This is a genomic window from Agrobacterium sp. 6Ca8 (genome assembly GCF_055382765.1).
This window is the reverse complement of sequence record NZ_AP026433.1, coordinates 1,903,967-2,275,000: the sequence shown is the minus strand read 5'-3', so window position 1 is coordinate 2,275,000 and position 371,034 is coordinate 1,903,967. Positions and strand designations below refer to the sequence as shown.

Annotated in this window: 337 protein-coding genes, 3 tRNA genes, 2 rRNA genes and 5 pseudogenes (1 of these 347 running past the window's edge); 195 read left to right on the top strand and 152 right to left on the bottom strand. The window is 59.0% G+C overall.

The annotated features are described in order from the left end of the window. Positions 1 to 74: 74 nt before the first annotated feature. From ACZ5A6_RS11235 to ACZ5A6_RS11210, 6 genes are all read left to right on the top strand, one after another. Positions 75 to 2,881: ribosomal RNA gene (locus ACZ5A6_RS11235) — 23S ribosomal RNA — on the top strand. A 221-nt stretch (positions 2,882 to 3,102) separates the two neighbouring features. Beyond that, positions 3,103 to 3,217: ribosomal RNA gene (gene rrf / locus ACZ5A6_RS11230) — 5S ribosomal RNA — on the top strand. 319 nt (positions 3,218 to 3,536) lie between these two features. Next, positions 3,537 to 3,613: transfer RNA gene (locus ACZ5A6_RS11225), tRNA-Met, on the top strand. 535 nt (positions 3,614 to 4,148) lie between these two features. Further along, the gene (locus ACZ5A6_RS11220; protein WP_174060953.1) at positions 4,149 to 5,258 is read left to right on the top strand and encodes a 2Fe-2S iron-sulfur cluster-binding protein; all 1,110 of its coding nucleotides are present in this window, start codon (positions 4,149 to 4,151) and stop codon (positions 5,256 to 5,258) included. A 41-nt stretch (positions 5,259 to 5,299) separates the two neighbouring features. Beyond that, positions 5,300 to 6,421: a histidinol-phosphate transaminase gene (hisC, locus tag ACZ5A6_RS11215; protein ID WP_174061136.1), complete on the top strand. Its 1,122-nt coding sequence runs from the start codon at positions 5,300 to 5,302 to the stop codon at positions 6,419 to 6,421. Continuing rightward, positions 6,418 to 7,839: an FAD-binding oxidoreductase gene (locus tag ACZ5A6_RS11210; protein ID WP_174060954.1), complete on the top strand. Its 1,422-nt coding sequence runs from the start codon at positions 6,418 to 6,420 to the stop codon at positions 7,837 to 7,839. Before hisC ends, ACZ5A6_RS11210 begins: the two co-directional genes overlap by 4 nt. Positions 7,840 to 7,890: 51 nt before the next feature. On the opposite strand, the pseudogene ACZ5A6_RS11205 reads toward ACZ5A6_RS11210, so the two are convergent. From ACZ5A6_RS11205 to ACZ5A6_RS11180, 6 genes and pseudogenes are all read right to left on the bottom strand, one after another. Further along, positions 7,891 to 8,016 (bottom strand): annotated as a pseudogene (locus tag ACZ5A6_RS11205) (S-(hydroxymethyl)glutathione synthase); the annotation flags it as partial. Further along, entirely contained in the window at positions 7,995 to 8,681 is a 687-nt protein-coding gene (locus ACZ5A6_RS11200) for an ABC transporter permease (protein ID WP_013636823.1), read from the bottom strand. The gene ACZ5A6_RS11200 and the pseudogene ACZ5A6_RS11205, both read right to left, overlap by 22 nt. Before the next feature lie 4 nt (positions 8,682 to 8,685). Next, positions 8,686 to 9,393 (bottom strand): ABC transporter permease, encoded by a 708-nt coding sequence (locus tag ACZ5A6_RS11195; RefSeq protein WP_174060955.1) that lies wholly within the window; start codon positions 9,391 to 9,393, stop codon positions 8,686 to 8,688. Positions 9,394 to 9,530: 137 nt separating this feature from the next. Then, positions 9,531 to 10,325 (bottom strand): transporter substrate-binding domain-containing protein, encoded by a 795-nt coding sequence (locus tag ACZ5A6_RS11190; RefSeq protein ID WP_003514202.1) that lies wholly within the window; start codon positions 10,323 to 10,325, stop codon positions 9,531 to 9,533. 71 nt (positions 10,326 to 10,396) lie between these two features. Next, the gene (locus ACZ5A6_RS11185) at positions 10,397 to 12,358 is read right to left on the bottom strand and encodes a DUF2817 domain-containing protein (protein WP_080797682.1); all 1,962 of its coding nucleotides are present in this window, start codon (positions 12,356 to 12,358) and stop codon (positions 10,397 to 10,399) included. 139 nt (positions 12,359 to 12,497) lie between these two features. Then, positions 12,498 to 13,538 carry an aromatic ring-hydroxylating dioxygenase subunit alpha gene (locus ACZ5A6_RS11180; protein WP_013636820.1) on the bottom strand — a complete coding sequence of 347 codons (1,041 nt, stop codon included), beginning with the start codon at positions 13,536 to 13,538 and terminating at the stop codon, positions 12,498 to 12,500. A 183-nt stretch (positions 13,539 to 13,721) separates the two neighbouring features. Here ACZ5A6_RS11180 and ACZ5A6_RS11175 point away from each other — a divergent pair, with 183 nt between their 5' ends. Then, on the top strand, positions 13,722 to 14,588 hold the full coding sequence (locus ACZ5A6_RS11175; RefSeq protein ID WP_065658617.1) for a LysR substrate-binding domain-containing protein: 867 nt from the start codon (positions 13,722 to 13,724) through the stop codon (positions 14,586 to 14,588). 23 nt (positions 14,589 to 14,611) lie between these two features. On the opposite strand, the pseudogene ACZ5A6_RS11170 reads toward ACZ5A6_RS11175, so the two are convergent. Further along, positions 14,612 to 15,127 (bottom strand): annotated as a pseudogene (locus tag ACZ5A6_RS11170) (flavin reductase family protein). A gap of 11 nt (positions 15,128 to 15,138) precedes the next feature. Further along, the gene (locus ACZ5A6_RS11165) at positions 15,139 to 16,503 is read right to left on the bottom strand and encodes an LLM class flavin-dependent oxidoreductase (protein WP_080797690.1); all 1,365 of its coding nucleotides are present in this window, start codon (positions 16,501 to 16,503) and stop codon (positions 15,139 to 15,141) included. 427 nt (positions 16,504 to 16,930) lie between these two features. On the opposite strand from ACZ5A6_RS11165, the gene ACZ5A6_RS11160 reads away from it, so the two are divergent. The 10 genes from ACZ5A6_RS11160 to ACZ5A6_RS11115 all read left to right on the top strand — a co-directional run bounded on the left by ACZ5A6_RS11160 (position 16,931) and on the right by ACZ5A6_RS11115 (position 26,356). Then, on the top strand, positions 16,931 to 18,064 hold the full coding sequence (locus ACZ5A6_RS11160) for an HD domain-containing phosphohydrolase (RefSeq protein ID WP_321186278.1): 1,134 nt from the start codon (positions 16,931 to 16,933) through the stop codon (positions 18,062 to 18,064). Further along, entirely contained in the window at positions 18,057 to 18,383 is a 327-nt protein-coding gene (locus ACZ5A6_RS11155; RefSeq protein ID WP_112752016.1) for a hypothetical protein, read from the top strand. The genes ACZ5A6_RS11160 and ACZ5A6_RS11155 overlap by 8 nt, the downstream gene beginning before the upstream one ends. Then, complete coding sequence (locus ACZ5A6_RS11150) at positions 18,380 to 18,748, top strand: response regulator (RefSeq protein WP_013636814.1); 369 nt, start codon at positions 18,380 to 18,382, stop codon at positions 18,746 to 18,748. Before ACZ5A6_RS11155 ends, ACZ5A6_RS11150 begins: the two co-directional genes overlap by 4 nt. Next, positions 18,745 to 20,712 (top strand): chemotaxis protein CheA, encoded by a 1,968-nt coding sequence (locus ACZ5A6_RS11145; RefSeq protein WP_141193386.1) that lies wholly within the window; start codon positions 18,745 to 18,747, stop codon positions 20,710 to 20,712. The genes ACZ5A6_RS11150 and ACZ5A6_RS11145 overlap by 4 nt, the downstream gene beginning before the upstream one ends. Continuing rightward, a complete protein-coding gene (locus ACZ5A6_RS11140) occupies positions 20,709 to 21,254 on the top strand; it encodes a chemotaxis protein CheW (protein ID WP_111783443.1) in 546 nt (181 codons plus the stop codon). Before ACZ5A6_RS11145 ends, ACZ5A6_RS11140 begins: the two co-directional genes overlap by 4 nt. A 1-nt stretch (position 21,255) precedes the next feature. Beyond that, on the top strand, positions 21,256 to 23,073 hold the full coding sequence (locus ACZ5A6_RS11135) for a methyl-accepting chemotaxis protein (RefSeq protein WP_111804635.1): 1,818 nt from the start codon (positions 21,256 to 21,258) through the stop codon (positions 23,071 to 23,073). A 2-nt stretch (positions 23,074 to 23,075) separates the two neighbouring features. Then, entirely contained in the window at positions 23,076 to 23,570 is a 495-nt protein-coding gene (locus ACZ5A6_RS11130) for a chemotaxis protein CheW (RefSeq protein WP_003514179.1), read from the top strand. Further along, positions 23,567 to 24,436, top strand: a complete 870-nt coding sequence (locus ACZ5A6_RS11125) for a CheR family methyltransferase (RefSeq protein ID WP_464110940.1) — start codon at positions 23,567 to 23,569, stop codon at positions 24,434 to 24,436. Before ACZ5A6_RS11130 ends, ACZ5A6_RS11125 begins: the two co-directional genes overlap by 4 nt. Positions 24,437 to 24,448: 12 nt before the next feature. Then, on the top strand, positions 24,449 to 25,537 hold the full coding sequence (locus tag ACZ5A6_RS11120) for a protein-glutamate methylesterase/protein-glutamine glutaminase (RefSeq protein WP_149910924.1): 1,089 nt from the start codon (positions 24,449 to 24,451) through the stop codon (positions 25,535 to 25,537). Positions 25,538 to 25,654: 117 nt separating this feature from the next. After that, on the top strand, positions 25,655 to 26,356 hold the full coding sequence (locus ACZ5A6_RS11115; protein WP_013636809.1) for a ParA family protein: 702 nt from the start codon (positions 25,655 to 25,657) through the stop codon (positions 26,354 to 26,356). A 58-nt stretch (positions 26,357 to 26,414) separates the two neighbouring features. Here the strand turns inward: ACZ5A6_RS11115 and ACZ5A6_RS11110 are convergent, their stop codons facing one another. The 3 genes from ACZ5A6_RS11110 to ACZ5A6_RS11100 form a co-directional block, all read right to left on the bottom strand. After that, positions 26,415 to 28,142, bottom strand: coding sequence for a chemotaxis protein (locus ACZ5A6_RS11110; RefSeq protein WP_174060959.1), 1,728 nt, complete (start codon positions 28,140 to 28,142; stop codon positions 26,415 to 26,417). Positions 28,143 to 28,281: 139 nt separating this feature from the next. Then, the gene (locus ACZ5A6_RS11105; RefSeq protein WP_333703910.1) at positions 28,282 to 30,396 is read right to left on the bottom strand and encodes a sensor histidine kinase; all 2,115 of its coding nucleotides are present in this window, start codon (positions 30,394 to 30,396) and stop codon (positions 28,282 to 28,284) included. Further along, positions 30,393 to 31,133: a response regulator transcription factor gene (locus ACZ5A6_RS11100; protein WP_003514167.1), complete on the bottom strand. Its 741-nt coding sequence runs from the start codon at positions 31,131 to 31,133 to the stop codon at positions 30,393 to 30,395. Before ACZ5A6_RS11100 ends, ACZ5A6_RS11105 begins: the two co-directional genes overlap by 4 nt. Before the next feature lie 229 nt (positions 31,134 to 31,362). Here ACZ5A6_RS11100 and ACZ5A6_RS11095 point away from each other — a divergent pair, with 229 nt between their 5' ends. The 4 genes from ACZ5A6_RS11095 to ACZ5A6_RS11080 all read left to right on the top strand — a co-directional run bounded on the left by ACZ5A6_RS11095 (position 31,363) and on the right by ACZ5A6_RS11080 (position 36,874). Further along, complete coding sequence (locus tag ACZ5A6_RS11095) at positions 31,363 to 32,355, top strand: ABC transporter substrate-binding protein (RefSeq protein WP_035251897.1); 993 nt, start codon at positions 31,363 to 31,365, stop codon at positions 32,353 to 32,355. 117 nt (positions 32,356 to 32,472) lie between these two features. After that, the gene (locus ACZ5A6_RS11090; RefSeq protein ID WP_003514162.1) at positions 32,473 to 33,498 is read left to right on the top strand and encodes an ABC transporter substrate-binding protein; all 1,026 of its coding nucleotides are present in this window, start codon (positions 32,473 to 32,475) and stop codon (positions 33,496 to 33,498) included. 86 nt (positions 33,499 to 33,584) lie between these two features. Further along, entirely contained in the window at positions 33,585 to 35,816 is a 2,232-nt protein-coding gene (locus ACZ5A6_RS11085) for an ABC transporter permease (RefSeq protein ID WP_174060961.1), read from the top strand. Next, a complete protein-coding gene (locus ACZ5A6_RS11080) occupies positions 35,813 to 36,874 on the top strand; it encodes an ABC transporter ATP-binding protein (protein WP_003514159.1) in 1,062 nt (353 codons plus the stop codon). Before ACZ5A6_RS11085 ends, ACZ5A6_RS11080 begins: the two co-directional genes overlap by 4 nt. A gap of 27 nt (positions 36,875 to 36,901) precedes the next feature. Here ACZ5A6_RS11080 and ACZ5A6_RS11075 read toward each other — a convergent pair whose 3' ends face one another. After that, complete coding sequence (locus ACZ5A6_RS11075; RefSeq protein ID WP_174060962.1) at positions 36,902 to 38,938, bottom strand: oxidoreductase; 2,037 nt, start codon at positions 38,936 to 38,938, stop codon at positions 36,902 to 36,904. Positions 38,939 to 39,083: 145 nt separating this feature from the next. Here ACZ5A6_RS11075 and ACZ5A6_RS11070 point away from each other — a divergent pair, with 145 nt between their 5' ends. The 4 genes and pseudogenes from ACZ5A6_RS11070 to ACZ5A6_RS11055 form a co-directional block, all read left to right on the top strand. After that, positions 39,084 to 39,713 (top strand): TetR/AcrR family transcriptional regulator, encoded by a 630-nt coding sequence (locus ACZ5A6_RS11070; RefSeq protein ID WP_013636802.1) that lies wholly within the window; start codon positions 39,084 to 39,086, stop codon positions 39,711 to 39,713. 139 nt (positions 39,714 to 39,852) lie between these two features. Next, the gene (locus tag ACZ5A6_RS11065; protein WP_003514154.1) at positions 39,853 to 40,527 is read left to right on the top strand and encodes a response regulator transcription factor; all 675 of its coding nucleotides are present in this window, start codon (positions 39,853 to 39,855) and stop codon (positions 40,525 to 40,527) included. Then, positions 40,524 to 41,960, top strand: a complete 1,437-nt coding sequence (locus tag ACZ5A6_RS11060; protein WP_174060963.1) for a sensor histidine kinase — start codon at positions 40,524 to 40,526, stop codon at positions 41,958 to 41,960. Before ACZ5A6_RS11065 ends, ACZ5A6_RS11060 begins: the two co-directional genes overlap by 4 nt. Before the next feature lie 58 nt (positions 41,961 to 42,018). Further along, positions 42,019 to 42,160, top strand: a pseudogene (locus ACZ5A6_RS11055) (outer membrane protein); the annotation flags it as partial. Positions 42,161 to 42,272: 112 nt separating this feature from the next. On the opposite strand, the gene ACZ5A6_RS11050 reads toward ACZ5A6_RS11055, so the two are convergent. Both ACZ5A6_RS11050 and ACZ5A6_RS11045 read right to left on the bottom strand, forming a co-directional pair. After that, on the bottom strand, positions 42,273 to 42,659 hold the full coding sequence (locus ACZ5A6_RS11050) for a hypothetical protein (RefSeq protein WP_025594437.1): 387 nt from the start codon (positions 42,657 to 42,659) through the stop codon (positions 42,273 to 42,275). A gap of 104 nt (positions 42,660 to 42,763) precedes the next feature. Next, the gene (locus ACZ5A6_RS11045) at positions 42,764 to 43,195 is read right to left on the bottom strand and encodes a MarR family winged helix-turn-helix transcriptional regulator (protein WP_041694560.1); all 432 of its coding nucleotides are present in this window, start codon (positions 43,193 to 43,195) and stop codon (positions 42,764 to 42,766) included. A gap of 206 nt (positions 43,196 to 43,401) precedes the next feature. On the opposite strand from ACZ5A6_RS11045, the gene graD reads away from it, so the two are divergent. The 7 genes from graD (at position 43,402) to ACZ5A6_RS11010 (ending at position 50,066) form a co-directional block, all read left to right on the top strand. Further along, on the top strand, positions 43,402 to 43,941 hold the full coding sequence (graD, locus tag ACZ5A6_RS11040) for an FADH(2)-dependent resorcinol hydroxylase reductase component (RefSeq protein ID WP_003514147.1): 540 nt from the start codon (positions 43,402 to 43,404) through the stop codon (positions 43,939 to 43,941). Positions 43,942 to 43,977: 36 nt separating this feature from the next. Continuing rightward, complete coding sequence (gene graA / locus ACZ5A6_RS11035) at positions 43,978 to 45,207, top strand: FADH(2)-dependent resorcinol hydroxylase oxygenase component (RefSeq protein ID WP_174060964.1); 1,230 nt, start codon at positions 43,978 to 43,980, stop codon at positions 45,205 to 45,207. A gap of 46 nt (positions 45,208 to 45,253) precedes the next feature. Then, positions 45,254 to 46,237 (top strand): gamma-resorcylate decarboxylase, encoded by a 984-nt coding sequence (tsdA, locus tag ACZ5A6_RS11030; protein WP_003514143.1) that lies wholly within the window; start codon positions 45,254 to 45,256, stop codon positions 46,235 to 46,237. Positions 46,238 to 46,240: 3 nt separating this feature from the next. Beyond that, positions 46,241 to 47,296: a maleylacetate reductase gene (gene graC, locus ACZ5A6_RS11025; RefSeq protein WP_003514142.1), complete on the top strand. Its 1,056-nt coding sequence runs from the start codon at positions 46,241 to 46,243 to the stop codon at positions 47,294 to 47,296. A 40-nt stretch (positions 47,297 to 47,336) separates the two neighbouring features. Continuing rightward, entirely contained in the window at positions 47,337 to 48,224 is an 888-nt protein-coding gene (graB, locus tag ACZ5A6_RS11020) for a hydroxyquinol 1,2-dioxygenase (protein WP_112391429.1), read from the top strand. Continuing rightward, positions 48,221 to 48,559, top strand: coding sequence for a YciI family protein (locus ACZ5A6_RS11015; protein ID WP_003514138.1), 339 nt, complete (start codon positions 48,221 to 48,223; stop codon positions 48,557 to 48,559). Before graB ends, ACZ5A6_RS11015 begins: the two co-directional genes overlap by 4 nt. A gap of 220 nt (positions 48,560 to 48,779) precedes the next feature. Beyond that, complete coding sequence (locus ACZ5A6_RS11010; RefSeq protein WP_003514137.1) at positions 48,780 to 50,066, top strand: MFS transporter; 1,287 nt, start codon at positions 48,780 to 48,782, stop codon at positions 50,064 to 50,066. Positions 50,067 to 50,119: 53 nt separating this feature from the next. On the opposite strand, the gene ACZ5A6_RS11005 is transcribed toward ACZ5A6_RS11010, so the two are convergent. The 4 genes from ACZ5A6_RS11005 to mprF form a co-directional block, all read right to left on the bottom strand. Beyond that, on the bottom strand, positions 50,120 to 52,447 hold the full coding sequence (locus ACZ5A6_RS11005) for a DUF1217 domain-containing protein (protein ID WP_174060965.1): 2,328 nt from the start codon (positions 52,445 to 52,447) through the stop codon (positions 50,120 to 50,122). Positions 52,448 to 52,825: 378 nt separating this feature from the next. Further along, complete coding sequence (gene telA / locus ACZ5A6_RS11000; RefSeq protein ID WP_174060966.1) at positions 52,826 to 54,151, bottom strand: telomere resolvase TelA; 1,326 nt, start codon at positions 54,149 to 54,151, stop codon at positions 52,826 to 52,828. A gap of 288 nt (positions 54,152 to 54,439) precedes the next feature. Next, positions 54,440 to 55,810 carry a virulence factor gene (locus tag ACZ5A6_RS10995; RefSeq protein ID WP_111790579.1) on the bottom strand — a complete coding sequence of 457 codons (1,371 nt, stop codon included), beginning with the start codon at positions 55,808 to 55,810 and terminating at the stop codon, positions 54,440 to 54,442. Between the two features lie 11 nt (positions 55,811 to 55,821). After that, the gene (mprF, locus tag ACZ5A6_RS10990; protein WP_013636789.1) at positions 55,822 to 58,422 is read right to left on the bottom strand and encodes a bifunctional lysylphosphatidylglycerol flippase/synthetase MprF; all 2,601 of its coding nucleotides are present in this window, start codon (positions 58,420 to 58,422) and stop codon (positions 55,822 to 55,824) included. A gap of 275 nt (positions 58,423 to 58,697) precedes the next feature. Here mprF and ACZ5A6_RS10985 point away from each other — a divergent pair, with 275 nt between their 5' ends. After that, positions 58,698 to 58,991 (top strand): hypothetical protein, encoded by a 294-nt coding sequence (locus ACZ5A6_RS10985; protein WP_003514125.1) that lies wholly within the window; start codon positions 58,698 to 58,700, stop codon positions 58,989 to 58,991. 60 nt (positions 58,992 to 59,051) lie between these two features. On the opposite strand, the gene ACZ5A6_RS10980 is transcribed toward ACZ5A6_RS10985, so the two are convergent. Beyond that, entirely contained in the window at positions 59,052 to 60,092 is a 1,041-nt protein-coding gene (locus tag ACZ5A6_RS10980) for a dipeptidase (protein ID WP_174060967.1), read from the bottom strand. A gap of 235 nt (positions 60,093 to 60,327) precedes the next feature. Between ACZ5A6_RS10980 and ACZ5A6_RS10975 the strand changes: the two genes are divergently transcribed. The 7 genes from ACZ5A6_RS10975 (at position 60,328) to ACZ5A6_RS10945 (ending at position 68,022) form a co-directional block, all read left to right on the top strand. Further along, entirely contained in the window at positions 60,328 to 61,923 is a 1,596-nt protein-coding gene (locus ACZ5A6_RS10975) for an ABC transporter substrate-binding protein (RefSeq protein ID WP_003514121.1), read from the top strand. Between the two features lie 2 nt (positions 61,924 to 61,925). Next, positions 61,926 to 62,939: an ABC transporter permease gene (locus ACZ5A6_RS10970; protein WP_111783460.1), complete on the top strand. Its 1,014-nt coding sequence runs from the start codon at positions 61,926 to 61,928 to the stop codon at positions 62,937 to 62,939. After that, positions 62,936 to 63,838 (top strand): nickel transporter permease, encoded by a 903-nt coding sequence (gene nikC / locus ACZ5A6_RS10965; RefSeq protein ID WP_003514116.1) that lies wholly within the window; start codon positions 62,936 to 62,938, stop codon positions 63,836 to 63,838. Before ACZ5A6_RS10970 ends, nikC begins: the two co-directional genes overlap by 4 nt. A gap of 3 nt (positions 63,839 to 63,841) precedes the next feature. After that, positions 63,842 to 64,672, top strand: coding sequence for an ABC transporter ATP-binding protein (locus ACZ5A6_RS10960; RefSeq protein WP_003503986.1), 831 nt, complete (start codon positions 63,842 to 63,844; stop codon positions 64,670 to 64,672). Further along, positions 64,669 to 65,409 (top strand): ABC transporter ATP-binding protein, encoded by a 741-nt coding sequence (locus ACZ5A6_RS10955; RefSeq protein WP_003514115.1) that lies wholly within the window; start codon positions 64,669 to 64,671, stop codon positions 65,407 to 65,409. The genes ACZ5A6_RS10960 and ACZ5A6_RS10955 overlap by 4 nt, the downstream gene beginning before the upstream one ends. A gap of 116 nt (positions 65,410 to 65,525) precedes the next feature. Beyond that, positions 65,526 to 67,037: a serine hydrolase domain-containing protein gene (locus tag ACZ5A6_RS10950; protein ID WP_333703900.1), complete on the top strand. Its 1,512-nt coding sequence runs from the start codon at positions 65,526 to 65,528 to the stop codon at positions 67,035 to 67,037. Positions 67,038 to 67,125: 88 nt separating this feature from the next. Beyond that, positions 67,126 to 68,022 (top strand): LysR substrate-binding domain-containing protein, encoded by an 897-nt coding sequence (locus tag ACZ5A6_RS10945; RefSeq protein WP_065702588.1) that lies wholly within the window; start codon positions 67,126 to 67,128, stop codon positions 68,020 to 68,022. Between the two features lie 6 nt (positions 68,023 to 68,028). Here ACZ5A6_RS10945 and ACZ5A6_RS10940 read toward each other — a convergent pair whose 3' ends face one another. The 9 genes from ACZ5A6_RS10940 to ACZ5A6_RS10900 form a co-directional block, all read right to left on the bottom strand. After that, complete coding sequence (locus ACZ5A6_RS10940) at positions 68,029 to 68,895, bottom strand: D-amino-acid transaminase (protein WP_003514109.1); 867 nt, start codon at positions 68,893 to 68,895, stop codon at positions 68,029 to 68,031. 20 nt (positions 68,896 to 68,915) lie between these two features. Next, complete coding sequence (locus ACZ5A6_RS10935) at positions 68,916 to 69,974, bottom strand: P1 family peptidase (protein ID WP_174060969.1); 1,059 nt, start codon at positions 69,972 to 69,974, stop codon at positions 68,916 to 68,918. Positions 69,975 to 70,117: 143 nt separating this feature from the next. Further along, complete coding sequence (locus ACZ5A6_RS10930; RefSeq protein WP_174060970.1) at positions 70,118 to 71,080, bottom strand: sugar kinase; 963 nt, start codon at positions 71,078 to 71,080, stop codon at positions 70,118 to 70,120. A 49-nt stretch (positions 71,081 to 71,129) separates the two neighbouring features. Beyond that, on the bottom strand, positions 71,130 to 72,188 hold the full coding sequence (locus ACZ5A6_RS10925) for an ABC transporter ATP-binding protein (protein WP_019565059.1): 1,059 nt from the start codon (positions 72,186 to 72,188) through the stop codon (positions 71,130 to 71,132). 32 nt (positions 72,189 to 72,220) lie between these two features. Further along, positions 72,221 to 73,057 carry a carbohydrate ABC transporter permease gene (locus tag ACZ5A6_RS10920; RefSeq protein ID WP_003504003.1) on the bottom strand — a complete coding sequence of 279 codons (837 nt, stop codon included), beginning with the start codon at positions 73,055 to 73,057 and terminating at the stop codon, positions 72,221 to 72,223. Further along, a complete protein-coding gene (locus tag ACZ5A6_RS10915; protein ID WP_003514101.1) occupies positions 73,057 to 73,995 on the bottom strand; it encodes a carbohydrate ABC transporter permease in 939 nt (312 codons plus the stop codon). Before ACZ5A6_RS10915 ends, ACZ5A6_RS10920 begins: the two co-directional genes overlap by 1 nt. Then, positions 73,995 to 75,326: an ABC transporter substrate-binding protein gene (locus ACZ5A6_RS10910; protein ID WP_003514099.1), complete on the bottom strand. Its 1,332-nt coding sequence runs from the start codon at positions 75,324 to 75,326 to the stop codon at positions 73,995 to 73,997. Before ACZ5A6_RS10910 ends, ACZ5A6_RS10915 begins: the two co-directional genes overlap by 1 nt. 104 nt (positions 75,327 to 75,430) lie before the next feature. Beyond that, positions 75,431 to 76,087, bottom strand: a complete 657-nt coding sequence (locus tag ACZ5A6_RS10905; protein ID WP_065662132.1) for a GntR family transcriptional regulator — start codon at positions 76,085 to 76,087, stop codon at positions 75,431 to 75,433. Positions 76,088 to 76,108: 21 nt separating this feature from the next. Beyond that, positions 76,109 to 76,993: a dihydrodipicolinate synthase family protein gene (locus ACZ5A6_RS10900; protein WP_111792388.1), complete on the bottom strand. Its 885-nt coding sequence runs from the start codon at positions 76,991 to 76,993 to the stop codon at positions 76,109 to 76,111. 279 nt (positions 76,994 to 77,272) lie between these two features. Here ACZ5A6_RS10900 and ACZ5A6_RS10895 point away from each other — a divergent pair, with 279 nt between their 5' ends. The 7 genes from ACZ5A6_RS10895 (at position 77,273) to rutF (ending at position 82,555) form a co-directional block, all read left to right on the top strand. After that, on the top strand, positions 77,273 to 77,884 hold the full coding sequence (locus tag ACZ5A6_RS10895) for a biliverdin-producing heme oxygenase (RefSeq protein ID WP_174060971.1): 612 nt from the start codon (positions 77,273 to 77,275) through the stop codon (positions 77,882 to 77,884). A 464-nt stretch (positions 77,885 to 78,348) separates the two neighbouring features. After that, complete coding sequence (rutA, locus tag ACZ5A6_RS10890; RefSeq protein WP_003504013.1) at positions 78,349 to 79,440, top strand: pyrimidine utilization protein A; 1,092 nt, start codon at positions 78,349 to 78,351, stop codon at positions 79,438 to 79,440. Further along, the gene (gene rutB / locus ACZ5A6_RS10885) at positions 79,437 to 80,177 is read left to right on the top strand and encodes a pyrimidine utilization protein B (RefSeq protein ID WP_003514094.1); all 741 of its coding nucleotides are present in this window, start codon (positions 79,437 to 79,439) and stop codon (positions 80,175 to 80,177) included. Before rutA ends, rutB begins: the two co-directional genes overlap by 4 nt. 26 nt (positions 80,178 to 80,203) lie before the next feature. Next, on the top strand, positions 80,204 to 80,590 hold the full coding sequence (gene rutC / locus ACZ5A6_RS10880; RefSeq protein WP_003492069.1) for a pyrimidine utilization protein C: 387 nt from the start codon (positions 80,204 to 80,206) through the stop codon (positions 80,588 to 80,590). Between the two features lie 14 nt (positions 80,591 to 80,604). Then, positions 80,605 to 81,396, top strand: a complete 792-nt coding sequence (gene rutD, locus ACZ5A6_RS10875; protein ID WP_174060972.1) for a pyrimidine utilization protein D — start codon at positions 80,605 to 80,607, stop codon at positions 81,394 to 81,396. Between the two features lie 17 nt (positions 81,397 to 81,413). Further along, positions 81,414 to 82,004, top strand: coding sequence for a malonic semialdehyde reductase (locus ACZ5A6_RS10870; RefSeq protein ID WP_003514089.1), 591 nt, complete (start codon positions 81,414 to 81,416; stop codon positions 82,002 to 82,004). A gap of 26 nt (positions 82,005 to 82,030) precedes the next feature. Next, positions 82,031 to 82,555: an NADH-dependent FMN reductase RutF gene (rutF, locus tag ACZ5A6_RS10865; protein WP_013636774.1), complete on the top strand. Its 525-nt coding sequence runs from the start codon at positions 82,031 to 82,033 to the stop codon at positions 82,553 to 82,555. A 173-nt stretch (positions 82,556 to 82,728) separates the two neighbouring features. Here rutF and ACZ5A6_RS10860 read toward each other — a convergent pair whose 3' ends face one another. The 3 genes from ACZ5A6_RS10860 to ACZ5A6_RS10850 form a co-directional block, all read right to left on the bottom strand. Beyond that, the gene (locus ACZ5A6_RS10860; RefSeq protein WP_003514086.1) at positions 82,729 to 84,162 is read right to left on the bottom strand and encodes an NAD(P)(+) transhydrogenase (Re/Si-specific) subunit beta; all 1,434 of its coding nucleotides are present in this window, start codon (positions 84,160 to 84,162) and stop codon (positions 82,729 to 82,731) included. Positions 84,163 to 84,181: 19 nt separating this feature from the next. Continuing rightward, positions 84,182 to 85,756 carry a Re/Si-specific NAD(P)(+) transhydrogenase subunit alpha gene (locus ACZ5A6_RS10855; protein ID WP_003514084.1) on the bottom strand — a complete coding sequence of 525 codons (1,575 nt, stop codon included), beginning with the start codon at positions 85,754 to 85,756 and terminating at the stop codon, positions 84,182 to 84,184. A gap of 188 nt (positions 85,757 to 85,944) precedes the next feature. Beyond that, the gene (locus ACZ5A6_RS10850; RefSeq protein ID WP_003514082.1) at positions 85,945 to 87,828 is read right to left on the bottom strand and encodes an MFS transporter; all 1,884 of its coding nucleotides are present in this window, start codon (positions 87,826 to 87,828) and stop codon (positions 85,945 to 85,947) included. 508 nt (positions 87,829 to 88,336) lie between these two features. On the opposite strand from ACZ5A6_RS10850, the gene ACZ5A6_RS10845 reads away from it, so the two are divergent. Both ACZ5A6_RS10845 and ACZ5A6_RS10840 read left to right on the top strand, forming a co-directional pair. Beyond that, positions 88,337 to 89,371, top strand: coding sequence for an aspartate-semialdehyde dehydrogenase (locus ACZ5A6_RS10845; RefSeq protein ID WP_003514078.1), 1,035 nt, complete (start codon positions 88,337 to 88,339; stop codon positions 89,369 to 89,371). A gap of 215 nt (positions 89,372 to 89,586) precedes the next feature. Next, positions 89,587 to 90,402, top strand: coding sequence for a lytic murein transglycosylase (locus ACZ5A6_RS10840; protein WP_003514072.1), 816 nt, complete (start codon positions 89,587 to 89,589; stop codon positions 90,400 to 90,402). Between the two features lie 168 nt (positions 90,403 to 90,570). Here the strand turns inward: ACZ5A6_RS10840 and ACZ5A6_RS10835 are convergent, their stop codons facing one another. Both ACZ5A6_RS10835 and pdxY read right to left on the bottom strand, forming a co-directional pair. Further along, entirely contained in the window at positions 90,571 to 91,212 is a 642-nt protein-coding gene (locus ACZ5A6_RS10835; RefSeq protein ID WP_003514071.1) for a carbonic anhydrase, read from the bottom strand. A 74-nt stretch (positions 91,213 to 91,286) separates the two neighbouring features. Next, positions 91,287 to 92,162: a pyridoxal kinase PdxY gene (gene pdxY / locus ACZ5A6_RS10830; RefSeq protein ID WP_026330745.1), complete on the bottom strand. Its 876-nt coding sequence runs from the start codon at positions 92,160 to 92,162 to the stop codon at positions 91,287 to 91,289. Positions 92,163 to 92,432: 270 nt separating this feature from the next. Between pdxY and ACZ5A6_RS10825 the strand changes: the two genes are divergently transcribed. Further along, positions 92,433 to 93,893 carry a phospholipase D-like domain-containing protein gene (locus ACZ5A6_RS10825; protein ID WP_065658688.1) on the top strand — a complete coding sequence of 487 codons (1,461 nt, stop codon included), beginning with the start codon at positions 92,433 to 92,435 and terminating at the stop codon, positions 93,891 to 93,893. A 59-nt stretch (positions 93,894 to 93,952) separates the two neighbouring features. Beyond that, positions 93,953 to 94,798, top strand: coding sequence for an endonuclease/exonuclease/phosphatase family protein (locus ACZ5A6_RS10820; RefSeq protein WP_013636769.1), 846 nt, complete (start codon positions 93,953 to 93,955; stop codon positions 94,796 to 94,798). A gap of 32 nt (positions 94,799 to 94,830) precedes the next feature. Here the strand turns inward: ACZ5A6_RS10820 and ACZ5A6_RS10815 are convergent, their stop codons facing one another. The 4 genes from ACZ5A6_RS10815 to ACZ5A6_RS10800 form a co-directional block, all read right to left on the bottom strand. Then, positions 94,831 to 95,034: a hypothetical protein gene (locus tag ACZ5A6_RS10815; RefSeq protein WP_041694491.1), complete on the bottom strand. Its 204-nt coding sequence runs from the start codon at positions 95,032 to 95,034 to the stop codon at positions 94,831 to 94,833. Between the two features lie 288 nt (positions 95,035 to 95,322). Next, on the bottom strand, positions 95,323 to 98,517 hold the full coding sequence (locus ACZ5A6_RS10810; protein ID WP_174060973.1) for an efflux RND transporter permease subunit: 3,195 nt from the start codon (positions 98,515 to 98,517) through the stop codon (positions 95,323 to 95,325). Between the two features lie 114 nt (positions 98,518 to 98,631). Continuing rightward, the gene (locus ACZ5A6_RS10805) at positions 98,632 to 99,822 is read right to left on the bottom strand and encodes an efflux RND transporter periplasmic adaptor subunit (RefSeq protein ID WP_013636766.1); all 1,191 of its coding nucleotides are present in this window, start codon (positions 99,820 to 99,822) and stop codon (positions 98,632 to 98,634) included. Between the two features lie 116 nt (positions 99,823 to 99,938). Beyond that, entirely contained in the window at positions 99,939 to 100,736 is a 798-nt protein-coding gene (locus ACZ5A6_RS10800; protein ID WP_013636765.1) for an alpha/beta hydrolase fold domain-containing protein, read from the bottom strand. Between the two features lie 134 nt (positions 100,737 to 100,870). Between ACZ5A6_RS10800 and ACZ5A6_RS10795 the strand changes: the two genes are divergently transcribed. Then, positions 100,871 to 101,770, top strand: coding sequence for a LysR family transcriptional regulator (locus ACZ5A6_RS10795; RefSeq protein ID WP_003514057.1), 900 nt, complete (start codon positions 100,871 to 100,873; stop codon positions 101,768 to 101,770). A gap of 9 nt (positions 101,771 to 101,779) precedes the next feature. Here the strand turns inward: ACZ5A6_RS10795 and ACZ5A6_RS10790 are convergent, their stop codons facing one another. Further along, positions 101,780 to 102,679, bottom strand: coding sequence for a LysR family transcriptional regulator (locus ACZ5A6_RS10790; protein WP_013636764.1), 900 nt, complete (start codon positions 102,677 to 102,679; stop codon positions 101,780 to 101,782). Positions 102,680 to 102,841: 162 nt separating this feature from the next. Between ACZ5A6_RS10790 and ACZ5A6_RS10785 the strand changes: the two genes are divergently transcribed. Continuing rightward, the gene (locus ACZ5A6_RS10785; RefSeq protein ID WP_013636763.1) at positions 102,842 to 104,023 is read left to right on the top strand and encodes an MFS transporter; all 1,182 of its coding nucleotides are present in this window, start codon (positions 102,842 to 102,844) and stop codon (positions 104,021 to 104,023) included. A 66-nt stretch (positions 104,024 to 104,089) separates the two neighbouring features. Continuing rightward, positions 104,090 to 104,923 carry an aldo/keto reductase gene (locus ACZ5A6_RS10780; protein ID WP_013636762.1) on the top strand — a complete coding sequence of 278 codons (834 nt, stop codon included), beginning with the start codon at positions 104,090 to 104,092 and terminating at the stop codon, positions 104,921 to 104,923. Between the two features lie 142 nt (positions 104,924 to 105,065). Here ACZ5A6_RS10780 and ACZ5A6_RS10775 read toward each other — a convergent pair whose 3' ends face one another. After that, complete coding sequence (locus tag ACZ5A6_RS10775; RefSeq protein ID WP_174060974.1) at positions 105,066 to 107,027, bottom strand: methyl-accepting chemotaxis protein; 1,962 nt, start codon at positions 107,025 to 107,027, stop codon at positions 105,066 to 105,068. 404 nt (positions 107,028 to 107,431) lie between these two features. Beyond that, positions 107,432 to 107,506, bottom strand: a tRNA-Gly gene (locus tag ACZ5A6_RS10770). 373 nt (positions 107,507 to 107,879) lie between these two features. Between ACZ5A6_RS10770 and ACZ5A6_RS10765 the strand changes: the two genes are divergently transcribed. Continuing rightward, complete coding sequence (locus tag ACZ5A6_RS10765) at positions 107,880 to 108,101, top strand: hypothetical protein (protein WP_013636760.1); 222 nt, start codon at positions 107,880 to 107,882, stop codon at positions 108,099 to 108,101. Positions 108,102 to 108,178: 77 nt separating this feature from the next. On the opposite strand, the gene dps is transcribed toward ACZ5A6_RS10765, so the two are convergent. The 10 genes from dps to ACZ5A6_RS10715 all read right to left on the bottom strand — a co-directional run bounded on the left by dps (position 108,179) and on the right by ACZ5A6_RS10715 (position 117,515). Continuing rightward, the gene (dps, locus tag ACZ5A6_RS10760) at positions 108,179 to 108,667 is read right to left on the bottom strand and encodes a DNA starvation/stationary phase protection protein Dps (protein ID WP_065687502.1); all 489 of its coding nucleotides are present in this window, start codon (positions 108,665 to 108,667) and stop codon (positions 108,179 to 108,181) included. Positions 108,668 to 108,792: 125 nt separating this feature from the next. Next, positions 108,793 to 109,551, bottom strand: coding sequence for an iron ABC transporter ATP-binding protein (locus ACZ5A6_RS10755; protein ID WP_025594380.1), 759 nt, complete (start codon positions 109,549 to 109,551; stop codon positions 108,793 to 108,795). After that, positions 109,548 to 110,516: an iron chelate uptake ABC transporter family permease subunit gene (locus tag ACZ5A6_RS10750; RefSeq protein ID WP_003514044.1), complete on the bottom strand. Its 969-nt coding sequence runs from the start codon at positions 110,514 to 110,516 to the stop codon at positions 109,548 to 109,550. The genes ACZ5A6_RS10755 and ACZ5A6_RS10750 overlap by 4 nt, the downstream gene beginning before the upstream one ends. After that, positions 110,509 to 111,474 carry an ABC transporter permease gene (locus ACZ5A6_RS10745; protein ID WP_013636757.1) on the bottom strand — a complete coding sequence of 322 codons (966 nt, stop codon included), beginning with the start codon at positions 111,472 to 111,474 and terminating at the stop codon, positions 110,509 to 110,511. Before ACZ5A6_RS10745 ends, ACZ5A6_RS10750 begins: the two co-directional genes overlap by 8 nt. Before the next feature lie 119 nt (positions 111,475 to 111,593). Then, on the bottom strand, positions 111,594 to 112,532 hold the full coding sequence (locus ACZ5A6_RS10740; protein ID WP_013636756.1) for a siderophore ABC transporter substrate-binding protein: 939 nt from the start codon (positions 112,530 to 112,532) through the stop codon (positions 111,594 to 111,596). Positions 112,533 to 112,732: 200 nt separating this feature from the next. After that, positions 112,733 to 112,993: a hypothetical protein gene (locus tag ACZ5A6_RS10735; RefSeq protein ID WP_003514037.1), complete on the bottom strand. Its 261-nt coding sequence runs from the start codon at positions 112,991 to 112,993 to the stop codon at positions 112,733 to 112,735. A 129-nt stretch (positions 112,994 to 113,122) separates the two neighbouring features. Next, a complete protein-coding gene (locus ACZ5A6_RS10730; protein WP_003514036.1) occupies positions 113,123 to 114,640 on the bottom strand; it encodes a tripartite tricarboxylate transporter permease in 1,518 nt (505 codons plus the stop codon). Between the two features lie 107 nt (positions 114,641 to 114,747). Then, positions 114,748 to 115,242, bottom strand: coding sequence for a tripartite tricarboxylate transporter TctB family protein (locus ACZ5A6_RS10725; protein ID WP_013636754.1), 495 nt, complete (start codon positions 115,240 to 115,242; stop codon positions 114,748 to 114,750). After that, complete coding sequence (locus tag ACZ5A6_RS10720) at positions 115,239 to 116,183, bottom strand: Bug family tripartite tricarboxylate transporter substrate binding protein (protein WP_025594375.1); 945 nt, start codon at positions 116,181 to 116,183, stop codon at positions 115,239 to 115,241. Before ACZ5A6_RS10720 ends, ACZ5A6_RS10725 begins: the two co-directional genes overlap by 4 nt. 252 nt (positions 116,184 to 116,435) lie before the next feature. Next, positions 116,436 to 117,515: an ABC transporter substrate-binding protein gene (locus tag ACZ5A6_RS10715; protein ID WP_019565081.1), complete on the bottom strand. Its 1,080-nt coding sequence runs from the start codon at positions 117,513 to 117,515 to the stop codon at positions 116,436 to 116,438. 69 nt (positions 117,516 to 117,584) lie between these two features. Between ACZ5A6_RS10715 and ACZ5A6_RS10710 the strand changes: the two genes are divergently transcribed. Next, the gene (locus ACZ5A6_RS10710) at positions 117,585 to 118,265 is read left to right on the top strand and encodes a response regulator (RefSeq protein ID WP_025594373.1); all 681 of its coding nucleotides are present in this window, start codon (positions 117,585 to 117,587) and stop codon (positions 118,263 to 118,265) included. Continuing rightward, complete coding sequence (locus tag ACZ5A6_RS10705; RefSeq protein ID WP_111798668.1) at positions 118,262 to 119,638, top strand: sensor histidine kinase; 1,377 nt, start codon at positions 118,262 to 118,264, stop codon at positions 119,636 to 119,638. Before ACZ5A6_RS10710 ends, ACZ5A6_RS10705 begins: the two co-directional genes overlap by 4 nt. A gap of 42 nt (positions 119,639 to 119,680) precedes the next feature. Here ACZ5A6_RS10705 and ACZ5A6_RS10700 read toward each other — a convergent pair whose 3' ends face one another. From ACZ5A6_RS10700 to ACZ5A6_RS10680, 5 genes are all read right to left on the bottom strand, one after another. Further along, positions 119,681 to 120,010 carry a hypothetical protein gene (locus ACZ5A6_RS10700; protein ID WP_003514020.1) on the bottom strand — a complete coding sequence of 110 codons (330 nt, stop codon included), beginning with the start codon at positions 120,008 to 120,010 and terminating at the stop codon, positions 119,681 to 119,683. A 98-nt stretch (positions 120,011 to 120,108) separates the two neighbouring features. Continuing rightward, positions 120,109 to 120,993 (bottom strand): formyltetrahydrofolate deformylase, encoded by an 885-nt coding sequence (purU, locus tag ACZ5A6_RS10695; RefSeq protein ID WP_003514019.1) that lies wholly within the window; start codon positions 120,991 to 120,993, stop codon positions 120,109 to 120,111. A 195-nt stretch (positions 120,994 to 121,188) separates the two neighbouring features. After that, positions 121,189 to 121,965, bottom strand: a complete 777-nt coding sequence (locus ACZ5A6_RS10690; protein ID WP_174060975.1) for a YbaY family lipoprotein — start codon at positions 121,963 to 121,965, stop codon at positions 121,189 to 121,191. 155 nt (positions 121,966 to 122,120) lie between these two features. Next, positions 122,121 to 122,642 carry a heme utilization cystosolic carrier protein HutX gene (hutX, locus tag ACZ5A6_RS10685; RefSeq protein ID WP_174060976.1) on the bottom strand — a complete coding sequence of 174 codons (522 nt, stop codon included), beginning with the start codon at positions 122,640 to 122,642 and terminating at the stop codon, positions 122,121 to 122,123. A gap of 9 nt (positions 122,643 to 122,651) precedes the next feature. After that, positions 122,652 to 122,999, bottom strand: coding sequence for an antibiotic biosynthesis monooxygenase family protein (locus ACZ5A6_RS10680; protein WP_003514016.1), 348 nt, complete (start codon positions 122,997 to 122,999; stop codon positions 122,652 to 122,654). Between the two features lie 196 nt (positions 123,000 to 123,195). On the opposite strand from ACZ5A6_RS10680, the gene ACZ5A6_RS10675 reads away from it, so the two are divergent. The 3 genes from ACZ5A6_RS10675 to ACZ5A6_RS10665 are packed head-to-tail and all read left to right on the top strand — an operon-like array spanning position 123,196 to position 125,953. Further along, on the top strand, positions 123,196 to 124,089 hold the full coding sequence (locus ACZ5A6_RS10675) for a heme/hemin ABC transporter substrate-binding protein (RefSeq protein WP_003514008.1): 894 nt from the start codon (positions 123,196 to 123,198) through the stop codon (positions 124,087 to 124,089). Then, positions 124,086 to 125,174 (top strand): iron chelate uptake ABC transporter family permease subunit, encoded by a 1,089-nt coding sequence (locus tag ACZ5A6_RS10670; protein WP_174060977.1) that lies wholly within the window; start codon positions 124,086 to 124,088, stop codon positions 125,172 to 125,174. Before ACZ5A6_RS10675 ends, ACZ5A6_RS10670 begins: the two co-directional genes overlap by 4 nt. After that, on the top strand, positions 125,171 to 125,953 hold the full coding sequence (locus ACZ5A6_RS10665) for a heme ABC transporter ATP-binding protein (RefSeq protein WP_019565087.1): 783 nt from the start codon (positions 125,171 to 125,173) through the stop codon (positions 125,951 to 125,953). Before ACZ5A6_RS10670 ends, ACZ5A6_RS10665 begins: the two co-directional genes overlap by 4 nt. A gap of 71 nt (positions 125,954 to 126,024) precedes the next feature. Here the strand turns inward: ACZ5A6_RS10665 and ACZ5A6_RS10660 are convergent, their stop codons facing one another. Continuing rightward, on the bottom strand, positions 126,025 to 126,381 hold the full coding sequence (locus tag ACZ5A6_RS10660) for a YbaN family protein (protein ID WP_174060978.1): 357 nt from the start codon (positions 126,379 to 126,381) through the stop codon (positions 126,025 to 126,027). A gap of 259 nt (positions 126,382 to 126,640) precedes the next feature. Here ACZ5A6_RS10660 and ACZ5A6_RS10655 point away from each other — a divergent pair, with 259 nt between their 5' ends. The 5 genes from ACZ5A6_RS10655 (at position 126,641) to ACZ5A6_RS10635 (ending at position 130,835) form a co-directional block, all read left to right on the top strand. Then, complete coding sequence (locus ACZ5A6_RS10655) at positions 126,641 to 127,036, top strand: VOC family protein (RefSeq protein ID WP_003514001.1); 396 nt, start codon at positions 126,641 to 126,643, stop codon at positions 127,034 to 127,036. A gap of 14 nt (positions 127,037 to 127,050) precedes the next feature. After that, entirely contained in the window at positions 127,051 to 127,743 is a 693-nt protein-coding gene (ung, locus tag ACZ5A6_RS10650; RefSeq protein ID WP_025594362.1) for a uracil-DNA glycosylase, read from the top strand. A gap of 121 nt (positions 127,744 to 127,864) precedes the next feature. Continuing rightward, on the top strand, positions 127,865 to 128,941 hold the full coding sequence (locus ACZ5A6_RS10645; RefSeq protein WP_065662147.1) for a siderophore-interacting protein: 1,077 nt from the start codon (positions 127,865 to 127,867) through the stop codon (positions 128,939 to 128,941). Positions 128,942 to 129,106: 165 nt separating this feature from the next. Continuing rightward, positions 129,107 to 130,051 (top strand): VOC family protein, encoded by a 945-nt coding sequence (locus ACZ5A6_RS10640; protein WP_174060979.1) that lies wholly within the window; start codon positions 129,107 to 129,109, stop codon positions 130,049 to 130,051. Between the two features lie 169 nt (positions 130,052 to 130,220). Next, on the top strand, positions 130,221 to 130,835 hold the full coding sequence (locus ACZ5A6_RS10635) for an alpha/beta hydrolase (RefSeq protein WP_113556493.1): 615 nt from the start codon (positions 130,221 to 130,223) through the stop codon (positions 130,833 to 130,835). A gap of 117 nt (positions 130,836 to 130,952) precedes the next feature. Here ACZ5A6_RS10635 and ACZ5A6_RS10630 read toward each other — a convergent pair whose 3' ends face one another. Next, a complete protein-coding gene (locus ACZ5A6_RS10630) occupies positions 130,953 to 131,537 on the bottom strand; it encodes a transglycosylase SLT domain-containing protein (RefSeq protein ID WP_013636743.1) in 585 nt (194 codons plus the stop codon). A 682-nt stretch (positions 131,538 to 132,219) separates the two neighbouring features. Here ACZ5A6_RS10630 and ACZ5A6_RS10625 point away from each other — a divergent pair. Continuing rightward, complete coding sequence (locus ACZ5A6_RS10625; RefSeq protein ID WP_149910972.1) at positions 132,220 to 132,753, top strand: transglutaminase-like cysteine peptidase; 534 nt, start codon at positions 132,220 to 132,222, stop codon at positions 132,751 to 132,753. Between the two features lie 53 nt (positions 132,754 to 132,806). Here the strand turns inward: ACZ5A6_RS10625 and ACZ5A6_RS10620 are convergent, their stop codons facing one another. Further along, positions 132,807 to 133,694: a DMT family transporter gene (locus ACZ5A6_RS10620; RefSeq protein WP_025594357.1), complete on the bottom strand. Its 888-nt coding sequence runs from the start codon at positions 133,692 to 133,694 to the stop codon at positions 132,807 to 132,809. 240 nt (positions 133,695 to 133,934) lie between these two features. Between ACZ5A6_RS10620 and ACZ5A6_RS10615 the strand changes: the two genes are divergently transcribed. Then, a complete protein-coding gene (locus ACZ5A6_RS10615) occupies positions 133,935 to 135,233 on the top strand; it encodes an adenylosuccinate synthase (protein WP_003513983.1) in 1,299 nt (432 codons plus the stop codon). A 70-nt stretch (positions 135,234 to 135,303) separates the two neighbouring features. Continuing rightward, positions 135,304 to 137,607 carry a hypothetical protein gene (locus ACZ5A6_RS10610; protein ID WP_174060980.1) on the top strand — a complete coding sequence of 768 codons (2,304 nt, stop codon included), beginning with the start codon at positions 135,304 to 135,306 and terminating at the stop codon, positions 137,605 to 137,607. A 251-nt stretch (positions 137,608 to 137,858) separates the two neighbouring features. Here the strand turns inward: ACZ5A6_RS10610 and rpoH are convergent, their stop codons facing one another. The 4 genes from rpoH to ACZ5A6_RS10590 form a co-directional block, all read right to left on the bottom strand. Beyond that, entirely contained in the window at positions 137,859 to 138,761 is a 903-nt protein-coding gene (gene rpoH, locus ACZ5A6_RS10605) for an RNA polymerase sigma factor RpoH (protein ID WP_003491840.1), read from the bottom strand. A 165-nt stretch (positions 138,762 to 138,926) separates the two neighbouring features. Further along, positions 138,927 to 139,751 (bottom strand): class I SAM-dependent methyltransferase, encoded by an 825-nt coding sequence (locus ACZ5A6_RS10600; RefSeq protein ID WP_112402913.1) that lies wholly within the window; start codon positions 139,749 to 139,751, stop codon positions 138,927 to 138,929. A 33-nt stretch (positions 139,752 to 139,784) separates the two neighbouring features. Further along, entirely contained in the window at positions 139,785 to 140,033 is a 249-nt protein-coding gene (locus ACZ5A6_RS10595) for a hypothetical protein (protein ID WP_003513980.1), read from the bottom strand. Positions 140,034 to 140,035: 2 nt separating this feature from the next. Beyond that, entirely contained in the window at positions 140,036 to 141,058 is a 1,023-nt protein-coding gene (locus ACZ5A6_RS10590; RefSeq protein WP_080797816.1) for an RluA family pseudouridine synthase, read from the bottom strand. Between the two features lie 38 nt (positions 141,059 to 141,096). Here ACZ5A6_RS10590 and ACZ5A6_RS10585 point away from each other — a divergent pair, with 38 nt between their 5' ends. Both ACZ5A6_RS10585 and ACZ5A6_RS10580 read left to right on the top strand, forming a co-directional pair. After that, positions 141,097 to 141,489: a hypothetical protein gene (locus tag ACZ5A6_RS10585; protein ID WP_003513978.1), complete on the top strand. Its 393-nt coding sequence runs from the start codon at positions 141,097 to 141,099 to the stop codon at positions 141,487 to 141,489. Beyond that, complete coding sequence (locus ACZ5A6_RS10580; RefSeq protein ID WP_025594351.1) at positions 141,479 to 142,351, top strand: TrmH family RNA methyltransferase; 873 nt, start codon at positions 141,479 to 141,481, stop codon at positions 142,349 to 142,351. The genes ACZ5A6_RS10585 and ACZ5A6_RS10580 overlap by 11 nt, the downstream gene beginning before the upstream one ends. Positions 142,352 to 142,433: 82 nt before the next feature. Here ACZ5A6_RS10580 and ACZ5A6_RS10575 read toward each other — a convergent pair whose 3' ends face one another. Next, positions 142,434 to 143,633 carry a coiled-coil domain-containing protein gene (locus ACZ5A6_RS10575; protein ID WP_174060981.1) on the bottom strand — a complete coding sequence of 400 codons (1,200 nt, stop codon included), beginning with the start codon at positions 143,631 to 143,633 and terminating at the stop codon, positions 142,434 to 142,436. A 143-nt stretch (positions 143,634 to 143,776) separates the two neighbouring features. After that, on the bottom strand, positions 143,777 to 144,373 hold the full coding sequence (locus ACZ5A6_RS10570) for a DUF1134 domain-containing protein (RefSeq protein WP_003513975.1): 597 nt from the start codon (positions 144,371 to 144,373) through the stop codon (positions 143,777 to 143,779). Positions 144,374 to 144,623: 250 nt separating this feature from the next. On the opposite strand from ACZ5A6_RS10570, the gene chpT reads away from it, so the two are divergent. From chpT to ACZ5A6_RS10555, 3 genes are all read left to right on the top strand, one after another. Next, complete coding sequence (chpT, locus tag ACZ5A6_RS10565) at positions 144,624 to 145,271, top strand: histidine phosphotransferase ChpT (protein WP_113472908.1); 648 nt, start codon at positions 144,624 to 144,626, stop codon at positions 145,269 to 145,271. 86 nt (positions 145,272 to 145,357) lie between these two features. Beyond that, complete coding sequence (locus ACZ5A6_RS10560) at positions 145,358 to 145,885, top strand: GNAT family N-acetyltransferase (RefSeq protein ID WP_013636733.1); 528 nt, start codon at positions 145,358 to 145,360, stop codon at positions 145,883 to 145,885. A gap of 122 nt (positions 145,886 to 146,007) precedes the next feature. Beyond that, on the top strand, positions 146,008 to 147,054 hold the full coding sequence (locus ACZ5A6_RS10555; protein WP_464110939.1) for an alpha/beta hydrolase family protein: 1,047 nt from the start codon (positions 146,008 to 146,010) through the stop codon (positions 147,052 to 147,054). Positions 147,055 to 147,104: 50 nt separating this feature from the next. On the opposite strand, the gene ACZ5A6_RS10550 is transcribed toward ACZ5A6_RS10555, so the two are convergent. Continuing rightward, positions 147,105 to 147,620, bottom strand: a complete 516-nt coding sequence (locus ACZ5A6_RS10550) for a GNAT family N-acetyltransferase (protein ID WP_111784155.1) — start codon at positions 147,618 to 147,620, stop codon at positions 147,105 to 147,107. 82 nt (positions 147,621 to 147,702) lie between these two features. After that, positions 147,703 to 148,407 (bottom strand): response regulator transcription factor CtrA, encoded by a 705-nt coding sequence (gene ctrA / locus ACZ5A6_RS10545; RefSeq protein ID WP_003491823.1) that lies wholly within the window; start codon positions 148,405 to 148,407, stop codon positions 147,703 to 147,705. Between the two features lie 481 nt (positions 148,408 to 148,888). Here ctrA and ACZ5A6_RS10540 point away from each other — a divergent pair, with 481 nt between their 5' ends. Further along, the gene (locus ACZ5A6_RS10540; protein WP_013636730.1) at positions 148,889 to 149,239 is read left to right on the top strand and encodes a flagellar export protein FliJ; all 351 of its coding nucleotides are present in this window, start codon (positions 148,889 to 148,891) and stop codon (positions 149,237 to 149,239) included. A 312-nt stretch (positions 149,240 to 149,551) separates the two neighbouring features. Then, positions 149,552 to 149,755 (top strand): DUF1059 domain-containing protein, encoded by a 204-nt coding sequence (locus tag ACZ5A6_RS10535; protein ID WP_003513967.1) that lies wholly within the window; start codon positions 149,552 to 149,554, stop codon positions 149,753 to 149,755. A gap of 209 nt (positions 149,756 to 149,964) precedes the next feature. Here the strand turns inward: ACZ5A6_RS10535 and ACZ5A6_RS10530 are convergent, their stop codons facing one another. From ACZ5A6_RS10530 to cysQ, 4 genes are all read right to left on the bottom strand, one after another. Next, a complete protein-coding gene (locus tag ACZ5A6_RS10530; protein ID WP_026330753.1) occupies positions 149,965 to 150,246 on the bottom strand; it encodes a GNAT family N-acetyltransferase in 282 nt (93 codons plus the stop codon). A gap of 221 nt (positions 150,247 to 150,467) precedes the next feature. Next, a complete protein-coding gene (sciP, locus tag ACZ5A6_RS10525) occupies positions 150,468 to 150,743 on the bottom strand; it encodes a CtrA inhibitor SciP (RefSeq protein WP_003513963.1) in 276 nt (91 codons plus the stop codon). 191 nt (positions 150,744 to 150,934) lie between these two features. Next, the gene (locus ACZ5A6_RS10520) at positions 150,935 to 151,978 is read right to left on the bottom strand and encodes a DUF2793 domain-containing protein (RefSeq protein WP_174060983.1); all 1,044 of its coding nucleotides are present in this window, start codon (positions 151,976 to 151,978) and stop codon (positions 150,935 to 150,937) included. 388 nt (positions 151,979 to 152,366) lie between these two features. Continuing rightward, complete coding sequence (gene cysQ, locus ACZ5A6_RS10515; protein WP_174060984.1) at positions 152,367 to 153,161, bottom strand: 3'(2'),5'-bisphosphate nucleotidase CysQ; 795 nt, start codon at positions 153,159 to 153,161, stop codon at positions 152,367 to 152,369. Between the two features lie 335 nt (positions 153,162 to 153,496). On the opposite strand from cysQ, the gene ACZ5A6_RS10510 reads away from it, so the two are divergent. The 6 genes from ACZ5A6_RS10510 (at position 153,497) to ACZ5A6_RS10485 (ending at position 159,168) form a co-directional block, all read left to right on the top strand. Continuing rightward, entirely contained in the window at positions 153,497 to 154,399 is a 903-nt protein-coding gene (locus tag ACZ5A6_RS10510) for a branched-chain amino acid ABC transporter permease (RefSeq protein ID WP_003513958.1), read from the top strand. A gap of 49 nt (positions 154,400 to 154,448) precedes the next feature. Further along, positions 154,449 to 155,801, top strand: coding sequence for a high-affinity branched-chain amino acid ABC transporter permease LivM (gene livM / locus ACZ5A6_RS10505; RefSeq protein ID WP_370647612.1), 1,353 nt, complete (start codon positions 154,449 to 154,451; stop codon positions 155,799 to 155,801). Continuing rightward, on the top strand, positions 155,801 to 156,679 hold the full coding sequence (locus ACZ5A6_RS10500) for an ABC transporter ATP-binding protein (RefSeq protein WP_019565106.1): 879 nt from the start codon (positions 155,801 to 155,803) through the stop codon (positions 156,677 to 156,679). Before livM ends, ACZ5A6_RS10500 begins: the two co-directional genes overlap by 1 nt. Beyond that, positions 156,679 to 157,407 (top strand): ABC transporter ATP-binding protein, encoded by a 729-nt coding sequence (locus tag ACZ5A6_RS10495; protein WP_013636723.1) that lies wholly within the window; start codon positions 156,679 to 156,681, stop codon positions 157,405 to 157,407. Before ACZ5A6_RS10500 ends, ACZ5A6_RS10495 begins: the two co-directional genes overlap by 1 nt. Before the next feature lie 170 nt (positions 157,408 to 157,577). Then, the gene (locus tag ACZ5A6_RS10490; RefSeq protein WP_003513938.1) at positions 157,578 to 157,931 is read left to right on the top strand and encodes a DUF6867 family protein; all 354 of its coding nucleotides are present in this window, start codon (positions 157,578 to 157,580) and stop codon (positions 157,929 to 157,931) included. 118 nt (positions 157,932 to 158,049) lie between these two features. Next, a complete protein-coding gene (locus ACZ5A6_RS10485) occupies positions 158,050 to 159,168 on the top strand; it encodes a branched-chain amino acid ABC transporter substrate-binding protein (protein ID WP_003513936.1) in 1,119 nt (372 codons plus the stop codon). A gap of 203 nt (positions 159,169 to 159,371) precedes the next feature. Here ACZ5A6_RS10485 and ACZ5A6_RS10480 read toward each other — a convergent pair whose 3' ends face one another. The 5 genes from ACZ5A6_RS10480 to ACZ5A6_RS10460 form a co-directional block, all read right to left on the bottom strand. Beyond that, entirely contained in the window at positions 159,372 to 159,908 is a 537-nt protein-coding gene (locus ACZ5A6_RS10480) for an AAA family ATPase (protein WP_174060986.1), read from the bottom strand. A 196-nt stretch (positions 159,909 to 160,104) separates the two neighbouring features. Further along, a complete protein-coding gene (locus tag ACZ5A6_RS10475; protein ID WP_013636721.1) occupies positions 160,105 to 161,034 on the bottom strand; it encodes a response regulator in 930 nt (309 codons plus the stop codon). Next, positions 161,031 to 164,426, bottom strand: coding sequence for a hybrid sensor histidine kinase/response regulator (locus tag ACZ5A6_RS10470; protein WP_065658671.1), 3,396 nt, complete (start codon positions 164,424 to 164,426; stop codon positions 161,031 to 161,033). The genes ACZ5A6_RS10475 and ACZ5A6_RS10470 overlap by 4 nt, the downstream gene beginning before the upstream one ends. 43 nt (positions 164,427 to 164,469) lie before the next feature. Continuing rightward, a complete protein-coding gene (locus ACZ5A6_RS10465) occupies positions 164,470 to 165,240 on the bottom strand; it encodes an SDR family oxidoreductase (protein ID WP_065658672.1) in 771 nt (256 codons plus the stop codon). Positions 165,241 to 165,458: 218 nt separating this feature from the next. Beyond that, positions 165,459 to 166,493 carry a glutamine synthetase beta-grasp domain-containing protein gene (locus ACZ5A6_RS10460; protein WP_003510168.1) on the bottom strand — a complete coding sequence of 345 codons (1,035 nt, stop codon included), beginning with the start codon at positions 166,491 to 166,493 and terminating at the stop codon, positions 165,459 to 165,461. 481 nt (positions 166,494 to 166,974) lie between these two features. Between ACZ5A6_RS10460 and ACZ5A6_RS10455 the strand changes: the two genes are divergently transcribed. The 21 genes from ACZ5A6_RS10455 to aidB all read left to right on the top strand — a co-directional run bounded on the left by ACZ5A6_RS10455 (position 166,975) and on the right by aidB (position 184,212). Then, positions 166,975 to 167,181 carry a DUF2735 domain-containing protein gene (locus ACZ5A6_RS10455; RefSeq protein ID WP_003513926.1) on the top strand — a complete coding sequence of 69 codons (207 nt, stop codon included), beginning with the start codon at positions 166,975 to 166,977 and terminating at the stop codon, positions 167,179 to 167,181. Between the two features lie 343 nt (positions 167,182 to 167,524). After that, positions 167,525 to 168,814 (top strand): urea ABC transporter substrate-binding protein, encoded by a 1,290-nt coding sequence (gene urtA / locus ACZ5A6_RS10450; RefSeq protein WP_003513924.1) that lies wholly within the window; start codon positions 167,525 to 167,527, stop codon positions 168,812 to 168,814. Between the two features lie 273 nt (positions 168,815 to 169,087). Further along, entirely contained in the window at positions 169,088 to 170,701 is a 1,614-nt protein-coding gene (urtB, locus tag ACZ5A6_RS10445; protein WP_026330754.1) for an urea ABC transporter permease subunit UrtB, read from the top strand. Further along, positions 170,698 to 171,876, top strand: coding sequence for an urea ABC transporter permease subunit UrtC (urtC, locus tag ACZ5A6_RS10440; RefSeq protein ID WP_003513919.1), 1,179 nt, complete (start codon positions 170,698 to 170,700; stop codon positions 171,874 to 171,876). The genes urtB and urtC overlap by 4 nt, the downstream gene beginning before the upstream one ends. A 7-nt stretch (positions 171,877 to 171,883) precedes the next feature. After that, the gene (gene urtD, locus ACZ5A6_RS10435; protein ID WP_003513917.1) at positions 171,884 to 172,645 is read left to right on the top strand and encodes an urea ABC transporter ATP-binding protein UrtD; all 762 of its coding nucleotides are present in this window, start codon (positions 171,884 to 171,886) and stop codon (positions 172,643 to 172,645) included. A 208-nt stretch (positions 172,646 to 172,853) separates the two neighbouring features. After that, on the top strand, positions 172,854 to 173,549 hold the full coding sequence (gene urtE / locus ACZ5A6_RS10430; RefSeq protein ID WP_003513916.1) for an urea ABC transporter ATP-binding subunit UrtE: 696 nt from the start codon (positions 172,854 to 172,856) through the stop codon (positions 173,547 to 173,549). Between the two features lie 255 nt (positions 173,550 to 173,804). Continuing rightward, a complete protein-coding gene (locus ACZ5A6_RS10425) occupies positions 173,805 to 175,058 on the top strand; it encodes a CE1 family esterase (protein WP_035198989.1) in 1,254 nt (417 codons plus the stop codon). After that, positions 174,965 to 175,816 carry an urease accessory protein UreD gene (locus ACZ5A6_RS10420; RefSeq protein WP_162995206.1) on the top strand — a complete coding sequence of 284 codons (852 nt, stop codon included), beginning with the start codon at positions 174,965 to 174,967 and terminating at the stop codon, positions 175,814 to 175,816. The genes ACZ5A6_RS10425 and ACZ5A6_RS10420 overlap by 94 nt, the downstream gene beginning before the upstream one ends. Before the next feature lie 109 nt (positions 175,817 to 175,925). Further along, positions 175,926 to 176,228, top strand: coding sequence for an urease subunit gamma (locus ACZ5A6_RS10415; protein WP_003513909.1), 303 nt, complete (start codon positions 175,926 to 175,928; stop codon positions 176,226 to 176,228). Between the two features lie 10 nt (positions 176,229 to 176,238). Further along, complete coding sequence (locus ACZ5A6_RS10410; protein ID WP_003513907.1) at positions 176,239 to 176,496, top strand: DUF1272 domain-containing protein; 258 nt, start codon at positions 176,239 to 176,241, stop codon at positions 176,494 to 176,496. 20 nt (positions 176,497 to 176,516) lie between these two features. Continuing rightward, entirely contained in the window at positions 176,517 to 176,822 is a 306-nt protein-coding gene (locus ACZ5A6_RS10405) for an urease subunit beta (RefSeq protein WP_003491734.1), read from the top strand. Position 176,823: 1 nt separating this feature from the next. Then, entirely contained in the window at positions 176,824 to 177,180 is a 357-nt protein-coding gene (locus ACZ5A6_RS10400) for a GFA family protein (protein WP_003513905.1), read from the top strand. Between the two features lie 9 nt (positions 177,181 to 177,189). Continuing rightward, positions 177,190 to 177,600 carry a lysozyme inhibitor LprI family protein gene (locus ACZ5A6_RS10395; RefSeq protein WP_025594323.1) on the top strand — a complete coding sequence of 137 codons (411 nt, stop codon included), beginning with the start codon at positions 177,190 to 177,192 and terminating at the stop codon, positions 177,598 to 177,600. Between the two features lie 5 nt (positions 177,601 to 177,605). Next, positions 177,606 to 178,250, top strand: a complete 645-nt coding sequence (locus tag ACZ5A6_RS10390; protein WP_162690660.1) for a Urease operon accessory protein — start codon at positions 177,606 to 177,608, stop codon at positions 178,248 to 178,250. A 4-nt stretch (positions 178,251 to 178,254) separates the two neighbouring features. Next, complete coding sequence (gene ureC, locus ACZ5A6_RS10385) at positions 178,255 to 179,964, top strand: urease subunit alpha (RefSeq protein WP_174060987.1); 1,710 nt, start codon at positions 178,255 to 178,257, stop codon at positions 179,962 to 179,964. 12 nt (positions 179,965 to 179,976) lie between these two features. Next, positions 179,977 to 180,642: a TIGR02117 family protein gene (locus ACZ5A6_RS10380; RefSeq protein WP_111798651.1), complete on the top strand. Its 666-nt coding sequence runs from the start codon at positions 179,977 to 179,979 to the stop codon at positions 180,640 to 180,642. Between the two features lie 168 nt (positions 180,643 to 180,810). Next, a complete protein-coding gene (locus ACZ5A6_RS10375; protein WP_003513894.1) occupies positions 180,811 to 181,347 on the top strand; it encodes a peroxiredoxin in 537 nt (178 codons plus the stop codon). A gap of 149 nt (positions 181,348 to 181,496) precedes the next feature. Further along, entirely contained in the window at positions 181,497 to 181,991 is a 495-nt protein-coding gene (gene ureE / locus ACZ5A6_RS10370; RefSeq protein WP_038492924.1) for an urease accessory protein UreE, read from the top strand. 3 nt (positions 181,992 to 181,994) lie between these two features. Then, positions 181,995 to 182,666 carry an urease accessory protein UreF gene (locus tag ACZ5A6_RS10365; protein ID WP_162691962.1) on the top strand — a complete coding sequence of 224 codons (672 nt, stop codon included), beginning with the start codon at positions 181,995 to 181,997 and terminating at the stop codon, positions 182,664 to 182,666. 106 nt (positions 182,667 to 182,772) lie between these two features. After that, a complete protein-coding gene (gene ureG, locus ACZ5A6_RS10360; protein WP_013636707.1) occupies positions 182,773 to 183,384 on the top strand; it encodes an urease accessory protein UreG in 612 nt (203 codons plus the stop codon). Positions 183,385 to 183,387: 3 nt separating this feature from the next. Beyond that, on the top strand, positions 183,388 to 184,212 hold the full coding sequence (gene aidB / locus ACZ5A6_RS10355; protein ID WP_174060988.1) for an AidB family quorum-quenching N-acyl homoserine lactonase: 825 nt from the start codon (positions 183,388 to 183,390) through the stop codon (positions 184,210 to 184,212). Between the two features lie 74 nt (positions 184,213 to 184,286). Here the strand turns inward: aidB and ACZ5A6_RS10350 are convergent, their stop codons facing one another. The 10 genes from ACZ5A6_RS10350 to ACZ5A6_RS10305 all read right to left on the bottom strand — a co-directional run bounded on the left by ACZ5A6_RS10350 (position 184,287) and on the right by ACZ5A6_RS10305 (position 197,093). Continuing rightward, complete coding sequence (locus ACZ5A6_RS10350; protein WP_019565122.1) at positions 184,287 to 184,976, bottom strand: Crp/Fnr family transcriptional regulator; 690 nt, start codon at positions 184,974 to 184,976, stop codon at positions 184,287 to 184,289. 334 nt (positions 184,977 to 185,310) lie between these two features. After that, complete coding sequence (locus ACZ5A6_RS10345) at positions 185,311 to 188,631, bottom strand: efflux RND transporter permease subunit (protein WP_038491998.1); 3,321 nt, start codon at positions 188,629 to 188,631, stop codon at positions 185,311 to 185,313. A 13-nt stretch (positions 188,632 to 188,644) separates the two neighbouring features. Next, positions 188,645 to 189,838, bottom strand: coding sequence for an efflux RND transporter periplasmic adaptor subunit (locus ACZ5A6_RS10340; protein WP_003513881.1), 1,194 nt, complete (start codon positions 189,836 to 189,838; stop codon positions 188,645 to 188,647). 365 nt (positions 189,839 to 190,203) lie between these two features. Next, the gene (locus ACZ5A6_RS10335; protein ID WP_174060989.1) at positions 190,204 to 191,196 is read right to left on the bottom strand and encodes an ABC transporter substrate-binding protein; all 993 of its coding nucleotides are present in this window, start codon (positions 191,194 to 191,196) and stop codon (positions 190,204 to 190,206) included. Positions 191,197 to 191,217: 21 nt separating this feature from the next. Then, on the bottom strand, positions 191,218 to 192,090 hold the full coding sequence (locus tag ACZ5A6_RS10330) for an ABC transporter permease (protein WP_013636703.1): 873 nt from the start codon (positions 192,088 to 192,090) through the stop codon (positions 191,218 to 191,220). Further along, the gene (locus ACZ5A6_RS10325; RefSeq protein WP_019565125.1) at positions 192,087 to 192,962 is read right to left on the bottom strand and encodes an ABC transporter permease; all 876 of its coding nucleotides are present in this window, start codon (positions 192,960 to 192,962) and stop codon (positions 192,087 to 192,089) included. Before ACZ5A6_RS10325 ends, ACZ5A6_RS10330 begins: the two co-directional genes overlap by 4 nt. A gap of 198 nt (positions 192,963 to 193,160) precedes the next feature. Further along, positions 193,161 to 193,955 (bottom strand): ABC transporter ATP-binding protein, encoded by a 795-nt coding sequence (locus ACZ5A6_RS10320; protein WP_003513873.1) that lies wholly within the window; start codon positions 193,953 to 193,955, stop codon positions 193,161 to 193,163. After that, a complete protein-coding gene (locus tag ACZ5A6_RS10315) occupies positions 193,952 to 194,395 on the bottom strand; it encodes an NUDIX hydrolase (RefSeq protein ID WP_019565127.1) in 444 nt (147 codons plus the stop codon). Before ACZ5A6_RS10315 ends, ACZ5A6_RS10320 begins: the two co-directional genes overlap by 4 nt. Beyond that, positions 194,392 to 195,849 (bottom strand): dihydropyrimidinase, encoded by a 1,458-nt coding sequence (hydA, locus tag ACZ5A6_RS10310; protein WP_025594312.1) that lies wholly within the window; start codon positions 195,847 to 195,849, stop codon positions 194,392 to 194,394. The genes ACZ5A6_RS10315 and hydA overlap by 4 nt, the downstream gene beginning before the upstream one ends. Further along, positions 195,846 to 197,093: a Zn-dependent hydrolase gene (locus tag ACZ5A6_RS10305; RefSeq protein ID WP_003513870.1), complete on the bottom strand. Its 1,248-nt coding sequence runs from the start codon at positions 197,091 to 197,093 to the stop codon at positions 195,846 to 195,848. The genes hydA and ACZ5A6_RS10305 overlap by 4 nt, the downstream gene beginning before the upstream one ends. A 262-nt stretch (positions 197,094 to 197,355) precedes the next feature. Between ACZ5A6_RS10305 and ACZ5A6_RS10300 the strand changes: the two genes are divergently transcribed. The 3 genes and pseudogenes from ACZ5A6_RS10300 to ACZ5A6_RS10290 all read left to right on the top strand — a co-directional run bounded on the left by ACZ5A6_RS10300 (position 197,356) and on the right by ACZ5A6_RS10290 (position 198,843). Then, complete coding sequence (locus ACZ5A6_RS10300; RefSeq protein WP_003513869.1) at positions 197,356 to 197,997, top strand: TetR family transcriptional regulator C-terminal domain-containing protein; 642 nt, start codon at positions 197,356 to 197,358, stop codon at positions 197,995 to 197,997. Between the two features lie 254 nt (positions 197,998 to 198,251). Then, positions 198,252 to 198,575 (top strand): annotated as a pseudogene (locus ACZ5A6_RS10295) (DUF2325 domain-containing protein); the annotation flags it as partial. Continuing rightward, positions 198,556 to 198,843 (top strand): hypothetical protein, encoded by a 288-nt coding sequence (locus ACZ5A6_RS10290; RefSeq protein ID WP_113556481.1) that lies wholly within the window; start codon positions 198,556 to 198,558, stop codon positions 198,841 to 198,843. The pseudogene ACZ5A6_RS10295 and the gene ACZ5A6_RS10290, both read left to right, overlap by 20 nt. A gap of 7 nt (positions 198,844 to 198,850) precedes the next feature. Here the strand turns inward: ACZ5A6_RS10290 and ACZ5A6_RS10285 are convergent, their stop codons facing one another. The 3 genes from ACZ5A6_RS10285 to uppO all read right to left on the bottom strand — a co-directional run bounded on the left by ACZ5A6_RS10285 (position 198,851) and on the right by uppO (position 201,159). Further along, positions 198,851 to 199,219 (bottom strand): DUF423 domain-containing protein, encoded by a 369-nt coding sequence (locus ACZ5A6_RS10285; RefSeq protein WP_174060990.1) that lies wholly within the window; start codon positions 199,217 to 199,219, stop codon positions 198,851 to 198,853. Next, complete coding sequence (locus ACZ5A6_RS10280; RefSeq protein ID WP_174060991.1) at positions 199,216 to 199,617, bottom strand: group II truncated hemoglobin; 402 nt, start codon at positions 199,615 to 199,617, stop codon at positions 199,216 to 199,218. Before ACZ5A6_RS10280 ends, ACZ5A6_RS10285 begins: the two co-directional genes overlap by 4 nt. 126 nt (positions 199,618 to 199,743) lie before the next feature. Then, entirely contained in the window at positions 199,744 to 201,159 is a 1,416-nt protein-coding gene (uppO, locus tag ACZ5A6_RS10275) for a polysaccharide biosynthesis phosphomannomutase UppO (RefSeq protein WP_174060992.1), read from the bottom strand. 258 nt (positions 201,160 to 201,417) lie between these two features. Between uppO and uppM the strand changes: the two genes are divergently transcribed. Then, on the top strand, positions 201,418 to 203,037 hold the full coding sequence (gene uppM / locus ACZ5A6_RS10270; RefSeq protein WP_003513855.1) for a polysaccharide biosynthesis protein UppM: 1,620 nt from the start codon (positions 201,418 to 201,420) through the stop codon (positions 203,035 to 203,037). Between the two features lie 16 nt (positions 203,038 to 203,053). Here uppM and ACZ5A6_RS10265 read toward each other — a convergent pair whose 3' ends face one another. Then, positions 203,054 to 203,263 (bottom strand): hypothetical protein, encoded by a 210-nt coding sequence (locus tag ACZ5A6_RS10265; protein ID WP_003513853.1) that lies wholly within the window; start codon positions 203,261 to 203,263, stop codon positions 203,054 to 203,056. Positions 203,264 to 203,503: 240 nt separating this feature from the next. Between ACZ5A6_RS10265 and uppL the strand changes: the two genes are divergently transcribed. Next, a complete protein-coding gene (gene uppL, locus ACZ5A6_RS10260) occupies positions 203,504 to 204,319 on the top strand; it encodes a polysaccharide biosynthesis UDP-hexose transferase UppL (RefSeq protein ID WP_034502051.1) in 816 nt (271 codons plus the stop codon). A 531-nt stretch (positions 204,320 to 204,850) separates the two neighbouring features. Here the strand turns inward: uppL and uppJ are convergent. Both uppJ and uppH read right to left on the bottom strand, forming a co-directional pair. Further along, entirely contained in the window at positions 204,851 to 205,795 is a 945-nt protein-coding gene (gene uppJ / locus ACZ5A6_RS10255) for a polysaccharide biosynthesis UDP-hexose transferase UppJ (RefSeq protein WP_174060993.1), read from the bottom strand. Between the two features lie 8 nt (positions 205,796 to 205,803). Continuing rightward, complete coding sequence (gene uppH, locus ACZ5A6_RS10250; RefSeq protein WP_013636689.1) at positions 205,804 to 206,715, bottom strand: polysaccharide biosynthesis endo-1,4-beta-xylanase UppH; 912 nt, start codon at positions 206,713 to 206,715, stop codon at positions 205,804 to 205,806. A 280-nt stretch (positions 206,716 to 206,995) separates the two neighbouring features. Between uppH and uppI the strand changes: the two genes are divergently transcribed. Further along, a complete protein-coding gene (gene uppI / locus ACZ5A6_RS10245) occupies positions 206,996 to 208,066 on the top strand; it encodes a polysaccharide biosynthesis UDP-hexose transferase UppI (RefSeq protein WP_003513843.1) in 1,071 nt (356 codons plus the stop codon). Between the two features lie 2 nt (positions 208,067 to 208,068). Continuing rightward, on the top strand, positions 208,069 to 209,148 hold the full coding sequence (gene uppG / locus ACZ5A6_RS10240; protein ID WP_013636687.1) for a polysaccharide biosynthesis glycosyltransferase UppG: 1,080 nt from the start codon (positions 208,069 to 208,071) through the stop codon (positions 209,146 to 209,148). 37 nt (positions 209,149 to 209,185) lie between these two features. Here the strand turns inward: uppG and ACZ5A6_RS10235 are convergent, their stop codons facing one another. Beyond that, entirely contained in the window at positions 209,186 to 210,256 is a 1,071-nt protein-coding gene (locus ACZ5A6_RS10235; RefSeq protein WP_174061137.1) for a GNAT family N-acetyltransferase, read from the bottom strand. Positions 210,257 to 210,756: 500 nt separating this feature from the next. On the opposite strand from ACZ5A6_RS10235, the gene uppW reads away from it, so the two are divergent. The 14 genes from uppW (at position 210,757) to ACZ5A6_RS10165 (ending at position 231,241) form a co-directional block, all read left to right on the top strand. Then, entirely contained in the window at positions 210,757 to 212,172 is a 1,416-nt protein-coding gene (gene uppW, locus ACZ5A6_RS10230) for a Wzy-type polysaccharide biosynthesis protein UppW (protein ID WP_419458308.1), read from the top strand. A 161-nt stretch (positions 212,173 to 212,333) separates the two neighbouring features. Next, on the top strand, positions 212,334 to 213,110 hold the full coding sequence (locus ACZ5A6_RS10225; RefSeq protein WP_464110938.1) for an ABC transporter ATP-binding protein: 777 nt from the start codon (positions 212,334 to 212,336) through the stop codon (positions 213,108 to 213,110). A 44-nt stretch (positions 213,111 to 213,154) separates the two neighbouring features. Continuing rightward, positions 213,155 to 213,925: a transporter substrate-binding domain-containing protein gene (locus tag ACZ5A6_RS10220; RefSeq protein ID WP_097172396.1), complete on the top strand. Its 771-nt coding sequence runs from the start codon at positions 213,155 to 213,157 to the stop codon at positions 213,923 to 213,925. A 22-nt stretch (positions 213,926 to 213,947) separates the two neighbouring features. After that, entirely contained in the window at positions 213,948 to 214,670 is a 723-nt protein-coding gene (locus ACZ5A6_RS10215) for an ABC transporter permease (RefSeq protein WP_013636682.1), read from the top strand. A gap of 12 nt (positions 214,671 to 214,682) precedes the next feature. Next, entirely contained in the window at positions 214,683 to 215,372 is a 690-nt protein-coding gene (locus ACZ5A6_RS10210; RefSeq protein WP_013636681.1) for an ABC transporter permease, read from the top strand. 20 nt (positions 215,373 to 215,392) lie between these two features. Further along, positions 215,393 to 216,307, top strand: coding sequence for a homocysteine S-methyltransferase family protein (locus ACZ5A6_RS10205; RefSeq protein ID WP_080797879.1), 915 nt, complete (start codon positions 215,393 to 215,395; stop codon positions 216,305 to 216,307). A gap of 136 nt (positions 216,308 to 216,443) precedes the next feature. Further along, positions 216,444 to 217,016: an NADPH-dependent FMN reductase gene (locus ACZ5A6_RS10200; protein WP_003513816.1), complete on the top strand. Its 573-nt coding sequence runs from the start codon at positions 216,444 to 216,446 to the stop codon at positions 217,014 to 217,016. A 2-nt stretch (positions 217,017 to 217,018) separates the two neighbouring features. Next, positions 217,019 to 218,221, top strand: a complete 1,203-nt coding sequence (locus ACZ5A6_RS10195) for an MFS transporter (protein ID WP_174060995.1) — start codon at positions 217,019 to 217,021, stop codon at positions 218,219 to 218,221. A 725-nt stretch (positions 218,222 to 218,946) separates the two neighbouring features. Beyond that, positions 218,947 to 220,563 (top strand): Eco57I restriction-modification methylase domain-containing protein, encoded by a 1,617-nt coding sequence (locus ACZ5A6_RS10190; protein ID WP_464110937.1) that lies wholly within the window; start codon positions 218,947 to 218,949, stop codon positions 220,561 to 220,563. After that, entirely contained in the window at positions 220,563 to 223,328 is a 2,766-nt protein-coding gene (locus ACZ5A6_RS10185; RefSeq protein WP_464110936.1) for a hypothetical protein, read from the top strand. The genes ACZ5A6_RS10190 and ACZ5A6_RS10185 overlap by 1 nt, the downstream gene beginning before the upstream one ends. Further along, entirely contained in the window at positions 223,325 to 227,659 is a 4,335-nt protein-coding gene (locus tag ACZ5A6_RS10180) for a DEAD/DEAH box helicase family protein (RefSeq protein ID WP_464110935.1), read from the top strand. The genes ACZ5A6_RS10185 and ACZ5A6_RS10180 overlap by 4 nt, the downstream gene beginning before the upstream one ends. Before the next feature lie 28 nt (positions 227,660 to 227,687). After that, on the top strand, positions 227,688 to 229,877 hold the full coding sequence (locus ACZ5A6_RS10175) for a hypothetical protein (protein WP_464110934.1): 2,190 nt from the start codon (positions 227,688 to 227,690) through the stop codon (positions 229,875 to 229,877). Further along, entirely contained in the window at positions 229,874 to 230,428 is a 555-nt protein-coding gene (locus ACZ5A6_RS10170) for a phospholipase D-like domain-containing protein (RefSeq protein ID WP_464110933.1), read from the top strand. The genes ACZ5A6_RS10175 and ACZ5A6_RS10170 overlap by 4 nt, the downstream gene beginning before the upstream one ends. 360 nt (positions 230,429 to 230,788) lie before the next feature. Continuing rightward, positions 230,789 to 231,241 (top strand): hypothetical protein, encoded by a 453-nt coding sequence (locus ACZ5A6_RS10165; protein ID WP_464110932.1) that lies wholly within the window; start codon positions 230,789 to 230,791, stop codon positions 231,239 to 231,241. Between the two features lie 624 nt (positions 231,242 to 231,865). On the opposite strand, the gene ACZ5A6_RS10160 is transcribed toward ACZ5A6_RS10165, so the two are convergent. Beyond that, complete coding sequence (locus ACZ5A6_RS10160) at positions 231,866 to 233,002, bottom strand: lysozyme inhibitor LprI family protein (protein ID WP_464110931.1); 1,137 nt, start codon at positions 233,000 to 233,002, stop codon at positions 231,866 to 231,868. Between the two features lie 99 nt (positions 233,003 to 233,101). Then, positions 233,102 to 233,815 carry a hypothetical protein gene (locus ACZ5A6_RS10155; protein ID WP_464110930.1) on the bottom strand — a complete coding sequence of 238 codons (714 nt, stop codon included), beginning with the start codon at positions 233,813 to 233,815 and terminating at the stop codon, positions 233,102 to 233,104. A 188-nt stretch (positions 233,816 to 234,003) separates the two neighbouring features. Between ACZ5A6_RS10155 and ACZ5A6_RS10150 the strand changes: the two are divergent. Beyond that, positions 234,004 to 234,840, top strand: a pseudogene (locus ACZ5A6_RS10150) (DinB/UmuC family translesion DNA polymerase); the annotation flags it as partial. Next, positions 234,837 to 238,100, top strand: coding sequence for an error-prone DNA polymerase (locus ACZ5A6_RS10145; RefSeq protein WP_464110929.1), 3,264 nt, complete (start codon positions 234,837 to 234,839; stop codon positions 238,098 to 238,100). The pseudogene ACZ5A6_RS10150 and the gene ACZ5A6_RS10145, both read left to right, overlap by 4 nt. A gap of 127 nt (positions 238,101 to 238,227) precedes the next feature. On the opposite strand, the gene ACZ5A6_RS10140 is transcribed toward ACZ5A6_RS10145, so the two are convergent. Next, on the bottom strand, positions 238,228 to 238,854 hold the full coding sequence (locus tag ACZ5A6_RS10140) for a hypothetical protein (RefSeq protein ID WP_464110928.1): 627 nt from the start codon (positions 238,852 to 238,854) through the stop codon (positions 238,228 to 238,230). A 328-nt stretch (positions 238,855 to 239,182) separates the two neighbouring features. Between ACZ5A6_RS10140 and ACZ5A6_RS10135 the strand changes: the two genes are divergently transcribed. After that, on the top strand, positions 239,183 to 239,983 hold the full coding sequence (locus tag ACZ5A6_RS10135; protein ID WP_464110927.1) for a hypothetical protein: 801 nt from the start codon (positions 239,183 to 239,185) through the stop codon (positions 239,981 to 239,983). On the opposite strand, the gene ACZ5A6_RS10130 is transcribed toward ACZ5A6_RS10135, so the two are convergent. From ACZ5A6_RS10130 to ACZ5A6_RS10120, 3 genes are all read right to left on the bottom strand, one after another. Continuing rightward, a complete protein-coding gene (locus tag ACZ5A6_RS10130; RefSeq protein WP_464110926.1) occupies positions 239,968 to 240,945 on the bottom strand; it encodes a hypothetical protein in 978 nt (325 codons plus the stop codon). The two genes, ACZ5A6_RS10135 and ACZ5A6_RS10130, sit on opposite strands and share 16 nt — an antisense overlap. 78 nt (positions 240,946 to 241,023) lie before the next feature. After that, positions 241,024 to 243,381, bottom strand: coding sequence for a hypothetical protein (locus ACZ5A6_RS10125; protein ID WP_464110925.1), 2,358 nt, complete (start codon positions 243,379 to 243,381; stop codon positions 241,024 to 241,026). Then, positions 243,369 to 243,911, bottom strand: a complete 543-nt coding sequence (locus tag ACZ5A6_RS10120) for a hypothetical protein (RefSeq protein ID WP_464110924.1) — start codon at positions 243,909 to 243,911, stop codon at positions 243,369 to 243,371. Before ACZ5A6_RS10120 ends, ACZ5A6_RS10125 begins: the two co-directional genes overlap by 13 nt. Before the next feature lie 956 nt (positions 243,912 to 244,867). Here ACZ5A6_RS10120 and ACZ5A6_RS10115 point away from each other — a divergent pair. Together ACZ5A6_RS10115 and ACZ5A6_RS10110 are read left to right on the top strand one after the other, a co-directional pair. Further along, the gene (locus ACZ5A6_RS10115; protein ID WP_464110923.1) at positions 244,868 to 245,518 is read left to right on the top strand and encodes a hypothetical protein; all 651 of its coding nucleotides are present in this window, start codon (positions 244,868 to 244,870) and stop codon (positions 245,516 to 245,518) included. Then, a complete protein-coding gene (locus tag ACZ5A6_RS10110; protein ID WP_464110922.1) occupies positions 245,515 to 246,417 on the top strand; it encodes an abortive infection family protein in 903 nt (300 codons plus the stop codon). Before ACZ5A6_RS10115 ends, ACZ5A6_RS10110 begins: the two co-directional genes overlap by 4 nt. Positions 246,418 to 247,121: 704 nt before the next feature. Here the strand turns inward: ACZ5A6_RS10110 and ACZ5A6_RS10105 are convergent. Then, positions 247,122 to 247,198: transfer RNA gene (locus ACZ5A6_RS10105), tRNA-Arg, on the bottom strand. A 522-nt stretch (positions 247,199 to 247,720) separates the two neighbouring features. Here ACZ5A6_RS10105 and ACZ5A6_RS10100 point away from each other — a divergent pair. Then, the gene (locus tag ACZ5A6_RS10100) at positions 247,721 to 248,227 is read left to right on the top strand and encodes a MarR family winged helix-turn-helix transcriptional regulator (RefSeq protein ID WP_003513721.1); all 507 of its coding nucleotides are present in this window, start codon (positions 247,721 to 247,723) and stop codon (positions 248,225 to 248,227) included. A gap of 195 nt (positions 248,228 to 248,422) precedes the next feature. Then, complete coding sequence (locus ACZ5A6_RS10095) at positions 248,423 to 248,701, top strand: hypothetical protein (RefSeq protein ID WP_111783630.1); 279 nt, start codon at positions 248,423 to 248,425, stop codon at positions 248,699 to 248,701. 35 nt (positions 248,702 to 248,736) lie between these two features. Here ACZ5A6_RS10095 and ACZ5A6_RS10090 read toward each other — a convergent pair whose 3' ends face one another. Together ACZ5A6_RS10090 and ACZ5A6_RS10085 are read right to left on the bottom strand one after the other, a co-directional pair. Then, entirely contained in the window at positions 248,737 to 249,213 is a 477-nt protein-coding gene (locus tag ACZ5A6_RS10090; RefSeq protein ID WP_111798817.1) for a hypothetical protein, read from the bottom strand. Positions 249,214 to 249,287: 74 nt separating this feature from the next. Continuing rightward, the gene (locus tag ACZ5A6_RS10085; RefSeq protein WP_003513718.1) at positions 249,288 to 250,292 is read right to left on the bottom strand and encodes a LysR family transcriptional regulator; all 1,005 of its coding nucleotides are present in this window, start codon (positions 250,290 to 250,292) and stop codon (positions 249,288 to 249,290) included. Between the two features lie 254 nt (positions 250,293 to 250,546). Between ACZ5A6_RS10085 and chvE the strand changes: the two genes are divergently transcribed. The 4 genes from chvE to araD1 all read left to right on the top strand — a co-directional run bounded on the left by chvE (position 250,547) and on the right by araD1 (position 255,545). Further along, the gene (gene chvE, locus ACZ5A6_RS10080; protein ID WP_003513717.1) at positions 250,547 to 251,611 is read left to right on the top strand and encodes a sugar ABC transporter substrate-binding protein ChvE; all 1,065 of its coding nucleotides are present in this window, start codon (positions 250,547 to 250,549) and stop codon (positions 251,609 to 251,611) included. A 90-nt stretch (positions 251,612 to 251,701) separates the two neighbouring features. Further along, positions 251,702 to 253,240 (top strand): sugar ABC transporter ATP-binding protein GguA, encoded by a 1,539-nt coding sequence (gguA, locus tag ACZ5A6_RS10075; RefSeq protein WP_003513716.1) that lies wholly within the window; start codon positions 251,702 to 251,704, stop codon positions 253,238 to 253,240. After that, a complete protein-coding gene (gene gguB, locus ACZ5A6_RS10070) occupies positions 253,237 to 254,433 on the top strand; it encodes a sugar ABC transporter permease GguB (protein ID WP_003513714.1) in 1,197 nt (398 codons plus the stop codon). Before gguA ends, gguB begins: the two co-directional genes overlap by 4 nt. A gap of 116 nt (positions 254,434 to 254,549) precedes the next feature. Continuing rightward, positions 254,550 to 255,545, top strand: a complete 996-nt coding sequence (gene araD1, locus ACZ5A6_RS10065) for a 2-keto-3-deoxy-L-arabinonate dehydratase AraD1 (protein ID WP_065662175.1) — start codon at positions 254,550 to 254,552, stop codon at positions 255,543 to 255,545. A 62-nt stretch (positions 255,546 to 255,607) separates the two neighbouring features. On the opposite strand, the gene ACZ5A6_RS10060 is transcribed toward araD1, so the two are convergent. The 7 genes from ACZ5A6_RS10060 to ACZ5A6_RS10030 form a co-directional block, all read right to left on the bottom strand. Continuing rightward, positions 255,608 to 256,240 carry a histidine phosphatase family protein gene (locus ACZ5A6_RS10060; RefSeq protein WP_065662176.1) on the bottom strand — a complete coding sequence of 211 codons (633 nt, stop codon included), beginning with the start codon at positions 256,238 to 256,240 and terminating at the stop codon, positions 255,608 to 255,610. Between the two features lie 24 nt (positions 256,241 to 256,264). Then, positions 256,265 to 256,675 carry a VOC family protein gene (locus ACZ5A6_RS10055; RefSeq protein ID WP_019565146.1) on the bottom strand — a complete coding sequence of 137 codons (411 nt, stop codon included), beginning with the start codon at positions 256,673 to 256,675 and terminating at the stop codon, positions 256,265 to 256,267. 40 nt (positions 256,676 to 256,715) lie between these two features. Further along, on the bottom strand, positions 256,716 to 257,180 hold the full coding sequence (locus ACZ5A6_RS10050) for a GNAT family N-acetyltransferase (protein WP_113291731.1): 465 nt from the start codon (positions 257,178 to 257,180) through the stop codon (positions 256,716 to 256,718). A gap of 82 nt (positions 257,181 to 257,262) precedes the next feature. Continuing rightward, a complete protein-coding gene (locus tag ACZ5A6_RS10045) occupies positions 257,263 to 257,859 on the bottom strand; it encodes a class I SAM-dependent methyltransferase (protein WP_112959302.1) in 597 nt (198 codons plus the stop codon). Positions 257,860 to 257,863: 4 nt separating this feature from the next. Further along, positions 257,864 to 258,679, bottom strand: coding sequence for a transglutaminase family protein (locus ACZ5A6_RS10040; protein ID WP_003513702.1), 816 nt, complete (start codon positions 258,677 to 258,679; stop codon positions 257,864 to 257,866). 21 nt (positions 258,680 to 258,700) lie between these two features. Further along, a complete protein-coding gene (locus ACZ5A6_RS10035; RefSeq protein ID WP_003513700.1) occupies positions 258,701 to 259,642 on the bottom strand; it encodes an alpha-E domain-containing protein in 942 nt (313 codons plus the stop codon). A gap of 3 nt (positions 259,643 to 259,645) precedes the next feature. Further along, positions 259,646 to 261,055: a circularly permuted type 2 ATP-grasp protein gene (locus tag ACZ5A6_RS10030; RefSeq protein WP_003513699.1), complete on the bottom strand. Its 1,410-nt coding sequence runs from the start codon at positions 261,053 to 261,055 to the stop codon at positions 259,646 to 259,648. 483 nt (positions 261,056 to 261,538) lie between these two features. On the opposite strand from ACZ5A6_RS10030, the gene ACZ5A6_RS10025 reads away from it, so the two are divergent. From ACZ5A6_RS10025 to ACZ5A6_RS10010, 4 genes are all read left to right on the top strand, one after another. Beyond that, positions 261,539 to 262,435, top strand: coding sequence for a DMT family transporter (locus tag ACZ5A6_RS10025; protein ID WP_003513697.1), 897 nt, complete (start codon positions 261,539 to 261,541; stop codon positions 262,433 to 262,435). 78 nt (positions 262,436 to 262,513) lie between these two features. Next, positions 262,514 to 263,131: a L,D-transpeptidase gene (locus tag ACZ5A6_RS10020; RefSeq protein ID WP_003513696.1), complete on the top strand. Its 618-nt coding sequence runs from the start codon at positions 262,514 to 262,516 to the stop codon at positions 263,129 to 263,131. A 235-nt stretch (positions 263,132 to 263,366) separates the two neighbouring features. Then, positions 263,367 to 263,762 carry a DoxX family protein gene (locus tag ACZ5A6_RS10015; RefSeq protein ID WP_019565150.1) on the top strand — a complete coding sequence of 132 codons (396 nt, stop codon included), beginning with the start codon at positions 263,367 to 263,369 and terminating at the stop codon, positions 263,760 to 263,762. A 163-nt stretch (positions 263,763 to 263,925) separates the two neighbouring features. After that, entirely contained in the window at positions 263,926 to 264,834 is a 909-nt protein-coding gene (locus tag ACZ5A6_RS10010) for a DMT family transporter (protein WP_174061011.1), read from the top strand. Positions 264,835 to 264,925: 91 nt separating this feature from the next. Here the strand turns inward: ACZ5A6_RS10010 and ACZ5A6_RS10005 are convergent, their stop codons facing one another. Beyond that, positions 264,926 to 266,404: a DEAD/DEAH box helicase gene (locus tag ACZ5A6_RS10005; RefSeq protein WP_003513690.1), complete on the bottom strand. Its 1,479-nt coding sequence runs from the start codon at positions 266,402 to 266,404 to the stop codon at positions 264,926 to 264,928. A gap of 465 nt (positions 266,405 to 266,869) precedes the next feature. Here ACZ5A6_RS10005 and ACZ5A6_RS10000 point away from each other — a divergent pair, with 465 nt between their 5' ends. Continuing rightward, the gene (locus ACZ5A6_RS10000; protein ID WP_174061013.1) at positions 266,870 to 270,568 is read left to right on the top strand and encodes a response regulator; all 3,699 of its coding nucleotides are present in this window, start codon (positions 266,870 to 266,872) and stop codon (positions 270,566 to 270,568) included. Positions 270,569 to 270,601: 33 nt separating this feature from the next. Here ACZ5A6_RS10000 and mnmC2 read toward each other — a convergent pair whose 3' ends face one another. Beyond that, positions 270,602 to 271,345 carry a tRNA (5-methylaminomethyl-2-thiouridine)(34)-methyltransferase MnmC2 gene (gene mnmC2, locus ACZ5A6_RS09995; protein WP_174061014.1) on the bottom strand — a complete coding sequence of 248 codons (744 nt, stop codon included), beginning with the start codon at positions 271,343 to 271,345 and terminating at the stop codon, positions 270,602 to 270,604. On the opposite strand from mnmC2, the gene ACZ5A6_RS09990 reads away from it, so the two are divergent. The 9 genes from ACZ5A6_RS09990 (at position 271,344) to ACZ5A6_RS09950 (ending at position 277,310) form a co-directional block, all read left to right on the top strand. Continuing rightward, positions 271,344 to 272,570, top strand: coding sequence for an NAD(P)/FAD-dependent oxidoreductase (locus ACZ5A6_RS09990; RefSeq protein WP_174061015.1), 1,227 nt, complete (start codon positions 271,344 to 271,346; stop codon positions 272,568 to 272,570). The two genes, mnmC2 and ACZ5A6_RS09990, sit on opposite strands and share 2 nt — an antisense overlap. 93 nt (positions 272,571 to 272,663) lie before the next feature. Continuing rightward, complete coding sequence (locus tag ACZ5A6_RS09985; RefSeq protein ID WP_019565154.1) at positions 272,664 to 273,371, top strand: DUF1045 domain-containing protein; 708 nt, start codon at positions 272,664 to 272,666, stop codon at positions 273,369 to 273,371. Positions 273,372 to 273,580: 209 nt separating this feature from the next. Continuing rightward, positions 273,581 to 274,504 (top strand): allantoinase PuuE, encoded by a 924-nt coding sequence (gene puuE, locus ACZ5A6_RS09980; RefSeq protein WP_003513682.1) that lies wholly within the window; start codon positions 273,581 to 273,583, stop codon positions 274,502 to 274,504. Continuing rightward, complete coding sequence (gene uraD / locus ACZ5A6_RS09975) at positions 274,504 to 275,001, top strand: 2-oxo-4-hydroxy-4-carboxy-5-ureidoimidazoline decarboxylase (RefSeq protein ID WP_112682163.1); 498 nt, start codon at positions 274,504 to 274,506, stop codon at positions 274,999 to 275,001. The genes puuE and uraD overlap by 1 nt, the downstream gene beginning before the upstream one ends. 53 nt (positions 275,002 to 275,054) lie before the next feature. Continuing rightward, a complete protein-coding gene (locus ACZ5A6_RS09970; RefSeq protein ID WP_003513679.1) occupies positions 275,055 to 275,345 on the top strand; it encodes a nucleotidyltransferase family protein in 291 nt (96 codons plus the stop codon). Beyond that, positions 275,342 to 275,704: a HepT-like ribonuclease domain-containing protein gene (locus tag ACZ5A6_RS09965; RefSeq protein ID WP_003513677.1), complete on the top strand. Its 363-nt coding sequence runs from the start codon at positions 275,342 to 275,344 to the stop codon at positions 275,702 to 275,704. The genes ACZ5A6_RS09970 and ACZ5A6_RS09965 overlap by 4 nt, the downstream gene beginning before the upstream one ends. A 3-nt stretch (positions 275,705 to 275,707) precedes the next feature. Further along, entirely contained in the window at positions 275,708 to 276,208 is a 501-nt protein-coding gene (locus ACZ5A6_RS09960; protein WP_174061016.1) for an ureidoglycolate lyase, read from the top strand. Further along, the gene (uraH, locus tag ACZ5A6_RS09955) at positions 276,205 to 276,561 is read left to right on the top strand and encodes a hydroxyisourate hydrolase (RefSeq protein WP_003513673.1); all 357 of its coding nucleotides are present in this window, start codon (positions 276,205 to 276,207) and stop codon (positions 276,559 to 276,561) included. The genes ACZ5A6_RS09960 and uraH overlap by 4 nt, the downstream gene beginning before the upstream one ends. A 5-nt stretch (positions 276,562 to 276,566) precedes the next feature. Next, positions 276,567 to 277,310 (top strand): metallophosphoesterase family protein, encoded by a 744-nt coding sequence (locus ACZ5A6_RS09950; RefSeq protein ID WP_080797920.1) that lies wholly within the window; start codon positions 276,567 to 276,569, stop codon positions 277,308 to 277,310. Positions 277,311 to 277,313: 3 nt separating this feature from the next. On the opposite strand, the gene ACZ5A6_RS09945 is transcribed toward ACZ5A6_RS09950, so the two are convergent. Then, positions 277,314 to 278,591: a D-alanyl-D-alanine carboxypeptidase gene (locus tag ACZ5A6_RS09945; RefSeq protein WP_025594233.1), complete on the bottom strand. Its 1,278-nt coding sequence runs from the start codon at positions 278,589 to 278,591 to the stop codon at positions 277,314 to 277,316. A 190-nt stretch (positions 278,592 to 278,781) separates the two neighbouring features. On the opposite strand from ACZ5A6_RS09945, the gene ACZ5A6_RS09940 reads away from it, so the two are divergent. Further along, entirely contained in the window at positions 278,782 to 279,366 is a 585-nt protein-coding gene (locus ACZ5A6_RS09940; RefSeq protein WP_174061017.1) for a TetR/AcrR family transcriptional regulator, read from the top strand. Further along, a complete protein-coding gene (locus ACZ5A6_RS09935; protein ID WP_464110921.1) occupies positions 279,363 to 279,707 on the top strand; it encodes a DMT family transporter in 345 nt (114 codons plus the stop codon). Before ACZ5A6_RS09940 ends, ACZ5A6_RS09935 begins: the two co-directional genes overlap by 4 nt. A gap of 203 nt (positions 279,708 to 279,910) precedes the next feature. Here ACZ5A6_RS09935 and ACZ5A6_RS09930 read toward each other — a convergent pair whose 3' ends face one another. Further along, complete coding sequence (locus tag ACZ5A6_RS09930) at positions 279,911 to 281,044, bottom strand: alpha-hydroxy acid oxidase (RefSeq protein ID WP_065659120.1); 1,134 nt, start codon at positions 281,042 to 281,044, stop codon at positions 279,911 to 279,913. 178 nt (positions 281,045 to 281,222) lie between these two features. Between ACZ5A6_RS09930 and ACZ5A6_RS09925 the strand changes: the two genes are divergently transcribed. Then, positions 281,223 to 281,807, top strand: coding sequence for a hypothetical protein (locus ACZ5A6_RS09925; protein ID WP_464110920.1), 585 nt, complete (start codon positions 281,223 to 281,225; stop codon positions 281,805 to 281,807). Positions 281,808 to 281,826: 19 nt separating this feature from the next. Here the strand turns inward: ACZ5A6_RS09925 and ACZ5A6_RS09920 are convergent, their stop codons facing one another. From ACZ5A6_RS09920 to puuD, 3 genes are all read right to left on the bottom strand, one after another. Further along, on the bottom strand, positions 281,827 to 282,549 hold the full coding sequence (locus tag ACZ5A6_RS09920) for a sulfite exporter TauE/SafE family protein (RefSeq protein WP_174061141.1): 723 nt from the start codon (positions 282,547 to 282,549) through the stop codon (positions 281,827 to 281,829). Positions 282,550 to 282,759: 210 nt separating this feature from the next. Continuing rightward, positions 282,760 to 284,070, bottom strand: a complete 1,311-nt coding sequence (gene guaD / locus ACZ5A6_RS09915; protein WP_174061018.1) for a guanine deaminase — start codon at positions 284,068 to 284,070, stop codon at positions 282,760 to 282,762. Further along, entirely contained in the window at positions 284,067 to 285,329 is a 1,263-nt protein-coding gene (gene puuD / locus ACZ5A6_RS09910) for a urate hydroxylase PuuD (protein ID WP_003513658.1), read from the bottom strand. The genes guaD and puuD overlap by 4 nt, the downstream gene beginning before the upstream one ends. Positions 285,330 to 285,887: 558 nt before the next feature. Here puuD and ACZ5A6_RS09905 point away from each other — a divergent pair. Then, positions 285,888 to 286,226, top strand: a complete 339-nt coding sequence (locus ACZ5A6_RS09905) for a hypothetical protein (protein ID WP_003513656.1) — start codon at positions 285,888 to 285,890, stop codon at positions 286,224 to 286,226. Here ACZ5A6_RS09905 and ACZ5A6_RS09900 read toward each other — a convergent pair. The 5 genes from ACZ5A6_RS09900 to ACZ5A6_RS09880 form a co-directional block, all read right to left on the bottom strand. Further along, positions 286,202 to 287,128: a LysR substrate-binding domain-containing protein gene (locus ACZ5A6_RS09900; protein WP_003513655.1), complete on the bottom strand. Its 927-nt coding sequence runs from the start codon at positions 287,126 to 287,128 to the stop codon at positions 286,202 to 286,204. The two genes, ACZ5A6_RS09905 and ACZ5A6_RS09900, sit on opposite strands and share 25 nt — an antisense overlap. 238 nt (positions 287,129 to 287,366) lie before the next feature. Next, positions 287,367 to 288,215 carry a xanthine dehydrogenase accessory protein XdhC gene (gene xdhC / locus ACZ5A6_RS09895; RefSeq protein ID WP_174061019.1) on the bottom strand — a complete coding sequence of 283 codons (849 nt, stop codon included), beginning with the start codon at positions 288,213 to 288,215 and terminating at the stop codon, positions 287,367 to 287,369. 11 nt (positions 288,216 to 288,226) lie between these two features. Further along, complete coding sequence (gene xdhB / locus ACZ5A6_RS09890) at positions 288,227 to 290,566, bottom strand: xanthine dehydrogenase molybdopterin binding subunit (protein WP_013636653.1); 2,340 nt, start codon at positions 290,564 to 290,566, stop codon at positions 288,227 to 288,229. A gap of 3 nt (positions 290,567 to 290,569) precedes the next feature. Next, positions 290,570 to 292,039: a xanthine dehydrogenase small subunit gene (xdhA, locus tag ACZ5A6_RS09885; RefSeq protein WP_174061021.1), complete on the bottom strand. Its 1,470-nt coding sequence runs from the start codon at positions 292,037 to 292,039 to the stop codon at positions 290,570 to 290,572. Between the two features lie 124 nt (positions 292,040 to 292,163). Further along, on the bottom strand, positions 292,164 to 292,940 hold the full coding sequence (locus ACZ5A6_RS09880; protein ID WP_025594214.1) for a 3-hydroxybutyrate dehydrogenase: 777 nt from the start codon (positions 292,938 to 292,940) through the stop codon (positions 292,164 to 292,166). Positions 292,941 to 293,172: 232 nt separating this feature from the next. On the opposite strand from ACZ5A6_RS09880, the gene ACZ5A6_RS09875 reads away from it, so the two are divergent. From ACZ5A6_RS09875 to sbmA, 4 genes are all read left to right on the top strand, one after another. Continuing rightward, positions 293,173 to 294,234, top strand: a complete 1,062-nt coding sequence (locus ACZ5A6_RS09875) for an LLM class flavin-dependent oxidoreductase (RefSeq protein WP_003513642.1) — start codon at positions 293,173 to 293,175, stop codon at positions 294,232 to 294,234. Positions 294,235 to 294,288: 54 nt separating this feature from the next. Continuing rightward, positions 294,289 to 295,041: a type I methionyl aminopeptidase gene (map, locus tag ACZ5A6_RS09870; protein WP_003513640.1), complete on the top strand. Its 753-nt coding sequence runs from the start codon at positions 294,289 to 294,291 to the stop codon at positions 295,039 to 295,041. A 324-nt stretch (positions 295,042 to 295,365) separates the two neighbouring features. Continuing rightward, positions 295,366 to 296,556 (top strand): MFS transporter, encoded by a 1,191-nt coding sequence (locus tag ACZ5A6_RS09865; protein WP_141193338.1) that lies wholly within the window; start codon positions 295,366 to 295,368, stop codon positions 296,554 to 296,556. Positions 296,557 to 296,748: 192 nt separating this feature from the next. After that, a complete protein-coding gene (gene sbmA / locus ACZ5A6_RS09860; RefSeq protein ID WP_464110919.1) occupies positions 296,749 to 298,017 on the top strand; it encodes a peptide antibiotic transporter SbmA in 1,269 nt (422 codons plus the stop codon). 56 nt (positions 298,018 to 298,073) lie between these two features. Here the strand turns inward: sbmA and ACZ5A6_RS09855 are convergent, their stop codons facing one another. Continuing rightward, on the bottom strand, positions 298,074 to 299,057 hold the full coding sequence (locus tag ACZ5A6_RS09855; RefSeq protein ID WP_174061023.1) for a polysaccharide deacetylase family protein: 984 nt from the start codon (positions 299,055 to 299,057) through the stop codon (positions 298,074 to 298,076). Positions 299,058 to 299,208: 151 nt separating this feature from the next. Here ACZ5A6_RS09855 and ACZ5A6_RS09850 point away from each other — a divergent pair, with 151 nt between their 5' ends. The 4 genes from ACZ5A6_RS09850 to ACZ5A6_RS09835 all read left to right on the top strand — a co-directional run bounded on the left by ACZ5A6_RS09850 (position 299,209) and on the right by ACZ5A6_RS09835 (position 302,899). After that, positions 299,209 to 299,793: an NnrU family protein gene (locus tag ACZ5A6_RS09850; protein ID WP_065659129.1), complete on the top strand. Its 585-nt coding sequence runs from the start codon at positions 299,209 to 299,211 to the stop codon at positions 299,791 to 299,793. Positions 299,794 to 299,947: 154 nt separating this feature from the next. Then, positions 299,948 to 300,619 (top strand): tetratricopeptide repeat protein, encoded by a 672-nt coding sequence (locus ACZ5A6_RS09845; RefSeq protein ID WP_174061024.1) that lies wholly within the window; start codon positions 299,948 to 299,950, stop codon positions 300,617 to 300,619. Positions 300,620 to 300,652: 33 nt separating this feature from the next. Continuing rightward, entirely contained in the window at positions 300,653 to 302,083 is a 1,431-nt protein-coding gene (gene der, locus ACZ5A6_RS09840; protein ID WP_003513631.1) for a ribosome biogenesis GTPase Der, read from the top strand. A 207-nt stretch (positions 302,084 to 302,290) separates the two neighbouring features. Further along, a complete protein-coding gene (locus ACZ5A6_RS09835; RefSeq protein WP_003513629.1) occupies positions 302,291 to 302,899 on the top strand; it encodes a DUF2026 family protein in 609 nt (202 codons plus the stop codon). Between the two features lie 190 nt (positions 302,900 to 303,089). On the opposite strand, the gene ACZ5A6_RS09830 is transcribed toward ACZ5A6_RS09835, so the two are convergent. Together ACZ5A6_RS09830 and ACZ5A6_RS09825 are read right to left on the bottom strand one after the other, a co-directional pair. After that, positions 303,090 to 304,139 (bottom strand): bifunctional monoglucosyl/glucuronosyl diacylglycerol synthase, encoded by a 1,050-nt coding sequence (locus ACZ5A6_RS09830; protein WP_013636642.1) that lies wholly within the window; start codon positions 304,137 to 304,139, stop codon positions 303,090 to 303,092. A gap of 210 nt (positions 304,140 to 304,349) precedes the next feature. Next, a complete protein-coding gene (locus tag ACZ5A6_RS09825; RefSeq protein ID WP_003513625.1) occupies positions 304,350 to 305,270 on the bottom strand; it encodes a sugar kinase in 921 nt (306 codons plus the stop codon). 155 nt (positions 305,271 to 305,425) lie between these two features. Here ACZ5A6_RS09825 and bglA point away from each other — a divergent pair, with 155 nt between their 5' ends. Beyond that, positions 305,426 to 307,090 (top strand): beta-galactosidase BglA, encoded by a 1,665-nt coding sequence (gene bglA / locus ACZ5A6_RS09820; RefSeq protein ID WP_174061025.1) that lies wholly within the window; start codon positions 305,426 to 305,428, stop codon positions 307,088 to 307,090. Further along, positions 307,087 to 307,542: an aminoglycoside 6'-N-acetyltransferase gene (gene aac(6'), locus ACZ5A6_RS09815; protein WP_211415286.1), complete on the top strand. Its 456-nt coding sequence runs from the start codon at positions 307,087 to 307,089 to the stop codon at positions 307,540 to 307,542. The genes bglA and aac(6') overlap by 4 nt, the downstream gene beginning before the upstream one ends. 242 nt (positions 307,543 to 307,784) lie before the next feature. Here aac(6') and ade read toward each other — a convergent pair whose 3' ends face one another. Continuing rightward, positions 307,785 to 309,479 carry an adenine deaminase gene (gene ade / locus ACZ5A6_RS09810; protein ID WP_019565181.1) on the bottom strand — a complete coding sequence of 565 codons (1,695 nt, stop codon included), beginning with the start codon at positions 309,477 to 309,479 and terminating at the stop codon, positions 307,785 to 307,787. A gap of 276 nt (positions 309,480 to 309,755) precedes the next feature. On the opposite strand from ade, the gene ACZ5A6_RS09805 reads away from it, so the two are divergent. Beyond that, positions 309,756 to 310,700 (top strand): HD-GYP domain-containing protein, encoded by a 945-nt coding sequence (locus ACZ5A6_RS09805; RefSeq protein ID WP_065659135.1) that lies wholly within the window; start codon positions 309,756 to 309,758, stop codon positions 310,698 to 310,700. A 76-nt stretch (positions 310,701 to 310,776) separates the two neighbouring features. Here the strand turns inward: ACZ5A6_RS09805 and ACZ5A6_RS09800 are convergent, their stop codons facing one another. After that, entirely contained in the window at positions 310,777 to 312,966 is a 2,190-nt protein-coding gene (locus ACZ5A6_RS09800; RefSeq protein WP_003513614.1) for an anthranilate synthase, read from the bottom strand. Between the two features lie 282 nt (positions 312,967 to 313,248). Between ACZ5A6_RS09800 and ACZ5A6_RS09795 the strand changes: the two genes are divergently transcribed. Next, positions 313,249 to 314,145, top strand: coding sequence for an extensin-like domain-containing protein (locus ACZ5A6_RS09795; protein ID WP_174061026.1), 897 nt, complete (start codon positions 313,249 to 313,251; stop codon positions 314,143 to 314,145). Positions 314,146 to 314,200: 55 nt separating this feature from the next. On the opposite strand, the gene ACZ5A6_RS09790 is transcribed toward ACZ5A6_RS09795, so the two are convergent. Further along, positions 314,201 to 316,441: a TonB-dependent hemoglobin/transferrin/lactoferrin family receptor gene (locus ACZ5A6_RS09790; RefSeq protein ID WP_003513609.1), complete on the bottom strand. Its 2,241-nt coding sequence runs from the start codon at positions 316,439 to 316,441 to the stop codon at positions 314,201 to 314,203. Positions 316,442 to 316,800: 359 nt separating this feature from the next. Here ACZ5A6_RS09790 and ACZ5A6_RS09785 point away from each other — a divergent pair, with 359 nt between their 5' ends. Beyond that, on the top strand, positions 316,801 to 317,322 hold the full coding sequence (locus ACZ5A6_RS09785) for a TIGR00645 family protein (RefSeq protein ID WP_013636634.1): 522 nt from the start codon (positions 316,801 to 316,803) through the stop codon (positions 317,320 to 317,322). A gap of 100 nt (positions 317,323 to 317,422) precedes the next feature. After that, positions 317,423 to 318,139, top strand: a complete 717-nt coding sequence (locus tag ACZ5A6_RS09780) for a helix-turn-helix transcriptional regulator (RefSeq protein WP_013636633.1) — start codon at positions 317,423 to 317,425, stop codon at positions 318,137 to 318,139. Positions 318,140 to 318,165: 26 nt separating this feature from the next. On the opposite strand, the gene ACZ5A6_RS09775 is transcribed toward ACZ5A6_RS09780, so the two are convergent. From ACZ5A6_RS09775 to ACZ5A6_RS09765, 3 genes are all read right to left on the bottom strand, one after another. Then, positions 318,166 to 319,323: a DUF2333 family protein gene (locus ACZ5A6_RS09775; RefSeq protein ID WP_013636632.1), complete on the bottom strand. Its 1,158-nt coding sequence runs from the start codon at positions 319,321 to 319,323 to the stop codon at positions 318,166 to 318,168. Between the two features lie 238 nt (positions 319,324 to 319,561). After that, on the bottom strand, positions 319,562 to 320,014 hold the full coding sequence (locus ACZ5A6_RS09770) for a pseudoazurin (RefSeq protein WP_003513601.1): 453 nt from the start codon (positions 320,012 to 320,014) through the stop codon (positions 319,562 to 319,564). 115 nt (positions 320,015 to 320,129) lie between these two features. Continuing rightward, positions 320,130 to 320,711 carry a thymidine kinase gene (locus tag ACZ5A6_RS09765; protein WP_003513599.1) on the bottom strand — a complete coding sequence of 194 codons (582 nt, stop codon included), beginning with the start codon at positions 320,709 to 320,711 and terminating at the stop codon, positions 320,130 to 320,132. 287 nt (positions 320,712 to 320,998) lie between these two features. Here ACZ5A6_RS09765 and ACZ5A6_RS09760 point away from each other — a divergent pair, with 287 nt between their 5' ends. From ACZ5A6_RS09760 to ACZ5A6_RS09745, 4 genes are all read left to right on the top strand, one after another. Then, positions 320,999 to 321,901 (top strand): choline ABC transporter substrate-binding protein, encoded by a 903-nt coding sequence (locus tag ACZ5A6_RS09760; protein ID WP_233283658.1) that lies wholly within the window; start codon positions 320,999 to 321,001, stop codon positions 321,899 to 321,901. 293 nt (positions 321,902 to 322,194) lie between these two features. Next, positions 322,195 to 323,046 (top strand): choline ABC transporter permease subunit, encoded by an 852-nt coding sequence (gene choW, locus ACZ5A6_RS09755; protein WP_003513593.1) that lies wholly within the window; start codon positions 322,195 to 322,197, stop codon positions 323,044 to 323,046. Beyond that, positions 323,043 to 324,089 carry a choline ABC transporter ATP-binding protein gene (gene choV, locus ACZ5A6_RS09750; RefSeq protein ID WP_003513591.1) on the top strand — a complete coding sequence of 349 codons (1,047 nt, stop codon included), beginning with the start codon at positions 323,043 to 323,045 and terminating at the stop codon, positions 324,087 to 324,089. The genes choW and choV overlap by 4 nt, the downstream gene beginning before the upstream one ends. A 522-nt stretch (positions 324,090 to 324,611) precedes the next feature. After that, complete coding sequence (locus ACZ5A6_RS09745) at positions 324,612 to 324,935, top strand: ArsR/SmtB family transcription factor (protein WP_003513586.1); 324 nt, start codon at positions 324,612 to 324,614, stop codon at positions 324,933 to 324,935. Between the two features lie 119 nt (positions 324,936 to 325,054). Here the strand turns inward: ACZ5A6_RS09745 and ACZ5A6_RS09740 are convergent, their stop codons facing one another. Next, positions 325,055 to 326,230 carry a DUF3095 domain-containing protein gene (locus ACZ5A6_RS09740; RefSeq protein ID WP_065702294.1) on the bottom strand — a complete coding sequence of 392 codons (1,176 nt, stop codon included), beginning with the start codon at positions 326,228 to 326,230 and terminating at the stop codon, positions 325,055 to 325,057. 287 nt (positions 326,231 to 326,517) lie between these two features. On the opposite strand from ACZ5A6_RS09740, the gene ACZ5A6_RS09735 reads away from it, so the two are divergent. The 4 genes from ACZ5A6_RS09735 (at position 326,518) to queF (ending at position 329,663) form a co-directional block, all read left to right on the top strand. Then, the gene (locus ACZ5A6_RS09735) at positions 326,518 to 327,624 is read left to right on the top strand and encodes a branched-chain amino acid ABC transporter substrate-binding protein (protein ID WP_174061027.1); all 1,107 of its coding nucleotides are present in this window, start codon (positions 326,518 to 326,520) and stop codon (positions 327,622 to 327,624) included. Between the two features lie 69 nt (positions 327,625 to 327,693). Then, positions 327,694 to 328,122 carry a glyoxalase superfamily protein gene (locus ACZ5A6_RS09730; RefSeq protein WP_174061028.1) on the top strand — a complete coding sequence of 143 codons (429 nt, stop codon included), beginning with the start codon at positions 327,694 to 327,696 and terminating at the stop codon, positions 328,120 to 328,122. A 156-nt stretch (positions 328,123 to 328,278) separates the two neighbouring features. Then, positions 328,279 to 329,181, top strand: coding sequence for a cation diffusion facilitator family transporter (locus ACZ5A6_RS09725; RefSeq protein ID WP_003513576.1), 903 nt, complete (start codon positions 328,279 to 328,281; stop codon positions 329,179 to 329,181). Between the two features lie 17 nt (positions 329,182 to 329,198). After that, positions 329,199 to 329,663 carry a preQ(1) synthase gene (gene queF / locus ACZ5A6_RS09720; protein WP_013636627.1) on the top strand — a complete coding sequence of 155 codons (465 nt, stop codon included), beginning with the start codon at positions 329,199 to 329,201 and terminating at the stop codon, positions 329,661 to 329,663. Between the two features lie 25 nt (positions 329,664 to 329,688). On the opposite strand, the gene ACZ5A6_RS09715 is transcribed toward queF, so the two are convergent. Together ACZ5A6_RS09715 and ACZ5A6_RS09710 are read right to left on the bottom strand one after the other, a co-directional pair. After that, entirely contained in the window at positions 329,689 to 330,444 is a 756-nt protein-coding gene (locus ACZ5A6_RS09715; RefSeq protein WP_174061029.1) for a DUF2076 domain-containing protein, read from the bottom strand. A 100-nt stretch (positions 330,445 to 330,544) separates the two neighbouring features. Then, the gene (locus ACZ5A6_RS09710; protein ID WP_003513569.1) at positions 330,545 to 331,135 is read right to left on the bottom strand and encodes a HupE/UreJ family protein; all 591 of its coding nucleotides are present in this window, start codon (positions 331,133 to 331,135) and stop codon (positions 330,545 to 330,547) included. Between the two features lie 233 nt (positions 331,136 to 331,368). Between ACZ5A6_RS09710 and ACZ5A6_RS09705 the strand changes: the two genes are divergently transcribed. After that, the gene (locus ACZ5A6_RS09705) at positions 331,369 to 331,950 is read left to right on the top strand and encodes an ATP-dependent Clp protease proteolytic subunit (protein ID WP_003513567.1); all 582 of its coding nucleotides are present in this window, start codon (positions 331,369 to 331,371) and stop codon (positions 331,948 to 331,950) included. 116 nt (positions 331,951 to 332,066) lie between these two features. Here ACZ5A6_RS09705 and ACZ5A6_RS09700 read toward each other — a convergent pair whose 3' ends face one another. Then, entirely contained in the window at positions 332,067 to 332,315 is a 249-nt protein-coding gene (locus ACZ5A6_RS09700) for a pentapeptide MXKDX repeat protein (RefSeq protein WP_025594191.1), read from the bottom strand. Between the two features lie 218 nt (positions 332,316 to 332,533). On the opposite strand from ACZ5A6_RS09700, the gene ACZ5A6_RS09695 reads away from it, so the two are divergent. The 4 genes from ACZ5A6_RS09695 to leuA all read left to right on the top strand — a co-directional run bounded on the left by ACZ5A6_RS09695 (position 332,534) and on the right by leuA (position 336,975). Then, positions 332,534 to 333,049 (top strand): sigma-70 family RNA polymerase sigma factor, encoded by a 516-nt coding sequence (locus ACZ5A6_RS09695; RefSeq protein ID WP_003513560.1) that lies wholly within the window; start codon positions 332,534 to 332,536, stop codon positions 333,047 to 333,049. Then, entirely contained in the window at positions 333,046 to 333,690 is a 645-nt protein-coding gene (locus ACZ5A6_RS09690; RefSeq protein ID WP_174061030.1) for an NrsF family protein, read from the top strand. The genes ACZ5A6_RS09695 and ACZ5A6_RS09690 overlap by 4 nt, the downstream gene beginning before the upstream one ends. Before the next feature lie 88 nt (positions 333,691 to 333,778). Next, positions 333,779 to 334,966 (top strand): benzoate/H(+) symporter BenE family transporter, encoded by a 1,188-nt coding sequence (locus tag ACZ5A6_RS09685; protein WP_174061143.1) that lies wholly within the window; start codon positions 333,779 to 333,781, stop codon positions 334,964 to 334,966. Between the two features lie 299 nt (positions 334,967 to 335,265). Then, on the top strand, positions 335,266 to 336,975 hold the full coding sequence (leuA, locus tag ACZ5A6_RS09680) for a 2-isopropylmalate synthase (protein WP_003513556.1): 1,710 nt from the start codon (positions 335,266 to 335,268) through the stop codon (positions 336,973 to 336,975). A 209-nt stretch (positions 336,976 to 337,184) separates the two neighbouring features. On the opposite strand, the gene ACZ5A6_RS09675 is transcribed toward leuA, so the two are convergent. Beyond that, entirely contained in the window at positions 337,185 to 338,135 is a 951-nt protein-coding gene (locus ACZ5A6_RS09675; RefSeq protein WP_174061031.1) for a metallophosphoesterase family protein, read from the bottom strand. Positions 338,136 to 338,201: 66 nt separating this feature from the next. On the opposite strand from ACZ5A6_RS09675, the gene ACZ5A6_RS09670 reads away from it, so the two are divergent. Continuing rightward, positions 338,202 to 338,693 (top strand): NUDIX domain-containing protein, encoded by a 492-nt coding sequence (locus ACZ5A6_RS09670; protein WP_003513554.1) that lies wholly within the window; start codon positions 338,202 to 338,204, stop codon positions 338,691 to 338,693. A 17-nt stretch (positions 338,694 to 338,710) separates the two neighbouring features. Here the strand turns inward: ACZ5A6_RS09670 and ACZ5A6_RS09665 are convergent, their stop codons facing one another. After that, positions 338,711 to 339,703 carry a glutathione S-transferase family protein gene (locus tag ACZ5A6_RS09665; protein ID WP_174061032.1) on the bottom strand — a complete coding sequence of 331 codons (993 nt, stop codon included), beginning with the start codon at positions 339,701 to 339,703 and terminating at the stop codon, positions 338,711 to 338,713. A 296-nt stretch (positions 339,704 to 339,999) separates the two neighbouring features. Between ACZ5A6_RS09665 and ACZ5A6_RS09660 the strand changes: the two genes are divergently transcribed. Both ACZ5A6_RS09660 and ACZ5A6_RS09655 read left to right on the top strand, forming a co-directional pair. Next, positions 340,000 to 340,569 (top strand): GNAT family N-acetyltransferase, encoded by a 570-nt coding sequence (locus ACZ5A6_RS09660; protein ID WP_112290404.1) that lies wholly within the window; start codon positions 340,000 to 340,002, stop codon positions 340,567 to 340,569. A 241-nt stretch (positions 340,570 to 340,810) separates the two neighbouring features. Next, positions 340,811 to 342,124 carry an MFS transporter gene (locus tag ACZ5A6_RS09655; RefSeq protein WP_174061033.1) on the top strand — a complete coding sequence of 438 codons (1,314 nt, stop codon included), beginning with the start codon at positions 340,811 to 340,813 and terminating at the stop codon, positions 342,122 to 342,124. 33 nt (positions 342,125 to 342,157) lie between these two features. On the opposite strand, the gene ACZ5A6_RS09650 is transcribed toward ACZ5A6_RS09655, so the two are convergent. The 5 genes from ACZ5A6_RS09650 to ACZ5A6_RS09630 form a co-directional block, all read right to left on the bottom strand. Next, positions 342,158 to 342,571, bottom strand: a complete 414-nt coding sequence (locus ACZ5A6_RS09650; RefSeq protein WP_111796053.1) for a GNAT family N-acetyltransferase — start codon at positions 342,569 to 342,571, stop codon at positions 342,158 to 342,160. Between the two features lie 87 nt (positions 342,572 to 342,658). Further along, on the bottom strand, positions 342,659 to 344,746 hold the full coding sequence (locus ACZ5A6_RS09645; RefSeq protein WP_174061034.1) for a hypothetical protein: 2,088 nt from the start codon (positions 344,744 to 344,746) through the stop codon (positions 342,659 to 342,661). A 1-nt stretch (position 344,747) separates the two neighbouring features. After that, entirely contained in the window at positions 344,748 to 347,558 is a 2,811-nt protein-coding gene (locus ACZ5A6_RS09640; protein WP_174061035.1) for a DUF4159 domain-containing protein, read from the bottom strand. Continuing rightward, the gene (locus tag ACZ5A6_RS09635) at positions 347,555 to 348,469 is read right to left on the bottom strand and encodes a DUF58 domain-containing protein (protein ID WP_174061036.1); all 915 of its coding nucleotides are present in this window, start codon (positions 348,467 to 348,469) and stop codon (positions 347,555 to 347,557) included. The genes ACZ5A6_RS09640 and ACZ5A6_RS09635 overlap by 4 nt, the downstream gene beginning before the upstream one ends. 111 nt (positions 348,470 to 348,580) lie before the next feature. Continuing rightward, positions 348,581 to 349,591: an AAA family ATPase gene (locus tag ACZ5A6_RS09630; RefSeq protein ID WP_003513541.1), complete on the bottom strand. Its 1,011-nt coding sequence runs from the start codon at positions 349,589 to 349,591 to the stop codon at positions 348,581 to 348,583. 175 nt (positions 349,592 to 349,766) lie between these two features. Between ACZ5A6_RS09630 and ACZ5A6_RS09625 the strand changes: the two genes are divergently transcribed. The 3 genes from ACZ5A6_RS09625 to ACZ5A6_RS09615 are packed head-to-tail and all read left to right on the top strand — an operon-like array spanning position 349,767 to position 352,284. Continuing rightward, positions 349,767 to 350,396, top strand: a complete 630-nt coding sequence (locus ACZ5A6_RS09625; RefSeq protein WP_013636611.1) for a DUF1285 domain-containing protein — start codon at positions 349,767 to 349,769, stop codon at positions 350,394 to 350,396. Next, positions 350,393 to 351,031, top strand: coding sequence for an NUDIX hydrolase (locus ACZ5A6_RS09620; protein WP_174061037.1), 639 nt, complete (start codon positions 350,393 to 350,395; stop codon positions 351,029 to 351,031). Before ACZ5A6_RS09625 ends, ACZ5A6_RS09620 begins: the two co-directional genes overlap by 4 nt. After that, positions 351,028 to 352,284 (top strand): CCA tRNA nucleotidyltransferase, encoded by a 1,257-nt coding sequence (locus ACZ5A6_RS09615; RefSeq protein WP_174061038.1) that lies wholly within the window; start codon positions 351,028 to 351,030, stop codon positions 352,282 to 352,284. The genes ACZ5A6_RS09620 and ACZ5A6_RS09615 overlap by 4 nt, the downstream gene beginning before the upstream one ends. A 26-nt stretch (positions 352,285 to 352,310) precedes the next feature. On the opposite strand, the gene ACZ5A6_RS09610 is transcribed toward ACZ5A6_RS09615, so the two are convergent. The 3 genes from ACZ5A6_RS09610 to hemF form a co-directional block, all read right to left on the bottom strand. After that, positions 352,311 to 352,496 (bottom strand): DUF1059 domain-containing protein, encoded by a 186-nt coding sequence (locus tag ACZ5A6_RS09610; protein ID WP_003513537.1) that lies wholly within the window; start codon positions 352,494 to 352,496, stop codon positions 352,311 to 352,313. A 119-nt stretch (positions 352,497 to 352,615) separates the two neighbouring features. Then, a complete protein-coding gene (locus tag ACZ5A6_RS09605; RefSeq protein ID WP_111790668.1) occupies positions 352,616 to 352,882 on the bottom strand; it encodes a hypothetical protein in 267 nt (88 codons plus the stop codon). A 122-nt stretch (positions 352,883 to 353,004) separates the two neighbouring features. Further along, positions 353,005 to 353,916, bottom strand: coding sequence for an oxygen-dependent coproporphyrinogen oxidase (gene hemF, locus ACZ5A6_RS09600; protein ID WP_111803779.1), 912 nt, complete (start codon positions 353,914 to 353,916; stop codon positions 353,005 to 353,007). A 129-nt stretch (positions 353,917 to 354,045) separates the two neighbouring features. Between hemF and ACZ5A6_RS09595 the strand changes: the two genes are divergently transcribed. After that, positions 354,046 to 354,321 carry a hypothetical protein gene (locus ACZ5A6_RS09595; protein ID WP_003513530.1) on the top strand — a complete coding sequence of 92 codons (276 nt, stop codon included), beginning with the start codon at positions 354,046 to 354,048 and terminating at the stop codon, positions 354,319 to 354,321. A 3-nt stretch (positions 354,322 to 354,324) separates the two neighbouring features. Here ACZ5A6_RS09595 and ACZ5A6_RS09590 read toward each other — a convergent pair whose 3' ends face one another. Continuing rightward, positions 354,325 to 355,977, bottom strand: a complete 1,653-nt coding sequence (locus ACZ5A6_RS09590) for a Na/Pi cotransporter family protein (protein WP_464110918.1) — start codon at positions 355,975 to 355,977, stop codon at positions 354,325 to 354,327. Between the two features lie 172 nt (positions 355,978 to 356,149). Further along, complete coding sequence (locus ACZ5A6_RS09585) at positions 356,150 to 356,623, bottom strand: tRNA (cytidine(34)-2'-O)-methyltransferase (protein ID WP_003513525.1); 474 nt, start codon at positions 356,621 to 356,623, stop codon at positions 356,150 to 356,152. Positions 356,624 to 356,848: 225 nt separating this feature from the next. Here ACZ5A6_RS09585 and ACZ5A6_RS09580 point away from each other — a divergent pair, with 225 nt between their 5' ends. The 3 genes from ACZ5A6_RS09580 (at position 356,849) to ACZ5A6_RS09570 (ending at position 361,467) form a co-directional block, all read left to right on the top strand. Beyond that, complete coding sequence (locus ACZ5A6_RS09580) at positions 356,849 to 357,004, top strand: hypothetical protein (RefSeq protein WP_162993579.1); 156 nt, start codon at positions 356,849 to 356,851, stop codon at positions 357,002 to 357,004. Between the two features lie 382 nt (positions 357,005 to 357,386). Next, positions 357,387 to 359,237 (top strand): ABC transporter ATP-binding protein, encoded by a 1,851-nt coding sequence (locus ACZ5A6_RS09575; protein ID WP_174061039.1) that lies wholly within the window; start codon positions 357,387 to 357,389, stop codon positions 359,235 to 359,237. A 253-nt stretch (positions 359,238 to 359,490) separates the two neighbouring features. Next, positions 359,491 to 361,467 carry an ABC transporter ATP-binding protein gene (locus tag ACZ5A6_RS09570; protein ID WP_003513518.1) on the top strand — a complete coding sequence of 659 codons (1,977 nt, stop codon included), beginning with the start codon at positions 359,491 to 359,493 and terminating at the stop codon, positions 361,465 to 361,467. Between the two features lie 13 nt (positions 361,468 to 361,480). Here the strand turns inward: ACZ5A6_RS09570 and ACZ5A6_RS09565 are convergent, their stop codons facing one another. Next, positions 361,481 to 362,413: an endonuclease/exonuclease/phosphatase family protein gene (locus ACZ5A6_RS09565; RefSeq protein ID WP_003513516.1), complete on the bottom strand. Its 933-nt coding sequence runs from the start codon at positions 362,411 to 362,413 to the stop codon at positions 361,481 to 361,483. Positions 362,414 to 362,723: 310 nt separating this feature from the next. Between ACZ5A6_RS09565 and petA the strand changes: the two genes are divergently transcribed. The 5 genes from petA (at position 362,724) to ACZ5A6_RS09540 (ending at position 366,654) form a co-directional block, all read left to right on the top strand. Next, positions 362,724 to 363,302 carry a ubiquinol-cytochrome c reductase iron-sulfur subunit gene (gene petA, locus ACZ5A6_RS09560; RefSeq protein ID WP_003513514.1) on the top strand — a complete coding sequence of 193 codons (579 nt, stop codon included), beginning with the start codon at positions 362,724 to 362,726 and terminating at the stop codon, positions 363,300 to 363,302. 14 nt (positions 363,303 to 363,316) lie between these two features. Beyond that, positions 363,317 to 364,642 carry a cytochrome b gene (locus ACZ5A6_RS09555; RefSeq protein WP_003513512.1) on the top strand — a complete coding sequence of 442 codons (1,326 nt, stop codon included), beginning with the start codon at positions 363,317 to 363,319 and terminating at the stop codon, positions 364,640 to 364,642. A 22-nt stretch (positions 364,643 to 364,664) separates the two neighbouring features. Continuing rightward, the gene (locus ACZ5A6_RS09550; RefSeq protein ID WP_003513510.1) at positions 364,665 to 365,549 is read left to right on the top strand and encodes a cytochrome c1; all 885 of its coding nucleotides are present in this window, start codon (positions 364,665 to 364,667) and stop codon (positions 365,547 to 365,549) included. A 79-nt stretch (positions 365,550 to 365,628) separates the two neighbouring features. Next, positions 365,629 to 366,021, top strand: coding sequence for a GFA family protein (locus ACZ5A6_RS09545; RefSeq protein WP_025594158.1), 393 nt, complete (start codon positions 365,629 to 365,631; stop codon positions 366,019 to 366,021). 90 nt (positions 366,022 to 366,111) lie between these two features. Next, the gene (locus tag ACZ5A6_RS09540; protein ID WP_013636601.1) at positions 366,112 to 366,654 is read left to right on the top strand and encodes an adenine phosphoribosyltransferase; all 543 of its coding nucleotides are present in this window, start codon (positions 366,112 to 366,114) and stop codon (positions 366,652 to 366,654) included. Between the two features lie 13 nt (positions 366,655 to 366,667). On the opposite strand, the gene ACZ5A6_RS09535 is transcribed toward ACZ5A6_RS09540, so the two are convergent. The 4 genes from ACZ5A6_RS09535 to ychF all read right to left on the bottom strand — a co-directional run bounded on the left by ACZ5A6_RS09535 (position 366,668) and on the right by ychF (position 369,729). Next, entirely contained in the window at positions 366,668 to 367,303 is a 636-nt protein-coding gene (locus ACZ5A6_RS09535) for a class I SAM-dependent methyltransferase (protein WP_013636600.1), read from the bottom strand. Positions 367,304 to 367,366: 63 nt separating this feature from the next. After that, positions 367,367 to 367,834, bottom strand: coding sequence for a MaoC family dehydratase (locus ACZ5A6_RS09530; protein ID WP_003513502.1), 468 nt, complete (start codon positions 367,832 to 367,834; stop codon positions 367,367 to 367,369). Further along, the gene (locus ACZ5A6_RS09525) at positions 367,831 to 368,304 is read right to left on the bottom strand and encodes a MaoC family dehydratase (RefSeq protein WP_003513500.1); all 474 of its coding nucleotides are present in this window, start codon (positions 368,302 to 368,304) and stop codon (positions 367,831 to 367,833) included. Before ACZ5A6_RS09525 ends, ACZ5A6_RS09530 begins: the two co-directional genes overlap by 4 nt. A gap of 321 nt (positions 368,305 to 368,625) precedes the next feature. Next, the gene (gene ychF / locus ACZ5A6_RS09520) at positions 368,626 to 369,729 is read right to left on the bottom strand and encodes a redox-regulated ATPase YchF (protein ID WP_113291204.1); all 1,104 of its coding nucleotides are present in this window, start codon (positions 369,727 to 369,729) and stop codon (positions 368,626 to 368,628) included. 253 nt (positions 369,730 to 369,982) lie between these two features. On the opposite strand from ychF, the gene clpS reads away from it, so the two are divergent. Next, complete coding sequence (clpS, locus tag ACZ5A6_RS09515; protein WP_003513495.1) at positions 369,983 to 370,294, top strand: ATP-dependent Clp protease adapter ClpS; 312 nt, start codon at positions 369,983 to 369,985, stop codon at positions 370,292 to 370,294. Between the two features lie 11 nt (positions 370,295 to 370,305). Here clpS and ACZ5A6_RS09510 read toward each other — a convergent pair whose 3' ends face one another. Both ACZ5A6_RS09510 and pth read right to left on the bottom strand, forming a co-directional pair. After that, on the bottom strand, positions 370,306 to 370,758 hold the full coding sequence (locus ACZ5A6_RS09510) for a GNAT family N-acetyltransferase (RefSeq protein WP_113472935.1): 453 nt from the start codon (positions 370,756 to 370,758) through the stop codon (positions 370,306 to 370,308). 6 nt (positions 370,759 to 370,764) lie between these two features. After that, positions 370,765 to 371,034: the end of an aminoacyl-tRNA hydrolase gene (gene pth, locus ACZ5A6_RS09505; protein WP_003513491.1), read on the bottom strand. Its footprint extends 447 nt past the window's final position; 270 of the gene's 717 nt are visible here — the last part of the coding sequence; the start codon falls outside the window, past its right edge — the gene reads right to left on this strand; the stop codon is at positions 370,765 to 370,767.

Sequence of the window (371,034 nt, the reverse complement as noted above, 5' to 3'; positions counted from 1 at the left end):
ATGATCTGGTTGTAAAAGGTAACCGGATTGCCGTTCCTTTGGAACGGCTATGGATGAGCATAGACAATGAGAACGAAGAAGTGAATTAAGGGCATTTGGTGGATGCCTTGGCATGCACAGGCGAAGAAGGACGTGATACGCTGCGAAAAGCCGTGGGGAGCTGCGAATAAGCTTTGATCCATGGATCTCCGAATGGGGCAACCCACCTTAAATGCTTGGAAAATCCAGTCTGTTTTATGAACGGCCTGGGTTTCCAAGCATTGTGATAAGGTATCTTACTTTCGAATACATAGGGGTAAGAAGCGAACGCAGGGAACTGAAACATCTAAGTACCTGCAGGAAAGGACATCAACCGAGACTCCGTAAGTAGTGGCGAGCGAACGCGGACCAGGCCAGTGGCAATGATGAATAAAGCGGAACGATTTGGAAAAGTCGGCCATAGAGGGTGATAGCCCCTTACGCGTAGAACAGTCATTGTCCTTGAGTAGGGCGGGGCACGTGAAATCCTGTCTGAACATGGGGAGACCACTCTCCAAGCCTAAGTACTCGTGCATGACCGATAGCGAACAAGTACCGTGAGGGAAAGGTGAAAAGCACCCCGACGAGGGGAGTGAAATAGAACCTGAAACCGGATGCCTACAAACAGTCGGAGCCCGCAAGGGTGACGGCGTACCTTTTGTATAATGGGTCAACGACTTAGTGTAACTAGCAAGCTTAAGCCGGTAGGTGTAGGCGCAGCGAAAGCGAGTCTGAATAGGGCGATTGAGTTAGTTGCATTAGACCCGAAACCGAGTGATCTAGCCATGAGCAGGCTGAAGGTTGGGTAACACCAACTGGAGGGCCGAACCCGTATCTGTTGCAATAGATTGGGATGACTTGTGGCTAGGGGTGAAAGGCCAATCAAACTCGGAAATAGCTGGTTCTCCGCGAAATCTATTTAGGTAGAGCGTCGACCGAATACCCTCGGGGGTAGAGCACTGGATGGGCTATGGGGACTCACCGTCTTACTGATCCTAACCAAACTCCGAATACCGAGGAGTACTAGTCGGCAGACACACGGCGGGTGCTAACGTCCGTCGTGAAAAGGGCAACAACCCTGACCTCCAGCTAAGGTCCCCAAGTCATGGCTAAGTGGGAAAGGATGTGAGGATCCCAAAACAACCAGGATGTTGGCTTAGAAGCAGCCATCATTTAAAGAAAGCGTAACAGCTCACTGGTCTAAATAAGGGTCTTTGCGCCGAAAATGTAACGGGGCTAAAGCCATGCACCGAAGCTGAGGATGTGACAGTTGTAGTGACTGTTGCGTGGTAGCGGAGCGTTCCGTAAGTCTGTGAAGGCGGACCCGTGAGGGCTGCTGGAGATATCGGAAGTGCGAATGTTGACATGAGTAACGATAAAGGGAGTGAGAGACTCCCTCGCCGAAAGACCAAGGGTTCCTGCTTAAAGTTAATCTGAGCAGGGTTAGCCGGCCCCTAAGACGAGGCGGACACGCGTAGTCGATGGGAACCACGTTAATATTCGTGGGCCTGGTGGTAGTGACGGATCTCGTGTGTTGTACATTCTTACTGGATTGAATGTGCGGCGAAGAGGTTCCAGGAAATAGCTCCACCGTATAGACCGTACCCGAAACCGACACAGGTGGTCAGGTAGAGTATACCAAGGCGCTTGAGAGAACTATGTTGAAGGAACTCGGCAAATTGCACGCGTAACTTCGGAAGAAGCGTGACCCCATTTTACGCAAGTATGATGGGGTGGCACAGACCAGGGGGTAGCGACTGTTTATCAAAAACACAGGGCTCTGCGAAGTAGCAATACGACGTATAGGGTCTGACGCCTGCCCGGTGCTGGAAGGTTAAAGGGAGGGGTGCAAGCTCTGAACTGAAGCCCCAGTAAACGGCGGCCGTAACTATAACGGTCCTAAGGTAGCGAAATTCCTTGTCGGGTAAGTTCCGACCTGCACGAATGGCGTAACGACTTCCCCGCTGTCTCCAACATAGACTCAGTGAAATTGAATTCCCCGTGAAGATGCGGGGTTCCTGCGGTCAGACGGAAAGACCCCGTGCACCTTTACTATAGCTTTACACTGGCATTCGCCAAGGCATGTGTAGGATAGGTGGTAGGCTTTGAAGCAGGGACGCCAGTTCTTGTGGAGCCATCCTTGAAATACCACCCTTATCTTCGTGGATGTCTAACCGCGGTCCGTTATCCGGATCCGGGACAGTGTATGGTGGGTAGTTTGACTGGGGCGGTCGCCTCCGAAAGAGTAACGGAGGCGCGCGATGGTGGGCTCAGACCGGTCGGAAATCGGTCGTCGAGTGCAATGGCATAAGCCCGCCTGACTGCGAGACTGACAAGTCGAGCAGAGACGAAAGTCGGTCATAGTGATCCGGTGGTCCCGTGTGGAAGGGCCATCGCTCAACGGATAAAAGGTACGCCGGGGATAACAGGCTGATGACCCCCAAGAGTCCATATCGACGGGGTTGTTTGGCACCTCGATGTCGACTCATCGCATCCTGGGGCTGGAGCAGGTCCCAAGGGTATGGCTGTTCGCCATTTAAAGCGGTACGTGAGTTGGGTTCAGAACGTCGTGAGACAGTTCGGTCCCTATCTGCCGTGGGTGTAGGAATATTGACAGGATCTGTCCCTAGTACGAGAGGACCGGGATGGACGTATCTCTGGTGGATCTGTTGTCCTGCCAAGGGCATAGCAGAGTAGCTATATACGGAATGGATAACCGCTGAAGGCATCTAAGCGGGAAACCAACCTGAAAACGAGTGTTCCCTATCAGAGCCGTGGAAGACGACCACGTTGATAGGACGGGTGTGGAAGCATGGCAACATGTGAAGCTTACCGTTACTAATAGCTCGATCGACTTCTTCGTTCCCATTGTTCATGCTCATCAAAGATGAGCATCATCTGTTCTGTCCTGACGCGCATAGCGCTCCGGACGGGCCGCGCCACAGGGCGCGACGACCTCTGGTCTGTATGGCAAACATACGGGATGGGTCGCAGAAAGACGTGTTAAATTAAATGAAGCGCAAGCTTCCCAGCTTCTCGAAACAACACTCATGTGAAAACATGAACTGTGTTGCGTTTTGCCGACCTGGTGGTTATCGCGGGGCGGCTGCACCCGTTCCCATTCCGAACACGGCCGTGAAACGCCCCAGCGCCAATGGTACTCCGTCTCAAGACGCGGGAGAGTAGGTCGCTGCCAGGTCTGCAAAACGCAACAAATATCTTCTCAAGCAAACTCTTCGGCCCAGCCGATACAAAGGGCCGCTCAAAGCGGCCTTTTTGCATTGCGTAACATGAAAACATAAGGAAAACGCCTCGTGCGTCCCTTAAAGGAGACAAATCGCCTTCGGCAATTTGATCCGGAACTATACATCACAGCGTCCCTGTGATGCAGTCGCGATAAATCCAATACGGATTTACGCTGGTCGCGATAAATCCCATAGGGATTTACGCTGGTCGCGATAAATCCCATAGGGATTTACGCTGGTCGCGATAAATCCCATAGGGATTTACGCTGGTAACGCGGGGTGGAGCAGCCCGGTAGCTCGTCAGGCTCATAACCTGAAGGCCGCAGGTTCAAATCCTGCCCCCGCAACCAATATCTTCAAGACTATCAACAACAAAGCCCTCCCATCCCGGAGGGCGCCTTGCGTTTAGGGCCTTGGATACCGCAAATGAATTGCTCGCGGTATGGCCCCGTGGGGCTCTGATGGCGTGCACCTAGGCCTATATCCTGCTCGCGGAGCACTCTACAACTATCTAACGATTGGTTATGAAGATCACGTTCTGCTTGGCGTATCCCGTTAAAAACGAGGGCGCAAATCCAGAGTTGCTCGCGCCGGTTCAAACCCCCATAGTTTAGCTTTTCTAAACAAAAACCCATCTGTGGCGGGATTGTCTCTCTTTGTTGACGCGCAAATAATGAGATTTGTCAGAGGGATAAATTGAGGTGGGGCCTTGGGGCTGCAAATTGGTGAAGACCAAATTGCCAGCGAGTTTTTGAGGAAGTTCTGCCTCCCACGAAAACCTTTGACCGTCTGCAGGTTGAAGCAAGCTTTGAGCGATCTCACGGGGAGGGCTCTCGAGGCGATCTGCGGATTTCCGGATATTGCAATCATCAGGACAAGCAAATCATGACGACCCGCCTGGATCCACGTTTTCGCCCGTTCGAGGTAAAGCGCAAGGTGCGCGAGAGTGCCACGATCACGTCTTTTTACCTCACGCCTGTCGATCCTGCGGATTGGTGTACTTTTGAGGCGGGCCAGTTTCTGACGATCCAGATAACGCATCCCGAAGGCAAAGAACCGCTTGTCCGGAATTACACGGTTTCGTCGGGACCAAATGAGGTCGGGGTCTATCGTATTACCGTGAAACGGGAGGCTGCTTTAACGCCCGATGTGGCCGATGGTCTTGTTTCGTGCTGGCTCCATGACGCCGTTGAAGAGGGTGCGGTCATCCATATTGACAGGCCGCGTGGTGCGTTCAAACTCGACAAGGCCAGTCAGCGACCGGTTATTCTCTTGTCCGGTGGCGTCGGGCTGACACCTACGATTTCCATGTTGAAGGTCCTGGTTGCGGAAAGCGATCGGCCCGTCTGGTTCGTCCATGCCTGCGACGGGGCTGCTACCCATGCGCTGCGTGAAGAAGTACGGGTGCTCGCTGAACAGCGCAGCAACGTCCATATTCATTACTGTTATCGTTTTCCGACTGACGAGGATGCTAAAGCCGGGCTGTTCCATTCCGCCGGTTTCATCACTCGGGAGACCTTGCAGTCGTTTCTGCCGCTGGATGATTACGAAGTCTATATGTGCGGACCACCGCCGTTCATGCAGGCGATGTATGATCTGCTCCTCTCCCTCGGCTTGGAGAAAAGCAAGATTGCCTACGAGTTTTTCGGGCCTGCCTCCCTGCTTTCGCCATCGCAGCCGAAGAAGGAAGCAAACCTCAGCCTCCCTGTTGCTCCGGTGGCGTCAGAGTCTGAGTACTCCGGCATCGAGATCGTTCTTGGAAAATCAAATGCCAGATTCGAGTGGGATTCAGCCTCGGAATCCATCCTGAGCTTTCTGGAGAGCCGGGGTATTGAGCCAGCATTCTCCTGTCGCGCGGGTGTCTGCGGCAGCTGTGTCCAAAACCTTGTGTCCGGCGACTTTGAATATGTGGAAGAGCCGCTGGATGACGTGCCGTCCGGGCAGATTCTCCTCTGTTGTTCCAAGCCCGTGAGTTCAGTCGTACTCGACCTCTGAAACCAGATTCCAGCGTTTATCCAAATCAGCGAGATCAACCCATGGCCGATACACTCAGACTCAACCCGCACGTTGCTGAACTCCCGCCTTATAATGCTGGAATGAATATCGCCGTTGCGCGAAGCAAGACGGGTTTGGCCGAAATTGCGGCCCTTGCCAGCAATGAGAATCCATATGGCTGCTCTCCGAAGGTAACCGCTGCGCTGGCCAGTCTCGACCCTTCACGCTATGCGGATCCTGCCTGTGTGATCTTGCGTGATGCGCTTAGTCGAAAGCTCGGCGTTGCCGGAAACCGGATTGTCATTGGAAACGGCTCGGAAGAGATGATTGCTACCGTTTGTCGCGCGGTCCTGCGTCCCGATGCTACCGTGGTCGCGATGATACCTGGTTTCGGCCTTCACGAAATCGAACCCAAAGCAAATGGTGCGAAAATCATCAAGATATGGATGACGAAGGATCTTCGGTTTGATCTTGAAGCGATGACGACCGCATTGCGCGAAAAGCCATCGATATTCTTCATCTCCTCGCCTTCCAATCCCGTGGGCCCGGCGTTGCGACAGGATCAGCTCTCAAGCCTCATTGCAGCCGTCCCGAAAGAGACGTTGCTTGTTTTCGACGAAGCCTATTTCGAATTCTGCGACGGGAATACGCCAGATGGGCTTAAGACACTGGCTGACAGCGCTATCTCCTGGGTCGTGCTCAGAACCTTCTCGAAGGCCTATGGGCTGGCTGGGTTGCGCGTCGGATATGCCGTGGCTTCCGATGAGCGGCTGGCACAGGCCATGTCATCTGCAAAAACACCGTTCAACGTCAATGCAGCCGCGCAATTGGCCGCAGTTGCCGCGCTCGATGACGAAAACTGGATGCGGGTTTCCGTAGAAAGCGTCGTCAAGGAGCGCAGGCGCATGGCTGCGGCAATCGCCTCGCTTGATCTTTTCGTTCCGGACTCTCAGACGAATTTTCTCTTCATCGATGTTGGTTGCGACAGTTCGATCGCTTTCGATCATTTCCTGTCCCATGGCGTCATCGTTAAGCCCTGGAAAGAACCGGAGTTCGCCAGCTTCATTCGTGTGACCGTCGGGCTTCCTGCGGAAAACGACCGTTTTCTCGAAGCGTTACGCTCACTCAAAGATAAGCTTCCTGAGGCAAAAGTCGCGTCATGATCGAACACAATACCGCCTCAACACGGGATTTGTCCGCCGCGTTTCTCAATGAGATCGACCAGATTATCGGCCTGTCGAACCTGAAACGCGGTGATGCCGTTGCCAATCTCGATTATGGCGTAACGCCTGCGAATTTCGGTGCGGATGCGGTTGCTTTCCCTTCATCTCCGCACGAGGTTGCGTCGATCATAAAAACTGCGGTTGCCCATGGTATATCGGTTGTACCACAGGGTGGCCGAACCGGGCTTGTTGGCGGGGGTGTGTCCGTCCCCGGTCAAATCGTGGTGTCGACCGCCCGGCTGAACCGGATCGTGGAAATCTATCCAGATGAGCGGGTTGCCGTTGTGGAGGCGGGCGTTACGCTTCAAGCGTTGCAGGCGGCCGCATCGGAGCATCGTCTCGAGCCAGGCATCGACTTGCCATCGCGTGGTTCTGCCACGATTGGCGGAATGGTCTCGACCAATGCCGGCGGGATTTCTGCCTTTCGATGTGGGGTGATGCGACATCGCGTGCTCGGACTGGAAGTCGTATTGCCTGATGGCTCGATATATTCCGACCTGACACGCGTGGTGAAGAACGCCGCAGGATACGATCTCAAGCATCTCTTCATCGGGGCCGAGGGTACGCTTGGTATTGTGACCAGGGTTGCCATCAAGCTAGAGCCGGTTCCCGCAGCAACCGCGACCGCACTTTTTGGGCTTCCCTCCGTTGAAGCGGCTCTTGATGCAACCGGGCTGGGGTTGACCGTGAGGTATGGCCACATGCGTGCGGCGGAAGCGATCTGGAATTCGTTTTTCTCCCTGACGGCTGGCGAGCACCTTTGGTCGGCGGCAGATTATGCCCCTGACTATCCTGTCAACCTCATCATGTCTCTGGGCGGCGGTGACGAGGAACAGCTTCAGATGGAGCTCGGCCGGATTTACGAGGAGCTGTATGAAACCTATCCGAACGTGTCCGCTGTCGTCGCAACATCGAAGGCGCAGGAAGCAGAGTTGTGGCGTCTGAGGGAGGACACGGACCTTATCTATCGCAGATATCCGGCTGCGCCGTCCTTTGACGTCTCCGTCCCCTTGTCGCAGATCGGAGAATATGTGGCTCGCTGCGTACCGGAGCTTCGGTCAATCGATCCTCTCCTCGATCCCTACCTCTTCGGCCACATTGCCGATGGCAATCTTCACATTGTTCTCAATGCAGCCGGGACAACTCTGACGCCCGCCAAGATTGCTGCCATCGAATCCGTTCTCTACCGCGACCTGACGCAATCGGGTGGTTCGTTCTCGGCGGAACATGGGATAGGCTCCAAACGCATTCATGCGTTGCGGGAGACAGCGAACCCGGTAAAATTTGCCCTGATGACGCGGATCAAGGCCGCAATCGATGGCGGATGCACTCTTAACCCCGGCAAAGTCACTGGCTAACATGACAACGCCGCGCTCTTTAGGCGCGCGGCGCGGACACGATATGGGCGACTACGTTTCAGTTCGACAGAACGCCATTTTTTTGGCTGTCCAGGCGGCGATATAGTCCATCAATGCGCGTGACAGGCAGTCGTAAGGTTCGAGACTACTGGCCTTCAGCGCGCTTCGTGACGCATCAGATGTGCCTCAAGCATGCGGATTAGCATGACGAGGGTGAGGTTGATGACGAGGTAGATGGCACCCGCGAGGGCGAAAACCTCGAAAATCGCGAATGTCTGGCTCATCAGGCGCTTTGCATATCCCGTGATCTCGAGAACCGTGATTGTCGAGGCAAGGCTCGTACCCTTGACGACGAGGATCAGCTCATTGCCGTAAGCCGGCAGAGCCTGGCGAATGGCGAGCGGGAATTCGATCCGGCGGAAACGCATAAATGGTGACATTCCCGTGGCTTTGGCCGCTTCCTTGAGACCCGCGGGAACCGATAATAATCCGCCTCGCAGAATCTCCGATGTATAGGCGGCTGTGTTGAGCGCCATCGCCATGACCGCGCAGCGCGCACCATCACTAATCACCCACCACGTTATGGCATTGCCTTTGATAAAGCCAATTTGGCCAAGCCCGTAGTAAAACAGGAACAGCTGTACAAGCAGCGGTGTACCGCGAAAGACCATGCTGTAATATTTTGCAAACCCGGCAAGGAAACGGTTTTCGGACAGCCGCATGAGCGCAAGACCAAGGCCGAGATTGAAACCGATCGCGACAGATATCGCGGTTATGGTCGCCGTTGTGGAAAGCCCTTTCAAGAGGAAAGGCATCGATGTTTTCAGGAATTCGATATCCATCGCGTTACTTCCTCGCCCTTAGTCTCACCAGGCGTTCGACCCTGTCGAATCCAGCCTGGCTCATGATGGTGATCGCGAAATACACGACGGCTGCGATAAGAAAGAAAATCAGGGGATTGCGGGTGCTACCGGCGCCAACCGAGGCGGCGCGCATCAGTTCCTGCAGCCCGACAACCGATACCAGTGCCGTGTCCTTGATGGTTGTCTGCCAGACATTGTTCATACCGGGGATGGCAATGCGTAGCATTTGCGGGATGATGATGCGCCTGAAGATGCGGCGCCCTGGAATCCCCAGTGCGCGCGCAGCTTCGATGTGTCCCGTCGGGATGGAAGCCAATGCTCCCCTGATAACCTCGGTCGAGTAGGCGCCTGAAATCGTACCAATGGCAATGATGGCAATGATGAAGGCATATCCGCTGTCCGCAAGGGCAGCATATCCGAAAGCTGTGGCAACCTGTGTCACGAATTGCACGGAAGAAAAGAACAGCAGATAGATGATAAGCAGTTCAGGCACCCCCCGCACGAGAGAGGTATAGGCGTCTACCACAAGTGTCAGCGGGAATATCCGCGCCCACTTGATGACCCCGCACAAGGTTCCGATCAACGCACCGACAAGCATGCTGACCGTACCGACGGCAATCGTTATTGCGGCCCCCTGCAGAATGGCTCTTATCCAACCACCCTGCCAAACTAGGATCAGACTAGACTCCATTGGATTTGCCTTGGTTTTGCTGCGCACTCCCTTGCCTTTTTGGCAGCAGGCATCGTCAGCGTCTTCGACCGTGCGCACCCTGTCAGGTTGCGATTGAGTGGTTGCCCCGCACTTCTGGGAAGAGCGGGGCAGGCGTCTTAGTTGCAGGGTCTGGAGATATCCATCTTGAACCACTTCTGGCTCGCTTTGCCGATCGAACCATCCGCAACGAGCTCGCACAGTGCCTTGTCGATCTTCGTCTTCAGTTCGGTGTTCTCCTTGGCAATTCCGACGCCGATCCCTTCGCCGAGGGTGGAATCGAATTTGCTCTGAACTTTCACGTCGACAAACTGAAAGTCCTTGCCTTCAGGCTTGGCGAGAAAATCCTGAAGTGCAGAGGCGTCTGCAAATGCTGCCTCAACGCGGCCGCTTGCGAGATCGATCTGCATATTGTCGAGCGTGTCGTAGGTTTTGAGATTGGCATTCGGCACCCGCTTTTCGATGAAATGGGCGTGCGTCGTGCCGGTTTGAACGCCGATCGTCTTGCCGTCCAAGCCTTTCAACAAAGTGTCGATATCCTTGATGCCGGCGAGATCGGACGTCTTGGGAACGAGGAACATGTTTGCCAGCTCAGCATATCCGACCGAAAAATTGATTTCCTTTTTTCGATCCTGGGTAATCGACATCCCGGAGATGATGACGTCGAAGCGCTTCGCCTTGAGAGCAGGGATCAGGCCATCAAAGGCCTGCACGACGAACCGGCACTTCACGGCGAGCTTCGTGCAGAGCAGGTTGCCGACATCGGCGTCGAAGCCGGTTACATTGCCGGCAGCATCGGCCATGCTCCATGGTGGATAGGCACCTTCGGTGCCGATCGACAATTCGCCTTCGGCAGCGTGCGCCGTGCTGACGCCTGCAAGAAGCAGGGCGAGTGACAGGACTTTCAGATTCATATGCGAATTCCCCTATTTGGTTATTTGTTAGGTTTGATTTGCCGGACACAGCGCCGGCACAGCGGATCACGTCATAACGTTCGCGACAGAAACTGACGCAGGCGTTCCGATCGCGGATTGGTGAACAATTCCGCCGGGGTACTCTCTTCCTCCACCTTTCCTTTGTGTAAGAAGAGAATCTTGTGAGATACCTCGCGCGCAAACTGCATTTCATGCGTCACGAGGATCATGGTATTGCCCTCTTCTGCCAGCTGACGGATCACGCGCAGGACCTCTCCCACAAGTTCGGGGTCGAGAGCGGATGTCGGTTCGTCACAGAGGATGACTTTTGGCCGCATGGCCAGTGTTCTTGCGATGGCCGCACGTTGCTGCTGGCCGCCGGAGAGCTGCCCGGGATATTGGGCATGCTTTTCCGACAGTCCCACTTTCTTCAACAACTGATGGGCATGGTCGATTGCATCCTGGCGACGCTCGCCAAGAACATGGACGGGAGCCTCGATGATGTTCTCAAGCACGGACATGTGGGGCCAGAGATTGAAGTTCTGGAATACCATTCCCACGCGGGCGCGAATTCTCTCGACCTGGCGCATGTCTGCTGGCTGCGAACGGCCATTCGCTCCGCCCTTCATTCGTATTTCCTCGCCATCAACGACGATCGTTCCACTGCTGGGCTGTTCAAGCAGGTTTATACAGCGCAAAAACGTGCTCTTGCCGGAACCTGACGAGCCGATCATCGAAACGACTTCGCCGGGATCGGCACTCAGCCCCACGCCCGACAGGACTTCGTGCGTGCCGAAACTTTTGTGGAGATCATGAACTTCAACGGCTGGCCGTTCATGGCGTTTGGTGTTCACAGGCACGGCCGGTGGCCAGTCGCTCACCAAAGCCGGAGCGGGTGCGCCCTTTGAAGCCGGGGGAGTAACCGAGGCAAGTGCGGTCAGCGCGCGGTCGAAATATCGCAAGCTTGTCCCAAGACAGTTCTGCTGCCATTCGGGATCGTCAGGAATGAACGCCGTTCTCAGCGTCTTCTTGATTTTCTGCCCAAGCGGAGATTCGATATTCCCGAAAAGATGCAGCCAGTTATCGGCCTGCACGGCGTCCATCACCACCGGGCCTTCAAGGGTTCCGCATTCGATTACCAGCGGCAATACGCGGCTCTCGGGCAAGGATTTGCAGACCGCTGCTGAAACGTAGCCCGTAGCCGTTGCCGCAATGCCGGTATCGGTCGTTGCGCCATTGCCGGTCATCACGACCGCGAGTGCGTGCCCATAGGTTTTCCTGCCCCATTCCAGACCGGCATGGTCCTCTTCCGCCACGGATAGCAGTGCGGGATATCCGTAAGGGCCTGCACCGGTGTGAAGATCGAAGACGACGACATCCGACGCGCCACTGACGAAAGTGCTCAAGATATCGTTGAGGGTGCGGTTCGACCATGTCGGGCCGTTGCCGCCATAAAACAGTCCGTCTGGAAAGTCGTATTGGCCTGCTTCGATAATCGCGGCGATCCCGGCGTGACCATTTAAAGCGGCCTTGGCATCTCTCAGCAGTTGATCGGCACGGTCACGATCGGGTCCATCCCACTCGGCGCAGACAAATGCATTATGGAGTGGGGCGTATCGTTCGTTTCGTGGAACGGCTCTCTTCCAGTCAACGAAGTTTCGGTTGAGATCGACATTGTCCTCGTTGACCCGTCGGCTCCATGCTGTTCCCCATGGGTTGATCAGATGGATCATCACCACAGCCGTATCGGGAGGAAGCGGTAAAGGGTTATTTGCGGCAAGCCATTCAGCCTGGCAAGCCGATCCGAATTGCCCCTCAACTCCGTGCGTGCCGGACAAGATGACGAGTTTTTTTGACGCGTTGCGTTCGCCCAGATATGCAACATCCGTGAAAAGGTGCTCTCCACCTGGGCCATGCAATGGATGCTTATATTCGAACAACGCAGCATTCGACCGGCGCGCAGCGGAAAGAAAACGTTGCCGCAGCACATTATAGTCCACTGAATAGAGCTCAGGCTGCCTGATGTGGCGCATCAAGGATACTCCCGATTTGTGGCGGGCGTCGGCTTTTGCCGATCACCAGCTATGTTCCCGGTTATTATTTTTTTGCCATCTCCGCCTGATACATTTGAGCAGGCGAAGACCATATCGTTAGTCGTTCCGGCGCAGGCGCTTACTCCGCGGCAGCGACGACATTCATGGTCTCGCTATCGATCATCTGTGAAAGCTTGCGTCTGAACCGCAGCGGTCCGACATCGATCTTCAGATCGAGGTTTGGAGTCTTCTTGTTCGCGATCCCGTGGTGGACCGCCTCTAGCACGACACGGTCTTCCTCGAATGCGCCGCGTACGGATGTTGCGAAGCGCGCTGAAACGTCCGGGTCGTCGGGCGCGAAATTTCGCATCTGAAACCAATAATACTTCGTGCGGTTCTCATCGACTGGCGTCATGAAATTGTAGCTGTCCATCAAGAACGTATTGGCTGGCAATTCGCGGCCTTCGCCACCGGAGCCTGATGGTGCAAAGATGGCCTTGATGATGGCATTGCTGGGGTAGCGAACCTCGTAATGCTGTTTTCGATCGCATTTCCCCTCAAATTGCAGGAACGGTGCGTAGAAGGGGGCTGGATCTGAATCCAGCATCCAGCGCCAGACGACGACGCCATCGCTTTTCACCGTTGTTTCCAATGGCGTTTCTTCGCAGGCGGAACTGGCGAACGAGCTCTGATGTACCCATGCGACGTGGGATGGGTCCAGCAGATTGTCCGTCATGTAGAGGTAATTGCAGTTGATCGTCATCGACTCGCCGCGATTGACGCCCCAGGACGGATCACCGAAATGTTCGACATGGAAAATCTCTGCGGGATCGGCTTTCGCGGCCTCACCCATCCAGACCCAGACGAGCCCGTAACGTTCCTCCACCGGGTAGGAGCGGACGCAGGCCACATGTGGAATACGCTCTGCACCCGGTACGCGGGTGCAGGCGCCGGAACAGTCGAAGGTCAATCCGTGATAGCCGCATTCGACGTCGTCGCCCTTGATACGCCCCATGGACAAGGGGAGCTTGCGATGGGGACAGGCATCTTCGAGCGCTGCAAGCTTGCCATTCTGAAGACGATAAAGAACAATATTTTCGCCGAGCATCGTTACGGGTGTCAGGTCTCGTCCGATTTCGTGATCCCAGGTGGCGACGTACCAAGCATTCTTGAGAAACATTTTCTTCCCCCGTTCTCGCTTTAATCGGATCAGTATTTTCCTTGTTGCGATGCGGGACAAGCGGATTTTCGTTGCGTTTTTGTTTAGAAAAACTTAACAAAAAGCAGAACTGGAGATACTCTATTGGCTATGCCCCCACTCCATGCCCTGCAAGCTTTCGAAGCCGTAGGAAGGTGCGGCACGATGAGCACGGCCGCCAAAGAACTGGGCGTAACACCCAGTGCCATCAGCCAACAGGTGCGCAAGCTTGAGAACCATCTCGGCGTTACGCTCCTCGAACGTATCGGACGCCGTGTGGAACTGACGTCGTGGGGTGTTCTTCTTCACAAGGAAGTCGCCAAAGGCTTCAGCCAGCTCAATCATTCCGTCGATGTTCTCGAACGGGCGCGGAGCCAGACCGGCATCGTGCTGACTGCGCTCAGCTCGGTGGTGAACAAGTGGATCGGCCGCAAGATCTTCGAGTGGCAGGCTCTCTATCCGGAAGCCAATGTCCGTATCATCGGCAAGGATGACGAACCCAGCCTGTCGGGCGGCCAGAGCGATTTTCGCATAACCTATGGAAAGCGGGCAGAGGTGCACGCGCATTTCGTGCCGCTTTATACGGATTGGGTGGTTCCCGCATGTTCGCCGCGTTTGCTCGGGGGACGGACATTATCGGCGCCCGCCGACCTTCTCAAATTCCCTTTGCTCAATATCGAGTGGGAAGCCCATTACAGCCGTCCGCCACAATGGAGCGAGTGGGCGCAGCTGGTTGGCGCGACCGTGAATGAAAAACTCTCGAGCCTGTTTTTCGCGCTGTCGAGCAACGCAATCGACGCTGCGGTCAACGGACACGGCTTCGTGCTGGCTCAGGTCTCGATGATCGAGGACGAGTTGCAGGCCGGTACACTTGTTGTTCCTTTCGACATCCGCCTTCCGCTTCCCGAGAGCTACTATCTGGCATGGGATCGTTCCGTTTTCGATAAGCCCTACGGAAGAGAATTTCATATGTGGGTGATGGGGATCGCGAAAAAGCAGTCTGTCGCATCGTCCCCGAACCGCAGTGCGTGACTAATGGCCTACCGCTCGGGATATCACTTTCTGATGTGTTGATATTCTCCGCGCCAGTACAGAAGTGGCCGGGCATCGTCATGTGTCCTTATCGACCGGACGAGGCCGATCAGGATCACATGGGATCGATGGATGATCGCGTCTTCGAGTTCGCAGTCCAGACTTGCCAGAGCGCCATCCAGCGCAAGGCCGCCTGACGCCATCGTGTGCCAGACGGCGCCATCGTAGCGGCTGCCACCCTTAAGGCCATTAAAACCCGAGAATGAGTGGGCGACGTTTTCCTGACCTTCAGCGACGACGTTGACGCAAAACCGTCTGGCTTTCTCGACGATTTCCTAGGACGAGGATCCACGATTGAGTGCGACCATCACCGTCGGGCCATCCGCAGAAAGTGCTGTGACGGATGTTGCGGTGAAGCCGGTTCGTGTTTCACCCGTGCCTGTCGTGATGACGCAAACGGCACCCGCCAGATTCCGCATGGAGGATTTGAAGAGGTCAGCGCCCGGAGACGGCACCTGCATTTTCATCTGGTCCACCATGATCGGCTCCTTCAGATGCGCTCTTTATCGCCTTTGGCGGCCGTGTAACGGTTGGCAGGCATCGAAAGCCCCAGGTTCTCGCGCAGCGTCGATCCTTCATATTCCTCACGAAACAGTCCGCGCCGCCGCAACTCCGGCAAGACAAGGCGGACGAAATCTTCCAGACTTGCGGGAAGTGTCGGGAACATAAGAATAAAACCGTCGGCGGCACGGGTTTCGAACCACTCTTCCATGTAGTCTGCGATCTGTTTTGGTGTCCCGGTTATTCCGTTTCCGGTGTGGCGTTCTGCGTAGTGGCGGATCAATTGTCCCACTGTCTGTCCTTGTTTGACGAACTCGACGAGCTGGTCAAACATCTTGCGCGAGCCTTTCGGCTCGGCGGGCAGCCGGTCCATCGGAAATGGTTGATCGAGGGGAACGCCACGAAGGTCGGCTTCGAGGAACTCCGAAAGCATCAACCGACCCACGTCCGGATGCAGGCTGTCGATGAGAAAATCGACTTTTGCCTTCGCCTCGGCCTCGGTCTCCCCAACATTGACGACAATTCCCGGCATGACCTTGAGATCTTCGGGATCGCGACCGAATGCCGGCATACGTCCTTTGACGTTCTGATAGAAAGCCCTGTTGCTCTCGATGTTGGATGCCAGGCTGAAGACGATTTCCGACGTCCGTGCAGCAAGGTTCATTCCGGCCTCGGAGCCGCCGGCCTGAGCAATAACAGGCCGCCCCTGCTCGGAAGGCGCAATGTTGAGCGGGCCGCGCACCTGAAAATGCTTGCCGACATGATTGAGGGTATGGTGCTTGTCCTTGTCATAATAAACGCCGCTTTCGCGATCGAGCAGCAAGGCGTCGCGTTCAAAGCTGTCCCATAGGCCGAACACTACGTCGATGAATTCCTGCGCGCGCTCGTAACGGACGGCGTGAGGATCGAGACCCTGACGATTGAAGTTGTAGCCGGTCTCGTCATGATCGGAGGTGACGACATTCCAGCAGGCGCGTCCCCGGCTCAGCTGATCGATAGACGCGAAAATCCGGGCGACATTGAAGGGTTCATAATAGCTCGTCGATACCGTCGAGACCAAACCCAGTCTTTCCGTCATCACCGAAAGTGCCGAGATGAGAGAAAGCGGTTCGAACCGGTTCTGCTTGGTCGGGCTGCGCGCCAAGGCGTCGGGGTCACCAACGGCAGCCGCAGCGGAATCGGCGAGGAACATGAAATCGAATTTGGCAGCTTCAGAAATTCTGGCCACATTCAACATGTGGCTGAAGTCGGTTGCTGCGGTTACCTTGCTTGCCGGGTGCCGCCATGCGGCTGCATGGAAGCCGAACGTGTAAACAAAGGTTCCGAGCTTGATCTTGTCCTGCCGTTTCGACATCGTTCCCTCTTTTGCCTGATACCAATTCTGGTCTCAGGCTATTCGAGGATCAACGCTGCAACAATCGGCCGAAATCTTCTCCGTAGGTTAGAAATACTAACAAGGATTAGTGGCGCGTCTGCGCATCAGCCCGAGAGGCTGCGGCGCCACGCCACGGGATCACATTCCCGTTGGAAGGCCTGATGATGGCGCTTCACTATAAGTATTCATAAGTCACACTTAAGTCGCTGTTAACCAACATCTGGTCAATTTATTCATATAAGAAGTTGTCTTCTCAGGCGAATTTCGCGCAGGCGCTTCATTTTCATGACCACATGACGCGGTCGTCTTTTCCCAAAAAAATGTTTCCAGATCCGTAGAATTCGTTCGGTGAAAGCCGAGGAGTTCGCGCGTCTATTCGCCCGCAATCCAATGATAGCGAGGACAAGTGCAAATCGTATTGGTCGATGACAGCAAGTCGATTCTTGTTGCCCTGAAAGCGACGGTCCGCGGGCTTCCGGATGTCGGCACCATCGTGGGCTTCACCGATCCCACGGAGGCGTTGGAATTCTGCCGCAACAATGCGGTCGATCTGCTTGTGGTGGATTATACGATGCCGAAATATAACGGCATACAGCTCCTCAAGGCACTGAATACGTATGAGCATTTCGCGCATGTGCCTGTCATCATGATCACATCGGAAAGAGGCCGGCCTGTCCTTATCGAAGCGATAGAGAGCGGTGTCACGGAATTCATCCACAAGCCCTTTGACCCGGTGGAGCTGAAGGCGCGGGTGCGCAACCTTCTCGCCTTGCGCAAGGCGCAGCGCGATCTTGCCGGACAGGCGCGCAGCCTTGTGGATGAGGTGCGCAAGGCCACCCGGCAACTCGCGGCCCGCGAAGAAGAAATCATCTGGCGCCTGGCGCGGGCCATCGAATTCCGCGACGGCCACACCGGCGACCATATTTCCCGCGTCGCGCAAATCAGCATGCTGATGGCAAAGGATCTCGGCCTCGATGACGAGCATTGCCGCATGATCTATCTCGCGGCACCCTTGCACGATGTCGGCAAGATCGGAATTTCCGACAGCGTGCTGCTGAAGCCGGGTCGCCTGACGCCTGATGAGATTACCGAAATGCGAAAACATGTCGGTATCGGTGTGCAGATTCTCGAAAACGGTTCATCCGACCTGCTGCGCATAGCCGAGGCGATTGCAGGTGGCCATCACGAAAAATGGGATGGAACGGGATATCCGCACGGCTTGTCGGGCGATGGCATTCCGCTGGAAGCCCGTATCGTCGCCATTGCGGACGTCTTTGAGGCTCTCTGCTCCGAGCGCCCTTACAAGATGGCGTGGTCGACCCAAGAGGCCTATGCGCATGTTGTCGCGCAGAGCGGCAGCCATTTCGATCCCGCTTGCGTCGCGGCGTTCCAGCGCCAATGGACGCTGATCGAGAGGCTCATGACGGGCCACGGCGTTCTGGAGATCGAAGTGCCGAGCCTCGAAACACCGGAAGAACAACCGATCAGGGCGGATGGCGGCATGCAAGCCGCAGCCGTTCGGGAGACTCCCCATGTTTGATGAAACCACGAACGACACACTGAAGATGCCGCAAGCGCTTTCCATACGGTCGATTGCGCCGGCACACGGTCTTCTTCTCGACCGTCTCAAAGACACCGACAGGCTGGTGGTCGAGGTGCCCAAGGATGCGGATGCGGATTTGAGCTTCGTGCAGCTGATGGAAGCCTCGCGCAATTTCGCGGCGCAGAACAACAAGACGATAACATTGAAAGAGCCGGCTGACGGTCAGGTTTTGCAGACATTGCGGCGGGGCGGTTTCCTGTCGCGGATGGATGAAACCTCCCGCCAGTTCTGGTTGCATGGAAAGGACATATCATGAGCGCACATATTTTAACGGTCGACGATTCCGCCAGCATTCGCATGACGACGAAGATCGCCCTCACAGGCGCGGGCTACCAGATTACCGAGGCCGTTGATGGGCAGGACGGTCTTGCCAAGGCGAAGGCCGCGAATTTTGACCTCATCGTCACTGATCTCAACATGCCGAACATGAATGGTCTCGAGATGATTGAGGCGCTTCGGCAATCTCCGGCTCATACCGGCATTCCGATCATCTTTTTGACGACGGAATCCGATGCGGACATGAAGGCGCGCGCCAAGGCCGCCGGTGCCACCGGCTGGCTGACCAAGCCCTTCGATGCCGAACATCTGGTCAAGATCGTCAGAAAGGTCCTCGGAAAATGACGACGCTGGACCCTATTCAGGTTTTCAGAACGGAGGCTGCGGAGCTTTTCGAGCAAATCGAGGGTGGCCTTCTCGATCTGCTTCACGATTTGACCGATCAGGATCAGATCGACGCCGTTTTCCGCGGACTGCATACATTGAAGGGGTCCGGGGCAATGTTCGGGTTCGAGGCGCTTGCCGCTTTCACCCACCATTGCGAAACCGCCTTTGACCGGGTGCGCAAGGGCGAGGTTCCGGCAACCAGCGAACTGGTCGCAGCCGTTCTTGAAGCGCAGGATCATATGCAGGCGCTGGTCGACAATCCGCACGGTGTGCAGGGTGATGTTGGAGAGCAGCTGCTCGCCAAGCTTCGTGCGGCAGTCGGCACTCGTGGCGATGGCGGTGTCCTGACACATGTTCCGGCGCAGAATCTCGCCAGGAAGCAGGCAAAGGCAAAAGCCGCCACCTGGGAAATCCGGTTCCGGTTGCCCGTCAATGCCATGGCAAACGGAACCAATCCCCTTGGTCTTCTCGATGAGCTGGCCGAACTCGGCGATTGTGAAATCGTTGCCGACACCTCGACGGTGCCGTCTCTCGATGCACTCAATCCGAGCGATCTCCATCTGGGCTGGACAGTCCGGCTGACGACCGAGCAGCCGCAATCGGCAATCGACGACGTTTTCATCTTCGTGATGGATGACATGGAGATCGATATCCGCGCAATCGAAGCGGTTGTCGAAGAAGAGCTCCCCGTTTCCGAAATCCTGCCGGAAGCCAGAAAGGTCGCCGCCGATCCGAAGGGCGGCAAGGCGGCCGAAAACGTGCGGGTGCCTGCTGAAAGACTTGACGAGTTGATGGATCGGGTCGGTGAACTCGTCATTGCCCAGTCCCGACTTTCGCAGCTGGCGGGTAGCAGCGTCGATATTCTTTTGCGCTCTGTTTCGGAGGATGTCGAGCGTCTTTCCGGAGAACTTCGCGATACGATGATGGTCCTGCGAATGGTGCCGATCGCCCAGCTTTTTGGTCGGTTCCGCCGTCTGATCCATGACCTGGCGCGGGAAACGGGCAAACAGATCGAGCTGGAGACCGAGGGCGAAGGCACAGAGGTCGACAAGGCGGTGATCGAACGCCTGGCTGATCCCCTCGTGCACCTTGTCCGTAACTCCTGCGACCATGGCCTCGAAAAAAGCGATGAGCGTGTGGCGGCCGGAAAACCGGCGACGGGGCGGATCACCCTCATTGCCCGCCAGTCGGGCGGTGATGTGACCATCACCATCCGTGACGATGGCCGTGGCATCGATCGCCAGCGCGTCCGGGCAAAAGCTGAGGCTTCCGGCCTTTTGGCTCCGAACGCGCAGGTCAGCGATCAGGAACTGCTGCAGATGATCTTCCAGCCGGGCTTTTCGACAGCCTCTGAAGTTACCAGTCTTTCCGGCCGTGGTGTCGGCATGGATGTGGTGAAGAAGAGTGTCGAGGCCCTTCGCGGCACGATCAGCGTTACCAGCATGCCGGGCGCGGGTTCGGAAGTTTCGCTGGCGATCCCGTTGACTCTGGCCATCATCGACGGCCTGCTGGTGCGGGTCGGCAATGGTTGTTACGTCATTCCGCTGCCGGCGGTGGAGGAATGCCTCGAACTGTCGCCTGACGACGATATTCGTTCGCGGGGCCGGTCCTTCATTTCACTGCGAGAGAGCCTCGTTCCCTTCATTCGCCTGCGCGAATTGTTCAACACCGGAACCAAGCCGGATCAGTTCCAGAAGATCGTCGTCATTTCCACCGGCTCCGAGCGGGTCGGGCTTGTGGTCGACCAGATCATCGGTGACCACCAGACGGTCATCAAGGCCATGTCGAAACTGCACCATGATGTCGCGACATTCTCCGGCGCGACCATCCTCGGTGACGGCAATGTCGCCCTTATCCTCGATGTCGCACATCTGGTGATGGCGGGGCAACAGCAGGAGGCGCGATTGCGGGCCGCGGGATGAACCAGTCTCTCTTGAAGCAGACGGACGAATTTTGGGGCGTGTCCGACGCCGTGGAAGTTCTGACCTTCAACATCGCGGGCGAGACCTTCGCCATCGAGGCGGTGAAGGTTAGGGAAATTCTGGATCTTCTGCCCGAAACCGCCGTTCCCGGTGCGAAAGCCTTCGTGGCGAGTGTTATCAACTTCCGGGGCAAGGTCATCCCTCTGGCCGATATCCGTCTTGCCTTTGGCATGGAAGCCACCGAGCGAACCATTGATAGCCGTATCGTCGTCATAGAACTGCCGTTTGATGGCGAGCCGGCATTGATCGGCATCAGGACCGATAAGGTCAACGAGGTGACCACGTTCAGCCGGGCAGCCAGCGAACCGCCGCCGAGCGTCGGCATGCGGTGGCGGGCGGATTACATCCATTGCCTCATCAAACGCGGCAGCGAGTTCGTCATTCTTCCAAATCTGACAGCAATTTTCACGGGGCATCGCGAGTCCGGACCGGTTTCGTCCGGCGCGCGTGGCAACGTCATCGAACTTTCCAAGGAGCATTGAGATGCGATTTACAATCAAGATGAAGCTGGCGGTTGCCTTCGGCTTTCTGATCCTGATGCTTGCCGGAACGGCCGGCTACGGCATCTACAGCCTCGGTATCGCCAAGAATGCTATGGACGATGTGGTCGATGGCACTGTCGTGCGCCTCGACAAGGTTCACCAGATGAACGCACTGGCGCTGGCAACTGTCCGGTCGCAGAAGAATATCATCCTTGCTGCCTCGCCGGAGGAAACCCAGCTTTTCAAGGCGGCCGGTAACGAAAGTCGCGACCAGTTGACGGCCATGCTGAATGATATGGCAGCCACCGCCAGCGCCGAGACGCGTGCGTTCTGGACGGATCTGCAGGCCATCACCAAGGCTTTCGAGGCCAGTGATGATCACGTCCGGGAACTGGTTGCGCAGGGTAATACGTCGCTCGCCGCGTCGTACTCGTCCGGCAAGGGCCGTGACGCTGCCAATGCCCTGACCGGGAAACTGGGCGAGGGCGTCAAGATGAACCGCGACCGTCTTGAAGAATCGAAGCAATTGGCGGCTGATGACTATGAGCAGACCCGCACCCTGCTGGTCAGTGCATCGGTCGTTGCCGTACTCATCGCCATCGCGACAGCATTCTGGATCGCGCTCGGCATCAGCAGCGGATTGCGCAAGATCATGACCGTGGCTGAGGCGGTTGCGATCGGCGATCTCGATCAGAATGTCGAGATCAAGACCAATGACGAGATCAAGGATCTCGTTGCGCGCATCAACACGATGACGGGCAATCTGCGCAATACGGCAGGCATTGCCGACCGGATTGCGGATGGCGATCTTACCGTCATGCCGAAACCCCTGTCCGACAGGGATACTCTCGGCCTTGCGCTGGAACGGATGGTTGAGCGCCTGCGTGGCATTGTCGCCGATGCGCTTTCCGCTTCCGACAATGTGTCCTCCGGCAGCCAGGAACTGTCGGCCAGCTCCGAACAGCTGAGCCAGGGCGCGACCGAGCAGGCATCGTCTGCCGAAGAGGCCTCGGCCTCGATGGAAGAGATGGCTGCCAACATCAAGCAGAATGCCGACAATGCCGCGCAAACGGAAAAGATCGCGCGTCAGTCGTCCAAGGACGCCGAAGCCAGCGGTGAAGCCGTCAACCGCGCTGTGGTCGCCATGCGCACCATCGCCGAGAAGATTTCCATCGTGCAGGAAATTGCACGCCAGACCGATCTTCTGGCGCTGAACGCCGCCGTTGAGGCGGCGCGCGCTGGGGAACACGGCAAGGGTTTTGCTGTCGTGGCATCGGAAGTGCGCAAGCTCGCCGAACGCAGCCAGGCTGCTGCCAGCGAGATCAGCTCGCTTTCCGGCGAGACCGTGCAGGTGGCAACCGAAGCGGGCGACATGCTGAACCGTCTGGTGCCGGACATTCGCAAGACCGCCGAGCTGGTTGCCGAAATCTCCGCCGCCTGCCGTGAGCAGGATATCGGCGCCTCCCAGATCAACGAGGCAATCCAGCAGCTTGACAAGGTGACGCAGCAGAACTCCGGCGCTTCGGAGGAAATGTCGGCGACTTCGGAAGAGCTGGCCGCACAGGCCGAAGAGTTGCAGAGCAGTATCGCCTTCTTCAAGGTGGATGCCTCAAGCGTCTCGTCGCGCCCCGCACAGGCTGCACATCGGCCTGCCGCAAAGCCTGCTGCGACGCGTCCGGCGATGAAGCCGGCCCCCGTTCGCAAACCGCAGACGGGCAACACCGTCAGCGCCCAGCAAGCCCGCGTCAAAGGTTTCGCACTGGATATGTCCATGGGCGGTCCCGATGCTGACGACGCGGATTTCCGCGAAAGCGCCTGACCATGACCAGCACATCTTCAGAAGGCCAGTTCGTGACATTCAGCCTCGGTGAGGAGGTCTTTGCGGTATCCGTCGCGGTCGTCCGTGAAATCCTCGACTATGAGGACACGTTCAAGATTCCGCATAGTCCTGAATATCTGCTGGGTCTGAGAGATGTGCGCGGGCAGGGTGTGCCCATCATCGATCTGCGGCTGCGGCTCGGAATGAGCCGCAGCGTGCGGACACCCCATACCCGCGTGCTGGTGCTGGATATTCCGTTTCCATCCCGCACGCTGGCGATAGGTCTCGTGGCGGACAAGGTATTCGAGGTGACGCCGTTCCGTCGCGACCAGATGGAAACGGCACCCGATATCGGCGTTCACTGGAACTCCGACTACATTGCAGGTGTGGTTCGCCGGGAAGGTGATTTCGTCGTCATCATCGATCTTGCAAAGCTTTTCTCGAACGAAGAAAATGCCATTGCCCGGCAGGGCGGCACACCGGTTCAGGCGGCATGAGGAGAGCCCCTTCCGTGGATGCCTCCATTGCTCCCAGCTCCGCGCATGATGGCCTGAGTCAGCGGGATTTCCGGCTGCTCGCCGAATACATCTACAATTACAGCGGCATAAAGATGCCGGACAGCAAGCGCACCATGCTGGAAGGGCGTCTGCGCAAGCGCCTTCGCGCCACGGGGCATGCCACCTTCGCTCAATATTGCAATTTCCTCTTCCGCGAAGACGGGCTGGAAGAGGAAGCGATCTACCTGATTGACGTGGTGACGACTAACAAGACGGATTTTTTCCGTGAGCCGAACCATTTCGACTACATGGAGAAATTCGCTTTGCCTGCACTTGCGGGTGAAGGCCATGGGCGTATCCGCGCCTGGAGTTCCGCCTGTTCGACGGGTGCGGAACCCTATACTATGGCGATGGTGCTGGCCGAAGCGGCCGAGAAACAGGTCATCAACAATTTCAGCATCCTTGCGACCGACCTTTCCACTGATGTGCTCAGGAAAGCCCATAGCGGTATCTATGCCCGTGAACTGCTCGAACCGGTTCCGGCCGACATGATGCGGAAATATGTCATGCGGTCGGTCGATGCCGGACGACGGGAGGTTCGTATCGTGCCGCGGCTGCGTTCCAAGATCGGTTTTGCCCGCCTCAACCTCATGGACCCGACCTACCAGATCGGCGATGCGGTGCACCTTCTCTTCTGCCGTAACGTTCTCATCTACTTTGATAAAAAAACGCAGGTGCACGTCCTGACTCAATTGTGCAAGCGCCTGGTGCCGGGCGGTTACCTTTTCATCGGTCATTCCGAAACGATAACCGGTATCGACCTGCCCCTGCGGCAGGTCGCCAATACCGTTTTCAAGAAGCAATAGCGGCAGAGAGCCATGTCGAAAAAAATCCGCGTTCTCATCGTCGACGATTCCGCCAGCGTCCGGCAGACCCTGACGGAGGTTCTCGAAAGCGATCCCGGCATTGAGGTGATCGGGGCCGCTGCCGATCCGTTTGTTGCGGCCAAGCGCATTCAGGAAGAAATTCCCGATGTCATCACGCTTGATGTGGAAATGCCGCGCATGGACGGCATCACCTTCCTGCGCAAGATCATGTCGCAGAAACCGATCCCTGTAGTCATGTGCTCGTCGCTGACCGAGGCCGGATCGGAAACTCTGCTTCAGGCACTGGAGGCGGGGGCGGTCGACATCATCCTCAAGCCGAGGATAGGCGCTGCCGATCATCTGGCGGAGCAGGCCACGCGCATCTGCGAGGTCGTCAAAAGTGCGGCGCACGCCCGCGTCGGCAATGCGCGGGCGGCGCTGCGTTCGGCTGCCGCAAGCGGTCCGCAGGCCAAGCTGACCGCCGATGCCGTGTTGCCGCCGCCTTCGGGCAAGGCCATGGCACGCACCACTGAAATGGTGGTCTGTGTCGGTGCATCCACCGGCGGCACGGAAGCGTTGCGCGCAATGCTGATGAGGCTGCCGGCCAATTCACCCGGCATCGTGATCGTTCAGCATATGCCGGAAAAATTTACCGCCGCATTTGCAAAACGCCTGAACAGTCTCTGCGATGTCGAGATCAAGGAGGCCGAGGACGGCGATCCGGTGCTGCGCGGCCATGTGCTGATTGCGCCGGGCGACAGACATATGCTGCTGGAGCGGCAGGGTGCACGTTATCGCGTTTCGGTCCGCACCGGGCCACTGGTTTCGCGACACCGGCCTTCGGTGGACGTTCTGTTTCGTTCTTCCGCGCGTGCCGCCGGTGCCAACGCCATGGGCATCATCATGACAGGCATGGGTGATGATGGCGCACGCGGCATGCTGGAGATGCATCAGGCCGGCGCCTTCACGGTGGCGCAGGACGAAGCATCCTCTGTTGTCTTCGGCATGCCGAAGGAAGCGATCGCCCATGGCGGTGTCGACAAGGTTCTGCCACTCGACAGGATCGCGCTGGAAATTCAGGCCGAAGACCGCCGCCGCTGATGGCGCGACCCTTTTTTACCCGGCATTAACCAAACTCGCCAATGATGGCGGCAACACCATGCGACAGGTGCGTTCCGCGAGGCATGACAGTCTCCGCCCAGTTTTCCGGATCATGCCATGCCAGTTATCACCTTCGCGAACACCAAGGGCGGTGCCGGGAAAACCACGGCGGTTCTTCTCCTGGCGTCCGAACTGGCGCGTCGCGGATCGCGGGTTTGCGTCATCGATACAGATCCACAGCGCTGGATTTCCCGCTGGCGTGAAAAGGCCGATGCGCGTGTCGATTTTTCAGTCATCACCTATGTGACGGCGGCGACGTTACAGCAGCATGTCATCGACAGCCGCCGTGCATTCGATCATGTGATCATCGACCTGCCCGGTGCGCAATCGCCCCTGCTCGCGACTGCGATAGGTCTCTCCAACCATGTGCTGATACCCGTTCAGGGCAGCACCATGGATGCGCAGGGCGGGGCGCAGGTGCTGGAGCTGCTGCGTTATCTCGATGAAAAGGCGAATATCCGGATCGACCATTCCGTCGTGCTGACCCGCGTCAATCCGCTGGTCACGACCCGCGCGCTTCTGGCCGCACGGGAACTGCTGGCGCAAAGGAATGTACGTGTTCTCGATACGCCCATTTTCGAACGTTCTGCGTTTCGCGATATGTTCGAATTCGATGGATGCCTGCATATGATGAAAGCCGGCCATGTCAGCAATCTCGACAAGGCTCTGCAGAATGCCGAAGCTTTTGCCGCCGAGGTTCTCCGTCTCCTTGAGGCCTCCAGCAAGAAAAGCCCTGGCAAACTGATGCAGGCGGCCTGACGCCGGGAACCCGGCGCAGTAAAAGCGCCCCATCGATCCTGTTTAGATCGGGTACGCTCTAGAAAAGCGCGTCGGCAAACAGATCGTCGTCATCTTCGACGGTGGCGGGTGCTTTCTGCCCGGGCGCAAGATCGACCGGCAAGTAGCGAAGATGCACGTCGCGCTCCTGCGCCATCGTGTAGATCTTGTAGATGCGTGTCGAAAACGGCTGGATTTTCTCTGCGAAGCCGGAAATGTCTCCGGCGCCGCCGGCGGCCAGCCCGCTTGCCACGTGATGGCATTCTTTCAGGACATCGCCGAGTTCGCTTTCGAAATCGAGCTTGATCACGGCGGCACTGATGCGGCTGAAAACGGCCTGACCTTCCGTGGCGAGATCCTGAAGACCGGTTTCCATCTGACCCTTGGCGTGGCTTATGGCTTCCAGTGCTTCGTTCAATGGTTCCCGCAGGTCACCGGCGCTCCGGTTCTCAGCCGTCTTCAGATTTGTAATGACGCTTTCGATCCGGTGGAGATCGGCAACGATCGAATCCGCCGGGCTTTCCAGCTTGTCGGCAAAGACCCGCAGCTCGCCGCTGACGACATTGACCGACCGGCCTTCGTCGCCCAGTTTCGAGCAGCGCAGGTTTGAGTTCAGCGCCATATAATGGATTTCAGTCTTGATCGAGCGCAGCACTTCAATGCCGTGCAACAGGTCCTGTGCGGTACCGGTAACGGAAGCGACGACCGCATTGGCATCCGCCATGCCTTCCTGAACGCGCCCGGCCAGATCGCACGCCTTTGCTATGTCCTTCTCAAGCAGCTGCAACGCGCTGCCGCCATCATTGGCAGCATCTTCCACCAGGGTGTCGCGCAGTGAAAGAATGGTTGCGGCATCGTCGGCGAAACTTGAGATGCCTGCAAAAATCTTGCGGCAATCCTGCTGGAAGGTGGTTGCCATCTCGTCGATCTGGGCGCTGACCATCTCGAAAACGGTGTCGTAAAGAGCGTCCATTTCGGCGGAATTTAACGCCAGCGCCTCTTCGGAATTCAGATAATCGCTGAACAGGGCGAGTGTCGTCTGCACATGTTCGACACGTTGGCGGGTGATGTCGCCGATCTGGAGGGAGGACAGCGTTGCCGCTATCTTGCCCTGCACGCCCTGCGCGACGGATTTCACCTTGGCCGCCATGGCCGTCATGGCGCGATGCTGTTCGCCGATGCGACCGGAATTTGTCTTCAAACCTCCGACGATGCCTGGGATCGTTGCTTCGAAATCGGCGCCGATGACGGATGAGACGTCGCGCGCTCTGGCAAGCTGCTTGTCCATGAGATCGAGATATTGCGCGAATTTGCCGACTTCAGTACCGCCGAAATGGATGCGTTCGCGGATTTCCTCGGCAAAGGAGGAAAATTCGGCAATGCCTGCGCCGGTGATCTTTACCGTGACCGCAAAGGTTTTCAGGTAACGGATCGTCTCGCGGATATCATCGACATGGCCGTTTGCAGACTTGCAAAGGGAACTCATTTCAACGAAGGCGGCCTGTCGCAACTGTTCGGTTTCCGGCAGGCGGACCATGTCCTCAATGGTCTTTTGCATGTTGGCCATTGCCGCATCCGCGGTATCGCCGTCCATCGAATCCGTCATGCGGTCCAATATGGTGATGAGCTGGTTCAGGATCTCCATGACTGAAACGAGCACGGAACCGCCTTCGAGAAAGGTCTTCTCGATACGAGACTGTGCGGTTGCAAGGCGCGCGGTCAGGTACGCTTGCGGATCACTGGCTTCAGCTTTTGGTTGATTTTTCACGACGGTACTGTTTCCCATACTCGGATGGCGTGATCCTAGAGAGCAGGAAGAAACGGACAGTGAATATTCTGAGTTGATCGGGAGTTAACAACTCAATTGGTTGACGAATTCCTCTCCCCCTGGAAGGCCTTCTCGGGGCTTATCGAATCTGGACTTGGTCGGCGCCTACCGGAAAAGTCAGTTGTACCCTTGCGCCATCGCCCGGCATCGAGCTGATATGCGCCTCGCCGCCGCTCTGCCGGACGAAGCCGTAGACCATTGCAAGGCCGAGGCCTGCCCCGCCGTGTTCCTGCCGGGTGGTGAAATAGGGCTCGAAGGCCTTGTCCACCGCCTCGGGCGTCATGCCGACCCCCTCGTCGGTGACCGCGATCACAAGTGCATCCTTCTCGGAAGCGGCGCTGATCGAGATCAGGCCACCATCGGGCATGGCCGCTGCCGCATTCAGGCAAAGGTTGAGGATGGACTGCTCGAGGAGGGCAGGGTCTAGCGCAATCGAGGGAAGATCCTCGTCAATCTCCAGCGCAATCCGGCATTTCGGACCGACTGCAATCTCAAGGATATCGGCCATGCCGCGCAGCAGGTTTGCGACGTTGATGCAGCTCGGATGAATGGGCTGCTGGCTGCCGATGGTCAGCATGCTGCTGGCCAGAGAACGGCCGCGATCCGCCGCCTTGCGGATGCGGGCGATGTGGCGTTTCTGGCGATCGTTGAAACCAGTTTCGCGCTCCAGCAGGCCGAGGCTGCCGGTGATGATGCCGATCATGTTGCCCACTTCATGACTGACCTGATGGGTCATGCGCATGATGCCATCAAGCCTCTGGGCTTTTGCGGCCTCCGCCTCCTGACGATCGAGAGAAGTTACATCCCGGGCGAGCAGCACGATACCGCCATCCGGCTGGCGTGACATCGATACTTCGATCACTCGTTGATCTCCAGTGCGATGGCGCACCACTGCCCGGTCCATCAACTCGCCTCGGCCGCTCTCGAAAGGGAACAGTGTGGGATCGATCTCCGGTATCGGTTCGACAAAACGGCGAAGCGGCAGCTTACGCGACGAGCCGGAACGACCGACAAGTTCTATGATCCGGCGGTTCATGGTGATTGGCCGACCGGTCGGATCGAACAGCGCTATTCCCTCATTCATGTTGCGGAAGGTCGAGCGGATGGTTCGGGCCGCCGCTTCCGCCGTGCGCCGCAGGCGGGAGACACGATCGACGCTGTCATGGAAAGCCCGGAAAGCATCGAGCAGGCGGATCAGTTCCGTCTCCGATCCGGTGTAGGATGGCGGGCCGACATCCTTTTCACCCTTGGCGAGCGCGTTCATGCCGTTGGAAAGCGTCGCGATCCCGCGTGAGACACGCATCACCGATCGAATCGAGAATGTTGCCATGACCAGAACCAGAAGCGAAGCGACTGCGACGATGACCAATAGGCGGCTCAGAGCGTCCGAGGTCGAGATCAGATCCTCGTTGAGGCTGCGGGCAACCGCATCGCTCTGGGTTTCGGTGACATGGGACAGATCGCGCGACACAATGTGAAGCCGCGACACCGAGGCGCGGATCGCAAACATTTCCAAGAGGTAACGGCTCTGCGCTTCAAAGACCCGCTCATAGGGTCGCAGCTCGGCCACGGGGAGCCGCTCTCCGGGATAACCTTCCTGGCGCGCGGTGGTTTCGGCAACATAGCGGCGGCGCAGTTCACCAAGCTGGAAGAGGCTGTCGGATGCGGATGCGGCCTGCACGATGCCGTTCATCCGCCGGCGCAGTTCGGGATCGGTGATGCCGCGACCCGTGGCAATTTCGCCAAGCGCGGCTGCCGCTTCCGCCTTGTGGCCCTGCGCCGCATCGGCATCCTTTGCCAGATCCAGCGTCTGTGTTCTGATCAATTCAAGGAGTTCGACGATGCGCTCGTTGGCAAAGCCGCGGGCGACCCGATCACCGTTGCCTGGCCCTGTCATCTCCAGCAGGATATCGACCTGCTGGACCACGGACCGGCTTTCGCTGGAGACGCGATAGGGCGAGGCGGCATTCATCAGGAAAGGTGCACTCGAGACGAGGTCGGAGACCTGCCGCGAAACCAGCGATGCCTTGGCAAGGCTGGAAAAGGCCTGCAGGCCGTAAGCGGCCATTTCATCGCGGGCGCGTTGCAGGCCGTAGATGGCGATGGCGGATAGGCTGAAGACAAGGATGCAGATGAAGACGATCGCAAAGGGCAGGCGAAAGGCGATCGAGGAAAGGAAGGAGCGGCTGATCACGGAGAAAGCTCGCCCTCGTCGGTGTGGAGCACATAACCCCTGCCGCGCCGCGTCTTGATGTGACGCGGCAGATCGGGGTTTCGCTCGATCTTGCGCCTCAGCCGCAGCACCAGCACATCGACGTTTCTATCGATATAGCGGTCGCTTTCCGAGCCCAGCCTGTCGAGGATCTGGGAGCGACTGACGGGCTGGTTGGGCGTTTCGGCCAGAATTTCCAGAAGTGCGAATTCGGCACTTGTCAGCGTTCTGCTGCGATCGGTCAGGCAGACCGCCTGTCGGGCATTGAGATCAATCGCCCAGTCGCTGAGGAGCAATGCTGCCCGGCCGTGGTCGCGCTCACTGTCCTTTTCCTGCTTTAAGGAGGGGATCGTCCGGCGCAGAACGGCCTTAATCCGTGCCGTGAGTTCGATCGGTTCGAAGGGTTTGACGACATAATCGTCGGCCGCTGTTTCCAAGCCGAGAACCCGGTCGGCGGCGCTGCCGGCAGCCGTTACCATGACGATGCCGATATCGACCTTGCTGCGTAGTCTCTGGGCAAAGGTGCGGCCGGAGGTGCCGGGCAAGTTGTGGTCCACGAGCACCAGCTGCATCACGTCCTTCGCCAATATCTCGTCCGCTTCCTCGGCGGAGCGCGCGCAGGTGGGCAGCCAGCCCTCCGCCTCGACGAGGTCCGAGATAAGCTCTGCCATATCCGGATCGTCCTCGACGATCAGAATGCGAACCTTCTGATTAAGCACTGCGTATTCCTCCCGCCATCATCATAGGCGCGGCAGACGCGATCTTCAAAGCCTAGCTGGTTATCCGCCCTGTCATATTTGTAATATCTGTAATCTTGTTCGGAAAGATTGGTAACCATTCTTCGATTGCGGTGCGGTCAGGATGTGACATGCTAATGGCGGAGATTGGAACGGGGAGGTTCCAAGCAGGGAGGCTCAGTTGAGAGCATTGACCGCACTTGCGGCGAGCATGGCCTTATGGCTGTGCGGCGCAGGGCATGGCATGGCCGCGACGAAGTTGAACGTCCTGTGCGGCGTCGACGAGGCTTGGTGCGTGACCATGCAGCGGGCTTTCGAAGCGCGGATGGGGGTCGAGATTTCGATGGTTCGCAAGAGCACCGGCGAAATCCTCGATCAGATTCGTGCCGAACGCGCCCATCCGACAGTCGACGTCTGGTGGGGCGGTACAGGCGACACTCATTTGCAGGCGGGTTCGGAAGGCCTTCTGGAAGAGTATCAGCCCGCCCATCAGCAGGATCTGCTGCCATGGGCGCAGAATTTCAATGCGATGTCGGGATCGAAATCGGCCGGAATCTATGCCGGTGCGCTCGGTTTTGCCTATAATTCGGAACTGCTCGCCAAGAACAATCTGCCGGCCCCGACATGCTGGAAGGATCTGGCGAAGGAGATTTATCGCGGCCATATCCAGACCGGCAACCCGAACTATTCGGGCACGGCCTTCACCATGCTTGCCACGCTTGTCCAGCTCTTTGGCGAGGAGGAGGCTTTCAGTTTCATGGGCAAGCTTAACCAGAATGTGGTGAGCTACACCAAGGTCGGCTCGGCGCCCGTAAAGGCGGCGGCGCGGGGGGAGGTTCTGATCGGGATTTCCTTCATGCATGACGCCGTGACACAGAAGATCGAAGGCTTTCCGCTGGTGATCGTCGCCCCTTGCGAGGGAACCGGTTACGAGATCGGTGCGGTCAGCATCGTCAAGGGCAACCACAACGATGCGCTTGCGCAGGCCTTCGTTGAATTCGCGCTGACCCCGGAAGGACAGGCGACCGGGGCAAAGGCGGGGCAGAACCAGGTGCCATCCAACGCCCGGGCGACATTGCCGCTGACGGCGCCCGATATATCGATGATCAAGATGGTGGATTACGACTTCGCCACCTTTGGCCAACCCGAAGAGCGAAGTCGATTGTTAAGCCGCTTCGACAACGAAATTCACCCGACCCAGTAGGGGTCAGCAATCCAAGACCGAAAAGACAGACAGCGTGGCAGCACGAGATGCCGCGACCGGCAGCGCCATGTTTGTGGACTGCCGAACCATTCAGACGCAAGCTACAGGAGGATAACCATGCGACTGACGATACTTTCCACATTGCTTTTTGCCGGTACGGCACTCGGCACCACATCGGTGCAGGCGGCAGGCGAGCTTAACCTGATATGCTCTGCCGATGTCGTCATCTGCGAACAAATGAAGGGCGACTTCGAAAAGTCGCATGACATCAAGGTCAATATGGTTCGCCTGTCTTCCGGCGAAACTTATGCCAAGGTGCGTGCGGAAGCCCGCAACCCGAAGACCGATATCTGGTGGGCCGGCACCGGCGATCCGCACATGCAGGCGGCCTCCGAAAACCTGACGCTCGAATACAAGTCGCCGATGCTGGATCAGCTGCAGGACTGGGCCGTCAAACAGGCGGAAAGCACCGGTTACAGAACCGTCGGCGTTTATGCCGGCGCGCTGGGCTGGGGTTACAACACCGAAATCTTCAAATCCAAGGGTTACAAGGAGCCGAAGTGCTGGGCCGATCTGCTGGCACCGGAACTGAAGGGCGAAATCCAGATCGCCAATCCCAACTCTTCGGGCACAGCCTATACGGCGCTTGCCTCGCTCGTGCAGATCATGGGCGAAGACCAGGCGATCGATTATCTGAAGAAGCTCAACGCCAACATCTCGCAATATACCAAGTCCGGATCCGCGCCGGTGAAGGCGGCAGCGCGTGGCGAGACGGCACTCGGCATCGTCTTCATGCATGATGCCGTGGCGCAGACAGCGGAAGGTTTCCCCGTCAAGTCCATCGCGCCCTGCGAAGGTACCGGCTACGAAATTGGCTCCATGTCGATCATCAAGGGTGCCCGCAACCTCGAAAATGCCAAGACCTGGTATGACTGGGCGCTGAAACCAGAGGTCCAGTCACGCATGAAGGACGCCAAGTCCTTCCAGCTTCCATCCAACAAGACCGCGGAAGTGCCGAAGGAAGCGCCGAAGTTCGAGGACATCAAGCTCATCGACTACGACTTCAAGACCTATGGCGACCCGGCCAAGCGCAAGGCGCTGCTGGAACGCTGGGACCGCGAGGTCGGTGCAGTCGCAAACTGATCTGAACTCCGGCGATCGGCATCCCGGCTTTTGAAAGCCGGGATGTCCGCCGTTCTTTCATCGGCATGAAATAAGCGAGGTCGGCCATGACACGTGGCAATCGCAGGCTGAACATTGTCCTGGCGCTCGGGGCTTTTGCCCTGGTTTTTCTTCCCTGGTATCGCATTGAAGGCGGCTTCTTCAGCTTCCGCTGGCTGTCTGAGTTTCTCTCTTCCCCCAGCAATGCGCCCGGTGTGCTGCAAATATTGTTTTATGGAAAACCATGGCTTGCCGGTGCCGGCCTGTTTTTCCTCGCCGGATGCCTTGTCCGCCCGATTGGCGATCCGATGCTGCGGGGCAAGCTGCTTGCGTGGATTGGTGCTGCCGGTCTCGTGGTTCTGATTTTGCAGGGATTGGCGATCGGCTTTACCGGCTGGACATGGAGCCTCAGTGAAAACCTGTTCGGCGTGCTTTCCGATGGCCAGCCCGCCATGGGCGCCGGTGCCGTCGTCATGTCGCTGGTCTTTGTGCTTTTCTTTGCCTTCGGGCTTGCCGAACGCGGCGTGATGAAGGGCGATGCCTTTGTCGTCGGCTCGATTTCCATTCTGGCCTTCCTCGTTACCGTTTTCGTGTTCTATCCGATCGGCAGCATGCTGATCGCATCCGTTCAGGATTTCGATGGCTCCTTTAATGCCGATGGCTTCATCCGCAATATTCAGGATCCCGGCATCTGGAGCCTTGGCTGTGTCACGGGTGAAGAACGCTGCGGCGTTGCCTGGCGAACGCTCTTCCTCGCCTTGATGACCGCCTTCGGCTCCACAGTGCTTGGGTTGGGTTTCGCGCTGGTCGCCACCCGCACCCGTTTTCCGTTCAAGAAGGGCCTGCGCCTTCTGACGGTTCTACCGATCATAACGCCGCCTTTCGTCATCGGTCTTGCCCTGACGCTGCTCTTCGGCCGCGCCGGTGTCGTCACTGAATGGCTTTCCTATCTCTTCGGCATCGAACCCGGCCGCTGGCTCTACGGCATGACCGGCATATGGATCGCGCAGGTTCTCTCCTTCACGCCGATATCCTTCCTGGTGCTGATCGGTGTCGTCGAAGGTGTCAGCCCGTCGATGGAGGAGGCGTCGCAAACGCTTCGCGCCGACCGCTGGCGCACCTTCTGGCGGGTGTCGCTGCCGCTGATGAAGCCGGGTCTCGCCAATGCGTTTCTCATCGGCTTCATCGAAAGCATGGCGGATTTCGGCAATCCGCTGGTGCTTGGTGGCACGCATGGGGTGCTGTCGACGGAAATCTTCTTTGCCGTCGTCGGTTCGCAGAACGATCCTTCACGCGCCGCTGTTCTCGCCATTATCCTCCTGTGCTTCACGCTTTCGGCGTTCCTCGCCCAGCGTTTCTGGCTGGCCGGCAAGAACTTCGCCACGGTTACCGGCAAGGGCGACAGCGGCGCGCATATCGCGCTGCCACGCGGCCTGTCCATTGGTGTCCATGCCGTCGTCGTGCCGTGGATGGTCTTCACCATCGTCGTGTACGGCATGATCCTCGTCGGCGGTTTCGTGAAGACCTGGGGTCTGGACAACTCGCTGACGCTTGACCACTACATCCGCGCGTTCTCCGTCAGCTTCTCCAACGGCTCGATCGCCTGGACCGGTGTTGCCTGGAACTCGTTCTGGACGACCATGGAGATCGCGCTGGTGTCGGCGCCGCTGACCGCTGCCGTCGGTCTGCTGACGGCCTATATCATCGTGCGGCAGAAGTTTGCCGGTCGGAACATCTTCGAATTTGCCCTGATGATGAGCTTTGCCATTCCCGGAACGGTCATCGGCGTCAGCTACATCATGGCCTTCAACCTTCCGCCGGTGGAAATGACGGGATCGGCGCTGATCCTGATCGCCTGCTTCGTCTTCCGCAACATGCCGGTCGGCGTGCGCGGCGGCATTGCGGCAATGAGCCAACTCGACAAAAGCCTCGATGAGGCCTCGCTGACGCTGCGCGCCGACAGTTTCCGCACGATTAGGAAAGTGATCCTGCCGCTGCTGCGCCCGGCGATCACGGCGGCTCTGGTCTACTCCTTCGTCCGAGCGATTACCTCGATCAGCGCCGTCATCTTCCTCGTCAGCGCCCAGTACAACATGGCGACCTCCTACATCGTCGGTCTCGTCGAAAACGGTGAATACGGTGTCGCCATTGCCTATTCCTCCATGCTGATCGTGGTGATGATCACTGTTATCACCGGCTTCCAGCTCATTGTAGGCGAGCGTCGCCTGCGCCGCGAAAACCGCGTCGCGGGACTGCCGTCCGCATCCTCCGTTCCTCTCGCTCAGGAGAAAACCGCATGATTTCCGTAAAGCCCGGCTCGGTCACCTTTCAGAATGTCCGCAAGACATTCGGCGCCTTCACCGCCATCCCCGACCTTTCGCTCACCATCGAACCCGGTACGCTGGTGACACTGCTCGGTCCCTCCGGTTGCGGCAAGACGACGACGCTGCGCATGCTGGCGGGGCTCGAACATCCCACGGCCGGTCGCATTCTGATCGGCGACAAGGATGTGACCATGCTGCCGGCCAATGAGCGCGATGTCTCGATGGTTTTCCAGTCCTACGCGCTTTTCCCGCATATGACGGCGCTCGACAATGTCGCTTATGGCCTGCAATCCTCCGGACTGCGCAAGGCGGAAGCACGGGAGAAGGCCGAGGAAGGTCTGAAGCTCGTGGGGCTGGCCGGCATGGGACATCGTCTGCCTGCCGAGCTTTCCGGTGGTCAGCAGCAGCGCGTGGCGGTTGCCCGCGCTCTGGTGCTGGAGCCGCAGGTGCTGCTGCTCGATGAACCCCTTTCCAACCTCGATGCGCGTCTTCGCCGCCGGGTTCGTACCGAAATCCGGGAATTGCAGCAGCGGCTTGGTTTTACCGCCGTTTATGTGACGCATGATCAGGACGAGGCGCTGGCCGTTTCCGACCGGATCATCGTGATGAAGGAAGGCGAGATCGCCCAGTCAGGCGCGCCGCGGGAACTCTACGAGGCGCCGGCTTCTTCCTTCATAGCCGACTTCATGGGCGAGGCGAATGTCGTCGGCTGCGAGGTGGTCAGCCTTGAGGGCGCCGATGCGTTGATCCGCGTTGGGGGGATCGATCACCGTGTTGCGGCACGCAACGCCAAACCTGGCCCGGCAAAGCTTGCGGTTCGTCCGGGTTCGATTTCCATCGCCCAATCGGGCGGGCAGGGACTTGCCGGGCGGGTGCTGCACAGTGCCTATCTCGGCGGTCACGTCGAATATGAAGTCGAGACCGATATCGGCACGCTCTTCATCATCGACCATGCGGTCGAGACCAGCCTGCCGCCCGAAAGCGATGTCACACTCGGGTTCAAGAACCGTGGCATTGCCTTGATCCAGGCCTGAGTTTCAAAGCGTATCGCGGCGGCCCTCTCAAATGTCCTTTGCGAGACGAAGCGCATCGTAGATCGCCGCATGTGTATTGCGTGCGGCGACCGCGTCGCCGATGCGGAAGAGCCGGTAGGCACCGCCAGGGTTGCGCTCGACGGTTTGGGCGGAGCCCTCCAGCAAGGCGTCGTAGGATATTTCGCCGAGGTTCCTGGAGCCCGGCTTGAGGTCGAAATAGAGATCGTCCAGCGGCACCGTGCCGTGATTGACGACGATCTGGTCCACGGTCCTTGATTTCGTCACGCCGCCATAATCGCTGCCGACGTGGGCGACGAGCTGGTTGCCGTTTCTTTCCGCCGCTTCCAGCCGATAGGTGACGGTGAAGGTGACGTCGAGTTTTTGCAGTGAGCGCATGTAAGGAACTAGGTTCATCGCCATGACTTCCGGCGCGAAGGCGCGATCCGGGGTCATGATCTCCACTTTTGCGCCCGCCTTTGCGAGAAATTCTGCTGCCTGCAAGCCCGCATGGTCGCCGGCATCGTCGAAAACCAGCACATTCGTTCCCGGCTTGACGTCGCCGGAAATGATATCCCACGAGGAAACGACCAGATCATTGCCGCTTGAAAGCACATCGGTATACGGCAATCCGCCGGTAGCGATGATGACGACATCTGGGCTTTCCGAGAGCACCGTGTCCGCTTCCGCCCAGCTGTTGAAGTGAAAGGTAACGCCGAGCCTTTCGCACTGGCTCATGCGCCAGTCGATAATGCTGATCATTTCGCGGCGGCGTTCGCTTTGCGCGGTCAGGCGGATCTGGCCGCCCGGATCGTTTGCGGCCTCGAAGACGACGACCTCATGGCCGCGTTCGGCACAGACACGCGCGGCCTCCAGCCCGGCCGGACCGGCGCCGACGATCACGACCTTCAGGCTTTCCGTCGCCTTGGTAATTTCGTGCGGCATCGTTTCTTCGCGGCCTGTCGCCGGATTATGAATGCAGAATGCAAGGCCGCCCTGATAGATGCGGTCGAGACAGTAGTTGGCGCCAACGCAAGGCCTGATATCGTCCTCCCGCTTTTCCATGATCTTGCGCACGATATGCGGGTCCGTCATGTGAGCGCGGGTCATGCCGACCATATCGACCTTGCCGGAAGCGATGGCGTATCTGGCGGTGGCGACATCCTGGATCTTGGCGGCGTGGAAGGTTGGGAAACTGGTTGCCGCGCGGATTTCGCCCGCGAAGTCCAGATGCGGCGCGTTCGCCATGCCCTGAATGGGAATGACGTCGGTCAGGCCGGGATCGGTATCGATATGGCCCCTGATAACGTTGAGATAGTCGATCAGGCCGCTATCCCGCAACCGGCGCGAGATTTCGAGGCCTTCCGCCTTTCCGGTGCCGCCTTCAAGACATTCGTCGGCGGTATAGCGAACCCCGAGGATGAAATCGTCGCCGACACGCTCGCGCATAGCCCTGAAGACGTCGAAACAGAAACGCATGCGGTTGTCCAGCGAGCCGCCATAGGGGCCATCCAGCTCGTTGGTCAGCGGCGAGACGAACTGGTCGATGAGATGACCATAGGCTTCAAGCTCCACCCCGTCCATGCCGCCCGCCTTCATGCGTTCCGCAGCGTCGGCGAAGTCCTTGATGATGCGCTCGATATCCCAATCCTCGATCTTCTTTGGGAAAGCGCGATGCGCGGCCTCCCGCTGGTGGGATGGTGCCAGCACCGGCAGCCAGTCGCCCTTGTCCCAGCGCGTGCGGCGGCCGAGATGCGTCAGCTGGATCATGATCGCTGCACCCTCTTCATGCACGGCGTCGGTCATTTCCCTGATCCACGGAACGATTTCATCCTTGTAGGCCAAGAGGTTGTTGAAGACGGGCGGGCTGTCTTTCGAGACGGCTGCGGAGCCTGCCGTCATTGTCATGGCGACGCCGCCCTTTGCCCGCTCGAGCGTATAGGCGCGGTAGCGCCCTTTCGGCATGCCGTCCTCCGGATAGGCGGGTTCATGCGAGGTAACGATGATTCGGTTTCGCAGGGTGAGATGCTTTAGCTGGTAGGGCTGAAGAAGGGGGTCATTCGACATGGCGACCGTGCTCCGAGAACGTTTATGGGAGAAGGCTAAGCGGGAATGTACATAGGTGTCAATTAATAAAACACTTGTGTTTACGCATTCGACATGAGTGAACATTCGCCTTGTCGCGACCAGACCAATTTGCTAGGAAATCATCATGGAAGCGACATTGAACGAGACTGGTTGGCGCGGATCGCAGGAGGGCTGGCTTGAGGCCGCCTACCAGGCACTTCTCGAATCCGGCGTGGATTCCGTGAAAATCCTGCCGTTGGCGAAAAAACTCGGTCTGTCGCGCACGAGTTTCTACTGGTTCTTCCGGGATCGGGAGGAGTTGCTGGCCGCACTCGTCTCCCGCTGGCGCGAAAAGAATACCGGCAGCATCGTCAGGCAGTCGGAGGCCTATGCGGAGACCTTGGCCGAAGCGATGCTGAATGTCTTCGATTGCTGGCTGGATGCCGGCCTCTTCGACAACAGGTTCGAATTTGCGGTTCGCAGTTGGGCTCTTCAGTCCGATGATATTCTTGCCGAGGTGCGTAAGGCCGATCAGACGAGAATGGATGCGCTTTCGCGCATGTTCATGCGTTTTGGCCATTCCGAAAATATGGCGGATGTGCGTGCCCGCACCACCTATCTCGTGCAGATCGGCTATATCTCCATGCAGTCGGAGGAAGATATGGCCGTGCGCATGAAAAGGATCCCGGACTATATTGCGATCTACACCGGTGAGGTGCCGCAGCAGCGCGAGCTTGACCGGTTTTATGCAAGACATGGGTACAGGCCGGGATAAGGCATCCAAGGTGTGACGGTCGATTTGGGTCTGGCAGGAGGGTGAGAGAAGGATAGTCCGGCTCCTTGCCTGCAATGTAGCTGTAACATTCACCGACCAGTGGTGAGGACGGCAAGCATTCACCTTTGGGGAAAAGTCATTGCGAATCCTGCTTCTCGAGGATGAACCGGAAATGGCTCGGGCCCTGCTCGAAGCCCTGCGACGGCGTGATGTGCTTGCGGATCATGTCAGGACGATTGCCGATGCTGACGCGCTGGCGCGTGACGGGTCTTACGATGTGCTGGTTCTTGATCGCCGTCTTCCGGATGGTGAAGGGTTGAACCTTGTGTCTTCGCTTCGCAAAGCCAGGCATTCGGTGCCGATCCTCGTTCTGACGGCCCTCGGAAGTGTCGATCACCGCGTTGACGGTCTTGACGCCGGAGCGGATGATTACCTCGCCAAGCCCTTTGCGATCGAGGAACTGCTTGCCCGCCTTCGGGCGCTGCACAGGCGCGGCCCTTCGCTCTCCAGCCAATATGTGAGCTTCGGAAATCTGAGCATTGATCCGAAGAGCAATGAAGTCACAGTTGCCGGTGCCATCATCGAGTTTCGGCGGCGGGAATATCTGGCGCTCGAGGCTCTGATGCGACGTCCGAACCGCATCGTGACGCGTTCCAATCTGGTCGAAGCGGTTTACAACCTGGATGATGAGATCGAATCCAACGCTCTCGACGCCCATATCTCCCGCATCAGGAAGAAGCTCGCGCAGGCCGAAGCAACGGTCGAGATAAGAGCCGTGCGAAACATCGGCTATCTCATCCGGGCGAATACATGAAGCAGGAGCGCAACCGATCCCTGCGGTGGGCGCTGATGAAGCGTCTTTTCGCCTTGCAGGCGTTCTTGCTCGTTCTGTTTGTCATCCTCCTCGTCGGCTGGATCTGGATCATTGATCCACGGCTGGAGGGCGCCAATGAAGAGGCTGTCCGCATCGTTGCGGAAAGCGTGACAAAGGATGGGCAGGGCCGGGCGCAAGTTTTGCCCACGCCCGGATTGGTCGAGCTGAAACAGCGCTATCCGAATCTTTGGTTCTTGGTGCGGGACGCCGATGAAATCGTCCTGCGATATGGAGAAATCCCAGTACCGGCTTTGGCGGCAGTTTTTCCGTCAAGCATCGAAAGGGCGCGTCTGGAAGCGGGGGAAAAAGTCCGGGCCACTATGGAAAACCGTAATACGCCTGCCGGGCGGTTGCAATTCATTGCCGGTACGGAAAAAGGCATCCCGAATGACGGCCTCAGCCTATGGATCAGTATGCAGTTAGATCTGGAAAAGGATGCCAACGGCGAGATCCGCTGGCTTACAGTCTTGCCGGGTGTGGGCTTCGTCATTCTTATCGCCGTCGTGCCCATGCTGATCCTGACTGGTATCGCGACATTGATCGTGACCCCGAGGGCGGTCGGCCGTTCACTTGGCGGCCTCATGGAAACGGTCAGCCAGGCGCAATCCATCAATTTCGAGAACCGGTCTGCCCGTATCAATCGTTCCAAGGTGCCCAGCGAAATCATTCCCCTGGTAAATGCCTTCAACGTCGCGCTCTCCAAGCTGGATGAGGGATATAATCGCCGTAACCGTTTCCTCGCCGATGCCGCGCATGAGTTGAGAACGCCGATTGCAATCGCGCGGATCAGGGCCGATCTTTTGCCCGATGACGCGCTGAGCCGACAACTCCGGGCCGATATCGATCGCCTCACACGCGTTGCGCACCAGTTGCTGGAGATGCAGGCAGTCGGCGTGGTGGAATTACCCGCCGAGCGGCAGGACCTGAACATCCTTGTCGAGCGCATCGCGACCGATCTCGCGCCGATTGCGATGGATGCCGGTTACGAGTTCGATTTCGAGCCAAGTGAAGGAGAGGCCGTGTTCACGGTCCAGACTTCGATCATCGAGATGGCGGTCGTCAATCTCGTTCGCAACGCAATCGATCATGGCGGCGGCAAGGGTGCTATCACGATCCGGGTCGGTGCTGCGGGCTTCATTGACGTTTGCGATGAAGGGCCGGGCATCCCCGTCTCGGAGCGCGAGCAGGTATTCGAGCCGTTTCACCGCGTCAATACGAACTCGCCAGGAGCCGGCCTCGGGTTGAATCTAGTCCAGAAGGCGGCAGAGATCCATTGCGGACGCGTTGTCTTCCTCGACCTCAATCCCGGTTTTTGCGTCCGGCTGGAAATTCGCTCGGTCGCTTCGGAAGATGCTGCGGCTGACGCTGTCTAGCTGACGGGATTTTAAGCGATCAGGTACGTTTCCCCGGCCTTACCACCACCAAGTTCAAGGATGGAAACAGGGCTATCGGGTTGGCGCTGGCGTCGAACGGAGCTTCGGCGGCGGCCTGTCGGCCAAGTTTGGCGAGCGGCAGGTCGAAGTCCGATCCAAATGATCACGTCATCAAGGCCGGCCTGAACTACCGCTTCTGACCGGCCCATCCGATGAGAAATCCCAGGAGAACGTTCCAACGAAAACCGCCGCTTCAAGCATCAAAGCGGCGGTCAAAAATCTGGGAGGGCTGAGTTTGAAATCCGGAAACGATCACTCGCATTCGAGTGACGGTTGCCGGAAGCTCGTTACATACCATTCGCCGCCGGAATTGCGTGTGTAGAAAGTATAGAAGCAGTCTATGCGCTCGACATAACCCGGCGTCTCGGACACTTCGTAACGCTCTCCGCGCCGTGTTGTCCGCACTTCGCCACTTGATGATCCGGCGACAGCTTGTGTCTTGTTCTTCCGCCACTGGTAGGCCTGCTGTCCACCGCCAAGGCTATAGATATTGTCCGGCGGCCCATAGTCCAGCATCACGCTGGTGATGGGCGCGCCGATGTAGCTTTTCATGACTGTCGAGGCGCAGGCCGAAACCAGGATCGATGCTGTGACAAGGGCGAGCGTTGTCAGGAAGGCGGGTGACAATCTCTCGGACATGGGCAAATTTCCTCCGCTGTGGTGAGTTGCCACAGGGATAGGAACCAGCCATTACAAGTACATTGCACGCGAAGGTCGTGACGGGTCAGCGGATCCTTGGGGGATCAGAGACCGGCAATATTGCGGCCGATGTGGCGCAGGATGCTTTTGAAAAGTTTCACTTCGGCCGGGTCAAGGCCTTCGATCGCGGTCTTTTCGAACATGGCGGCAATGGGCATCAGTTCCTCGGCAAGTTCTTCACCCTTTGGCGTCAGCGTGATGCGCACGATCCGCGCATTGTCGACCGGTCGCTCGCGGCTGACGAGGTTGCGTCTGACGAGCTGGCCAACAAGCCGGGAAAGCGTGGAAATCTCCACCGACACGAGGTCTGAAAGCTCGGTCAGCGTTTTGCTTTCCTGTTGTCTCAGCGTTGCCAGCACACGATACATCGGCAGGGTGATGTCATAGGATGCCAGCCTCAGGGAGAAGCGCTCTCCAAGCCGAACACCTACCCAGTTGAGCAGGTAGGGTACCGAGTCAGTGAACTGATAAGACACAAGCAAAACCCCGTTTTGAGAAACACGTGCGCGGATGACGTGGCGCACCCATCGGCTGTACCGGCATAATCTATCAGTTTCAATAGTTTCGCTCCAGAAGACCGGGGACGGCGAGGCCATATCGCAGCTTCCCACGCCATAAAACATTTGCATTGACAAATGTTGCAAATGAAAATATTTAAGAATGCAGGATTTGGGAGGATCTCATGACATCAGCACTGTTTGGCCTGAACAATCTTGCGCCTGAAGGCGTCGGCCAGAATTTCCGCACGACGATGCGCCGTTTTCCGGCGACCGTGACGGTCATCACTGCCTGTGCCACGGGTGATCAGCGCGATCACGGCATGACGGTTACCGCCGTCACCTCGGTTTCGATGGAGCCGCCCTCTCTTCTGGTTTGCCTGAACAACCGCACGTTTCTGCACGAATTGCTGCTCTGCCGGCCCGATTTCATCGTGAATGTACTGACGCAGGACCAGATTGCCTTGTCTGATGCTTTCAGCGGCAAGGTTTCGCCTGAGGAGCGTTTCCGCAACGGCGAGTGGCAGCGTCATGACAACGGTGTTCTTTATCTGCCCACGGCCCATGCCGCCATCGCCTGCCGCCGTGTCGCGGCAATGCCATATGGAACGCATACGGTGTTTATCGGACAGGTGGTGTCGGCCGATGTAAGCGAGACGACACGACCGCTGCTTTACGAAAATGCCCAATATTGCGCCGCAAGCCCTGCAGGCCTGTCCGCCTGATATTTCCCGGCTAGACTATTCTCGGAGGAGACAATCATGAACGATATGAGCCATGCGCCACAGCCGGCGCAAACGAAGCCGCATGTCCGCCTCGTCGGTCGCGTTGCCGGTGTAGCGGATCTTTTCCGCTCCAGCGCCCGACAAACAGAGGAGGCGCGCCGCGTTCCCGCCAGTCATATCGCGGCGCTGCGCGGCATCGGCTATTTCGATGTCGTCAAACCGCGGGCTTTCGGCGGGCAGGGCGGTGAATTTGCCGAGCTTGTCGAAGCCAATATCGAGCTTTCGGCGGCCTGCGCGTCGACTGGCTGGGTTGCCGGCCTGCTTTCCGCCCATCAATGGCTGCTGGCGATGTTTCCAGAGGAGGCGCAGGCGGATGTCTGGGGCGAAAACCCTGACGCGCTTCTGTGTGGTTCCTATGCGCCGGTAAAGATGGCGGAGGCCGCTGACGGCGGTTACCGCCTGAGCGGCAAATGGGCCTTTGCCTCGGGCTGCGAGAATGCCCAATGGTCTCTCTGCGCCGCCATCCTGCCGCCGCAGGGCGAAGGCCGGCCGGTTCCGGCCTTCCTTCTCGTGCCTGCAAGCCAATATGCCATTGAAGACACGTGGCATGTGGTCGGACTGGCCGGCACGGGTTCCAAGACGCTGGTTCTCGATGATGTCTTTGTTCCCAAACATCGGGTTCTGACCTTTCCGGACGCGACCAGCGGCCACACGCCGGGCGGGCGGTTTTATGCGCAGGAAGGTCTCTTCAACATGCCGCTTCTTACCGGCATTCCTTCCTGTCTCGCCTCGACTGGCGTCGGCGCAGCCAAGGGTGCCCTGGCAGCCTATGTCGATCATGTCGGTGGCCGGGTGACCCGCGGTGCGGTGGCGGGCGGCAATAACCGCATGGCGGAATTTCCAACCATCCAGCTGCGTGTCGCGGAAGCCGCTGCGAGCGTGGATGCCGCTTGTGAAATCCTGTTGCGCGACGTTGCGCGGGCTCAGGCACTCTCACAGGCAAGGCTTGAAGGGCGGGCGGAATTTTCGGTGGACGACCGGCTATTGAGCCGTCGCGGCCAGTCCTTTTCGGTCTCTCTGGCGCTGCGCGCCGTGCAGGCACTCAACGATTCCACCGGCGGTGTCGGGCTCGATCTTTCCAATCCGGTCCAGCGGGCCTGGCGGGATGCGAATGCGGTGGGCCGCCATATCAGCATGAACTGGGATGCCGTGGGCACCATGATCGGCCAGAGCATGCTCGGCCTGGAACCCAAGGGCCAATATTGACCGCACACGTGGCGGCAACTGAACAGCGATTTTCGGAGGAAATAACATGCAAGGCAAGGTCGCTCTCGAAGAGCATTTCGCAATCCCGGAAACACTTCAGGATTCGGCCGGGTTCGTGCCCGGTGATTACTGGAAGGAACTGCAGCATCGCCTGCTCGACATTCAGGATACGCGCCTGAAGCTGATGGATGCGCATGGCATCGAAACCATGATCCTGTCGTTGAATGCGCCGGCGGTGCAGGCTATTCCCGACAAGAAGAAGGCGATCGAGATTGCGCGCCGCGCCAATGACGTCCTGGCTGAAGAATGCGCCAAGCGGCCGGACCGCTTCCTCGCCTTCGCAGCCCTGCCGTTGCAGGACCCGGATGCGGCGACCGAGGAGCTTCAGCGTTGCGTCAACGATCTCGGTTTCGTCGGCGCGCTCGTCAACGGCTTCAGCCAGGAGGGCGATGGCCAGACACCGCTTTATTACGACCTGCCGCAATATCGTCCATTCTGGGGCGAGGTGGAAAAGCTTGATGTGCCTTTCTATCTGCATCCGCGCAATCCGCTACCGCAGGATTCCCGCATCTATGACGGCCACCCCTGGCTGCTTGGCCCCACCTGGGCGTTTGCGCAGGAAACGGCGGTTCACGCGCTGCGCCTCATGGCATCAGGCCTGTTCGACGAGCATCCGCGCCTCAACATCATTCTTGGCCATATGGGCGAGGGCCTGCCCTACATGATGTGGCGCATCGACCACCGCAATGCCTGGGTGAAGCTGCCGCCGCGCTATCCGGCCAAGCGCCGTTTCATGGATTATTTCAACGAGAATTTCCACATCACCACCTCTGGCAATTTCCGCACCCAGACCCTGATCGATGCCATTCTGGAAATCGGTGCCGACCGCATCCTGTTCTCCACCGACTGGCCCTTCGAGAACATCGATCATGCCTCCGACTGGTTCAATGCGACGAGCATTGCCGAGGCCGACCGGGTAAAGATCGGCCGCACCAATGCGCGCCGCCTGTTCAAGCTCGACGGAGCCTGAGCCATGCAGCCGTTCGTCTATACGACGGCCCCGGCCCGCATCGTCTTTGGCACGGGTAGCTCCGTGGGGGTGGCGGAGGAAATCCGTCGCCTCGGGCTGTCACGGGCGTTGGTGCTTTCCACACCCCACCAGAAGGGCGATGCGGAGGCTTTGGCCGCCCGGCTTGGCCCATTGGCTGCCGGTGTTTTTTCCGATGCGGCCATGCATACGCCGGTCGAGGTGACGAAAAGGGCGGTCGAGGCCTATCGCGCTGCCGGTGCCGATTGCGTCGTATCGCTCGGCGGCGGCTCTACCACCGGTCTTGGAAAGGCCATTGCCTTGCGCACCGATGCGCCCCAGATCGTCATTCCAACGACCTATGCCGGCTCTGAGGTGACGCCCATTCTTGGCCAGACGGAAAATGGAGTGAAGACCACCCTGCGCGGTCCGGAAATCCTGCCGGAAGTGGTGATTTACGACGCCGAGCTGACACTTGGATTACCGGTTGGTATCAGCATGACCAGCGGGCTAAACGCCATGGCCCACGCGGCAGAGGCGCTTTATGCTCGGGATCGCAATCCGATCGCCAGTATGATGGCGGTGGAAGGGTTGCGGGCGATGATCGAGGCGCTTCCCGGTGTGAGGATGGAGCCGCAAGATACCAAGGCGCGCGAAACGGCACTTTACGGCGCGTGGCTGTGTGGCACGGTGCTTGGCGCTGTTGGCATGTCGCTGCATCACAAGCTTTGCCATACGCTGGGCGGCAGTCTGGACCTGCCGCATGCGGAAACCCATGCGGTGCTTCTGCCGTACACCATCGCTTATGTGGAACAGGCGGTGCCGGATCAGCTTGCGCCGCTGGCCGCACTTGTCGGTGGCAGGGCAGGGACGGGTCTTTACGATTTTGCCGCCCGGCTGGGCGCGCCGGCAAGCCTTGCAGCACTCGGTGTTGGCGGGGAAGATCTCGACGCTATGGCCGAGCTTGCGACCGCCAATCCTTACTGGTGCCCGCGGCCAGTTGAAAAAACCGCGATCCGCGCCCTGTTGCAACGCGCCTTCGAGGGCGCAAGGCCGGAGTGATCCGGCAAGCAGGGAGCGGCAATGATGGGAGGAGGACATTATGGACATGAAAACAACCGGTGACGACGGCTATTTCGTCGAGGAACGTTCGGCCGAAACCGTGATTGCCCGTATGCGCGATTGTGACGATCCGCGTCTCAAGGAGATCATGGCGGTCGTCACCCGCAAGCTTCACGAGGCGGTGAAAGAGATTGAGCCGACTGAAGAGGAATGGATGAAGGCGATCCATTTTCTGACCGAGGTCGGCCAGATCTGCAATGAATGGCGGCAGGAGTGGATCCTTTTTTCCGATATTCTCGGCGTTTCCATGCTGGTCGATGCGATCAACCACCGCAAGCCGAGCGGCGCGTCGGAATCCACCGTTCTCGGGCCTTTTCATGTGGCCGATGCGCCTGAGATGCCGATGGGCGCCAATATCTGCCTCGACGGCAAGGGCGAGGACATGCTGGTAACCGGCCGCATTCTCGACACCGACGGAGTGCCGGTCGCAGGCGCCCGCATTGACGTCTGGCAGGCCAATGACGAAGGTTTCTACGACGTGCAGCAGAAGGGCATTCAGCCCGATTTCAACCTGCGTGGCGTATTCGTCACCGGTGAGGACGGACGCTACTGGTTCCGGGCGGCGAAGCCGAAATATTACCCGATACCGGATGATGGCCCCGTGGGGCAGCTTCTGCGGGCCATGGGGCGTCATCCCTACCGACCAGCGCATCTGCACTACATCGTTTCGGCAGAAGGCTTCACCACGCTCGTCACGCATATTTTCGACCCTGATGATCCTTACATTCGTTCGGATGCGGTTTTCGGTGTGAAGGAAAGCCTGCTGGCCGATTTTCAGCGGGTGGAGGATGCGCAGAGGGCGCAGGAGCTGGGGTTCGCCAACGGCTGGTTCTGGTCGGTGGACCACGATTTCGTGCTCGCCCGATGACCCGCGGTAGCGACCGTCCCCGGCTCTATGTGCGTTTTGCTGAAAGTGATCCCGCTGCCGCTGAGCAAAGGTTGGCGCAGATGAGTGCCCACAAGGCTCATTTACGCAACGAAGATGGCGTTCCGGAAGGATTCAGAATTCTCGCATCCGGCCCGATGCAGGCGGAAAGCGGAGGGTCTGCCGCGGCCCTCATCATTGCTGAAGCCCGCTGTATCGAGGACGTCATGGCTTTTAGCGACGCCGACCCTTTTGTCATTCACGGCGTCTATAACCGCATTCGTATTTTGAACTGGACGCCGACTTTGTCGAGGATTTCGGGGCTGCAAGGCGACTGAAAACCACGCCTGCAATGGCTGTTGGCGATTGTTAATATTTCAATTGCAATTTTTGCAAACGCAACATTTAATCGAAGGCGGGTGATACCGGCGATATGTGTCTTGACAGGAGCGAGACGCACATCAGGGTGGAGCAAGCCGGGCACCCAGGGAGCAATCGCAGGAACGGGAAGACGTCGATCCATTCCGGGTGGCGCGTTCATGCGTGAAAGGGAGGAATATGTCCACGAACTATATGAGCGCCGCCTCGGTGCGGACGAAGAACCCGGCTGGCGTCATCGCGACATGCGGCCTGATGATCATGTTCGACGGTTACGATCTTGTCGTTTACGGCGCGGTTGCACCGGCGTTGCTGAAAGAAGGCGCATGGGCGCTCAATCCAGCCATGGTCGGGCGGGCTGCCGCCTTGACGCTGGTGGGCATGCTGCTCGGCGCGCTGTTTGCCGGCACCATGGCGGACCGTATCGGCCGCCGGAAGGTCGTTCTCATCAGCCTTGCCGGATTTTCAGCGATGATGATCGCCTCGGCCATGACGCCGAACTTTCTTGCTTTCGAAATCACGCGCTTCTTCGCCGGTCTCGGCCTTGGCGCGCTCCTGCCGACGGTGACGGCGCTGGTGCTGGAGTTCTCGCCGCCCAAGCGCAGGGCACAGGCAAACTCCCTGTCGTTCCTCGGTTATCTTATCGGCGGCATCATTTCCGGCCTCATGGGTATTTTGCTTCTGGAGAGCTATGGCTGGCGGCCATTGATGCTGATCGGCGGCCTGCCGCTTATTCTTCTGCCGATCTTCATGCGGTTCCTGCCGGAATCGCCGGAATGGCTGGCAAGCAAGGGCCGGCAGGCAGAGGCAGACGGGATTTGCGACACTTACGGCCTGCAACGCATTACGCCGCATGCCAAGATCCAAAAGGGCGGCGTGGGCGCCCTCTTCTCGGAAGGCCGGCTGCTTTCAACGCTGAATGCCTGGGGCATTCACTTTTGCTCGCTTCTGCTGACCTTCGGCATGGTCAACTGGCTGCCCACCATCATGAACAAGATGGGCTACGACATCAGTTCGGCGCTCAGCTTTTCCATCATGCTCAATGTCGGAGCCGCAATTGGCATTCTCATCGGCGGGCGTTTCGCCGACAAGGGTAACGTCAAGGTGGTTGTGGCCGTCCTGTTTGCCATTGGCGCGGCCTCGATCTGGGCGTTGACGGTAAACAAGGGGCCGTTGCTCTATCTTTTCGTTGCCCTTGCGGGTGCGGGAACGATTGGAACCCAGATTCTTGCAAATGTTCTGGTGGGACGGCTTTATCCTGTCCATATTCGCGGTACGGGTCTTGGCTTTTCCCTAGCCGTCGGGCGGCTGGGCGGCATCGCCGGTCCGATGATCGGCGGTCTCGTGCTGCAACGGGGCCTGGCTCCGGAGTGGAACTTCTACATTTTCGGCTCGATCGCGCTGGTCGGGCTGGCTTTGACCGTATTGACCCTGCTCTACCGCACTTCAGGCGACGGGCGGGTTTGACTAAGATGATGTTGGCCGCAGGGCAAAACCTGCGGCCAGCACTAATAGATGGTCTAACCTCTGCGGCGGCTGCGGAGTTGCCCCAACGTCGCGAGTGTATTGCCGCTGATGGACGTGCTGCCGCTGCCGAATAGAGCGAGACGCGGATCCGACGTTGCGTTGTTCGCTTCGAATGTCAGCAAAAAGCGATTGACCAGTTTTTCGACCTTCTTGGGGTCCTGCAGGTCCTTTATCTTCAGTTTCTTCTCGATCATCTTTGCCTGCGCATCCACCTTGGAGTTTGCGGTTTCTGCGGGAATTCCAAGGGCGGTGCGGGTGAACTCCGCAAGCGCATTGTCGGCGAGTATGTCGTAGGGATTGGAAATGCTGGCGGCCATGCGCTTGAAATAGAGCGCAAGGCGAACGCCGGAATTTTCTTCGCCGACCCGCTGTTCCAGCGTCTGCCGAACATATTTGTCGCGTGTTTCCATGAGGCTGCGGGTGTTCTGCACGCTCTGGCCGGCTTTCGCGACGATATTCCCCTTGGCGTCGAAATTGAAGGAGCCGCCAAGTGCGCGGAAGCGGGCATCTTTTTCCGTATTGGCGAAGCTTTTGGGGTCCTTGAGGTCGGACTTGAAGATCTTCTTGAGGTAGTCGGTGGTGACCGTTTTGGGGTCGATACGCTGCGCAATCAGCATGAAATCGAGAAGGCGGCGGTCGGAGAGCAATTGATCGACGGTTTCAATCGTTTCCATTTTCTGGCGATAGTAGGTGACCTCCTTTTCGCCTTTCTCCCTGACCTTTTTGTCCTTGTCCCAACGGGTAACTTCCTTCAGATAATTTCGTGATATTCGGGTGATCTCGTTTTCCGACTGGGCGAGCCGGGGTGAGCCGATCTTGCCCTCGGCATCAAAGTTGAAAGCCTTGGCCAGCCGCACGAAACGCTCGTCTTTCAAAGTGTAAACGTAACTTTTCGGGTCTGACAGATCGCTGGTAAATACCCGTTTCAGCGTGAAGGACGAGGCTTCTTCAGCGGTAATATCGAAGGCCTTCAGGGCGAAGTTTCGAATGATGACCGCGCCCTGCGCGTTCGACAGAAAATCCTCGAGATTTTTCGTCAGGCCGATATAGCGCTGGTAGTTCTTGATTGCCTTTTCGTCCGCTGCTTCGTCCTTGTCATCGTAACGGCTGAAGTAGAGGTTCATCATGGTGTTGAGCTGTTCGGCGGTCTGCGCGACCTTGCCGGTCTTGATCTTGCCATCCGCACCGAAATTGAAGGCGCGTGCCAGATCGACAAGACCTTTGTCCTTCTCCTTATGGATAGGGCTTTTCGGATCATTCGGATCCTGCAAGACGGCCCAGCCGATTTTCTTGTCCGTCTCATCATTGTCCGTCAGATTGAAGCTGACGATGAGCATCGTTCTCAGGCGCGCAAACTGCGTCATTTGGCTGGCCTCGGTGATGGTTTTCATCTTGTCCGCGAAATACTCGCGGTTGAGAACAGCTCCGGCCTGCGTCAGGCGGGGATTTGAAAGAACGTAGGTTTCGTTAATCAGTCGCCTCTGCGCAGCCGTCTGCGCCGGCATGCCGTCATCTACGCGGCCGTCGTCCCGGAAATTAAACGCGGCCGCCATCTCGAACAGTTTGTTGGCATCGTTGATACGCTTGTTATATTGGCTGATCAGGTAGTCGATCTTTGCGAGCGCCGGTTTGTCGGTGGACGCGACGCCTGCACGTTCTATGCGCAGATCGGCCGCCTTTGCCTTCCACTCCGGGATCAATGACTTGTAGGTCTTGTTGATGTAGCTATCGGCATTGCTGATATCGCTCGTCAGAACGTTTTTGACGTGCTTGTAGCTGAAGGTCTCGGGGTCGATGCCGAAGGATTTGAAGATATAATCCCGAAGCCGCGTGTTCTTGAAGATATCGTCGACATGCCCGACCTTCTCGATGGCAATGTTGTAAAAACGGGTCTCTTCCTTTAATTCGGCGCCTTCCTGTTCGATCGTAGCGTGATAGGTGGCAATCAACCGGTCCTGCTGGGATTTTGTCTGAACCGATTTTTCCGCTTTGATCGTGCCAAAATCGAAAGAGGCAGCGAAGTCGCGGTATCGCGTATCCTTCAGTTTGTTGGCGAAGCTGTTCGGATCGTTGAGATTGCTTTCCAGCACCTTCTTCATGAAGGCGGTGGCATAGATCATTTCCTCCAGTCCATGTGCCTTCATGGCGTAGGAATAGAGCCGGAAGTCCTTCAGGAACGCGTCGAGGTTTTTGACCTTGCCGATATTATCCGCATAATATTTGGCGTCGCGCGATACGACGGGGTCGTTCGCGACGCGTTTCAGCGACAATTCCATATCACGATTGTAAAGAGCGTAAGTCGTATATGCGGGCAGCACCATGTGTCTCCGAAAAAACTATGGCAAAATCTGTGCGTGAACCAGTTATGAAGCGGATAGTTGCAGTATAGTCTTGCGCGTAGCTGTATAATCAAAAGTAATATTTAGATTAAATATTTTGTATTATTAAATTAGTTGAGATTTATATTGATTGTTTGGTGCGTGGCTGCGTTCAGATCGCGTGCAGGCAGAAGCGGCCCCAAGCGCCAACGCCAACACCACCCCGGCAGACAAAGGGGAAAGACTTGGCAAAAGCTGAGGGCGGCACATTTGTCCGGGCTGTTGGGACAGACATGCGAAAATACCGCTGGCAGCGTGTTCAGCGCTATCCTGAGGCAAGGCCGGATTAGAGGCTTTTTTCTAGGGCAGTTCCGGGTACCGCTACGGGTTCTTGCGGGAGACGGGGGCGACGGTCGCCATCTGCAACAATGTGCGCTCATTCGTGCGTTTGGCTCGCGCCAATGCATCGTCGCGGTCTTCCGGCAGCGTGTAGGTCATGTAGGACAGCGAGGTTTCGAGGTCGTTATTATTGTGTCCGAGGATGGCCGCGAAATAGCTGTTCTTGGTGACATGGGGCGGCGCGAAATTGTGATACGCCACCTCCGCATAAAGGTGCCGCAAGCCATAGGGCTTGGGCAGTTCTTCCTTCGGCCAGAAATCCTCGAACAGATTAAAAACCGTGTCCCGAAGCAGCAGGCGGGTTTCCGATGAAAAATCGTCGATCGACATGCCGTGCCACAGTTTTCCCTGCCCGCTTTCGCGCAGGCGCTGGTAGGCGGACAGGATGGTTGCGGAGCGTGCTAGGACCGGGATCTCGTAGGTAATCCCGAATTTCGTTCCTTCGCCCTGCTTCGTCTTGGCCTGGCCGTTAAACAGGATGCTCCATTTGGAAACGCCCTTGCCATAGGGAGCGGGTGAAAACTCGGCCTGCGTAAAGACCTCGTAGGGGCGTCGCCCCGTCATGCCGATCAGGCCGATGCCGATCATCAGCGGATCGTTGGACTGGAGGCAATCGGTGCAAATCTTCAGAACCTGCCGGTAATTTTCGAACGTGATCAGCGCACCATGCTTATTGGCGATCTTCTCCATCTTGACCCGGCGCGCATCGTCGTACATCGCTGCATCGCCGGTGGCGATCTTCAGCATTGGATGCTCGTCACCGAAGGCTTCGCGGATGGCGTTACGATATTTGGTGATGTAGGAAATGATCGTCGTCTGGGCTCTGCCCTTCATGAGGTCGATTTCAGCGGTCCACAAGGCCTGCATCTCTTCTTTCGAGCCCAGGCCGTTCATCGCTGCAATAAAATCCGCGATCCGCAAAAGCACTGTCGGCTTGCGGCCGGCGGTGTTGAACTCCGCCCGTTCGATCTTTTCGACAATGGAGGTCGCCACGCCGGTTTTCGGATAGTCGGCCCGCTCTATATAGGTCTTCAGCCGCTCCCGCAGCTTTTTCATGTTGCAGATGGCAAGCGGGGTGCTCTTAGCTCCAAATTCGGCCTTCAGGGCATAGCGATATTTCATGATGTAAAGTTCGAGCGTCTTTTCCGTGCGGCCATTGTCGAAATGGTAGCGGACCTCTGCGTCCCAAAGATCGCGGATTTTTTTGTTTCGCAACGTCTCGCTGCTTTTCATCGCCTCCCTGACCCGACCGACGAACTGGTCGATGCGTTCCACGAGAACTGGAGTTTTGGTCTTTCGTGCGAGCATGCGGCGGCCCCTGAACCGGTCGGGAAATATAAAATCTATGATTGGCAATCAACAGAAGCATGGTTGCGGAAATGCCATGGATATCCGCAACCAGCATATTTCTTTTGAATAATAGTTTAATCGATTCCGCAAGTATGGCCGTGATGCGTGGAACCTTCAAGGAAGGTCTGCGAGCCGAGATCGGTAAGTCGGGGAGCCGACATCCTGCCGGCGGCGCTTCAGGTGATTGAATTCTGATGGAAGTATGGGCTTCGGGAATTCTCCCGAAGCCGCAGAGGTTGCGACAGCCTATTTCGGTAGCCGGGTTTTCAGGGAGGTCACGATGCGCTTGGCAAGCCCCTCATAGTCCTCATCGAAATGGTGGCCACCTTCGATGCCGACCGTCTCCACGCCCTTTGCCTTCAGGCCGGGGCAGGGGTCTTCATCTTCTTCCTCCGTGCCATAGACGCATTGCACCAGCTTCGGATCGATCTTGACGATGTCGTCGATGGTCTTGCCGCCCTTGCCTTCGCCGGCAACGCCGAGCCAGCCCTGGACGGAAATCTCGAAATCGACTTCGGTCGAAAGTCCAAGCAGCGTCAGCTGCACGACATGGGATTTCGCGCGTTCGGGCAGGAGATTATAGGTGGCGGGAATGATATCGGCGCCAAAGGAATAGCCGATCAGCACGACGTTCCGAACCTTCCATTCCTTGCGGTAGGTGTCGATGATGCGCGCAAGGTCATTGGCCACTTCCTGCGGTTGTTTTTCTTTCCAGAAGTAACGCAGGGCATCGACGCCGATCACAGGTATCCCCTGCTTTTGCAGCGCGCCGCCGACTTCCTCGTCCAGATCGCGCCAGCCGCCGTCACCGGAATAGATCACCGCCATGGTGTCCATCGCCGGGCTCGTTTCGAGAACCGTGATCGGCAGGCCTAGCGGGCTGCTGGTGTCGCCCGCCGCATCGACCTTGTCGGACAGGGTCTGGGACAAAATCTCATCCGCCTTGCCTGTCACATCAGTCACTTCGATATCGGGATGAAGCTTCACCAGGGCGTTAACGTGGTCGCGGCCCTTCTGATCCGCATCGGGCGTGAACAGCACGCTGACAGGAGCTGGCAGCGGGCCATCGGTCAGGCCATAAACCGTTTCACCGTCCACCTTGTCCTTGGTGGCGGGGGTGCAGAGTATCTTCTCAAGCGGCAGGCCCGCCTTGGGGTCGACCGCGATGGCTTCCTGAACGGTGGAGACCGGGCTTTGCGCGATCATGGCGAGCGCCAGCGTTCCGCCCTTGCCGATGCCGGTGAGGATAGGCTGGCGATAGCTGGCGGTCCCGGCGGTGCGCTGGATCTGCTGCGACAGCGACTCGATGTCCGAGATCATATAGATACACTCGTCATCATCGGCCTCGAGTGCCTTCAGATATTCCTTGAAATCGATGCCGACTACCGCGGCACCCTTTTCCACCAGTGCTTTGGCGCGTTCTTCGTCGGTGCCGGTCCATCCGTCCGCATCGGAAATCAGGAAGACGCTGGCGAGAATTTCGCCATCAGGCAGCATGATGTGCTCGGCGGGGATCATGCCGGTGTCATATGCTGGCTTGTCCTGCGAAAAGGCGGCACTGGAAGCAAACAATGGGGAGAGGAACAGGGCGGAAGCGGCAAGGGCTGCTTTCAGCATGCTGTATTTTCTCATTTTCCGATCACTCCTCTGACACCGCCACTGATCAGAACCGTCGCGTCCATCAGCGCCAGAGCGGCGTCTGCGCCATTCTGTACGGCGAGGTAACGCGGTTCCCATTTCGGGTGGAACTTCGTCTTGAACGCACGAAGGCCCTTAAAGTTGTAGAAACGTTCGCCATGTTCGAAAAGCGTGCTGCCAATGCGGTCCCAGACCGGTGCCGCATCGCGCTTCGACATGCCGGACATGGGTGCCATGCCGAGATTGAAGCTTTCATATCCCGCCTCGCGCAGGTGCTGCATGATGCTGACGAAGAGGAAATCCATCGAGCCGCGCGGTGCATCCGGTGAAAAGCGCATGAGATCGACGGTGGCTTCCTTTTTGGTGTCCGTCACCATCAGATTGGCGAAGGCGGTGATCTTGCCATCCTTGCGCAGCACGGCGACGGGCTGGGAGAGAATGTAGTTGGGCTCGAACGCACCGAGAGAAAATCGCTTTTCCCTTGTATTGTGGTGGGTGAGCCAGCCATCCGAGACCTGCTTGAGATCATCCAGAATATCGGCAACATGCGATTGCTCGACAACTTCGAAGGTCAGCCCGTCGCGGGCGCCGCGGCTCAGTGATTGGCGAAGGGTCGCGAGCTTGCCGCCCTTCAATTCGAATGCGGTAAGATCGACCAGCGCCAGTTCGCCAAGCTTGAAGGCACGCAGGCCCGCATCGGCGCAATGGGACAGGAGGAAGGGCGAAATCTGGTAGAAGGCGGCGCGCGCACCCGCCGAACGGGCGGATTCCACGAATTGCCAGACCAGATCGGGAAAATCCTCCTCGTTGCCGACGGGGTCGGCGAAGGCTATCCATGACCGGCCTTGAATGCCGTACATGATGAAGGCGCTGCCGCTTTCCGAGAACATCACATGCTTGTCGCCCATGCGCACCAGATTGGCATCGGCCGAATCCTGCTGCATGACGATGTCGGTTGCACGTTCAACGTCTTCCGGCTGGATGGAATCCGGCTTGAAGGTGACCGGCCGCATCAGGCTGAAAATTGCAATGGTGGAGGAAGCGAGCACCAGGCCAAGAAGGGCGCGCAGACCGCGCGGTGCTTCTTCGGAGAACTCGAATTCCCACCACAATGTGTGGCTGTAATCGGTGTCGCGGTAGACGAACAGAAGGATCGTTGCCGCGCCGGCGATAATGACGGCCATAGCGGCGAGCCAGCTCGGTCCCAGCGCCTGTTTGACCAGCGAGGCATGACGGTTGAAGCTGCGCATATTGAGGGCGAGCGCCGCGATGAAGATGCCTAGGAAGATTGCCTCGAAAACGGCGATCGCCTTCACCAGCGACAGGATGAGCGCCAGCGACGCAGCGACAAGGGCAATCCACCACGCCCCATCCAGCCGCTGCCCGAGGCCGCGGGAGGCGACAACGAGGCCGAGGCCGAGAATACTCGTCAGAAAGTGCGCCGCCTCGATGATCGGCAGTGGCACGAAATTCGACAGGAAATCCAGATTGCTGCCGGGCGTCGGCGTCACGCTCGAAAAGATCAGCATGGTGCCGAGAATGATCGCGAAGGTGGAGAGCAGCGGTGGCGCCAGCCGCACGGCAAGCTGGCTGATATCGGAGACCACCGGCTTGGCCGCGAACTGCTTCATTTCGGAAACGATCATTACCAGAATGGCAACAACCAGCGGCAGGACGTGATAGATGACGCGATAAAGAACGAGGCTTCCGAGCAGCTGATCGACGCTGATCGCGTTGCCGAGCCCGGCTACCATAACCGTTTCGAACACACCGAGACCGGCGGGAACGTGGCTGAGAACGCCAAGGCCAACGGCGGTGGCATAGATCGCGAAGAATGTCGGCCAGCCGAGATGCGTCTCGGGCAGGAGCACATAAAGCACGGAGGCGGAGGCGGCGATATCAAAGGCGGAGACGAGGAACTGGCGCGAGGAGGTGCGGCTGTCGGGAAGGCGCAGTCGCCATTTGCCAAGCCGGATCGCCTTGCCGTTGCGGCCGACGTAGGCGGTGGTAACGAGAACGGCAATGACGGCGAGCGCTCCGCCCCTTAGAACAGTCGGGTCGAGACCGATGATGGCGGCGATGCGTGGTGCGACGATGAAGGTCGAAAGGGCGCTGACCGACAAAAGGCCCAGCCCGAAGGACAGCGTGACGAAGGCGATGACGCGGGCGATGTCACCCGGCGAAAGTCCCAGCCTGGAATAGGCGCGAAAGCGTATGGCGCCGCCGCTCAAGGGGCCAAATCCAGCAGTGTTGCCGATGGCGTAGGCGGCAAAAGCGGTGGCCGCCATGGACGGGAAGCGCACCTTTTTGCCGACATATTCGATCGCGTTGGCGTCATAGAAAATCAGCGACAGGAAGCTCAGCGCCGTAAAGACCATTGCAAGAAGAATGGCCGGAAGCGAAGTGTCCAGAAGAGCTGCGATCACATCATCGTACCGCACTTCGGATGTGAGGCGGTAAATCGCAAACGTCATCATCACGAAGATGAGCGTAATGGCGATGGCCGTCAGATAGGGCCGGTTTCTGGCAAAGAAGCTTTCAACCGGGGATTCGGTAATATCGGTCTGTATAATTTCGCTCTTGTCTGCCATTTGCTTTTTCCAGCGCCAGTCCCTTGGTTGGCGAACCACAGGATTGTGTCGCTAATTCGTTTCGGTTGAGGAAATTTGCTTAGCAGAAATGCGTGACGTGTCGATGTGAAGTTTGGCGACAAACCAACGAGATTTTCGCCGTTAAAATGAAAAATGCAACCAAAAAGAGCGATGTTCAAATTTTAGATCAAAAACTCCGTGAATTAATCGTTCCGATTGCTTGGAGGCGATGTTTGATGTGATTAAACGCTTCTTTCAATTGAAGGAAATGCAAAATGAACATGCCTACAAGAATAGTAATTTCGCTGATCGCAGCCCTTTTGGTGGGCGGCGGCTACATGGCTTATGACAAGATGCGGGGCGCCGAATGGGTTGTTTCGCCGCAGCAGATCGCTGATGCGAAGGCTGGCGGGCAGGCCGGATATGAATCGCGTCCGGGAACAGTGACCGTTCTGCCGATCCGTAGCGAGACGGCGGATGTACTGCCGATCAAATGGGCCATTGCTGGTCTGGTCGCAGGCCTGCTGGCGTTTCGGTCCACGGGCAAAAAGAAAGCGGCAAAGGCCTGAGGCCTGCCGCTTCATGTCTCCGGCACGGAAGTCCGGGGAGAATGCCAAAGTCGGGGCGCGTTACGCGCCCCACGTTTTCTCCAGCACGCGTACCCAGTTGCCATGGCAAATCTTGGCGAGTGCGGCGTCGTCATAACCGCCGTTGCGCAGGGCTGTGACCAGCAATTGCAGATCGGCCGCATCCTTCATGGCTGCTGGAATGGTGGTGCCGTCGAAATCCGAGCCGAGTGCGACGTGATCGATGCCGATGCGGTTGACGATATAGTCGACATGGCGGACCAGTTCGCCAAGGTCGGTAGCGGGGTTCTTCACGCCGTCCTGGCGCAGGAACAGAACGCCGAAATTGATGCCGGCAAGACCGCCTGTGTCGCGGATCGCGTCCAGCTGGCGGTCCGTCAGGTTGCGGCTGTGGTTGCACAGCGCATAGGTGTTGGAATGGGACGCCACCAGCGGTGCGTCCGAAATCTTCGCGATGTCCCAGAAACCCTGTTCGTTCATGTGCGACAGGTCGACCATGATCTTCAGTTCGTTGCAGGTCTTTACCAGCCGTTTTCCGGCATCGGTGAGGCCGGGGCCGATATCCGGTGTCGACGGGAAGCGGAAGGGAACGCCGTAGGCGAAGATATTCGGGCGGCTCCAGACCGGGCCGAGCGTGCGAAGGCCAGCCTCGTGGAGAACATGCAGCGCATCCAGATCGGCGCCGATCGCTTCTGCGCCCTCGATATGGAAGACGGAGGCAAAGGCGCCCTCTGCCATCGCGCTGCGGATCTCGGCGGCCGTGCGGCAGACTTTCAGCGCACCGCCTGATTGTTTCTCGGCGCGGAACAGCAGGGCCGCCATGCCAAGCGTCGCCTTCAGCGCGTCCGCTTCAGCCGGTGTCGTAAAGTCGCCGTTCGCGTCCTTCTCCATGCTGGGCGAGGGGACGTAGATGGCGCAGAGGCCACCGGCCAACCTGCCCTTCCTGGCGCGCGGCAGGTCGATGTGGCCGACCGTATCACCCTCGATGAGAAGCGTTTCGGGAGAGGCATTGCCCGATCGCCATAACCGCAGAAGCACGTCGTTGTGGCCGTCGAAGACGGGTACGGTTTTTTCATCGGTCATGGTCATTCACCTTTGGATACGGGCGGGGCGCGGTCGCGCGGTCGTCAGACTTTTGAGAATTGGTAGAGGAAAGGTCAAGGTCGGAGCAAATGCAATCCGTGCATAGGCTCTGCCAAATTTGGAATTGGTCGCGCCTCGTTTGCTCGTGGTAATCGCGGGAAAACATAAAAAAAATGACTGGATTGGGGCGAACCCATACCGTTTCCGAAAAATAAGGTCCGAAAGGGGATTTTCGATGATTTCAAGACGCAACCTGCTGATTGCCGGCGCTGCCGTACCGTTCCTGTCCTATGCGCACATTCCGGCATTTGCTGCGACGCCCAAGGATATTCTGGTGGTCGCGCAGCAGCTGGACAACATGACGAGCCTTGATCCGCATGAGGGTTTCGAAGCCGTCGGCGGTGAAATCATGTCCAACATGTACCAGAAGCTGGTGCGGGCGAACCGTGAAGATTCCACCAAGGTCGATCCGGTCATCGCGAAGTCCTGGGAAGCCGATGCGGAAAGCAAGGTTTTCACCTTTGTGATCGGTGACGATGCGACCTTCTCGAGCGGTGCGAAAGTGACCGCGGAAGACGTGGCCTTTTCGCTGCAGCGCGCCATCAAGATGAACAAGAGCCCGGCCTTCATCATTGGCCAGTTCGGCTTCACGCCTGACAATGCCGAAACGACCATCGTTGCCGCCGACGAAAAGACGGTGAAGCTGACGACGGCAAAGCCGACCGCAATCTCGTTCCTGCTCTATTGCCTCTCCGCCAATATCGGCGCGATCGTTGAAAAGAAGGCCGTGCTGGCAAATGCCTCGGGCGAAGACCTCGGCAATGGCTGGCTGCAGAAAAACAGCGCCGGTTCCGGCGATTTCATGTTGCAGGCCTGGAAGCCGAGCGAGAGCGTAGCGCTCACCGTCAACCCGAATGGCCCCTACAAGGGTAACATCAAGCGCGTCATCCTGCGCCATGTCACCGATCCGTCTTCCCAGCTTCTGATGTTGCAGAAGGGCGATATCGACATTGCCCGCGACCTGACCTCGGAACAGCTGCGTACCGTCCAGAACGACGCCAACATCGAGTTGCAGCGCAAGAGCATCGCCTCCCTGGTGCTGATCTCGCTCAATCAGGGCAATGAGAACCTTGCCAAGCCACAGGTCTGGCAGGCCATCAAATGGGCGCTGGACTATAAGGGCATGCAGGAAAACATTGTGCCGCTGACGCACAAGGTTCACCAGAGCTTCGAGCCGGAAGGTTTCCCCGGCGCCGTTAACGACACGCCGTACCAGCGCGATGTCGAAAAGGCCAAGGCGCTGATGGCGGAAGCCGGTCTTGCCGACGGTTTCGAAATCACCATGGATCACTATTCCGCCCAGCCTTACCCGGATCTGGCGCAGGCCATCCAAGCAAATCTTGCCGATATCGGCATCAAGGTGCGTCTGCAATCTGCCGAGAACCGTCAGGTTCTGACCAAGATGCGCGGCCGCGAACACCAGATGGCGCTTTCCGCATGGGGCACGGATTATTTCGATCCGCATTCCAATGCCGATGTCTTCAACATCAACAAGGACAATGGCGACGACGCCAAGTCCAAGCCCTTCCTGTGGCGTTCGCGCTTCAAGAACGACGACTTTGCCGCGAAGGCAGAAGCCGCCCGTGACGAGAAGGACCCGGCAAAGCGCATCGAGCTTTATGAAGCGCTGCAGCGCGAGCACATGGAAAACAGCCCCTTCGTCTTCATGTTCCAGACGACGAAGACGGCCGCGTTCCGCAAGGGCGTTTCCGGCTTTGAACTCGGCGTTCTCTCCGAGGGCAATTCCTACCACGATGCTAAGAAAGCGTAACATTGAACAAGCGCGTCAAAAGCATATCGTCGACACTGAGCAGCGTCATTCTGACGCTGTTCGGGTTGATGGTCATCACCTTCCTGATCGGGCGCGTCATGCCTGTCGATCCCGTCATTGCGGCAGTCGGCGACAACGCGCCTGAAGACGTCATTGTGCGGGTTCGGGCCGAAATGGGCCTGGACCAGCCACTGGTCGTTCAGTTCTTCCACTATGTGTCGCAGGTGCTGCACGGTGATTTCGGCAATTCCATCCTGACCCGCAACCCGGTCTGGATCGATATAAAGCGCGTTTTCCCCGCCACCTTCGAGCTTGCTACGGCAGCACTCGTTCTCGCGGCGCTGATCGGCATTCCGCTCGGCGTATGGGCCGCCGTGAAGCAGGGTAAGTTGACGGACCAGATCATCCGCGTCGTCTGCCTTGCCGGCCATTCCGTGCCCGTCTTCATGCTGGCGCTGATTTCGCTGCTGGTATTTTACGCCACGCTTGGCGTCGCACCCGGACCGGGCAGGCAGGACATCATCTATGACGGCATGATCTCGCCGGTCACGGGCCTGATGACGGTCGATACGCTGCTTGCCGGCGACTGGGACGCGTTTTACGACGCCATCGCCCATATGGTGCAGCCCGTCTGCATCCTTGCCTATTTCAGCATGGCCTATATCACCCGCATGACACGCGCCTTCATGATCGATGCGCTGAAGGGCGAATATGTCATTACCGCCCGTGCCAAGGGGCTTTCGGCAATGACCGTTATCTGGGGGCACGCCTTCCCGACGGTTGCCGTACAGCTCGTCACGGTTCTCGCACTCACCTATGCCGGCCTTCTGGAAGGTGCCGTGGTGACGGAAACCGTCTTCAGCTGGCCGGGCCTTGGCCAATATCTCACCGTCTCGCTCATGAACGCGGACATGAACCCTGTCGTCGGAGCGACCCTGTTGATCGGCCTGATCTATGTCGGCCTCAACCTGCTCGCAGACGTACTTTACCGAGTAATGGATCCCCGCGTTCGATGATGTTAGCAACTTTCAGAAACTGGGCTCTGGATGAGACGCCGCATTCCCGCAGGCAGGCTGCCTGGGGAAACCGGTACCGCATCTGGCTGAACCTCAAGTCCAATCCGCTGGCGGTGGTCGGTCTCACGATCATCATCGTCTTCATTGCGCTGTCGCTGCTGGCGCCGTTCATCGCGCCTTACGATCCGGCCGCGCAGAACCTCGGCAACCGCCTTGCCTTCCCGAGTGCCGAGCACTGGTTCGGCACGGATGAGCTGGGTCGCGACATTCTTTCCCGCATTCTTTATGGTGGTCGCGTCACGCTCGGCATGGTCATTGCCGTCGTTGTTCTCGTTGCGCCGATCGGTCTCGCCATCGGCTGCATAGCCGGTTATTTCGGCGGTATCGTCGATACGGTGTTGATGCGGGTGACCGATGTGTTCCTGGCCTTCCCGCGCCTCATCCTGGCGCTTGCCTTCGTCGCGGCGCTGAAGCCTGGCGTCGAAAGCGCCATTCTCGCCATCGCGCTCACCGCCTGGCCGCCCTATGCGCGTCTCGCTCGCGCCGAAACCATGACGGTTCGCGGCAGCGATTTCGTTGCGGCCTACCGGCTGACAGGCGCTTCCGCCTGGCGCATCATCGCCCGTCACATCGCGCCGCTCTGCGTGCCGAGCCTCATCGTGCGCATCACGCTCGACATGAGCTCGATCATCATCACCGCCGCAAGCCTCGGCTTCCTCGGCATGGGCGCGCAGCCGCCTTCGCCGGAATGGGGTGCGATGATTGCGACGGCCAAGCGCTTCATCTTCGAACAATGGTGGGTCGCCACCATTCCGGGCATCGCCATTTTCCTCGTCTCGCTCGCCTTCAACTTCCTTGGCGATGGTCTGCGCGACGTGCTCGACCCGAAGGGACATTGAGCCATGCTGGTCGAAATCGAAAATCTGAAGATCGCGTTCCAGACCCGCACCAGCCGCTTCGAGGCGGTGCGCGGTGTTTCCATGAAGCTCGGAACAGAAAAGCTCGGCATCGTCGGTGAATCCGGTTCGGGCAAGAGCCTCACGGCGCGCGCGCTGATGAAGCTTCTGCCCTCCAATGCCGATATCAGGGCCGACAAGCTCTCCTTTGACGGTATCGACGTGCTTTCCGCCAGTGAAAAGCAGATGCGCCAGATCCGGGGAAAACGGGCAGGTTTCATCCTTCAGGATCCGAAATATTCGCTGAACCCGGTCAAGACCATGGGTGCACAGATCGCGGAAGCCTGGCGCGCCCACAAGGGCGGCAGCAAGCGTGCGGCCATGGAGGCGGCAATCGCCCTGCTCGATCAGGTGAAGATCCGCAATCCGCGCCAGGTCGCTTCGTCCTACGCTCACGAGGTTTCCGGGGGCATGGGCCAGCGTGTCATGATCGCCATGATGCTGGCGCCTGATCCCGAGCTTCTGATCGCCGACGAACCGACGAGTGCTCTCGATGCCACGGTTCAGGCGGAAATCCTGCGGCTGATCGAGGAGCTGGTATCGGAACGCGGCATGGGTCTCATCCTCATCAGCCACGACCTGCCGCTAGTCTCGCATTTCTGCGACCGCGTGGCTGTCATGTATTCCGGCCGGGTGATGGAGGAACTGAAGGCTTCCGAACTCCTGAAAGCACAGCATCCTTACACGCAGGGTCTCTTGAACTGCATTCCCTCGCTGACGCATCCGCGCGAGCGTCTTCCCGTTCTCAACCGTGATGCAGCGTGGTCCAGCCTATGATCGACGTCGAAAATCTCCGTATCAAGTTCGGCGACCGTGAAGTGGTGAAGGGCGTGTCCTTTTCGGTCGAAAAGGGCGGCAGCTTCGGCATCGTTGGCGAAAGCGGCTCGGGCAAGTCCACCATTTTGCGCGCCATGGCCGGCCTTAATGAAAGCTGGGAAGGCCGCATCGCCTTTGCCGGCAAGGATGCACCGCTGAAGCGCACGCCGGAATTCTTCCGGCAGGTGCAGATGGTGTTTCAGGACCCCTATGGTTCGCTGCATCCGCGCCAGACCATCGACCGCATTCTCAGCGAATTGCCGTTGGTGCACGGCATGGACAATATCGAAAAACGCATCCAGCAGGCGCTATCGGATGTGGCCCTGCCGCAGGCGGTGCGCTTCCGTTACCCCCACCAGCTCTCCGGCGGTCAGCGTCAGCGCGTGGCGATTGCGCGTGCTTTGATTGCCGATCCGCAGGTTCTGCTGCTCGATGAGCCGACTTCGGCGCTCGATGTTTCAGTGCAGGCGGAAATCCTGAACCTGTTGCAGGATCTGCGGGCGGCGCGCAACCTCACCTATATCCTCGTCAGCCACAATCTGGCTGTTATCGCGCATCTGTGCCCACAGGTGGGCGTGATGCTGAATGGTGAAATGGTCGAGCAGCTGAATGCAGGCGATCTACGCGAAGGCCGCACGAAACACCCGCATACCGAAGAGTTGCGCAGCCTGAGTATCCGGCTGGAAGAGCCAGCTTGAGCCCCCGTCGCACATAGATCGAGCGGTTGCTGCTCGCTTCTTCTTCCCACCGGGGAGAAGGTCGCGGCAGCGGTATGAGGCTTCCCACAAGACCCACGAAGACACGAGACCGAACAATGTCACAGCAATTCGACTGGAACGCCGCTTCGACGCTTGCCGAGAGTTTCGTCTCGCAATGGGCCGGCAACGAGCCAGGCGGAGCGGTGATCGGTTTCGATCTCAATGGCATCCGTTTTGCCCATGCGGGCGGGGTTGAGAGCCTTTCGACGTTTGCGCCGTTCACGCCGAAAAGCGTGGTGCGTTACGCTTCCGTCACCAAACATGCCTTCTGTGCCATGGTGCTTGCCCATTCCGATCTGATCGGGCTTGACGATCCACTCGGAAAGCATCTGCCGGAGCTGCAATCGCCACTCCGCGACGTCACTGTCGGGCAGGCGCTGGATATGAGCGGCGGGTTGCCGGACACGCGCGAATGCCTCTCGCTGCTTGGTCTTTCCGTCTACACCGAAACGAAGGCCGGCCCGCTTCTAGACTATCTGTCGCGGCTGACCCGGCTGAACTTTCCGGCCGGCAGCGAGGTTTCCTATTCGAATACCGGTTATCGTCTGGTCGAGGCGGCGCTGGAGCGCCATGGCTTCCGTTTTGACGATTTCGTGCAGACGCAAATTGCCGGACCGTTCGGTGTTTTCCTGAAGGCGCCGGACGTCTGGAACGATCCGGTGGACGGATTGGTGCCGGGTTACTGGAAGGCTGAGAGCAACTGGCAACTTTCGGCGGCGGGGCTGCATATTTCCGCTTCCGGCAGTCTTGCCGGCAGTGCCGAAGCGCTGACCCGCTGGCTGCAGGGGCTGATGCGCGGAGAGGGCAGCTTTGCCGCCGTTCTGGACGGGCTTTCCACCGAGCGGCGGCTCGCCGATGGACGGATGAGCGAATATGGTCTCGGCCTGCGCTGGTCACATCTCGGCGACAGACGTTTCGTCGGTCATGGCGGTTCGCATCCCGGCTACAAGACGTATTTCCTTCTCGACCCGGAAAACGGCAAGGGTTTCGTCGTGGTATCGAACCGCGAGGATACCAACGGCTTCAAGATTGCGCTGGAAAGCATGGCGGCCCTGACCGGTCTGCCTTTACCCAAACCCGCCGCCAGCTTGCCGGAAGGCCTCTATGTCACCGAAAGCGGACCGTGGTGGCTGGAGATCAAGGGCAGTACCTCGACCTTCATCGATGGCGACGACACGCTTTATGAAGATGCCGATGGCTGGGTGTCATCGCGCTCCGCATCCTCTCCGATGCTTCTGAGGCTCGAGGGCGATGCGATCGTCGGCGAGGCAGGCCACGCCGCTCGTCGGTTCCTGCCGGTTGGCGACCATGCGGTGCCCGATGAGCTTTCCGGATCTTGGCGCTCTACCGAAGGGGCGGAATTTACGATTTCCGGTTCGTCGCTGACCATGGGTATCGGTCCCACGCGCCGCTCCATGCCTTTGACGGCGCTCGGCAATGGTCGCTTCCTCTTCACGCTCTCGGACGGGCCGTGGACGAAGCGCATCTGCCTCAATCAATTGAGCGACAGCCGGATAGAGCTTGTGGCGAGCCGGGCGCGAATGATCGAATATACAAGAAGCCTTTAAGAGGGTTTCAATCAGCTGCTATTGCTCCTAATAAAGACCCTTGTTCCAGCTAAAGGCCGGTTCAACATCTTTGTGGGAGAACAGGCCCTTGGAAGTCAAATGGCTCGAGGATTTCCTGGCGCTGGCCGGAACGCTCAATTTTTCGAAGGCGGCGGAAGAGCGCCATGTCACGCAATCCGCTTTCAGCCGAAGGATCAAGCAGCTGGAAGCTTGGGTGGGCGCGACGCTGGTCGATCGCGCTTCCTATCCCTCACGACTGACCGAGGCCGGGGTGAAGTTCGTTCCGGTGGCGCAGGAAACCCTGAAGCAGCTTTACCACGCCCGTCGCACCCTGTTGCAGGAAGACGGCGAGGATGCCAGAACAGTGCGGCTGACGGCGCTGCACACGCTGTCTTTCACCTTCTTCCCGGACTGGCTGAAACGGGTGAACGAGAAGGCGGGACCGCTGTTTTCGGTTCTGCGGCCTGATTCCGGCAGCATGGAGGAGAACCTCAATTCGCTGGTGGACGGGCAGAGCGATTTCCTTCTGACCTACGCCCACCCCGAAGTGCCGATGCTGCTCGATGCGCAGACCTTCGAATTCCGCGTGCTTGGCGCGGAAAACATCATTCCCGTTTCCGCCCCCGCAGAGGACGGCGCACCGCTGCACAGCCTGACGGAAAGCGCGAAAAAACCCTTTGCCTATCTGGATTACGAAAAAGCATCGTTCTTCGGGCCGCTGTTGCGCGATCTCCTGAGTGCGCGCCTGCCGAAATTCGAGCGGGTGCATGAGGGCAGCATGTCGGTGGGGCTGAAAGCCATGGCGATGGCGGGATGGGGTGTTGCCTGGGTGCCGGAAAGCCTGATGCGGCACGAGCTGGATAGCGGCGCGCTGGTGCGTGCCGCCGATCAAAGCTTCGATATTGCCGTGGATATCCGGCTTTATCGTTCCAAGGAGAACCGCCGTCCCGTTGTCGAGCGCATATGGGCGGTTCTCGAAGATTGATCCCGGTCAGATCGCGGTGCGGTGGGCGTTTTCGAGATAGAGCGCGCGCAGGCGTTTCACCATCGCGCCTGGTTTGCCGTCACCCACCGGCTTGCCGTCGATCTTCGTCACCGAAACCACGAAGTTGGAGGCGCTGGTCAGGCAGGCTTCGTCTGCGTTCATCGCCTCTTCCAGCGTGAAAGGCCGTTCTTCCAGCGTGAAACCGGCCTCCTTGGCCAGTTGCAGGGCGGCAAGGCGGGTGCAGCCGGGCAGGGTCTTGTTGCTGTTGCCGCGGGTGATGATCTTCCTGTCGCCGGTGATGATATAGGCGGTGGAGGATGCGCCTTCGGTGACGAAACCATCCTCGATCATCCACGCCTCATCGCAGCCTTCAGCCTTGGCGATGCGTTTTGCCATGACCTGCGGCAGCAGGCAGACGGTCTTGATATCACGGCGCGCCCAGCGCTGGTCGGGAACGGATTTGACCGCAATGCCGGCCTCTTCCACGGCGGTGCCGACGAGTTTTTTGGCCTGCGTGAACATCACCAGCGTCGGCTTCAAATCGGCGGAAAACAGGAAGTTGCGGTCTTCCGCGCCGCGCGTCAGTTGCAGGTAGATCATGCCTTCGACAAGGTTGTTGTCGGCAATCAGGCGACGTTCGGCCTCGACGATTTCCTTTGTTGTGACCGGCAGCGGCACGTCGATTTCGCGGGCGCTGCGTTCCAGCCGCGCCATGTGCAGGTCGCTGTCGATCAGCTTGCCTTCGAGAACGGAGGTGACTTCATAAATGCCGTCGCCGAACAGGAAGCCGCGGTCGAAGATGGAAAGGCGGGCTTCCGCCTCGGGCAGGAATTCGCCGTTGAGATAAACGATGCGACCGGATTGGCTAGTCATGAAAACTCCGTCTGGAAAAGTCAGGCTGAAAGAAGGGTTTTAAGCGTATCGATGGAAATGGCCTCGACCGTGGAGACCTTGGCCGTTGCGGCATTGAAACCCGTTGTCGTCGTTGCCGCGCAGAGCGAATTGAGGATCGCTTCCTCTGTCGCCTCAATGGCAGCCTCGAACAGCGGCGAGATGGCGTCGTTGGAAAGCTCGGGAAAATCCGCCACGGCCTTGCGGCGTGCGGGTGTTTTGCGAAGCCGCTCGTTGGTCGAAAATGCCAGCGCGTAATCGCCGGAACCATTGCTCAGTGCCGCACCGGTGCGCGAGAGGCCGCCGAAGCTCCTAGCGGCCAAGCGCTTCAAATTGCGCGACGACAGCGGCGCATCGGTTGCGATGATGATGACAATCGAGCCGTCCTTGTCCTTGTGCTCCGGGCTCAAATAGGCTTTGCCACAGACGAGAAGATGGCCGCCATAATTGGACTGCACGAGAACGCCGAGCGTATAGGCCTCCCCCGCGACGGTGACGATGCGGGATGCGGTTCCGATGCCGCCCTTCATGCCGAAAGCCACCGTGCCGGTTCCGGCTCCAACGCCGCCCTCGGCCACCGGGCCTGTGGCAGCGTTTTTCAGCGCGGCCGAAATTTCCTCGACGGTCGGGCGTCCAGCGCGGATGTCGTTGAGCCGGGAATCGTTGGTCTCTCCGACGACCGCATTGATCGACACCACTTTTTCGTTACCCGGCTGCGCCAGTGTGTGGCGGTTGATCGTCTCGATTGCCCGGCCGGTTGCAAGCGTATTGGTGAGGATGACAGGCGTTTCGAGTTCGCCAAGTTCCTCGATCTGTGTCGAGCCGGCAAATTTGCCAAAGCCGTTATAGACCGCAAAACCCGCAGGCACCTTGTCCTGAAAAAGATTGCCGCCATGCGGCAGGATCGCGGTTGCGCCGGTGCGGATCGTGTCGCCTTCGATGACGGTCGAATGGCCGATCGTCACGCCTTCGACATCGGTGATGGCATTGAGCGGGCCGGTCTCGAAATGGCCGGGCGGCAAGCCGATATCGCGCAGTCTCGGGCGGGTCGTCTGATGCATCGGGCGATCACTTTTGCGGAATGCAGGCTCAAGGTGGAACAAGCGCGGCTTGCGAAAAGCTTTGCTCTGACTTGACGTTAGCCTAGTTCGCCGGGAAACGGCATCGCAAAAATGGAATAGTTTTATGCGGGCAATGGATGCGCTCAGAAGGCGCGTAGCGCCGGTCCCCGTTCACGCTCCAGCCATTGCCGCATCGCGTCTTCGGTCTCTTCGCGTGTGGGTGCCCCGATGCGACCACCGAAGACGGTGCATTTGAGCGCAGCGGCAACGGAGGAGAGCCGGATGGCGGCGCGGCTTTCCATGCCTTCGGCTATGGCAAGCGCAAAGGTGCCGTGGAAAATGTCGCCTGCCGCCAGCGTATCCACCGCGTTGACCTGCATCGTTTCCTGAAAATGGACAGTGGGATCGCCAGCTTCCGTCCACCAGCAGCCTGCCGGTCCGGCGGTGACGGCGATGAAGGTTTGCGGGTAGCGGGCGTGCAGCACCGCCAGCATGTCCTCTACCGTCTCAAGCCCCGTCAGCCGGGCGGCGGCGGGTTCGGAAAAAACGATATGGGTCGCGGCGGGTGCGAGCTTTTCGAGGGTTTCGACCGGCGCGACGTCGCCGTCGAGAATGGCGTGTTTGCCGAGCGCGCGTGCCACATCAAGAACATCGAGCGCCAGTTCCGGCCAGCGCACATCCACCAGCACGGCGTCGTAAGCGGCGAGGTCCGCTGATGTGCAGGAGCGCTTTTTCTCATGCAGCCTGTGATCATAAAAAGGCACGATCAGCCTTTCACCGCGATCATCGATAATGATCGTGGAGAGTGCCGAGCGTGCGCCGGCGGCGACTGTCATGCCTGTGGTGTCTATACCGCTTTCGGCGAGATCGCGCAGGATACGGGTGCCGGTCTCGTCGTCGCCCACCGCACCCCAAAGGCTGGCGCGCCCGCCCATGCGGTGCACCGCATAGGCTGCGCTGGATGCCATGCCCTCGGCGATCTGCAACATTTCGTAAGGCAGGACCTTGCCTTCGCCCTTTGGCATGTCATGGACGCGAAACAGGGTGTCGAGCACGGCTGCACCCACGCACAGCACATGTTTGCGGCTCTCGTGTTGGCTGTCCATGCCCGTCACCCTATGTCTTTGTCTTACGCAATTTTACTCGGCATGCGCGTTAGATGCGCTTGCCGGTTGCCTTGTCGAAAAGGTGAACCATTTCCGGGTCGATGGCGATATGGATCGTATCGCCGAACCTCACGTCCAGCCGCTCGCGGAACAGGCAGGCGATCTCGTCGCCCTTGCAGTTCAGCTTGGCATAGATTTCCGAGCCGGTGCCTTCGACCAGTTCGACCCGGCCTTCGATACCGCCGCTTGCTGCACGGATATGTTCCGGGCGCACGCCGTAGACGAGGTCGCGACCGCCCAGTGCGGCGATGTCGCTGTTGGCGGGCAGGGGAAGGCTTAAGCCCTTCACGGTGCGGAACACGCCTTCTTCGACGCGTCCACGAATGAAATTCATCGCAGGCGAACCGATGAAACCGGCAACGAAGAGGTTGGCCGGGCGGTCGTAAAGCTCGAGCGGCGCGCCGATCTGCTCGATCACGCCGTCATGCAGCACCACGATCTTGTCGGCCATGGTCATGGCTTCCACCTGGTCGTGGGTGACGTAGATGGTGGTGGTGCCGATGCGCTGGTGCATGGCCTTGATCTCGCCGCGCATCTGCACGCGCAGCTTGGCGTCGAGGTTTGACAGCGGTTCGTCAAACAGGAAGACCTGCGGATCGCGCACCAGCGCGCGTCCCATGGCCACACGCTGGCGCTGGCCGCCGGAAAGCTGGCGCGGATAACGGTCGAGCAGCTTGTCCAGCCCCAGAATGGCGGCGGCCTTGTCGACCTTGGCCTTGGTTTCGTCGGCGCTCACCTTCTTCAGCTTCAGCGCGAAGCCCATATTATCCTTCACCGTCATGTGCGGATAAAGGGCGTAGTTCTGGAAGACCATGGCGATATCGCGGTCGCGGGCGGGCAGGTTGCTGACCTCGCGTGTGCCGATGTGGATTTCGCCGTCGCTGACTTCCTCAAGCCCCGCAATCATGCGCAGCAGGGTGGATTTGCCGCAGCCGGAAGGGCCGACCAGCACGACGAATTCGCCATCCTTGATATCGATATCGATGCCGTGGATGATGTTGACTGCGCCGAAGCGCTTCTGGACGTTTAGAATATTGACCGGTGCCATGTTTTTGGTTCCCGTATTTTTAATTGGTTGATTCAGCCGCCCTTGACGGCGCCGGCGGTCAGGCCCGCCACGATCTGTTTCTGCGCGAACATGGTCAGCAGCAGCACCGGCAGCGTCACGATCAGCGCGGCTGCGGCAAGCGGTCCCCAGCTCACCTGTTCGAAGGACAGCATGTTGTAGACCGCCACCGGCAGGGTGCGCGTTTCACGGCTGGCCAGCACGATGCCGAAGACGAAGTTGTTCCACGAGAAGATGACCGCGAGGATAAAGGAAACGACGATGCCGGGCTTGGCAATCGGCAGCGCCACCAGCCGGAACACCTGCCAGGAGGATGCGCCATCGATGCTTGCCGCTTCTTCCAGTTCCTTCGGCGTGGTTTCGAAATAACCGATCATGATCCAGACCACGATCGGAACCGTCACCACGAGATGGATGATGATCTGCGGCCAGAGTGTGCCGAGCAGGTTCAGCCATTGGAACAGCAGGAACAGCGGAATGAGGAAGGAGAGGCCGGGCGTCATGCGGGCGATCATGATGACGACAGCCGACTTTTCCGCCTTCAGCCGGGCGATGCCGTAACCGGCAGGCACGCCGATCACCAGCGCCAGAATGGTGGCCGCACCGGTGACGAGCACCGAATTCCAGAAATAGAGGAAGAAATTATTCTCCTCGAACACCTTCACATAGTTCGACCATGCGAAACGCTCGGGGATGAGGATCGGCGGATAGGCGCCGTTGTCGATTTCATATTTCAGCGACAGCGAGATCATCCAGATGAAGAACAGGATGACAGGCGAAATCATCACCAGCGCCACGAAAAACAGGCCGATGCGGTCGAGGTTTTTACGTTTGAGCAATTGGCGAGCCATCAGCGATCCTCCATCTCGTTCCATTGCGCACGCTGGCGCACCATCAAAAGCACAAAGGACAGCGCCACGATGATGATGAAGAAGACGACGGCCATGGCCGAGCCGTAACCGATGTCGTAGTAGGAAAACGCCGTGTTGTAGAGGTAGATGTTGATGGTTTCCGAGGCCGTGCCAGGGCCGCCCTGCGTCATCGCGTAGATGATGTCGAAGCTTTTGACGGCATCGATGGAACGGATGATGACGGCGATCATCAGGAACGGCGCGATCATCGGCATGGTCAGGTAACGAAACTTCTGCCAGGCGTTGGCACCGTCGATTTCGGCGCTCTCATAGGGTTCGCGGGGTACTGCAGCCAGTCCGCCGAGCACGATCAGCATGACGAGCGGCGTCCACTGCCAGGTTTCCACCAGCACCAGCGAGGGGATGACGGTGGACTGGTTGTAGATCCATTCCAGCGGTCCGATATGGATGAAGGACAAGAGATAGTTCAGAACGCCGAGCTGCGGGTGGAACATCATGGTCCAGACGAGCGCGATGGCGACCGGGGTCGCCATCATCGGCATCACGAACACGCCGCGCAGAAAACCGCGCAGCGGAAACTGCGCATCGAAAACCAGCGCCGCCAATGTTCCCAGAAACAGCGGAGCGACGACCGACAGCACGGTATAGATGAGGGTGTGCCAGAGCGATTCCCAGAACCTCACGTCGCTTGCGAGCCTTATATAGTTATCGAAACCGATAAAGCTCTGCTCCTGTCCGAGCGTCCAGCGATGCACGCTCATCCACAGGGTGAAGACCCACGGAAAAACGATCACCGCCGAGATGACGACAAGTGCCGGTATGACGAAAGGCCAGTAGTTGGGAGCAAGCCTTGCGGGCCTGCTCCCTTCTTTCCGGCTGACGCCTGTTTTGGTGTTTTCGATGCTCACGGAGGCCATTATCCCTCGCTACGCGCCAGAACGGGTGCGAACTGTTCCGTCGCTTTTTTCAGCTCAGCTGCCGGGTCGGCGCCGCCGATCATGTTGGTGAGGCCGACGCCGTAGATGTCGCGGAATTCCGTGACCGGAATGATGACCGGCAGGGCAAGCTGCGAGACCTTGCCGGAACCGACGACCGCATCCAGCCAAGCGGCCGGCATCTTCACGCCCTCACGCACCTTCTGGTCTTCGAGGATGGACTGGCGGAAAGGAACGCCTGCACCCGCCTGCAACAGGCGCGCGCCCATGTCGTGCGAGATCGCCCATTGGCAGAAGAGGTAGGCCGCTTCCTTCTTGCTGCTGGCTTCGACGACACCAAGGCCATCGCCGAAGGTGCCGGCCGCCTGTACTGCCGGGCCTTTCGGCATGACACCGTAACCGACCTTGCCGACCACGCGGGATTTTTCCGGGTTTTCGATCGGCGGTGCAAAACCGACGCCATCGAACCACATGCCGATCTTGCCCTGAAGGAAGGCAGACTGCGCTTCGGCCCAGTTGAAGCCGGAAACGCCGGGAGGGGCGGCTTTGGTCATCAAGCGTTGATAGAGTTTCGCTGCCTCGACCGCTTCCTTGGATTCGGTGTCGACCTTTCCGTCCGCGCCGATCGGTTTTGCGCCGTAACCCAGCATCAACGAAGTCCAGACCGGGGTATTGGCGTTCTTCAGGCCGCGGGCGACGAAACCGTAGGTGTTGGTTGCGGGATCGGTGATCTTTTCCGCTGCCGTCACCAGTTCCTCGAAGGTCTCAGGGTATTTCAGGCCCTTGGCTTCGAAGAGTTCCTTGTTCCAGTAGACGATCCAGTAATCCACCGAGAATGGCAGCGAGCGCAGCACGCCGTCGCTATCCTTGGCAAACAGCATGCCGGCTTCGGCAAAATCCTTTTCGACGAGGGACGGATCGGTCAGCGACGGGTCCTTCAGGAAGCCGCTGATATCGGCCAGCCACTTGCCCTTTTCGAACTGTCTCTTCTGCACGTGGTAGCTCAGATGAACGACGTCGAAGCTCGGCTTGCCGGAGGAAAGCTCGATTACCACCTTCTGGCGCTGCTGCTGTTCAGGCGTTGCTTCGGCATTGACCTTGATGCCGGTCAGTTCCTCGAATTCGCCCAGATATTTGATCAGCGTTTCGCTGCGCGGGCTTTTGACCAGGTTGACTTCAAGCGTGGTGCCGGCGTGTTTTTTCCAGTTCACCGCCGCCGATGCGGGGCGGATGCCGAGCACCGCGCTGCCACCGATCGCTGCCGTGCCTGCCAGAAAGGCGCGACGCGTGGGGTTGAGCAATGAATGCGTCATATCAGTTCTCCTCCAGTTAGCCGGAAATTCTCCTCACCTCCGGCTTGTTGCTTATTTTCATGCAATTCCGGCCAGGACCTTTCTTCTGCCCTACCGGAATTGCCCTATACTGCCAGCGCCCTGTCCCTTGCGTTGCGGATATGGGCGGTCAGCCGCTCCACGGCGTCTTCGACAGATCGCTTCTCAATGGCTTCGAGAATGGCGAGGTGTTCTTTCATCACCGATTTGACATGGCCTGCGATGCGAAAGCGCTCCTGATTGATGAGGCGCATCTTGATGGAATTGACCCTGTAGGCGTTCGAGATGATCGAATTGCCGAGGCTATCGATGAAGGCGTCGTGCATGCCCCAGTCCACCTGCTGCGCGTGCTGGTCCAGCTCTGGCGATTCCCCACCTTTTTCCGTCGCCTCGACGATATCGCGGTGCTGTTTCAACAGCTTGGCGATGGTCTCGTCCGAGGCTGAACGCGTAAAGAGCGCCACGGCCTCCTTCTCGAGAAAGATCCGGAACTGGAACGCCTCGCGGATGAGGTTGATGTCGATATGGGCGACCTGCAATCCCCGCTGCGGCACAGTCTTGATCAGACCTTCCGCCTCCAGCCGTGGAATTGCTTCCCGGATCGCGCCCAGCGGCAGACCCGTCAATTCCACGAGGCGGCGTTGCGAGATGAATTGCCCAGGGCGAACGTCGCGCGAGAGAAGGTGATGCGTAAAGCTTTCATACGCCCTTTCCCGCAATGTCTGTTCGCCGGTATCGTCCATGCTCAACCTTTCAAGGTCTGTTCAGGCAGCCTGTTTGCGAAACAGCGCGTCGAATGCGCCTTCGATCTGCCGCCGGCCCTCCGGTGAAATGGCAACGAGCGGCGCGCGCACATCAGACCAGATATCTTCCCCTGTCGTGTGTGATACCAGCACCTTGACGGCGGGCGTAACCGGAAATTTCAGAAGTTCCACAACAAGATCGACGATGCGCGCATCGTCCTTGCCGTCAACGGCCATGGCGCGGACTTCCTGCGTCAGGAAATTGGCAACGCCGGAGATGGCTCCCTGACCGCCCAGGCGAACGCCCTTGGCCAGATCACGCTCATCGCCGATCAGAATGGCGAGATCGCCGTGTTCTTTCAGCAGGCGCTCTGTGTGGCTCCAGTTGCCTGAGGAGTCCTTCACGCCGGTGACGATGCCCGGAAACGCTTGTCTCAGCCGCCCCACCAGTTCGACCGACAGTGTTACCATGGTCACGGAAGGGATGTTATAGACGAGAATGTCGCGCGCGCCCTTGCCGATCTTTTCGAAAACCGCCGAGAACCAGGCAAACAAGCCGTCATCGCTGACATTCTTGAAATAGGATGGTGGGGCGAGAAGAATATTGCGGGCACCTGCGTTCAGGGCCTCGGCGGACTGGTCGGCCGCATCCTCGATGGAATCCACGAGAACGCCGGTGACCAGACGGGAAGGCGCAATGCCCGCCTCGATGAAGCGGGAGAGAATGACCTGCCGTTCGCGGCTGCCGACGGAGCATCCCTCGCCGGTGGTGCCGAAGAGTGTCACGCTGTCGCAACCATTTGCAAGGCAACGGCGGGCATGCGCGATCATGGCGTCTGTATCGACGGTTCCGTCAGTTTTGAAAGGGGTCGTCAGTGCTGCCGAAAGGCCGAATTTCTGGGTCAATTAAGATGCTCCTCCAAGATGGCTGCAGATTGATGGCACACTGACATGTTAGTTGTAAAGCGGTAATTACAGAATGATTGTTCGGGAGGCTGAAAGGGGGGAATTGGCTTCTAAAGCTGCCTCAGGATCTGTGTTGCGCCCGGTGGGGCATGGAATGTTTACACCGGTTTACGCGAATGCCATTTTTTAGCGATGCACAGGAAAAATGCTAAAATAAATTTGACTGTTTAAGTAAAGATTTTTATCAGGCAATCTGAATATGGGATAAAGGGAAGCGTCATGACCATTGTGGAGCAATCAGCGCCTGTGGAGGAGATCGAGCAGAGCCGCGTGAAGCGCCTGAGGGCTGCCACGCGTGGCGCGCATGGTGGTCTCGATACCTTCATCATGGCAGCGAAGCCGTTCGAGAGCCGGGAGAACTTCGGCAAATTCGTGGAAACGCAATATCTTTTCCATCGCGACCTCGATGCATTTTTCTCCAATGAAACGCTTGATGGCCTGCTGCCTGATCTTAAGGGTCGGCGCCGTCTCTCCATGATAGAGCAGGACCTTGCCGATCTGGGACACGCCATTCCTGAAACAAACGAGCCGCGCTTTACAAGCGAAACGCCGTTCGATCTACCTGAGGCCATGGGCTGGCTTTATGTGGTCGAAGGCTCGAACCTCGGCGCGGCTTTCCTTCTTAAAGATGCAGCCAAGCTTGGCCTCACCGAAGAATTCGGCGCGCGCCATCTGGCCGGCGCTCCGGAAGGGCGCGGCCTGCATTGGCGTACCTTTACGGCCGCGCTCGATGAAATTTCGCTGACCATCGACGAAGAGGAGCGGGTCGTCGCCGGCGCCGAAGCCGCCTTCAGGGCCGTGCATGCCTACGCGCAGCAACGCCTCGGTTGAAGTTTTGGCATAGCTTGTCGCTGGTTGTCTTCACAGCGCTTGAAATGCCTCGTTGCACATTCGTGCTGACCTCGTCTTAGCATCCTCACGCCATCACCCCGGGCTTGGTCCGGGGTCTAGTGCGATCAAGTGTTTGATCGCGCGGGGCTATATTGGCGGCGCGGACGGGCCGCGGCTGGATACAGGATCAAGTCCGGCGTGACGGAGGAGTGGTTTTCGGCTGTCGTGCAATGCTTCAGAACCATTGTGAGAGCTACTCATTTCCCGCACATTGCGTTCGATATTTGCCGAATAAACAGGCATGTTAATTTACCAAATGATAAAATTTTTATCTTTTGGTAAAAAGAAATTGGCCTCCAAAAAATTATCCAATTGATAAAATTATTTTTTTTCGTCTGGCACGGAACCTGCTACTCTTTCTTCAAATCAGGAAAACGCCTGATGCCAAAAAAGGGAACAGCAAGATGGAAGTTGGTGTTTTTATACCGATCGGGAATAATGGGTGGCTCCTTTCCGAGAACGCGCCGCAATACAAGCCAAGCTTCGACCTGAACAAGGAAATCACGCTGAAGGCGGAAAAATACGGCTTCGATTTCGCGCTGTCGATGATCAAGCTGCGCGGCTTTGGCGGCAAGACCGAGTTCTGGGATTATAATCTGGAATCCTTCACCCTGATGGCGGGCCTCGCCGCCGTGACCTCCAAGATCAAGCTGTTCGGCACCGCCGCCACGCTTGTCATGCCGCCGGCCATCGTTGCGCGTATGGCGACGACGATCGATTCCATTTCCGGCGGGCGTTTCGGCATCAACCTTATTACCGGCTGGCAGCGTCCTGAATACAGCCAGATGGGCCTTTGGCCGGGCGACGATTATTTCGGTGATCGCTATGAATATCTTGGCGAATATACCTCCGTGCTGAAAGAGTTGCTGACGGAAGGGCAGTCGGACTTCAAGGGCAAGTTCTTCCAGATGGATGATTGCCGCATGAAGCCGGTGCCGCAGGGGGATGTGAAGCTCATCTGCGCCGGTTCCTCCAATTCCGGCATGGCGTTCTCTGCCAAATTCGCCGATTACAGCTTCTGCTTCGGCGTCGGCGTCAATACGCCAAAGGCTTTTGCACCCACCAATGAGCGACTTCTGGCGGCAACGGAAAAGTCGGGTCGCGAGGTTAAATCCGTCGTGCTGACCATGATCCTTGCGGAAGAAAAATCCGAGGATGCCTGGGCGAAGTGGGAGCATTACAAGGCGGGCGCGGATGAGGACGCGATCAAGTGGCTCGGCCTGCAGAGTTCTGTCGACACCAAGTCCGGCTCTGATACCAATGTCCGGCACATGTCCAATCCCGTCTCGGCGGTCAACATCAACATGGGAACGCTGATTGGCTCCTATGAGGAAGTGGCGGCGATGCTGGATGAAATGAGCGAAGTGCCGGGAACGGGTGGCGTGATGCTGACCTTTGACGATTTTCTCGAAGGCGTCGAAAAATTCGGCAAATATGTACAGCCGCTGATGAAGAGCCGCCAGCATGTGCTGGCCGAACTGGAGGCAGCGGAATGAGTGAAGCCGTCGTGGCGGGTTACAAGGGGCCGGAAAGCCGTTCGGAAAGTGTGACGCTTCCCGCAAGGCCGGAGCCGATTACCCTCAAGCCCAGCGAGACCGCCGTTGTCGTGGTCGACATGCAGAACGCCTATTCGACCGAGGGCGGTTATGTCGATCTTGCCGGGTTCGATATTTCCGGCGCCAAGGGCACCATCGCCAACATCAAGAAGACGCTGGATGCAGCGCGGGCGGCAGGTGTTCAGGTCATCTATTTCCAGAATGGCTGGGACAAGGATTATGTCGAGGCCGGTGGGCCGGGTTCGCCCAACTGGCACAAGTCCAACGCGCTGAAAACAATGCGCAAAAGGCCGGAACTGCAGGGCCAGCTGTTGGCCAAGGGAACGTGGGATTACGCCATTGTCGACGAGTTGCAGCCCCAGCCCGGCGACATTCTGGTGCCGAAGACGCGTTACAGCGGTTTCTTTAACACCAATATGGACAGCGTCCTGCGTGCGCGTGGCATCCGCAATCTGGTGTTCGTCGGCATCGCCACCAATGTCTGCGTCGAAAGCTCGCTGCGCGACGCTTTCCATCTCGAATATTTCGGGGTGATGCTGGAGGATGCGACGCATCATCTGGGCCCGGACTACATCCAGCAGGCGACGGTCTACAATGTCGAGAAATTTTTCGGCTGGGTGGCGACCGTCAATGATTTCTGCGGCGTCATCTCGCAGGCCGCACCCGTCAGGGATTGATCCCCAAACACAAAGAGGAGAATGAAATGCCGAAGAAGATCGTCGTGCCTGCCGGTACAAGCAAACCCATCGCCCCTTTTTCGCCGGGAACCCTCGCCGATGGCGTGGTTTACGTTTCCGGAACGCTGCCATTCGACAAGGACAATAATGTCGTGCATGTGGGCGATGCCAGCGCCCAGACACGCCATGTTCTGGAAACCATCAAATCCGTTATTGAGACCGCCGGCGGCACGATGGAGGACGTGACGATGAACCACATCTTCATCACCGACTGGGCAAATTACCAGGCCGTGAACACGGTCTATGCCGAATATTTCCCCGGCGACAAGCCCGCGCGTTATTGCATCCAGTGCGGCCTCGTAAAGCCTGACGCGCTGGTGGAAATCGCCACCGTCGCACATATCGGCAAGTAAGGCGAAACGGCAAAATGATGCATTTCGAGGTTCATGGCCGGGCCGAGCCTGAGGCGCCCACTATCCTGCTGTCATCGGGGCTGGGTGGATCGGGCGCCTATTGGGCGCCGCAGATCGAGGCCCTTTCCAGCCATTTCCGGATCGTTACCTATGACCATCGCGGAACTGGCCGGACCGGCGGCGAGGTGCCGGCAGATGGCGGCATATCGGCGATGGCCGATGATGTGCTTGAGATCGTCTCGGCGCTGAACCTCGAAAAGTTTCACTTCATGGGCCATGCGCTTGGCGGTCTGATCGGACTCGATATCGCGCTTCGCAAGCCCGGCCTCATCGACAGGCTTGTTCTTATCAATGCCTGGAGCAAGGCCGATCCGCATTCCGGGCGCTGCTTCGATGTGCGGATCGAGCTTCTGGAAAAATCCGGTGTCGAGGCTTTCGTGAAAGCCCAGCCGCTGTTTCTTTATCCGGCGGCCTGGATGTCAGAGCATCAGGAGCGGCTGGCACGTGACGATGCGCATGGCGTCGCGCATTTTCAGGGCAGGGCGAATGTGCTTCGGCGCATCGCGGCGCTCCGGGCCTTTGATGTCGACGCGCGCCTCGGCGAGATCGGCAATCCGGTTCTGATAGTGGCAACCAAGGACGATCTTCTGGTGCCCTATACCCGGTCGCTGCGTCTTGCGGAAGGTTTGCCGCAAAGCGAGCTTTGCCTTCTCGATTTCGGAGCGCATGCGGTCAATATCACCGATTCTGACCTTTTCAACGCGCGGCTTTTGCAGTTTCTGCTACCGGCAACACAAACATTCTGACGGGATTTGAGAGTAAAATGACGAGAGCATTGGACGACGCTGCATTGGCAACACTTTTCACCGAGGCACGCACCCACAATGGCTGGACGGACAAGCCGATCGGGGATGAGACGCTGACAGCGCTTTATGACCTGACGAAGATGGGGCCGACCTCGGCCAATTGCTCGCCGGCGCGTTTCGTTTTCGTGCGCAGCCCGGAAGCCAAGGAAAAATTGAGGCCAGCGCTTTCTTCGGGCAATCTGGAAAAGACCATGGCAGCACCCGTCACGGTCATCGCTGCCATCGACAGCGAATTTTACGAGAAGCTGCCGGTGCTGTTTCCCCATGCCGATGCGCGTTCCTGGTTCACCTCCAGTGCGGCGATGGCCGAGGAAACGGCATTCCGCAATGCCACGCTGCAAGCCGGTTATCTCATTCTTGCCGCCCGCGCGCTCGGGCTTGATACCGGAGCCATGTCCGGTTTCGACAAGGGCAAGGTGGATGCGGCATTTTTTGCGGGTACGACATGGAAATCCAATTTCCTCATCAATCTTGGTTACGGCGATCCGTCGAAGCTGTTCGGCCGCCTGCCGCGACTTGCGTTTGAAGACGCCTGTGTTCTGGCTTGAGGGCCTGTTAAGGAAGGATGGTTTAGATGCGGATGATGTCTCTTGAAAAGGAAGCGGAAATGGAGACGAAGACTGCACAGGAACGCAGCCTCGATTATAGAAATGCCATGGCGCGGCTCGGTGCGGCAGTCAACATCGTCACCACGGACGGTGCGGCAGGCCGTGCGGGATTTGCAGCGACGGCCGTTTGCAGCGTTTCCGACAATCCGCCCACGCTTCTCGTCTGCCTCAACCGCGGCTCTTCCGCTTATAATGTGGTGAAGGGCAATGGCGTCATCTGCGTCAACACGCTTGCTTCCAAGCACGAGGTGCTGAGCACCCTGTTCGGCGGCAAGACACCGGCGGAAGAACGTTTCGCTGCCGGAAGCTGGGGCGTGCTCGAAACCGGCGCGCCTGTTCTGGAAGACGCACTGGTCTCCTTCGATTGCCGCATTCGCGAGGCACATGATGGCGGCACGCACGATATCCTGATCTGCGATGTCGTCGATATGAAGATCAATGAGGGCGACGAAGCACTGATGTATTTCAACCGGCGTTACCGGGTGCTTTGAGAGCGGTCTCTGGGGCCGGTTTACCCTTAACTCACGATTAGCTATTTGCGCGCCGCCATCCTCCGGCTTGTCCCGAGGATCTGCAACCGGGACAAGCCCGAGGATGACGGCGGAGCTTTCTTTTAACGTCAGTAAGAAGGGCGTTTCCGGTCTCCCGGAAACGCCCTTTTTCATTACTTGATCAGCGGCAAAAGATCGTTGATCGACTTCTTCGCATCGCCGTAGAACATGCGGGTGTTGTCCTTGTAGAACAGCGGGTTCTCGATGCCGGAATAGCCCGTGCCCTGGCCGCGCTTGGAAACGATGACCAGTTTGGATTTCCATACTTCCAGAACCGGCATGCCGGCGATGGGCGAGTTGGGATCGTCCTGTGCCGCCGGGTTGACGATGTCGTTGGAGCCGATGACGATGACGACGTCGGTATTGGGGAAATCGTCGTTGATCTCGTCCATTTCCAGCACGATGTCGTAGGGCACCTTTGCTTCGGCGAGCAGCACGTTCATGTGACCGGGAAGACGACCCGCAACCGGGTGGATGGCGAAACGCACGGTCTTGCCGTCGGCGCGCAGCTTGCGGGTCAGTTCGGAAACGGCCTGTTGTGCCTGTGCCACCGCCATGCCGTAACCGGGCACGATGATGACGCTGTCAGCGTCGTTCAGCGCTGATGCCACGCCTTCGGCATCGATTGCCACCTGCTCGCCTTCGATTTCCATCGCCGGACCCGTCGTGCCGCCGAAGCCCCCGAGGATGACCGAGATGAAGGAGCGGTTCATGGCCTTGCACATGATGTAGGACAGGATCGCCCCCGAGGAGCCGACAAGCGCACCGGTAACGATCAGGAGATCGTTGCCGAGCGTGAAGCCGATGGCGGCCGCCGCCCAGCCGGAATAGCTGTTCAGCATCGAGACGACGACAGGCATGTCTGCGCCGCCGATACCCATGATCAGGTGATAGCCGATGAAGAAGGCGGCAAGCGTCATCAGCACCAGCGTCCATGCGCCAGCACCGTTGCAATACATGATGAGCAGGACGAGCGACAGGATCGCGGCACCGGCATTGAGGACGTGTCCGCCCGGAAGCTTCTTCGCCTTGCCGTCCACCTTGCCGGCAAGCTTGCCGAAGGCGACGACGGAACCGGTGAAGGTGACGGCGCCGATGAAGACGCCGAGGAAGACCTCGACCTTCATGATTGCCAGTTCTACCGGCGTCTTGTGGGCGAGGAGGGCGGAAAAGCCTGTCAACAGGGAGCGCGCCGTCTCATCTAGCGAGGCGACATGCGCTTCCTCGATATGGGCGTTGAAGCCGATGAAGACGGCGGCCAGACCGACAAAGGAGTGAAGTGCTGCAACAAGCTGCGGCATCTCGGTCATCTGCACGCGGTTTGCGACGAAGTAGCCGAGAACGGCGCCACCCGCCAGCATCAGAAGTACGATGAACCAGTTGCCGACATCAGGTCCGAAGACCGTGGCGACAATGGCAAGACCCATGCCTGTTATGCCGTACCAGACGGCGCGCTTGGCGCTTTCCTGCCCGGAAAGACCACCGAGGGAGAGGATGAATAGAACGGCTGCGGCAACATAGGCCGCGGAAACGATACCAATGGTCATTATGTGTCCCCTACACGGCTCAGGACTTCTGGAACATGGCGAGCATGCGCCGTGTCACAAGGAAACCGCCGACGATGTTGATCGTCGCGATCAGGACGGAAAGTGAGGCAAGGATCACCACCAGCCAGTTGCCGGAACCGATCTGCAGCAGCGCGCCGATAATGACGATGCCGGAAATCGCGTTCGTCACCGCCATCAGCGGCGTGTGCAGCGAGTGGCTGACATTCCAGATGACGGAGAAGCCGATAAAGCAGGCGAGCACGAAGACGATGAAATGGCTCATGAAGCTTGCCGGCGCGTAAAGGCCGACGAGAAGCAGGGCCGCCGTACCGATGACGAGCAGACCGACTTGGCTTTTCGTCTGCGCCTTGAACTCGGCCCGTTCCTTGGCGTGCTTTTCCTCAGGCGTAAGCTCTTTTGCTCGTTCCTTGGGTTTCTGCGCGGCGATGGCCTGGATCTTCGGTGGCGGTGGCGGAAAGGTGATGTCGCCCTGATAGGTGACGGTGGCGCCGCGGATGACGTCGTCTTCCATGTTGTGAACGACCTTGCCGTCCTTTGCGGGCGTCAGGTCGGTCATCATGTGACGGATGTTGGTGGAATAGAGCGTTGAGGCCTGCGTGGCCATGCGGCTCGGGAAATCCGTATAGCCGATGACGATGACGCCATTGTCGGAGACGACGCGCTGGTCGGGCACCGTGAGATCGCAATTGCCGCCGCGCTCGGCGGCGAGGTCGATGATGACCGAACCCGGCTTCATTGCCGCCACCATGTCGGCCAGCCACAGCTTCGGGGCGTCACGGCCGGGGATCAGCGCCGTGGTGATGACGATATCGATCTGCGGTGCCAGCTCGCGGAATTTCTCAAGCTGCTTTTCGCGGAATTCCGGCGAGGAGGGGGCGGCGTAACCGCCGGTCGCTGCGCCATCCTGGCTCTGGTCGGCGAAATCGAGATAGACGAATTCGGCGCCCATGGATTCGATCTGTTCGGCCACTTCCGGGCGCACGTCGAAGGCATAGGTAATGGCGCCGAGCGAGGTTGCCGTGCCGATGGCGGCAAGACCGGCAACCCCAGCACCGATGACCAGCACCTTGGCGGGCGGCACCTTGCCGGCGGCGGTTACCTGACCGGTGAAGAAGCGGCCGAAATTATTGCCGGCCTCGATGACGGCGCGATAGCCGGCGATGTTGGCCATGGAGGACAGCGCGTCCATTTTCTGGGCGCGGGAAATGCGCGGCACCATGTCCATGGCGATGACATTTGCGCCCTTTTCCTTCGCCTGCTCCAGAAGGTCCTTGTTCTGTGCGGGATAGAAGAACGAGATCAGCGTCTTGTCCGAAGACAGGCGATCAATCTCCGACGTTTCCGGCGGACGAACCTTGGCGATGATGTCGGCACCTGTATAAAGCGCATCGGCGCTATCGACGATGGTGACACCGGCTGCGCGATAGGCGTCGTCGGAAAATCCCGCCGCCTTGCCCGCGCCTGTTTCGAGGATGCAATCATATCCGAGTTTCTGCAGGCCTTGCGCGCTGTCGGGCGTCATGCCGACGCGCGCCTCGCCATCATATAATTCCTTAGGCGTCCCGATTTTCAAAATGGCTCTCCCTTTTCCGCACGATAGGGCGTCATAGCCTATTTCGAGCGTTTTTGTCTTGTTTTTGGCGGTTTCTACCTGCGGCGGATTGACAGCCTGCGAAAGGCCAGTTCGGGCACTGGCGGTACTGCGGCAATAAAAAACCCGGCGCGTCAGCGCCGGGTTTCTATCGTCGGGAGCGAAACCGCTCACTCCATGGTGTGGATGTCGCGATCCTTGGTTTCCGGCAGGAACAGCAGGCCGATGACCAGTGTGATGCCTGCGAAAACGATCGGGTACCAGAGGCCGTAATAGATATCGCCCTTCGCCGCGCTCATCGCAAAAGCGGTGGCGGGCAGCAGGCCGCCGAACCAGCCGTTGCCGATATGGTAGGGCAGCGACATGCCGGAGTAGCGGATGCGGGTCGGGAACAGTTCGACCAGCAGGGCCGCAATCGGGCCGTAGACCATCGTCACGTAGATCACGAGGACGGTCAGGACCGCGATGATGACGACCCAGTTCACGGCAGCCGGATCGGCGACCATGGCGAAGGTACCACCACCGGCAATGCTGTAGACGGCCATTTCCGCCGCTCCGGCGGTCTCGGCCGGCGTCAGCAACTTGTCGGCCACCAGCTTGTCGGTCGCCACCATCTTCTTGTCGGCTGCGCGAACGGCTTCCGCATTGAGGTTGAGTTCCGGGTTGGCGGCAATGAAGGCATCCAGTTTTGCGTCCGGCACCTGTGCTACGCCGCGCACCAGCGGGTAGCCGCCGTCATGCAGCGCGATGTTGACCTGTTTCTGGAAGGCCCTGTCTTTTGCGGCAGCATCCGCACCGGCTGCGATGGCGTCGTAGCTCGCAATGGTGGCGTCGCCGATTTTGACGCTTGCCGGCGTTCCAGCCGCTCCAGCAACGACGTCATAGGGAACGGAGTTGCGTGTCAGGAACGAGGTGGCGATATCGCAGGATGTGGTGAATTTCGCCGTACCTGTCGGGTTGAACTGGAATTTGCAGTCGCCCGGAGCAGCGGTCACGGTGGCGCGAACGCTGGCTTGTGCTTGCGCCAGTGCCGGGTTGCCCGCCCATGTGAGCGCCTTGAACAGCGGGAAGTAGGTCAGCATCGCGAGAACGAGACCCGCCATGATGATCGGCTTGCGGCCGATCTTGTCGGAAAGCCAGCCGAAGAGCACGAAGAAGCCCGTGCCGAGGATGAGGGCCGCCGCGACCATGATGTTGGCCGACTGGCCGTCCACCTTCAGAATGCTCTGCAGGAAGAACAGTGCATAGAACTGGCCCGTATACCAGACGACGGCTTGACCGATGACGGCGCCGACGAGGGCAAGCAGGGCGATCTTTGCGTTTTTCCACTGGCCGAAGGCTTCGCTGAGCGGTGCCTTGGAGGTCTTGCCTTCTTCTTTCATCTTCTTGAAGGCAGGAGATTCGTTCATTTTCAGACGAATCCAGACCGATACGCCAAGCAGCAGAACCGAAACGAGGAAGGGAATACGCCAGCCCCAGGCGGCGAAGGCTTCCTTGCCGAGTGCGAACTGCACGCCGAGAATGACCATCAGCGACAGGAAGAGGCCGAGCGTCGCCGTCGTCTGGATCCATGAGGTGTAATAGCCTCTGCGACCGTTGGGCGCGTGTTCGGCCACATAAGTTGCAGCACCGCCATATTCGCCGCCAAGCGCCAGACCCTGAAGCATGCGCAGGATGATCAGGATGATCGGGGCTGCGATGCCGATCTGCGATGCACCGGGCAGGACGCCGACGAGGAATGTCGAAACGCCCATGATGAGAATGGTGATCAGGAAGGTGTATTTACGGCCGACAATGTCGCCGAGACGCCCGAACACCAGGGCGCCGAAGGGGCGCACGAGGAAGCCGGCGGCAAATGCCAGAAGCGCGAAGATGTTACGTGTCGTTTCCGGATATTGGCTGAAGAAGTTCGCGCCGATATAGATCGCGAGCGAGCCGTACAGATAAAAATCGTACCATTCGAAGACTGTTCCGAGAGAAGAGGCGAAAATCACCTTCTTCTCCTCACCCGTCATGGGACGGGCGGCGCCGCTCACGGCTGCTACGTTTGCCATTGTCTGTCCTCCACAGATGTCAAATGAGCGCATTGCAGAGCCCTGTCTCTCCTCCGGACTCCCCCGTAAGGGTGCAATGCGCGTAATGTTAGAGTGACAGAAAATTAACCCCAATGAGAGCGATGCTTTCGGATTATGACTTTAGTCTAATGCATAACGTGCAAAAATGTCGCGAGGTGGCATTTGCGCTTATGCGCCGGGTCGCTCGCAACGTGCCTTTTTTCTTGACACGAACACCAAACCTTCTAATAGCTTCTCGCGAAGAAGGAGCATCACCTTGCGCAGGCATGTTGCAGACATGATTGTCATGGAAGGACCGGCACAATCTGCCGGCGATGATCCGCGTCTTTCTTATTCTATCCGAATTACGGCCAAAACGACGATTAAAACCGTCTGACGTCTCTGGCCACCGCTCTCTCCCCGGTTTGGCTGGGGATCGAGGAAGCCGCGATGCGATGCGGGTTCCCCACCTCACCCAAAAGAGGAGAGACAGAAAGAGAGCTTGATCATGGGTTTCAAAGTTGCAATTGTAGGCGCCACCGGCAATGTCGGTCGCGAAATGCTCAACATCCTGGCCGAACGTGGTTTTCCGGCAGATGAAGTCGTGCCGCTCGCTTCCTCCCGCTCGCAGGGCACGGAAGTTTCCTATGGCGACCGCACGCTGAAGGTTTCCAACCTCGAAAACTACGATTTTTCCGACACGGATATTTGCCTGATGTCGGCCGGCGGCGAGATTTCCAAGAAGTGGTCGCCGAAGATCGGCCAGCAGGGTTGCGTCGTCATCGATAACTCGTCTGCATGGCGCTACGACCAGGACGTTCCGCTGATCGTTCCGGAAGTCAATGCCGACGCGATCTCGGGCTTCACCCGCAAGAACATCATCGCCAATCCGAATTGCTCCACGGCCCAGCTCGTTGTCGCGCTGAAGCCGCTGCATGACTTTGCCAAGATCAAGCGCGTCGTTGTCTCCACCTACCAGTCCGTTTCCGGCGCTGGCAAGGAAGGCATGGACGAGCTGTTCCAGCAGACACGCGCCGTCTTCGTGGCCGATCCGGTCGAAACGAAGAAGTTCACCAAGCGCATCGCCTTCAACGTCATCCCGCATATCGACGTCTTCATGGAAGACGGCTATACCAAGGAAGAATGGAAGGTTCTGGCCGAAACCAAGAAGATGCTCGATCCGAAGATCAAGGTAACCTGCACGGCCGTGCGCGTTCCGGTATTCATCGGTCATTCGGAATCGGTCAACATCGAGTTCGAAAACGAGATCACCGCCGATCAGGCGCGTGACATCCTGCGCGAAGCGCCGGGTTGCCTCGTGATCGACAAGCATGAAGATGGCGGCTACATCACCCCGGTTGAATCCGCTGGCGAGGATGCGACCTATATTTCGCGTATCCGTGAGGATGCGACGGTTGAAAACGGCCTCAACATCTGGGTTGTTTCGGACAATCTGCGCAAGGGCGCTGCCCTCAATGCCATCCAGATCGCCGAACTCCTGGTCAATCGTGGTCTCATCAAGCCCCGCAAGGCGGCGGCTTGATACGATTTTTTAAGGTTCGTTAAGTATAACCCGTCTGTTCTGTGTGGGGCAGGCGGGTTTTCCAATTGGCTATCATCACGGCCAGTTTATTTGCAGGCCTTGCTGCCAAAAGGCAATTTAGGCGGCCAAAAAGCAATTTGGCACCCGAGCCCATACAGCAGCGACGTTTTGGTTCTCGGGATAAATTCCCCAAAGGATATCGAAGGCAGATTTTGATGCGGGCAATGAAGGCAATTCTGGCTGGTGTGGCCATGGTCTCGGTTTTGGCGGCGACGCCGGTTGTGGCTGCGCAATGCGGCAACACTTCGGCAGGGTTCGACGCCTGGGTCGGTGCCTTCAAGCAGGAAGCGGCGAGCCGCGGTGTCAGCGCCTCGGTGCTTGATCGTGCCTTCTCCGGCGTCTCCTACAATCAGCCGACCATCCGCGCCGATCGCGGCCAGCACAGCTTCAAGCTGTCCTTCGACCAGTTCATGCAGAAGCGTGGCGGCCAGACGATCATCTCGCGCGGCAAGACCATGAAGAAGAACAATGCGGCTCTCTTCGCCTCGATTGAAAAGGCCTATGGTGTGCCGGCCGGCCCGCTGCTCGCCATCTGGGGCATGGAAACCGGATTTGGCGGCTTCATGGGCAACCAGCACACGCTGTCCGCCGTGGCGACGCTTTCTTTCGACTGCCGCCGTTCGGATTATTTTACCGAGCAGCTTTACGCGGCCCTGAAGCTCGTCGGCAGCGGTTCGCTGAACGTGAACGCCAAGGGTGCTGCCCATGGCGAAATCGGCCAGACGCAGTTCCTGCCGTTGAACGTTGTGCGCTACGGCGTGGATTTCGACCGCGACGGACGCATCGATCTCGTCGGTTCGCGCGCCGATGCGCTCGCCTCCACGGCCAACTTCCTTGTCGGCCACGGCTGGCAGCGCGGCGCGGGCTATCAGCAGGGGCAGACGAATTACGCGGCCATTCAGGGCTGGAACGCTGCAAGCGTTTATCAGCAGGCGATTGCGTTTATCGGCAAGGCGATTGACGGCCAATAAGGCCGCTTTATCCCAATTGGAACGTCCACTTCCGTGATGCCGGACTAGTTCCGGCATCAAGTCACGGCGCGTCTGCGCCGTGAAAACAATACTAAGCAATCAAAGACTTGATCGCACTTGGCCCCGGATCACATCCGGGGTGACGAAGCTTTGAGAAGGTTTCGACAATCACAGGTCCGGGCGGCGAAAGTCGCCCGTTTTGCCGTCCATCACCCACAATTCGCCGGTCGAGATATCGAACCAGGCGCCATGCAGCTTCACCTTGCCGGCGGTTTCCTGCGCCTTGACGAAGGGGAAGCCGCGCAGGTTGGCGATGGAGTTGCGAATGGAAACGCGCTCCAGCGCCGTCTGGCGCTCGGAAGCGGTCATGACGTCGTTGCTCTGGATCTGCTCGGCGGCGGATTTCACCATGTTCATCCATTTGCCGATGAAGTCGCCGGGTGACAGAGGTTCAAGATTGGGGTCGAGTGCGGCCTGAATGCCGCCGCAGCGGCCATGGCCCATGACGACGATGTCCTTCACCTTCAGAACCTGCACGGCATATTCGATGGCGGCTGATGTGGCGTGGTACTGACCGTCAGGCTCAAAGGGCGGTACCATGTTGGCGACGTTCCGCACGACGAAAAGTTCTCCCGGTCCGCAGTCGAAAATCGTTTCCGGCGCCGAACGGGAGTCACAACAGGCAATGAACAGGGTCTGCGGTTTCTGTCCGGTATCAGCCAGAACGCGGTATCTTTCGCGCTCGTCGGCATAGCGGCCGCTCATGAAGTTCTTGTAGCCGTTGAGAAGGTTTTCCGGAAAATCTTTCATCTATCGCAGTACCGTTGTGCTTGGACCAAGATCAAGAGAAGAACTCGGTGCGTTGAAGACCAATCCTTTAGCCGCTATTTGCGCTTGCTGCGCGAAGGATGCAAGAGATGGCGCATCTGCACCATCGCCATGGGTGTGGAGAGACTTGAAGAATCCGTCTCCAGCGTCAATTCGTTCATGTCGCGTTTTTTGGTTCGCGCCAGAATTTCGAACACGCTGGCGGTGGCCAGTTGCAGCGCCTTCTCGTCGTCCATGCCTTCCAGCAGCCGGGCAAGGAACAGCGCCGCCATCAGGTCTCCGAGACCGTTCGGTGCGTCTTCTATGGCGCGGTGTTCCGCCATCAGCGCGTGCCGGCCGCTCAAATAGAGATTTCCCGTGCCGCCCGCCATCATCGACACGGCTGAGGTGACCAGCATTTTCGGCGGGCCGAGTGCGAGCGCGGCATCCATGATGGCATTGTTGGTCTCAAGCTCGGCGCCGCTCATCCAGGCCAGTTCATAACGGTTTGGCGTGGCGACGGTGGCAAGCGGAATGAGGTGATCGCGGATGGCTTCGGCAGTCTCAAGGGGAATGTATAGTCCGCCCAGATCGCCCATGACCGGGTCACAGGCATAAATCAGCGACGGGTTCTTTTCCTTGAGATTGCGGATCAGCCTTGCGACGGAGCGCACCTGCGCCGCGCTGCCGAAATAACCGGTCAGGACAGCCTTGACCTCGCCGATCCATTTGGCGTTTTCGAGGTCGGTCATGGCCTTGTCGAAGTCGTCGTCCTGAAAGCGCATCCGGGTGGACGGGCCATGGCCGGGGTGCCAGGGCAAAACGATTGTGGGCACCGCCCATACCGGATAGCCAAGGGTCTCCAGCGCGAAGACTGCGGCACGGTTGCCGACCGATCCACGCATGACGTGGCTGGAAATGACGATGACGGCGCCCTGGGTATTTTCCTGCATCACGGCCTTCTTGCTTTCAAACGCCACAGAAGCCCGCAAGTGCCCCTGCTCACAGATCAAGATGCGCTCTCATGACATATCGCATCGTCACTTTCCACCGTTAATCCCGCAAGGGTCTATCCCGTAAAACGATGGGCGTCCGGTCTTCTTGGCCTTTCCGGTGCCGGTCCGTTATTGCGGGATCGGCGAACTGCCCTACCTTTTTGTTTACGCATCGGGTTTTCCCAAAACCGCGGTACACTTTTCGGCACGATGCCCTATAGTTGCATCATGCTCGATCTCGTCATCGCCTATTGGCCTCATATCCTTGCCGCTCTTTCCATTTTGATGGGAACCGTGGCGGCCGTACATGCCACGATGACGAAGGAAGAGGTCCGCTCCGCGCTTGGCTGGGTGGGCGTCATCGTTCTTTCGCCGATCGTCGGTGCAGTCATTTATGCGATTGCCGGCATCAACCGGATTCGCCGGTCCAGTATCAGGCAGCAGCGGTCTTTCATGCAGGACGAGATCATGGATCGCGTGGCGCGCCTGGATGCGAGCGGCGAGGTGATTGCCGCGCGGTTCGGACGCCGTTTCGAGGCGATGAAGACGCTCGGCGACCGGGTGACGCGCCACGCACTGACGACCGGTAACCGCATCGAGCCGCTTGTCACCGGCGACGCGGCCTATGCCGCCATGCTCGAGGCGATAGGCGAGGCGAAGCGGTCGATCATCCTCGAAACATATATTTTCGACAATGACAGGATCGGCGCGCGTTTTGTCGCGGCGCTGGAAAGGGCGAAGCTCCGGGGCGTGGAGGTGCGGGTGCTGGTGGATGCCGTGGGCGCGCGCTATTCCGTGCCGAGCATCCTGCCGACGCTCCGGGAAAAAGGCATCGTTGCCGATGTGTTCAACGGCAATGTCATCATGGGGCTGCGGCTGCCCTATGCGAATTTGCGCACCCACCGCAAGATCCTCGTGGTGGACGGGCGCCTCGCCTTTAGCGGCGGCATGAATATCCGCGAGGGCTTCACCCTTGAATTCGGCGGTGAAAAACAGGCGCATGATACTCATTTCAAGATCAGCGGGCCGGTTGTCTCTGATTTTTTCTCCATTGCGGCGGAGGACTGGAGGTTCACGACGGGGGAGCTTCTGCACACGCCGGTCTGGGATATCGCCATTCCCGATGGTGTGCCGGGTTCACAGATCGTCGCCCGCGTTTCCTCCTCGGGGCCGGATAAGAGCATAGAGACCAATCACAAGATGCTGATGGGGGCGTTTTCCGTCGCCCGCTCCTCCATTCTCGTCATGTCGCCCTATTTTCTCCCCGATCGGGAGCTTATTTCAGCGCTCATTACCGCAGCGAGGCGGGGAGTCGTGGTGGATATCATCGTGCCGCAAAGCAACAATCTGGTGCTTGTGGACAGGGCGATGACGGCGCAATTCGACCAGATGTTGAAGAATTACTGCCGCATCTGGCGGGCGACAGGGCCCTTCAATCATTCCAAGCTTCTGGTGATCGACGAGCGCTGGAGCTACATCGGTTCTTCCAACCTGGACCCTCGTTCATTGCGGCTGAACTTCGAAGTCGATCTGGAAGTTATGGATGAGGAATTCGCCGCGACCATCGGAAACCGCATCCGGGAAGCACGGGCAACCGCTTTACCCGTGCGACTGAGCGAACTGAATGCGCGGCCATTCGTTGTCCGTTTTGTGGAGCGCGTCCTGTGGCTCGCTTCGCCGTATCTTTAGAGCGCCATACGTCGGAAACGCTCTAGAACTTTTAATTTGCGCATCGGAGGCGTCGCAGCGTGAAGAAAAACAGTTTGCTGGAGCGTGGAAAAACGGCACTGGCGAAAAACAGCAGCCTGCCCGCCTTCGTCATGCAGTCGCTGCGCGACCGCCACCAACGGAAGAATGCCGGGCAGGTGGAGAGAGATCACTCCTTTCCGGTCATCGCGTCCTACAACGTCCATAAATGCGTCGGCCGCGACCGCAGGTTCGATCCTGATCGCACCAGCCGCGTCATTCAGGAAATCGGCGCGGATATCATCGCGCTACAAGAGGCGGACAGCCGTTTCGGCGAGCGCACGGGCCTGCTCGATCTTGCCCGGCTGGAGCGGGAAAGCGGGCTTGTCCCCGTGCCTGTTCTGGCGGGTGTGAAGGCGCATGGATGGCATGGCAATGTCCTGTTGTTCAAGGAAGGTGCGGTGCGGGATGTTCATACGCTGAAATTGCCGGGGCTGGAGCCGCGCGGCGCGCTGGTAGTGGAACTGGATTTGAAAAGCGGTGGCGCACTGCGAATAATCGCCGCGCATTTCGGTCTTTTGAGGCATTCCCGTGCCCAGCAGGCGAAGGCGCTTATCGGTCTTCTGGAAGCGCGAAACGAATGCGCGACCATCCTCATGGGAGACCTGAACGAATGGCGTCTCGGCAATGGCTCGTCGCTCAATACTCTGAGAGATGCATTCGGCGCCCTGCCGCCCGCAGTGCCCAGTTTTCCATCCAACCTGCCGGTGCTTGCGCTCGACAGGATCATCGCCAACCGCGAAGGGCTGATCGAGCAGGTGGAAGCGCATGACAGTGCGCTGGCGCGCATTGCCTCGGACCACCTGCCGCTGAAAGCCGCGATAAGGACCGATCTGCTTCCAACCTGATCCTGTGGCATCATCGGATACGGCGACAGACTTCAGAGCCGCTGCGCTATCGTCAGATGGCTGCGCGAACGGGCCTCCAGCAGCGATGTGCGGATGGCTTCCATCAGCCGTTCACGGTTGTTTCTGGTCTTGCCTCTGTCCAGATTCTGCGCGGCAAGCGCCAGATCCAGACCTTCATGCATTACTATCGAATAGGCAATGGTTGTCGCCCAGTTTTCGTATTCCTGCTCCATCATGTCACCCCTGAACTAAATCATTTAGCCCGAATCACCCTGTTCTTGAAATTACCACAAAATGGAAAGCATAAAATAGCATTGTTCCTTTACGTATCTGCTGCCTTATGCGGATATAGTGTATTCGTTATTTCTTTATTGCGGCGCAACATGTATGTGCTTGCTGCTTAAGTCATTGAAACAGATTCTGTTTCAGGCGATGCACATGGACGTTCCCACCAACAAAAACGCCGCGCATCGTGAGATGCGCGGCGGGCTTTCGTCGAAGTTTGCGGTGGATTGCATCAGGTCTCAGCCGGCCTTTTCGAGCTTGTAGTCCGAATTGGCAGGTTCTTCCTGTTTGTGCTGGATGAGAGGACGGTTACCCGACAGCTTGCGCACCAGCACGTAGAATACCGGTGTCATGAAGATGCCGAAGAACGTCACCCCGATCATGCCGGAGAACACTGCGACACCCATGGCCGCGCGCATTTCCGCACCCGCACCGGTGGAGATGACCAGAGGCACCACGCCCATGATGAAGGCGAGTGAGGTCATCAGGATCGGGCGGAGGCGCAGGCGACTTGCCTCGACTGCGGCCTGAAGCGGCGTTCGTCCTTCGAATTCCAGCTCGCGGGCGAATTCCACGATCAGGATCGCGTTCTTCGCCGATAGTCCCACAAGGACGACAAGGCCGATCTGCGTAAAGATGTTGTTGTCCCCTCCCGTCAGCCAGACGCCTGTCAATGCGGCGAGAACGCCGAGCGGAACGATCAGAATGATCGCGATCGGCAGGGTCAGGCTTTCATATTGCGCAGCCAATACGAGATAGACGAGCAGCAGCGCCAGCGGGAAGACCACGAGGCTGGAATTACCGGCAAGGATCTGCTGGTAAGTCAGGTCCGTCCATTCGTATTCGATCCCGGCCGGCAGGTTTTCGGCAAGGATTTTCTCGATCGCCGCCTGCGCCTGTCCAGAGGAGAAGCCCGGTGCCGGACCGCCGTTGATATCGGCTGCAAGGAAGCCGTTATAACGGTTTGTGCGCTCCGGTCCTGTCGTTGCATCTACCTTCAACAGCGTGGAAAGCGGGATCATCTGACCGGTGGACGAGCGGACCTTCAGGCGGCCGATATCTTCGGCATGGGCGCGGAATTGCGCATCTGCCTGTACACGCACGCTGTATGTCCGCCCGAAGGCGTTGAAGTCGTTGACATAAAGCGAGCCCAGATAGATCTGCAGCGTCTGGAAGACGTCGCTGACCGAAACACCCAGCTGCTCGGCCTTGGCGCGGTCGAGATCGGCGAAGAGCTGCGGCACGTTGATCTGGAAGCTGGAGAAGATGCCTGCCAGTTCCGGTGTCTGGTATGCCTTGGCGATGACCGCCTTTGCCGCTTCGTCAAGCGTCTGGTAGCCGTAACCGGCACGGTCCTCGATCTGCAGCTTGAAGCCGCCCGTCTGGCCGAGACCGTTAACCGGCGGCGGCGGGAACATGGCGATGAAGGCATCCTGAATGCCGGCAAACTTCTGGTTCAGCTGCATTGCGATGGCGCCGCCTGACAGTTCCGGCGTCTTGCGGTTTTCGAAGTCGTCGAGAACTGCAAAGACGATGCCGGAATTGGAGCCGATGGTGAAGCCGTTGATCGACAGGCCGGGGAAGGCGATGGCGTGGCTGACGCCCGGCTGTTGCATGGCGATATCGCTCATCCGCTTGATGACACTTTCCGTGCGGTCAAGCGTTGCGCCGTCCGGAAGCTGGGCGAAGCCGATGAGATATTGCTTGTCCTGCGCAGGTACGAACCCGCTTGGGACCGCGCTGAACATGCCGTAGGTGGCAGCCACCAGCGCCATATAGACGATCATGACGAGGCTTTTGCGCGTTACCAGACCGCCTACGGTTTTGCCGTACCCATTGGAGGCGGCCCCGAAGGCGCGGTTGAAGCCACGGAAGAACCAGCCGAAAATCCGGTCCATGAAGCGGGTCAGCCAGTCTTTCGGTGCGTCGTGCTCTTTCAGCAGCAGGGCTGCAAGAGCGGGTGACAGCGTCAGGGAATTGACCGCCGAAATGACGGTGGAAATCGCGATCGTCAGCGCGAACTGCCGGTAGAACTGGCCGGAAAGGCCGGAGATAAAGGCTAGTGGGACGAAAACGGCGACCAGCACAAGCGCGATTGCTATGATCGGCCCGGAGACTTCGCGCATTGCCTTGTAGGTGGCGTCACGCGGAGAAAGCCCGTTTTCGATGTTTCGCTCGACGTTTTCCACCACCACGATGGCGTCATCCACCACGATGCCGATGGCCAGCACGAGGCCGAACAGGGTCAACGCGTTAATGGAGAAACCGAAGGCATACATGACGGCGAAGGTGCCGATGATCGACACCGGAACGGCGATCAGCGGAATGATCGAGGCGCGCCAGGTCTGGAGGAACAGGATGACCACCAGTACCACGAGGCCAACGGCCTCGAGGAGCGTATCAACGACCTTTTCGATGGACGAGCGAACGAACTTCGTCGTGTCGTAGACGATTTCATATTTCACGCCATCAGGCATCGCCAGTTGCAGATTGTCCATTGTCGCGCGGACATTGTCGGCGATTTCGATGGAGTTGGAGCCGGGAGCCTGCAATACGGCAATCGCCACGGCGGGTTCGCCGTCGAGCAGCGAGCGCAGCGTATAGTCGGCAGCGCCGAGTTCGATGCGGGCGACGTCGCGAAGACGGGTGATCTGGCCGTTCGCGCCGCTCTTGACGATGATGTTGCCGAATTCCTCCGGCGTCGTCAGACGGCCCTGGGCATTGACGTTGAGCTGCAGGTCGACGCCGTTGGGGCTTGGCGATGCGCCGATGACGCCGGCTGCGGCCTGGACGTTCTGCTGACGGATGGCGTCGGATACGTCGCTGGCGGCGAGATCGTGTTCGGCCACCTTTTGCGGATCCAGCCAGACGCGCATGGAATAGTCACCGGCGCCGAAGACCTGCACCTGACCCACGCCTTCGATACGGGCGAGGCGATCCTTGACGTTCAGCGTCGCATAGTTGCGCAGATAGGTGATGTCATAGGCATCGGTCTTCGACACCAGATTGACGACCATGATGAAGTCGGGCGAGCTCTTGACGGTGGTGATGCCGAGTGCGCGCACTTCCGCGGGCAGGCGCGGTTCGGCCTGCGACACGCGGTTCTGCACCAGCTGCTGCGCCTTGTCCGGGTCGGTGCCCAGCTTGAACGTGACGGTCAGCGTCAGCACGCCGTCCGATGTCGCCTGGCTGCCCATATAGAGCATGTCCTCGACGCCGTTGATCTGTTCTTCAAGCGGCGTGGCGACTGTTTCAGCGATGACGGCAGGGTTCGCACCGGGATAGGTGGCGCGGACGACGACGGATGGCGGCACGACTTCCGGATATTCGGAAATCGGCAGGGCGCGCATGCCGAGAAGGCCTGCGACCACGATCAGGATCGACAGCACGCCGGCGAAGACCGGCCTGTCGACAAAAAATCTGGAAATATTCATATCCAGTCCCCTCTCCGGGTAGATTTGGAAATGCAAGGACCGTTCCGGCGGCATCATGGCCGCCGGTGAGGGCCGGTTCTTTGTGAAATGCGTCTCGCCGGAGGCGGGACGGCGTTATTGCGAGGCGGCGACCTTGTCTTCCGCCTGCGGTGCGATGGTTGCACCGGGGCGAATGCGCTGCAGGCCGTTGACGACGATCGTATCGCCGGCGGCAAGGCCGCTGTCGATGATGCGCTGGCCGTCAGCCGGTGCGCCGGGCTTGATCTGGCGGTAGCTCACCTTGTTTTCGGCATCGACGACAAAGACGAACCGCTTGTCCTGATCCGTGCCGATGGCGCGGTCGCTGATGACTATCCGGTTTTCCGGCTTCGGTTCACCCATGCGCACCCGCACGAACTGGCCGGGAATGAGCCTGCCATCAGGATTTTCGAAGACCGCACGCACACCAATGGTGCCGCTGGCGGAATCGACCTGGTTGTCGATGAGGTGCAGGGTGCCCTTGATCGGCGTGCCTTCATCCGAAAGCGTGCCGATTTCCACCGGGATCTGTTCGAGCGCGGGCAGGGCGTCGGTTGTCTTCGGCAGCTCGGAAAGCGCTTTCGCTACCGTTCCTTCGCTGGCGTTGAAGCTGGCATAGATCGGGTTGACCGAAACCAGCGTCGTCAGGGCAGGCGATGTCGAGCCGGCGGCAACGAGGTTGCCGGCGGTGATTTCGATGCGGCCGACCCTGCCGGAAACCGGTGCAACGATTTCGGTGTAACCAAGATCGAGCTGAGCCGTCGTCAGCGTCGAGCGGGCGGCGCGAAGCTGGGCTTCGGCATCCGCAAACGAGCTTTGCCGCTGGTCGAGATCGCTCTGGGAGATCGTGCGATTGTCGGAAAGCCTGCGGCCACGGTCGAGTTCCGTCTTGGCAAGGCTGACCTTGGCTTCGGCGGAGGCGACCTGGGCTTCAGCACCTGCAACGGCTGCCTGATAGGGGGCCGGATCGATGGTGAAGAGAGGGTCGCCTTCCTTCACCAGCGCGCCTTCGCGGAAATGCACGGCCTTGATCTGGCCAGCGACGCGGGAGCGGATCTGCACGCGGTCGACGGCTTCGAGACGGCCGGAAAATTCTTCCCAGCGCATCACATCGCGGCTTTCCACCTTGGCGACGGTGACTGGGATAGCCGGCGTTTCAGCCGGGGTGGAAGCTGCCGTCGCATCACGGCTGGTGGGCAGGTCGAAAATGAGTGCTGCGGCTGCAACGGACATAGCAAGCCCGATACCGGCGCCCGTCAGGGCCCGGCGCTTTGTGGTCAGCGTCATGGGTCTCTCCTTGGCTCGGATCAGGAGCCGGTCAGTTTCTCTATCTGTGTGTTTTGTCGCATGGTCCGGGCGTAAAACCGCTACGCACTTTTACTGGACATGCTCAAAATGCGATTTCAGTGTTTTATCTGGTCAACGAAGGTCTTGAACTCCGAACAGACGGATGGGACCCATCCGCCGCCCTTTCCTTGATAAAGCCCCGTCCAGCCAATGCCGGCGGGGAAAACATGCTGCCGGACGCTGACACCGGAGGCGATGAGCCTGTCGGCATAACCGACCGTTTCGTCGCGCAGAGGGTCGTCCTCGGCGGTAAAGATCAGCGCCGGCGCCACCCGGTTCAGCCGCGTACACTGGCAGGGCGCGGCATAGGGGTGAAAAAACCCGCAGGCCTTGGCAAGGTAATGGCTCCAGCCATCCGCCCAGCGCTGGCGCATGCCGATCCTGTCCGCATCGCGGAAGGATTCCGTCGTCATCATCGGGTCGATCATGGGCGACAGAAGTATTTGACCGGCAAGCTTGCCCGGCATGCGGTCCCGCGCCTTAAGCGCAAGCCCAGCCGCTACATTGCCACCAGCCTCTTCGCCGGCCACAAACAGCAGCGATTTCGCGCCGCCATAATGCTTGCGGTCCCGGCTCAGGTGATCCAGCGCTTCGAAGGCACAATCGATCACCATCGGAAACTCGTTGCCGGACGACTTGCTATAGTCGGCCTCGACGACGATCGCGCCGCTTTCAGCGAGCGCGCGTGCCACCGGAAGCTCCGGGCAATTGCCGCCCTTTTCAAGAAACGAGCCGCCGCGCAAATAAAGGACCACGGGCGGGTTGGTGCACAGGCCGGCACTTTCATATCGGCGCACGGAAAGCTGGGACGCCGAGCCCCCACAGCCTTCGATATTTTCCCAGTGCGCTTTCATTTGATCCGGTCCCGTGCGCCGCCATCAGCAGCTCACCATATTTGCAAAATCTGAAATTCATATTATTGTTCGGGAGAAAACGATCAAGTACGTCAAAATGAAAACACTATTCCAAAAAAACGGATAATAGCGATATGGATCAGCTTTCCGCCATGCGGGTATTCACTCGCGTCGTCGAAACCGGCAATTTCAGCCGCGCCGCGACCGCGCTTAACATGCCCAAAACCACCGTCACCAACATGGTCCAGGCGCTGGAGGCGCATTTACATACCACGCTTCTCAACCGCACAACGCGGCGGGTGATGCTGACGACGGACGGCGCTCTCTATTATGAGCGGGCCTCGCAGATTCTGTCGGAAATCGAAGAGCTTGATGGCAGCATGTCCAGCGCGCAGGTGCAGCCGTCTGGCCGGTTGCGGGTGGAAATGGCCGGTGTCTTCGCGGACCTCGTGGTTATTCCACATCTTTGCGAATTTTACCAGCGCTATCCGCAAATCCGGCTCGATCTCGGCGTCGGCGACCGTCTGGTCGATTATATCGCGGAGAATGTCGATTGCGCGCTGCGGGTCGGCACCTTGCGGGATCAATCCCTTATTGCGCGCAAGGTCGGCGAGCTGAAATTCGAAACCTTCGCCTCTCCCCTGTACATCGAGAGTTTCGGCATGCCGCAACAGCCTGAAGATCTCGAAAACGGACATCATTCCGTGGGATATTTCAATGCCACCACGGGCCAGATCATGCCGATCTCATTCGACAACGGGCTTCGCAGCGTCGAGATTACGCCCAACTATGTCGTGTCGGTGAATGACAGCCGCACCTATCTTAACGCCGCGCTGGCGGGCATGGGCATGGTGCAGCTGCCCGTTTTCATGGTCAAGGATGCGCTTGCGCGTGGCGAGCTTGTGCCGGTTTTGCCGGAATGGCGGCGCGAACCGATGCCGATCTATGTGGTCTATCCGCAGACACGGCACGTCACCAACAAGGTCCGTGTCTTCGTGGACTGGCTGGCGAAGATGGTTCACAGCCTGGTCTGAGGCGGCTCGTCACCGCCCGACCTTTGCCGCGACAAAATCGATAAAGGCGCGTACGCGGGCGGCCAGGTGATCATGTCCGGCATAAACGGCGTGGATCACCTCCATGTCGCCCGGATTGTAATCCTCGAGCACCGGCACGAGCAGACCGGCCTCGATATCCGGCTCGACATGAAACTCTCCGACCCTTCCCAGCCCAAGGCCCGTCAGGCACAGCCTACGCATTGCCATGCCGCTGTTGACCGAGGCGTTGCCGGTCACGGGAAGGCGGTAGACTTCCGTCGTGCCGGGATCACGGAAAGGCCATTCGTTGAGGCTGCGACTGAAATTGAAGCTGATGCAATTGTGTTGGGCCAGATCCTGCGGCTTTTCCGGCATGCCATGTTTTTCGATATAGGCAGGGGAGGCGACGATGATCCGGCGGACCTCTTTCAGCTTTCTTGCCTTGAGGGACGAATCCGCCATCCCGCCGGATCGTATCGCTATGTCGGTGCGCTCCTCGATCAGGCTGATGACGCCGTCGGTCAGCGAGATATCCAGCTCGATTTCCGGATAAAGAGATAAAAACTCCGGTGCGAGCGGCAGAAGATACCTTTCGCCGAAGCCCAGCGTGGCGTTGACACGCAGTAGCCCCCGCGGCACCACCTTGCCGCCGCCTGCTACGATCTGCTCCGTATCAGCGATGTCGGCCAGAATGCGCCTTGCCCGGGAAAGATAGATTTCCCCCTCCGGCGTCAACGTCACCACGCGGGTGGAGCGAGCGAGAAGGCGGGTGCCGAGGCGGTCTTCAATGCGGGTGACAAGTTTGCTCACCGCCGAGGGTGAAAGCTTGAGCCTGCGCCCGGCTGCGGAAAAACTCCCCAGCTCGGCTGCCGCGACGAAGACTTCCATTTCTCCGGCCCTGTTGTCCATCGCTGCACCACTTGTGAAATTAATTCAAAGGCCTTTATCCAATCTTGCTGATTATCATGCAAGTCCCCTTCGCCCATATTGCAATCACACAGTTGATCCAAACGGACAGCACCCGCTGTCCATAACGCCCGCGATCCCGCTCCGGGCGAAGAGGTACTCGTCATGCCATTGGCCATATTTGCCTTGACGATCGCGGCTTACGCGATCGGAACCACGGAGTTTGTCATCGTCGGTCTTTTGCCGACGGTCGCCGCAGATCTCCACATTACCCTGCCGCTTGCCGGCCTTATCGTCAGCGTTTACGCGCTGGGTGTCACTTTCGGTGCGCCGATCCTGACTGCGCTGACCGGCAAGATCGAAAGAAAGCCGCTGCTGCTGGGTCTGATGGCGCTGTTCGTCGTCGGTAATGTCGCAGCCGCCGTTTCGCCAAGCTATGAGACGCTTCTGGTCGCGCGGGTGCTTTCCGCCTTCGCCCATGGCGTGTTCTTCTCCGTTGGTGCCACCATCGCCGCCGATCTCGTGCCGGAAAACCGCCGTGGCTCGGCGATTGCCATGATGTTCATGGGTTTGACCGTCGCCATCGTCACCGGCGTGCCGATCGGTACCTATATCGGGCAGATTTTCGGCTGGCGCGCCACCTTCTGGGCGGTTGCAGGTCTTGGTGTCATCGCCTTTGCCGGTATCGCGGCCCTGTTGCCGGGAACGCTGAAGAAAGCGCCGCCCGCTAGCCTTCTCGATCAGGTGCGGGTGCTGGGTTCCGGCCGACTGCTCATCGTTTTCGCCATGACCGCACTTGGTTACGGCGGCACCTTCGTCGCCTTCACCTTTCTGGCGCCGATCCTTCAGGACGTCACGGGCTTCTCCGAAAAGAGCGTCGGCCTGATCCTTGTGCTCTACGGCATCGCCATTGCCGCCGGTAACATCGGTGGCGGCAAAATCGCCAACCACAATCCGGTCAAGGCGTTGATCGGCCTCTTTCTGGCACAAGCCATCGTGCTTCTGGTCTTTTCCTTCACCGCCGTCTCGCCGGTTCTGACCCTGATCACGCTGGTGGCGCTCGGCTTCCTGTCCTTCGCCAACGTTCCCGGCCTGCAGCTTTATGTGGTGCAGCTGGCCAAGGAACACCGCCCCGGCGCTGTCGATGTCGCCTCGGCGCTCAATATCGCCGCCTTCAATCTCGGCATCGCGATTGGTGCGTGGCTTGGCGGTCTGGTGGTGGAATCGCCGATGGGCCTTGCCGCAACCCCGTGGGTTGGCGCCATCCTTGTCGCCATTGCCCTCATTCTCACCCTCTGGAGCAGTGCACTCGACCGTCGCGCCTCGCTCTCGCTGAAGACTGCCTGAGTTTTTCATATAAATCCCGGCCACTGCCTAAGGGCTGGCCGGGCGTACCCTAAAAGGAGAAAATATATGTTTGATGTCACCGCCAACGGCGCATCGATCCCGGCGCTTGGCTTCGGTACCTTCCGTATTCCCGGCCCCGATGTTCTTCGGATCGTTCCGCATGCCCTGAAGGCCGGCTTTCTCCATATCGATACCGCGCAGATTTACGGTAATGAGGCCGAAGTCGGCGAAGCCATTGCCGGTTCCGGCGTGGCACGCAGCGATATCTTCCTGACCACCAAGGTCTGGGTGGAGAACTACAGGCACGATGCCTTTCTTGCCTCCGTCGATGAGAGCCTGAAAAAACTGAAGACCGATTATGTCGATCTCCTGCTTCTGCACTGGCCGAACGAGGCGGTAACGCTGGCCGAGCAGATCGGCGCGCTGAACGCGGTTCGCGACGCCGGCAAGGTTCGCCATATCGGTGTGTCCAATTTCAATACGGCGCTGATGGCTGAGGCGGTCAGTTTGTCAAAGGCACCGATCGTCACCAATCAGATCGAATACCATCCCTATATCGATCAGGATATGGTGATCGCGGCGGCCAAGGCTGCCGGCATGTCGGTGACGGGTTATTACGGTATGGCCGACGGCAAGGTTTTTGCCGATCCGGTTCTAAAGGACATCGCCGCAGGCCGGGGCAAGTCGGTGGCGCAGGTGGTGCTGCGCTGGCTCGTGCAGCAGCAGGGTGTGATTGCGCTTTCGAAGACCGTGAGCGAAGCCCGTGTTGATGAAAACCTTGCGATCTTCGATTTCACGCTGTCGGTCGCTGAGACGGAGGCGATCCGTGCTCTTGCTCGACCGGATGGCCGTATCGTCTCGCCGGACGGGCTTGCACCGGTATGGGACGCGGCTGCCTGACAGTTGCCAACGGGTATGGGTGGAATTCCTCCTGGTGCCGTCACCCGGGTCTAGCCCGGCATGACGGAGGAGCGGTTTTCACTGATATAGATAACCTTAAGACACCCGGATAAGCTATCCGGGTGTCTTCTGAGGGAGTGGATCAGAATTCGCCCCATGTCTGATCTTTCGAGGCCGTGGATACGCCGAGCGCTGCGGCCACCTGGCCGATCATGCGACGCGCCGGGGATGGTCTCGGCTGTGCGTTGTCCGCAACGCGCACCGGCGCTGAAGGCTTATATGCGGTTCTAGCCGTGCTGGTGCTGGCCATTGCGCCATCCAGCTTGAACTGGCCGACGATCTGGCGGAGTTTTTCGGCATCACCGGCAAGCGATGCGCTGGAGGCCGTTGCCCTTTCGACCATCGCGGCATTGTGCTGCGTGACCTGGTCCATCTGGTTCACCGCGCTGTTGACCTCGGCCAACCCGACCGACTGTTCCCTTGCGGATGTCGCGATGGCGTCGAGTTGTGTATTGATGGCGATGACGTGACTTTCAATGATCTTCAGGGCGTCGCCGGTTGCGGTCACGAGTTTCACGCCGTTCTGCACTTCGTCGGCGGAGTTGCGGATAAGCTCCTTGATTTCCTTGGCCGCTTGCGCCGAGCGCTGGGCCAGTTCACGCACTTCCTGTGCCACAACCGCAAAGCCCTTGCCTGCCTCGCCCGCACGGGCCGCCTCGACGCCGGCGTTGAGTGCCAGAAGATTGGTCTGGAAGGCAATCTCGTCGATGACGCCTATGATGTTGGAAATCTGGCTTGAAGAGCTTTCTATGCGCTTCATGGCATCGACCGCAGTTGCGACGACCTGACCGGATGTCTGCGCGGATCTGTTGGCCTCGACCGCCACGATCCGCGCCTCCTCAGTCCGTTTGGTCGAATTGCTGACGTTGCTGGTTATCTGGTCGAGCGCTGCGGCTGTTTCTTCCAGCGATGCGGCTTGGGTTTCCGTGCGTTGCGACAGGTCGCTCGCACTCGAACTCAACTCGCGAGAGCCGTTGTCGATCGTGGCCGTGACATCGGCAACGGACAGCAGTGTTTTGCTAAGCTGGTTTACGGCGATATTGAAGTCCGCACGCAGGCTTTCGAATTCTGCGGAGAAAGGCGTTTTCAGCTGGTAGGACAGGTCGCCATTGGCCATATGCTTCAGACCTTCGGCAAGGCCGCTGGTCGCTTCCGCCATTTCGGCGGCGCGCCTGCGATCAATTTCGGCGGTTCTTTGACGCTCTGCCTCGGACTGGTTACGCACCTGCGCCGCATCCGCTTCCAGCCGGCGGGCCTTCAATTCGTTATCCTTGAAGACCTCAACGGCCTTTGCCATCGTGCCGACCTCGTCGCGCCGGTCCGTTCCCTCGACATTGACGGACAGGTTACCCTCCGCAAGCGTTTGCATCGTGCCGACAAGACCCCGGATCGGCGTGACAAGCCAGCTGCTGATCGCGAAATATCCGATGACGACGACGGTGATGAAGCCGAGGACGACCGCCGCGACGGTAATTAGTGCAGTCCGTTGGCTTATGTCGCTCAGATCATCGCTCTGCTTGGCGCTACGGTTCGAAATATCAGTGGCTATCTGTGTAAGTTTCGAGCCGATCTTGGCAAAGACTGGCTGACACTCGGTGCCAAACGCTTTTTGCGACGCAAGTGCCTCATCCACGGTTGATGCGGTTCGGCCCAGGTGCCAGGCGTTCTTGCACGTCACGTTATAGAGCGTCGTCACGTCGTCCTTGAGTACGCGCAGGCGGTTGTCTTCGGGGATATTGGCGATGGCTCCATCCATCGATACCATGAACTTGTCGCGTGTGGCCTTCACCTCAGCTTCGGCAGCGGCATTACCCTGTTCCGTAAAGGCGATCATCATATCGGCCAAAGCCGCACGCCCGTTCAGCAGTTCTTGGTTCGCGAGTGCCAAATTCAAGGCCGCTGCGCTGTCACGCGCAATAAGGTCACTATAACTTCCATCGATCGATTTGATCTGTATGGCGGAGTAGGCCGCAATCAGGATTGCACATACGCCGAATAGCGCAAATACCGTCAAAAACTTTCCGACAACGGGAATATTTCTCATCGTTATGGCTCCCACAAGAAAATCGAGCCCTTCATGGGTCATATTTCGGCATCATGCGCTTTTCCGGTGATGATTATACTTACAAATTTAAGAAACAATTATTTATTATTAGTAATTACGTATCTTATGATAATATATTTTACTATTATATTAAATAAGAATAGCATTTAATACTGAATAATTCTAATGATCATCTCAAATCGGTTGTCATGTCTTGCGCGTCCGCAAACGCCTTCCCGAAGCGAATAAGTTCGGTATCTAGGGCACGGGACTATGGTTGGGCGTCAGATCGGCCCAGAACATGCGGGTAGGCTTCGGTTGAAGGGGAGCTATCTGGGACCGGCGGCAAAATCAGGGCGGTGCCCGTAAGCGCTTTGACAATCCCGACGTTTTCCAGGGAAAACTGGAGCGGGCGAAGGGATTTGAACCCTCGACCCCAACCTTGGCAAGGTTGTGCTCTACCCCTGAGCTACACCCGCTCAAAAACCGCTGGTCCGGGGTAGTTCGCTGGACCGCGGGCCGCCAAAGCGTGGCGACGGGTGCTATATCGCTCAATCGTTTTTGGAATGCAACAGTTTCTTTTGCGGTTTCGGTGGAAATCCGTCTGGCCTGTGGGTTTATTCAAAACGACCGGGCCGATGCGTCGTAAAAAAGGGTGTTGGCGGGCGAAGGTGTTGTTTCGGCTGGCCTTTATTTGGGTTGTAAATGCACACAACCGGCCGGATGGCCAAAAAATAACCTGTTTACATTTGGTTAAAATCTGATTCGACAAGTGATTCGTTCGGGTGTACAAATTTCATGTCCACAAAAAAAGAAACGATACTTGGCATGTCATCATCGGGAGGATGAGCCTTGTCGTATGCAGCTTTTGAAAGAGTCGGCGCACAATTGTCGCCCCAGCAGATCACCGATCTGCAGAATATTTTCGACGGCGTATGTTTCGAGTGCCTTCAAGATCGCTGTAGCCACGTCGCCAACGAGTGCGCGGCGGTTTTGATCCGTAGCGCCCAGCGCGGCATTCTCGATCATGAGATGTTGCGCGACATCGGTCTTGCGGTTTTACGTCGGCACTGATTGCGCCATTTCATAAAAAAAGCGCCCGGGCATCTCGGGCGCTTTCGTGTGTGTGGTGTCAGTAGCCGCGTTACGGCTCAGCTCTTTTCCTGAACGTGCGCCTCGAGGAACCACAGCGCCTTGTCGAGATCGCGCGAGGCGGCGGTGAAGATATCCGCTGTCGTCGGGTCGCCGGCCTCGTCGGAATCATCGATAGCCTTGCGGATCATGTTGGCCACGTCGCCATAACGGGCGATCAGTTCGTCCAAATGATCGTGGATCTTGTAGATATCGGTCGGATAGGCCTTGAGCTTGGTCATCGAAGAGACGGATTGCAGGCTACCGAGCGCCGTGCCACCAAGCTGCACCACACGTTCGGCAATGGTATCGCCGTGATTGTCGAGCTGGGCGCGGAAGGTGTCGAGAAGTTCGTGCACGGCGATGAATTGCGGACCTTTCAGGTTCCAGTGCGCCTGCTTGGTCACCAGTGCAAGGTCGATCACCGAAGCGAGCGATTCGTTCAGAATACCCATCACCGTTGATTTGGCGTTGGAAGGCAGGTCGTTCTTCGTCTTGTGCGTCTTCATCGATGTCTCCTGACGTTGCGGACGGAATGCCGTTTGGCAAAATCTCCGCCGATTAACGCCCTGGCCGGTTGCCCTGTTCCGTCGCTCGGACGGCAATGGCAAAAAACCTCTGCAATCGTCGTATCTCACTCATAAAACAGACAGATGCGTCGACCGTCTATGTCGTTGACACTGATGGTCATGTCGTAGATTTCCCGCAGAACCTCCGGACGGATAATCTGTTCCGCCGGTCCCTGGCGGCAGATTCGGCCATCACGCATGGCGATGATGGTGTCGGAGTACCAGGAGGCGAAGTTGATGTCGTGCAGTACCAGAACCACGGTCTTCTTCAGCTCGTCGGCGGCGCGACGCATGATCTTCATCATGCTTGAGGCGTGTTTCATGTCGAGATTGTTGAGCGGCTCGTCCAGGAGCACATAGTCCGTGTCCTGACACAGAACCATGGCCACGAAGGCGCGCTGACGCTGGCCGCCGGAAAGCTCGTCGAGAAAGCGGCCGGAAAGGGTTTCGAGATGGAGATATTCCAGCGCCCGGTCGATATGGACCTTGTCCTCGATGGTGGGACGGCCCTTGGAATAGGGATAACGTCCAAAACCGACGAGATCGCGCACCGTCAGGCGTGACGAGATGTGGTTGTCTTGCCTGAGGATCGAGAGCCGTTTTGCCAGCGTGTCGGAAGGGGTTTTGGTCACATCCAGCCCGTCCACCGTCACGGTTCCCGCATCCATGGACATCAGCCGTGCCACGATGGAGAGCAGCGTGGATTTTCCCGCCCCGTTCGGCCCGATGATGGAGGTGACGCCGCCTGCCGGAATGGCGACGGAGACGCCATCGACAACAACCGTTTCGCCATAGGATTTGCTGATCTGACTGGCGATGATCATCGCGCACCCCGCTTGAGAATAAGACCGATAAAGACGATGCCGCCCAGAAATTCGATGATGATGGAAAGCGCCGTGTTGAAGGCGAAGATCCGCTCCAGCACCACCTGACCGCCGACAAGGCAGATGATGGCGATGAGGATTGCAGCCGGCAGCACATAGGCATGTTTGCCGTTGCCTGTGAGATAATGGGCCAGCGCCGCAACCAGCAGCCCGAAGAACATGACGGGGCCGACGAGTGCGGTGGAAACGGCAACGAGAACGGAGACCAGCACGAGGATGATCGTCACCGTTCGCTTGTAGTCCACGCCAAGGCTGATGGCCGTTGCGCGGCCGAGCGAAAGAACGTCGAGCGTGTGCAGGAGCCGCAACCCGATAATCGTCACCACGCCGACGATGATGGCTGATACCGCAAGAAGGGTGGGATCGATGGAATTGAAGCTGGCGAACAGCACATCCTGCAGCACCGCATATTCATTGGGGTCCAGTACGCGCTGCATGAAGCCCGAGAGGCTGCGGAAGAATACGCCGAAGACGATGCCGACCAGCACCAGAAGATGCAGGCTGCGTTCCGCGCCGACGAAAAGCCAGCGGTAGAGCAGGGCGGAGAAGGTGACGAGCAGCGCGGTTTCGGCAAGAAACTTCAACTGCGGATCAATCATCACCACGGTTGCCGAGCCAAACACGAAGATCAGCGCCGTCTGCACCAGCACATAGAGCGAATCGAAACCCATCACCGAAGGGGTGAGAATGCGGTTGTTGGTGACCGTCTGGAACAATACCGTCGAAACGGCGATGGCATAGGCCACCAACAGCAGCGACAGAAGCTTGATGCCGCGAAACGGCAAGATGAAGCTCCAACTGCCCTTTGCACCGAGCGTCATAAAGGCAGCCATGGAGATGAGCGCCAGTGCGAGAAGCATCAGCAGCACGAGTTTCGCGCGCCGGTCGGGATGTCTCTCATGCATGGTGGCGTTTCCGGAGCAGGAGATAGAGGAACAACGCGCTGCCGATGACGCCGACCACGGTTCCGATCGGTATCTCATAGGGCGCGCGCACCGTTCTGCCGATGATGTCGCAGGCAAGAACGAAGACCGCGCCAAGCGTCGCCACCCAGGGCACGGAACGGCGCATATTGTCGCCGATCATCAGGCTGACCACATTCGGCACAATCAGGCCGAGAAAGGGGATCATGCCCACCGTGACGACGACGACGGCACTGACCAGCGAGACGATGGTGAGGCCGAGCGCCATCACCCGGCGATAGTTCAGTCCGAGATTGGTGGTGAAGTCGCGCCCCATGCCTGCCACCGTGAAACGGTCGGCGGCGAGATAGGCAGCGATGGCGAAAACGAAGCCGATCCACAGCAATTCATAGCGGCCACGCAGCACGCCGGAAAAATCCCCGGTCATCCACGCGCCGAGCGATTGCAGCAGATCGAAACGATAGGCGAAGAAAGTGGTGACGGCAGAAATGACGCCGCCCAGCATGATGCCGATCAGCGGCACCAGCAGCACATCGCGCAGCGGCACCTGCCGTAGAATACGCAGAAAAAGTGCGGTTCCAGCCAGCGCGAAAGCGGCGGCCACCAGCATCTTGCCGAAGATCGGCGTTTCCGGGGCAAGCAGGGTGACGGTGAGCAGGCCAAGGCCGGCGGATTCGGTGGTGCCAGCCGTCGAAGGCTCCACGAAGCGGTTGCGCACCAGCATCTGCATAATGAGACCGGCAATCGCCATCGAGCTTCCCGCCAGTATGAGCGCCAGCGTGCGCGGAATGCGGCTGACGAGGAGCACGCGCAGTGCATCCGCGCTCGTATCCGGCGCAAAAAGCGTCGCCAGCGAGACGTTGCTCACGCCGACGAACAGGCTGACGATGGCGAGTGTCAGCGCCAGAAGGAGGGCGAGGATGAGGGACAGGGATTTCACGTCAGTGGTTTTTCGAAAATGGTGATGGCTCGCTTCGACCTCGCAGATTGCCCGGAGGACTGAACCTCTCCTTCGTCATCCTCGGGAGAAGCCCGGGGATGACGTCGCGAAGGCAGTTTTTACGACTTCTTCTCGGACACGGCCTCGTAGACCTGATCAAGCAAGGTGGTGAGCGCCGTATAACCGCTGCTGACGATATAGGCCGCCTGCGGGTCGAGATAGACGATCTGCTTTTTCTTCCAGGCGTTGGTCTGGTGGATCAGTTCGTTGTCCAGCACCTGGGCGGCGGCCTTGCCTGGGTCCGTTGCGCGGCCGATGCCGGCATCGCGGTCGATCACGAACAGCCATTCGGGATTGACCTCGGCCAGATATTCGAAGGACACGACATCGCCCCGGTCGAAGCGGTCGTCGATATCAGGAGCGACCGGCTTGAAGCCGATTTCCGTGTGCAGCCAGCCGGTGCGCGAGCTTGGGCCGTAAACACCGACCTTGCCGGCATTGGTGACGAGGATCATCGCCGTGCCGGAATTCGGCGCGATGGCCTTCAGCTTTGCGACCTTCTCGTCAATGGAGGCGTCGAGCTTCTTTGCTTCTTCCTGCTTGCCGAAGATATCGCCGAGCTTGGTGATATTGGCTTTGACGCTCGCGATGAATTCCTTGGAATCGATCGACATGTCGATGGCGGGGGTGATCTTCGCAACATCGGGATATTTCGCACGCGAACGGCCGCCGACGATGACGAGATCGGCTTCTGCCGCATTGATCGCCTCGTAATCGGGTTCGAACAGCGTGCCGACCTTCAGATATTTGCCATCGGCATATTTCTGGAGATAGGTCGGCAGGTTGGAACCAAGGACACCAGCTGGCTCGACGCCCATCGCATCGAGATTGTCGAGCGAGGGGATATCCAGAACCAGAACCTTTTTCGGCGCGGCTTTCAGAACGGTCTCGCCCTGCGCGTGCTTGATCGTCATTTCCTCAGCGCCTGCGGTCATCGCGCCAAGGCTGAAGGCCGCTGCTGCCAGCAGCCGAACGGGGAAGGTGAAGTTGATGGCCACGGATATGTCCCTTGCAATATGGTTCTTGACCCTGCGGAAGCGGATCCCGCAGGCGTAACTTGATGTTCTCTGTCAGCTTTATTGGCAAGGTATGCGGAAATCAAAAATATGTTTTAGAATGGTTCTGAATTGCCGTGAGCGGGAAATGTGTGTGGCACCGGAAGCAGACCCCGGAGCCACATCAGGGGCCGTATCTTTTCTCAATTCGGCGGCCAGTCGCCGACGATCTCGCGTCTTTCCAGTTTCAGCGACCGGTCAGGCTGGATGCGGTAGGTTTCAATCGCCAGCCGGCCGTCGCCCATGACGAATTCGTGGCTGAGCGTGCTGCCGATGGGTGACTTGGTCAATTTGGTGTGGGGTTGTCCGCCATAGGTGATGCTGCCCGGAATGGGTTGCACGTCGGGTGCCGCGGTGGCGCAGCCGGCAAGGCCCAGAACCAGCATGATCGCGATCTTGCGCATGTTTTTCTCCTGCGTTGGACAGGAATACTATCACGGCCGTGCCTGTGCCACACATCCCGTTGCCGTGAATAAAAAGGGCCCCGCATCCGGAAGGAGACGGGGCCAGTTGCCTTGGGAGGCTGTTTGTTATCAGTCCTCGTTGGCGGCAAGCTGCGTCAGCACCTCGCCGCGGCCGCGGATGCGCATGATGAGCGGGACGATGAAGGCGGCGGCTGCGACAAGGAACAGGCCGACGGCAATCGGTGAGGTGAGCAGCACGGTCGGGTCGCCTTGGCCGATGGCGAGTGCACGGCGAAGCTGCTGTTCGGCAAGCGGCCCGAGGATGAGGCCGACCACGGCGGGCGCGATCGGATAACCGAAGATGCGCATGATGTAACCAAGGATACCGAAGGCGAGCAGCATGCCGAGTTCGAACACGGACGGGTTGGCGCCGATGGTGCCGAGCGTCGCAAACAGCAGGATGCCGGCATAGAGCCAGGGTTTCGGGATGGTCAGCAGCTTCACCCACAGGCCGATGAGTGGCAGATTGAGCACCAGCAGCATCAGGTTGGCGATGAACAGGCTGGCGATAAGGCCCCAGACCAGCTGCGGATTGGTGGCAAACAGCAGCGGGCCGGGCTGAAGACCGAACTGCTGGAAACCGGCAAGCATGATGGCAGCGGTTGCCGTCGTCGGCAGGCCGAGCGTCAGGAGGGGCACGAGCGTACCGGCAGCGGACGCATTGTTGGCGGCTTCCGGACCGGCAACCCCTTCGATGGCGCCATGGCCGAATTCTTCAGGATGTTTGCTGAGCCGCTTTTCGGTTGCATAGGAAAGGAAGGTGCCGATTTCAGCACCACCGGCAGGCATGGCGCCAATCGGGAAACCGATCAATGTGCCGCGCAACCAGGGCTTCCAGGAACGCGCCCAGTCCTGCGCACTCATCCAGACCGAACCCTTGACCGCTTCGACCTTCTCGTCGCCACTCTGGCCCTGCGCAACGATGAACAGCGTCTCGCCGATGGCGAACATGGCCACCGCAAGCGTCGTCACTTCCACGCCGTCGAGAAGGTCGGGAATGCCGAAGCTCATGCGGGTCTGGCCGGTCAACTGGTCGATACCGACGATGGCGAGCGCGAAGCCGATGAACAGCGAGGTAAGGCCGCGCAGTGCCGAATCTCCGAAAGCCGAGGAGACGGTGACAAAAGCGAGCACCATCAGCGCGAAATATTCGCGCGGGCCGAAAACCAGCGCCAGCTTGACGATATACGGTGCAACAAAGGCGAGAGCGACGGTGGCGATGAGACCAGCGACGAAGGAGCCGATGGCGGCGGTGGCAAGTGCCGGACCGCCGCGGCCCGCACGGGCCATCTTGTTGCCTTCGAGCGCAGTCACGATCGATGCGCTTTCGCCAGGCGTGTTGAGCAGGATCGAGGTGGTCGATCCGCCATACATGCCGCCATAATAGATGCCGGCGAACATGATGAGCGAACCGGCAGGATCAAGCCGATATGTAACGGGCAGAAGCAGAGCGACCGTCAGCGCCGGCCCGATGCCGGGCAGAACGCCGACGGCAGTGCCGAGTGTCACGCCGATCAGCGCATAGAGCAGGTTCATGGGTTGGGCAGCAACCTCAAGACCGTGCAGCAGGAATTCAAACGTACTCATGGACAGATGTCCCCCAAGTCGAGCAGATGGGCGGGCGGAACGGCTGGCGTTTGCGTCATCGCGCGCCGGCGGTTTCCTGTGATCTCGAATTTTGGTCGGAATGGCTGTTAGAACAACAGCCGTTCCAGAGGCCCGGCAGGCAGAGAAAGCTGCAGCAGCCGCGCAAAGATGATCCAGATGACGAAGCTCAGAGCGATGCCGATGGGGATCGAATACCAGAGCTTGCGTTTGCCGAAGGCGCGCGCCGTAAACGCAAACAGGAGACCGGTGGCGATGGAGAAACCGGCGACGTTCAGCAACAGCATCTGCGCGGCAAGGCCGGCGACGACCCATATGACCGGGGCGACTTCCTGTTTGTCCCGTTCAGGAAAATCACCGCGCCAGGCTTCGATGGCCGTCCAGAGCGCAAGGCCGACAAGACAGAAGGCGATGGCGTAGGGGACCGTTGCCGGACCGACCGGCGAGTAGCCGGTGACGCTGGCGAGACGCGCACTGTCCCAGAAGATCACGCAGGCGATAAGGACGAGGGCTACGGCGATCGCCAGCGCCGCCCAGTCAGGGCGGCGCTCTTGATGTTGTGAAGGGTTGGAACCCTGGCTCATTTTACCAGTCCGATTTCTTTGAGGATGGCGGCGGTGGCGTCGGTGTCCTTGGCAAGCTGCGCCTTGAACTCGTCACCGGAAAGATAGGTATCCATCCAGCTCTTGGTCTTCAGCGTTTCCTGCCACTTTGCGGATTTCGCGAGCTTCTCGATATCGGCGCTGACGGCCTTTTCCTGTTCCGGCGTCAGGCCGGGAGGAGCAGCGACCATGCGCCAGTTCTGTACGACGACGTCGAGGCCGCTTTCCTTGAGCGTCGGCGCGTCAACGCCTTCCAGCTTCTCTTCGCTGGAAACGGCCAGCAGGCGCAACGTGCCCGCCTTGACCTGGCTTTCGAATTCGCCGTAGCTCGAAATGCCGGCAGTGACCTGCGAGCCGAGGATCGAGGCAAGCGCTTCGCCGCCGCCGGAATAGGCGATGTAGTTGATCTTGGTCGGATCGACGCCGGCCGCCTTGGCGATCAGGCCAACAGCGATATGATCGGTGCCGCCGGCCGAGCCGCCGCCCCAGGACACGCTGCCCGGATCTTTTTTGAGCTGGTCGACGAGGTCGCCGATGGTTTTCAGCGGCGAGGATGCCGGAACGACGATTGCTTCATATTCACCGGTCAGGCGGGCGATTGGCGTCACTTCCTTGAGGGTGACGGGCGCCTTGTTGGTGAGGATCGCGCCGACCATCACGTAACCGCCGACGATGAGGGCGTTCGGGTTGCCCTTCTGCTGGCTGGCGAACTGTGCAAGACCGATGGTGCCGCCGGCACCTGGCACGTTCTGCACCTGAACGCTCTTGGAAATGCCTTCTTCCTGCAGCACGCTCTGCAGGGAACGCGCGGTCTGGTCCCAGCCGCCGCCGGGATTGGCCGGCGCGATGATGGTGTAGTCCGCTGCGACCGCCGGAAGCGCGATCACGCCTGCCAGAAATGTGCCGATAAGAAAATGTTTCACTTAGAAAACCCTCCTCAGGATGCCCTTTTTGGGCGTCGTTTTTCGTTTATGCGGAAGGGAGTTTCAGGCCGTGCTTATACTGACGCTGCCAGGGCAGCGCGGAGCTCTACGGTCCTCAAGATTTCCTCCCGCATCTTCTTCCGCCTCCACGGAATGAAGAAGGATTGCAGAGCATCATAAAAAGCTGTCATCTAACTGACGCACCGCAAGTCCTTGCGCATTTACTCTCTATTAATTTGTGCTTGCCGTCTACTATTGCGAGCGTAGCGCCTCGTTCCAACGCTCGATCAGGCGGCTGCGCTTGACCTGATCCAGATAGACCATCAGGCCCGGGCTGACGGGCACAGGGCGCAATTGTGCGCCGTGGATCGCCTGCATGGTGTTGGCGGTGTTTTCGCCCGCCACGTCAGGGCTGACGGCGGGGATCTGCAATTGCCGGGCCATGATCGTCTGGCCCTCCTTGGACATGAAGAATTCGAGATAGCGGCGGCCGAGCGCCGGATTGGCGGCGGCTTCCGGCACCAGCCCGATGCGAGACATGACCACGGTATAGTCCTTGGGCAGAACGATGCCGACATCGGGATGGCGCGAGGCCCAGTCGGCCGCGTAGGAACCGAGAATATTGTAGCCCAGCACGAAGCGCCCGTCGGAGACACGCTCCAGAATGGCGGATGACGTGGAATAGACCTTCACGCCGGCCGCGCCCATGGCCTTGATGACGCTCCATATATCGCCGAACTGCTCCTGATCGCGCGACATGAACAGGAAGCCGACGCCGGAGCGCTCAATGTCGTAGGTAGCGATGCGGCCATGCACTTCCTTGGCGTGGCGCTCAAGATAATCGACGAATTCGGCACGGGTGGCGGGCGGCTTTTCGGTGGTGAAGCTCGGCTTGTGATACACGAACACCGCCGGCTCGAAGGTCAGCGCATAGGCGGTGTTGCGCCAGTTGGCCCAGGTGGGCCAGCGCGCGCTCATGGCAAGGTCGGAGCGCTGGGCGTAACCGTCATTGCTCAACTTCACCTGCAAATCCATGGCGGATGAAAAGGCGAAATCGGCGGTCTTTTTGCCCGCATCGGTTTCTTTCACGATGCGATCATAGATTTCGCCCGTCAGCATGTCCTCGTAATGGACGGCGATATCGGGGTTGGCCTTCTGGAAACCCTCGATCATCGGCGTGGCCAGCGGTTCGTCCAGCGAGGAATAAACCACCAGCGTTTCCGCATCCGCCTTGCCTGATGGTGCAGGGAAAACGGCGACTTGTGCAAGCGCCGGTGAGGCCATGCAAAGACAGAGACAGAGAAAAACGGCGATACGCATGGAAAAGATCATGCCGCACGCGCTTGCCATTCACAAGCGCCAAGGGCTTGGATAAGCTCGGCAATGTTGCGGGAGGAAGAATTGCGTATTTTGCTGGTCGAGGACAATCAGGTGCTGTCGGAAGGGCTGTGTGCGCTTCTGCGCGGCAGCGGTTATGCGGTGGATGTCGTTTCAGACGGCGCTTCCGCCGACGCGGCGATTGCGGCGGAAAATTTCGATCTCGTCATTCTCGATCTCAACCTGCCGGAAATGGACGGCATCGAGGTGCTGCGCTCCATGCGCTCGCGCCAGGACAAGGCGGCGGTGCTTATCCTGACGGCGCGTGGCACGCCGGAGGAGAAGGTCAAGGGGCTCGACCTCGGCGCCGACGACTACATGATCAAGCCCTTCGACATCACCGAATTTGAGGCGAGGGTGCGGGTGCTGCTGCGTCGCAATGCCGGCCTGCGCTCTTCTACGCTCGGCTTCGGCAAAGTCCTGTTCGACCTCACATCCCGCACCTTTTCAGCCGATGGGCGCCCGCTCGATATTCCGGCGCGTGAAGTGGCGCTGCTCGAGGTGCTGTTCATGCGGGCGGGCAAGGTGGTTGCCAAGGAGGCGATCGTGCAATCGCTGACCGGTTTCGACGACGAGATATCAGGCAACGCCATCGAGCAATATGTCAGCCGGCTGCGCAAGCGGCTTGCCCCCCACGGGCTGACGGTGAAGACGGCGCGTGGCATCGGCTATTATCTGGAAAAGCTGCCGGAGATGGCTGAATGAGACAGGCCGCCTATTCGCTCAGGCGGCGTCTTTTAGGTTGGCTTCTCATCTCCACCGCCATCATCGGCTGCGTTGCGCTCACTGATACCTGGCGCGAGGCGGTCAATACGGCCAATGTCGTCTCCGACCGGGTGCTGTCAGGTTCCGCGCTTGCGATTGCCGAGCGGGTGGTGGTGGCCGAAGACGGCTCGCTGGAGGTCGATATTCCCTATGTCGCGCTGGAAATGCTGACATCGGCGGCGCAGGACCGGGTGTTTTACCGTGTCGACGGGCCAAACGGGCAATTTCTCACCGGTTACCAGAACCTGCCGACGGTGGAGAATCCGGCCGGAGAAACGCCTGCCTATCGCGATGCAGTGTTTCGTGACGAGCCGATCCGCATCGCCGCGATCCGCCGTTTTGCTTCCACCGGCATCAATTCCGTGCCCTTTTCCGTGACGGTGGCTGAAACGACGATCGCCCGCAGCCAGCTTGCGCAGGCCATCATCCTGCGCTCGGCCTTGCGCCTGCTGTTCATGATCGTGGGCGCGGCGATCATTGTCTGGATCGCGGTGACGATTTCGCTCCGGCCGCTTTACCGGCTCAGCGAAGCGATTGCCGAGCGCAGCCCCAACGACCTGCATCCAATCCGGCAATCCGTGCCGGTGGAGGTGGAAAATCTGGTGGAAACGGTCAATTCCTTCATGGTGCGGCTGCAATCGGCGCTCGATGCGCTCAGGCATTTCACCGGTAATGCCAGCCATCAATTGCGCACGCCGCTTGCCATCATCAGCACCCAGCTTGCGCTTTCCGCCCGCGCCGCAAGTCTCGAAGACGCGCAGGCGGCGGCGCGCAAGGGCGGCGCTTCGGTGGCCCATGCCGAACACATCCTCGCCCAACTGCTGCGCATGGCCAATATCGATGCAGCGGGTTCGAGCGAAAAACATGATTTTTCCGCGATAGACTTGGTGGCCGTCGCGCAGAACGTGACCGCCGATTTCGTGCCACGCGCGGCGGACGCCGGCATCGATCTCGGTTTCGAAGGCGAGGGCGAAGCGACAATTCTCGCCGAGCCGCTCCTTATCGGTGAACTGATCGGCAATCTCGTTTCCAATGCCATCAACTACGCGGGGCGTGGTGCGGAAGTCACCGTGCGCGTCGGCAGGCAAGCGGGCGCCGTCTGGCTGGAAGTTGAAGATAACGGCCCCGGCATACCCACGGAAAAACGCGCCATGGTGCGCCAGCGCTTCGCCCGCGGCGAAGCCAACGCCGCCCCCGGCGCCGGCCTCGGCCTTGCGATCATCGAGGAGATCGCCGGGCTGTTCGGCGGGCGACTGACGCTGGAGGACGGCGCGGGCGGGCGGGGCTTAAGGGCCCGGGTAGAGTTTTCCTGAGGCGGCACTGCTGCGCCGTCCCCTTGGATGAGACTCGCGGTCCTATTCGTTCATCTTGTCGATAATCTGCATCATGATGTCAGCGCAGGCCTTCATCGGCTCGTCATCGGCACATTTGACGTCGATTTTGCGCTCGCCGTCTTCAATCCTGAAATGCGCTGCCTTGGAGGGCGGGGGTGGCATTCTCTTGCCATGCGGGCCGTCCCGCCAGCCTGCTTCCCTCGGACCACCAGGGCCGGGCGGCGGAGGTGGCGGCGGCGCATCCGCCCTTGAACCAGCGTCCGCTGGTCCCGGCGGTGGTGGCGGCTGCTGGGCGAAGCTGGACCCCGCCGCGATGAGAAACGCGGCGCCGGCAATGACGAGTTTTTTCATGTGAGAGACCTCGCTGTTGGGCTACAGAGAAGAAACGGTCACATGGGATGCTCGGTTGCCGGTCGGTAAAAATAATTCCGCGTTGTTTTCGTGGCGTATTAGCCCATCCGTTCCGAAGCGTAGCTGCCCGGGCTTGGCGGGAAGACTACGGTGCGGTTGCCGTTGATGAAGGTGCGGTGGTGGATGTGGGCATGGATGGCGCGTGCCAGTACCTGGCTTTCCACATCACGGCCAAGAGAGACGTAGTCTTCGGCAGATTGGGCATGGGTGACGCGCACCGTGTCCTGCTCGATGATCGGGCCTTCGTCCAGATCGGCGGTGACGTAATGGGCTGTCGCGCCGATCAGCTTTACACCTCGGTCATAGGCCTGCTTGTAGGGGTTGGCGCCCTTGAAGGATGGCAGGAAGGAGTGGTGGATGTTGATGATCCGGCCCGACATCTTGCGGCACATGTTATCGGACAGCACCTGCATGTAACGCGCCAGCACCACCAGTTCGGTGCCGCTGGTCTCGATCAGGTCCATCAGCTGCGCTTCGGCCTGCGGCTTGTTTTCCTTCGTTACCTTGATGTGGTGGAAGGGAATGTCGTGGTTGACCACCACTTTCTGATATTCGAAATGGTTGGAGACGACGCCGACGATATCGATCGGCAGCGCGCCGATCTTCCAGCGGTAGAGCAGATCGTTGAGGCAATGGCCGAAGCGGGACACCATCAGAAGTGTTTTCATGCGCTGGCCGTCGCTATAGATGCGGGCTTCCATGCCGAATTTTTCCGCCACCGGCTGAAAGCCCTCGGTGATGGCCTGCATCGTCGCGCCCTCTTCGGAAATGAAGGAAACGCGCATGAAGAACTTGCCGGTCTCGAGGTCGTCAAACTGCGAACTGTCGACGATGTTGCAGCCCTTTTCCGCCAGATAACCGGAAATCGCGGCGACGATGCCGCGGGTCGATTTGCAGGCTACTGTCAGAACATAGGTTGTCATTCGTTTTCCCTCAAAGACTTTGAACCGGCGCAGTTGGCGCGTTCCATAGCGCAGCTCTGTGGCGGAGCAAAGCGCCAAGACGAGTGCAGCAAAGTCATAAGACGGGAAAAGGGGCCGCGCCGTGCCGGAAGCGACATGGAATGTTCCACGGCCAGCACCGGCGGCGGCAGGCGTTGCCGCCTGCCGTTACCGCTCTCAGGCGCGGCGCAGGCGCATGGCCGTGCGGCCGCGGCCGTCGATCAACTCCAGCGTGCCGCGGCGCGGCTCGAGCCGGAAGGAGCGGGCGCCTTCAAGCGCTTCGATGAACTGCCTTTCCTGGCGCATGATGTCAGGAGCGCAGGCCATCTGGGTGGAAATCATCCGGCCGAAATCGACGCGGTTGCGGCTTATCTTCACCTCGCCGCCGATGCCGTTGCAGCCGGCATTGCCGGAAACGCGGCCCTCGCGGGAAATTTCCAGCGTTGCCTCGCGGCGGCCGCGAACCCTTTCGCCACGGATTTCCTGCACCAGCCAGCGCCCCTCAATGCCAGCGTGCGGCTCCGGCCTGCCTGGAGCCGCCGCCACCCGTTCCAGAACGAGATCGGTGTCGTCACGCCCACCGGCCAGAACCGAGTAACGGCGCGTGGTGGTGAAGAGCAGCCGGTCGCCCTCGCGGATTTCGGCGCTGAGCGCATAGGAGCGGCGGCCACGGATGTCGCGGTCGTCATAACGCAAAACGAAGGGTACCGGCACCTGCCCACGCGGGCGTATGGTTGTTTCGGCGATCGTCTGCGAAGGCGCGTCCGCCAGCGAGACATCGATGAGGCGCACCGTAACAGTCGCGCCCGGCGGCAGTGCGATCCGCTCGCGATAGGAAACGCTGCCGCGCAGGCTTGCGGGTGCGGCAGCCGCACCGCCCGCTGCAAAAAGCGGTGCAAGCGCGAGGAGCCCTGCGAAATTCCGGCGCGAAAGAAGTGGCTGGCGGTCGTTCATGGTGCTTGCTCCGTGCTGCTGATCGAATTTCAGCGGATGATAAAAAACGGCACTGAACGGGCGATGAACCGGTGAATGTTTCCTTACGAGTGGGGCTGAGCCATCGTGGATTGATGAGGAAGGAGGGAGGCCACCACCAGCAGCCTCCCATTCACTTAGCCACGGAAACTGTCCCGCAGCGCTTCGAACTTCGCCAGCTGATCGCCACGCAGTTCCTTGTTTTCGTCGCGACGGACGAAAATCTTGAACATGGCGCCGCCGGCGGCATTCATGAACCAGACGGAACAGGAGCGTCGGCCATGAAAGCCGCGATCGACGAAGGTGATGCCGGCGCAATTGTCCTTCTTGATGTGGCCGCCGATGGGGCTGTCACCGTGGATGTTGAACCAGCCGTGGCTTTCGCTGCCCTCCGGCAGGTCGCCCGGCACTTCCAGCACGATATCGCCGGTCTGGACGATCATCAGGACTTCGCCCCAGCCGCGCATCTCGTTCCAGATCGCGTCGAACTGATCGGAATCAGCCGAAACGGCCGCACCTTGCGGCAGGATCGCCAGAACTTCGGCTGATGTCACCTCTGCCTTGGCGGCAATGGCTTCCACGATGCCGTCAGGCTTTTCGGCAAGTGCTGCGGCAGCGCGGGCCTGCCGATCATCGGTCTTTTGTGCTGCAATGCTCATAGGCGAGCCTCAGGCGGCAATCGAACGGCGTTCGCCATTCTTGTCTTCGTGGATGATGACGTCAAAACCTTCGAAATGCGGGCCGGAAAGATATTCGACCTTGCCACGGTTCTCACCGGCCTTGGCATGGGCGGCGCGGAACTGTTCGGATTTGGTCCAGCTCAGGAAATCGTCCTTGGTGGCCCAGACGGTGTGCGAGGCATAGAGCGTGTGGTCATCCGCCTTCGGGCCTTTCAGCATGTGAAATTCGATATAGCCCGGCAGCTCGCTCAGGTGCGATTTACGCTCGCGCCAGATGGATTCGAAGGTATCCTCATAGCCCGGTACGACGCGAAAACGGTTCATTGCGATAAACATGGAAGTCTCCCTTTAAGTTTACAGTTGCAGTCAGGATATCCAGCCGAAGCGTGGATGGAAAGAGGCTGACGATAAAGCGAACAATTTTACTCCACTTATCGATTGCGCCTTCTATAAACATGTGCAAATAACTCAAGTTAAATAAGATGGGCAATCCCGTATCCGCCCGTGCCAGCTTGTGTTTCAGGATAGCGTCATGTTGAATTTAAGCCTTCGCTCGTTCGTTTTCGCCGCCCTCGTGCCCGCCGTCATCGCCGTTGCCGCGCCCGGAGCTAGAGCTTCGGACAAGGGCAATCCGGAGGCGAAACGCATCGTTGCAGTCGGCGGTACGGTAACGGAAATCCTTTATGCGCTCGGCGCGAGCGACCGCATCGTTGCGCGTGACAGCACCAGCAGCTATCCGGCGGACGTGCTGTCCAAGCCCGATATCGGCTATATGCGGGCGCTCTCGTCGGAGGGCATTCTGTCGCAGAAGCCCGATCTCATCCTGTCTGAAGATGGGTCCGGCCCGGCGGATGTCGTTGCCATCCTCAAGGCCAGTGCGGTGCCTTTCGTCACCGTCGATACCCCGCCGAGCGGCGACGCCATCCCCAGGAAGATCGAAGATGTCGGTGCGGCAGTTGGTCTTGCCGACAAGGCAAAGGCATTGGCCGCGGAAACCAAAGCCGGGCTTGATGTGCTCGCCAAGGACGTCTCAGCCGTGCCGGAAAAGAACAGGAAGCGTGTGCTCTTCGTGCTCTCCAGCGCGGGCGGTCGCATCATGGCGGCGGGCAAGGGCACCGAAGCGGCGGCGATCATCGAAATGGCCGGCGGCATCAATGCCGCGCAGGAAATCAGCGGGTACAAGCCGTTGACGGATGAGGCGGTCATCGCCTCCGCGCCCGATGTGGTGCTGACCATGGCGCGCGGTGACCATGCCGGCAAGGCGGATGAGATTTTCGCGCTGCCCGCGTTCCAGTCCACGCCGGCTGCTGCGGAGAAGGCGCTGATCAGCATGGACGGGCTTTACCTCATCGGTTTTGGCCCGCGCACGCCCGCCGCCGGTCGTGAACTGGCGCACAAGCTCTACCCTGATGTGGTGAAGCCGTGAGCCTTGCTGCCTTGAGTTCCACGGAGGGCAGGGTTGCCGGTGACAGATCCCGTCAGGGGGTTGTTACCCTTGCCGCGCTCGTTGGCATCCTGCTGTTTGCCTGCGGCGTGTCGCTCGTCAGCGGACCCACGGGTGTGGGCATTTCCGAACTCTGGGCCTATCTGACTGGCAGCGCGGATCAACTCGATGCGCGTGATAAAGTCATTCTCGAGGCGGTGCGACTGCCGCGCACGGCGCTCGGCATGTTGATCGGTGCTGGGCTTGGCGTCTCGGGCGCCATGATGCAGGGTCTTTTCCGCAATCCGCTGGCCGATCCCGGCATTGTCGGTGTCACCTCGGGTGCAGCACTTTTTGCGGTTGCGGCCATTTCTCTTGGGGAAGGTGCGCTTGCAACGGTCGCCGTATTTTTCGGGCCGCATTTTCTGCCGCTGATGGCGTTTTTCGGCGGGCTTTTGAACACCTGGCTGCTTTACGTCATTGCCACAAGGGATGGCGCCACCTCCACGACAACGCTTATTCTGGCCGGCATTGCGGTTGCGGCGATCAGCGGTGCGCTGACCGGCCTGATGATTTTTGTGGCCGATGACCGGGCGCTCCGCGACATCACCTTCTGGTCTCTCGGTTCTCTTGGTGGGGCCACCCCTGCCAAGGTTCTCGCCACCTTGCCCTTCATCATCGTCGTGCTCGCCATCATTCCCTTTGTCGCAAAGGGGCTGGATGCGCTGATCCTTGGCGATGCGGCGGCCTTTCACATGGGCATTCCCGTGCAGCGGCTGAAGCGAGTCGTCATTCTGGCCGTTGCCGCTGCCTGCGGGGCAAGCGTGGCCGCTGCCGGCTCCATCGGTTTTGTCGGTATCGTCGTGCCGCATCTGCTGCGGCTTGCCATTGGCCCATCGCACCGCTTCCTGCTGCCGGCCTCTGCATTTGGCGGGGCCGCACTTCTGCTTCTCGCCGACAGTTTTGCCCGCACGGTTGCGGCACCGGCGGAATTGCCCATCGGCGTGGTCACCGCGCTTATCGGCGCGCCGGTCTTCCTGTTCCTGCTGCTTGGCCGCGGCGGATTTTCCATGCGGAACATGTCATGATCCAGGCCGAAAACCTCACCCTCATCCGCTCCGGCCGCCGTCTGCTCGACGAGGTCTGCGTCGATCTGAAGCCCGGCAAGGTCAATGTCATTATCGGTCCGAACGGTGCCGGCAAATCGACGCTGATGAAGGTTCTGTCCGGCGAGATGCGTGCCGAGGCCGGTTCAGTGACCTATAATGATGTTGCCCTGCCGTTGTTTACGCCGGTTCAGCTTGCGCGCATCCGCGCCGTGCTGCCGCAGAATACCCAGCTTGCCTTTCCTTTCACCGCGCTCGAAATCGTGCGAATGGGCGCTGTCGCGCAAGGGTCGCGCGCGCCGGAAGAGCAGGCCCGCCGGGCGCTCGCCAGGGCCGGGCTTCGCGGGTTCGAGCAGCGCTCCTACAACATGCTGTCTGGCGGCGAGCAGCAGCGCGTGCAATTTGCCCGCGCTCTCGCCCAGGTGCCGCATCCCGTGGAAAACGGCGAGGTGCGGGCTCTCTTTCTCGATGAGCCGACGGCCAGTCTCGATATCGGCCACCAGATCGCGGTGCTGGAAACGGCGCGGGATTTCGCTATTGGCGGCGGTCTCGTGCTTGCCATCCTGCACGATCTCAACCTTGCGGCAGAATTTGCCGATCAACTTATCGTCATGCATGGCGGCCGGGTAACGGCGAGCGGTCCATCGCTGGACACGATCAGCGACGAGACAATTGCAAGGGTCTATGGTATTGGCGGCGTCGTCGGACGGCTGCCGGCGCGGCATATTCCTTATGTGCTGCCGCAGTCGAGGCATCGCTAGAGCATTTCCAGGAAAAGTGGAACCCGGTTTTCCGTCAGGAAATGCGACGCGGCTCCAAAGGTGATGTCGCCTCAGCTTTCCGGCCGGGTGACGATGAAGAGTGCAGAGCCGAGCATGACGGCGGCAACGATTGCCGCGCGCAGAGCCGGCGGGTCGCTCAGGAACCAGAAGGCGGCATAACTCGCAAACATGGCCGACAGGGCCGCAATCTTCGCCTTGCGGGCAATTGCGCCGCGTTCGCGCCATTGCCGAAGCGACGGGCCGAATCGGGGGTGGGTCAGAAGCCACGCCTCGAGTTTCGGTGAGGAGCGGGAAAAGCACCAGAGCGCCAGCAGCAGAAATGGCGTGGTGGGCAAAACGGGAAGAAACGCGCCGACGATGCCGGTCGCGACCATAAGCCAGCCAAGACAGAGGTACAGAAGGCGCATGGATATGCCGGTATCATGAGTTCTCTACTCAGGATAGAGCGGCGGGGCGAAATGTGAGGGCCATTTTGACCGGAAAGCCCGCGTGTCCAGGTCATGCGCCAACTGTTTCGCCATCACATTTGCCGTGATCGGGCGGTTTCCCCTGCTCCTTAATCCGTCTTTAGGGTTGAAAGCACGGCACTCTGTCTTTATCCCCTTGGTCCGCAATGTCCGGAGCACAACCGGACGACGACGAGATAAGAAGCAGAAGGAAAACACCATGGCCAAGCTGATCCACTCGATGGTCCGGGTGCTGGAAGAAAAGCGTTCGGTGGAGTTTTACAAGCAGGCTTTCGGGCTTGAGATTGCGGAACGTGCCGAGTTCGAAAATTTCACGCTGATCTATCTCAGCAATGCCGAAGGCGATTTCGAGCTGGAGCTGACTGTCAACCGGGGTCGCGAAGTGCCCTATGCGCTGGGTGACGGCTACGGCCATCTCGCGGTCAGCGTTGCCGATGTGGATGCCGAACATCAGCGTTTCATCGAGCTTGGCCTGTCTCCGGGCAAGATCATCGAAGCCGACCATAAAGGTCAGCCTTTCGCGAAATATTTCTTCATTTGCGATCCGGATGGCTACAAGATCGAAGTGCTGCAGCGCGGCAACCGGTTCAAGTAACAAAGAGGCACAACATGGCAGAGGCAGGCGTCAAACTCGAAGACAGCTGGAAACGTGTTCTTTCCACCGAATTCGCCAGCCCCTACATGCAGAAGCTCAAAGATTTCCTGCTTGCCGAAAAAACTGCTGGCAAGCACATCTTTCCCAAGGGTGCCGAATATTTCCGGGCGCTGGATCTGACCCCGCTCGACAGGGTCAAGGTCGTCATTCTGGGGCAGGACCCCTATCATGGGGTTGGCCAGGCACATGGGCTTTGCTTTTCGGTGCAGCCCGGCGTGCGCATTCCGCCCTCGCTCGTCAATATCTACAAGGAATTGCAGAGCGATCTGGGCATCCGCCCCGTCAGTCACGGTTTTCTGGAAAGCTGGGCGAAACAGGGCGTGCTTTTGCTCAACAGCGTGCTGACGGTGGAAGAATCGCGCGCTGCCTCGCATCAGGGGCAGGGCTGGGAAAAGTTCACCGATGCCGTCATCCGCGCCGTCAATGACGAATGCGAGCATGTGGTGTTCCTGCTCTGGGGTTCCTATGCCCAGAAGAAGGCGGCTTTCGTGGACCAGAAAAAACATCTCGTGCTGCGCTCGCCGCACCCTTCGCCGCTTTCGGCCCATAACGGCTTTTTCGGCAATGGCCATTTTTCCAAGGCAAACGCCTTCCTGGTATCCCATGGCCGCGAGCCTATCGACTGGCAATTGCCGGAAACTGCTTAAGCAACCTTCCAGCCTCCTCCGTCATGCCGGCTCAAGACGGGCATGACGGGGAGTGCAGCAAACATCTTTACAGCGCAGTCGGGTCCGGTTTAAGAATACTCGACTACAAAGTGAAGGATTTGTGCCCGTGTCTCTCCTATCTGCAGAAACCTCTGTCTCGCTGCCCGATCCCGCATCGATCGTCGATGCTTTCGAGGATCATTTTTCGGAGCATATGGAGATGGAGCGGGAAGGGACGACGGTGCGTTTCAAGGCGGAATATGGCCATGGCAGCTTCAGCGCCGAAGGTGGCCGGTTCGCCGCCCGGGTAAGCTGCGTTTCGGAACATATATTGACGTCGGTCAAGGCCATGGTGGCTGAGCATATCGTTGAGTTTTCCGGCAAGACGGGACTCGATTTCCGTTGGAGCGGACACGGCGCCTATCAGCGCGAGCTACCCAATCTCTTCGTCGGCAAGGTTGCCCGCGCCTATAATCTGACGCCGCATATGCGCCGTCTCGTGGTGTCCGTCGAAAGCGGTATTGAAAGGCTTGTCACCGGCGGCATGCATGTTCGCCTGCTGCTCGTTCCCGATCAGGCGCGCGCTGCGGTCTGGCCTTACCTCGCGCCCACCGGCGCGATCGTCTGGCCGGCGGGCGACGATCTTCTGACGCGGCGCGTCTATACCATCCGCTCCGGCGATGTTGGCCGCGGTGAGGTGGATATCGATTTCGTCATGCATGAGGGCGATGACATGCCGGGCGCAAATTTCGGTGCGACGGCAAAGCCGGGCGACGTTCTCGGCATCATCGGTCCGAGCGGCACTTGCCCGGAAGCGGAGCGTTACGTCTTTGCCGGCGACGAGACCGCGCTGCCGGTGATGCTGCGCATGGCGGCGGAAATGCCTGTTGGCAAGACGCTCAGCGTCTATGCCGAGATCGACAACGAGGCGGAACGGCAGGAGATCGTCTGCGCCGCCAATGTCGAATGGACATGGCTTTATCGGCGCGGCAAGCCCGCCGGCACATCGGGCCTTATCGAACAGGCGTTGCGCGGCCATGCCTGGACGGGCGAGCATGACGGCCTGCATGTTTTCGTTGCCTGCGAGAAGTCCGAGGCGAGGGCGGCGAAATCCTTCCTCACTGATGAGATCGCCTTCCCCAAGGCATCGCTGCGCGCAGTCGGTTACTGGAGCATGGGCCTCGCCGACGATCATTGAGGCATGCCTCTATCGACTGAGTTGAACAGTCGGTTTTATCGTTCACCAATCGGGAACAATCCGTTCCTGTTGCCGGTCTATGCCCGCAGCACTTCTTACCCCATCTTCACGCCATGAACACGGCTGGCCCGATTGACGGGCCGCCAAGGCGAAAAGGGGTTTATCATGTTGAACCAGATCAAGGGCCTGCACCACGTCACCTCCATGGCCGGTAGTGCGCGCCAGAACAACGGCTTTTTCACCGATACGCTCGGCCTGCGCCGGGTGAAGAAGACGGTCAATTTCGATGCGCCGGATGTCTACCATCTCTATTATGGCGATGAGGTCGGCACGCCCGGCTCCGTCATGACCTATTTTCCGTTCCCGCACATTGCCCGTGGTCGTCCCGGCACCGGCGAAGTGGGCACAACGCTGTTTTCCGTCCCGGAAGGCTCGCTCGGCTACTGGCAGGATCGTCTTTCCAAGGCGGGCGTGGACGGTCTGAAGGCTGACGAGGCATTCGGCAACAAGCGCCTGCATTTTGCAGGTCCCGATGGTGATGGTTTCGCGCTGGTCGAGGTCAAGGATGATGCCCGTACGCAGTGGACCGGCAATGGGGTCAGTGCGGATCAGGCGATCCACGGTTTTCAGGGCGCCTCCTTGCGCCTCCGTGACGAAGGGGCGACCGCCGAGCTTTTGAAGTTCATGGGTTATGAGGAAGTGGACCGCCAGGATGGCGTGCTGCGTCTCGGCATGCCCGGCGGCAACGGTGCTGATGTCATCGACATCGAAACCATGCCGAACATCTCCGGCGCGCGCCTCGGCGCGGGTTCGGTGCACCACATCGCCTTTGCGGTCGAAAACCGCGAAAAACAGCTCGAAGTCCGCAAGGCGCTGATGGATACCGGCTATCAGGTGACCCCGGTGATCGACCGCGATTATTTCTGGGCGATCTATTTCCGCACGCCCGGCGGTGTGCTGTTCGAAGTGGCCACCAACGAGCCCGGTTTCGACCGCGACGAGGACACGGCGCATCTCGGCGAGGCGCTGAAGCTGCCGACCCAGCACGCGCATCTGCGCGCCCAGCTGGAAAAGCAGCTGGAGCCGCTGGGTGACGAGAAGGCGGTTTAACCCTATCGGACCTGGCCATCCTTCGGCAGGACGTTTGCTACTCTTTTCTTCTCCCTGTCCGGGGAGAAGACGACACGCTGAAACCTTTCGCTCGACATGTGATGCCCAATGTCTTGCGGCAGAGTGAGTTCGGTATCGCTGAATTTCTCCTTTCAGAAAGGATTATCCAATGACCAAAGATGCATATTTCCATAAATCCCGTGCCGGCGTTGCGGGTGCACCGCTTTTCGTCGTGCTGCACGGCACCGGCGGTGATGAAAATCAGTTCTTTGATTTCGGCTCGGGCCTGTTGCCGAATGCCACGATTGTCTCGCCGCTCGGCGATGTCGCCGAACATGGCGCTGCGCGGTTTTTCCGGCGCACGGGTGAGGGCGTTTACGACATGGCCGATCTAGAGCGGGCAACAGCCAAGCTGGCGGATTTTGTCAAAGCCAACCGGGAGCACTATCAGGCTGGTCCGGTTATCGGTCTCGGTTTTTCCAACGGCGCGAATATCCTCGCAAATGTGCTGATCGAACAGCCGGAGCTTTTTGATGCCGCCGTGCTGATGCATCCGCTCATCCCGTTCGAGCCGCAGGCGGCTGCGGCCAAATCCTCGCGCCGGGTGCTGATCACGGCCGGAGAACGCGATCCCATCTGCCCGGTGCCGCTGACGAAGGCGCTGGAAAAGAGCCTTGAAGCGCAGGGCGGCACGGTGAAAACGGTGTGGCATCCGGGCGGGCATGAAATCCGTTCGAACGAGATCGAGGCGGTGCGGGAGTTTCTGGCGCCTTATGGAGAGTAGCTTTCTGCCCCGCCTCCTTCCTCACCGTCATGCCGGATCTAGTCCGGGGTGATGGTGAGGGTAGGTGATCCGCCTTTCCGCATCGCAGCCAGGCAGAACGATCCTGCTACACCCGCCTCAGCGATATCCGCATTGCTGCAACTGCGCCTCGTAACGCAGCGCCATGTTGGCGGAGCGGCGGGCGGCTTTCTGGACGGCGGAATTGTTGCGCCAGCTTCCCTTGGCGTAACCGGCATGGCCGGAATAATAGGCGAGGTAGAGGTTATAGGGATCGTTCAGCGCAATGCCGTTTTCGCGGCGGCTCTTGGCGTGATACCAGCCGACGAAATGGATCGCGTCGGTGAAATCCGTGCGGCTTGCCGACCAGCGGCCGGTTTCGCGCTTGTAGACTTCCCATGTACCGTCCAGCGCCTGGGCATAACCGTAAGCGGTGGACTGGCGCGTCCAGGGAATGAAGCCGAAGAGTTTGGTGCGCGGCGGGCGGGCATAGGGACGGAAGGCGGATTCGGTGTAGATCGTTGCCATCATCACCGGCACCGGCACGCCGAACTCCCGTTCGGCTGCCCTCGCGTCACGTCGCCAGTTGTTGAAGAGGCCGTTCCGCTGCTCGAAAATCGCACAGGCATTGGTGACCTGCGACGGTGCGGTTGCGCAACCGGCCAGAACAGTCATCAGTAAAACAACGGCAAATACGCCACGCATCGCGGAACCCTTTCGTTCCGCTATTCTTAAATTGCTAACCATTAACGTCGGGTTTTAAGACAAGGTTAATTCAAATGCCGCTGATCAAGCGCCTGTTAACCCGCTGAAAATTCCTGTGTCCGGGATGCGGCAAAACCATGGGGTAAGTGGCGTTTTTTTCCGGAAATGGCATTGCCGGCATCCCCGCACATCCCCGGTCTCACAAAGCCGCTTATCCTTATCCCATCCCGGTCATCCAGCGTGCGCGCGGCGCAAGGTGGGCGGGGCAGGCGGCCAAAACCGGGGAGTTTCCCGATGTCACGGTTGAGGCGGCCGGCATGTGCTCATCCTCCAAACAGGAACCGGTTTGGCGGGCGGGTCACATGTTGAAGCCGGGGCCGCATCGTCTGCAAAACCCTACTACACCATTTGATACTCCCGCAGCGATGCGGCCCCTTTATCGCTTCTAAGCGTTGCCTCGGTTTCGGGGCGACGGGCGCGGGCTATGTTTCCGGAGAGCCTGCCCGCTGTACAAAAATGAAAACCGATAAAATTGTAGCAATCGGCTTAAAGCGGCTGAAAACAGTGCTGTGCCATTGTGGGATCACAGACAAGGAGCGGACAACCTGCAAGGACGGGGCCGCTGCGGAAAACAGAAATCGAGACCGGCACAAGCCGGCGGATCGTCAAACGGGGTATGAAAATGCTGAAGAAGATTATTGCTGCCGCCATCTGCGGAATTGCCATTGCTTCCATGTCCACTCATGCCGATGCGGCTGGTGCCGCCGGTTTTGCCCGCAGCTTTGCCGCAGCCGAAAAGAGCGCCGTAACACAGATCGGTATTTCGGCGCCCGGCGGTTTTGATGGCTGCGTTTTGTCCGCCGGCCAATGCGTTTCGACGATTGCCGCGCCGCTGACCGGCGAACGCCGCGATGAACTGCTGCGCGTCAACCGCGATGTGAACGCCACCATGGGCGCACTCGATGATTATTTCTCCGGCTTTTCAGCCGATGTTCCGGCAATGCCTTCGGTAAGCGCCAATGATTGTGGCGATTGTGCCGCGATCAAGCGCACGGCACTGGCCGGTGCCGGCTGGTCTTCCGCAGCACTGCGCCTTGCCTTTTTGCTTGATGATGACGGATCGCTCGAAAAGGTGCTCATTGTGAGCACCGACAAGGGCGATATCGTGCTCGGCAACGCCGCTTTCTCTCCGGTTGAGCGCGAAACCGCGCTCTAACCCTAACTTTTCATGCCTGCCAGACTGCGCCGGTTTTCCAGACCCTTACGGGATCAGGAAGCCGGCGATTTTTTTCGTTCCGCCACGGCAATGCCGGCCAGTGCCATCACCAGCGCCGCGATCTGGTAGGGATGCAGGGTTTCGCTGAGGACGATGACGGAGAGAAGCGTGCCGAAGACGGGGACGAGGTTGATGAAAAGGCCGGCGCGGTTGGCGCCAATCTGCTCCACGCCCTTGATGTACAGGATCTGGGCGATGAGCGACGCGAAGATGGCGGCATAGACCACCAGCACCCAACCCTTCTGATCGGGCCAGACGACGTTGTCGCGTGAGATTTCCCAAAAGACCAGCGGGACTGAGGTTAGGAGGGCGAAAAAGGCTGGGATCGCCATCAGCGTGCGCCAGTCCACGATTGGTTTCCAGCGCAGGATGACGGTGTAGATGGCATAGACCAGCACCGCCAGCAGCATGATGGCGTCGCCGGCATTCATCTCCAGTTGCAGCAGCGAGACCGGATCACCATGCGAGGCGAGAAGCGCCACGCCGGCAATGGTGAGACAGAAACCGGCGATCTGGCCGAACAGCACACGGGTGCGGAACAGGATGAAGTTCAGCACGAATATGACCATGGGAATGCCGGCCTGGATGACGGCGGCATTGATGGCGGAGGTGTGCTGAAGCGCGGTATAAAGAAAGACGTTGAAGGCGGTGTAACCGATACTGCCGAGCACGAAGAAGTAAGGCAGGCGTTTTTTCACCACCGGCCAGTCCTTGATGAGCTGCGGCACGGAAATGGCGAAGATGATGGCGACGGCCAAAACCCAGCGCAGGAAGGTAAACGCCATGGGGCTGATGTGGCCGACGGCGAGCTTTCCGGCAACGGTATTGCCACCCCAGCAGAGCGTGGCGATGATGAGGGCGAGATAGGCTTTCGAAGGCACGCTGATGTTTCGCTTCTTCAAGGGGCGGGAAAAGGCTAAGGGGTGAATAGCGGCCTTGTGTCCGCGCTTGTCCCCCCACGGGGCGAGATAATGCGGAATTCGACGTTTTGTCACGGAAAAAGCAAAATTCACCATAAGAAACAGGGTCGCTTTCCGTAAAACAACGCAGTATACATTCGCGGGTTTGGGTTTCCCATCGGGTTATCGGGCGCGCAAGCGCCATGAGCAGGAAAGCAAGAAATGACGAATGTTGTGGTGGTCGGCTCGCAGTGGGGCGACGAAGGCAAAGGCAAGATTGTCGACTGGCTGTCCGAGCGGGCAGATGTCGTCGTGCGGTATCAGGGCGGCCACAATGCCGGCCATACTCTTGTCATCGATGGCATCAGCTACAAGCTTTCGCTTCTTCCTTCCGGCGTCGTGCGTCCGGGCAAGCTCGCCGTCATCGGCAACGGCGTCGTGGTCGATCCGCATGCGCTGATCGCTGAAATCGGCCGTCTGGAAGTGCAGGGCGTAAAGGTTACGCCGGAAAACCTGCGCATTGCAGACAATGCCACGCTCATTCTTTCCCTGCACCGCGAACTTGATGGCATGCGCGAAGACGCCGCCTCCAACAGCGGCACCAAGATCGGCACCACGCGCCGCGGCATCGGCCCGGCCTACGAAGACAAGGTCGGCCGCCGCGCCATCCGCGTCATGGATCTGGCCGACATGGAGGCGCTGTCCGCCAAGGTCGATCGCATCCTGACGCATCACAATGCGCTGCGTCGCGGCTTCGGCGCTGCTGAAGTTTCGCATGAAACCATCATGGAAGAGTTGAGCTCGGTTGCAGAACGCATCCTGCCGTTCAGCGAAACCGTATGGCTGCTGCTCGACAAGAAGCGCCGCGCCGGTGCGCGCATCCTGTTCGAAGGCGCGCAGGGCTCGCTGCTCGATATCGACCACGGCACATACCCCTATGTCACCTCTTCCAACACGGTTGCCGGTCAGGCCGCTGCCGGTTCGGGCATGGGTCCGGGTTCGCTGGGTTATATTCTCGGCATCACCAAGGCCTATACGACCCGCGTTGGCGAAGGTCCTTTCCCGACCGAGCTGCATGACGAAATCGGCCAGTTCCTGGGCGAAAAGGGCCATGAGTTCGGCACCGTCACCGGCCGCAAGCGTCGTTGTGGCTGGTTTGACGCAGCGCTGGTGCGCCAGTCGGTCGCCACCAACGGCATCACCGGCATCGCGCTCACCAAGCTTGACGTTCTCGACGGTCTGGACGAGCTGAAAATCTGCGTCGGCTACAAGCTCGACGGGCAGGAAATCGATCATCTTCCCGCAAGCCAGGGTGCGCAGGCTCGTGTCGAGCCGATCTACGTCACGCTGGAAGGCTGGAAAGAATCTACCGTCGGCGCCCGAAAATGGGCGGATTTGCCTGCTCAGGCAATTAAATATGTCCGTCAGGTGGAAGAACTGATCGGGGCGCCTGTCGCGCTTCTGTCGACAAGTCCGGAGCGTGACGACACCATACTTGTGACTGATCCGTTTGAGGACTAATGTCCTCGGCGATCTAGATTCATAAACCATATCGGGCCGGTACGTCGCCGGTCACGACGAGAAAGTGCTTATGGCGGATTTTGTAGCAGTCATTCGCAAGGCCGTGGATGGCTTGGCGAACAATACTCCCGAAAACCGGGCGAAGGTTTACGACAAGGCGCGCAGTGCGGTTGTGCGCCAGCTCGAGAATATGAAGCCACGTCCGCCGGAAGAATTGTTGCGCCGGCAGATCGCCAAGCTGGACGCCGCCATAGCCGAGGTGGACAGTGAATATGCCGAGGCCTTGCCGGCACTGGAGGAGGATGATGCTTTCTCCCCCGTGGCGGAAGAGGCGGATGCTGTCTATCATCCGCAGGACGTTGCCGAAGAGCCTGCCGTTCATGCCGCCGAGCGGTACGAGCCGGTGGAGGAAGAGCCTGCTCCGGTTGTGCCCGCACATTCGGAGCCGGTTTATCCTGTCCAGCCAGAGCCGGTTTATGAAGAACCGGCCCGCGAAGAGGAGCCTCGCACCGAGGAACCCGTCGCCGCTTTAATCCCGCATGAGGAGCAGCATTACGGCGCGCGTGAGCCGGAGGAGCTTTACGACGCACCCGAACCGGCCCGTGTCGCGCCGATTCATGAAGCCGGTCCTCACGAGGAAGCCGGTACCTATTTCACCCGCGCGCATGAAGAGCCGGCCTATCAGCCGGAGGACGAGCGCGTTGACGATATCGCGCCTGAAGCGGCGGCCCCCCATGCCGATGATTCCGTGCCGCCCCATTGGGCGCAGCCGGTTGACGAGGATGACTGGCGCAAGCTCGAAGAAGCGCAAGACGAGGATGTTCGCCCGGCTGCCGAGGCCGAAGTGCACCACGAGAGGGACGACCATTCCGTCGTCGCCGGTTATTCCGCGCAGCACTATCAGGCCCCGGATGTCAGCTTCGAGCCTGAGCGGCGCGACGGGAACGAGCATGCCGGTTACCGCGCTGCTGCCGATCACGATCCGATTTTTGGCGGGCACGACGATTTTTCCGAACCCCGGCAGACCGAAGACACGGCCCCGAAAAAGGCTGCCGTCGTCGAGGACTTCTCGTCCTATTTCGAGGACACGGATCTCGCGATCCCGCCGAAGGCCACGCCTGCGTTGCCGCGCGCCGATAACGATCCCTTCGATGACCGTGCCTCCAAGGACAACAAGGAGCGCACGCCCTGGGACGATCTGGACGAGCTGATCGGTTATGACGGCGCATCGTCTTCCAGCCGGGCAACGACGAACGAAATGCCCGCTCTCGGTGCTGGTGCCGCGACGCCCGCTTACATGGTCAAGAAGAAGCCGCGCCGGAATTATGCCTCGCTGGTACTTGCGCTTGTGGGCGCCGGGCTTCTTGCCGGTGGTGGTTATGCGCTGTGGTTGAACCGTGATGCGCTGAACGACATGGTCGGCGGCCTGGTGCAATCGGCACAGAAGGATGGCGGCACCCAGACGCCTCCAGCCAATACGGCGCAGACGCCGACATCCACACCGCCAGCTGCCCAGCAGCCGCCCGCCAGCGGGCAGCAGCCGACGACAAGCCCGACCAATCATCAGGCGCAGCCGCATGCCGATGACGGGTCCGTCACCGGCACGAAGTTCACCCAGCGGCTTCTTGCCGACGGGACCGAGCGCGACGAGGGGCCGGCGCCGGGCGCCAATGGCCAGCCCGTCACGGCGGAAGGCCAGTCGGTCTATGAGCAGAATGTTGCGCCGCCGCCTGCGGGCGAGGCTCCGGCCAATACGGCTGCGGGTACTCCGGCTGGTACGCCGCCGGCACAGCCGCCTGCTGCGGCCGCAGCCGCCACGGGCGACCGCATGTTCCTCTACGAGGAGGTGCTGGGCCAGACGGTTCCGACCGCCATTCAGGGCAGCGTTTCCTGGTCCTTGCAGCAGGAGAACGACAATGAGGGTCGTCCGTCCGCAACGGTGCAGGGCCAGATCACGGTTCCCGGCCGTGGCCTCAGTGCGCTCATCACCTTCAAGCGCAACACCGATCCGTCGCTTCCGGCAAGCCATCTGATCGAGATCGTCTTCTCGGTTTCGCCCGGCTTCGAAGGCGGCGCGATCGACAGCGTCCAGCGTATCGCGATGAAGAGCACGGAGCAGGATCGTGGTAACGCCCTGATCGCGGTTCCGGCCAAAATCACCGACGATTTCCACATGATCGCGCTTAACGACTTCCCGGATGCGATGAAGACCAATCTGGAGCTGTTGAAGAGCCGCAACTGGATCGACATCCCGGTTTCCTACCGCAACGGCCGCCGTGCGCTTCTGACCTTGCAAAAGGGCAATGACGGCATCGCCGCCTTCGACACGGCGCTACGCGAATGGGCGGCTGCAAAGCCCGCGACCGGTCAGTGATGATCTTGGGGATCGCTAAAGCCGGTCCCCTCATTTCTTCCTTATGTCTTGCAAATAAAAAGCCCGCAGATCTCGCGATCTGCGGGCTTAGAAATTTACTGGCAAAGAATCTCACTTTTTCGTCACGCCGGACACCAAGGGGAGTGAGATGGGATGGCAGTCGAGCCAATTACTGCGCAGTCATCCTCGGGACAGGCCCGAGGATGACGTAGCCGATAAGTTCAGCCCCACTCTCTTAAAAAGACCGAGCCTTACGCATCCACCACGCGCAGCGCGCGGGCGGCTTCGAGGGCTTCCTTCTGCACCGCTTCCTGAACCTTCTCGAAGGCGCGAACCTCGATCTGGCGCACGCGTTCGCGGCTGATATCGAACTCGGATGAGAGTTCTTCCAGCGTCACCGGATCTTCGGCAAGGCGGCGGGCCTCGAAGATGCGGCGTTCACGATCGTTCAGCACGCCCATGGCCTTGGCCAGCATGCGGCGGCGGGTTTCCAGCTCGTCCTGCTCGATCAGCACGGCTTCCTGGCTTTCATGGTCGTCCACCAGCCAGTCCTGCCATTGGCCGGATTCGCCTTCGGATGCCTTGATGGGCGCATTCAGCGATGCGTCGCCATGCAGGCGGCGGTTCATCGAGATCACTTCTTCCTCGGAAACCTGCAGCTTGGTGGCGATTTCCTTGACGTGTTCCGGCTTCAGATCGCCATCGTCGATCGCCTGGATACGGCCTTTCAGCCGGCGCAGGTTGAAGAACAGGCGTTTCTGGTTGGCAGTCGTACCCATTTTCACCAGCGACCACGAACGCAGGATATATTCCTGGATCGAAGCCTTGATCCACCACATGGCGTAGGTGGCCAGACGGAAACCGCGTTCCGGATCAAACTTCTTCACCGCCTGCATCAGGCCGACATTGCCTTCGGACACGACTTCGCCAATCGGCAGGCCGTAACCGCGGTAACCCATGGCAATCTTGGCAACAAGGCGCAGGTGGCTGGTGACGAGCTTGTGAGCGGCGTCGCGGTCGCCATGCTCGGCGTAACGCTTGCCAAGCATGTACTCTTCCTGCGGCTCCAGCATCGGGAATTTACGGATTTCGTCGAGATATCTATTGAGACCGGCTTCGCCGGCCGTAATTGTAGGCAAACTATTGCGGGCCATAAAGCACCCCCTTATCTATGGTCTGGAACGGCACCCTCATCGATTGGCGATTACTCGCCCAAGGCACACCGCTAGTGGCGGGTCGTTACCGACCCCGCACGAACCCACGTAACAAATATGTATGCACCCGCCGCGTTTCAAGCGAACACAGCGTTCACACATGCGTTATGTCCCGGCGACACCTTCTTTGACCTGTTTAACTTTCGAACGGTAAATTCGTTCCGAAAAACCACCGAGACCGGAGCGCACCATCAACTCATACATGACCCGCCGGCGGGTGGGGTTGTGCAGGCGAACGACCCGGGAGCCGAGAAACTCCGTTTCGACATGATCGAGTGTCTGCAAGTCGGGGCCAGAGGCAATCGCGTCCGCGTAGACAGCGTGAAATTCCCGGCGGCAGACATAGGTCTTGTATTTCGTCATGGCGAAGCAGGCGAGGCTGTGGCCGTGGGTGCGCAGAAAATCGGCGACGCCAACGGTCACTTCCGGCCATGCGGGGTTGAAGGTATCGTCGAAGACGATGACGCCGTACGGGGCGATCACCTCCAGCGCCAGTTTCGCGTCCGCCAGCACATGGTGCAGGTGGTGCCCGCCGTCGATGCTGAAGAACCTGACGGGACCGGTCCGCGACGTAATATCGGTGGGTGCGAGCCGGGTGCTGTCGCCCTTGATGATCAAGTCCTCATCCATCGCAAAACCCAACCGCCTGCCGTTTTCCATCAGGCGGTCATATTGGTCGAGGCTTCCGTCCGAGGGTGGGTCGAGTTCGAACAGGTCGACGCCCAGAACCTTTTCCTGCGGCTGCGCAAATTTGCGCAGCAGAAAATAGGAGCGGCCATAATAGACGCCGATCTCCGCCATGCCGCCCTTCAGGCCGTCCCTTGTCTGCGCCTGCAGCAGCGCCTTGAAGACAAGCGCGTCGGGTGGGTCGATATAGCCTTCGACGCTTCGTAATTCCTGAAAGATAAACTGGCGTTCATCGGTGTTCATGCGCGATAGATCCCGTCGTCATGCCGGTTCCGTTCAGCTCTGCGGATAAAACGGCGTTCCTTGCAACGTCTGTCTTTCGGCAAGCCAGAGGTCCGGCCACGGCATTCGCGGTGACGATTTCAAGCTTTCCGGGGTTCGAAGAGGTGCGACGATTGAAGCGGAATTGGGGCGGTCTACAAGAAAGACCATGTGGGGAATATCGCTATCCGCTAATCTCTTTTTATTTTCCGTGGCTTCCGGCAAGATGCACGGCGTGGTTTTTTTGACCTCGCCGTGCGGCATTTTCAGCTCCGCAGGGCGACGAGCAGTTCTTCCATATCATCAGGCATGTCTGTTTCGAATTCCATCACCTCGCCGGTGCGGGGGTGTTCGAAGGCCAGGAGATAGGCATGCAGCGCCTGTCGCGGAAAGCGGTTGACGGTGCTTCTTGCCGGTTCCTCAAGCAGGTTCGCCTTGGTGCGGAAGGCCGCGCCATATTCGGGGTCGCCGATCAGCGGATGGCCGATATGGGCCATGTGCACGCGGATCTGGTGGGTGCGGCCGGTTTCCAGGCGGCACTCCACCATCGAGGCGAGGCAGGACGCATCCGCCTTTTCATGGAAACGTTCCATAACCTCGTAATGGGTGATCGCCTCGCGGGCATCGTCCGTGTCCTCGCGCTTGACGGCGCGTTTGGTGCGGTCGGCGCCGCGGCCGAGTGCGGCGTCAATGGTGCCGCGCAGCGTGCGCGGTCGGCCCCAGACGACGGCCTTGTAGGCGCGTTCCAGCGGGCCGGTGCGGCCGTGATCGGCAAATTGCGCGGCGAGATGGCGGTGTGCATTGTCGTTTTTCGCCACGACCATGACGCCGGAGGTTTCCTTGTCCAGCCGATGCACGATGCCGGGGCGCTTCACGCCGCCAATGCCGGAGAGGCTGTCGCCGCAATGATAGATGAGGGCGTTGACCAGCGTTCCGGTCCAGTTGCCGGCGCCGGGATGCACGACGAGACCGGCGGGTTTGACGAGCACGATCAGGTCGTCGTCCTCATATTCCACATCGAGCGGGATATCCTCGCCCTTGGGTTCGGGGTCTTCCGGCTCCGGCATGACGATCTCGACGCGGTCGTGCGGGTGAACCTTCTTTTTCGGCTCGGTCACCGGCGTGCCGTTCAATAAAACGGCACCCTGCTCGATCAGGGCTTTCAGGCGGCTGCGCGACAGATCGCCGCCAACTTCGCCCGCCAGCCACACATCGATGCGGCCTTCGGCGTCTTCGCCGGCAATCAGGACTTTCCTTGCGTCTCCGCCTTGTTTAAAGGGGTCGTTCATTCTTATTTTTCCGATCAATCAGCATTCTAGGGAACCCGATGACGCACATCGAGCAAGACGAACAGGAAGACAAGCCGCTTGATCCGGCCATGGATAAAGTTCGCCGCAAGATGATCCGTTTGCAGATCGTGTCGGGCTCCGTGATGTTCATCAGCCTTATGGCTGTGTTCGGCGCGGTTGTCTACAAGGCGGTAGGACCATCGAAAACCGTTGTAACGCAGAGCGTACCGCAAAATCTGGCTGTTCCCACCGGCAACGGACCGCTTGCCGTGACCGCCAGCCTGCCGCAGGGCTTTACAATCGACAATGTCAGCTATTCCGGCGGTGACATGCTGTTTTACGGCAAGCTTGCCAACGGCACCCGCAAGGCGCTGGTCTTCAACGTCGCGGCCGGCCGGTTTCTCGCCGATGTGACGGTCGATGCCCAGTGAGGATATTGATCCGGCGGGAGCGCATGCGCTCCTGGACGGTCGGGCTCTGATCCCGGTCGAAGACCCGGCCGATCCGCGCATTGCCGCCTTTCGCGATATTCGCGAGCGTGATCTCACCGGTCGCCAGGGCCGTTTCATCGCGGAAGGCACGGTTGTGTTGCGCATGCTGGCCGCCGCCCACAAGGCGGGTGGGGCCTTTGCGGCGGAAAGCATTCTCATCCTCAAGAACCGGCTTTCCGGCGTCGCGGATATCCTAGCCGATTTTCCGCCCGATGTGCCGGTCTATGTGGCGGAAGCGCCGGTGCTGGATGGCATTGTCGGTTTTCACCTGCACCGCGGCATTCTGGCGCTCGGCCGCCGGGTGCGTGACATTACGCTGGACGGGTTGACGGACGCGCTTCCCGCCTCGTCGCTGGTGCTGGTGGGCTGCGGCATTTCCAACCACGACAATCTGGGTGCGATGTTCCGCAACGCCGCGGCCTTTTATGCCGATGCGGTGTTTCTGGACGAGACTTCATGCGATCCGCTCTATCGCAAGGCGCTCCGGGTGTCCGTCGGTTCCGTTCTCTCGGTTCCCTATCATCGCGGCGGTGGTGCGGTGCAGATGCTGGAGCGGCTTTCGCAGGCCGGTTTTGCGATCTGGAGCCTTTCGCCGAATGGCGAGACCGAGATTCGCGATATTCCACGTTCGGAGCGCATGGCGCTGGTCATCGGCACTGAAGGCGAGGGGTTGCCGCAATCGGTACTGTCTCGGTTCCATACCGCCCGGATTGCGCAGTCGCCGCAATTGGACAGTTTGAATGCGGGGACGGCTTCGGGGCTGGCGCTTTATCAGATGGCCGGGGCGATAGGGCGGGTTTAGGTTTACCCTTTGCGTATTCGGCTCACCCCCTCTGCCCGGCAGGGCAGAGGGGGTGAGCCGAATACGCAAAGGCGTAGAGGTATCACCCCTTCCGCTTCTCCATCAACACACTCGCCCGCTTCGCAAGGCTCTCACGGCCGGTCGAGGCGGTGGCTTTCGCAAGCAGCCCCGGGATCGGCGATTTCTCGCCCTCCTGCGCTGCGGTGAGCGCGATCATCTGGGCGGCGATGCGGGCGATTTCGCGACGGATCGGTTCGTCGTTGCCGGTGCCGCGCACATTCAGCAGGCGTTCGGTGAGTGCCGTTCCCTGATTGCGGATATCCTCGATCTCCTGCTCCAGACCTTCCGGCGGCGGCACTGCCGGTTCGAGGGCGGTTAAGACCGGTGGAATGTCTGCCGCGACCACGGGCGCGATTTCGGGCAGGACGGGCGCCTTCTGCGGCTGGCTTGCGGTTTCACCGTTCAGTACGGCGGGGTTGGGCAGACGGATGATCATGTCGTCGGCGCGGCCGCCGGTTGCGGCAAGCTGTTCCTTCAGGCGGGCAACCTCCTGATTGCGCAGGGTCAGCATTGTGTCGAGATCGGCATTTTTTGCCATGACACTGGCGATCTGTTCTTCCAGCCGGGTGACCTTGCGGCTTTCGCGCGCAACCGCCGTCATAGCCTCCTTGTTGCGGGCAGCGACATCCTGCAATTCGCGGGTCGCCGTTTCGCCCTCCTTGCGGAAACGCGAGGCGGTCTGTTTTGCCTGCTCGGCCTCCAGATCGCGGGTGGCGGCGAGGATTTTCGAATCATCCAGCTCGCGGGTCAGATTGGTGAGGCGAGCGGTGATCTCAGACATCTGGCCGGCACGCGCATTTGCGGCCTGTTCCTGCTCCAGAAGGTTTGCCTGTATTGCGCTCGTGCGTTCCTCGCTGGCGTCCAGGGCGCCTCGCAATTCGCCGATTTCCAGCGTCAATTCCTCGATTTTCAGCAAAAGGCCGCGGTTCTGCTCGCCGAGGCGATAGGCGTCGCTGGATGCTGCCTCGTTGGCGAGGCGGAGCGAGGTGTTCTTTTCCCGTTCGGTGTCCAGTTCCTGACGAACCTTGGCGTTTTCGGCGGCATAGAGCGCGCGTGCCATATCCTTCTGGGCGCGAACTTCCTGGGGGCTGATGGGCATTGTCGCGCGCAGCCGGTTTTCCGTATAGGCAACGATGCGGCGATGGATCGCGGGCGCGATCAGCAAGGCCAGCAGGGTTGCGGTGAGAAAACCCAATCCGAAAAGAATGGCATATTCAATCACGCGAGACAGTCTCCGAAACTCAGATACGCGCGCATTCGGAAAGAGGAGCGCGAGAGCACGTTACGCTATTATTGCAACCGTTGGGAGGGGTATCGCCAAGGCAATTGCGCGGGGAGCCGCAAGAGTGCCTCCCCATCTCAGCGTCAGAAGGGGTTCCAGGTCGGTTCCTGGGTAAGCTTCAGGTAGCCGACATTGATGCCGAGGCGCGCGCCGATGCCGGTGCGAATGGGTGCCAGCGTGACATCGCTGCTTTTCAGATAGGTCATGCCGACGCCGGCGACGATGAATGCGGAGCCGCTGACGCCGCCGTAACGGCGATAAAGCGAATCGACCGACGGCAGGTTGTAGACCAGCATCATGGCGCGGGTGCCCTGGCCGCCGTAATCGAGGCCGAGCGAGGGGCCTTGCCAGAAGACGGGATGCTGGCCGGCATTCTTGGTATAAAGCGTGCCTTCGCCATAGGTGAGGCCCGCGACGAAAGCGCCGGAACCTTCCTGCCCCAGAATATAACCGTTCGGAAGACCGTATTGCTGGAAGGCGCGTTCCACCACCTTGGCGAGGCCGCCGGTGGTTTCACCGAAGAATCCGTGGCCTGCATCCACGACTTCCTGAAAAGAATATTGATCGCTGTTCTGGGCCGAGGCCGGTGCGGCCCACATCAAAAGGCTGGCAAGGAGCGCAAAAATCTTTCCCAGTCCGAGGCGTGCAATGGTGCGGGTTTTCGTAAGGCGCATCGTCATGTCCGTCCGTCTGTTCGTTGGTGCATCAGCCCGAAAATCCGAATCGATTTTCGGCAGGGCCCATGCGAAGATTCAAAGTTCCAGAGCATCCTTTATACGTCCGTACGGACGCAGGGCGCTCCAGGGTGGCCTGTTAAGGCATTTGGCATTTTGAAACCATCCTATTAACAATCGGTTTACCAAATATGGTGTCATTATGGCTTAACAATTTCCACACCGTCCGCGCCTCCCTTGCGCAGGAGAGAATTTTATGACGAGCAAACTCAATATCACGCTGTCCGGTCCCGATCTGGCAGCTCTTCTGTGCAGTCGTGTGTGCCATGACGTGATCTCTCCTGTCGGCGCCATCAATAACGGCCTCGAATTGCTGGACGAGGGCGGCACCGATGACGATGCGCTGGATCTCATCCGCACATCCGCTCTTAACGCATCCGTGCGGCTGAAGTTCGCCCGTCTTGCTTTCGGCGCGTCCGGCTCCGCTGGCGCTTCGATCGATACCGGCGAGGCTGAAAAAGCCGCCAAGGATTTCGCTGCCGCCGAAAAGAAGGCCGAAGTGACCTGGAACGGCCCACGCGCCATCGTCGCGAAAAATCGTGTCAAACTTTTGCTCAACCTCTTTCTCGTGTCCTACAGCGCGATCCCGCGCGGGGGTAATGTGGATGTGGTGCTGGAAGATCCGGAGGGTGACGCCAAATTCGAAATCACCGTCAAGGGCAAGATGATGCGCATTCCGGCCAAATTCGCCGAGATCTACGAAGGCAGGCTGGAAGAGGCGGTCGACGCCCATTCCGTGCAGCCCTATTACACGCTGCTTCTGGCGGACGAGGCCGATATGGCCGTGGAATACAAGGTGCATGAGGATCGCATCGTGTTTACCGCAAAGACGGTTGCCGCGTGATCGTTCAGTTGCAGAGGTAGTTTTGCGAAAGGGCCGGTTAGCGTTTTCCGACGCGCCGGCCTTTTTTGCTTTTGGGGAAGAGGTTCATGACACGTCTGACAACCGCGCGCCTCGTCCTGCGGCCGCACGCCATCACGGATGAAGCGCTTTATTGTGCGTTCTGGAGCGCGGATGTCCGGCCCATCGAAGGGGTCACATCGATTACGCCGCTGGACCCCGAAATCGCCTTTGCCCGTCTTTTGCGCTTCATCGGCCATTGGTCGGTCTTCGGCTTCGGTCCCTTTGTCGTGGAGGAGGCAAGCTCCGGGCGTATCGTCGGCGAGGTGGGCTTTGCCCATATGCGCCGTGGAAACGGCACCGATTTCGATGGTGTGCCAGAAGCGATGTGGAAAATCGATGCTGATCTGAACGGCAAGGGCGTCGCGACCGAGGCGGTGGCGGCGGCAACAGGGTGGTTTGATCGCAGCGGAATTTCGCAGCGGACCGTCTGCATGATCGACCCGCTCAACACCCCCTCGCTCGTCATCGCCGCCCGTTTCGGCTTCCGCCTGTTTCGCGATTCGACATTCCGGGGCAATCCCATCCGGCTTTTCGAGCGGGTGGTGGGGGTCTAGTGCTGCGCATTCCAGCCGTGCCGTCTCGATCGCGTTTCAGGGCGACCTGAAACCTGTTCGAGGTCTCGGACGGTGGCGGTTTGAACCAAGGGTTGATCCAAGATCAATTTTTGGAGCTTCACATGCGCTATTTTCTTGTGGTCGCCATCGCCATCCTCTCCACCGCTGCGCCCGTGATGGCGGAGAACGCTATTGGTTTCAGACAGCTGGAATTGTCCGATGATTCGGGCACGCGAATGCTGAACCTGTCATTGTGGTATCCGTCCGCACCATCGGGAAAAACTGAGACAGTGGGCGAAAACGCTGCTTTTTATGGTCTCGAGGTTCAAGCTGATGCGTCATTTCTGGACGGTTCCCGTCCTCTGGTGTTGCTGTCACACGGATTTGGCGGAAGCTGGCGCAATCTGAACTGGATCGCCGGTGAGCTTGTTCAGCAGGGTTATATCGTGGCCGCGCCGGATCACGCGGGCGAATCATTCACTGAAGAGAATGCGATGGAGATCGTGCCGTTATGGGAACGCCCGCGCGACATCAGCCGAACGTTGACGGCGTTGCTCGATAACGATCAACTCGCTGGAAAAATCGACAGGGCACGCATCGCGGTCATCGGCCATTCTCTCGGAGGCTGGACCGCCATGGAGCTGACTGGCGCCCGCTACAGCGCCGATCTCGCGCTAAAAGACTGCAATGCGGAGAAGGTTCTGCCGCAATGCAAGGCACCACGGTTGCTGGCCAAGGTCGGAATCGTTAACGGTGGCAAGGCCGATCCACGCCTTTCGATGGATTTGCGCGATGCTCGCATCCGCGCGGTGATTGCGCTCGACGCTGGCCCGGCTGCCGGTTTCCTGCCGGAAACGCTGAAACGTGTCGATGTACCGGTTCTGGTTCTGGCCGCCGGTGTGGAAACGCCCGAGATTGCCGCTATCAAGGCTGATTCGGAATATATCGCCCGCAATCTGCCAAAGGCGACCACGGTTTATCGCGAAATACCGGATGCCAGCCATTTCAGCTTCATGCAGACATGCAAGCCAAACGGCGAAAAAATCGTCGAGGAGCTTTCACCGGGGGAAGGTTTCGTCTGCCGTGACGGCGGGGGCAGGGACCGCCCGGCCATCCACCGGCAGATCGCGGAGGCGATTGTCGGCTTCCTGAACGTGGAAATGCATTAAGACAGGTGTACGGGACGTCTCGATGAACCGTTGCGCGACGTCCCGACCCTTCAGGCCACTTTTTGCGGATGATACCGATAGGCAAGGTCTTCGGGATCAGACCGTGGTGCCGATGGGTCGATAACACCGCCGAGGCGCTGTGCAACCGCTGCGGATTTGCTGTTGCGCGGCGAGACATAGCTGACCAGCGTCTGCAATTTCAGGGTCTCGAATGCCCAGTCGCGCAGTGCAGAGGCCGCTTCCGCAGCATAACCGTGGCCTTCCTGGCCGCCATAAAGCAGCCAGCCCAGTTCCTTTTCGGGGAATAGCGGGCCGTGATTGATGCCGACCTGGCCGATACATTGCCCAGTTTCGCCAAGTTCGATCATCAGCGCCCCGTGGCCGAAAAAATGCCAGTTGGCGAGATCGTGACAAAAAACGCCCCAGGTTGACGGCAGGTCATATGGTCCGCCGACGCCGATGGAGCGGGTTGACGCCATAAAGTCGCGATAGGCGGGGAAATCCGCCATGATCTGCGGGCGCAAAATCAGGCGTTCCGTTCTGAGGGTGGGGATAGAATGGTCCATGGCACTATCCAATCATGAAATCGCAACAAAAAACCCGCTGTCGCCAGCGGGTCTTTTAAAAACTGCCATATCCTGAAGGGGATCAGGCGGTTTCAAGAAATTCCGTGGCTCCATCAGGCTCGCGCAGGACATAACCGCGGCCCCAGACGGTTTCGATGTAGTTTGCGCCGCCTGCGGCATTTGCGAGCTTCTTGCGCAGCTTGCAGATGAAGACGTCGATGATCTTCAGTTCCGGTTCGTCCATGCCGCCATAAAGGTGGTTCAGGAACATTTCCTTGGTCAGCGTCGTGCCCTTGCGCAGCGAAAGCAGCTCAAGCATCTGATATTCCTTGCCGGTCAGGTGAACGCGCTGGCCGCCCACTTCAACCGTCTTGGCATCGAGGTTGACGATCAGCTCGCCGGTGGAGATGACCGATTGCGCATGGCCCTTGGAACGGCGGACGATTGCGTGAATACGGGCAACAAGCTCGTCCTTGTGGAACGGCTTCGTCATGTAGTCGTCTGCGCCGAAGCCGAGACCACGAACCTTGTCCTCGATGCCGGCCATGCCGGAGAGGATGAGGATGGGTGTCTTGACCTTGGAAAGGCGCAAGGTTCTCAAGACCTCGTAACCCGACATATCGGGCAGGTTGAGATCGAGAAGAATAATGTCGTAATCGTAGAGTTTACCGAGGTCCACGCCTTCCTCGCCGAGGTCGGTCGTGTAGACGTTAAAACTTTCCGACTTGAGCATCAGTTCGATGCTCTGCGCTGTTGCGCTGTCGTCTTCAATAAGTAGAACCCGCATAATTATCCCCTTTGCCGCCCGCAGATTGGTAAATCATTGCCTCGCGCGATGCGGATCCAGACGTTGCCTGATTTGCAGGCTGCCACCAAATGGTTAACAAATTCTAATTGCCTTTGGCAAGGTGTATCGAATTTATTAAGCAAAGTTGGCATTTCGCTGTTTTTGCACGTGAATCCACCATCGCCAAAATTGAAGCTTAACGTGAGGATATCTCGCTAAGTGATTCAATCGACTCTTACATCGTCGGGCCCGTTTTTTTGGACCTGGCATTTACCGACCCTTAAATGATCGTGTTTATCATTAACGATGCCCGTAAACGAAAGGTTAACGGCGGCGTTTTTTTATTAACGCCGGGTAACTTTTGGGAATCATTCCGGCACAACGGGTTAACCGGGCCGGTTGAGCGGGCGGGTTAAACGGGCCGATCGAGGGGGCATAGTGCCTTTTTGATCCGGGTCTCGCTATCCATGGAGTATTGCGTATGAAGTCGCGTGACAGCCTGGTTCGCCTGAAAGAATTTCAGGTTAATGAAAAACGCCGGCAACTTAGCCAGTTGCAGCAGATGATGTCCGAGTTTGAGCGGATGGCAAAGGAACTGGTGCATCAGATATCGCTGGAAGAGAGCAAGTCCGGCATTACCGATCCGACCCACTTCGCATATCCGACCTTCGCCAAGGCCGCGCGTCAGCGTGCGGACAATCTTCAGGTCTCGATCCGGGAGCTGAAGACCCAGCAGGAAGCCGCAGAGGCTTCTCTGGAAGAGGTGCAGGCCGAATATGAAAAGGCGGCGGCACTGGAAAACCGCGACGGAGCGATCCGCGCCCGCGCCTAGGTATTGGCGCAAGATCATATAAGGATCGTCCTCATTGACGGCTGCCGGTGGATCAGGAGGCGGCTTTCAATGACGGGATGCCCATGCTTTTTTCTGGAAGGCCGCCTCTCGTTGGCGGCCTTTTGCTTTGGTGCACCGCAGCGCCTTGCCCGGCTGGTTTCTTGCGGGGCAGGGATGTAGGGAATCCCTGCGTTTTCGATTGTCCGGGGCCAGGGAAAGGCGTAATTTGGTGAAGTTCCGACCAAGAGCCGGAGGCTTGTCCCACGCGCGCCCAGCGCGGACGCGGGTGGGCCAGAAGCGGGGAGGAAACAAATGGCCCGCCAATATATCGATTGCCGCGAATTCCCGAGCGACAGCAAATGCTCGATCGCCATCTCAGCCGATACGCCGGAGGAGCTCATGGAAGCGGCGGTTCAACATGCCGTGGCAGTGCATGGCGCCGAGGATACGCCGGAATTTCGGGCCGAAGTTCGAAGGAGCATACATGCAGGAACACCGCCGCTGAAGGTGGCGTGATTGCTGGCAGCCTGAAAATTATCCGTCGACATGCCGGGCCTGATCCGGCATCCAGCCGACGCGCGTCTGCGCGGCGGAAGATTCCCTTAAGCTCAAGGATTTGAGCTGGCTGGACCCCGGCTCCTGGCCGGGGTGACGGAGCGTGTAGGCTCCGCTTTCGCTAAAAAACAAACTTGAGGTTTGTCCCAAGCCTCAGCCCGTCTGGCTAGTTACCCCTTGATAACATCTGCCCAGTCAGGGTGGCGTAGCGTCTGAGCCTTGAAGAAAGGGCAGAGCGGAATGATTTTCCAGCCGCCCTTGCGGGCTTCATCGATGGCATGGGCGGCGAGCGCCTGGCCGACACCCTTGCCCCGCAGTGCATCGGGCACGCCGGTATGGTCGATGATGATGAGGGAAGGGGAGGTGCGCGAATAGGTCATCTCGGCCTTGTGGCCGTCGATGGTTGCCGAATATTCGCCGCGCGATCCGGTTTCGCTTGTCTTGATATCCATGATCTCTGCCTTCGCATTGCTTTTCGTTTTTTTCCACTGTAACGGCCTGCGCCTGAATTGAAACAGCGGGATAGCGAACGCAGTGGACACAAACCGGTGACAGTCACCGGCTGTGTCTGGCAATTTTCAGGGGAAATCCAAAATCAAACCAAAAGCCCCGTCGATGCGACGGGGCGTTTTGGAAGTTCGGTTTGGGCGCGTTGCCGCGCCGGCGCACTGGTTTAGTGGCGATATTGCTGAATGCGCGTCGTGCGCAGGCCTGCAAGGCCATGATCGGCAATCGACGACTGCCAGGACAGGAATTCTTCGACGGTGAGCGTATAACGCTCGCAGGCTTCCTCAAGGCTCAGCAGTCCTCCGCGCACGGCGGCGACGACCTCTGCCTTTCTGCGAATAACCCATCGACGGGTATTTGACGGCGGAAGATCCGCAATCGTCAGAGGGCTGCCATCGGGGCCGATGACATATTTAACTCGTGGGCGTATCATTTCGGTCATTGGACACTCTATACAAACTCAAGACCATATGACGGGAACTTTAGCCCCGTACCTTTAAAAATTGCCTAAGCAGTTCGTGACAATTTATTAAGAATTTGAACGGTTTCGCCCGATCTGTTCGAGTCGCCTTATTTTGTCGGGAAAAAATTTTTCCAAAAATCGTGTTTTTTATCGTCCATCGGTTGTTTTCCTCACAACGCCGCAAGCGAAAGGCACGTTTTCCCGCTGCCGTGGGCGAATTCCGCGGTTCCCTCATGCAACAGCCGCAGGCGATCGCCGGCATTGAGGGGCAGAATAAGGGTCGTCGACTGCGAGGTGCCGGCATTGGAGGCGTTGCCCGCTACAGTGAGGCCGCCAGCCGCGCCGTTGACGGCAAGCGAAACCCGGTGCCCGGATGAGGACACCACGGCAAGCGACAGGGTGGCCAGATAGAGACCTTTCACGGGAACGACGAGTTCCCTTCCGCCGCCTGTGCCGACCGCGTCGCCGAGAACGAAACCACCCTCATCGATGAAGAGCATTGAAAACCCCGAAGCCGAGCCGTTGGCCGGCCTCGTCGTGCCCGAAGGCAGGCTGGCCAGAACCACGGGCCGGTTCGGCATCGTGACCCTGCCGTCGCCGTTGCACAAAAGGGCCGTGTGCCAGGAAATGCCGTCGGCGCTGGTCTTGATCGAAAAACCGTCATTGCCTGCAAGGCCCATTTCCGCCCGGCCGCTCCAGCCGGACTGGAACAGCAGCGAGGCGGTATCGGCCTTTGCCGCCTTGTTGATCGCCATGCGGTGGTTGCCGTTCTCTTCTGTGTGGGTGAAGAGGCTGGCGGGGGCGGCAAGCGCCAGACGGTTGGTGACATCGGCCTGTGTGCCAATACCAAGCTTTTCGAGGGTCGCCGCGGCAGGCAGCGGCACGTCCCGCCATGCGCTGTCCCGCAGGACGCGATGTTTACCCTCGCTGGAAAACCATGCCGTCCAGCCGGGTTGCGGCGCTATCAGCAGCCATGCACCGTCCTGCCGGAAGGCAAGCTTCCCGCCCTTGCCCGCCCAGTCGCCAGCGGCGTCAAGCGAGAGCAGGAAGCAGTCTCCCTCCGGCGCATTGTCGGGCGGGGCGGCGACCACGTCCTTGATGACCAGCTGGACGATCGCGTCCAGCCGCTGCAGCGCCTCATTGTGGGTGACGTGTTTCTGTGCCTGCGAGGGCAGGATATAAGGAAGTCTAAGTCTCGCCGTCTGTTCAGTCATGATGTCTCTTCCGCGCTCCGTGGCTGTTCGCCGACGATTGTGATGCGGCGCGGCGGGGCGGGGATGAGCGGGGATGAAATTATTTTTGCGGCTTCGGTAGGGAGTGCATTCCGTGGTTGCGGAGATGGCATGAGTTGGCAAGGGGCCTCAGGTGCCTGCGGCTTCACCCCCCTCTGCCCTGCCGGGCATCTCCCCCACAAGGAGGGAGATCAGCAAGATGCGCTACCCCCGCTTCGTTCTCAAACGTCGAGATTGGCGGGACCCCGCCACGAGTTGATCCCCACCCTTGTGGGGGAGATGCCCGGCAGGGCAGAGGGGGGTGAAGCCGCAAACACCGAAGCGGACGTCTAGAAAAGCGCAATCACCATATTCCGGCGTCGCCGCCGTCCTATCGCGCGATATCCGCCGCAACCGCCATTGCGCCCTCGGCAATGAAATCCGGGTTCGCGAGTGCATCTTCACCATCGCCTCTCACCTCATAGGCAAGCAGCCGGCCCTCGCAATCCAGCGTTCTGCCACCGGCGGCGCGCAGTACGGCGTCGCCTGCCGCCGTATCCCACATCATGGTGCGGCTGAAGCGGGGATAGATATCGGCAGCACCTTCCGCCAGCATGCAGAATTTCAGTGAGGAACCGACGGAAATGCAGTCTTTCAGGCCGTGTTCGGCCACGAAGGCTTCCGTTTTCGCGGTACAGTGCGAGCGGCTGATCAGCGCCACGGGGGAGGCGCCGCGCTGGCGTGCGCGGATGGGGTGGCGCGCGAGGATCGCTCCTTCGCCTGATATTGCGAGCTTTTCGGCGCTGTTGTCCTTGCCGGTCCAGGCCTGGCCGCGGCAGGGGGCATAAACCACGCCTGCAACCGGCACGCCGTTTCTGATCAGGGCGATATTGACGGTAAAATCATCCTTGCCGGAAATGAATTCCTTGGTCCCATCCAGCGGATCGACCAGAAAAAATTCCGTGCCTGTCTCCGGCAGAATGCCGTTCGAGACCGCTTCTTCGGCAATGACCGGGATTTGGGGAAAATGCGCAGCCAGTGCCTGCAGAATGATCACCTCCGCCCGCTGGTCTGCCTCGGTCACGGGTGAGCAATCGTCCTTGTACGATACGTGTGGCCCGGCGCGATGGACCGCCATGATTGCCTGCCCGGCGTCCAGCGCCGCTTTCGTCAATATGTCGATCATCTTGTTGCCGTTGCCATTTCGTGCCGGGGATCCTTTACCCCTCTATTTCGCTACTCTTTTGCCCGCCACCCGTCAAACAATGCGTCAGGCAACACTGAAATAAGCATTCGAACGCCATTTTTTTAGCACTTACTGCCGAAATCCTGGCTATTCTGATCGGGAAAACGGCAACGAATGTGGAAATTCCAAATTTTGTGCAGGATCGCCCGTTTTTGACTTCACATTTTTAGCGAACACGATATGCATTTTGCAGGTGGGGGCTAATCGAAAAGGTTCCCCCTATAATTAACATAAACGAGGCGTGGCTCATTAGAGGTCATGCCCAGGGGAAAGACATGGAGTATTTTATCCAGCAGCTCATCAACGGGCTGACTCTTGGATCGATCTACGGCCTCATCGCAATTGGCTATACGATGGTCTACGGCATCATCGGCATGATCAACTTCGCTCATGGCGATATTTTCATGCTTGGCGGTTTCGCCGCGCTGATCGTTTTTCTGATCGCAACATCGTTTTTTGCCGGTATTCCGGTGGCGCTTCTTCTGATTTTGATGATGGTCGTCGCCATGCTGATGACCGGCCTGTGGAACTGGGTGATCGAGCGCGTGGCCTACCGTCCGCTCAGAGGCTCGTTCCGCCTTGCGCCGCTGATCACCGCCATCGGCATGTCGATCGCGCTGTCCAACTTCATCCAGGTGACACAGGGTCCGCGTAACAAGCCGATCCCGTCAATGGTGACGGACAGTTACCATTTCGGCTCCATCACCGTCTCGCTGAAGCAGTTCATCATCATGGCGGTGACATCGGTGCTGCTGTTCGCCTTCTGGTACATCGTCAACAAGACTCCGCTCGGCCGGGCGCAGCGCGCCACGGAACAGGACCGCAAGATGGCGGCCCTTCTGGGTGTGGATGTCGACAAGACGATCTCGATCACCTTCATCATGGGTGCCGCACTCGCGGCGGTCGCCGGTACGATGTATCTGATGTATTACGGTGTCGCATCGTTCAACGATGGCTTCATTCCGGGTGTCAAGGCGTTTACCGCAGCGGTTCTCGGCGGTATCGGTTCGCTTCCGGGTGCCGTTCTCGGCGGTCTCCTGATCGGCCTCATCGAATCTCTCTGGTCCGCCTATTTCTCCATTGCCTACAAGGACGTCGCGGCATTCGGCATCCTGGCTTTCGTGCTGATCTTCAAGCCGACCGGTATTCTCGGTCGTCCGGAAGTCGAGAAGGTGTGATCCCATGACCAATATCGCTTCCGAAAACGACACTTCCAGCCCGAGCCTGATGGCAACGGCGGTGAAGGAAGGCATCTTTGCGGGCATCGTCTCGCTCGGCATGTTCATTCTTTACGTCGGTATCGTCACCTATCAGGATATCAACAACCAGCTTATCTGGGGCACCCGCTGGGGTCTTCTGTCGATCTTCGTCGGCGTCGCCGCCATCGGCCGTTTCCTGATGGTCGGCTTCATCCGGCCGTCGATGGATCGCCGCAAGCTTGCCAAGGCCAAAAGCGGCATTCTGGAAATCTCCGAGGAAAAAGGCTTTTTCCACAAGCACTTCCTGAAGCTCGCGCTTGTCCTGCTGCTGCTTTATCCCGTCGTCGCCGTGCAGCTGTTCGGTTTTCAGGGCTCGCTGAAATTCGTCGACAATTTCGGCATCCAGATCCTGATCTATGTGATGCTGGCGTGGGGCCTCAACATCGTCGTTGGCCTCGCGGGCCTGCTCGATCTCGGTTATGTGGCCTTCTATGCGGTGGGCGCCTATTCCTACGCGCTGCTGTCAAGCCATCTCGGCCTGTCCTTCTGGGTGCTTCTGCCGGTGGCCGGCATTCTCGCGGGCTTCTGGGGCATCATTCTCGGCTTCCCGGTGCTCAGACTTCGTGGCGACTATCTTGCCATCGTCACGCTCGCCTTCGGTGAAATCATCCGTCTCGTGCTGTTGAACTGGACGGATGTGACCAAGGGCACCTTCGGCATTTCCGGCATCGCCAAGGCGTCTATCTTCGGCATCTGGTCCTTCGATGTCGGCGCGCCGAACAATTTCGCCAAGGCCTTCGGCCTGACGATGTCGTCGGCCTATTACAAGATCTTCCTGTTCTACGTGATCCTGCTTCTGTGCATGCTGACGGCTTACGTCACCATCAAGCTGCGCCGCATGCCGATCGGCCGGGCGTGGGAAGCTCTGCGTGAAGACGAAATCGCCTGCCGCTCGCTCGGCATCGATACCGTCATCACCAAGCTTACCGCTTTTGCGACAGGCGCGATGTTTGGCGGTTTCGCCGGCTCGTTCTTCGCCGCCCGTCAGGGTTTCGTATCGCCGGAAAGCTTCGTCTTCCTGGAATCGGCCGTCATCCTTGCCATTGTCGTTCTCGGCGGCATGGGTTCGCTCACGGGCATCGCCATTGCCGCCCTCGTCATGGTCGGCGGCACGGAGCTGCTGCGCGAAATGGAATTCCTGAAGCATGTCTTCGGGCCTGATTTCACGCCGGAACTCTACCGCATGCTGCTGTTCGGTCTCGCCATGGTCATCGTCATGCTGTTCAAGCCGCGCGGCTTTGTCGGCTCACGAGAACCGACGGCCTTCCTCAGGGAACGCAAGGCCGTCTCCGGCAGCTTTACCAAGGAAGGTCACGGTTGATGGCTTCCGGAACGACAAACATGACACCCAATCTAACTGGCGACACGATCCTCAAGGTCGAACATCTCTCGATGCGGTTTGGCGGCCTGATGGCCATCAATGACTTCTCCTTCGAGGCGAAGCGTGGCGAGATCACGGCGCTGATCGGCCCGAACGGTGCTGGAAAGACCACTGTTTTCAACTGCATCACCGGCTTCTACAAGCCGACGATGGGCATGATCACCATGCGTCAGCAAAACGGCGAGGCGCATCTTCTGGAGCGCCTGCCGGATTTCGAGATCACCAAGAAGGCGAAGGTGGCGCGTACCTTCCAGAACATCCGCCTGTTTTCGGGTCTGACGGTTCTGGAAAACCTGCTGGTGGCGCAGCACAATGCGCTTATGAAGGCATCGGGCTACACCATTCTCGGTCTTCTCGGCCTGCCCGCCTACAAGAGGGCGGTCAACAGTTCGATCGATAAGGCCAAATACTGGCTGGACAAGGCCGATCTGACCGACCGCGCCGACGACCCGGCCGGCGATCTGCCCTATGGCGCGCAGCGCCGCCTGGAAATCGCCCGCGCCATGTGCACGGGGCCGGAACTTCTCTGCCTTGATGAACCGGCGGCCGGTCTCAACCCGAAGGAATCGCTGGCGCTCAATGCGCTGCTGCGCGGTATCCGCGACGAAGGCACGTCGCTGCTTCTGATCGAGCACGACATGTCGGTGGTGATGCAGATTTCCGATCACGTCGTGGTTCTCGAATACGGCCAGAAGATTTCCGACGGTTCGCCGGACCATGTGAAGAACGACCCGAAGGTCATCGCCGCCTATCTGGGTGTCGAGGATGATGAAGTGGAAGACGTGATTGCGGAAGAACTCGACGGAGGAGTGGCCTGATGTCCGGTGAACCGCTTCTCAAAGTACAGGGTGTCGAAACCTACTACGGTAACATCCGGGCCTTGGCCGGTGTCGATGTCGAGGTCAACAAGGGCGAGATCGTCAGCCTTATCGGCGCCAACGGCGCCGGCAAATCGACACTGATGATGACCATCTGCGGCAGCCCGCAGGCGCGCACTGGCCAGGTGACGTTCGACGGCGAAGACATTACCCGCCTGCCGACGCACCTCATCGCCCGCAGGCGCATTGCCCAGTCACCCGAGGGCCGCCGGATTTTCCCGCGCATGACGGTGCTGGAAAACCTGCAGATGGGGGCCAATCTCGACAACCTCAAATATTTCAAAGAGGACGTCGAGAAGATTTTCGTCATGTTCCCGCGGCTGAAAGAACGTCAGAGCCAGCGTGGCGGTACGCTTTCCGGCGGCGAGCAGCAGATGCTCTCCATCGGCCGCGCGCTGATGGCACGGCCGAAACTGCTGCTTCTCGACGAACCGTCGCTGGGCCTTGCCCCGCTGATCGTCAAGGGCATCTTCGAGGCCATCAAGAAGCTCAACCAGGAAGAGGGCCTGACCGTCTTCCTGGTTGAGCAGAACGCCTTTGCGGCACTGAAGCTTTCCGACCGCGCCTATGTGATGGTCAACGGCAAGGTGACGATGAGCGGTTCGGGCAGGGAATTGCTGGCTGATCCGCAGGTACGCGCAGCCTATCTCGAAGGCGGCCGGCACTGAAAGATTTTACTTGCGCCGGAAATTTTGCGGCGCAAGATAACGAACCGCCGCCGGCCGTTTTCGAAGGGGAAATGGCCGGTGGCAAACAATAAAATGCCCGCCGGAAAAACGGCGGGACGACAACAAGGCAGGGCCGGACATTTGCATCCCGGCGCTGATGGGGAAAGAAGATGCAGGGCCTTTTATTCGAGACCGATAGCGGCGTGCGTTATATTCTGCGCGCACTGGTTGTTCTTCTTGGTTTCTGGACGGCGTGGCGCACGGGCAGATCTGTCGCCGATGGCTGGGGCGATTTCCCGCGTGTGGTGATTTATACGCTGGCTTTGGGGCTCGTGATGCGGTTTCTGCATTTCGCGCTTTTCAACGGGCCGTTCATCAACGGCTTCTACTACGTGTTTGACGTCGTTCTTCTTCTGGCTTTTTCCAGCATCGGTTTCCGCATGCGCAGGACGAGCCAGATGGTCAATAACTACTATTGGCTCTACGATCGGACGTCGGCATTTTCATATAAAAAGAAAGATTGACAGCCGGATTCCTCCGGCTGCACGATACTCGCGTGAGTGGAACGTTTCCTGTTCGGTTAAGGTGGGTACTGAACAGGTCCTGGTAGTCAACCCATCCAAAGGAACTGGGAGTATAGTAATGAAGAAGTCTCTTCTTTCCGCCGTTGCGCTGACCGCCATGGTCGCCTTCAGCGGTTCGGCCTGGGCCGATATCGTGATCGCTGTCGGCGGCCCGCTGACAGGCCCGAACGCCGCATTTGGCGCTCAGCTTCAGAAGGGTGCTGAACAGGCTGCGAAGGATATCAATGCTGCAGGCGGCATCAACGGCGAGCAGATCAAGATCGTTCTCGGCGATGACGTTTCCGACCCGAAGCAGGGTATCTCGGTTGCCAACAAATTCGTTGCTGATGGCGTGAAGTTCGTCGTCGGTCACTTCAACTCCGGCGTCTCCATTCCGGCTTCCGAAGTTTATGCCGAAAACGGCATTCTCGAAGTAACGCCTGCTGCGACCAACCCCGTTTTCACCGAGCGTGGCCTGTGGAACACCTTCCGTACCTGCGGTCGTGACGACCAGCAGGGTGGCATTGCCGGCAAATATCTGGCCGACCACTACAAGGACGCCAAGATCGCCATCATTCACGACAAGACCCCCTATGGTCAGGGCCTTGCCGACGAAACCAAGAAGGCAGCCAATGCGGCCGGCCTGACGGAAGCCATGTATGAAGGCGTCAATGTCGGCGACAAGGACTTCTCCGCACTGATCTCCAAGATGAAGGAAGCCGGCGTTTCCGTTATCTACTGGGGTGGCCTGCACACCGAAGCCGGTCTGATCATCCGCCAGTCGGCTGACCAGGGTCTGAAGGCGAAGCTCATCTCGGGCGACGGTATCGTCTCGAACGAACTTGCCTCCATCGCCGGCGACGCAGTCGAAGGCACGCTGAACACCTTCGGTCCCGATCCGACGCTGCGTCCTGAAAACAAGGAACTGGTAGAGAAGTTCAAGGCCGCCGGCTTCAACCCGGAAGCCTACACGCTCTACTCCTACGCCGCCCTGCAGGCGATTGCCGGTGCTGCCAAGGCTGCCGGTTCCGTTGAGCCGGAAAAGGTTGCCGAAGCTCTGAAGAAGGGCACCTTCCCGACCGCACTCGGCGATATCTCCTTCGACGAGAAGGGCGACCCGAAGCTTCCCGGTTACGTCATGTACGAGTGGAAGAAGGGCCCGGACGGCAAGTTCACCTACATCCAGCAGGGGACGTAAGTCTTACTGGACTGCAATATGGAGGCCCGGTCGCAAGACCGGGCTTTCTGCTTTCTGGTGCGGGGCATTTCCGGCCTCAGCACCCAGCCAGCCCAAGTCCTTGGTCTAAAACACTTTCCGAGCCGCACGTCAGACGGATTCCGTCACAAAGACGGAATGACGGTGGTGGGAAAGGCTCGAAACATTTGGCTCCGATCGCGCCTTCAGCCAGCTTCAGCCGCCAGCCTCTCCAGCACAATATCGGCACGTTCCGTGACGGGGGCTTTCGGCAGTACAATCGTCTCATAATCCAGACGGGCATAGTCGTGCAGCAGGCGTTGATATTCCTCCACTGCCACCTCGAAACCATGCTTGCGCTCGCTGTCGCCCCGGTAGATCTCCGGCCAGGGCGGGGTGAGGAAGACCAGCGGGTTATAGCGGTGCGTGCGCCGCAGCGTTTCGATGAATCCATCGCCGCTAATATGATGAAGTGCTGAGGCGGCGTCGATCAGGCCTCGGTCGAAGAAGACGAAGCCTTCCGATGGCGCCTTTTGCCGGTCCTCCAGCGCCATGGCGATCGCCCGGCGGGCAAAGGCTTCCAGGTCGATCCAGGGGAGGGCGGTGCCGTTATTTCTCGTTTCCTCAATCACGATGCGCCGCCCCGGTTCCTCGACGGTCGCGAAACCACGGTGAGCAAGCTCGGCAAGCAGGGTTGATTTGCCGCCGCCGGAGCAGCCGGAAAGAATAATGAAATGGTGCATGGGAACCTCCCTGCGCGGGGTTTGGGTTGGATGGAAGGTGATGTTTTTTGGAGGGACTTGGATTGCGGCGTTGCCGCTTGTTTCTTTTCCTCGAGGGGAGAAGAAATACGCTGCACTCGCTCGGCGAATAAGTCGATGCTCTATGCTTAAGCGGAAAATATATGTTTTTCCAACCGTGTCACATCAGATGCAGCCGTCACCCCTGATGCAAAATATGCGCGGCCTTGACGGCGGCGGAGGCGCGGTTTTCGACACCGAGTTTGACGTAAATTTGTTCCAGATGTTTGTTTACGGTTCTGGCGGAAAGGCCGAGAATATCGCCGATATCGCGGTTGGATTTGCCTTTGGCAATCCACAGCAGAACTTCCGATTCCCGCGTTGTCAGGGCAAAGTGGTCCTTCAGCAGGTGGTCGTCGGATTTCTCGTTGGCGGCTGTCAGACGGAAGAGATATTCGTCCGGTCCCATTGCGCCGAGGAAGGATAGCTGCAAAGCGGGCCGCCCGGCCTCGGTGATCGTCAGCGGTGCATCGCGGGCGGAATCCACTGTTGTCCTGTCGGCCAGCCAGCCGGAAATATGGGCAACGACGATCTCCAGCCCATCATCACGGCCGGTGGCGGCGTTGACCAGCCGGGTTGCCTGTGGTGTGGACCAGTGGATCGCGCCGTTGGCGCGCACGGCAAGCAGGTGGCGTCCGGCGGCATCAAGCGCCACGCGGGCGCTCTGCGCCGAGCGGGCATTGGAGAGATGCACACGGATGCGGGCGCGCAGCTCATCGATGTTGATCGGCTTGGTCAGATAGTCGACACCGCCGGATTCGAGCGCCCGCACGACATGTTCGGTCTCCGTCAGCCCGGTCATGAAGATGACAGGCACTTGGGCCACGGCGGCGTTGGCCTTCAGGCGGCGGCAGGTTTCGAAACCGTCCATGGCCGGCATGACCGCATCGAGCAGGATGATATCGGGCGTGATGCGTTCGGCAATGTTGAGCGCGGCCTGACCGGATGTGGCGATCAGCGCCGAAAAGCCTGACTGTTCCAGCGCATCGGTGAGGAACCCGAGCGCTTCGGGACTGTCATCCACCAGCAATACAATGTCTCTCGGCAGTGCTGCGCCTTGCCCGCTCATGCCTTGCCGTCTCCCCTGTCGCTCTCTTCAAACCGCTTTAGAAAATGGGCGTAACCGGCCAGATCGAAGGCCTGCACATAGGTGCCAAGCTCTTGCGTGAAGGGCAGGTTGTTGGTGTTGCGGGCGAGATCTGCGAGTTTTGCCTCTATGCCGCGTATGTAGCCTATTTCGCCGAGCCTCTGCAAATCCTTGATATGAATTGCGCCGGGATGAACGATCTGCGCCGGCGGCTGGGGGATGGGTGCCGGGGGAAGGTCGGTATCGTAAATCCACTTCAGGCCGAGATGCACCGCAAGCCTGTCGCACAGGTGGCGGATATCGACCGGCTTGGCGATGGCGTCGTTGTGATTGTCTTCTCCGGCACCCGCTACGGTGCCGTCACCGATATTGGCCGAGAGCATGATGAGCGGAGCCGTCTGCCCTGCTTCACGCAACTTCGTCACAAGCTGCCAGCCGGACATTCCGGGCATGGAGATATCGATGAGGAAGAGGTCGGGCTGCACGCCTTCGATGAGTGTCAGGCATTCCGGTCCGCTCTGGGCGGTCAGCACCACGAAATCGAGCGGCGAAAGCACCTGCCGCATCAGCTCGCGGTGATCCTCGTTATCATCAACCACCACGATGGTGCGGCGTGGGCCGGAATAGGAGCGAATGGTTTTTTCCGGCGCAGGTGCGGTACTTGGCCGGTGCACGGCCGACAGCATGAGACGAACGCGGAAGGTGGAGCCGTTGTCCTTTTCGCTGGAGACGGAAATCTCGCCGCCCAGCGTGTTGGTCAGAAGCCTCGTGATGGTGAGGCCGAGGCCAAGGCCCGGCATGGGGCGCACGCTTTCGGCCTCGCCGCGCTGGAAAGGCTCGTAGATGCGGGCGAGGTCTTTTTCGGCAATGCCGCGCCCGGTATCCGACACCGTGAAGCTCGCCACCTGGCTGCGATAGGCGACATCGAAGGTGACGCTGCCCTCGTCGGTGAACTTGATGGCGTTGGAGAGCAGGTTGACGAGGATCTGGCGCAGACGCTTTTCATCCGTGCGGACATATTGCGGCAGGGAATGGGCGCGTTCATGCCTGAATTCCAGACCCTTGGCCTGCGCCTGCGGGCGGAACATATCGACGATCTGGTCGAGGAAATCCTGAATATTGATCTCGTTGGAATAGACCTGCAGGCGGCCAGCCTCTATCTTGGAAATATCCAGAAGCCCGTCGATCAGGCCGGAGAGATGGTCGGCGGAACGGCGAATGACCTTGATTGCCGATTGCCGCGGCGCGGGAATGGTCTCATCGCGTTCGAGGATCTGGGCGTAGCCCAAAACAGCGTTGAGCGGCGTGCGCAATTCGTGGCTGAGGCCGACCACGTAGCGGCTCTTGGCGCGGTTGGCGGCCTCAGCCGTTTCCTTGGCGTCCTGAAGGGCGGCGTCGGTCTTCTTGTGGGCGGCGATTTCCTTCAACAGCAGCGTGTTCTGGCGTGAGGATTCCTCTTCCGCGACCACCCGGCTGTCATGGGCAAGAACCAGAAACCAGCAGACGATGCCGGCAATGACGGCAAAGACGAAAAACACGATGAGGATGGTGCGGTTGACCACGTCAGCCGTTGCCGGCGAGGCGGTGCCGACCTGATGGGCGATGAGCGCCAATATGCCGCCAATGGCGGTGACGGCGATGGCCGCCGCCATGCCATAACGTCCGAGCCGTGTGGCGAGTTTTGCCACCAATTGGTGGGGCAGGAAAGATTTTGCGACCGTCGCGACTTGATAGTTGAGCTTGGCCTTTGGCTTGCACATGTCATGGCAGCGGCTGTCCAGCGAGCAGCAGAGCGAACAGATCGGCGCCGCATAGGCCGGACACCATGCCATGTCTTCCGGCTCGAACGGGTGTTCGCAGATGGAGCAGGTGATGGCGCTCAGCTCGCGCCATTTCTGGCGCGGCTTGCGGGCCAGATAGAATTTGCCCTTCGTGCCCCAGGCGATCAGCGGCGAGGCTATGAAGGCGACGATGAGGGTGAGATAGGGCGCAAGCGAGGCAGCGAGTGCGCCGAAGGTGCCGAAATGCGCCATCAGCGCAATGGTGGCCGAAAGCGCCATGGAGCCGACGCCGACGGGATTGATATCGTAGAGATGGGCGCGCTTGAACTCGATGCCCGGTGGGGCAAGGCCGAGCGGCTTGTTGATGAACAGATCGGCCGAGATGGTGCAGAGCCAGGCCATGGCGACGATGGAAAAAATGCCGAGCGTTTCTTCCAGCAGGCGATAGATGCCGAGTTCCATCAACAGCAGCGCGATCACCACGTTGAAGACCAGCCAGACCACGCGGCCGGGATGGCTGTGGGTGAGGCGGGAGAAGAAGTTGGACCAGGCGAGCGAGCCCGCATAGGCGTTCATGACGTTGATCTTCAGCTGCGAGACCACCACGAAGGCGACCATCAGCAGCATGGCCGCCGTATGGTTGGGGATCATGTAGCCGAAGGCGGTCAGGTACATCTGGGCCGGATCGGCGGCGCGGTCCACCGAGACGCCGGAACTGAAGGTCAAGACCACGAGGAAGGAACCGGCCAGCAGCTTCGGCACGCCGACGACGACCCAGCCGGCACCCGCCAGAAAGACCGCGATGCGATGGCGCAGGCGGCTCTGTCCCTCGGCGGGCAGGAAGCGCAGGAAATCCACCTGTTCGCCGATCTGCGACATCAGCGCGAGGATGACGGCAGACGCCGCGCCGAATTCCACCAGATTGAAATGGGCCACGGTGCCCGGCGGACCGGAGGCGTGATGAATGCCGGAAAAAGCCCGCCACAGATCGTATTTTTCCCAGTCCATCAAAGCGATGAAGATGAAGGGCAGGACGTTCAGCACGATCCAGAAGGGCTGGGTGATGATCTGGAAACGGCTGATGAGGCGCACGCCGTGGGTGACGAGCGGAATGACCATGACGGCGGAGATGATGTAGCCGATCCACAGGGGAATGCCGAGCGCCAGCTCCAGCGCGCCGGACATGATCGACGCCTCGATGGCGAAGAGCATGAAGGTGAAGGCGGCGTAGATCAGCGAGGTGATGGTGGAGCCGATGTAACCGAAGCTCGCGCCGCGTGTCAGGAGGTCGATATCGACGCCGTGACGGATGGCGTAACGGCTGATCGGCAGGCCGACGGCAAGCATGGCAATGGCCGCGACGATGATGGCGTAAAAGGCGTTGGTGGTGCCGTATGACAGCGTGATCGCGCCGCCGATGGCTTCCAGTGCCAGAAAGGAAATCGCGCCGATGGCGGTGTGGGAGATGCGGTTGGACGAAAATTGCCGGGCGCTTTTGGCGGTGAAGCGCAGCGCATAATCTTCCAGCGTCTGGTTGGCGACCCAGCGGTTATATTCGCGCCTGACGGGGATGATGCGTTGCCGTGCGGCCATGCCTAGGATCCAGCCCCTTTCCGCAAAAGGTGTTTTGCCATTCTCACAGCCGCACCGACATGCCGCCATCCACCGTCAGCACATGGCCGTTGACGAAGGAGGAGGCGTCGCTGGCCAGAAACAGGGCTGCACCGGCGATTTCATCCGGCCTGCCCCAGCGTTCCAGCGGCACGCGCAGTTTGGCGAATGCGACCATGTCAGGGTTTTCGGCAAGGGCCGCATTGGTTTCCGTGGCGAACATGCCGGGTGCAATGGCGTTGCTGGTGATGCCGCGCGCACCATATTCGACAGCTATTGCGCGCATCAGCCCGGTCAGCCCCTGCTTGGCAACGGGATAGATCGCATCGCCCGGCCTGACGATGTGGCCGAGAATGGAGGTGATGGTGATGATGCGGCCGTAACCGTTGGAATTCATGGCTTGCGCGGCGTCTCGCGACAGCGAGACGGAGGAGGTGAGGTCGGTGCGGATAAGCTCCAGCACGTCCTCGTCGCTGAATTCGGAAAGCGGGCGGCGGTCGCGTGCGCCGACATTGTTGACGAGGATATCGAGATGGCCGAATTCGTCCATGATGCGGTGGACGAGGCCAGTTCCGGCGGCGGTATCGGCAATGTCGAAAGCGGCATAATCGGCTTTTCCGCCGGCTTGCCGAAGTATGCCTGCTGCCTGTTCCAGCGCCTCGGCGCTACGGCCGGTCAGCCACACATGGGCGCCAGCCTCGGCAAAGGCTCTGGCGATTTCGAAACCGAGGCCGCGGCCGCTGCCGGTGATGATGGCGATGCGGTTTTCGAGAGAGAATTTTTTGAGAATGCCCATCGCTCACCTTCTTGCTTTAGAGCATCGGACCGAAAACCGTGTCGCGGTTTCGGAAAAGCCGATGCGGTTGGTCAAAGCCACGCAACGTCTTCGAGTTTGCGCATAGGCAAGAATATTCCACGCAGGGCAGAGGGCGAAAGGTCGCCTGTCCGGTCCGGCCGTTCGGTGGACATAAAAATGGCGTCGCCCGGTTGCGGGCGACGCCATGTCTTGGGTTATCAGGCAGCAGCCGACTTTGCGAGCGGCACTTCTGCAATCGTCTTCAGAACAACGGAAGCGATCTGGTAAGGGCAGCCCTGCGAGTTCGGACGACGGTCTTCGAGGTAACCACGGTAACCGTTGTTGACGAAGGAGTGCGGAACGCGGATCGAGGCGCCACGGTCGGCAACGCCGTAGGAGAACTTGTTCCACGGAGCGGTTTCGTGCTTGCCGGTCAGGCGCAGGTGGTTGTCCGGACCGTAAACGTCGATGTGCTCCTGCCAGTTCTTGGCGAAAGCGGCCATGAGGGCTTCGAAATACTCCTTGCCGCCAACTTCACGCATGAACTTGGTGGAGAAGTTGCAATGCATGCCCGAACCGTTCCAGTCGGTATCGCCGAGCGGCTTGCAATGGAATTCGACGTCGATGCCGTACTGTTCGCAAAGACGCAGCAGCAGGTAACGGGCGATCCAGATCTGGTCGGCGGCGCGCTTGGAGCCCTTGCCGAATACCTGGAATTCCCACTGGCCCTTGGCCACTTCGGCATTGATGCCTTCGTGGTTGATGCCGGCTTCGAGGCAGAGGTCGAGATGTTCTTCAACGATTTCGCGGGCAACCGAGCCGACGTTCTTGAAGCCGACGCCGGTGTAATACGGACCCTGCGGAGCCGGGTAACCCTGCTCGGGGAAGCCGAGCGGGCGGCCGTCCTGGTAGAAGAAATATTCCTGTTCGAAGCCGAACCATGCGTCCTCGTCGTCGAGGATGGTCGCGCGGCTGTTCGATGCATGCGGGGTGACGCCGTCAGGCATCATGACTTCGCACATGACCAGTACGCCGTTGGTGCGGGCCGGATCGGGGTAAATCGCGACGGGCTTCAGCACGCAATCCGAAGAGTGGCCTTCGGCCTGCTGCGTGGACGAGCCATCAAAACCCCAAAGCGGCAGCTGCTCGAGCGTCGGGAATTCATCGAATTCCTTGACCTGTGTCTTGCCGCGCAGGTTGGGGACCGGCTTATAACCGTCAAGCCAGATGTACTCGAGTTTGAACTTAGTCATTACGAACCTCTCATAGGTAACAATGCGAAGCCTTGAGGCTTGCCGTGGCTTTCGCCACCGGAAGCACATTCGCGTTCAAGGGCTGGCCATATAGATGCATGCCGCGTGCCAGATTGGCGATGTTTTGCGAATTCTTCGAAAAATCTTTCAGGCATGCTCAGGGCCGAGGGGGCTGATATGGCCATTAACCGCTCATGCTGCACTGCGGCAGGTAAATCGAACCCTAATGTTTCGTCAGTGATTCCTAACAGATAGCGGGTGGCATCGCTCAAAATGCCCTGTTGCGGTGCAATGTTTTCGATTGCGAACGACGGATCGGCATTTGCCCCAAAAACCGGCGCTTCCGGAATGGTTTTTCTTGCTGAATGACCATTTAATGCCTATATTTTTCGCAACATGATTTTTTTTTAATCAGATGGAGCTAAACCAGAGCTAACGGGTTTGCTTCACAACCAAAGTGCTTCGATGCAAACAAAGTGAGATGTTCGATATGGCAACTGGCTTTCATCGTGAAACGGCAACGATCTTTCAATTTCCGGTCGGCGGACGCGCGGGGCTCTCAAAGTTCCGTAACATCGGGCTGAGCGATCTGGAGCGCGAGGCACGTCAGCCGCATGTCGATTTCGGCTCCTGGTATCATGACGATGCGATCCGCGACGAAGAGCGGGACGACAAGCCGCACGCCTGATGTGAAGCGTCGCTGATCGTTTCTTCTCCCCTGCCGGGGAGAAGGTGGCGCGAAGCGCTGGATGAAGGGACGACATCTCAGTCTGTCTCCGACCTCGCACCCTCGACCCGCTGCTGCTCGAGTCTTCCCTGCCGGAGAAGAAGCATGTTGAAACGCCAGGTTTCACATCGATTGCCCCGGCCGGGATTTCCCTCTCCCCAACACCCCCTGCAGCTTTCGCCACCCCTCCTACGTCAATTGACGTATACGGTTTCTCGCCCGCGAGATCGATAGTCCCTTCCAGCAGCGGTCAACGATGCCGCTGAAGCCCCGTGAGGGCTAAACAAGGAGAGGGGTTCTTCCGATGACATTCCGCAAGACGCTTAGCGCCGCGCTGCTCGGCGCAATCATGTCCACCACCGCCTTCCATGGCGCATTTGCCGCCGACGATACGATCAAGGTAGGCGTGCTGCATTCTCTTTCCGGCACCATGGCGATTTCAGAGACGACGCTGAAGGACGCCATGCTGATGCTCATCGACGAGCAGAACAAGAAGGGCGGCGTTCTCGGCAAGAAGCTCGAAGCCGTCGTGGTCGACCCGGCCTCCGACTGGCCGCTGTTTGCCGAAAAGGCCCGCCAGCTGATTTCGCAGGACAAGGTCGCGGCCGTTTTCGGTTGCTGGACATCTTCGTCGCGCAAATCCGTGCTGCCGGTTTTCGAAGAGCTGAATTCCCTGCTGTTCTACCCGGTGCAGTATGAGGGTGAAGAATCCTCCCGCAACATCGTCTACACGGGTGCAGCGCCCAACCAGCAGGCCATTCCGGCCGTCGATTATCTCGCCAAGACCGAAGGCGTCGAGCGCTGGGTTCTGGCAGGTACCGACTATGTCTACCCGCAGACCACAAACAAGATCCTGAAGGCCTACCTGATGTCGAAGGGCGTCAAGGAAGAGGACATCATGATCAACTACACGCCGTTCGGCCAGTCCGACTGGCAGACGATCGTGTCCGACATCAAGAAGTTCGGCTCGGCCGGCAAGAAGACCGCCGTTGTCTCCACCATCAATGGTGACGCCAACGTGCCCTTCTACAAGGAGCTGGCGAACCAGGGCATCAAGGCCGAGGACATTCCGGTCGTCGCCTTCTCGGTCGGTGAAGAAGAGCTTGCCGGTCTCGATACCGCGCCGCTGGTCGGCCACCTTGCCGCCTGGAACTACTTCCAGTCTGTCGATACCGAGGTCAACGCCGAATTCATCAAGACCTGGCATGCGTTCACCAAGAACGACAAGCGCGTGACGAACGACCCGATGGAAGCCGCCTATATCGGTTTCAACGCCTGGGTTAAGGCCGTCGAAACCGCAGGCACGACCGATACGGACGCGGTTCTTGACAGCATCATCGGCGTTTCCGTGCCGAACCTTTCTGGCGGTTACTCCACCGTCATGCCGAACCACCACATCACCAAGCCGGTGCTGATCGGTGAAATCCAGGCCGATGGGCAGTTCGAAATCGTGCAGCAGACGCCACAGGTCGTGGGTGACGAATGGTCGGATTACCTGCCTGACTCGAAGGATCTGATTTCGGATTGGCGCAAGCCGATGTCTTGCGGCAACTTCAACGTGGCCACGGGCAAGTGCGGCGGCAAGGGTAGCTGATAGGGATTAGTGGTTTCCGCCCCCTCGTTGGGGGCGGTTTTATCATTCGAAACTGAACAAGCATGCCCCCCTCTGCCCTGTCGGGCATCTCCCCCCCAGGTGGGGAGATCGACTCGCGGCAAGGCTCCGCTCTTTCTCGTCTGTAGAGACAGAGCGACGCAGGCGCGTCTTGCCGATCTCCCTCCTTGTGGGGGAGATGCCCGGCAGGGGAGAGGGGGGTAAGCCACTTACTCATCGCCAGATAAAATACACCGCCGCTCCAAGGAACCCGACATGACGATCCGATCTTTTCTCGGAGCCATCTTCCTCTGGCTCACCCTGGGGATCGCCGCCCAGTCCCTCGCGCAGAGCGATCCGAAGGCGCTGATCGACCAGCTCGGCACGGCTGACTTCAAGCAGGCCGAAACATTGATCGGCCAGATTGCTGCCACCGGCGACGCGCGGGTGGTGCCGGCGCTTGAGGCTTTTGCATCAGGCGATCTTTACGTGCGCAAGGCCGACAATCTGGTGTTCATGACCAAGCCGTCGGGTTCCAATTTCACGCTCATCGATCCGCTGACCGGCGAAAGCGCTGGCGAAGCGCCGAAGGCGGCGGTTACCAAGATCAGGGTCAACAACAATCTGCGTCGCGTCATCCGCGCCGCGATGGGCGGCCTGACGTTGCTCAGTCCGGAACGCTCGGTGCGGCTTTCCGCCGCCGATGCGGTTCTGAAAGCCCCCAGTGCCGAAAATCTGGAATTGCTGGAAGCGGCCATATCCAAGGAAGCCGACAAAGAGGTGCGGACGCGGATGGAGGAGGCGCGGGCTGTCTCGCTGCTCTCTTCCGACCGCCCCCTCGAGGTGAAGAAAGAAGCGATCGCCACCATCAAGGCGCTTGGCGGGCGCGATGCGATCAGCATTCTGATGGCGGCGACGCCCACGGTTGATCCGAGCCTGAAGCCGGATGTGGACGAGGCGATTTCGAGCATCGAGAGTTCCCTTGCCATCTGGGACTACGCGCAGAACATCTGGTACGGCCTGTCGCTCGGTTCCGTGCTGCTGCTGGCCGCCATCGGACTTGCCATCACCTTCGGCGTCATGGGCATCATCAATATGGCGCATGGCGAGATGGTGATGATCGGCGCTTACTCCACCTTCATGGTGCAGGAGCTGATCCGCAGCCATTTCCCCGGCCTGTTCGACTGGTCACTGGCGATTGCCCTGCCGGCCGCCTTTCTGGTCACAGCCTGCGTCGGCCTCATCATGGAGCGCGGAGTCATCCGCTATCTCTACGGGCGACCGCTGGAAACGCTGCTCGCCACCTGGGGTATCTCGCTGATCCTGCAACAGGGCGTGCGTTCCATCTTCGGCCCGACCAACCGTGAGGTCGGCAGCCCGAGCTGGATGTCCGGCTCCTTCAGCGTCGGTTACCTCAATTTCACCTGGAACCGCGTGTGGATCGTCTGTTTCTCGCTTTCCGTCTTCTTCGCGCTGCTGGTGCTTTTGAAGCGCTCCGCCTTCGGCTTGCAGATGCGCGCTGTGACCCAGAACCGCCGCATGGCCTCTTCCATGGGCATCCGCACGCCCTGGGTGGATGCCTTCACCTTCGCGCTCGGTTCCGGCGTTGCCGGCCTTGCCGGGGTAGCGCTGTCGCAGATCGACAATGTCTCGCCCAATCTCGGCCAGAGCTACATCATCGACAGTTTCATGGTGGTGGTATTCGGCGGGGTCGGCAATCTCTGGGGAACGCTCGTGGGTGCGCTGTCGCTCGGCGTGCTCAACAAGTTCCTTGAGCCGACGGTGGGCGCCGTGCTCGGCAAGATCCTCGTGCTCGTTCTCATCATCCTGTTCATCCAGAAGCGGCCACGTGGTCTCTTCGCACTCAAGGGAAGGGCGATCGAAGCATGATTACCGGCTTCCTCCTGCGCGCGCTCGATCGGCGCATTTCCATCGCCATCGGCATCATCCTGGCCATCGCCGTGCTGGTGCCCGCCTCCAATCTGCTGTTGCCGGCTGACAGCGCGTTCCGCATCCCGACCTACATCATGTCGATGCTCGGCAAATATCTGGCCTATGCGCTGCTGGCGCTGGCGCTTGATCTGGTCTGGGGATATTGCGGCATTCTCTCGCTCGGCCACGCCGCCTTCTTCGCGCTCGGCGGTTATGCCATGGGCATGTATCTGATGCGGCAGATCGGCACGCGCGGTGTTTACGGCCATCCCGTGCTGCCTGACTTCATGGTGTTCCTCAACTGGAAGGAACTGCCGTGGTTCTGGCACGGCTTCGACATGTTCTGGTTTGCAGCACTGATGGTGCTGGTGGTGCCCGGCCTGCTCGCCTTCGTGTTCGGCTGGTTCGCCTTCCGCTCGCGCGTCAACGGCGTTTACCTCTCCATCATCACGCAGGCCATGACCTACGCCCTGCTGCTTGCCTTCTTCCGCAACGACATGGGTTTCGGCGGCAATAATGGCCTCACCGATTTCAAGGATATTCTCGGCTTTTCCGTGCAGGCGGATGGCACCCGTGCCGTGCTGTTTGCGATGACGGCCGTTATGCTGGCGCTTTCACTGCTGATTGCATCCGGCATCGTCAATTCCAAATTCGGCAAGGTGCTGGTGGGCGTGCGCGATGCCGAAAGCCGGGTGCGCTTCCTCGGTTTCCGGGTGGAAAACATCAAGCTCTTTACCTTCGTCGTCTCGGCCATGATGGCGGGCATTGCCGGTGCGCTGTTCGTGCCGCAGGTGGGCATCATCAATCCCGGCGAATTCTCCCCCGCCAACTCCATCGAGGTGGTGGTTTGGACCGCAGTCGGCGGGCGCGGCACGCTGATCGGGCCGATCATCGGCGCGCTGCTGGTCAATGGCGGCAAGAGCTATTTCACCGGCGCTTTCCCCGAATTTTGGCTGTTTGCACTGGGTGGGCTGTTCATCGCGGTGACGCTGTTCTTCCCCAAGGGCATCGTCGGCACCGTGCAGCATTATCTGGTCGGGCGGCGCGAAAAGCGTGTTGCGCGGGCGGCAAGTGCGGCCGGACAACCGGGCAATGACAGTGCTGCAACAGCGGCGCAACAGGCGGCGGAGTGAGGCTGATATGAACACGGTTTCCGAAAACAGAACCAAAAGCCTGCTTTATCTCGACGGTGTTTCCGTTTCCTTCGACGGGTTCAGGGCGCTCAATTCCCTGTCCTTCGTGGTGGAGCCGGGCGAGCTGCGGGCCATCATCGGTCCGAATGGCGCCGGCAAGACGACGATGATGGATATCATCACCGGCAAGACCCGGCCGGATACCGGCACGGTACTGTTCGAAGACAGCATCGACCTCACGAAAAAGGACGAGGCGGACATTGCCCAGCTGGGCATCGGGCGTAAATTCCAGAAGCCAACGGTGTTTGAAAGCCATACCGTCTGGGACAATCTGGAACTGGCGTTGAACCGCAAACGCGGCGTCTTCGCCACGCTGTTCTACAGGCTGACAGCGGAGGACAAGGCGCGTATCGAGGAAATCCTCGCCACCGTGCGTCTCAGCCACCGCCGCGGCGATCTCGCGGCCAACCTCTCGCACGGCCAGAAACAGTGGCTGGAGATTGGCATGCTCTTGGCACAGGAACCGAAGCTGCTGCTGGTGGATGAGCCGGTGGCGGGCATGACGGATGCGGAGACAGCCGAAACCGCCGTGCTTCTGAAGGAAATCGCCAAGACCCGCTCGGTCGTGGTGGTGGAGCACGACATGGGCTTCATCCGCGAGCTGGGCGTGAAGGTGACGTGTCTTGCCGAGGGCTCGGTGCTGGCTGAAGGGTCGATCGATTTTGTGTCCAGCGATCCGAAGGTGATCGAGAATTATCTGGGACGGTGATGGAAGCGTCTGCGGCTTTACCCCCCTCTGCCCTGCCGGGCATCTCCCCCACCAGGGGGGAGATCGGCAAGCGGCTAACACCCTGCCCCAAGACCAGTAGGCGATGGGACGAGCGGGAACGGCATCTGATCTCCCTCCTTGTGAGGGAGATGCCCGGCAGGGCAGAGGGGGGTAGCGCCGCCCACCAAAGCATCAATGGAGTTGCACCATGCTGAACGTCGAAAACATCAACCTCCACTATGGCGCAGCCCAAGCCCTGCGGGGCGTGTCGCTGAAAGCGGAGATGGGCAAGATCACCTGTGTTCTCGGCCGAAACGGCGTGGGCAAAAGCTCGTTGTTGCGCGCGGTCACCGGCCAGCATGCCATCAGTGGCGGGTCGATCAGCTTTGAAGGAGCGGCACTGGATGGGCTGGCGCCTTACCACCGCGCCAAGCGCGGCGTCGGCTACGTGCCACAGGGGCGTGAAATCTTTCCGCTGCTCAGCGTGCAGGAAAACCTTGAAAGCGGTTATGCGCCGCTGCCGCGCAAGGAGCGTTTCATTCCCGACGATATTTTCAGCCTGTTTCCGGTGCTGCAATCCATGCTGGGCAGACGCGGCGGCGACCTGTCCGGTGGCCAGCAGCAGCAGCTCGCCATCGGCCGGGCGCTGGTGACGCGGCCGAAAATCCTCGTTCTCGACGAGCCGACCGAAGGCATTCAGCCGTCGATCATCAAGGATATCGGCCGCGCAATCAAATATCTCAGGGATTCAACCGGTATGGCGATCCTGCTGGTCGAGCAATATCTGGATTTCTGCCGTGAGCTTGCCGACTATGTCTACATCATGGACCGGGGCGAAATTGTGCATGAGGGGCTTGCCGAAACGCTGGATACGCCCGAGGCGCGTCGCCATCTGACAGTATAAATCGAGACTAGAAGTCACGCCTGCCGATCACGGCGTGCAAACGGCCGATTAATATTTTGAAAGTCTATGCGTGTCTGCATGGCTTTTATGCGCAATTTTAGCATTTCATTGAATAAACGCCTGTGATATTGGCAGCGGAAATGCTGCATGCGAGACACAGACGAAGTCTATTCGCACGCCGCGACAGTTGATCCCTTACATTCCACGCGCGTCCGACGTATCGTCGGGGAAACCGTGCCCAATAAAGGCGTGTCAATGCATCAAGACTTTGCCCTTGGCCGGGCTGCCCGGCTGTTCCGCTCCGCCCGTACCCTGTTTCTGGGTCTTGCGATCTGCGCGAGCGCGAGTGTCGCAGCGTCGGCCTCGACCTGCGGTCAGCTTGCTCAACCCGGCGTGGAGCCAGGCAGGCATGATTTTTCCATTCTCTCCAGTGGTCAAAAACGCGAAGGCGTTTATTTCGTTCCATCGGCCTATGACGGAAAAAAACCGGTGCCTGTCGTGTTCGATTTCCACGGCTCCAACAGCAATCCGCACGGCCAGTTGAACCGCAGCGGCTGGGACAAGCTTGCCGAGCGCGACGGCCTGATGGTGGTGGCGCTGGCGGGCAGCCTCAATGGCGAATTACCCGGCACCCATGCCTGGAATGTTCCTGGTGTTACCACCCGTCCCGGCGGTCTGGATGAGGTGAGCTTCATTCGCGATGCAATTGCCATGGTGAAAGGCAAGTTCTGCGTGGATGAGGAGCGCTTTTACGGTTCCGGTTATTCCGGCGGCGGGCGCATGCTGTCGCAATTCATCTGCAATGGCAGCGCGGATTTCACCGCTGCTGGCTTCGTTGCATCGTTGCGCGCGGGTTATCCGTTGGAGACAGAGGGCAAATGGGGACCGGATGCGGCAAGCTGCAAGCCGGCGCGGCCAATGTCGATCATCGCCTTTGCGGGTCTGAAGGATCCGGCCAATCCCTATCAGGGTGGTGGCAAGTCCTACTGGCAATATAGCGGCGAGACGGCGCTGAAACGCTGGGCGGAAATGGACGGCTGCAAGGGCGGCGCGAAAACCAGACCGGGCGAGAGCTTCACCGTTAATTCCTATGACGTCTGCAAGGGCGGGGCACGTATCCAGTCCTATGTCATTGACAATTGGGACCATGCCTGGCCGCGCGCCACCATGAAGGCGGAAGTGCTGGCAGCGTCGGCGGTCCTTACCCGCAAGCCGGGTGGCGAGCAGACGCCGAAGGCGGAACCCGCCGTGGAGCGCAAGATGCCCACAGGCGAAGTGACGCGCACGGTTGATGCGGCGGAAAGAATGTGGGATTTCTTCCGCAACACGGAAGGACAGATGGTGGTGGATGCCGTCGTCAAAAAAGATTGCGGCGCCAAGGCCGGGTCCGCTTCCGCAACCGTTTCGGAGACCGCGTGCAGCCAGAACAGCAAGCCATCCGCCCTTCCGGTTTCGAAGACAGCGAACCTGCCCGGCAGCAGCGCGCCCGTGGCAGAGGACGCATTGTAACCAAGGCTGTCGAAGGGCGCAGCCGGCTGGACCAATTGTTCCAGGAAGGTTGCGCCAAGATCCGCCTGCCGGATACGTTTTCCAACGAGATCGAGGCCATCCTCATCAACTCCTCCGGCGGATTGACCGGCGGAGATGAAATGGAATGGCAGGCTGTTGCCGGGGCCGGCACCTCGCTGGTGGTGACGACGCAGGCCTGCGAGAAGGTCTACAAGGCATCCTCCGGAACCGCCACCGTCACCGCCCGCGTTTCCGCAGGGCCGGGCGCCCGGTTGCACTGGCTGCCGCAGGAAACCATTCTTTTCGACCGCGCGTCGCTGACCCGCAGGCTGGAAGCCGATCTCGACGCAACCTCCGAATTCATCGCCGTCGAAGCCGTGCTGCTCGGGCGTCAGGCCATGGGCGAAGCGATGCAGCATGGCCTGTTCCGGGATCGCTGGCGCATTCGCCATGGCGGCCGGCTGGTACATGCCGAAGAGCTGCTGCTTGCGGGTGAAGTGGCGGAGCTGACGGCAAAACCGGCAGTGCTTGCCGGGCAGGTGGCCTTTGCCACGCTTCTTTATATCGGGCCTCTGGCCGAGGCGCTTTTGCCTAAAATCCGGGCTATTGCCGGTGAAAGCGGCGGCGCCAGCGAATGGCAGGGCAAGCTTGTCGTGCGCGTGTCCGCCGCGGACGGCTTCTCCCTTAGAAAAATACTTTTTCCGATCATTTCGCTCTTGCGAAACGGCGCGCCAGTGCCGAAAGTCTGGAATCTGTAAAGCTCCGGATCGCCCGCGACAGGCGACCTTCCGGGGTCTGTCAAACAAGTCGGATCGGCCCCTGAAACACTGTGTTTTGCGGGGCAGGTGCGAAAGCTGCGGGACGACGATGAACCTTACTCCGAGAGAAAAAGACAAGCTGCTGATTTCCATGGCCGCCATGGTGGCGCGCCGCCGGCTGGAGCGTGGCGTGAAGCTGAATTACCCGGAAGCGATTGCGCTGATTACCGATTTCGTTGTCGAGGGCGCCCGCGATGGTCGCGCGGTGGCCGACCTGATGGAAGCCGGCGCGCATGTCATTTCCCGCGATCAGGTTATGGAAGGCATCGCCGACATGATCCATGATGTGCAGGTGGAAGCAACATTTCCCGACGGCACCAAGCTTGTGACCGTTCACGAACCGATACGCTGAGGGGGACGATATGGCGCTGGAGCTTCGGCCCAATTGCGAATGCTGCGACCGTGATCTTGCCCCCGACAGCCGGGTTGCGATGATCTGCTCGTTCGAATGCACCTTTTGCGCCGATTGCGCGACCGATGTGCTCAAAGGCGCCTGCCCGAATTGCGGCGGCGAGCTGGTTCGCAGGCCCATCCGCCCGGCGGCCAAACTCGTTAACAATCCGGCATCGACGACACGGGTGCTGAAGGCTGAAGGCTGCGCGGCAGCCACCGCTGCTTGAGAGAGACAAAGGGGAGCACCATGAAACCAGGCGAAATCATTGCCGCAGAGGGCACCATCGAACTCAATGCCGGCCAGCCGACGGTGACGATCGAGGTGGCCAATACCGGTGACCGGCCGGTTCAGGTGGGCAGCCATTACCATTTCTTCGAGACCAATGCGGGTCTTGTCTTCGACCGCGATAAGGTGCGCGGCATGCGTCTCGACATTCCGGCCGGCACTGCGGTTCGTTTTGAACCCGGCCAGAAACGGGAAGTGACGCTGGTGCCGCTTTCCGGCAAGCGTGAGGTTTACGGGTTTCGTCAACAGATCATGGGGAGGTTATGAGATGGCGACGGCACATTATCACGGAAGTTGCCAGTGCGGCGACGTGAGCTTCGAGGTCGATGCCGATCTCGACCACACGGTAGTGTGCAATTGCTCGCGCTGCAAGCGCTTGGGCTCGACGCTTGCCTTTGCGCCGCGCGAAAAATTCACCCTGCTTTCCGGCGACGACAAGCTGACGGAATATCTCTTCAACAAGCACAAGATCCATCATCTGTTCTGCTCCACCTGCGGCATTGAGAGTTTTGCCTATGCCGATGGGCCGGATGGGACGCCGATGGTGGCGGTGAATACCAATTGCCTTGATGGTGTCGATCCGCGTGCGCTGAAGCCGCAGGCTTTCGATGGCGCGGCTGCCTGAGTGATGGCCATGACTTTGAAAAAATTCTGTTTCGGTGCGGCTGTCCTGCTGTCTCTTGCGGCGTCTCCCGCATTTGCCGATGACGCGCCCGATTGCACCTCGCCGCAAACGCAGGCCGATATGACAATCTGCGCCGGCAAGGATTACGAAAAGGCCGACAAGCAGTTGAACGCCGCCTACCAGAAGGTTCGCAAGCAGCTTGCCGAGCGTGACAAGACGGCAGACGAAAGCGGCAAGGGTGCCGTGGATGCATTGGTTGCCGCCCAGCGTGCCTGGGTGGCGTTTCGCGATGCCAATTGTGATGCCTTCGGGTTTCAGGCGCGTGGCGGCACGATGGAGCCGATGCTGGTTTCCTCATGCCTGGCCGATATGAGCAACAAGCGCGCTGATGAATTGCGCCAGTTGTCCGAAGGTTTCTGAACGGTATGGGGCGGCGGATCATGATTGTCGGAAACGGAGAAATGCCGCAGGGCGTGGCTGATCTCATCGACCTTTCCGACATTGTCATCCGCTTCAACGATTGCCGTTCGCTGGGCGCTGGCGGCAGCCGCACGGATGTGGTGGCCGTTTGCAACACCGGCCGGCCCGGCCGCGAGATGAGCGAAGGGGCCGCGTGGCGCGACAATGAGGGGGTGCAGCAGGCTTCCGCCATCTGGTCGGTGCGCGATCCCGCGAAATTTTCGCAGATGGAGCCGGATATCCGCGCTCGCTGGCCCGAACTGACCGATTTTTGTGCCGATTATACCGCCGGTTTCGCAGCATTAGCCGAAGAGACCGGCAAGAGCCACATCGTCATTCCGCGCGGGGTGCATGAGCGGCTTGATCACGCATTGCAGGTCTATGCGCCGGCCCCTTACGTCTGCCCGAGCACCGGGCTTCTTGCCATCGCCCATGTTCTGGAGACCGTGAGCGGCGGTGATGACGAGGTGGCGATTGCGGGCTTTGGTCATCACGGCTGGAACGGGCATCCGTTTGCCGCCGAAAAACAGCTTGTAGAGGCCCTCACACACGAGGGCCGGCTGACACGAATTTCTCCCATATCGATTTTCTCCGCGTCCGAAGGAGCCTGAACCCATGCCTTACAAGATTTCCCGCGCCGCCTATGCCGGCATGTTCGGCCCGACCGTCGGCGACAAGGTGCGTCTTGCCGATACCGAACTCTTCATCGAGATCGAGAAGGACTACACGACCTATGGCGAGGAAGTGAAATTCGGCGGTGGCAAGGTCATTCGCGACGGCATGGGTCAGAGCCAGGCGACGCGGGCCGAGGGCGCTGTCGATACCGTCATCACCAACGTCGTCATCGTCGACCATAGCGGCATCTACAAAGCGGATGTGGGCCTGAAGAACGGGCGCATCCACGCCATCGGCAAGGCGGGCAACCCCGATACGCAGCCGGGCGTGACAATCATTGTCGGCCCTTCGACAGAGGCGATTGCCGGCGAAGGCAAGATTCTGACTGCCGGTGGCATGGATGCACATATCCACTTCATCTGCCCGCAGCAGATCGAAGAAGCGCTGATGAGCGGCGTTACCTGCATGCTGGGCGGCGGTTCCGGCCCCGCGCATGGCACGCTTGCCACCACCTGCACCGGCGCGTGGCACATCGAGCGGATGATCGAGAGCTTCGACGCTTTCCCGATGAACCTCGCATTGGCGGGCAAGGGCAATGCTTCGTTGCCCGCGCCGCTGGAAGAGATGATCCTTGCCGGTGCCTCATCGCTGAAGTTGCACGAGGACTGGGGCACGACGCCCGCCGCCATCGACAATTGCCTGACGGTGGCTGACGAATATGACGTGCAGGTGATGATCCACACCGATACGCTGAACGAGAGCGGTTTCGTGGAAGACACGGTTGCCGCCATCAAGGGCCGTACCATCCATGCCTTCCACACCGAAGGGGCAGGCGGCGGCCATGCGCCTGATATCATCAAGGTCTGCGGTAATCTGAACGTCATCCCGTCTTCCACCAACCCGACGCGGCCCTACACCATCAATACGCTGGCCGAACATCTGGATATGCTGATGGTGTGCCACCACCTGTCGTCGTCCATCCCTGAGGATATCGCGTTCGCCGAAAGCCGCATCCGCAAGGAAACCATCGCGGCGGAGGATATTCTCCACGATATCGGCGCGTTCTCGATCATTTCCTCCGACAGCCAGGCCATGGGCCGTGTCGGTGAAGTGGCGATCCGCACCTGGCAGACGGCTGACAAGATGAAGCGCCAGCGCGGCCGCCTGAAGGAAGAGACCGGCGAAAACGACAATTTCCGCGTCCGCCGTTACATCGCCAAATATACCATCAACCCGGCCATCGCGCAGGGCGTCAGCCATGAGATCGGCTCCATCGAAGTCGGCAAGCGTGCCGATCTGGTGTTGTGGAACCCGGCATTCTTCGGCGTGAAGCCGGAAATGGTGTTGCTCGGCGGTTCCATCGCCGCGGCACCGATGGGCGATCCGAATGCCTCCATTCCCACGCCGCAGCCGATGCATTACCGCCCGATGTTTGCCGCCTATGGCAAGCTGCGCACCAATTCCTCGGTTACATTTGTCAGTCAGGCGTCGCTGGATGCCGGCCTTGCAGGGCGTCTTGGTGTTGCCAAGAAGCTGATGGCGGTGAAGAACGTGCGCGGCGGTATTTCCAAGGCCTCGATGATCCACAATTCGCTGACCCCGCATATCGAGGTTGACCCGGAAACGTATGAGGTGCGCGCCGATGGCGAGCTTCTGACCTGTGAACCGGCGACGGTGCTGCCGATGGCGCAGCGTTATTTCCTGTTCTGACGGCGTTTCGCGGTGAGATTTATCACAAGGTGGATCGGCGGTGGCCTGCTGCTGATCATCCTGCTTCTTGTGCTCGGCACCGTCGTGCCGCGACCCTTTTTTGCCGATGAAACAAGCGGCGTGAGGGATCGCGAGATATTGCTGTTATCCAATCCGATCCATACCGATATCGCCCTGCCTGTTGATGACGATCTGCGTCGGGTCTTTTCCGAATTGCAGGAGGGCGGTATCGCGGTCAACCATCCGGCTGCTGCCTATCTGGTGTTCGGCTGGGGTGGCCGGTCGTTTTACATACAGACGCCGACATGGGCCGACCTGAAGCCGATGCCAGTCGTGCGCTCTCTGACACTCGACCAGTCTGTGATGCATGTGGATGTGACTGGGGATTTTCCCGCCGACCTTGCCGGGGTGAAGCGCCTTCGCATTTCCGAAGCGGGATATCAGCGACTTGTGGCGGGCATTCGTGCGAGCTTCCTGCGGGACAATGACAAAGTTCAGCTTATACCCGGTGCTTCCTACAGCCTGACGGATGGATTTTTCGAGGCGAATGGCTGGTTCAATGCGCTGGCCGGCTGCAACACGTGGTCTGCCGCCATGCTGCGGCAAGCCGGCATTCACACCGGCTGGTGGACACCGTTGCCGCCACTGTTGCGCTGGTCGGTAGCGCTGCACAATTGATCTTCCCGCGGTGCGACGTTTCGTTGATTTGACGTCTGGTAATCCGATTTTTATGCTGCACCGCAGCGCATCTTGCGCTAAAGAAACGGCAAAAGAATTCCGTGCGGATCGGTCCCAAGCGATCCGTGCAAAACGCCAGAAAATTGAAGACAGATCAGGAGACAAGACATGCTCGGCAAAAAAGTGCCCGCCGTTACCTTCCGCACGCGTGTTCGCGACGAGGCCGTTGGTGGCCCCAACCCTTTCCGTTGGCAGGACATGACCTCCGACGATTACTTCAAGGGCAAAAAGGTCGTTCTCTTCTCGTTGCCCGGCGCTTTCACGCCGACCTGCTCGACCTACCAGCTTCCCGATTTCGAAAAGCTCGCGGGCGAATTCCGCGCGCTCGGCGTCGATGAAATCTATTGCCTGTCGGTCAACGATGCCTTCGTGATGAATGCCTGGGCAAAGGGCCAGAACCTCGAAAACGTCAAGGTCATTCCTGACGGTTCGGGTGAGTTCACCCGCAAGATGGGCATGCTGGTCGCCAAGGACAATCTCGGTTTCGGCATGCGCTCCTGGCGTTACGCCGCCGTCATCAATGACGGTATGGTGGAGCAGTGGTTCGAGGAAGAGGGCTATTGCGATAATAGCGATACCGACCCTTACGGTGTTTCCTCGCCGCAGAACATTCTGGAAAACCTGAAGAGCCGCGCTGCGGCCTGATTGCGGTTTGCTTTTTTGACAAGGCCCGGCAGCGATGCCGGGCTTTTTCGTTTTCCGAGACGCGTTCGACCTGAAAACACGCCTTGAAATCGGCCGGGCTATCCGTCAACAATCGGAACCCCAAGACTGTTTCTGAAATGGATCATCCCATGCTGCGCGTCACGTCCTATCACCCCGCCGGAACTCCAGCCGACGAACCTTCCGGTTATGTCACTCTCGCGCATGACCAGCGGCATCTGCGCCGCAAACTTCTGCATTTGCAGAATGACGAGATGGTGATGTTGGATTTGAAGGAAGCCGTACTGTTTGCCCATGGCGACCTGCTGGTGGTGGAGAACGGTGATCTGGTGGAGGTTCGCGCTGCGGACGAAAAGCTGTTCGAAATCAAGGCGAAGGATCGTCTTCACCTGATCGAGCTTGCCTGGCATCTGGGCAACCGGCACCTTTCGGCGCAGATCGAGGAGGAGCGTATTCTCATCCTGCGTGACCACGTGATCCGCGCGATGCTGGAAGGCCTTGGCGCAACAGTGCGTGATGTGGAAGAACCTTTCCAGCCAGCGCGCGGTGCTTACCACGCCCATGGCGGCCATTCCCACGGTCACGGGCACGGGCATGACCATGGTCACCATCACGACCATGGCTGAGGCATGAGCGAAGATCGCGGCGTTGCCGCGCTGCTGCGGCTCATGGCCTGGATGTCGCCGGCCTTTCCTGTCGGCGGCTTTTCCTATTCTGGCGGCCTTGAAAAGGCGGTGGAGGACCGGCGCGTCAGTGATGCCGCCGGTCTTCACGGCTGGGTGGAGGTGCTTCTGCGTTCCGGCAGTCTGTGGAACGATGCGGTATTTCTGGCTGATGCCTGGCGTAATGGAACGGACGCCGTCGCCCTGAGTGAAGCGGCGGATCTGGCTCGCGCGCTCGCCGGTTCTGCGGAGCGCTACCGCGAGACGGTGCTCCTCGGCGATGCCTTCGTTTCCGCCGCCGGCGCCTGGCCGCACGCGGTTCTTGAGCTGTTGCCGAAAGAGGTTCCTTATCCTGTTGCCATAGGTGCGGTGGCGGCAGGGCATGGCGTGCCGCTTCGGGAAACGCTTGCCGCATTCCTGCATGCCGGTGTCTCGCAGATCGTCTCCGCCGGTATCCGCCTCGGCGTCGCGGGGCAGAAGGATGGCGTTGCCATTCTCGCCGCAAGCGAGGCGACGATCGGCGAAATGGCGGCACGGGCCGTGCAATCCACGCTCGACGATCTCGGCAGCGCCACTGTTATCGCCGACACCGCGACCATGCGGCACGAAATGCAGGGAACGCGGCTTTTCCGCTCCTGAATATCTCGCCGCAATGCAGCATTGCCGCCCTTGAAGCGGTTGTGCGAAGCGTTATGGTGGGACAACATTAAAGCATATTGAAGGGAACATGGTTGTGACATCGGGCATGAAATCGGGCAACGGTCCGCTGCGCGTCGGCATTGGCGGGCCGGTCGGTTCCGGCAAGACCGCGCTGACGGAAAAGCTTTGCAAGGCGATGAGCGCCGATTACTCCGTCGCCGTCGTTACCAACGATATCTACACCAAGGAAGATGCGGAAGCGCTGGTGCGCATGCAGGCGCTGCCGTCCGAGCGTATCGTTGGAGTGGAGACGGGCGGATGTCCGCATACCGCCATCCGTGAGGATGCGACGATCAATCTGCAGGCGATTGCCGGTCTCAATGCGCGCTTTCCCGATCTCGATGTTGTCTTCATCGAATCCGGTGGCGACAATCTTGCGGCGACTTTCTCGCCCGATCTTGCCGATATCACCATCTATGTGATCTCCGTCTGTCAGGGCGAGGAAATTCCGCGCAAGGGCGGGCCGGGCATCACCCGCTCGGACCTGCTGGTCATCAACAAGAAAGACCTTGCCCCTTACGTCGGCGCTGATCTGACGGTGATGGACAGTGACGCCACCCGCATGCGCAATGCCATGCCTTTCGTCTTTACCGACATGAAGCGCGGCGAGGGTGTCGATCGCATCGTCGGTTTCCTGAAAGAGCAGGGCGGTCTCTGAGACATGACCACGCCCCTCCGTTTTGGTTCCTATGACGTTTCCCGCTTTGTCGATGGTGTCTACAAGGCGCCTGTCGGCCACCTGATCCACCGGCAGGGCGCGGATGCGCTGGCGGCGGCGCTTGCCGGGCATGAGGGCGAAACGGTGGATATGGACGTCAACTGTTTTGTGCTGTCAGGGCCTGATGGTATTTCGCTGATAGACACCGGTTGCGGCACGGCCTGGGGGCCGACCTACGGCCATGCCCGTGCGGGGATGATTGCCGCTGGGATCCAGCCTGATGATGTCAGCCGTGTTATCCTCACCCATATTCACGGCGACCATGCGCTGGGACTTATCGACGGCGACCTGCCTTATTTTCCCAATGCGGACATATGGGTGCCCGAGGCCGATCTTGCCTTTTTCACCAGCGAGGATGCGCGCAAGACATTGCCGGCTGCGCGGCAGGGCGCCTTCGATATTGCCGCCCGGCTGCTCGACATTTGTGGTGCCATGCTGCGGCCAATCCCAACTGGCAGGATTGCCGAGGGTATGGAAGCCATCGCCATGCCCGGCCATACGCCTGGCCATACCGGCTATCTCATCGGTAACGGCGATGACCGGCTGTTATTGTGGGGCGATGTGCTGCATGTGAGCGCGTTGCAGGCGGACGATCCGGGTATCGGTTTCGTCTATGATATCGATTCCGAAACCGCATACTCGACACGTCTCGATGCGCTGACCCAGGTTGCCGATCACGGCTGGCTGGTTTCCGGCGGCCATCTTGGCGGGTTTTTCCGCGTCGAGCGAGAGGGCGATCGCTTCCGCTTCGTGCCGCAGCCGGTCTGATATCCTGCTCGACAAAAAATTAGAGGACGGGATACCCGTAGGCGTCCCGTCCTCTTCCTCTCCCCGGTACTTCTTCAAATCTGCTTCAGCGCCGCGACATCATTGACCTGCACGATGCGGCCGCGAACGGTGACGCCCGCCTTTTTCAGTGCGGAGAAAGCGCGCGACAGCGCTTCCGGCGCAAGGCCGAGCTTGCCGGCGAGCAGGCTTTTCTGGAACGGCAGACGCAGCGAAAAGGACGTAGCGTCGCGAGGCCCCTGATTGATCAGGTAATGGGCAACGCGTTGCGGCGCGGTTTGCAGCCGGTCGTTGGCAATGCAATCCATGGTGCCGAGCAGGCTGTTGGAGAGGCAGCGCATCACGGCCTTGGCGATTGCCGGTTCCTGATCCACAAGGCTGCGGATTCTTGCCAGTTCGAAACGCGCCACGGTGCAGCTTTCCGCCGCCTGCGCGCTGTAACGATAGCTGTCGCTGCCGAAGATCAGGCATTCGTTGAAGGTATCGCCCGGACCGCTGACACGCACATCCGCCTCGCGCCCGTGCCTGTCCAGCCGGTAAAGGCGGACATAGCCCGACAGCACACAGTAGAAATATTGCGCTGCCTCGCCCTCCTTGAAGAGCACATGGCGGGCATTGAGATTGGTGACGGTTGCCGCCTCCATCAGTTTCAACGCCGCCGCTTCATCCGCAATCCCTATCAGGGGCACGCGCAGCAGAATGTTCCTGTCCCTGTTGCTCAGCTTTACGGTCTTGTTCACGTCCATCCGGCTCCCGCTCAAACCTTTTGCCGGGTTGTCCGAAGCGATACGAAACCGGGGATGTTCCTTTTCCCTCACGCCTATCTGAAAAGAGCTCATCGCATTATCCTTCGACCGGCAATTCCCGATGCGAGGGAGATTAGCAGTTCACCTGAAAAGCGAATTGATTTCGATCAAATGGGTTTGGCGTTGTTGTGCGGGGAGCAGGGAAATGTGGAGCGAGCGGGTGCGGCCTATCTCTTCTCCCCGGCGTGGAGAAGAAGCCAGCCGCAACGCAGTCGCGACCAAGCAAACTCACCACAAAAGGAAACGCCGGGCACTGGACCCGGCGTTTTAACTTTCACTCGGCAGCGAGCGGCGGCAACCGCAATATATTGCTGCCCTTGTCACCGGATTTTTCACCGGAGCCTTTTTCCATGCCGGCGACGCGCGCTTCCAGCGAGGAGAGCGCCAGGCTGTTTTCGCGGGCGATCTCCGAGAGTTTTTCGTTGGAGAGCGACTCTTCCTCCTCTTCCTTCTTGCCGACGAAGCGGCCGAAGAGGTGGGCGAGCAGGCGCGACAGGTCATCCATGATCAGGAAGAAGGCGGGGACCACGATCAGGGACAGCACCGTGGAGACGATGATGCCACCGATCACTGCAATCGCCATCGGCGCGCGGAAGGAGCCGCCTTCGCCGACGCCAAGTGCCGAGGGCAACATGCCCGCCGACATGGCGATGGAGGTCATGATGATCGGGCGGGCGCGCTTGCGGCCGGCCTCGACCATGGCATGCACCCGTTCCATGCCGTGCCGGCGCATTTCAATGGCGAAGTCCACCAGAAGGATGGCGTTTTTCGTCACGATACCCATCAGCATCAGAATGCCGATGAGAACGGGCATCGAAAGCGCGTTCTGCGTGATGATGAGCGCCACGGCCACGCCGCCAATGGCGAGTGGCAGCGAGAACAGGATGGTGAAGGGCTGGATGATATCCTTGAACAGAAGGATAAGCACCACCAGCACCAACAGCAGGCCGAGCAGCATGGCGTTGACGAAGCCCTGCTGCATTTCGCCCTGCACCTTGGCATCACCGCTTTCGGCAAGGCGAACGCTTGCCGGCAGTTCGGTTTCCGAAACGATCCGCTTGAACTCCGCCGTAGACGTATCGAGCGCTGTGCCGAACGGTACATCGGAGCCGATGGAGACGACGCGGTTGCGGTCGTTGCGCTTGATCGAGCTTGGACCTTCCGAATAGTCAATATCGGCAACACTGTAGAGCGGCACCAGCGAACCGGATGCGGTCTTGACCTTCAGCGCGCGGATGGTGGCGAGGTCACGGCGGGTATCGATGGATGCCTGCACGCGGATCGGGATCTGCCGGTCGTCCAGCGAGATTTTCGTCAACTGTGCGTCGATGTCACCGATGGTGGCGACACGCACCGTCTGCGAAATCTGCTGCGGCGTGATTCCGAGGCGGGCGATCTCGTCCTTGCGCGGGCGGATCTGCAGTTCAGGACGGGGAAGCGCTCCCTCCGAGCTGACATTGGCAAGGATGGGCGAGGCGCGCAGGCGGCTTTCGAGAATGCCGACGGCGTCGTTCAGATCCTTCTCGTTGGACGAGAGGAAGTTGAAGCTCAGTTCGCGTTCCGCGCGGTCGTTCAGCTTGATGATGCGCACATCCGGAATGCTGTGGACCTTGGCGAAGATATCCCGCTCCACATCCCACTGCGGACGGACACGGCCCTTTTCCTCGATCTTCGGAAGATATTGGCCGACAAGCGGAAGCGAGCCGAGACCCTTGTTGACAAGGGTTTTCAGCAGCGAATGGTCGATATGCTGAAGAATGACGTTGACGGTGGCGCGGCGAAGCTCCAGATCGCCCTTGGGCGAGGCGCCGCCGAGGATGAAGACGCTTTCCACACCGTTGATATCGCGGATGGCGTGGAAGATTTCGGTCGTCGTCCGGTCTGTCTCGTCCAGCGTCGCATTGGGCGGCAGTTCCACCGAAAGCGTTACGCGCGAGGCGTCGTCCGGCGGCAGGAAGCTGCCCGGCACCTGGCTTAGAAGCATGACGGAAGCAATGAGGAAGCCGATGGCGCCGACCAGCGTCAGGTAACGCGCCCACCATTTGGAGGTGGTGGCGGAAACCATGCGCGTATAGGCTTTCATCAGCCAGCCGTCATTGTCGGCATGGTCGTCCATCGCGTCTTCGGCGCGCATCAGGTAGGCGGCCATCAAGGGCGTGATGAGACGGGCGACCGCCAGCGAGAAGAACACCGAGAAGGCGACCGTCAGACCGAACTGGATGAAGTACTGGCCGGGAATGCCGGGCATGAACGACACGGGTACGAAGACGGCGATGATGGTGAAGCTGGTGGCGATGACGGCAAGGCCGATTTCGTCTGCGGCTTCCAGCGAGGCGCGATACGGCGTCTTGCCCATCTTGATGTGGCGGGCGATGTTCTCGATTTCCACGATGGCGTCGTCCACGAGAATACCCGTGGCGAGCGTCAATGCGAGGAAGCTGACGAGGTTGAGCGAGAAGCCCATGATGTCCATGATCCAGAATGTCGGGATCGCGGAGAGCGGCAGGGCCACGGCGGCAATCAGGGTAGCGCGCCAGTTCCTGAGGAACAGCAGAACCACGATGACGGCGAGGACCGCGCCTTCGATCAGCGTATCGAGCGCTGCCGTATAGTTGCCATAGGTGAAGTAGACGGCGTCATCGACCATCTGGATCGCGACGTCGGGATGGTCCTTGCGGACCTGATCGAGGCTTTCGGCCACGGTTTTGGCGACCGAAACCTCGCTGGCGCCCTTGGAGCGGAACACCGCAAAGGTAACAGCGGGGTTGCCGTTGAAGCGCGAGAAGGACTTCTGCTCCTCATAGGTGTCCGTGACGGTGCCGAGTTCGGCGAGCTTTACGAAACGGCCATTGGAGAGCGCGATGGTGGTGTTGGCAAGCTGGGTGACATCGCGGGTGTCGCCGAGCGTGCGGATCGTCTGTTCGTTGCCGCCAACCTGGCCGCGGCCGGAGCCGAGGTCGATATTGGTGCCGCGCAGCTGGCCGTTCACTTCGCTTGCGGTGATGCCGTAGGCGTCGAGCTTTTCGGGGCTGAGCGAAACGCGCACTTCGCGGTCTGCGCCGCCATAACGGTCGACCTTGCCGATGCCGGACTTGCCCTGCAGCGAACGCTTGATGGTGTCATCCACGAACCAGGACAGTTCTTCCAGCGTCATGTTCGGCGAGGAGACGGCAAAGGTCTGGATTGCCTGGCCTTCCACGTCGATCTTGCTGACAACAGGCACTTCGATGTCGGATGGCAGATCGCTGCGGATCTTGTCGATAGCGTCCTTGACGTCCTGAACCGCCTCTTCCGTCGGCTTTTCGATGCGGAAGACGACGGTTGTCAGGGATTGTCCGTCGGTGACGGTCGACTGGATTTCGTCGACGCCGCTAATGGCGGCGACAGCGTCTTCGATCTCCTTCGTCACCTGCATCTCCAGCTCGGACGGCGAAGCGCCGCTCTGGGTCACGGTGACGGCAACGACGGGAACGTCGATATTCGGAAAACGGGTGATCGGCAGGGCGTTGAAGGCCTGGATGCCGAGGAACATCAAAAGCGCGAAGCCGAGAAGCGGCGCAATCGGGTTACGGATTGACCATGCGGAGAAGTTCATTTCATTCCCTCAGTCAGTTGGACGCAGCCGTCTGGGCTTCCACCGGTCTTATCCGGTCACCATCACGCACGAATGCTCCAGCTTTCTCGACAACCTTGTCACCAGCGGCAAGTCCGCTGACAATCTCGATGAAACCGCTGTCTTCAATGCCGGTCTCGATCTTCACCTGCTTGACGATGTCGCCTTCCACCTTGCGGGTGGTCGAGCCTTCACGCCCGGAGGTGACGGCCGAAAGCGGCAGGGCAAGCGCGTTCGTCTCTTTTACGATGATCTCAGCGCTGGCATACATCCCCGACCGTGCCGGGCTGTCCGTCGGCAGCACAACATGCACGGAACCAAGGCGCGTTGCCGGATCGACGGTCGGCGAAACGAGACGCACCTTGCCCTCAATTTTTTTGGCTCCGCCGGCAACCGTCAAGAAAGCTTTCTGGCCGGCCTTCACCCGCTGGATGTCGGTCTCGGAAAGATCGGCGACGAGCTCGATCGCGCCGTCCTTGATGATCGTGAAAAGCGGGTTTCCGGCGCCGCTGGCGATGGCGCCGACCTTGGCATTCTTGGCGGAAACGATGCCGGTGACGGGGGTTTTCACACCCGTGCGCGTCAGTTTCAGATTGATGTCGTCAATCTGCGCGTCCACGACCTTGATGTCTGCCTCTCCGGCGGAAACGGTCTGCTTGGCGGCATCAAGGCGTGCCTGCGCAACCTGGGCAGCGGCCTCGGTTTTTTCCGTCTCGGAGACGGAACCGGAACCGCTCTGGCCGAGCTTGGCGGCGCGGTCGCGCTGGCGAAGGGCATCCGCCTTGTTGGCCTCAGCCTCCAAAACCTGCGCCTTGGATTGCGCAACGGCGGCCTGCGCCTTGGCCCTGTTGGCCTCAAGCTGGCTTTTTTGCAGGAGAAGACTGTCCGAGGAAAGCACGGCCAGAACCGCATTCGCCTCGACCCTGTCGCCGATATCGACGTTCAGTTCGTCGATCGACAGTCCGTCGACCAGCGGCTGTACATAAATTTCGTCGACGGGCCTGATGGTGCCGGTGGCGATGATGCGGTCCACGAGATCGCGTGTTGCGGCGTGTGCGACGATGATGGAAGGCAGGTTCTGCTGTTTGACCGGTTCCGGCACTTCTCCCTCGGCCACGGCCGAAAATGGCAGGGCCGTTGCGGAAAGAAGAAGGAAAACAAAGCGGTTAAACGTGACTTTATGCTGCATGTGTCTTGGCTCGCGCAATATTCGATCGCATGTCCTTCAGCCTGAAGGCGTGTTTTAAAAGGTCATGCGGCAACGAATGTGAAACAAGGGATCACAATACTTCCTTCTCGATCCTCCCGATTCAAACGCCCCTCAACGCGAATCTTAAGCACCTTTGCCTCGTGCTTTTTTACAAGATCAAATTCGGCAGTCTTGTTGGCGGGGACTCTAATTGTTGTTGCTATACAAATCAATCCGCATAGCCCCGAGGGTTGATATACATTTTTGTATATCTCCGAGTGTTGTAATTCATCAAACGGGTCACCAGCGCGCAAAAAAACGCGCGGTGATGGCCGCGCGTTTCCATGTTTTCGGCTTCGACGTGACTATTTCAGCCCCGCATCGGTGATTTCAGTGGTGTAGGCGCCTGTCGGCTCCTTGGTGATGACGGGATCGGAACCGCCGCCGAGCAGCGTCTTGACGGTGCGCTCGTAATCCGCCTTGTCCAGCGCGCCCTTCGAGCCAGCGGTCAGCTTGGCGACTTCGCCCATCATGCGCTTCTGGTGCTTTTCGGTCTGGGCGCCGGAGGCGTCATTTTCAAGAACGATACCTGCTGCATCGTCAGGGTGTTCTTCCGCCCACTTCCAGCCCTTCATGGAAGCGCGGACGAATTTGACCATGTCTTGCTTGAACTTGGCGTCCTTCAGCTTGTCTTCGAGAACGTAGAGCCCGTCCTCCAGCGTTGCCACGCCTTCGTCCTCATATTTGAAGGTGACGAGTTCCTCCGGCTTGATGCCGGCGTCAATGACCTGCCAGTATTCATTATAGGTCATGGTGGAAATGCAGGCGGCCTGCTTTTGCAGCAGCGGATCGACGTTGAAACCCTGCTTGAGGACGGTGACGCCATCCGCGCCGCCGGTGGTCGGAATTTTCAGGTGCGCCATCCACGACAGGAACGGATATTCATTGCCGAAGAACCAGACGCCGAGCGTCTTGCCCTTGAAATCTTCCGGCTTGGTAATGCCGGTTTCCTTGAGGCAGGTCAGCATCATGCCTGACGTTTTGAACGGCTGGGCGATGTTGACGAGCGGCACGCCCTTTTCGCGGGTGGCGAGTGCCGATGGCATCCAGTCGACGATCACATCCGCGCCACCGCCGGCCAGAACCTGCGCAGGCGCAATATCCGGACCGCCCGGCTTGATATCGACATCGAGGCCTTCGGCTTCATAAAAGCCCTTGTCCTTGGCGACGTAATAACCGGCGAACTGTGCCTGGGTGACCCATTTCAGCTGCAGGGTGATCTTGTCGGCCGCCTGAGCCTCAAATGCGCTCAGAAGTGACGCGCCGGCAAGAAGCATGGAGGCAAGTTTCATTTTCATCGCTGTTCCCTTTTTCGTTATTTACGTTCGTCCCCCACGGACGGACGGATGCCAGAAGGTGACGGCGCGCTCGATGAGCGCCACCAGACCATAAAATCCTGAGCCTGCGAGCGCCGCCACGGCAATTTCTGCCCAGACCATATCGACATTGCTGCGGCCCATTTCCGCCGAGATGCGAAAACCCATGCCGACGATGGGCGTGCCGAAGAATTCCGCGACGATGGCGCCGATCAGCGCCAGTGTGGAATTGATCTTCAGGGCGTTGAAGATGAAGGGCCAGGCGGCGGGCAGGCGCAGTTTCAGCAATGTCTGCCCCCAGCCTGCGGCATAGGTGCGCATCAGGTCGCGTTCCATGTGGCTGGAGGCAGCAAGCCCTTGAACCGTGTTCACCAGCATCGGGAAAAACGTCATGATGACGACGACAGCCACTTTCGACTGCCAGTCGAAACCGAACCACATGACCATGATGGGAGCGATGCCGACGACCGGCAGGGCGGAGACGAAATTGCCGATGGGCAGAAGCCCGCGTTGCAGGAAAGGCGAGCGGTCGATGAGGATGGCGACGAGGAAACCTAGGCCGCAGCCGAGCACATAACCCGTCAGCACCGATTTGAGGAAGGTCTGGCGGAAATCCGCCCAGAGGATCGGTAGCGAGCCGAGAAGGCGGGCGAGGATGGCGCTCGGGGCAGGCAACAGGATGGGTGGGACGGAGAAGCCGCGCACCACACCTTCCCAAAGCGCGAGAATGGCCAGCCCGAAGAGAAGCGGTACGGCCATGCGGCTCATTCGCTTTGCCGACTGTGATGCGAAGGTGTGGCGCACCAGCCATTCGTTGGAGGCCCAGGCGGCAAGCCAGAACAGGATTGCGCCAATAAACCAGACGGGATTTGTCATGGCCGCGCTCCCATTCTCTTGAGGACGGCAGCGTGGGCGATGCCGATGATCGATACCAGAATGGCGGCCACACCGGCGGCCATGAACAGCGCTGCCCATATCTGCACGGTCTGGCCGTAATAGGAGCCGGAGAGCAGACGCGCGCCGAGACCGGCGACGGCGCCCGTCGGCAATTCGCCGACGATGGCCCCGACCAGCGCAATCGCGATGGCGATCTTCAGCGAGGTGAAGAGATAGGGCAGGGCAGACGGCCAGCGCAGCTTCCAGAAGATTTGTGCGGGCGAGGCATTATAGGTGTGCATCAGGTCCAGCTGGATGGTTTCGGGGCTTCTGAGGCCCTTCACCATGCCGACGACAATCGGGAAGAACGAGAGATAGGTGGAAATCAGCGCCTTGGGCAACAGCCCGGAAATGCCGATGGAATTCAGGACGACGATGATCATCGGCGCGACGGCAAGGATTGGAATGGTCTGGCTGGCGATGATCCACGGCATGACCGAGCGGTCCATGGCACGATTGTGGATGATGGAGACGGCAAGCAGGATGCCGAGCACCGCGCCGATGGCGAAACCGAGGAGCGTGGCCGAAAGCGTGACGCCCGCGTGATAAACGAGGCTGCGCTTGGAGGTGATCGCCTTGTTGACGGTGGTGTCCCACAGTTCCGCGATGATCTGGTGCGGGGCGGGGAGAACCGGGCGCTCCTGTGCGAAGGTTTGCGGCAGAAGCTCCATGAAGCTCGGCGTCTGGCCGGCGCGGTTTGCCTGATCGCGGACGAAGGGCATGTTGAGGTAGATGACGCAAAGGTGCCAGACGATGAGGATGGCGAGGAGGACGGTGAGGATGGGGAGGACGCGGTGGCGGAGGAGGGTCATCGGGTTGCCCTCGGTTGATGGGAGTTACCCCCCTCTGTCCTGCCGGACATCTCCCCCACCAGGGGGGAGATCCAATCGTGGATAGGTCTCGGCAATCTCCAGGCTCGAAAATTGAGAGGAGAGTGCGCCCCTTGCCGATCTCCCCCCTTGTGGGGGAGATGCCCGGCAGGGCAGAGGGGGGTAGTGCTGGCGCTGACCTCACCCCTCATAGCTATGCCCCGCCTTCAATCCCTCACGCACGCGATGCGCAATTGCCAGAAATTCCGGCGTCTCCCTGATCTCAAGCGGCCTTTCCCTTGGCAGCGTGGATTCGATGATATCCGTCACGCGGCCGGGCCGTGGTGACATCACGACGATCTTGGTCGAGAGATAAACGGCTTCCGGGATGGAATGGGTGACGAAGCAGATGGTCTTGCCGGTCGTATCCCACAGTTTCAGCAGCTGTTCGTTCAGATGGTCGCGGACGATCTCGTCCAATGCGCCGAAGGGTTCGTCCATCAACAGCAGGTCGGCATCGAAGGCCAGCGCTCGGGCGATGGAGGCGCGCTGCTGCATGCCGCCGGAAAGCTGCCATGGGTATTTCTTGCTGAAACCGCTGAGATTGACGAGATCGAGCGTGCGGTCGATGCGCTCCCTCTGTTCGGCCTTCGTATAGCCCATGATTTCGAGCGGCAGTGCAATGTTCTTTTCGATGGTCCGCCACGGATAGAGTGCGGCGGCCTGAAAGACATAGCCGTAGGACCGGTCCTTGCGGGCGTTTTCCGGCGTGGTGCCATTGACGGTGATATCGCCGGATGTGTGCTTTTCGAGATCGGCAATCACCCGCAGGAACGTGGTCTTACCGCAGCCGGAAGGGCCGATGAAGGAGACGAACTCGCCCTTGCCCACTTCCAGATCGACATTGGAAAGCGCGTGCACCGGGCCATCGCCGGTTTCGAAGGTGAGGCCGAGATTTCTGGCGGAAACGACGGAATAGGACGAGGCTTGGTTCATCGTGGCTTGTTTCCACTTTCCGTCAGGGCTGCGCGTGCCAGCGGCAGCATACGTGTTTCCGTGAGTTTGGCGATCGGCAGATTGGAGGCCGCATCCAGATCGAGCCAGCGCACCTCCTCTATCTCGGCCTGCGGGGTAACGTCGATATTCAGTTGGGCGACGAAGGCATGGGCCACGACCTCCGCCCCTGTCTCATTGGCGGCCTCCTCCCGAAAGATGCCCTCGTATCGCGCGGCATTTTCAGGAAGCGTGAGGCCGATTTCCTCGGCAAGTTCACGGTGAAGCGCCTGCTCAGGCGTTTCACCCGGATCGATCTTGCCGCCCGGCTGCATGAATTGCGTGGTGCCGCGCTTGCGCACGACAAGCATTTGCCGCCGCGCATTCAGGAGAACGGCGGCAGCGATGACGATTTCGCGTTTCGGATCGGTGCTCAAGGTCATACACCCGATGCCGGAATGCCGCTGCGTTCCACCTTGCGTGGCGCGACGAGCTCTTTCCATGTGGACAGCGCCTTGCTGACGGCGGGATAGGGATCACGGGCGACGAACGTGCCGTGACCTTCCTGCGTCTTGACCGTGCTTTCCTCGATGCTGACGATGCCGCGCGACAGGGTGAAGCGCGGCAGGCCCTTGACCTTCTGTCCTTCGAACACGTTGTAATCGATGGCCGATTGCTGGTTTTCCGCGCGGATGGTCTTTTCCCGCGCCGGGTCCCAGACGACGAGATCGGCATCGCTGCCGACGAGGATCGCGCCCTTTTTCGGATAGATGTTGAGGATTTTCGCAATGTTGGTGGAGGTGACGGCGACGAATTCGTTCATCGTCAGCCGGCCGGTCGCCACGCCATGGGTCCAGAGCAGCGGCATGCGATCTTCCAGCCCGCCGGTGCCATTGGGGATCTTGCGGAAATCACCGAGGCCGAAGCGTTTCTGGTCGGTGGTGAAGGCGCAATGGTCGGTCGCCACGCATTGCAGCGAGCCGGAGGCGAGACCCGCCCAGAGGCTATCCTGATGCTGGCGGTTGCGGAAGGGTGGCGACATGACCCGGCGGGCAGCATGGTCCCAGTCGGCATTGGCGTATTCGCTTTCATCGAGGATCAGGTGCTGGATCAGCGGTTCGCCATAAACGCGCATGCCGTTCTGACGCGCACGGCGGATGGCTTCATGTGCCTGCTCGCAGGATGTATGAACGACATAAAGCGGCGCACCGGCCATATCGGCGATGATGATGGCGCGGTTGGTGGCCTCACCTTCGACGGAGGGCGGCCGGGAATAGGCATGCGCTTCCGGGCCGACATTGCCTTCCGCCATCAGCTTTTCCTGCATCTGCGCAACGATATCGCCGTTTTCCGCATGCACGAAGGGAATGGCGCCAAGCTCGGCGCAGCGCGAGAAGGAGGCGAACATCTCGTCGTCATTCACCATCAACGCGCCCTTGTAGGCCATGAAGTGCTTGAACGAATTGATGCCCTTTTCCTGAACCACAGTCTTCATCTCGTTGAAGACCTGCTCGCCCCACCAGGTAACGGCCATGTGGAAGGAATAATCGCAGTTGGCTCGCGTTGCCTTGTTGTCCCATCTTTGCAGGGCATCGAGCAGCGACTGGCCGGGATCGGGCAGACAAAAATCCACCACCATGGTCGTGCCGCCGGCAAGGGCGGCACGCGTGCCACTCTCGAAATCATCGGCGGAATATGTGCCCATGAAGGGCATTTCCAGATGCACATGCGGATCGATGCCGCCGGGCATGACGTAACATCCCGTGGCATCGAGCACTGTGCCGCCGGTCAGATCGGGTCCGATCTCTGTGATCTTGCCGCCTTCGATTTTAACATCGGCCTTGTAGGTCAGGTCGGCGGTGACGATGGTGCCGTTCTTGATAATGGTGGCGGTCATTGCACGATCTCCGCAGTTTCCAGCACCGCATGCAGCAGCACGTCGCAGCCCGCGGCGGCCCATTCGGAGGAGATGTCTTCGGCTTCATTGTGGGAAAGACCGTCCACGCAGGGGCAGAAGATCATGGTGGAGGGTGCAACCCTTGCCGTCCAGCAAGCATCATGGCCCGCGCCGGAAATGATGTCCATATGGCTGTAGCCCAGCTTTTCGGCAGCAGCGCGCACGCGGCCCACCAGCACCGGATCGAAGGTGACGGGATCGAAATGGCCGATGGCCTCGATTGAGCAGGCGACGCCGAGTTCTTCGGCAATAACTGGCACCTCGCGTTCGAAGATGGCGCGCATGTTGTCGAGTTTCGCCTGCGAGGGGGTTCTGAGGTCGATGGTGAAAACCACCTTGCCGGGCAGCACATTGCGGGAATTGGGCGTAAAGATCATCTGGCCGACGCCGGCGACGGCGCCCGGCTGGTGGGCCATCGCCGCTTCCTGCACCTTTTCGAGGATGCGGGCGGCGGCGAGGCCGGCATTGACGCGCATGGCCATCGGCGTCGAGCCGGTATGCGCTTCCTTGCCCGTCAGCGTCACTTCCAGCCACCACAGGCCCTGACCATGGGTAACGACGCCGATCTGCTTGCCTTCCGCCTCGAGGATCGGTCCCTGTTCGATATGATATTCGAAATAGGCGTGCATCTTGCGGGCGCCCACCTCTTCCTCACCCAGCCAGCCGATGCGCTTCAGTTCGTCGCCATAGGTCTTGCCGTCGGTATCGGTGCGGCTATAGGCGTAATCGAGATCGTGAATGCCGGCGAAGACGCCGGAAGCCAGCATGGCCGGGGCAAAGCGAGCGCCTTCCTCGTTGGACCAGTTGGTAACGACAACAGGGTGTTTCGTCTTTATGTTGAGATCGTTCAGGCTTCGCACGACTTCCAGTCCAGCCAGCACGCCGAGAACGCCATCGAACTTGCCGCCGGTTGGCTGGGTGTCGAGATGGCTGCCGATATAGACCGGCAGTGCATCCGGGTCCTCGCCGGGGCGGGTGGCGAACATCGTGCCCATCTTGTCGACGCCCATCGTGAGGCCGGCCGCCTCGCACCAGCGCTTGAACAGGCTGCGGCCTTCAGCATCTTCATCCGTCAGCGTGCGGCGATTATTGCCGCCGGCAATGCCGGGGCCGATTTTCGCCATGTCCATCAGACTGTCCCACAGACGGTCGCCATTGACCGTCAAGTTCTTACCCGCTGCCATGAAGTGTCGTCCTCACCTGTTTTGTTTTTATCGAAGCAAAGCTTGTGCCGTTCCCGTTTTTGCCGGTTAAGATAACAGCCATTGCCTTGTGATGGCGATGGTGGATAAATTGACCGGCTGGTAAACATTGCAAATTCGCCATGACGTCAGCAAGGGATTTTCGTGACGAATCGCACTAATTTTGCCTAAACTGTACGCGGCGATTATTTTTTAAGCATACTGTAGCGGCAATTGCACCGAAAAGAAACACAGAGAGCAGAGTATGGCCATACCGCGCGCAGCGAAAACACAGAAGCGGACCCGCATTCAGGAAGAAAAGCAGGAAGCGATTCTTGAGGCCGCGCTGAGTGTGTTTTCCACCAACGGCTTTCGCGGTTCCACCATCGACCAGATTGCCGAGGCGGCCGGCATGTCGAAACCGAACGTACTTTATTATTTCCGCACCAAGGAGGCGATGCATCGCGCGTTGATCGAGCGGGTGCTGGATACCTGGCTGGATCCGCTCAGGGCTTTCGATGCCGAGGGCAATCCTGAAAGCGAAATCCGCTCCTATATTCGCCGCAAGCTGGAAATGTCGCGCGATTTTCCGCGCGAGAGCCGCCTGTTTGCCAATGAAATCCTGCAGGGTGCGCCCCATATCGAGGATGAGCTGAAGGGTCCGCTAAAGCAACTGGTGGATGAAAAGGCGGAGGTAATCCGTGTCTGGATCAAGGCCGGACGGATGGCGAAATGCGATCCCTATCACCTGATTTTCTCTATCTGGTCGACCACGCAGCACTATGCGGATTTCGACGTGCAGGTGCGGGCCGTGCTGGGCGACAAAAACGGTGGCGAAGGCCGGTTTGAGGATGCAGCCCGGCACCTGGAGCAGCTTTTCATGGGCGGATTGAAGATCAACAACTGATCTGGTGAGGTTATCGCGAATATGTGATCGATTCTTTATGTCAAAACATGAGGAAAATTATCACCTTTATACTTTACTCCAAAACTCATCTTTATTATGGTGCTGGCATCCCGAACGTCGGGGCATGAAAAAATCAACCGGCAGGTGAGGGAATGGCACGCAAGGAAAAGAAGAAAGCCGAACGCGGCGGCAAGCAGGGCAAGGGCGCGCCTCAACCTGAAAAGGATGTGGCCGAACAGCAGCTTTCCGGTCCGAAGAGCTTTCTTTATGTTGGCGGCCGTGACTGTCAGGTTGCCCATCTTCGCCAGATCGCCAGCAATTTCGGCGCCGAGCTTATCCATCACGATGGCGGATTGCGTGAGGCGGTCTCGCGTATCGACACTGTTCTTCCCTCCGTCGACTGCGTTTTCTGCCCGATTGACTGTATCAGCCACGATGCGTGTCTGCGGGTGAAGTCCGGTTGCAAGAAATTCGGCAAGACGTTCATTCCGCTGCGCAATGGCAGCAAATCCAGTCTGGAGCGGGCGCTGCAGACGATGAATGAACGGACCTTAAACGATGAGCGACGAGCGCAATAATTTCAAGGATGCAGAGCAGGCGGTGGCTGAGGCCTGCCACGTGGAGCTGCACAAGATGGCCGATCAGGGCGCCGATCCGGCCCTGAGGGAGATGTATGAAGTCGTCGGCGAACGCGAGCGGCGCAACCGCGCCGCAGCTGACGGCGGCAATGTGCTGGCTTTTCCCTATTTGCGCACCCGCCAGCCGGGCGAAAAACCGTTCTTCGAGATCGGTGACGCGGCTCAACGTGGCGGCAACATCCTGTCGTTTCGCTGGAAACGGCGTTGATGCCGATTTAGCCCCTCGGCTTCAAAAAAAATGCACCGGCGCAGAGCACCAGCCATCCCGCGATCATGCCGAGGCCACCCAAGGGAGCCGCGTAGGGAAACAGGCTGTGACCGGAAAAATGTCTGGTGACGAGATCACCAACAAAAACCGCCGTGCCGAAGCCAAGAATCAGCCCTGCCGGAATGGCGGTTCTGATGCGGTCCGCGCCGATATGCAGTGCCACAAGCACCGGCGCATGGGCGAGCGCCATGGCCGAGGCGTTGCCAAGCATATAGGTTTCGCCGGTATGGGTGGCGGCGGCGGCAAGCATGACGCCGGCAGCACCCAAAAGGCTGCCCAGCAGCAAAATCAAGGCGCGCAATCTTTCCGTCGTCATGGGTTATTTGCTTCCTGATTTTGCATGTGAAAGGCCAGCCGCTCCACCGGTCCCCAGATGATGTCCCGGAGCTTTGGGTTCTCGATGGTCTCATCCATCGCGCGGCGAAAGCAGAGCAGCCATTCGTCCCGCTCCGCGGGTCCGATAGGGGCCACGAAATGACGCCTGCGCAACATCGGGTGGCCGTGTTTTTCGACATAGACCGGCGGTCCGCCAAGATATCCGGTCAGATAATCGTAGAACTTGCTTTCGCTACCGGAAAGATCGGCTGGATGGATGGCGCGGCAATGCGCCGCCTCTGGCAGGGTGTCCATCAATTCGTAGAAGCGCCGGGTCAGTGCTCTGACTGTGGCATCGCCGCCGATCGCTTCATAAAGGGTAATGGTCTCGCCGCTCACATCCCGCCTCCTTGAACCCTGCGGCCCTTATCGCTTTCCGGAGCGGGAAGAGCAACAGGCAAAGACGGGATGCGACACTGGGACATTCATGGTGGCCGTCCGCTTCAGGCGTTCGGCGCCATCCACTCATCCAAAGTTGCGGATGAGATCGAGGCCCTTGCTCAGCAGCGTTTCGGCTTCGTCCTGATTGGCGGCCTCGACGTAGCAGCGCATTTCCGGAGCATTGCCGGACGGGCGGAAATGGATGGTGCTGCCGTCTGTCAGCGCCACGCGCAGGCCGTCAATGTCGCTCAGCGCCTTGACCGTGCCCACGGGGGCGAGGAAGGTTTCGAGATTATCCCGCGAGGCGCGCAGATGCGTCATCAGGGCAGCGCTTTTTTCCTGTGCGAAGTTTTCCAGACGATCCGCAGCCGCGACCGGCAGGTTATAGGCGGAGGCAATCTGCGATAGCGGCTTTTTCTGCTCGGCGGAGAGAAGCAATACGGCGAGGATGGGCAGGAAGCTGTCCCGCGTCGGCAGGGGCGATAGCGGTTTGCCGTTCAATGTGAAGGTGGAGGCTGTCAGAAGGCCGCCATTGGCCTCGAACCCCATGACGCCGTTGTTTCCTTCGGCAAGGGCCTGTGCCATGCCGGCGATCACGAAAGGCGAACCGACCCTGGTGCGGATGACCTTGAACGAACCGCTCGCCTCAATGCCGGAATTGGAGGTGACGGGGGTGACGACCACGCCGGCATCGAGAAAATTCGCCGTAATCAATCCGATCAGGTCGCCGCGCAGCGGCACGCCGTTTTCATCGGCAAGCAGGGGCCGGTCGCCGTCACCATCGGCGGAAACGATGGCATCGAGGCCGTGTTCCGGCGCCCATTTTTTGAGAAGCTCCAGCGTTTCAGGGGAGACCGCCTCGGTATCGACCGGAATGAAGGTCTCGGAACGGCCGAGCGACACGACATCGGCGCCATAGTGGGCGAGAACGTCGACGAAGAGATCGCGCGCCACCGTGCTGTGCTGGTAAACGCCGATCTTCAGGCCCGACAGCGCCTTTTCCGGCAGGAGTGCGGCATTGCGCTCATAAAAGAGCTCGGCTGCAATTGCGGAATGGTCGTCCGCCGTTTCGGCCTCGTCGTTAATCCCTTCAGCCTCGACTTCGGCTGCGAGTGCGGCGATCGCCGTTTCGTCCTGTTTGTCGATTTCGCCGTCCGGGCGGTAGAACTTGATGCCGTTGCGGTCGGCCGGAATATGCGAACCCGTTATCATCAGCGCGCCGGCCTTGAGGGAAAGTCCATAAAGCGCCAGTGCCGGTGTCGGGACCGTGCCGCAATCGAGCGGTGTGAGGCCGGCCTTTTTCAGCGCGGCGATACAGGTTGCGGAAACATCTGGGCTCGAATCGCGGAAATCGCGGGCCGCGAGAATGGGGTCGCCCGCCTTTGCCTGACCCGATGTGAGAAGGTGCCTTGCAAATGCCGTTGCGTAGACGGCCGAGGCCTTTCCTTTCAGATCGACAGACAGGCCGCGAAGGCCGCTCGTTCCAAATTTCAGGCTCATGCCAAACTCCGTTTCGATAAAATCTTTGAGGTTCAAATGGATAATACAAAAATATAACGCCCGAAAGAACCGTATCGATCCATTCAAGTCAATCATCTCTTTCATGGACGCGGCGAATAGGTGATGATGGCGGAGATGATGCGGGTAACCTAAAATTCACCCGTTATATCTAGACTTGCCGGTTAATAGTGGTTCTGGCGACGATGAAAACCATCTGTTGCAGGCCTTTTTTGTGGTTCGTTCAAGTTGGATTGGCTGATGTACAGGCTTCAAAAGGCGGGACATAAGCAGGCACGTCCGCTGGATGAAAAAGCGGCGCCCGCCGCCAGACCCCACGGTTCCCTGCTGGACGATCTGGTGGATGAGGATGAGGTTTTCGAGCGCACGGTGCTGAAAGAGCATCTTGAGCCGAAGCCGGCGGCTGCCGTTGCCGAACCCGCTCCGGCTGAAAAGCCCACAAGGCCGACCTCGCCAAGCAACAGTTTCGCGGCCACGCTGCCGGGCCTGAAATATATCGACCGGATCGGTGTGGACGAGGTACTCGGCTGGCTGCGTGCCGGGATCGTCTGGATTGTGCTTGCGATCATTCTTTGCGTCGCGGCTGCACTCGCCTACGCCTATATGACGCCGCCGCGTTACACCGCCTATACGGATATCGTCGTCAATCCCTCCAACCTGAATGTCGTCAATGACGGGGTATTTTCGCCCAACCAGCAGCGCGACACCCAGATTCTCGAAGTGGAGAGCAAGCTGCGCACCGTCACGTCGCGCAACGTGCTGGCGCGTGTGGTGGACGAGCTGAAACTGGATGAGGACCCGGAATTCATATCCCCACCGCCTCTTGCTCGGCTGAAAGCATTTTTTTCACCCAAGCCGGAAGATGGTGACAACAAGGTCGGCGCGCTTCGTTCGCTGGGCGAACGGGTTGCGGCGGAACGGGATCCGCGTTCCTTCGTGGTGACGCTTGCGGTCTGGACCAATGATCCGGACAAATCCGTGACAGTCTCGAAGGCGATGGTGAAGGCTTTCGAAAGCGAGTTGTTCCAGACGACCTCCGACAGCAGCCTGCGTATCGTTGATGATCTAAAGAAGCGGCTTGAGGAAATGCGCCAGAACGTGACGGTTGCCGAAAAGCGCGTGGCCGATTTCCGCCGCGAAAACGGCCTGCAGGAGAATAACGGCCAGCTGGTCAGCAATCTGGCGTCCGGCGAGCTGAATGCGCAGGTTCTTGCCGCGCAGCAGCGCGTCATTCAGGAGGAGTCGCGCCTCAAGCAGATGCAGGCGGCGATTGCCCAGAACCGCACCCAGAGCGACGCGATCTTCGACAGCCAGACCATGAACACCATTCGTGCGCAATACAGCACCTTGCAGCAGCAGATTGGGGCGATGACGCTGACCTATGGCGCCCGCCATCCGCGTCTGGCGACTGCCGGGGCGGAACGCGATATGCTGGAACGCGGCATTGCGGATGAGGCGCAGCGGATTTTGCTGGCGGCCAAGACCAATGTCGCCGAGGCCCGCTCCTCGCTTGATGCCCTGCGGCTGAAGGCGGTTGCGGAACGCGCCAACGTCTTCACCGACAATGAGGCGCAGGTGCGGCTGCGCGATCTGGAGCGAGACGCCAACTCAGCTGCTGCGATCTACGAGACCTATCTCAACCGATCACGGCAGATCGCCGAGCAGCAGACAATCGATTCCACCAATGTGCGGGTGATTTCGCAGCCGGTAGCGCCCAATTCCAGAAGCTGGCCGCCCGGCAAGCTGATCTTCCTGATCGCCGGTGGCGTGGGCGGTCTGTTCCTTGGTCTCGGAATTGCCATCGCACTGGGGCTTTTGGGTTTTCTGCGCCGGACAGACCACGCGGAACGCTACGCCTGAGGGCTGCGACCGCCGATTACTCCTCGGACATCAGGCCGTCATAGACTTCGAGCAGGGCGGCGGCGATGGCGGCACCCAGCGCATTACCCGCATCGCGAATGCCTGTCTCGTCGCCGTCACGGACCGAAACGGCAAGATCGGACGCCTCGTTGGCGACGATTTCCTTTGCCCGTTCGATGGCCCAAAGGCCGAAATCGCCGCGGTTGTCGATCGATATGGTTTCCATGGCCGGGACCTTTTCTGTGGTGTGGTTTCGTCGTCCCTTAACCCATCAACCGCAAAACCGGAATAGGGGGAGGAGAGGTTGGGGTGGTCACTCAACCCCCGGGCGTATAATTGTTTGATTCAAGCGTCAGATTTATAAGAATATTAATGATAGTTATTCGTAGTGTTTGAAGCCTTATACCTTAATCCTATGCGTGAATATAACAGTGAAACGATGCCTATCTTGGACACCGGACAGAATATGACAGGGAGAGATGTCCCGCATGCGGAAGGGCCTGGCACACACTGGCCGGTTGTTCCGCTTGCGGCTTTGCCCATCACCGATGCGACCATCGAAGAGACGGCGCAGGATTTTATCCTGCGGGCGGAACGTGAACGCGCGGCCGGCGCAAAGCCGTTCTATTCGACATCGGCGAACGGTCAGGTCATCGCACTCTGTCACCAAGACAAGGAATTCGAAGCCCTGCTGCGGCAGGCGGACCAGATTCATGCCGACGGCATGTCGCTGGTGATCTTTTCCCGCCAGTTCTGCGTGAGGGCGCTGCGGGAACGTGTGGCGACGACGGATCTCGTTCATGCGGTGGCCCGGAGGGCTGAGGCGACCGGCACGCGGTTCTATTTTCTCGGCGGTTCCGAAGAGGTGAACCGCGCGGCAGTCGAGGAAATGCAAAAGCTCTATCCACGGCTTGTCTTTGCCGGTCGGCGCAATGGTTATTTCAGACCCGGCGACGAGGAGGCGATCCTTGCCGATATCGTCGCATCGCAGACCGATATTCTCTGGGTGGGCTTCGGCATACCGCTGGAGCAACGTTTCGTCGCGCGCAATCTCGACAGGCTTTCCGACATTGCGGTGATCAAGACCTGCGGCGGTCTGTTCGATTTTCTCGCGGGCAAGAACAGCAGGGCGCCACAATGGATGCAGGATATGGGGCTCGAATGGCTCTACAGGGCCATGCTTGAGCCGAGGCGTCTCGGCAAGCGCTACCTGCTGACCAATCCCATCGCCATATATTCGCTGCTGAAGCATCGCTACGGGTTCGGGGCCGGCAAGGTCTGAAATCTGCGCATTCTCATTGATTCTTTACGGAATTGCCCCTGACCGTCCGGCCGGTTCACGATCGATATCATGTGAGTGGCATCTGCCGGCGCATGCAATCATCATATGGAGTCGCGCTATATGAGGTCGCTCTAACGTATCGGGGTGGAGGTGTCTTTCCGCCGAAAATCGTTGCAAGTGGGCGTAACGGCGGTACACTGAGCGGATATTACATATTTATTCGAATCAGAAATATATTGAGGACAGCGATGGTAATTACGTCCATTTCTCTTTTCGTATATGGGATTGGCACCGTTACTTCTCTTGCCATGACCTATATAGAAGGCGCCCGCCGCGACAAGGATTGGGACTTTTACCGGGTGACCGGTATCATCCTTTGTTTCTTCTGGCCGGTTCTTGTGCCGCTTCTCATTCTTGCCGCCGTTTTTTCGTCATTCACTTCCCAGAAACGGCATGTGAATGGGATATCTTTGCGCAGGGAAAAAACCCTGAGCTGAAAAACTGATATTAACTGTCGGAACGAGCCCGCGTTCAGGCCTTTTTCGCCGGCGCCTTATAGGGCGTGAGCGTAATACCGAGGCTCGCCATGACGCGGCCGATGGACATCAGCGGTGGATGCGTGGCGGGCAGCAGCGCACCGGTTTTCAGGAATGCGGAAACGGCGCGGACCAGTGACAGGCACAGGCTGACAACGTTTTTGGCGGCAAGTAGCAGCCCGGCCTTCAGGCCGGGGCGTCGGGCGCGGTCGATGCTGTAATTGATGATGCCGGTTCGGAGCGAGCGCTCCATGATCCAGCGCGGCGCCATGCGGTTTTCCGGCACATATTCGATGATGAGGGCTTGAGCGTTCCAGGCGAATTTGAAACCCGCCTTTCGGCAACGGGTGAAGAAATCCATGTCGCCGCCGCCAAGGAAGTTGAACCGTACATCGAATTCCGGCTTTTCCAGCGTTTCGAAAACCCGCCTCGAGATCAGGCAATTGCCAGACCCATGGATTTGATCGACTACGCCGGTGGGCGCCTCGATGGAGCCGAACAGCGGGTGTGCCAGAACCGCCTTGGGTGCGGGCGCATCGAATTCGCGATCGACCGGCCCGCCGACGATATCGACGCCGAAGGATTTTGCGGCAGAGACCATTTCAGCGAGCCAGACGGGCGAGGCCGCTTCGTCGTCATCGATCATCAGAAACCACTGCGCGGATGGATAGCTCTGCCGCGCCGTGCGGAATGCCGTGTTGATGGCGTAACAATTGCCCTGCGTCGGCTCAACCAGCGTCTGGCCCATCATTCCGCTCTCGGCAAAAAAAGCGCGCGCGACGGCCAGCCCCGCCTGGCCCACCCCGTCATTATCGACGACGACGATGGCGAAGGGGAAATCGACCTTCTGGGCTGCCAGCGAGTTCAGCGTTTTCTGCAAACCTGCAGGCCTGCGGAAACTCGGAATGCACACCACCGCTTCCGGCATGATTTCGGACATGGACACTCCTAAATTCCGGCAAGGGCTGCGGCGGAAAACACGACGGCGCGCAGGCTTTGGCGCGGGCGATTGACAAACGTATCGGCAAGCGCCGAAAAGGCCTCGCGATAGCGCCGGGCGCGAAAGGCCTGAGCCACGGTATAGGCATTCATGTGATTTTCGGATTTGCGGCGAAGCCTGCGCAATTCCTGCGGCGCAATGGCGGCGACGATGGCGGGATCGGAAAACACCGCTTCGATCGCCGGTTCGCAATCCCGGAAGGTCAGAAGGCGGTTCATCATCACGCTTGTCCGGTGCACCCGGTAATCCAGCACGTGGCGGCCGGGCAGATAGGCGAAACGGCCGGAGGCAGCCAGCCGGCACCAGCCATACCAGTCTTCCGCATAACGCAATGTCTCGTCGAAACCGCCAAAATCCTGAAAGATGCGGGTTTTGACCAGCATGATGCCGCCATTGACGATGAAGTTTCCGCCCAAAAGCGGCTGGAGGATGAAACCATCAGGTTTTTCCCGCCGTCTGATGAGGTTGCGCCGTCCGATCTTGGCGCCATTCTCGTCAATGCGCTCATAATCACCGTAGACGGCAACGACATCCGGTCCGGAGATGCCGGCGCATAGGGCGGCGATCGCGCCCGGCTTCACGCGGTCGTCGGCATCGAGAAACATCGTCCATTCACCGCGCGCCTGCGACAGGCCGAAATTGCGCACGGCGGAAACGCCCTGCCGTCCCTGCGGCCGGGCCAGCAGTTTTACGCGGGGATCGGCGAAACTTTGCACCTTTTGCGCCGTTGTGTCGGTGGAGCCGTCATCGACGACGAGCACTTCGCAAACGGTTTTCCCCTGAGACAACACGCTTTCGATCGCTTCCACGATGTAACGCTCGCCGTTGCGAACGGGAATGACAATCGAGACGGAAACCAATATTTTTACTCCATCAGGGGCGGGTCAATAATTCTCACACTGAAGTTACTACCGGATTAAGCCGGCTTGCGCCAATTGTGACGTGGTATAGCGTCAGTTAACCTTGCAAATCTTTAATATCCTTTTGGCATGATCAAGATGTTATGTTTTGAGAATTAGAGCGTCGTGCGGCCATTGGGACGCATCAATGACGTTCTGACAGTTGTGATATGCGCATCGTCCCTGTCGAAAATCGCTTTCGATTTTCAGGCCGATGCGCCGGGGTTGTGGAGGCGGGCGAATGCGGATCGGGCGGCGGAATTTTCTGGGTGGTGCTGCAAGCGCGGGCCTGTTGCATGCCATGGCAGGGCAGGGCGTTGCCGCTACCAGGAAAACGTCGACAAAGATTGCCCCTTACGGTGCGGCCATCTATCTGCCGGACCTTACCGCCGATAGCCGCATCGGCGAAGCGGTGGTCAAATATTGCTCGCGCATCACCCCAGTCACAGAGATGAAATGGGAGGTCATGCGGCCTTCGGCAGACGTTTTCGATTTTGCCGCTGCCGATGCGCTTGCGAACTTCGCGCGCCAGAACAAACTCACCATGCATGGTCATCCGCTTATCTGGTACGCTTCCAACGCGCCCTGGCTTGCCAGCATCGGCAGCGGCGCGAAGGTCGAGAAGTTGATGGAAACCCACATCGTCAAGGTGATGGAACGGTACAAGGACGTGATACACAGCTGGGATGTGGTCAATGAACCTATCCCCGACGTGCCCGGCAATGTGCGCTCGCGCCGCGACGCCTGGTATTATGGCGCAGGCCCGGACGCCATCAAAAAGGCCTTTGACATCGCCCATTCCGTCGATCCGAAGGCCCAGCTCGTCCTCAACGAATATGATGTGGAATTTGCGGTCGAGAAATCGCCGGCCAAGCGCGCGGCCTTCCGCAATCTCATTCTCGAGTTGCTAGAGAAAGGCGCTCCGATCAACGCTATCGGCCTGCAGGGGCATCTGCGCGGTGGCTGGCCCATTGCGAAAGACGAGCTTGCCGCCTTTACCAAGGAAATGCGCAGTTATGGTCTTGCCGTTCTGGTGACGGAACTGGATGCGATGGACCAGACGCTTCCCGCCCCGGAAGCCGAGCGCGACATGCTGATAAACGGTCAGGTCCGCGATTTTCTCGAAGCGGCGTGCGAAGGCGGCCCGCTTTCCTCCATCACCACATGGGGCATTTCGGACCAATATACCTGGATCCGCTGGGCCTATCCCCGCCGGGATGGCACCGCGAACCGGCCGCTGCCGCTCGACTGGAGCTTCAACGAAAAACCCATGATGGCTGTCATCAATGAATTCCGGAACCGTGGTGCGTAATTATGACTGCTGAAATGCCGCTTCCTCCCGTACAAAAGGCGCTGCAAATCAATCTGCATCCCTTCGACGCACCGCATGCGGCCCTGACCGTTCCGCATCAGCTGCGGGTCTGGGGCGGGCAGGTGGACCGTATTCTCCTGACGGTGGATACCGGCCAGGTTGGAGCCGGCCGCTACAAGGGCAACGGTTTCGAGGCCGCCAGCAAACGCCTGTTTGACATGCTGGAGGAAATGCAGGCCAACTATCCGCATCTGTATGTGGATATTGCCGACTATAGCGATGCGGCGCGCAGTGCGGTGGCGGAGACGTTCTTTTCGCGCTCGCCGGTTCCTTATCCCGCCAAGGCTTTCGACGGCGGGCCTTTCCATGTTTATTTCCACGGGTTGAAACGTGCCAACGCCCGTTATGTGCTGCATATGGACAGCGACATGATGTTTGGCGGCGGCAGCCAGAGCTGGTTCAACGAAGCCATTGCGCTGCAGAAGGCCAACCCGGACGCGCTCTGCATCACGCCGTTTTCCGGGCCGCCCACCGTGCGCGGCGATCTCGATATCTCCCGCCATGTCGGCATGCCGGGGGTGAAGAACATTCCCGAACCGCGCAAGCTGCCGAGCCGCGTTCCCACATGGCGGTTCGCGACCGTTTCCACCCGCCTGTTCATGATCGACATGGACCGTTTCGCCAAGCGTATCGGCTCGCTCGAACTGCTGAGACCCGACGTCAAACGGCGCATCCGCTCCTATGCCTATAATCAGCAACCGGTCTCAATGCCTGCCGAAGAGGTGCTGAGCGACAATATGATGCGCATCGGCGTATACCGGCTTGATTTTCTCGGCACGGGCAAGGGCATGTATTCGCTGCATCCGCCCTATCGCTCGCCCGAGTTTTACGCGGCGCTGGGCTCCATCGTCGAGCGCATCGAAAAGGGTGACGTTCCCGAAGGCCAGCTCGGAGATTTCGATATCAACGGATCGATGGTGGACTGGTCGAGCGCCCTTGCGGCCAAGACGCGCTCCAAACGTTACGCGAAGGCGCTGCGTCACCTGATTTCAGCGAATGTCCAGCGCTTCACTGGGGCATAGAAGGCTCGGCATTTTCTTCACAACCGGCGCAAGTGCCTTAGAAATCTGTGATGAGCTTGCTCCAGCTTTCCGAGCTTAGCCCGCCAATATAGATATCGCCGGCAAGCGCCCGATCCCGGAGGGCTTCATCCCGGGTGGCCATGCAGAAATAACCGCGATGATGGAAGGTCACGTGGTTCTGACGGTAGAGCGCGTTCATGAGAAACGGTTGCGACATGCCGGTGACATGGGCATAGTTTTCATCATCGAAATGGCGGAACAGCGCACCGAGCACGTCGTTTTCGCGACCGGCATCGCAGACGAGGTTCAGCACATAGGCGGTCCGTCCCGCCTGTCCGAAAAACAGGGCAGCGCCGATGATGCGGCCTTCGGCATTTTCGATCGCCAGGCTGCTCAATTCACCAAGGGTGCCGTTGGTTTTACTCATTTCGATCAGCCAGTGGAATTCCTCGTGGGACCATTCCGGGCGGACGGAAAAACGCTCGATCATTTTCAGCGCGTTGCGTCGGAACGTCTCGAAATCCACCGGTCTGACCGTGGTGCCGGCAACTTCATTGGGCCTTATGCCCTTTTTCCACGATCGCAGGATACGGTCCACAAATCCAAGTGCCATAAGTCCGGGCCTGGATTTGACTACTTGCGAACGGCGCGGCATGCGCAGGGCAATCGCGCTGAAAGGCTTGAGCGCCTTGTGCCATTGCAGGCTTTCCATCGGCAACATGCTGCCGCCGATCGCAAGCCAATGATCGGCGCTGACGGGGGAGGCCGTGTCCGAAAACAGCATATCGTGTTTCGTCGCGCGCATGCTGCGGGACAGGCGCGCGGCGCCGAGCGCGCCGAGTTTTCCTTTCGACGCGAAAGCACATAACAACCTTGCGGTAATGGGTTTTCCGTTCGCGACAAACCGCATGGGGACGGCAAGGATAACGCTGGTAACCCCGCTCTCTCCAGCATCGTAGACAACGCTGCCATATTCGGGATCAAACACAGGACTGCTGAAAAACAATGTTTCGACGTAAGCGCCGAAGTCGAAGTTTCTATCAAGCCCGGTCTTTTTGAACGCGCTGTTGAGCACAACCTCGACAGCCGGAAGATCGTCCCTGCGCATGGGTCGAACGCCGGGCGCAGCTGGCTGAACCGGGCGTTGTGTCGCCCCTTCGTTGTTGCTATCGTCCATATTGGTGTGTATCGGAACGTCCACCGTCGGTTTCCAGCTATTTACGCGTTTATGAAATCAACAAGCCAAAGATATATCCAGAGTTGTTAATATACGTTAAACAGAATTTCGGATCATCACCCCAGTATATCCTTAACGTAGCGAAATATCTCTGTCGTCAAATAGATATAAGCAACCTGCACGAGGGCGTATGTCTAGCCAATGATAGGGAAATCAGCAACTTAAATTTGACAGATGAAGTTTGATATGGTCAAGATTCTACCCTTATCCATATGTTGACTTCGAAAATCAGGTTCCGTTTCAATTTCCCGGGCTTCATTCCTCGATAATGGAATTACTATTCCTCCGTGTATTATGGATAACTAAAAAATAGGGTTTTGACGGGATATTCATTTTACCGAGACGAAGCATCGGGTACGATGTGAGAACGTATGGAAAAAGGTAGAGAAAATTACCTGATGGATGCAGCGCATGATGAGCAGGCGAGTGTCGCCTGGCGGAATGCACTGTTTTATGTGACGTTCTTTTATTTCACGGTCGGCTTCTCGCCCTATATCTCGCTTTCCTCGACCTATCTGGGGTCCGCCATGGCGGCCGGGTCCAACCTCCTCAACCAGCTCACCGCGATCATCCTGCTCATCAGTTTCGTGGCGTTCATGGCAAAGGAGCGGTCGTCTTCCATCGTCTTTACGCCGCGTTTGCTGATGCTCGCGATCTTCGGCTGGTATATCTTCACCTCGGTGGTGGGCGGCGCGCCGGTGTTTTCGCTGCGGCGGCTTGCCATGTGCGCCATCATCTGCGTGCTCGCCAGCTGCTTCCTGCAATTGCCGCGCACCGAGCGGCATTTCACCACGCTGCTTGCCACATGCGTGCTGATCATCCTGTTCCTCTGTTATTTCGGCGTTGCTGTCCTGCCGTCGCGGTCGATCCATCAGGCAAGCGATGCGCTGGAGCCGCTCCTTGCAGGCAACTGGCGCGGGGTCTTCCGTCACAAGAACGAGGCAGCCTCGATCATGGCGGTGCTAATGATCGTCGGGATTTATCTGTGCAAGCGCTGGTCCCTTATCGGCGGCCTCGCGGTTCTGTTGCTGTCGTTGATCTTTCTCGTCAAGTCGGGTGGCAAGACCGCGCTCGGCCTGATGCCGATTATCATCGCCACGGGCTGGTTCATCGTGGGCTGGCCCAGATGGCGTTACGCTGTTGTAACCGTGCTTCTGGGAACCTTCGCCGTGGTGATCGTCGGCACGACCGTTGATCCGGTCTTTTCACAGATGCTGACGAAACTGGGGATCGACGCCAGTTTCACCGGCAGAACCGATATCTGGACCGTCTCGATAGATTATATCCGCCAAAGCCCGATCGTCGGATACGGCTACCAGGCCTTCTGGCGCAGCGACACCCTGATGACGAGCTTCACCGAGAACAATACCTGGGCAACGACGGCGCCGGATTCCCACAATGGCTATTTCGACCTTGTGCTTGGCGGCGGCGTGCCAGGTCTTATTCTGGTGCTGACGTGGATTTGTCTGATGCCGCTTCGCGATCTCGGCAAGATGGATGAGGCCACGCGCAAAAGCCCGCTGACGAAGCTCTTTGTCGGCGTCTGGCTTTATGTCCTGCTCTACGGCTTTCTCGAAACGATGTTCTTCCTCAGTACCGGTTTCGTCTGGTTTTTCCTCGTCGTTGCCGTGATGGGCCTGCGTTTGCAGGCGAATGCCAGCCTTGTCGAGGATGAGGCGCAGACGGAACCGCAATTGGCCCTGACTGGCAGTAACGCGGCCAGCGTGGCGAGGCGCATCAGGGGCAAATCGCGCAGATCGTTGCTCGCAGATGATATTTTGAAATGATTTTTCGTTTCAAATGTGTAAAAGAGCCTGATATTGCGCGCGTTTGCAGCGGGTTTCGCTAAACATGCGTGGCTTAAGTCTTTGTTGTTATGCATGTCCTGTCGCAAAACCGCTCCGCATTTTGCTCGACACGCAATGAACCGGATCGGCAAGGTCAATAAATGGCAGATACAGGCGCCTGTGCGCTCGAAGCGGATGACATCCACAAGAGCTTCGGCACACACGAAGTTTTGAAGGGCGTTTCGCTGAAGGCCCACAAAGGCGATGTCATATCGATCATCGGCTCGTCCGGTTCCGGCAAGAGTACCTTCCTGCGCTGCATCAACTTTCTCGAAACGCCGGATCGCGGCCGGGTCATCGTCAATGGCGAGGAGATCGCCATGAAGATTGGCAGGGACGGCAAGGCTGTGCCGAAAAGCTGGCGGCAAGTGGAAAAGCTGCGGACAGGGCTTGGCATGGTGTTCCAGAATTTCAATCTCTGGGCCCACCGCACCGTTCTGGAAAATGTCATCGAAGCGCCTGGTCACGTTCTCGGCGTCAAGCGGCAGGAGGCGGTGGAAAAGGCCGAAGCCCTGCTGAACAAGGTTGGCCTTTACGACAAGAAAAATGCCTATCCGGCGTTCCTCTCCGGCGGGCAGCAGCAGCGCGCCGCGATTGCGCGCGCGCTCTGCGTGGAGCCGGCGGTGATGCTGTTCGACGAACCCACCTCGGCGCTCGATCCGGAACTTGTGGGCGAGGTGCTGAAGGTCATCCGCGATCTGGCCGAGGAAGGCCGCACCATGCTGCTCGTTACTCACGAGATGCGCTTTGCGCGCGATGTTTCCACCGAGGTGATGTTTCTGCATCAGGGCCGTGTGGAGGAAGCGGGGCCACCGGCGCAGGTGTTCGGCAATCCCGTAAGCGCCCGTTGCAGGGAATTTACCGGCGCGCTGGCGTGATGGCCGCTTCGCTTCGCCGTTTGTTTTAACAGGAGAGACTTTAAATGAAATTCTTCGCCACGCTGCTTGCCGGAACAGCATTTGCGGTTTCCGCCTTCACCGCCAGCGCCGATGTCCGGTTTGGCATCATGAACGAATCCTACCCACCCTTCTTCGCCAAGGATGCCAGCGGCAAGTGGCAGGGCTGGGAAATCGATCTCATGGACGCCGTCTGCGCGGAAATGAAGGAAAAATGCTCGATCGTCGAGCTTTCCTGGGATGGCCTCATCCCGGCGCTGCAGACGAAGAAGTTCGATGTTATCTGGTCATCCATGTCCAACACGGAAGAACGCGAGAAGGTCATCGATTTCACTAACAAATATTACAACACGCCGAGCAAGCTGATCGGCGCCAAGGATGGCAAGCCGGGTGCGGCGCCGGAAGACGTCAAGGGCAAGACTATCGGTATTCAGGTCGCGACCATCCAGTCCGAATATTACAAGAAATATTTCGCTGATGTCGCTGACGAAAAGACCTATCAGACGCTGGACGAGGCGTTTCAGGATCTCGCAGCCGGCCGTATCGACTATGTGTTCGGCGACTCGCTCGTTCTCGATGCCTTCGTGAAGAGCGATGCCGGCAAGGATTGCTGCGCCGACATGGGCAACGTTGCGGATGACAAGGAAATCCTCGGCCTTGGCGTTTCCGGCGGCCTGCGCAAGGACGACACCGAACTCAAGAACAAGCTGAACGCTGCTCTCGCCGCCGTTCGCGCCAGCGGGAAGTATGACGAGATCACCAAGAAATACTTCAGCTTCGATATCTACGGTAAGTAATTTCTCCTGACCGGTCACATAAATGGCAAGCCTTGAAACCACGCTGCAACTGCTGTCACCCTATCCTCCGGGATGGGGCGGCACCCTTTTGAAGGGTGCGGCGTCGACGCTTGCCATTTCCGCCGGTGCCTATCTGATCGGCATCGTCATCGGGCTTGCCGGTGCACTTGGCAAGCTCTCCGGCAACAGGCCGCTTGGCCTTCTGCTCAATCTCTACACGACGGCAATCCGCGCCGTTCCCGAACTGATCCTCATCGTCGGGCTTTATTACGCCGGCACTGATGGCCTGAACCGGCTGCTACAACTGGCAGGCCTGCCGCCTCTGGAAGTCAACGGTTTCGTTGCCGCTGTTGCGGTTCTGGGTTTCGTCCAGGGTGCCTATATGACCGAGGTGCTGCGCGGTGCGATCCTTGCCATTCCGAACGGGCAGATCGAGGCGGCGCGCGCCTTCGGCATGTCGCCGGCCTTGCGTTTCCGCCGTGTGGTCTTGCCGGCACTGTTGCCGAACGCCCTGCCGGGCCTTGCCAATCTCTGGCTTGCGGTAACGAAGGATAGCGCGCTGGTGGCGGTTGTCGGTTATCAGGAGCTGGCGCTTGCGACACGGCTGGCGGGCGCCAGCACCAAGCAATATTTCCTGTTCTTTCTTGCCGCAGCCCTCCTTTACCTTGCCATTACGCTGGTTTCCAACCTCGTCTTTTCGCTGCTGGAGCGCCGTGTGCGGCGCGGCCAGCCGGCGTTGGCATAAAGGGGAAGCTGCATGGATTTTTCATGGATCGCCAAATATTGGCCGCTGCTTCTGTCCGGTGCCTGGCAAACGCTTGCGCTGCTCGTCATCTCCGTCAGCATTGGTTTTCTTCTCGCTATCGGGCTTGCCTTCGCGCAGGTTAGCGGCGGGCGGGTGACAAAAATTCTGGCGCGCGCCTATTGCACCTTCTTTCGCGGCACACCGCTTCTGATCCAGCTCTGGCTGCTCTATTATGGCGTCGGCTCGTTTCTGCCGATGATCCCCGGCTTACGTCAGAGTTTCATGTGGCCGGTGCTGCGCGAGGGCTTCTTTTTCGCCGCCGTCAGCTTCACACTGAATTACGCGGCCTATGAGGCCGAGGTTCTGCGCGGCGCGTTGCTGGCTGTGCCAAAGGGTGAGCTGGAGGCGGGCCGGGCTTTCGGCATGGGCCGTTTCACCCTTATTCGCCGCATCTGGCTGCCGCGCGCCATCCGCATCGCGCTGCCGACAATTGCGGGCGAGGTGGTGATGCAGCTCAAAGCCACGCCGCTTGCCTTTACCGTGACGGTGATGGACCTCTATGCCGTGGCCTATAAGGTGCGGCAGGACACGCTGCTCGTCTATGAGCCGCTGATCGTCGTCACCGTCTTCTATCTCATTCTCACCGCCATAATTGCCCGCTGTTTCGGTCTCATCGAACAGCAGGTGCCGGTCCGGCGGTAAACCGTTCAAGGAGCATGAACATGGGCACTATCCGTATTCTCGACGGCGGCATGAGCCGCGAATTGCAGCGGCTCGGCGCCGAGCTGAAACAGCCGGAATGGTCGGCGCTGGCGCTCATCAATTCACCTGATATCGTGCGGCAGGTGCATCAGGAATTCATCGAGGCCGGTGCCGATGTCGTCACCACCAATTCCTATGCGCTGGTGCCGTTCCATATCGGCGAGGAGCGTTTCCAGAAGGATGGCGCATCGCTGATCGCCCTTTCCGGCAGGCTGGCACGCGAGGCTGCGGATGCCTCCGGCCGCGACGTGCTGGTGGCCGGTTCGCTGCCGCCGATCTTCGGCTCCTATGAGCCGCAGAATTTCGATGCCACGAGGGTGCAGGACTATCTGAAGGTGCTGGTCGACAATCTCGCTCCTTCTGTAGATGTCTGGCTGGGTGAGACGCTGAGCCTGATCGCCGAAGGCGAAGCGGTGCGGGAAGCCGTGGCCGCAACCGGCAAACCGTTCTGGATTTCCTTCACGTTGAACGACGATGCGGCTGCGACAGGCGGTGGCGAGCCTGCGCTGCGCTCTGGTGAAACGGTAAAGGCGGCGGCCGAATGGGCGGCGCAATCTGGTGCTGCCGCCCTTCTGTTCAATTGCAGCAAGCCGGAAATCATGAAAGCCGCCGTGGAAACGGCATCCGCTGTCTTTGCGGAAAAGGGCGTTTCGCTTGAGATCGGCGTTTATGCCAATGCCTTCGAAGGTGAACAGGGCGATTCCGCCGCCAATGAAGGTCTGCACGGCACGCGCACCGACCTGACCGACGATGTATATTCGCGGTTCGCCTGCTCCTGGGCGGATGCCGGCGCAACCATGATCGGCGGCTGCTGCGGCATTGGCGCTGCCCATATCCACACCGTTGCAACGGCATTGCGGCGCGCGGCCGCCTGAAGTCTTCGACAGGCTCCCAGCGACATTGAGTTGAAAGCGGCAGGCTCAACGCCTGCCGCTTTTTTTCGTTGCGGCCATTGACCTCAACTATAGTTGAGGAATTATCAGGGAGTGGAACATTACTGAAGGACGTTCCATGAGCGATAATACACTCTCCATCCGAATCATTTTTGGCAGTGCCCGCAATCCGCGGTTCTGCGATGTCATTGGCAAATGGCTGCAGGAGCAACTCGGCGCATTGCCGGGGATCGAGTTTGCGGTGCTCGACCCGCGCGAACTTGATCTGCCGCAGGGCCACACGCCCGACCGCGCCTCCGTGCGGCAACTTCGTGAAAGCCTTGATGCCGCCGATGCCTTCATCGTCGTCACACCGGAATATAATCGCAGCTACCCCGGCGCGCTGAAGGTCCTGATCGATTCCGCCTATGACGAATGGGGCGCCAAGCCGGTGGCCTTCGTTTCCTATGGCGGGATTTCCGGCGGCCTGCGCGCTGTCGAGCAGCTTCGCCCCGTGTTTGCGGAACTGCATGCCACGACGATCCGCGATGTCGTCAGCTTTGCAAATCCCTGGGACCGTGTCGATGCCGCCGGGCAGTTCGACCCCGGAGCGCCAGCGGCAAGCGCGCTGGAAACGATGATGGGCAAGCTGGGCTGGTGGGCGCATGCGTTGAATAAGGCGCGTTCCGCAACACCCTACAAAGGGGCTTGAGAATGACTGACAATTCCCCGTCGCTGAAACTCACGCTTCTGTTCGTCGCCACACTCACCATCATGGCCGGAACCACGGTTGCGCCCTCGCTGCCCGCCATCGAACAGAGCTTCCTGTCGACGCCGAATGTCGAGATCATGAGCCGCATGGTGCTGACGTTACCATCGGTTTTCGTGGCTCTTTGCGCGCCGGTCGCCGGCGTGCTGGCGGATCGGTTCGGCCGCAAGCGGCTGCTGCTCGGCGCGATCCTGCTTTACAGCCTTTCCGGCATGTCCGGGCTTTTTGCCGATAGTCTTGCGGGCCTGCTCGTTGGCCGGGCCTTTCTGGGGTTTGCGATCGGCGGCATCATGACGATCGGCACGGCGCTGGTGGGCGATTATTTCGAAGGCCCGGCGCGGGAGCGTTATCTCGGCCTGCAACAGGCCTTCACCCAGCTTGGCGGTGTCGTTTTCGTGGTGGCGGGAGGCTTGCTGGCGGATGTTCACTGGCGCGCGCCCTTCGCGGTCTATGCCGTGGCGCTGCTCATTCTGCCGGCGGCACTGTTGTTTTTGCGGGAGCCGGCAAGAAACAATATCCACGTTAAAAACGGCGGCGAACAGGCTTTTGCGGTCAACTGGTTTCTGGTGGCCGTGCTGGCACTGGCGGTATTTCTCGTCAACGCCCTGTTTTACACCATCCCCTCGCAATTGCCGTTTTTCCTGCGGGAGCTTGGGCTGTTTTCCGGCAGCGTTGCCGGATACGCCATCGGCATCTTCAATCTGGCGGGCGCGCTGATGGCGCTCAACTTCGGTCGGTTGGGGGCGCGGATTGGCGTGACCGTTATTCTGGCGGTCGGGCTGGTGTTGATGGCAACGGGTTTTGCGCTGCTTGCCGCGGCATACGGGTTGGTTTCCATGCTTTCGGCGCTTGCGGTGGTGGGCCTTGGCCTCGGTGCTGTGATGCCGGCTATTATGTCCACGACGATCATGCTTGCGCCGCTGCGGTTGCGCGGGCGTATTGCCGGCGTCGTTACGGCATCGATGTTTCTCGGGCATTTCATATCGCCGCTGGCAAGCCAGCCTTGGATCGCCCGGTTCGGTTTTGCCGTGACCTATCGCGATATTTCCACGGCGTTCACCGTCATGGCCGGTCTTGCCGTCATGGCTTCCATAATTCAGCGATGGGCGACGGTGCGAAAGCCACGGTCTTTTGCCCGGGGTGGATGACACGCTCTCTTTGACGTTGTCACTGATCGATGGGGACGGGGGCAACAGCCCTCGTCAATGTTTTGCCGACTGACATTCCCTGTAGCCGGCATGAATATTGTAAGAAAACTAACGAAGCGCGGCTGTGAGACGATCAGCCGTTTTCCGTTCTTTTCCCTCGAAATGTGGCCCGGGGTTTCCGCTTGCTGGCGGACGTGTGCCGCCCGCATAATGGTGACCTGTGTGCATTTGCGCGTTAAATGCGTAAAATGTAGCGCTAGGCATCAGCGTAAACCGGCGCTCATAGAAATCATTACGCTTTCCGGGTCGGTCGACCACCGAAACGTACACTGGGCGTGGCAACAACGTGCACCGGACGCCCTCTGCTTGGCAACAGCGTAAACTGAGCATTCTGATGGCGTCTTGCGGCAGAATCGCGCCTGAAGGCAATCATGCGGGCAAGGGATTGCGCAGGGCTGGTGATTGCTTCTCAGTGGAGTCCGCGATAGTGCGACCGCTGACACACCCTGGCATCCTGGAGCCCTCAGAGGGCAAAGTCAGAACTCAGCTTATATTGAAGTTGAAACCCCATTAAACCTGCCAGTTGACCGTTTGACTTTGCCCATCATTTGAAACAACCTGGGGGAATATTTTAGAGGCATGGGACTCAACCTTTGTGACGTCCTGGCTGACACCCGTAGCGCATTGGTGTTGCTTCGAGTGCCGCCGGCGATGATCCTTGGTTCATGACGTACGGGGTGATCGAATTGCGGGGTAGGAAACAGGTTGAGCTGCCGATGCTTGCGGTGGCAAAAGCAGCCGCGCGCGCATTGTCGAGAGCCATCTCCCCGGAGAGTGATCTCGGCAAAGTCTGCCTTGATCTTCGATCTTACGAAATCCAAGAGGTCACCACTCTTTGCGATTGTCTGTCGAAGTTGGGGGTTAGTGAGCGCAACTACTGGATTGGAACGCTCTACACTCTAATGATCTCCACAGAGATGCGCCGTGCGCAGGCGACGTATTTCACACGTCCCGATCTCGCGGATGCTGTCATCGACCTTGCAATTGACCACGGATTCAATCTTCGTAGCCACTCGGTACTCGATCCAGCGGCTGGCGGCGCCGCTTTCCTTTCCTTGATCGCCCAGAGAATGCGAGCCGAGAATTTCGAGCCGTCCGACATCGCAGAGAGGCTGAACGGAGTGGAGGTCGACCCGTGCCTTGCTGAGATGTCCGAATACCTGATCGCCGAGCAGCTTGAAGGATTCAGGGCCAGAAAGATCGTTTTAACGGGGGACAGCCTGCGAAAAGAGTTCGCCGCCACCCACGATCTCGTAATTGCGAATCCGCCTTATGGTCGAATCACGCCCAAAGACCTGGATAATGACCGCTGGACGCAGGTGGCACATAGTGGTCACATCAACAAATATGCCGTTTTCACCGAGATCTGCTTTCGGGCGACGAAGTCGGGTGGTCTCGTCGCGCTAGTTATTCCATCGAGCTTCAAGGGCGGTCCTTTCTATGATCGGATGCGTTCCTTCATAGCCAATCAGGGTGAAATCCTGGTGTTAGGCAACGTCGTGAGCCGGGAAGATGTTTTCGCAGACGTCACGCAGGATATTAGTGTTCTTCTTGTGCGGAAGGGCGTCGCGCACCAGCCTTCTGCCCATGTGAAGTTTCCATCCTTTGTCGCCGGGGGCATTGCGCGTCCAGTTCCTGGCGGGCCGCTGCCCCCCGACCTTTCTTCGCCTTGGCTGGCTCCGTGGGATTCGAGAAGAGATAGAGGCGGAGCTACGATCGCCACATATGGGGCGACCGCGAAGGCAGGTTATTTCGTCTGGAACCGGTCAAAGGAGAGATTCTGCGATCCTGCAAGTCCAGGGGCATTCCCACTGATTTGGGCGAAGAATGTCAAACCTGGAAGAGCATGTAAGCCTCGCAATAGGAAGGACAACGGCACCGACTTCGTTCTTGTCCCTGAGGGAAGTTCGGCCATCGTCACGGGACCCGCAATCATATTGCAGCGAACAACCAACAGCAGTCAGCCCAGGCGGCTCGTTGCAGCCACGGTCGATCGTACTTCCACCGCGTTGAAAGGATTCGTCAGCGAGAACCATACAATCGTGATAACCGGATCCTGTGAGCAAGACCTCTCGCTTCTTGCAATGCTGCTGAATACCAAAGCCGTCGACGAGCGTTACCGCGCGGTATCGGGCACTGCTACAGTATCGGTGAAACTGCTTCGTGACCTCGATCTTCCGTGTCCTCAATCCTTTCGTGCAGCGTTGAACGAGGGCCATGATGCTGAAGAGGCCGCTGTCATCGCATACCGTGGTCACAGCAGACTGGCGGAGGCGTCGTGATGAGAGGTGATCGCAGAGATTTCGGTCGTGCGCCCGGTACGTCGCTATCCGAACGCCTCCGCCAGCAGCAGGATCAGGCTCGCCGCCGCGCCGAACTTCTATCCGCCCGCACAGCCAAGGCTGCATCGCCGACGGCCGACGCGCAGGTCGCTGCGAACGAAAACCTCATTGATGCCAGAAACGCGGATGCATGGATCGATGCCCTGAGGAAAGTGCCACTCAGAGCGGTTGGTGGGGAGGTGCTCCCAATCTCGGGTGTCTACGAAGAGATCATCCGTGCCGCGATCGGGGCGATGAACAATAACGAGCCCGTTGTGCTGCTGACATGGCCAGCACGCGATGTCTGCATGTCGGCCGTAGCTTCGCTATTAGCGCTCGCTGACGTTGCGGTCTGCCCCGAAACCGAGATCGAACTGCATGGAAGCAGAAACAAGTCCTTCGAACGTCCCCGTGGCGTAAAGGCGCTGATCTATCCCTACGCTCGTACGACGCATGAGGCAGCCCGGGATATCCAGATCGACCGGGATTATCTTCACCAAACTCATTTCGCTCACCTTCTAAGGCACACGTGCGGCCACGACGACCGCAGGTCGCTCAAGGACTATCACCACATTATTAGCCGAGTTCGCACTCTTTCCGGCAAAGCGAAGAACGGCACGGTCCGGCCTGAATTCGAGCATCCGACTCTCGACGAGATCATGCCGCACGGCAATTGTGAGGGGAAAGCCCATCCCAACGGCACCCTCCTTTGGAGAGCCAGTTCGAGAACCGACCTCAAGGACCATAACACCGTTCGCACTCATGCGGACATCGGTTCTGAAGCGAGCTACTACCTCTATGGAGCAAGGTACGGTGAGGAGATCGGCTTCCGAAAGATGACGGGTGGTCTCGACCTCATCATCATTGACCTCACAAGAACAGGCCGGAACCGTCTAGGAGAAGACTGGGCTGGGAGAACCCGCCGGGTATACGCGGTCCTGAAGAAACTCTTTCCGAGTGCCGGTATCCTCGCGGTGACGGAGGATCCTTGGTCGTTCGACAAAGCTCGTTTCGAAGTCTTCAACGATAGTACTGCGGAGAAGAACCGCAGTGTCCGTCCGGCAAAGTCGATAACGATAACGTCGATGTCGTCGTCAATCCTTGCCGATGAAAGTCACGTACCATCGTGGTCCGGCGGCGGGGTCGTCGATGTCAAAGGATTTAACGGCGATGGCAGGAAAGTAGCGGATGATCTGAGGACGGCGCTGCGCCGCCTTCGACAGGCACGTGATAGGGACGGTGTCGCCGCGATCAACGACATCATCGGCAAGCTGAGGCGGAGCGCTTCCCTTCCCGGGTCCCTGCGGGCATTCGGAGACTATCTCGAGGAGGAACACGGTCACTCGGCCGCCATCGACGTCATGGAAAACTACCGGATCACGGGGCAGCTAAGGTACCTAGAAAATGCCGCGTCGGATGCATTCGTGATCGGTGGAGAGGAACTGTCGATTGCGCTTCGCGCGGCTGATGGCGTCATGAAACGACTCAGCCAAGCAACACCCATGTCCTATCTTCTCACGGCCGTGGTCAGATCAATCCTCCACTCCTCGTCGAAGGCGCTCTTCATGTTTCGCAAGCAGACGCTGGCGGAATTTGCCATGGCAGCACTCTGCAAGGAGATCCCGGAACTCCAGGCACGTCTCGATAAGGAGATGATCGTTTTCTCTGGTCCCGGCGGTCTTTCGGACGTGGCCGGACTGCCTACTTCCGAGCGAAACAAGTTTAAGCGAATCTACGTTGTCGCGCCTCCTCGCGACGGGGTGCTGACTTTCTTCTCCAAGGAATGGCTTCCCTCCGAGGTCTACGTCCTTGCTGATGGTGACACTGTGGCATTTTCTTCCCGGGATGCCTCGCGTCTTGCAGAACAGATCAAGGAGCCGGAGATCGCCTCACGGCTCAAGAAGTACGCCACGGCCGCTAACGAGGATCTCTCCGGCCTCGGGATCGCGCAGATCAGGATTACTGAGACCCCTGATCTGCCGGAGGAGCTTCAATTTCCTTCCGAATCCATCATCAATCTTGCAGGCAATGTCCGTACGGGGGACGGAGAACTCGTGGAGCTTGTGATGGACAGCGGCCAGAAGATCATCGCGCGTCCTGGAACGGCACTCGTCCGTCTCGAACGGTCGAGAAGCATGGACATCTTCCGCCAGATCGACGCAAGGGATGTCAGACCAGCAGAGAACATATGCGTTATCAGCTCGGGTTTCGTTGACCGCGCCCGTCTTCTCGTTAGCATCAAGGCAAACGCATCCGAGGTAATCCGCATCTACCACGAAGATGTCGTCCGACGATTTTCGAGCCTTCCAGGATTCAACGATGCTGACAGGATACGCGCACTCATTGACCGGATCGGTGACACTGCTCTTCAGGTGCAGACGGTGAAGAGATGGGTCGATCTCGACAGGCAGTTGGAGGCGGCGCTGCACCTCGTGGTTACGCAGGCGCCGCGGACGCTGGACGTGTTTCTCCGATTTACGTCGGCGCTCGGCATGGACAAGGTGCTCGCCGAACGCTTCTGGCAATGGGGCGTGCGTGCGCAGCGAAGCTTCAGGATGAAAGCGGGAATGGAGTTCCACGACGCGTACAGAAATATCCTAACCGATCCGCACGCGGCTCTGGCTTTTGCCGGGGACGATAAGCGGACTGCCGAAATCGCGAAGCTCCAGCGTCTGGCGGAGGAGCATGTCAGCCAGGTGCTATCTGTCAGGAAGTTCAGGCCATGATGAGACCGAAAAATGCAGCCGAACTCGGCAATATCGACGTCGAACTCAAGGAAGCGATCGGCGACGCACTTGTGAACATGATCACACGGCGCGCTAGCGGCACCGACGAGGCAGGGCGCATAGTCTATGGAAGGTCGCCACAACGCAGTGTCTTTTCCGGCCAGCTCCTTCCACGCCTCGCGGATGGGAATGTCGATGATACTTCCGACATCCACATTGCGGCGCTCGGCCTCGACTTCAACATGGACGCGAACGCGACGTGCGTGCTCGAGGCGACCCCGAAGTTCTCGATCTATGTCCGGGTATTGCCAACCTGGGAGGAAATATCGAGTGACCGCTTTGGAATCCCAGTAGAATTCAAACTCCGCAAGGAGAAGAAGGGCGAGATTGACAAGAAGATCAGAGAGCGCCGCGAGAAACTCTTCGAGCGGGAGAATCTGGTCCGCCCGGACTGGAACGCGCTCGAGCCTGATCAGAGGGAGCACCTGAAGCGTCGCCGGACAGAAATCCAAGACGACGTGCGGCGAAGCGTCTATGGCGAATACGGCATCAGGATAGGTGAGACAGATAACAGGATCTTCGACAGGCCAGACTTAAGCGAGAGCGACGGTGAAGACAATCCCGCGCTCAGTACACCTGGCGACGAGGAGGCGGGTACGGAAGCGGCACCTGATCTCGGTCGCATGGTGACAAGCGGTGCCAGCATTCCGGAATCCATGTATTCACCAGCACAGATTCCACCAAAATGGGTCCGTGTCGATTTCGATTTGCCAACATGCACATGGACCGCCGACCTTTCTGGCGATGCACTTGCATCGGTCTTTGTAGAGCACTCCCGGTCAATGCAAGTGGCGATCACGGACCAGCTAGGCAAATGGCAGGAGACCTACGGAAAAAGCGCGTGGAGGGACCGGACCGTCACTCAGGCCGATGCCGCCAGCGAAGAGAACTGGAAGCGCTTCATTGACAGAGTTTCCAATGAGAAAGTCGATCCCAGGATTTTCCCAGATCTCACAGGCGTGGTCATGCGCATGGAGCGGCAGCGCGACTTCATGGATCCGACACGCGTGTCAGTGAGAATTACGCTGGACAATTCCTGCACCGAACTGAGCAAGGCCGACGCGCGCATCCAGTGCAATGCGATCTTCGGCACTGCGTTCGCCCTGCGCTTCGACCGGAGAGCGCATCGGCCCGTCAAACTGGACCGGGTAGTGCCTTCTTACAGGTTCCGCGAATACATGACATACCCCGCCATCGGTCTGAACTGCGGGGTGGAAGAAAACGATTCGTCGGCGGCAGTGATCGAGCTGTCGACAACCTGGGCTCCCAGGTTCAATCAGCCAAGGGTGGTGCCGCGCAACATCGAAGGCCTCGAATACCGGTTCAGGCTGCTTGCGGACGACTACGACCCAGGGAAACTCATGGCCCTCGTTCGGGAATATCGAGACTGGATCGATCAGCAGGAGGTCGCACTCAAGGATTCGATCGTACAGGGTCTGACCGATGACGATGCCGCCCGCGAGCGCGTGCGTTTTGCGGAGGATCTAGCCGGGCAGCGCACCGAAGCTCGGCACATCGAGCAGGGCGTGCAGATCCTCGTAGCGTCCCGAAAGGCCTTCATGGCTGTGACTGGTGCTGCCGGGCAGGAGAAGGAAAGGCTAATCCTAAAGGCAGCGCCATGGCATGCCTGGATCATGATGAACGAGTCCTTCGCTCGTCGCGACGCGAAGTATCCGGGGAGAGGCTGGAGGCTCTTCCAGCTCGCATTCATCCTAGCTCACATTCCCACATTCGCTTCGAGGATGGACGGGTTCTCCGAACACTTCGATGCTGACCGCGACGAGATGGCGGCCAGCCTTCTCTACTTCCCGACCGGGGGCGGAAAATCCGAGGCGTTCTACGGCGCGCTGGTCTTCGCCATCTTTCTCGACAGGCTTCGCGGCAAGAATCGCGGCATCACCGCGATGATCCGCTATCCGCTGAGGCTGCTCACGTTGCAGCAGGCGCAACGTCTCCTGAAGCTCATTGTCTGGAGCGAAATCGTCCGGAAGGAGAGGAAAGCCGGATCTTGGCCGATCGAGATCGGATTCTGGGTCGGGGCATCCAATACCCCAAACCGCTTCCACTACATGAAGGCTGACCTGCCAGACCTCGCCTCGGCCGATGAACAGGACGTTCTCGCTTACGGCAACAGCGCGGAGGCGAAGAGGTATCAGGACGCGCAGGCTTCCTACAACAAGGTGCCCTCATGTCCGTGCTGCGGAAAAACCACCGGCCTCAGGAAACACAAGTCGCCCGGCGGAAAGGAGCGTGCGGTCATCGTATGCTTCTCCTTGAAATGCGAGTGGAACAAGATTCATGGCGGCATCACGCCTCTGCCATTTCTCCTCACCGACGACACCATATACCAGCGTGCGCCAGCCATCCTGCTCGGCACTGTTGACAAGCTCGCTATGCTTGGCCAGAGCCCCAAGACGATCACCGACATCCTCGGCATGTTCGGCCTCGCAAGATGGATCGGGCCGGACGGCCATTTTGAAAATCCAGGCGAACAGCAGGAGTTGTCCAGCGGACCGTCGAAAAGCGGTGCCACTGCCGCTTATCCTGCATACGAGGCTGGAGAACGAGTATTCCACGATCCGTTCCCCAGCCTGATTATCCAGGATGAGGCACATCTTCTCGAGGAAAGCCTCGGAACGTTCAGCGGACTGTTCGACACGCTTCTGGAAACAACATTCAAGTCGATCGATGGCATCTGTGGGAAAGAACTGAGAGCCGCGCGGTATCTCGACCGCGAAGGAAATCTCAAGGTGCGGATGCCGAAAGTTATCGCCGCTACGGCCACAATTAGCGATCCAGATAGACAGATCAAGACTCTCTATCAACGCCGTCCTCTCAGGTATCCGTATCCCGGGCCGGACATTTACCGATCTTTCTTTTCCGAACCCGGTGACCCACCGGACGGCAACCACGAACGATCGTCGCTGGCGCAGACGCTGCCGCGTCATCTTGCCCCAGAAGCCACGGCCCCGCTGATGCGGCTGTACGTATCACTGATGACAAACGGCGCCACGCACACCGTGACCACCGTCGGCGTCCTAAGCTCCTTCCATACGATCATCACCCACCTCTGGCAGGATCTACTCAATCCCGACAGGGCGCAATCCGCTGTCGCCGAGTTGTCGGCTGCGGTGCGGGAGGACAGGGCGGGCGGTTGGCGCCGGGCGGCGATCCAGCGAGCCCTCGATGAGGGAAGAGTAGACGAGATCATGGCCCTCGTCGATCTCCATCGTATCGCGCTTGCTTACGTTACAAACAAGAAGGGTGGAGATCAGGTCATCGACGCGCTTCACACAGCCGTGGCTCAGAAACATGTGCTCGCCGGGTTCCCCCATGACCGCTTCATCAGCCGTCTGATCTCCGGCGGTATCGACATGCAGGAAATCCAAGCGGTCATGAAGCTGGCTGAGAACTCGTTCGAGAGCGGACAGTATCCCGATATCGGGGAGACGTTGCGCAACATCGTCGCCACTTCGGCCATCAGTCACGGGGTCGACGTGGACAGGTTCAACAGCATGTTTTTCGCCGGTCTTCCGTCGGACATTGCTGAATACATCCAAGCCTCGAGCCGAGTTGGACGTACCCATGTAGGATTCGTCATGCTGCTGCCGACCCCGCAGAGCCGGAGGGATAGGTACGTCGTCGAGACTCACGACATCTTCCATCGGTTTCTTGAGCGCATGATTGCGCCGCCGGCCGTCGAGCGATGGTCGGAAATGGCGATCGACCGCGTGCGGCCCTCCTACGTCCAGACGTGGGCGATGCTCAAGGACGCGCGCAACTTTCGAAATCTTCCTGACGAGCGCAAGTCCGAGTTCGTGACGCATGACTCGACCAGGGTGCTTAACAAGATGGCACGGAAGGACGCTGTGGCCTTTGCCAACGACGTCGGTGGCTTCATGCTAGACGCGATGGGTATCAGCGGACGGGGCGAGGATAGGATCGGCGAACCGCAAGCGAGGGATTTCTATCGAGCCAGAACTGACGCGGCTGCGTCGGCGCTTGGAAAATCCATCAGGGACCTAGATATAACCGCGCGCCTGCGGCAGTTCTGGGAGGAGCAGGAAACCAAGCTTCAGATGCCGATGACATCGCTGCGCGACGTCGATGAAGCAGGGCTGATCAGAGCGTCCGACTTTGATCGCGGATCGAGGGGATACTCGAGGGAGATGAGCCTTGAGGATGTCGCGACGGCAATGAAAATCATTAGGAGACAGCGCGGGGATGCCGCGGAAATAGACGTGGATTTCGATCACATAACGGGGGACTGAGATGAGGAGAGGGGGAAAGACGTTCGACATGGGCCGTTCATCAGGAGCGCGGTTCGCGCCGCCGCGAGAGGAAACCAAGAAGGCTGGGCCGCCTATGATGCAGCGATCACGCGCGCAGATCGCGACCTCTTATGCACCAGGTGTCCTCATGACCTGGGAGGGCGGGCGCGGCATCTGCAAGTCTGTCCCCATCAGGAAGCCATTCGACGAGAAGCTCCCCCGCAATGTGGTCGATACGATCTTCGAGGGGGTCGAGCAGTTCGCGCAAAACTGGCATGTCAGAGTGTCCGAGGCCTGCCCGGCAGCACCCGATGAATTCATACTCGATGACGTGTTCTACGATGCCGAAAGCGGCGAAGTTAAGGTTGACCGGGCTCGGTTCGACCTCAATCAGCCGAACGTTGTCGGATATGTGCCGTACCCTTTGCTCTTCCAGTGCGGGGAATGTGGCAGGGTTCATGAGTTCAAGAGCGTGGCTGAACTCGCAAAGAAGAAGCTGCCCGCTAAATGCAAGGACCACGCTTCGAGGTGGTCGCAGGTCGACGTCGTTTACGCTCACTGGTACGGGACGGTCGAGCCACTAAGCCCCTACAACTGGACGGTCAGCGACGAGACCCTTGAAGTCCGGCAGATCGAGCGTTGCACATGCGGCTGGCAGCAGTTCATCCTCAAGAACAAGGCACCTGTGTTTTCGGAATGGAAATACGTATGCGAAAGCTGCGGCACCCAACGCGATCTCAAGAAGGCTGAGCGGAATGTGCTCCAGAAGCTGAAGTGTGACAGCCTCAAGCCCGGTGGGCAGTCGTTCGAATACATTCAGGTCGATATGCTCCCGGTTTCATACCGCGCGAGCAGCGCGTTCTATCCACAGAGGGGCAGCTTCATTGAAGTGCGGGAGACGAAGGTCGTCCAACTGATGAAGCCGGATCAACAGGGCGAGCTCCTCCAGAAACTGGCGGCCATCCATTCCATCCCATACGAGGAGCCGTCCGAGGAAGAGATCCAGCAGGCTCTGCTGCAAGCTAATCGGCGAAACGAGTGGAACGACTACCAGAGCGCGTGCGGTGCGATTAGAACCTTGAGCCCTGGAAGCTCAATGATAAGGTCGTTTGAAGAAATCGTTAAGACGATGCGGGAGAAATGGTTTTCAGAAGGGGTTATTCAACGCGGGAGGCTGGCAAGCGACGCGATCGCGGACGCTGTCGAGGGCCGCAAAGCCTGGGCGCAGAAGTTCGATCCGATCAGGCTTACGGTGGAGCACGCCGCGTTCGTGGAGGAGCATATTGCGGAAGGCCTGCTCGGCCCTCGTAAAACAGCCATCGACGTGACCGAACCGGATGTCACCCTCCTCGAAAAGGCGGGCATCGCAAATGAGCTTCGGCGCTATCAGGCGGCGGTCCGCGATGTGCTCGACGCAACGGGCATCAGCCAGATGTTCGTTCTGCGCAGTCTTCCGATCTGCGAGTATAGCTTTGGCTTTACCCGTGTTTCATCCACCCCGGTCTATGAGCGCGAGTTCCAGAACCGCAAGGTGCCTATGCCGGTCAGACTGGTAGCGTTCGATGAAATGAAAGGAGGTGGGCATCCGATCTACGTCACTCAGCAGAAGAACGAGGCTCTCTACATTAAACTCGACGAGAAGCGGGTAGTCAGGTGGCTCGATAGAAACGGAGTTGGAGGCCTGCCGCCCGAAGGTAGCAGTCTGGCACGCAGATATCTCGAGACATACCAGGATTTTGGCCAGTTTCTGGACGGATTCAAGGACAAGGAGCGACAAGGGATGTCCCGTGAACTTGCTCCTTACGTCTACATGTTGCTACATTCGCTGTCTCACCAGCTCATTCATTCACTAGCGGACGCGTCTGGATTGGATCGGGATGGCATCGGCGAATACATCTTCCCTGCCGATCTCGCCTTTACCATCTATCGCAAAGGAATGACCGCCGACCTTGGAAACATCTCCGCTATGTGGCGCAATCATGCGATGGATTTCCTGAGGCGCTCGATCGATCAACGTCAGTTACGATGCGGATCAGGCAGCTTGTGTGACAGCCGCGGAGGCGCTTGCCCAGCCTGCATCATGGTCAGCGAAGTTTCCTGTAGCGCTTCCAACCTTCTTCTGTCGAGGTCCGTTCTTAAGGGAGGTCCGTCTCCGCAGTGGGAGGCACCGGGTTCGCCCGAGCTTGTCGGCTACTTCGACGCGGCGCTGAACGCATGAGTTCGATCCCGCTCGCCCCGCAGGGTGCCGCCCGGCTTGTCGTGACGATGCCGCCTTCGCCAAGCCATATCGAACGTGCTCTCGCGGCATCCTCCGCGAGCTCGCTTCTCGCTTTAACGGTCACAGAGGACGCGTTTCGACATCTCGCCTGCAAGGCGCAAAGACGCCTTGTTGTGATGACTCCGTATCTTGATGCCACGGGATGCGCCTGGGTGTTGGATATGTTCGCTCACACCCCAGCGCCCGAACGCATTCTGATCGTTCAGAAGCCAGAGGAGTTGAACAACGCCGGTGTGCACAAGATCGCATTGCAGGAAACTGCGACCCGCATCCATTTCTATGGCGGGGGCGAGACTGACGAAACCTTTCACTCCAAGATCGTGTTGGCAGACGGCAGCGATGCTTATGTCGGGTCAGCAAATTTCCTCTGGCGCTCGAAGAACGCAAATCTCGAGTGCGGGCTGCTGGTCGATGGACCTGTGGTTTCCTCGATTGCCATCCTTGTAGAGGCGGTTATGTCAACGTTCCTAGTTCGGCCGGAATTCGTATGAGTTGGCGCGAATTGGTATGATCCCGACAAAAATCTACGAAGAAGCGGGCGTCAAGATAGTCCTTGACGTCGCCGCGGCTGTTCTGTATTCGTTCCCGCCCATGAACACCTTCGCGCACCACTCGTTCCGAATACGCTGATTGACTCCGGGCATGCCCGGTGCCGCCCAGTCCTGTCTTCGATAACGAGGGATACCATGAAGAGTGTCTCGCATATTGGCCGTCGGCGCGATGTCGCTCCGCCTCGGGCCAGGCAACCGTCAATTTACCACTCAGAGGCCACAATCAAGAACGTCGGCCCGGCCTCGTTTCGCTCCGAGCATGCGAGGGATTACGCATGTCTGCTCGATGTAGATCCTAACGTGGTCGAATGGAGAGTGGCGCCGCCGCTGACGCGCGGCGGTTTTGCCGAATACCAGCTCGACTTTCTCGTCGTGTTCGAGAGTGGGTCATATCTCGTTGATGTCGCCTACGAAGAACCGTCGCCCCCGTCGTGGGTCATCCCCGCAATCGAATCCATGGGGCACAGATATCGACCTGTCGCCATGGAGGAGGTCGATGGCTGCTTCCGCCTGAGGAATGCCAAGGATCTGCTTCGGTATGGCCTGTACCGACCTCCACTCGGCGACAGGATTCGTATTCTGGCGGCGATGGATGAAATGGGATCGCTGACTATCGCAGAATGCTTGTCGGCGGTCGTCGAGGGGCGTCCGATGCCGACGGTGGCTGCGCTCGTTCTGCAAGGATTCCTGGAGGTCGATCTCGATAGCGATATGATCCGCCCTGACACCCAGGTGCGTCGGATAAGAAGATGACGTGAGGCGCTAAGAGCGCCGCCAGTCTTTTCCTTTCCATCCAGGGTAACACAATGAAAAACATCTCACGCAACTGGGACGGCTTCGCGCTGCCCGAGTACATCGCGTAAGGGTCGATGGGAATCTCCAGTCCCTGGGCCATGCGCGTTTCAGACGTGATCCATGGATCCGCAGAACGAAGCGGCACTACCTCGACCTCATTGCCATGTCGCTGGCAGGCATGGCCGCAGAAGACGCATTCCTTGGTGGACACGACGACGGCGCGGCAGGGAACGATAGATCCGATCTGGTCGAGGCCACGAAGACTGCCATGGCGCTTGAGAGAACGTATGGCATGGGTGCGAAGCTTGCGTCTTACGGATACCCAGCCCGGTTTCCTGAAGGGGGCAGCTTTGACCCGATGCTTCTTCCGCGGGTCGACGCCGTTCTGCAGGAGCAATTCGACCGCGCGAAGAGCATTCTTCTTCGCCATCGGGATACGTGCACGATCCTAGCCGAGGAACTCGCCTGTCGCCGCGAGTTGCCCGCTCAGGAGGTTTTGGACGCGCTCGGGATTAGTGTCCAAAATGTCCCCTAAAGAAATCCGATCCGACTAGAACACGTGCGTTCGAGGGGCGACAACAATCATGATGGGAGGTCGATCTCCCGGAGTTCATTGAGCCGCCGATCGTATACAGCGTTCAGGCACGCCGCGTCGCCGCCACAGTTGTCGCGGTCTTTGAGCCATCTTCTTTGGACTTCGAGAAGGCGCTTGCGAACCGACTTCTCGACGTTGGTTCGCACCCACATGTAGATGGAATTCATGGCACGGTCTTTCGCCCATAACTCCGGGCTCCGGCACATCGTGACCTCCGTTGGTGTCGAGGCGGCTGCGCAAGAGAAACTCGGTCCATCCACCCCTGTCTGCAGTCCCTGTCCTCGAAGGTGCGCTTCCGTCTCGATGCAGAGCAGGAGCGCCCCCTTCTTGCTCAGGTCCGCCTTCACCTCATCGAGGAGGGGTGTCCAGAGATCGATCCACTTGTCGGCGCCAACAAGCTTGTTGCCTTCCGCGAAAGCTGTCTCGTGAGCTTGTTTGACCTTTACCAAATCAGGCTGCAGGAAAGGGGCGCAGCGTGACTGCAGCAGTGAGTACGAGACGAACCTATCGGCGTAGATGTCGACGGTGGGATTCGCCGACGGCGTAGTGATGTTTCCACCATCCACCTTATAGGTGTCGATGCCCAGCATTCTCGCGCGCTCTGGGGTCAGGAGAAGGAAGTCGTTCGGACCCGCTGTCGTGAAATATCGTATAGCCTCTATGCGGAGACCAAGATGCGTGAGGAAGGATCCGATTTCGGCATTCGCAACACCGCTCTCGCGATACTCCCCGTTCTCCTCCCGATATGCCGCATGGAACCCGATAAGGGAGGTGTCGGACATGTATCTGCGGACACCGGAAACCCATATCAATCCGCAGGCGGAGAAACATTCCTGGTCAGCGGCGACCATCGTCGAGAAACCCGACATCCGGATTATCGCACCTATCTGCAATGCTTCCTTTACGAGACCGCCAGGACTTTTTAGGATGACAGAAGCACGGTGCAAACCTTCAGCCAGCTTTGAGAACTTGTCGCCGTCGCCTTGCTCAATGGGTCCCCGTAGACTGATGAGCGGAACGTCAATTCCTGGTAGATCGATCTTTTCGATTTCTGCCGCCTTCGCGACCGTAACACTGCACAGTACAGCACTGACCAGCAAGCCAAGCCAATTCGTTCCCAACATCCCACCCCCAGCGACGTAGTAGTCGCGATGATCCTATCCCGATCGCTGCGCAGTCCGCTACTCTCCACTACTACAAGCCCAATCTAGCTGTAGATGGTATCAGACACGGTATGCCGATTTGAGTTCAGGGCCCTGCCGCGGCTCCTCGTCAAACCGCACGGGCAGCCAGAACCATGCCCCCAAACCGGGAGAAACTGGCATCGGTGAGACTCCAAGGTGCCGCTGATAATGCTTCGCCATGGCCTTCAGGCGGCGTTCGAAGTCGTCCTGACCCGGTGCATTCTGATCCTGGAACCTGTTCTCCCATTCCAGCGGAAACGCCTTGAGGATCAACATCGCTGCGCGCCGGGAGAACTCGCGTTTGATGGCAGCCCGGATGGTGTCCCATAGGAGAGGGATAGGGTGCGTGATGACCAGTCGGTGAAAGACCGCGATCGATCCATAATCAAGCGGATTATCGCACTCATCGGACCAGCACTCGCCGACAGCCGCCGCCATTTCGTAGTCCTCCTGACTGTTGCTGTCGGCGACGTCGACAAAGTCTGCAACGTCAACGAGACCCGGGCAGTCCCATTCGAAGAACAGGGCGCTTGCGTCTGGCATTCCCGGGCGCGAGAACTTGAATGTCACGTAGCGCTTCTTGAACTCGGAATTTTCTATCCGGAAGTATCGACCTCGACCGCAGGAAACCGTGATCCCGTGTCCGAAATCCTTCACCCAGGTGTACTTGATATTGTCTATCTCGGGATCGACAGACTTGCCGACGAGCTGCGCCCGTCGTTCTTCGAGCCACCTTCGCTGCGCCTTCTCCAAAAAAGCCTCCGCTCGCTATCGATCCTCGTTCGTCAGACAAGGGAACATTGTCCCGCACCGATCTCCTGTCGCATCCACCAGCCGATCACATCCGAGCGCCGACATCCGTCGGAGCTTTGCGAAGGTCACGCTAGCTCCATGCTGCTTCACCAACACGGAGCGTTCGTACCTGCCCGCCCTGCCGCAGGTTCGACACTCTGTCGGAGCCAATCGACCCCATACGCACTTCGGATCTGGTCGAGGTATCGCGCTCTTTTCAGGAACCGATCGGCGCCGCAGAGACCATCAACAAGTACGTCGGTAGGCTGGTCGTGCAGCTCGTCGCGGAACTCGAGAAGCGCGGCCTCGGTGCCCGGCGCACAGACCTGATCGTCCACAAGGTCGACAACACGATCCAGGCGATCCGAGCCGGAACGGCAAAGCCAGCGCGTGACATCGCTTGGCTGACCAAGCTCTTCCGCGATCGAACGGAGAAGATCGAGCCGGGCTTCGGTATCGAAAAACTCTCTCTCATTGCCGTGTCGGCCGAACCTCTGGCTGAGGAGCAGAAGGTTTCCTCTCTCGTTGAAGAAGAGACCAGCGACATCACGCCGTTGATCGACATCTTTGGTAACCGGGGCCAGCGGGTCTACCGTGTGGCTCCGTTGGCATCGGATGTCCCAGAGCGCAGTGTCCAGCGGGTGTCGGCCGTCTCGGAAGAAGCGGACGCATCCTGGGTTAGTCACTGGCGAAGGCCAGTTCGGCTGTTCGACCGACCTGAACAGATCCAGGCGATTGCGATGATGCCTGACTATCCACCGGCGACGATCACATGGCGGGGAAAGCGTCACCGCGTGAAGCGTGCCGACGGGCCGGAGCGCGTGTTTGGAGAATGGTGGAGGCGGCCGAACGAGCTCGAAGCCGTAAGGGATTACTTTGTCATCGAGGATGATGAAGGGCAGCGATTCTGGATATTCCGTTCCGGTGACGGTGTGGATCCGGAGACCGGATCGCACAAATGGTTCATGCACGGGGTCTTCGGATGAAGTACGCCGAACTGCAGGTCACCACCCATTTCAGCTTCCTGCGTGGCGCATCGTCCGCGCAGGAACTGTTTCAAACTGCGAAGGATCTAGGCATAGAGGCCGTCGGTGTCGTCGACAGGAACTCGCTCGCCGGGATCGTCCGCGCGCTTGAGGCCTCCCGGGACACCGGCCTTCGTCTCGTTGTGGGTTGCCGTCTCGATCTGCAGGACGGCATGTCGATCCTAGTCTACCCGACCGACAAGGCAGCTTACTCCCGGCTGACCAGGTTGATCACGCTCGGAAAGGGCAGGGGCGGCAAGAACAACTGCATTCTGCATTTGGAGGATGCGGCCCTCTACGCCGAAGGATTGGTCGGCGTCCTTGTGCCAGATCTTCCCGACGGCGTCTGTGCAGTCCAGATGCGCAAGATGGCCGACATCTTTGGCAGGCGTGCTTATGTCGCACTATGCCTGCGGCGACGACCAAACGATCAAATGCGGCTCCATGAGCTGTCGAACATGGCAGCGAAGTTTCGCGTCAAAACCGTCGTCACCAACGATGTCCTCTTCCACGAGCCGTCGCGTCGGCAGCTCCAGGACATCGTTACCTGCATCCGCAACAACACGACCATCGACGATGTCGGCTTCGACCGCGAGCGTCATGCCGACCGCTATCTAAAGCCGCCCGAGGAAATGGAGCGTCTGTTCCCGCGGTATCCAGAGGCCTTGGCGCGGACGGTGGAAATCCTTGAGCAGTGCAAGTTCTCGCTGGAGGAGTTGACCTACGAATACCCGGAGGAGGCGCTGATTGACGGCATGGATGCCCAGCAGTCGCTCGAAGAGTGCGTCCGCGAATGCATTCCCCTACGGTATCCCGAAGGACTGCCGCAGAAGGTGCTGCGGTCTGTCAGGCATGAACTCGATCTCATTAAGGAGATGGATTACGCGCCATATTTCCTGACCGTCTACAGCATCGTCCGATTTGCCCGGCAGCAGGGTATCCTCTGCCAGGGACGTGGATCCGCTGCCAACTCCGCTATCTGCTACATTCTCGGCATCACCAGCATCGACCCCGAGACAAACGACCTGCTGTTTGAAAGGTTCGTCTCGAAGGAGAGGAACGAGCCGCCGGACATCGACGTCGATTTCGAACACCAGCGTCGCGAGGAGGTCATACAGTGGATCTACAAGACCTACGGTCGCGACCGGGCGGCACTGGTCTGTACTGTCACCCGCTACAGGGCCAAGGGCGCGATCAAGGATGTCGGCAAGGCCATGGGCCTGCCGGAAGACGTTACGAAGGCGCTGTCGTCCGGCCTGTGGTCGTGGAGCGAAGAGATCACCGATAGGAATGTTCGCGAGCTGAACCTCAATCCTGACGACTATCGCCTGGTGATGACGCTGCGCTTGGCGCGAGAGCTCATGGGCGCTCCGCGGCATCTGGGCCAGCATGTCGGTGGCTTCGTTCTGACGCGATCACGGCTAGATGACCTCGTACCGATCGAGCCGGCAGCGATGGAAGACCGTCAAGTGATCGAGTGGGACAAGGACGACGTCGAGGCGCTCAAGATGATGAAGGTCGACGTGTTAGCGCTCGGAATGCTGACCTGCATGCAGAAGGCCTTCAACCTCATCAGGGAGCATAAAGGCGAAGACCTCGATCTCGCCAAGGTGCGGCAGGAGGATAGCGCCACCTACGCGATGATCCGTCGGGCGGATACGCTCGGGACATTCCAGGTTGAGAGCCGTGCGCAGATGGCGATGCTGCCGAGGCTCAAGCCGAGGACGTTCTACGATCTCGTCGTCCAGGTGGCGATTGTCAGGCCCGGCCCCATACAAGGTGATATGGTCCATCCGTATTTGCGCCGCCGCGAAGGGAAGGAGCCTGTCGAATATCCGACAGAGGAACTTCGAGAGGTGCTCGGCAAGACCCTCGGTGTGCCGCTCTTCCAGGAGTCAGCGATGAAGGTCGCGATGGTATGTGCAGGCTTCACCGCAGGCGAGGCGGATCAGCTCCGCAAGTCCATGGCCACGTTCAAGTTCACAGGCGGCGTATCGAGATTCCAGACAAAGCTGATCGATGGCATGGTCAATAACGGCTACAGCAGGGAGTTCGCGGAGAAGACGTTCAAGCAACTGGAAGGCTTTGGCAGCTACGGCTTTCCCGAAAGTCATGCAGCGTCGTTCGCACTGATCGCCTATGCTTCCTGCTTCATCAAGTGCCATTACCCTGACGCGTTCGCTGCGGCTCTGATGAATTCCTTGCCGATGGGCTTCTATGCTCCCGCGCAGATCATCGGAGACGCGAAGAAACACGGCGTCGAAGTTCGCCCGATCTCGGTGCAGCATTCGCGTTGGGACTGTACCCTCGAGGAGATCCCCGGTACGGATCGCCACGCTATCCGACTCGGCATGCGGCAGGTCGCCGGACTGGCGGCCGGCGATGCCGCGCGGATCATCGTGGCCCGCATCGAGCGACCCTTTGAGTCTGTCGACGACGTATGGAGACGCTCGGAAGTTCCGTCTGAAGCGCTAGTCCAGCTCGCAGAGGCGGATGCGTTCCGGCCAGCGTTCGGTCTTGAGCGTCGTGATGCCTTGTGGGCGATAAAGGCCTTGCGTGACGAGCCTCTGCCTCTCTTCGTGGCGGCGGCGGAACGGGAGACGAAGGCGGTTGCGGAGCAACAGGAGCCGGAGGTCGTGCTTCGGCAGATGACCGAGGGTCACAACGTCGTTGAGGACTATCAGCACGTTGGCCTGACACTTCGAGCACACCCGCTTTCATTCCTGCGCCGGGACCTGTCCGCACGGCGCATCGTCACCTGCGCGGACGCGATGAATGCCCGCGACAAGAGCTGGCTCTGCGTTGCCGGGCTGGTGCTGGTACGGCAGAAACCCGGATCTGCGAAGGGCGTCATGTTCATCACCTTGGAGGACGAGACGGGCATTGCCAACATCGTCGTGTGGCCGTCGCTGTTCGAGAAAAGGCGACGCGTCGTCCTCGGAGCAAGCATGATGGGGATCCAAGGCAAAATTCAGCGCGAAGGCGACGTAGTTCATCTCATCGCTCGACAGCTAGAGGATTTGTCTGGAGACCTATCGGCGCTGGCGGACCGCGATACTGAGTTCAAGAACCCCAGTGGCCGTGGCGACGAATTCGCTCATGGCTCGCCCGGAGGTGGCGATGCGCGAGATCGGCCGAAGTCTATCCCGGAAGCGAGGGAAATTTACGTCAGGGATTTACACATCGATACGCTGAAAGTGAAATCCAGGAATTTTCAATAATCTTGGTCGGTTTCAAGCGAGGCATCAGAGTAGTGGTCTAACCTCTACGCCACGGACGCGGCTTTCTATGACGCTACGCTACAACAGAACGTCGAGGCACATTGCAACGTGACTGCAGCAGGTAGCCTCAAGGAAGAAGAAAATCCGGCTTCCCTATTGAAGGCTTCGATGCCAATCGGGTCGATATGGTGCGCTCATAAGGAAGCGGCACACACAACATTAAGTCAATTGGCCAGTCAATACCGCTGTTCGAAGCACATATAGGGTTGATTGTATCCACGGCCCACATGTCTAAATCGCGTCTGCCTGCTCCCCAAGCAGCGGTTGCAGCCGGACCAACATTTGGGAACCCAGCGTAACCAAAGGCTGGCACGATCGAAACAGTGCCTGTGGCAAAATCGAACGATTTCACCTTTCCACTCGCTGCATCGGCCGCTAGTATTGTTCCATCGGTCGCAACAAGAGGGTTTTTCAATTTAAGTCGCCCTGCTTCTTTTTGCCAGTGGGGCTGGAAAGCCAACCATGCTGCTTCGAAACCAGACATGTCGTGCGGATAAGGAAAGCCACGCCACGAAAGCATCTGAGCGATCATGCCGTACTGCTGCAAGGCATTGCCTGACTGTGCGAAAACCACTTTGTCTGACCACGAGTAGACTTTCACAGTTTGATGAAAGATGACTCCCGACTGGCTTCGACTTGAGTCTGCTGCAACGAAAGCGTAACCGGCTTCAGCGTAGGCGATAATGGCCGTCATTTTCAGTCCTGATACACATAGGCTTACGCGGAAGCACTTTTAAAGATCATATTTCGGCAGATGCAGTATGCTTTATCGGTTGTCTACAGCTTCTGATCTCGCATTTCGAGAAAAATGCAATCCTCACTAATTTCTCCGCTCATGAGGAGCGTAAACGACCTCCTCGAAGGGTTCTTAGGTGACCAATGCCGAAGAATAGAGGATCAACCTCCGGCAAGCACTCGGACGTCATCTCGTCGTGGTTCCTACCCGGCTCGACTAAGGTAATGACGGATTCGCATTACCGCCACCACTATCTGACAACAATTATCACCGAAAGGAACCTGAAATGAACATCGAGGTCCTGCCTGAAAGCTATCGCACCTCAATCGAGAGCATGTTGCGACTCGAAGGTCTTTCACCAGAAACCGTTGCGGCGATCTGCGAGCCGCAGGTCCTTTTCCTGACCGACGAATACCGGAACGCTCCGGTTCAGGTGATGATCGTGGGCCAGGAAACCAGAGATGCCGAGAAGTGGCTGAACGAGGCCGTTGCTGAAGGCGGAGACGCGATGATCGAGAGGCAGCGGCGGAGTTTCGAGAAATACGACTTTGCCATCGCAGGATCTCACGACAACAATCCGTTCTGGCGGGGCTACGACGATGTCTGCGAGGCGTTCGGACTCTCATCGCGGCGAGCGACCGCATGGACAAACGTCAGCAAGGTCCAGCTCGGCGAAGTCATCGATGGAAGCTTCAGCATCAGCAAGCTATCATCTCCCGCCCAGATGCAGATTGTCCGGTGGCAACGCGCGATGGCACGGGCAGAAATCGAGTATGCAAGACCCGACATCATCGTATGGTTCACAGGAGGAATGCGTTGGATGATAGGGCATCTCTACAAGACGAATATCGAAATGATCGACACCGATGTCGACTTCCACAGAATCGATGGCGCTGCCGATAGCACGGGATATGTGACAGCGCCCTTTCTTGGTGACGCCATCTCGGTGTTCACCTATCACCCTCATGCCGGACGGCGGGGCGATGCGAAACTGCGCACAATTCGGGAGCGTGCGGCGGCGCTTCAGTGGTCTTCTGAAAGATACTCGAACGACCGAGAGCGTCTCAAGCTTCAGCCTTCAGGTTGAAGTCGGCTCGCCACCACTCTCTCGAGCAACTCCATGAACTTGCCATTTTCCTGCGAGCACTTCCAGAAGTTCACGAACCTGCAGACGAGCTGGACGTTCTTGGGTTCATAGTGCCCGTTGCTGTCGATTCGGTCTACCGAAGCCAGCATGTCGTAGTCCAGGTCATCTTGACCATCGACGTGAAGCGGTAACCTCGTGATGGCGCAGAGGCCCTCTTGACTGATCATGAGTTTGGCAAGGTGTGCCTTCATCTCCGGCTCGGGGCAAAGAAGCCTCTTCTCCTTGAGTGTCCGGAGAACCTGTTGACCTTTGGCATTCCGGACAGTTTCCTTGATCGTCATCATCATGCGGGTCAAAACGAGCTCGGGCAATTCGACATTGTTGCCCAGAGTCTTTCCCCTATCGGCGCCGAGTCTGGCCTTCCACTCAGGAGCCTCATGCCATCGGCTGAGGTCGTCGCCATCGATGAGGGTTTCGATGTACTCCTTCATTGTCGGATCGACGACACGGAAGACTGCTTGCTGCGTCGTCAGGTAGTCCTTCGCCTTCGGGTGAATTGAATTCCAGGTGAGAGCTACAGTTCGGCGATTGCGACGTGACCACGGGGTGACTGGCTTGGCGATCATAACCTTGCCGTCGTATTCCTCGAAGACTGGTGCGGCCTCAGTCGACACGGACCAATAGAGGTCGTTGCCTGCGCGATGAAGCCAAATATCATCTTCACTCTCGGCGATGCACGTCGCTCGATTGAACCACGTAGTCGCCCTCCCTTTGACGTCGGTCTCGGCAGATCCCTTGGGAGCCGCCTTCATCTCGATCCTAAGAAATTCGTCGCGATCCCCGGCTTTCCAAGCGTCGAAGTATGGCTTGTCATAGCCGAGGGCGACAAGATTGCGCTCAAGGCAGTCCCCCCAAAGTTCGTTCCCGTCGCCGGTCATCGCGATATAGGTTTCGCTCGTCATACCACCCCTCCAGATTGCTCTCTTGGTTGGCAGATATCATTTGACGAAGCAAGGTCCGGTAGCGCTGATGTATTATGGTCACCTTTTCGGTAGCTTTCTCGGGTTCCGGAAATGCATATAAAGCTTCTTCAGAGCCACGGCTGCTGCGGCGACGTCCCATTCCGTCCTGACCCTGAATTCTGCGGTGACACTCTGGCGAGCATTCTTCTTCGACCACGTGAAGATCGCCCACTCATCCCGGATTTGCCACTGATTGGCGACGAATACGGCCCACTCGCGGTGAGCTAGGGTTCTGAAAGTCTTCCGCACGATCAGGTCCTGACCGTCCACCAGAAGCTCGACGTAGGTCGCCCGCGTCGCCGTATGTGCCTTGACATCGCGGCCACCCATGGACACTGGCAACACGAATGAAGGACACACGCTCGCGAGTTCCTCCCGGAAGCGCGTCCAGATCGGGGGATCTTCTGTATTGTAGGCCAGCGACCCAAGCGCTTTCGCAAGCGATTTCCTCTCGACGATGTACACCTGGTTTCGGGTCGGGAGCCGTGCGTGCCGCCTCTTGATGCCCAGTTCCTGAAGTCTGGCCTCGATATGCTCTGCCTTGCAGTCGAGCTGGTCGAGGTAGAGCTTTGCGTTTACGTACCTGGCATGGAAGTCCTCGAAGGAGCTGCGATCGAGATAGATCCTCCCGTCTTCTCCCTCGCGGGTCTTGATGAGGCTTGCGTTGACCAGGACTGTAACGACCTCGGGCTGATAGGGGTCAACGACCCATGCCTGGGCGATATTGAATGGATTGATGTGAAGATCGAACTTGGTGGAGTCGCGCCCGGCAATGGCCCGCTTCGTTTTGGGGTGAAGGGACAGGGCCAGCAGGCCTGGGGCGTTCCAAGTCACGTTGTGGGCACGTACGCCGTCCTTTTGTACCGTAACTCGCTTATGGTGACCGGCGAGACGCGTGAAGATCGTTCGGTCGAGGAGAGGGCGTCTTGGGATCGAAGCCCCATGCTTCGTCCAGAGATCGGCCGGCACTCCCTCATGCGTAGTCAGGTCTCCTCCGAGGCCTTGGCGTGGTGTCTGGTGATAGACGTTTGCGATCCAGTATTGGAGCACGGTCTCAACTTCGGACAATGCAAGTAGAGGGACCGCCAAGTCGCGATCCTCGCCGAACATCTCGCGGATTTTCGGCGACTCCATCGTGGTGCCCGGCAGCATGTGGAAGATATCTCTGGTGATGGTACCCAGAAATCTCTCGAGCGCGCCCTTGTCTCCTGGACGGGCGGGCCTGTGCTCGATGATGTCAAAGCCGAGTGCCTTTGCAGCTTCACGGATGGATTCGCCAATGAAATGAAGGGCGTTATCGACACCCAACTTGTTGAACAAACCAAACCATGGCCAGGGGACGTCCACCCTGAGCCGACCTTCCACGCCGAAGATCGCCAATTCGAGGCCTCGTACGAATGTGGTGTACGAAGGGTCGCCGAAGCTCGGCACCGCAGCTAGGATGACGCCAGACATCCTTTCCCGGAAAACGATGAGATCGAGGCGGCCGAAGGCCAATGGATTTTCATCGAGGTAGGCAAAGAGATCAGTCTTCAGGTGATCGACATCAACGATATCCATCAGGCACCGGGGACGATGGATTCGAATATACTGTTGGTTCTCAACGGCGGCATGTTCCCCGCCGAAACGCAGAAGGTCACGAGTATAGTGGTCGACGGCGGCAAGTCTTGCGTCGAACGTGCTCTTGCTGATCAGCGATGCACCATTGTCATTGATACCCAGATGCCGGACAGACGCGAAACGCTCATCGTTCATCATGAGCGAAATGAAGTGCTCCCGCAGCGTCTTATAATCGCCGCTCGGCTGCTCCCATGCAAATTGGGCGGCGGCATCGAGAGCTTCCTGAATCAACGCAGGAAGGCGTGGGGATTCATTCCCTCTGCGTGGTTTCCTCGCGAAATTCATCACGCGATCGAAACGGGTTCCATCTCGATCCCTTCCGATCATCTGATGCAACCATTCATAGCTCGGTGGAGGCTCTTCCCGTTCCGCGGCTACTTCTGCCAAAAATGCCTTGGTATGCTCTTTTGAAGGCCCCCTTGTCGTCCGAATAGCCTCCCTGAACCGATAGTAGCGATCCACGTAGTGCATTGCCCGTTTTGCAGCCTCGAGATCAGTGGCAGGCAAACTCATCCATGATCCGGGGGCATTGGGCCTGGCATTCGATCCCACAGGACGAATGCGGTGCGCTCGTTCCAGCTTTCGCAGCCCAGCGTTGGAGACATTGATTTGCTCGTTTGTCTCCAGGCGGACAAAGACCGCGACTTTCCGGGATGTGCGAGTGAGTTGGAGCCATTCCTTGAAACGAACTTCGGCATACCTTTGAAGATCCGCTGAAAAGATGATCGAACGATCACCAGGCCTCAGATCGACCATTCTGAAGCTGGCATCATTTGATATGACGCACCGCAGTCCTTTGAGAGCGAGAGCGATAGTTCTCGAGTGCGCTGCTCGCATCGCTGCGCATCGAGGTCATGCTTGAAGTCGATGAAGCCCACGGATCCGTCTTGGCGGAGCACGCCTACCGCGGGAATGTGATCCTTCCATTCAGTATCCTTCTTATCAGGCGTGGCCGCGAAATACCTCACAGTGATCGGAAACGGGGTGATCGCGACGATGTCGGGATCACCATCGAGCAGAGTCAAGCCATTCAGCATCCAGGATCCACGAGCGGTAACTACGCCTCCTGACCGGATTTTCCGCGACGTGAACCTGAAACGACTGTGCTCTCGAACGCGCGCCGGAAAGGTCACGCGCGGCTCGTGCTTCTCCGAGAAGATGTAGTCGAATGTCCGACGCAGGTGCTCTGGCTTCCATTCGGTGCCATTCGGGACGCACTGCAGGATGAGCTTGTAATCATCGAGCGTCGAACGCTTTCGGTCGTCCGACGGCAACGGCGCTGTCACTCGGAAGGGCCTCGTCTTTTTCGGGGTACGTCGATGGGGGCTGGGCATTTCGGTCTCTCCTCTTTACGTGGAAAAAGGACAGCTCACCGACATCCGTCGCAGCGGTCGCAGGTGCGACGACCAATGCGGCCAGCTCACTGAGCAGTCTTGTCGAAATCCCGAGGTCTTCGAGATCTTCGATGTTGATAGACATGTTCTGCACGCAGGAACTTCGAGCATGGCTGATCATTGGCAATACCTCTCCGGTCGCGCTCAGGGAGGCCGGAGCACGTTCGATGAACTATCTGTTGATATCGGCCAGACCTGTTGACGAAGCCTGGCGCGTGAGGAAGGTCCCATAATACGCTCGGTACGACAAGTGGGGACCGTCTTAACAAATTGATACTATTGAGGATTCAGCGTTGAAACCTTGAAAGTTGCGCCAAGTATTTCTTCTTCGACGAGTCCTTCCGCGAATCCTGTGCCGGATGCCGCTGAAGGTAGATCAAAGAACAATTGCGCCTCCGAAGCGGGCACCGGACAGTACAAGCCCAAGTCAATCGACACGGCGACATCTGCTGCGGCACCGAGCTCGGGGTGATTTCAAACTCTGGGATTCTCGGATTGTCGTGCGAAAACGCGGCCTCAGGCTCGCGGAAGGATTCCTAGTCGTATTCGCATCGTGTGCATCGCCATGTTCCTTCATGGAATCTTGGTGGCTTGAGCTGCGGCTTCATCATGAGCCGAGGGAGCCATATGGATCACGGCACTCCATATGTTCTGTTTTTGTTCGGACGTCAACGGGCCCATGCGACTTTTTTAGGCTGCTCTCCTAAGAAATTCTATGGCCTCGGTGTACGATAACAAGTTTCGCTGGTCTTAACATGGGCGAACGCGTTCGACGTCGAGTTCGCCATTGCCAAACCAGTCTTCGACGGGAAATATGCCGTCGGCATCGATGAATCGGGAGGCGCGGAATGGGAGTACCAGACAGATTTGCTATCGAGTATCCCAGACGGGCGCTCGAACTCATTGGCATGCTGGAGCCGTCCGCCAGAGAGAACAATCTTCTCGGCTCGTTCGGACTTTTGGCAGCATCTGCAGTCCTCACGATCCCGTTCGAGCGGATGCGCACAAGTCACTTCCTGCACGATCAAGCACACGACGACGATCTGGTGAAAAATCTGAAGGCCTTAGGGAAAGCTGACTTTTTGAAAGCGCCATTCTGGCGAAAGCCGCCAGACGACGGCTCATGGCGCCAGTCCCGCATAGTAAGCCCAGTTGACAAGACACATGACTGGAAAGATCCATACGGCCGGGATCCGCGTTCGGACGATGCAAACACGATCCAGAGCCGAAAGGCCAGCGAGGTGTTAAGAGTGCTTCGCAACGCCCTGGCGCATGGCAACGTCATATACCTCGATAGAGACGGCCATGAAATCGCGGGAAACCAGATGGTCTACATGGCCTTCCTGTCGCGGTACGAAGAAGATCAGGAGCAGCGCGAGCGGGCCGAAACCTACAGAGTGGTGATCACAACCGAGGAAGCATTCCTGCACTTCGTAAAGTGTTGGGCAGAGTGGATCGGCAGTCTCGCCCTTGACCCGCGTGTGGCTTCAGCAGCATGAGCGGGCGCTTTTCTCCGTTTGTGATAAAGGCGCTGACAGACGTGATAACCGGCGGCGCCGGGCAGGGGCCGGACGTCACCGAGCCGATCGGGATCTACCGGAGTGGACCGAAGATTGAGGCATTGTTCCTTGATTGTGGTCTCGACATGCGCATAGGGAGCAGTTCACGCGTTCCGGCAACCGTCCAGTTTCTACGGGATCTTGCTAATCACTGGGACGATGGTGAGTCCTTGAAGCGTGTAATCCTCCGCGTCTGTGACCCGCGAGAGTACCTCTCCGCACCCGACAAAGCTGTTGCTGTGAGAGAGCATGTTAATGCCGCCCTGGAAGCCGATGGACTAGCGGTAACAATTGTCAGCGGAGCTGCGCATCTTGTGGAGCGCACGTCCGCAGGCCTCATTGTTGAACCTTTCATCAGCAAAGTTGCGAAGCTGGATTTTGATACTGTGCAAATCGAAATTGCCCGAGCGCTCCCGAGCGTCAGCGCCGATCCGGAAGACGCCGTAACGGCAGCATGCTCGCTGGTCGAAGCGGTATGCCGCTCGATACTAATCGAACTCGGACTGCCGCTGCCGGCAAAGCGCGATATAGACGGGTTGCTGAGGGCCGTGCAGGATCCATTGAACCTCTCGCCAGGCCGAACCGATCTATCTCTGGAAATCGAGCAGGATGTTCGGCAGGTCTTGGGTGGCCTTACATCTGTCACCAAAGGAATCGGTGCGCTGCGAACCCATGCTGGCGATGCACATGGGCGTGAGAAAGGATTCCGTCGAATCGACCCTCGCATCGCGCGCCTGGCGCTCAACTCTGCCAGTTCGATCGCTCTGTTTCTGATCGAGACATGGGAGAGCAAGCAGCATCGCCACTTGCCACAACATAGCGAGGAGGCCCAGCGGTGAGGACAACAGCAACGGAATTCCACGGCGAAGATAAGTTTGCTGAAGACGTGAAGGGGATTCCAACGCGGATCCTTATCGCAATCAGGAACATCGGCGACTGATGACCCGCACATATCCGACGCCTCGCCCGCCCGGAGTTCTTGTCAAGGAGTAACAGATTCGGCTGGGATTCAAGGGCGAATCCATGAGTGCGTCGTGGTTGCGGTGATATGCTTGCCGAAGTGGCCGCTGTACAACGTCATCGACCGCTTCATCTACATTGCTCCGATCTCGATGGAAACTTTATTTGCCAAGACTTCGGCGTGGGCCAAGTAGAAGAGGGGGCAATCTGCTGGTCGCTGCACCTCAACGTCCCAGAAAAATTTTCAGATATTTTTCGAAGCTCTGAATTGTGCCTTAGGGAGACTTGAAGGACTCAGTCCTCTTCGTGCGGCGGGGAGCGGCGAGCGAAAAGTTGAGCAAGATGCCAGGCAGAAAACGGTCCCAAACCATATCCAGGACACTCGCGAGCTCTGCTTGTCCTGTCTCCAGCCCGATCTCGCGAGAAGTAACCGAGCATCAGGCGGCGTCAGACACAAAGCGTGCAGCTAGATGAAGCTTCCATTGATTTCATTCAGTTTTCTTGAAGTCGGTGTACGCTGATGCCAAGCTCAGTGCACGTTGTTAGCAAGCTGGTGTACGCTGTTGCCAAGCGTTACATAAAATGGCGCACCCGACAGGATTCGAACCTGTGACCTTTGGAATCGGAATCCAACACTCTATCCAGCTGAGCTACGGGTGCAGCGGTCACGCTTGAATCGCGTGCAGCGGTTGGTTCATACCCCAGCTTTCTTTCCGCATCAATGTCTAAAAATCAAAGATTTACGAAATGGGGTCTGTTTTCCGGTGAGGGGGAGAGCGTGGGTTGCTGCGAGGGCTGCTGTCTGCATGTTTGCGATAGCAGGGCGGTATGTTGTTAGCGGTATTGCGTTTCTTCCTGATAAGACGTTTCCCTTTTAAGTAGTATTTTACGTCTGCATCCAGCGGCTGTCCTGGCACTTTTGTACACAGCCGGGTTGATTGTCGTATCGCCGTTCAAACAAGGCGGGGGAGATGGTTTTTGACCCTAAAAATCGGTGGGTAAATAATCATACTTTTCTTTTGCGCCCGATGGTGATTACGAGACAGGGGTTGTCGCAATGGGTATTAACTGTCAAATTATTATACAATATTAGTATCATCTACATTTATTTGGGATACAGTTTAGTCCTGTTGTCGGTTATCATTCCGGCAGGGTTAAGGAACGAATCAGGCGGGGGATCGGATGGCTTTGCAATTGGCACATAGCAACGGGCCACGTGCGGAAAAGGCCGAAAGCGGCGGCACGCAGGCGGAACATTTAAACGCTATCGACTATGGATTGTTGACGACCGCGATCGGTTATCATTTGAGGCACTCGCAACTTGCCGTGGCAAACGGCTTTTCCGACGTGCTGGCGGAGATGGGATTGCGGCCGGCCGATTTTTCCGTTCTCGTCATCGTCGGCGGCAATCCGGGCCTCAAGCAGAGCGATGTGGCCGAGGCACTTGGCATACAGCGTGCCAATTTCGTCGCGATCGTCGATAGCATGGAAAGCAAGGGATTGCTTGTCCGCCGCAGGTCGGAAGAGGACAGGCGCGTTCATTTCCTCGACATGACGGATGAGGGCAGCAGCCTTCTTGAGCGCCTTTCCGATGCATGGCGTGACCGCGAGGAAAAGCTGATCGACCGGATCGGCGGCAAAAAAGCCCGTGACCAGCTGCTGGCTCTGCTTGGGCGCCTGCGGGACTGAGCGGTATCGGTCAAGCCGGTCGGCAATCCCTCTGCCCCTGCCTCTCCCTTTCACGAGGGTCTGATTTGTAGCGGGTCGATTTGCGTTGCAATTTTCCTGCGAAACGGCCAAGACGCCTTGGACGTGCCGACGCCTTGGGCGTCGCGTCATGCCGCAACTGCGCAATGTTCTGGAAAGGCCCGAAACGGGAACGCCATGCTGATTATCGATACGAGCCATCCGCTTTATCGCCGCTTGTGGGTCAGATTGCTCATCGTCGGCTTTTGCGCCGCCTGGTCCGTCATCGAATTCGTCAATCGCGAATTTTTCTGGGGCACGGTTGTCGGCGGCGTGGCGGTCTATGCGGCCTATGAGTTGTTGCTGAAGTTCAAGCCCGCCAGCGAGGAGAACGCTGCAGGCAAGGCTGACGCGGCCAGGGACGATTCAGACGAGCCAGTGGAAAGTGCACCCACGGATAGAAACGACGCCGGCTGAGGCGAGCTTTCCGGGTGTAAAACCGCTACCTGCCTCTATTGGAAATGTTCACGAGTTCGCAGCATCCGGATCGCCTGGTCAATCAGGAGATTTGCCGCTGTCATGCGCAGCGTCGCATTGTGCCGGAATTCCGGTCTCACTCCGTCGGGATGATTGAGCCTTGCGAAGGCGCGGCGCTTTTCCGCAAGCGTTGCGGCGGTGTCGGTTTCATGGATGGCCAGTTCTGCTGAAACATCCGCGAGCGAGGTCTTTTCGAGATGGGCCGGCATGGGTTCGGGTTGGGGTTCCGGCTGGGGCTCGGCAAGCGCAACGGGCTCCGGCAGAAAGGCCAGATAGGCGTCGAGACTGGCGTTTCCCGGTTGCGGTGCATCCGGATAGGTATCCACGACGAAGCCAGAGCTAAAACCCACAATACGATGACCGGTGGGCGGCGTCGGCTCCGCGCTCTCGTCTTCTTTTTCCTGTCTCAGTCTTTCAACGACCGACTCGAAGACGGATTGTCCGAAAAGCATGCGGCTATTCCCTGGGCAAGTCCCGATAAATCCGGCCTCTATATACAATGAAGTTGGCGTCTGGCTTGCCTTCCTCAAAAGCCCGTCAGTTTGCGGCTTTCATCCAGAACCAGATCGTAGAGCAGCCGGGCGCTGGGCGGCAAAACGCGGCCTTTGGTGGTGATGATGCTGTAGGGCTTGACGACAAGCTCGAAATCCGTCGGCAGGATGCGGGTGCGGCCGATATCGGCCTGCTGGCCGGCCACGAACTCGGCCATGTCCTGCGCGATTGGCGCAATTGCATCCGTGTTGCAGATAAGGGCAAGCGTCAGCACCACGGATGGCGTGTTGATGACGTTGCGCGGCATGGCGACGCCGTGAGTGAGGAACACGTCTTCCATCGTTCTGCGCAAAAGCGCGCCGGGCGGCTGGAAGACCCAGTCGTAACCGGACAGATCCTGCAATGTCACGGGCTCGCCGTGGAGCAGGGGGTGGCCCTCGCGAACCACCAGACAGGCGCGCTCGATGCCAATTTCATGGATGGAGAACAGGCCGGGGTCGAAATCATCGGGGATGCGGCCGATGATGAAATCGTGACGTGCGGCCAGAAGTTCCCGCGCCAGCACGTTGCTACTTTCCACCTGCACGTTGATCTCGATACCGGGATAGGTGTCCATCGCCCGTCTTATGGCGGGCACGACCAGGCTGATGGCCGGTGCGGTGACGGCGCCGATATAAACCGATCCGCCGCTGCCGGATTTCATCTGGTTGAGTTCGCGGCTCGCCTCACGCAGCTCCAGCAATATGGTGCGGGCGCGCCGCGCCAGCGCCTCGCCGAACTTGGTCAGCACCACACCACGCGACGCTCTCTGACAGAGCGGGCTTTTGACGATTGCTTCCATTTCCGAGAGCATGCGCGATGCCGCCGGCTGCGTCATGTTCATGGCGGCGGCGGCGGCGCTGACCTGCCCGTGCTCCTCGATCATGACCAGCATGCGCAGGTGGCTCATCTTCAAGCCGGCGCGCAGCAAAGGGTTGTCTTCGAAGACGAAGAGCGCATCCGCTGTTTGCGTCTGCTCATACACTTTTTGGTTGCTCATTCGCCGGTTTATACCCCTCAATGGTTATTGTATCGATTTAATATATCATAATTGATATACGTAAACTGATTTATTCTATTTGACAGTTATATGGATTCAGAACAATTTGCGGAATGCCGGGGAGGAGCGGCATCTGTTCCATTTCGCAGTTGCGAGATCGGAACGGGCGCAATGCGGCTTCTTCCTCTGATGGCATGAATTTTATGGTGCAACGCAACAAGCGGGTACCAAAGAGGGTTCAAGGGAGAGAGTTAATGAAGTCCATTATTTCGCTGATGGCGGCTTGTGCCATCGGTGCTGCTTCCTTTGCAGCGCCGGCTTTCGCGCAGGACAAGGGTTCTGTCGGTATCGCCATGCCGACAAAGTCTTCCGCGCGCTGGATCGATGACGGCAACAATATCGTCAAGCAGCTGCAGGAAGCCGGTTACACGACCGATCTGCAATACGCCGACGACGATATTCCGAATCAGCTTTCCCAGATCGAAAACATGGTCACCAAGGGCGTTAAGGTCCTCGTGATTGCTTCGATCGACGGCACGACCCTGTCGGACGTTCTGAAGCAGGCTGGTCAGCAGGGCATCAAGGTCATCGCTTATGACCGTCTCATCCGCAACAGCGGCGACGTCAGCTACTACGCCACTTTCGACAACTTCCAGGTTGGCGTTCTGCAGGCAACTTCGATCGTCGACAAGCTTGGCCTGAAGGACGGCAAGGGTCCGTTCAACATCGAGCTGTTCGGCGGTTCTCCTGACGACAACAACGCCTTCTTCTTCTACGATGGCGCGATGTCGGTTCTGAAGCCTTACATCGACAGCGGCAAGCTGGTCGTAAAGTCGGGCCAGATGGGCATGGACAAGGTCGGAACGCTGCGTTGGGATCCGGCAACGGCCCAGGCTCGCATGGATAACCTCCTATCGGCTTATTACACGGACGCAAAGGTTGACGCTGTTCTCTCGCCCTATGACGGTCTGTCCATCGGCATCATCTCCTCGCTGAAGGGCGTTGGTTATGGTACGAAGGACCAGCCGCTGCCGGTCGTTTCCGGTCAGGACGCTGAAGTTCCGTCGGTCAAGTCGATCATTGCTGGCGAACAGTATTCGACCATCTTCAAGGACACTCGCGAACTCGCGAAGGTTACTGTTGGCATGGTCAACGCCGTTCTGCAGGGCAAAGAGCCTGAGGTGAACGACACCAAGACCTATGAAAATGGCGTCAAGGTTGTTCCGTCCTACCTGCTCAAGCCGGTTGCCGTGACCAAGGACAACTACAAGCAGGTTCTCGTCGACGGTGGTTACTACACCGCAGATCAGCTGAAATAAGCCTGCAACACATGCGGGGATGGCTTGGCGCCGTCCCCGTTTTTTCATAAAAATAAAAACGCCTGAATTAATCGGGCGCTGGATTGCGATATGGCCAATACCATTCTCGAAATGCGGAACATCACCAAGACGTTTCCGGGCGTAAAAGCGCTTGAGAACGTCAACCTTAAGGTAAAGGAAGGTGAGATCCACGCGCTCGTTGGCGAGAACGGCGCTGGAAAGTCGACCTTGATGAAGGTCCTTTCCGGTGTTTATCCCGCTGGCACCTATGAGGGCGAGATCCACTATGAAGGTGCTGTGCGAAATTTTCGCGCCATCAACGACAGCGAAGATATTGGTATCATCATCATTCACCAGGAGCTTGCGCTTGTGCCGCTCCTGTCGATTGCCGAAAATATTTTCCTTGGCAACGAGGTCGCTTCGGGCGGCGTCATCAACTGGCAGCAGACCTTCAACCGTACCCGCGAACTTCTGAAGAAGGTGGGCCTGAAGGAATCGCCGGAGACGCTGATTACGGATATCGGCGTCGGCAAGCAGCAGCTGGTCGAAATCGCCAAGGCGTTGTCGAAGAGCGTGAAGCTTCTCATCCTTGATGAGCCGACCGCCTCGCTCAACGAGAGCGATTCCGAGGCTCTGCTCAACCTTTTGATCGAGTTCCGCAAGCAGGGCATGACGTCGATCATCATCACCCACAAGCTCAACGAAGTGCGCAAGGTGGCCGACCAGATCACCGTGCTGCGCGACGGCATGACGGTGAAGACGCTCGACTGTCATCAGGAAGAAATCAGCGAGGACGTCATCATTCGCAACATGGTGGGACGCGATCTAGAAGATCGTTATCCGCCGCGCGACGTGCCGATCGGCGAGACCATTCTCGAAGTGAAGAACTGGAACGCCTATCACCAGCAGCACCGCGACCGGAAGGTCCTGCACGACATCAACGTTACCGTGCGCAAGGGCGAAGTCGTCGGTATTGCAGGGCTGATGGGGGCAGGGCGCACGGAATTCGCCATGAGCGTGTTCGGCAAGTCCTACGGTCACAAGATCACCGGTGACGTTCTGATCGACGGCAAGCCCGTGGATGTCAGCACCGTTCGCAAGGCAATCGATGCCGGCCTTGCCTATGTGACCGAAGACCGCAAACATCTCGGTCTGGTGCTCAACGACAACATTCTGCACAACACCACGCTTGCCAATCTGGCCGGCGTGTCGAAGGCCAGCGTCATCGACGACATCAAGGAAATGAAGGTGGCGAGCGATTTCCGCACACGCCTTCGCATCCGCTCTTCAGGCATCTTTCAGGAAACGGTCAATCTTTCGGGCGGCAACCAGCAGAAGGTCGTGCTTTCCAAGTGGCTCTTCTCCAATCCTGATGTCCTGATCCTCGACGAGCCGACACGCGGTATCGACGTTGGCGCGAAATACGAAATCTACACCATCATCAACCAGCTCGCTGCCGACGGCAAAGGCGTTCTGATGATCTCATCGGAAATGCCTGAATTGCTCGGCAATTGCGACCGCATCTACGTCATGAACGAAGGCCGCATCGTCGCTGAATTGCCGAAGGGAGAGGCGAGCCAGGAAAGCATCATGCGCGCTATCATGCGCTCAGGGGAGAAGAACTCATGAGTTCGGCAAACACCACAAACGAAGAAAGCAACGTCATCTCGGTCGGGTCGTATATTCGCTCCAATATCCGCGAATATGGCATGCTGATCGCGCTCGTCGCTATCATGGTTTTCTTCCAGTTCTATACCGGCGGCATTCTGTTCCGGCCCGTGAACCTGACCAACCTCATCCTGCAGAACTCGTTCATCGTCATCATGGCGCTTGGCATGCTGCTGGTCATCGTGGCCGGACATATCGACCTTTCGGTCGGTTCCATCGTCGCCTTCGTCGGCGCGATTGCGGCCATATTGACCGTGCAGTGGGGCATGAACCCGTTTCTCGCGGCGCTGATTTGTCTTGTCATCGGCGGCATCATCGGTGCTGCCCAGGGTTACTGGATCGCCTATCATCGCATCCCGTCGTTCATCGTGACGCTGGCGGGCATGCTTGTGTTCCGCGGCCTCACGCTTTTTGTGCTCGGCGGCAAGAACATCGGCCCGTTCCCGACGGATTTCCAGATCATCAGCACCGGCTTCCTGCCTGATATCGGTGGCATCGAAGGTCTGAACACGACGTCGATGATCCTGACATTGGTGATTACGGTCGTGCTGTTCTATCTGGCGTGGCGCCGTCGCGTGGTGAACGTGAAGCACGGCATCGACGTGGAGCCGTTCGGTTTCTTCATTGTGCAGAACCTGCTCATCTCAGGCGCTATTCTGTTCCTTGGCTACCAGCTGTCCACCTATCGTGGCCTGCCGAACGTCCTGATCGTGATGCTGGTTCTGATTGCGCTTTACAGCTTCGTGACGCGCCGCACGACCATTGGCCGCCGCGTTTACGCCATGGGCGGCAACGAGAAGGCGACCAAGCTTTCCGGTATCAACACCGAACGCCTGAGCTTCCTAACCTTCGTCAACATGGGCGTACTGGCCGGTCTGGCCGGCATGATCATCGCGACACGCCTCAACTCGGCAACGCCGAAGGCAGGCGTTGGCTTCGAGCTTGATGTGATCGCGGCCTGCTTCATTGGCGGTGCTTCGGCCTCCGGCGGCGTTGGCAAGATCACCGGTGCTGTTATCGGTGCCTTCATCATGGGCGTCATGAACAACGGCATGTCGATCGTCGGCCTCGGCATCGACTTCCAGCAGATGGTCAAGGGCCTCGTGCTGCTCGCTGCCGTGTTCTTCGACGTCTACAACAAGAACAAGGGCTGATTGCCCAGCCAATATAGCAAGTCAAAAAAAGTGGCCGGTTTCCGGCCACTTTCATAAGGTGAAGGCGCAACGCGCCGAAGAAGATAAGGCGCGTTGCGCCGCAGGAAGGAAATCCCGTGCTCATTTCACAGATCAAGGATGCCAGTGGCAAAATCACCGTCGCCGTTCGCGAAGAAGGCGGACAGGCGCACGCCGTCAACGGCGCTCAATCGGTTTACGCGCTGGCCATGGAAGCTGCCAATAGTGGCAAGAGCCTTGCCGATGTTGTGTCCGCCCATGGTCTCGGCGATGCCGTCGATCTTGAAAAGGCTTACGCTGAAGGTCGCTTTCTGCCGCCGATCACCCATCCCGATCCGGCGCATCTGCATCTGACAGGCACGGGCCTGACCCATCTCGGCTCTGCTGCTACCCGCGACAGCATGCACAAGAAGACCACGGAAGCCGCCGAGGAAAGCCTGACGGATTCCATGAAGATGTTCCGCATGGGTCTGGAAAATGGCAAGCCGAAGGCTGGCGAAAAGGGCGTTCAACCCGAGTGGTTCTACAAGGGCAACGGCTATGTCGCAGCGGCACCCGGTGCTGCTCTCACCTCTCCGTCCTTCGCGCTTGATGGCGGCGAAGAGCCGGAAATGGCCGGCATCTACGTGATCTCCGACAAGGGCGAACCCGTGCGCATCGGCTTTGCCGTGTCGAACGAATTTTCCGACCACGTCACCGAGCGGATCAACTATCTCTACCTCGCCCATTCCAAGTTGCGCCCGGCAAGCTTCGGCCCGGAAATCCGCGTCGGCGCTGCACCGTCGGATATTCGCGGCACCTCGCGCATCCGTCGTGGCGACAAGGTCATTTTCGAAAAGCCGTTTGTTTCGGGTGAGGACAACATGTCCCACACCTTCGCGAACCTCGAATATCACCACTTCAAATACGGCCTGTTCCGCGCACCTGGTGACGTCCATGTGCACATGTTCGGCACCGCGACGCTCTCTTTTGCGGAGGGCATCAAGCCGGAAGCGGGTGACGTGTTTGAGATCGAGGCCGCCGGTTTCGGCTTGCCGCTGAGGAACCCGCTTGCGGTTAATGCGGAAGAAGAAATCACGGTTCGGCAGATCTGATCTACCGGGGCTGCACGTTAAACGGTTGAGGGAGGGGGTCGCTCAGCGTCCCCCTCTCGACGTCATCCCCGGCTTGTCTTCAGGTGGGACACATCCGCCAAAGCGATAACGCCGCGGTTTTGCCAGTAATCGTCTTGTCTTAGGTGCGTAATGCTGCCGGAAGACGCGGGAAAGCTGACATAACCGACGCTGTCGATCGGCATTTTGATCCATGCCGCGATGACGAAGGTAAGAGCGAAGCCATGGGTAACGATGATCTGCGTGGGGCAAGGACGCGATATAATCGTGTCCACGGCGCGGTACACTCTTTCGGCCAACTCTCGTCTCGTTTCGCCATCAGCAATTCCGCCGCGATGATCCATCCGGTCGTGATGGGGGGCCGGTATCTGACGGGCGTCGAGCCATTGCTGCGGCATACCACCCGCCGAACCGTAGCTGATTTCCCGCAGGCCATCCGTGGTTTCAAAAGGGGACTTGAGGTGTTCAGCAATGATTGCCGCAGTCTGGGAGGCCCGCAGAAGATCGGAACTGAAGATTTCGACTGATGCGTTGCCGATCAAGGCCACAAGTTTCTCGGCCGTCGCCTGCGCATCGGCTTTTCCCTTGGGTGTCAGTTCGGTATCATACCAGCCACCAACCTTGTTCTCGACATGATGGACGGACTGGGTGTGCGTGACGACAAAAATGTTCTTCATAGTGTTCTTCCGGGTATCTGGGGCTTACTCGAACCCCCACAGCCTGCCTTCGCCCACCTCCACGGAATTGCCGGCCGGGTCGCGGATGTAGACGGAATAGCTGTCGTTCGGCCAGCGGTGATAGTGTTCGATGGGAATTCCAAGCTCCTCGAAGCGGGCTTTCCAGTCGTCCACTTCCGACTTGTCTTTCGCATAAAAACAGAAATGGCCTTGTCCGGTGGCGCCGTGGCGCGGGATCGGATTGTCGGGGGTGGCCGTGCGCGATTGTTGCGGATCGAAGACCAGCAGCATCTGGCGGCCACATTTGAAGAACACGAACTGGCCCGGCAGCCTGCGCACCACCTCCAGCCCGAAGACATCGCGATAAAAGGCCTCGGCGGCGTCGAGATCGTTGGCGTAGATCGCCGTTTCCATAAGGGCGGCTGGCGGTTTCATGGTTCCTCCCCGATGTCTGGCAACGGATATAGCGGACAGTCTATGTTTTCGTGCTGTAGGTCAGCACCGTCAGGTCGTGCTTGCCAACACCACGTTCCAGAACGGTCCAGCCGCAGTTCGTATAATAGGTTTCGAGACGGCGCTGGCAGCACAGGTAGCTGATGTCGTGACCAAGTTCGGCGGCCCGTTGTGTTGCGGCCTGCATCAGCGCCCGGGCGACACCTGAGCGTCTGCTGTTTTCCTCCACCCAGAGTGCGGCAACCCATGGCAGATATTGTGGCCGCTCCTCCAGATCGCAGTGGATAAGGAAGGCGGAGCCGACGTAACCCTTGTCGCCATGGGCGACGAAGCCGGTCGGCAGGGCATGGGGGTTCACCATATCCTTCAGATGTTCAGCCACATCGCCGACCTGGAGGCCACTATCCTGCCACCATGCCGTCCAGACCCGTTCCGCAATGATGGGTCCATGGGACTGGCAGTCGCGATAGTCGGAAATACTGTACAAAAAGCCCTCTCCCTGATCGGTTGCTGCGGCGATTTAACCGGTCACGGCGGGCTTTCGCAACCCACAGGTTGTTGAAAGCGGATCAGGGTTTCGTTGCCGTCACATGCAGCCAGTCGGTTGGCAGCTTGTCGTAACCGCTGCCGTGCCGTGCTTCTATTTCCACCCCTGCCCAGGCGAAATGCCCGTACAGGTCCTCAAGCCAGGTTTTCGAAGGATAGTTGTAATAGCGGCCGAACGTGTCGCGGCCTTCCGCTTCTCCGGCCTTGAAGCTGGCGTAGAAAACGCCGCCCTGTTTCAGCGCCGTATGGATGCGGCGGATGATGCCGGAAAGAGCGGGGCGGGGGACATGCAACAGGCAGGCATTGGCCCACACGCCGTCATAAGTCTCCACGTCGCAGATATCTTCGAACAGCAATGTTGCGACGGGAATGCCGAGCCGCGTTTCGGCCGCCTTGGCGATTTCGGGTGTGCCGTCCGTCGGGCGCACGTCGAAGCCTGCAGCGAGCATGAATTCACTGTCCTGCCCGCCACCGCACCCCAGTTCGAGGATGGTCGCGCCTTTGGGCAGGCGCGACAGGAATTTTTCCAGATGGGGAAGGTCCGCCGTCTGCCCTCTCGACGTATAGACTTCGGCATTATCCGTATAAAAGCCGATCGTTTCGTCGTCTCTGCCGGCCATTGTCTCAGCTTTGCGATTGGCTCTGCGATTGCTGCACGGTCACCGAAACGTTCAGCGTTTCGCCGGCCGGGCCGATCCGCATGCCCGATATCGGCGCGCAGTCGCGGTAGCAGAGGCCAAGGGCAATGCGCACGTAGCGATCGTCAGGGCAGATATTGTTGGCGGCGTCAAAGCCAACCCAGCCGAGGCCCTGCAGATGCACCTCGGCCCAGGCATGGGTTGCCGTCTGCTCCGCCACGTCTTCCATCATCAGATAACCGGAAACATAGCGGGCGGGCAGGCCCATCAGCCGGGCGGCGGAAATGAGGATATGGGCATGGTCCTGGCAGACGCCCTTGCCGGCTTCGAGTGCGAGTTCGGCGGTGGTTTCCGTGTCGGTCGAACCCGGCACATATTCTACCTTGCTGTTGATCTTCTCCATCAGGTCGTGCAGGCGCTCGAGCTCGCTGTTGCCGGTGCTGGCCTTCGCCAGTTCGCGCACGAGTTTGCCGGGCTTCGTCAGCGGCGTCTCGCGCAGGAAGAGCCATAGCGGCGCACTGCCGGTATGGGGGCCGACCATGCCGGCCCTGTCTTCGGTTATGACGAGGCCACCAGCCACGACCTTGACCCTGCGTTGCGGGCCTTCGGTCTCGACCAGTGCGACACGGTTGCCGAAATGGTCGTCATAGCTCACTTCGACGGTGGCGCCGTCGACCGATACATCCCAGTCCTCCACCGTCTGGCACGGGCCGGTCTGTGGCGTCAGGCGCAGCCGCTGCAATGCATAGGGCATCGGCTCGTCATAGACATATTCGGTCGTATGGGTGATTTTCAGACGCATAAGCTGTCCCCGTCCACGCGCTTACAGATAAAAGCGGTAGCCTTCCATGATTTCCTGCCCCAGCTGCCCGTTCCGGTTGACAAATCTCTCCAGAAACTCGTGCAGGCCTTCATCCATGACGCGATCGATCGTTGTCTTGCGCAGACTGTCGCGAATGCTCTCCGCCGTTTCATGCGCCTTGTGCTTTTCACCGTAATCCTCAGCTATGTAATTGAGGTTGCTGGTGATCTTCTCATAGCAATAGGCGAGCGAGCGCGGCATGCGGCCGTTGAGAATGAGGAAGTCGGCGATGTTGGCGGGCTTGTATTCCGCATCGTAGACCCAGCCATAGGAGCGGTGCGCCGAGACGGAGCGGAGGATGGATTCCCATTGGGCATTGTCCAGCGAGGAGCCGACATGCGCCACGGCCGGCAGCAGCACGTAATATTTTACGTCGAGAATGCGGGCGGTGTTGTCGGCGCGCTCGATGAAGGTGCCGATGCGGGAGAAATTATAGAGATCGTTGCGCAGCATCGAGCCGTGGAAGGCGCCGCGCACCAGACCGGCGCGATGCTTGATGACATCGATGGTCTGCGGCAGTTCGGCATGGCTGAGCTTGCGGCCGAGGATGTTCTTCAGCTCGATCCAGAATTCGTTGGTGGCTTCCCATGTCTCGCGCGTCAGCGCGGTGCGCACCATGCGGGCATTGTTGCGGCCTGCCTCGATGCAGGACATGACGCTCGAAGGGTTTGCCTTGTCCCGCAGGAGATAATCGATCGCATTGGCCGCCGTCACTTTCTCGCGCGTTTCGAGAAAGGCTTCGTGCACGCCGGCACTCTGCAACACGCCGTCCCAGTCCTCATCGCCGCTGCCGCTGCGCGTCAGGGAAACGCGCAGGCCAGCATCGATAAGCCGGGCGATGTTTTCAGCGCGCTCAATATACCGGAACATCCAGTAGAGCCCGTTTGCCGTTCTGCCCAGCATGGCTTAGTCCTCCAGTACCCATGTATCCTTGGTGCCGCCGCCCTGGCTGGAATTGACCACCAGCGAGCCCTGCTTGAGGGCAACACGGGTCAGTCCGCCGGGAATGATCTTCACCTTGTCTGAAACCAGCACATAAGGACGCAGATCGACATGGCGCGGCGCGATGCCGTTTTTCACCATGATCGGCACGGTGGAAAGCGACAGCGTGGGCTGCGCGATGTAATTGGAGGGGCGGGCTTTCAGCTTTTCGGCAAAAAGCGCCCGTTCCTTTTTCGACGCGGTGGGGCCGACCAGCATGCCGTAACCGCCCGAACCGTGAACTTCCTTGACAACCAGTTCGGCAAGGTTGTCGAGAACGTATTTCAGGCTGTCCGGCTCCGAACAGCGCCATGTCGGCACGTTTTCCAGAAGCGGCTTGCGGCCGGTGTAGAACTCGACGATCTCAGGCATGTAGGAATAGATTGCCTTGTCGTCGGAAATGCCGGTGCCCGGCGCATTGGCGATGGTGATGTTGCCGGCGCGGTAGACATCCATGATGCCGGGTACGCCGAGCGCCGAATCCGGCCGGAAGGTGAGCGGATCAAGGAAATCGTCGTCGACGCGGCGGTAAAGCACGTCGATGGCCTCGTAGCCACGGGTAGTGCGCATCTTGACCTTGCCGTCCATGACGCGCAGGTCGGACCCTTCCACCAGCTCCACACCCATCATGTCGGCCAGGAATGAATGTTCGTAATAGGCGGAATTGTAGATGCCGGGGGTCAGCACCGCGACGCGCGGCTTGCCGGTGCAGCCGGGGGGTGCAAGCGAGGCGAGCGATTGGCGCAGCTGATAGGGGTAATCCTCCACCCGCTGCACCCGGTTTTCATGGAAGAGTTCCGGGAACATCTGCATCATCGTTTCACGGTTTTCCAGCATGTAGCTGACACCTGAAGGCGTGCGGGCGTTGTCTTCCAGAACATAGAACTGGTCTTCGCCGGTGCGAACGATATCCGTGCCGACAATGTGGGTATAAACGCCGCCGGGTGGCGTGAAACCGATCATTTCCGGGAGGAATGCAACGTTCTTCTCAATAATTTCGCGTGGAATTCGCCCGGCGCGAATGATTTCCTGCTTGTGGTAGATATCGTCGAGGAAAGCGTTGAGAGCGAGAACGCGCTGTTCGATACCCTGGGCCAGTTTGCGCCACTCGCGCCCGGAAATGATGCGCGGAATGATATCGAAGGGGATCAGTTTTTCTGAACTGTCGGCGTGGCCGTAGACTGCGAAAGTAATACCGGTTTTTCGAAAGATGTTTTCCGCGTCTTTAGACTTCTGGATCAGGTGTGCCCTGTCCTGCCGGCTGTACCACTCGTTATAGTTTTCATATGGGCTTCGCGGCGCGTTGTCCGCATTTATCATTTCGTCAAATGCCAACTTCGATGTCCCCTTTTTTGCCATATGAATACAACGACAAATGCAATGCAAGAACTATGCGGACGCCTCCGTGAAGATTTTTTACCGCCCTAGAGTTTTAAAAAAGAAGCGTTTTTTCGCTTTCAGCCTATAAATGCGGCATTGGCAAATTGGTTGCAGGGCAAGGTGGGGTGGAACGGGGTGGTGGCACTGTGTGCGCCGTGGGCGAATGCACAAATTTTGTTCGTTCGCTTTCGGTTGATGGGTTTTGGGTGTGGCATCAGAAAATCTGAAAGATGCGATCACCAAAACACTTTTGACCTTTTGCGGGGATGGGGATACCGGCTAGCTTGGACGGCTGTGTTTCGCCAAGGGGTGCGCGCCGAGATCCGGCCGGGTAGTTCACCGGTTGCTTCAAGTCGTAAAAATGTCAATTCGCCGCATGCCTTATGTCCCGGGCCCATGTCCGGTTGCGGGGCATCACGCGGCACAGGGGAAGTTCCCATGTCGCTCGACCGTCTGGCTCCGGCCATCTTCGTCTTTCTCTGGTCGACCGGCTGGGTCACCGCGAAATATGCCGTTTATTATACTGGTCCGCTGACCTTCCTCTGTCTGCGTTACCTGTTGGCGGGTGCGATATTGTGGGCGATCTGCCGGTTTTCCTCCATTCAATGGCCTGAACGGCGCATCGATGTTTTCCGGGCAATCTTGTCCGGCGTGTTCCTGCACGGCCTTTATCTTGGCATGATCTGGTGGGCGATAGGGCAGGGCGTGCCGGCGGCGATCGGCGGCATTATTGCCGGTTTGCAGCCGTTGATGACGGCGGTTGCCGCCCGTTACATGATCGGCGAAAAGATCTCTCCGGTGCAGCGTGCCGGCTTGCTTCTCGGCTTTGTCGGCATTGCCATCGCCGTGCTGCCGAAGGTCATGGCGTCAGGCGCGCTCGGCCTCTCCGTGCCGCTTTATGCCGTGGCGGTGAATGTGCTGGGCATGACGTCGGTGACCTATGGCACCCTTTACCAGAAGAAATACGTCCATGGCGGAAACATCATGGCGGTCGCCACGCTGCAATATGTCGGCGCCCTCATCGTCACCGTTCCCTTCGCGCTGTTGCTGGAGGATGGTCATGTGGACTGGAGCCTCGGGCTTGCCGCCACGCTCGTCTGGTCGGTGGGCGCGATCTCCATCGGTGCGGTGGCCCTGCTGCTCTATCTCATCCGGCGCGGGCAGGTCTCGCGCGCTGCCTCGCTGATCTATCTCGTGCCGCCGCTTGCCGCCGTGGAAGCGGCCCTGCTTTTCGGGGAAACGCTGACGCCGGCCATGATTGCCGGCACGGTCCTGGCGGTAACGGGGGTGTATCTGGCCAACCGCCGGCCCGCAGCGCCGGTTGAGGCACGTTAATTCCTACAACCTCATATTAGAGATTTGTTAACCATAAAATTATACCTCTCGTTAATCTAGAGATTTGGCGGGGGTTACATGTCTATTTCACGTCGTGGTGTTCTGTTCGGATTGCCGCTGTTGCTGGCCGGCTGCGCAAGTTCCGGCATCGGGCAGCAAAGGCTTAATTATGCGGCGAAGCCGGACGAGAAGTTTCCGCTTCCGGAAATGCATCTCGACAAGGTGAAGCCCGAGCTGCGCCGGCAGGAAGTGGCATACGATACCGCGCATCCGGCCGGAACGGTGATTGTGGATACGCCCGCGCGGCGTCTTTACTACGTACTGGGCGATGGACGGGCAATGCGTTACGGCGTCGGCGTCGGTCGCCAGGGCCTTGCGCTGAAGGGCGACGCCTATATCGGCCGGAAGTCGGAATGGCCTTCTTGGACGCCGACCGCAAACATGATGCGCCGTGATCCGCGCAATCTGAAATACGCCGGCGGCATGGAGGGGGGCCCGAACAACCCGCTCGGCGCACGGGCGCTCTACCTCTATCGCGGCGGCAACGACACCATGTTCCGTCTGCACGGCACCAACCAGCCGCAATCCATCGGCCACGCCATGTCAAGCGGCTGTATCCGGATGCTGAACCACGACATCATCGATCTTTACAGCCGCGTGCCGGTTGGCTCCAGGGTCGTGGTGTTGCAGGCCTGACGGAGAGGCGGATTTTTCCGCCTTTGCCACTCGAAAAAATGCCTGTATCCTTGGGTTGATTTTTTCCACATGAGCGCAGTTTTATGGTGGAAAATCAACCATGTGTAGAATGACTCCCTTTATGTATTTAAGGGAGTTCTGCTATATCGGAAATGTGATTTTCGGTGTTCGAGACGTGTATCCATAAAGGCATGATTGCGCTGTATCGAGCGTCGCACCACTTCAACGGGGACACATGAACATGGCAATTTTAGACAATCTCTCCCGCTATCGCCCGCAGGCACTCGGGGCACTGCGCATCATGACGGCGCTGCTTTTCATTTCGCATGGAACGCAGAAGCTGTTCGGTTTCCCGGCATCACAGATGGACGGCTCCCTGCCGACGATGCTGCTGGTGGCGGCGCTTCTGGAAGCCGTTGGCGGCATTCTCGTGCTGGTCGGCCTTTTCACGCGTCCGGTTGCCTTCATCCTGTCCGGCCAGATGGCTGTTGCCTATTTCATTGCGCACGGGCCTAAGAGCTTCTTCCCCGCTCTCAATGGGGGCGACGCCGCGATCCTGTTCTGCTTCATCTTCCTTTATCTCGTGTTTGCCGGTCCGGGTGCTTTCTCGGTGGATGAACGCCGGGCCTGATCGGCCGCTGCAATCACCGGTCTGTCATTGAAGCCCCGCATGGCTGGTACCATGCGGGGCTTCATGCTTTTGAAGCGTTGGAAACTTCGGCCGTCACCGAAGCATAGATGCTTGTTTTCGGGTTAGGAACGGTTCATCCTGAACGCAGTTGGAAAATTGATCCGTGACCAGTCAAAACCCTATCGCCCGCGAATTGCTGCTGCTTGCCCTGTTGTCCACTCTGTGGGCCGCATCCTACACTTTCATCAAGATCGGGGTGGAGACCATACCACCGCTGACCTTCATTGCCGCAAGAACCCTGATTGCCGGTCTGTTGCTGCTGGCGGTCATTCGCCTGCGCGGGCTGCGGTTGCCGCGGGATTTCGCCACATGGCGGCTCTTCTTCGTTCAGGCCTGCATCAACAGCGTATTGCCTTTCACGCTGATCGCGTGGGCGGAGCAGAGCATCGATGCCGGTCTCGCCGTCATCCTCAATGCGACGACGCCGATCTTCACCTTTCTTCTCACCGCGCTGATCATCCGGCATGAACAGGTCAGCGGGCGCAAGCTGTTCGGCACTGTTGCGGGCATGACAGGTGTCTGTCTCATCATCGGTCTGGATGCGTTGAACGGGGCGGGTGAGGCGCTGTGGAGCCAGATTGCCGTGCTGACTGCGGCCTTTTCCTACGCCTGTGCCGCCATCTTCAGCAAAAACTTCAGGGGTCTCGATCCCGTTATGCCTGCCGCCGGCTCGCTGATCTGCGGCGCCGTGCTTCTGCTGCCGGTGAGCGTGATCGTTGACCGGCCCTGGACATTGTCGCCATCTTCGGCGTCGCTCACCGCACTTGTGTGCCTCAGCGTCTTTTCGACGGCGCTCGCCTTCATGGTCTATTTCCGGCTGATGCAGACGCTCGGTTCGGTCGGTACCACGTCGCAGGCGTATTTGCGGGTTCCGATAGGTGTCGCCATTGGCATGGTGTTTCTTGGAGAAGTGCCGACGCCTGCCATGTGGGTGGGTCTTGTCTGCGTGATTGCCGGGGTGCTGGCCATGACCCTGCCGTCGCGGCGCCGGCCTTTGGCGCAGGGCGGTTGAGAGCAAAAAGAAAACCCCGCAAGCCTGCGCTTGCGGGGTTTGAAGGTAGACACGCGATACCGGGGAATCGGCTCGCGCAGAGTTAAGTTACTTAGCGGTTACGGCCGCGATTGCCGTTTCCGTTGCCGGAAGCGCGCTTTTCCTGACCGTTGCCGCCAGCAGGAGCGTGACGGTTGCCACCGCTGCCGCCGGGCTTGCGGGCAGGGCGGCGCTGCTTGCGAGGGCCGGCCGGGCGACCTGCGTCACCTTCCGCCGTCTTCACGCGCTTGAAGTCTGACGTGACTTCCAGATCGTTGTCCGCATCACGCGGGGCGTGGTGACGCGAGGGACGGGGCTCGCCATTGTGGCGTCCGCCTTCGCGGGGTCCACGCGGCTGGCCGCCATTGTTGTTGCGACCACGGTTGTTGTTGTTCGGGCGCGTCGGGCTGGCAAGACCGGCCGGACGTTCACCGGATGCAACCGGGATATCGATCTTCATCAGCTTTTCGATATCGTGCAGCAGACGTGTTTCGTCCGGTGCGCAGAACGCGATGGCAATGCCGTCGCGGCCGGCACGGGCGGTACGGCCGATGCGGTGGACATAGGCGTCGGGCACTTCCGGCAGGTCATAGTTGAAGACGTGCGTCACGGCCGGAATATCGATGCCGCGGGCAGCGACGTCGGTTGCGACCAGAACCTTGATCTCACCGTCCTTGAAGCCCTTCAGTGCCCGCTCACGCTGGCCCTGGCTCTTGTTGCCGTGGATGGAAGCGACCTTGAAGCCGATATGTTCCAGATGCTTGTAGAGCTTTTCCGCGCCGTGCTTGGTGCGCAGGAAAACGATCGAGCGGCCATCCGGGTTTTCGTTGAGCGACTTCTTCAGAAGGTCGGTCTTGTCGTTCTTGCCGGCGACGAAATGCACGTACTGCTCGACCTTGTCGGCGGCCTTGCCCGGAGGTGTTACCTCGACCTTGATCGGGTCCGTCAGGAAGTTGCTGGCAAGCTCGGAAATCGCCTTCGGCATCGTTGCCGAAAACAGCAGGGTCTGGCGCTTAGCCGGAACCATCTTGGAAATCTTGCGCAGATCGTGAATGAAGCCCAGATCGAGCATCTGGTCGGCTTCATCAAGCACCAGATAGGTGACCTTGGAAAGCGAGATCGCGTTGCGGGCGATGAGGTCCAGCAGGCGGCCGGGTGTCGCCACCAGGACGTCCGTGCCTTTTTCGAGCTGAAGCTGCTGCTTGTTGATCGACGCGCCGCCGACAACCTGGTTGATGCGCAGCGGCGTCTTCTTCACGAAGGAGCGCAGGTTTTCGCCGATCTGGTTCACCAGTTCGCGGGTCGGTGCAAGGATAAGGGTGCGGGTGGTGCGGTTTGCCGGGCGGTCGGCTTGCTTCATCAGCATTTCGATGATGGGCAGGCCGAATGCTGCCGTCTTGCCCGTGCCGGTCTGTGCGAGGCCGATGAGATCACGGCCTTCAAGCAGCAGCGGAATGGCCTTTGCCTGAATGGGGGTGGGGGTTGTGTAGCCGAGCTGGGTAACGCTGGCCACAATCTTTTCAGAGAGGCCGAGTTCGCTAAAACTGGTCAATAGTAATGCCTTTCGGGGCGCCAAAAACCAATCGTCCGGAGCAGTTGCTGCTGTCCGGCGGTTTCGGCGTCAAGAACCCCGCGTGAATTGGGAACTTGTGGGTTGGAATAACTTTCTGCGCATCAGTGCGGCAAAACGCCGTCTTCTGTATTCGTTGCGCTTTTCCTTCATGCGGGCCAAGTCATCTTGGTCATGTGCTGCAGCTCACGCGGCTGCCGAAGGTGAAAGCTTGACCGGCATGTGGGCGTTTTATGGCGTAAAGTCAAGCAATAGTTTTGTAACGCTGCCGTCCCGCGGCGCATGGCTGCCATGCAGAAGGCAGGCTGGCGATTACCGGCGAGGCGCGGAGGCTCGCGAATAATTATGGTTAAAAAAGGGTAAAGCGACCATTCCGCACATAGCAAATAGCGGTTTTCTCACATAACGTTTTTGCAACGACTTCTGGAAATATTTGATTCGACAAGGATGGAACTGCACGGTGTGGAGTATCGCTTGACCCAAGGATGCGGGTTGCTGGAAAAAGCTTACGGGGCAATCGCCGCCCTGGATTTGCCCGCGTGCATCAAGGACAGCGAGCTTCGCTACCTCATGGTCAATGCAGCCTATGGCCGGGTCATGGGGCGTCCGCCCGCCGCGTTCACGGGCCACACCAGCCTTGCTCTTTCCGCCGATATTCGCGATGCCGAGCGCGAGGACAGGGAGCGCCGCTCGCTGGTCTTTGCCACGGACGAAGTGATTTCATGCCATGGTGCAGCGTCTTCAGGGCCTTACAAGCTGCGTTGCGAACGTTTCACCGGCGATGACGGCAGTCTGTTCCTGTTTGAGGTGTTCGAAGAAATGCCCTCTGTCGTGAAGGGTGTTTCGGACGGCGGCAGCGCCGACCTGCTGTTCGACAGCGGCGTTATCGACCTCATCGATGCCGGTATCGTAATTTATGACCGTGAAAACCGGCTCGTCTATTGCAATGCGCGTTTCGTGGAATTCTACAGTGATTTCAACCTCCAGCTAAAGCCCGGCACCCGGCTTGAGACGCTGATGGAGGCGGTCTATTTCTCGAGCGGCTACCGCAGCGTGAAATCGGACGATCCGGATTACCAGGCATGGCTGCAGAAGCAGTTGCGGGATTTTTCCCTGCCCTATCTCGAAAGGGTAGAGCAGTTTGCCGATGGCCGCTGGGTGCGTATGGTCAACAAGCGGCTGGAAAACGGCATGCTGGTGGGGCTTCGCGTCGATGTGACGGAGTTCAAGGCGCATGAGACCCTGCTTAGCAAGCAGATCCGCGAGACCTGGCTGCTGCGCGCCGCGCTTGAGCAATTGCCCGTGGGCGTGTTCCTGCGGGATCAGGACAGGCGGCTGACCTTTGCCAATGCGGCCTTTGAGAAATTCCGGGGCGGCAGCCTCGCCGACTATTTGGGCAAGACCGAATGCGAGATGTTTCCGGAGGAGGGCGCAGAGTTCCAGCGGGAAAACGAGCATATCCTGCAAACCGGAGAGGCGATTGAAAAGACGGGAACCATTCCGCTTTCGGATGGCGGCGCCGTTCCGGTCATAACCCGGCTCGGCCGGGTCACGACGCCCGATGACGAATATTATCTGGTGGGTTCAGTCACCGATGTCAGCCTGCTGAAGGAGCGGGAAAATGCGCTGATCGCGGCGCAGGCGCAGGCCGAAGCGCTGCATCGCCAGTTCGAAACGGTTCTTCATGCCCTGCCGGTTGGCGTACTACTCCTCAACGCGGATCTCGTCATCGAATATGTCAATCCGTGCTTCGACACGTTATGGGGCGAAATCGGCGGCGAGAAGTCGCTTGTCGGCAAAAGCTATCGCGAATTCATGGAGGCGAATTTCGAAAGCGGCCTTTATGACTATGGCGATATACCCTTCGAGGAGCTCTACAACCAGCGCGCAGAACGGCTGCTCAACGACAAGGTCTTCACGCCGCGCGAGGTGCGCAGCAAAAGCGGCAAGGTCACCGTCATTTCCAAGACCCGCCTCGACGGCGGAAAAATCCTCAGCACCTATGCCGATGTGACCGACGTGCGCATGCGCGACGCCGAGATCAGTGAGGCAAAGGCCGAGCTTGAGCGTGTCGGCGAATATATGCAGGGTGCCACGCGCGCCATGGCGCAGGGGCTGGTGCTGGTCGAGCAGGGAACCATCATCATGTCCAACGAGGCTGTGGCGCGAATGTTCGATGTGCCGCCGCAGCTGTTGGAAAAGGGCTGCAACTGGTCGGGGTTCTTTGCCCATTGTGCCGGGCGCGGAGATTTTGGCACCAAAGAGGAGGCGGCCGCGACGCTGACCGCCTGGAGAGAGCACATAGCCGCCAACAGGCCGTTCTCCTGGCTGATCCATATTGCCGGAAAGACGTGGCTCAATCTGGAAGCGACCAACAGTTCCGGCAATTACTGGCTCATCATCGTCACCGACGTCACCGAGATGAAGATGCGCGAGGAGGAGTTGCAGCGGCTGCTTTCCCGCGCGGAAGCGGCAGATCGCGCCAAATCTGAATTCCTTGCCAATATGAGCCATGAAATCCGCACGCCGATGAATGGCGTGCTCGGCATGGCGGAACTTCTGGCCAAATCCAATCTGGATACACGCCAGAAAACCTTCACCGATATCATCGTCAAATCCGGCAATGCGCTCCTGACGATCATCAACGACATTCTCGACTTCTCCAAGATCGAGGCCGGGCAGATGAAGCTGCGCAGCGTGCCTTTCGATCCGGCGGAAGCGGTGGAGGATGTGGTTTCCCTCCTGTCCTCAGCGGCGCTGGAAAAGAACATAGAACTTGTCGTCCGGATCGATCCGTCGGTTTTCGGCAAGGTCATGGGGGACGCCGGGCGGTTCCGCCAGGTCGTCACCAATCTTGTTGGAAACGCCGTCAAGTTCACGGAAATGGGGCATGTGCTGATCGAACTTTCGGCGCAGTCGGCGGAAGCGTCGGAGACCATTCTGTCGCTGCGCGTTGAAGATAGCGGCATCGGCATTCCCGCAGACAAGCTCGAAACCATCTTCGACAAATTCAGCCAGGTCGACGGCTCAGCGACGCGGCGGCACGAGGGAACGGGATTGGGACTGGCGATCACGGTCGGTCTTGTCGGTCTTTTCGACGGTACGATCAATGTGGTGAGCGAAGTCGGCAAGGGGTCGACCTTCGAGGTCAATATTCCGTTTCACGTTACGGAAAAACGGCGCGACGCTCCGCTTCTTGCCATGGCGATCGAGGATATACGCGTACTCGTCATCGACGATAACGACGTCAATCGCCGCATATTGACGGAGCAACTGAAGACTTGGGGTATCGACGGCCATGCTGTGCAGGACGGGCCATCAGGCATTGCCGTGCTGCAGGAGGCTGCATCCCTAGATTTTGCCATCGACGCCATCATTCTCGATTATCATATGCCTGTTATGAACGGGCTGGATGTGGTCGAGCGGATCAGGGCGGATAGCCGTTTCGACGATATCGCCATCGTGTTCCTGACGTCTATGGATGTCGTAGGTGACGAGAGCCTTTTCACCGATCTCAGCGTGCAGGCGCATCTGATGAAGCCGGCGCGGGCGCGTCTGTTGCGTTCCACCCTGTTCGATGTGGTGCGGGATGTGCGGCAGAAACGCGCCCGGCAGGATCCGCAGGGGCTGGGCTCAGGCGGCAGCGATGCGCCGGTGCGGCCGGACAATGGCCCCACGGACAAGAAGCGGCGGGTTGTGTCACCTCCGACGACGGTTCCAGACCGGCGCCGACCCTGCCTTGTGGATGTGCTGGTGGCCGAGGACAACGACGTCAACCAGATCGTCTTCACCCAGATCTTGCAGCAGGCGGGTTTGCGGTTCCTGATCGTCGGCAATGGCAAGAAGGCCGTTCAGGCGTGGGAGGAGCACAATCCCGCCGTCATTCTTATGGATGTGTCGATGCCGGTGATGAACGGGCATCAGGCGACACTGGCAATCCGCGCCGCGGAACAGGCGGCTGCCGACGGCCGGCATGTTCCGATCATCGGCGTTACCGCGCATACACAGGACGCGGACCGCGAGCTTTGCATCGCAGCAGGCATGGATGATTATCTGTCGAAGCCCATCAGCCCCGAAATTCTCGAGGACAAGATCGCGCAATGGCTGGGAGACGCGATGCCACGCCGCGACGTGCCGACCGCCTGACAGTGAAGGCAGGTTCCTGCTGTGGGAGCCGTCTCAGCGGGATGGCTTGGTGCCGCACAGCATCTCACGCTTTCCGGCAAACCCTTTGCGGCGCTCCAGTTCAAAACCGGCGGCGATGAGGTTGCGGCGGACGAAGCCAGCGGCGGCATAGGTGGCGAATGTGCCCCCCGGTACCGTTTTGCCGAACAGCGTCTGCATGATTTCCAGCGACCACATGTCAGGATTGCGGGCAGGGGCGAAACCGTCCAGAAACCAGGCGTCGAAGCCTTCGCTTCTGCCGGAAATGCCGGTGAGCGCTTCGCCGCACACCACTGTCAGGCGCGTCTGGTCGTCCAGTTCCATATCGACCTCGCCTTTCGGGTCCGCCGGCCAGCGGGCGACCAGTGCCTTGCGTTCGGTATCAACTTCCGGCCAGCGGGAAAGCGCCCGGTCGATCTCGTCCGCCTTCATCGGGTAGAGTTCGAAGGACATGAAATGCAGCTTGAAGTGACCGTTGCGCACCTCTTTCCATTGACGCCAGGTCTCGCAGAGATTGAGACCGGTGCCGAAGCCAAGTTCGCCGATGCGGAAGATGCTCTCTCGCTCATGCCAGCGCTGCGGCAGGCCGTTTCCGGACAGAAAGACATGGCCGCATTCCAGCCTGCCATCCGTCTGGCAATAAAAATGATCGTCAAAGGCTAGCGAATAGGGCATATCCCCCTCACGCCAGTCGAGCGCGGCGGGCGGATTGTCGGCTGCCGAACCGATATCTGCGGTGTTTTCCTTGGAATGTGTCATGACTAATGCCGATAGTCCCGCTTTCGAATCTGGTCAATCACCAAGATTGCGGGCACCAAGATTGCCTGGCTCGGTGCCTCTCCTCATCGTCGGTGGCGGCATTATGGGGCTGTGGGCTGCCGTCAAGGCAGAGAGGATGGGCATAAACGCCCTGCTGCTGGAAGCGGGCCGTCTTGGAGATGGTGCAAGCGGCGGGCTGTTGGGCGCACTGATGCCGCATATGCCGGACCGCTGGTCGGACAAGAAGCAATTCCAGTTCGACGCTCTCGTTGCGCTGGAAAAACAGATCGCCGAGTTGGAAGCCGAGACCGGGCTTTCCGCCGGTTACCGGCGTTGCGGCCGGATCATTCCCCTGCCGAAACCACATTTGCGCAGCATTGCCGCACGGCACGAGCGGGATGCCGGGGAAAACTGGGTTTCAGACGGGCGCCGGTTCCACTGGCATGTCGGTGACAGCCCTTCCGTTGCCGGATGGGTGGACGATGCGGCGGGACAAGCGGGCTTCGTGCTGGATACGCTGGCTGCAAGGGTTTCTCCCCGGGCGATGATCGCCCTTCTGTCGGCTTTCCTCCGCAACGCCCGGCATGTGCGGGTGGCGGAACAGTGCCGCGTCGTCTCGCTCGATCCGGATAAAGGGCGGGCGGTGCTGTCGTCGGGCGACGAGGTCGCCTTCGATCATGTCATCGTCGCGAACGGCCATGGTTCCTTCACGCTGATCCGCGATGCCATCGGTCTGGAACCCGGCATTGTGCTTGGACAGGCGGTGAAGGGGCAGGCCGCCCTTCTTGATGCTGCGGCCGATCCGGCCATGCCGGTCGTGTTTCTGAACGGCCTCTACATCGTGCCGCATGAGGATGGCACCGTCGCCATCGGCAGTACCAGCGAAGATTGTTTTTCCGATCCATTCAGCACCGACGAAAAGCTGGAAAAATTGCTCGCGGATGCATGCGCCGTGGTGCCGTCGCTTGGCCGTGCGCCGGTGATCGAACGCTGGGCCGGGTTGCGGCCGAAGGCGGTTGGACGGGACCCGATGGTGGGTACACTTTCCGAATATCCGCGGCTCGTGGCGTTATCGGGCGGCTTCAAGGTCAGCTTCGGCCTTGCCCACTATCTTGCCGATGCTGCGTTGCAGGCCGTATGTGGCCACACGCCGGACGTGCCTTCCGGTTTTCGCCTTCAAGAACACGTGAGTATTGCCGTCCGGACTTTAGAAACTTCTGATTAGTTTGGTCCACGTCGTTAATCTGTCACGCAAATCGCTTACTTGCTGGCCTGCAAAGAGCCCCGTTTGGCCGCATTTGCGGCGAGGTGATAGCGCATGCGATACGCCATCCATTTCACGCCTTCCCCCAACGACCCGCTGACGCAGGCGGCTGCCGCGTGGCTGGGACGCGATGCCTATTCAGGCCATGCGGTGGAGCCGCCGGGCATGATCGATCTCGGCATGCAGGAGATTTCCTACCATACCGCCCTGCCGCGCCGTTATGGTTTCCACGGCACCATAAAGGCCCCGTTCCGTCTTGCCGAAGGTCATTCCGAGGCCGCCTTGTTGCGCGACCTGATGTATTTTTCCGGCAGGCAGGACCCCTTCACGCTGCCACAACTTATAGTGGCGCGGCATGACAATGTCTTCAGCCTCGTTCCCGAGCGCCCCTGCGAAGTGCTGAATTTTTTCGCAGCCCGTGTGGTGCAGGAATTCGACCGCTACCGCGCGCCGCTCTCCGAGGCGGAAATCGAGCGGGCGGATCCCGACCGGCTTTCGGCTTCGCAGCTGACCAATCTGCACCGCTGGGGCAGTCCGCATGTGATGGACGAGTTCCGTTTTCAGATGTCGCTGACGGGCGGTGTCGAGCCTTCCAGCAGCCAGAGGATCGAGCGTGCCGTGCGCAAGGTTTTCGAGCCGCTGCTCACCCGGCCTCTGTCATTTTCCAGCCTTGCGCTATTCATCGAGGATGAACCCGGCGCGCCTTTCCGGGTGCACTCGCTGCATCCCATGGGTCGTGTTTCCGCCCGAAAGATCGCCTGAGAAACGCCCCGCAGAAATCGTACACAAAAAAGCATCGGAATGTCGGCAAAATTGCTCTCGACATTCCGAATGCGGATGCTACCGTCCGTGCATCGCATGTCTGAAGCGTGTCGTGTTTACCCGTTCCGGGCAGACACCTTCGGATGGTTGTTTTGCTCATGTCTTCCAGAAGCGGGTTCCGCGTCGGGAGAGGTGTTTTGGGTGGCTGAATGATTTCCGAGAATTACTCCCGCAATCTGGTGGGCTACGGCCGCAATAGTCCCGATCCGAAATGGCCGGGCGGCGCACGCATCGCCGTGCAATTCGTCATCAATTACGAAGAGGGCGGCGAAAGCTGCATTCTCGACAATGACAAGGCGTCGGAATCGCTGCTGTCGGAAATCGTCGGTGCGCAGCCCTGGCCCGGCCAGCGCAACCTGAACATGGAATCGATCTACGAATATGGCTCACGCGCCGGTTTCTGGCGGCTGTGGCGCATGTTCACCGATCTCGGCGTCACCACAACTGTTTATGGCGTGACCGCTGCCATGGCGCGCAACCCGCAAGCCGTTGCGGCAATGAAGGAAGCGGGTTGGGAAATCGCCAGCCACGGTTATCGCTGGCTGGAATACAAGGATTTTTCCGAGGAGGAAGAGCGCAAGCATATTGCCGAAGCCGTGCGCCTGCATACGGAGCTGACGGGCGAGCGCCCCTTTGGCATGTATCAGGGCAAGCCTTCCGACAATACGTTGCGTCTCGTCATGGAAGAGGGCGGTTTTCTCTATTCGTCCGATTCCTATGCCGACGATCTGCCCTATTGGGTGAAGGGATTGCAGGATGAACCGTTCCTGATCATTCCCTACACGCTCGACACCAATGATATGCGTTTCGCCACGCCGCAGGGTTTCAATTCCGGCGACCAGTTCTTCGCCTATCTGAAAGACGCTTTCGACGTTCTTTATCAGGAAGGCCTTGAAGGCGCGCCGAAGATGATGAGCGTCGGCCTGCATTGCCGTCTCGTCGGCCGTCCCGGCCGCGCCGCAGCCCTTCGCCGTTTCATCGAATATGTGCTGGGCCATGAAAAGGTGTGGATCCCGCAGCGTATCGAGATCGCTCGTCACTGGCATGAAAACCACAAGCCGGGAACGCTCTGATGCTGACGCGGGATGAATTTGTCAGCCGTTTCGGCGGTGTGTTCGAACATTCGCCTTTTATTGCCGAACGGGCCTATGATGTTGGAGGCGCAGGTCTGGAGTTAACGGCGAAGGCGGTTCATGGCGCATTATGCGCGCAGTTTCGTGCCGCCTCCGAAGCGGAACGGCTGGGTGTTTTGCGCGCGCATCCTGATCTTGCCGGCAAGCTCGCAATAGCAGGTGAGTTGACCGCCGATAGCCGCAATGAACAGGCGGGCGCAGGGCTTGACCGGCTTTCGCCGGAGGAGCATGCGCGCTTTTCCGAGCTGAACTCCGCCTATACGCAAAAATTCGGCTTTCCGTTCATCATTGCGGTCAAGGGGCTGAACAGGCACGATATTCTCTCCGCCTTCGAGACGCGTATCGGCAATGATGCGGCGACAGAATTTGCGACGGCGACGGCGCAGGTGGAAAAGATCGCCTGGCTGCGCCTTTCCTCGATGCTGCCCGAGGGTTGAATTGGCGAGCGGCGGTCGTTCCGCTATACTCGTGCTATCTGGAGATTGAGGCCATGAGACCCTCCGAGGTGCTGGAAAAGAACAGGGAAGCGATCCGCGAAGCGACGAAGCGCTTCAACGCGGCAAACCCGCGCGTGTTCGGTTCCGTCGCCCGTGGCGAGGACAGGCCGGACAGTGATCTGGATATTCTGGTGGATGCGTTGCCGGGCACGACGCTGTTTGATCTTGGCGGATTGCTGGAGGAACTGAAGACTATCCTCGGTGTCGAGGTTGACGTCGTCACCTCAGGCGGCCTGCACTCGGATATCCGGGCGCGTGTTCTGATGGAAGCCAAGGCAGTATGAGTACGGATCGACTTCTGCTCTACCTGAAGGAGATGGATGTTGCCGCCTCCCGAATACGGGATTTCATTCAGGATATGGATGAGGCCACTTTTTCTTCCGATACGCGAACCCAGATGGCGGTGATGATGTGCCTTGCCCTGATTGGCGAGGCGGTCGCAAAACTGGACAAACATTACCCCGCGTTTTTACAGCAGCACCCGGAAATCCCCTGGATAAAGATGAAGGGTATGCGCAATTTGATCGTGCATGATTATTTCCGGGCGGAACTCTCGGTGGTCTGGAAAACGATAACGCAGAGCATTCCGGATTTGCAGGCGCGTCTCTCACTCCTCCGAAACTGGCATGCCCAAGGTGAATGACATTTGACTGATTTTCTCGAGATCAAGCCTCTCACCAGAGAGGCGTTCGCATCCTTCGGTGATGTGATCGAAATTACACCCTCTTCCATGCGCCACATCAATGGCGGCCAGACCGAGCGGCATCATGCGCTTGCGGCACCCGAGGCAGCGGGCGAGGGTGCGCGCATCATCCTCAATATTTTCCGCGGACAGCCGCGTACCTTTCCCCATACAATCGAGATGATGGAGCGGCATCCGCTCGGCAGCCAGAGTTTCTCGCCGCTGTCCGGCAGGCCTTTCCTTGTTGTCGTTGCCGAGGACGAGGGCGGCAAGCCTGGTCGGCCGCAGGCTTTTCTGGCGGGCGGGGATCAGGGCGTGAATTACCGCCGCAACGTATGGCATTACCCGTTGATGCCGTTGCAGGCGATTTCGGATTTTCTGGTTGCCGATCGCGAGGGGCCGGGCAACAATCTGGAAGAGCATTTTTTCGATGCGCCCTACATGATCGCGGAGCCCAGCCTATGACCGGTTTGACCACTCACGTCCTCGATGCCGCCCATGGCACGCCCGCCGAGGGGCTGACGATCGAGCTTTACCGGCTCTCGGGTGATCGTCGCGAGAAGATTAAGACGGTTAAGACCAATAGCGATGGCCGCGTTGATGGCGGGCCGCTACTTGTGGGCGACAGTTTCAAGGCCGGGGAATACGAGCTGGTTTTCCATGCGGGCGATTATCTGCGAGGCAAGGGCGTCACCCTGGCGGAACCCGCCTTTCTCGACATCATCCCCATCCGTTTCGGCATTGCCGACGAGAGCGGCCATTACCATGTGCCGCTTCTGCTTTCGCCCTATAGTTACTCCACCTATCGAGGAAGCTGACCGCCATGATCTTTGCCGCCATTGCCGATATTCATGGAAACTGCGCCGCACTGGAGGCCGTGCTTGAGGATATCGCGAGGCTGGGCATCAAGGACATCGTCAATCTCGGCGATTGCTTCAGTGGTCCGCTGGAAGCGGGTTTTACCGGCGATGTGCTGGTTGGCAACTGGATACCCAGCGTTCTCGGCAATCATGATCGCGAATTGATCGAGCGCGCGCCGGAGGAGATGGGCAGCTGGGAGAGGCCGGCGCATGCGCAGCTGACCGCCGCGCATCTGGACTGGCTGCACACCCTGCCGTTCAGCATGGTTTTCAAGGACGTCGCCTATTGCTGCCACGGCTCGCCGCGCGGTGATCTGGAATACTGGTTGGAGACGCTTTCGCCGGAAGGGGTGCTGAAATTGCGACCGCTTTCCGAAATCGAGGCCATGGCTGATGGCATCACCCAGCCGCTGATGTTGTGCGGCCACACACATATCGCCCGCACCGTGCAGCTCTCCGATGGCCGCCTGATCGTCAATCCCGGCAGCGTTGGCTGCCCCGGCTGGAAGGATGACACGCCGTTCGACCATCATGTCGAGGTCGGTCATCCGCTTGCCAGCTACGCCGTGCTGGAAGAAACCGCACGCGGCTGGCAGGTGTATTTCCGGCAGATACGCTACGATAATCTTGCCATGGCCGAGATGGCGAAGGTCAACGGCATTCCGTATCTGGCCGATGCGTTGGAAAACGGTTGGCTCAAGCGGTAGAACTCACCCTTCGCTGTTCATGACAACGCAGGCATAAGACTGCGCCTTCAACTCCTTACAGGCGGAAACCGCCGAAGACTGGTCTTCAAAGCCGGTAAAGCGGGCGCGGTAGAGCGTTGCCGATCCGCTTTGCACCGCTTCGGTATAGGGCGCGATGCCGGAGTAGCTGCCGGCGATGTTGGAGCGCGCATTGGCGAGCAGCGAGCGGGCGGCAGCTTCGCTGTCGGTGGCGGCGATCTGTACTTCCCAGCGGCTGCGCTGGCCGGTCATTTGTGCAGCGGGTGCGGGTTTCGGAATGGCAGAGACCTGGATCATATCCGCCATCTGGCTGTTCGCCGTGGCGATCTGCATGGCGATCGGATCGGCGCGACGCTCGGCAAACATCGGCAATGGTACGGCTGCCGGAGGGACGGCTGCGGGCGGCACATCGAAGGTGCGGCTGACATTGGCGCTTGCCACCAGCTGTTCGGTATTACGGCTTCTCGAGGCCTGCGGCATCGCCTTGTCCAGCAGAGCAGCCATCTGCGCATCGCGGCTGCGCGCGGTCTTGCCGCCCAGCACGACGCCAACGACACGGCGGCCATTGTGATTGATGGCGCTGACGAGGTTGAAGCCCGACGCATTGGTGTAACCGGTCTTGATGCCGTCCATGCCCTGATAGCGATACATCAGATTATTGTGGCCACGGATGCGCTTGCCCCGGAAGCTGAAGGATTCCATGGCAAAGAGGCCGTATTCTTTCGGAAAGTCGCGCTGCAACGCAAGGCCGAGTTTCGCCATGTCGCGCGCCGTCGTCACCTGCGATTTGCTGGGCAGGCCGGAGGCGTTGCGGAAAACCGTCTTGGTCATGCCAAGCTGGCGGGCCTTACGGGTCATCATCTGCGCAAATTGTGCCTCGGACCCACCGAGATGGTCACCCATGCCTTCCGCCATGTCATTGGCGGATTTGACGATCATGCCGTAGACGGCTTCGCGCACCGTAAACGTCTGGCCCTCACGCACATAAAGCTTCGAGGGGATGACGGCTGCGCCGTTCCTGGACATCCTTATCTTCTGGTCCCAGCGAATTCGGCCGGCGTGCAACGCCTCGAAGGTCATATAGAGCGTCATCATCTTGGTCAGCGATGCCGGGTGGTTCAGCACATCGGCGTTCTGCGCGGCGAGGACCTTGCCGGTATTGGCATCCATGATGAAATGAGCATAACCGGCCTGCGCAGGCGATGCCTGCAATGAGAGGATCGCGCAAAAGAAGGCGAGTGCGAATACCCATGCGCCCGCCATTCCCCGTTTGATCGTTCCCGACATGGTCCACCCCTTTTTGTTCGATCGCCGCGATGGGCGAAGTTTTACTGACACTTTCCGGCAACAAAACCGCTAAAACTTTAGAGATCGCTTTCATGCTTAATTAAGTATGAAATTCAAGTCGGCCGTCGCCCTCACAATTTCCTTGCAAAGAAACCAACCATCCGGTATGTTTGTGACCATGACAAATGCACATGAACGCAAAAAGCAGCCTGAGATCGTTCGCCGCAATCTTCTCGATTGCGCGGCGAAACTCGCTGCCGAGCAGGGGGTTGCGGCGCTTTCCGTGCAGGCAGTGGCCGATGCCGCCGGGGTGACGAAGGGTGGGTTGTTTCATCATTTTCCCTCCAAGCAGGTGCTGCTGGAAGCGGTGATGACTGACCTTCTGGCGGCTCTGGACACTGAGATCGACGACCTCATCTCACAGGATTGTGAAGCTTTTGGGAGCTTCACAAGGGCCTATGTGAACGCGGTTTTCTCGGATCGGGGCAGGGATTCGGGCAGGCAATGGGCAGCGATCTCGGTTTCCATGGTCGGTGAACCGTCGCTTCGGCGCATGTGGAACAGCTGGATTGAGGGGCGCCTTGCCCGTCATAAAGAAACGGATGACGGGGTGGTGCTGGAGATGGTGCGGCTTGCGGCTGACGGCATCTGGTTTGCCGATCTACTCGCCGACGACGGTAAAGCGGGTGGCGACAGGGCGGCTCTGAGGGCCCGGATGATCGCCCAGACGAAAAAGGAAGTGGAACGATGAACGCGGCTGTTTTGACTTATGGGGCGCTTGTCGCGGCTATCGTCTGCGAGGTCATCGCAACTTCCTTTCTGCAGCAATCGCAGCAATTCACCAAGCTGTTGCCGACGGTGCTGATGGCACTGTTTTACGGTGCGGCCTTTTATCTCCTGTCGTTCACGCTCCGGGCGCTGCCGGTCGGCGTTGCCTATGCGATCTGGAGCGGGCTTGGCATCGTGCTCATTTCCGGCATTGGCTATTTCGTGTTCCGCCAGACGCTCGATATTGCTGCGGTGGTTGGTCTTAGGTTCATCGTGACCGGGGTGGTGATCGTCAATGTGTTTTCGAAGACGGTGGGGCATTGAGCGGACTTCTCCACCTCATTCCTGTGCTCGTCACAGGAAACCAGCCGTCGCGCGTCTGCGCGACGAGAATAGTCCTTTCAGCCCAAGGGCTTGGGCTCGCTGGATCCCTGTGACAAGCACAGAAATGAGGGAGGCGGCGTAAAGGCGATATTCTTACCGAAGCATCGGCTTCGATCTTTACGTTGTATGCCGTGTCGTCACCATCACGCCAGAATGCTGCGGTCGACGTCCGTAATCAGCCGCTTCCCGCAAAGCGCCATGCTGATATCCATTTCCTTGCGGATGATCTCGAGCGCCGTCGTCACGCCCTGCTTGCCATCCGCGCCGAGGCCGTAGAGGAACGGGCGGCCGATGTAGGTTCCCTTGGCGCCGAGTGCTACTGCCTTCAGCACGTCCTGGCCGGAGCGAATGCCGCCGTCCATATGTACCTCCACCCTGTCGCCAACGGCGTCGACGATCCTCGGCAGCATGGCGATCGAGGAATGCGCGCCGTCGAGCTGGCGACCTCCGTGGTTGGAGACGATGATGGCGTCCGCGCCGGTATCGAGCGAGGCGCGCGCATCTTCCTCGTCAAGGATGCCCTTGAGTATGAGCTTGCCGCCCCAACGCTCCTTTATCCATTCGACATCCTTCCACGACAGGCGCGGATCGAATTGCTCGGCCGTCCAGGAGGAGAGCGACGAGAGGTCGGAGACGTTCTTGGCGTGGCCGACGATATTGCCGAAGCTGCGGCGCTGGGTGCGCAGCATGTCGAGGCACCATTTCGGCCGTGTGGCCATCTGCCAGATGTGTTTCGGGGTGAATTTCGGCGGGGCGGAGAGGCCGTTGCGCAGGTCCTTGTGGCGCTGTCCAAGGATTTGCAGATCTAGCGTCAGCACCAGCGCCGAGCATCCGGCGGCTTTGGCGCGATCGATGAGATTATTGACGAAATCCCGGTCCTTCATCACGTAAAGCTGGAACCAGAAAGGTTTGGAGGTGACGGAGGCGACATCCTCGATGGAGCATATGCTCATGGTGGAAAGCGTGAAAGGCACGCCGAATTCTTCCGCCGCTTTCGCCGCCAGCATCTCGCCATCGGCATGCTGCATGCCGGTTAGTCCAGTGGGGGAGAGCGCCACCGGCATCGAAACCTTCTGGCCGATCATTTCGGTGGCGAGCGACCGGTCGGTCATATCCACCAGCACACGCTGGCGTAGCTTTATCTTGGAAAAATCTTCCTCATTGGCGCGGTAGGTGCCTTCCGTCCAGGCGCCGCTATCGGCATAGTCGAAAAACATCTTCGGCACACGGCGCTGAGCCTGTTTCTTCAGGTCCGCTATGGTGAGGATTTTGCCCATGGATAAAGCCTTCACATTTGAATGATGGCTTCACATAACATGGTAATCGCGTTTACGCGATGGCAATCGTCTTTGCAGCAGTGCTTTTTGCACTCGCAAATGGCTAGGGATTATGCTTGAAATATACTGTATTTTGATAATAATTCAGATGGTTTCTCAAATAATAGCGTATTTTAATATGTTAAATTATTTGCTCAGATTATTTATCGCAGTTCTTATTTCGCCCGCGATTGTTTTCGCCGCCGAGTGCCCCTCCGGTAAAAATGATGGAGATGAGTTTGTTCTTGCCCACGGTCAGGTGCGCAGCGAATTCAGGCGATCCGGACCGATCGTCTTGGTGGAGAATGATTTTCAAGGCGCAGGCAAACAGAGGCTTTTTCTCTTTCGGGGGTTAATCGAGCTGGCGCGTTCGGGCGATGACGGCAATTACAGCCAGCACTTTACGTCAAATCTGGAAGCATTCTGGCCTCTGAAAGTTGGCGCTCGACGCACTTTTGAATTTCTGCCGCTCGAAACTACCAAAATCGAGGATAAGTGGTCACTGACCCTTGCAGTTACGAAGCGGCGCGCCTTTCCGATTAAATTCTGCAATTACGAGGTGTTTTATGTGACCTACGACATTCGTAAAAACGGCAAAGAGGAAGAACGATGGACAGCGGTTTATTCGCCGGATCTGCGCGCCACGGTGGCGAAGATTTACGATGAGGGGACGGAAGACAAAGAAATTGTCGCCTATAATTTGATTGCGCCTCTGAAGCGGTGACGGTTCGACTGCGCTTGAATCAGCTCCAGAATGCTCGCAGGAACAATTCACCACCTAGCATAAGCAGGCATATGAGGAACCAGCGCCTGAATGTCGCGGGAGTGACGATGCGGCGGATATTCTGGCCAAGCCACATGCCGAGAAGCGCTGGCAGGACGGCGAGTGCGGAAAGCGACATGTGCTCGACGCGGAAGGCGTCCTGAGAGGCAAGGCCGGCGGCAAGCGCAACGGTGGAGACGGTGAAGGACAGGCCAAGCGCCTGCACGAGATCGTCGCGGCTGAAGCCAAGTGACTGGATATAGGGCACGGCGGGGACCACGAAAATTCCGGTGCCGCCGGTCAGAAGGCCGGTCGCCAGCCCGACGGTCGGGGAGAGTTTCGGTTCCAGCCTTGCGGGAACGGCGAAGGGCTTTGCAAGAAGGCTGTAGGCTGCGTAGGCCGCGAGGCACAATCCGAGCGCCGAGGTGGTCCAGACGCCGGTGCCTGATGTCATCAGCCGGATGCCGAGAAGCGTGCCGACGGCAATGGCGATCATCATCGGCCATAGTCGCGAGACGATCGCCTTGAAATCGGGTCCGGCCAGCAATTGCCAGATATTGGTGATGAAGGAGGGCAGAATGAGCAGGCCTGCGGCAACGACCGGCGGCATGAAAAGGCCGAGAACGCCCATGGCAACGGTCGGCAGGCCCATGCCGGTGACGCCCTTGACGACGCCCGCGACGATGAATGTCGCGACAATCATGAGCGTTGTGGTTGTCTCAAAATCCGGCACGGCGCACTCCAGAGGTCATTCGCATTTCGGCTGACTTGGGCTGTCAGGCAATCATATGAAACGGGCGAGTGCGGCCTGTTTCTTCTCCCCGGCGGGGAGAGAAAAACAGGCGACGCCCGCTCGTTTCAATATGTACTGATATAGATGAGGCCACGACCTGATGTTTCGGCCTAAACCGAACTATGCAAGCGCGCTTTTCATCGCCTTGCCGGCCACGTAGGTTTCGACGACGGTGCGGTCGTCGCCCATGGTCAGCATCAGGAACAGTTCTTCGGTCAGGCTTTTCACCACTTCCATCTTCAGCGCCATGGCGGGTGTCGAGGAGGCGTTCAGCACGGTGATGTCGGCATCCGTGCCGGCGTCCAGCGTGCCGATGCGGTCGACCATGGAAAGCGCTTCGGCGTTGCCGCGCGTCATCAGATACCAGCTTTCCAGCGGGTTCAGGCGTTCGCCCAGCAATTGCTGGATCTTGTAGGCCTCATCCATGGTGCGCAGCATGGAATAGCTCGATCCGCCGCCGATATCGGTCGCGACTGCGATGCGCACCGGCTTTTCGCGCCGTTGCAGCTTTTTCATCGGGAAGAGGCCGGAGCCGATGAAGAGGTTCGATGTGGGGCAATGCACGGCGACTGCACCGGTTTCCGACAGCACGTCCGCCTCACGTTCCGAGAGGTGGATGGCGTGGCCGAGCAGGGTCTTGTTGCCCATCAGGCCGTAACGCACATAGATGTTGGTGTAATCGGTCGCTTCCGGGTAGAGCTCGCAGGTATATTTGATCTCGTCCAGATTTTCGGAAAGATGCGTCTGGATGAAGAGATCGGGAAATTCCTGCGCCAGCGCCTGGGCTGCTTCCATCTGTTTCGGCGTAGAGGTGATGGCGAAGCGAGGCGTGATGGCGACGTGGTTGCGGCCCTTGCCGTGCCAGTCGGCGATCACGGCCCGGGTCTCGTCATAGGAGGTTTCCGGCGTGTCCAGCAAGCCCTGCGGGGCGTTGCGGTCCATCATCACCTTGCCGCCCACCATCAGCATGCCGCGCTTCAGGGCCTCAGTGAAAAACGCATCGGCTGAGGTCTTGTGCACGGAGCAATAGGCGACAGCCGTGGTGGTGCCGTGGCGCAGAAGCTCATCGTAAAAATGTGTGGCGATGCGCTGGGCATGCGCGCTTTCGACGAAACGGCATTCTTCCGGGAAAGTATAGGTATTCAGCCATTCCAGAAGGTTGGCGGCATAGGAGCCGATGACCTGCATCTGCGGGAAATGCAGGTGCATGTCGATCAAGCCCGGCACGATGAGATGAGGGCGGTGGTCCTTCTCCTCGATGTCATCAGGTGCCTGCTTGCGAATATCGGCATAGTCGCCAATGGCGGCGATCTTGCCGTTTTCGATAAGCAGGCCGCCATCCTCGATGTAGAGATAGCTTTGCGTATCGTCGATTGCGAGCGGCGCGCGGCGGAAGCTTAACAGGCGGCCACGCAGCAGAACCATGCTCATTCGGTTTTTTCCTTGGCGTCTTTGCCCGCAGAAACGGCGCTTTCATACCATGCGGTCAGCACTTTGCGCTCCTGCGGGGTGATGGCGGTGATGTTGCCGGGAGGCATGGCATGGCTGCGGCCGGCTTGCAAATAGATTTCGCGGGCGTGTGCGGCGATCTGCGCGTCGGTTTCGAGCTTCACCGATTTCGGCGTGAAGGGCACGCCTTCCCACACCGGCTCGGCGGCGTGGCACATGGAACAGCGGCCCTGAACGACATCACGGGCGCTCGCGAAATGGGCGTCGCTGACGAATTGCTGCTGCATCGGCGAAAGCGTTGCCGCCTTCTGTTCTTCTTCGCCAGTCAGCACCTTCGGCACGGTGGAAAGCCACATGATGACGATGAAGATGAGCGCGGTCAGCAGCCAGGTCCATGTCGGCTTGCCCTTGCGGGCATGGGTGGTGTTGAACCAGTGGCGAATGGTGACGCCCATCAGGAAGACAAGTGCTGCGATGATCCAGTTGAACTCGGTCGCAAAGGCCAGCGGATAATGGTTCGACAGCATGAAGAAGATGACGGGCAGCGTCAGGTAGTTGTTGTGCAATGAGCGCTGTTTGGCGATGCGGCCATATTTCGGGTCCGGCGTGCGCCCGGCGATCAGGTCGGCAACCACGATCTTCTGATTGGGAATGATGATGAAGAACACATTCGCCGACATGATGGTGGCGGTAAAAGCGCCGAGATGCAGGAAGGCGGCGCGGCCGGTGAAGACCTGCGTATAGCCCCACGCCATCGCCACCAGCGCGACGTAAAGCACCACCATCAGGCCCCAGGTGTTGTTGCCAAGCGGCGATTTGCAGAGGAAATCGTAAAACAGCCAGCCAACAGCAAGCGATGCCAGCGACAGACAGATGGCCTGGAACTGGGTGAGCGCCAGCACCGAATGGTCGATGAGGAAAAGGTCGGCGCCGCCGTAATAAACGATGCACAGCATGGCGAAGCCGGACAGCCAGGTGATGTAGCTTTCCCATTTGAACCATGTCAGGTGTTCGGGCATCTGGGCCGGGGCGACCAGATATTTCTGGATGTGGTAAAAGCCGCCGCCATGCACCTGCCACTCCTCGCCATAGGCCCCCGGCGGCAGATGCGGCCGTTTGACCAGCCCAAGATCGAGCGCGATGAAATAGAAGGACGAGCCGATCCAGGCGATGGCGGTGATGACGTGGAGCCAGCGGACGGCAAAGGCCATCCATTCCCACGCAATGGCATATTCGTACATTCGGTTCCCCTGATCCTTGTGCAGCGCACCTTGCGAGAAATTTGACCGTTAGGAAAGGGAAAAGCAAACACCGCACCATGATTGTTCACAATCCCGTACGCTCGTGTCCACAACTTTGGCGCAGGCGCGGCGACGCCCCGCTTCCGGCCCCGTCCAATCGTCAAGGAGCCGTTCTGCCGCTGAGTTTGTGCTTAGCTGGCTAACGCGACTCAGCTATTATCCGCTGAGCAGTCTGCTGATGTGCAAAACTATTGGGCTGCGGGGCCTTGGAGCGACCTGCGTCCGAAAGGACGCTTCGAAGGGCACTCTGACACATTTATGTTGCGCATGTTCTTTCCGGTTTTCGGTCAGAGGCGCAGGGCTTCAATGACATGTTTTTCGCTGGCGGTTCATTCCGAAAGCGGGTGCTGCGAACCCTGGGGGCGGGGGGCAGATCAGGGGCAGGTGTTGCAGTTCCCGGTGCCGTTGCGTCCGGGTATGCGTTGATGCTTGGATTTTGAATGAAGTGACGCAATGACCTTCCGGCAGCCGCCGTTGTTTTCAACGGAGACCGTGCCGATGCGCCTTGTTCTGACAGTTCTTTTCCTGCTGATGGCGTTTAACGCCACGGCGCTTGCGCATGAATCCCACAAGGGGTTCAAATATGAAAGCTACTGCTGCAATGGCGACGCCGAAACCGGCGATTGCCAGATGATCCCTACGCGAAGTGTTCGTGTCACGCAGGATGGTTACGAGGTCTCGCTTGCGCCCGGCGATCATCGTCTGGTGACGCGGCGCCATGTCTTCAGCTGGTCGCAGCGTGAGGCAAGACGATCCGAGGATGGAGAATATCATCTCTGTCTGTTCCCGGACGAGGACACGCCGCGCTGCTTTTATGCGCCTGATATGGGGTATTGAGATGTTTGCGGCCGGTTTTCGTCGATCCGCTTCAGTATCCAGTCGCGAAACAGCCTTATCTTGCGAATGTTCCTGCGGTTTTCAGGGTAGACGAGCCAGTAGTTCTTACCTTCGTTGCTGAGGTGCTCGAAGGGCTGATAAAGGCGGCCGAGGGCAATCTCGTCCGCATAAAGTTCAGGGGTGAGCATGGCTACCCCCTGGCTGGCAATTGCCGCTGCGGCTTCGAAAGCCTGCACGCTGAGGCGGCTGCGCGGATAACGGTCGAGGCCCGGATTTTCGATGCCGACTTCCCGGAACCATTGGCTCCACCAGATGTCACCCGGATCGATGATGCGCAGGCGCAGAAGATCCTCCGGCTTTTTCAATCCACCGATGCTTTCGGCAAGGTTCGGATGCAGCATCGGCGTGTAAACGCCCCGCAGCAACTGATGATAGATCAGTCCTTTGCCATCGTCGCTGCTCCAGCGGATGGCGACATCGCAATCGGACTGCGTAAAATCGATCAATGCGCTTGATGTGTCGAGCCGCACGGCGATCGAGGGATGTTCAAGCTGGAAAGCTCCCAGATGCCGCGAAAGCCAGCGCGATGCGAAGGTCGCGGTGGAGTGAATTGTCAGGGTGGTGTCAGAGGTGTCACGGACATTGTCGACGGCCTCCCGTAAAGTGTTGAAGGCTTCCGCAACTTTCGGCGCCAGTTTCTGCCCGGCCTCGGTCAGCACAACCTGCCGCGCCTTTCTGATGAACAGCGGCTCGCCAACATTCTCTTCCAGCAGTTTCACCTGATAGCTGACCGCCGTCTGCGTCATGCCCAGTTCCTCACCGGCCTTGGTGAAGCTGAGATGCCGGGCGGCGGCTTCGAACACGCGCAGGGCATTCAGGGGGAACTGGCGGGACATTTTCATGGATAAGTTCTCTTTATGCCAACTGCCAAAGGTTTCATTGGTTTTTATCCGGAAAACAGAGCATTTTTAGCTCAATTCATCAACTGAGCTTCTGACATTTTTTAAATGGAGACGAACATGCGCACAGCACTCTTGCGCGCGTGGTCCCGCCTGCGCGCGGGTCTGCGGACCGCGGAACGGTTTTCCCTTGAAAGCCTTCGACCGGATAATCTGGTAGATGAAAGCCTGCCCGACGGGATCAGGCGTGATCTTGGTCTTGAGGATGGCCGCGCTGATTTTCGGTGCGACGGGTTTCGGCAGCGGAAAATGCTTGCAGCAACTCGGCTGCCACAAGGGCCGCTATGACGGCGGGGCGCTTGTCCCTGACGCTACTTCCACCGATCGGCAGGATGAGTTTTTGAAGGCGGGTAGCGGGTTCTCCCTCCCGCTCCAGCCAATGGGCGAAGGTGGCGCGTTTGGTTTTTGAGCCGATCATGCCAACATAAGCGAGATCGTCGCGGGCAAGCGCTTCCTTTGCAATCAGGAAATCGAGTGCGTGATCGTGGGTAACGATGATCGCAGCGCCGTTTGCGGGAATTTTCGCGATCAGCGCTTCCGGCATGGGGGTCAGCACGGATACGACACCGGCTGAAAGATCGCGCAACTCGTTTTCACGGGTTTCCACCACGGTCAGTGTCAAAGGCAGAAGCGACAGAGCATCTGTCAGCGCCTTGCCGACATGGCCCGCCCCGAAAATGAAGACGGCCGGCTGCTGCTCGGTTTCAGCCTTAAGCCTTGCCTCGAGTGCTGCCGCGATGGCCGGCGTTACCAGCCGGAAGCGGAGCAAGGTGCGGCCGCCGCAGCATTGACCGATTTCGGGGCCGAGCGGAATATCCATGCCGTCTTCGGTCGTACCGTTCTTCAACATGGCACGGGCATGGTCTATCGCCATATATTCGAACTGCCCGCCGCCGATGGTCTCCCACAGCGCCTTCCGGCTTACCAGCATGAAGGTTCCAGCCTCGCGCGGCGATGACCCTTTCACGGCCTCGATTTCCACGAGGATTGCAGGTCCGGAGCTGGCGAGGAAGCGGGAGAGGGACGTCATTATGTCTCCCCTCACACCTTCTTCAACCGTTCCACCGCCATCAGCACCCGCTCGGGCGTTGCCGGCGCATCGAGGCGTGGGCAGACCTTGTAGTCGGCGATGGACGCGACGGCCATGGAGAGTGCTTCGAGAACCGAGATCGCCAGCATGAAAGGCGGTTCGCCCACGGCCTTGGAGCGGCCGATGGTGGGCTCGGCGTTTTCCGACCATTCCGCCAGTTGAACGTTGAAAATCTTCGGCCGGTCGGAGGCAAGCGGGATCTTGTAGGTGGAGGGAGCGTGGGTGCGCAGCCGCCCCTTGCCGTCCCACCATAATTCCTCCGTCGTCAGCCAGCCCATGCCCTGCACGAAGGCGCCTTCCACCTGGCCGATATCGATGGCCGGGTTTAGCGACTTGCCGACATCGTGGAGAATATCGGTGCGGTCCATCATGTATTCGCCGGTCAGTGTATCGATCGACACTTCCGAACAGGCCGCGCCATAGGCGAAATAATAAAACGGCGTGCCGCGGCCTGCGGCGCGATCCCAATGGATTTTCGGCGTCTTGTAAAAACCGGCGGCGGAAAGCTGGACGCGGGCGAAATAGGCTCGTTTGATGAAATCGTTGAAGGCAATTTCCTCAAGCCCGATGCGCACCCGGTTTGGCAGGAAGACAACCTCTTCTTCCGGCACGTTCCAGTTCTCGGCAGCGAATTTGATAAGCCTTTCACGGATCTGGCGGGCAGCGTCATAGGCCGCCATGCCATTGAGGTCCGTACCGGACGAGGCGGCCGTGGCCGACGTATTGGGCACCTTGCCCGTGGTCGTGGCGGTGATTTTCACCCGGCCAATATCCACCTGGAAGGCATCGGCCACCACCTGCGCCACCTTGGTGTAGAGGCCCTGGCCCATTTCGGTGCCGCCATGGTTCAGGTGGATCGAACCGTCATTATAGATATGCACCAGCGCGCCCGCCTGATTGAAGGCGGTCATGGTGAAGGAGATGCCGAATTTTACCGGGGTGAGCGCAATGCCCTTGCGGATGATCGGGCTGGTCTTGTTGAACTCGACAATTGCCTGCCTGCGCGCGCGGTATTCGCTGGATGCTTCCAGTTCCTCGACGACGCGGGCGATGATGTTGTCCTCGACCTCCTGATGATAGGGCGTCGTGGTGCGGCCGGAACCGGTCTCGCCATAGAAATTGAGCTTGCGGACATCGAGTGGGTCCTTGCCGACAGCATAGGCGATTTCCTCGATGAAACGCTCCGCCCCGAGCATGCCCTGCGGGCCGCCGAAACCGCGAAAGGCGGTGTTGGAGACGGTATGGGTTTTGAGCGGCCGGGAGGTCAGATGCACATGCGGATAGAAATAGCTGGAATCGGCGTGAAACAGCGCGCGGTCGGTGACCGGGCCGGAAAGGTCAGAGGAAAAACCGCAGCGGGCGGCATAGGTGGCGTCAACGGCGTGGATGCGGCCTTCCTCATCAAAGCCGAGCTCGTAATCAACGCGGAAATCGTGGCGTTTGCCGGTGGCGGTCATGTCCTCGTCGCGGTCGGGGCGAATTTTCACGGCCCGGTTCAGCTTCTTGGCGGCAATGGCGCAAAGGGCTGCGAACTGGTTTCCCTGGGTTTCCTTGCCGCCGAAACCGCCGCCCATGCGCCGCACCTGCACCGTGACGGCATTGGATGGCACCTGAAGGATGTGGCTGACAATGTGTTGGATTTCGCTCGGATGCTGGGTGGAGCTCCACAGCGTCACCTCATCGTCCTCGCCCGGCACGGCCATGGCGATGTGGCTTTCAAGATAAAAATGCTCCTGCCCGCCGATCCGCATCGTGCCGGTCAGGCGGCGGGGTGCCACGTCCATTTCGAGCTTCGCATCGCCACGCTTCAGCGTCATCGGATCGATGACGAGCGCGCCGCCATTTTCAATCGCCGTGTCGATATCGGTGAAATGCGGCAGGTCCTTGTAGACGATTTTCGCCTTGCGGGCGGCCTTGCGGGCAATATCGCGGCTTTCAGCGAAGACCGCGAAGATCGGCTGGCCGTGAAATTCAACCTTCGTTTCGGCCAGCAGCGGCTCGTCATGACGCCCGCCGGAGGAGACGTCGTTTTCGCCGGGCACGTCTTTGCCTGTCATCACCCATAACACGCCCGGCGCAGCTTCCACTTCCGAAAGGTCCATCGAGACGATTTCGGCATGGGCCCGGTCGGAAAGGCCAAGCGCACCGTGAACGAGGCCGGCGGGTTCGGGAATATCGTCGATATATTCGGCGCTGCCCGTCACATGTTTATGGGCAGAATCGTGCCTGAGCGAGGCGTGTACAGGGCCGTCGATTTCGGTCTTGGTCTTATCGAAGCTTGTCGTGTCCATGGTTCAACCCTCCTCCAGCGAGAAGCGGGCAAGTTCCTGCTTTTCCCCTGATGTCTCGAGGAAAAACCGTGTCAGCAAATTCTTGGCTGTGAGTTGCCGATATTCGGCGGTCGCGCGCCAGTCGGTCAGCGGTGTGAAATCCTCGTCCAGCACATCGCGCGCCGCGTCGATGGTATCCTGCGACCACGCCTTACCGAGAAGCGCTGCCTCCAGATGTGCAGCGCGTTTCGGCGTGCCGGCCATGCCGCCGAAGGCGATGCGGATGTTTTCGACTGCGCCATCGGCATCGAGCGTCAGATTGAAGGCGGCGCAGAGCGCGGAGATATCCTCGTCCCGGCGCTTGGAAATCTTGTAGACGGCGTAGTGACTTCCCGGCGTCTGGAACGGAATAAAGAGCTTTTCGACGAATTCGCCGCTCAGCCGGTCCTGCTTGCCATAATCGATGAAGTAGCTTTCCAGCGGCAAGGTGCGGCTGCCGGAAGACGAGCGCAAGGTGAGCGTGGCGCCGAGCGCGATCAGGGCCGGGGGCGTGTCGCCGATGGGCGAACCGTTGGCGATGTTGCCGCCGATGGTTCCCATATTGCGCACCTGTTCGCCGCCAAGACGATCGAACAGCCGGGCAAGCGGCGGGAAATGTTCTGCAATGGTCTTGAAGGCCTGGCTGTAGGTGACACCGGCACCGAGCGTCACGCCGTTCTCATCCACGGTAATACCCTGCAGATCGCCGAGGTTGTTGATGAAGATGACAGGATTAAGCGCCCGCATCTGCTTTGTCACCCACAGGCCGACATCAGTGGAACCGGCAACGATGGTAGCCTTCGGCTCGGCGGCATAGATATCGGTCAATTCAGCAAGCGTTGCCGGGATGATGGTCCGATCCTCGCCGCGGGTAACCGTAATGGTTTCATTGGCGCGGATCGCCCAGAGCCTTGCCATGATATCGGTGCGGTCCCGTTGCAGCGGGTCGAACAGCGCACTCGGGCGGGCGGCTGCAATCTTTTCGGCAGCCCGCACAATCGGCTCGTAACCCGTGCATCGACAGAGATTGCCTTGCAGCGCCTTTTCAATATCGGCGCGGGACGGGTTTTCGCTGGCAAGCCACAGGCCGTAGAGCGACATGATGAAGCCCGGCGTGCAGAAACCGCATTGGGAACCGTGGAAATCTACCATTGCCTGCTGCACGGGGTGAAGCGTGCCATCGCGGCCGGCCAGATGCTCCACCGTCACGATATGGGTTGCATGCAGCGAGCCCAAAAAGCGGATGCAGGCATTGACGCCTTCATAACGCAGCGAGCCATCAACAAGCCGCCCGACCAACACCGTGCAGGCGCCGCAGTCACCTTCAGCACAGCCTTCTTTCGTCCCGGTCAGCCGTCTTTGAAGGCGGAGATAATCGAGAAGCGTGTCTGTTGGTCCGAAACCCTTAAGCGAAATGGTTTCGCTGTTGAGGATGAAGCTGATCGCGTCGTTCATGCACTGCCTTGCTTTTTGTCCGGTTGAGCCGGTTCCCAATCTGCTATCTATGCACGCCCGCGCGCGCATATCGATTTCCGTTTTGGCAATTCATTGTTTCCAAAACGGAAAGAGATGTCATCGATTATTGCGCTGTCCAGCCGCCATCGACGGAAATATGCGTGCCGGTAATGTTGCTGGCGGCATCGCTTGCCAGAAACAGCGCCGCTGCCGCCACGTCATCGATGGTGACGAATTGCTTTGTCGCCTGCAATTCCAGCATCACGTCGTTCTTCACCGCCTCTTCGCTGATGCCGCGCACCTTGGCCATTTCCGGTATCTGCTTTTCGACGAGCGGCGTCAGCACATAACCGGGACAGATGGCGTTGACGGTGACGCCCGTCTGCGCAAGCTCGAGCGCCGCCGTCTTCGTCAGGCCCATGATGCCGTGCTTGGCTGCCACATAGGCCGATTTGAACGGCGAGGCGACGAGACCGTGGGCAGAGGCAATGTTGATGATACGGCCTTTGCCGGCCTTCTTCATCAGCGGTATCGCAACGCGCATCGTATGGAAGGAACTGGTCAGATTGATGGCGATGATCCAGTCCCACTTTTCCGTCGGAAACTCCTCGATCGGAGCGATGTGCTGAATGCCGGCATTGTTGACGAGCACATCGACCGAACCAAGCTTTTCATGCGCGGAATTGATGAGATCGGCAATCTCGTCCGGTTTCGTCATATCTGCCGGGTGGTAGAGCACACGCCCGCCACTTTCGGCTTCTAGCAAGAGGCGGAGTTTTTCAATTTCGTCTTCGTCGCCGAAGCCATTCAGCACGATATTCGCGCCCTCCCTCGCAAATCTCTGTGCGATGCCAAGGCCGATGCCACTTGTGGAGCCTGTCACGATAACTGTCCGATGCATGCTTTCCCCTTTTTGCATTACTTCGCACATATTTAAGCAGGTTATGCCCAAAGGGGGCGGGCTGGCAATCGCGATTTCGGGCGCGATTTCGGGGGAGGCCAGCATGGGGCATAATGCGCCGGCGTCCATCCACTTTTTCGATGCTAAGCATCCAGATTTTACGCCAGATTTTGCATTTGTCTGAAGGGCCGTCCGTGCCTATCTCTCAGACAATCAAACAGAGGTATCGTCTATGGAACTCGGTCTTTACACTTTTGCGGATGTTAATCCCAACCCTGCCGATGGCCGTGGGCCGGAAGGTGCGCGCCGGCTGCGCGAACTGCTTGAGGAAATCGAGCTTGCCGATCAGGTCGGACTGGATGTGTTTGGGCTGGGTGAACATCACCGCCCGGACTATGTCGCGTCCTCACCCTCCACCGTGCTTGCGGCGGCGGCGGTGAAGACGAAGAATATCCGCCTGACGAGCGCTGTCTCGGTTCTGAGTTCGGATGATCCGGTCCGGGTCTTCCAGCAATTCTCCACCGTCGATCTCCTGTCGAACGGCCGTGCCGAAATCATGGCCGGGCGCGGTTCCTTCATCGAATCTTACCCCCTGTTCGGTTACGACCTCGAAGACTATGACGTGCTGTTTGCGGAAAAGCTCGACCTGCTCCTGGCGCTGCGCGAGAACGAAATCGTCACCTGGTCCGGCACCAAACATCCGGCCATCAATGGGCGCGGGGTCTATCCGCGTCCTCTTCAGGAGCGTCTGCCGGTCTGGATCGCGGTTGGCGGCACGCCGCAATCGGTGGCGCGGGCCGGCGCCATGGGGCTGCCGGTGGCGCTTGCCATCATCGGCGGCGAATATCGCCGCTTCGCGCCGCTGTTCGATCTCTATCACGAAGCTGCACGCCGGGCGGGGCAGGAAAAGACCAGGCTGCGCACCAGCATCAACGTGCACGGCTTCATTGCCGACACCACCGACAAGGCGGCGGACCAGTTTTACGGACCGCAGGCAGAGGTGATGAATCGCATCGGCCGCGAGCGCGGTTGGGGTCCGACAAACCGCGCGCATTTCGATGCGGCGCGTGGGCCGGAGGGCAACCTCTTCCTTGGAGAACCTGAGCTGGTGGCGGAAAAGATCATCAAGGCGCATGGCGTTTTCAAGAACGACCGTTTCCTGTTGCAGATGGCAATCGGCCTGATGCCGCATGACCAGATCATGCGCGGCATCGAGCTTTATGGTACGAAAGTCGCGCCTGTTGTCAGAAAAGAATTGACGGGGAGTGCCGATCCGGTGAAAGCCACGGCCTGATTATTACCAAGGCGGGCGTCTTCAGACCCGCCATTTAGAACGACGGACAGAAATATGGTCATCTCCACCGACGAAGAACTGGTTTTGCTAAAGGATATCGGTCGCATCTGCGCCGTGGCCATGCAGACCATGGCGGATGCGCTGGAACCCGGTATCACCACGGCCGAACTGGATGCGATCGGCCGAAAGGTACTGGAGGATAACGACGCGCAATCGGCGCCGGAGTTCTGCTACCAGTTTCCCGGCGCGACCTGCATCAGCGTCAACGAAGAGGTTGCGCATGGCATTCCTGGCCCGCGCATCATCAAGGCGGGCGATCTCGTCAATATCGATGTCTCGGCGGTGAAGAGCGGTTTCTTCGGTGATACGGGTTCGTCTTTCGCCGTGCCGCCGGTGAAAAAGGAGATCGAGCGGCTGTGCCGCGATGGCAAGCGCGCCATGTGGACGGGCTTGCAGCAGGTGAAAACCGGTCGGCCCTTTGCCGATATCGGCAATGCCATCGGCTCCTTTGCAAAAAAGAACCGCTACACGCTAATCACCAATCTGGCGAGCCACGGCATCGGCCGCTCCCTGCATGAGGAGCCGAAGGAACTGGCGACCTGGCCGGACAAGGGTGAGCGGCGCATCATGCAGGAGGGCATGGTCTTCACCGTTGAGCCCTTCCTGTCGACGGGTGCCTATTGGGCCGAAGATGGCGACGACGATCCGTGGACGCTCTATAGCGATCCGAGCGCGCCGACCGTGCAGTATGAACATACCGTGGTTGCTACGAAGAACGGCCCGCTGGTGCTGACGCTGGTTGAGTGAGGGGTGAAGACCGCCACTTTACAAGACACCAAGTTTCGTAGCTGAGTGCGCCAATTACGACGTTTGCCGCATTCGTTGACCTTTCTCCTCCCTCATCCCTGTGCCTGTCACAGGGATCCAGCCAGCCCAAGTCCTTGGGCTGAAAGGACTTCTCTCGCCGCGCGGACGCGCGTCGGCTGGATTCCTGTGACAAGCACAGGAATGAGGGTGGATAAGGATGCGCAGGCAACAAGGTCCTTGCATCTCGTACCAACAAAGACGGCTTATGCTGCCGATCAAAATAACTCGCTTGTTCCGTGACAGTGCGGTTGCGATAAGCCGTACATGAGCATCGACAAGCCACTTTCCCCCAAACATCTGACTGCACTCGGTTTCGCCGGCGCCTTGATGATGGCGTCCGCCATGGGCTTCGGCCGTTTTTCCTTTACCCCCATTCTTCCCGGCATGATGGCTGATGTTCCGCTATCGGCGGGGGATGCGGGGATTGTTGCGGCTGGAAATTTCGCCGGTTATCTCGCGGGGGCGGTTCTCGCCGCCTATTCATGGGGCTCGGGACGGGAACGGCTGGTCGCCCTTTGCGGCTTGGTTTCCACGGGCGCCTTGCTGCTTGCCATGGCCGCCTTCAACTCCGTTGCGGCCTTCACCCTGATCCGGTTTTTCGCCGGCGTTGCTAGTGCGATGACCATGATCTTCACGTCGCAGATCGTCATCGGCCACGCTATGAAAGCCGGCAAGGACCATATTCAGGCGCTGCATTATGGCGGCGTCGGTGCCGGCATCGCGATTTCCTCGCTTGTGGTCTATCTCATCGGCGTCGTTTTTGATGGCGGCGGTGCCTCCTGGCGGGAGGAGTGGATTGCCGGTGCCGTCTTTTCCTTCGCTACGTTTCTTCTCGTCTGGCGGGTGCTGCCCGCCGGGCCACCCCGGCATGCCTCTGCGCTGTCGGAGCCGCCGCTCAAATGGACGAAGCCGCTCTTTCTGACGACGCTCGCCTATGGGCTGTTCGGCTTCGGTTACGTCATCACCGCCACCTTCATTGTTGCGATTGCCCGCATGGCTGCTGCTGGCGCTTTCGTGGAATTTCTGGCTTGGTTCGTGACGGGATGTGCCGCCGCCATTTCGCTTTTCCTCTGGAAGCCGGTCTTGAAATCGCAAGGGCTGAAGCGCGCTTTCGTGATCGTTCTTGCTGTGGAAGCCGTCGGCGTCTTCGCTTCCGTCATGCTGCCACCCGTTCCGGGCGTGCTTGCCGGCGGTCTGCTTCTGGGGCTGACCTTCATGGTCATCACCGCCTATGGCCTTCAGCTCGGCCGGGAATTCGCAGGCCCAAGCCCACGCCGCGCCTTTGCCCTGATGACGGCAGCCTTCGGTACCGGACAGATCGTCGGACCACTCGCCGCCGGCTGGATTGCCGAGGTGACGGGAAGTTTTACTGCACCAAGTATTCTCGCCTCTGGCGTGCTTGTCGCCAGCATTCTCCTGATGCTGCCGGTTCTCGCCACGGAGCGGCGGCGCTAAATCCGCCCGGGCATATTGCGCCTCACAAGGGGCGATTTCAGGGGTTCCTTGCGGGATCGATCCGCCGTTTGCGCCTTACATCTTGTTAAGGTCGTCGCTTCTTCGTTGCTGTGCACAAATTTCTGCCCTAGGTTCGGGCCATCTAGTGCTTCGCCAATAATGGCTGACTTCAAACGCGCGTGAGTTCGAAACGTGTTTCATTCTTTCTTTCCCAAACCGAAATTGTTCTTCACCTCCGCCATCGTCTGGGCTTTTGTCGCCATTCTTGGATGGTACTTCATCGTTGAAGGGCTAGGCAGGTCTTGGGGCTACGTGATGCCCGAGCAAGAACCTTACGATCTCAGCTATTTTCTGGTTCCCGCCAATCTGTTCTTCTACGCCTATCTGGCATTGTGCCTGGTGTTGTTCGGGGCTGTCTGGACCGTTCTCGCCAAGGATCACCCCTGGAGGTTCTGGTCCATATGGGGATCGCTGCTGATTATCGCGGTGACCTATTTCGGCGTTCAGATTTCCGTCGTCATCAACAATTTCCGGCGGCCTTTCGGCGATCTCCTGCAAAATGCGCTGTCAAAACAGCCGGGTATCGAAGTCTGGGATTTTTACAGTCTTCAGATTGTCTTCGCCAAGATCGCCTTTCTCAGCATGGCTGTGTCGATCCTCACGGATTTCTTCACCAGCCATTATATCTTCCGCTGGCGCACCGCGATGAACGACTTCTACATGTCAAAATGGGAAAAGCTGCGCCACATCGAAGGTGCCTCGCAGCGCGTTCAGGAAGATACGATGCGGTTCTCCTCCACGCTGGAGGGGTTGGGTATTACCCTGATCAATTCGGTCATGACGCTTGTTGTGTTTCTGCCGATCCTGTTTGCGCTGTCGTCCTACGTCTCCGAATTGCCGATCCTTGGCGAAGTGCCGCACGCGCTGTTCTGGCTGGCGATTGTCTGGTCCGTGTTCGGCACCGTGCTTCTGGCGACGGTCGGCATCAAGCTGCCCGGCCTGAATTTCCGCAACCAGCGTGTGGAAGCGGCCTATCGCAAGGAACTGGTCTACGGTGAGGATCACGCCGACCGCGCCCAGCCGCCGACTGTCAAGGAGCTTTACTCCAATGTGCGGAAAAACTATTTCCGCATGTATTGGCACTACCTCTACTTCAACGTCGCGCGGTATTTCTACATTCAGGCCGATGCCGTGTTCTTGCTCCTGATGCTTGTTCCTACCATCGTGGCGGGCAAGATCACCTATGGTATCTACCAGCAGATCGCCACGGCCTTCGGTCAGGTCAGTAATTCGTTCCAGTATCTGGTCAATTCCTGGACCACGATCATCGAGCTGCTGTCCATCCACAAACGTCTTGTGGCTTTCGAGGCCGCGATCGATGACAAGCCACTGCCTGAAATCGACGAGCGTTATCTTCAGCGGGAAGCGGAAGCCGGAGAGCTGGCGGCCAACAAGCCCTGACGGAAAACAAAAAGGGCGGCCGACTGGCCGCCCTTTTGCATTATACCAGGGGGACCTTAGCCCTCTGTCTTCTGCTTCCTGCGCGCCTTGATGATCGGCATGGCCTCGGCGTAACTCACGCAGGCGACATCGTCCCTGCGGCAGACTTCGCGCAGCAGCCGCTCATAGGCGTTCCAATAGGCGCCGCCATTCATCTTCACGAAATGGAAGCCCATCTGCAGAGGGATGCGTTCGCCATTATACTGCTTGTCGAAAGCGGTGCGGAACGCCGCATAGGCGCGGTCCTCGAATTCCTGCGCGCGGTCCGGCGTCTCGACGCCGATGGAGTGGCGGATGAAGAGGTTGTAGTCCATGGCGATGATCGGGCGATTGCCGGGGCCTTCCGGAACCAGCGGCAGACCGAAATGTTCGATGCCGTCGCGCTCCACCGGCCATTCCGGTCCCTTGGTGATGCTGGTGGCGTCATAAACGAAGCCGTGTTTCTTCTGAGCCGCGGTCAGCGCCGGCCCCTGCGAAAGATAGGGCGCGCGGAAACCGTCGATGTTTTTCACCATGTCGCGCCAGCCTTCGGGTTCCTCACCCTTCTTGCCAATCATCTGCCAGGCATTTTCCAGCGTGCTGGTGAAGGTGGTGAACTCGCCGTCCCATTGCTCGGCGGTCCATTGGCCGCCATCGAAGTGCCCGCAGGTGTGATTGCCGATTTCGTGGCCTTCGCGATAGGCCGACCAGATGTTGCGCAGCCGCGTCTCCACCTCTTCCGGCGACTGGCCAAAGCCGACATTGGAGCGCCCGGCCTTCTGGCCGGGGCCCTGATAGGTCTTGGCGCTGGTCTTGCGGTCCATCACCAGCGTGCAGGCAAGGAAATAGGTGAAATGCGCGCCGACCTCCTTCGCCGTCGCACGACTTCTTTCCCACAGCGAATTGTCGCCCGCACCGTCGAAAGAAACGATGACGAGCTGCTTCGGCTTCTCCGCATTTTCGGCAAAAGCGGGAAGGGCAAGGCAGAGCGACAGGGAAAAAGCAGTCAATGGGCGAAACATCAGGCATCCGTCATGTGAAACACCGCTGCCTTTTGCGTGTGGAATAAGGCGAAGCTTTGAATAAACTGGCTTTTTTACGTCTTTCAGCCTAATTCCTTTTCTGCGTCGCGGTAATGAGGCCGCATTCCGTTCCACCGGGGGACCGTGTTCCATGCTTTTTCTCGTACTCTGTCTTGCCTTGTTTTTCTTGACGCATCTTTTGAAGGTGTTTGCGCCGCAATTTCGCGCGCAGATGATCGCGAAGATGGGAGAAGGACCGTTCAAGGGCGTCTATTCTCTCGCAAGCCTCGTAACGCTCGGTCTCGTCATCTATGCGTTTGGCGAGGCGCGACAGGAAACCGGCGTTCTGTGGAACCCGCCGGTCTGGACGAGCCACCTCGCCGTGACCCTGATGCTGCCCGCGATGATCTGTCTTATCGCCAGCCTCATCCCGGCTGGCCACATCGCAACCAGAACCAAACATCCGCTCATTCTGGCGGTCAAGATCTGGGCGCTCGCCCATCTTCTGGCGAATGGAGAGACCTCTTCGATTCTTCTCTTTGCATCGTTCCTCGCCTGGGGTGTGGTGATGCGGATTTCGCTGAAGCGCCGGGAAAGAGCGGGTGAAAAAGTGGTCCGTCCCTTCGTCTCCGGCCGTTACGATCTGGTGGCCATCGTCGGCGGCATCGTTCTCTGGGGCGCTTTCATCCTGAAACTGCACGAATGGTTGATCGGCGTTCAGCCCATCGCCATGTAGGAAATCAACGTTTCCCCCTTACATATCAGGCAAAATAGGCTAGAAGGCCGACCATGACCCGTCGGCCGGACTTTTGCTGACCCGGGTAAGCGGCTTGGTATGTCCGCGAACGGATGGATCGGCGACGATCTCCGCGCGGGTAACGGAGAATTTGATGGCAAACGAAAATGATACCTTTATCCGCGAAGTGAACGAGCAGATCCGTTCCGAGCAGCTTTCCCGTTTCTGGGGCCGCTACGGTATCGTGGTCGTTGGCGCCGCCGTTCTCGTGGTTGTGGGCGCCGCCGGTGCCGGCATCTATGAATACTGGAACACCAGCCGCGCTTCCAACTCCGGCGACCAGTTCATTGCGGCGCTGAAGCTTGCTTCCGACAACAAGACGGACGAAGCGCTGAAAGCCTTTGCCGATCTTGAAACCTCCGGTCATGGCAATTATCCGGTGCTGGCGAAGTTCCGTTCTGCGACGCTGCTTTCGCAGAAGGGCGACGCGGCTGGCGCCATTGCTGCCTTCACCGCGATCGGCAACGACACGTCTGCCCCGCAGGTCTTCCGCGATACGGCGAAGGTGCGCGCGGCTTGGCTGCTGGTTGACAACGGTACGTATGATCAGGTCGTTGCACTTGCGGAGCCGTTGAGCGGCGAAGACCAGACCATGCGTGCATCGGCTCGCGAAGCCCTTGGTCTTGCCGCCTACAAGGCTGGCGATTTCGCCAAGGCCAAACAATGGTTCGAGCAGATCGTCAGCGACGCGCAGGCGCCACGCAATGTGACGAACCGCGCTCAGATCATGCTCGACAATATCACTGCTTCGGGCAAAGCTGTCTAACACGGCTTTCCCACCTCCAAGGATTAACGATCAATGAGCTTCACCGTCGCCATAGTCGGGCGCCCCAATGTCGGCAAGTCCACGCTTTTCAACCGTCTGGTCGGAAAGAAGCTGGCGCTTGTCGACGATACGCCGGGCGTGACCCGTGACCGCCGCCCCGGCGACGCGAAGCTTGTCGACCTTCGTTTCACCATCATCGATACCGCTGGTCTGGAGCAATCCGGGCCGGAGACGCTTCAGGGCCGCATGTGGGCGCAGACCGAAGCGGCGATCGACGAAGCCGATGTGACGCTTTTTGTCGTTGACGCCAAGGCAGGCCTGACGCCCGCCGATGAAACGCTGGCCGAAATGCTGCGCCGTCGTGGCAAGCCGGTGGTTCTGGTGGCCAACAAGTCCGAGGCGCGCGGTTCCGATGCGGGCTTCTACGATGCCTTTACGCTTGGTCTTGGCGACCCGTGCGCCATCTCGGCCGAACATGGCCAGGGCATGATCGACCTGCGCGACGCCATCGTCGAGGCGATCGGCGAAGACGTTGCCTTCCCGCCTGAAGTGGATGAGGCGGAGACCGATATCGTTCTTCCGCGCACTGAGCCCGGCAGCGAGGAAGAGGAAGAAGAAGAGCCTGTTTATGACGAGACCAAGCCGCTGCGTGTCGCCATCATCGGCCGACCGAATGCGGGCAAGTCCACCCTCATCAACCGTTTCCTTGGTGAAGACCGCCTGCTAACCGGCCCGGAAGCGGGCATTACCCGCGACAGTATTTCCGTCGAGTGGGACTGGCGCGGCCGCACCATCAAGATGTTCGACACGGCCGGCATGCGCCGCAAGGCCAGGGTGACGGAGAAGCTGGAGAAGCTCTCGGTCGCGGATTCCCTGCGCTCCATTCGTTTCGCCGAAACGGTGGTGATCGTGTTCGACAGCACCATTCCGTTCGAAAAGCAGGACCTGCAGCTGGTCGATCTCGTTATCCGCGAAGGCCGCGCCGCCGTGCTTGCCTTCAACAAATGGGATCTGGTTGAAGATCCGCAGGCTTTTCTGGCCGATCTGCGTGAAAAGACCGAGCGGCTTCTGCCGCAGGCCCGCGGCATTCGCGCCGTGCCGATGTCCGGCCAGACGGGCTATGGCCTTGACCGGTTGATGCAGAACATCATCGATACCGACAAGATCTGGAACCGCCGCATCTCGACCGCCAAGCTTAACCGCTGGCTCGATGCGCAGACCACGCAGCATCCGCCGCCGGCCGTTTCCGGCCGCCGCCTCAAGCTGAAATACATGACGCAGGTAAAGGCGCGCCCGCCAGCCTTCATGATTTCCTGCACCCGACCGGAAGCCATTCCGGAGAGCTACACGCGCTACCTCGTGAACGGTCTGCGCAAGGATTTCGACATGCCGGGCGTGCCGATCCGCGTGCATTATCGTGGCTCGGACAATCCATTCGAGAGCAAGGCGAAGAAGAGGCGGTAATCGGCTGCTGAAAACCTCTCCTCCGTTATTCTCGCGCTAATCCCGAGAATCTGCAAACTTTCGATTTTGCGACTTGGGAGGTAGATCCTCGGGACAAGCCCGAGGATGACGTCGCGTGGGGCCGAGGTCTCACCAATATCGAGATCGACGGTGAACCGGTCTCTCCCGTTGCCTTCCGATAATCATAAAACTGGCGAGTAAAAAACCATGTTGATCAAGCAGACCGACTATCACCGGATTTACCGCGTCATCAACAGCCTGCTCGTCAACGACAATGCCGACCCGGCTACGGCCTGCATGTATTTCAGCACCTTCGGCGCCTTCATCCTTCAGCAGCATTACAAGGTGAAAGCTGTGCCGAAGGGCGGGCTTGCCGCTTATAATCTTGGTGGAACGGTCATGCTTTTTGCGGACCATCGTGACGATGGTTACGTAACGGGCGCTGGCGATAATTTCCATTGCTGGGTCGAAGCGGACGGATGGGCGATCGATTTCATGGCGCCCGCTTTTTCGCAGAGCGCACGCGAACTTTCCGTGCCCCCGAAGATGTTTCAGCGTCCGCTATCGGCCATGGCGGCTTCCATCAACGATCTCGATCATTCCGGCGATTTCTTCTACCGCTCCGAGCCGGAAGCCACCGCGCGGCGTTTTGCCGACTGGCACAAACAGGCGATGATCGGCGATCTGGCAAGCGTCGCCGCAAACTGGTTCCGCAAGTCGCCGAAACAGATGTCCCCGTCGCTTTCGGTCACGGAGCGGAACGGCAAGGCGCGGACGGTGCCGCTTTCCGGCCAGGCGCTCGTCGGCGTGTGGTGATCTGAGACGGGATAAGTCTTTGTGAAATTAGGACGGCCAGCGTGATCTCGCGGCAGCCGCCTGACGTCAATCAGCAGCCCGACCCCGTTCTAAAGATAACGGCGGTCGCGTCCAGATCGTCTTGTGACACTCCTGCTTTGTTTCGTCCACCGTTCCCCGATAAAATGTCGGGGATCAATGTGTCCCAACGTCAGGCAAGTCGTGAGCGGGACAAAAGCGGCAGGGATTTTCCGGCGGCGTGAATGACGTTGTCGAGGAATTGCCGCGATGCCTTTTCCCAGCTGTAGCTTTTGGAAAGCGCCAGGGCCTCCTGCGATGAACAATGGAGCGCTGCAAGACACGCGTCGCGAAGATTGTCATTCAGCGCGCCTGCCCCGGGATTGCCGCCGAGAATGTCGATCGGCCCGGTAACGGGGAAGGCGGCCACCGGCACACCGCTCGCCAGCGCTTCCAGAATGGTGTTGCCGAATGTGTCGGTCTTGGACGGGAAAACGAAGACATCGGCCTGCGCATAGGCAGCCGCGAGTTCTTCCCCGGTCTTGATGCCGGTAAACAGCACGTCCGGATATTTTTCCTGCAATTCATGGCGGGCCGGGCCATCGCCGATCACGACCTTCGATCCGGGCAGCTCGAGGTCGAGGAATTCAGGCAGGTTCTTTTCCACCGCCACACGACCGACCGTCATGAAGATCGGTCTCGGCAGATCGAAAGGCAGCGACGTTTTTGGACGTGGATGGAACAGTTCGGCATCGATGCCGCGGCTCCAGCGCTTCAAGTTGCGAACCCCGCGGGCCTCAAGCTCGGTCTCGAGGCTTGGCGTCGCCACCATGCAGGTGTTGCCGCCATTGTGAAACCAGCGCACGAAAGCGTAAAGCCAGCTTTCCGGGATGGGGAAGCGCGCCGCGACATATTCGGGAAAGCGGGTGTGATAGCTGGTGGAAAAACGCATCCTGTTCTTCACGCACCAGCGCCGCGCCATGAAACCCAGCGGACCCTCGGTGGCGATGTGGACGAAGGAGGGCTGGCTTTTTTCAATCTCCGCCGCGACACGGCGATAGCCGGCGACTGACAGGCGGATTTCCGGATAGGTCGGGCAGGGGATGCTGTAGAAACTCTGCGGTGTCACCATGTGCACATCCACGCCCAGCCGCGCGAGTTCCGTATTGGTATTTTCGATGGAACGGACCACGCCGTTGACCTGCGGGTGCCAGGCATCTGTGACAATCGTGATTCTCGTCATGAAACACCGATCCTGCTCGACTGCGCACGGGCGATTCCCCACCACCCGGCTTCCGCCCGTATATGCGGCGTGCGTGTTACAGGATCATGTCAGGGCGGATGAGGGTAGAGAAGTGTCCTTTGCACATACAAGCTTGCTCTTGTCCGTAATGCGCTCTCTTGGTCATCCCTGTGACAAGCACAGGTATCAGGAAGCCGGTTCCGTCTGGCATCATCCGACCAGCGGAAGAAGCTCGGGGCTGATCAGCGCGCCGTGATGGCCGATGACGGTTGCCGCTGCCCGTGCGGCAAAGACGGCGGCGTCATGCGGCGAACTGCCGGTTACATATCGGGCGAGAAACGCGCCGTTGAAACTGTCGCCTGCACTTGTCGTATCCACCACATCCACGGCTTCTACCGCCGGAGCGTGGCTGCGTGCGCCGCTGAAATCGAGTGTCGCACCCTTTGCGCCATCCTTGACGACGATGTTGGCGACGCCGAGCGCACGGTAACGCTCGATTGTGGCCTCGACGGATGTGTCACCAAAATGGCTGGCTTCGTCATCGAAACTCGGCATTACCAGCGTTGCGGCGCGTGCGCCGTTGGTAATCGTCTCCAGCATCGTGTCCTTGTCGGACCAGAGGCGCGGGCGGATGTTCGGGTCGAAGACCACGGGCTTGCCCGCTGCCTTGGCGCGGCGCAGTTCCGCAAGGAAAGTATCTACATCGTGGGGCGAAGCGAGAATGGCGAGCGTGATGCCAGAAAAATAGATGACGTCGGCGCTTTCCACCGTCTTGCGCAGGTGGTCCGCATCTGCTGCGAGTTGCCTTGCTGCGGCGGCGTTGCGCCAATAGCTGAAGGTGCGCTCACCATCCTTGAGGTTGATGAGGTAAAGGCCGGGTGTGCCGCCCTTGATGCGGCGGATTTTTTCCGTGCCGATACCGGCATCTGCAATGAAGGCCAGCATGTCCTGCGAAAGAGGATCGTCGCCGAGTGCCGTGAAATAATCGACGGACCAGTCTTCTGGCAGACAGGCACGTGCATACCATGCCGTATTGAAGGTATCACCGGCAAAACCCTTGCGCAGCAGCCCGTTTCCGGCCTGCGACAGTTCCACCATACATTCGCCAATCGACAGAAACCGTCCGCCCACGCCGTCATCCTCCACTTACTTTACCTTCGGGATTACGACGACAGGAGGTGCCTGACAAGCCCGCTTCGAGGTGATTTTGGGCATTTGCGAAGTTCCGGTTTACGCAGGGACAGCTGCTTTATATTCTCGGACCAACCCTCATCAGGAGATCGCTCATGCCGACAACCCATGCCCCGGTCCACAAATCCCAAGCGCAATCGGACTGGTGGAAGGGGGCGGTGATCTATCAGGTATATCCGCGATCCTTTCAGGATACGACCGGGGACGGTTACGGCGATCTTGCCGGGGTGACGAAGCGGCTGTCCTACATCGCCTCGCTCGGCGTCGATGCCATCTGGCTCTCGCCTTTCTTCACCTCCCCCATGGCCGATATGGGCTATGACGTTTCCGATTATTGCAATGTCGATCCGATGTTCGGCACGCTTGCCGATTTCGATGCATTGATGGCCGAGGCGCACCGGCTGGGGCTGAAAGTCATCATCGACCAGGTGATTTCGCATACATCCGATAAGCATCCCTGGTTCGTGGACAGCCGTGCAAGCCGCATCAACAGCAAGGCGGACTGGTATGTCTGGGCCAATCCCAAACCGGATGGCACGGCGCCCACCAACTGGCTTTCCGTGTTCGGCGGGCCGGCATGGGAATGGGATGGCGTGCGCAAGCAATATTACATGCACAGCTTTCTCGCCTCGCAGCCGGATCTCAATTTTCACAATCCGGATGTTCTGGATGCGCTTCTGGAAACCGTACGGTTCTGGCTCGATCGCGGCGTGGACGGTTTTCGTCTCGATACCGTCAATCACTATTTCCACGACAAGCTGTTGCGCGACAACCCGCCGCTTTTGGACGACGAAAGCTTTGGCCTCGATGCGTCCGACGTCAATCCTTACGGCATGCAGGATCATCTCTACGACAAGACGCGGCCGGAAAACGTGGCCTTCCTCCAGCGCTTCCGCGCGCTTCTCGATGAATATGAGGGCCGCGCCACCGTGGGCGAGGTGGGGGACGGCGCACGCTCGCTGAAGACGGTCGCGGCCTACACATCCGGCAATGACAAACTCAACATGTGCTATACCTTCGATCTGCTTGGCCCGGATTTCAGCGCAAAACACCTGCGGGGCTCGGTCGAGACCTTTGGCAAGGTGGTGACGGATGGCTGGGTGTGCTGGGCTTTTTCCAACCACGATGTGGTGCGCCATCTGAGCCGGTTTTCCGAAGGCTCCGAGGAGCAGACGCGGGTTGCGAAGCTCGCCATCTGCGTTCTCGCCAGCCTGCGCGGCTCGATATGTCTGTATCAGGGTGAGGAGCTGGGCCTGACCGAGGCCGAACTGGCCTTCGAGGATTTGCGTGACCCCTACGGCATTCGCTTCTGGCCCGCCTTCAAGGGGCGTGACGGGTGCCGCACGCCGATGGTGTGGGAAACCGGCAAGCCGAATGCGGGTTTTTCAAGCGCGGAAAAGCCGTGGCTGCCGGTGCCCTATGTCCACGCCATGCAGGCGGCGGATGCGCAGGAGCGCAAGCCGGACTCGGTTCTTAACCACTACCGCGCGGTCTTGTCCTTCCGCAAAACCCATGGAGCATTGCGCGACGGCGATATGGACTTCATCAAGACCAATCTCGATGTGCTGGCCTTCACGCGCCACAAGGGTGACGAAAAACTGCTGTTCGTTTTCAACCTGACCCGTGAGGCGGTGGAATTTCCTGTCCCGAAGGGTATGGAGGTCACGGATATCCTGCCCATGCCGGGTTTTGAGCCGCTGTTCGACGCCGGGATCGTGAAGCTGGAGGGGTTGGACGTGTTTTGCGGGGTCCTCGCTTGAGCCTCCAATTTTCCATCAGGGACGCCGCAGCATCTCTGGACGACTGGTCCCTTTTGCGCCACCGTTTATGGCCCGATGCCTCTGTTGCAGAACATAGGGCTGAATTGCAGAACCTCTCCGACAACGACGCCGGTTTCATTGCCTATGATCTGGTCGGAATGGCCATCGGTTTCGCCGACGTCAGCCTCCGGCGTGATTATGTCAACGGATGCGATACCTCGCCTGTTGCGTTTCTCGAAGGCGTTTATGTGGACGAAGAATTCCGCGGTCAGGGCGTTGCTGCGGCATTGATCGGCGAGGTCACCCGCTGGGCGATCAGCCGGGGCGTGAGCGAGCTTGCCTCCGATGCCGATATTGCCAATGTCGATTCACACCGCATGCACGCGGCGCTGGGGTTTGAGGAGACCGAACGGGTGGTTTATTTCCGCAAGCTGCTGCCATCGCATTCATGACTTGTGGATGCTGTAAGTCAGCCGATTTAGCAATCCGTCCGTTTCGCCTTCTTTTTTATGCGGACGTCGCTCGGCTCATTTATTCTAATTCCGGGAACTTGCGCCACGCCTATTTTGGCAGGGTCGCGGGCAAATATTATTACGTGACCTGGCCTGCAGAAACGAAAACCTGAGACGGCTCGCGCCGTCTCAGAAACGCGGCATAAGCAGATTACGCTGTTTCCAGCCGATAAACTCCATCGTCAGATCAGTGCAAACCGATCCACATCCACCATGCCCATGTCGGAAATCTTCAGGTGCGGGATGACGGGTAGCGGCAGGAAAGCCACCTGCAGGAAGGGCTCCTCGAGCGTCGTGCCGAGCGCATAGGCTGCCTTTCGCAGGGTGTGGAGCGTGTCTCGCACCGTTTCGTAAGGTTCGAGGCTCATCAACCCGGCAACAGGGAGCGCAATCTCGCCCGTCACCTTGCCGTCTTCGACTACCACGAAACCGCCCTTGATTTCGCCGAGCCGGTTGGCGGCCAGCGCCATGTCGTCCTCGTTAACGCCGACAACGCAGATATTGTGGCTGTCATGACCGACAGTGGAGGCGATGGCGCCCTTCTTCAGCCCGAAGCCCTGCACGAAGCCGTTGGCGTGGTTGCCGTTCTTGCCATGGCGCTCGATGACGGCGACCTTGATGATGTCGTTTGCGAGATCGACAGTCGTCTGGTTGCCGTCCGTCGGCAGCGTGTAGCGGCGATGTTCGGTGATGATCTTGCCGGGGAGCACGCCCATCACCGGGGTCTCGCCTTGCGCGACCGGCACGCCGAAATGGGCGGCGAGCACGGGTCTTGCCTTGACGCTGTCAAGACCGACGGGCGCGACCGGCTTGCGGGTGGCAAACAGCGCGTCATCGACGATACGGCCGCCGGAGAAGACCATGCCAGCCTTGCAGTTCTGCAAGGTGTCGATCACCACGAGGTCGGCGCGCCAGCCCGGTGCGATAAGACCGCGATCGCGCAGGCCGAAGGCCTTTGCGGCGGAAATCGAGGCGGCGCGGTAGATGGCGAGCGGTTCCACGCCGTTGGCGATTGCCGTGCGGATCATATAATCGAGATGACCCTGTTCGGCGATGTCGAGTGGGTTGCGGTCATCGGTGCAAAGCGCAAGATAAGGCGACAGACGCTCGGTGATAACAGGCATCAGGGCGTGAAGGTCTTTTGAGACCGAGCCTTCGCGCACGAGAATATGCATGCCCTTGCGGATCTTTTCCAAAGCCTCGGCAGCACTGGTGCACTCATGTTCGGTGCGGATGCCGGCTGCCAGATATCCGTTTAGCGCCGTTCCCGACAGAAGCGGCGCGTGTCCGTCGATATGCTGTCCCTGAAAGGCTTCGAGTTTTGCCATGCATACCGGGTCTTTGTGGATGACACCCGGAAAATTCATGAATTCGGCAAGGCCGATAACCTTCGGATGATCACGGAACGGCAGCAGTTTTTCGATCGGCAGATCGGCGCCCGAGGTTTCCAGATGGGTTGCGGGCACGCAGGACGAGAGCTGCACGCGGATGTCCATGATGGTTTCCATGGAACTGTCCAGGAAGAACCGAAGCCCCTCCGCGCCCAGAACATTGGCGATCTCATGCGGGTCGCAGATGGCGGTGGTAACGCCGTAGGGCAGAACGCAGCGGTCGAATTCGTGCGGCGTCACCAGCGATGATTCGATGTGGAGATGGGTATCGATGAAACCTGGAACGACGATTTTCCCCGAAATGTCGATTTCCCGGCGACCCTTGTAGCTTTCGCAAGTTCCAACGATGGTATCGCCGCAGATGGCGATGTCGGAGGCAACAAGTTCTCCAGTTACGAGGTCGAAGAATCGTCCGCCCTTGAGAACTATATCTGCCGGTTCACGGCCCGTACCCTGATCGATGCGCGTTTCAAGTTTCGAATTCATGCGGCTTTTCTTCGGCTCCTGGTTTACGTCGTTCGCGAGAATTTTCAGTATTTACATTCTTAGGTTGTTTCTTGGCTTAATCGAATTGATTCTTTGCGTTTTAAATATATCCAGAGTAAAAAATTTTCATATTCGTGCTATCTTATGTTTAAGTTCCAAAATTGAACAATGTTAGGAATGCGTAACTTACCCTTGCAGGGATACCGGTTGGTTCCGGTCTTTTCAGCAATTGCCAGCGGAGGTTACCATTCCCGGGAAGGAAAATAAAAGCGTCTGATGCTCAAACGAATTTCTACCCAGCAATTGACGGTTGGCATGTTTATCGAAGCGGTCGAGGGAGCGCTTTCGAACAGCGGATTTTTGCAGCGATATCGATTTCTTCTGCGCCATGAAGAGTTGATGCGTCAATTGAAATTGAGCGGCGCTGAAAGCATCATCATCAATACGGCCAAGGGAAACGATATCGAGGGTAGGCCGTACTCTGGAACCGTCCCGCCGCGATTAAACAATGGCCCCGAAACCATGGCTGCCATCACCCATGCCGTGCGCTCTGCCGCCGATGCCATTGCCGAGACATTTGCCGTTGCCGAAGCCGGTGGCTGCGTGTCGCTCAAGGGCATGACAGCGGCGGCCGGCAAGATTTCCGATGCGGTCCAGTCGAACCCGGCGATTTTCATCGGCGTTACCCGGTTGAAGTCGAAGGACGAGACGACCTTCGTGCATTCGGTTTCCGTCAGCGGGTTGATGATCCATTTTGGCAATTATCTCGGGCTGGACAAGGAAACGGTAGATCTGCTCGGCATCAGCGGCCTGCTGCACGATATCGGCAAGGTGGAAATTCCTTCATCGATCCTCAACAAGGCGGAAGGTTTAAGCGCCACCGAGCGGGAAATCATCAATCTTCATCCAACGTTTGGCCGGGATATCTTGTCTCGCAACGAGCAGATGCCGGCCATGGTTCTGGATGTCTGCTTCAATCATCACGAGCGCATTGATGGCGGCGGTTATCCCAGCGGCTGCGCCGGAAACGAGATCAGTCTTCACGCGCGCATTGCGGCGATCTGCGATGTCTATGACGCCGTAACCTCGGTTCGGCCCTACAAGAAGCCGTGGACGGCAAACGAAGCGCTGACGTGGATGTTGCGCCGGGAAGGCCACTTCGACATGCAACTTTTGAAGAAATTCGCGCTGTGCATTTCCACATCGCTGCCGCGTAGCTAGGCAGCAGGCGATCTCGAAGTCGCGCTGTTTGAGGCTTGCCCGGCGGCGCCGAAGTGACGCCGCCGATGCAGGATGTTTACGCTGCCTTGGTTTTCGCCTTGCGGGTGAGATGCACCACGACGTTCTCGATCATGCGCATGCCGGCATCCTGGCCGAGAGTCATGATCGATTCCGGGTGGAACTGAACGGCGGCTACCGGTTCCTTGGCGTGTTCTATGCCCATGATCGTGCCGTCTTCACTTTCCGCGGTGATGATGAAATCACGCGGAAGGGTGGAAGGGTCGGCGAAGATCGAGTGGTAGCGACCCACGGTCACTTCCTTGCCGAGACCGGAGAAGACCAGGCCTGGCTCCAGCACGCGGATGCGTGAGGGCTTGCCGTGCATTGGTACCGCAAGTTGGCGAAGTTCGCCGCCATAGGCTTCCGCCAGCGCCTGAAGACCGAGGCACACACCGAAGATCGGCAGCTCGCGGGCGCGGGCGGCCTTGATCGTCGCCTTGCAGTCGAAATCCGTCGGGCTGCCCGGTCCGGGCGAAAGCACGACGAGATCGGGCTGGAAGCGGTCGAAGACCTCCGCTGCGACCGGCGTTCTGACGGTGGAAACCGTGGCGCCCGTCTGGCGGAAATAATTCGCCAGTGTGTGCACGAAACTGTCTTCGTGATCGACCAGCAGGATCTTGACGCCGGTGCCTACCTTGGCGGCATCGCGCTTGGTGGCGGCGGAGTTTGTGGCTTTTGCATCGCGAATGGCCGCGATCATGGCGGATGCCTTCAGTTCGGTTTCGGCTTCTTCTTCCTGCGGATTGGAATCATTGAGAAGCGTCGCACCGGCGCGGACTTCCGCGATGCCATCCTTGATACGGATGGTGCGCAGCGTAAGCCCGGTATTCATGTCGCCGTTGAAACCGACCATGCCGATTGCACCGCCATACCAGGCGCGCGGGCTCTTTTCATGGCTTTCAATGAAGCGCATGGCCCAGAGCTTCGGTGCGCCGGTGACGGTGACGGCCCAGGCGTGGCTGAGGAAGCCATCGAAGGCATCCATGTCGTCGCGCAGACGGCCCTCGATGTGGTCCACCGTGTGGATGAGGCGCGAATACATCTCGATCTGGCGGCGGCCGATGACCTTCACCGAACCCGGTTCGCAGACGCGGCTCTTGTCGTTGCGGTCCACGTCCGAGCACATGGTTAGTTCGGACTCGTCCTTCTTCGAATTCAGCAGCTTCAGGATCTGCTCGCTGTCGGCAATCGGGTCGTCGCCACGCTTGATGGTGCCTGAAATCGGGCAGGTCTCAATGCGACGGCCGGAGACGCGCACGAACATTTCCGGCGAAGCACCGACCAGATATTCCTGATGACCGAGATTGATGAAGAAGGAATAGGGCGAAGGGTTGATCGCCTTCAGGCGGCGGGAGATCGCCGATGGATTGCTTTCGCAGCGCTCCATGAACTTCTGGCCGGGAACGACCTCGAACAGATCGCCGCGTCGGAAGCTTTCCTTGGCCTTCACCACCAGCTCGGAATATTCGCCGGGACGGTGATCGCCCTTGGGCGGGATCGTGTCGGTGGTCTTGAAGGGATCGGGCGCGATCTCTGAGGACTTGCCGTCCGTCGTTACACCGTCCTTCTCGAAATCGTAACGGTCGATCCAGGCCTTGGCGGAATAATGGTCCACGACGAGAATTTCGTCGGGCAGATACAGCACCATGTCGCGCTGGTCTTCCGGGCGCGCGAGCGAAAGCTTGATCGCGTCGAACTGGAAAGCGAGATCGTAACCGAACGCGCCGAACAGGCCGATGGCCGAATCCGCATTCGAATAGAACAGGTCGACGATGGCGCGCAGCGCCGTGAAGACGGTCGGGATTTTCGAGCGTTCTTCTTCTGTAAAGACGCGGTCCGGCTCGTTGACCGTGAGGTCGAGACGGCGGACGGAGGATGCGCCAAGCGTCAGATCGGGCGTCGCCTTCAGCTTTTCGGTGATGAAGTCGAGCAGTACTTCGCCGCGACCGTTATAGGCTTCGATCCACATCTGGCGACCGAAGCAGGAAATGCCGAGCGGCGGATCGATGATGGCCGTATCCCAGCGCGTGTAGCGGCCCGGATATTCGTAGTTGGACGAGAAAACCGCGCCGCGATGGGCATCGAGCTTTTCGATGTAGTTGTCGATGGCGCTGGCATATTCGGCGGCGCGACGCTTTCGGCTGACCTTTATGCCGCCTTTCGTCTCGTAGGTTTCCGCTCCGTCATCCTGAATGATCGTTACCATTTCTTTCGCACTTCCCGTTTTTCAGGCCCGATGACAGGCGGCAGAATAACAAAAAAGCCGCCTGAAAATTCGGGCGGCTTGGACTTTGTCTGAAGACATGACTGGTCAAGGCCGCGTAAAGCTGCTCCACCACCAGTTAGCAATGTTCATAGACACGATGTTCATGGGAAAATTGTTAGCCTGCACAATTCGCCTTGGCAAGCGGATTCCGGCGACGGAATGAACCTTACCGGCGCGAGTTGCGTTCCTGTCCTGCCGAAACAGTCAGGAGTGCCCCGGAAAATGCTTCATCGCCTGTGTCTTCTGATGACGAGTCTCGCCCTTATTTCCGCTTCCGAACCGCCGCCACAGGTGCCGGTGCCACAGCCGAAGCCTGGCGAACAGCAAGCACCTGCCACAACGGAAAAGCCGGCCGATAAGGGCGCGCAAACGCCCGAAGACACACCGAAACCGACCCCCAAGCCGCAACCGCCTGAAGAAGGAAAATCCGACGCGGAAGGGAAGGGTGCCGAGGACAAGAAGAAAGACGACAAGGGGCAAAACGGCGGTGAGACGGTAGCTCCGGCTGTCGAAGCAACGAAACCCGAGGAAAAACCGCCGGAGCCTGTGAAGCCGGAAGACCCGGCAAAGCTTCAGGCCTGCCTTGGCGCATTGAAGGAAATCGGCGCGGAATTCAAAGAGCTCGAGCCGATCCGCGACGAAGAGCAGGGGTGCGGTATTGAAGCGCCGATCGAGCTTTCCGTGGTGCTGCCGGGCATCAAGCTTGAACCATCTGGCACCATGCGCTGCGAAACCGCCCTTGCGCTATCGCGCTGGACAAAGGAGATGATGCTGCCGGCTGCGGCTCTCGCCCTGCCGGACAAAAAGGTAACGGCGATTGCCAATGCCTCGACCTATATTTGCCGCAACCGCAACAGTGCCGAAACCGGCAAGATTTCCGAACATGCCAAGGGCAATGCTGTCGATATTTCCACCATTTCCTTTGACAAGGGCGATCCGCTGGTGATGAAGCCGCGCGGCGAGGATGGAACGGTGGAAGGTGCCTTCCAGCGGACGATCACAGCCGCCGCCTGCCTGTTCTTCCGAACCGTTCTTTCCCCCGGCAGCGACGCGACCCATCAGGATCACCTGCATCTCGACGTGCTGGAGCGAAAGGGAGGTTATCTCTACTGCCGCTGATAAAAAGGGGGCGACCCGAAGGCCGCCCCGACTGGAGATGATGTTCCGACCGGGTTTAGAATTTCTGGGTCAGAGAGATTTTGAAGGTGCGTCCCGCTTCCGTATAGAAGTCGACAGGCTGGTTGACGGTGCTGACGGCATTGGGGTTGACGTCACGAACGCCGACGGCGTTCCAGTATTGCTTGTCGAACAGGTTGTAGACGCCGGCCTGAATGCGCAGGCCCTTGGTCTGTTCCGGTTCCCACCAGCCGGTCAGGTTGAAGATGCCGTAACCGGGTGCGTCGTAGGTTGTGGCCACCTTGTCGTCACGCATATGCGAGGAGAAGATGCCGGTGAATTCCGTGCCCCATGTCTCCTGTGCGTAACCGACGCCGAGGACGGACTTGAACGGCGCCACCGTGCGGATGAATTCGTTGCTGTCTGTGTCTTTGCCATAAGCATAAGCAAGCGACGCATGGGCGAAGAAGCCGTTTGCGAGTTCCTTGCGGACCTTGGCTTCCACGCCGGAGATTTCAACATTGTTGCGGTTGCGATAGGTGAAGAGCGATCCGTTGCCCCTGCCGCCGAAGCCGGGGAACAGCGTCGTCGAGGTCGTGTATTGCTCGATGAAGTTCTTGTACTTGTTGTGGAACAGCGTCAGGCTCCCCGTCAGATCGCCGGATGCGTAATTGGCGCCGATTTCAAAGCCGTTGCTGGTTTCGGGGTTGAGCGCGGAGTTGCCGACCACGGCATAACCCGAGCTGATATTCGAGAAGTTCAGATAAAGCTCGTTGATGGTCGGAGCGCGATAGGCCATCGACCATTGTGCGAAGAGCTGCAATTCCGGTGTCACGTCGTAGGTGGCGAGCAGCTTCGGCGAGAAGCGCGAACCGCTATTGCCGCTTGGCAGGCCGAAGGTGTTGTAACCGCTGTTGCTGGATACCGAGCCATCCGGATCGTAATCGTAGGAATCGAAGCGCAGGCCGGGGGTGAGCCGGAAACCGTTTCCAAACGCGATTTCGTCATCGAGATAGAGGCCAAGGCTCTTGCCGCTCACGTCAGGCATGTCCGACTGTGACGATGAGGTCACTCCGCCTGTGTTGGCATAAAGCGCCTGGCTGAAATCGGTTGTCATGGCGTTGCCGCCGAAGCGCACGGTGTGCTGCACGCCGCCGAGTTCGAAACCGGATTCAAGGCCGCCGACGATGCCGAAAGCGCTGTTGCGCATGCTGTCTTCGCGGATATAGAGCGAGTTGTTGGTCAGCCGGTTGCCAGCGCCGGATTCCTTGGAGAGGCGCGTCCAGTAGAGCGACAGATTGGCTGCATCGATCAGGCTGTCTGTCGACGGCGCTTCATATTCGTAATCAAGCGATACGCGGTCGCGCTCCGTATCCTCGTAGCCGCTGTAGTCGCCAATACGGTAAGTCGATCCCGATACGCTGACGCCTTGCAGGGTTCGCATGTCGCTGCGATCTCGCAATGAATAACGCTCGGCCGTAAGTCCGATGCGGTGGCCGCCTTCCAGATCCTGGCGGATCTTGAACATCAGGTTGCTTTCGTAGGTATCTGCCGGGTTGGGCTTGGTGCGGCGGGTTCCGTAGATATCGGCGAAGCCCTTATTGTCCGTTTCGTTGCCGCGCTTGTAGGAGCCCTGGAACAGAACCGAGGTGTTTTCGATCTTCTTTGCAACGGCGAGCGATCCGCCGACGCTTCTGTCCTCGCTGTCATAGGTGGTCTTGGCAACACCGCCCCAGTCCTTGCCTTCACCGATCAGGTCTTCCGGCTCAAGCGTGCGCAGAACGAGTGCGCCGCCAAGGGCGCCGGAACCGATGCGGCTGGAATCGGCGCCGCGTACAACGTCAACCGTGGAAAGCGATGAAAAATCAAAGCTCGAACTGGTATCACTCAGGGTCGTCGTGGCCTGTCCCTGACGGGCGAAATTGTTGAAGTAGGGAACGGGAATATTGTCGATCAGGGTCACGACACGGGCGCCGCCCAGACCGCGAATGAACAGGCCGCCGGGCCTGCCGGGCTTGGCATCCACATAATCGACACCCGGCTCGGTGGAGTTTCCGAGGTCCTTGATGCTGCCGATGTCTTTCTTCCTGATGTCTTCCGCCGTCGTCTGGCTTGCAAGCGGTGTGTCGGCGGCTGCATTCGCGCTTTTGACGCGCTTGCCCTTGACCACGATCTTCTCCAGCGTGGTGGTGTCGTTCGTCTGCGAAGCGGCATCCTGCGATTGCGCAGGTCCGGCAAAGGGCAGAAGAGACATGGCAGTGCACAAAAACAGCGCCGAATGTGTGCGCGAGATGGACATTAAATACCCCCGGATAAGGCGCGCGCAGAAGCTATGGCGCGCAAAAACGCGCCGCGCTTGCTGTCGCGGCTGAAACTGTTTTGATTTGTTACGGGCAAGCCGATTGCTGAGGACTAAAAAACATGATCATAACTGTCAACATATTATATATGACTTTTATCATCATGTTTTAAAGCATAACGGTGCGTGGCAAAAATGTGACGCCCCGTGAGACTGCATCCGGACCGGTGGAGAGGCCCGAAAATGCCGGGTTCCGGCCAAAGTCCCGACATTGACGCTTGCTAGGATATTCGCAGCCAGTTTAGATGGCGGAAGAATGCATGCTCCAACAATATACAAAAAAGTAATCGGATACGGAAATGAAGTCACTTGAACTGCTCGTCGAGCGGATCATTCTCTCCAGCCGCTGGCTGCTTGTCGTGTTTTATCTCGGGCTCGTTGCGGCGCTGGCCGTTTATGCATTTTCCTTCGTGCTGAAGTTCCTGAAGGTCGCCAAAAACGTTTTCACTTACGACGAATCGGACATGATCCTCGCCATGCTCGGGCTGATCGATGCGGCGCTGGTCGCGAGCCTTATCGTCATGGTGATGATCTCCGGCTATGAGAATTTCGTCAGCCGTTTCGATGAGGCGGATGACGAGGTTTCGTTTCTGGGCAAGCTTGATGCCGGCAGCCTGAAAATCAAGGTCGCATCGTCGATTGTGGCGATTTCGTCGATCCACCTGCTACAGATATTCCTCAACGCCAGTCAGTATACGGATAGCCAGTTGATGTGGTTCACCATCATCCATCTGGCCTTTGTCGTCTCGGCGGTCATGCTCGGTTTCCTGGAGAAACTGATGGCCAAGCCGAAGGATAAACCCGAAAAACCGGCACTTTAGTCAAGGTGGTCCGCCCGATATGAAGGTTGCAACACTGTTTGCCCATGCCGCCTGGTCGTCGCTTCTGGGTGTCCTGCGCCCACCGCCGGGTGGCGCCTGAATGCCAAAGACGGAACGCCAGGCCAGACTTTGCCGCGACCTTTCGGCTGCCATTGACAGACCCCAATGGCTGGCGGCGCTGCAGCAGGTGATGCAGGCGTTCAGTTATTCCTACGTGACCTTGCTGAAGCTGCCGAGCATTCGCAATGCCTATGCCCTGCCGATAGTGGTGGAAAGCAGCCTGCCGGTGTGGGTGGTGAATGCGATGACCCGGGACGGTGAACTTGCAGATTGTCCCGTCATAAAGCGCGGCGCTTCATCGATGATGCCGCAATACTGGTCTCTTGACGATAAGGACATCAACTGCGGCTCGCTGCTGGAAGTCTCAACCCTGCTGCGCGGCATGGGCATCACCTCCGGTCTTCTGGTGCCGGTGAACGGCATGGACGGAAACCGGCATCTGATGAATTTCGCGGGCGATTGCGATGTCCTGTCGCAGGGTTCGCTGAACGAGCTGTGCATGATCGCCCTTCACGCCCTGGAGGCCTATGACCGGCTTTGTCGTGCAGGCTCAAAACTCCCCTCACCACTGACGAAGCGGGAACTCGACGTGGTTCGCTGGACTGCGCAGGGCAAGACCTCCGTGGAGATTGCCGAGCTTCTGTCCATCTCGGAGCACACCGTCAATACCTATATGAACAACGCCATTCGCAAGCTCGATTGCGTCAACCGCGCGCAGCTGGTGGCCAAGACAATACGCCTTGGCCTGATAAGCTGATTTTCATGCCGGTCCAAGCTGTTGACTTACCTGTCGAGAACGGAGCGAAGCTCGACGAGGTTGGAGCGAACGCGCAGAACATAAAATCCCATGGTGGCAAGGTGCGAGGGCATGATCCAACCGCTTTCGTCGCCGTTGGAAATGATCGCCGGCTGGATGCGTAGCGCCGCACGGGTCTGTCCCAGGGTGTCGTTCCAGAGATTGGTCAGATTGCGTTCGCGAATAACCTGCGCGAAGTCCGATCCGGCTGCTGATAGCACGCCGTAATAACCATAGAGCTGGCCATAGGCGAACCAGAAACGGTCGTCCGCGCGAGTGTCGAACCAGCCGCCATTATAGTTTTCCGAACGCTCGCGCAGAATGGCCGATGTCGAGCCGATATCGCCGGCAATGCGGTCGATGAACTGGATGAGGTTATCGGCGCGGGTATCGAAGACGGCCTTGCAGGCGGTGAGTTCACCGTTAAATGCCTGGAAGCTGCGGATGGCGGCGCGATAGTAGCTCGGTGTCGGTGTTTTGGGGCCAAACGGATCGAGGCCGAAATACCAGGAATATTCGCTGAACTGCATGTTCCCGCGCGCTTCCTGGAGATTGTTGTTAATACCGGATGTTCCACGAACGCGACCGAGCGTATCCACCAGTTCCACCGCGGTGCGGCGCACCGCCTGGTTCACGCCGCGCTGGAAGGACGCCTTGTTGTCCAGAAATGGCGTGCTGTCCCAGTCCATGCCGAAAAGGCCGAGACGATAGAGCAGCATGGAGGAAATCCATGCATTCTGATTGACGTTGAAATCGGTGAGATCGGCGGCGGCATCGACGATAGCCGAGCGCTGGCATACCGGTGCGGAGGTGTTTGCGGCAGCACCGGTGGCGCCGGCGGCGGCCGTGGGTGTCGCAGCCGGCAATTCCTGCCCGGGCGGCACCGTGCGTTCGGCAAGCTTGTAACGGGAAATATAATCCGGGTCGAAATTCGTCCAGACCTGCGTTTGCCAGAAGAAGTATCCGTAAAAGCCGGCCAGAAGGATGAGCACCAGAGCGATCGGACCCTTGATGATCCAGTTGCGGTCGCGGTACCAGCCGTGGGCGGCCATGAAAGGCCACAGAAGCCAGGCGACGACCAGACCGGCGGCCTTGCCGATGGCGTTGAAGGCTGCCTGAATCAAAGCGGTTATCCGGTCGATCATGTCGTCATAGTCTCCTCTGCCCGTGGGGCTGAACGCCGGAAGGAACAACCGCGGTTCGGCCATACGCCTTTTGGCGCTTCGCAACAACCGCGGTCGTTTACTGTCTTCCAGATATGTCCCTACCCACCGGGATACAACATGATTGCGAAACTTTTCTCAACCTGCGGTCCGCGCGGGTCGTTCCCGTGTTCCGGAACTACGCGTGGAGCATGTATCGCCTGGACAAGGTGACAGGCGGTTACAGACCGAGCTTGGCAATTTCGGCGTCCAGCCGCTCCCGCGCCTTTTTCGGCAGCTTGCCGGTCTTTATGGCATCGAGATTGGCCGGTGCGGCATCGCCGACCACAACGAGGGCGACCATGCCCATGCCGAGATGCGGCGTGCATTTGACGACGTATGCGCCGTCCTTCTCGACAGTCAGTTTCACCGTCTCGTTCATCTTGCCCTTGAAGTCCGCAACGCCCTCGGGAAGCATTTCCTTGACGGCAGCCGCATCATGACCCTTGTCGACGGGCACGAAGGAAATGACGTCGCCGACAGCTGCCTTGACGGTTGCCGGTTCAAAGACCATCGCCTGGCCATCGCTGCCCTTGTTGAGCATCTTCACCTCGATTTCGGCCGACAGGGCGGGAAAGGCAAGGAGGGCAGCAGCGATGGCAAGGCTGGCGACGGTGGCAGTTTTGTTGTGCATATCTTTTGCTCCTGAGAGAAAGCACATCCCACGCGAATGTGTCCGCATGGTGTTAGCGCAGGAGCAGGGGAGCCATCCTTGCGAAAAATCAAATGCGGCAACCGGCCGCAGACGGTCAGTCGCCCTTGACCGTTTCGACCCAGTGGCGGCGGCAGAAGGAGACGTATTTTTCGTTGCCGCCGACATCGATCTGCGCGCCTTCCTTGACCACATTTCCTTCATTGTCGAAACGGGCGACCATCGTCGCCTTGCGGCCGCAATGGCAGATGGTGCGGATTTCGCGAAGCTCGTCGGCAATGGCGAGCAGTTCCCTGGAGGCCGGGAAAAGCTTGCCCTGAAAATCCGTGCGCAGGCCGTAGGCCATCACCGGAATGTTCAACCGGTCGGCAATACCGGCAAGCTGCCAGACATGGTGTTCGGACAGGAAGTTGGCTTCATCGATGAAAACGCAGGCAACGGGCGCTTCGGCATGCAGGGCCTCCACTTCGGAGAAGATATCGGTGTTTGCGTCGAAGGTCCGTGCGTCGGACGACAGGCCGATGCGCGACGCGACCCGGCCGAAGCCGGCCCGGTCGTCAAAGGCGGCCGTGAAAATCAACGTGCGCATGCCGCGCTCGTGATAATTATAGGATGCCTGTAACAACATGGTCGACTTGCCGGCGTTCATCGCCGCATAATTGAAATAGAGTTTTGCCATCGTCCACTCCCTGTACACCTTCGCGTCTTTTGACGGCGAAGGGCCGGGTTGAAAAGTGCCGCAACGGGAAAAACACAGATTTCCGCATCCCGCAGCTGTCCGTATCGCGGACTAAAAAGCCGGAGATTTTCATCGTCGTGTCGCAAACGGCGGGCCAAAGCACGCAAATGCACGCGAGTTGATTGTGTCCGGCAGATATTGATAATGGCAAGGGAACGAAAAAAAGGGAGCAAGCGATGTTTGCAAATAGAAGTCGCTGTCTGGCTTTGGCCGCAGCAATCTCCGTCATGACGTTCAATGCAGCCGGCGCTGCGGAGCCGGCAAGTTGTGGCAAGGTTCGTTTTTCCGATGTGGGCTGGACCGACATCACTGCCACCACAGCGACTGCCACGGTGCTGCTGAAGAGCCTCGGTTATGAAACCGACGTCAAGCTTCTCTCGGTGCCCGTTACCTATACATCCCTGAAAAACAAGGACATCGACGTGTTCCTCGGCAACTGGATGCCGACCATGGAAGGCGATATCGCGCCTTACCGCGACGACAAGTCGGTTGAAACGCTGCGTGAAAACCTGACCGGCGCGAAATACACGCTCGCGACCAATGCCAAGGGTGCTGAACTCGGCATCAAGGATTTCAAGGATATCGCGGCCCATAGCGGCGATCTCGGCGGCAAGATCTACGGCATCGAGCCCGGCAATGACGGCAACCGCCTGATCCTCGACATGGTCGCCAAGGACACCTTCGGGCTGAAGAGTTTCGAGGTGGTCGAATCCTCCGAACAGGGCATGCTGTCGCAGGTTGCCCGCGCGGGGAAATCCGGCGAACCGATCGTGTTCCTCGGCTGGGAACCGCATCCCATGAATACGAATTTCAAGCTGACCTATCTGACCGGCGGTGACGAGGTTTTCGGCCCCAATCTCGGCGGCGCGACGATCTACACCAATGTCCGCAAGGGTTACACCGAGGAATGCCCGAATGTTGGCGTCTTTCTCAAGAACCTGGAATTCTCCCTGCCCATGGAAAACGAGATCATGGGTAAGATCCTGAATGATGGCCTCGAGGGCGAAGCGGCGGCGACTGCCTGGCTGAAGGCCAACCCGGCCGCGATCGAACCTTGGCTTGCCAACGTCAAGACCAAGGATGGCAGCGCTGACGCCTTGCCCGCCGTCAAGAAGGCCTTGGGCCTCTAGGTTGCAGACAACGCATGTATCCGGCCTAAGCTTGTAAACAGGCCGGATACTGCAGGAAATTACGATGTCCTTTGCATGATCTCGGTCCGCGAATTTTTCTCGCATCCGGGGTCACGCGCCATCCCGGTGTCCGGCAATGCTGTTGCCGGCCGTCGTTTCTGCATTAGCGGCATTTCCGGTGAAACGGGATCACCTTCAATGCCTGTTCTTCTTATTTTTTTGCAATTCCGGGCCCAAAACCGTTACGCATTTTTACTGGAATTGCTCTGGTTCACGAAAGGTCTTGTCTTACCGTGGAATGGCTCAGCGCTCCTGAAAACCGCCTGCCCGTCGGCCGATATGCCAAGGAGGCCATTGACTGGCTGACCGGCAATCTCGCTTTTTTCTTCGATTGGCTTTCTTTCATTTTCCAAAGCGTCATTAACGCCCTGCTTTACGTTTTGCAGGCGCCGCATCCGCTGGTCATCGTCGCGATTGTGACGGCTCTTTCAGCCTGGACGAGGCGGTCGGTCGGCATGCCGGTCTTTACGGCGCTTGGTCTGCTGTTCATCATCAATCTCGGGTACTGGAAGGCGACGACGGAAACGCTGGCGCTCGTTCTTGCCTCCAGCGCGGTCTGCATGATCATCGGCATACCGCTTGGAATACTGGCGGCGCGGCGCAAGTGGATCTATGCCGGCATGCGCCCGGTGCTGGATCTGATGCAGACCATTCCGACCTTCGTCTATCTCATTCCGGCGCTAGTGCTGTTCGGCCTCGGCATGGTTCCCGGACTTATCGCCACCGTCATCTTCGCAATTCCCGCGCCCGTGCGACTGACCCGTCTCGGCATCGTTTCGACGCCGCCGGCGCTGGTGGAAGCGGCCATCGCCTTCGGTGCCACGCCATCGCAGGTTCTGCGCAAGGTGGAGCTTCCCTTCGCTGCGCCGCAGATCATGGCGGGTCTTACCCAGACGATCATGCTTTCGCTTTCGATGGTGGTCATCTCCGCCCTCGTCGGCGCCAACGGCCTTGGGGTGCCGGTGGTACGCGCATTGAACACCGTCAACATCGCCATGGGCTTCGAAGCGGGGTTGTGCATCGTCATATTGGCGATCGTTCTCGACCGACTTTTCCGCCTTCCCGGCACGGAGCATGATCTATGAGTGATGCAATCATCTTCGGAAATGTCGATATCGTCTTCGGCGACCGGCCCGAGGCGGCGCTGGCGCTGATCGACAAGGGCAGCACGCGTGACGAGATAAACGAGCAGACCGGACTGGTCCTCGGCGTTGCGAATGCCTCGCTTTCGGTAAATGAGGGCGAGATACTCGTGCTCATGGGGCTTTCGGGCTCCGGTAAATCGACGCTGCTCAGGGCCGTTAACGGCCTTGCGCCTGTGGTGCGCGGCAATGTCAGCGTGAAGACGGCGTCCGGTTTTGTCGATCCCTATCGGGCGACGGCGAAGGCGCTGCGCGATCTGCGCATGCATACGGTTTCGATGGTCTTCCAGCAATTCGGCCTGCTGCCCTGGCGAAACGTTGCCGACAATGTCGGTTTCGGGCTGGAGCTTTCCGGGACGCCGGAAGCGGAGCGCAAGCGCATGGTGGCCGAGCAGCTTGAGCTGGTGAACCTGTCCGCCTGGGCTGACCGCAAGGTGGGGGAGCTTTCCGGCGGCATGCAGCAGCGCGTAGGGCTGGCGCGCGCCTTCGCGACCGGAGCGCCCATTCTCTTGATGGACGAGCCGTTCTCGGCGCTCGACCCGCTCATCAGAAGCCGCCTTCAGGACGAACTTCTGGAGTTCCAGAGCCGGTTGAAGAAAACCATCCTCTTCGTCAGTCACGATCTGGACGAGGCATTCCGCATCGGCAACCGCATCGCCATGATGGAGGGCGGGCGTATCATCCAGTGCGGCACGCCGCAGCAGATCGTCAAGCAACCGGCTACGCAATATGTCGCGGATTTCGTGCAGAACATGAACCCGATCTCCATGCTGACCGCCGCGGACGTGATGAAGCCAGGCGTGGATGAACAAAACGGCCGGTTGAACGTGGCCGCTACCGCCCGTCCGACATCGCCGCTGATCGATATCCTCGATGCGCTCTCGAAACATTCCGGCGCGATCGGTGTTGTCGATAATGGCGCAATTATAGGCACGATTTCCGCAGACGAAATTGTGACAGGCCTCACTCGCCACCGCAAGAAATGAGAAACACTCGCATTGGTCGAGAAAACGAAAGGCCTTCCTCCCCGGAAGGCCTTTTTGTATTACCTAATGCTGGTATAAAGAAAAAGAATACCCAAGACATTATAAGTTATGCATTAAAATAATTACGAATAAAAAGCATATTGCAAACTTTGAGAAAATTGCGCAAAGTAAAACTAGATTCTGTACCTCCTTGCTAAATTTAAGGTGGTGTAAGGTAGTGGTCACGAAGCCAGACATTGGAAGACAAGATTTGTGTGCTCAATTTTTGATTGTTTTTTGCTCCAAATACTACTGAGAATGTAGCAGTTTGTTGCTAAAATGACGAAAAACAGGCGAAAGTCTGAAAATTTGATCAAGATGTCCAGGTAAATGATCAATGAAGAATAGTCTTGGAGGGGGACACGATATAAGCAAGATTTAGGTATATACAACGTATCGACTGAATTATAAAAAACACCTTTTGGACCACCTATAATAGCCACCATGACGGTCTTTCCGACTGTCATCAGGAGACTTGAGCGTATGGATAACCAATCTCTGTCGGAACATAGCATCGCCGCTGCAGACTTGCTCTCAGCGATGGCAAATCCCAAGCGCCTGATGATCTTGTGCACGCTGGTGGATACGGAAGTGCCGGTCGGTGTTCTCGCCTCCCAAGTTGGTCTCAGCCAGTCCGCGCTCTCGCAACATCTTTCGAAATTGCGTGCCCAGCGGCTGGTGAAAACAAGACGGGATGCTCAGACCATCTATTATTCCAGCAATTCCGAATCCGTCAAAAAAATCCTCGCTTCCCTCGAGGAGATTTATTGCCAGGTGCAGAAGAGCAGCAAGACTGCTGCCGCTTGATCTAACGGCCATCCCACGGCCCGGCGGTGCCATTCCGTTGAAACCGGCGCATGACGCCGGTTTTTTCTTTTTTTGGCGTCTGGCTCGCATGTAATGCGGTGAAAAGTCGCCCGCGCCACTTAGGGCGAAGACGCAGCCTGTATCTGTTGCTTTAGGCGGCTTGCCGCAGCCGCATATCCACCGTCGGCACCATCGACGAAATGCATATGGTCCTTCGAAAGCGGGGAGGGCACGATACAGGTCATCAATGCGGCGTCCTGCTCGTGCAAGCCGAAATAGCAGGTGCCGGAAAGGCGCCCCAGCTCCAGCCGCGCACGGATTTTTTCGAGCCTCTCGGCGTCGATATCAACCGTCATTTTCAGGCCATCGTCGAATTTCCGGAAATCGGTGTTGCTGGCAACCGAGCGCCGATAGCGATCCGCATTAAACCGTCCGAGCGACAATCCCGTCATGCCTAGGAAATTCACGAGGAAGCTCTCGCCGAGAATGCGCAGCGAACGGCGCACCTTGCCCCAGCTATCGTGATAGGCCGCACCTGCCCTGGCTTCCAGACCGAGGCCTTCCCGCACGAAGCCCAGTTTCGGCCCATCCTCCGGTACGGGGTGGCCTTGTCTTGCGTCCTGCGTGGCCAGATCGACGAGATCGATGACCAGCTGGCGGAATGCCGGCATATCCAGTGAGGGTCCCGGCATGGCGATGATCGACACCACCTTGCCATGGGTTGCCGGAATGGGGTTCCAGCGGCACGAAAGGCCGGTCAGGTCCGGCCGCCCGCCTGTCGCAACCGTAGGCAGGGCATATTGCCCCTCCTTCATCCGCGCCTCGGCCCAGCTGTTGCCACCGCCCGAAAACATGGCGTAGGAAACATCCTCGCTTGCCTGAAAGCGCGCGACGCGCACATCGAAACCGTTGTTGCGTATGTCCTCCACCGGAACAAGCGCCACACGCATCGAAAGGTCGAGATCGTCCTTCACCCAGCGCTGCACGTTCGAAAGGGCGGTGCGCGCAAGGGGTATCCCGTTCGGTGGCACCGCAACGGCGGCTCCATCGCCACCGAACACGAAGGGCAGGTCGTGACGCCCGAGGCTGTTCGATATGCCTGAGATGACCGCAGCGCCCGCCATGTTGACGGACTTATATCTGCCGGTGCCGATCGCCCCTGTCGAATCGATGATATCGGCAATGGCCAGCGCCCATCCCGGCGGCAGGGCGCGATAAAGCGCCGGGTCGGCCACGTCCTCGAAATGTCGGAAGACGGGCAGACCCGTCAGAAATTCGTCATCTGCTGTTATCATGCCGCCATTATCCTCCTGCGGCGACCAAACGCCAAGCGTTTACGCCGTTGCGCTCGCCCGTTTCGATGACACGATCGAGGCTGGGCTGACGATAGATTTACCGCGAATAGACCTTATCCAGCAAAGGTGACTTGCATAAGCCATCAAACCTTCCGTATGAGTTGAAATGAAGGCTCGGAATTCAAAAATGGAACGGGTTTTCGCCGGGAGGCGTCCGCGAAGTTTCATTCGGTCGGCGCCCAAGGCGCTCATCGGGGCTGAGACCCCATTTCCAAGGAGACACCAGGATGAAACTGAAGACATTGACCAGCGTGACGCTTGCAGCGTCCTTCGCATTCGCACCGCTTGCCCATGCCGAAATCGTCATCGGCCTGATTGCGCCGCTTACCGGTCCCGTCGCCGCCTATGGCGACCAGGTCAAGAACGGCGCCCAGACGGCAGTCAATGAAATCAACAAGAAGGGCGGCATTCTCGGAGAGCAGGTCGTTCTGAAGCTTGCAGACGATGGTGGCGAGCCGAAGCAGGGTGTGTCGGCCGCAAACCAGCTGGTTGCCGAAGGCATCCATTTCGTCGTCGGCCCGGTCACGTCAGGCGTTGCCATTCCGGCATCGGACGTGTTTGCTGAAAACGGTGTCCTGATGATCACCCCCACGGCGACCTCGCCGGGCCTGACGAACCGTGGCCTTGCCAATGTTTTCCGCACTTGCGGTCGGGACGACCAGCAGGCAGAAGTTGCGGCGAAATACGTTCTTGCCAAGCTTAAGGACAAGAAGGTCGCCATCATTCACGACAAGGGCGCTTACGGTAAGGGTCTGGCGGACGCCTTCAAGACCACGCTGAATGCCGGTGGCGTTACCGAAGTTCTCTATGACGCGCTGACACCAGGCGAAAAGGATCTCGGCGCGCTGACGGCCCGCCTCAAGTCTGAAAATGTCGATATCGTCTATTTCGGCGGTTACCATCCGGAAGCCGGTCTTCTGGTGCGTCAGTTGAACGATATCGGCGCCAAGGCTGCCGTTATCGGCGGTGACGGCCTGTCGAACAGCGAGTTCTGGAACATCGGTGCCAATGCTGGTGAAGGCACGATCTTCACCAACGCCTCCGACGCCCTGAAGAATGCGGATTCCAAGGCTGCTGCCGAAGCTCTAAAGGCCGCCAACATTCCTGCGGAAGCCTTCACCCTTAACGCTTACGCTGCCGTCGAAGTGCTGAAGGCCGGCATCGAAAAGGCTGGAAGCGCAAAGGATTCCGAAGCGGTCATCACGGCTCTGAAGAGCGGTGACGCTTTTGCCACGGCGATCGGCAAGGTCACCTATGGCGAGAGTGGCGACCTGTCATCGCAGGCTTTCTCGCTCTACAAGTGGCAGGACGGCAAGATCGTCGCAGCCGAATAAGGATAAGGCGTACCGGCCGCATCCGTTGCGGCCGGTACCATCTCCGTCGCCTGACAAGGGGCATGCAGAATGGGCAATGACCGGGACGCCCGGGATGCAAGCGCGGCGGGTGGGGAAAACCTTCCTCACATTGGCTTTGCGCGGATATTCCCGATTCTCAGAATTTTCGATGAGGCCAAGGCGCGGGAATTCTATGTTGATTTTCTCGGTTTCAAGGTCGACTGGGAACACCGCTTCGGCGAAAACTTCCCGCTCTACATGCAGGTTTCGCGGGCCGGAATGGGGCTTCACCTCAGCGGCCATCATGGCGACGCGACGCCGGGCTCCAATATCTTCGCCACCATGCACGGCGTTCATGCCTTCCAAAAAGAGCTGGTCGGCAAAGACTATCGCTTCCTGAAGCCTGGTGTCGAAGAATTGCCCTGGGGCGATGTCATGGAAGTCATCGATCCATTCGGCAACCGTATCCGTTTCTGTGAGCAGAAAAGCGAGGGGTGACGTCTTCGACGTGACCTCATGGGTCTTGACCTCGGCTGCGGTTTGAACGATAGGAAGCGCAAATAACGAACCGCGTGCACGGAGACCCCGTGCGCGCGGTTCGTGCGTTTTGGCGGTCAGTTCTGCAATTCGTTCGCATCCGCACGGGGGCAAAAAATGAACACTGAAGGCAATGCACTGGTAAGGAAGCTCGCATTCTGGGGCATTCCACTTTCTTTCGGCGTGCTTGGCCTCAAGCTCGTGGCTTGGTGGGTCACAGGGTCGGTAGCGCTGCTGTCGGACGGTCTGGAATCGACCGTCAACGTTGTTGCGGCCTTCATTGCCTATTTCGTCATCCGTTATGCGCAGAAGCCCGCAGATGACGATCACCAGTTCGGCCATCACAAGGCGGAATATATCTCGGCTGTCGTCGAGGGCGTGCTGATCGTCGTCGCCGCACTTCTGATCGTGCAGGAAGCCTGGGGTGGTCTCTTCAACCCGAAGCTGCCGGAAGCGCCGGTTCTCGGTCTTGCCATCAACGCGTCAGCGGGCGTCATAAACGCCGTCTGGGCGACAATCCTCATCCGCGTCGGCCGGAAATACGCTTCACCAGCCCTCAAGGCGGATGGTCATCATATCATGTCGGATGTCGTAACGTCCGCAGGGGTTCTGGTCGGTCTGGTTCTGGCGCTTCTGACGGGTTACGCCATTCTCGATCCGCTGCTCGCCATTCTGGTGGCCATCAACATCCTGTTCCAGGGATCGAAGGTCATTTTGCATTCGCTCGGCGGGTTGATGGACCGGGCGGTGGAACCGGAAGAAGACGAGGCGATCAAGAAGGCGATCGCCGAAAATTCCGTCGGCATCATCGGCGTGCATGATCTTAGAACCCGCCGCGCCGGTTCGGCCGCCTTCATCGATTTCCACGTCGTTGTTCCCGCCCCGATGACGGTGCGGGAGGCGCATGATATTTGCGACCGCCTTGAAGATGCCATAAGGGAAGTCATACCGGGTGCCAGCCTTGCCATTCACGTCGAGCCGGAAGGCGAAAAGGCGCATGGCGTCAAAGTGATCGTTTGAATAAGCAGGAGTTTTCCATGTCCGTGACGGATGTTTCCAGCCTGTCGCAGCTGGGCGCGAAGGTCGATACGCCCGAGAGCCCGGAAAAGGCAATTCTCGAAAAGGTGCCGAACGGCAATGCCGGTACCGATTACGTGGTGCGGTTCACAGCACCCGAATTCACCTCGCTTTGCCCGATGACCGGACAGCCGGATTTCGCCCATATCGTCATCGACTATATTGCCGGTGATTTTCTGGTGGAATCGAAGTCGCTGAAGCTGTTCCTGCAATCCTTCCGCAACCACGGCGCATTTCACGAGGATTGCTCGGTCTATATCGCCAGGCGGCTGGTGGAGCTGTTGCAGCCGAAATGGCTGCGCATCGGCGCTTACTGGTATCCGCGCGGCGGTATTCCGATTGACGTTTTCTGGCAGACCGGACCGGTGCCTGAGGGCGTGTGGTTGCCGGATCAGGGTGTGCCGACCTATCGCGGCCGCGGCTGATCCGGCTTTTCACGGTTGAAAACGTTCAGGCGAACGACCCGTCGTCGCCTTGATCGAAATCGTCATCGGCGCTGTCGTCGTAGTCGGCCTGCTGGACATCGTTACTATTGTCCGGCTGGGAGGAACTGTCGCCGTAGTAGTTGTTGATGACGGTTTCTTCGACCGGTGCGTTGTTGCCCAGCGGATTGCCGCTGCCGAATGGCGAGCCAATGCCGAGCGACGATGCGTGGTTGCCGAAAATACCGCTCAGCGAATTGGCGAGGAGCATGCCGCCGGCAACACCTGCAGCAGCGCCGAGCGCACCTTGCAGGAAACCGCCGCCGGAGCGTCCGGCTGCTGCGGGTTGCTGGCTCCAGAGGCCACCGGGCTGCTGATCAGGTGCGCGGCCGGCTGGTGAGCCCCAGGGACCGGCTGTCTGGCCTGCGGTATCGTTGCGCCATGATGTCTGGGGCGGTGGAGAGACGGGCGCCGGAGCAGGTGATTGCTGTTGGCCGGTGCCGAAGATCGAACTCAGAAAACCACCCTGTGCGGCTGCTTGCGGGGCCGCATTACCGCTTTCCAGCGCATGGATGCGGTCTTCGAGCTGTTGGATGTGTGCTGCTGCCGCTTCCAGACCCTTTTCCTGAACAATCACCGCCTGGGCGAGATAATAGGGGGCTGCGGGCTGATCGCGCACGGCATCTGCGATCAATATTTCCGCCTCGCGGTCGCGCGGAGTGGCGGATGCGGCTTTTGTCCTGTCGAACAGGGCCTTGAGAAGTTGGCTTTCTTCCGGTGACATATGATGCCTCCTTACCGTGAAGCGGAAATCAACGATAAGGAGGTAGGTCCAAATTCAGGCTTTTCAAAGCGGCCGAAACTTTAAATTTCGGTAATGATCGTCACCCGCCGAAGGCAAGCGAAAGGCCCGCTATCGCCGTCAGCGCGCCGGCGGTACGGCTTGCGGCCGAGCCGAAACGGGCAATGCGCAGGCCAAGCACGATGCCTGCGAGATGCAGGATCGCGGTTGCTATCATAAAACCGATGCCGAATTGCAGGGCGCCGGCGCTGCCGAGTTCACCGCCATGGGCATGGCCGTGGAAAAGGGCAAAAGCGCCGACCACGGCCGCTGCGGCTGCCGTCGGCAGCTTTGCCGCAATCGTGACCAGCAGGCCGAGGCCGATGACGGAGGCCAGGATAGCCGGTTCGACAAACGGAAGGCCGATGCCATAAACGGCCATCAGGAAACCAATGGCCATGGTGCCGACGAAGGCGGCAGGCACGATCCACAGCGCCTTGCGGTCATTCTGCGCCATGGCGATCTGCGATGCCCAGAGACCGACGGCAACCATTGCCAGAATATGATCCGCACCGAAGAAGGGGTGGGAGACGCCAGCCATGAAGGAGCCGTGTTCTTCCGGGTTCAAATGGGCGAAAGCGGGCAGGGCGGTGGCGCCGAGCGCTGCGGCAGCAAGGCTTAGTCTTTTCAGCATGATTCCCTCTTTTGATTATCGCCGCCAGCAAGGGGATCTTGGGGTTCCCGCAATCGGCGGCACTGCAATTAGGACCTGACGATACCGCGAACCCGGAGAGGCTGTCCATGCGTCATCTGCCGGGGGCGATGTTTATTGTTGGGGCGCAAACCTTGCCTTTTTTGCTCATTGCCTTACGTAACAAGTCGCACTATGTCCGAAGGGCATGCATGAATTACGCTGGAGAGCCGCTGATGAACGAAGACGAAGACGACAAGAGCAAGGAACTGCCGATCGGCAAGGAAACGGAAGCGAATCTTTTCAAGTCGCGTTCGATCTTCATCTATGGTGGCATCACGCAGGAACTGGCGCAGAAGGTCTGCACGCAGCTCGTGGCACTTGCCGCCGCCAGCGACGACGACATTCGCGTTTACGTCAATTCGCCGGGCGGCCATGTCGAATCGGGTGATTCGATCCATGACATGATCAAGTTCATCAAGCCGAAGGTTTATATCATCGGTACGGGCTGGGTCGCTTCCGCTGGCGCGCTGATCTATGTTTCGGTGCCGAAGGAACGTCGCCTTTGCCTGCCGAACACCCGCTTCCTGCTGCACCAGCCCTCCGGCGGCACGCGCGGCATGGCATCCGACATCGAAATCCAGGCCCGCGAAATCATCAAGATGAACCAGCGCCTGATCAAGATCTTCGCCAAGGCCACCGGCCAGAGCGAAGAAAAGATCGCCAAGGACATCGATCGCGATTACTGGCTCGGCGCTGAAGAAGCCAAGGGCTACGGCCTCGTCGGCAAGATCGTCGAGAGCCAGTCGGAAGTTTAAGGTTTTGATTTTTAGTTGAGAGAGCCCGTGCCGGTGGAAACCGGCACGGGCTTTTTTCATTCAGTCCGGATGATACGTGCCGCTCCCGGTCATGTGCATTGAATGTTCGGCCGGCATCACTTCATCGTGTTGCAGGCCTTCATCATGTCGGCTTTTTTCATCTTGTTCATTTCCATGTCAGCCTTGTGCATGCAGTCCTTTTTGGATGCCATGGACATGTCGCTTTTTTTCATCGTCTGCGTCTTCATGGTGTCGTTGTGCATTTTCGTCATATCGGTTTTCATGCCGTCGGCATGGGCGATGCCTGCGAAAGAAAGAACAGACAGCATGGAAGCGGTGGCGATGGCGGTGAAAATGCGGGTCATGAAAGATCTCCTCTGGACGTCATTAAATGTCCGCCGGCGTTGCACCGGGGCTCACGATTGTCCATTCGGTGGGGGCCCGTGTGTCGTTACACGCTCACGCGTTTGTGACATCATATTCGGGCGAGATTCTTTTCACGCCATTATGTAACAATATCCCGCCGATTGCGAATAACCCGATAGTGACGATGACAGGCAGCCTTTCGGAAGAGACATTAAAAATGCTGATGCTGCGTTCCCTCGATGGGGACGAGGGCGCTTACAGGCATTTGCTCCATGCCCTACGCAGGCTGCTGACAGCCTATTTCGACCGGCGCATGAGGGCCGCTTCACGGGGGGATGTGGAAGATCTCGTTCAGGAAACCCTGTTGTCGCTTCACGCCAAACGCGAGACCTATGATCGAGCAAGGCCGTTTACCGCCTGGTTCTTTTCGATAGCGCGCTACAAACTCATCGATCACTACAGGGGCAGGGGTGCGCGCCAGCTTTCGGAAGTGGAACTTGATGAGACGCTGGAAGCGGGATCGTCCGTCGATCAGGTCACGGCACGTATGGATGTGGAACGGTTGCTCGACGAGTTGCCGCAGCGGCAACGCGACCTCATTCGCAGGGTAAAACTCGAGGGTCAGTCAATCGCCGAAGCGGCCCAAAAATCCGGCCAGACCGAGCTTGCGGCGAGGGTCGGCATTCACAGGACGCTTAAAATGCTGGCGGCAAAGTTGCGAGGCGAAACGTGAGGAAGACGGAAGACATCATTGAACAACTGGCAAGCGGCCTCAAGCCCGTGCCTGCCTTGTCACTGGAGCGCCGGCTGGCGCTGGCCGTCCTGCCCGGCCTTGGCGTTTCGCTGTTGCTGATGCTTGCAATTCTCGGGCCGCGGGTCGACATGCACAACGCCTTGACCGAGCTGGGTTTCTGGATCAAGTCCGCCTATAACGCCCTGCTGGCCCTGACTGCGTTTTTCGCGGTCGGCCGCCTTACCCGCCCCGAGGGGAACAGCGGCTGCCTTTTCGTTTGGCTTGCGGTGATTTTCGTTGTGATGGCGGCGATAGCGCTCGTACAGCTGGGGTTTGCCTTTCCGGACAATTACAGGACGCTTGTTCTGGGGTCGTCCGCGCTGCATTGCCCGTTTTTGATCGTCGCTTTCGCGCTTCCGGTATTCCTAGCGAATTTTTCAGTTCTCAAACGCTCAGCCCCGGCTGATCCAGCCCTGGCAGGTTTTGTGGCAGGCATTGCGGCGGGTGCGGCCGGATCCTGGGTTTATTCCTGGTTCTGCACCGAAAACGGCATGGCTTTCGTGCTGATCTGGTATTCGCTTGGCATTTTCATCACCGGCCTGATCGGCGCTTTTGCCGGTTCGCGTTTTCTGCGCTGGTAAAAGGCGTACCTGTTCAGCCTGCGGGCATCTTGCCAGCGGTTGGGTTTTTTGATCTTCAAGGGAAACAGAAGATCCGGGAACCGCCATGTTGATGAAAGATTTTTCCGTACAGAGCCTGTTCATGGGGTGCCTGACCGCCTTTGTCGGCTTTGCCAGTTCTTTCGCCGTGGTGTTGCAGGGCCTGAAGGCCGTGGGTGCGACGGATTTCGAGGCGGCGTCTGGGCTGATGGCGCTTTCGGTGGCGATGGGGGTTTGCGCGATAGCGCTTTCAGTCGCGACGCGAATGCCTGTAAGCATCGCATGGTCGACACCTGGTGCAGCCTTGCTGGCGACCACAGGCGTGATCGAGGGCGGTTTTCCGGCCGCCGTGGGCGGGTTCATCATCTGCGCCATATTGATCATCATTGCCGGCCTGTTCCGGCCGCTCGGAAAGGCGGTGGCCTCCATTCCAGCGCCACTTGCCAACGCCATGCTCTCCGGGGTCATCATCGGCCTGTGTTTTGCGCCGATCAAGGCGATCGGCTTTAACCCGGCGCTCGGATTGCCGATCATTCTTGCCTGGATCGTGGTGGGAGCCTTTAAACGACTTTTCGCCGTGCCTGCGGCACTTGCCGCTTTCGTGCTGGTGATGATCTTCGGTGTCGATATTCCGGCGGGGGCGCTTGACCGTGTGGCGCAATCGCTGACGCCTCCGATGGAGTGGGTGACGCCCATCTTTAGCCTGCACGCCGTCATTTCCATCGCGCTGCCGCTCTTCATAGTCACCATGGCGTCGCAGAATATTCCCGGTATCGCAGTGCTGAAGGTCAATCACTACGATCCGCAGCCCGGACCGCTTTTCGCGGCGACCGGCTTCTTCTCACTGCTTTCCGCACCCTTCGGCGGCCATGCGGTCAATCTTGCCGCGATTACGGCGGCGATGTGCGCTGGCGAGGACGCCCATCCCGATCCGAAACGGCGCTATTGGGCGGCGATCATCGGCGGTGTGGGCTACATCGTCTTCGGCCTGCTGGCGGGCGCGGTCACGGCTTTCGTGGCACTGGCGCCGCCTATCCTCATTCAGGCGGTGGCGGGGCTTGCACTGGTGGGCGCCTTTTCCGGCTCTGCCGTTGCGGCTTTCAAGGATCCGGAAACACGCGAGGCTGCGGCGATCACCTTCCTCATCACCGCCTCCGGCCTTTCCTTTGCCGGTGTCTCCGGTGCCTTCTGGGGGCTGATCGGTGGCGGGTTGATGATGGCTTTGACTGGTTTCGTAAAAGGATTGAAGAGACAATAGCCCTTGCATCCAAATATTTCGCCGATTATAAGCTTGCCCATGAGCAACAGCATCGCAACCATTTCCGGCATGAGCGCGCAGATTTCTGCGATTGCCTCTCCGTGCGGTGCACTCTCGCTTCTTAGCCTCGACCTTACACGCGGTTGCCGGGTCCAGTGAGGAGCGCCCGGCGGCCGAAAGCCCGCTGGCGCAAACGCTCCTCATCTCGAAATCTCATTTTATACTGGATTTAGGCCCTTGAGGGCCGCGCATCCGCCGATGGCTCGAGAAGCCCGCGGAATGCGCAAGGAGGAAGCGAAATGGACGGAAAGATCACCAATATTTCCAAAGGCATGTCGGACGCGAACGTCAAGTATCGCCCTTACCCGACCATCAATATTCCTGACCGCACGTGGCCGGGCAAGACCATCACCAAGGCACCGATCTGGTGTTCGGTGGACCTGCGTGACGGCAACCAGTCGCTGGTCAACCCCATGGGCCACGACCGCAAGGCCCGCATGTTCAAGCTGCTGCTCGAAATGGGCTTCAAGGAAATCGAGATCGGTTTCCCTTCCGCTTCGCAGACGGACTTCGATTTTGCCCGCTGGTGCGTGGAGCAGGGCAATGTGCCTGAGGATGTTTCCCTGCAGGTGCTGGTGCAGTGCCGTCCGGAACTGATCACCCGCACCTTCGAAGCGCTGGAAGGCGCCAACAAGCCGATCATCCACTTCTACAACTCCACCTCGGAATTGCAGCGCCGCGTGGTTTTCGGCAAGGATGTACACGGCATCAAGCAGATTGCCGTCGATGCCGCCAAGATGATCACCGACATGGCGGCCAAGGCCGGCGGCGGTTTCCGCTTCGAATATTCTCCGGAAAGCTTTACCGGCACCGAGCTGGAAGTGGCGCTGGAAATCTGCAACGCGGTGGTCGAGGTGGTGAAGCCGACGGCGGATAACAAGCTGATCCTGAACCTGCCTTCCACAGTCGAAATGGCGACACCGAACATCTATGCCGACCAGATCGAATGGATGTGCCGCAATATCGACAATCGCGAAAACGTCATCATTTCGCTGCATCCGCACAACGACCGCGGCACTGGCATCGCTGCGACGGAGCTGGCTCTGATGGCCGGTGCGGACCGCGTCGAGGGCACGCTGTTCGGCAATGGCGAGCGCACCGGCAATGTCGACGTCGTGACGCTGGCGCTGAACATGTATACGCAGGGCGTCGATCCTGAGCTGGATTGCCGCGATATTGAGCGCATCAAGGCGGTCTACGAATATTCGAACGAGATGACGATCCCCGAGCGCCACCCTTATGTCGGTGAACTGGTCTATACGGCGTTTTCCGGCTCGCATCAGGATGCGATCAACAAGGGTATGAAGGCGATCAAGGTTGCCAATCACCCGGTATGGGAAGTGCCCTATCTGCCGATCGATCCGAAGGATGTCGGCCGCTCCTACGAAGCGATCATCCGCATCAATTCGCAGTCCGGCAAGGGCGGAATCGCCTATATTCTCCAGCAGGATTACGGCATCAACCTGCCGCGCAACCTGCAGGTGGAGTTCCGCGAAGACATCCAGCGCATCACCGATGAAGAAGGCGTGGAACTGCCGGCCAAGCGCATCTACGAGCGCTTCATGGAGCGTTACGTGACGCAGCCGAATGCGCGCATCAAGTTCGTCGATCACCACACCTATCCGGCGGGCGATTTCAAGGGCGTGCGCATTGTCGCCGCCGAAATCACCGATAACGGTGAGGTGAAGCGTATCGAGGGCAAGGGCACCGGTCCTATCGACGGCTTCATCAATGCGCTGTCGGTCTATCTCGGCATCGATCTGTCGGTGAATGATTATTCCGAGCATTCGCTGCAACATGGGTCCAATGCTTCCGCCATTGCCTATGTTGAGATGGAGCATCCGGGCGGAAAATTGTTCGGCGCCGGGGTGAATACGAATATTGTTGGCGCTTCGCTGGAGGCGATTGTTTCGGCGGCCAATCGGGTGCTGGAAGAGCGAGCTAGGTAAGTGGGGGCTTGAGGGTGGGTTTACCCCCTTCTGCACTGCCGGGCATCTCCCCCTCAAGGGGGAGATCGACCTGAGGTACGGTCTCGCCCATCTCAACGTTCAGAATGAATTGACGAAAGAGCGTCTTGCGGATCTCCCCCCTTGTGGGGGAGATGCCCGGCAGGGCAGAGGGGGGTGAGCCACAGACTCTAACCTCAACACTCCGGAGTTTATCGCCCCAGCCGCGAGAACCCCAACGGCCTACCATTCTCATAAAATACCCTGATATCTTCAAGCCCGATACCCGTTCCGGTATCGTTGAGGCTGTGGCGTTCGCAGGCGACGTTCCAGGTGCCGGGGCCACCGGAAATATGGAAGAGATTATAGGCCGCGCGCGGTTTTTCGCCGCCCGGTCCCTGGCTGGCGGAGGCGATGCCGGCGACCGGGATGTGCTCTTGCCCGTGGTGAGTGTTCAGCCAGTATACGGTGTTCAAATGGGTGTGGCCATGCAGCACGAGCTCGGCGCCGCCGACGCCAAGCGCTGCCGCGAAACGGCGAATGCCGAACATGCGCTTGTGCGCAGCCGCCGCACCGCGGATCGGTGGGTGATGGATCATCACCACGCGGAACAGCCCCTGTTCACCGGCTTTTTTTAAGAGTTCCGCGGTTGCGCGTGCTTGACGGTTGCCGAAATAGCCGGTGGCCGAGAAGGGCGGCGTTGCAATCGAGGTGGAGCAGCCGATCAGTGCGACGGGACCGCGCACGCGCATGTAGGGGAAAATCTTGCGGTCATCGTCCCATTCCGCCGGGTCGCCATCGCCCCGCACATAAGGATACCAGGCGCGCATGGCCTTGTCGTGCGCGCCGGAAACATAGGCGTCATGATTGCCGGGAACGACCGAGATCTTTTCAGGGTCGCCGACTTCTTCCAGCCAGTCGGCGGCGGCGCGAATTTCAATGCCTGTCGCAAGATTGACGAGATCGCCGGTAATAGCCAGATGATCCGGCGATTTGGCTTCGAGATCATCGAGCAGCTTTTCCAGCGTGTCGGTGAAAAGGTGCTTGCGGCGGTTGCGGTGCCAGTTGACGAAACCGGTGATACGCTTGGATGCAAGTTCCCGGAAAGTGAGTTTTGGCAATGGCCCGAGATGGACGTCTGAAATATGCGCAAGTTTGAACATGGCGGCAGAGATAACCTATGATATGCGGCACGTCCAATAAAAGCCTGCCGGCAAGGAGAAACCAGGGTGAATGACGAGAGAACCGAGCGGCAGGCCCGTCCGTTCCACACGCGTATCCTTATCCGCCTGCTTCATTTCGTTTTTCTGTTCACACGCGGTGCGACCCTCGGTGTGCGTGCGCTCTGCTTCGATGATGCGGGTCGGATTTTTCTGGTGCGGCATACCTATCTGCCCGGCTGGTATCTGCCCGGCGGCGGGGTGGAACGCGGCGAAACGCTGCTGATGGCGCTCAACAAGGAAATCCGCGAGGAAGGCAATCTCGAGGCTGCGTCGACCCCCGAGCTTGTCCATGTCTATCTCAATCTGGAAGGCAGCAACCGCGATCATGTGGCGCTCTACCGGCTTCAGGTCACCCAGACCACGCCAAAAAAACCGGATCATGAAATCACCGAAAGCGGTTTTTTCGATCTCTCGGACCTGCCGGAAAATGTGACGCCGGCCACCCGCCGCCGCCTTGCCGAACTTTCCGGCAAAGCGGCGATTGCCGACTACTGGTAGCGGCGGCGTCTCTGCCGTCAGGCAAGCGTCTCACGGCCATGGGCCATGGTAAGGTCCAGTTCCGGGCCAACGGGCACGATACCTGTCGGGTTGATGGTGAGGTGGCTGCGGTAATAATGTTCCTTGATGTGGCGGATATCGACTGTGTCCGGCACGCCTGGTGTCTGGTAGAGGTCGCGGAGGTAACCCGTGAGATGCGGGTAATCGTGAATGCGGCGGATGTTGCACTTGAAGTGGCCGACATAAACAGGGTCGAATCGCACCAGCGTGGTGAAGAGACGCCAGTCTGCTTCCGTCTGTTCTGCACCGAACAGGAAACGGCGGTCCCTCAGCCGGTCTTCCAGCATATCAAGCGTTTCAAACACCTTCACGGCATTTTGCTGATAAGCATCCTGGGTGGTGGCGAAACCGGCCTTGTAGACGCCGTTGTTGACGGTGTCGTAGATAACGTCGTTCAGCGCATCGATGTCGGCGCGCAGTGCTTCGGGATAATAATCCGCCGCCGATCCGGTGAGGTCGTTGAAGGCCACGTTGAACATGCGGATGATTTCGGCCGATTCATTGGAGACGATGGTGCCGCGTTCTTTGTCCCACAGTACCGGCACGGTCACCCGTCCCGAATAGTTGGCATCCGCTTTGGTATAGACCTGCCACAGCGTGGAGAAGCCGAAGAGGTGGTCCTCGGTTGCACCCGGAGTGCGTTCGCCTTCCGGTCTGAACTCCCAGCCGTTTTCCAGCATCAGCGGATCGACGACGGAGACGGAAATCAGGTCTTCCAGCTTTTTCAGTTTACGGAAAATCAGGGTGCGATGCGCCCAGGGACAGGCGAGCGACACATAGAGGTGGTAGCGATCCTTCTCGGCCTTGAAGCCACCTTCGCCGGAAGGCCCGGGCGCGCCATCCACCGTTACCCAGTTGCGAAATTGCGAGGCGCTGCGCTTGAAGTGCCCCTTGGTTTCCTTGGTGTCGTACCAGACGTCTTTCCATACGCCTTCCACCAGCATGCCCATGATGATCTCCTTGATTGTTTCCTTGACCGCAATCCTAACCGTTTAGCGCGGTGCCGCGAACCCGTGGCGCATTGAACAATGCGTTTCCGGTCTCGCATGGGCTGAATGGGATAGTGCCGAGATTTGTTCTGGACGGGTGGGAATTTTCCTGATAATTGCGATTTTCACAAATCTGAGGAAATCGTAGATTATGATCGAAACACGGATGCTCCGACGACGCTGACGCTCCTGAACGCCTTTACCGGCGCAGCCGTCATCTATTGTCGCATCCGCATTTTGGAAGTTTCGGTCTCTTCATGTCCAAGCACGATCTTGTCTACCTCACCGAGGACGCGTCGCACGACGCCATCATCGAAATCATCAACGAAGAAGCATTCGGCCCCGGTCGGCACACCCGTGCCGCCGCGCGTATTCGCGAGCAGGGTCCGCATGACCGGTCGCTGTCCTTCGTCTGCGCCGATGATGGCGAGACGATCGCTTCGGTGCGCATGACGCCGGTTCTGGCCGGTGGGGTGAAAGGCCATATGCTCGGCCCGCTTGCCGTGCGGCCTTCGCACAAGAACATGGGCATCGGTCGTGAACTCGTCCGGATTGCCATCGCTGCCGCCCGGCGGAAGGGTTCGGAGGCCGTCATTCTGATCGGCGATCCGCCCTATTACATGCCGCTCGGTTTCGAAAAGGTCGCCTACGCCGCGCTTGATTTTCCAGGCCCGGTGGATCCGAACCGGGTGCTGGTCGTGCCTGTTGGTGACGACGTGCACCAGCGGCTGAAGGGCAAGATCGGCTGGCGCAAATGCGATGCCGCCATGCCTGCAGCCCAGGCGGAAGACGACGGCTTCGAAGAGCCTCTTCGGGTTTACGGCTGACGGATTTCTTTACGTCGGATTTCCCGCCCTTCACCAGTGCGCACTTTTTCCCTCATCAAATACGACTGACTTGATGAGGGACGGGGCGTTGAGTCGCCCATATACTGGCCGGTTATTTCGCTAAAGATGACGTGATGGTGTTCTGCCTTGAAACCATGCATCGTACTTCGCAAAATTCAATTCCGTTTCTTTCCCCTATGCGATAGCACTCGATAGTCGATTTCGGCACGGGGGCGAGCATATGACGGCAATTACAATGAACGATGCGCTGGAACGCGCAGGTGCGGGCGCCTATCAGCGGAGGTTGATGGGTATTTTCGGCCTCGTCTGGGCAGCGGATGCCATGCAGGTGCTGGCGGTCGGCTTCACCGCCGCCTCGATTGCCCTAACGTTTGGCCTGACTGTTCCGCAGGCCCTTCAAACTGGAACGGCCTTCTTCTTTGGCATGCTTTTAGGTGCTGCCGGTTTCGGGCGTCTGGCGGACCGTTACGGTCGCCGCCGTGTGTTGATCGTCACCGTGGCCTGCGATGCCGTGTTCGGTGTGCTTTCCGTCTTTGCTCCGAACTTTGCCATTCTTCTTGTCCTGCGTTTTTTGACGGGTGCGGCTGTCGGCGGCACCCTGCCGGTGGATTATGCGATGATGGCGGAATTCCTGCCTGCAAAGAACCGGGGCCGCTGGCTGGTCATGCTGGAAGGCTTCTGGGCCATCGGAACCTTGATCGTGGCGCTTGCAGCGTGGGGCGCCAGCCTTGCCGGTGTTGCCGATGCCTGGCGTTATATTTTCGCGGTTACGGCTTTCCCAGCCGTTGTGGGTCTGGGTTTACGGTTCATGGTGCCCGAATCGCCGCTTTACCTCGTGCGAAGAGGCCGATCGGACGAAGCCAAGGTCATCGTCAACCGCATGCTGGTGGTAAACGGCCGCGCGCCACTCGATGCAGGGACAGGGTTTTTTCAGCCGGAGGTTTCAAAAGGGCAGGGGATATTTTCGCCGGCGCTCAGACAGCGCAGCATCATGATCCTTGCCATCTGGTTCCTTGTCTCCGTTTCCTATTATGGCGTCTTCACATGGATGCCGGCAAAACTGGCGGGAGACGGTTTCGGCTTCGTGCGCGGTTATGGTTTCCTCGTACTGGTGGCACTGGCGCAGATCCCCGGTTATGCGCTTGCCGCCTATGGCGTTGAAAAATGGGGCCGCAAGCCGACGCTGATCGGTTTCTGCCTGCTGTCTGCCCTCGGTTGCCTGCTCTTCACGCTCGCTACAGGCGGCGCAATGATCGCCACGTCGCTTCTGATCATGAGCTTTGCGCTGCTCGGCACCTGGGGTGCGCTTTATGCCTTCACGCCCGAATTGTACCCGACGGAATCGCGTGCGACCGGCATGGGGGCTGCGGGCGCCATGGCAAGGCTGGGCGGCCTTCTGGCGCCGTCGTTGCTGGGTTATGCCATCGCGCAGGGCTTCGGTTTCGCCATCGGCATTTTCGCCGGGCTGCTGGTGCTGGCTGCGATTGCCGCAACGATGATCAACGCGGAAACGCGGCGGGTGGCGCTCTCCTGACACTGCTGCGCCAACCGCTTTCTCTCGAACGGATTAGAAACGCTTTTCAAGCCATGTGATCGCCTGGCCGCTGGAGAGCGGGGCAAGCGAGCCGATCTTGGTGAAACCGCAGCGCTCATAAAGCCTCAGCGCATCCGGGTTCATCGTGTCGATATAAGCGCCCATGCAGCCGCGCTTTTTCGCTTCCTCTTCCGCCATGCCGAGAAGCTTCGCGCCTGTGCCCTGACCGCGTAAGGCCTCGGGGATGAAGAGAAGCTGCACATAAAGCCAGCCGCGGCCGGTATAGCCGACAAGACCGCCGGTGACGGTGTTCTCATCGTCGCGGATGGTGATGATGAGTTCGCGTTTGTCGCTTTCGCCAAAACGGGCGAGATTATAGGCCACCAGGGGATCGCGGATGGCCTTTTCAGCTTCTGCATCCGCGATGTCGCTCAAAACGAAATTCATGATTATCTTTCCCAGGTCGCCGAGCGGCGGCCGTTTCTCGTTTCCACTGCGAGACGTGAAAGCGCCTGAGCTTCCACCGGAAAGTTCCTACCGGCCCTCACGCCACCAGAGCGCGGAGAAAGCAAGGAGCAGGGCGGCAAGCCCGGCAAAACCGGCAAACAGCGGTAGGGTATTGACACCTTTCAGCACCGTCTCGTCGGTCATGCGTATCAGCATGCGATCCTCATCGGCAACCCTGATATCGCCTCTGACAGGCAGTATATCGGGCAGTGCCACGCGACCCGAATTGTCGGCGACACGGTGCACGCTGCCCTTGGTGGCGTCGGCAAGCGGCTTCAGCGTTTCGGTTGTCGAAATCATTGCCTTGAATTCCGGCGCATCCACCGCGCCGACATGGACGAGCGTAGTGAAATCGCCGTTCTTGATTTCGAACAGGCCGGTCTCGTCCATGCGACGCTCGATCTTGTAGAGACCGGGCTCGGTATTGTTGAAGGCAATGTTTTCGGTTTTGCCCGAGGGGAAATGCACGCTTGCCTGACCGGGGTCGTCGCCGATGGTCTGGCGGGTAATTTGCAATGTGCGGCCGTTGGCGCGCGCCGTCAGCGCCTCTTCCTCAAGCTCCGGTTCCTTCATCAGCCAGTGGGCGATACGCCGGTAAAGTGCCACATGCGGGCCGCCGCCTTCGTAGCCACGCGCCCAAAGCCAGCCTTGATCGGAAAGCAGCATGGCGACACGGCCTTCACCTTGGCGGTTCAGCACCAGCAGCGGGTCCTGCCCGTCACCCAGCATCACGGTCTGGCCCTGCGGCGGCTCGACGCTGACGGTGCGGAACCAGCGGCCCCAGTGCGGCGGCTCATCGCCCGACCCTTCCAGCCCACGGGTAACGGGGTGTTTCTTGCCCGCTTCCGAGAGGCGGGGATAAAAGGCGGACTGATGCACCTGGCCTGTCGGCTGGGCCGGCAGCACGGATGCAAGCGGCGTCATGGCGATCGAATCCTGACCGGCATGTTCCGGGCCGGCTGCGATCAAGAGCGCGCCGCCCTTTTCGACATATTGCGCGATGTAATCGTAATAGAGGATCGGCAGCACGCCGCGATGTTGGTAGCGGTCAAAGATAATGAGGTCGAAATCCTCGATCTTTTCCACGAACAATTCGCGTGTGGGGAATGCGATCAGCGACAGCTCGTTGATCGGCGTACCGTCCTGTTTTTCCGGCGGGCGCAGAATGGTGAAATGCACCAGATCAACCGAGGCGTCGGATTTCAGGAGGTTGCGCCAGGCGCGCTCGCCCGCATGCGGCTCGCCGGAGACCAGCAGCACGCGAAGGTTCTGGCGGATGCCTTCGATCAGGTGAACCGCACGGTTGTTCGCGGCCGTCACTTCGCCGGGAAGCTCGGCGACGGAAAATTCCATGATATTGTTGCCGCCGCGCGGAACCTTGAAAGTGAAGGGTGTCGGCTGGCCGGGTGTGGCCTGCAAGGTGGCGATTTCTTCGCCGTTCATCTTCACGGTTACTTCCGCCGAGCCACCGCCTGCGGCTGCACGGCCATCATCGAAGACGCGCAGCGTCAGTTGCTGTTCCTCGTTGACGATGCCAAAGCGGGGCGCGCGGACTATCTCGATACGGCGGTCGAATTCATCGGCCTTGCCGGTGATCAGCCCGTGGAGGGGAGCGCGGAAACCAAGCGCCTGTTCGGCATTGGGCAGAGCATTCGGAATATCGTGGATCTGGCCATCGCTGAGGAAAATCGCACCGCCGACGCGGGAGGGTGAAACATCCGAGACGGCGGAGGAGAGGGCCGAGAAAAGCTGCGTCGAAGGTGAATCGCTCTCACCATCATCACGCACTTCCACGATGCGCGGTTCGATGCGCGGGAAGCGCGACAGCCGGTCTCTCAGCGCGGCAAGCGCCGTATCCGTCATCTGCGGTCGGTCCTGCACGTCCTGGCTCTGCGATCGATCGACGATAACGGGGACGATTGTGGAGAGAGGCTCGCGTTCCTCCTGCGTCAAAAGCGGATTGGCGATGGCGGCAAGCAGGGCGACAAGCGCCAGCCCGCGCAGCCATGCGCCGCGCACGCCGCGCCACAGGCCGATGAAGGAGAGGAGAAGGGCGGCGACGGCCAGAACGGCAATCACGATCCACGGCAGGAAGGGGGCGAATGTCAATGTCATGTCACTGCCCCAACCGTTCGAGAAGTGCTGGAACGTGTACCTGATCGGCCTTGTAGTTGCCGGTCAGCATATACATCATGATGTTGACGCCAGAGCGAAACGCATGTTCGCGCTGCAACTCGTCCGGCGGCACAGTGGGCAGCACCGGTGCGCCCTGCGCATCGACGGCCCATGCGCCGGCAAAATCATTGCCTGTTATCATGATCGGCGTCACGCCATCGCCGGAGGAAGAGAGGCCGGAGGTAGTCTTTGCCGCCCCCTGGCGCGATTCCACCCAGAGCGGCGAGCCGTTGTAACGGCCGGGGAAATTGGTGAGCAGGTAGAAAGACCGCGTCAGGACGTGGTCTTCCGGCACGGGCTCCAGCGGCGGAATATCGATATTGGCGAGGATCGCCTGCAAACGTTCGCCATTGGGGCTGGTCGCGCCAGTGTCGAGCGACGAAAACTGATCGCGCGTGTCGAACAGAACGGTGCCACCGGCGCGCATATAGGCATCGATACGCGATATGGCAGCGCTCGACGGCATGGGGGCGGAGGCCGACACCGGCCAGTAGATGATCGGGTAAAAGGATAATTCATCCTTGGATATGTCGAGGCCGACCGGCCGGCCGGGCTCCAGCGTCGTGCGCCAGGTCAGGAATTCGCTCAACCCCTGCAAACCCTGTTCGGAAATGCGGTCGACATCGTCCTCGCCGGTGCGGACATAGGCGAGATGCGTCGTGTCCAGCCGCTCGAAAATCTGCTCGTCACCGGGTTTGGGGTCGTCGGCGCGCGCATCGCTCGGGGACATCGCGGCGAAGGCGCCAATGGCCAGCAGCACGGTGGCAGCTGTGGCGCTGCGGGCTTTCGGCAGGCGTGCGAAGGCGCCGTTCATGAAGAGCACGATGAGACTGTCGGCAATCAACATCAGGAAGGCGGCGATGAACAAGGCCGGGCGCAGCGATTTTGCCGTTTCGCCGATCAGTGCCTCGCTGGTGGTGTTGACACCGGCGAGCGAGGTATCGAGCGGGCGAAGCGTGGCGCCAGCCGGTAGAAGATTGAGAGCCACGAAACCATCCTCTGTGCCGTAAAGGCCGGGGGGATTGTCGAAACCGGTGCGGGGAGCCTGACCGGGGCGCATTTCCAACGGCCGGGCGGAGCCGACATCGGCTGACAAAGCACCTTCGGCCGTCAGTAGCCGGAAGGGCGGTAATGCTGCGGCCGGGGCATTCGCGGAGGTGGAAGCACCGCCTGCCTTGGACAATTGCACGATACGGCGCAACATATCGACGAAGTGGCCTGATATCGGCAGGTCGGACCAGCTTGCCTCGGCGCTGACATGGAACAGCACGATGCGGCCCGCTTCGACATTGCGGGTGGTGACGAGTGGCGTGCCGTCGGCAAGGCTCGCCCAGGTGCGCTCGGCAAGATCCGGTGTCGGTTCGGCCAGAACCTGCCGTTTTACGAGCACGCCATCGGCCTTCGGCATTCCGGCAAAGGCGCCGAAATTCGGGAAATCGGCAAGCGGCTGTGGCTCGGCCCATGAGAGCGCGCCGCCAAGTGCGCGTTCACCCTGCCGCAACGTCACCGGCACCAGCGGATCATTGGTGGGGGCTGCGGCAAGGCGCGGTCCGGCAAAACGGATCAGCGTGCCGCCGGCGGCAAGCCAGCGCTGCATCGGCTCATAGGTTTCCTGCGGCAGACGTCCGATATCGGCCATGACGATGACGGAAGGATTGGATTGCAGGATTTCCGGGATCGCCTGCGCAAGATCTGCCTGTCGTTGCGGGATGAGATCGACAAAAGGCTGAAGGGCGCGGCTGATGTAATAAAGCGGCTGCAGCAGCGGCTGGAAATCATTTCCGGTTTCACCGGCCAGCAGCGCCACGCGGCGGCGGCGGAAACCGTCATCCAGAAGATGCACCGCGCCCGCCGTCGAAACTGCCTCGATGGAGAGGCGGGCGAAGTCGTTGCGCAATTCGAAAGGGGCTTCCACCGTCGCCGTCGTTTCCGCTTCGCCGGGGGCGAAACTGGCGGTGCCAGTGGCAAGGATGCGGCCCTGGCTGTCCTGCGCATTGACGGTCAACCGGCTGGGGGAGGCCGTGTCGAGCCGCGATAGCGTGACGCTCATCGCATCGGCATTGTTGGTGGCGCCGGTAATGGCGGCGATGGATTTCCCATCACCCGTGACGATGCGGAACTCGGCAGCTGAGAGGCTGGCCAGCGTTTTGAGTGCGCTTTCATCCTGCGCGGTGGCAACGCCGTCGGCAATATAGGCGAGCGTGCCGGGGGAGGTGCCGTTCAGCGCCTCGGTAATGGCTTCCGCCGTGCGCACGCGGTCCGGCGCAAGAGGCTTCGGCTTGGCGGCGGCGAGCTTGTCCAGCGCCACCGCCGTGGTGGCTGGCACGGCGTCATGTTCGGCATCTGCGGTGAAGCTGATGGAAACGGGGCGATCGGCCCTTTCCGCATCGCCGATCAGGGCCTGAGCGGTTTCGACGCGTCTCTGCCAATCAGTTGCGGAGGCCCAGCTATTATCGACCACAAGCACCAGGGGACCAGTGCCGGCAATGCTGTTGTTGCGGGGGTTCACCACCGGATCGGCCAGCGCGAAAATCACGGCGGCGGCGAGCGCCATGCGCAGCAATGTCAACCACCACGGGCTTTTCGAGGGCGTTTCCTCGCGCTTCAGCACGGTGGCCAGAATTTTCAGCGGCGGAAAAACTTCCGCCTTGGGGCGCGGCGGGGTGAGCCGCAGCAGCCACCAGATGGCTGGCAATGCCAAAAGGCCGAAGAGAATATAGGGGCTGGTGAAGACGAAGGGCAATGCGCTCATCGGTTGCCACCGCCTTGCGCGGGCGCACCGGACAAATACATGTGAACAGCCACAAGCGCCTCGGAGGCGAGATGATCGGTGCGGTGAAACACGAAATTCCAGCCTAGACGGCGCAGCGAAGAAGACAGCGCTTCGCGGCGGGCGAGATAGGCGCGGGTATAATCCTCGCGAATCGTTTCCGCGCGGCCGGAGACGAGTTTTTCACCGGTTTCCGGGTCGGTAAATTCGGTGCGGCCCGAATAGGGGAAGGTTTCTTCGGCCGGATCGGCGATTTCCACCACATGGCCGCGCAAGCCGCGCCGCGCGAGTGGCGAAATCCGCTCCATGACGTTTTTCGCATCGTCGAGAAAATCGCCTATGAGGACGATGTCGCTTGCACCGCGGATCATGCCCGTTTCCGGCATGCCTGTGGTGAGCGGCGCGTGCATGATGGCGGCAGCCAGACGTTCGGCGGCGTTTCTGGCTGAGATGGGCTCCATGATACCGGGACAACCTATGCGCTCGCCCGAGCGCGCAAGGATTTCCGCCAGCGCCAGCATCAGCACCAATGCGCGGCTTTCCTTGGAAACGGAGCCGAGGGTGGATTTGAACATCATCGACGGCGACATGTCGGCCCACAGCCAGATGGTGTGGGCAGCTTCCCATTCCCGATCGCGCACATAGGTGTGGTCGTCGCGGGCCGAGCGTCGCCAGTCGATGCGCGACAGGCTCTCGCCTTCGGCATAGGGGCGGAACTGCCAGAAATTCTCGCCAATGCCGCGCTTGCGGCGGCCGTGCCAGCCGGCGGTGACGGTGTTGGCGATGCGCTTGGCTTCGACCATGCAGCCCGGCACCAGTGCGGCACGCTGGCGCGCGCGCGCCAGGACTTCGCTACCCGGTGTCTTATCTACGATCTGGCCGATGGATGCCACAGGCACTCCTTTCGAGAAAGCTTAGGCAGATGTCAGAGCGGCGGGCCGCTCCGAGTTTTTGTCGAGCATCGGATTTTCCGAAAACAGCGTCACACTTTTCGGTCCGATGCCTTAGTTCTTCGCCTGCTCCACAAGGGCTGCGATGACATCGCGCACCGACATGCCTTCGGCGCGGGCGGCGAATGTCAGCGCCATGCGGTGCTCCAGCACCGGTTCGGCCAGCGCATAGACATCGTCCAGCGACGGCGCGAGCCTGCCTTCGTAAAGCGCGCGGGCGCGTGCCGTCAGCATCAGGGACTGGCCGGCGCGGGGACCCGGGCCCCAGACAACGTGTTTGTCGGTCAATTTGTTGCCGTGGCCGGGGCGGGCAGAGCGGACAAGCGAAAGGATCGCGTCCACAACCTTGTCGCTGACCGGCATCTGGCGGATGAGGGCCTGGATTTCCATCATGCGTTCGGCGTCGATAACCTTGCGTGCCTCGCCCGATGCGGTGCCTGTCGTGTCGAGCAATATCTGGCGTTCGGCGGCAAGCTCGGGATAGCCGACATCCACCTGCAGCAGGAAGCGGTCAAGCTGCGCTTCAGGCAGTGGATAGGTGCCTTCCTGTTCCAGCGGGTTCTGGGTTGCGAGAACGTGGAAGGGTTTCGGCAGGTCGTAACGCTGGCCGGCCATGGTGATGTGATATTCCTGCATGGCCTGCAGCAGTGCGGACTGCGTGCGCGGGCTGGCGCGGTTGATTTCATCCGCCATCAGCAATTGCGCAAACACCGGACCTTTTATGAAGCGGAAGGAGCGCCGCCCGTTTTCATCCTGATCCATGACTTCGGAGCCGAGAATATCCGATGGCATGAGGTCCGGTGTGAACTGGATGCGGTTGGCATCGAGCCCGAGAACCGTTCCGAGCGTGGTGACGAGCTTGGTCTTGGCAAGCCCGGGAACGCCGACGAGCAACGCGTGGCCGCCCGAGAGTATGGCGAGAAGCGTGTTCTGCACCACTTTTTCCTGGCCGAAGATGACCTTGGATACCTCCGCGCGGATCGCGGCAATATCCGAAAGCGCCTTTTCGGCCGAGGCGACGATGGCTTTTTCGTCGAGGGTTTCGCCGGTATTCATCACGCCCATGTCGCTCTCCTCATACCTTTGCCGCCGACCCATTCCTGCCCCAATCTTGATGGCCATTGGCCGGGGCGGATTTCGCGCTGCAACTAGCTTATTGCTCTCTTGGCCGCTGACAAGCGCCATTCGAATGACTATGTCGTGACTTAGTATTTCCTTATCGGCAAAGCGAGACTCGAATATGGCAGCGGAGACGATAAATTCGGCAAGCGATGCAGCAGGGCTTGCGGCGATGATTTCCCGCGCCGCCGAGCAGACCGGCGACGCCAAACGTGGACCTGCGCCGGTGGAGCGCTGGAATCCCCCCTTTTGCGGCGATCTCGACATGGAAATCCGCGCAGACGGCACCTGGTTCTATATGGGTACGCCCATTGGCCGGGCGCCGCTGGTGCGGCTGTTTTCCACGGTCCTGCGCAAGGATGACGACGGCAAGACCTATCTTGTAACTCCTGTGGAAAAAGTCGGCATCCGCGTGGTGGATGCTCCTTTCGTGGCCGTCGAGATGAAGGTGACGGCGGGCGAGAAGGATGGCGGGCCGCTGCTGACCTTCCGCACCAATGTCGGCGATGTGGTGGAGGCCGGGCCGGAGCATCCGCTACGCTTTACGATTTTCGGAGAAAACCGCGAATTGAAACCCTACATTCTGGTGCGCGGCAGGCTGGAGGCGCTCGTCTCGCGGGCGGTGATGTATGATCTCGTGGCACTCGGCGAGGTGATCGATGTGGACGGTGTCGAGATGTTTGCCGTGCGCTCGGGCGGGGTTGTCTTTCCCGTGATGCCCGCCAATGAACTGGAACGGCTTTCGCAATGACAATGACGACAACCCGCCTTGAAACTTTTACCGCCGCCGATTTCCGCCGCCGGGTGCTGGAGGAAGGCAAGGGCGTGGCGGAACGCGAGAATGGCGATCATCTGCTCAATCCGGGCGTGGTGCTTTCGGGAAACGGCATAAGGCTGAAGGACGCCGCCGTGCTGGTGCCTGTCATCGACGACGGCAACGAAGCGCGGGTGATCTTCACCCAGCGCACCGCAACCCTGCGCAAACATTCCGGCCAGATTTCCTTTCCGGGCGGTGGCATCGATGCCGGGGACCGCACACCGGAAGAGGCGGCCCTGCGCGAGACGGAGGAGGAGATCGGCCTCTCGCGATCTTTCGTGGAAACAGTCGGGCGTCTGCCGGATTATATTTCCGGTACCGGTTTTCGCATCAAGCCGGTGCTGTCAGTCGTTCGTCCCGGCTTTGACCTGACGCTCAATCCCACGGAAGTGGATGAGGTTTTCGAGGTGCCGCTGTCTTTCCTGATGGACCCAGCCAATCACGGGCGCGGCAGCCGCATCTTTCAGGGGAAGGAGCGGTTTTTCTACGAAATGCCCTATGGCGAGCGCTACATTTGGGGCATTACGGCGGGCATCGTGCGGACGATTTACGAGAGGTTTTATTCATGAGCAGCCTTGCCGGGCGGGACTGGTTTGAAAAGCCGGCGCTGAAGCGCATCTTCGCGCTGTTGAACGCCGATGGCGGCGAGGTGCGGATCGTCGGCGGCGCCGTGCGCAATGCGCTGATGGAACAACCGGTCGTCGATGTCGATATGGCGACGACGCTTACCCCCGATGTGGTGGTTGAGCGCGCCAAGGCGGCGGGCATCAAGGCGGTACCGACCGGTATAGAACACGGTACGGTGACGCTGGTGATCGACGGCGAAGGTTTTGAGGTGACGACGCTGCGCCGCGATGTCGAGACCAATGGCCGCCATGCGCAGGTCGCTTTTGGCACAGACTGGCAGATCGATGCCGAACGGCGCGATCTCACCATCAACGCACTTTACGCTGACGAGAAGGGCAAGATCATCGACCTCATCGATGGCCTTCCCGACATTGAAACCGGCACGGTGCGTTTCATCGGCGATGCGGCAATGCGGATTTCGGAAGATTATCTGCGGATTCTTCGCTTCTTCCGCTTTTTCGCCCATTATGGTTCCGGTCGTCCCGATGCCGATGGCTTGCGCGCCAGTGCGCGAGCCAAGGACAAGCTGGGGACGCTCTCGGCCGAGCGGGTGTGGAGCGAGCTGAAAAAGCTGCTTTCCGCGCGCGATCCCTCCCGCGCCTTGCTGTGGATGCGGCAATCCGGCGTGTTGGCGGAAATTCTTCCCGAAACGGAAAAATGGGGTATCGACGCCATTCACGGGCTGGTGGCAACCGAACAGGCGCTTGGCTGGACAGTTGACCCGATGCTGCGGCTCGCTGCGATAGTGCCGCCCGACAGGGAGAGGCTAGCGGCGCTTGCTGCGCGGCTGCGGCTGTCCAAGGCTGAAGCTGCATATCTTGCCCACTGGGCTTCCGCGCCGGTGATCGATCCAGAGATGAAGGAGACGGCGCTAGACCGGCTGCTTTACCGGCAGGGCGTTGACGGTGTGAAGACGCGGCTGAAACTGGCGCTTGCCTCGGCCCGCGCCGACCTTTCGGGCGGTGAGGCGGCGATGCAGAAAGTCGCGCGACTTTCTACGCTGCTGACGAGAGCGAACAAGTTCCACAAGCCCGGCTTTCCGTTAAGCGGCGCTGATGTGATGGCCGCGGGCGTGGAATCCGGTCCGAAGGTAGGCGAGGTGCTGAAAAGCCTCGAAGAAAAGTGGATCGACGTCAATTTCTCGCTAGACCGGGCAGCGCTGACCGCCCGGCTGAAAGATATGCTGGAGAATTGAGATCGCAGTGCCGGAGGCGTTGCGGCTCAGGCCGCATTTGCCTCGTCGCGGATGCGGGATTTGATGTTTTCGATCATGTTTTCGCGAATGATGGTTTCGCCGTGGGCCGATCGCATATGTTCCACGGTGCGGCGCACGACTTCCGCGTCGTCATCCGCGCGGGTGTGCCAGGCACAGCCGGGCACGAGCGTTCCACATTCAAACAGTCTCATGGTCTTGCCTCCCTGTTTTAGACAGAGGGACAGCCTGCAAATGCCTGCTGTCCCTCTGACAAGAAACGAACGGTCGCCGCTAATGTTCCAGAGCGGCGTCCGCTGACCCTGTTCAGGCCCTATTCGGGCATCGCCCAGCACTGGAAAACAGAGGATGTGCCGGCTGCCGGGATTTTTGTACGAGGCATTTCGTCATTGTCGGCCCGCGTCACCGCTTTTCCGGCAAGCGTGCGTTTTACCTGTTCGACATAAAAGGAATGCGGCAGTTCGCGATCGCCGGTGGCACGCATTTCCGCTGCCAGGCGGTCGATCAAATCAGGGGTATCGATGGAATGCGAGGCTCCCTCAGCGGAAGCGGATATAGGCATGCTGTTCGAAGTAATCATGACGATAGCTCCTCCAGTACGTCTGCACGCAGGAGATTATCATTGCCTTTATTTTTCCATAAGTCCTAATTTGCGCGATTTGCGCCCAAATTCCTGACGGGCGTCAAATTTACGTGAGTATTTCAGGGCCACCGGACCACGGGCGGCAGGGAAGACAGAATCGATTCGACATTGCCGCCGGTCTTGAGGCCGAAGATCGTGCCGCGGTCGTAAAGCAGGTTGAATTCCACATAGCGGCCACGGCGAATAAGCTGCTCGTCGCGGTCCTCTTCCGTCCAGGGCTGGTTAAAGTTGGACCGCACGATTTTTGGGTAGACCAGGTTGAAGGCGCGGCCAACATCCTGCACGAAGGCGAAATTGGCGTCCCAGCCGCCCTTTTCCTCTTCCGGGTGCAGCCAGTCGAAAAAGATGCCGCCGGTGCCGCGCGGCTCGTTGCGGTGCTTGAGGAAGAAGTACTCGTCGCACCACGACTTGTAGCGCGGATAGTCGGCCACGGGATGGCGGTTACAGGTGATCTCGAAGCCGCGGTGGAAAAGCTGGGTGTCCGGATCCTGTTCCGTCCGCCGGCGTCCAAGCACGGGCGTCAGGTCCGCGCCGCCGCCGAACCAGTGGCTGGTGGTGACGACCATGCGGGTATTCATATGAACAGCCGGCACATTGGGATTGACCGGATGGGCGATCAGCGAAATGCCCGAGGCCCAGAAGCTCGGGTCTTCTTCCGCGCCCGGTATCTGCTGGCGGAATTCCGGCGAGAACTCACCATAGACGGTGGAGGTGTGGACGCCGACCTTTTCGAAGACGCGGCCCTCCATCATCGACATCTTGCCGCCGCCGCCCGCGCCATTGTCGCGCAGCCAGTCCTTCTGCACGAAGCGTCCCGGTTCCTGATCGGCGAGCGGGCCGCTCAGCTCGTCTTCAAGGGTTTCGAAGGAGGCAACGATGGTGTCGCGCAGATGCTGGAACCAGGCCTGGGCGGCGGCCTTCTTGTCTTCTATGTCCTCGGGCAAGCCCTTCGGCAAAGATGGCCGTTCCATGCATGTTCTCCTTTGGTGAAGTCGATTCCCTGTCGCATCTAGCAGGTGCTGGCCTTGCGCACAAATTCGACTCGCCAAGTTCACATGCGGGCACTATCTTTAGCGATGTAGGTGCCAGAGGTGAATATCATGACGAAATTTGCCGGACCGCCGCCCCTGGACGGGCTGAAGCGCAGGATCGCCAATCACCGCAAGGCGCGTGAAAGTGACGGCGGCGATCCGATGCGCAACGGCATGTTCGTGCGGCAGACCTTTTGTCTCAACCGTGAAGAAGCCCGTGCCAAGGCGCGCGAGTGGTTCGACAGTTTTCCGAAGGCCGCCTATTGGACCGAAGTGGAAAGCTGGCGGCAGCTGGAAGGCGACCGCATCGAATTCACCATGCGGCGGCTTCCTTCGGCAGACTAAGCTTTAAGCACGCGGTTCGGCGTAACGCAGGCGGCTTTCAATCAAAACGCCGCTTTCATCCAGAATGGGATGGGCAACAGACACGATATGGGCGTTTATGCGCTTCAGGTCGCGCAGCATGTCGAGATGCAGTGAACTCGTCTGCATGCTTTCCGTCAGCCCATCGCGCAGCCGCTCCAGATGGCGGTTGGACGACTGTTTTTCGAGGCGGCGTATATCCACCTTGCTTTCCATCAGCCGGCGGGCGAGATCGAAATCGCCGGTCACCAGAATGCTCTGGGCAGCCCGCAGATTTTCGATTGTCATGTCGAACAGCGTCTTCAGCTCCTCATAACCGTCGTCGGAAAATTTGAAGCTGTTCAGCACTTTCTTGCGGATCTGCTCGCAAATGCCTTTTTCGATGATGTCGCCGATATGTTCGAGATTGATCGCGTAATCGATGATGGCGATCGAACGGCGCGCTTCGTCGTCTGCAAGCCCTTTGCGCCCCAGTTGGGAAAGATAGACCTTCACCTCCTGCTGACGGTGATCGACCTTCTTTTCGAGCAGGGACACTTCCTGAAGGGGTGCCAGATCATTATGCTTGAAGGCGTTTTCGGCGCGGATCAGCATGCGCTCGATAGCATCGCCGACGCTCAAGACCTCACGCGTGGCATTGGCGAGCGCCACAACAGGCGTATCCAGCGCCTGCTGATCGAGGAAATTCGGGCCATCTTCGGCTTTCGGATCGCCCGGCACCAGCTTTGCCATCAGGTCGGATATGAGGGCTGAGAACGGCCAGGCAACCGCTGCCAGAATGACATTGAAGATGAGATGCGCATCAACAGGCAATTTGGCGGGCGAAAGCGGCAATTGCTGCAAAAGCGTTGCGCCATAGGATGCGAGTGGCATGGCGATGAGGCAGCCGATGGTGCGCACCACAAGGTTGCCGATGGTGATGCGCCGCGCCGAGGCCGGGCCGGAGAGCGTGGCGATGACCGGCGGAATGGCGCCGCCGAGATTGGCGCCGAGAATGAGAACGATGATGAGACCGGCGGACAGCGTGCCGGTAGCAGCAAGCGACAGGATAAGCACCACGACAGCGAGGCTGGAGGAGGAGACGAAGGCCAGCACGGCGGAGAAGATCAACGCGACGGGCCATGCGCCATCAAGCAGACCGATGAAGACGCCAAGGGCTGGCGAGGCACGCATCGGTTCGGTCGCGCCGCTCAACAGATGCAATGACAGAAGCATCAGGCCGATGCCGATGACCGCGGTTCCGCCACCTTGTCGGGCGTTTGAGCTACCCTTTTTGAGCACGATACCGGAGAGGATCAGCAGTGGCGACAGCCACTCCACACCGGCCGCGACAATCCAGGCGGTGACGGCGGTGCCGACATTGGCGCCGAGCAGCACGACCTGCGCCATGCGCGGCTTTATGAGATCGCGTTCTGCGAAGGAGGCGACGGTAAGCGCGGTTGCCGTCGAGCTTTGCAGCGCGACAGTGGCGAAAAAGCCGGAAAAGAAGGAACGCGGGCCGCTCTGGGTGCCCGTCGCCAATACACTTCGCAGTTTCATGCCGAAGGCACGGGTAACCCCATCCTTGACCTGGGCAAGACCAAAGAGCAGCAGCGCGACTGCGCCGAGAAGGTTGACGATGACAATGGTGGATTGCATGCGACGTCTCCTCACACCCGCCGGCGGATGGTTGCGGCGAGGGCGATTTTTGTTGTCCGGCTAATAAGTATAGGAGCCTGAAAGCCTTCGGTACAGGCCGGGTTGCGACAGTTTTGAAGCAAAAACGGTCAATTTTTGTATTTGCACGAAAAAATGGCGTTAAAAAAGGCGCTTACGACCATGCGGTCTGGCGCAAAGCCTCGCCGGTGATCATCGCGGCGGACATTGCGACGTTGATGGAGCGCTGCCCCTCGACCATCGGGATGATGATTCGCTCCTGCGCCTTTTCATGCACGTGGTCCGGCACACCAGCACTTTCACGGCCGAAAAGCAGGATGTCGTCGTGGCGATAGGCGATTTTCGTATAGGGCAGGGCGGCCTTGGTGGAGGCGAGAACGAGGCGGCGGCCGGTGGTTGCGCGCCACTCCTCAAACCGGTCCCAGCTGACGTGGCGTGTCAGCGCCGCCGCTGCGATATAATCCATGCCTGCCCTTTTCAGGTTTCGGTCGGAAATATCGAAACCTGCCGGCTCGATGATATCGACGCCGAGGCCGAGACAGGCCGCCAGCCGCAGGATCGTGCCGGTATTGCCAGGAATATCCGGCTGGTAGAGGGCAATCCTGATTTCGGGTCTGATATCGCTCATGGTCTTCTCACCGCGTTTGGAATGCCGGAGCGCTTATCACGGGCGGCGGGTTTGTGACAGATGCAGCCCGAGAAGACCGTTTCGAAGAGTGCCGTATTCATTCGCGTGACACACAGTCGGGCTACCCATTAACCAACGTGTCGTCAGGCCGATCCGGCACATCCGGTTGCGTCGGATCGGCGTTGTTTCGATCCGGATTCCGCGCAGCAAAAACAGGAAGATATCATGTCCGAACGGGCGAATTTCGTCCATTTGACCGATCTGCATGTGGGCAATCCGCAGGTGCAGGACGATGATCTTTATTCCGACACCTCGGCCACGCTGGCCGATACTCTGGCGCAGATCAAGGCGCTCGGGCAGGCGCAGGACGCCACCGAGTAAGCTGTGCATCCAGGCATCACGACGGGCGGAGACCTTCGCGGGTCATCTCCGCCCGTTCGGCAGAATTGGTCGCAATCGAGAGCTTTTCTGACGCGTTCGGCATCTTTGCGGCTGGTCAACGATTAATTTTTGCGCTACAAGGCGACATCTTCAACACCAGCTAGGGAGGTTCTGATGCAAAATGACATTCGTATTCGCCTCCCGGCCCCAGTAGTGCTGCTGCTGGCCTAGGTGTTACCCCCGCGGTTCGACCGCGTTTCCCATAGTCTGATTCGTCATGTGGCTGTTGCGGCCATATCCAATACTTTTCTGTTCCGTCGTGAGCCATATTTGCGTTTGCTCACGTTTCACGATGGGGCGATTGCTTGCCGGAGCTTGGCCTATGTTTGGCTGGTTTGAAAAACGCCTTGATCCTTTTCCCTCTTCGGCGCCGTCTGTGCCGCCGAAGAAGCTTTTGCCGTTCGTGTGGCATTATGTGCAGCCCGCATGGCCGTGGCTCCTGCTGCTCGGCCTGATGTCCATGGGCATCGCCGTTGCGGAGGCCATGCTCTACAAATTCCTCGGCAGCGTCGTTGACTGGCTTTCCACGGCCAATCGCGAGACGTTTTTTGCCGATGAGGGCTGGCATCTGATGGTCATGGCTGGGCTGGTGCTCTTCCTGCTGCCACTGATGGGCGCTATCCACACCATGACGATGCACCAGACGCTTGCCGGCAATTTCGGCATGATCGCGCGCTGGAAGATGCATCGTTTCCTGCTGCGCCACTCCATGAACTTTTTTGCCAACGAATTTGCAGGCCGGGTTTCGACCAAGGTGATGCAGACGGCGCTGGCGATCCGCGAAGTGGCGCTGAAGGTGATCGACGTGTTCGTCTACGCTATCAGCTTCGTCGTCTCGATGCTGTTCATGGTTGCGGCCGCAGACTGGAGGCTGGTCATTCCGCTGCTGGTGTGGCTCGGCATCTATATGGGTATCCTCACCTATTTCGTGCCGAAGCTCGGCCGGCTCGCACAGGAGCAGGCCGATGCGCGCTCGATGATGACGGGGCGTATCGTCGACAGCTATACAAACATCTCGACGATCAAGCTGTTTTCGCATGCGGGCCGCGAGGAAAGATATGCGCGTGAGGGCATGAACGTGTTTCTCGGAACCGTTCACCGCCAGATGCGCAAGATTTCCGGCTTCAACATCCTGATCGACCTCAACAATGCGGTCGTGCTGTTTTCCACGGCCTCGCTCGGTCTTTATTTCTGGATGCAGGGTTCGGTCACGGCCGGCTCGGTTGCCATTGCCATAAGCCTTGCCATGCGCGTCAACGGCATGTCGCAATGGATCATGTGGGAAGTCACCTCGCTGTTCGAAAACATCGGCACCGTCTATGACGGCATGTCGATGATGACGAAGCCGCACGACATCGTCGATGCTCCGAAGGCGCCTCAGCTTGCGGCACCGCAGGGCGCGATCCGTTATGATAACGTCCGCTTCCACTACGGCAAGAACAAGGGCGTGATCGACGGGCTGACGCTGGATATCAAGCCTGGCGAGAAGGTCGGGTTGGTCGGGCGTTCCGGTGCGGGCAAGACGACGCTGATGAACCTGCTTCTGCGCTTCTACGATCTGGAAGCGGGCAAGATCACCATCGACGGACAGGACATCTCCAAGGTGTCGCAGGACAGCCTGCGCGAGTTGATTGGTGTGGTGACGCAGGATACTTCGCTGCTGCACCGTTCGATCCGCGACAACATCGCCTATGGCCATCCCGAGGCCACCGACGAGCAGGTGATCGCGGCGGCAAAGCGGGCGAATGCCTGGGACTTCGTGGAAACGCTTGTCGATATGCATGGCCGCCAGGGTCTCGATGCCCAGGTGGGCGAACGCGGTGTAAAGCTGTCCGGTGGCCAGCGTCAGCGTATCGCCATTGCCCGCGTGTTCCTCAAGAACGCGCCGATCCTGGTGCTTGATGAAGCGACCTCGGCGCTCGACTCGGAAGTCGAGGCGGCGATTCAGGAAAACCTGTTCTCGCTGATGGAAGGCAAGACGGTGATCGCGATCGCGCACCGCCTGTCGACGCTGACCGAAATGGACCGGCTCATCATCCTCGACAAGGGCCAGATCGTGGAATCGGGCAGCCATGCGGAACTGGCGGCGATGGGCGGTATCTATGCCGATCTATGGCGGCGCCAGTCCGGCGGCTTCATAGCCGACCACGAGGCGGAAGTGGCTGCCGAGTAAGGAGAGCTCGACGGGCGGGAAGCATGGTTTCCCGCCCTTTCGTTTGCGGTTCGCGTTTATCTATGTAGGCGAGTTAAACCTCTCCTCCGTCATACCGGCCTTGAGCCGGTTTCCAGTCACGGCGCGTCTGCGCCGTGACTGGAGTCTCCCGCGATCAAAGACTTGAATCGCGCTTTACCCCGGATCTAGTCCTTGGTGACGGAGTGAGGATGCTGCGAGTGCGCAAAATCCAGGTGGATCTATCCAGAGGCCGGTGGAACATTCTTCGCCCTTTTTCATTTCCCGAACGTTACCGAAATATAATCTCTTCCCGAACGCTCTGCGGCTGTTCCCGCTCCGGGAATCCGCCTATATCCGGATCATGGTCATTACCCGCATCTTCGAGTTTTTCGAGAACTGGATAAAGCCCTTCGCCCGAAAGGACGATTTGCGGCCGCCGGAAAAGACGTCCGGTTTCATCTGGTTCTATATCTCGCAGGCCAAGGCGCCGTTTCTTGCCATGCTGGTGCTGGGCGGGTTGACGGCTGCCATTGAGGCTGCGCTTTTCTGGTTCGTCGGGCGGCTGGTCGACATTCTCTCGACCGTCAAGCCGGAAGAGGGCTGGGCTGGACTGCTGGCAGCCCATGGCGGCGAACTCGTCGGCATGCTGGTGTTGATCGGCATCGTGCGTTTTATCGTCACCATGGTGACCGCGCTGGTGGACCAACAGATCATCACGCCCGGCTTTTACAATCTGGTGCGCTGGCAATCCTATATGCATGTGGCGCGGCAATCGCTGACTTTTTTCCAGAATGATTTTTCCGGCCGCATCGTTACCAAGGTCTGGTCGGGCGGGCAGGCGGCAGGCGATCTTGTCACCTCGCTGATGGAAAGCGTCTGGTTCGTCGGCATCTACTCCGTCTCGATGCTGCTGCTGATCGGCGGACTGGACTGGCGGCTTGCCGTCGTCGTCCTCGTCTGGGTGCTGATCTTTTCGCTGCTGGCGCGTTATTTCGTGCCGCGCATCCGCTCCCATTCGAAAGAAACGGCGGAGGCAGCCTCCATGCTTTCCGGCCGGATGGTGGATGCATACAGCAATATCCAGACGCTCAGGCTGTTCGGGCGCGACGATGCCAATGACCGCTACATGCGGCAGGGCTTCGATATCTTCCAGAACGCAACGATGACGTTCACGCGGTTCATCACCGGTGTGCGCGCCTCGATGGCGCTGCTGTCTGGTGTGATGATCACGTCGATGGCGGCGCTGTGTATCGACCTTTGGCTGTCCGGCAAGATCAGTTCCGGCGCTGTCGCCTTCACGCTGGCACTGGTTCTGCGCCTCAACTTCCTGCTCGGGCGATTGATGACGCAGTTCAACGGCATCATGCGCAATTTCGGCACGGTGCAGAATGCGGCGGAACTGATTTCGCAGCCGATCGGCCTTGTGGACGCGCCGGATGCGACAGTGCTGGACGTGAAAAGTCCAAGTATCCGCTTCGAAAACGTCAGCTTCCATTATGGGCGGGCGAACGGGGTCATCGACAATCTTAATCTCGATATCAAGGCGGGGGAGAAGGTCGGCATCGTCGGACGCTCCGGCGCGGGCAAATCCACCCTCGTCAATCTGCTGCTGCGGTTTTACGATGTCGAGAAAGGCCGCATCCTCATTGATGGGCAGGATATAGCCAAGGTCACCCAGGAATCACTGCGCGCCCATATCGGCATGGTCACGCAGGATACATCGCTGCTGCACCGTTCTATCAGAGACAACATCATGTTCGGGCGCACGGATGCCACCGAAGCGCAATTGCTGGAGGCGACGCGCCGGGCCAAGGCGGATGAGTTCATTGCACGGCTGGAAGACCAGCGCGGCCGCACGGGTTTCGACGCGCATGTCGGCGAACGCGGCGTGAAGTTGTCCGGAGGCCAGCGCCAGCGCATCGCCATTGCCCGCGTGATGCTGAAGGATGCGCCGATCCTCGTCCTCGACGAGGCGACGTCTGCGCTTGATTCGGAAGTAGAAGCGGCGATCCAGAGCAATCTGGATGAGTTGATGCAGGGCAAGACAGTGCTGGCCATCGCCCACCGTCTGTCAACAATTGCTGCTCTCGACCGGCTGATCGTCATGGATCAGGGCCGTATCGTCGAGCAGGGCAGCCATTCAGATCTCGTCTCGCAGGGCAGACTTTATTCGGAACTCTGGGCGCGACAGTCGGGCGGCTTCCTTGCTGTGGACGAGGCGGCCCAATAGGGTCTTTCGGCAGCTATTTCCCGATCATGAAATCCGCCATCAGGCCGAAATGATTGGAACCGAGGCTGTCGGGGAGACGGGTGGTTTTCAAGAGCGTGGCCGGTTCGCGGGCGAAGATATGGTCGATGGCGATGCCGAAGCGACCTGCCTTCGTCGGCCATGTGGCGGGTTCCCATGGCGCTTTCTTCAGGTCGTTGGCGGCGAGGAAGTCGCGCATGTCGGGAGCGATGCTGGCCGAATTGAAATCTCCGGCCAGAATGAGCGGCCCGGTAACGCGAAAGAGAATTTCGCTGACTTCGTCCAGCTCGTCCCGGTGATAGTCGTCGAAATAGGGTTTGGTGATGTGACCTGCGGCGAGCGTCAGCTTCGTGCCGTCGAACTCGATGCTGGCGATGGCGAAACGGTCGCGGCGCAGGTCGCTGAGGCTATGGAAACGGCCCTCCAGCAGCGGCCGCTTCGACAGGATCAAAAGATCACAGGTCGGTGTTCCCGCATAGCAGCCAAGCCTGTGGGGGTAGGTTTGCTGCAGACGCGGCAGAACCGATTCCAGCGCAGCCGCCTCGAACAGATAGACAGCATCCGCGTCTGATTCGAGAATCCTGTCGGCAATCGCATCCGCATTGGCGGCGTTATCCATCAATACGTTGAAGGACAACAGCCGGAAGGGTCTGGCGCCAGGTGCCGCATTGGCGCTTGTCGAGAATTCCATGAGCATGGCGACGGCGTGGATGGCGAGTGCAAGCGACCAGATGATGAGGAAAGCGGAAATCGCGTCACGCGTCAGCCAAAATACCAGGCATGACAGCAGGATACAGACGAAGGCGATGTGAAGCTGGAAACTGGTGACGAAGGCTAAAAGCCAGAAATCCGTCACATAACGCAGGCTGGCGATGAAAAGTACGGCAGCCACGACCGTGGAGACCATGCACGAGAGCTTCGCCGTCATCCGAATCCCTGCTTTCCAAGCTCTCCCTTGATGTCTCGTAACATGCCGCAAGGGTGGGCACAATGTTGCCCGCTTGCCGGGGCTCAGGAAAAAATGAGAAACAAATCCGCCCCTTCTGGCAGAATTACGGCAGCTTTGTGTGCTTTGCTCTTGCCAAGTCAGTCAATATTTTGCGATCAAACAGAATGACGCGGTTTCTCAAACGCCGCGAGGATGACCGAGACGGTGGGACGGAGATTGTCTTGGATCAAATCATAGCGGGAGGACTCATGCGATTTACGGCAAAAACAGCGCAGAGGATGGTGTAGCGGTGAGCGAGCACGTAACCAATCACGACGCCTCGGGTGAACCGACCCGTCGCGATTTTCTTTATCTAGTAACCGGAATGACGGGCGCCGTTGGTGCCGCCGCAGTGGCATGGCCCTTTATCGACCAGATGCGTCCAGACGCATCGACGCTGGCGCTTGCCTCCATCGAGGTGAACGTCGCGGCGGTCGAGCCGGGCATGTCGCTGACCGTGAAGTGGCGCGGCAAGCCGATTTTCATCCGTAACCGCACGGAAAAGGAAATCGGCGAAGCCAATGCGGTCGCTCTTGCCGATCTCAAGGATCCGGTGGCGCGCAACGCCAACATTGCCCCCGACGCGCAGGCGACGGACATTGACCGTTCCGCCGGTCAGGGCAAAGAAAACTGGATCGTCATGATCGGTTCCTGCACCCATCTCGGTTGCGTTCCGCTCGGCCAGGCCGGCGATTTCGGCGGTTGGTTCTGTCCCTGCCATGGCTCGCATTACGATACGGCGGGCCGCATACGTAAGGGTCCGGCGCCGCAGAACCTCGCCATCCCGACATTTGCATTCACATCCGATACTGTGATCAAGATCGGATAAGGGGACAGATATTTATGAGTGGTCATTCCAGTTATCAGCCGTCCACCGGCATCGAGAGGTGGATCGATTCGCGGCTTCCCTTGCCGCGCATGATCTATGACAGCTTCGTTGCCTATCCTGTCCCGCGTAATCTGAACTACGCCTACACATTTGGCGCGATGCTGGCTGTCATGCTGATCGTGCAGATCCTCACCGGCGTCGTGCTTGCCATGCATTACGCCGCTGAAACGACGGTTGCCTTCAATTCCGTCGAAAAGATCATGCGCGACGTCAACCACGGCTGGCTGTTGCGCTACATGCACGCCAACGGTGCATCGTTCTTCTTCATCGCGGTTTACCTGCACATCGCCCGTGGACTTTATTACGGCTCCTACAAGGCGCCACGCGAAATCCTCTGGATTCTCGGCTGTGTGATCTATCTCTTGATGATGGCGACGGGCTTCATGGGCTACGTGCTTCCCTGGGGTCAGATGTCCTTCTGGGGTGCAACTGTTATCACCGGCTTCTTCACGGCTTTCCCGGGCATAGGTGAGTGGATCCAGCAGTTCCTGCTCGGCGGCTTTGCGGTGGACAATCCGACGCTCAACCGCTTCTTCGCGCTCCACTACCTGCTTCCGTTCATGATTGCGGGTGTCGTCATCCTGCATATCTGGGCGCTGCATGTGACCGGCCAGACCAATCCGACCGGTGTGGAAGTGAAGAGCAAGACCGATACGGTGCCCTTCACGCCCTATGCGACGCTGAAGGATGCGCTCGGTGTTTCGGTGTTCCTCATCGCTTATGCGTGGTTCGTCTTCTACATGCCGAACTTCCTCGGCCACCCTGATAACTACATCATGGCGGATCCTTTGAAGACACCGGCGCATATCGTGCCCGAATGGTATTACCTGCCGTTCTACGCGATGCTGCGCGCTGTCACCGTCAACATCGGGCCGATCGATTCCAAGCTCGGTGGCGTTCTCGTCATGTTCGGCGCGATCATCGTGCTGTTCTTCCTGCCCTGGCTCGATACGTCGAAGGTTCGCTCCGCCGTCTATCGTCCCTGGTACAAGCTGTTCTTCTGGCTGTTCGTGGTCAACGCCATCATACTTGGTTGGCTGGGTTCGCGCCCTGCGGAAGGTAGCGGCCTGCTCGGCCTGCTCTTCGGAGGCGATATCAAAGGCAACTACGTCGGCTTTTCGCAGCTTGGTACGTTCTATTACTTCGGTTTCTTCCTCGTCATCATGCCGATCCTCGGTCTGGTCGAAACGCCGCGGCGTATTCCGAATTCGATTACCGAGGCCGTTCTGGAAAAGAACGCCGCCAAGAAGACTGCCGCGCCAGCGGCCGCCCAAGTCTGAGCGCGAAGGAAGGATGACGACAATGAAGAAGCTTGTAACGAGCATCGCGCTTATCGCTGCCATCGGCTGTTCCGCCGCCGCTTTTGCGGCGGAGGAGAGCCACGATCTCGCCACCAAGACCGAGCATGCGATCGCCGGCGGTCACTTCCCGGTCATCAAGCCCGAGGAGCAGAGCTGGTCTTTTGCCGGACCTTTCGGCAAATACGACAAGGGCCAGCTGCAGCGCGGCCTGAAGGTCTACAAGGAAGTCTGCTCTGCCTGCCATTCGATGAGCCTCGTTTCCTTCCGCACGCTGGGCGATCTCGGTTATTCGGAAGAGCAGGTGAAGGCCTTTGCTGCGGAATATGAAGTGCAGGACGGGCCGAACGCCGACGGCGAAATGTATAATCGCAAGGCTGTGCCTTCCGACCATTTCCCCTCGCCATTCCCGAACCACGAAGCGGCTGCTGCTGCCAATGGCGGAGCTGCACCACCGGACATGTCGCTGCTTGCCAAGGCGCGCGGCGTGGAGCGTGGCTTTCCGCAGTTCGTCATCGACATGATTCCGATCATCGGCGGTTATCAGGAAGGCGGCCCGGACTACATCCATGCGCTGCTGACCGGATACCAGGACGCGCCTGCCGGCGTTGAAGTGTCGGAAGGCACGCATTTCAACCCGTATTTCGCCAGTGCCGTGGCGCTGAAGATGGCGCCGCCGATCAGCGCCGATCAGGTGACTTACGACGACGGTGCGCCGCAGACGGTGGATCAATATTCCAAGGACGTGTCCGCTTTCCTGATGTGGGCCGCAGAACCGCATCTGGAAGCACGCAAGCGCACCGGCTTCATGGTCATGGTGTTCCTGTTCATCTTCACGGCGCTGATCTATCTCACCAAGAAATCGGTCTACGCCAACAAGGAACATTGAGCGGCTTCAAATGCCTGCAATCATTGGCCCCCATGGTCCTGCCCTGGGGGCCTTTTCATGTGTCGAAGGAGGATGAGAAATGGCGAAAGTCCGGAGCGGTGGCTGCCTGTGCGGTTCCGTCCGTTTCGAGGCCACGGGTGAACCCGGCAATCCGCACAGCTGCTCCTGCGATATCTGCCAGCGGCATTCCGGCGCTTCCAGCCTTGCCTGGGTGGAGTTTGCGAGCGATGCAGTGGTCTGGACGGGAGAGGGCGGTGCGCCCATGGTTTTCCGGTCTTCAGATTATTCCAGCCGTGCGTTTTGCGCAGTCTGCGGCAGCACGCTTGGCGCCATCGACGATGTACCGACTGTCGCCCTCGTTTCCGGCTCTTTTGACGACAGAAATGACGAGGCGCTAAGGCCTCTGTCGCATTCCTTCGCGGATGTATGCCCAGTCTGGGCGCGGATCGAGGGAATGTCGGGGCAGGAATGAGCGGCGGTCCTTTTTAGTTGGTCCGCAGCCACCAAGTTGATAGGGTGGCCCGAACCTTCTGATCCATTTCCCAATCTAACTGGAAATACCATGACCGTTATCGCTTCGGAGCTTTCCGCTGCCATCCGCTCCATTCCCGACTATCCGAAGCCGGGCATCATCTTCAGGGACATCACGACTCTGCTTGGCAATCCGCGCGCTTTCCGCCGTGCCGTGGACGAGCTTGTGCAGCCCTATGCGGGGACGAAGATCGACAAGATCGCCGGCATGGAAGCGCGTGGCTTCATTCTGGGCGGAGCGGTGGCGCACCAGCTTTCCGCCGGTTTCGTGCCTATCCGCAAGAAAGGCAAGTTGCCGCACACCACCGTGCGCGTGGCCTACAGCCTTGAATACGGCGTTGACGAGATGGAAATGCATGTGGACGCCGTGCAGCCGGGCGAAAAGGTCATTCTGGTCGACGACCTGATCGCGACCGGCGGCACCGCCGAAGGCGCGGTCAAGCTCTTGCGGCAGATGGGCGCGGAAATCGTTTCGGCCTGCTTCGTCATCGATCTGCCCGATCTCGGCGGCCGCAGGAAGCTGGAAGCCCTCGGTGTGGAAGTGCGGACACTGGTGGAGTTTTCGGGGCATTGAGGCCGGTTTCCGGCTAGGAATGTTGCGACAGGCCGGTGTTTTGTCCGGTCTTTCGTAGTGCGATCCATGTCCAGTGGACGCCCATGGCGCGATTACTCGCCTGAATGGAAGCAACTTCTACCTGTCGTATCAACGTGAACCCCAGACGGGCTGCATTGCCCGTCGTTTCCGCTGGTGAAATGGGAAAAGCACGGCGGCCTTCGGGTGCAGGGCCGTGACGCAGGGACATGATCAGCAATCCGCCCTCTGCCGTCATCTCCGAGAGGCTTTCCATGGCGGTCTGCCGTACCTCGTCATCGATATGGTGCCAGACGCCGCACAGCGTAACCAGATCGAACGGGTCGTGGCGGCGCGCTTTCATCAGATCGGGCAAACAGTCGTCAAGCCAGGTTATCTTGTGCGAGAGGTGCAATCTCTTTCCGGGTTCACGCAGTTCCTTGACCGGCTCTATCGCCAGAACATCATGGCCGCATTCAGCAAACCACGCGGCATCGCGACCGGTGCCGCTGCCAATATCCGCGACGCGGGCCGGTGAGACCGGCAACAGATCGATGACCGGTGCGTAGATTTCCCGGCAATCCAGTCCATCGAACCTGGCAATCAGGTCCGGCGTTGCCGCTTCAGCATAACCCTGTAGGATATCGTTCATTCTTGCCTTCCCGCCGCGACGCCGATTCCGAGGGTATCGCGCGCGGGCTATCTCGGCCAGCCGCTATTCGAACTCCAGAACCCCGCTCTGGAAGGTCATCACGGTTTCTCCGGACTGGTTCACGCCCTCGTTGAAGGTGGTGTTCAGCCAAACCCCGGCTCTTGATTCCAGCGGTCGGGCATCGAGCAAGGTGACGAAATAGGTCACGTCGTCTCCGGCGAAAACCGGCTTTTTCCATTTGAGTTCACGAAAGCCGGGGGAGGGGCCGAGTTTCGGCGGCTCAAGGCCAAGTTGTTTCAGCCTCTTCACTTCCTTGCCCCAATGGGAAAGGAAACATTTCATCCAGCCAGCTCCGGTGTGCCAACCGGAAGCGCAGAGCGCGCCGAAGACGCTGTTTTTCGCCGCTTCGGCATCGAGATGAAAGGGCTGCGGATCGAAATCGCGGGCGAAACGGACAATGTCTTCGGCGGAAAAATGCAATGTGTCGAGGGTGACCCGTTCGCCGATCGGGGAAAGTTCTGCCAGTCTCATGCCGCAAGGCCTCCGTCCGCACGCATCAGAAACATCACGGTGTTTTCGCCGTGCGATACCAGAACGCCGCGCTGGTTATAAAGCTCATGGCGAAACTTCACGAGGCCGATGCCGGGGCGTGAGCTGGAGGTGCGCTGTTCCAGAACAATGGATTTTCCCGAAAGCGTATCGCCAGCCAGAACCGGCTTTTTCCAGTCGACATAATCGATGCCGGGGCTGCCTTGCGATGTCGAATCGCTGATATAGCTCTCCGCCATCATTCGCATCAGCAGGGCGCAGGTGTGCCAGCCGGATGCCGCCAGCCCGCCGAGAATGCTCTGGCGGCCAGCCTCTTCGGATAGATGCATGGGCTGGGGGTCGAACTCGCTGGCGAATTCGATGATTTGTGCTGCAGAAATCGATTGCGGTCCCAGGGGAAATTCCCGTCCAACGGAAAAATCCTCATAGGCATATGTCGCGACCGGCGCCATGGCTTCCTCCCTTGCCTAGTCGATGTCACCGGCATCTAAAATGATTTTTCCCTTTACGTAAAGGTCAAATCGAGAGTGCGTTTGCGGCATAGGGAGATGCTGTTGAGAGAGCGAGTGCGGCATGCTGCCTTCTCCCAGTGGAGGAGAAGGTCGCGATAGCGGAATGAGGGGCAAGGGTCGTGAGATTCGCCAGCCTTGCCTCCTCATCCGATCCTCCGGGCTATCTTCCCCCGCCGGGAGAAGAAACAAGCCACAGGTCTGTGTCACTTCGGTCAGCGCGTCAAAAGACGCGATGTGACCGCCGCCGCGCTCAAGACCAGATCAGGTATTAAAGCGGAAGTGGATGACGTCGCCGTCCTGGACGACATATTCCTTGCCTTCGTCGCGTCCCTTGCCGGCTTCCTTGGCACCAACTTCGCCCTTGTAGGCGATGTAGTCGTCATAGGCGATGGTAAAGGCGCGGATGAAGCCACGTTCGAAATCGGTATGGATGACGCCGGCGGCAGCGGGCGCTTTGGTGCCGCGCACGATCGTCCAGGCGCGCGTTTCCTTCGGGCCGACGGTGAAATAGGTGATGAGGTCGAGCAGGTGATAGCCGGCGCGGATCAACCGGTCGAGACCGGCTTCGGTGAGCCCGAGGGCCGAGAGGAATTCTTCGGCTTCATCGGCCGGAAGCTGCGCGACTTCGGCCTCGATCGCCGCCGAGATGATCACGCATTCGGCGCCCTGTTGCTTTGCCATCTCCGCGACAGCCGCGGTGTGCTCGTTGCCGGTGGATGCCTCGGCTTCCGAGACGTTGCAGACATAAAGCACCGGGTGCGACGTCAGGAGATTGAGGCCCTTGAGGATTTCGATTTCCTCGTCCGCCAGTGTCTTCAAAAGCAGACGTGCCGGTTTTCCGTCGTTTAGCAGAGCAATTACGGCTTCCATCACCGGCAGTTGGGCCAATGATTCCTTGTCCTTGCTGGTGGCGCGCTTGCGCGTCTGCTCGACACGGCGTTCCAGGCTTTCGAGGTCGGCGAGCATCAGTTCCGTCTCGATCGTGTCGGCATCGCCAACCGGATTGATGCGGCCTTCCACATGGGTGATGTCGTCGTCCTCGAAGCAGCGCAGTACATGCACGACGGCATCGACTTCGCGGATATTGGCGAGGAACTTGTTGCCGAGACCTTCACCCTTCGATGCGCCGCGCACCAGGCCGGCAATGTCCACGAAGGAAATGCGGGTCGGAATGATTTCCTTCGATCCGGCAATGGCCGCAAGCTGCTGCATGCGGGGGTCCGGCACGGCAACTTCGCCAGTGTTGGGCTCGATGGTGCAGAAGGGATAGTTGGCGGCCTGCGCGGCCGCCGTTTTCGTCAGCGCGTTGAAGAGGGTGGACTTGCCGACATTCGGCAGCCCGACGATACCGCATTTGAAGCCCATGGCTTGAAACCTGTCCGTTTGAAAGAATTCGTTGAGGAGCCTTTTGCGGAAAGGGCAGGGCAAGGTCAAGCCCGGGGGCCGATTTGGGCGGGCAAAGCCCCGCGAATGGCGCGGAATTCTGCGCAAGTTTGAGGCCGGGGTTGTCGATGCTGCGGTTGCGGCGCAATATGCGCCGGTCGAGCAACCGATCTTTCGTCATCAACGGGGATTTTCCCCATGGGCTACAATTGAGTGACAATCACGGGCGACAATGATGAGTGACAGTCCTGTTGATCTCAAACCGAAACCGAAAGTCAAACCGAAGCTGGAGCGGCCTAAGCTCTACAAGGTCATTCTGCTGAATGACGACTATACGCCGCGCGACTTCGTCACCCTGGTGTTGAAGGTCGTCTTCCACATGGGCGAGGACACCGGCCACCGGGTGATGATGACGGCGCATCGCTTCGGGAGCGCGGTCGTCGTTGTCTGCGAGCGCGACATTGCCGAGACCAAGGCCAAGGAGGCGAACGATCTTGGCAAGGAGGCCGGGTTTCCGCTGATGTTCACCACCGAGCCGGAGGAGTGACGGCTTTATGCTCAATCCCGCCGGATCTGAAAACCCGTCTTGTTCTGAATGAAACCGCAGCTTTCGTAGAAGGCATGTACCTCAGGACGCTGCCGGCCGGTCAGCAGCATCACCTTGTAGCAATTTGCGGCAAAGGCGGTCTCGATGGCGTGGCGCACGACTGCGCGGCCATATCCCCGGCCGCGACGGCTTTCCAGCGTCACCACATTTTCGATGAAGGCATAGGGACGGGTAGCGCGCGTCAGGTTCGGGATGACGAGAAGCGTGGCGGTTGCAACGGGTTCCTGCTCTTCCATGGCAAAGAACACGGTGAGGCCGGGTTGGCCGAGCATGGCGGCGAAAACCGTGCTTGCCTCTTGCGCCGTCAGTTGCGGGTCGGAAGGGTTCAGCGCCTGGTAAAGTTCGAGCAGTTTCGGCAGATCGTCCGGGCCAGCTTCGCGAAGGCTCATGGTCTCTGAAGACATCTGCGCTCAATCCTTCTTGCCGAACATCCGCTTCAGCATCTCTGCCATCGGCCCGGTTTCCGGCAGTTTTTTCGGTTGGGCGTTGTTGCGCGCCTGATGGATGTGGGATTGCGCGGCGGGCTTGGCCGCCTTGGCCGGTTTTTCCGTTTCCGGCTTGCTGCCGGTGGCAAGCGCCAGCTTGTTCATCAGCTGCGAATCCTCTGATTTCACCAGCATGGCGGCATTGTCGGCAATGGCGTCCAGCAGCGGATCGAGCCAGACCCGGTCGGTCTTGGC

Coding starts and splice junctions, on each gene's coding strand:
- ACZ5A6_RS09985 (WP_019565154.1), top strand. CDS start 272,664: ATGCGATACGCCATCCATTTCACGCCTTCCCCCAACGACCCGCTGACG.
- ACZ5A6_RS09650 (WP_111796053.1), bottom strand. CDS start 342,571: ATGAATTTCGTTTTGAGCGACATCGCGGATGCAGAAGCTGAAAAGGCC.
- ACZ5A6_RS09800 (WP_003513614.1), bottom strand. CDS start 312,966: ATGGTAACGATCATTCAGGATGACGGAGCGGAAACCTACGAGACGAAA.
- urtC (WP_003513919.1), top strand. CDS start 170,698: ATGATTACCGGCTTCCTCCTGCGCGCGCTCGATCGGCGCATTTCCATC.
- ACZ5A6_RS10750 (WP_003514044.1), bottom strand. CDS start 110,516: ATGCATGAGAGACATCCCGACCGGCGCGCGAAACTCGTGCTGCTGATG.
- leuA (WP_003513556.1), top strand. CDS start 335,266: ATGGACGGAAAGATCACCAATATTTCCAAAGGCATGTCGGACGCGAAC.
- ACZ5A6_RS11120 (WP_149910924.1), top strand. CDS start 24,449: ATGTCGAAAAAAATCCGCGTTCTCATCGTCGACGATTCCGCCAGCGTC.
- ACZ5A6_RS11005 (WP_174060965.1), bottom strand. CDS start 52,447: ATGGTGCTGCCCGCATATACGACTTACGCTCTTTACAATCGTGATATG.
- ACZ5A6_RS10335 (WP_174060989.1), bottom strand. CDS start 191,196: ATGAAAATGAAACTTGCCTCCATGCTTCTTGCCGGCGCGTCACTTCTG.
- ACZ5A6_RS11080 (WP_003514159.1), top strand. CDS start 35,813: ATGATTTCCGTAAAGCCCGGCTCGGTCACCTTTCAGAATGTCCGCAAG.
- ACZ5A6_RS10860 (WP_003514086.1), bottom strand. CDS start 84,162: ATGACCATTGGTATCGTTTCCGCGGCCTATGTTGCCGCAGCCGTTCTA.
- ACZ5A6_RS10470 (WP_065658671.1), bottom strand. CDS start 164,426: ATGGCCGCACGGCAACGCATCATCCCCGTCAGGCGCGAATATAACCGC.
- ACZ5A6_RS10400 (WP_003513905.1), top strand. CDS start 176,824: ATGGCGACGGCACATTATCACGGAAGTTGCCAGTGCGGCGACGTGAGC.
- ACZ5A6_RS10985 (WP_003514125.1), top strand. CDS start 58,698: ATGAACATGCCTACAAGAATAGTAATTTCGCTGATCGCAGCCCTTTTG.
- ACZ5A6_RS10940 (WP_003514109.1), bottom strand. CDS start 68,895: ATGACTAGCCAATCCGGTCGCATCGTTTATCTCAACGGCGAATTCCTG.
- ACZ5A6_RS10415 (WP_003513909.1), top strand. CDS start 175,926: ATGAACCTTACTCCGAGAGAAAAAGACAAGCTGCTGATTTCCATGGCC.
- ACZ5A6_RS09805 (WP_065659135.1), top strand. CDS start 309,756: ATGCTCAAACGAATTTCTACCCAGCAATTGACGGTTGGCATGTTTATC.
- uraD (WP_112682163.1), top strand. CDS start 274,504: ATGCTGACGCGGGATGAATTTGTCAGCCGTTTCGGCGGTGTGTTCGAA.
- tsdA (WP_003514143.1), top strand. CDS start 45,254: ATGCAAGGCAAGGTCGCTCTCGAAGAGCATTTCGCAATCCCGGAAACA.
- hutX (WP_174060976.1), bottom strand. CDS start 122,642: ATGAGCATTGCAGCACAAAAGACCGATGATCGGCAGGCCCGCGCTGCC.
- ACZ5A6_RS10845 (WP_003514078.1), top strand. CDS start 88,337: ATGGGTTTCAAAGTTGCAATTGTAGGCGCCACCGGCAATGTCGGTCGC.
- ACZ5A6_RS09605 (WP_111790668.1), bottom strand. CDS start 352,882: ATGATTACTTCGAACAGCATGCCTATATCCGCTTCCGCTGAGGGAGCC.
- ACZ5A6_RS09780 (WP_013636633.1), top strand. CDS start 317,423: ATGCCAAAGACGGAACGCCAGGCCAGACTTTGCCGCGACCTTTCGGCT.
- ACZ5A6_RS10775 (WP_174060974.1), bottom strand. CDS start 107,027: ATGAGAAATATTCCCGTTGTCGGAAAGTTTTTGACGGTATTTGCGCTA.
- ACZ5A6_RS10055 (WP_019565146.1), bottom strand. CDS start 256,675: ATGAAACCGCCAGCCGCCCTTATGGAAACGGCGATCTACGCCAACGAT.
- ACZ5A6_RS09940 (WP_174061017.1), top strand. CDS start 278,782: ATGTTTGTGACCATGACAAATGCACATGAACGCAAAAAGCAGCCTGAG.
- der (WP_003513631.1), top strand. CDS start 300,653: ATGAGCTTCACCGTCGCCATAGTCGGGCGCCCCAATGTCGGCAAGTCC.
- ACZ5A6_RS09990 (WP_174061015.1), top strand. CDS start 271,344: ATGACTAATGCCGATAGTCCCGCTTTCGAATCTGGTCAATCACCAAGA.
- aidB (WP_174060988.1), top strand. CDS start 183,388: ATGACCACGCCCCTCCGTTTTGGTTCCTATGACGTTTCCCGCTTTGTC.
- ACZ5A6_RS10585 (WP_003513978.1), top strand. CDS start 141,097: ATGACGCACATCGAGCAAGACGAACAGGAAGACAAGCCGCTTGATCCG.
- ureE (WP_038492924.1), top strand. CDS start 181,497: ATGCTGCGCGTCACGTCCTATCACCCCGCCGGAACTCCAGCCGACGAA.
- ACZ5A6_RS10930 (WP_174060970.1), bottom strand. CDS start 71,080: ATGGACAGCCAACACGAGAGCCGCAAACATGTGCTGTGCGTGGGTGCA.
- ACZ5A6_RS09965 (WP_003513677.1), top strand. CDS start 275,342: ATGAGTACGGATCGACTTCTGCTCTACCTGAAGGAGATGGATGTTGCC.
- ACZ5A6_RS09595 (WP_003513530.1), top strand. CDS start 354,046: ATGACGAAATTTGCCGGACCGCCGCCCCTGGACGGGCTGAAGCGCAGG.
- ACZ5A6_RS10305 (WP_003513870.1), bottom strand. CDS start 197,093: ATGGCAGCGGGTAAGAACTTGACGGTCAATGGCGACCGTCTGTGGGAC.
- ACZ5A6_RS09875 (WP_003513642.1), top strand. CDS start 293,173: ATGGAACTCGGTCTTTACACTTTTGCGGATGTTAATCCCAACCCTGCC.
- gguB (WP_003513714.1), top strand. CDS start 253,237: ATGAGTTCGGCAAACACCACAAACGAAGAAAGCAACGTCATCTCGGTC.
- graA (WP_174060964.1), top strand. CDS start 43,978: ATGAACGATATGAGCCATGCGCCACAGCCGGCGCAAACGAAGCCGCAT.
- xdhB (WP_013636653.1), bottom strand. CDS start 290,566: ATGGACACGACAAGCTTCGATAAGACCAAGACCGAAATCGACGGCCCT.
- ACZ5A6_RS09585 (WP_003513525.1), bottom strand. CDS start 356,623: ATGAGCGATATCAGACCCGAAATCAGGATTGCCCTCTACCAGCCGGAT.
- ACZ5A6_RS09740 (WP_065702294.1), bottom strand. CDS start 326,230: ATGATAACAGCAGATGACGAATTTCTGACGGGTCTGCCCGTCTTCCGA.
- ACZ5A6_RS09920 (WP_174061141.1), bottom strand. CDS start 282,549: ATGATTGTCGCGACATTCATCGTCGCGGGCGTCGTCAAGGGCGTCACC.
- ACZ5A6_RS10100 (WP_003513721.1), top strand. CDS start 247,721: ATGGCTTTGCAATTGGCACATAGCAACGGGCCACGTGCGGAAAAGGCC.
- ACZ5A6_RS10495 (WP_013636723.1), top strand. CDS start 156,679: ATGTCCGGTGAACCGCTTCTCAAAGTACAGGGTGTCGAAACCTACTAC.
- ung (WP_025594362.1), top strand. CDS start 127,051: ATGGCAGAGGCAGGCGTCAAACTCGAAGACAGCTGGAAACGTGTTCTT.
- ACZ5A6_RS10085 (WP_003513718.1), bottom strand. CDS start 250,292: ATGAGCAACCAAAAAGTGTATGAGCAGACGCAAACAGCGGATGCGCTC.
- mprF (WP_013636789.1), bottom strand. CDS start 58,422: ATGGCAGACAAGAGCGAAATTATACAGACCGATATTACCGAATCCCCG.
- ACZ5A6_RS09565 (WP_003513516.1), bottom strand. CDS start 362,413: ATGACGGCGAAGCTCTCGTGCATGGTCTCCACGGTCGTGGCTGCCGTA.
- ACZ5A6_RS10815 (WP_041694491.1), bottom strand. CDS start 95,034: ATGATGGAGCAGGAATACGAAAACTGGGCGACAACCATTGCCTATTCG.
- uppM (WP_003513855.1), top strand. CDS start 201,418: ATGTACAGGCTTCAAAAGGCGGGACATAAGCAGGCACGTCCGCTGGAT.
- ACZ5A6_RS10730 (WP_003514036.1), bottom strand. CDS start 114,640: ATGAGTACGTTTGAATTCCTGCTGCACGGTCTTGAGGTTGCTGCCCAA.
- ade (WP_019565181.1), bottom strand. CDS start 309,479: ATGAATTCGAAACTTGAAACGCGCATCGATCAGGGTACGGGCCGTGAA.
- ACZ5A6_RS10455 (WP_003513926.1), top strand. CDS start 166,975: ATGTTCGATATGGCAACTGGCTTTCATCGTGAAACGGCAACGATCTTT.
- ACZ5A6_RS10925 (WP_019565059.1), bottom strand. CDS start 72,188: ATGGCACCGGTCAATATTCTAAACGTCCAGAAGCGCTTCGGCGCAGTC.
- gguA (WP_003513716.1), top strand. CDS start 251,702: ATGGCCAATACCATTCTCGAAATGCGGAACATCACCAAGACGTTTCCG.
- ACZ5A6_RS09845 (WP_174061024.1), top strand. CDS start 299,948: ATGGCAAACGAAAATGATACCTTTATCCGCGAAGTGAACGAGCAGATC.
- ACZ5A6_RS10160 (WP_464110931.1), bottom strand. CDS start 233,002: ATGTTGGGAACGAATTGGCTTGGCTTGCTGGTCAGTGCTGTACTGTGC.
- ACZ5A6_RS10300 (WP_003513869.1), top strand. CDS start 197,356: ATGGCCATACCGCGCGCAGCGAAAACACAGAAGCGGACCCGCATTCAG.
- ACZ5A6_RS10205 (WP_080797879.1), top strand. CDS start 215,393: ATGGGCACTATCCGTATTCTCGACGGCGGCATGAGCCGCGAATTGCAG.
- ACZ5A6_RS09835 (WP_003513629.1), top strand. CDS start 302,291: ATGTTGATCAAGCAGACCGACTATCACCGGATTTACCGCGTCATCAAC.
- ACZ5A6_RS09850 (WP_065659129.1), top strand. CDS start 299,209: ATGCTTTTTCTCGTACTCTGTCTTGCCTTGTTTTTCTTGACGCATCTT.
- ACZ5A6_RS10345 (WP_038491998.1), bottom strand. CDS start 188,631: ATGAACTTCTCCGCATGGTCAATCCGTAACCCGATTGCGCCGCTTCTC.
- ACZ5A6_RS10405 (WP_003491734.1), top strand. CDS start 176,517: ATGAAACCAGGCGAAATCATTGCCGCAGAGGGCACCATCGAACTCAAT.
- ACZ5A6_RS10375 (WP_003513894.1), top strand. CDS start 180,811: ATGCTCGGCAAAAAAGTGCCCGCCGTTACCTTCCGCACGCGTGTTCGC.
- ACZ5A6_RS10540 (WP_013636730.1), top strand. CDS start 148,889: ATGAAGTCGCGTGACAGCCTGGTTCGCCTGAAAGAATTTCAGGTTAAT.
- ACZ5A6_RS10915 (WP_003514101.1), bottom strand. CDS start 73,995: ATGGCCTCCGTGAGCATCGAAAACACCAAAACAGGCGTCAGCCGGAAA.
- ACZ5A6_RS11085 (WP_174060961.1), top strand. CDS start 33,585: ATGACACGTGGCAATCGCAGGCTGAACATTGTCCTGGCGCTCGGGGCT.
- ACZ5A6_RS10910 (WP_003514099.1), bottom strand. CDS start 75,326: ATGACGCATTCATTGCTCAACCCCACGCGTCGCGCCTTTCTGGCAGGC.
- ACZ5A6_RS10490 (WP_003513938.1), top strand. CDS start 157,578: ATGCAGGGCCTTTTATTCGAGACCGATAGCGGCGTGCGTTATATTCTG.
- ACZ5A6_RS11015 (WP_003514138.1), top strand. CDS start 48,221: ATGACCCGCGGTAGCGACCGTCCCCGGCTCTATGTGCGTTTTGCTGAA.
- ACZ5A6_RS10365 (WP_162691962.1), top strand. CDS start 181,995: ATGAGCGAAGATCGCGGCGTTGCCGCGCTGCTGCGGCTCATGGCCTGG.
- ACZ5A6_RS10195 (WP_174060995.1), top strand. CDS start 217,019: ATGACTGACAATTCCCCGTCGCTGAAACTCACGCTTCTGTTCGTCGCC.
- ACZ5A6_RS09675 (WP_174061031.1), bottom strand. CDS start 338,135: ATGTTCAAACTTGCGCATATTTCAGACGTCCATCTCGGGCCATTGCCA.
- uppO (WP_174060992.1), bottom strand. CDS start 201,159: ATGAGCCTGAAATTTGGAACGAGCGGCCTTCGCGGCCTGTCTGTCGAT.
- ACZ5A6_RS09615 (WP_174061038.1), top strand. CDS start 351,028: ATGAGCAGCCTTGCCGGGCGGGACTGGTTTGAAAAGCCGGCGCTGAAG.
- ACZ5A6_RS10635 (WP_113556493.1), top strand. CDS start 130,221: ATGACCAAAGATGCATATTTCCATAAATCCCGTGCCGGCGTTGCGGGT.
- ACZ5A6_RS09590 (WP_464110918.1), bottom strand. CDS start 355,977: ATGCAATCCACCATTGTCATCGTCAACCTTCTCGGCGCAGTCGCGCTG.
- ACZ5A6_RS09665 (WP_174061032.1), bottom strand. CDS start 339,703: ATGGGCATGCTGGTGGAAGGCGTATGGAAAGACGTCTGGTACGACACC.
- ACZ5A6_RS09525 (WP_003513500.1), bottom strand. CDS start 368,304: ATGGCGCCGGTCGCGACATATGCCTATGAGGATTTTTCCGTTGGACGG.
- ACZ5A6_RS11165 (WP_080797690.1), bottom strand. CDS start 16,503: ATGTCGAAACGGCAGGACAAGATCAAGCTCGGAACCTTTGTTTACACG.
- uppG (WP_013636687.1), top strand. CDS start 208,069: ATGACTGCTGAAATGCCGCTTCCTCCCGTACAAAAGGCGCTGCAAATC.
- ACZ5A6_RS10285 (WP_174060990.1), bottom strand. CDS start 199,219: ATGACGACGGAAAGATTGCGCGCCTTGATTTTGCTGCTGGGCAGCCTT.
- ACZ5A6_RS10660 (WP_174060978.1), bottom strand. CDS start 126,381: ATGCGCCTTCTGTACCTCTGTCTTGGCTGGCTTATGGTCGCGACCGGC.
- ACZ5A6_RS10175 (WP_464110934.1), top strand. CDS start 227,688: ATGGGCCGTTCATCAGGAGCGCGGTTCGCGCCGCCGCGAGAGGAAACC.
- ACZ5A6_RS10265 (WP_003513853.1), bottom strand. CDS start 203,263: ATGGAAACCATATCGATCGACAACCGCGGCGATTTCGGCCTTTGGGCC.
- ACZ5A6_RS11125 (WP_464110940.1), top strand. CDS start 23,567: ATGAGGAGAGCCCCTTCCGTGGATGCCTCCATTGCTCCCAGCTCCGCG.
- urtD (WP_003513917.1), top strand. CDS start 171,884: ATGAACACGGTTTCCGAAAACAGAACCAAAAGCCTGCTTTATCTCGAC.
- ACZ5A6_RS09900 (WP_003513655.1), bottom strand. CDS start 287,128: ATGAAAATGTCCCGCCAGTTCCCCCTGAATGCCCTGCGCGTGTTCGAA.
- ACZ5A6_RS10995 (WP_111790579.1), bottom strand. CDS start 55,810: ATGCTGAAAGCAGCCCTTGCCGCTTCCGCCCTGTTCCTCTCCCCATTG.
- uppI (WP_003513843.1), top strand. CDS start 206,996: ATGCGGATCGGGCGGCGGAATTTTCTGGGTGGTGCTGCAAGCGCGGGC.
- ACZ5A6_RS10290 (WP_113556481.1), top strand. CDS start 198,556: ATGAGCGACGAGCGCAATAATTTCAAGGATGCAGAGCAGGCGGTGGCT.
- hisC (WP_174061136.1), top strand. CDS start 5,300: ATGGCCGATACACTCAGACTCAACCCGCACGTTGCTGAACTCCCGCCT.
- ACZ5A6_RS10395 (WP_025594323.1), top strand. CDS start 177,190: ATGACTTTGAAAAAATTCTGTTTCGGTGCGGCTGTCCTGCTGTCTCTT.
- ACZ5A6_RS11220 (WP_174060953.1), top strand. CDS start 4,149: ATGACGACCCGCCTGGATCCACGTTTTCGCCCGTTCGAGGTAAAGCGC.
- rutD (WP_174060972.1), top strand. CDS start 80,605: ATGATGCATTTCGAGGTTCATGGCCGGGCCGAGCCTGAGGCGCCCACT.
- ACZ5A6_RS09645 (WP_174061034.1), bottom strand. CDS start 344,746: ATGACATTGACATTCGCCCCCTTCCTGCCGTGGATCGTGATTGCCGTT.
- ACZ5A6_RS09935 (WP_464110921.1), top strand. CDS start 279,363: ATGAACGCGGCTGTTTTGACTTATGGGGCGCTTGTCGCGGCTATCGTC.
- ACZ5A6_RS09725 (WP_003513576.1), top strand. CDS start 328,279: ATGAACACTGAAGGCAATGCACTGGTAAGGAAGCTCGCATTCTGGGGC.
- ACZ5A6_RS10110 (WP_464110922.1), top strand. CDS start 245,515: ATGAGCGGGCGCTTTTCTCCGTTTGTGATAAAGGCGCTGACAGACGTG.
- uppL (WP_034502051.1), top strand. CDS start 203,504: ATGACAGGGAGAGATGTCCCGCATGCGGAAGGGCCTGGCACACACTGG.
- ACZ5A6_RS11150 (WP_013636814.1), top strand. CDS start 18,380: ATGAGCGCACATATTTTAACGGTCGACGATTCCGCCAGCATTCGCATG.
- ACZ5A6_RS10145 (WP_464110929.1), top strand. CDS start 234,837: ATGAAGTACGCCGAACTGCAGGTCACCACCCATTTCAGCTTCCTGCGT.
- mnmC2 (WP_174061014.1), bottom strand. CDS start 271,345: ATGACACATTCCAAGGAAAACACCGCAGATATCGGTTCGGCAGCCGAC.
- rpoH (WP_003491840.1), bottom strand. CDS start 138,761: ATGGCCCGCAATAGTTTGCCTACAATTACGGCCGGCGAAGCCGGTCTC.
- ACZ5A6_RS10530 (WP_026330753.1), bottom strand. CDS start 150,246: ATGGATATCAAGACAAGCGAAACCGGATCGCGCGGCGAATATTCGGCA.
- ACZ5A6_RS10785 (WP_013636763.1), top strand. CDS start 102,842: ATGCCATTGGCCATATTTGCCTTGACGATCGCGGCTTACGCGATCGGA.
- ACZ5A6_RS10705 (WP_111798668.1), top strand. CDS start 118,262: ATGAGACAGGCCGCCTATTCGCTCAGGCGGCGTCTTTTAGGTTGGCTT.
- ACZ5A6_RS10840 (WP_003514072.1), top strand. CDS start 89,587: ATGCGGGCAATGAAGGCAATTCTGGCTGGTGTGGCCATGGTCTCGGTT.
- ACZ5A6_RS11185 (WP_080797682.1), bottom strand. CDS start 12,358: ATGCGCCACATCAGGCAGCCTGAGCTCTATTCAGTGGACTATAATGTG.
- ACZ5A6_RS09710 (WP_003513569.1), bottom strand. CDS start 331,135: ATGCTGAAAAGACTAAGCCTTGCTGCCGCAGCGCTCGGCGCCACCGCC.
- ACZ5A6_RS11190 (WP_003514202.1), bottom strand. CDS start 10,325: ATGAATCTGAAAGTCCTGTCACTCGCCCTGCTTCTTGCAGGCGTCAGC.
- ACZ5A6_RS10555 (WP_464110939.1), top strand. CDS start 146,008: ATGCGCTATTTTCTTGTGGTCGCCATCGCCATCCTCTCCACCGCTGCG.
- ACZ5A6_RS09700 (WP_025594191.1), bottom strand. CDS start 332,315: ATGACCCGCATTTTCACCGCCATCGCCACCGCTTCCATGCTGTCTGTT.
- ACZ5A6_RS10625 (WP_149910972.1), top strand. CDS start 132,220: ATGCTGAAGAAGATTATTGCTGCCGCCATCTGCGGAATTGCCATTGCT.
- ACZ5A6_RS10780 (WP_013636762.1), top strand. CDS start 104,090: ATGTTTGATGTCACCGCCAACGGCGCATCGATCCCGGCGCTTGGCTTC.
- ACZ5A6_RS09795 (WP_174061026.1), top strand. CDS start 313,249: ATGCTTCATCGCCTGTGTCTTCTGATGACGAGTCTCGCCCTTATTTCC.
- ACZ5A6_RS10115 (WP_464110923.1), top strand. CDS start 244,868: ATGGGAGTACCAGACAGATTTGCTATCGAGTATCCCAGACGGGCGCTC.
- ACZ5A6_RS10520 (WP_174060983.1), bottom strand. CDS start 151,978: ATGACTGAACAGACGGCGAGACTTAGACTTCCTTATATCCTGCCCTCG.
- ACZ5A6_RS10000 (WP_174061013.1), top strand. CDS start 266,870: ATGGAACTGCACGGTGTGGAGTATCGCTTGACCCAAGGATGCGGGTTG.
- ACZ5A6_RS10975 (WP_003514121.1), top strand. CDS start 60,328: ATGATTTCAAGACGCAACCTGCTGATTGCCGGCGCTGCCGTACCGTTC.
- ureG (WP_013636707.1), top strand. CDS start 182,773: ATGAAATCGGGCAACGGTCCGCTGCGCGTCGGCATTGGCGGGCCGGTC.
- ACZ5A6_RS10330 (WP_013636703.1), bottom strand. CDS start 192,090: ATGACAAATCCCGTCTGGTTTATTGGCGCAATCCTGTTCTGGCTTGCC.
- ACZ5A6_RS10410 (WP_003513907.1), top strand. CDS start 176,239: ATGGCGCTGGAGCTTCGGCCCAATTGCGAATGCTGCGACCGTGATCTT.
- ACZ5A6_RS10955 (WP_003514115.1), top strand. CDS start 64,669: ATGATCGACGTCGAAAATCTCCGTATCAAGTTCGGCGACCGTGAAGTG.
- ACZ5A6_RS10600 (WP_112402913.1), bottom strand. CDS start 139,751: ATGAACACCGATGAACGCCAGTTTATCTTTCAGGAATTACGAAGCGTC.
- ACZ5A6_RS10755 (WP_025594380.1), bottom strand. CDS start 109,551: ATGATCATCGCCAGTCAGATCAGCAAATCCTATGGCGAAACGGTTGTT.
- ACZ5A6_RS09715 (WP_174061029.1), bottom strand. CDS start 330,444: ATGTCACCGGAAGAAAGCCAACTTCTCAAGGCCCTGTTCGACAGGACA.
- ACZ5A6_RS11010 (WP_003514137.1), top strand. CDS start 48,780: ATGTCCACGAACTATATGAGCGCCGCCTCGGTGCGGACGAAGAACCCG.
- ACZ5A6_RS10810 (WP_174060973.1), bottom strand. CDS start 98,517: ATGAATATTTCCAGATTTTTTGTCGACAGGCCGGTCTTCGCCGGCGTG.
- ACZ5A6_RS09610 (WP_003513537.1), bottom strand. CDS start 352,496: ATGAGACTGTTTGAATGTGGAACGCTCGTGCCCGGCTGTGCCTGGCAC.
- ACZ5A6_RS10225 (WP_464110938.1), top strand. CDS start 212,334: ATGGCAGATACAGGCGCCTGTGCGCTCGAAGCGGATGACATCCACAAG.
- ACZ5A6_RS09730 (WP_174061028.1), top strand. CDS start 327,694: ATGGGCAATGACCGGGACGCCCGGGATGCAAGCGCGGCGGGTGGGGAA.
- ACZ5A6_RS09575 (WP_174061039.1), top strand. CDS start 357,387: ATGTTTGGCTGGTTTGAAAAACGCCTTGATCCTTTTCCCTCTTCGGCG.
- clpS (WP_003513495.1), top strand. CDS start 369,983: ATGAGTGACAGTCCTGTTGATCTCAAACCGAAACCGAAAGTCAAACCG.
- ACZ5A6_RS10950 (WP_333703900.1), top strand. CDS start 65,526: ATGTCACAGCAATTCGACTGGAACGCCGCTTCGACGCTTGCCGAGAGT.
- hydA (WP_025594312.1), bottom strand. CDS start 195,849: ATGACCGCCACCATTATCAAGAACGGCACCATCGTCACCGCCGACCTG.
- puuE (WP_003513682.1), top strand. CDS start 273,581: ATGATTTCCGAGAATTACTCCCGCAATCTGGTGGGCTACGGCCGCAAT.
- ACZ5A6_RS09785 (WP_013636634.1), top strand. CDS start 316,801: ATGAAGTCACTTGAACTGCTCGTCGAGCGGATCATTCTCTCCAGCCGC.
- ACZ5A6_RS10035 (WP_003513700.1), bottom strand. CDS start 259,642: ATGCTGGGCAGAACGGCAAACGGGCTCTACTGGATGTTCCGGTATATT.
- rutC (WP_003492069.1), top strand. CDS start 80,204: ATGCCGAAGAAGATCGTCGTGCCTGCCGGTACAAGCAAACCCATCGCC.
- ACZ5A6_RS10350 (WP_019565122.1), bottom strand. CDS start 184,976: ATGGACGTGAACAAGACCGTAAAGCTGAGCAACAGGGACAGGAACATT.
- ACZ5A6_RS09950 (WP_080797920.1), top strand. CDS start 276,567: ATGATCTTTGCCGCCATTGCCGATATTCATGGAAACTGCGCCGCACTG.
- ACZ5A6_RS09550 (WP_003513510.1), top strand. CDS start 364,665: ATGAAGAAGCTTGTAACGAGCATCGCGCTTATCGCTGCCATCGGCTGT.
- ACZ5A6_RS10790 (WP_013636764.1), bottom strand. CDS start 102,679: ATGGACAACAGGGCCGGAGAAATGGAAGTCTTCGTCGCGGCAGCCGAG.
- graC (WP_003514142.1), top strand. CDS start 46,241: ATGCAGCCGTTCGTCTATACGACGGCCCCGGCCCGCATCGTCTTTGGC.
- ACZ5A6_RS10805 (WP_013636766.1), bottom strand. CDS start 99,822: ATGACGCTGACCACAAAGCGCCGGGCCCTGACGGGCGCCGGTATCGGG.
- ACZ5A6_RS10580 (WP_025594351.1), top strand. CDS start 141,479: ATGCCCAGTGAGGATATTGATCCGGCGGGAGCGCATGCGCTCCTGGAC.
- livM (WP_370647612.1), top strand. CDS start 154,449: ATGGCAACGGCGGTGAAGGAAGGCATCTTTGCGGGCATCGTCTCGCTC.
- ACZ5A6_RS10020 (WP_003513696.1), top strand. CDS start 262,514: ATGTCTATTTCACGTCGTGGTGTTCTGTTCGGATTGCCGCTGTTGCTG.
- map (WP_003513640.1), top strand. CDS start 294,289: ATGGTCATCTCCACCGACGAAGAACTGGTTTTGCTAAAGGATATCGGT.
- ACZ5A6_RS09945 (WP_025594233.1), bottom strand. CDS start 278,591: ATGGCGGGCGCATGGGTATTCGCACTCGCCTTCTTTTGCGCGATCCTC.
- ACZ5A6_RS09625 (WP_013636611.1), top strand. CDS start 349,767: ATGGCAGCGGAGACGATAAATTCGGCAAGCGATGCAGCAGGGCTTGCG.
- ACZ5A6_RS09555 (WP_003513512.1), top strand. CDS start 363,317: ATGAGTGGTCATTCCAGTTATCAGCCGTCCACCGGCATCGAGAGGTGG.
- ACZ5A6_RS09510 (WP_113472935.1), bottom strand. CDS start 370,758: ATGTCTTCAGAGACCATGAGCCTTCGCGAAGCTGGCCCGGACGATCTG.
- urtE (WP_003513916.1), top strand. CDS start 172,854: ATGCTGAACGTCGAAAACATCAACCTCCACTATGGCGCAGCCCAAGCC.
- ACZ5A6_RS10015 (WP_019565150.1), top strand. CDS start 263,367: ATGAACATGGCAATTTTAGACAATCTCTCCCGCTATCGCCCGCAGGCA.
- ACZ5A6_RS09770 (WP_003513601.1), bottom strand. CDS start 320,014: ATGCACAACAAAACTGCCACCGTCGCCAGCCTTGCCATCGCTGCTGCC.
- ACZ5A6_RS10610 (WP_174060980.1), top strand. CDS start 135,304: ATGGCGGATTTTGTAGCAGTCATTCGCAAGGCCGTGGATGGCTTGGCG.
- ACZ5A6_RS10130 (WP_464110926.1), bottom strand. CDS start 240,945: ATGACGAGCGAAACCTATATCGCGATGACCGGCGACGGGAACGAACTT.
- pdxY (WP_026330745.1), bottom strand. CDS start 92,162: ATGCAGGAAAATACCCAGGGCGCCGTCATCGTCATTTCCAGCCACGTC.
- ACZ5A6_RS10025 (WP_003513697.1), top strand. CDS start 261,539: ATGTCGCTCGACCGTCTGGCTCCGGCCATCTTCGTCTTTCTCTGGTCG.
- ACZ5A6_RS11130 (WP_003514179.1), top strand. CDS start 23,076: ATGACCAGCACATCTTCAGAAGGCCAGTTCGTGACATTCAGCCTCGGT.
- ACZ5A6_RS10570 (WP_003513975.1), bottom strand. CDS start 144,373: ATGACGATGCGCCTTACGAAAACCCGCACCATTGCACGCCTCGGACTG.
- rutB (WP_003514094.1), top strand. CDS start 79,437: ATGAGTGAAGCCGTCGTGGCGGGTTACAAGGGGCCGGAAAGCCGTTCG.
- ACZ5A6_RS10895 (WP_174060971.1), top strand. CDS start 77,273: ATGACCATTGTGGAGCAATCAGCGCCTGTGGAGGAGATCGAGCAGAGC.
- bglA (WP_174061025.1), top strand. CDS start 305,426: ATGCCGACAACCCATGCCCCGGTCCACAAATCCCAAGCGCAATCGGAC.
- ACZ5A6_RS09905 (WP_003513656.1), top strand. CDS start 285,888: ATGCGCCTTGTTCTGACAGTTCTTTTCCTGCTGATGGCGTTTAACGCC.
- ACZ5A6_RS10550 (WP_111784155.1), bottom strand. CDS start 147,620: ATGGACCATTCTATCCCCACCCTCAGAACGGAACGCCTGATTTTGCGC.
- ACZ5A6_RS10340 (WP_003513881.1), bottom strand. CDS start 189,838: ATGCAGCATAAAGTCACGTTTAACCGCTTTGTTTTCCTTCTTCTTTCC.
- ACZ5A6_RS11135 (WP_111804635.1), top strand. CDS start 21,256: ATGCGATTTACAATCAAGATGAAGCTGGCGGTTGCCTTCGGCTTTCTG.
- urtB (WP_026330754.1), top strand. CDS start 169,088: ATGACGATCCGATCTTTTCTCGGAGCCATCTTCCTCTGGCTCACCCTG.
- graD (WP_003514147.1), top strand. CDS start 43,402: ATGACATCAGCACTGTTTGGCCTGAACAATCTTGCGCCTGAAGGCGTC.
- ACZ5A6_RS10825 (WP_065658688.1), top strand. CDS start 92,433: ATGCTCGATCTCGTCATCGCCTATTGGCCTCATATCCTTGCCGCTCTT.
- ACZ5A6_RS10905 (WP_065662132.1), bottom strand. CDS start 76,087: ATGGACGATACCGGCGAACAGACATTGCGGGAAAGGGCGTATGAAAGC.
- ACZ5A6_RS10595 (WP_003513980.1), bottom strand. CDS start 140,033: ATGCCGCACGGCGAGGTCAAAAAAACCACGCCGTGCATCTTGCCGGAA.
- ACZ5A6_RS09970 (WP_003513679.1), top strand. CDS start 275,055: ATGAGACCCTCCGAGGTGCTGGAAAAGAACAGGGAAGCGATCCGCGAA.
- ACZ5A6_RS10090 (WP_111798817.1), bottom strand. CDS start 249,213: ATGCTTTTCGGACAATCCGTCTTCGAGTCGGTCGTTGAAAGACTGAGA.
- ACZ5A6_RS09925 (WP_464110920.1), top strand. CDS start 281,223: ATGTTAAATTATTTGCTCAGATTATTTATCGCAGTTCTTATTTCGCCC.
- ACZ5A6_RS11210 (WP_174060954.1), top strand. CDS start 6,418: ATGATCGAACACAATACCGCCTCAACACGGGATTTGTCCGCCGCGTTT.
- ACZ5A6_RS10465 (WP_065658672.1), bottom strand. CDS start 165,240: ATGGGCATTCTCAAAAAATTCTCTCTCGAAAACCGCATCGCCATCATC.
- ACZ5A6_RS10700 (WP_003514020.1), bottom strand. CDS start 120,010: ATGAAAAAACTCGTCATTGCCGGCGCCGCGTTTCTCATCGCGGCGGGG.
- ACZ5A6_RS09765 (WP_003513599.1), bottom strand. CDS start 320,711: ATGGCAAAACTCTATTTCAATTATGCGGCGATGAACGCCGGCAAGTCG.
- ACZ5A6_RS10140 (WP_464110928.1), bottom strand. CDS start 238,854: ATGACGGCCATTATCGCCTACGCTGAAGCCGGTTACGCTTTCGTTGCA.
- ychF (WP_113291204.1), bottom strand. CDS start 369,729: ATGGGCTTCAAATGCGGTATCGTCGGGCTGCCGAATGTCGGCAAGTCC.
- ACZ5A6_RS10215 (WP_013636682.1), top strand. CDS start 213,948: ATGGCAAGCCTTGAAACCACGCTGCAACTGCTGTCACCCTATCCTCCG.
- choV (WP_003513591.1), top strand. CDS start 323,043: ATGAGTGATGCAATCATCTTCGGAAATGTCGATATCGTCTTCGGCGAC.
- ACZ5A6_RS10210 (WP_013636681.1), top strand. CDS start 214,683: ATGGATTTTTCATGGATCGCCAAATATTGGCCGCTGCTTCTGTCCGGT.
- ACZ5A6_RS10425 (WP_035198989.1), top strand. CDS start 173,805: ATGCATCAAGACTTTGCCCTTGGCCGGGCTGCCCGGCTGTTCCGCTCC.
- ACZ5A6_RS10460 (WP_003510168.1), bottom strand. CDS start 166,493: ATGACTAAGTTCAAACTCGAGTACATCTGGCTTGACGGTTATAAGCCG.
- ACZ5A6_RS10690 (WP_174060975.1), bottom strand. CDS start 121,965: ATGAACGACCGCCAGCCACTTCTTTCGCGCCGGAATTTCGCAGGGCTC.
- ACZ5A6_RS10320 (WP_003513873.1), bottom strand. CDS start 193,955: ATGAACCAAGCCTCGTCCTATTCCGTCGTTTCCGCCAGAAATCTCGGC.
- ACZ5A6_RS10640 (WP_174060979.1), top strand. CDS start 129,107: ATGTTGAACCAGATCAAGGGCCTGCACCACGTCACCTCCATGGCCGGT.
- ACZ5A6_RS10615 (WP_003513983.1), top strand. CDS start 133,935: ATGACGAATGTTGTGGTGGTCGGCTCGCAGTGGGGCGACGAAGGCAAA.
- xdhC (WP_174061019.1), bottom strand. CDS start 288,215: ATGACGTCCCTCTCCCGCTTCCTCGCCAGCTCCGGACCTGCAATCCTC.
- ACZ5A6_RS10960 (WP_003503986.1), top strand. CDS start 63,842: ATGCTGGTCGAAATCGAAAATCTGAAGATCGCGTTCCAGACCCGCACC.
- ACZ5A6_RS10630 (WP_013636743.1), bottom strand. CDS start 131,537: ATGCGTGGCGTATTTGCCGTTGTTTTACTGATGACTGTTCTGGCCGGT.
- ACZ5A6_RS11115 (WP_013636809.1), top strand. CDS start 25,655: ATGCCAGTTATCACCTTCGCGAACACCAAGGGCGGTGCCGGGAAAACC.
- ACZ5A6_RS10835 (WP_003514071.1), bottom strand. CDS start 91,212: ATGAAAGATTTTCCGGAAAACCTTCTCAACGGCTACAAGAACTTCATG.
- ACZ5A6_RS10535 (WP_003513967.1), top strand. CDS start 149,552: ATGGCCCGCCAATATATCGATTGCCGCGAATTCCCGAGCGACAGCAAA.
- chpT (WP_113472908.1), top strand. CDS start 144,624: ATGACGAGCAAACTCAATATCACGCTGTCCGGTCCCGATCTGGCAGCT.
- ACZ5A6_RS11050 (WP_025594437.1), bottom strand. CDS start 42,659: ATGTCCGAGAGATTGTCACCCGCCTTCCTGACAACGCTCGCCCTTGTC.
- ACZ5A6_RS10675 (WP_003514008.1), top strand. CDS start 123,196: ATGTTGAATTTAAGCCTTCGCTCGTTCGTTTTCGCCGCCCTCGTGCCC.
- purU (WP_003514019.1), bottom strand. CDS start 120,993: ATGACAACCTATGTTCTGACAGTAGCCTGCAAATCGACCCGCGGCATC.
- ACZ5A6_RS10485 (WP_003513936.1), top strand. CDS start 158,050: ATGAAGAAGTCTCTTCTTTCCGCCGTTGCGCTGACCGCCATGGTCGCC.
- ACZ5A6_RS10390 (WP_162690660.1), top strand. CDS start 177,606: ATGGGGCGGCGGATCATGATTGTCGGAAACGGAGAAATGCCGCAGGGC.
- ACZ5A6_RS11175 (WP_065658617.1), top strand. CDS start 13,722: ATGAGCACGGCCGCCAAAGAACTGGGCGTAACACCCAGTGCCATCAGC.
- ACZ5A6_RS10850 (WP_003514082.1), bottom strand. CDS start 87,828: ATGGCAAACGTAGCAGCCGTGAGCGGCGCCGCCCGTCCCATGACGGGT.
- ACZ5A6_RS11155 (WP_112752016.1), top strand. CDS start 18,057: ATGTTTGATGAAACCACGAACGACACACTGAAGATGCCGCAAGCGCTT.
- ACZ5A6_RS10180 (WP_464110935.1), top strand. CDS start 223,325: ATGATGAGACCGAAAAATGCAGCCGAACTCGGCAATATCGACGTCGAA.
- hemF (WP_111803779.1), bottom strand. CDS start 353,916: ATGGAACGGCCATCTTTGCCGAAGGGCTTGCCCGAGGACATAGAAGAC.
- ACZ5A6_RS10170 (WP_464110933.1), top strand. CDS start 229,874: ATGAGTTCGATCCCGCTCGCCCCGCAGGGTGCCGCCCGGCTTGTCGTG.
- puuD (WP_003513658.1), bottom strand. CDS start 285,329: ATGTACGAATATGCCATTGCGTGGGAATGGATGGCCTTTGCCGTCCGC.
- xdhA (WP_174061021.1), bottom strand. CDS start 292,039: ATGAACGACGCGATCAGCTTCATCCTCAACAGCGAAACCATTTCGCTT.
- ACZ5A6_RS10475 (WP_013636721.1), bottom strand. CDS start 161,034: ATGAGCGGGCAAGGCGCAGCACTGCCGAGAGACATTGTATTGCTGGTG.
- ACZ5A6_RS10095 (WP_111783630.1), top strand. CDS start 248,423: ATGCTGATTATCGATACGAGCCATCCGCTTTATCGCCGCTTGTGGGTC.
- ACZ5A6_RS09580 (WP_162993579.1), top strand. CDS start 356,849: ATGTCCGAACGGGCGAATTTCGTCCATTTGACCGATCTGCATGTGGGC.
- graB (WP_112391429.1), top strand. CDS start 47,337: ATGGACATGAAAACAACCGGTGACGACGGCTATTTCGTCGAGGAACGT.
- ACZ5A6_RS10200 (WP_003513816.1), top strand. CDS start 216,444: ATGAGCGATAATACACTCTCCATCCGAATCATTTTTGGCAGTGCCCGC.
- rutA (WP_003504013.1), top strand. CDS start 78,349: ATGGAAGTTGGTGTTTTTATACCGATCGGGAATAATGGGTGGCTCCTT.
- ACZ5A6_RS09530 (WP_003513502.1), bottom strand. CDS start 367,834: ATGAGACTGGCAGAACTTTCCCCGATCGGCGAACGGGTCACCCTCGAC.
- ACZ5A6_RS11090 (WP_003514162.1), top strand. CDS start 32,473: ATGCGACTGACGATACTTTCCACATTGCTTTTTGCCGGTACGGCACTC.
- ACZ5A6_RS10715 (WP_019565081.1), bottom strand. CDS start 117,515: ATGATCTTTTCCATGCGTATCGCCGTTTTTCTCTGTCTCTGTCTTTGC.
- ACZ5A6_RS09630 (WP_003513541.1), bottom strand. CDS start 349,591: ATGGGCGTGATGAATACCGGCGAAACCCTCGACGAAAAAGCCATCGTC.
- ACZ5A6_RS11200 (WP_013636823.1), bottom strand. CDS start 8,681: ATGGATATCGAATTCCTGAAAACATCGATGCCTTTCCTCTTGAAAGGG.
- ACZ5A6_RS11095 (WP_035251897.1), top strand. CDS start 31,363: ATGGCCTTATGGCTGTGCGGCGCAGGGCATGGCATGGCCGCGACGAAG.
- ACZ5A6_RS09540 (WP_013636601.1), top strand. CDS start 366,112: ATGACCGTTATCGCTTCGGAGCTTTCCGCTGCCATCCGCTCCATTCCC.
- ACZ5A6_RS09640 (WP_174061035.1), bottom strand. CDS start 347,558: ATGAGCGCATTGCCCTTCGTCTTCACCAGCCCCTATATTCTCTTCGGC.
- ACZ5A6_RS09760 (WP_233283658.1), top strand. CDS start 320,999: ATGACGTTCAATGCAGCCGGCGCTGCGGAGCCGGCAAGTTGTGGCAAG.
- ACZ5A6_RS11195 (WP_174060955.1), bottom strand. CDS start 9,393: ATGGAGTCTAGTCTGATCCTAGTTTGGCAGGGTGGTTGGATAAGAGCC.
- ACZ5A6_RS10735 (WP_003514037.1), bottom strand. CDS start 112,993: ATGCGCAAGATCGCGATCATGCTGGTTCTGGGCCTTGCCGGCTGCGCC.
- ACZ5A6_RS09620 (WP_174061037.1), top strand. CDS start 350,393: ATGACAATGACGACAACCCGCCTTGAAACTTTTACCGCCGCCGATTTC.
- dps (WP_065687502.1), bottom strand. CDS start 108,667: ATGAAGACGCACAAGACGAAGAACGACCTGCCTTCCAACGCCAAATCA.
- ACZ5A6_RS10040 (WP_003513702.1), bottom strand. CDS start 258,679: ATGCGTCTGAAAATCACCCATACGACCGAATATGTCTATGACGAGCCG.
- ACZ5A6_RS09830 (WP_013636642.1), bottom strand. CDS start 304,139: ATGACGAGAATCACGATTGTCACAGATGCCTGGCACCCGCAGGTCAAC.
- ACZ5A6_RS10655 (WP_003514001.1), top strand. CDS start 126,641: ATGGCCAAGCTGATCCACTCGATGGTCCGGGTGCTGGAAGAAAAGCGT.
- ACZ5A6_RS11060 (WP_174060963.1), top strand. CDS start 40,524: ATGAAGCAGGAGCGCAACCGATCCCTGCGGTGGGCGCTGATGAAGCGT.
- ACZ5A6_RS10665 (WP_019565087.1), top strand. CDS start 125,171: ATGATCCAGGCCGAAAACCTCACCCTCATCCGCTCCGGCCGCCGTCTG.
- ACZ5A6_RS09545 (WP_025594158.1), top strand. CDS start 365,629: ATGGCGAAAGTCCGGAGCGGTGGCTGCCTGTGCGGTTCCGTCCGTTTC.
- urtA (WP_003513924.1), top strand. CDS start 167,525: ATGACATTCCGCAAGACGCTTAGCGCCGCGCTGCTCGGCGCAATCATG.
- ACZ5A6_RS11140 (WP_111783443.1), top strand. CDS start 20,709: ATGAACCAGTCTCTCTTGAAGCAGACGGACGAATTTTGGGGCGTGTCC.
- ACZ5A6_RS09880 (WP_025594214.1), bottom strand. CDS start 292,940: ATGCATCGGACAGTTATCGTGACAGGCTCCACAAGTGGCATCGGCCTT.
- ACZ5A6_RS10980 (WP_174060967.1), bottom strand. CDS start 60,092: ATGACCGATGAAAAAACCGTACCCGTCTTCGACGGCCACAACGACGTG.
- ACZ5A6_RS09535 (WP_013636600.1), bottom strand. CDS start 367,303: ATGAACGATATCCTACAGGGTTATGCTGAAGCGGCAACGCCGGACCTG.
- ACZ5A6_RS10060 (WP_065662176.1), bottom strand. CDS start 256,240: ATGAAGAACATTTTTGTCGTCACGCACACCCAGTCCGTCCATCATGTC.
- ACZ5A6_RS10315 (WP_019565127.1), bottom strand. CDS start 194,395: ATGACCTTGAGCACCGATCCGAAACGCGAAATCGTCATCGCTGCCGCC.
- ACZ5A6_RS09695 (WP_003513560.1), top strand. CDS start 332,534: ATGCTGATGCTGCGTTCCCTCGATGGGGACGAGGGCGCTTACAGGCAT.
- ACZ5A6_RS09790 (WP_003513609.1), bottom strand. CDS start 316,441: ATGTCCATCTCGCGCACACATTCGGCGCTGTTTTTGTGCACTGCCATG.
- ACZ5A6_RS10935 (WP_174060969.1), bottom strand. CDS start 69,974: ATGCATCAGACGACCCGCCCGAGACTGCGCGATATCGGCTTGCCGCCC.
- chvE (WP_003513717.1), top strand. CDS start 250,547: ATGAAGTCCATTATTTCGCTGATGGCGGCTTGTGCCATCGGTGCTGCT.
- ACZ5A6_RS09745 (WP_003513586.1), top strand. CDS start 324,612: ATGGATAACCAATCTCTGTCGGAACATAGCATCGCCGCTGCAGACTTG.
- queF (WP_013636627.1), top strand. CDS start 329,199: ATGTCCGTGACGGATGTTTCCAGCCTGTCGCAGCTGGGCGCGAAGGTC.
- ACZ5A6_RS10795 (WP_003514057.1), top strand. CDS start 100,871: ATGGATCAGCTTTCCGCCATGCGGGTATTCACTCGCGTCGTCGAAACC.
- telA (WP_174060966.1), bottom strand. CDS start 54,151: ATGCTCGCACGAAAGACCAAAACTCCAGTTCTCGTGGAACGCATCGAC.
- ACZ5A6_RS09775 (WP_013636632.1), bottom strand. CDS start 319,323: ATGATCGACCGGATAACCGCTTTGATTCAGGCAGCCTTCAACGCCATC.
- ureC (WP_174060987.1), top strand. CDS start 178,255: ATGCCTTACAAGATTTCCCGCGCCGCCTATGCCGGCATGTTCGGCCCG.
- ctrA (WP_003491823.1), bottom strand. CDS start 148,407: ATGCGGGTTCTACTTATTGAAGACGACAGCGCAACAGCGCAGAGCATC.
- ACZ5A6_RS10190 (WP_464110937.1), top strand. CDS start 218,947: ATGACGTACGGGGTGATCGAATTGCGGGGTAGGAAACAGGTTGAGCTG.
- ACZ5A6_RS10920 (WP_003504003.1), bottom strand. CDS start 73,057: ATGGCTCGCCAATTGCTCAAACGTAAAAACCTCGACCGCATCGGCCTG.
- uppW (WP_419458308.1), top strand. CDS start 210,757: ATGGAAAAAGGTAGAGAAAATTACCTGATGGATGCAGCGCATGATGAG.
- rutF (WP_013636774.1), top strand. CDS start 82,031: ATGCGGATGATGTCTCTTGAAAAGGAAGCGGAAATGGAGACGAAGACT.
- ACZ5A6_RS10725 (WP_013636754.1), bottom strand. CDS start 115,242: ATGAGCCAGGGTTCCAACCCTTCACAACATCAAGAGCGCCGCCCTGAC.
- ACZ5A6_RS10135 (WP_464110927.1), top strand. CDS start 239,183: ATGAACATCGAGGTCCTGCCTGAAAGCTATCGCACCTCAATCGAGAGC.
- ACZ5A6_RS09660 (WP_112290404.1), top strand. CDS start 340,000: ATGTCCAAGCACGATCTTGTCTACCTCACCGAGGACGCGTCGCACGAC.
- ACZ5A6_RS11145 (WP_141193386.1), top strand. CDS start 18,745: ATGACGACGCTGGACCCTATTCAGGTTTTCAGAACGGAGGCTGCGGAG.
- ACZ5A6_RS10590 (WP_080797816.1), bottom strand. CDS start 141,058: ATGAACGACCCCTTTAAACAAGGCGGAGACGCAAGGAAAGTCCTGATT.
- ACZ5A6_RS10235 (WP_174061137.1), bottom strand. CDS start 210,256: ATGCGCAGGGACGATCTTCCGGCTGTCGAGGTTGTGCTCAACAGCGCG.
- ACZ5A6_RS11075 (WP_174060962.1), bottom strand. CDS start 38,938: ATGTCGAATGACCCCCTTCTTCAGCCCTACCAGCTAAAGCATCTCACC.
- cysQ (WP_174060984.1), bottom strand. CDS start 153,161: ATGATCGACATATTGACGAAAGCGGCGCTGGACGCCGGGCAGGCAATC.
- ACZ5A6_RS09655 (WP_174061033.1), top strand. CDS start 340,811: ATGACGGCAATTACAATGAACGATGCGCTGGAACGCGCAGGTGCGGGC.
- ACZ5A6_RS10325 (WP_019565125.1), bottom strand. CDS start 192,962: ATGACCCTCCTCCGCCACCGCGTCCTCCCCATCCTCACCGTCCTCCTC.
- ACZ5A6_RS10500 (WP_019565106.1), top strand. CDS start 155,801: ATGGCTTCCGGAACGACAAACATGACACCCAATCTAACTGGCGACACG.
- ACZ5A6_RS09855 (WP_174061023.1), bottom strand. CDS start 299,057: ATGTTTCGCCCATTGACTGCTTTTTCCCTGTCGCTCTGCCTTGCCCTT.
- ACZ5A6_RS09930 (WP_065659120.1), bottom strand. CDS start 281,044: ATGGGCAAAATCCTCACCATAGCGGACCTGAAGAAACAGGCTCAGCGC.
- ACZ5A6_RS09865 (WP_141193338.1), top strand. CDS start 295,366: ATGAGCATCGACAAGCCACTTTCCCCCAAACATCTGACTGCACTCGGT.
- ACZ5A6_RS09735 (WP_174061027.1), top strand. CDS start 326,518: ATGAAACTGAAGACATTGACCAGCGTGACGCTTGCAGCGTCCTTCGCA.
- ACZ5A6_RS10045 (WP_112959302.1), bottom strand. CDS start 257,859: ATGGCCGGCAGAGACGACGAAACGATCGGCTTTTATACGGATAATGCC.
- ACZ5A6_RS09705 (WP_003513567.1), top strand. CDS start 331,369: ATGAACGAAGACGAAGACGACAAGAGCAAGGAACTGCCGATCGGCAAG.
- ACZ5A6_RS11180 (WP_013636820.1), bottom strand. CDS start 13,538: ATGTTTCTCAAGAATGCTTGGTACGTCGCCACCTGGGATCACGAAATC.
- nikC (WP_003514116.1), top strand. CDS start 62,936: ATGATGTTAGCAACTTTCAGAAACTGGGCTCTGGATGAGACGCCGCAT.
- ACZ5A6_RS10680 (WP_003514016.1), bottom strand. CDS start 122,999: ATGTTTATCGCAATGAACCGTTTTCGCGTCGTACCGGGCTATGAGGAT.
- ACZ5A6_RS10220 (WP_097172396.1), top strand. CDS start 213,155: ATGAAATTCTTCGCCACGCTGCTTGCCGGAACAGCATTTGCGGTTTCC.
- uraH (WP_003513673.1), top strand. CDS start 276,205: ATGACCGGTTTGACCACTCACGTCCTCGATGCCGCCCATGGCACGCCC.
- ACZ5A6_RS11070 (WP_013636802.1), top strand. CDS start 39,084: ATGGAAGCGACATTGAACGAGACTGGTTGGCGCGGATCGCAGGAGGGC.
- ACZ5A6_RS10560 (WP_013636733.1), top strand. CDS start 145,358: ATGACACGTCTGACAACCGCGCGCCTCGTCCTGCGGCCGCACGCCATC.
- ACZ5A6_RS10800 (WP_013636765.1), bottom strand. CDS start 100,736: ATGAAAGCGCACTGGGAAAATATCGAAGGCTGTGGGGGCTCGGCGTCC.
- guaD (WP_174061018.1), bottom strand. CDS start 284,070: ATGAGCATGGTTCTGCTGCGTGGCCGCCTGTTAAGCTTCCGCCGCGCG.
- ACZ5A6_RS10510 (WP_003513958.1), top strand. CDS start 153,497: ATGGAGTATTTTATCCAGCAGCTCATCAACGGGCTGACTCTTGGATCG.
- ACZ5A6_RS10125 (WP_464110925.1), bottom strand. CDS start 243,381: ATGGTCGATCTGAGGCCTGGTGATCGTTCGATCATCTTTTCAGCGGAT.
- ACZ5A6_RS10870 (WP_003514089.1), top strand. CDS start 81,414: ATGACGAGAGCATTGGACGACGCTGCATTGGCAACACTTTTCACCGAG.
- ACZ5A6_RS10480 (WP_174060986.1), bottom strand. CDS start 159,908: ATGCACCATTTCATTATTCTTTCCGGCTGCTCCGGCGGCGGCAAATCA.
- uppJ (WP_174060993.1), bottom strand. CDS start 205,795: ATGTCCGAAATCATGCCGGAAGCGGTGGTGTGCATTCCGAGTTTCCGC.
- sciP (WP_003513963.1), bottom strand. CDS start 150,743: ATGACCGAAATGATACGCCCACGAGTTAAATATGTCATCGGCCCCGAT.
- ACZ5A6_RS10185 (WP_464110936.1), top strand. CDS start 220,563: ATGAGAGGTGATCGCAGAGATTTCGGTCGTGCGCCCGGTACGTCGCTA.